General features: G+C 67.5%; 465 protein-coding genes, 8 tRNA genes and 4 pseudogenes (2 of these 477 running past the window's edge). 213 read left to right on the top strand and 264 right to left on the bottom strand.

Annotation, left to right across the window (positions count from 1 at the left end; all coding sequences use genetic code 11):
• The 6 genes from NI1_RS03610 to NI1_RS03585 form a co-directional block, all read right to left on the bottom strand.
• Nucleotides 1–131: the beginning of a DUF8175 domain-containg protein gene (locus tag NI1_RS03610; RefSeq protein ID WP_067813971.1), read on the bottom strand. 694 nt of this gene lie to the left of the window's left edge; 131 of the gene's 825 nt are visible here — the first part of the coding sequence; its start codon is at nt 129–131; its stop codon lies off the left edge, out of view.
• A 90-nt stretch (nt 132–221) separates the two neighbouring features.
• The gene (locus tag NI1_RS03605) at nt 222–476 is read right to left on the bottom strand and encodes a hypothetical protein (RefSeq protein WP_245663044.1); all 255 of its coding nucleotides are present in this window, start codon (nt 474–476) and stop codon (nt 222–224) included.
• 11 nt (nt 477–487) lie between these two features.
• Nucleotides 488–787: a hypothetical protein gene (locus NI1_RS03600; RefSeq protein ID WP_067813967.1), complete on the bottom strand. Its 300-nt coding sequence runs from the start codon at nt 785–787 to the stop codon at nt 488–490.
• Between the two features lie 148 nt (nt 788–935).
• Nucleotides 936–1,589 carry a hypothetical protein gene (locus tag NI1_RS03595; RefSeq protein ID WP_067813965.1) on the bottom strand — a complete coding sequence of 218 codons (654 nt, stop codon included), beginning with the start codon at nt 1,587–1,589 and terminating at the stop codon, nt 936–938.
• Nucleotides 1,586–2,461, bottom strand: coding sequence for a MinD/ParA family ATP-binding protein (locus NI1_RS03590; RefSeq protein ID WP_067813962.1), 876 nt, complete (start codon nt 2,459–2,461; stop codon nt 1,586–1,588). The genes NI1_RS03595 and NI1_RS03590 overlap by 4 nt, the downstream gene beginning before the upstream one ends.
• 17 nt (nt 2,462–2,478) lie before the next feature.
• Nucleotides 2,479–3,114: a hypothetical protein gene (locus NI1_RS03585; protein WP_169815532.1), complete on the bottom strand. Its 636-nt coding sequence runs from the start codon at nt 3,112–3,114 to the stop codon at nt 2,479–2,481.
• A 333-nt stretch (nt 3,115–3,447) separates the two neighbouring features.
• Between NI1_RS03585 and NI1_RS03580 the strand changes: the two genes are divergently transcribed.
• Nucleotides 3,448–4,209 carry a 3-hydroxyacyl-CoA dehydrogenase gene (locus NI1_RS03580; RefSeq protein ID WP_067813958.1) on the top strand — a complete coding sequence of 254 codons (762 nt, stop codon included), beginning with the start codon at nt 3,448–3,450 and terminating at the stop codon, nt 4,207–4,209.
• Nucleotides 4,210–4,313: 104 nt separating this feature from the next.
• On the opposite strand, the gene NI1_RS03575 is transcribed toward NI1_RS03580, so the two are convergent.
• Nucleotides 4,314–4,892, bottom strand: a complete 579-nt coding sequence (locus NI1_RS03575) for a TetR/AcrR family transcriptional regulator (protein WP_067813956.1) — start codon at nt 4,890–4,892, stop codon at nt 4,314–4,316.
• A gap of 116 nt (nt 4,893–5,008) precedes the next feature.
• Here NI1_RS03575 and NI1_RS03570 point away from each other — a divergent pair, with 116 nt between their 5' ends.
• Nucleotides 5,009–5,770, top strand: coding sequence for an alpha/beta fold hydrolase (locus tag NI1_RS03570; RefSeq protein WP_067813954.1), 762 nt, complete (start codon nt 5,009–5,011; stop codon nt 5,768–5,770).
• 158 nt (nt 5,771–5,928) lie between these two features.
• Nucleotides 5,929–6,561, top strand: a complete 633-nt coding sequence (locus NI1_RS03565; protein ID WP_174564446.1) for a VOC family protein — start codon at nt 5,929–5,931, stop codon at nt 6,559–6,561.
• Here NI1_RS03565 and NI1_RS03560 read toward each other — a convergent pair.
• Nucleotides 6,483–7,247 (bottom strand): MerR family transcriptional regulator, encoded by a 765-nt coding sequence (locus NI1_RS03560; protein WP_067813952.1) that lies wholly within the window; start codon nt 7,245–7,247, stop codon nt 6,483–6,485. The genes NI1_RS03565 and NI1_RS03560 overlap by 79 nt on opposite strands.
• Nucleotides 7,248–7,360: 113 nt before the next feature.
• On the opposite strand from NI1_RS03560, the gene NI1_RS03555 reads away from it, so the two are divergent.
• On the top strand, nt 7,361–8,578 hold the full coding sequence (locus NI1_RS03555; protein ID WP_067813950.1) for an erythromycin esterase family protein: 1,218 nt from the start codon (nt 7,361–7,363) through the stop codon (nt 8,576–8,578).
• Nucleotides 8,579–8,646: 68 nt separating this feature from the next.
• A complete protein-coding gene (locus NI1_RS03550) occupies nt 8,647–10,311 on the top strand; it encodes a bifunctional 3'-5' exonuclease/DNA polymerase (protein WP_067813948.1) in 1,665 nt (554 codons plus the stop codon).
• Nucleotides 10,312–10,385: 74 nt separating this feature from the next.
• On the opposite strand, the gene NI1_RS03545 is transcribed toward NI1_RS03550, so the two are convergent.
• A complete protein-coding gene (locus tag NI1_RS03545) occupies nt 10,386–10,967 on the bottom strand; it encodes a helix-turn-helix domain-containing protein (RefSeq protein WP_067813946.1) in 582 nt (193 codons plus the stop codon).
• A gap of 87 nt (nt 10,968–11,054) precedes the next feature.
• On the opposite strand from NI1_RS03545, the gene NI1_RS03540 reads away from it, so the two are divergent.
• The gene (locus NI1_RS03540; RefSeq protein WP_067813944.1) at nt 11,055–12,077 is read left to right on the top strand and encodes an alpha/beta fold hydrolase; all 1,023 of its coding nucleotides are present in this window, start codon (nt 11,055–11,057) and stop codon (nt 12,075–12,077) included.
• Between the two features lie 29 nt (nt 12,078–12,106).
• On the opposite strand, the gene NI1_RS03535 is transcribed toward NI1_RS03540, so the two are convergent.
• On the bottom strand, nt 12,107–12,316 hold the full coding sequence (locus NI1_RS03535) for a KOW domain-containing RNA-binding protein (RefSeq protein ID WP_067813941.1): 210 nt from the start codon (nt 12,314–12,316) through the stop codon (nt 12,107–12,109).
• A gap of 239 nt (nt 12,317–12,555) precedes the next feature.
• Between NI1_RS03535 and NI1_RS03530 the strand changes: the two genes are divergently transcribed.
• The 3 genes from NI1_RS03530 (at nt 12,556) to NI1_RS03520 (ending at nt 15,582) form a co-directional block, all read left to right on the top strand.
• Complete coding sequence (locus NI1_RS03530; protein ID WP_067813939.1) at nt 12,556–13,587, top strand: alpha/beta hydrolase; 1,032 nt, start codon at nt 12,556–12,558, stop codon at nt 13,585–13,587.
• Between the two features lie 59 nt (nt 13,588–13,646).
• Nucleotides 13,647–14,453 carry an SDR family oxidoreductase gene (locus NI1_RS03525; RefSeq protein WP_067813937.1) on the top strand — a complete coding sequence of 269 codons (807 nt, stop codon included), beginning with the start codon at nt 13,647–13,649 and terminating at the stop codon, nt 14,451–14,453.
• 334 nt (nt 14,454–14,787) lie between these two features.
• Complete coding sequence (locus tag NI1_RS03520; RefSeq protein ID WP_084522508.1) at nt 14,788–15,582, top strand: helix-turn-helix transcriptional regulator; 795 nt, start codon at nt 14,788–14,790, stop codon at nt 15,580–15,582.
• A 230-nt stretch (nt 15,583–15,812) separates the two neighbouring features.
• On the opposite strand, the gene NI1_RS39790 is transcribed toward NI1_RS03520, so the two are convergent.
• The 3 genes from NI1_RS39790 to NI1_RS03505 form a co-directional block, all read right to left on the bottom strand.
• A complete protein-coding gene (locus tag NI1_RS39790; protein ID WP_169815531.1) occupies nt 15,813–17,843 on the bottom strand; it encodes a helix-turn-helix transcriptional regulator in 2,031 nt (676 codons plus the stop codon).
• Between the two features lie 275 nt (nt 17,844–18,118).
• Complete coding sequence (locus NI1_RS03510) at nt 18,119–19,039, bottom strand: beta-ketoacyl-[acyl-carrier-protein] synthase family protein (protein WP_067813934.1); 921 nt, start codon at nt 19,037–19,039, stop codon at nt 18,119–18,121.
• Between the two features lie 4 nt (nt 19,040–19,043).
• Entirely contained in the window at nt 19,044–20,090 is a 1,047-nt protein-coding gene (locus NI1_RS03505; RefSeq protein WP_067813932.1) for a 3-oxoacyl-ACP synthase III family protein, read from the bottom strand.
• A gap of 507 nt (nt 20,091–20,597) precedes the next feature.
• Between NI1_RS03505 and NI1_RS03500 the strand changes: the two genes are divergently transcribed.
• The 4 genes from NI1_RS03500 (at nt 20,598) to NI1_RS03490 (ending at nt 24,457) form a co-directional block, all read left to right on the top strand.
• Nucleotides 20,598–22,265, top strand: coding sequence for a fatty acid CoA ligase family protein (locus NI1_RS03500; protein WP_084522507.1), 1,668 nt, complete (start codon nt 20,598–20,600; stop codon nt 22,263–22,265).
• Between the two features lie 9 nt (nt 22,266–22,274).
• On the top strand, nt 22,275–22,448 hold the full coding sequence (locus NI1_RS37735) for a hypothetical protein (protein ID WP_157534932.1): 174 nt from the start codon (nt 22,275–22,277) through the stop codon (nt 22,446–22,448).
• A complete protein-coding gene (locus tag NI1_RS03495; protein WP_084522506.1) occupies nt 22,445–23,479 on the top strand; it encodes an NAD-dependent epimerase/dehydratase family protein in 1,035 nt (344 codons plus the stop codon). Before NI1_RS37735 ends, NI1_RS03495 begins: the two co-directional genes overlap by 4 nt.
• A 147-nt stretch (nt 23,480–23,626) precedes the next feature.
• Nucleotides 23,627–24,457: an alpha/beta fold hydrolase gene (locus NI1_RS03490; RefSeq protein ID WP_067813930.1), complete on the top strand. Its 831-nt coding sequence runs from the start codon at nt 23,627–23,629 to the stop codon at nt 24,455–24,457.
• A gap of 72 nt (nt 24,458–24,529) precedes the next feature.
• Here NI1_RS03490 and ppnP read toward each other — a convergent pair whose 3' ends face one another.
• From ppnP to NI1_RS03475, 3 genes are all read right to left on the bottom strand, one after another.
• Nucleotides 24,530–24,841, bottom strand: coding sequence for a pyrimidine/purine nucleoside phosphorylase (ppnP, locus tag NI1_RS03485; protein ID WP_067813928.1), 312 nt, complete (start codon nt 24,839–24,841; stop codon nt 24,530–24,532).
• 177 nt (nt 24,842–25,018) lie between these two features.
• Entirely contained in the window at nt 25,019–25,429 is a 411-nt protein-coding gene (gene arr / locus NI1_RS03480) for an NAD(+)--rifampin ADP-ribosyltransferase (protein WP_084522679.1), read from the bottom strand.
• Nucleotides 25,430–25,448: 19 nt separating this feature from the next.
• Complete coding sequence (locus NI1_RS03475) at nt 25,449–26,444, bottom strand: helix-turn-helix transcriptional regulator (RefSeq protein ID WP_067813924.1); 996 nt, start codon at nt 26,442–26,444, stop codon at nt 25,449–25,451.
• Between the two features lie 61 nt (nt 26,445–26,505).
• On the opposite strand from NI1_RS03475, the gene NI1_RS03470 reads away from it, so the two are divergent.
• Both NI1_RS03470 and NI1_RS03465 read left to right on the top strand, forming a co-directional pair.
• Nucleotides 26,506–26,859 carry a YybH family protein gene (locus tag NI1_RS03470; protein ID WP_067813922.1) on the top strand — a complete coding sequence of 118 codons (354 nt, stop codon included), beginning with the start codon at nt 26,506–26,508 and terminating at the stop codon, nt 26,857–26,859.
• 67 nt (nt 26,860–26,926) lie between these two features.
• The gene (locus NI1_RS03465; RefSeq protein WP_067813920.1) at nt 26,927–27,367 is read left to right on the top strand and encodes a VOC family protein; all 441 of its coding nucleotides are present in this window, start codon (nt 26,927–26,929) and stop codon (nt 27,365–27,367) included.
• Here NI1_RS03465 and NI1_RS03460 read toward each other — a convergent pair whose 3' ends face one another.
• The 3 genes from NI1_RS03460 to NI1_RS03450 all read right to left on the bottom strand — a co-directional run bounded on the left by NI1_RS03460 (nt 27,368) and on the right by NI1_RS03450 (nt 29,106).
• Nucleotides 27,368–28,186 carry a class I SAM-dependent methyltransferase gene (locus tag NI1_RS03460; protein ID WP_067813918.1) on the bottom strand — a complete coding sequence of 273 codons (819 nt, stop codon included), beginning with the start codon at nt 28,184–28,186 and terminating at the stop codon, nt 27,368–27,370.
• Between the two features lie 99 nt (nt 28,187–28,285).
• Nucleotides 28,286–28,732, bottom strand: a complete 447-nt coding sequence (locus tag NI1_RS03455) for a nuclear transport factor 2 family protein (RefSeq protein WP_067813916.1) — start codon at nt 28,730–28,732, stop codon at nt 28,286–28,288.
• A 23-nt stretch (nt 28,733–28,755) separates the two neighbouring features.
• Nucleotides 28,756–29,106 (bottom strand): hypothetical protein, encoded by a 351-nt coding sequence (locus tag NI1_RS03450; protein ID WP_067813914.1) that lies wholly within the window; start codon nt 29,104–29,106, stop codon nt 28,756–28,758.
• Between the two features lie 192 nt (nt 29,107–29,298).
• Here NI1_RS03450 and NI1_RS03445 point away from each other — a divergent pair, with 192 nt between their 5' ends.
• Together NI1_RS03445 and NI1_RS03440 are read left to right on the top strand one after the other, a co-directional pair.
• The gene (locus NI1_RS03445) at nt 29,299–29,985 is read left to right on the top strand and encodes an alpha/beta fold hydrolase (protein ID WP_067813912.1); all 687 of its coding nucleotides are present in this window, start codon (nt 29,299–29,301) and stop codon (nt 29,983–29,985) included.
• A 376-nt stretch (nt 29,986–30,361) separates the two neighbouring features.
• Nucleotides 30,362–30,664: a putative quinol monooxygenase gene (locus NI1_RS03440; protein WP_067813910.1), complete on the top strand. Its 303-nt coding sequence runs from the start codon at nt 30,362–30,364 to the stop codon at nt 30,662–30,664.
• A gap of 26 nt (nt 30,665–30,690) precedes the next feature.
• Here the strand turns inward: NI1_RS03440 and NI1_RS03435 are convergent, their stop codons facing one another.
• The 5 genes from NI1_RS03435 to NI1_RS03410 all read right to left on the bottom strand — a co-directional run bounded on the left by NI1_RS03435 (nt 30,691) and on the right by NI1_RS03410 (nt 38,462).
• The gene (locus NI1_RS03435; RefSeq protein ID WP_067813908.1) at nt 30,691–31,041 is read right to left on the bottom strand and encodes a hypothetical protein; all 351 of its coding nucleotides are present in this window, start codon (nt 31,039–31,041) and stop codon (nt 30,691–30,693) included.
• A gap of 179 nt (nt 31,042–31,220) precedes the next feature.
• Nucleotides 31,221–31,934, bottom strand: coding sequence for a GntR family transcriptional regulator (locus tag NI1_RS03430; RefSeq protein WP_067813906.1), 714 nt, complete (start codon nt 31,932–31,934; stop codon nt 31,221–31,223).
• A 160-nt stretch (nt 31,935–32,094) separates the two neighbouring features.
• Nucleotides 32,095–34,464, bottom strand: coding sequence for a RelA/SpoT family protein (locus tag NI1_RS03425; RefSeq protein ID WP_067813904.1), 2,370 nt, complete (start codon nt 34,462–34,464; stop codon nt 32,095–32,097).
• Between the two features lie 265 nt (nt 34,465–34,729).
• Nucleotides 34,730–36,313: an ABC-F family ATP-binding cassette domain-containing protein gene (locus NI1_RS03415; protein ID WP_067813900.1), complete on the bottom strand. Its 1,584-nt coding sequence runs from the start codon at nt 36,311–36,313 to the stop codon at nt 34,730–34,732.
• 166 nt (nt 36,314–36,479) lie between these two features.
• Nucleotides 36,480–38,462, bottom strand: coding sequence for a peptidoglycan DD-metalloendopeptidase family protein (locus NI1_RS03410; protein WP_245663043.1), 1,983 nt, complete (start codon nt 38,460–38,462; stop codon nt 36,480–36,482).
• 46 nt (nt 38,463–38,508) lie between these two features.
• On the opposite strand from NI1_RS03410, the gene NI1_RS03405 reads away from it, so the two are divergent.
• Both NI1_RS03405 and NI1_RS03400 read left to right on the top strand, forming a co-directional pair.
• Entirely contained in the window at nt 38,509–38,871 is a 363-nt protein-coding gene (locus tag NI1_RS03405) for a hypothetical protein (RefSeq protein ID WP_218026669.1), read from the top strand.
• 95 nt (nt 38,872–38,966) lie between these two features.
• Nucleotides 38,967–39,254: a hypothetical protein gene (locus NI1_RS03400; protein WP_067813896.1), complete on the top strand. Its 288-nt coding sequence runs from the start codon at nt 38,967–38,969 to the stop codon at nt 39,252–39,254.
• Here NI1_RS03400 and NI1_RS03395 read toward each other — a convergent pair.
• From NI1_RS03395 to yajC, 7 genes are all read right to left on the bottom strand, one after another.
• Complete coding sequence (locus NI1_RS03395) at nt 39,251–40,429, bottom strand: PucR family transcriptional regulator (protein ID WP_157534931.1); 1,179 nt, start codon at nt 40,427–40,429, stop codon at nt 39,251–39,253. The genes NI1_RS03400 and NI1_RS03395 overlap by 4 nt on opposite strands.
• A 434-nt stretch (nt 40,430–40,863) precedes the next feature.
• Nucleotides 40,864–41,436, bottom strand: coding sequence for an adenine phosphoribosyltransferase (locus tag NI1_RS03390; RefSeq protein ID WP_067813892.1), 573 nt, complete (start codon nt 41,434–41,436; stop codon nt 40,864–40,866).
• 37 nt (nt 41,437–41,473) lie between these two features.
• A complete protein-coding gene (locus NI1_RS03385; protein ID WP_067813891.1) occupies nt 41,474–43,180 on the bottom strand; it encodes an ABC transporter substrate-binding protein in 1,707 nt (568 codons plus the stop codon).
• Nucleotides 43,174–43,575, bottom strand: a complete 402-nt coding sequence (locus NI1_RS03380) for a hypothetical protein (protein ID WP_157534930.1) — start codon at nt 43,573–43,575, stop codon at nt 43,174–43,176. Before NI1_RS03380 ends, NI1_RS03385 begins: the two co-directional genes overlap by 7 nt.
• Before the next feature lie 65 nt (nt 43,576–43,640).
• On the bottom strand, nt 43,641–44,843 hold the full coding sequence (gene secF, locus NI1_RS03375; protein ID WP_067815225.1) for a protein translocase subunit SecF: 1,203 nt from the start codon (nt 44,841–44,843) through the stop codon (nt 43,641–43,643).
• A gap of 5 nt (nt 44,844–44,848) precedes the next feature.
• Nucleotides 44,849–46,534: a protein translocase subunit SecD gene (gene secD, locus NI1_RS03370; RefSeq protein ID WP_067813887.1), complete on the bottom strand. Its 1,686-nt coding sequence runs from the start codon at nt 46,532–46,534 to the stop codon at nt 44,849–44,851.
• Nucleotides 46,535–46,630: 96 nt separating this feature from the next.
• Nucleotides 46,631–46,987, bottom strand: coding sequence for a preprotein translocase subunit YajC (gene yajC, locus NI1_RS03365; protein ID WP_067813885.1), 357 nt, complete (start codon nt 46,985–46,987; stop codon nt 46,631–46,633).
• A gap of 147 nt (nt 46,988–47,134) precedes the next feature.
• Between yajC and NI1_RS03360 the strand changes: the two genes are divergently transcribed.
• Nucleotides 47,135–48,049, top strand: coding sequence for a helix-turn-helix domain-containing protein (locus NI1_RS03360; protein WP_067813883.1), 915 nt, complete (start codon nt 47,135–47,137; stop codon nt 48,047–48,049).
• A 1-nt stretch (nt 48,050) separates the two neighbouring features.
• Nucleotides 48,051–48,581 (top strand): dihydrofolate reductase family protein, encoded by a 531-nt coding sequence (locus NI1_RS03355; RefSeq protein WP_067813881.1) that lies wholly within the window; start codon nt 48,051–48,053, stop codon nt 48,579–48,581.
• Nucleotides 48,582–48,636: 55 nt separating this feature from the next.
• On the opposite strand, the gene NI1_RS03350 is transcribed toward NI1_RS03355, so the two are convergent.
• The gene (locus NI1_RS03350; RefSeq protein ID WP_067813879.1) at nt 48,637–50,130 is read right to left on the bottom strand and encodes a flavin-containing monooxygenase; all 1,494 of its coding nucleotides are present in this window, start codon (nt 50,128–50,130) and stop codon (nt 48,637–48,639) included.
• 35 nt (nt 50,131–50,165) lie between these two features.
• Here NI1_RS03350 and NI1_RS03345 point away from each other — a divergent pair, with 35 nt between their 5' ends.
• Nucleotides 50,166–50,831, top strand: coding sequence for a TetR/AcrR family transcriptional regulator (locus NI1_RS03345; protein WP_067813877.1), 666 nt, complete (start codon nt 50,166–50,168; stop codon nt 50,829–50,831).
• 68 nt (nt 50,832–50,899) lie between these two features.
• Nucleotides 50,900–51,463, top strand: a complete 564-nt coding sequence (locus tag NI1_RS39785) for a DivIVA domain-containing protein (RefSeq protein WP_084522505.1) — start codon at nt 50,900–50,902, stop codon at nt 51,461–51,463.
• Here NI1_RS39785 and NI1_RS39780 read toward each other — a convergent pair.
• The 6 genes from NI1_RS39780 to NI1_RS03310 all read right to left on the bottom strand — a co-directional run bounded on the left by NI1_RS39780 (nt 51,460) and on the right by NI1_RS03310 (nt 57,531).
• Nucleotides 51,460–52,389 carry a MerR family transcriptional regulator gene (locus tag NI1_RS39780; RefSeq protein ID WP_067813873.1) on the bottom strand — a complete coding sequence of 310 codons (930 nt, stop codon included), beginning with the start codon at nt 52,387–52,389 and terminating at the stop codon, nt 51,460–51,462. The two genes, NI1_RS39785 and NI1_RS39780, sit on opposite strands and share 4 nt — an antisense overlap.
• A gap of 137 nt (nt 52,390–52,526) precedes the next feature.
• The gene (locus NI1_RS03330) at nt 52,527–53,660 is read right to left on the bottom strand and encodes an ABC transporter substrate-binding protein (RefSeq protein ID WP_157534929.1); all 1,134 of its coding nucleotides are present in this window, start codon (nt 53,658–53,660) and stop codon (nt 52,527–52,529) included.
• 44 nt (nt 53,661–53,704) lie between these two features.
• Nucleotides 53,705–54,619 (bottom strand): ABC transporter permease, encoded by a 915-nt coding sequence (locus tag NI1_RS03325; protein WP_218026668.1) that lies wholly within the window; start codon nt 54,617–54,619, stop codon nt 53,705–53,707.
• The gene (locus tag NI1_RS03320; protein WP_084522504.1) at nt 54,616–55,458 is read right to left on the bottom strand and encodes an ABC transporter ATP-binding protein; all 843 of its coding nucleotides are present in this window, start codon (nt 55,456–55,458) and stop codon (nt 54,616–54,618) included. Before NI1_RS03320 ends, NI1_RS03325 begins: the two co-directional genes overlap by 4 nt.
• A 70-nt stretch (nt 55,459–55,528) precedes the next feature.
• Nucleotides 55,529–56,728 carry an amidohydrolase gene (locus tag NI1_RS03315; protein WP_084522503.1) on the bottom strand — a complete coding sequence of 400 codons (1,200 nt, stop codon included), beginning with the start codon at nt 56,726–56,728 and terminating at the stop codon, nt 55,529–55,531.
• Nucleotides 56,729–56,787: 59 nt separating this feature from the next.
• On the bottom strand, nt 56,788–57,531 hold the full coding sequence (locus NI1_RS03310; RefSeq protein ID WP_067813869.1) for a sulfite exporter TauE/SafE family protein: 744 nt from the start codon (nt 57,529–57,531) through the stop codon (nt 56,788–56,790).
• A gap of 255 nt (nt 57,532–57,786) precedes the next feature.
• Between NI1_RS03310 and NI1_RS03305 the strand changes: the two genes are divergently transcribed.
• Both NI1_RS03305 and NI1_RS03300 read left to right on the top strand, forming a co-directional pair.
• Nucleotides 57,787–58,410 carry a GntR family transcriptional regulator gene (locus NI1_RS03305; protein WP_067813867.1) on the top strand — a complete coding sequence of 208 codons (624 nt, stop codon included), beginning with the start codon at nt 57,787–57,789 and terminating at the stop codon, nt 58,408–58,410.
• Nucleotides 58,411–58,492: 82 nt separating this feature from the next.
• Nucleotides 58,493–59,752 (top strand): amidohydrolase family protein, encoded by a 1,260-nt coding sequence (locus NI1_RS03300; protein ID WP_067815215.1) that lies wholly within the window; start codon nt 58,493–58,495, stop codon nt 59,750–59,752.
• An 88-nt stretch (nt 59,753–59,840) separates the two neighbouring features.
• On the opposite strand, the gene NI1_RS03295 is transcribed toward NI1_RS03300, so the two are convergent.
• The gene (locus NI1_RS03295; RefSeq protein WP_084522502.1) at nt 59,841–61,046 is read right to left on the bottom strand and encodes an amidase; all 1,206 of its coding nucleotides are present in this window, start codon (nt 61,044–61,046) and stop codon (nt 59,841–59,843) included.
• Nucleotides 61,043–62,188, bottom strand: a complete 1,146-nt coding sequence (locus NI1_RS03290; protein WP_245663042.1) for an acetamidase/formamidase family protein — start codon at nt 62,186–62,188, stop codon at nt 61,043–61,045. Before NI1_RS03290 ends, NI1_RS03295 begins: the two co-directional genes overlap by 4 nt.
• A 157-nt stretch (nt 62,189–62,345) precedes the next feature.
• Between NI1_RS03290 and NI1_RS03285 the strand changes: the two genes are divergently transcribed.
• The 6 genes from NI1_RS03285 (at nt 62,346) to NI1_RS03260 (ending at nt 68,044) form a co-directional block, all read left to right on the top strand.
• Nucleotides 62,346–63,044, top strand: coding sequence for a FadR/GntR family transcriptional regulator (locus NI1_RS03285; RefSeq protein WP_067813865.1), 699 nt, complete (start codon nt 62,346–62,348; stop codon nt 63,042–63,044).
• Nucleotides 63,045–63,096: 52 nt separating this feature from the next.
• The gene (locus NI1_RS03280) at nt 63,097–63,678 is read left to right on the top strand and encodes a TetR/AcrR family transcriptional regulator (protein ID WP_067813863.1); all 582 of its coding nucleotides are present in this window, start codon (nt 63,097–63,099) and stop codon (nt 63,676–63,678) included.
• 74 nt (nt 63,679–63,752) lie between these two features.
• The gene (locus tag NI1_RS03275) at nt 63,753–65,132 is read left to right on the top strand and encodes an MFS transporter (RefSeq protein WP_067813861.1); all 1,380 of its coding nucleotides are present in this window, start codon (nt 63,753–63,755) and stop codon (nt 65,130–65,132) included.
• 46 nt (nt 65,133–65,178) lie between these two features.
• Nucleotides 65,179–65,940 carry an SDR family NAD(P)-dependent oxidoreductase gene (locus NI1_RS03270; RefSeq protein ID WP_067813860.1) on the top strand — a complete coding sequence of 254 codons (762 nt, stop codon included), beginning with the start codon at nt 65,179–65,181 and terminating at the stop codon, nt 65,938–65,940.
• 155 nt (nt 65,941–66,095) lie between these two features.
• Nucleotides 66,096–67,394, top strand: coding sequence for a sensor histidine kinase (locus tag NI1_RS03265; RefSeq protein WP_067813858.1), 1,299 nt, complete (start codon nt 66,096–66,098; stop codon nt 67,392–67,394).
• Nucleotides 67,391–68,044 (top strand): response regulator, encoded by a 654-nt coding sequence (locus NI1_RS03260; RefSeq protein ID WP_084522500.1) that lies wholly within the window; start codon nt 67,391–67,393, stop codon nt 68,042–68,044. The genes NI1_RS03265 and NI1_RS03260 overlap by 4 nt, the downstream gene beginning before the upstream one ends.
• Nucleotides 68,045–68,071: 27 nt before the next feature.
• Here the strand turns inward: NI1_RS03260 and NI1_RS03255 are convergent, their stop codons facing one another.
• From NI1_RS03255 to NI1_RS03245, 3 genes are all read right to left on the bottom strand, one after another.
• Entirely contained in the window at nt 68,072–69,622 is a 1,551-nt protein-coding gene (locus NI1_RS03255) for an alpha/beta hydrolase (RefSeq protein WP_067813856.1), read from the bottom strand.
• A gap of 68 nt (nt 69,623–69,690) precedes the next feature.
• Nucleotides 69,691–70,110: a nitroreductase/quinone reductase family protein gene (locus tag NI1_RS03250; RefSeq protein WP_439957219.1), complete on the bottom strand. Its 420-nt coding sequence runs from the start codon at nt 70,108–70,110 to the stop codon at nt 69,691–69,693.
• The gene (locus NI1_RS03245) at nt 70,107–71,099 is read right to left on the bottom strand and encodes a GlxA family transcriptional regulator (protein ID WP_157534928.1); all 993 of its coding nucleotides are present in this window, start codon (nt 71,097–71,099) and stop codon (nt 70,107–70,109) included. The genes NI1_RS03250 and NI1_RS03245 overlap by 4 nt, the downstream gene beginning before the upstream one ends.
• Before the next feature lie 70 nt (nt 71,100–71,169).
• Here NI1_RS03245 and NI1_RS03240 point away from each other — a divergent pair, with 70 nt between their 5' ends.
• Nucleotides 71,170–72,135, top strand: coding sequence for an NADP-dependent oxidoreductase (locus tag NI1_RS03240; RefSeq protein WP_067815198.1), 966 nt, complete (start codon nt 71,170–71,172; stop codon nt 72,133–72,135).
• Nucleotides 72,136–72,192: 57 nt separating this feature from the next.
• Here NI1_RS03240 and NI1_RS03235 read toward each other — a convergent pair whose 3' ends face one another.
• From NI1_RS03235 to NI1_RS03215, 5 genes are all read right to left on the bottom strand, one after another.
• Nucleotides 72,193–72,543: a DUF732 domain-containing protein gene (locus NI1_RS03235; protein WP_067813854.1), complete on the bottom strand. Its 351-nt coding sequence runs from the start codon at nt 72,541–72,543 to the stop codon at nt 72,193–72,195.
• Between the two features lie 111 nt (nt 72,544–72,654).
• Nucleotides 72,655–73,749 (bottom strand): Holliday junction branch migration DNA helicase RuvB, encoded by a 1,095-nt coding sequence (ruvB, locus tag NI1_RS03230; RefSeq protein ID WP_067813853.1) that lies wholly within the window; start codon nt 73,747–73,749, stop codon nt 72,655–72,657.
• Nucleotides 73,750–73,755: 6 nt separating this feature from the next.
• Nucleotides 73,756–74,361 carry a Holliday junction branch migration protein RuvA gene (gene ruvA, locus NI1_RS03225; RefSeq protein WP_067813851.1) on the bottom strand — a complete coding sequence of 202 codons (606 nt, stop codon included), beginning with the start codon at nt 74,359–74,361 and terminating at the stop codon, nt 73,756–73,758.
• Complete coding sequence (ruvC, locus tag NI1_RS03220; protein ID WP_067813849.1) at nt 74,358–74,927, bottom strand: crossover junction endodeoxyribonuclease RuvC; 570 nt, start codon at nt 74,925–74,927, stop codon at nt 74,358–74,360. The genes ruvA and ruvC overlap by 4 nt, the downstream gene beginning before the upstream one ends.
• A 160-nt stretch (nt 74,928–75,087) precedes the next feature.
• A complete protein-coding gene (locus NI1_RS03215) occupies nt 75,088–75,603 on the bottom strand; it encodes an O-acetyl-ADP-ribose deacetylase (RefSeq protein ID WP_067815195.1) in 516 nt (171 codons plus the stop codon).
• A 161-nt stretch (nt 75,604–75,764) separates the two neighbouring features.
• On the opposite strand from NI1_RS03215, the gene NI1_RS03210 reads away from it, so the two are divergent.
• Entirely contained in the window at nt 75,765–76,250 is a 486-nt protein-coding gene (locus NI1_RS03210) for a DUF4383 domain-containing protein (RefSeq protein ID WP_067813847.1), read from the top strand.
• Nucleotides 76,251–76,333: 83 nt separating this feature from the next.
• On the opposite strand, the gene NI1_RS03205 is transcribed toward NI1_RS03210, so the two are convergent.
• Entirely contained in the window at nt 76,334–77,086 is a 753-nt protein-coding gene (locus NI1_RS03205) for a YebC/PmpR family DNA-binding transcriptional regulator (RefSeq protein ID WP_067813844.1), read from the bottom strand.
• Between the two features lie 114 nt (nt 77,087–77,200).
• Complete coding sequence (gene pdxT / locus NI1_RS03200; protein ID WP_067813842.1) at nt 77,201–77,824, bottom strand: pyridoxal 5'-phosphate synthase glutaminase subunit PdxT; 624 nt, start codon at nt 77,822–77,824, stop codon at nt 77,201–77,203.
• A gap of 208 nt (nt 77,825–78,032) precedes the next feature.
• Between pdxT and NI1_RS03195 the strand changes: the two genes are divergently transcribed.
• Nucleotides 78,033–79,724 carry an APC family permease gene (locus tag NI1_RS03195; protein WP_157534972.1) on the top strand — a complete coding sequence of 564 codons (1,692 nt, stop codon included), beginning with the start codon at nt 78,033–78,035 and terminating at the stop codon, nt 79,722–79,724.
• 1 nt (nt 79,725) lies between these two features.
• On the opposite strand, the gene NI1_RS03190 is transcribed toward NI1_RS03195, so the two are convergent.
• Complete coding sequence (locus tag NI1_RS03190; protein WP_067815189.1) at nt 79,726–80,574, bottom strand: acyl-CoA thioesterase; 849 nt, start codon at nt 80,572–80,574, stop codon at nt 79,726–79,728.
• Nucleotides 80,575–80,657: 83 nt separating this feature from the next.
• On the opposite strand from NI1_RS03190, the gene NI1_RS03185 reads away from it, so the two are divergent.
• The 4 genes from NI1_RS03185 to NI1_RS38415 all read left to right on the top strand — a co-directional run bounded on the left by NI1_RS03185 (nt 80,658) and on the right by NI1_RS38415 (nt 83,286).
• Entirely contained in the window at nt 80,658–81,281 is a 624-nt protein-coding gene (locus NI1_RS03185; protein ID WP_067813840.1) for a nucleoside/nucleotide kinase family protein, read from the top strand.
• A 113-nt stretch (nt 81,282–81,394) separates the two neighbouring features.
• Nucleotides 81,395–82,207 (top strand): hypothetical protein, encoded by an 813-nt coding sequence (locus NI1_RS03180; RefSeq protein ID WP_157534927.1) that lies wholly within the window; start codon nt 81,395–81,397, stop codon nt 82,205–82,207.
• 38 nt (nt 82,208–82,245) lie between these two features.
• Complete coding sequence (locus NI1_RS03175) at nt 82,246–83,064, top strand: methyltransferase domain-containing protein (RefSeq protein ID WP_067815186.1); 819 nt, start codon at nt 82,246–82,248, stop codon at nt 83,062–83,064.
• Between the two features lie 45 nt (nt 83,065–83,109).
• On the top strand, nt 83,110–83,286 hold the full coding sequence (locus NI1_RS38415) for a hypothetical protein (RefSeq protein WP_169815530.1): 177 nt from the start codon (nt 83,110–83,112) through the stop codon (nt 83,284–83,286).
• On the opposite strand, the gene NI1_RS36930 is transcribed toward NI1_RS38415, so the two are convergent.
• Complete coding sequence (locus NI1_RS36930) at nt 83,281–83,469, bottom strand: DUF397 domain-containing protein (protein WP_084522499.1); 189 nt, start codon at nt 83,467–83,469, stop codon at nt 83,281–83,283. The two genes, NI1_RS38415 and NI1_RS36930, sit on opposite strands and share 6 nt — an antisense overlap.
• 74 nt (nt 83,470–83,543) lie before the next feature.
• Here NI1_RS36930 and NI1_RS03170 point away from each other — a divergent pair, with 74 nt between their 5' ends.
• On the top strand, nt 83,544–83,852 hold the full coding sequence (locus tag NI1_RS03170) for a hypothetical protein (protein WP_067813836.1): 309 nt from the start codon (nt 83,544–83,546) through the stop codon (nt 83,850–83,852).
• 50 nt (nt 83,853–83,902) lie between these two features.
• The gene (locus tag NI1_RS39775) at nt 83,903–85,084 is read left to right on the top strand and encodes a TMEM143 family protein (protein ID WP_067813834.1); all 1,182 of its coding nucleotides are present in this window, start codon (nt 83,903–83,905) and stop codon (nt 85,082–85,084) included.
• A gap of 9 nt (nt 85,085–85,093) precedes the next feature.
• On the opposite strand, the gene NI1_RS03160 is transcribed toward NI1_RS39775, so the two are convergent.
• From NI1_RS03160 to NI1_RS03150, 3 genes are read right to left on the bottom strand one after another with little or no spacing between them, the layout of a single operon-like run.
• Nucleotides 85,094–86,242 carry an RNA polymerase sigma factor gene (locus NI1_RS03160; protein ID WP_067813832.1) on the bottom strand — a complete coding sequence of 383 codons (1,149 nt, stop codon included), beginning with the start codon at nt 86,240–86,242 and terminating at the stop codon, nt 85,094–85,096.
• Entirely contained in the window at nt 86,239–86,646 is a 408-nt protein-coding gene (locus NI1_RS03155) for a YciI family protein (RefSeq protein WP_067813830.1), read from the bottom strand. Before NI1_RS03155 ends, NI1_RS03160 begins: the two co-directional genes overlap by 4 nt.
• Nucleotides 86,647–86,690: 44 nt before the next feature.
• The gene (locus NI1_RS03150) at nt 86,691–87,224 is read right to left on the bottom strand and encodes a pyridoxamine 5'-phosphate oxidase family protein (RefSeq protein WP_245663041.1); all 534 of its coding nucleotides are present in this window, start codon (nt 87,222–87,224) and stop codon (nt 86,691–86,693) included.
• Between the two features lie 255 nt (nt 87,225–87,479).
• Between NI1_RS03150 and NI1_RS03145 the strand changes: the two genes are divergently transcribed.
• Nucleotides 87,480–88,217: a class I SAM-dependent methyltransferase gene (locus tag NI1_RS03145; protein WP_067813829.1), complete on the top strand. Its 738-nt coding sequence runs from the start codon at nt 87,480–87,482 to the stop codon at nt 88,215–88,217.
• Nucleotides 88,218–88,220: 3 nt separating this feature from the next.
• Here the strand turns inward: NI1_RS03145 and NI1_RS03140 are convergent, their stop codons facing one another.
• From NI1_RS03140 to NI1_RS03125, 4 genes are all read right to left on the bottom strand, one after another.
• Nucleotides 88,221–89,066, bottom strand: coding sequence for an MHYT domain-containing protein (locus NI1_RS03140; RefSeq protein ID WP_084522498.1), 846 nt, complete (start codon nt 89,064–89,066; stop codon nt 88,221–88,223).
• A gap of 317 nt (nt 89,067–89,383) precedes the next feature.
• Complete coding sequence (gene pdxS / locus NI1_RS03135) at nt 89,384–90,286, bottom strand: pyridoxal 5'-phosphate synthase lyase subunit PdxS (RefSeq protein ID WP_305781587.1); 903 nt, start codon at nt 90,284–90,286, stop codon at nt 89,384–89,386.
• 263 nt (nt 90,287–90,549) lie between these two features.
• On the bottom strand, nt 90,550–91,284 hold the full coding sequence (locus NI1_RS03130; protein WP_067813825.1) for a formyltransferase family protein: 735 nt from the start codon (nt 91,282–91,284) through the stop codon (nt 90,550–90,552).
• Nucleotides 91,281–94,454, bottom strand: coding sequence for a non-ribosomal peptide synthetase (locus NI1_RS03125; protein WP_157534926.1), 3,174 nt, complete (start codon nt 94,452–94,454; stop codon nt 91,281–91,283). The genes NI1_RS03130 and NI1_RS03125 overlap by 4 nt, the downstream gene beginning before the upstream one ends.
• A 256-nt stretch (nt 94,455–94,710) precedes the next feature.
• Here NI1_RS03125 and NI1_RS03120 point away from each other — a divergent pair, with 256 nt between their 5' ends.
• Both NI1_RS03120 and NI1_RS03115 read left to right on the top strand, forming a co-directional pair.
• The gene (locus tag NI1_RS03120) at nt 94,711–95,541 is read left to right on the top strand and encodes a 2OG-Fe(II) oxygenase (RefSeq protein ID WP_218026667.1); all 831 of its coding nucleotides are present in this window, start codon (nt 94,711–94,713) and stop codon (nt 95,539–95,541) included.
• Nucleotides 95,542–95,593: 52 nt separating this feature from the next.
• Nucleotides 95,594–96,868, top strand: coding sequence for a hypothetical protein (locus NI1_RS03115; protein ID WP_067813819.1), 1,275 nt, complete (start codon nt 95,594–95,596; stop codon nt 96,866–96,868).
• 3 nt (nt 96,869–96,871) lie between these two features.
• On the opposite strand, the gene NI1_RS03110 is transcribed toward NI1_RS03115, so the two are convergent.
• The 8 genes from NI1_RS03110 to NI1_RS03075 form a co-directional block, all read right to left on the bottom strand.
• Nucleotides 96,872–97,540, bottom strand: a complete 669-nt coding sequence (locus tag NI1_RS03110; RefSeq protein ID WP_067813817.1) for an EthD domain-containing protein — start codon at nt 97,538–97,540, stop codon at nt 96,872–96,874.
• A 279-nt stretch (nt 97,541–97,819) separates the two neighbouring features.
• On the bottom strand, nt 97,820–98,860 hold the full coding sequence (locus tag NI1_RS03105; protein WP_067815181.1) for an NUDIX hydrolase: 1,041 nt from the start codon (nt 98,858–98,860) through the stop codon (nt 97,820–97,822).
• 34 nt (nt 98,861–98,894) lie between these two features.
• The gene (locus NI1_RS03100) at nt 98,895–100,019 is read right to left on the bottom strand and encodes a glycosyltransferase family 4 protein (protein ID WP_067813815.1); all 1,125 of its coding nucleotides are present in this window, start codon (nt 100,017–100,019) and stop codon (nt 98,895–98,897) included.
• The gene (locus tag NI1_RS03095) at nt 100,016–100,996 is read right to left on the bottom strand and encodes a phosphatidylinositol mannoside acyltransferase (protein ID WP_084522670.1); all 981 of its coding nucleotides are present in this window, start codon (nt 100,994–100,996) and stop codon (nt 100,016–100,018) included. Before NI1_RS03095 ends, NI1_RS03100 begins: the two co-directional genes overlap by 4 nt.
• A gap of 20 nt (nt 100,997–101,016) precedes the next feature.
• Nucleotides 101,017–101,688, bottom strand: a complete 672-nt coding sequence (gene pgsA, locus NI1_RS03090) for a phosphatidylinositol phosphate synthase (protein WP_067813813.1) — start codon at nt 101,686–101,688, stop codon at nt 101,017–101,019.
• 1 nt (nt 101,689) lies between these two features.
• Complete coding sequence (locus NI1_RS03085) at nt 101,690–102,301, bottom strand: ATP adenylyltransferase (protein ID WP_067813811.1); 612 nt, start codon at nt 102,299–102,301, stop codon at nt 101,690–101,692.
• A 70-nt stretch (nt 102,302–102,371) separates the two neighbouring features.
• Nucleotides 102,372–104,429: a threonine--tRNA ligase gene (gene thrS, locus NI1_RS03080; protein ID WP_067813809.1), complete on the bottom strand. Its 2,058-nt coding sequence runs from the start codon at nt 104,427–104,429 to the stop codon at nt 102,372–102,374.
• A 123-nt stretch (nt 104,430–104,552) separates the two neighbouring features.
• Nucleotides 104,553–105,194: a (2Fe-2S)-binding protein gene (locus NI1_RS03075; protein WP_245663040.1), complete on the bottom strand. Its 642-nt coding sequence runs from the start codon at nt 105,192–105,194 to the stop codon at nt 104,553–104,555.
• A gap of 277 nt (nt 105,195–105,471) precedes the next feature.
• On the opposite strand from NI1_RS03075, the gene NI1_RS03070 reads away from it, so the two are divergent.
• Complete coding sequence (locus tag NI1_RS03070) at nt 105,472–105,942, top strand: hypothetical protein (protein WP_067813806.1); 471 nt, start codon at nt 105,472–105,474, stop codon at nt 105,940–105,942.
• 70 nt (nt 105,943–106,012) lie between these two features.
• On the opposite strand, the gene NI1_RS03065 is transcribed toward NI1_RS03070, so the two are convergent.
• A complete protein-coding gene (locus tag NI1_RS03065; protein WP_067815175.1) occupies nt 106,013–108,220 on the bottom strand; it encodes a SulP family inorganic anion transporter in 2,208 nt (735 codons plus the stop codon).
• Nucleotides 108,221–108,443: 223 nt separating this feature from the next.
• A complete protein-coding gene (locus NI1_RS03060) occupies nt 108,444–110,660 on the bottom strand; it encodes a SulP family inorganic anion transporter (protein ID WP_067813804.1) in 2,217 nt (738 codons plus the stop codon).
• 367 nt (nt 110,661–111,027) lie between these two features.
• Here NI1_RS03060 and NI1_RS03055 point away from each other — a divergent pair, with 367 nt between their 5' ends.
• Nucleotides 111,028–111,459, top strand: coding sequence for a hypothetical protein (locus NI1_RS03055; RefSeq protein ID WP_067813803.1), 432 nt, complete (start codon nt 111,028–111,030; stop codon nt 111,457–111,459).
• A 4-nt stretch (nt 111,460–111,463) separates the two neighbouring features.
• Here the strand turns inward: NI1_RS03055 and NI1_RS03050 are convergent, their stop codons facing one another.
• Both NI1_RS03050 and NI1_RS03045 read right to left on the bottom strand, forming a co-directional pair.
• Nucleotides 111,464–112,072, bottom strand: a complete 609-nt coding sequence (locus tag NI1_RS03050; protein WP_067813801.1) for a TenA family protein — start codon at nt 112,070–112,072, stop codon at nt 111,464–111,466.
• A 17-nt stretch (nt 112,073–112,089) separates the two neighbouring features.
• The gene (locus tag NI1_RS03045) at nt 112,090–112,848 is read right to left on the bottom strand and encodes a group II truncated hemoglobin (RefSeq protein WP_067813799.1); all 759 of its coding nucleotides are present in this window, start codon (nt 112,846–112,848) and stop codon (nt 112,090–112,092) included.
• 49 nt (nt 112,849–112,897) lie between these two features.
• Between NI1_RS03045 and NI1_RS03040 the strand changes: the two genes are divergently transcribed.
• The 3 genes from NI1_RS03040 to NI1_RS03030 are packed head-to-tail and all read left to right on the top strand — an operon-like array spanning nt 112,898 to nt 115,268.
• Complete coding sequence (locus NI1_RS03040) at nt 112,898–114,394, top strand: FAD-dependent oxidoreductase (protein ID WP_067813797.1); 1,497 nt, start codon at nt 112,898–112,900, stop codon at nt 114,392–114,394.
• A gap of 10 nt (nt 114,395–114,404) precedes the next feature.
• The gene (locus NI1_RS03035; protein WP_067813795.1) at nt 114,405–114,644 is read left to right on the top strand and encodes a BON domain-containing protein; all 240 of its coding nucleotides are present in this window, start codon (nt 114,405–114,407) and stop codon (nt 114,642–114,644) included.
• 48 nt (nt 114,645–114,692) lie between these two features.
• Nucleotides 114,693–115,268, top strand: coding sequence for a TetR/AcrR family transcriptional regulator (locus NI1_RS03030; RefSeq protein ID WP_084522494.1), 576 nt, complete (start codon nt 114,693–114,695; stop codon nt 115,266–115,268).
• A 16-nt stretch (nt 115,269–115,284) separates the two neighbouring features.
• Here the strand turns inward: NI1_RS03030 and NI1_RS03025 are convergent, their stop codons facing one another.
• Nucleotides 115,285–115,989 (bottom strand): GAF and ANTAR domain-containing protein, encoded by a 705-nt coding sequence (locus NI1_RS03025; RefSeq protein ID WP_067813791.1) that lies wholly within the window; start codon nt 115,987–115,989, stop codon nt 115,285–115,287.
• A gap of 245 nt (nt 115,990–116,234) precedes the next feature.
• Here NI1_RS03025 and NI1_RS03020 point away from each other — a divergent pair, with 245 nt between their 5' ends.
• Nucleotides 116,235–116,447 (top strand): DUF397 domain-containing protein, encoded by a 213-nt coding sequence (locus tag NI1_RS03020; RefSeq protein WP_067813790.1) that lies wholly within the window; start codon nt 116,235–116,237, stop codon nt 116,445–116,447.
• Between the two features lie 25 nt (nt 116,448–116,472).
• A complete protein-coding gene (locus NI1_RS03015; RefSeq protein ID WP_067813787.1) occupies nt 116,473–116,706 on the top strand; it encodes a hypothetical protein in 234 nt (77 codons plus the stop codon).
• Nucleotides 116,707–116,769: 63 nt separating this feature from the next.
• Here the strand turns inward: NI1_RS03015 and NI1_RS03010 are convergent, their stop codons facing one another.
• Both NI1_RS03010 and NI1_RS03005 read right to left on the bottom strand, forming a co-directional pair.
• Complete coding sequence (locus NI1_RS03010) at nt 116,770–117,642, bottom strand: alpha/beta fold hydrolase (protein ID WP_067813785.1); 873 nt, start codon at nt 117,640–117,642, stop codon at nt 116,770–116,772.
• 186 nt (nt 117,643–117,828) lie between these two features.
• Nucleotides 117,829–118,545 (bottom strand): annotated as a pseudogene (locus tag NI1_RS03005) (M23 family metallopeptidase); the annotation flags it as partial.
• A 319-nt stretch (nt 118,546–118,864) separates the two neighbouring features.
• Here NI1_RS03005 and NI1_RS03000 point away from each other — a divergent pair.
• From NI1_RS03000 to NI1_RS02980, 5 genes are all read left to right on the top strand, one after another.
• Nucleotides 118,865–120,229: a glutamine synthetase family protein gene (locus NI1_RS03000; RefSeq protein WP_067815171.1), complete on the top strand. Its 1,365-nt coding sequence runs from the start codon at nt 118,865–118,867 to the stop codon at nt 120,227–120,229.
• Between the two features lie 16 nt (nt 120,230–120,245).
• On the top strand, nt 120,246–120,953 hold the full coding sequence (locus NI1_RS02995) for a gamma-glutamyl-gamma-aminobutyrate hydrolase family protein (protein WP_218026695.1): 708 nt from the start codon (nt 120,246–120,248) through the stop codon (nt 120,951–120,953).
• Entirely contained in the window at nt 120,950–122,305 is a 1,356-nt protein-coding gene (locus tag NI1_RS02990; RefSeq protein ID WP_067813778.1) for an aldehyde dehydrogenase family protein, read from the top strand. The genes NI1_RS02995 and NI1_RS02990 overlap by 4 nt, the downstream gene beginning before the upstream one ends.
• Nucleotides 122,306–122,324: 19 nt before the next feature.
• Nucleotides 122,325–123,089, top strand: coding sequence for a 3-oxoacyl-ACP reductase (locus NI1_RS02985; RefSeq protein ID WP_067813777.1), 765 nt, complete (start codon nt 122,325–122,327; stop codon nt 123,087–123,089).
• 166 nt (nt 123,090–123,255) lie between these two features.
• Nucleotides 123,256–123,573, top strand: coding sequence for a DUF222 domain-containing protein (locus NI1_RS02980; RefSeq protein ID WP_245663039.1), 318 nt, complete (start codon nt 123,256–123,258; stop codon nt 123,571–123,573).
• 42 nt (nt 123,574–123,615) lie between these two features.
• Here the strand turns inward: NI1_RS02980 and NI1_RS02975 are convergent, their stop codons facing one another.
• Nucleotides 123,616–124,101 (bottom strand): hypothetical protein, encoded by a 486-nt coding sequence (locus NI1_RS02975; protein ID WP_157534924.1) that lies wholly within the window; start codon nt 124,099–124,101, stop codon nt 123,616–123,618.
• Nucleotides 124,102–124,304: 203 nt separating this feature from the next.
• Between NI1_RS02975 and NI1_RS02970 the strand changes: the two genes are divergently transcribed.
• A complete protein-coding gene (locus NI1_RS02970) occupies nt 124,305–124,535 on the top strand; it encodes a hypothetical protein (protein ID WP_067813771.1) in 231 nt (76 codons plus the stop codon).
• A gap of 55 nt (nt 124,536–124,590) precedes the next feature.
• Here NI1_RS02970 and pip read toward each other — a convergent pair whose 3' ends face one another.
• Together pip and NI1_RS02960 are read right to left on the bottom strand one after the other, a co-directional pair.
• Nucleotides 124,591–125,568, bottom strand: coding sequence for a prolyl aminopeptidase (gene pip / locus NI1_RS02965; RefSeq protein WP_439957218.1), 978 nt, complete (start codon nt 125,566–125,568; stop codon nt 124,591–124,593).
• The gene (locus tag NI1_RS02960; RefSeq protein ID WP_067813767.1) at nt 125,565–126,443 is read right to left on the bottom strand and encodes an alpha/beta fold hydrolase; all 879 of its coding nucleotides are present in this window, start codon (nt 126,441–126,443) and stop codon (nt 125,565–125,567) included. The genes pip and NI1_RS02960 overlap by 4 nt, the downstream gene beginning before the upstream one ends.
• An 81-nt stretch (nt 126,444–126,524) precedes the next feature.
• On the opposite strand from NI1_RS02960, the gene NI1_RS02955 reads away from it, so the two are divergent.
• From NI1_RS02955 to NI1_RS02945, 3 genes are all read left to right on the top strand, one after another.
• The gene (locus NI1_RS02955; RefSeq protein ID WP_067813765.1) at nt 126,525–127,151 is read left to right on the top strand and encodes a winged helix-turn-helix transcriptional regulator; all 627 of its coding nucleotides are present in this window, start codon (nt 126,525–126,527) and stop codon (nt 127,149–127,151) included.
• Between the two features lie 57 nt (nt 127,152–127,208).
• Nucleotides 127,209–128,096 carry an LLM class flavin-dependent oxidoreductase gene (locus NI1_RS02950; protein WP_245663038.1) on the top strand — a complete coding sequence of 296 codons (888 nt, stop codon included), beginning with the start codon at nt 127,209–127,211 and terminating at the stop codon, nt 128,094–128,096.
• Between the two features lie 61 nt (nt 128,097–128,157).
• Nucleotides 128,158–128,775: a maleylpyruvate isomerase family mycothiol-dependent enzyme gene (locus tag NI1_RS02945; protein WP_067813761.1), complete on the top strand. Its 618-nt coding sequence runs from the start codon at nt 128,158–128,160 to the stop codon at nt 128,773–128,775.
• Between the two features lie 3 nt (nt 128,776–128,778).
• Here NI1_RS02945 and NI1_RS39770 read toward each other — a convergent pair whose 3' ends face one another.
• Nucleotides 128,779–129,636 (bottom strand): Ig-like domain-containing protein, encoded by an 858-nt coding sequence (locus tag NI1_RS39770; RefSeq protein ID WP_084522493.1) that lies wholly within the window; start codon nt 129,634–129,636, stop codon nt 128,779–128,781.
• A 104-nt stretch (nt 129,637–129,740) separates the two neighbouring features.
• Complete coding sequence (locus NI1_RS02935) at nt 129,741–131,279, bottom strand: amino acid permease (protein WP_067813756.1); 1,539 nt, start codon at nt 131,277–131,279, stop codon at nt 129,741–129,743.
• A 181-nt stretch (nt 131,280–131,460) separates the two neighbouring features.
• Between NI1_RS02935 and NI1_RS02930 the strand changes: the two genes are divergently transcribed.
• The 5 genes from NI1_RS02930 to NI1_RS02910 are packed head-to-tail and all read left to right on the top strand — an operon-like array spanning nt 131,461 to nt 135,348.
• Nucleotides 131,461–132,870, top strand: coding sequence for a DUF8832 domain-containing protein (locus tag NI1_RS02930; protein WP_245663037.1), 1,410 nt, complete (start codon nt 131,461–131,463; stop codon nt 132,868–132,870).
• Nucleotides 132,867–133,268: a FixH family protein gene (locus NI1_RS02925; protein ID WP_067813754.1), complete on the top strand. Its 402-nt coding sequence runs from the start codon at nt 132,867–132,869 to the stop codon at nt 133,266–133,268. The genes NI1_RS02930 and NI1_RS02925 overlap by 4 nt, the downstream gene beginning before the upstream one ends.
• A 29-nt stretch (nt 133,269–133,297) precedes the next feature.
• Nucleotides 133,298–134,413, top strand: a complete 1,116-nt coding sequence (locus NI1_RS02920; RefSeq protein WP_067813752.1) for a hypothetical protein — start codon at nt 133,298–133,300, stop codon at nt 134,411–134,413.
• Nucleotides 134,410–134,952: a hypothetical protein gene (locus NI1_RS02915; protein ID WP_067813750.1), complete on the top strand. Its 543-nt coding sequence runs from the start codon at nt 134,410–134,412 to the stop codon at nt 134,950–134,952. The genes NI1_RS02920 and NI1_RS02915 overlap by 4 nt, the downstream gene beginning before the upstream one ends.
• 24 nt (nt 134,953–134,976) lie before the next feature.
• Complete coding sequence (locus NI1_RS02910; RefSeq protein ID WP_067813748.1) at nt 134,977–135,348, top strand: hypothetical protein; 372 nt, start codon at nt 134,977–134,979, stop codon at nt 135,346–135,348.
• Nucleotides 135,349–135,358: 10 nt separating this feature from the next.
• On the opposite strand, the gene NI1_RS02905 is transcribed toward NI1_RS02910, so the two are convergent.
• Together NI1_RS02905 and NI1_RS02900 are read right to left on the bottom strand one after the other, a co-directional pair.
• The gene (locus NI1_RS02905; RefSeq protein ID WP_157534923.1) at nt 135,359–135,817 is read right to left on the bottom strand and encodes a hypothetical protein; all 459 of its coding nucleotides are present in this window, start codon (nt 135,815–135,817) and stop codon (nt 135,359–135,361) included.
• Nucleotides 135,818–135,930: 113 nt separating this feature from the next.
• Nucleotides 135,931–136,458 carry an SRPBCC family protein gene (locus NI1_RS02900; RefSeq protein WP_245663036.1) on the bottom strand — a complete coding sequence of 176 codons (528 nt, stop codon included), beginning with the start codon at nt 136,456–136,458 and terminating at the stop codon, nt 135,931–135,933.
• Nucleotides 136,459–136,594: 136 nt separating this feature from the next.
• Between NI1_RS02900 and NI1_RS02895 the strand changes: the two genes are divergently transcribed.
• Nucleotides 136,595–137,044 (top strand): MarR family winged helix-turn-helix transcriptional regulator, encoded by a 450-nt coding sequence (locus NI1_RS02895; RefSeq protein ID WP_245663035.1) that lies wholly within the window; start codon nt 136,595–136,597, stop codon nt 137,042–137,044.
• A gap of 97 nt (nt 137,045–137,141) precedes the next feature.
• Complete coding sequence (locus NI1_RS02890) at nt 137,142–137,585, top strand: hypothetical protein (protein ID WP_067813743.1); 444 nt, start codon at nt 137,142–137,144, stop codon at nt 137,583–137,585.
• Between the two features lie 2 nt (nt 137,586–137,587).
• Here NI1_RS02890 and NI1_RS02885 read toward each other — a convergent pair whose 3' ends face one another.
• Nucleotides 137,588–138,340, bottom strand: coding sequence for an SDR family NAD(P)-dependent oxidoreductase (locus NI1_RS02885; RefSeq protein WP_067813741.1), 753 nt, complete (start codon nt 138,338–138,340; stop codon nt 137,588–137,590).
• 69 nt (nt 138,341–138,409) lie between these two features.
• Entirely contained in the window at nt 138,410–139,108 is a 699-nt protein-coding gene (locus tag NI1_RS02880) for an LmeA family phospholipid-binding protein (protein WP_067813739.1), read from the bottom strand.
• Nucleotides 139,109–139,228: 120 nt separating this feature from the next.
• On the opposite strand from NI1_RS02880, the gene NI1_RS02875 reads away from it, so the two are divergent.
• Nucleotides 139,229–140,653, top strand: coding sequence for an outer membrane protein assembly factor BamB family protein (locus tag NI1_RS02875; RefSeq protein ID WP_067813737.1), 1,425 nt, complete (start codon nt 139,229–139,231; stop codon nt 140,651–140,653).
• A 10-nt stretch (nt 140,654–140,663) separates the two neighbouring features.
• On the opposite strand, the gene NI1_RS02870 is transcribed toward NI1_RS02875, so the two are convergent.
• Nucleotides 140,664–141,755, bottom strand: a complete 1,092-nt coding sequence (locus NI1_RS02870; RefSeq protein ID WP_084522668.1) for an Lrp/AsnC family transcriptional regulator — start codon at nt 141,753–141,755, stop codon at nt 140,664–140,666.
• 55 nt (nt 141,756–141,810) lie between these two features.
• On the opposite strand from NI1_RS02870, the gene NI1_RS02865 reads away from it, so the two are divergent.
• The 3 genes from NI1_RS02865 (at nt 141,811) to NI1_RS02855 (ending at nt 145,592) form a co-directional block, all read left to right on the top strand.
• Complete coding sequence (locus tag NI1_RS02865; protein WP_084522492.1) at nt 141,811–143,070, top strand: MFS transporter; 1,260 nt, start codon at nt 141,811–141,813, stop codon at nt 143,068–143,070.
• Complete coding sequence (locus tag NI1_RS02860) at nt 143,067–144,296, top strand: amidohydrolase (RefSeq protein WP_067813733.1); 1,230 nt, start codon at nt 143,067–143,069, stop codon at nt 144,294–144,296. The genes NI1_RS02865 and NI1_RS02860 overlap by 4 nt, the downstream gene beginning before the upstream one ends.
• A gap of 129 nt (nt 144,297–144,425) precedes the next feature.
• The gene (locus NI1_RS02855) at nt 144,426–145,592 is read left to right on the top strand and encodes an endonuclease/exonuclease/phosphatase family protein (RefSeq protein WP_218026666.1); all 1,167 of its coding nucleotides are present in this window, start codon (nt 144,426–144,428) and stop codon (nt 145,590–145,592) included.
• Here NI1_RS02855 and NI1_RS02850 read toward each other — a convergent pair.
• Nucleotides 145,585–156,327 carry a non-ribosomal peptide synthetase gene (locus NI1_RS02850; RefSeq protein ID WP_067813732.1) on the bottom strand — a complete coding sequence of 3,581 codons (10,743 nt, stop codon included), beginning with the start codon at nt 156,325–156,327 and terminating at the stop codon, nt 145,585–145,587. The two genes, NI1_RS02855 and NI1_RS02850, sit on opposite strands and share 8 nt — an antisense overlap.
• Before the next feature lie 330 nt (nt 156,328–156,657).
• Between NI1_RS02850 and NI1_RS02845 the strand changes: the two genes are divergently transcribed.
• Complete coding sequence (locus NI1_RS02845; RefSeq protein ID WP_067813730.1) at nt 156,658–157,854, top strand: L,D-transpeptidase; 1,197 nt, start codon at nt 156,658–156,660, stop codon at nt 157,852–157,854.
• A 2-nt stretch (nt 157,855–157,856) separates the two neighbouring features.
• Nucleotides 157,857–160,187, top strand: coding sequence for a galactose oxidase-like domain-containing protein (locus NI1_RS02840; RefSeq protein ID WP_067813729.1), 2,331 nt, complete (start codon nt 157,857–157,859; stop codon nt 160,185–160,187).
• A gap of 48 nt (nt 160,188–160,235) precedes the next feature.
• Here the strand turns inward: NI1_RS02840 and NI1_RS02835 are convergent, their stop codons facing one another.
• Together NI1_RS02835 and NI1_RS02830 are read right to left on the bottom strand one after the other, a co-directional pair.
• Nucleotides 160,236–160,637 carry an SgcJ/EcaC family oxidoreductase gene (locus NI1_RS02835; RefSeq protein WP_067813727.1) on the bottom strand — a complete coding sequence of 134 codons (402 nt, stop codon included), beginning with the start codon at nt 160,635–160,637 and terminating at the stop codon, nt 160,236–160,238.
• A gap of 73 nt (nt 160,638–160,710) precedes the next feature.
• Entirely contained in the window at nt 160,711–161,640 is a 930-nt protein-coding gene (locus tag NI1_RS02830) for an NADP-dependent oxidoreductase (RefSeq protein ID WP_157534922.1), read from the bottom strand.
• Between the two features lie 170 nt (nt 161,641–161,810).
• Between NI1_RS02830 and NI1_RS37730 the strand changes: the two genes are divergently transcribed.
• Nucleotides 161,811–161,984, top strand: coding sequence for a hypothetical protein (locus tag NI1_RS37730; RefSeq protein WP_157534921.1), 174 nt, complete (start codon nt 161,811–161,813; stop codon nt 161,982–161,984).
• A gap of 207 nt (nt 161,985–162,191) precedes the next feature.
• Here the strand turns inward: NI1_RS37730 and NI1_RS02825 are convergent, their stop codons facing one another.
• The gene (locus tag NI1_RS02825) at nt 162,192–162,920 is read right to left on the bottom strand and encodes a class I SAM-dependent methyltransferase (protein WP_067813723.1); all 729 of its coding nucleotides are present in this window, start codon (nt 162,918–162,920) and stop codon (nt 162,192–162,194) included.
• A 505-nt stretch (nt 162,921–163,425) separates the two neighbouring features.
• On the opposite strand from NI1_RS02825, the gene NI1_RS02820 reads away from it, so the two are divergent.
• A complete protein-coding gene (locus NI1_RS02820) occupies nt 163,426–163,716 on the top strand; it encodes a hypothetical protein (protein ID WP_157534920.1) in 291 nt (96 codons plus the stop codon).
• 17 nt (nt 163,717–163,733) lie between these two features.
• On the opposite strand, the gene NI1_RS02815 is transcribed toward NI1_RS02820, so the two are convergent.
• From NI1_RS02815 to NI1_RS02790, 6 genes are all read right to left on the bottom strand, one after another.
• A complete protein-coding gene (locus NI1_RS02815; protein ID WP_067813720.1) occupies nt 163,734–164,348 on the bottom strand; it encodes an alpha/beta hydrolase family protein in 615 nt (204 codons plus the stop codon).
• 96 nt (nt 164,349–164,444) lie between these two features.
• Nucleotides 164,445–166,415: a heavy metal translocating P-type ATPase gene (locus NI1_RS02810; RefSeq protein WP_439957231.1), complete on the bottom strand. Its 1,971-nt coding sequence runs from the start codon at nt 166,413–166,415 to the stop codon at nt 164,445–164,447.
• A 169-nt stretch (nt 166,416–166,584) separates the two neighbouring features.
• Nucleotides 166,585–166,947 carry an ArsR/SmtB family transcription factor gene (locus NI1_RS02805; protein ID WP_067813718.1) on the bottom strand — a complete coding sequence of 121 codons (363 nt, stop codon included), beginning with the start codon at nt 166,945–166,947 and terminating at the stop codon, nt 166,585–166,587.
• 77 nt (nt 166,948–167,024) lie between these two features.
• Nucleotides 167,025–168,212 (bottom strand): chromate efflux transporter, encoded by a 1,188-nt coding sequence (gene chrA, locus NI1_RS02800; protein WP_067813717.1) that lies wholly within the window; start codon nt 168,210–168,212, stop codon nt 167,025–167,027.
• Between the two features lie 93 nt (nt 168,213–168,305).
• Complete coding sequence (locus NI1_RS02795) at nt 168,306–169,208, bottom strand: YihY/virulence factor BrkB family protein (RefSeq protein WP_245663034.1); 903 nt, start codon at nt 169,206–169,208, stop codon at nt 168,306–168,308.
• An 85-nt stretch (nt 169,209–169,293) separates the two neighbouring features.
• Nucleotides 169,294–170,133, bottom strand: a complete 840-nt coding sequence (locus NI1_RS02790; protein WP_067813714.1) for an SDR family oxidoreductase — start codon at nt 170,131–170,133, stop codon at nt 169,294–169,296.
• 146 nt (nt 170,134–170,279) lie between these two features.
• Here NI1_RS02790 and NI1_RS02785 point away from each other — a divergent pair, with 146 nt between their 5' ends.
• Both NI1_RS02785 and NI1_RS02780 read left to right on the top strand, forming a co-directional pair.
• On the top strand, nt 170,280–170,609 hold the full coding sequence (locus NI1_RS02785) for a plasmid stabilization protein (protein ID WP_067813712.1): 330 nt from the start codon (nt 170,280–170,282) through the stop codon (nt 170,607–170,609).
• A gap of 83 nt (nt 170,610–170,692) precedes the next feature.
• Nucleotides 170,693–171,583 carry a SigB/SigF/SigG family RNA polymerase sigma factor gene (locus NI1_RS02780; protein ID WP_067813710.1) on the top strand — a complete coding sequence of 297 codons (891 nt, stop codon included), beginning with the start codon at nt 170,693–170,695 and terminating at the stop codon, nt 171,581–171,583.
• Here NI1_RS02780 and NI1_RS02775 read toward each other — a convergent pair.
• Nucleotides 171,510–171,824: an STAS domain-containing protein gene (locus NI1_RS02775; protein ID WP_067813709.1), complete on the bottom strand. Its 315-nt coding sequence runs from the start codon at nt 171,822–171,824 to the stop codon at nt 171,510–171,512. The genes NI1_RS02780 and NI1_RS02775 overlap by 74 nt on opposite strands.
• 155 nt (nt 171,825–171,979) lie before the next feature.
• Nucleotides 171,980–172,324, bottom strand: a complete 345-nt coding sequence (locus NI1_RS02770; protein WP_067813707.1) for a MerR family transcriptional regulator — start codon at nt 172,322–172,324, stop codon at nt 171,980–171,982.
• A 115-nt stretch (nt 172,325–172,439) separates the two neighbouring features.
• On the opposite strand from NI1_RS02770, the gene NI1_RS02765 reads away from it, so the two are divergent.
• The gene (locus tag NI1_RS02765) at nt 172,440–173,057 is read left to right on the top strand and encodes a PAS and ANTAR domain-containing protein (RefSeq protein ID WP_084522488.1); all 618 of its coding nucleotides are present in this window, start codon (nt 172,440–172,442) and stop codon (nt 173,055–173,057) included.
• A 13-nt stretch (nt 173,058–173,070) separates the two neighbouring features.
• Here the strand turns inward: NI1_RS02765 and NI1_RS02760 are convergent, their stop codons facing one another.
• Nucleotides 173,071–173,688, bottom strand: a complete 618-nt coding sequence (locus NI1_RS02760) for a TetR family transcriptional regulator (protein ID WP_067813704.1) — start codon at nt 173,686–173,688, stop codon at nt 173,071–173,073.
• Nucleotides 173,689–173,785: 97 nt separating this feature from the next.
• Between NI1_RS02760 and NI1_RS02755 the strand changes: the two genes are divergently transcribed.
• Complete coding sequence (locus tag NI1_RS02755; protein ID WP_067813703.1) at nt 173,786–174,568, top strand: SDR family NAD(P)-dependent oxidoreductase; 783 nt, start codon at nt 173,786–173,788, stop codon at nt 174,566–174,568.
• 51 nt (nt 174,569–174,619) lie between these two features.
• On the opposite strand, the gene NI1_RS02750 is transcribed toward NI1_RS02755, so the two are convergent.
• The gene (locus NI1_RS02750) at nt 174,620–175,033 is read right to left on the bottom strand and encodes a helix-turn-helix domain-containing protein (protein WP_169815528.1); all 414 of its coding nucleotides are present in this window, start codon (nt 175,031–175,033) and stop codon (nt 174,620–174,622) included.
• 214 nt (nt 175,034–175,247) lie between these two features.
• On the opposite strand from NI1_RS02750, the gene NI1_RS02745 reads away from it, so the two are divergent.
• Complete coding sequence (locus tag NI1_RS02745; protein WP_067813699.1) at nt 175,248–175,631, top strand: Rv0313 family protein; 384 nt, start codon at nt 175,248–175,250, stop codon at nt 175,629–175,631.
• Nucleotide 175,632: 1 nt separating this feature from the next.
• On the opposite strand, the gene NI1_RS02740 is transcribed toward NI1_RS02745, so the two are convergent.
• The 3 genes from NI1_RS02740 to cax form a co-directional block, all read right to left on the bottom strand.
• Nucleotides 175,633–177,015: a DoxX family protein gene (locus NI1_RS02740; RefSeq protein ID WP_067813697.1), complete on the bottom strand. Its 1,383-nt coding sequence runs from the start codon at nt 177,013–177,015 to the stop codon at nt 175,633–175,635.
• Between the two features lie 113 nt (nt 177,016–177,128).
• Nucleotides 177,129–178,019, bottom strand: a complete 891-nt coding sequence (locus tag NI1_RS02735; RefSeq protein WP_067813695.1) for an alpha/beta fold hydrolase — start codon at nt 178,017–178,019, stop codon at nt 177,129–177,131.
• 107 nt (nt 178,020–178,126) lie between these two features.
• The gene (gene cax / locus NI1_RS02730) at nt 178,127–179,212 is read right to left on the bottom strand and encodes a calcium/proton exchanger (protein WP_067815157.1); all 1,086 of its coding nucleotides are present in this window, start codon (nt 179,210–179,212) and stop codon (nt 178,127–178,129) included.
• Nucleotides 179,213–179,357: 145 nt separating this feature from the next.
• Here cax and NI1_RS02725 point away from each other — a divergent pair, with 145 nt between their 5' ends.
• Complete coding sequence (locus NI1_RS02725; RefSeq protein ID WP_067813693.1) at nt 179,358–180,344, top strand: TIGR03557 family F420-dependent LLM class oxidoreductase; 987 nt, start codon at nt 179,358–179,360, stop codon at nt 180,342–180,344.
• Between the two features lie 107 nt (nt 180,345–180,451).
• Here the strand turns inward: NI1_RS02725 and NI1_RS02720 are convergent, their stop codons facing one another.
• Nucleotides 180,452–181,222, bottom strand: coding sequence for an MBL fold metallo-hydrolase (locus NI1_RS02720; protein WP_067815154.1), 771 nt, complete (start codon nt 181,220–181,222; stop codon nt 180,452–180,454).
• A 93-nt stretch (nt 181,223–181,315) separates the two neighbouring features.
• Between NI1_RS02720 and NI1_RS02715 the strand changes: the two genes are divergently transcribed.
• Nucleotides 181,316–182,239 (top strand): AraC family transcriptional regulator, encoded by a 924-nt coding sequence (locus NI1_RS02715; RefSeq protein WP_157534917.1) that lies wholly within the window; start codon nt 181,316–181,318, stop codon nt 182,237–182,239.
• 142 nt (nt 182,240–182,381) lie between these two features.
• A complete protein-coding gene (locus NI1_RS02710; protein ID WP_067815151.1) occupies nt 182,382–182,714 on the top strand; it encodes a hypothetical protein in 333 nt (110 codons plus the stop codon).
• Between the two features lie 40 nt (nt 182,715–182,754).
• Here the strand turns inward: NI1_RS02710 and NI1_RS02705 are convergent, their stop codons facing one another.
• Nucleotides 182,755–183,756: an NADP-dependent oxidoreductase gene (locus NI1_RS02705; protein ID WP_067813689.1), complete on the bottom strand. Its 1,002-nt coding sequence runs from the start codon at nt 183,754–183,756 to the stop codon at nt 182,755–182,757.
• A 121-nt stretch (nt 183,757–183,877) separates the two neighbouring features.
• Between NI1_RS02705 and NI1_RS02700 the strand changes: the two genes are divergently transcribed.
• The 5 genes from NI1_RS02700 to NI1_RS02680 all read left to right on the top strand — a co-directional run bounded on the left by NI1_RS02700 (nt 183,878) and on the right by NI1_RS02680 (nt 189,851).
• A complete protein-coding gene (locus tag NI1_RS02700) occupies nt 183,878–184,528 on the top strand; it encodes a TetR/AcrR family transcriptional regulator (RefSeq protein WP_067813687.1) in 651 nt (216 codons plus the stop codon).
• Nucleotides 184,529–185,017: 489 nt separating this feature from the next.
• The gene (locus NI1_RS02695) at nt 185,018–185,986 is read left to right on the top strand and encodes an enoyl-CoA hydratase/isomerase family protein (protein ID WP_067813686.1); all 969 of its coding nucleotides are present in this window, start codon (nt 185,018–185,020) and stop codon (nt 185,984–185,986) included.
• Nucleotides 185,987–185,993: 7 nt separating this feature from the next.
• Nucleotides 185,994–186,941 (top strand): alpha/beta hydrolase, encoded by a 948-nt coding sequence (locus tag NI1_RS02690; protein ID WP_067813684.1) that lies wholly within the window; start codon nt 185,994–185,996, stop codon nt 186,939–186,941.
• A gap of 12 nt (nt 186,942–186,953) precedes the next feature.
• Complete coding sequence (locus NI1_RS02685; RefSeq protein WP_067813682.1) at nt 186,954–188,486, top strand: class I adenylate-forming enzyme family protein; 1,533 nt, start codon at nt 186,954–186,956, stop codon at nt 188,484–188,486.
• 60 nt (nt 188,487–188,546) lie between these two features.
• Nucleotides 188,547–189,851 (top strand): NtaA/DmoA family FMN-dependent monooxygenase, encoded by a 1,305-nt coding sequence (locus tag NI1_RS02680; RefSeq protein WP_067813680.1) that lies wholly within the window; start codon nt 188,547–188,549, stop codon nt 189,849–189,851.
• 38 nt (nt 189,852–189,889) lie between these two features.
• Here NI1_RS02680 and NI1_RS39055 read toward each other — a convergent pair whose 3' ends face one another.
• The 6 genes from NI1_RS39055 to NI1_RS02655 form a co-directional block, all read right to left on the bottom strand.
• The gene (locus tag NI1_RS39055; RefSeq protein ID WP_245663033.1) at nt 189,890–190,348 is read right to left on the bottom strand and encodes an MFS transporter; all 459 of its coding nucleotides are present in this window, start codon (nt 190,346–190,348) and stop codon (nt 189,890–189,892) included.
• A 24-nt stretch (nt 190,349–190,372) separates the two neighbouring features.
• Nucleotides 190,373–191,122 (bottom strand): MFS transporter, encoded by a 750-nt coding sequence (locus NI1_RS39050; protein ID WP_245663032.1) that lies wholly within the window; start codon nt 191,120–191,122, stop codon nt 190,373–190,375.
• 26 nt (nt 191,123–191,148) lie between these two features.
• Nucleotides 191,149–191,934 (bottom strand): ABC transporter ATP-binding protein, encoded by a 786-nt coding sequence (locus tag NI1_RS02670; RefSeq protein WP_067813678.1) that lies wholly within the window; start codon nt 191,932–191,934, stop codon nt 191,149–191,151.
• Nucleotides 191,931–192,926 (bottom strand): FecCD family ABC transporter permease, encoded by a 996-nt coding sequence (locus NI1_RS02665; RefSeq protein WP_245663031.1) that lies wholly within the window; start codon nt 192,924–192,926, stop codon nt 191,931–191,933. The genes NI1_RS02670 and NI1_RS02665 overlap by 4 nt, the downstream gene beginning before the upstream one ends.
• 74 nt (nt 192,927–193,000) lie before the next feature.
• Entirely contained in the window at nt 193,001–194,008 is a 1,008-nt protein-coding gene (locus tag NI1_RS02660) for an ABC transporter substrate-binding protein (protein ID WP_245663030.1), read from the bottom strand.
• Nucleotides 194,009–194,161: 153 nt separating this feature from the next.
• A complete protein-coding gene (locus NI1_RS02655) occupies nt 194,162–194,572 on the bottom strand; it encodes a DUF3291 domain-containing protein (protein WP_157534916.1) in 411 nt (136 codons plus the stop codon).
• Between the two features lie 104 nt (nt 194,573–194,676).
• Between NI1_RS02655 and NI1_RS02650 the strand changes: the two genes are divergently transcribed.
• A complete protein-coding gene (locus tag NI1_RS02650; RefSeq protein ID WP_067813674.1) occupies nt 194,677–195,618 on the top strand; it encodes a LysR family transcriptional regulator in 942 nt (313 codons plus the stop codon).
• Between the two features lie 465 nt (nt 195,619–196,083).
• Here NI1_RS02650 and NI1_RS02645 read toward each other — a convergent pair.
• The 9 genes from NI1_RS02645 to NI1_RS02610 form a co-directional block, all read right to left on the bottom strand.
• Nucleotides 196,084–196,155, bottom strand: a tRNA-Val gene (locus NI1_RS02645).
• A gap of 82 nt (nt 196,156–196,237) precedes the next feature.
• Complete coding sequence (locus tag NI1_RS02640; RefSeq protein WP_067813672.1) at nt 196,238–197,014, bottom strand: ABC transporter permease; 777 nt, start codon at nt 197,012–197,014, stop codon at nt 196,238–196,240.
• Nucleotides 197,011–197,832 (bottom strand): ABC transporter permease, encoded by an 822-nt coding sequence (locus NI1_RS02635; protein ID WP_084522486.1) that lies wholly within the window; start codon nt 197,830–197,832, stop codon nt 197,011–197,013. The genes NI1_RS02640 and NI1_RS02635 overlap by 4 nt, the downstream gene beginning before the upstream one ends.
• On the bottom strand, nt 197,829–198,827 hold the full coding sequence (locus tag NI1_RS02630) for a daunorubicin/doxorubicin resistance ABC transporter ATP-binding protein DrrA (protein ID WP_067813670.1): 999 nt from the start codon (nt 198,825–198,827) through the stop codon (nt 197,829–197,831). The genes NI1_RS02635 and NI1_RS02630 overlap by 4 nt, the downstream gene beginning before the upstream one ends.
• The gene (locus NI1_RS02625) at nt 198,824–209,161 is read right to left on the bottom strand and encodes a non-ribosomal peptide synthetase (protein ID WP_067813668.1); all 10,338 of its coding nucleotides are present in this window, start codon (nt 209,159–209,161) and stop codon (nt 198,824–198,826) included. Before NI1_RS02625 ends, NI1_RS02630 begins: the two co-directional genes overlap by 4 nt.
• A 45-nt stretch (nt 209,162–209,206) precedes the next feature.
• Nucleotides 209,207–209,578, bottom strand: a complete 372-nt coding sequence (locus NI1_RS37725) for an AMP-binding protein (RefSeq protein WP_169815527.1) — start codon at nt 209,576–209,578, stop codon at nt 209,207–209,209.
• A 412-nt stretch (nt 209,579–209,990) separates the two neighbouring features.
• Complete coding sequence (locus tag NI1_RS02615; protein WP_067813665.1) at nt 209,991–210,176, bottom strand: hypothetical protein; 186 nt, start codon at nt 210,174–210,176, stop codon at nt 209,991–209,993.
• Between the two features lie 93 nt (nt 210,177–210,269).
• The gene (locus NI1_RS36925) at nt 210,270–210,467 is read right to left on the bottom strand and encodes a DUF397 domain-containing protein (protein WP_084522485.1); all 198 of its coding nucleotides are present in this window, start codon (nt 210,465–210,467) and stop codon (nt 210,270–210,272) included.
• The gene (locus NI1_RS02610) at nt 210,454–211,371 is read right to left on the bottom strand and encodes a helix-turn-helix domain-containing protein (RefSeq protein WP_067813663.1); all 918 of its coding nucleotides are present in this window, start codon (nt 211,369–211,371) and stop codon (nt 210,454–210,456) included. The genes NI1_RS36925 and NI1_RS02610 overlap by 14 nt, the downstream gene beginning before the upstream one ends.
• Before the next feature lie 183 nt (nt 211,372–211,554).
• Here NI1_RS02610 and NI1_RS02605 point away from each other — a divergent pair, with 183 nt between their 5' ends.
• Nucleotides 211,555–211,857, top strand: a complete 303-nt coding sequence (locus NI1_RS02605; RefSeq protein ID WP_067813661.1) for a hypothetical protein — start codon at nt 211,555–211,557, stop codon at nt 211,855–211,857.
• A 182-nt stretch (nt 211,858–212,039) separates the two neighbouring features.
• Here the strand turns inward: NI1_RS02605 and NI1_RS02600 are convergent, their stop codons facing one another.
• The 6 genes from NI1_RS02600 to NI1_RS02575 all read right to left on the bottom strand — a co-directional run bounded on the left by NI1_RS02600 (nt 212,040) and on the right by NI1_RS02575 (nt 218,336).
• Nucleotides 212,040–213,200 (bottom strand): acyl-CoA dehydrogenase family protein, encoded by a 1,161-nt coding sequence (locus NI1_RS02600; protein WP_067813659.1) that lies wholly within the window; start codon nt 213,198–213,200, stop codon nt 212,040–212,042.
• A gap of 18 nt (nt 213,201–213,218) precedes the next feature.
• The gene (locus NI1_RS02595) at nt 213,219–214,037 is read right to left on the bottom strand and encodes a CoA transferase (RefSeq protein ID WP_067813657.1); all 819 of its coding nucleotides are present in this window, start codon (nt 214,035–214,037) and stop codon (nt 213,219–213,221) included.
• Between the two features lie 103 nt (nt 214,038–214,140).
• The gene (locus NI1_RS02590; RefSeq protein WP_067813654.1) at nt 214,141–215,373 is read right to left on the bottom strand and encodes a vWA domain-containing protein; all 1,233 of its coding nucleotides are present in this window, start codon (nt 215,371–215,373) and stop codon (nt 214,141–214,143) included.
• The gene (locus NI1_RS02585; RefSeq protein ID WP_067813652.1) at nt 215,370–216,605 is read right to left on the bottom strand and encodes an AAA family ATPase; all 1,236 of its coding nucleotides are present in this window, start codon (nt 216,603–216,605) and stop codon (nt 215,370–215,372) included. Before NI1_RS02585 ends, NI1_RS02590 begins: the two co-directional genes overlap by 4 nt.
• 80 nt (nt 216,606–216,685) lie before the next feature.
• On the bottom strand, nt 216,686–218,014 hold the full coding sequence (locus NI1_RS02580) for a hypothetical protein (protein WP_067815139.1): 1,329 nt from the start codon (nt 218,012–218,014) through the stop codon (nt 216,686–216,688).
• Nucleotides 218,015–218,078: 64 nt separating this feature from the next.
• Nucleotides 218,079–218,336, bottom strand: coding sequence for a three-helix bundle dimerization domain-containing protein (locus tag NI1_RS02575; RefSeq protein ID WP_067813651.1), 258 nt, complete (start codon nt 218,334–218,336; stop codon nt 218,079–218,081).
• Nucleotides 218,337–218,747: 411 nt separating this feature from the next.
• Here NI1_RS02575 and NI1_RS02570 point away from each other — a divergent pair, with 411 nt between their 5' ends.
• On the top strand, nt 218,748–218,939 hold the full coding sequence (locus NI1_RS02570; RefSeq protein WP_157534914.1) for a hypothetical protein: 192 nt from the start codon (nt 218,748–218,750) through the stop codon (nt 218,937–218,939).
• Here NI1_RS02570 and NI1_RS02565 read toward each other — a convergent pair.
• Together NI1_RS02565 and NI1_RS02560 are read right to left on the bottom strand one after the other, a co-directional pair.
• Nucleotides 218,898–219,926 carry an AraC family transcriptional regulator ligand-binding domain-containing protein gene (locus NI1_RS02565; RefSeq protein WP_067813647.1) on the bottom strand — a complete coding sequence of 343 codons (1,029 nt, stop codon included), beginning with the start codon at nt 219,924–219,926 and terminating at the stop codon, nt 218,898–218,900. The genes NI1_RS02570 and NI1_RS02565 overlap by 42 nt on opposite strands.
• Before the next feature lie 132 nt (nt 219,927–220,058).
• Nucleotides 220,059–220,319: a metal-sensitive transcriptional regulator gene (locus NI1_RS02560; RefSeq protein WP_067813644.1), complete on the bottom strand. Its 261-nt coding sequence runs from the start codon at nt 220,317–220,319 to the stop codon at nt 220,059–220,061.
• Between the two features lie 150 nt (nt 220,320–220,469).
• Between NI1_RS02560 and NI1_RS02555 the strand changes: the two genes are divergently transcribed.
• Nucleotides 220,470–220,865, top strand: a complete 396-nt coding sequence (locus tag NI1_RS02555) for a carboxymuconolactone decarboxylase family protein (protein ID WP_067813642.1) — start codon at nt 220,470–220,472, stop codon at nt 220,863–220,865.
• A 19-nt stretch (nt 220,866–220,884) separates the two neighbouring features.
• A pseudogene (locus NI1_RS40285) lies at nt 220,885–220,947 on the top strand (DUF8730 family Cys-rich protein); the annotation flags it as partial.
• A 10-nt stretch (nt 220,948–220,957) separates the two neighbouring features.
• Here NI1_RS40285 and NI1_RS02550 read toward each other — a convergent pair.
• Nucleotides 220,958–222,430 (bottom strand): wax ester/triacylglycerol synthase domain-containing protein, encoded by a 1,473-nt coding sequence (locus tag NI1_RS02550; protein ID WP_067813641.1) that lies wholly within the window; start codon nt 222,428–222,430, stop codon nt 220,958–220,960.
• Between the two features lie 261 nt (nt 222,431–222,691).
• Between NI1_RS02550 and NI1_RS02545 the strand changes: the two genes are divergently transcribed.
• Nucleotides 222,692–223,015: a hypothetical protein gene (locus tag NI1_RS02545; protein WP_067813639.1), complete on the top strand. Its 324-nt coding sequence runs from the start codon at nt 222,692–222,694 to the stop codon at nt 223,013–223,015.
• 24 nt (nt 223,016–223,039) lie between these two features.
• Here the strand turns inward: NI1_RS02545 and NI1_RS02540 are convergent, their stop codons facing one another.
• The 3 genes from NI1_RS02540 to NI1_RS02530 form a co-directional block, all read right to left on the bottom strand.
• A complete protein-coding gene (locus NI1_RS02540; protein WP_067813637.1) occupies nt 223,040–223,339 on the bottom strand; it encodes a DUF1540 domain-containing protein in 300 nt (99 codons plus the stop codon).
• Nucleotides 223,340–223,475: 136 nt separating this feature from the next.
• Nucleotides 223,476–223,547, bottom strand: a tRNA-Val gene (locus tag NI1_RS02535).
• 152 nt (nt 223,548–223,699) lie between these two features.
• On the bottom strand, nt 223,700–224,335 hold the full coding sequence (locus tag NI1_RS02530) for a class I SAM-dependent methyltransferase (RefSeq protein ID WP_067813636.1): 636 nt from the start codon (nt 224,333–224,335) through the stop codon (nt 223,700–223,702).
• Between the two features lie 197 nt (nt 224,336–224,532).
• Between NI1_RS02530 and NI1_RS02525 the strand changes: the two genes are divergently transcribed.
• The 8 genes from NI1_RS02525 to NI1_RS40070 all read left to right on the top strand — a co-directional run bounded on the left by NI1_RS02525 (nt 224,533) and on the right by NI1_RS40070 (nt 228,336).
• A tRNA-Gly gene (locus tag NI1_RS02525) sits at nt 224,533–224,605 on the top strand.
• A gap of 22 nt (nt 224,606–224,627) precedes the next feature.
• Nucleotides 224,628–224,698, top strand: a tRNA-Cys gene (locus NI1_RS02520).
• 23 nt (nt 224,699–224,721) lie between these two features.
• Nucleotides 224,722–224,796 (top strand) — tRNA-Val (locus tag NI1_RS02515).
• 99 nt (nt 224,797–224,895) lie between these two features.
• On the top strand, nt 224,896–225,876 hold the full coding sequence (locus NI1_RS02510) for an adenylate/guanylate cyclase domain-containing protein (RefSeq protein WP_169815526.1): 981 nt from the start codon (nt 224,896–224,898) through the stop codon (nt 225,874–225,876).
• A gap of 35 nt (nt 225,877–225,911) precedes the next feature.
• Nucleotides 225,912–226,199, top strand: coding sequence for a hypothetical protein (locus NI1_RS02505; protein ID WP_067813634.1), 288 nt, complete (start codon nt 225,912–225,914; stop codon nt 226,197–226,199).
• A gap of 69 nt (nt 226,200–226,268) precedes the next feature.
• Nucleotides 226,269–226,874: a class I SAM-dependent DNA methyltransferase gene (locus NI1_RS02500; protein WP_218026665.1), complete on the top strand. Its 606-nt coding sequence runs from the start codon at nt 226,269–226,271 to the stop codon at nt 226,872–226,874.
• Nucleotides 226,875–226,884: 10 nt separating this feature from the next.
• Nucleotides 226,885–227,976, top strand: a complete 1,092-nt coding sequence (locus NI1_RS02495) for a hypothetical protein (RefSeq protein WP_067813630.1) — start codon at nt 226,885–226,887, stop codon at nt 227,974–227,976.
• Nucleotides 227,977–228,114: 138 nt separating this feature from the next.
• The gene (locus NI1_RS40070; protein ID WP_369690118.1) at nt 228,115–228,336 is read left to right on the top strand and encodes a DUF6374 family protein; all 222 of its coding nucleotides are present in this window, start codon (nt 228,115–228,117) and stop codon (nt 228,334–228,336) included.
• Nucleotides 228,337–228,425: 89 nt separating this feature from the next.
• Here NI1_RS40070 and NI1_RS02490 read toward each other — a convergent pair whose 3' ends face one another.
• The 3 genes from NI1_RS02490 to NI1_RS36920 form a co-directional block, all read right to left on the bottom strand.
• Complete coding sequence (locus tag NI1_RS02490) at nt 228,426–229,001, bottom strand: TerD family protein (protein ID WP_067813628.1); 576 nt, start codon at nt 228,999–229,001, stop codon at nt 228,426–228,428.
• A 142-nt stretch (nt 229,002–229,143) separates the two neighbouring features.
• Nucleotides 229,144–230,529 (bottom strand): TerD family protein, encoded by a 1,386-nt coding sequence (locus NI1_RS02485; RefSeq protein WP_067813626.1) that lies wholly within the window; start codon nt 230,527–230,529, stop codon nt 229,144–229,146.
• Nucleotides 230,530–230,826: 297 nt separating this feature from the next.
• Nucleotides 230,827–231,252, bottom strand: a complete 426-nt coding sequence (locus NI1_RS36920; RefSeq protein ID WP_084522482.1) for a glycosyltransferase — start codon at nt 231,250–231,252, stop codon at nt 230,827–230,829.
• Here NI1_RS36920 and NI1_RS02480 point away from each other — a divergent pair.
• The 5 genes and pseudogenes from NI1_RS02480 (at nt 231,226) to NI1_RS02465 (ending at nt 233,627) form a co-directional block, all read left to right on the top strand.
• Nucleotides 231,226–231,298: transfer RNA gene (locus NI1_RS02480), tRNA-Gly, on the top strand. The genes NI1_RS36920 and NI1_RS02480 overlap by 27 nt on opposite strands.
• 24 nt (nt 231,299–231,322) lie before the next feature.
• Nucleotides 231,323–231,397 (top strand) — tRNA-Val (locus NI1_RS02475).
• 334 nt (nt 231,398–231,731) lie between these two features.
• Nucleotides 231,732–232,103: pseudogene (locus NI1_RS40065) on the top strand (MspA family porin); the annotation flags it as partial.
• Nucleotides 232,051–233,073 (top strand): hypothetical protein, encoded by a 1,023-nt coding sequence (locus NI1_RS37720; protein WP_157534912.1) that lies wholly within the window; start codon nt 232,051–232,053, stop codon nt 233,071–233,073. The pseudogene NI1_RS40065 and the gene NI1_RS37720, both read left to right, overlap by 53 nt.
• Before the next feature lie 5 nt (nt 233,074–233,078).
• A complete protein-coding gene (locus NI1_RS02465) occupies nt 233,079–233,627 on the top strand; it encodes a DUF3558 domain-containing protein (protein WP_157534911.1) in 549 nt (182 codons plus the stop codon).
• A gap of 470 nt (nt 233,628–234,097) precedes the next feature.
• On the opposite strand, the gene NI1_RS02460 is transcribed toward NI1_RS02465, so the two are convergent.
• Complete coding sequence (locus NI1_RS02460; protein ID WP_067813619.1) at nt 234,098–234,484, bottom strand: cupredoxin domain-containing protein; 387 nt, start codon at nt 234,482–234,484, stop codon at nt 234,098–234,100.
• A gap of 434 nt (nt 234,485–234,918) precedes the next feature.
• Nucleotides 234,919–235,164, bottom strand: a complete 246-nt coding sequence (locus tag NI1_RS36910; RefSeq protein WP_157534910.1) for a hypothetical protein — start codon at nt 235,162–235,164, stop codon at nt 234,919–234,921.
• Here NI1_RS36910 and NI1_RS36905 point away from each other — a divergent pair.
• From NI1_RS36905 to mraY, 3 genes are all read left to right on the top strand, one after another.
• Nucleotides 235,154–235,420: a hypothetical protein gene (locus NI1_RS36905; RefSeq protein WP_084522479.1), complete on the top strand. Its 267-nt coding sequence runs from the start codon at nt 235,154–235,156 to the stop codon at nt 235,418–235,420. The two genes, NI1_RS36910 and NI1_RS36905, sit on opposite strands and share 11 nt — an antisense overlap.
• Nucleotides 235,421–235,545: 125 nt before the next feature.
• Nucleotides 235,546–236,034, top strand: coding sequence for a MarR family winged helix-turn-helix transcriptional regulator (locus NI1_RS02450; RefSeq protein ID WP_067813617.1), 489 nt, complete (start codon nt 235,546–235,548; stop codon nt 236,032–236,034).
• Between the two features lie 81 nt (nt 236,035–236,115).
• Nucleotides 236,116–237,195: a phospho-N-acetylmuramoyl-pentapeptide-transferase gene (mraY, locus tag NI1_RS02445; protein WP_067813615.1), complete on the top strand. Its 1,080-nt coding sequence runs from the start codon at nt 236,116–236,118 to the stop codon at nt 237,193–237,195.
• Between the two features lie 7 nt (nt 237,196–237,202).
• Here mraY and NI1_RS02440 read toward each other — a convergent pair whose 3' ends face one another.
• From NI1_RS02440 to NI1_RS02430, 3 genes are read right to left on the bottom strand one after another with little or no spacing between them, the layout of a single operon-like run.
• Nucleotides 237,203–237,628, bottom strand: coding sequence for an arsenate reductase ArsC (locus NI1_RS02440; RefSeq protein ID WP_067813613.1), 426 nt, complete (start codon nt 237,626–237,628; stop codon nt 237,203–237,205).
• Nucleotides 237,625–238,332 (bottom strand): aquaporin, encoded by a 708-nt coding sequence (locus NI1_RS02435; RefSeq protein ID WP_067813611.1) that lies wholly within the window; start codon nt 238,330–238,332, stop codon nt 237,625–237,627. The genes NI1_RS02440 and NI1_RS02435 overlap by 4 nt, the downstream gene beginning before the upstream one ends.
• On the bottom strand, nt 238,329–238,646 hold the full coding sequence (locus NI1_RS02430; protein WP_245663095.1) for an ArsR/SmtB family transcription factor: 318 nt from the start codon (nt 238,644–238,646) through the stop codon (nt 238,329–238,331). Before NI1_RS02430 ends, NI1_RS02435 begins: the two co-directional genes overlap by 4 nt.
• A gap of 172 nt (nt 238,647–238,818) precedes the next feature.
• On the opposite strand from NI1_RS02430, the gene arsM reads away from it, so the two are divergent.
• From arsM to NI1_RS02415, 3 genes are read left to right on the top strand one after another with little or no spacing between them, the layout of a single operon-like run.
• Nucleotides 238,819–239,640: an arsenite methyltransferase gene (gene arsM / locus NI1_RS02425; protein WP_067815130.1), complete on the top strand. Its 822-nt coding sequence runs from the start codon at nt 238,819–238,821 to the stop codon at nt 239,638–239,640.
• A 4-nt stretch (nt 239,641–239,644) separates the two neighbouring features.
• A complete protein-coding gene (locus NI1_RS02420) occupies nt 239,645–240,820 on the top strand; it encodes an MFS transporter (protein WP_084522477.1) in 1,176 nt (391 codons plus the stop codon).
• A 21-nt stretch (nt 240,821–240,841) separates the two neighbouring features.
• Complete coding sequence (locus tag NI1_RS02415; RefSeq protein ID WP_157534909.1) at nt 240,842–241,408, top strand: hypothetical protein; 567 nt, start codon at nt 240,842–240,844, stop codon at nt 241,406–241,408.
• A 195-nt stretch (nt 241,409–241,603) separates the two neighbouring features.
• Here NI1_RS02415 and NI1_RS02410 read toward each other — a convergent pair whose 3' ends face one another.
• Both NI1_RS02410 and NI1_RS02405 read right to left on the bottom strand, forming a co-directional pair.
• On the bottom strand, nt 241,604–241,996 hold the full coding sequence (locus NI1_RS02410) for a hypothetical protein (RefSeq protein ID WP_084522476.1): 393 nt from the start codon (nt 241,994–241,996) through the stop codon (nt 241,604–241,606).
• A 17-nt stretch (nt 241,997–242,013) separates the two neighbouring features.
• Nucleotides 242,014–242,235 (bottom strand): MarR family transcriptional regulator, encoded by a 222-nt coding sequence (locus NI1_RS02405; RefSeq protein WP_067813605.1) that lies wholly within the window; start codon nt 242,233–242,235, stop codon nt 242,014–242,016.
• A gap of 387 nt (nt 242,236–242,622) precedes the next feature.
• Here NI1_RS02405 and NI1_RS02400 point away from each other — a divergent pair, with 387 nt between their 5' ends.
• From NI1_RS02400 to NI1_RS02390, 3 genes are all read left to right on the top strand, one after another.
• Nucleotides 242,623–243,522 carry a helix-turn-helix domain-containing protein gene (locus tag NI1_RS02400; RefSeq protein WP_084522475.1) on the top strand — a complete coding sequence of 300 codons (900 nt, stop codon included), beginning with the start codon at nt 242,623–242,625 and terminating at the stop codon, nt 243,520–243,522.
• Nucleotides 243,519–243,707, top strand: coding sequence for a DUF397 domain-containing protein (locus tag NI1_RS02395; RefSeq protein WP_067813602.1), 189 nt, complete (start codon nt 243,519–243,521; stop codon nt 243,705–243,707). The genes NI1_RS02400 and NI1_RS02395 overlap by 4 nt, the downstream gene beginning before the upstream one ends.
• Before the next feature lie 75 nt (nt 243,708–243,782).
• Nucleotides 243,783–244,430 carry a hypothetical protein gene (locus NI1_RS02390; RefSeq protein WP_067813599.1) on the top strand — a complete coding sequence of 216 codons (648 nt, stop codon included), beginning with the start codon at nt 243,783–243,785 and terminating at the stop codon, nt 244,428–244,430.
• Here the strand turns inward: NI1_RS02390 and NI1_RS02385 are convergent, their stop codons facing one another.
• Complete coding sequence (locus tag NI1_RS02385) at nt 244,431–245,066, bottom strand: DUF8175 domain-containg protein (RefSeq protein ID WP_067813597.1); 636 nt, start codon at nt 245,064–245,066, stop codon at nt 244,431–244,433. It lies immediately after the preceding gene.
• A gap of 356 nt (nt 245,067–245,422) precedes the next feature.
• Here NI1_RS02385 and NI1_RS02380 point away from each other — a divergent pair, with 356 nt between their 5' ends.
• From NI1_RS02380 to NI1_RS02340, 9 genes are all read left to right on the top strand, one after another.
• A complete protein-coding gene (locus NI1_RS02380; protein ID WP_157534908.1) occupies nt 245,423–246,535 on the top strand; it encodes a hypothetical protein in 1,113 nt (370 codons plus the stop codon).
• Between the two features lie 22 nt (nt 246,536–246,557).
• On the top strand, nt 246,558–247,340 hold the full coding sequence (locus tag NI1_RS02375; RefSeq protein WP_157534907.1) for a DUF8176 domain-containing protein: 783 nt from the start codon (nt 246,558–246,560) through the stop codon (nt 247,338–247,340).
• 46 nt (nt 247,341–247,386) lie between these two features.
• Nucleotides 247,387–248,262, top strand: coding sequence for a MinD/ParA family ATP-binding protein (locus tag NI1_RS02370; protein ID WP_067813591.1), 876 nt, complete (start codon nt 247,387–247,389; stop codon nt 248,260–248,262).
• Between the two features lie 398 nt (nt 248,263–248,660).
• Nucleotides 248,661–249,245, top strand: coding sequence for a hypothetical protein (locus NI1_RS02365; protein ID WP_157534906.1), 585 nt, complete (start codon nt 248,661–248,663; stop codon nt 249,243–249,245).
• 18 nt (nt 249,246–249,263) lie between these two features.
• On the top strand, nt 249,264–250,958 hold the full coding sequence (locus tag NI1_RS02360) for a cutinase family protein (RefSeq protein ID WP_067813588.1): 1,695 nt from the start codon (nt 249,264–249,266) through the stop codon (nt 250,956–250,958).
• 58 nt (nt 250,959–251,016) lie between these two features.
• Nucleotides 251,017–251,817, top strand: coding sequence for a DUF8176 domain-containing protein (locus NI1_RS02355; protein WP_067813586.1), 801 nt, complete (start codon nt 251,017–251,019; stop codon nt 251,815–251,817).
• A gap of 124 nt (nt 251,818–251,941) precedes the next feature.
• Nucleotides 251,942–252,017 (top strand) — tRNA-Gly (locus NI1_RS02350).
• Between the two features lie 158 nt (nt 252,018–252,175).
• Entirely contained in the window at nt 252,176–252,493 is a 318-nt protein-coding gene (locus NI1_RS02345; RefSeq protein WP_067815121.1) for a hypothetical protein, read from the top strand.
• Nucleotides 252,494–252,614: 121 nt separating this feature from the next.
• On the top strand, nt 252,615–253,790 hold the full coding sequence (locus NI1_RS02340) for a hypothetical protein (RefSeq protein ID WP_067813584.1): 1,176 nt from the start codon (nt 252,615–252,617) through the stop codon (nt 253,788–253,790).
• Between the two features lie 127 nt (nt 253,791–253,917).
• On the opposite strand, the gene NI1_RS02335 is transcribed toward NI1_RS02340, so the two are convergent.
• A complete protein-coding gene (locus NI1_RS02335) occupies nt 253,918–255,708 on the bottom strand; it encodes an MAC/perforin domain-containing protein (protein WP_169815525.1) in 1,791 nt (596 codons plus the stop codon).
• Between the two features lie 179 nt (nt 255,709–255,887).
• Between NI1_RS02335 and NI1_RS02330 the strand changes: the two genes are divergently transcribed.
• Nucleotides 255,888–261,098 (top strand): cation-translocating P-type ATPase, encoded by a 5,211-nt coding sequence (locus tag NI1_RS02330; RefSeq protein WP_157534905.1) that lies wholly within the window; start codon nt 255,888–255,890, stop codon nt 261,096–261,098.
• Between the two features lie 53 nt (nt 261,099–261,151).
• Here the strand turns inward: NI1_RS02330 and NI1_RS02325 are convergent, their stop codons facing one another.
• From NI1_RS02325 to NI1_RS02315, 3 genes are all read right to left on the bottom strand, one after another.
• Entirely contained in the window at nt 261,152–261,724 is a 573-nt protein-coding gene (locus NI1_RS02325) for a hypothetical protein (RefSeq protein ID WP_157534904.1), read from the bottom strand.
• 143 nt (nt 261,725–261,867) lie between these two features.
• Nucleotides 261,868–262,824 (bottom strand): helix-turn-helix transcriptional regulator, encoded by a 957-nt coding sequence (locus tag NI1_RS02320; protein WP_084522473.1) that lies wholly within the window; start codon nt 262,822–262,824, stop codon nt 261,868–261,870.
• A gap of 323 nt (nt 262,825–263,147) precedes the next feature.
• Nucleotides 263,148–263,546 (bottom strand): PPOX class F420-dependent oxidoreductase, encoded by a 399-nt coding sequence (locus tag NI1_RS02315; RefSeq protein ID WP_067813574.1) that lies wholly within the window; start codon nt 263,544–263,546, stop codon nt 263,148–263,150.
• A gap of 232 nt (nt 263,547–263,778) precedes the next feature.
• On the opposite strand from NI1_RS02315, the gene NI1_RS02310 reads away from it, so the two are divergent.
• Nucleotides 263,779–264,978 carry an FAD-dependent monooxygenase gene (locus NI1_RS02310; RefSeq protein ID WP_067813572.1) on the top strand — a complete coding sequence of 400 codons (1,200 nt, stop codon included), beginning with the start codon at nt 263,779–263,781 and terminating at the stop codon, nt 264,976–264,978.
• A 61-nt stretch (nt 264,979–265,039) separates the two neighbouring features.
• Here the strand turns inward: NI1_RS02310 and NI1_RS02305 are convergent, their stop codons facing one another.
• Nucleotides 265,040–265,300 (bottom strand): hypothetical protein, encoded by a 261-nt coding sequence (locus tag NI1_RS02305; protein ID WP_067813570.1) that lies wholly within the window; start codon nt 265,298–265,300, stop codon nt 265,040–265,042.
• A 167-nt stretch (nt 265,301–265,467) separates the two neighbouring features.
• Here NI1_RS02305 and NI1_RS02300 point away from each other — a divergent pair, with 167 nt between their 5' ends.
• Complete coding sequence (locus tag NI1_RS02300) at nt 265,468–266,172, top strand: hypothetical protein (RefSeq protein WP_067813568.1); 705 nt, start codon at nt 265,468–265,470, stop codon at nt 266,170–266,172.
• A 1-nt stretch (nt 266,173) separates the two neighbouring features.
• Here NI1_RS02300 and NI1_RS38745 read toward each other — a convergent pair whose 3' ends face one another.
• Nucleotides 266,174–266,866 carry a DUF4190 domain-containing protein gene (locus tag NI1_RS38745; RefSeq protein ID WP_245663029.1) on the bottom strand — a complete coding sequence of 231 codons (693 nt, stop codon included), beginning with the start codon at nt 266,864–266,866 and terminating at the stop codon, nt 266,174–266,176.
• A 156-nt stretch (nt 266,867–267,022) separates the two neighbouring features.
• Nucleotides 267,023–267,409, bottom strand: a complete 387-nt coding sequence (locus NI1_RS02290; RefSeq protein ID WP_067813564.1) for a Rossmann-fold NAD(P)-binding domain-containing protein — start codon at nt 267,407–267,409, stop codon at nt 267,023–267,025.
• A gap of 188 nt (nt 267,410–267,597) precedes the next feature.
• Between NI1_RS02290 and NI1_RS02285 the strand changes: the two genes are divergently transcribed.
• From NI1_RS02285 to NI1_RS02275, 3 genes are all read left to right on the top strand, one after another.
• Nucleotides 267,598–268,194 (top strand): transglutaminase-like domain-containing protein, encoded by a 597-nt coding sequence (locus NI1_RS02285; RefSeq protein WP_067813562.1) that lies wholly within the window; start codon nt 267,598–267,600, stop codon nt 268,192–268,194.
• Between the two features lie 293 nt (nt 268,195–268,487).
• On the top strand, nt 268,488–269,486 hold the full coding sequence (locus NI1_RS02280; protein WP_157534903.1) for a WD40 repeat domain-containing protein: 999 nt from the start codon (nt 268,488–268,490) through the stop codon (nt 269,484–269,486).
• Between the two features lie 124 nt (nt 269,487–269,610).
• Nucleotides 269,611–270,405, top strand: coding sequence for a hypothetical protein (locus NI1_RS02275; protein WP_067813558.1), 795 nt, complete (start codon nt 269,611–269,613; stop codon nt 270,403–270,405).
• On the opposite strand, the gene NI1_RS02270 is transcribed toward NI1_RS02275, so the two are convergent.
• Nucleotides 270,368–271,420: a serine/threonine protein phosphatase gene (locus tag NI1_RS02270; RefSeq protein WP_067813556.1), complete on the bottom strand. Its 1,053-nt coding sequence runs from the start codon at nt 271,418–271,420 to the stop codon at nt 270,368–270,370. The two genes, NI1_RS02275 and NI1_RS02270, sit on opposite strands and share 38 nt — an antisense overlap.
• A 47-nt stretch (nt 271,421–271,467) precedes the next feature.
• On the opposite strand from NI1_RS02270, the gene NI1_RS02265 reads away from it, so the two are divergent.
• Entirely contained in the window at nt 271,468–272,004 is a 537-nt protein-coding gene (locus NI1_RS02265; RefSeq protein ID WP_067813554.1) for an N-acetyltransferase, read from the top strand.
• Nucleotides 272,005–272,430: 426 nt separating this feature from the next.
• Here the strand turns inward: NI1_RS02265 and NI1_RS02260 are convergent, their stop codons facing one another.
• The 3 genes from NI1_RS02260 to NI1_RS02250 form a co-directional block, all read right to left on the bottom strand.
• On the bottom strand, nt 272,431–273,021 hold the full coding sequence (locus NI1_RS02260; protein WP_067813552.1) for a DUF4291 domain-containing protein: 591 nt from the start codon (nt 273,019–273,021) through the stop codon (nt 272,431–272,433).
• 127 nt (nt 273,022–273,148) lie between these two features.
• Nucleotides 273,149–273,511 carry a hypothetical protein gene (locus NI1_RS02255; protein WP_067813550.1) on the bottom strand — a complete coding sequence of 121 codons (363 nt, stop codon included), beginning with the start codon at nt 273,509–273,511 and terminating at the stop codon, nt 273,149–273,151.
• Nucleotides 273,512–273,638: 127 nt separating this feature from the next.
• Nucleotides 273,639–274,091: a DUF6194 family protein gene (locus NI1_RS02250; RefSeq protein WP_067813548.1), complete on the bottom strand. Its 453-nt coding sequence runs from the start codon at nt 274,089–274,091 to the stop codon at nt 273,639–273,641.
• A 63-nt stretch (nt 274,092–274,154) separates the two neighbouring features.
• Here NI1_RS02250 and NI1_RS02245 point away from each other — a divergent pair, with 63 nt between their 5' ends.
• A complete protein-coding gene (locus NI1_RS02245) occupies nt 274,155–274,889 on the top strand; it encodes a MerR family transcriptional regulator (protein WP_067813546.1) in 735 nt (244 codons plus the stop codon).
• On the opposite strand, the gene NI1_RS02240 is transcribed toward NI1_RS02245, so the two are convergent.
• Complete coding sequence (locus tag NI1_RS02240; protein WP_245663028.1) at nt 274,861–275,811, bottom strand: hypothetical protein; 951 nt, start codon at nt 275,809–275,811, stop codon at nt 274,861–274,863. The two genes, NI1_RS02245 and NI1_RS02240, sit on opposite strands and share 29 nt — an antisense overlap.
• A 219-nt stretch (nt 275,812–276,030) precedes the next feature.
• On the opposite strand from NI1_RS02240, the gene NI1_RS02235 reads away from it, so the two are divergent.
• Together NI1_RS02235 and NI1_RS02230 are read left to right on the top strand one after the other, a co-directional pair.
• The gene (locus NI1_RS02235) at nt 276,031–277,242 is read left to right on the top strand and encodes an MFS transporter (protein ID WP_067815115.1); all 1,212 of its coding nucleotides are present in this window, start codon (nt 276,031–276,033) and stop codon (nt 277,240–277,242) included.
• Nucleotides 277,243–277,332: 90 nt separating this feature from the next.
• Nucleotides 277,333–277,872 (top strand): GNAT family N-acetyltransferase, encoded by a 540-nt coding sequence (locus tag NI1_RS02230; protein ID WP_067813544.1) that lies wholly within the window; start codon nt 277,333–277,335, stop codon nt 277,870–277,872.
• Here NI1_RS02230 and NI1_RS02225 read toward each other — a convergent pair.
• Nucleotides 277,853–279,571 carry a TlrC/CarA/OleB/SrmB family ABC-F type ribosomal protection protein gene (locus tag NI1_RS02225; protein ID WP_067813542.1) on the bottom strand — a complete coding sequence of 573 codons (1,719 nt, stop codon included), beginning with the start codon at nt 279,569–279,571 and terminating at the stop codon, nt 277,853–277,855. The two genes, NI1_RS02230 and NI1_RS02225, sit on opposite strands and share 20 nt — an antisense overlap.
• A gap of 320 nt (nt 279,572–279,891) precedes the next feature.
• Between NI1_RS02225 and NI1_RS02220 the strand changes: the two genes are divergently transcribed.
• Nucleotides 279,892–280,383, top strand: a complete 492-nt coding sequence (locus tag NI1_RS02220; RefSeq protein WP_067813540.1) for a GbsR/MarR family transcriptional regulator — start codon at nt 279,892–279,894, stop codon at nt 280,381–280,383.
• 4 nt (nt 280,384–280,387) lie between these two features.
• Here NI1_RS02220 and NI1_RS02215 read toward each other — a convergent pair whose 3' ends face one another.
• Together NI1_RS02215 and zapE are read right to left on the bottom strand one after the other, a co-directional pair.
• Nucleotides 280,388–281,194 (bottom strand): tyrosine-protein phosphatase, encoded by an 807-nt coding sequence (locus NI1_RS02215; protein WP_245663027.1) that lies wholly within the window; start codon nt 281,192–281,194, stop codon nt 280,388–280,390.
• A gap of 186 nt (nt 281,195–281,380) precedes the next feature.
• Entirely contained in the window at nt 281,381–282,409 is a 1,029-nt protein-coding gene (gene zapE / locus NI1_RS02210) for a cell division protein ZapE (protein ID WP_067813535.1), read from the bottom strand.
• A 35-nt stretch (nt 282,410–282,444) separates the two neighbouring features.
• On the opposite strand from zapE, the gene NI1_RS02205 reads away from it, so the two are divergent.
• The 4 genes from NI1_RS02205 to msrB all read left to right on the top strand — a co-directional run bounded on the left by NI1_RS02205 (nt 282,445) and on the right by msrB (nt 286,694).
• A complete protein-coding gene (locus NI1_RS02205) occupies nt 282,445–283,218 on the top strand; it encodes a pyrimidine reductase family protein (RefSeq protein WP_067813533.1) in 774 nt (257 codons plus the stop codon).
• Nucleotides 283,219–283,250: 32 nt separating this feature from the next.
• Entirely contained in the window at nt 283,251–284,816 is a 1,566-nt protein-coding gene (locus tag NI1_RS02200) for an alpha/beta hydrolase (protein ID WP_067813532.1), read from the top strand.
• A 114-nt stretch (nt 284,817–284,930) separates the two neighbouring features.
• Nucleotides 284,931–286,229: a glycosyltransferase family 87 protein gene (locus NI1_RS02195; RefSeq protein ID WP_067815112.1), complete on the top strand. Its 1,299-nt coding sequence runs from the start codon at nt 284,931–284,933 to the stop codon at nt 286,227–286,229.
• Nucleotides 286,230–286,256: 27 nt separating this feature from the next.
• Entirely contained in the window at nt 286,257–286,694 is a 438-nt protein-coding gene (msrB, locus tag NI1_RS02190) for a peptide-methionine (R)-S-oxide reductase MsrB (protein ID WP_067813530.1), read from the top strand.
• Between the two features lie 71 nt (nt 286,695–286,765).
• Here the strand turns inward: msrB and hemQ are convergent, their stop codons facing one another.
• From hemQ to NI1_RS02180, 3 genes are all read right to left on the bottom strand, one after another.
• A complete protein-coding gene (gene hemQ / locus NI1_RS02185; protein ID WP_067813527.1) occupies nt 286,766–287,461 on the bottom strand; it encodes a hydrogen peroxide-dependent heme synthase in 696 nt (231 codons plus the stop codon).
• Nucleotides 287,373–287,840 carry a hypothetical protein gene (locus NI1_RS37715; RefSeq protein WP_157534902.1) on the bottom strand — a complete coding sequence of 156 codons (468 nt, stop codon included), beginning with the start codon at nt 287,838–287,840 and terminating at the stop codon, nt 287,373–287,375. Before NI1_RS37715 ends, hemQ begins: the two co-directional genes overlap by 89 nt.
• A 110-nt stretch (nt 287,841–287,950) precedes the next feature.
• The gene (locus tag NI1_RS02180) at nt 287,951–288,604 is read right to left on the bottom strand and encodes a TetR/AcrR family transcriptional regulator C-terminal domain-containing protein (RefSeq protein WP_067813525.1); all 654 of its coding nucleotides are present in this window, start codon (nt 288,602–288,604) and stop codon (nt 287,951–287,953) included.
• A 107-nt stretch (nt 288,605–288,711) separates the two neighbouring features.
• Between NI1_RS02180 and NI1_RS02175 the strand changes: the two genes are divergently transcribed.
• Nucleotides 288,712–289,665, top strand: coding sequence for a serine/threonine dehydratase (locus NI1_RS02175; RefSeq protein ID WP_067813523.1), 954 nt, complete (start codon nt 288,712–288,714; stop codon nt 289,663–289,665).
• Nucleotides 289,666–289,733: 68 nt separating this feature from the next.
• On the opposite strand, the gene NI1_RS02170 is transcribed toward NI1_RS02175, so the two are convergent.
• Both NI1_RS02170 and hemE read right to left on the bottom strand, forming a co-directional pair.
• The gene (locus tag NI1_RS02170; protein ID WP_067813521.1) at nt 289,734–291,080 is read right to left on the bottom strand and encodes a protoporphyrinogen oxidase; all 1,347 of its coding nucleotides are present in this window, start codon (nt 291,078–291,080) and stop codon (nt 289,734–289,736) included.
• A gap of 254 nt (nt 291,081–291,334) precedes the next feature.
• Entirely contained in the window at nt 291,335–292,402 is a 1,068-nt protein-coding gene (gene hemE / locus NI1_RS02165) for a uroporphyrinogen decarboxylase (RefSeq protein ID WP_067813519.1), read from the bottom strand.
• A gap of 74 nt (nt 292,403–292,476) precedes the next feature.
• On the opposite strand from hemE, the gene NI1_RS02160 reads away from it, so the two are divergent.
• Nucleotides 292,477–293,106, top strand: a complete 630-nt coding sequence (locus tag NI1_RS02160; protein ID WP_084522471.1) for a DUF3000 domain-containing protein — start codon at nt 292,477–292,479, stop codon at nt 293,104–293,106.
• A gap of 352 nt (nt 293,107–293,458) precedes the next feature.
• Nucleotides 293,459–294,709 (top strand): ribonuclease D, encoded by a 1,251-nt coding sequence (locus tag NI1_RS02155; protein ID WP_067813514.1) that lies wholly within the window; start codon nt 293,459–293,461, stop codon nt 294,707–294,709.
• Between the two features lie 290 nt (nt 294,710–294,999).
• Here the strand turns inward: NI1_RS02155 and NI1_RS02150 are convergent, their stop codons facing one another.
• The gene (locus NI1_RS02150; protein WP_067813512.1) at nt 295,000–295,803 is read right to left on the bottom strand and encodes an enoyl-CoA hydratase; all 804 of its coding nucleotides are present in this window, start codon (nt 295,801–295,803) and stop codon (nt 295,000–295,002) included.
• Between the two features lie 226 nt (nt 295,804–296,029).
• Entirely contained in the window at nt 296,030–297,997 is a 1,968-nt protein-coding gene (gene dxs / locus NI1_RS02145; protein WP_084522470.1) for a 1-deoxy-D-xylulose-5-phosphate synthase, read from the bottom strand.
• Between the two features lie 149 nt (nt 297,998–298,146).
• On the opposite strand from dxs, the gene glsA reads away from it, so the two are divergent.
• On the top strand, nt 298,147–300,015 hold the full coding sequence (gene glsA, locus NI1_RS02140) for a glutaminase A (protein WP_245663026.1): 1,869 nt from the start codon (nt 298,147–298,149) through the stop codon (nt 300,013–300,015).
• Nucleotides 300,016–300,017: 2 nt separating this feature from the next.
• On the opposite strand, the gene NI1_RS02135 is transcribed toward glsA, so the two are convergent.
• Nucleotides 300,018–300,983: a serine hydrolase gene (locus tag NI1_RS02135; protein ID WP_084522469.1), complete on the bottom strand. Its 966-nt coding sequence runs from the start codon at nt 300,981–300,983 to the stop codon at nt 300,018–300,020.
• Nucleotides 300,984–301,171: 188 nt separating this feature from the next.
• Here NI1_RS02135 and NI1_RS02130 point away from each other — a divergent pair, with 188 nt between their 5' ends.
• On the top strand, nt 301,172–301,669 hold the full coding sequence (locus NI1_RS02130; RefSeq protein WP_067813508.1) for a DnaJ family domain-containing protein: 498 nt from the start codon (nt 301,172–301,174) through the stop codon (nt 301,667–301,669).
• Between the two features lie 114 nt (nt 301,670–301,783).
• Here the strand turns inward: NI1_RS02130 and NI1_RS02125 are convergent, their stop codons facing one another.
• Complete coding sequence (locus tag NI1_RS02125) at nt 301,784–302,305, bottom strand: P-loop NTPase family protein (protein WP_218026664.1); 522 nt, start codon at nt 302,303–302,305, stop codon at nt 301,784–301,786.
• Nucleotides 302,302–302,880, bottom strand: coding sequence for a TetR/AcrR family transcriptional regulator (locus NI1_RS02120; protein ID WP_084522468.1), 579 nt, complete (start codon nt 302,878–302,880; stop codon nt 302,302–302,304). The genes NI1_RS02125 and NI1_RS02120 overlap by 4 nt, the downstream gene beginning before the upstream one ends.
• An 85-nt stretch (nt 302,881–302,965) precedes the next feature.
• On the opposite strand from NI1_RS02120, the gene NI1_RS02115 reads away from it, so the two are divergent.
• Nucleotides 302,966–304,003 carry a beta-ketoacyl-ACP synthase III gene (locus NI1_RS02115; RefSeq protein ID WP_067813504.1) on the top strand — a complete coding sequence of 346 codons (1,038 nt, stop codon included), beginning with the start codon at nt 302,966–302,968 and terminating at the stop codon, nt 304,001–304,003.
• Here NI1_RS02115 and NI1_RS02110 read toward each other — a convergent pair whose 3' ends face one another.
• Complete coding sequence (locus tag NI1_RS02110; protein WP_067815100.1) at nt 304,004–305,215, bottom strand: pyridoxal phosphate-dependent aminotransferase; 1,212 nt, start codon at nt 305,213–305,215, stop codon at nt 304,004–304,006. It lies immediately after the preceding gene.
• Between the two features lie 92 nt (nt 305,216–305,307).
• On the opposite strand from NI1_RS02110, the gene NI1_RS02105 reads away from it, so the two are divergent.
• The 4 genes from NI1_RS02105 to NI1_RS02090 all read left to right on the top strand — a co-directional run bounded on the left by NI1_RS02105 (nt 305,308) and on the right by NI1_RS02090 (nt 308,631).
• Nucleotides 305,308–305,883, top strand: coding sequence for a winged helix-turn-helix transcriptional regulator (locus tag NI1_RS02105; protein WP_067813502.1), 576 nt, complete (start codon nt 305,308–305,310; stop codon nt 305,881–305,883).
• 67 nt (nt 305,884–305,950) lie between these two features.
• On the top strand, nt 305,951–306,775 hold the full coding sequence (locus tag NI1_RS02100) for a DUF6777 domain-containing protein (RefSeq protein WP_157534901.1): 825 nt from the start codon (nt 305,951–305,953) through the stop codon (nt 306,773–306,775).
• 191 nt (nt 306,776–306,966) lie between these two features.
• Nucleotides 306,967–307,755 (top strand): acyl-[acyl-carrier-protein] thioesterase, encoded by a 789-nt coding sequence (locus tag NI1_RS02095; RefSeq protein WP_067813499.1) that lies wholly within the window; start codon nt 306,967–306,969, stop codon nt 307,753–307,755.
• A 195-nt stretch (nt 307,756–307,950) separates the two neighbouring features.
• Nucleotides 307,951–308,631, top strand: coding sequence for an SIMPL domain-containing protein (locus tag NI1_RS02090; RefSeq protein WP_067813497.1), 681 nt, complete (start codon nt 307,951–307,953; stop codon nt 308,629–308,631).
• A 23-nt stretch (nt 308,632–308,654) separates the two neighbouring features.
• On the opposite strand, the gene NI1_RS02085 is transcribed toward NI1_RS02090, so the two are convergent.
• The 4 genes from NI1_RS02085 to NI1_RS02070 form a co-directional block, all read right to left on the bottom strand.
• Nucleotides 308,655–309,128, bottom strand: a complete 474-nt coding sequence (locus NI1_RS02085) for a hypothetical protein (RefSeq protein WP_067813495.1) — start codon at nt 309,126–309,128, stop codon at nt 308,655–308,657.
• A gap of 109 nt (nt 309,129–309,237) precedes the next feature.
• Nucleotides 309,238–310,062, bottom strand: a complete 825-nt coding sequence (locus tag NI1_RS02080) for an acyl-CoA thioesterase (RefSeq protein WP_067813493.1) — start codon at nt 310,060–310,062, stop codon at nt 309,238–309,240.
• Nucleotides 310,063–310,204: 142 nt separating this feature from the next.
• On the bottom strand, nt 310,205–311,617 hold the full coding sequence (locus NI1_RS02075; protein WP_218026663.1) for a class I SAM-dependent RNA methyltransferase: 1,413 nt from the start codon (nt 311,615–311,617) through the stop codon (nt 310,205–310,207).
• Entirely contained in the window at nt 311,614–313,602 is a 1,989-nt protein-coding gene (locus tag NI1_RS02070) for an APC family permease (RefSeq protein ID WP_067813491.1), read from the bottom strand. The genes NI1_RS02075 and NI1_RS02070 overlap by 4 nt, the downstream gene beginning before the upstream one ends.
• A 223-nt stretch (nt 313,603–313,825) precedes the next feature.
• On the opposite strand from NI1_RS02070, the gene NI1_RS02065 reads away from it, so the two are divergent.
• Nucleotides 313,826–314,491 (top strand): potassium channel family protein, encoded by a 666-nt coding sequence (locus tag NI1_RS02065; protein WP_067813489.1) that lies wholly within the window; start codon nt 313,826–313,828, stop codon nt 314,489–314,491.
• 2 nt (nt 314,492–314,493) lie between these two features.
• Nucleotides 314,494–315,183, top strand: a complete 690-nt coding sequence (locus tag NI1_RS02060) for a potassium channel family protein (protein ID WP_067813487.1) — start codon at nt 314,494–314,496, stop codon at nt 315,181–315,183.
• Between the two features lie 61 nt (nt 315,184–315,244).
• On the opposite strand, the gene NI1_RS02055 is transcribed toward NI1_RS02060, so the two are convergent.
• From NI1_RS02055 to NI1_RS02045, 3 genes are all read right to left on the bottom strand, one after another.
• A complete protein-coding gene (locus NI1_RS02055; RefSeq protein ID WP_084522655.1) occupies nt 315,245–315,886 on the bottom strand; it encodes a sigma-70 family RNA polymerase sigma factor in 642 nt (213 codons plus the stop codon).
• Nucleotides 315,887–316,107: 221 nt separating this feature from the next.
• Complete coding sequence (locus NI1_RS02050) at nt 316,108–316,788, bottom strand: DUF3159 domain-containing protein (RefSeq protein WP_067815091.1); 681 nt, start codon at nt 316,786–316,788, stop codon at nt 316,108–316,110.
• Between the two features lie 165 nt (nt 316,789–316,953).
• Nucleotides 316,954–317,349, bottom strand: coding sequence for an OB-fold nucleic acid binding domain-containing protein (locus tag NI1_RS02045; protein ID WP_067813485.1), 396 nt, complete (start codon nt 317,347–317,349; stop codon nt 316,954–316,956).
• 161 nt (nt 317,350–317,510) lie between these two features.
• On the opposite strand from NI1_RS02045, the gene NI1_RS02040 reads away from it, so the two are divergent.
• Nucleotides 317,511–318,236 carry an alpha/beta fold hydrolase gene (locus NI1_RS02040; protein ID WP_067813483.1) on the top strand — a complete coding sequence of 242 codons (726 nt, stop codon included), beginning with the start codon at nt 317,511–317,513 and terminating at the stop codon, nt 318,234–318,236.
• A gap of 272 nt (nt 318,237–318,508) precedes the next feature.
• Here the strand turns inward: NI1_RS02040 and NI1_RS02035 are convergent, their stop codons facing one another.
• Nucleotides 318,509–319,372, bottom strand: coding sequence for a DUF3710 domain-containing protein (locus NI1_RS02035; RefSeq protein ID WP_439957230.1), 864 nt, complete (start codon nt 319,370–319,372; stop codon nt 318,509–318,511).
• Nucleotides 319,373–319,377: 5 nt separating this feature from the next.
• The gene (dut, locus tag NI1_RS02030; protein ID WP_067813479.1) at nt 319,378–319,869 is read right to left on the bottom strand and encodes a dUTP diphosphatase; all 492 of its coding nucleotides are present in this window, start codon (nt 319,867–319,869) and stop codon (nt 319,378–319,380) included.
• 79 nt (nt 319,870–319,948) lie between these two features.
• Here dut and NI1_RS02025 point away from each other — a divergent pair, with 79 nt between their 5' ends.
• Complete coding sequence (locus NI1_RS02025; RefSeq protein ID WP_067813478.1) at nt 319,949–320,425, top strand: DUF3093 domain-containing protein; 477 nt, start codon at nt 319,949–319,951, stop codon at nt 320,423–320,425.
• 73 nt (nt 320,426–320,498) lie between these two features.
• Here the strand turns inward: NI1_RS02025 and NI1_RS02020 are convergent, their stop codons facing one another.
• On the bottom strand, nt 320,499–320,801 hold the full coding sequence (locus NI1_RS02020) for a DUF4193 domain-containing protein (protein WP_067813476.1): 303 nt from the start codon (nt 320,799–320,801) through the stop codon (nt 320,499–320,501).
• 488 nt (nt 320,802–321,289) lie between these two features.
• Here NI1_RS02020 and cei point away from each other — a divergent pair, with 488 nt between their 5' ends.
• Nucleotides 321,290–321,976: an envelope integrity protein Cei gene (gene cei, locus NI1_RS02015; RefSeq protein WP_067813474.1), complete on the top strand. Its 687-nt coding sequence runs from the start codon at nt 321,290–321,292 to the stop codon at nt 321,974–321,976.
• Nucleotides 321,977–322,053: 77 nt separating this feature from the next.
• On the opposite strand, the gene NI1_RS02010 is transcribed toward cei, so the two are convergent.
• A complete protein-coding gene (locus NI1_RS02010) occupies nt 322,054–322,965 on the bottom strand; it encodes an inositol monophosphatase family protein (RefSeq protein WP_281179478.1) in 912 nt (303 codons plus the stop codon).
• Between the two features lie 97 nt (nt 322,966–323,062).
• On the opposite strand from NI1_RS02010, the gene ppgK reads away from it, so the two are divergent.
• The 4 genes from ppgK to NI1_RS37710 all read left to right on the top strand — a co-directional run bounded on the left by ppgK (nt 323,063) and on the right by NI1_RS37710 (nt 327,517).
• Entirely contained in the window at nt 323,063–323,821 is a 759-nt protein-coding gene (gene ppgK, locus NI1_RS02005; protein WP_067813470.1) for a polyphosphate--glucose phosphotransferase, read from the top strand.
• A gap of 154 nt (nt 323,822–323,975) precedes the next feature.
• The gene (locus NI1_RS02000) at nt 323,976–325,397 is read left to right on the top strand and encodes an RNA polymerase sigma factor (protein WP_067813468.1); all 1,422 of its coding nucleotides are present in this window, start codon (nt 323,976–323,978) and stop codon (nt 325,395–325,397) included.
• A 91-nt stretch (nt 325,398–325,488) separates the two neighbouring features.
• Entirely contained in the window at nt 325,489–326,391 is a 903-nt protein-coding gene (locus NI1_RS01995; RefSeq protein WP_067813466.1) for a tyrosine-type recombinase/integrase, read from the top strand.
• A 136-nt stretch (nt 326,392–326,527) separates the two neighbouring features.
• Nucleotides 326,528–327,517, top strand: coding sequence for a HEPN domain-containing protein (locus tag NI1_RS37710; protein WP_157534900.1), 990 nt, complete (start codon nt 326,528–326,530; stop codon nt 327,515–327,517).
• Nucleotides 327,518–327,634: 117 nt separating this feature from the next.
• On the opposite strand, the gene NI1_RS40060 is transcribed toward NI1_RS37710, so the two are convergent.
• The 21 genes from NI1_RS40060 to NI1_RS37700 all read right to left on the bottom strand — a co-directional run bounded on the left by NI1_RS40060 (nt 327,635) and on the right by NI1_RS37700 (nt 339,606).
• A complete protein-coding gene (locus tag NI1_RS40060; protein WP_084522467.1) occupies nt 327,635–328,135 on the bottom strand; it encodes an HNH endonuclease in 501 nt (166 codons plus the stop codon).
• Entirely contained in the window at nt 328,136–328,885 is a 750-nt protein-coding gene (locus NI1_RS40055; RefSeq protein ID WP_169815524.1) for an HNH endonuclease, read from the bottom strand.
• Nucleotides 328,886–329,097: 212 nt separating this feature from the next.
• Entirely contained in the window at nt 329,098–329,727 is a 630-nt protein-coding gene (locus NI1_RS36885) for a hypothetical protein (RefSeq protein WP_084522465.1), read from the bottom strand.
• A 280-nt stretch (nt 329,728–330,007) separates the two neighbouring features.
• Entirely contained in the window at nt 330,008–330,142 is a 135-nt protein-coding gene (locus NI1_RS39765) for a hypothetical protein (protein WP_281179477.1), read from the bottom strand.
• Between the two features lie 864 nt (nt 330,143–331,006).
• Nucleotides 331,007–331,213: a hypothetical protein gene (locus tag NI1_RS01985; RefSeq protein ID WP_157534899.1), complete on the bottom strand. Its 207-nt coding sequence runs from the start codon at nt 331,211–331,213 to the stop codon at nt 331,007–331,009.
• A gap of 14 nt (nt 331,214–331,227) precedes the next feature.
• Complete coding sequence (locus tag NI1_RS37705; RefSeq protein ID WP_157534898.1) at nt 331,228–331,395, bottom strand: hypothetical protein; 168 nt, start codon at nt 331,393–331,395, stop codon at nt 331,228–331,230.
• A complete protein-coding gene (locus NI1_RS01980; RefSeq protein ID WP_067813459.1) occupies nt 331,392–331,706 on the bottom strand; it encodes a hypothetical protein in 315 nt (104 codons plus the stop codon). The genes NI1_RS37705 and NI1_RS01980 overlap by 4 nt, the downstream gene beginning before the upstream one ends.
• Nucleotides 331,703–331,906, bottom strand: coding sequence for a hypothetical protein (locus NI1_RS01975; protein WP_067813457.1), 204 nt, complete (start codon nt 331,904–331,906; stop codon nt 331,703–331,705). The genes NI1_RS01980 and NI1_RS01975 overlap by 4 nt, the downstream gene beginning before the upstream one ends.
• On the bottom strand, nt 331,906–332,115 hold the full coding sequence (locus tag NI1_RS01970) for a hypothetical protein (protein WP_157534897.1): 210 nt from the start codon (nt 332,113–332,115) through the stop codon (nt 331,906–331,908). The genes NI1_RS01975 and NI1_RS01970 overlap by 1 nt, the downstream gene beginning before the upstream one ends.
• Nucleotides 332,115–332,450, bottom strand: coding sequence for a hypothetical protein (locus NI1_RS01965; protein ID WP_067813453.1), 336 nt, complete (start codon nt 332,448–332,450; stop codon nt 332,115–332,117). The genes NI1_RS01970 and NI1_RS01965 overlap by 1 nt, the downstream gene beginning before the upstream one ends.
• Nucleotides 332,450–332,698, bottom strand: coding sequence for a hypothetical protein (locus tag NI1_RS01960; protein WP_157534896.1), 249 nt, complete (start codon nt 332,696–332,698; stop codon nt 332,450–332,452). The genes NI1_RS01965 and NI1_RS01960 overlap by 1 nt, the downstream gene beginning before the upstream one ends.
• The gene (locus NI1_RS01955; RefSeq protein WP_067813448.1) at nt 332,691–333,065 is read right to left on the bottom strand and encodes a hypothetical protein; all 375 of its coding nucleotides are present in this window, start codon (nt 333,063–333,065) and stop codon (nt 332,691–332,693) included. Before NI1_RS01955 ends, NI1_RS01960 begins: the two co-directional genes overlap by 8 nt.
• Nucleotides 333,065–333,379, bottom strand: a complete 315-nt coding sequence (locus NI1_RS01950) for a hypothetical protein (protein WP_067813446.1) — start codon at nt 333,377–333,379, stop codon at nt 333,065–333,067. The genes NI1_RS01955 and NI1_RS01950 overlap by 1 nt, the downstream gene beginning before the upstream one ends.
• A gap of 2 nt (nt 333,380–333,381) precedes the next feature.
• Complete coding sequence (gene ssb, locus NI1_RS01945; RefSeq protein WP_067813444.1) at nt 333,382–333,852, bottom strand: single-stranded DNA-binding protein; 471 nt, start codon at nt 333,850–333,852, stop codon at nt 333,382–333,384.
• 171 nt (nt 333,853–334,023) lie between these two features.
• On the bottom strand, nt 334,024–334,851 hold the full coding sequence (locus NI1_RS01940) for a hypothetical protein (RefSeq protein WP_067813442.1): 828 nt from the start codon (nt 334,849–334,851) through the stop codon (nt 334,024–334,026).
• Nucleotides 334,852–334,875: 24 nt separating this feature from the next.
• A complete protein-coding gene (locus tag NI1_RS01935) occupies nt 334,876–335,301 on the bottom strand; it encodes a hypothetical protein (protein ID WP_067813440.1) in 426 nt (141 codons plus the stop codon).
• A complete protein-coding gene (locus NI1_RS01930) occupies nt 335,298–336,224 on the bottom strand; it encodes a helix-turn-helix transcriptional regulator (RefSeq protein WP_067813438.1) in 927 nt (308 codons plus the stop codon). Before NI1_RS01930 ends, NI1_RS01935 begins: the two co-directional genes overlap by 4 nt.
• 166 nt (nt 336,225–336,390) lie before the next feature.
• On the bottom strand, nt 336,391–338,361 hold the full coding sequence (locus tag NI1_RS01925; RefSeq protein ID WP_157534895.1) for a hypothetical protein: 1,971 nt from the start codon (nt 338,359–338,361) through the stop codon (nt 336,391–336,393).
• A gap of 92 nt (nt 338,362–338,453) precedes the next feature.
• Entirely contained in the window at nt 338,454–339,209 is a 756-nt protein-coding gene (locus tag NI1_RS01920; protein WP_067813434.1) for a hypothetical protein, read from the bottom strand.
• A complete protein-coding gene (locus tag NI1_RS01915) occupies nt 339,206–339,442 on the bottom strand; it encodes a hypothetical protein (protein ID WP_067813432.1) in 237 nt (78 codons plus the stop codon). Before NI1_RS01915 ends, NI1_RS01920 begins: the two co-directional genes overlap by 4 nt.
• Entirely contained in the window at nt 339,439–339,606 is a 168-nt protein-coding gene (locus NI1_RS37700; protein WP_157534894.1) for a hypothetical protein, read from the bottom strand. The genes NI1_RS01915 and NI1_RS37700 overlap by 4 nt, the downstream gene beginning before the upstream one ends.
• Nucleotides 339,607–340,057: 451 nt before the next feature.
• Between NI1_RS37700 and NI1_RS01910 the strand changes: the two genes are divergently transcribed.
• Both NI1_RS01910 and NI1_RS01905 read left to right on the top strand, forming a co-directional pair.
• Nucleotides 340,058–340,816, top strand: a complete 759-nt coding sequence (locus tag NI1_RS01910; protein WP_067815088.1) for a MerR family transcriptional regulator — start codon at nt 340,058–340,060, stop codon at nt 340,814–340,816.
• A complete protein-coding gene (locus NI1_RS01905) occupies nt 340,813–341,283 on the top strand; it encodes an NUDIX hydrolase (RefSeq protein ID WP_067813430.1) in 471 nt (156 codons plus the stop codon). Before NI1_RS01910 ends, NI1_RS01905 begins: the two co-directional genes overlap by 4 nt.
• Here the strand turns inward: NI1_RS01905 and NI1_RS01900 are convergent.
• Nucleotides 341,274–341,822 (bottom strand): HD domain-containing protein, encoded by a 549-nt coding sequence (locus NI1_RS01900; RefSeq protein WP_245663024.1) that lies wholly within the window; start codon nt 341,820–341,822, stop codon nt 341,274–341,276. The two genes, NI1_RS01905 and NI1_RS01900, sit on opposite strands and share 10 nt — an antisense overlap.
• Before the next feature lie 246 nt (nt 341,823–342,068).
• Between NI1_RS01900 and NI1_RS36875 the strand changes: the two genes are divergently transcribed.
• The 3 genes from NI1_RS36875 to NI1_RS01890 all read left to right on the top strand — a co-directional run bounded on the left by NI1_RS36875 (nt 342,069) and on the right by NI1_RS01890 (nt 346,333).
• Complete coding sequence (locus NI1_RS36875; RefSeq protein WP_084522464.1) at nt 342,069–343,685, top strand: endonuclease NucS domain-containing protein; 1,617 nt, start codon at nt 342,069–342,071, stop codon at nt 343,683–343,685.
• Between the two features lie 682 nt (nt 343,686–344,367).
• Nucleotides 344,368–344,952, top strand: a complete 585-nt coding sequence (locus NI1_RS01895; RefSeq protein ID WP_067813429.1) for a hypothetical protein — start codon at nt 344,368–344,370, stop codon at nt 344,950–344,952.
• Between the two features lie 277 nt (nt 344,953–345,229).
• Entirely contained in the window at nt 345,230–346,333 is a 1,104-nt protein-coding gene (locus NI1_RS01890; RefSeq protein ID WP_245663023.1) for an MBL fold metallo-hydrolase, read from the top strand.
• An 18-nt stretch (nt 346,334–346,351) separates the two neighbouring features.
• On the opposite strand, the pseudogene NI1_RS36870 reads toward NI1_RS01890, so the two are convergent.
• The 5 genes and pseudogenes from NI1_RS36870 to NI1_RS01870 form a co-directional block, all read right to left on the bottom strand.
• Nucleotides 346,352–346,846: pseudogene (locus NI1_RS36870) on the bottom strand (cytochrome b); the annotation flags it as partial.
• Nucleotides 346,847–346,962: 116 nt separating this feature from the next.
• Nucleotides 346,963–347,955 carry a catalase family peroxidase gene (locus tag NI1_RS01885; RefSeq protein ID WP_245663022.1) on the bottom strand — a complete coding sequence of 331 codons (993 nt, stop codon included), beginning with the start codon at nt 347,953–347,955 and terminating at the stop codon, nt 346,963–346,965.
• A 216-nt stretch (nt 347,956–348,171) separates the two neighbouring features.
• The gene (locus NI1_RS01880; protein WP_067813423.1) at nt 348,172–348,780 is read right to left on the bottom strand and encodes a DUF4126 domain-containing protein; all 609 of its coding nucleotides are present in this window, start codon (nt 348,778–348,780) and stop codon (nt 348,172–348,174) included.
• A 63-nt stretch (nt 348,781–348,843) separates the two neighbouring features.
• Nucleotides 348,844–350,067: a metalloprotease gene (locus tag NI1_RS01875; RefSeq protein WP_157534893.1), complete on the bottom strand. Its 1,224-nt coding sequence runs from the start codon at nt 350,065–350,067 to the stop codon at nt 348,844–348,846.
• Between the two features lie 101 nt (nt 350,068–350,168).
• A complete protein-coding gene (locus NI1_RS01870; RefSeq protein ID WP_169815523.1) occupies nt 350,169–351,797 on the bottom strand; it encodes a serine/threonine-protein kinase in 1,629 nt (542 codons plus the stop codon).
• Nucleotides 351,798–352,237: 440 nt separating this feature from the next.
• On the opposite strand from NI1_RS01870, the gene NI1_RS01865 reads away from it, so the two are divergent.
• Together NI1_RS01865 and NI1_RS01860 are read left to right on the top strand one after the other, a co-directional pair.
• On the top strand, nt 352,238–353,236 hold the full coding sequence (locus tag NI1_RS01865; RefSeq protein WP_067813418.1) for an MHYT domain-containing protein: 999 nt from the start codon (nt 352,238–352,240) through the stop codon (nt 353,234–353,236).
• Nucleotides 353,237–353,309: 73 nt separating this feature from the next.
• Nucleotides 353,310–354,887: a Na+/H+ antiporter gene (locus tag NI1_RS01860; RefSeq protein WP_067813416.1), complete on the top strand. Its 1,578-nt coding sequence runs from the start codon at nt 353,310–353,312 to the stop codon at nt 354,885–354,887.
• Nucleotides 354,888–354,908: 21 nt separating this feature from the next.
• Here NI1_RS01860 and NI1_RS01855 read toward each other — a convergent pair whose 3' ends face one another.
• The 5 genes from NI1_RS01855 to eat all read right to left on the bottom strand — a co-directional run bounded on the left by NI1_RS01855 (nt 354,909) and on the right by eat (nt 360,363).
• Nucleotides 354,909–355,973, bottom strand: a complete 1,065-nt coding sequence (locus tag NI1_RS01855) for a YdcF family protein (RefSeq protein WP_084522463.1) — start codon at nt 355,971–355,973, stop codon at nt 354,909–354,911.
• A 430-nt stretch (nt 355,974–356,403) separates the two neighbouring features.
• A complete protein-coding gene (locus NI1_RS39045) occupies nt 356,404–357,381 on the bottom strand; it encodes an ethanolamine ammonia-lyase subunit EutC (RefSeq protein ID WP_245663021.1) in 978 nt (325 codons plus the stop codon).
• Nucleotides 357,378–357,545: a hypothetical protein gene (locus NI1_RS37695; RefSeq protein ID WP_157534892.1), complete on the bottom strand. Its 168-nt coding sequence runs from the start codon at nt 357,543–357,545 to the stop codon at nt 357,378–357,380. Before NI1_RS37695 ends, NI1_RS39045 begins: the two co-directional genes overlap by 4 nt.
• Entirely contained in the window at nt 357,542–358,951 is a 1,410-nt protein-coding gene (locus NI1_RS01840; RefSeq protein ID WP_067813414.1) for an ethanolamine ammonia-lyase subunit EutB, read from the bottom strand. Before NI1_RS01840 ends, NI1_RS37695 begins: the two co-directional genes overlap by 4 nt.
• Nucleotides 358,948–360,363 (bottom strand): ethanolamine permease, encoded by a 1,416-nt coding sequence (eat, locus tag NI1_RS01835; protein ID WP_067813411.1) that lies wholly within the window; start codon nt 360,361–360,363, stop codon nt 358,948–358,950. Before eat ends, NI1_RS01840 begins: the two co-directional genes overlap by 4 nt.
• Before the next feature lie 184 nt (nt 360,364–360,547).
• Here eat and NI1_RS01830 point away from each other — a divergent pair, with 184 nt between their 5' ends.
• A complete protein-coding gene (locus NI1_RS01830) occupies nt 360,548–361,363 on the top strand; it encodes a rhomboid-like protein (RefSeq protein ID WP_067813409.1) in 816 nt (271 codons plus the stop codon).
• Here NI1_RS01830 and NI1_RS01825 read toward each other — a convergent pair.
• The 4 genes from NI1_RS01825 to NI1_RS01810 all read right to left on the bottom strand — a co-directional run bounded on the left by NI1_RS01825 (nt 361,262) and on the right by NI1_RS01810 (nt 364,715).
• The gene (locus NI1_RS01825; protein WP_439957229.1) at nt 361,262–362,389 is read right to left on the bottom strand and encodes a cation:proton antiporter; all 1,128 of its coding nucleotides are present in this window, start codon (nt 362,387–362,389) and stop codon (nt 361,262–361,264) included. The genes NI1_RS01830 and NI1_RS01825 overlap by 102 nt on opposite strands.
• 62 nt (nt 362,390–362,451) lie before the next feature.
• A complete protein-coding gene (locus tag NI1_RS01820; RefSeq protein ID WP_067707403.1) occupies nt 362,452–362,934 on the bottom strand; it encodes a cation:proton antiporter regulatory subunit in 483 nt (160 codons plus the stop codon).
• 61 nt (nt 362,935–362,995) lie between these two features.
• Nucleotides 362,996–363,367 (bottom strand): DUF952 domain-containing protein, encoded by a 372-nt coding sequence (locus NI1_RS01815; RefSeq protein WP_067813404.1) that lies wholly within the window; start codon nt 363,365–363,367, stop codon nt 362,996–362,998.
• Between the two features lie 82 nt (nt 363,368–363,449).
• The gene (locus NI1_RS01810) at nt 363,450–364,715 is read right to left on the bottom strand and encodes an aldehyde dehydrogenase family protein (protein ID WP_067813402.1); all 1,266 of its coding nucleotides are present in this window, start codon (nt 364,713–364,715) and stop codon (nt 363,450–363,452) included.
• Between the two features lie 196 nt (nt 364,716–364,911).
• Between NI1_RS01810 and NI1_RS01805 the strand changes: the two genes are divergently transcribed.
• From NI1_RS01805 to NI1_RS01790, 4 genes are all read left to right on the top strand, one after another.
• The gene (locus NI1_RS01805) at nt 364,912–365,946 is read left to right on the top strand and encodes an AraC family transcriptional regulator (RefSeq protein WP_067813400.1); all 1,035 of its coding nucleotides are present in this window, start codon (nt 364,912–364,914) and stop codon (nt 365,944–365,946) included.
• Nucleotides 365,947–366,021: 75 nt separating this feature from the next.
• Nucleotides 366,022–367,830 carry an acyl-CoA dehydrogenase gene (locus NI1_RS01800; protein WP_067813398.1) on the top strand — a complete coding sequence of 603 codons (1,809 nt, stop codon included), beginning with the start codon at nt 366,022–366,024 and terminating at the stop codon, nt 367,828–367,830.
• Nucleotides 367,827–368,411: a GNAT family N-acetyltransferase gene (locus tag NI1_RS01795; RefSeq protein WP_084522461.1), complete on the top strand. Its 585-nt coding sequence runs from the start codon at nt 367,827–367,829 to the stop codon at nt 368,409–368,411. Before NI1_RS01800 ends, NI1_RS01795 begins: the two co-directional genes overlap by 4 nt.
• Nucleotides 368,412–368,441: 30 nt before the next feature.
• The gene (locus tag NI1_RS01790; protein ID WP_067813396.1) at nt 368,442–368,825 is read left to right on the top strand and encodes a VOC family protein; all 384 of its coding nucleotides are present in this window, start codon (nt 368,442–368,444) and stop codon (nt 368,823–368,825) included.
• Between the two features lie 19 nt (nt 368,826–368,844).
• On the opposite strand, the gene NI1_RS01785 is transcribed toward NI1_RS01790, so the two are convergent.
• On the bottom strand, nt 368,845–369,840 hold the full coding sequence (locus NI1_RS01785) for a hypothetical protein (protein ID WP_067813394.1): 996 nt from the start codon (nt 369,838–369,840) through the stop codon (nt 368,845–368,847).
• 145 nt (nt 369,841–369,985) lie between these two features.
• Nucleotides 369,986–370,183: a heavy-metal-associated domain-containing protein gene (locus NI1_RS01780; RefSeq protein ID WP_067813392.1), complete on the bottom strand. Its 198-nt coding sequence runs from the start codon at nt 370,181–370,183 to the stop codon at nt 369,986–369,988.
• Between the two features lie 470 nt (nt 370,184–370,653).
• Here NI1_RS01780 and NI1_RS39040 point away from each other — a divergent pair, with 470 nt between their 5' ends.
• From NI1_RS39040 to NI1_RS01765, 3 genes are all read left to right on the top strand, one after another.
• Nucleotides 370,654–370,848 (top strand): DUF7455 domain-containing protein, encoded by a 195-nt coding sequence (locus NI1_RS39040; RefSeq protein ID WP_033087939.1) that lies wholly within the window; start codon nt 370,654–370,656, stop codon nt 370,846–370,848.
• A 250-nt stretch (nt 370,849–371,098) separates the two neighbouring features.
• The gene (locus NI1_RS01770; RefSeq protein WP_067815076.1) at nt 371,099–372,832 is read left to right on the top strand and encodes a DEAD/DEAH box helicase; all 1,734 of its coding nucleotides are present in this window, start codon (nt 371,099–371,101) and stop codon (nt 372,830–372,832) included.
• A gap of 1 nt (nt 372,833) precedes the next feature.
• The gene (locus tag NI1_RS01765) at nt 372,834–373,388 is read left to right on the top strand and encodes an SWIM zinc finger family protein (protein WP_067813390.1); all 555 of its coding nucleotides are present in this window, start codon (nt 372,834–372,836) and stop codon (nt 373,386–373,388) included.
• 52 nt (nt 373,389–373,440) lie between these two features.
• Here NI1_RS01765 and NI1_RS01760 read toward each other — a convergent pair whose 3' ends face one another.
• Complete coding sequence (locus NI1_RS01760; RefSeq protein ID WP_084522460.1) at nt 373,441–374,007, bottom strand: class I SAM-dependent methyltransferase; 567 nt, start codon at nt 374,005–374,007, stop codon at nt 373,441–373,443.
• A 55-nt stretch (nt 374,008–374,062) separates the two neighbouring features.
• Here NI1_RS01760 and NI1_RS01755 point away from each other — a divergent pair, with 55 nt between their 5' ends.
• The 3 genes from NI1_RS01755 to NI1_RS01750 all read left to right on the top strand — a co-directional run bounded on the left by NI1_RS01755 (nt 374,063) and on the right by NI1_RS01750 (nt 375,486).
• The gene (locus NI1_RS01755) at nt 374,063–374,830 is read left to right on the top strand and encodes an AraC family transcriptional regulator (protein ID WP_245663020.1); all 768 of its coding nucleotides are present in this window, start codon (nt 374,063–374,065) and stop codon (nt 374,828–374,830) included.
• A complete protein-coding gene (locus NI1_RS40050) occupies nt 374,827–375,111 on the top strand; it encodes an excalibur calcium-binding domain-containing protein (protein ID WP_157534891.1) in 285 nt (94 codons plus the stop codon). The genes NI1_RS01755 and NI1_RS40050 overlap by 4 nt, the downstream gene beginning before the upstream one ends.
• Nucleotides 375,112–375,186: 75 nt before the next feature.
• Nucleotides 375,187–375,486 carry a DUF1905 domain-containing protein gene (locus NI1_RS01750; RefSeq protein ID WP_067813386.1) on the top strand — a complete coding sequence of 100 codons (300 nt, stop codon included), beginning with the start codon at nt 375,187–375,189 and terminating at the stop codon, nt 375,484–375,486.
• Nucleotides 375,487–375,505: 19 nt separating this feature from the next.
• On the opposite strand, the gene NI1_RS01745 is transcribed toward NI1_RS01750, so the two are convergent.
• Entirely contained in the window at nt 375,506–377,212 is a 1,707-nt protein-coding gene (locus NI1_RS01745) for a DEAD/DEAH box helicase (RefSeq protein ID WP_245663019.1), read from the bottom strand.
• A gap of 255 nt (nt 377,213–377,467) precedes the next feature.
• Here NI1_RS01745 and NI1_RS01740 point away from each other — a divergent pair, with 255 nt between their 5' ends.
• The 4 genes from NI1_RS01740 (at nt 377,468) to NI1_RS01725 (ending at nt 380,910) form a co-directional block, all read left to right on the top strand.
• On the top strand, nt 377,468–378,373 hold the full coding sequence (locus tag NI1_RS01740) for a YihY/virulence factor BrkB family protein (RefSeq protein WP_439957228.1): 906 nt from the start codon (nt 377,468–377,470) through the stop codon (nt 378,371–378,373).
• A gap of 25 nt (nt 378,374–378,398) precedes the next feature.
• Nucleotides 378,399–379,160: a helix-turn-helix domain-containing protein gene (locus NI1_RS01735; protein WP_067813382.1), complete on the top strand. Its 762-nt coding sequence runs from the start codon at nt 378,399–378,401 to the stop codon at nt 379,158–379,160.
• A 38-nt stretch (nt 379,161–379,198) separates the two neighbouring features.
• The gene (locus tag NI1_RS01730; RefSeq protein WP_067813380.1) at nt 379,199–379,954 is read left to right on the top strand and encodes a helix-turn-helix domain-containing protein; all 756 of its coding nucleotides are present in this window, start codon (nt 379,199–379,201) and stop codon (nt 379,952–379,954) included.
• 83 nt (nt 379,955–380,037) lie between these two features.
• Nucleotides 380,038–380,910 carry a patatin-like phospholipase family protein gene (locus NI1_RS01725; protein WP_439957214.1) on the top strand — a complete coding sequence of 291 codons (873 nt, stop codon included), beginning with the start codon at nt 380,038–380,040 and terminating at the stop codon, nt 380,908–380,910.
• Here the strand turns inward: NI1_RS01725 and NI1_RS01720 are convergent.
• From NI1_RS01720 to NI1_RS01710, 3 genes are all read right to left on the bottom strand, one after another.
• Nucleotides 380,907–382,328: a TerD family protein gene (locus tag NI1_RS01720; RefSeq protein WP_169815544.1), complete on the bottom strand. Its 1,422-nt coding sequence runs from the start codon at nt 382,326–382,328 to the stop codon at nt 380,907–380,909. The two genes, NI1_RS01725 and NI1_RS01720, sit on opposite strands and share 4 nt — an antisense overlap.
• A 90-nt stretch (nt 382,329–382,418) precedes the next feature.
• Nucleotides 382,419–383,033, bottom strand: coding sequence for a class F sortase (locus NI1_RS01715; RefSeq protein ID WP_157534890.1), 615 nt, complete (start codon nt 383,031–383,033; stop codon nt 382,419–382,421).
• A gap of 20 nt (nt 383,034–383,053) precedes the next feature.
• Complete coding sequence (locus tag NI1_RS01710) at nt 383,054–384,034, bottom strand: hypothetical protein (RefSeq protein WP_157534889.1); 981 nt, start codon at nt 384,032–384,034, stop codon at nt 383,054–383,056.
• Between the two features lie 353 nt (nt 384,035–384,387).
• On the opposite strand from NI1_RS01710, the gene NI1_RS01705 reads away from it, so the two are divergent.
• The gene (locus NI1_RS01705; RefSeq protein WP_067813376.1) at nt 384,388–385,224 is read left to right on the top strand and encodes a DUF1266 domain-containing protein; all 837 of its coding nucleotides are present in this window, start codon (nt 384,388–384,390) and stop codon (nt 385,222–385,224) included.
• A 6-nt stretch (nt 385,225–385,230) separates the two neighbouring features.
• Here NI1_RS01705 and NI1_RS01700 read toward each other — a convergent pair whose 3' ends face one another.
• The 6 genes from NI1_RS01700 to NI1_RS01675 form a co-directional block, all read right to left on the bottom strand.
• On the bottom strand, nt 385,231–386,118 hold the full coding sequence (locus tag NI1_RS01700; protein WP_067813374.1) for a hypothetical protein: 888 nt from the start codon (nt 386,116–386,118) through the stop codon (nt 385,231–385,233).
• A 45-nt stretch (nt 386,119–386,163) separates the two neighbouring features.
• The gene (locus NI1_RS01695) at nt 386,164–388,485 is read right to left on the bottom strand and encodes a molybdopterin guanine dinucleotide-containing S/N-oxide reductase (RefSeq protein WP_067815062.1); all 2,322 of its coding nucleotides are present in this window, start codon (nt 388,483–388,485) and stop codon (nt 386,164–386,166) included.
• A gap of 347 nt (nt 388,486–388,832) precedes the next feature.
• Nucleotides 388,833–389,036 (bottom strand): cold-shock protein, encoded by a 204-nt coding sequence (locus NI1_RS01690; RefSeq protein WP_067813372.1) that lies wholly within the window; start codon nt 389,034–389,036, stop codon nt 388,833–388,835.
• Nucleotides 389,037–389,135: 99 nt separating this feature from the next.
• The gene (locus NI1_RS01685) at nt 389,136–389,327 is read right to left on the bottom strand and encodes a hypothetical protein (protein WP_067813370.1); all 192 of its coding nucleotides are present in this window, start codon (nt 389,325–389,327) and stop codon (nt 389,136–389,138) included.
• A 172-nt stretch (nt 389,328–389,499) separates the two neighbouring features.
• Nucleotides 389,500–390,228, bottom strand: a complete 729-nt coding sequence (locus tag NI1_RS01680) for a S1 family peptidase (RefSeq protein WP_084522455.1) — start codon at nt 390,226–390,228, stop codon at nt 389,500–389,502.
• 193 nt (nt 390,229–390,421) lie between these two features.
• Nucleotides 390,422–391,666, bottom strand: coding sequence for a phthiocerol/phthiodiolone dimycocerosyl transferase family protein (locus NI1_RS01675; protein WP_157534888.1), 1,245 nt, complete (start codon nt 391,664–391,666; stop codon nt 390,422–390,424).
• A gap of 187 nt (nt 391,667–391,853) precedes the next feature.
• Here NI1_RS01675 and NI1_RS01670 point away from each other — a divergent pair, with 187 nt between their 5' ends.
• The gene (locus tag NI1_RS01670; protein WP_067813366.1) at nt 391,854–392,414 is read left to right on the top strand and encodes a type 1 glutamine amidotransferase domain-containing protein; all 561 of its coding nucleotides are present in this window, start codon (nt 391,854–391,856) and stop codon (nt 392,412–392,414) included.
• Nucleotides 392,415–392,417: 3 nt separating this feature from the next.
• Here NI1_RS01670 and NI1_RS01665 read toward each other — a convergent pair whose 3' ends face one another.
• Together NI1_RS01665 and NI1_RS01660 are read right to left on the bottom strand one after the other, a co-directional pair.
• Nucleotides 392,418–393,941: a catalase gene (locus NI1_RS01665; RefSeq protein ID WP_067813363.1), complete on the bottom strand. Its 1,524-nt coding sequence runs from the start codon at nt 393,939–393,941 to the stop codon at nt 392,418–392,420.
• Between the two features lie 15 nt (nt 393,942–393,956).
• Nucleotides 393,957–394,328 (bottom strand): hypothetical protein, encoded by a 372-nt coding sequence (locus tag NI1_RS01660; protein WP_245663018.1) that lies wholly within the window; start codon nt 394,326–394,328, stop codon nt 393,957–393,959.
• A 136-nt stretch (nt 394,329–394,464) separates the two neighbouring features.
• On the opposite strand from NI1_RS01660, the gene NI1_RS01655 reads away from it, so the two are divergent.
• Complete coding sequence (locus NI1_RS01655) at nt 394,465–395,946, top strand: SDR family oxidoreductase (RefSeq protein ID WP_067813359.1); 1,482 nt, start codon at nt 394,465–394,467, stop codon at nt 395,944–395,946.
• Here the strand turns inward: NI1_RS01655 and NI1_RS01650 are convergent.
• Nucleotides 395,894–398,254 (bottom strand): molybdopterin oxidoreductase family protein, encoded by a 2,361-nt coding sequence (locus tag NI1_RS01650; RefSeq protein ID WP_067813357.1) that lies wholly within the window; start codon nt 398,252–398,254, stop codon nt 395,894–395,896. The two genes, NI1_RS01655 and NI1_RS01650, sit on opposite strands and share 53 nt — an antisense overlap.
• Before the next feature lie 239 nt (nt 398,255–398,493).
• On the opposite strand from NI1_RS01650, the gene NI1_RS01645 reads away from it, so the two are divergent.
• The 4 genes from NI1_RS01645 to NI1_RS01630 are packed head-to-tail and all read left to right on the top strand — an operon-like array spanning nt 398,494 to nt 402,477.
• Nucleotides 398,494–399,570 carry a glycosyltransferase family protein gene (locus NI1_RS01645; RefSeq protein WP_169815521.1) on the top strand — a complete coding sequence of 359 codons (1,077 nt, stop codon included), beginning with the start codon at nt 398,494–398,496 and terminating at the stop codon, nt 399,568–399,570.
• Complete coding sequence (locus NI1_RS01640; protein ID WP_169815520.1) at nt 399,567–400,670, top strand: glycosyltransferase; 1,104 nt, start codon at nt 399,567–399,569, stop codon at nt 400,668–400,670. Before NI1_RS01645 ends, NI1_RS01640 begins: the two co-directional genes overlap by 4 nt.
• Complete coding sequence (locus tag NI1_RS01635) at nt 400,667–401,659, top strand: glycosyltransferase (protein ID WP_067813355.1); 993 nt, start codon at nt 400,667–400,669, stop codon at nt 401,657–401,659. Before NI1_RS01640 ends, NI1_RS01635 begins: the two co-directional genes overlap by 4 nt.
• Entirely contained in the window at nt 401,656–402,477 is an 822-nt protein-coding gene (locus NI1_RS01630; protein ID WP_067813353.1) for a glycosyltransferase family 2 protein, read from the top strand. Before NI1_RS01635 ends, NI1_RS01630 begins: the two co-directional genes overlap by 4 nt.
• 15 nt (nt 402,478–402,492) lie before the next feature.
• Here the strand turns inward: NI1_RS01630 and NI1_RS01625 are convergent, their stop codons facing one another.
• The 6 genes from NI1_RS01625 to NI1_RS01600 all read right to left on the bottom strand — a co-directional run bounded on the left by NI1_RS01625 (nt 402,493) and on the right by NI1_RS01600 (nt 405,903).
• Entirely contained in the window at nt 402,493–402,807 is a 315-nt protein-coding gene (locus tag NI1_RS01625; protein ID WP_245663017.1) for a hypothetical protein, read from the bottom strand.
• Nucleotides 402,808–402,844: 37 nt separating this feature from the next.
• Nucleotides 402,845–403,891: a YihY/virulence factor BrkB family protein gene (locus tag NI1_RS01620; protein WP_067813350.1), complete on the bottom strand. Its 1,047-nt coding sequence runs from the start codon at nt 403,889–403,891 to the stop codon at nt 402,845–402,847.
• Nucleotides 403,892–404,020: 129 nt separating this feature from the next.
• Nucleotides 404,021–404,833 carry a DUF72 domain-containing protein gene (locus NI1_RS01615; RefSeq protein WP_067813348.1) on the bottom strand — a complete coding sequence of 271 codons (813 nt, stop codon included), beginning with the start codon at nt 404,831–404,833 and terminating at the stop codon, nt 404,021–404,023.
• Between the two features lie 31 nt (nt 404,834–404,864).
• Nucleotides 404,865–405,125 (bottom strand): DUF4235 domain-containing protein, encoded by a 261-nt coding sequence (locus tag NI1_RS01610; protein WP_067813346.1) that lies wholly within the window; start codon nt 405,123–405,125, stop codon nt 404,865–404,867.
• Nucleotides 405,122–405,469: a DUF3618 domain-containing protein gene (locus NI1_RS01605; RefSeq protein WP_067813345.1), complete on the bottom strand. Its 348-nt coding sequence runs from the start codon at nt 405,467–405,469 to the stop codon at nt 405,122–405,124. The genes NI1_RS01610 and NI1_RS01605 overlap by 4 nt, the downstream gene beginning before the upstream one ends.
• Nucleotides 405,466–405,903 carry a phage holin family protein gene (locus NI1_RS01600; RefSeq protein WP_067813342.1) on the bottom strand — a complete coding sequence of 146 codons (438 nt, stop codon included), beginning with the start codon at nt 405,901–405,903 and terminating at the stop codon, nt 405,466–405,468. Before NI1_RS01600 ends, NI1_RS01605 begins: the two co-directional genes overlap by 4 nt.
• Before the next feature lie 200 nt (nt 405,904–406,103).
• Between NI1_RS01600 and NI1_RS01595 the strand changes: the two genes are divergently transcribed.
• On the top strand, nt 406,104–406,580 hold the full coding sequence (locus NI1_RS01595; RefSeq protein WP_067813340.1) for a hypothetical protein: 477 nt from the start codon (nt 406,104–406,106) through the stop codon (nt 406,578–406,580).
• Between the two features lie 27 nt (nt 406,581–406,607).
• Here the strand turns inward: NI1_RS01595 and NI1_RS01590 are convergent, their stop codons facing one another.
• From NI1_RS01590 to NI1_RS01580, 3 genes are all read right to left on the bottom strand, one after another.
• Nucleotides 406,608–407,003 carry a hypothetical protein gene (locus NI1_RS01590; RefSeq protein ID WP_174564444.1) on the bottom strand — a complete coding sequence of 132 codons (396 nt, stop codon included), beginning with the start codon at nt 407,001–407,003 and terminating at the stop codon, nt 406,608–406,610.
• 76 nt (nt 407,004–407,079) lie between these two features.
• Nucleotides 407,080–408,819: a glycosyl transferase gene (locus NI1_RS01585; RefSeq protein WP_157534887.1), complete on the bottom strand. Its 1,740-nt coding sequence runs from the start codon at nt 408,817–408,819 to the stop codon at nt 407,080–407,082.
• Between the two features lie 186 nt (nt 408,820–409,005).
• Nucleotides 409,006–410,157, bottom strand: a complete 1,152-nt coding sequence (locus NI1_RS01580) for a helix-turn-helix transcriptional regulator (RefSeq protein WP_067813334.1) — start codon at nt 410,155–410,157, stop codon at nt 409,006–409,008.
• A 108-nt stretch (nt 410,158–410,265) separates the two neighbouring features.
• On the opposite strand from NI1_RS01580, the gene NI1_RS01575 reads away from it, so the two are divergent.
• Nucleotides 410,266–410,736 (top strand): grhN, encoded by a 471-nt coding sequence (locus NI1_RS01575; RefSeq protein ID WP_245663016.1) that lies wholly within the window; start codon nt 410,266–410,268, stop codon nt 410,734–410,736.
• A gap of 232 nt (nt 410,737–410,968) precedes the next feature.
• Here the strand turns inward: NI1_RS01575 and NI1_RS01570 are convergent, their stop codons facing one another.
• Genes NI1_RS01570 through NI1_RS01560 form a run of 3 tightly spaced genes read right to left on the bottom strand, consistent with a single transcriptional unit; the run spans nt 410,969 to nt 413,295 of the window.
• A complete protein-coding gene (locus tag NI1_RS01570; RefSeq protein ID WP_067813332.1) occupies nt 410,969–412,138 on the bottom strand; it encodes a zinc-dependent alcohol dehydrogenase in 1,170 nt (389 codons plus the stop codon).
• A gap of 1 nt (nt 412,139) precedes the next feature.
• Entirely contained in the window at nt 412,140–412,673 is a 534-nt protein-coding gene (locus tag NI1_RS01565) for an SRPBCC family protein (RefSeq protein ID WP_067813330.1), read from the bottom strand.
• 34 nt (nt 412,674–412,707) lie between these two features.
• Entirely contained in the window at nt 412,708–413,295 is a 588-nt protein-coding gene (locus tag NI1_RS01560; protein WP_157534886.1) for a hypothetical protein, read from the bottom strand.
• Between the two features lie 204 nt (nt 413,296–413,499).
• Here NI1_RS01560 and NI1_RS01555 point away from each other — a divergent pair, with 204 nt between their 5' ends.
• The 3 genes from NI1_RS01555 (at nt 413,500) to NI1_RS01545 (ending at nt 415,954) form a co-directional block, all read left to right on the top strand.
• Nucleotides 413,500–413,946, top strand: a complete 447-nt coding sequence (locus tag NI1_RS01555; RefSeq protein ID WP_067813327.1) for an SRPBCC family protein — start codon at nt 413,500–413,502, stop codon at nt 413,944–413,946.
• A 93-nt stretch (nt 413,947–414,039) separates the two neighbouring features.
• Entirely contained in the window at nt 414,040–414,579 is a 540-nt protein-coding gene (locus tag NI1_RS01550) for a TerD family protein (protein WP_169815519.1), read from the top strand.
• Between the two features lie 292 nt (nt 414,580–414,871).
• Nucleotides 414,872–415,954, top strand: coding sequence for an NAD-dependent epimerase/dehydratase family protein (locus NI1_RS01545; RefSeq protein ID WP_067813323.1), 1,083 nt, complete (start codon nt 414,872–414,874; stop codon nt 415,952–415,954).
• On the opposite strand, the gene NI1_RS01540 is transcribed toward NI1_RS01545, so the two are convergent.
• The gene (locus NI1_RS01540; protein ID WP_067813321.1) at nt 415,951–416,403 is read right to left on the bottom strand and encodes a MarR family winged helix-turn-helix transcriptional regulator; all 453 of its coding nucleotides are present in this window, start codon (nt 416,401–416,403) and stop codon (nt 415,951–415,953) included. The genes NI1_RS01545 and NI1_RS01540 overlap by 4 nt on opposite strands.
• Nucleotides 416,404–416,466: 63 nt before the next feature.
• Here NI1_RS01540 and NI1_RS01535 point away from each other — a divergent pair, with 63 nt between their 5' ends.
• The 3 genes from NI1_RS01535 to fmdA all read left to right on the top strand — a co-directional run bounded on the left by NI1_RS01535 (nt 416,467) and on the right by fmdA (nt 419,211).
• Entirely contained in the window at nt 416,467–417,546 is a 1,080-nt protein-coding gene (locus NI1_RS01535) for a substrate-binding domain-containing protein (protein WP_067815053.1), read from the top strand.
• Nucleotides 417,547–417,660: 114 nt separating this feature from the next.
• Nucleotides 417,661–417,939 (top strand): FmdB family zinc ribbon protein, encoded by a 279-nt coding sequence (locus tag NI1_RS01530; RefSeq protein ID WP_067813319.1) that lies wholly within the window; start codon nt 417,661–417,663, stop codon nt 417,937–417,939.
• An 18-nt stretch (nt 417,940–417,957) separates the two neighbouring features.
• Nucleotides 417,958–419,211, top strand: coding sequence for a formamidase (gene fmdA / locus NI1_RS01525; RefSeq protein WP_067813317.1), 1,254 nt, complete (start codon nt 417,958–417,960; stop codon nt 419,209–419,211).
• Here fmdA and NI1_RS01520 read toward each other — a convergent pair.
• The 3 genes from NI1_RS01520 to NI1_RS01510 are packed head-to-tail and all read right to left on the bottom strand — an operon-like array spanning nt 419,201 to nt 421,046.
• Complete coding sequence (locus NI1_RS01520; RefSeq protein WP_067813315.1) at nt 419,201–420,055, bottom strand: NAD(P)H-binding protein; 855 nt, start codon at nt 420,053–420,055, stop codon at nt 419,201–419,203. The genes fmdA and NI1_RS01520 overlap by 11 nt on opposite strands.
• The gene (locus NI1_RS01515) at nt 420,052–420,465 is read right to left on the bottom strand and encodes a hypothetical protein (protein WP_067813313.1); all 414 of its coding nucleotides are present in this window, start codon (nt 420,463–420,465) and stop codon (nt 420,052–420,054) included. The genes NI1_RS01520 and NI1_RS01515 overlap by 4 nt, the downstream gene beginning before the upstream one ends.
• Before the next feature lie 56 nt (nt 420,466–420,521).
• The gene (locus tag NI1_RS01510) at nt 420,522–421,046 is read right to left on the bottom strand and encodes a MarR family winged helix-turn-helix transcriptional regulator (RefSeq protein WP_067813311.1); all 525 of its coding nucleotides are present in this window, start codon (nt 421,044–421,046) and stop codon (nt 420,522–420,524) included.
• Nucleotides 421,047–421,246: 200 nt separating this feature from the next.
• Here NI1_RS01510 and NI1_RS01505 point away from each other — a divergent pair, with 200 nt between their 5' ends.
• Genes NI1_RS01505 through NI1_RS01495 form a run of 3 tightly spaced genes read left to right on the top strand, consistent with a single transcriptional unit; the run spans nt 421,247 to nt 423,757 of the window.
• Entirely contained in the window at nt 421,247–421,528 is a 282-nt protein-coding gene (locus NI1_RS01505) for a polyprenyl synthetase (protein WP_067813309.1), read from the top strand.
• On the top strand, nt 421,521–422,555 hold the full coding sequence (locus tag NI1_RS01500) for a polyprenyl synthetase family protein (protein ID WP_067813307.1): 1,035 nt from the start codon (nt 421,521–421,523) through the stop codon (nt 422,553–422,555). The genes NI1_RS01505 and NI1_RS01500 overlap by 8 nt, the downstream gene beginning before the upstream one ends.
• Before the next feature lie 41 nt (nt 422,556–422,596).
• Nucleotides 422,597–423,757, top strand: coding sequence for an oxygenase MpaB family protein (locus tag NI1_RS01495; RefSeq protein ID WP_067813304.1), 1,161 nt, complete (start codon nt 422,597–422,599; stop codon nt 423,755–423,757).
• 15 nt (nt 423,758–423,772) lie between these two features.
• Here NI1_RS01495 and NI1_RS01490 read toward each other — a convergent pair whose 3' ends face one another.
• The 3 genes from NI1_RS01490 to NI1_RS01480 are packed head-to-tail and all read right to left on the bottom strand — an operon-like array spanning nt 423,773 to nt 425,194.
• The gene (locus tag NI1_RS01490; protein ID WP_067813302.1) at nt 423,773–424,390 is read right to left on the bottom strand and encodes an ABC-2 transporter permease; all 618 of its coding nucleotides are present in this window, start codon (nt 424,388–424,390) and stop codon (nt 423,773–423,775) included.
• A gap of 35 nt (nt 424,391–424,425) precedes the next feature.
• Nucleotides 424,426–424,749, bottom strand: a complete 324-nt coding sequence (locus NI1_RS01485) for an SHOCT domain-containing protein (RefSeq protein WP_067813300.1) — start codon at nt 424,747–424,749, stop codon at nt 424,426–424,428.
• A 16-nt stretch (nt 424,750–424,765) separates the two neighbouring features.
• Nucleotides 424,766–425,194: a DUF6325 family protein gene (locus tag NI1_RS01480; protein WP_067815050.1), complete on the bottom strand. Its 429-nt coding sequence runs from the start codon at nt 425,192–425,194 to the stop codon at nt 424,766–424,768.
• Between the two features lie 296 nt (nt 425,195–425,490).
• On the opposite strand from NI1_RS01480, the gene NI1_RS01470 reads away from it, so the two are divergent.
• Genes NI1_RS01470 through NI1_RS01460 form a run of 3 tightly spaced genes read left to right on the top strand, consistent with a single transcriptional unit; the run spans nt 425,491 to nt 428,564 of the window.
• Complete coding sequence (locus NI1_RS01470; protein ID WP_067813296.1) at nt 425,491–426,147, top strand: GAP family protein; 657 nt, start codon at nt 425,491–425,493, stop codon at nt 426,145–426,147.
• Between the two features lie 27 nt (nt 426,148–426,174).
• The gene (locus tag NI1_RS01465) at nt 426,175–427,878 is read left to right on the top strand and encodes a SulP family inorganic anion transporter (protein ID WP_067813295.1); all 1,704 of its coding nucleotides are present in this window, start codon (nt 426,175–426,177) and stop codon (nt 427,876–427,878) included.
• Between the two features lie 35 nt (nt 427,879–427,913).
• Nucleotides 427,914–428,564: a GAP family protein gene (locus tag NI1_RS01460; protein ID WP_067813293.1), complete on the top strand. Its 651-nt coding sequence runs from the start codon at nt 427,914–427,916 to the stop codon at nt 428,562–428,564.
• Between the two features lie 25 nt (nt 428,565–428,589).
• On the opposite strand, the gene NI1_RS01455 is transcribed toward NI1_RS01460, so the two are convergent.
• Nucleotides 428,590–430,485: an alkyl/aryl-sulfatase gene (locus tag NI1_RS01455; RefSeq protein WP_067813292.1), complete on the bottom strand. Its 1,896-nt coding sequence runs from the start codon at nt 430,483–430,485 to the stop codon at nt 428,590–428,592.
• Nucleotides 430,482–430,856 carry an SHOCT domain-containing protein gene (locus NI1_RS01450; RefSeq protein ID WP_067813290.1) on the bottom strand — a complete coding sequence of 125 codons (375 nt, stop codon included), beginning with the start codon at nt 430,854–430,856 and terminating at the stop codon, nt 430,482–430,484. Before NI1_RS01450 ends, NI1_RS01455 begins: the two co-directional genes overlap by 4 nt.
• Nucleotides 430,857–431,254: 398 nt before the next feature.
• Between NI1_RS01450 and NI1_RS01445 the strand changes: the two genes are divergently transcribed.
• From NI1_RS01445 to NI1_RS01425, 6 genes are all read left to right on the top strand, one after another.
• The gene (locus tag NI1_RS01445; RefSeq protein WP_369690117.1) at nt 431,255–433,885 is read left to right on the top strand and encodes a winged helix-turn-helix domain-containing protein; all 2,631 of its coding nucleotides are present in this window, start codon (nt 431,255–431,257) and stop codon (nt 433,883–433,885) included.
• Between the two features lie 62 nt (nt 433,886–433,947).
• A complete protein-coding gene (locus NI1_RS01440) occupies nt 433,948–434,154 on the top strand; it encodes a DUF8691 family protein (protein WP_067813285.1) in 207 nt (68 codons plus the stop codon).
• A gap of 7 nt (nt 434,155–434,161) precedes the next feature.
• On the top strand, nt 434,162–435,130 hold the full coding sequence (locus NI1_RS01435; protein ID WP_067813283.1) for a TIGR00341 family protein: 969 nt from the start codon (nt 434,162–434,164) through the stop codon (nt 435,128–435,130).
• Nucleotides 435,131–435,247: 117 nt separating this feature from the next.
• Nucleotides 435,248–436,264, top strand: coding sequence for an esterase/lipase family protein (locus NI1_RS01430; protein WP_067813279.1), 1,017 nt, complete (start codon nt 435,248–435,250; stop codon nt 436,262–436,264).
• Between the two features lie 286 nt (nt 436,265–436,550).
• Nucleotides 436,551–436,694, top strand: a complete 144-nt coding sequence (locus NI1_RS40045; protein WP_369690116.1) for a DUF5919 domain-containing protein — start codon at nt 436,551–436,553, stop codon at nt 436,692–436,694.
• Entirely contained in the window at nt 436,691–437,515 is an 825-nt protein-coding gene (locus NI1_RS01425) for an inositol monophosphatase family protein (protein WP_174564443.1), read from the top strand. Before NI1_RS40045 ends, NI1_RS01425 begins: the two co-directional genes overlap by 4 nt.
• Here the strand turns inward: NI1_RS01425 and NI1_RS01420 are convergent.
• Nucleotides 437,512–437,745, bottom strand: coding sequence for a DUF3039 domain-containing protein (locus tag NI1_RS01420; protein WP_067813275.1), 234 nt, complete (start codon nt 437,743–437,745; stop codon nt 437,512–437,514). The genes NI1_RS01425 and NI1_RS01420 overlap by 4 nt on opposite strands.
• Before the next feature lie 75 nt (nt 437,746–437,820).
• Between NI1_RS01420 and NI1_RS01415 the strand changes: the two genes are divergently transcribed.
• On the top strand, nt 437,821–438,258 hold the full coding sequence (locus tag NI1_RS01415) for a DUF3099 domain-containing protein (protein ID WP_084522453.1): 438 nt from the start codon (nt 437,821–437,823) through the stop codon (nt 438,256–438,258).
• Here the strand turns inward: NI1_RS01415 and NI1_RS01410 are convergent.
• Nucleotides 438,229–439,536 carry an MFS transporter gene (locus tag NI1_RS01410; protein ID WP_157534965.1) on the bottom strand — a complete coding sequence of 436 codons (1,308 nt, stop codon included), beginning with the start codon at nt 439,534–439,536 and terminating at the stop codon, nt 438,229–438,231. The genes NI1_RS01415 and NI1_RS01410 overlap by 30 nt on opposite strands.
• Nucleotides 439,537–439,737: 201 nt before the next feature.
• Here NI1_RS01410 and NI1_RS01405 point away from each other — a divergent pair, with 201 nt between their 5' ends.
• Both NI1_RS01405 and NI1_RS01400 read left to right on the top strand, forming a co-directional pair.
• On the top strand, nt 439,738–440,697 hold the full coding sequence (locus NI1_RS01405; protein WP_067815044.1) for a GlxA family transcriptional regulator: 960 nt from the start codon (nt 439,738–439,740) through the stop codon (nt 440,695–440,697).
• A gap of 36 nt (nt 440,698–440,733) precedes the next feature.
• Nucleotides 440,734–441,462, top strand: coding sequence for a VOC family protein (locus NI1_RS01400; RefSeq protein WP_067813273.1), 729 nt, complete (start codon nt 440,734–440,736; stop codon nt 441,460–441,462).
• A gap of 11 nt (nt 441,463–441,473) precedes the next feature.
• Here NI1_RS01400 and NI1_RS01395 read toward each other — a convergent pair whose 3' ends face one another.
• The 7 genes from NI1_RS01395 to NI1_RS01365 all read right to left on the bottom strand — a co-directional run bounded on the left by NI1_RS01395 (nt 441,474) and on the right by NI1_RS01365 (nt 446,147).
• Nucleotides 441,474–442,058, bottom strand: a complete 585-nt coding sequence (locus tag NI1_RS01395) for a F0F1 ATP synthase subunit B family protein (protein WP_067813271.1) — start codon at nt 442,056–442,058, stop codon at nt 441,474–441,476.
• Nucleotides 442,055–442,561 carry a F0F1 ATP synthase subunit B gene (locus NI1_RS01390; protein ID WP_067813270.1) on the bottom strand — a complete coding sequence of 169 codons (507 nt, stop codon included), beginning with the start codon at nt 442,559–442,561 and terminating at the stop codon, nt 442,055–442,057. Before NI1_RS01390 ends, NI1_RS01395 begins: the two co-directional genes overlap by 4 nt.
• 8 nt (nt 442,562–442,569) lie before the next feature.
• Nucleotides 442,570–442,821: a F0F1 ATP synthase subunit C gene (locus NI1_RS01385; RefSeq protein WP_067707019.1), complete on the bottom strand. Its 252-nt coding sequence runs from the start codon at nt 442,819–442,821 to the stop codon at nt 442,570–442,572.
• 44 nt (nt 442,822–442,865) lie between these two features.
• Nucleotides 442,866–443,657 carry a F0F1 ATP synthase subunit A gene (gene atpB, locus NI1_RS01380; RefSeq protein WP_084522451.1) on the bottom strand — a complete coding sequence of 264 codons (792 nt, stop codon included), beginning with the start codon at nt 443,655–443,657 and terminating at the stop codon, nt 442,866–442,868.
• Entirely contained in the window at nt 443,654–444,034 is a 381-nt protein-coding gene (locus NI1_RS01375) for an ATP synthase subunit I (RefSeq protein WP_084522450.1), read from the bottom strand. Before NI1_RS01375 ends, atpB begins: the two co-directional genes overlap by 4 nt.
• Before the next feature lie 164 nt (nt 444,035–444,198).
• Nucleotides 444,199–445,812: a monocarboxylic acid transporter gene (locus tag NI1_RS01370; RefSeq protein WP_067813267.1), complete on the bottom strand. Its 1,614-nt coding sequence runs from the start codon at nt 445,810–445,812 to the stop codon at nt 444,199–444,201.
• Complete coding sequence (locus tag NI1_RS01365; protein ID WP_067813266.1) at nt 445,809–446,147, bottom strand: DUF485 domain-containing protein; 339 nt, start codon at nt 446,145–446,147, stop codon at nt 445,809–445,811. Before NI1_RS01365 ends, NI1_RS01370 begins: the two co-directional genes overlap by 4 nt.
• A 212-nt stretch (nt 446,148–446,359) precedes the next feature.
• Here NI1_RS01365 and NI1_RS01360 point away from each other — a divergent pair, with 212 nt between their 5' ends.
• Entirely contained in the window at nt 446,360–447,895 is a 1,536-nt protein-coding gene (locus NI1_RS01360) for a DUF7782 domain-containing protein (RefSeq protein ID WP_067813264.1), read from the top strand.
• A gap of 427 nt (nt 447,896–448,322) precedes the next feature.
• Entirely contained in the window at nt 448,323–449,291 is a 969-nt protein-coding gene (locus NI1_RS01355) for a sigma-70 family RNA polymerase sigma factor (RefSeq protein WP_067813263.1), read from the top strand.
• Between the two features lie 203 nt (nt 449,292–449,494).
• Here NI1_RS01355 and NI1_RS01350 read toward each other — a convergent pair whose 3' ends face one another.
• Entirely contained in the window at nt 449,495–450,310 is an 816-nt protein-coding gene (locus NI1_RS01350) for a helix-turn-helix domain-containing protein (RefSeq protein ID WP_067813261.1), read from the bottom strand.
• A gap of 86 nt (nt 450,311–450,396) precedes the next feature.
• Between NI1_RS01350 and NI1_RS01345 the strand changes: the two genes are divergently transcribed.
• Nucleotides 450,397–451,266 (top strand): NAD(P)H-binding protein, encoded by an 870-nt coding sequence (locus tag NI1_RS01345; RefSeq protein ID WP_067813260.1) that lies wholly within the window; start codon nt 450,397–450,399, stop codon nt 451,264–451,266.
• A 4-nt stretch (nt 451,267–451,270) separates the two neighbouring features.
• On the opposite strand, the gene NI1_RS01340 is transcribed toward NI1_RS01345, so the two are convergent.
• From NI1_RS01340 to ppc, 3 genes are all read right to left on the bottom strand, one after another.
• On the bottom strand, nt 451,271–451,714 hold the full coding sequence (locus tag NI1_RS01340) for an SRPBCC family protein (RefSeq protein WP_067813258.1): 444 nt from the start codon (nt 451,712–451,714) through the stop codon (nt 451,271–451,273).
• The gene (locus NI1_RS01335) at nt 451,711–452,079 is read right to left on the bottom strand and encodes an ArsR/SmtB family transcription factor (RefSeq protein ID WP_067813257.1); all 369 of its coding nucleotides are present in this window, start codon (nt 452,077–452,079) and stop codon (nt 451,711–451,713) included. Before NI1_RS01335 ends, NI1_RS01340 begins: the two co-directional genes overlap by 4 nt.
• 108 nt (nt 452,080–452,187) lie before the next feature.
• Nucleotides 452,188–452,747, bottom strand: the 3' portion of a protein-coding gene (gene ppc / locus NI1_RS01330) for a phosphoenolpyruvate carboxylase (RefSeq protein WP_067813255.1). It continues 2,209 nt past the right edge of the window; only the last 560 of its 2,769 coding nucleotides appear in the window; its start codon lies beyond the right edge, outside the window; the stop codon is at nt 452,188–452,190.

Here is a 452,747-nt window from a genome sequence, read left to right as displayed (position 1 = left end):
ACCGCGGGTTTACTGTCGTCACGCCCGATGAACATCACGACACCCACGATGATGATGAGCACCACCACGGCCGCCGAGGCGATGACGCCGAACGAGACGCGGTCGCGCTCGGGCGACTCCTTCTCGCTCATCGTCCTGCCTCCAAGGGTGTTGTGTCAGTGGGAAATTCGGTTCGCATGTCGGAAAACAAGGCTTCCGGGGTCAAGGGCAGCGACCGCGCCTTACGTCGGCAGCAGGGCGAGTGCGATGCCGCTGGCCGACGACGCCATGATCGCGCCCAGCAGGCTCATCACCACCCCGTGCGTGGCGTCGTTCTCGGCCCATTCGGCATTGCGGAACGTGTACCACATCCGCCCTGCCGAAACGATCATCCAGGCCATGCAGAGCAGCAGTACGCACCACAGCAGCCAGTCGATCAACTGCATGATGGGCCGCAGCACGTCGGCCGGCATCTGCTTGTAGGCGAGTAGCACCACCGTGCCGGACATTAGGTGATCACGGCATTCATGATGGTTCCCGCACTGGTCGCCACGATTCCGCCGATCATGGCTCCGGCCACCATCTTCGGGGATTCCAAACCGCCTCCTGTCCACTTCTCCCACGCGAAGCGGCCGCCCGCGTAGGTGATGCCCAAGATGCCCGACAAAAGCACGAACCAGGTGAAGTAACGAACCAGCTTGAGTAGTTTTTCCGAAGCGGGTGGAGCTTCGGGGGTCGGATTGCCCACCCCCGCTTGCGCGAGGATGGTGCCGTACACATCGTGTGCGGCAGCGAGGAGCATGCTCATTGTCTGTCCTTCTCCAAAAGCGAACTGCTATTAACAAATTCGCCGGTCACCGGCCGACCGGCCCCGACAACTCCTAGAGATAAAGGTCCTTCCGGTCCCGGAACCCGGGAACATGTTCGCGCGCAAAGCATTCCAGTCCCGTACATGATCACTCCCGACGGCCCGGCTCGTCGAGCCCGGGCGCGTCGAGCGCATCCTGGACGGCGGCGACGATGCCCGCGCCCAGTTCGCGCATATCGGGGGTGACCTCGGCCAGCGCATCGGTTTTCCGCTTGCGCTGCTGCGGCACGGCGTCGCCGGGCGACCAGACGGGCAGCTGATCGGCCTCGACCAGCGTCCATTCCTCGTGCCACGGCACCTGCCACACCTGACCCGCCAATGACCCGACCACATCGCGATAACGGCGGATCTCGGCGGGCATCCGGCCCGGGCGCGCCGCGACCGTCACCAGGCCCAGCACCTCGCACGAACCCGCGAGGCCGGCGTGATGCTGGCGCAGCAGGTCGTGGGCGCGGGTCAATCCGGCGATGGTCTCGCGGGCGATCAGGACGACGAAGGGTGATTCGCGTTCGAAGACGCCGGGCCAGCGCCGGTAGGCGTCGGCGGCGGGGGCGAGCACGTGCGCGAGAGTCGTTGCGCCCGCGCCGCCGTGCACGCCGAGCAGCCACACCAGGGGTGCGCGGCCACCGCCGGGTACGGGCCGGTCCCAGATGGGTGCGCGGCGGGTTTCGGGCGGCGGCACGACTCCGGCCGCCATGGCGTGCTCGGACGATTTACGGCGTTCCTTCATGGCTGCGGTCATGATGCCACTCCAGCAAGCAGGCGGCGATACGCGCGGCGTGTCTCGGCGGCGAGGTTGCTGTGCCGCACCAGCTCTCCGCGCGCCAGGTGTGGGTCGTAGGGGATCTCGCGAATATCGGCCACCCAGCCGTCCAGATGCTCCCGCAAATGATCAGCGACCCGAGAATCATTGCCCGGCAACTGGTGTGAGACGACGATCGTGGTGTCGCCGACAATTCCGCCGCCCTGCCCCTCGCCCTGCCCGCCGAACTGATCGTCGAGCCACTCCAGGGTGACGCGCAGGCGGTTGGCGGCGTCGGCGCGGGCCGGAATCGACAGCACCAGAGCGATATCGGAGTCCTCGAGCAGCGGGCGCAGATGGCGGCTGGCGATCGGGTTGCCGCCGTCGTATACAGCCGTGTATCCGGATTCGTCGATGGCGCGCGCGACCGTGAGGTAGGTTGCGCGGCGACGCAGTGGCGCCGGATCGCGCCACAGCAGCCCGATTCCGGAGGTGGCCTGCGAGAGGCATTCCTTGAGCGGCGCGGGTTCGTCGTCACCGCGCCCGTAGAGCCACGATTGCAGGCTGATCGGGCTCAAATGCTCGTCAGCGCCGCGTAAAGCGAGGTCACTGCCCGCGAAAGTGCCGTCCACGGCTACCGTTTGGATACCGGCGGCGGCGATCTCGCCCGCCAGCCCGAGGGCGGTGGTGGTGGTACCGGCGCCGCCGCACCCACCCACCACCAAGATCGGCCGTTGCGCCGGCCCGGCATCCTCGGAGTCGCCGCGGCGTTTGCGCAGCCGCACCACCGGAGCCTTGGAACGCGCGGCGGGACTCGACGATTCACCCGCTTCGGGCACTTCGTCGAGCCAGCGGCTCCAGTCCTGATCCATCAGTCTCAGCTCTCCTCTTATCCGGCCGGTATGCGCGCGGCAGGAATATGGTCGCCGATCTTCATCGTGGCCGTCATTTCGTTGTACGCCGCTACGGCGCGGCTCGAGTCGAAACGCGCATCCCCCAAGGATGTGCCGAGGGATTGCGCGGCGCCACCGTGGGAATTGAGCACATATAGAGCAACTCCTCCGGCGACAGCTAGCAACAGCACAGCGAAGATCAGGAAGGCGAGCACGAGAAGTCGTTTGCCCCGGCCGGTTCCGGGCGGGGTGGCCGGATCGTCGTCGACGGCGTCGAGCAGCGCGGAGGCGCGATCGGACCCCGGTTCGGCGGATTCGCCGGTGTCGGTGGGGAATTCCACCACCGTGGCCCCGCGGTAGCGCACTCTCGGTGCGTACGAGTCGGTTTCACGGCCGGTCATCCAGTCCGACCAGGCGCCGCTGAAGTTGTTGCGGCGCAACAGCGAATCCGGCACCGGCGGGATGTCGAGCTCGGGTTCGTCGTCGTGGATGTAGTGCGGATAGCGGGCCGGACCGGTGTCGTCACCGAATTCGGTACCGCCGGAAGCGGTGTCGAGCGCCACGCGGGCGGCCTGCTCGCCCGCGGGCTCCAGGGCCGGATACCAGCGCGAGACTTTTTTGTACGACTTCAACATTCCTCCGGAACCCGTGTCCCCAGGCACATCGCGCTGCATGGTGCGGACCCTCTCGGCGGTCGTTTGTGTCGGACGGTCGTATCGTCTGCTGCTCGAGCCGGGATCCGCCGCCGCGTCGCCGGGTGCGCCGTGGACAGAACGGTCCCGACTGGAAATTCTCTCGCATAAGCAGGATTCCAACGACTCGACGCGCCGAAAGGCTCTCCTTGTTATCCGCGCGTGCGCGCGATAGCAGCCCGGTCACGGGCTTGTGCACGCCACGCCGGGGGGTGCCTTTTAGTCCGATCTGCGAAGAATCTACATTAACAAGACCAAGCATTTGGAGGTTTTGTGAAGACAGCAGACATCGTCGCGGTGGTAACCGGCGGCGCCTCGGGACTCGGCCTGGCCACGGTGCGCGAACTGCACTCGGCCGGCGCGAAGGTCGTCATCATCGACCTGCCCTCGTCCGACGGCAAGGCCATCGCCGAGGAACTCGGTGAGCGCGTGGTGTTCTCGCCCGGCGACGTGACCAGCGAAGCGGATGTCACCGCCGCGCTGGATGCCGCCCAGGCCCTGGGCACGCTGCGGATCGCGGTGAACTGCGCGGGCATCGGCAATGCGATCAAGACCGTCGGCAAGACCGGCGCGTTCCCGCTGGACTCGTTCACCAAGATCATCAACGTTAACTTGGTGGGCACGTTCAACGTGATCCGGCTGGCCGCCGAGCGCATCGCCGCGACCGAGGAGGCCGACGGCGAGCGCGGCGTCATCGTCAACACCGCCTCGGTGGCGGCGTTCGACGGCCAGATCGGCCAGGCCGCCTACTCCGCCTCCAAGGGCGGCATCGTGGGCCTGACCCTGCCGGTGGCACGTGACCTGGCATCGTTCAAGATTCGCGTCTGCACCATCGCGCCGGGCCTGTTCCACACCCCGCTGTTCGCGACCCTGCCCGACGAGGCCATCGCGGCGCTGGGCAAGCAGGTTCCGCACCCGGCCCGCCTCGGCGATCCGTCCGAGTACGGCGCGCTGGTTCGCCACATCGTGGAGAACCCGATGCTGAACGGTGAGACCATCCGGCTCGACGGCGCGATCCGTATGGCGCCGCGCTAGATTCGCGGTACGGGAGCGGCCGGAGATCTCGGATCTCCGGCCGCTCTTCGCATTCGGCTCGGCAGCGCGCCACAACCGGTCTGCGCCAACGGAATTCGGGCGCTTCAGTCCGGGGCAAACGGATCCTGCCCGGGCGGACGATTCAGGATGATGGCGGAGGCGCGGGCACGGACTTCCGCACGGGTCCGGCCCTGATGGCCCGCCGCGAGAAACTGATTGCCGATGGCCAGGCAGAAGGCGAGCAGGCTGCGGGCTTCGATCTCGTCGGGGTCGGTGCAGAAGGTGCCGATCATTTCGCGCAGCAACTCCATGCGCTGATCGTCCACCCGGCGCAGGCGCTCGGCGACGGCGGCGTCACGGCGCGCCCAATCCCGGATCGCCAAGTCGATGCCCAGCATGCGATCGCCCGACAAGGTCAGCCGTCCGGCCAATACGACTTTGACCTTCGGATCCGATTCCGTTGCGACACGGGCGAGTACGTCAGCGATGCTCTCCCGCTCCCAGGTCTCGAGCATCGCCTCGAGCAGGGCGTTGCGGTCGGCGAAATAGCCGTAGAACCCACCTTTGGTGACGCCGAGCGCCTTGGCCAATACCTCGACGCGCACGGCATCCACGCCACCCGCGGACAGGGTCTGCAACCCCTGTTCGATCCAGGTCTCGCGCGGAGTGCGAGCCACACCCATGCAGCGCTCCTCTCCTTGCCGCCATCCATACGGCAGCGTATATCAGCGCTCCCAGTGGCAAATGTCATCGCCGGCCGCCGTTCCCGGACCGGGTCCGGCGGCCGACACTGGAGCTCATGGACACTCTCGCGATATTCGAGCGCGGGCAGGGACCGGACGTGGTGCTGGTGCACGGCGGAGCCGGGCCGAAAACCACTTGGGCCGGAATGGATTCGCTCACCTTCCGGTGGAAACTGGTGCAGGTGTACCGGCGTGGCTTCGACCCGAGCCCACCGGCCGCGGACGGACGACAGGATTTCCTGGTCGATGCCGAGGATCTCGCCGCGATCTTCCGGGCCCGCCGCCCGCACGTGGTCGCCCACTCCTACGGCACGCTCGGCACGCTGCTGGCCGCCGGCCGAGCCCCGGAGACGGTGCGCTCACTGACGCTGATCGAACCGCCGCTGTATTACCTCGCCGCCGATGATCCGGCGGTGGCGCGCCTGAAATTCGTGGGCGACATGGTGCTCACCGAGGGCCTGGATTCCGATCCGGAAGCGCTGCGCGAGTTCCTCGTACTCTCCGGCGCCCCCGGGATCGGCGGCGGCGAGCTACCGGCGCAGGTGGCGTCCTCGGTGCGACGGGCGCTGGGTGGGCGCCTGCCCGGCGAAGCCCGGCCGGAGCTGGCCGCATTGCGTGCCGCGGCGGTGCCCGCGCTGGTCGCCTCCGGTGCGCATACTCCGGCCCTGGAATCCATCTGCGACGGGCTCGCCGCGGCACTCGGGGCGCAACGGGTCGTCGCGCCGGGCGCGGGCCATTTCGTCGCTGCGGCACCGGGTTTCACCGACCGGTTGGATCGATTTCTCACCGGCGCCGATGGTCGCACCGCTCCCCTCTGATCGCGCTTCGTCAACTGTCACTGCATCATTGGCCTGGGATAGCCGGCAATCAACGCCGGTATCCCGCGATCGCCTCCGGAATCCGGCGACGACGCGCGCGATTGATCGATCAGGAATCGAGAAGCGCTGGTAGGTGCCTGGAAATTAGCGTGGTTGGCATGGGAAACAACACCGACATTCGCACCGAGATCAACGTTCAGCTCGAGGTCGAGGACCCGGCCGCCGCGGCCGCGATCTACGACGCCGCCTTCGGGCTCGGCGACAAACTGAGCTTCCGTGCCGCGCAGGCCCCGGCCGCCGGATTCCGGGGATTCGTCCTCTCGCTGGTGGTCGCCCAGCCGGGCACCGTGGACAGCCTGATCGGCACCGCGCTCGAGGCCGGATTCACCACGCTCAAGCCCGCGAAGAAGAGCCTCTGGGGTTACAGCGGCGTCATCCAGGCTCCGGACGGCACGATCTGGAAGATCGCCACCTCCAAGAAGAAGGACACCGCACCGGTCAGCCGGGAGATCGACGAGTTCGTGCTGCTGCTCGGCGTCGACGATGTGAAGGCCACCAAGCGGTTCTATGTCGATCGCGGGCTCGAGGTCGCGAAGAGCTTCGGCAGCAAGTACGTCGAGTTCGCCACCCCCGGTTCGACGGTCAAGCTGGCGCTGTACGGGCGGCGCGCCGCGGCCAAGGATGCCGGGGTCGCACCCGAGGGCAGTGGTTCTCATCGCATCGTGATCGGCGGTGGCGCAGGGTCTTTCGTCGATCCCGACGGGTTCGTCTGGGAGGCCGCGGCGGAGTGATCGAGCCGGGCGAGGTAGGCGTCCAGCTGGGCCGCGCCGGCGAGCAGAGCGCGGCTGCGCGTGGTCAGGCGGGCTTGCCAGGCGGCGAGAAAAGCGCTCAAGGCGTCGGTTCCGCCCGCTTCGCGCAGCTGATCGAGGAATTGCGCGACGTGGGTCAGCGTGTAGCCGCCGCGCCGAAGCTGTTGTGCGATCTCGGCATCGCGCACACAGTCCGGGACGTACACCCGGTAGCCGGTGACACGGTCGCGTTCGGGATGCAGGATGCCCGCCGATTCCCAGGTGCGCAGCGTCGCCGGGTGCAGGCCCAGCCGGCGGGCGAGTTCGCCCACGGTCAGCGGCCGGCCGCGGATCGGTGTGGGGGCGGTGGTGGACAGGGCGCCGAGGGCGGCGGCGACCTCGGTGCGGGTATCGCGTTCGGCGAGCAGCTCCACGTGCGTGGAATCGACCAGCCGGTAAGCGAATTCGGTGTCGCCGCCATTGACCGCGCGCATGATGTCGACGGCGCGCTGATGTCCATGGCCGCCGCGCAGGGCCAGGAACGCGCGCAATGCCTGGGCGTGCAGGGGCGTGTAGCGGCGATAACCGGATGCGCTGCGCTCGGTCGGCGGCAGGACGCCCGCTTCGTCGTAATTGCGGATCGCCTGGGCGGACAATCCGTGTTCGCGAGCCAGGTCGACGGGTCGCAGGTTGCACCTCCGTTTGAGGGTTTCAAGTCCTGATCGCAGGTCGAATGCGTGGAAGTTTCACACGATTCTTCAACGATAGCCTCGAAGGTAGTTCCTGTGAGAAGGGGTTACCCATGCCTACGACAGCATCACTGCGTGAAATCGGCCGCGAAATCGGCGACTCGGCGAACCTGAGCCGGGTCCTCGACGAATTGCTCGCCACGCGCACCGAACCGCCCGCCCTGCTCGGACTCGGCGAGCCGACCCACGGAGTCGTGGCATTTCCATTGCTGCGCAACGAGATACTGGCGCTCCTGGTCGAGCGGGGATATCGGTCGATCATGCTGGAGTCCGATTTCTTCGCCGCGGCCGTCGTCGACGAGTACGTGAACGGGGGTCCGGGAGATCTCGAGCAGGTCCTGGAGGCCGGGTTCAGCCATCGGTTCGGGGCGGTGCCGGGCAATCGCGAACTCGTCGCATGGTTGCGGGCGCACAATGCCGGGCGCGAACCTTCGGAGCGGGTGCGCTTCTACGGTTTCGAAGCGCCGGTCGAGTACGCCGGTGCGCCGAGCCCGCGACGTGCGCTGTCGGCGGTCGTCGAGTTGTTGCCGGCGGCGTTGCGGCCCGGCTCGGTGCACGAGCTCGACGCGTTGCTCGGCGAGGAATCCGACTGGACGAACCCGGCGGCGATGTACGACGCGGCGGAATCCATCGGCGGCTCCGAACGCGCTCGCGCACTGCGCGTCATCGCCGATGACCTGGCCGGCCTGTTGCGGCGCGCCGCACCCGGGCTGTACGCGGCCGACCCGGCCGGATACGACCTCGCCGTGGCGCACGCCCGCACCGCGCAGGGCCTGTTGCGCTATCACGCGGCCATGGCCGAGCCGGGGCCCGACCGGATCGCGGTGCTGCTGAGCGTGCGCGCCGACATGATGGCCGAGAACATCCTGGCGATCCTCGACCGGGAGCGGCGGCGCGGACCGAGCCTGGCCTTCGCACACAATGTGCACCTGCTGCGCGGCAGCTCGAACATGCCCATCGGCACCGATGAGGTGAACTGGTGCGGCGCGGGCGCTCTCGTCGCCCACACGCTCGGGGAGCGCTACCTGTTCGTGGCCACCGACGCCAACCCCGGCAGCGCACCGGACACCCTCCCGGGCATGCTGGCGGCGGCGACCGAGCGGCGCGCGCTGTTCCGCACCTCGGATCTGCGTGCGGCGCTCCCCCGCTCGCTCGGTGCGAGCGAACCGATGCTGCAAGGCCACATCCCGCTCCAGCCCGCGGACCTGGCGGGCACCGACGCGGTCATCTTCGTCGCGGACACCGACGGCAAGCGGCATCAGTACTGGTAGCGGTCTCGCGACCGGACACGGCCGGGCACGTCGGCGAAGTTGTCCGTGCCCACTGCCAGACTCAGGGCATGAGATGGGCGGTGGCCGAAACGGAGGACGGGGGTGCTCGGCTGTGCCCGCTCGGCTCCGACGGCCGGCCGGCCGGGCCGGTGCTGCGTGAGCCCTCGCTCGCCGAGGCGGTGCGGTCGCGGCCGGAGGTGGAGCGCTGGGTGTGGCGGTCGACGGCGGAGATCTATCGTCGGCTGTTGTCGGCGGGTGTGCGGGTGGAGCGCTGCTATGACGTGGAGGCCGCCGAATCATTGCTGATCGGTCATGAAGAAGGGCAGTCGGGGCAGGCGCGTTCGCTCGCGGCCGCCTGGGCTCGGCTGCACCGTCTGCCGGTGCCGCCGGATGCTCCCCTGCGCGCGGCCGACACTCAGCCGTCGCTGTTCGAGTCGGGTCCGGTACCGCTGCCGCCCGGCACCGACGAATTCACCGCGCTGCTGGAGGTTTACGCGGGGCAGGTGGCTCGCACGGCCGAAACCGAATACCCGGACCGGATGCGTTTGCTGCTGGCCGCCGAATCCGCGGGCATGCTGGTGGCGGCCGAGATGCACCGGGCCGGGATTCCCTGGCGCGCGGATGTACACCGGGAACTGCTGGAAAGCATGCTGGGCGAACGCATTTCGGGTGATGCCGAGCCGCGGCGCATGGCGGAGCTGGCCGAGGAGGTGTCGCGGGCCTTCGGTCCGGGCGTGCGAGTGCGGCCCGATCTGCCGCAGGACATCATCAAGGCGTTCGCGCGCGCCGGGATCACCCTGTCCTCCACCCGGAAATGGGAGCTCCGGGAGATCGATCACCCCGCGATCGCGCCGCTGCTGGCCTACAAATCGCTGTACCGCCTCTACACCGCGCACGGCTGGTCCTGGCTCGAGCATTGGGTGCACGACGGCCGCTTCCGTCCCGAGTACCTGCCCGGCGGCACCGTCACCGGACGCTGGACCACCAATGGTGGTGGCGCCCTGCAAATTCCGAAGATCGTCCGCCGGGCCATCCGCGCGGATCCGGGCTGGCGGCTGGTGGTGGCCGACGCCGACCAGATGGAACCCCGGGTGCTGGCGGCCATCTCCCGCGATCCCGGGCTGATGGAGGTCGCGGGCCGTGGTGAGGACCTGTACGCCGACTTGGCCGCGCGCGCTTTCGGCGGCGACCGCGCCCGAGCCAAGATCGCCATGCTCGGGGCGATCTACGGCCAGACCTCCGGCGATGCCCTCACCCATATGGCCGAACTCCGCCGCCGCTACCCCGCCGCCGTCGCCTACGTCGATGATGCGGCCGCCGCGGGCGAGCAGGGCAGGCTCGTCCGAACCTGGTTCGGCCGCACCTGCACTCCGGCCGGAGCCGCCTTCGACCAGGTCGATCACGACGCGCCGCCGGCCTTCGGCAGCACGCCCCGGGCCCGCGCTCGCGGCCGCTTCACCCGCAATTTCGTGGTGCAGGGCAGCGCCGCCGACTGGACCTTGCTCGTGCTCGCGGGCCTCCGTCACGCGCTGGCCCAGGCCGGGCTGAAAGCCGAACTGGTCTTCTTCCAGCACGACGAAGTCATCGTCCACTGCCCGGCCGAGGAGGCGTCCGTCGTCGCCGCGGCGATCGCTACCGCCGCCGAGACCGCGGGCCGAATCGCCTTCGGCCCCACGCCCGTTCGCTTCCCCTTCACCACCGCGATCGTGGAGTGCTACGGGGACGCCAAGTAGCTGCTTCGAGCGGGGGCCACCCGATTGCGCAGCGGCCCGGATCGTCGGCGACCACTTCCCGCAGTCGAGGACGCTCACTGCGAAGCATCGGCGTGCACGTGGGATCGCAGGCCGTGCGGACCGAACAGGATGAGGAGTTCGACCGCGCCGCCGTCGGCGCTGCCCAGCCAATGTGATTGGGAGGTATCGAATTCGGCCGCCTCGCCGGCGGAAAGGATGAGATCGCGTTCGCCGAGCAGCAGTCGCAGGCGGCCGTTGAGGACGTACAGCCACTCGAACCCATCGTGGGTCTGCGGGGTCGGGGTGAGTGGTTCGGGGCGCGCGGGAATGATCATTTTGAAGGCGTGGACACCGCCCGGCCGCCGGGACAGCGGCAGGTAGATCATGCCGGCGCGATGGATCGGCTTCAGGTGGATGCGGGGGTCCCCGGTCCTGGGCGCGCCGACCAGATCGTCCAGGGGGACACCGTAGGTGCGGGCCAGCGGCAGCAGCAGTTCGAGGGTCGCGCGCCGCTGGCCACTCTCCAAGCGCGACAAGGTGCTCTCCGAGACACCGGTCGTCGCGGCCAGTTCGGCCAGGGTGATGCCGCGGTCGCGGCGCAGGGCACGCAGCCGGGGGCCCACCGCGCCGAGGACATCATCTGTTTCCGGGTCCATGTGCCCATCTTGCCGAAACCGCAAGATCGCGTGCCAGAAACCGGCCGGGTTGGTGAAGCTGAGGACCTACCGACGAAAGAGGTCCCGATGAGCGCCGACACCACCCGATCACCCGCGCACCGTCTGCTCCGGAGGGCGCGCGCGGCGGTGATCATCGCTTTCGCGCTGCTGCTCACCTCGGTCAGCGCGGCCTGCGACTCCGGCCCGGTCGTCGCGCCCTACGCCGCGATCACCCAGCAGGACCCCGCCTTCAGCAAGACCTTCCGGCACGAGTTCACCGAAGTCGGCGGCGTGCGCATGCATTACGTGACCGGTGGCAGCGGCACCCCGGTGGTGCTGATCCACGGCTGGCCGCAAACCTGGTACGGCTGGTGGCCGATCATGCCCGCGCTCGCCCCACACCACACCGTGTACGCCATCGACCTGCCCGGATTGGGTGACAGCACCGGCACCCCGACCGGCTATGACAAAGCCACCCTCGCCCGATACGTGCACTCCTTGATCGCCGACCGGCTCGGCATCCGCGATGCCGCCGTCATCGGCCACGATTTCGGCGCTGCCGTCGCATTCCAATACGCCGCCCAGTTCCCCGCCGACACCACCCGCCTCGGCTATCTGGACCTGCCGCTCCCCGGTCCCGCCATCGACGCGGCCACCTATCGAACCCTGAGCTGGCACATCGCCTTCCACACCCAACGCAAGATCCCGGAGGCAGTGGTCGGCGACGACGTCCGCGACTACCTGGCCATGTTCTACCCGCAGGTCGCTTTCGGCGGCACCGCATTCGGCGGCACCTCCACTCGTTCCCCCTTCACCGACGCCGAAATCGACGAATTCGCCCGCACCTACACCCGTCCAGCGGCGCTCTCCGGCGGGTTCGACCTCTACCGCGCCCTCGACCAGGACGTCCGCAATACCCTCATCGCCCCGTCCATCCAGCTCCCGGCGCTGCTCATGACCGCGCAGGGCCAACTGGACGCGATCCGGGCCACGGTCTCCCCACGTATCACCAATATCGTTCAGGCAGTGGATGTTCCGCACGCCGGACATTGGCTGGTCGAGGAGAACCCCCAGTTCGTCACCGACCAGTTGGAGCGCTTCCTCGGCTGACCCCGCACCCCCATGATCGCGGCGGCCGCCTAGAGCAGCTCGACCTCGTCGAATTCCACCGTCAGCCGGTGCCGGCGCTCCCGCAGCACCCCGCCCTCGCGGTGCGCGAGGCCCTCACCGAAGTCGATGCGCAGCTTGGCGTTCCGCGTATCGACCTCGAGTACGACACCGCAGATCCCACTGAACGGCCCCGCGGGGAAGTAGACGACATCGCCGGGCCCGAACTCGGTAGGTAGCACGTGGTCACAGTAGTGCAGGCCGGGCAGATCCAGGCCGCGAAACGCTGCGCGGTGCGGGGACGATAGCTTGTCGACGGGGATGACGAGCTCGGTGCCGGCGGGGGAATTTGACTCTGGGGCATGACAATCCGCGTCACAACGGTCAAGATGATCTTCGGTCTCGGCTGCGCGCCGGCATCGTCGTAGAGAAGCAGTAGCGGCTCGGCCTGGCCGGACGCGGACAGGAGCGCCCCGTGGCAATGTTGCCGCTGACCTCGGATTCCGGCAGTTGTGTGTTCGTGGAGGAGATCGGGCGGGCCCGGATCGGGACGCGGATCGCGCATCCGGTGCTGCGGAGCACCTTGCAGACTTTCCTGCGGGCGGGCGCCTGGGTCGCCGATCTGGGGGATGCGCCCGCACGCATGGTGTTCCAGGTGACCCGGCTGTCGGAGGCTCCGGCGCGGATCCTGGGCGCGCCCCGGGACCTGCTGCGACACGGGGTCTCCTTCGATGATTTCGAGGCCGAATGGCTTTGGACCGCACCGGTTTCCGATCCGCGGGTGCAGCGCGGGGCGGCGATGCTGTACTTCCACGGGGGTGCGTTCATCGCCGGTGGGCTCAACAGCTACCGGCGGCATACCGCGCGATTGGGCCGCGACAGCGAACTGCCGGTGTTGAGCGTGGATTATCGGCAGTTGCCCGATGCGCATCCGAACGAGAGCCTGGCCGACGCGCTCGCCGCGTACCGCCATCTGCTCGACGAAGGGTTCGCACCCGAGCAGTTGATCGTGGCCGGGGATTCGGCGGGCGGCGGGCTGGCCCTGCGGCTGGCGCTGACGCTGCGCGATCTCGGTCTGCCGCTGCCGGCCGGGCTTTCGGTCACCTCCCCCTGGGCGAACTTCGACTCCGCGGCCCGGGACGCGCACCCGAACTCGCGGTACGACGCGGTGCTGCCGGCGGCCGGACCGGAGATGGTGGTGCGGCGCGGGATCGCCGTGGACGGCGTCCTGGATCCGATGTGGTCGGTGGTCAATCACGACTTCACCGGGCTGCCGCCGATCCTGGTGCAGGTCGGATCGCGGGAAATGCTGCTGGCGGACGCGCTCGAGATCGCGCGCCGGTGCGAGGAGGCGCGGGTGCCGCTGCGTTTGCAGATCCGGCCCAGCGCACCGCACACCCTCATCCATCTCGGCGCGGACGTACTGGCGGACGGCCGCGACGCCGCCCGCGACGCGGCCGAATTCCATCGTGCGATGATCGAGGCGAATCGGGACGGCCGCAGCGTCGCCTGATCGGGGCGCGGGCTGGTCGCGCCCGCCGACCACGGCCCGCCACGCGCAGGGAGGCTCGAATGTCCATGACCGTCAACAGGTCTCACCCCGCGGTCTTCGTCACCGGGGCGGCGGCGGGCATCGGCCGCGCGATCGCGACCCGCTTCGCGGCGGCGGGCTGGACCGTCGGCCTCTACGACATCGACGCCGACGCCGCGGGGCGCACCGCGCGGGAGATCGAGGGCACCACGCTCACCGGCGCGCTCGATGTCACCGATCCGGCCGGCTGGGAGCGCGCGCTCACCGAATTCACCAGCGCCACCGGCCGTCTCGACCTGCTGGTCAACAATGCGGGCATCCTGTACTCGGGCTCGTTCGAGGACATCCCGCTGGAGCGACTGCACCGCCTGGTGGATGTGAACGTCAAAGGCGTCCTCAACGGCTGCCACGCCGCCCTCCCCCACCTGCGCGACACCCCGCGCAGCCAGGTGATCAACCTGGCCTCGGCGTCCGCCCTCTACGGTCAGCCCGGCTTGGCCGTCTACGGGGCGACCAAGGCCGCGGTCCGCTCCCTCACCGAAGCCCTGGATCTGGAGTGGCGGCACCACGGCATCCGGGTGCACGACCTGCTGCCGCTGTTCGTCGCCACCGGCATGATGACCGAGGTCGATCGCGGCGCGAAGTCCGCGGGCACCCTGGGCGTCCGCCTGACCGCCGACGACGTCGCGGAATCGGTATGGCGGACCGCCACCGGCCGCCGTCTGCTGCCCAGCCCGCACGTCCTGGTCGGTGCGCAGACCAAACTCCTGGCCGCCGCCACCCAACTCTCCCCCACCTGGCTCAATCGCCTGGTGGTCGGTTGGATCAGCAAGGCCGACTCGCTCTGACGGCACCCGCCGCCGAGCCGTATTCGACCGCGCCTCAGCTCTTTTCGCCGTGCCCATAGCGCATGTTTGCCCGGAAGTCACACACGACTCACCAGACGCAGACGATATATTGTTACCCGCGAGGCACATTCGTCTCATACAGCGGAAACGTGTTGGCCTATGACAGCATGTTTTCCGTACCAAGGTTTTCCAGTAGTTCGCTAAGCGCGTTTCGATCTTGTCTTTCGCCGGGGGAGACGGTATTGAAATAGGTCAAGAACTGAACTATCGGAAAGCGCGATCCCCGGCGGTTACTCGTCGCGTTCGTGGTACCTCGTTGGAGAAGGATGTTGGCGTGGGCCTGAATGGGGACTTCAATCGCGACTCCGGGCAGTTGCGTCCGCCGTCGTTCGGGAAGCTCCTGCGCCGGCTGCGTGAGGATCGGGGGGTTTCGCGGGAGCGGCTCGCCTTCAATGCCGGGGTCAGTGCGAGTTATGTGACGCATCTGGAGAAGGGCGATCGGGGGCATCCCACCCACGAGGTGGTGGATGCGCTGGTGCGCTATCTGGATCGGGTGGCCGCGCTGGCGCCGGTGGAGCGCCGGCACCTGTTCGATCTGGCGGGGCTGGCCAATCCCGAGGTGCCCTCGGTCGAGGAGCTGCAAGCCGGGCTCACCGAGGATATGCGCGATGCGCTGAACCTGCACGAACCGCACCTGGCCGCCTATCTAGACACCCGCTGGAATGTGCTGGCCTGCAACGAGAGTTACGCGCGGGCGTTCCCGGGACTGCGCGAGGACGTGAATATCCTGCGCTGGTTCCTGGCCGACGAACGCTCCCGGCGGGTGATGGTGGAGTGGGACGAGGAGCTACGCCTGACCGTGCAGTGGCTGCGCAGTCTCATCGCGACCGTCGGCGATACCGCCTGGTCCACCGATCTGCTCGCCGAACTCGGCCGGTACGAGCAGTTCCGCGAGTTGTGGGACGAGGGCGCGGTGGCCTACGGGCGGGAACGCTCGCTGATGCGATTGCGCGACCTCGATACCGGCGAGGTGCGGGAGGTGGCGGTGCAGTTGTTCCGGGGCAACTACGGCCCCTACCCGAATCAGGTGCAGATATTCCTGGGTTTGCCGACCGGCGGCGAGGGCTGATCGGGCGACCGGCGAAGCGATCCCCGAGCCAGTTCTCGAGCAGGGGTGCGGCGAGCAGCCCGAGGGTGATGTGGCCGCCGAGCAGGTCTCGGATATAGCGCACAGATGTACCGACCGTTCGGTATTTATCAATCAGCCGGTCCATCGACCTCCGCACGCGCCGGAATCACACCGATCGGTTCTGCGCCCATTATCCGACCCCTTTCGAACGTCGTGAGCTACGAGAGTTGTTATCCCACCGCGTTTCCGGCCGTGGCCGCCTGCTCCACCAGCGCGAAGCGGAGTTCGCCGCGGCGGGCGACCGACAGCTTGCGGTAGACCTTGGTGAGATGCTGTTCCACGGTGCTGGTGGTGATGTCGAGCGCGGCGGCGATCTCGCGATTGCGCTGGCCGAGCGCGGCGAGTTCGGCCACCCGGCGTTCGGCGGGGCTGAGCGCGTCCCGACCGCCGCCGGTGACGGGGATGGGCTGGGTAAGCGCGGGTTCGGGCAGGGCGCCGGCCAGGCGTTCGGTGGGTTCGGCGGCGCCGCAGGCCGCGGTGAGCCGGGATGCTTCGCGCAGCAGGGGGCGGGCGCGGTCGGCATCGCCCATCGCGCGGTAGGAGTTGCCCAGATCGACCAGGGCCGTGGCCAATTCGCGTTCGTCGGCCCCGGCGCGCGCGATGGCCACCGCCCGGCGCAGCAGTGGCACCCGCCGGTGTTCGTCGTTGGTGGCGGCCAGCAGGCGCAGCGAGGTCCCGCCGGTGCGGTGACCGTCCGCACCGCCGATCAGATCCAGGTGCATGGAGGCGAAAGCCTGTGCCTGCCAGTGCTGTCCGGCGGCGAGGCTGGCGGCGGCCATGTCATTGCGCCAGGGTGCGAGCCAGGCGAAGTCCAGCTGCCATTCCTGCATGAGATTGCCGCAGCGGCGGTAATGGCGTAGCGCCTCCTCCGGGCGGCCGGTGGCTAGGCAGTGATCGCCGTGCGCGCTGAGATAGGCCAGGGCGAAACGGGAATCGAACATGGCCCGCGGCACCGGGCGGCGCAGCTGGGCGGCGGCCTCGGCGTGCTTGCCGAGTGCGGTCAGCGCTCGCACCAGCACCGCGAGCGGCCGACCCACCCACACGCCCAGATGGTCGGCGGGCAGCAGGTTCAGCGCAAGGACGGCGTGTTCGGCCGCACCCGCGAGATTGCCCTTGCGCAACAGGGTTTCCGCCCGAGCGGCCGCGAAGATGGATTGCCAGGTGGGCGCGCCCCGGGCCGCCGACTCGGCCAGCAGCGATACGCACCAGGCGTCGGCGGTGTCGAGCCGATCGGTGTGGATGAGGCAGTCCACGGCCGCCACCAGCACCTCGACCGTATCGAGGGTGAGCCGATGCCCGGCCAGGATGCGCTGCGCGGCGGTGGGAAGTTCGGCGGGCGGATGCTGGGTCAGCAGCGCCGCCAGCAGCTTACCGGCCGGGCCGTGCGGGGTGTCCCGTTCCGCCGGATATCCGGGGCGGACCGGTCCCTCGAACAGGCGCTGATATCGCTGCATCTGCACCGGATGCGTGTAACGCAGCCAGGCGCAGAGGAATTCGAAGCGCGGCCCGCCGGGCAGCACCCCGTCCACGGCCCGGTCCAACCGGGTCAGTGCGTGATCGGCGTGCAGCGCGTACCCGTGCCACAGCATGTGCAGCACGGTGGCGGGCAGCTCCGGATGCGGCACCCGGCCGGTCCGCAGCGCGGCCTTCAACCGGCCGAAGTTACGGGTCCGGCTGGAGGGGTTGGTGCACCACTCGACCGATACCAGCCGCGCGGCGATGGCGGCCCGTTCCCGCGCTCGGCGACTGGCGCGATACGCCAGCTCCAAACACTGCCCGGCCCGGTCCAATTCGTACTCCCGCAGCGCTTCGTCTGCCGCCGCGACCAGCACCCTGGCCGCCCAGGTGCCGCGCACGTCCCCCGCCGCCACCAGATGCCGCGCCACGTAGACGGCCGGAAACCCGTTCTTGTACAGCAGTTCCGCGGTCCGCGCGTGCAGGTCGCGCAGCTCTTCGCCCGGTAGCTCGCCCAACAGCCGCTCGGCGTACTCCCGATGCGCCCACCGCTCCCCCTGCACGAGCCCGGCCGCCGCCAATTCCGCTACCACACCGCGGGTTTCGGCGATATCGCGATCGATCAGGTCCGCGGCCAGCCGTGCGGTGCCCACCCCGCCCAGCACCGCCAGCGCCCGCATGACAGTCAGTTCGGCGGGATCCGCGCCGGGTAGCGCCGCCCGTAGCCGCGCCTCCGTAGTGTCCACTCGTCGTGGTCCCGGGCGGATTCCGCCCACCGCCCGCTGTTCTCGGTCCATCGCGACCGACCGCCGCATCTCCAGTCCCTTCATCGATCGGATGCGCCCGACTGAAGGGATGGCACGGCGAGCTTCGGTGTGCTGGAGCGGCATCATTGCAGCGGTGGCCGCCTGGTGGCGACCGATATCAGCCGGGGCACGGCGTTTCCGGTACCCGCCGGCCGGCGCGCCCGGAGCCGTCGGCGGGATACCGATGAAACGAATTGCCAGACAGTATATTTCGTTCAGCCATCCGATGCGGGCCCAGTGGAGGCCAGCGCATGCGGCCGGTAGACCAGGCAGGCCGCCGAGCTGTCGTCCACACCCAGGAACACCACGGCGCGGGCCGCGTCGAGCAGGCCGCGCTGCGCCGCGGTCAGGTAGGCGTGCACGGGGGCGGCCGAATACGGGTCGCCCACGGCGGGATCGACCCCGGCCACCGCCGACGACGGCACACCCAATCGATAGGCCAGACGCTCGCGGAAGCCCGGAATCGGTGCGGGCGTGAGCAATACGGCCGCCCCGGTGGCGAAGTCGTTGAGCTCCAACCCCTCTCCGGCCAGCAGCTGCGTCACGGCCTCGGCGGCGGCTTCGAGCGGGTCGCCGCTGCCGGGGCCGATGGTCATGGCGGCCCGGCCGTTGGTGCCCGCGCCGACCAGATCCGCCCAGCCGGTGGGGGCGATCGCACCCGATTCCTGCGCGGTGTAGAGCCGGCCGAAGCCGCCCGCGTCACCGGAGAGGCGCAGTAGCAGGGCCGCACCGGTGGGGGTGTACGGGAAGCCCTCGACCTCACGCTCCAGCGACGGATGGGTGTCACCGGCGACCACCAGCGCGTACTCCAGATCGCCTGCGGCGATGAAGGTTTGCGCCGCCATCAGGCTGTGCACCACGCCGTTGCCGCCATTTAGCAGATCGAAGGAGAAAGCGGGGAGCCGGCCGGTCCGGTACTCCAGGCCGACCTCCAGGCGCTTCTGGATCAGCGCGGCCACGGCCGGTTCGGAGATATTGCTGTCCCGGAACACCCCGGCATTGATGATCAGGCCGATGTGATCGGGCGAGACCCCGGCCTGTTCCAGCGCCGCCCGGCCGGCGCGGGCGGCCAGTTCGAAGTAGCTGTTGCTGTCCACATCGGTGCAGACCGCCGCGGAAACGATGGTGGTGGTCATGGCTTCACGCCTCCAGTCGGCTGATGGTCGCGGCGAGCTGCCCGGACACCACGCCGGACGCTTCGGGAATCAGCAGCACCTTGGAGCCCTTCGGGATCCTCTGCTGCGCCAGATGCTCGTGCAGCACCAGGAAGTGCGAGGTGGAGGCGGTATTGCCGTACTCCTGGTACACGTTGAGCTGCTGCGGCATCGGGGTGTCGAAGTGCCGTTCGGTGAGCTGGCTGATGTAGTCGATGGCCGGCCCGCTGAACTGGTGATGCACCCAGTAGTCGTATTTCTCGCTCTCCCAGGTCCTTCCGGTCTCCGCGAGGTAATCCGCCATCCGGCTGATGCCCTGGAGATACCGGGATTCGCTGGCCAGCGCCCGGTTGTCGGTGTACATGGCGATGCCGGTGGTCTTCTCGCTCGGCATGCCGATGCAGTGCTCCGCGCCCGCGGCGGTGGTCATCAGCTCGATGTAGTGGATCTCGTCGTGATCGTCGCCCTTGTCGTCGACGATCACCGCCACCGCGGCGTCGCCCACGGTGAGCGCCGCGAACTGCGGATCGTAGGGCTGGCTGATCTCACGGGTCGCGGTCTCGGCGATGGGGGTGATCTGCTCGCCGCTGACCACCAGGCCGCGCCGCACCACCCCGGTCTTGATCATGCGATCGAGCAGCTTGACCCCGGTGATCATGCCCGCGCAGGCATTGGACAGATCGAAGTGCAGGGCATTGGTGGCGCCGATGGCATTGCGCAGCATGAGCGCGAAAGCCGGTGCGTAACAGAAGTGTTCGGCGTCGCGGAAGCGGGTGATGGAGACGCAGATGACGACGTCGAGGTCTGCGGCGGCGTAGCCGGAGTGGCTGAGGCAGTCGTCGATGGCCTGGCGGGCCAGTTCGAACGAGGACTCGTAGTTGTCCGGATCGGAATTGTAGACGCGCCGGTTCTTGATTCCGGTGATGCGCTCCAGATCCAGTGCCCTGGGCACGGACAGGCTGCTGATCACGTCTTCCGTGGAGCGGACGGTGCTGGGTGTGTACGCACCGATCGATTCGAAGCGAGTACGCATGGCCCCCTACTCTCTGGAAAGATTTTGAAGTTCGGTCGAATTCTGGTGCGGCGTGCGGCATTCGCTATTCGATGCCGGTGCCGTCGTTATCCAGTAGCCCCGATGCCGAATCGGACGGTATCAGTACCAATGGGTAACCGGACATCACAGTGGTCACACGAATCCCATTGGTAACAGGAGGATTTCGCGCTACGCCAACCTCGAGGACCTGGTAAAACGGGGTACGGGCGGGAATGTCCAGGGGTACTGACATAGGGGTCCGCTAGGGGCTGCGGCGAAACCGGTGTCGGTACCGTGATTCACACCAAACCCATTGCACGGCAAGGCGTTTTCGACAACGACCGGTGGCGGGTGCGCGACAGGTGCGGTAACCTCCCGGTACCGCTCATCGCATTCCTCGACATTTCCAGGGGGACGTGTGTCGCAATATGCATCCACTAATTCCGCACTCGCGATTACGAAAGTGGTTCGAATTCCCGTGCGCTCGAATTCCCTCGAGGTGATGTCGTGACCGTTACCGCAACCTATTGGCGTGCGCTGGATCGGTTCGCCGCCGTCGTCGCCGCACACCCCGAGCGGGCGGCGGTCATCCACGCCACCGGCCACGACGGCGCCGGACTGCCGACGTACAGCGAGATCGGCTATGCCGAGCTCGACGCCTGGTCCGACGCCATCGCCGAGAACTTCGCCGCCGCCGGGGTGACGCGGGGTATGCGGACCATCGTGCTGGTCAAACCCGGGCCCGAGCTGTACGCGGTGCTGTACGGGCTCTTCAAGATCGGGTCGGTGCCGGTGGTGATCGATCCGGGCATGGGGCTGTTCAAGATGCTGCGCTGCCTGCAAGCCGCCGATGCCGAAGCGTTCGTGGGGGTTTCGGAGGCGCAGGCGGTGCGGATCGTGTTCCGCTCCTACTTCCGCAAGGTGCGGGTGTCGGTGACCGTGGGCCGATGCTTCTGGCGCGGGCCGACCTTGGCGAGCTGGGGGCGCAAACCCACTGCGGCACTGCCGGTTCGGGAACCCGCGCCCGATGACGATCCGCTGCTCATCGCCTACACCACCGGCAGCACCGGACCGGCCAAGGCGGTGGTGCTCACCCACGGCAATCTGAGCGCCATGATCGAGCAGGTGGACGCGGCGCGCGAGCACGTGCCGCCGGGGACCTCGCTGATCACCGCGCCGGTCGCCGGAATCCTGGAGCTGCTACTCGGATCACGTTGCGTCATACCGCCTTTGATTCCGTCGAAGGTCGGCGCGACCGATCCGGCGCACGTGGTGGACGCGTGCCGGCGGTTCGGCGTCAAGACCATGTTCGCCTCCCCCGCCGTGCTGGTTCCGCTACTGAAGCAGCTCGAGGACACCGGGGCGGAGCTGCCGAGCCTGGAGAGCATCTACTCCGGCGGCGCGCCGGTACCGGACTGGTGCATCGCGGGGCTGCGCAGGGCGCTGCCGGCCGAGGCGAAGGTGTACAGCGGGTACGGGGCCACCGAGGCGCTGCCGATGGCGACCATCGAATCGCGGGAATTGCTGGGCGACTTGGTGGAGCAGGCGCATCGCGGCAAGGGGGTGTGCGTGGGGCGGCCGGCGCTGCACGTGCAGGCGCGGATCATCGCGATCACCGATGACGAGCTGCCGACCTGGGCGGCCGTGGCGGCGCGCGAAGCGCAGCTGGCGGTCTCGCGCGGGATCGGGGAGCTGGTGGTCGCGGGGCCGAACGTCAGCACCCGGTACTTCTGGCCGGAGGCGGCCAATGCGGCCGGGAAGATCATCGACGGGGATCGGGTGTGGCATCGCACCGGGGACCTGGCGTGGATCGACGAGGAAGGGCGAATCCGGTTCTGCGGGCGCAAGAGTCAGCGTTTGGAGACCGCGCGCGGGCCGATGTTCACCGTGCAGGTCGAGCAAGTGTTCAATACCGTTCCGGGCGTGGCGCGGACCGCGCTGGTCGGGGTCGGCGAGCGGGGCGCACAGCGGCCGGTGCTGTGCGTGGAGCTCGAAGCCGGGGCCGACGAGCAGGTGGTGACGGGGCAATTGTCCCGGCGGCGGGACGAATTCGAGGTGGCCGCGGCGGTCGGGGCATTCCTGTTCCATCCCGAGTTCCCGGTCGATATCCGCCACAACGCCAAGATCGGGCGCGAAAAGCTGGCGGTGTGGGCGGCCCGGCAGCTCGGCGACTAGGGAGGCGTCATGAAAGAGCCTGTTTCGCAGGCGGTTTCGGCGGTCGGCGGGTTGCTCGCGGGCTGCGGCCTGGTCGCGGTGGCGCAGATCGCGGTGACCATGGCCCTGGATGAAATCGCGAGCCGGTGGGCGGAGCTTCCCGCGGCCGATCGCGGATCGAAACGGTTGCGGGTGGTGTCGTGAAGGCATTGGTGACGGGGGCCTCCGGGTTCCTCGGTGGTGCGCTCACCCGGCGGCTGGTCCGCGACGGCGACTACCAGGTGGCGATTCTGGTGCGGCGCACCAGCAATCTGCGCGATCTCGCCGCGGTGCTGGACCGGGTCGAGGTGATCACCGGCGATCTGGCCGATACCGATTCGCTCGCCCGCGCGGTCGAGGGTGTGGACATCGTGTTCCACAGCGCGGCGCGGGTGGACGAGCGCGGGACCCGGGCACAGTTCTGGGCCGAGAACGTGGCGGCTACCGCGCGGCTGCTCGGTGCGGCCAAGGCGGGAGCGGCGCGGCGGTTCGTGTTCGTGTCCAGTCCGAGTGCGCTGATGGCGCGCGATGGCGGCGATCAGGTGAACATCGACGAGACCGTTCCGTATCCGCAGCAGTATTTGAATCACTATTGCGAGACGAAGGCGGCGGCGGAACGGCTGGTGCTCAAAGCCGATGACGGCGAGTTCACCACCTGTGCGCTGCGGCCGCGGGCCATCTGGGGTGCCGGGGATCGGTCCGGGCCGATCGTGCGGCTGCTCGACCGGGCCGCGGCGGGCACCCTGCCGGATCTGTCCTTCGGACGCGAGGTGTACGCCTCGCTGTGCCATGTGGACAATATCGTCGAAGCCTGCGTCAAGGCGGCAGTCGGCGAGAACGTGGGCGGCAAGGCGTATTTCATCGCCGATGCCGAACAGACGAACGTCTGGCGGTTCCTCACACAGATCGCCACCGAGCTGGGCTACCGGTCACCGGGCCGCAAGCTCGATCCGCGCCTGGTGAACTTCATCGTGGAAGTGATCGAAACACTTAGGCGCGCACCGTTTCTCGCCGAACACTGGACGCCGCCGCTGTCGCGCTACTCGGTTGCGGTGATGACGCGCACCGGCACCTACGACACCTCGGCGGCCACCCGAGACTTCGGATACCGACCGGTCGTAGATCGCGATTCGGGTATGGAAGCTCTCAAAACGTGGCTTCGACGCGGAGAGGAAAGTATCGAAACCACCCACTGACCAGGGCTCGGGCGCCCCGATCGAAACCTTGTGTTACACGCGGTACCAGCTAGCATGGTTGGATAGCCGCGCGAGAGGCATGTCGGTGCTGACGGCCCTCGTCGGAAGACGCTGTACAGCACCGCTACTCAACGAGGAGAGCGCCCGATGCCGGTATTCGATTACCACGGGGTGTCCGTCGCCTACGATCAGGCCGGATCGGGTGATCCCATCATCTTCCTGCACAATATCGGCGGCGACCGGCGCATCTGGGCCGGCCAGTTCGAAGCCTTGTCCGCCACGCACAGCGTCTACGCCATCGACCTCTTCGGCTACGGCGACTCCGACACTCCGGCCGCCGGTTACACGGTCGACAACTACATCGGCATGCTCGCGGAGTTCATCACTGCCCACAACCTGCGCAATGTCACCCTGGTAGGCAACTGCTTCGGCAGCGCCCTCTCCCTGCTCTACACCCGCGCCAACCCGGCCGCCGTCCGCGCCCTGGTCCTGTGCAGCCCCCTGACCTCCGCCACGTTGCGCCCCACCCAAACCGGTTGGACCGCCCGCACCTTCGCCCACCTCCAGATCGACTCCCTCGCCACCGCCATCCGCCTCCCCGCCCCCCTGGCCCGCCTGGTAGTCCGCGAACAACTCGGCCCCCGAGGCCGCCACATGACCCCCACCACCTTCGCCGCCCTCCGCACCCGCTGGTCCGAACCCCGCCGCCTCCTCCCCCCGGCCGCCATCGCCCGCGACCTCCCGAGCCTGGCAACCCTCGACTACTTCCACCCCTCCCCCAGCTTCCCGCCCATCACCACCATCTGGGGCGCGAAGAACCGCATCCTGTCCGCCAAGGCCGGCGCCCACCTCGACAAGGCCCTCCGCCCCACCTCGGCGATCGTCCTCCCCGACTGCGGCCACCTGGTAATGCTCGAAGCCCCCGAAACCGTCACCACCGCAATCCGTTCCGCCACCCGCACCGCCCTGGCCAGCTGAGCCGGCCCACCCCTACACAAAACGAAACGCCCGGGACCTCACGGAGACCCGGGCGTTCACAACCGATTCGACTCAGCCGAAGTGGCACACGTAATGCACCGGCTCCACGACCTCGATCTGGAAGCTGCTGTTCCCCGGCACCGAGAACGACTCCCCACCCTTATAGGTAACGGTCTCATCGGCCCCCGCCAAAGTCACCTTGCACTCCCCCTCCAGCAACTCCATGATCTCCGGCGCACCCGTATTGAACGTCAACGTAGCCGGGAGGATGACACCGACGGACTTACTCGTCCCATCCGCCAACTCGATATTGTGCGAAACGCACTTCCCATCGAAGTAGACATTGGCCTTCTTGGTGACGGTGACATTCTCGAACGTCGTCATGAACTCTCCTGGGGTAATGGGGACAGGCAAGCCTAACCGCCGACCGAGTCGCAGCCATCTACCAGGGGGTGAGTGCGTTCCGCCGCTCAGCCGCCCGTCAACGCCAAAGGCCACCGGACCGCCGTCAGACGGACTTCCGCCCGAAACGCTGAGACCTGCCTGGGAGGCGAAACCGGGTCAGTCGTTGATGGCTTCGACGCCCTGGCGGTCGAGTTCGGCCAGGTGGTTTCGCATGTGCTGCAAGGCTTCCGGGGAGTGGCCTGTCCAGTTCTGCACTTCGGCGCTTACGCGGAGGGGGTGGCGGGTGCGGTAGGACCTGGTGGGGTTGCCGGGGAAGCGTTTGTCGGTGAGGTTCGGGTCGTCTTCGAAAGGGCCGGTGGGTTCTACTTCGTAGATGCGTTCCTGGGCGTCGCCGGCTGCCAGTTCGGCGCCCCAGGTGGCGGCGTCCAGGGTGGCGGTGAAATAGACGAAGTTGGCTTTTCTGCCGGGGCCGTAGTTGGAGCTGTAGCCGGGGTCCAGTAGGTCGCCGGGGTTCAGGACTGCTTTCGTGCCGTGGAAGAAGGGGCCCTGGTCGTCGGGTTGGGTCATCGGTTCGTGCTGCATGCGTTCACCTTTCGGGGTCGGCTGTTTCCGGGCGATTGCGGTAGCGGGTGGTGATGGCGGCGGCGCGGTCGTGCAGGGCGGTGCGGAGCCATTGGGGGGCAAGGGCTTCCGCGTTCGTGGCGAGTTGCCAGAGGGCCCATTCGGCGTGGCGGGGGTCTTGGAAGGTTACTTCGAGACGGAGCCAGGTATCGGGGTCGGGAGTTTCGGAGAGGACGGTGAGGGCGGTGGCCAGCAGTTCTTCCCGGGCGGACGGTTTTATGCGGATCAGTGCGGTTACCTGGTCGCCGCTGGTGCGGAAACGGGTGCTGCGTTCCTGCCAGGCGCGGTCGAGGTCGACGCGGGCGGGGCGTTGGGCGGGTTCGGGGAGTTCCTCGGCGGCGAGGATGCGGGACAGGCGGTAGGTACGGTCCTCGCCGGATCTGGTGGCGAGCAGGTAACCCTGATTGCGGACGGTGACCAGGCCGATGGGATCGACGGTGCGCCAGTTGGGGTTCTGATCCATGGCGGCGTAGTGGATGCGGAGTTTGTGGCCGGCGAAGACGGCGCGGCGGACCTCGGCGACCACGGTGTCGGGCAGCTCCTCGGCGGTGGTCGAGCGGGCCAGGATGTCGGTTTCGGGGTCGATGAGCAGCCGTTCGGCGGCATCGGCGGCGGTGGCTCGATTTCTTTCCGGTAGGGCATCGACCACTTTGCGCATGCCGGAGGCGAGGGCCGAGCCGAGGCCGAAAGCCTGTGCGCCGCGGCGTGATCCGGCCACCAGCAGAGCGAGCGCCTCGTCGTGATTCAGTCCGGTGAGTTCGGTTTGGAAACCGGGGAGCAGGGCGAAACCGCCGAGCCGGCCGCGTTCGGCGTAGACCGGAACCCCGGCGGTGGACAACGCCTCGATATCGCGCAGCACGGTCCGGGTGGAGACCTCCAGCTCGCGAGCCAGCTCGGGCGCGGACATCCGCCCGTGCCGGCGCAGCAGCAACACCAGTGAGACCAATCGGTCGGCGCGCATGGAAAAACTCTAGCGGGAATACCTGACACAGGATGTCATGATTCGTTGGGAGGCTTGTGTCATGACAAATCGAAAAGTTGCCACCACCCCTGACGACCTGGCCGGATTCTTCATCGAGCGCGCGAACGCGGGTGACGTCGACGGGCTCGTCGCGTTGTACGAACCCACCGCGGTCCTGGAATTCCCGCCCGGCAACAAGGCGACGGGGCACGCGGAGATCCGCAAGGTGTACGAACAGTTCGTGGCGGCCGCACCGGTGCTCTCACCGGGCCGCCAGCATCCCTCGCTGGTGAGCGAGGACCTGGCGTTGACCGCGACCACGCTCACCACCGGCGAGGTGACCGTCGAGATCGCCCGCCGCCAGCCGGACGGCTCGTGGCTGTGGGCCGTGGACCAGCCGACACTGGTGCCCTAGCGGGTGCGGTGGTGGGCCCGGACCGGCCGGGCCCACCGCCGGCGGGCGTCACGAGAGAGACTGGGGCATGGCTATCAAGCGCATGGACAATGTCCTCATCGTGGTCGAGGACCTCGACACCGTGATCGAGTTCTTCGTCGAGCTGGGGATGACGCTCGAGAATCGGGGCCCGGTCGAGGGACGCTGGGTGGAGCGGATCATCGGCGTCGACGATGTGCGACAGGAGGTCGCGATGCTGCGCACCCCGGACGGGCACGGCGGGGTCGAGCTGGCGATGTTCCACACCCCGCGGCCGATCAGCCCCGAACCGAAGCACGCACCCGCGAACACCCTCGGCATCCGCCGGATCATGTTCGCGGTGGACGATATCGACGATGTGGTGGCCCGATTGCGTACGCGCGGCGCGGAACTGGTCGGCGAGATCGAGCAGTACGAGCAGATCTTCCGGCTCTGCTATGTGCGCGGGCCCGAGGGGATCATCGTCGGGCTGGCGGAGGAACTCGGCTAGCTAAGTGCCGTCACCTCGACGCGCCGTCATCTGCAACCACCGGGTCGGCGCGTCGAACTCGCCCGGCCCGTACTCGCGGCGCAATTCCGCGGTCGCGATGGCCGTCGCGGACCCGAGATCGAACGACGAATGCCGTTCGATCTCGCCCCGCATCGGCGTCCCCTGACACAGCGCCACCGCACCGACCTCGGCGGTCGTCCGGCTCGTCCCGTCGAGGTATGCGCCGCTGATCTCCTCGAACCCCGCCGCCGCGAGTTCCCCGCGAATCCGCTCGATATCGAAGTACCCGTGCGGGGTGCGGCTGAAGAATTCGAGCGGCTCGTCCGGTGCGGCCGCGCACAAAGCCCGGGCGATGACCAGCGCGACAGCATTGTTCTCGATCCGGTCCCACACATTGAACGCGAAGGTGCCGCCGGGTCGCAGCACCCGCAGGGCCTCCGCGTAGCCGCGCACCTTGTCGGACAGGAACATGGCCCCGAACTGACAGACCACCACGTCGAAGCTCCGGTCCGGGAACGGCAGTTCCTGAGCGTCCGCCACCTGCCAGCGCACCCGTTCGGACGCCAACCGCTCGGCCGCGGCCGCCACCATCGGTGCGTTCAAATCGGTCGCCACGATGTCGAACCGGCCCAGCCGATCGAGTTCCCTGGTCAATGCGCCGGTCCCGGCCGCGGTTTCGAGAATCTCGACCCCGCCCGTCGCCGCCACCGCCGCCGCGAGGGCCCGCGCCGGTTCCTCGAAAATCATCGGAACCAGCAACGTGTCATAGATCTCGGCGATAGAACCGGTGAACGACGCGTCCCCGCCGCCCGCGCTCACGAGCCCGACCCGCTGTGGCCACCCATAGCCCGATGCTACCGCCGAAAGCCCCGCGTCCGGAGCGAACCCGCAGGTTATCGACCTGCCGACACTGAACCGTCACTCCCCCGCGGAGGCACGCAGGTGACCACTCAGCTCACCTGTCAAACGGATCTGCACCTCACGCTCGGCGAACCGCCACTGCCCCTCGACCCGCTCGAACCGATCCCGGTAGCGTCCAGCCACCACCGCCTGCAACGGCAGGCCCGGAAGTGCCTGGAACACAGTGAAATACGACCGCGCGACGGCTGTCGCGTCTCCCGCATCGAATTCGATGGCGGTGTTGGTCGTGACATGGTGGGTGCGCGGCGTGCCGTCCTCGTAACGGATCACCATGCCGCGCAACATCTTCTCGATATCCGCGCTGCCGGTCACCGACGCACCACCGCCCTTGAACACCCCGCTCGCGAACAACGCGCCGACGCCGGCGAAATCACCGTCGTCGACGAGCTCCGCGTACTTCGCGATCAAATTCGATATGGCAGTGGTGTCGTCGGCTGCGCTCATGCGTTCCGACAGTAACGCTCGGATCAAGCCGCGGCGGCGGTTACCAGGGTGTGCAGGGCGGAGTCGGGGTCGGGGACGTCGATGACCAGGCGGGTCAAATCGGTGCCGGACAGGTCGATCTGGATGGCTTGGCCGTCGAAGCGGGTGTCCCAGAACTCTTTACGGCCCTTGCCGCGGAAGGTGCCGGCGGCGATGACGCCGGGCAGGAAGGCGCCGGGGGCGCGCAGCCACGGGGGGCGCAGGTCTACCGGGGCGAGAGCGACGCGGGTTACGCGGGACAGGTCGAAGGTTACGTGCTCGTGCAGGGACAGGACTCGGTGGATGCCTTCCACGTGCACCGTCACCGCGCCGTCGGTGACTTCCAGCTCAACCATTTCGCACCTCACGGTCTCGGGGATGTCGATATCCAGAGTGGCTGGAGAAACTTGCGGGAGGCTGAGGGTTTCCTTGCAGTTCTCTCAGGTTTGCGCGGAGAACTGTCGGTGCGGGCGGGCAGAATCGGGCGGAGCAGGGAGTTTCCGGGCGTGAAAGTGCTTGGCGAGCAATCGAATGAGAGGAGGCTCACCGTGGATGAGCAGCGGGAGAACGGCGGGGCGACCTTCGTGCTGATTCACGGGGGCGGAAGCAGTTCCTGGGATTGGCATCTGGTGGCGCCGGAGCTTCGAGCGCGCGGGCACGAGGTGGTGGAGGTGGATCTGCCCATCGAGGATCCGGCCACCGGGATCTCGGAGTACGCGGACGCGGTGATCAGCGAGGTCGGCGACCGATCCGGTGTCGTCGTGGTGGGGCATTCGTTCGGCGGCTTGGTCGCGCCGGTGGTCAGCGCGCGGATGGATACCGAACTGCTGGTGCTGCTGACCGCCATGATTCCGGTGCCGGGACAAGCCCCGGACGACTGGTGGGCGGCGAGCGGGCACCAGGTGCTCGGCATCCGGATCGATACCGAAGAGCAGGTGATCGACGCGTTCATGCACGACGTGCCCGCCGAACTGGCCGCCGAAGCGATGCAGCGCGGGCGCGAACAACACGAGCACGCCGGGGACTGCCCGATTCCCCTGGAGAGCTGGCCGCGGGTGCCGACCCGCTTCCTGCTCTGCCGCGACGACCGCTTCCTGCCCGCCGATTTCATGCGCCCGCTGGTGCGCGAACGGCTGGGCATCGACCCGGACGAGATCGACGGCGGCCATTGCGTAATGCTCAGCCGCCCGGTCGAACTGGCCGAACGCCTGCACCGGTACTGGGTCGAGCGCTGATACCCCGGGGAATGGACAACGGCCCGGAAGCGCAAGCCTCCGGGCCGTCTCGTACTCCGAGCGCCGTGCACGTATCCAACGGCCCGCCTGCATCATCGGGTGATGCGTGCTGTCACGACCGGAGTCTGCGGAGCCACGACGGGGGTGCATTTCCCCGAACGACGCAAACTGGTGGGCCGCTCCACAACGCTTGGAGCAAACCGGCATCGATCCACCCGAACTCGTGAATGTCTCCCGGTCACAACGAGTGTCGCCGCCCGGCGCCGGAAATGGGACCACCCCGCCCGCATGCGGCACAGCGGGTCAACGAGTTGGCACTGCATGTCCATATTCGGCCGGCGCGCGAATTCCGGGCTATCGACCTAGGCTGCTGCACGTGTCAACACCAGTACGACTGCTCATCATGATCACCACCCAGCCGGGCCGCGGCCAGGACCAAATCGACGCCTTCGCCCGCCTGGCGCCCATCGTCCGCGCGGAACCCGGCTGCCTGCAATACGACCTGCACCGTGTCACCGGCGACCCCGACCGTTTCGTCCTCATCGAACACTGGTCGTCCGAGTCCGCCCTCGCTGCCCACGACCTCACCCCGCACATGATCGAAGCCGACGCCGCGAGCCCCGCGTTCCGAGCCGGCCCGGCCCAGGTCATCGAACTCACCGCCGCACCCGTGGCCTGACCCACCCGGCGGAATTGCTCGCCGGGTCAATGAATTCCGCGGCCCAGCAGATTCGCGACGTGCAGCAGCCGCGCGGCGTGTGCGGGGATCTGGTTCGGGTCGTGGATCTTTGCGGCATGGTGGTAGGAGAGCAGTTCGGCGCCGACGACGCTCCATTCGGGTAATTGGGCGGTGAGATGGGCGTGGACGAGGGGCGGGGTCACCAGGGCTTTCGCCCAGACCGGGTCGGCGGCGGTGATCCGGAAGCGGGCGTCGAAATATTCGTTGCCGGTGGCGGTGGGCTTGTCACCGAAGAGGTTTCGGCCTAATTGGGAGAAGACGCCGCGGCGGTGGACGGCGACGGACGGGTATTGGCGGTCGAGGTGGACGACGGTCACGATGTAGCGAATAGTGCTGGTACTGGTGCTGTCACCGCTGGATGACGTCGACTCGTAGGAGTATTCGGCGACGGTGACCCAGTGGTCGCCGAGACGGCCGGTGCAGGTCGCGCCGAGGCCGCGGCGGTTGCGGCCGGGGAGGCTGCACCTTCTCGGCGCCTTAAGAAATTGTTGCGGGCCTACTCCTGTTCGACGTCCAATGTCATGGCGACGATGGCGCTGGTGACGCGCTCGAGCACCACGTCGAGGGATTCGCCGATGTGGCGGCGCAGCAGGTCGTAGGCGAGCGGGAGGTCCCCGGCCAGTACGGCTTCCAGGATCGCGAGGTGCTCGGCGATGGTGACCTCTACCCGGTTGTTGACCATGAAGTCGTACATGCGGACGTGACGGATGCGGGCGTTGACGGCGGTCAGGGCGCGGGTCAGCTCGGAATTGCCGGAGGCGTCGAGCAGGGCGACATGGAATTCCTCGTCCACCACCACGAAGCCGGGCTCTTTCGGCGGCGGGTCGGCGCGCAGGGCCAGCCATCGTTCCCGCTCCGCCGTCAGCGCCGAAAGATCGTGCACCACCGCGGGATTGTCGATGGCCCGCTGAATCCCGCTCAGTTCCAGGGTGATCCGCAGCTCGTAGAGGTTCCGGATGAGCGGGATGCTCGGCCGTACCGGACTGAATCCGTACTCCTCGCGGCGCAGCAGGCCGTCCACGCACAGCATGGCCAGGGCTTCCCGGACCGGGGTGCGCGAAATGCCGAAGCGCGCACAGATTTTCGGTTCGGTGAGGCGCTGACCGAACTTGATTTCCCCGTTCATCAGCTCGGCGCGCAGCGCGGTGTACACCCCGTCCCGCAGGCTGCCGCCCGCGCCGCCGGCTCGCGGAGCCAGTGTTGTCGACATGCGTGTATACGGTAGGAGCGGGCGGTTTCCGCGACGTCACCGAAGGTTAGCACCGGGTAAGAAACACCTCACGCCCGCGCGGTGGAATCGGTTGCGGCGCGAGCGCTTTCCGCCCGGGCCGCCGCCGAGTCCGATTCCGTCGTCTCCTGATCGGTTGCGGTCAGGCCGCCGAGGTCACCCGGTAGACGTCGTAGACGCCTTCCACATTGCGGACCACATTGAGCAGGTGACCCAGATGCTTGGGGTCGCCCATCTCGAAGGTGAACTTCGAAATCGCCACGCGGTCACCGGAAGTCATGACCGAGGCGGACAGGATGTTCACCTTCTCGTCCGCGAGCACCTTCGTCACATCCGACAGCAGGCGGGTGCGGTCGAGGGCCTCGATCTGGATGGCGACCAGGAAGACCGACGATGGCGACGGGGCCCATTTGACCTCGATGATGCGCTCCGGTTCGCTGCGCAGCGAATCGGCGTTGGTGCAGTCGGTGCGGTGCACGCTGACCGCGCCGCCGCGGGTGACGAAACCCATGATCTCGTCGCCGGGCACCGGGGTGCAGCATTTGGCCAGTTTCGCGACCGTGCCCGGCGCACCGGGGATTTCGACGCCCGCGTCCCCGGTGCCGCGCTGCCGGGAGGGAACCGTCGACGGCGTAGACCGTTCGGCCAGTTCGTTTTCCACGTCGCCGACGCCGCCGAGCTGGGCCATGAGCCGCTGCACCACATGGTGCGCCGAGACCTGGTTCTCGCCGACGGCCGCGTACAGCGCGGAGATATCGGTGTAGTGCAGTTCGTGCGCGAGGGCGCTCATGGCGTCCACGCTCATCAGGCGCTGCAACGGCAGCCCCGAACGGCGCACCTCCTTGGAGATGGCGTCCTTGCCCGCTTCCAGGGCCTCTTCGCGGCGTTCCTTGGCGAACCACTGCCGGATCTTGGCCTTGGCGCGCGGGGAGACCACGAAGTTGGACCAGTCCCGGGACGGTCCCGCGTTCTGCGCCTTGGAGGTGAAGATCTCGACGACTTCACCGTTCTCCAGCTGGCGTTCCAAAGCCACCAGACGCCCGTTGACGCGTGCGCCGATGCAGCGATGCCCGACCTCGGTGTGCACCGCGTACGCGAAATCGACCGGGGTCGACTTCTGCGGCAGCGTGATCACATCACCCTTGGGCGTGAACACGAAGATCTCCGGCGACTTCAGGTCGAAGCGCAGCGACTCCAGGAACTCGGCCGGGTCCGCGGCTTCGCGCTGCCAGTCGAGGAGCTGCCGCATCCACGCCATATCGTCGACTTCGGTGGAGTCCTGGGAGTGCTTGCCCTTGGTCTCCTTGTACCGCCAGTGCGCGGCGATACCGAATTCGGCGGTCCGGTGCATGTCCTGGGTGCGGATCTGCACTTCCAGGGGCTTGCCGTCGGGACCGACGACCGTGGTGTGCAGCGACTGGTAGACGCCGTACCGCGGCTGGGCGATGTAGTCCTTGAACCGCCCGGCCATCGGCTGCCACAGCGAGTGCACGACGCCGACCGCCGCGTAGCAGTCGCGCACCTCGTCGCAGAGGATGCGGATGCCGACCAGGTCGTGGATGTCGTCGAAGTCCTTACCCTTGACGATCATCTTCTGGTAGATCGACCAGTAATGCTTGGGCCGGCCTTCGACCACCGCGTTGATGCGGCTCGCGGCCAGGGTGTTGACGATCTCGGCCCGCACCTTGGCCAGGTAGGTGTCGCGCGAGGGCGCGCGGTCGGCGACCAGGCGCACGATCTCGTCGTACTTCTTGGGGTGCAGGATTGCGAAGGCGAGGTCCTCCAACTCCCACTTGACCGTCGCCATACCCAGGCGATGCGCCAGCGGGGCGATGACCTCGAGGGTTTCGCGCGCCTTCTTGGCCTGCTTCTCCGGCGGCAGGAAGCGCATGGTGCGCATATTGTGCAGCCGGTCGGCGACCTTGATCACCAGCACGCGCGGGTCCCGCGCCATGGCGATGATCATCTTGCGGATGGTCTCGGCTTCGGCCGCCGCACCCAGGTTGACCTTGTCCAGCTTGGTCACGCCATCGACGAGATGCGCGACCTCCGTACCGAATTCGTTGGTCAGTTCCTCGAGCGAGTACCCGGTGTCCTCGACGGTGTCGTGCAGCAGCGCCGCCACCAGAGTCGTGGTGTCCATACCGAGTTCGGCGAGAATGTTCGCCACGGCCAGCGGGTGCGTGATGTACGGGTCGCCGGACTTGCGGAACTGGTGCTGGTGCTTCTCGTCGGCGACGTCGAAAGCCCGTTGCAGCAGAGCGAGATTCGCTTTCGGGTACAGCTCGCGGTGCACGGTGGCGAGGGGCTCGAGCACCGGTTTGACGGCGGCGATGCCGCGCTGTCCGGTCATGCGGCGCGCCAGGCGGGCGCGCACGCGGCGCGAGGCGGAGGTGGGGACCGCGGCGGGGGCATTTCGATTGGCCCCGTTGGGCTGATTCTGGGCAGGTGGCGTCGAAGGCGTGTCGGACCCCGATTGCCCGGCGTTCGCCTTCTCCAAATTCTGTGTCATGCCACCACCTCTCCCGGCCTCGGTCGGAGATACCCTATCGGACCGTTCAACCACCCAGATCACCCACTTTAGTCCTGGAATCGGACAACTACCGTGACGGTGATCGTCGCCCGTCCGAACTGGTCCGGAGCGATGAACAATACCCGGTCCCGCGGCTTTTTCGAGGCCGCATCGATTCCGGATCGTGCCGTGGCGAGCGGGCGGGCGGTTTCGGGTCTGCGGATCGGTTTGCGGGGACCGCCCGGCAGCGGTCCCCGCAATCTCGTCATTCGCTCAGCCCGGCCGCCGTGAGCTCCAGGCGGCGGGTGACGCCGATCTCGTCCAGGAAGCGCGGATCGTGGCTGACCACGATCAACGCACCCTGGAACCCGGCCAGCGCCTCGGTGAGGTGGCGCAGGCTGGGCAGGTCGAGATTGTTGGTCGGCTCGTCGAGCAGCAGCAGTTTCGGCGCCGGTTCGGCCAGCAGCAGCATGGCCAGGGCGGCCCGCAACCGTTCCCCGCCCGAGAGCGCTCCGGCCGCCACATCCGCGTCGCTGCCCCGGAACAGGAACCGGGCCAGCTGGGCGCGGATCTGCTCCGGTGTGGCGTGCGGCGCGGTGGCCGCGACATTCTCGAATACCGTGCGGGATTCGTCGAAGATGTCCAGGCGCTGCGGCAGCATGCGCCAGGGCACCTTCGGCCCCTCGGCCCGAATCCGGTGCAGCAGTGTCGTTTTCCCGACCCCGTTGCGTCCGGTGAGCGCGATCCGTTCGGGCCCGCTGACCTTCAGCGACACCGTCGGACCGCAGGCCAGCCGCACCTCGTCCAGTTCGATCACGTCCTGGCCGGGATACAAACGGGTACCGGGCAATTCGACCCGGATCTCCCGATCGTCGCGCAACCGATCCTGCGCCTCGGTCAGGTGATCCTTGGCATCGTCGAGCTTGCCGATATGCGTATTGCGCAGCTTGCCGGCCGAGACCTGGGCTTCGCGTTTGCGATTGCCCATCACGATCTTGGGTTCGCGCTTCTGGTCCCACATCTTCTGCCCGTACCGCTGCCGCCGATCCAGTTTGATCCGCGTCTCGACCAGCTCCCGGGCCTGCTTGCGCACATCGCTGCGCGCATCGCGGATGGCGGCCCGCGCGCTCTCCTGCTCGGCTTCGACGATCCGCTGGTAATCGCTGAAATTGCCGCCGAACAACCGGATCTCGCCGCCGCGCAGCTCGGCGACGGTGCTCACCCGTTCCAGTAGTTCCCGGTCGTGGCTGACGGTCAGCACGGTGCCGGTGAACTGGCCGATCACCTCGTAGAGACGCTCGCGCGCCGGCTGATCGAGGTTGTTGGTGGGTTCGTCCAGCAGCAGCACATCGGGTTCGGCCAGCAGTTCGGCGACCAGGCCCAGCAGTACCGTCTCACCGCCGGAGAGGGTGTCCAGGCGGCGATCGAGTTGCCCCACATCGCTTGCGACATAGTGCAATCCGAGTCGGCCGAGCAGCGCCACCGCGTGCCCCTCGACATCCCAGCGGGTGCCGACGAGGTCGAAGTCGGCCTCGTCGCCGCTGCCGGATTCGATGCGATGCAGGGCTTTTCGCACGCCGTCGATCCCGAGCACCTCGTCCACCCGCTGTCCGGCGGCCAAACCGAGATCCTGGCGCAGATAGCCCAGTCGCCCGGTGACGCTCACCGAGCCGCGCAGCGGCCGCAATTCGCCGGTGACCAGCCGCAACAGCGTGGATTTGCCCGCGCCGTTGCTGCCGACCAGGCCGATGTGACCGGGTCCGAGCATGGCGTCGAGACCATCGAAGACAGGGGTGCCGTCGGCCCACGCGAAGGTGAGATCGGAAAGGGAAACAGCAGACATTGACATAAGTCCTCCTGAAGGTGAGCGGCAAGAATGCGGCGCGCGAATGCGGGCCACGGCTGCGACTACCTCAGAAGATCAACGTCAGGACTCCGATCGGACGGGAAAGGGAACGCTCCCAAGCTATCCACACCCAACGCGGGTGTGCAAGCGGATATTTCCGTGAGCCGGATCACCGGGACAGGCGGCGCGCCTTCATACCGTTCTGCAAGGGCGATTCCTTCACCTTGCCGCCGGGCTCGGCGTACAGCATGCGGCCGCTGCCCAGGTAGATGCCGACGGTCGCCGGGCCGCGCGCGCTGAAATCACCGAAGACCAGATCACCGGGCTGGGCCTTGAGCAGCGTCACCTCGATGCCCTGCTCCCACTGCTGCTCGGCGGTGGGCGGCAGGCTGATCTTGCCGCCGCTGCCCGCGAAGACCGCGGCGGCGGTCAGGCCGGGCTGATCGAAGCCGCCGTTGCTGGGGCCCGCGGTGCCGCCGCCGCCGAAAACGTATGCGGTCCCGACCCATTCGTGCCCGGCCTCGGCGATCTGCGGGCCCAGCGCGGCATTCGGATCGGCGGTGAAGCGGCCGGTACTGCCCATGCTGCGGAAGTTCGCCTCGGCCGCCATGATCTTGGCGACGTAGGGCCGGGTCTCGGTGTAGTGCGCCGAGTACTGGCTGGGCATGCCGCCCGAGGCCAGCACCGCGCCTTCACCCGCGTTGTAGGCGGCGATGGTGAGCTCGGTCAGATCGCCGGTGACCTTGCCCTGCTGCATCCAGCCCTGCACGGTCTGCGCGATCGCGCACATGTACCGCCCCTGGCCGATGATGGCGTCCCCGTCGTCCCACACGCTCGCATTGCCGTTGCCGTCGGCGTCGATGACATAGGGCTGCCCGTCGGGGGCCAGGGCCGCGGCGGTACCGGGCAGGAACTGCGCCAGGCCCTGCGCACCCGCCGCCGAGGTGAGCCCGCGCTGGAAACCGGATTCCGCCTGCCCCTGCGCGGCCAGCAGCGACGCGCTGATCTGCGGGCACAGCGATCCAGCGCGCCGATACCAGATCTCGAGTTCCGGCGGCACCTTGCCGGAGGCGAGATTGCCGCCCGCGGTGCCGAATCCGTTCTCACAGTTGGGGGTGGTGGCGGTGGGCAGGCTGGCGCCGGAGAGCCACGCCATCGGATCGACCTGATGGCCGCCGGTGAGCCGCCCGCCGGGCACCAGCTCGAAATGCAGGTGCGGGCCGGAGGATTCGCCGTTGGAGCCGACGTCGGCGATGTGCTGGCCCATGGTGACGATATCGCCGGTCTTGACGAACACGCCGTTGTCATACATGTGGCCGTACACCGTCGAATAGCGTTTGCCCGACTGATCCAGGGAGTCGATCACGACCCAGTCGCCGAACCCGGAGGCGGCGCCGGCGGCGACCACCAGACCGTCCGAGGCGGCGTAGATCGGGGTGCCGGCGGGGGCGGCCAGGTCCACACCGAGGTGGGTGCCACCGCGCGCGCCGAACACATCGGAGACGGTGAAAGTACCTGCGGCCAAAGGATATTGGCGGCGGCCCGCGCCGGTGAGCGAACCCGCCTCGTTCACCGTGCCGGGCATGGCGGCCAGTGACACGTCGACCTGCGGGGGCACCGAGGAGGTGGCGGTCGCGGCGGCCTTGATGGTGACCTGCACCCGGTCCAGATGATTGCGGGCCGCGTCGCCACGATCGGCGAGCGTCTTCCACTGCGCCCCGCCGGCCGCGCCGGGCGTCCAGCTGCGCTGCTTCCAGATCACGTAGTCCACGCGGAAGGCGGCGGCGTTCTCTTGCAGGAAGGCCACGATGGAATCGCCTTTGGCCGCATCGTCTCCCACGATGAACTCGACCGCGCGCCCCTCCCGATGATCCGGGTAGGTGTCGTCGGCGATGACCCCGCGCACGTCCATGCTCCCGAACCGCGCGACCACGCACCGCAGGGCGCGCAGCGCGCCGTCCTGCAACCCGTTCTCCGCGGCGAGTCCGGTGGCGGCGCAATTGGGTTCGGTGCGCGCGGTGGTGGCCGAGGCAACGGCCGGAGTGCCCGCCCCGCAGCTCGATTCGGTGGCGGGCAGGATGATCACCAGCAGCAGGGCGACCAGCGCCAGCGGGATGCCGAGGGCGGCCCCGATCAGGACCTTGGGCTTCACGCCCGGACGCTCACGGCCGCCGCGGTGATCACCGGGACATCATGCCATGTCCGACACCCACTTTCACGGACCGCGCGCGCCGTTTCAACCAGCGCACAACGGGCATCCCGAATATATGCCTTATCTCTATCGCACCCATGAGGGCACCGCGGCCCGCGTAGTCACGGCCGTGGGTGGCCTCTTCGCCCTGATCGAGGGCGTGTACATCCTGATGCTGGTGTTCGACGCCGACCAAACCAATCGGTTCTTCACCTTCATCAAGGGCCTGGCCGAACCGCTCGCGCTGTTCTTCCCCGGTCTGTTCCACACCGGCAACGGTGATCTGGACATCGTCATCAACTACGGTCTGGCAGCGGTTTTCTGGCTCGTCGTGACCGGCTTCATCGCACGGATCGTAGGCCGCTACTGACGTACTCGAACGCGCTGTGACCCGGGTTCATCACAGGTTCGGCGGCACGCCGCGGAGGCAGTTTCCCGGGGGCACCCATCGGGCACCTTTCGGGTATGCCTCCGCAAACCCGGAACGAGGCACACGCCGCGCGCATCATCGGCGCGGTCGGTGCAGTGTTCGCCCTGACCGAGGGCCTGTACATCGTGATGCTCGTGCTCGGCGTCGATCAGACCAATCGCGCTTTCACGTTCATCAAATCGTTCGCCGAGCCGCTGGCGGTGTTCTTCCCGAACATGTTTCACACCGGCAACGGCGATTTGGACATAGTCGTCAATTATGGTCTGGCCGCGATCTTCTGGTTACTGGTCACCGGATTCATCGCCCGCGTGGTGACCCGCTAGAGATCACCGCCCGACAGGTCCAGCGCGGTGAGCGCCGCGGCGAACAGAGGAGTGTGCTCGGAACGGCCCGGGTCGTAGCCGGTCAGCGTGGCGATGCGACCCAGCCGGTAATTCAGCGTATTGCGGTGCACCACCAGGGACTCCGCGGCCGCCACTCGATTGTGGTCGTGCGCCAGGTAGGCCCGCAGCGCGTCCATCAGATGCGGTTGCCCCGCCAGGGGTTCGAGCAGCGCCAGCAACCAGGCGCGCGCCGGGCCCGGGCGGGCGAACTGGTATTGCAGCGCCAGGTCCGCCATGCGGTAAACCCCGGTGGGGCGGTTCAGGCCGAGCGCCAGCCGGGCGATCTCCGCCGCCTCCTCGGCGCGCGCCGGAATCTCGGAAACGGTTGCCGCGGTGGCGCTTCCGGCCACCATCCGGAATCCCGCGGTGGCGGCGATGCGCGCCACCGCAGCATCGAGGCGGGCGACCGGTTCGCTATCCGGCAGCAGCACCCAGCCACCGGTGCGGTCCAGCACCGTCAGCGCCTGCGGTGACAGGACTTCGATCTCACCGTGAATGACCCGCAGCGCCGGACGCGCACCCTCGGGTGCGGTGCGCAGCGCCAGCACATGAAAACCGTGCAGGGCGATCCCGAATCGATCGGCGAGCAGTTCGGCGGGCTTGCCCTGCAACAAAGCCAGTGCCAGTGCACGTTTCACTTCCCGCTGTTCCCAGTGCAGGTCCTGGCGCTCACGCAGATACGAGGCCGCCACCCCCGGCACCACCGCACCCAGATACCCCAGTAGTTGCGGCACCGCGGCCAGTAATTCGTCCCGGTCGGCCTCCGTGCGGGCGGCCGCGACCAGGTAATTCCAAGCGGCCAGCGCGGCCCGGTGATACACCGCCAGCACGGTATCGAGCGAAACCCCTTCGCGCGCACGGCGGACCGCCACCTCGATCATGGCCTCCAGATCCTCCGGCCGCGGCTCCCGGCCCTCCGCCAGCAGCCGCAAGAACAACCGCAGATTGTCCTCCGCGCGCCGCACCACATCTTGTTCGACACCGCCGTACGGCAATTGCTGATACTCCGGGGCGACGCTGAGCACGGCCGCCACCATCTCGCGCGCCACCTCGTTCACGTGCGCACCGAGAAACTCGGCCAACGGTGAGGTCTGATCCCCTGCTGCGGTACTCACCCCACACATTGTGGCCGCGAACGAATCCGCCTGCACGACAGCCGTTCACCGCAGGACCGTACGGTCTCACCGAGGCCCGGGTTTGTCACCCGAACAAACAGCTTCGGCGGCGCGCCGGGCAACCCACCTCTTCCGAACCCCTTCCCCGTCATTCCGGCACGACCGACCCCGTCATTCCGGCACGACCGACCCCGTCATTCCGGCGTGCTTTTGGCCGGAATCCACACGGTTCGATGGGTCAACGCGCTGTGTGGATCCCGGCGGAGAGCATGCCGGGATGACGAAGGCTGAGGCAGGCCGGGACGACGGAAGCTGGAGGCCGGCCGGGATGACGGAGAAGCCATGGTGCCGGATGACGAAAAACGGTGGCGCCACGGCTTTCTGCCGCAGCACCACCGCTGGTTCAGATGCCGACCGGTCAGTCGGCGTGACCCTCAGAGCTTGACGACCGAAGTGAGCGGGTAGTCGCCCTGGCGGTCGCGGCCGCCGAGGAAGCCGAGTTCGAGCACGACGGCGGCCGCTACCACTTCCGCGCCCGCGGCCTTGAAGAGTTCGGCCGCGGCGGCGAGGGTACCGCCGGTGGCGAGGACGTCGTCCAGGAGCAGCACGCGGCGGCCCTTCAGGTCGATGCCGTCGGCGGGGATTTCGAGTGCGGCGGAACCGTATTCGAGGGTGTATTCGCGGGAGATCACCGGCGGGGGCAGCTTGCCGGCCTTGCGGACGGCGATGACGCCGGTGCCGAGGATGGCGGCCACGCCCGCGCCGAGCAGGAAGCCGCGCGCGTCCACGCCGGCCACCAGGTCGGCGTCGGGGGCGCAGGCCGCGAAGCAGTCCAGCACCGCGCGGAAGCCCTCGGCATCGGCGAAGACCGGGGTCAGGTCGGCGAAACGCACTCCCGGGGTCGGGAAGTCGTCGTGCCAGCGGGTCAGGCGTTCGACCGCCTCAGCGGCCCGCTGCGTCCGCTGCCCGGCGGTCTCGGCCGAGTCCACCAATTCGTGCTTGCTCATCTCCACCCACTCCTCGTCACCACGCCACCGCGGTCCTTTACCGCTCCAGTACCCAGCGATCCATATTCCAGCCCGCACCCGCCCGGGTGGGGCTGGTGACGCCGTTCTTCAAACCGTCACCGAACGCGATGGTGCGCGGTTCGGCGAACAGCGGGACGGACGGCATCTCGCTCCACAGCAGGTTCTCCTGCTCGGTCAGCAGATTCAGCGTCGTGCCCGAGTCCTGCTCGGCCGCAAGCTGATCAGCGATGGCATCGTAGCGGCCATTACCGAAGCGACCGAAATTCAGACCCTGCCCGGTGCGCAGTGCGGCGGTCGCCTCGTTACCGGTCAGCGAACCCGACGGACCCGGCATGGACGCGGTGGCGGCCAGCACGGCGTCCACTTTGCCCTCGGTGAGCTGCGACGCCGTGAAATCGGGCGCGCCCGCGTCGACCACGGTGATGCCGGCGGCCTTGCAGGATTCGGTGATCATCGCCACGGTCTGCGCCCGGCGTTCATCGGGCTGCACATAGCCGATGCGCACGGTCTGGCCCTTGAGCCCGGCGGACTGCGCGGCCTGGCTCGCCGCGCCCGCGTCGCCCTTGTAGCGGTCGGCGGCGCCGGTGGAGGCCGGGTAGTAGATCGAATCCTGCTGCTGGGTGCGCGAGTTCATCGGTCCCGAGCCGAGGCCGGACTTGACCGTGTAGCCGGGATGGCCGAGCTTGTCGAAGAGCGCCTGCCGCGGCACACACGAGGCGAAGGCACGGCGGGCCTCGACGGAACCGAAGACTCCGCCGGTGGCCAGCACCAGCTGTTCGGTGCCGCGCGCGGGCTGGTTCTCCTTGGAGAACCCGCCCAGACCGATATCGCCGAAGGATCCCGCGCCGATGTCGACCACGCCCACCGATTTGGATCCGATCTTGGATTTCAGGTCGAAGTTCTTGGGCCACACCACGATTCGCGGAGTCTTGGCGGCATTGCCCCACCAGCGCTCGTTCTTCACCAGCACCAGGCCGTCCTTGTCGGAGAACGACTCGATGCGATACGGACCCGAGGAGGGCAGCACCGTCAGATCCAGTTTGCCGGGGGTCAGCTTCCAGCCGTTGTTCCAGAACTCGGCGATCTTCTCCACCGTGGCCTGATCGCCGGATTGTAAGGGCGCCACCACATTCGGCACCTTCACCGCGGTCGCGATGACATGCGCGGGCATCAGTTCGGCGGCGGTGAACAGCGTCTTCCAATTGGTGTACTTGCGGCCCGGCCGGAACACCACGGTGGCGTCCTTTGAGCCGGGCTGGCAGTCCACCCGCTCGATATCGCTGTACCCGGAGGTGCCGGCGGCATCGAACATGGGCACCGGCCCACCCGGACCCGCCTTGGTGAAACGGCCGCTGCGCGCGGCCCAGGTCAGCACCATGTCGTCGCAGGCGGTGGGCGCGCCGTCGGAGTACACCCCGTCCGGGTTCATCCGGTACTGGATGGTCTGCGCCTCGCCCGGCACTTCCTTGGCGGTCCCGGTATCGGTGTCGGCGATCGGCTGACCATCGGGCCCGGTGTAGAAGAACCCGGTCAGCACCCGCGAGAATACCGCCGCCGCACCGCCGTTGGCGCCGAGCGTGCTGCCGCCGTTGTAGCTGGCGACCACCGCGTCCACGCCGTAGCCGATGGAGGGCACCTGGTTCTTGCCCGCGCACGAGGTCAGCGCCCCGGCCGCGAGCACACCGGCGAGCAGCGCGGTCACGCCGCGCCGCGCCGTCACCATCCCATCGCCCCGCGGCCCGCGGTCACCACACCGCCGCGCCGCAAGGTGAATCCGCCGTCCCAGGATCGTCGTCTGCCCGGCCGGGTGGCCGCTTCGCGGGTGCCGACCTCGCGGCCGGGACCGCGCCCGCCGCGCCCGTGCGCGGCTTCGGCCCGTGCCTCGGCGGTTTCCCGCAGTTCGGCGTCGTACTCGTCGATGACCGCGTCCATCCGGTCGATCATCGAATCGAGCCGCTCGCGCGCCGATTCGGTACGGCCGGCGGAATCCGCCTGTGGCGCGGTGGTTTCCGCGCCGGCGTCCCGTTCCGGCTCAGGGGTGGGCGGCTCGCCGCCGGTCCCGATCCGGCGATCCGCCGAATCGTCCGGTGCGGCAGTGTCTTCCGTTTCTAGGCGCACTTCGATGTCCCTGCTGTCCGGCGCATCCACTGTTCGGTTCATTGGCGAGCCCCCTGCTTACCTTTTCAGTGCCTTCTCTTGGTTCGTTTCCCGCTCGGCCGCGCGCCGGGGCGCGGAGCCTCACCGGTGCGTGCCCGTCCGGGCGCCGCGGCCGCCAGCTGACGTCCGGCCGCACCCGCGCGCTGGGCCGCCGCCGCACCGACGCGGGCATTACCGGCGTTGGCGCGCTTGGCCAGCACCTTGCGGGTGTGCGCGGCCACCGGTCCCCAGCGTTCCTTGATCGACACCAGCAGCGGCGTGGCGAAGAAGATCGAGGAGTAGGTGCCGACCAGCAGACCCACCAGCTGCACCAGCGCCAGGTCCTTGAGGGTGCCGACGCCCAGCATCCAGACCGCGATGACCAGCAGGCCGATCACCGGCAGCATGCCGATGAGCGAGGTGTTGATCGAGCGCATGAAGGTCTGGTTCAACGCCAGGTTGGCCTGCTCGGCGTAGGTGCGCCGGGTGACGTGCAGGATGCCGTGGGTGTTCTCCTCGACCTTGTCGAACACGATGACCGAGTCGTAGAGCGAGAAGCCCAGAATGGTCAGCATGCCGATCACGGTCGCGGGGGTGACCTCGAAGCCGACCAGCGAATACACGCCGGCGGTGACCGCGAGGTCGAAGCCGAGCGCCGCCAGCGCGGCCAGCGCCATATCGCGTTCGTAGCGAATGGTGATGTAGAGCGCGACCACGACCAGGAACGCCAGCAGCGCCCAGAGCGCCTTCTCGGTGATCTGGCTGCCCCAGGTCTCGCTCACATCGGAGAAGCTGATCGCCGCGGCGGACGGGTTGCCGTTCTTGTCCTTCGGGTGGAAGGCCTCGAACAGCGCCGACTGCAACTTGGCGACCTGCGCCTGGTCCAGGGCCTCGGAGCGGATCAGGATGGTCGAATTACCGCCCACGCCAACGGTTTGCACCGACACCGGGTCGACGCCCAGGGCCGAGTGGTAGACCTGCTCGGTCTTGGAGGTGCTGGCGCCCTCGGCGGGGAACTGGATCCGCGAGCCGCCCTCGAAGTCGATGCCGAAGGTGAACCCGCGCACGATCATGCTGACGATGGCGATCGCCACGATCACACCGGTGATGGCGTACCACCGCTTGCGGTTGCCGATCACGTCCAGCGCGCCGGTACCGGTGTAGAGCCGGTAGAAGAAGCTGTGCTTGGGCAGGTTCCGCTCGGCCTCGAGCGAAAGCTCCTGCGGCTCTTCGTCGATACGTTCGGTCATCTCGTTCACGCCTTCCCCGCCATGGCTCCGGCCGCGGCCTTGCGTTCGCGCGCCAGCTGCTGGATCGCGCCCAGGCCGTTGACGGACGGCTTCTGCCAGAAGTTCGTCCGCGAGGCCAGCAGCACCAGCGGATAGGTCACCAGGAACACCACCACCACGTCGAGAATGGTGGTCAAGCCGAGGGTGAAGGCGAAGCCCTTCACCTGGCCGACCGCCAGCGCGTACAGGATCGCGGCGGCGATGAAGCTGACCGCGTTACCCGACAGGATCGTCTTGCGCGCGCGAGTCCAGCCGCGCGGCACCGCGGATCGGAAGCTGCGGCCCTCGCGCATCTCGTCCTTGATGCGTTCGAAGAACACCACGAACGAGTCGGCGGTGGTACCGATACCGATGATCAGACCCGCGATACCGGCCAGGTCGAGGGTGAAGTTCACCCAGCGACCCAGCAGCACCATCAAGCCATATACCGCAATACCCGATGCGACCAGGGAGAAACCGGTGATCAGGCCCAGCATGCGGTAGTAGAGCAGGCAGTACAGCAGCACGATGACCAGTGCCACCGCACCCGCGATCAGGCCCGCCTTCAGCGAGGACAGGCCCAGGGTCGCCGAGACCGTCTCGGCTTCGGAGGTGGTGAACGACAGCGGCAGCGCGCCGTACTTCAGGGTGTTGGCCAGTTCGGTGGCCGAGCTCTTGTTGAACGAGCCGGAGATCTCGGTGCTGCCGCCGTACTGTCCGCCGGACTGCACCTGCGGGGCGCTGAAGACCTGCGAGTCGAGCACGAAGGCCAGCTGCTTCTGGAGGTATTCGGTGGTCAGCTTGCCCCAGGTGTCGGCGCCGCCGGATTTGAACGACACATTGACCACCCAGCGCGACCCCTTCTGGTCGAAGCTGGCCGAGGCGTCCTTGATCTCCTGGCCGTCGAGCCGGCTCTTGTCGAGCAGGTAGACGGTGGTGTGATCCTGCGAGCAGGTCACCAGCGGCAGGTTCGGGTCGTCGTTGCCCGCGAGCGGATCGACCTTGGCGCAGTCCATGGTGAGCATGGCGGTCTGCTGGATGGTCTGATCGCTGCTCTGCCGCAGCGCCTTCGCCGCGGCGATCTCCTTCTGCGCCTGCTGTTCCGGGGTGTCCGCGCTCGGGGTCGGCGACGGATTCTGCGCCGGGAACACGCGGTTCTGTGCGGCCGGGGCCTCACTGGTCGGCGCGGCGGGCGCGGTCGTGGTCGGCTCGGCACTGTCGGTCGGCACCGCCGGGGTCGTGGTCGGCGCGACGCCGCCCGGCTGCTGCGGCTGCTGCCCGCCCTGCTTCTGCGCCGGGATGGTCTGCAATACCGGGCGCACGAAGAGCTTGGCGGTGGTGGCCAGCGTGCGGGCCTGCCCGCCGTCGTCACCCGGCACGGTGATCACCAGATTGTCGCCGTCGATGGCGACCTCGGAGCCGGAGACACCGAGCCCGTTGACGCGCTGCTCGATGATGTCCTGGGCCTTGCGCAGGCTGTCCTGGCTGGGCTTGCCGCCGTCGGGCGTGCGCGGCGTCAGCGTGACGCGGGTGCCGCCCTGTAGGTCGATGCCGAGTTTCGGGGTCGCCGATCGATCGCCGGTGAAGAACACCAGCGCGTAGATCGCGGCCACCAGCACGGCGAATACACCGAGCAGGCGCAACGGGTGCGCCGATCCCTGGGAAGGTGGCACTGTTTCGTATCTCCTAGGCGGAATGTGGTTGCAGCGGGCACACACCAACGCGCCGCCGGTCACCGGATCGCGGTGGCCCGACGGCGCGGGAAGGTGTCAGTCCTTGGTGAGCTTCGGGGCGTCTTCGACGGTCTCGGTGACCGTGTCGGCCGGGGCCGCGTCGACGGCTTCGTCCGTCGCATCCTCGATCTCGGTGGTCTCGTCGTTGCGGATCTCGAGGATCGCGCGACGCTCCCAGGTGGTGACGACGTCTTCGGCGATCTCCAGATCGACGGTGGAGTCGTCCAGCTCGGTGATGGTGCCGAGCATGCCCGAAGTGGTGACGACCCGGTCGCCGACCTTCAGGTTGTCGCGCATCTCGGTCACCTTCGCCATCTCCCGCTTCTGTCGGCGAACGCCGAGGAACATCGGGATGAGCAGAGCAACCAGCAGCAGCGGCAGCAGAAGGTCCATCGTCGAAGTCAACCCCTAATCAGTGGTCGGTCAGGTCGTATCCCTGACAGTCTGCCAGCTGAAGCTGAGATCCGGCGCGTCGAGGTATGCAGAGCAAGTTCGGTCAAGCGTGGCGGCGTCCGCGCAGGCCAGAATTGTCCGGTGCGCATGGGACGAGATCGGCTCCGGGAGCTGCTGGACGCGGTACTGGCGGAGGACAATTCGACGCTCGGCGAAATGGCGTCCGACGCCTACGCCTCGCCCTTTCACTTCTCGCGGCAATTCAGCCGCGGGACCGGGGAATCACCGGTCGCGCTGAAACGGCGGGTGCTGCTGGAGCGGGCGGCGTGGGAATTGAGTCGCGGCGAGAGCGTCACCGAGGTGGCGTTCGCGGCGGGCTACGAGTCGGTCGAGGGGTTCAGCCGGGCCTATTCGCGGGCTTACGGGCATCCGCCCAGCAATACCGGCAGCGAACCGGCGTCGCGCTGGCTGGCGTCGGCCAATGGCATTCACTTTCATCCGCCGATGTCGCTGTGGGTGGAGAGCGCACCGAAAGGACGGGCGGAGATGGATCCGACGGCGGTCATGCTGCATCACGATCTCGCGGATGCGCGGGAGCTGCTGGAGCTGGCGGGCGAGCTGAGCCCGGAGGCGTATCGGCGGGTGCGCTCGCCGGGGACGGCGGTGCTGCCGTGGGACGGGGAGGACGGGTCGATCGCGAGTGTGCTGTCGAACCTGATCTGGGCCAAGGAGATCTGGCTGGCCGCGATCGACGGGACCGATACGCCCGAGCGCGGCGGGGACGAGGCGGGTGAGCTGGCGGCGCGGCTGGAAGTGCTGGCGCCGCGCTGGCTGGCGACCGTGCGCGAGATCGATCGGCGTGGCGGCTGGAACGACACGCTCATCGACGCGCTGTGCGAACCGCCGGAGAGTTTCGTGCTGGGCAGCGTGATCGCGCACGTGCTGACCTATGCGGCACATCGGCGGTTGCTGGCGCGGCAGTGGCTGAACAGTGAATTACCGGACAGGACAAAGGAACTCGGCCACGGCGATCCGATCGCCTGGCTACGGAAGAGAGGCTGAGATGACCCGCACCACCTATTACACCGCCAGCAGTCTGGACGGCTTCATCGCCGATGAGAAGCATTCCCTGGACTGGCTGCTCACCCGGGACGCGGACGGCGACGGGCCGATGGGATACAACCCGTTCATCGCCGGGATCGGGGCGATCGTGATGGGCTCCAACACCTATCAGTGGCTGCTGGACCACGATCCCGAGGCGTGGCCGTACGAGATGCCCGCCTGGGTGGTGACGCATCGGGAGTTCCCGGCGCGGCCGGGCAAGGATATCCGGTTCACCAGCACGCCCATTCCCGAACTGCACGCGGAAATGGCGGCCGCCGCCGGGGACAAGAACCTCTGGGTGGTCGGCGGTGGAGATCTCGCCGGGCAATTCGCCGATCACGGACTGCTCGACGAGATCATCATCTCCTATGCGCCCGTCACGCTGGGCGCGGGCGCACCGGTACTCCCCCGGCGGCTCGAGCTGAAACCGCTCGAGCTCGCCATGAACGGTGAATTGGCCTGTGCGCGTTACGCGGTCGCGCGCGCCTGACCTCTCGCGCATGATCCTGGGCCGGGCTTACCAGCCCGGCCCAGGATCTTGCTTTTCAGGCCGACTTGGCGCCGTACTCGTAATCGTCCAGCGGGAAGTTCGCGGCTTCCCGGTGGGCGTTGACGGTGCTGGTCGGCCGCAGCAGGGCTGCTTCACCGTGCTGGTTGAAGTAGTAGCTGCGGGCCGTCGAGCACTGGCCGCCGTAGAAGACGGACGAATCGAGCTTTCCGGTGACGCGGTCGAGGAATTCGGTATTGGCCTTTTCGCTGACCTCGAAAACCTTTTCACCGCGACGGAACATCTCGCCGAAGAGCCGGCCCATATGCTTCATCTGGGCTTCGATGGTGGTGAAGTAGGACAGGCCGCTGTAGGAGTACGGGCTGTTGAGGCACACGAAGTTCGGGAACTTCGGCACGGTGATGCCCTCGTATGCCTGGAAGCGGTTGTCGCGCCAGAACTTTCCGAGATTGCGCCCCTCACGGCCGATGATCTCGATGGCCGGGAAGTTCACATCCCACAGGTTGAAGCCAGTCGCCAGGATCAGCGTATCGATCTCGGTCTTGTGCCCGTCGGCGGTGACGATGCCGTCCGCCTCGATGTGATCGATGGAGTTGGTCTCCAAGCGCACATGCGGCTGGTTGAAAGTCTTGAAATAGGTATTGGAGAAGGTGGGCCGCTTGCACCCGAAGTCGTAGTCCGGGGTGAGCTGCTTGCGGGTTTCCTTGTCCTTCACTTGATTCCGCAGATGCGCCTTGGCGAGGATCGCGGCCGCCTTGTTGAGCGGCTTGGCCTGCTTGAAGTGCAGCACCCCGACCACCATCAGGGCCTCCAGCATGGCGGTGTTGGCCAGGCGAGCGGCCTTCTGCGTCACCGGAACTCGCTCGAAGAGCTTCTGCACCGACGGCGGGATGGGCGCGTCGACCTTGGGCACCACCCAGATCGGGGTGCGCTGGAAAACGGTGAGCGCCTGCGCCTGCTTGGCCACCTCGGGGATCAGCTGCACGGCGGTCGCGCCGGTGCCGATGATCGCCGCCTTGCGCCCGGTGAGATCGAAATCGTCCTCCCACGCGGTGGTGTGGATGATCTTGCCCGCGAAGGTGTCGATACCCGGGAACGGCGGGGTGTAGGGCTGGGACAGGAACCCGGTGGCCGCCATCAGGTAACGCGCCGTGAGGGATTCACCGCCCTCGATCGCCACCACCCACAGCTGCTGCTCCTCGTCCCAGCGCGCGCCGCCCACCGTGGTGTCGAAGCGCATGCGCCGGCGCAGGTCGTACTTGTCGGCCACGTGCTCGGCGTACTTCTTGAGCTCCGCGCCCGGCGCGAACAGGCGCGTCCAATGCGGGTTGGGCTCGAAAGAATAGGAATAGGTGACCGAGGCGATGTCCACGGCCAGGCCCGGGTAGTGGTTCACGTGCCAGGTGCCGCCGAGATCGTTCTCGCGCTCCAGGATCACGAAATTGCTCAGGCCGAGCCGATCCAGCTCGATGCCCGCTCCCATACCGCCGAAACCGGCCCCGACCACGATGGCGTCGAACTGAGGTGCCACGCCGAACCTCCTGCAAATGATTCATCTGTCACGGAATGACATCTCATTCCGTTTGTGAACACCGTATCATCGCACCTGTGACGAAGCCATCCTCGAGAATCGAACGCCGTAAGGCCGAGCTCCGCCAGGAGATCATCGATACCGCGTTCGCCTGTTTCGCCGAGAAGGGCTATCACGCCACCGGCATCGCCGATATCGCCGGTGAGCTGGGGATCGGGCACGGGACCTTCTATCGGTACTTCACCAACAAGCGCGACATCATCGACCATGTGATCGACGATCTGGCCGCACGGATCATCGAGGCGCTGGGGACCGAGAACGCGCCGGACGCGGCGGAGTCGTTGCAGGAGTACCGGGAGCAGCTGAACCGTATCGGCGATGCGCTCAACCGCATCTTCCTCGAGGACCGGCGGGTGGCGCAGCTGCTGTTCTTCCAGGCCACCGGTATCGACGCCGAGCTCACTGCGCGGTTGTACGGGCTGCTCGACACCGCGGACGCGCTCACCGCCGGATATCTCGAACACGGCGTCGAGCACGGATACCTGCGCGAGGATCTGGACGCCACCTACACCGCGAAGGCGGTGACCGGGATGCTGCTGGCCGCCATCTTGCATGGGTTGCGAGACCCCAGCCCCGAGGCGATCGCGGGGCTCACGCAGGCCATTCGCCGCCTGCTGATCGACGGTGTTCGCAAGGATTGATGCGAAACGGTCGTATCCGCAAGGGGCGGTAGCGATTCGGACATGCAGCCAGTGGCACACTGACCGGCGTGACCCCCGAAGACGTTCGCCGCAAGAGGTTCGGCACCGCGCCGATCGGGCGCCACTCCTATAACTCGGTGCAGGTCAACGCGTTCTGCGCGCGGATCGCCGACACCCTCACCGGCCGCGATCACCTCACCGCGGCCGAAATTCGCCTGGTCGAGTTCGATGCTCCCCCGCGCGGGCAGATGGGCTACGACAGCGAACAGGTGGATGACTTCCTCGATCAGGTCTGCGTGGATCTGGAGTTCCTGCGCGGCGGTCGTTCCCGCCTGCCGATCGGGCGCGAATCGGATCCGCTCACCCCGGACGATGTTCTGCGCCTCCAGTTCTCCGCGCCCCCGTTCGGGCTACGCGGCTATATCGCCGAAGAGGTGGGCGCTTTCCTGGTCCGCCTCGCGGCCACCCTCGCCCACCACGGCCCCAACGGCCTCACCGCCGCAGACGTCCGCGAGACCACCTTCCATCTGGCCGCCCCCGGCCTGCCCGCCTACCACCCCGACGAGGTCGACGCCTTCCTCGACCTCGTCGCCCGGCAGCTCGAGCATTCCCGGGACGGCCATTTCGCCTAACCGTGGCGCAGCGCGGCCGCGAACCAGCGGAACGCGGGCCCGAGCTCCGGCATGGGCGGCCAGCCGTTGATGGTGGCCACCAGTCGCCAATACCGTTCCACCCGTGGATCATCGGCGACCTCGAGCCGCTCCAGAATCCACGCTCGCAACCCGGCGTCATCGGCCCGGCCGAAGGTCTCGGCATACAGCGCGGTCAATTCGCCGACGATCGCCGCCGCCTGCGCCGAATCCGGCGCAACCCCTTCGGTCAGCGCCCGGCCGGTCGCGTCCCGCACCGCCTCGGTCAGCTCGTGATGCAACCCGGTGTCATCGCCGGCCGCCCGCTCCTTGGCCTGATACTCCGCCATCCGCCGTACCGCCGCCCGGAAGTCGCCGTCCCCCACCAACTCCGACAATTCCAGCCAGGCCTCCACCTGCTCCGGCGCGGGATCCTCCGGCAACTCCGGCATGGTGGACCGGATCAACTCCAGCACCGCCGGATTCCCCGCCACCCGCCCGAACGTGTCCTCCACGAAATCCACGATGAGCCGCTGCCGCTCCGCATCGCTCATCCGAACCAGCTTGTGCATGTAATCCATCTCCTCAGGGTCGGAACCCCGCCGCGCAACCGCCCGCAACACCGCCCGCCGCAGTCTCAGCACCCGAACCTGCACCTCCAGCGCATCGGCATGAGCGGCAGCGACCTCCCCCAAGGTCCGCTCCCGCCCCAAAACCTGACGCACCGTGGCCAGATCCACGTCCAATTCCCGCAACGTCCGCACCAGCTCGAGCCGAGCCAGCGCCTCCGTGTCGTAAAGCCGATACCCACCGGGGCTGTACGTGGTCGCCGGCACGATCCCCTTATCCGCATAGAACCGAATCGTCTTGACCGTCAACCCGGTCCGCTCGGCCAATGCCCCGATAGTGAAGAGCGCGTCGTCGTCCATACCCCTACCCTCATCCCTCCCCTTGGTGGAGACGCAAGCCCGTAACATCGAATGGCGCCGGATCCGTCCGTACCGGAATACCAGAATCCCGGTCTACCTGCTGATAGACCGGGATGCCGAGAGCTGCGGGCCGAGGGTCAGCCTTGGGGTCCGAGGCGCTTTGCGGGGTCGATGAATTCGTTGGTGATCAGGTCGGCGGCGGTGAGGCCGTCAGGCACCTGCTGACCCTTGGCGCGGAGGATGGGGGTGACGGCGGCGATCACGCGGTCCACGCGGGCGGGGTCGAAGTTGCCGAGGGTGGAGTCGGGGCCGTTGCCGATGATCTTTTCGGCCAGCTGGACTCGGACGGAGTCGGCGTTGCCGGCGGCGGTGATGGGCGGGCCGTCGGGGATGGTCTGGGAGATTTTGAGAAGGGCCTGGTTGGTGGGGTCGGGGTTGGTGGCGTAGTCGATTTCGGCTTGCTGGAGCAGGGGGACGAGTTTCTTCAGGCAGGGGGTGAGGGAGGGAAGGTCACCGGTGCGGACGGACCAGGCGTGCGGGTAGATCTCGTAGCCGGATTGGTGGACCAGCAGGTGGGCGGTGGGTTTCTGCCAGCCTTTGACGTCGTGTTCCCAGCGGTAGGGTTCGTTGGAGACGTAGCCCTGCTGCATGACGCGGCCGTGTTCGGCGACGAAGCGGGCGGGGGTGCCGTCGTAGGAGGCGTCGGCCTGGTCCTTCTTCACGTAGCCGTTGGCTACCAGATAGTCCATGTAGACCTTGCCCTCGGAGTAGAGGATCGGGGCCCCGCTGGCCGGGATGTCCTGCCAGGACTTGATATTCGGGTAGGTGGCCGGATCCCACATGACGATCTGGGGGTTGATGTCGAGGGAGGCGAAGACGCCGGTGAGCGGGAACTTCGCTTTGGCGCGTACCTGCTCGTCGGTGGGAACCATTCCCAGGGTGATGGAGGTGTCCTGATACATCTGGGCGGGGACAGGCTGACCACCGAGGAACGGACCGCCAAGGCGCACTTCGACATTCACGCCGGTGTCGCCGAGCGGGCCGGTGTAGGCGCCCTTCTTGACGTCCACGGTGCCGTTGGGGCCGACCAGCTGGTAGGCGGCGGCGCGCTCGGGGGTGGCGTACCAGTCGGTCTGGATGACGACGGTAGCGGGGCAGACGCCCGCGAGCGCGCCGTTTCCGGTCGGTGCGGGGGTGGTGGACCCACCACCGCAGGCGGTGAGCAGGGTGCTGCCGGCCAGGGCGACGGCGGCGAGGACGCGTTTCTTCACGGGCATTCCTAGTTTTCTTGCGAGGGGTGAAACCGGTGGTGCGGTCAGGCGCGTTTGCCGTGGGCGCGGTCGACGCGGGCGGCGAGGAAATCGAAGAGCCAGAACAGGATCAGGCCGACCAGCGAGGAGAGCAGCAGGGCGGTGAGCAGCTCCTCGGTGGCCAGGCGCTGGCGGTAGACGTCGATCATGCGGCCGATGCCGGGCTCGCCCTGACGGAAGAAGAAGTCGGCGACGATGGAGCCGATCACCGCCATCCCGCCGGAGATCTTGAACCCGGAGATCATGGCCGGCAGTGCCGCGGGGAGCTGGAGTTTCAGCAGCCGCTGCCACCGGTTCGCCTTGTGCAGCGTGAACAGGTCGTGCTCGGCGGGCTGCACCGATTTCAGGCCGAACAGGGTATTGGTGATGATCGGGAACAGCGACACCATGACGCAGACGATGACCCGGCTGCCGAATTCGTAGCCGAACCAGAAGCCGAAGAGCGGCACCACCGCCAGCACCGGGATGGTTTGCAGCACAACGGCATACGGGTAGAGCGAGTATTCGGCCCAGCGCGCCTGGCTCATGATCACCGCGAAGGCGACGCCCAGCGCCATGGCGATGGCCAGGCCGGTGAGCGCGATCTGCACGGTGGAGCCGAGCGCGGTCAGGATCTCGGCGCGGGTGGCGGCGTCGAGGAGGCCCTTGGACAGCACCGATTCCGGTGGGGGCAGCAGGAATCGCGATTCGGCGGGGATGACGACATGGCTGGCGACCGTCCAGGCGATCATGACGAACACGAAGACCGCGATGGGCGCGAACACCCGGACGGGGCTGATCGCGAAGGGCCAGTGCGGGATTCGCCGCGGCCGCCGGGGCGCTGCCGAGCCGCCGCCCGCCGCCGATGGGACCCTCTCAGCCCGAGCGGCTTCGGGGGTTCCCGTCCGATCCGATACCGCTGCCATGTCCACGGTGGTCATGCCGCCCGCCCTTCCGTCATCGGCATTCCTTGCTCGGCCGCGTGCAACGCCGCCGACACCCGCGCCGCGATCTCCCCGAACTCGGGCGTGTAGCGCAGCTCGGGCGTGCGCGGAAACTCCAGCGGCACCGCGATATCCGCCGCTACCCGCCCCGGCCGCCCGGTCAGCACCACCACCCGGGTGGACATGAACACCGCCTCGGCCACCGAATGGGTGACGAACACCCCGGTGAACCCGGACCGGTGATACAACCCGCCCACCTCTTCGTTCAACCGCTGCCGGGTGATCTCGTCGAGCGCCCCGAAGGGTTCGTCGAACAGGAACAGTTCGGGCGACCCGGTGAGGGCGCGGGCGATGGAGGCGCGCATCCGCATCCCGCCGGAAAGCTGTGCGGGCTTGTGGTTCTCGAATCCGGTCAAGCCCACCCGCGCCAGCGCCGCCTGGGCGTCCGCGCGCCGGGTGGCCTTGTCCACGCCCGCCAGTTCGGCGGGCAGCTCCACATTGCGGAGCACGCTGCGCCACGGCAGCAGCGTCGCCTCCTGGAAGACGTAGCCGATCTTGCCGGTGGCGGCCCGCACCGTGCCCGCGGTGGGTTCCTCGAAGCCGGCGGCCAGCCGCAGCAGCGTCGATTTACCGCAGCCGGAGGGCCCGACCAGGGAGACGAATTCCCCTGCGCCGATGGCGATATCGATGCTGTCGAGGGCGTGGGTGCCGTTCTCGAAGGTCAGCGACAGCTGCTGAAAGGCCAGGGCCGGACCGTCGTATACATTGCCGTCGGCGGCGTCCGTATCTTCGGTCCGGCCCTGGCCGGTGTGGCGGTCTGAAGCGGTGGTGCTCATACCTCACAGTTCTATCGGCGGATCGTTGCCGTTCGCGGTCCGCACGATTACACCCCTGTTTCGTATACGATCAAGCGGCAGTGAGGGATCCGTCGCGGGCCACGATCCGCCCGCGCTTCATCACCAGCGTGCGCACGGGCACCGAGACCACGGCCGCGGCGGGGGTTTCCGCGTGCACGGTGAACAGATCCGCCGCCGATCCCACACCGAGCCCGTACGCGTCGAGCCCGAGAACCTTTGCCCCGCCGTGGGTTCCGGCGGCGAGCGCGAGTTCGATCTCCGGGTCGGCGACCAGGCGGTCCCGGAAGGCGACGGTCATGACCCGGCGCAGCATGTCGCCGTCACCGTAGGGCGTCCACAGATCCCGGATGCCGTCATTGCCCAGCGCCAGCGTCGCCCCCGCCTCGTGCATGGTGCGCACGGGTACGACGGGGGCGCCGCCGACCGCGCAGGTGACCATCGAAACACCGGCCTCGGCAAGGTCTTCCGCGATCCGCCGCTGCTCGGTCTCGGCGAGCTCACCCATGGCGTAGGCGTGGCTGATGGTGACCCGGCCGGCCAGCCCGGTGGCCCGGGTGCGTTCGATGATCAGGTCGTATTGCCAGGCCCCGAGCGCACCGCGGTCGTGCAGGTGGATGTCGATACCCGCCCCGTACTTCTCGGCGAGACCGAAGAGCAGGTCCAGCTGGCCGGTCGGATCGTTGTCGTAGCCCGCCGGATCCAGGCCGCCGATCACCTCGACGCCGTCGGCGAGCGCGGCTTCCAGGAGTTTCCCGGTGCCCGGCCGGTTCATCAACCCGCCCTGCGGGAACGCGACCAATTGCACGTCCACGCGATCGCGATGCCGTTCGGCCGCGGCCCGCACCGCCGCCACGCCGCGCAGCCCCACCTCGGGATCGATATCGATATGACTGCGCACATGCGCGGTGCCACCGGCGACCATGGCCGCCAGCAGGTTCGACGCGTAGTCGGCGCTGGGCAGTCCGAGCTCGTCCCGCCGCCCTTCACCATTGGCGATCCGCCCCGCGAGGGTGCGCCCGCCGGTGTTCGGCACCCACGGTCCGCCGTACATGGTCTTGTCCAGGTGGCAGTGGGTGTCGACCAGGCCCGGAAGCACCAGCGCGCCACCCAGATCGATGGTTTCGGCAGCGGTGCCGGCGAGGTGCGGTCCGACCGCGGCGATCCGCCCGTCCCGGATCAGGATGTCGGCGGTCGTCACCGGCTGACCGGGTGTCCAGGGCCGGCCGCCACGCAACAGAAGATCGTTCACAAGTTTGCCTTTCGCGGAGAATCGGTGAATTCGTATGACCCGAGGGCATCCCGGGTGAGCTAGGTCAGCAACATGGCGGTACCGGCTCCGACGCCGAAGACGATCACCACCGCCCGGAACGCGCCGGGCCGCAGCCGATCCGACACTTTGGCCCCGGCGACCCCGCCGAGCAGGCAGGCGGGGGCGAGTACCAGCACGGCCGCCCACTGCACCGGCCCGAACAGTGCCACCGCGATCATGGCGGTCGTCGAAACCGTCAGGGTGAGCACGCTTTTCAACCCGTTGAGCAGGTTGACCGAGGCGTCCAGGCCGAGCGCCAGCGCGGTGAGCAGCACGATTCCCATGCCGCCGTTGAAGTACGCGCCGTACATCGCGCCCAGGAACACCCCGAGGAACAGCAGGGTCCGCGAATCGCCGCGGCGGGCGGCCAGCCGTTTCGACAGCACCGGTTGCGCGGCGAACAGGGCGGTCGCCGACAGGATGAGGTAGGGCACGAGCGCGGCGAACACCTCGGTCGGTGCGGCCAGCAGGGCGATGACGCCGCCGGCGGCCCCCGCCACCCCGGTGATCACCAGGCGCGGTACCAGCGCCCGATGTTCGTCGAGCCGTTTCCGCAGCGCCGCCGCGCCGCCGAGGTAGCCCGGCCAGACCGAGACCGAATTGGTGACCGTCGCGGTGACCGGCGGCAAACCGGCGGCCAGCAGTGCGGGAAACGAGAGCAGGCTGCCACCACCGGCGATGGCATTGCAGACGCCCGCCCCGAAACCGGCGACGAGCAAGAGCAGAAGATGCGCGGGATCCATGAAATCCTTCCGGACTGAATTGGGCGCATCGTATACAAACGGCCGCGACCGGGCGACCCGAACGCATTGCCGGTGGTCAGCCGGGCGCGCGACGGAGCACGCAGCCGCCCAACGACTTCCGGCCGGCACGGGTGTGATCGCGCGCACCCGCCGGTCGATTTGCGGTGGTAGCACCGGCGGCCCCACGATGGATCGTATGCAACCCCTCCCCGCTCCGATCCCGGCGAGACCGCGGTGAGCGGCACTATCCGGCGCATGACCCCGCAGCAGCTGTGCCGCGCCATTCGCGACGACATCATCCGGGGTGAGTTCACGCCGGGTCAGCGCCTGACCGAGGAGGCGCTGGCCGAGAGTTACGGCGTCTCCAGGGTTCCGGTGCGTGAGGCGCTGCGCACCCTGGAGGCAGAGGGTTTCGCCTCGTCACGCCCGTATGCCGGGGTGTTCGTGGCGGAGCTGACCGAGGACGAGGCGGCCGATCTGCTGGAGATCCGGGCCCGGCTGGAACCGTTGTGCGCCTCCCGCGCGGCCGTGCGCCGCACCCCCGAACAGCTGGGGCGGCTCAAGGAATTGACCGCGCTCGGCCAGGACGCGGTGCGCTCGGGGCGGCTCGACGAATTGACCCGGCTCAACAGCCGTTTCCACGAGGTACTGGCCGAAGCCTCGGGCAGTACCCTGCTCGCGCAGCTCATCACCCAGTTGAGCTGGAAGATCGCCTGGGTGTACGCGGTGGAGCTGCCGCGCCGGGCCGGTGACTCGTGGCACGAGCACGAGGAGATCTGCGCCGCATTGGAGGCCGGGGATCCGGATCGGGCGGCGGCGGTGGTCGCCGAGCACATCGCGCATGCCGCCTCCGCCTATCGCCGCCGGGACCGCTCGTAACATCGGCGCAGCAATTCCCTTGCCGCAGCGAAACACTCACGTCGTATACAAACGGTGTCGGTGAGTGTTGCGGGAGGCGGAGATGGTGGATCTGGTACTGCGGCGGGCGCGGATCGACGACGAGGCCGCGCCGGTGGATATCGCCGTGCGAGACGGGTCGATCGTCGCCGTCGCGCCCGCGCTGAACGTGACCGGGCTCGCGGAGATCGATTGCGCGGGCCGGGTGGTGATCCCCGGGTTGATCGAATCCCATGTGCACCTGGACAAGGCGCTCCTGGATGCCGAACGCCCCAACCGGGACGGGACGCTCGCCGGGGCGATTTCGGTCACCGCCGAGCTCAAGCGCGGATTCACGGTGGAGTCGATTCGCGACCGCGCCCGCCGGGTGCTGGATATGGCGATCGGCAACGGCACCACCGTGATTCGCGCCCACCCGGATGTGGATCCCATCGTGGGTCTGCGCGGTGTGGAGGCCCTGCTGGAATTGCGGGAGGAGTATCGCGGCCGGATCGATCTTCAGCTGGTCGCCTTTCCGCAGGAGGGGATCATCCAGGCCCCGGGAACCTGGGAGCTGTTGCGCGAGAGCTTGCTTCGCGGCGCGGATGTGCTGGGCGGCTGCTCCTACAATGAACGCGATGTCGCCGACTGCCGCCGCCATATCGACCTGGTCTTCGAGCTGGCCGCCGAATTCGATGTCCCCCTCGACATTCACGCCGATTTCGCCGACGATGCCACCGATCCACGCTTCGCCATGGCGGATTACATCGCCGAGGTCACCGAGCGCACCGGTCGGCAGGGCCGAGTCACCCTCGGCCACATGACATCCCTGGCCGGACGGGACCCGGCGGCGCGGGCGGCGACCCTGGCGCGCCTGGCGGCCGCCGGTATCGCCGTGGTGCCCTTGCCCGCCACCGATATGCATCTGGGCGGCCGCGCCGACACCGCCAATATCCGGCGCGGTATCGCCCCGGTGCGCGAGCTGTGGGCGGCGGGGATCACAACGGCCTTCTCCTCCAACAACATTCGCAACGCCTTCACCCCCTACGGCAATGCGGATCTGCTCGATATCGGCTTGTTCCTGGCCCAGACCTGCCATCTGTCGGGCGCGCAGGATCTGTCCCGGGTGCTGGCCATGGCCACCACCGAGGCCGCGCGCGTGGTCGGTATCGCCGACCACTACGGCATCCGTCCCGGCGCCCGCGCCGACCTGGTCGTGCTCTCCACCCATCGGGTCGCCGACGTGCTGCTGGATCGCCCCGATCGCTGCTATGTGGTGAAGTCGGGCCGCGTCGTCGCCCGCACGGTCCGCTCCCGCGAACTACTGCCAGCCGTACCCGCCTGACCCGACCAGCACCTCCACCGCCCCCGCCAGACCCGGCCAGCACCTCCGCCGCCCCGCGAGCCCCGGCGGGTCCCGCCGCTTCCGCCCGCTATAACCGGGCGGCCGGCTGAGTTCGGCGCGGTTGCGCCGGCGAGCCCCCGACGGCCGCCGCGATGCGCCGGGCAACCCGGATCAGCGCATGGTCCGCGCCGAAAGGCCCGACCACCGACAAGGCTATGGGTGCTTGGGCGGTGCGGGGTAATGGAACGCTCAGCGCGGGCAGCCCCGCGAGCGATGCCAGACAGGTCAGGGTGAGGGTGCGGGTACGACCCGCATCCAGATCCGCCACCGTGGCAATGCGCCGAGGTGGCGGGGTGGCCGTGGCGGGCAACAGCAGGACCCGGCCGGACAGGGCGGCCCGGAGGGAACTCGCGGCCTCGTCGATGATTGTTCGCGCGGCCGTCGCAGCACTCTCGGTGATGGTGGCGGCCACGCTGAAGCGTTGTGCCACTTCCGGTTCCAGCGCCCCCGGGTGCTCGGTGATCCATCGGCCGTGCCCGCGCCAGGCTTCGTGTGCCTGTACGGTCCGGAACGCGGCGAACCAGGCGGCCGGGTCGGTGTCCAGGTCCACGAGTTCCGCGTCCAGCGCCGCGCCCGCGCTCAGCACGGCGTCGGCGATCTCCGGATCGGCCAGCTCGCAGAGTCCCGGATCGATGACGAGTTCCAGCGAATCCGGTTCGCGCGGTTCCGCTTCGGGCATCAAGGCCGCGGCGACCGCTTCCAGGGTTTCCGAGTCCCGGGCCAGCCAGCCGACCGCGTCGAAGGAGGGCGCGAGCGGCAGCAACCCGCGCCGGTCGATCCGGCCGTGCGTGGTGCGGATACCCCACAGCCCCTGATACGCCGCCGGCACCCGGATGGAGCCGGCCGTATCGGTGCCCAGCCCGATGGTCGCCTCCGAACGCGCCACCGCGACGGCCGAACCGCTCGAGGATCCGCCCGGAATCCGGTCGGGCGCAGCGGGATTGACGGGCATCCCGTAGCGGCCGTTGCCCCCGGTGATGCTGTAGGCGAATTCGTCGGTCTGGGCGATCCCGGCGATATCGGCGCCCGCTGCCAGCAGCTCGGCGACCACCGGCGCGTGCCGGGTCTCCACCGCCTCCGGATAGTCACGCACCCCCGCGCCGATGGCGTACCCGGCCACCGCGTACAGGTCTTTGACGGCGACGCTCTGCCCGGACAGCGGCCCGGCCGCCGTGGCCGCCACCAGTGGCGTCCCGTACTCGCGCCACACCGTGCGATCGTCGCCCGGGTTCATTGCAGACGCTCCAGAATCCGCCGGGCCAGCGCGGTCTCGGCACGGTGCGCGAAGTCGGCGGCACGGATCTCCCCGTGCACGCCGCGCACCTGATCCACCGCCTGCGAGATATTGAAATCGCTTGCGGCACTGAGATACAGGTAGGCCTGACGCGGATCGGCGTCGAAGAGCGACACCACCAGCTCCACCGCGTTGCGCACGCACAGTTCGAGGGCCTTGTTCAGATCGGCGTCCAGGCCGGTGGGCAGCACGAACCCGTGCGCGGCGGCGAACGGCCCGACGCTGCGCCCGAGCCCCGCGGTCACCTCGGCGGCCGGAATCACATCGACGGTCAGCCGGGCCCGCAGCGGCGCTTCCAGTGCGGTCAGCGCGACCTCGCCATTGCCTTGCGCGAAGTGCGGGTCGCCGATGTAGAACAGCGCTTCCGGAACCTGTACGGGCAGAAACAGAGTCGCGCCGGGAGTCAATCGGCGGATATCGAGATTGCCGCCGTGCAGTCCCGGCGGCACCGACGACACCCGGGTATCGGTATCGGTCGCGACACCGGTGATGCCCAGGAACGGGGCCAGCGGAAAGGCGGCTCGAAGCGCCTTCCCGGCCTGAATCGGCATGGTGCCGAACCAATTCCCGTCGCGTTGCTCGACAGCGCAGAACTGGCCGTAATTGCCGTCGAATCCGAGCCGGTGCGCCAGCACGCCCCGCGCGTGCCGGGTGGAGACCACCCCGTACGGCGCGCGCATGACCAGATCGTCGATCCGGATGGCCAGCAGGTCCCCCGGGCGCGCTCCGGCCACCGCGATCGGCCCGGTCACGATGTGCGGTCCGGCCAGCGCATCGCGTTTCCGGGTGGCATTGATCTCGATGGCGTCGACCAGCACCTGGTCCGCCGCGACCCCGTGAGATCGGAAGTACGCCAGGGGATCCGAGCCCTGGTCTTCCAGCATCCCCTCGTGGCTGACGGTATCGACCACCACCTGCTGTCCCGGCGCGACCGTCGCGATCGGCACATCCCCGGTACACGGCAACCGCCCCCACAGCACCTTGCCGGGTTCGGCGGGCACGTACAGCGTCTCGCCGCCGATCCCCTCCCCCTGCTGCAAGACCGGAAACGCGGGGGCACTCCCCTGCACGATCGCCGTCACCACTGCACCTCTCCAACCCCGACCGATATTGGTCGGACCATCCGATCTGCCGACCATAAGCGGGGCGGGCCGGTGTGAGCGGCGACGGAAGCGGAAAGTAACGAACGCTTTACCGGCACGAAATAGCTTGCTCCGGAACCGATTTAGAGTGGGGCCGATGACCGCCTCGATTCCCCCGCTCCGCCGCCGCCCGCGTAGCGTCAGCGCGGAGGTGGCGGCCCACCTGGAGGGCCTCATCATCGCCGGTGAGCTGCGCGCCGGTGACCGGCTGCCGCCCGAACGCGAACTCGCCGCCTCGATGAACATCTCCCGTTCCTCGCTGCGGCAGGCCATGTTCGAGCTCGAGTCCAAGAAGCTCATCGAACGCCGGCAGGGCCGGGGCAGCACCGTCACCGAAATCCCGCCGGGCGCAGCCGAATTGGCGGACGGCCTGACCGTCTCCGATGCCGAACTGGGTTATGCCATCGAGTTGCGTGATCTGGTGGAGCCGCGCATCGCGCACTTGGCCGCGGCCCGTTCGGTGGAGTCGAATCTGCTGGCATTGGAAGCAGTCCTGGCGCACCCGGGCGCGCTGCGCTCCCCCGCCGAATCCCTGCGCCTGGATATCGAATTCCATACCCTGCTCGCGCACGCCGCCCAGAATCCACTGCTGGTCACGCTGTGCACCATGACCACCGAATGGACCCGCCACACCCGCACCCTCGCCCATCGCACCCGGTCGGGCCGGCTGGTGTCACTGCACGGCCATCGGCGCATCTACGAGGCGGTCGCACGGCATGACGGTCCGGCGGCGGGGGCGGCCATGGAACAGCATCTGCGAGAGGTGCGCACACACGGAACCCGCGCCGACGGATGAGCAGCTCCTCTTATTCTTGACCGATTGGTCTTGATTTGCGTAGGGTGCGGATATGGCGAGGACGAAGGAGTTCGATCCGGAAACGGTGTTGCAGCGAGCCCTGGAGCTGTTCTGGCAGCGCGGGTTCGAAGCGACGTCGATGGCGGATCTGGTCGAGCACCTGGGGATCGCCAAGGCGAGCATCTACGGGACGTTCGGGAACAAGCAGGAGCTGTACGCGAAGGCGTTGCGGCGATACCTGGAGATCACCGATCCGGCCATCGTGGGTGCGCTGTCACAGCCGGGGCCCGCGCTGCCGGCGGTGAAGTCGCTGATCGAACGGTATGTGAGCGAGGCCGTCGACGATGAGCGGCGACGCGGATGCATGGTGGTCAACAGTGCGGTCGAGCTCGCCGGGCAGGATCCGGATGTGGCGCGGCTGGTGGAATCCAGTTGGGCCCAGCTGGAAGCGGCGTTGACCTCCGCTCTGCTGCGCGCACGAGCCCAGGGGGAATTGGCGGCGGATTCGGATCCACGGGCGCTGGCCCGGTTCCTGCTGGTCTTCTTCCAAGGCGTGCGGGTGCTGGAGCGGGCGCCCGATGCCGGAGCGCGCTTGCGAGACGCGGCGCGGGTGGCGGTTTCGATACTCGGCTGAGCGCGAGCCACATTCGGCTCCGCGTCCTATTTCGCACTAATTCTAGACTGATTGTTCTTGAAAGCGGAGATGTCATGGGTGCGATCACAGCTCCACCGACACGCGAAACCGTCGGGTTCGCGGCGCTGGCGGCGGTGCAGGTGATGACGATCGCCGCGATCACGATGCTGACCGTCGCGCTGCCGGAATTGCAGCGGCAGTGGGGTTCGAGTTCGACCGTGCTGGTGGTGATTTCGACCGCGTACAGCGTGACCTTCGGGGCGCTACTGCTGGTGGCGGGACGGCTCGGCGACCGCATCGGACACCGGCGATTGCTGCTGATCGGGCTGCTGGTGTTCGCGGCCGCATCGGCCATGGCGGCCGCGGCGACCGGACCGGTCATGCTGGTGACCGCGCGCTTCACCCAAGGTGCGGGCGCGGCCTGCGCGGTTCCGGCGGCAATGGCATTGATACCGGCGGTTTTCGGCGATCCCGCGCGGCGCACCCGGGCCACCGCGATATGGGGCGTGCTCGCCGTGACCGGAGCGAGCGTGGGCACGGTCGCGTCCGGCTTCGTGATCGAATTGGTCTCCTGGCGCTGGCTTTTCGCGTTCATCGCACTGGCGGCGCTGCTATCCGTCGCAGTCATCGGGCGGCATGTCCCGTCCCACGCGGCCGCACCGGAAACAACGACGGCGCAGGCGGACGCGGCGCGACGGACGGGCGCGGCGCTTCGAGACGACCCGGCGGAAATGCCCAGGCTCGGAGCACTTGTCGGCCGGTTCGCACCGGTGCTGTGGGTAGCCGGGTTGATCTTGCTCATTGGTGGATTCGCTGCGGCATCCGTGCCGATCGCGGGGGTTGGAGCGGCGGCGCTGGTCGGGTTCGCGCTGACTCAGCGCGGGGCGGCGGCGCCACTGTGGCCGCGCTCGAGCACGGTTACGGCGGCCGGGTTGCTCGCGATCCTGCTCGCCGCCGGGGCCAATGCCGCGCTCTACTACGTATTGACCCTGCACCTGGCCGCGACCGGATCCGGGCCCGCGGCGATATCGTCGCTGTTTCTCGTTCCAGCCGGTGCCGTGTTGGCCGCCGGCCCATTGGCCGCGCGGGTACTGGCACGCCTGGCACCGCCATTCGCACTGAGCGCCGGGCTCCTCTCCGCCGCGATCGGATTGCTGATTCTCGCTGCGGCGGACGGGATTCCGGCCGGGAGGATTCCGGGATTGCTGATCTTCGCGATCGGCATCGGCGTGACGCTGTCGGCGGCGATGGTGATCGTCATGTCCGCCGCCGGAGACACCGATCGCGGGCTGCTGGGCGGTCTGGCCAATACGGCCATGGAGATTGGTCCACCGTCGGTCCTGGCACTGATCGCTCCTCTCGCCGAGGGATTCGGTTACCGCACCGGCATTCTCATCCTGGCCGCCGCACCCGCAACAGCCGCCGCGACCCTGTTCGCGATTCGCCGCCGTTGAGCGTCCACCAGCACTCCACAGATTCAGATCAGAAGGGAACCCAGACATGAGCGCGCGTTTCGACGGCAAGGTCGTCCTCATCACCGGCGGTGCGGGAGCCATCGCGGGCGCGACCGCACAGGCGTTCGCCGGCCAGGGCGCGACCGTCGTACTGGCGGGCCGCGATCCGCGGAAGCTCGCGGCAGCCGCCGCCGGATTGCCGACCGATGGCGGCAAAATCGATTGGGTCGCAGCGGATGTCACCGACAGCGCACAACTTTCGGCCGCGATCGCCGAAGTGGTCCGCCGCTACGGCGCCCTGCACATCGCCTTCAACAGCGCGGGCGTCTTCGGCAAGAACTCGCCCGCCGCCGACCTTGACGAAGACATCTGGCGCTCGGTCCTGGACACCAACCTGACCGGCATCTTCCTCGCCATGAAGCACGAGATCGCCCAGATGCGCACCCAAGGCGGCGGCATCATCGTGAACATGTCCTCCAATATCGGCGCGCACGGCCGCCGCGCCGGCCTCGCCGCCTACGCCGCCTCCAAGGCCGCCGTCAGCGTCCTCACCCGAACCGCGGCGCGCGACCACATCGGCGAGGGCATCCGAATCAACGCGATCAGCCCCGGCGCAAGCGACACCCCGATGTCCTACCGCCCCGGCGAATCCCGATCCGACCGCGACGCCCGCGTGCAGTCCGCCGTCCCCGCCGGCCGAGTCAGCACTCCCGCCGAGGTAGCCGCCACCGTATTGTGGCTGGCCTCCGACGAATCCAGCTTCGTGGTCGGCCACGACCTGGTAGTCGATGGCGGCGCCACCGCGTAAATCGAGAACAGATCGAGTGGCACACCAGCGCGGAGGAACCGGACAAATCCCCTCACTGATGTGCCACTCAACGGTTGAGCGGTATGTCGCTGGGTGGAGGGGTGGTCGTTCCGAGGGGAGAGGTCGCGGGGGTGGGGGCGATCTAGGGTGGGCGGGTGGCCGATGAGCGGGTGGTGGTCTGGTTGCGTGGGCGGACGGCGCTGGTGGATGGCGTCGCGGCGGGGATATTGCTGGTGGCGGGGGTACTGATCGGGGTGCTGGTGGACGCCGATCGCGCGTATTTCGTGTTCACGCTGGGGTTGCTTGCGCCGTTGGCCTTTCGGCGGCGGTGGCCGGAGATCGTGGCGGGTGCGGTGGCCGGGGTGGCGGTGGCGCAGTGGGTGATGGTGCGGGATACGACGGGGGCGCTCCCAGCTGATGTCGCGGTGCCGGTTGTCGTGTACACACTGGCCGAGCGGGGGGATCGCGTATGGAGCCGGATCGGGTTGGCGGCGGGACTGATCGGGGCCGGGCTCGGGGGATGGAGTTGGCCGCAGCTGCCCATGCCGGTGCTGGCGCATGTGATCGTGGGTGGGTTCCTGGCGGGGACGGTGCTGGCGGCGTGGCTGGGTGGGGCGTGGCAGCGGGCGCGGCGGGGTGAGCTGGTGGCGCTGGCCGAGCGAGCCGCATTGCTGGAGAGCACTCGTGAGCAGCGGACACGGCTGGCCGTGCTGTCGGAGCGCACCCGGATCGCGCGGGATATTCACGATATTCTCGCCCATTCGCTGGCGGTGATCGTCGCCCAAGCAGATGGCGGGCGGTATGCCGCCCCGAACGATCCGGAGCAGGCGGTCGCGGCCTTGCGGGCGATCGGCGATCAGGGACGACGGGCGCTCACCGAAACACGCAGGGCCATAGGCGTATTGCGGGAGGACGCCGGAACGGACCCGGATACAGCTGCGGGAATGGGGATTCCGGATATCGAGCGCCTGGTCGCCGATGTGCGCGCGGCAGGAGCAGCCGTGGAGTTGAACGTCGCGCTGCGGGCGGCATCGCTCGATCCGGGCGTGGGTCTGGTGGCTTACCGGATCGTTCAGGAAGGGCTGACCAATGCCGTCAAGCATGCGGGAACCGGTGTCCGGGTGGAGGTTTCGATTCGTCACGTGGCGGAGTGGTTGCATGTCGAAGTCCGTGACGACGGGCCGGCCGTCGACGCTCGGTTCGACGCTCGGCAAGGCGACAGCGCGGCGCGGCGCGGCGGATACGGGTTGATCGGTATGCGCGAGCGGGTCGAGGTTTACGGCGGTGAGCTCGCGCTACGTCGTCGCGCCGACCGTCCCGGCCATCTGCTGGCGGCCCGAATCCCGATGCGGCAGCACACCGGACGTTCGCCGGAGCTCGAATCACCCGGTCCCGACCGCAACGATCCTCGGCTGACCCCACCAATTCCGAACCGGAACAGGGGCGACCGGTGATCAGCGTCTTGCTCGTCGAGGATCAGGCGTTGGTGCGAGCGGGTTTCCGAATGGTGGTGGATTCCCAGCCCGACATGCGGGTGGTCGGTGAAGCGGGCGACGGCCCCACCGGAGTCGACGCGGCCGCGAACCTTGCTCCCGATGTGGTGGTGATGGACGTGCGCCTGCCGGGACTCGACGGGATCGAAGCCACCCGGCGCATACTCACCGCGCCCGACCCGCCCCGAGTACTGGTCCTCACCACCTATGACCTCGATGACTACGCATTGGCCGCGGTCCGCGCCGGTGCGAGCGGCTTCCTGCTCAAAGACGCACCGCCGGAACAGTTCCTGTCCGCGCTGCGCTCGGTGCACGCCGGTGACGCCGTCCTCGCCGCCTCGACGACCCGCCGCCTGCTCGGCCGCCTGGCCCCGCCGATCGACACGGCCGCGCAGCGCCTGGTGGCGACCCTCACCGAACGCGAAACATCGGTGCTGCGGGAGATGGCACGCGGACTGTCCAACGCCGAGGTAGCGCGGGCCCTGTCGATCGGCGAGGGCACCGTGAAAACCCATGTGCGCCATATCCTCACGAAGCTGGCCGTCCGCGATCGCGTCCAGGCTGTGATCCTCGCCCATGAGGCCGGACTCGTGCGGCCGGGCCCCGCGTGAACGCGACGAGGGTCCGGCCCACCGAGGCTAGTGCTCGCGCGCACAGGTCATATCGGTGCTGGGCAGCGCGCCCGTCAACAGATACCGCTCCACCGCACCGTCCACGCACCGTGACGATTCGTTCAGGTAGACGCCGTGCCGGAACGCACCCGCCACGGTGACCGAGCGGGCTCCGGTCAGCGCCTGCCGCAGCGCCCGCTGCCCGGTGAACGGCGCGACCGGATCGCCCGAGGCGCCGATGAGCAAGGCCGGGTGCGAGTTTCCGATTTCGGTGGCGGGCTCGGCCGGGCCGACCGGCCATACCGCGCACGGGGTGACGTGGCGTGCGAGGGGACCGAAGAACGGTTCGGCGTTCAGGTGGGTGCGCATATCGTCGAAGTATGCGTCGGGGGTGCGGGCCGGGCGATCGGCACATTGATTGGCAACCGTTGCGCTGAAACCGAATTCGGGTGCGACAGCGGTGTCGGCGTACAACGCCAGCTTGCCTGCCAGCACCGGCGACGGCTCGACCGCGAGACCCCGGGAGGCGTCGTACAACTCCCGCACCTGCTGGCCCATCGCGCTGTAGGACTCATCCGAATCATCGACGGTCAGTAGAAGACCGGGCACCAGATCGCCCGTGATCGTCACCTCGCCGAGGGTCACCGGGTGGGCGCTGATCGCCCGGTGCATGGCATCGACCGTCGCGAGTACCGCGTTTTCCGTACTGCCCAAACCGAATTCGTCATTCCGGTCCGCCGCCCAACGCACCCAGTCCGCCAGTGCCGCCGCATCCGCCGCGGCCGTGTCCCGGGTCAGGTCGGGGCCGGGCGCCCCGGGATCCAGGGCGCTGTCCAGGACCATCCGATCGACCCGGTCACCGAACATCTCCAGATAGACCGCACCCAGATAGGTTCCCCACGACCAGCCGAGATACGACATCGTCGATTCGCCGAGCAGCGTGCGCAAGAGATCCATATCCCGTGCGATGGTGCGGGTCGAGGCGTACGGCAGCGATTCCCGGTAGGGCGTGCACCGGCCGGCCAGCTCTCGTGCCGCCGACACGGTCCGCTCGAATCCTTCCCGCTCGGATGGCGCGGCCTGCGCGATTCCGAGGTAAGCACTTGTCGGCCAACCACATTCGAGCGGTGAGCTGCTGCCGAAGAATCGCGGATCCATCCCGACCAGGTCGAACCGCGCACCGAGCTCCGCCGCGGCCGGATGCCCGCCTTCGGGCCCATCGACCAGCATGTTCACCCCGTCCCGCGACGGCCCCGGCCCACCGGTCTGCACCACCAAGGTCCCCAGCCGATGCGCCGGATCCGTCGCCGCCCGCCGCGCGACCGCGATGGTGATGCTCGCGCCCGCCGGATCGGCATAGTTCAAGGGCGCCTGGAATTCTCCGCACCGCGCCCCGGCCGCGGCCAGCTTCGCACCGGCTTCGTCCTCCGCTCCGGTCCGGCAGTCGTGCCAGGCGATCACCTGTTCCCGGATCCTCCCGGGCAGCGCCTCCCCCGCTGCCGGATCACAGCCCGACAGCATCCCCGCAACCACGACTGCCGCAACCGCGGCGAACCCACCGGATCGAATTCGAATCATGCCCGGACGGTATTCACCGGCCCGGCCCCCGCGCGTCTACCCGGCGGCCGATTCCGAGCGAGCCCGGATCAGACCCGATGCAGAGCCAGCACCGGAATGGTCCGGATGCCCGCGGTCTTCTCCGCGTATTCGGCGAACCCCGGGTACCGCGTGGCCTGTTCGGTGTAGATGCGATCCCGATCCGCCCCGGTGACCTCGGTGACGGTCACCGGAAAGGTCTCGGTCCCGATCTCCGCCTCGGCCTGACCGGCCGCGATGAGGTTGTGGTACCAGTCCGGATGGGTGGGCGCCCCGGCCTTGGACGCGAAGATATAAACGGTGCCCGGATCGTTCTCGTCCTGCATGTACATCAGCGGGATGACCAGGTTCCGCCCGGTTTTGCGGCCGCGGTGATGGACCAGGATCATGGGCGCGCCTTCGAACGGCCCGCCGACTCGTCCCTCGTTGGCACGGAATTCCTCGATGATGCTCGTATTCCAGTCACTCATAGGGTTGATCTTTCCCGACGCCCGCCCGATTCCGTGGCAGGAACCGCTCGAAAAGCGCGGCGGTAGGCCAGGGGGCTGATGCCGATGGCCTCGTGCAGGTGCTGGCGCAGGGAGGCGCCGGTGGCGAAACCGACTTCGGTGGCGATGCGGTCGACGGGGAGTTCGGTGGATTCGAGGAGTTCGCGGGCGCGGGTGACGCGTTGCGCGATGAGCCAGCGGCCGGGGCTCATGCCGACCTCGTCGCGGAAGCGGCGGGCGAAGGTGCGGCCGCTCATGCGGGCGCGGGTGGCGAGGTCGGCCATGGTGAGGGGGTGGTGCAGGTGCTCCAGGGCCCACTGCCGGGCGTCGGCGGTGCCGGTGGAAGTCGTTGCGGGAACGGGTTGTTCGATGAACTGGGCTTGGCCGCCTTCGCGCCAGGGCGGGACGACGCAGCGGCGGGCGACCATATTGGCGATCTCGCTGCCGTGGTCGCGGCGGATCAGGTGCAGGCACAGGTCGACGCCGGCGGCGGCGCCCGCGGAGGTGAGCAGGTCGCCGTCGTCGACGTAGAGGACATCGGGGTCGAGGTGGATGCGGGGGAAGGTGCGGCGGAAGCGGTCGGAGAAGTTCCAGTGGGTGGTGGCGGGGCGCTCGTCGAGCAGGCCGGCGGCGGCGACCACGATGGCGCCGGTGCAGATGGAGACCAGGCGCGCGCCGGGTCGGATGCGGGCGAGGGCGGCCGAGATCTGTTGCGGGAGGCCGTGTTCGAGGATGGCGACGACGTCGCAGGGCGGGATGACCACGGTGTCCGCGGTCTCCAGCAGGCCGCTGTCGTGGGCGACGGCGATATCGAAGTCGGAGTTGCTACGGACCGGGCGGCCGTCGAGCGAGCAGGTGAGCACTTCGTAGCGGCCGTCCGCGGTGCCGAAGACCCGGTTGGGGATGCCGAGTTCGAAGGGGTACACGCCGTCCAGGGCCAGGACGACCACGCGGTGCGGGGCAGCGGGCATGGCAGGATTCTATCGAATAATGGCTATCTTGCCATTTTCCGGGGGCTCGGCGGGCGGCAAGCTCGGTGTCATGAGCAATGACCAGACGATCCCGGACACCATGCGCGCCATCAGCCAAGACGAACTCGGCGGCCCGGAGGTGCTGCACGAGATCAGCGTTCCGGTGCCCGCGCCGGGACCGAGCGAAGTGCTGGTGCGGGTGCGCGCCACCGCCCTCAACCCGACCGATTGGGGTCATCGTGCCCGCGCGGGACTGTTCCTGCCCCCGCCGCCGTTCGTACTCGGCTGGGATGTGTCCGGTGAGGTGGTCGCGACCGGTATCGGAGTCACCCTGTTCAAGCCGGGCGACGAGGTGTTCGGCATGCTGCCCTATCCGCACGGGCACGGTGCGGCGGCCGAGTTCGTCACCGGTCCGGCGCGTGCGTTCGCCCGGAAACCGGCCAACCTGAACCACATTCAGTCGGCCGCGATCCCGCTGGCGGCGCTGACGGCCTGGCAGGCGCTGGTCGATACCGCCGAACTGCGAGCGGGGCAACGGGTTCTGATTCATGCGGCCGCGGGCGGGGTCGGACATTTCGCGGTGCAGATCGCCAAGGCGCGCGGCGCGTACGTGATCGGCACTGCGAGCGCCGCCAATCACGAGGTGGTGCGCGAACTCGGCGCGGACGAGGTGATCGACTATCGCGCGGTCGATTTCGCGGAGATTGTCAGCGATATCGATGTGGTGATCGACCCCATCGACAGCGAACATGCCCTCCGTTCCGCCCGCACCCTGCGCCCCGGCGGCATCGTGGTCTCCCTGCGCGCCAATATGACGGCCGATCTGAAGGCCGAAGCCGAAAAGCTGGGCGTGCGTATCGAAATCATGCTGGTCGAGGCCGACCACACCGGCATGTCCGCGCTGGCCGCCATGGCCGCGGCGGGCACCCTGCGTCCGATCATCGCCGGCACTTTTCCCCTCGCCGATGCGGCCAAGGCGCACGCCCTCGGCCAAACCGCCCGCACCGTAGGCAAATTGGTGCTCACCGTGGACTAGGCGCCGATAAGACGAAGGGGCGGCGCTCGAAAGCGCCGCCCCTTCGCATGCCTGGAATCAGCGAGTCAGGTTCTCGTGGCTCGGGCAGTAGTTCATGATGGCCGCGCCCGCGTAGAAGCCGACATCCTCGAGGCTGAGGTACTCCTTCATCTCACCCTGGAAGCCACCGATCCAGCTGTTGAGCATGCTCCGGTTCGGCGAACCATCCAGCGACGTGCACAGATCGCGCGCGCCGTCACCGATGGCGCTGATCATGTCCGCGGAGTTGGGGAGCGCCGCCCAGCTGGTGTTCTTCTGCTGAAGCAGGCCGAAGAAGTCGGCGTCGGACAGGGATTGGGCCGAGGCCGACGGGGCGACGGCGACCAATGCGGCGGCCGCGATGGCGGCGGCTCCGAGAATCTTGCGCATATCTCATCTCTTCGAATCGGTGCGATCCCTCACCTCGGACCGCCGAGCCGAAGCGTACCGGATGGTTGCGACAGTTTTCGCTACCGAACAGCACGCTCCGCACGGACTCGATCAGAGCGAATCGAACAGTCCCGGATGGGATTCCCGCGCCCGCACCTCGATGGAGCCGAACACCAGATCCGGCGGCGGCACCAGCCCCAGATGCTCCCAGGCCGCCGCGGTGGCGACGCGCCCGCGCGGGGTGCGCGCGATCAAACCCGCACGCACCAGGAAGGGTTCGCAGACCTCCTCGACCGTCGCCGACTCCTCCCCCACCGCGACCGCGAGGGTGGAGACGCCGACCGGTCCGCCGTTGAAGCTGCGGATCAAGGCCGACAGCACCGCCCGGTCGAGCCGGTCCAGCCCGAGCGCGTCCACGTCGTACACCGCCAGCGCCGCATGCGCGATCGCCTTGGTGACCAGACCGTCGGCCTTCACCTCGGCGTAGTCGCGCACCCGGCGCAGCAAGCGGTTGGCGATACGCGGCGTGCCGCGCGAGCGACCGGCGATCTCGGTCGCGGCATCGGTATCGATGCGGACCCCGAGGATGCCGGCCGAGCGCAGCAGAATGCGTTGCAGCTCTTCGGGTTCGTAGAAATCCATATGCCCGGTGAAGCCGAACCGGTCGCGCAGCGGGCCGGTCAGCGCACCCGAACGGGTGGTCGCGCCCACCAGCGTGAAGGGGGCGATATCGAGTGGAATCGAGGTCGCGCCGGGACCTTTGCCGACCACCACGTCGACCCGGAAGTCCTCCATGGCGAGGTAGAGCATCTCCTCGGCGGGCCGGGCCATGCGGTGGATCTCGTCGATGAACAGCACATCGCCCTCGACCAGATTGCTCAGCATGGCGGCCAGATCACCGGCGCGCTCCAGCGCCGGACCGGAGGTCAGTCGCAGCGCGGTGCCCAGCTCCCCCGCGATGATCATCGCCATCGAGGTCTTGCCCAATCCCGGTGGCCCGGAGAGCAATACGTGATCCGGGGTGCCGCCGCGCTGCTTGGCCCCGCGCAGCACCAGGGCCAGCTGTTCGCGCACCCGTGGCTGCCCGATGAAGTCGTCCAGGGACTTGGGGCGCAGACTGGCCTCGATCTCCCCGTCGGACTGCTGATAGCTGGGGCTGACCGTGGATTCGTCGTAGGAGTCGTCGAATTCGGGTTCGTCGGTCATGATCGCCTATCGGTTCTTGCCCAGCAGTCCCAGTGCGGCGCGCAACGCCACCGAGGTGGTGGCGTCGGGTTCGTTGACCAGCACCACGTCCACGGCGGGTTCGGCCTGCCGCGCCGGGAAGCCGAGACCGATGAGGGCCTCCACCACCTGGTCGCGAATCGGGGTGACCATGGGCGCGGGACCCGATCCGGGCGGACCCGATTGCACCGGAACCAGATCCACCTTGTCCCGCAACTCCACCACCATGCGCTCGGCCCCGCGCTTGCCGACGCCCGGCACCCGGGTCAGCGCGGCCACATTGCCTTCGGCCAGGGCCTTGCGCAAAGCCTCCGGTTCGAGCACCGCGAGAATCGCCATGGACAGCTTCGGTCCCACCCCGGACACCGTCTGCAAGAGCACGAACAGCTCCCGCGCCTCGGTGTCGGAGAAGCCGAACAGCGTCATGGAGTCCTCGCGCACGATCATGGTCGTGTAGAGGCGGGCGTCCTCGCCGCGAGTCAGCGCGGCCAGGGTGGCGGGGGTGGCATTGAGCCGGTAGCCGACCCCGGCCGCCTCCAGCACCACATGGTCGAGCCCGATCTCGAGCACCTCGCCGCGTACCGACGCGATCACCGCGTTACCGCCTTCCGTTGCTGGGCAAGCCTCTCCTCGTACATGCGCCGCATCCGCTCCGCCTGGGCCTCCGCTTTGGCCATGCGTTCGAGCATGGGCGCGCGCCAACAATGGCAGATGGCCAGGGCGAGCGCGTCGGCGGCATCGGCGGGCTTGGGTGCGACGGCGAGTCCGAGGATACGGGTGACCATGGCGGTCACCTGTGCTTTGTCCGCCGAACCATTACCGGTGACGGCGGCTTTGACCTGACTGGGGGTGTGGAAATGGACCGGGATGCCGCGCCGCGCCGCCGCGAGCGCGATGACCCCGCCGGCCTGCGCGGTGGCCATGGCGGTGCGCACATTATGTTGCGAGAACACGCGTTCCACCGCCACCACTTCGGGTTTGTGGTTGTCCATCCACAATTCGGCCGCATCCGAGACCCCGAGAAGTCGTTGCGCGAGATCCATTTCCGGTGGCGTGCGCACCACATCGACCTGGATCATCTTGACGGTGCGGCCGTTGGTGCTCTCCACCATGGACAGCCCGCACCGGGTGAGTCCGGGGTCGACGCCCATCACCCGCACCGAAACCCCTCTCACCGAAGACGAACAACTGTTCGAGAGTCTAACGGACCGCGGCGGTGAATCAGGCCATCGACACGGCGAATGCCCGCAGCCTACGGGCTATCGCGTGATCAGTGGTGCCGATCGTCGTCGACCGCCGCGCGGGTGTAGTCGATGCGGATCACATATCCCCCAGCGCGCCACGAAAAGCCCGCTCCGCCTCGGCACCGAACAGGACGAATCGCACCTGGCGCACGGATGTCTCGGCGGCGCGCACGGTTTCGACGGCGATGCGCGCCCCATCGTCGATCGGCCAGCGGTAGATGCCGGTCGAAATGGCCGGGAACGCCACTGTCTCGGCACCCAATTCGGCTGCCACGCGCAGGGATTCGCGATAGCAGGAGGCCAGCAGCTCGGAGCGGTCCTCGGTCTCGGACCAGACCGGCCCGACGGTGTGGATCACCCAGCGCGCGGGCAGTCGCCCGGCGGTGGTCGCCACCGCCTTTCCGGTCGGCAACCCGCGACCGTAGTGCGAGGCACGCAGCGCCCGGCAGGCCGCCAGGATCTCCGGCCCGCCCTTGCGATGGATCGCCCCGTCCACGCCCCCGCCGCCGAGCAGTGACGAGTTCGCGGCGTTCACCACCGCGTCCACCTCCTGCTCGGTGATGTCCCCGCGTACCGCGATCAATTCGGTCATGCCCGGATTCTGCCACCGGGCCGGGTGGGCGCGTCCGCTGTTCCCGGCGGGCAGATCGGCGGCCCGGGGGTCGTTTCGTCCGGAATCCGGCGGGTAGGCGAACGGCATACCGAGGACCGGACGTCCGCGTACCGGCCCCGGCTCACGGAAAGGCGAAGGAAATGACTACTTTCGGTAGTACGAACACCGTGCGCTGGACTCCGGTGCAGCTGGCATCCCTGGTGGTGGGAGCGCTGTTCCTGATCGTGGGGATCGCGGGATTCATTCCCGGGATCACCACCAATTTCGATGATCTGACCTTTGCGGGGCACCACACCAGCACCGAATTGCTCGGGGTGTTCCAGGTTTCGGTGCTGCACAATATCGTGCACCTGATCTTCGGTGTGGCCGGTCTGGCGCTCGCCCGCACCGTGAACGGGGCGCGCGCGTTCCTGCTCGGGGCCGGTGTCATCTATTTGGTGCTGTGGCTGTACGGGCTGGTCATCGACAAGATGAGCGATGCCAATTTCGTGCCGCTCAATACCGCCGACGATTGGCTGCACTTCGTGCTCGGCGTGGCCATGGTGGCGCTGGGCCTGACCCTGCCGCGGCTGTCCGCGGGCGCCATGCAGCCGGGTCCGAGCCTGCACGGGCCGGGTACGCGCTGACCGGTAACCGAAATCGACCGGTACGCAATGAAATACGGCCGCTCCCGGTGAACGGGAGCGGCCGTCGTATGTTCGGCGGGAACTCAGGCGTCGAGTTCGGCCAGCACCTCGTCGGAGATATCGACATTGGTGTAGACGTTCTGCACGTCGTCGCTGTCCTCGAGGGCGTCGACCAGTTTGAACACCTTGCGCGCCGCCTCGGCGTCCACCGACACCGACATCGACGGCTGGAAGCCGGATTCGGCCGAGTCGTAGTCGATGCCCGCCGCCTGCAACGCGGTACGCACCGCGATCAGATCGCCCGGCTCGGAAATGACCTCGAACTGCTCGCCCAGATCGGTGACCTCTTCGGCGCCGGCGTCCAGCACCGCCATCAGCACGTCGTCCTCGGACAGGCCGTTCTTGTCCAGGGTCACGATGCCCTTGCGATGGAACAGGTACGACACCGAACCCGGATCGGCCATATTGCCGCCGTTACGAGTCATGGCCACCCGCACTTCACCGGCCGCGCGATTGCGGTTGTCGGTGAGGCATTCGATCAGCACGGCAACACCATTCGGGCCGTAACCCTCGTACATGATGGTCTGCCAGTCGGCGCCGCCCGCCTCTTCACCGCCGCCACGCTTGCGCGCGCGCTCGATATTGTCGTTGGGCACCGACGACTTCTTCGCCTTCTGAATGGCGTCGTAAAGGGTCGGGTTGCCGTCCGGGTCACTACCACCGGTGCGGGCCGCCACCTCGATGTTCTTGATCAACTTGGCGAAGAGCTTGCCGCGCTTCGCGTCGATCCCGGCCTTCTTGTGCTTGGTGGTGGCCCATTTGGAGTGGCCGCTCATTCCCTACTTCCTCGTTTCAGGGGGCTTGGGTACGTCTCAGGGCAAACTACCCGCCCGGGGACGGACAACTGCCCCAGTTTACTGCTGCCGTTTTTCACACTCTCGCACCGATCGTCACACTCCGATGCGGGGACGCACCACGGAGTCGACGAAGAGCTTGTGCACGCGCAGGTCGCCGGTCACCTCGGGATGGAAGGAGGTGGCGATGACATTGCCCTGCCGGACGGCGACGATACGACCGGCCGCCGGACCGGAGGGCACCCTTGCCAGCACCTCGACGCCGTCGCCCGCGCGCTCCACCCAGGGCGCGCGGATGAAGACCGCGCGCACCGGGCCGTCGTGCAGGCCCTCGAACTCCAGATCGGTTTCGAAGGAGTCGACCTGACGGCCGAAGGCGTTGCGCCGCACCGTCATATCGATGCCGTGCAGCGGCTTCATATCCGGGCGGGTATCGAGCACCTCCGAGGCCAGCAGGATCATGCCCGCGCAGGAGCCGTAGGCGGGCAGGCCGTCGCGCAGGCGCGCCTTCAGCGGTTCGAGGAGTTCGAACACGTCCAGCAGCTTGCTGATAGCGGTGGATTCGCCGCCGGGGATCACCAGACCATCGACGGCGGCCAGCTCGGATTCGCGCCGCACCGGCACCGGCTCGGCGCCGCATGCCGTCAGCGCGTGCACGTGCTCGCGCACGTCACCCTGCAATGCCAGTACCCCAATAGTCGGTTTCACGCCGTCGAGCATACGTTCGGCCGCCGGTGTGGCCCTGCTCACCCAGGCCGTAGCGGAAGCGTTAGGACGAGTGTCCACTTCGCGATTCCGGAGCACACTCTCGCCTGTGACTGATCTGCTTCCGCAAACCTCGCCCGGGTCGCGTGGTCGGGCCGACGCGTCGCCGCCGCGGCACGGGCTGACCGTTTCGACCGGTTTGGCCGGGCTTTCGCTCGATGCCATGGCATCGGTTTCCTATGGTCCCGAGGCCATCGTGCTGGTGCTGGCCGCGGCCGGGACGGCCGGGCTGGGGTTCACGCTGCCGGTGACGGCGGCCATCGTGGTGCTGCTGGCGGTGCTCATCGCCTCGTATCGGCAGGTGATCGCGGCGTTCCCGGACGGGGGCGGGGCGTACGCGGTGGCGAAGGAGCGGCTCGGGCATCGGACGAGTCTGGTTGCCGCGGCGTCGCTGATCGTGGATTACGTGCTCAATGTGGCGGTGTCGATCGCGGCGGGAGTGGCGGCGCTGACCTCCGCGTTCCCCGGGCTGCTGCCGTACACGGTGTGGATCTGCCTGGCGATTCTGGTGGGTGTCACCGCTTTGAACCTGTACGGGATTCGGGAGAGCGCGCGGGCGTTCATGGCGCCGACGGTGGTGTTCGTGCTCGGCATCTGCGCGGTGATCATCGGCGGGCTGCTGCGATCGGAACCAGCGAGCGTATCGACCGGGGCGGCGGTGGTGACCGATGCGCACACCATCGGAATTCTGTTGCTGCTCAAGGCTTTCTCGTCCGGGTGCGCGGCACTGACCGGGGTGGAGGCGATCGCGAACGCGGTACCGAGCTTCGCGCAGCCCAGGGTACGGCGGGCGCAGCGGGCGGAGGTGGCGCTGGGCGTGCTGCTGGGCGTCATGCTGCTCGGGCTGGCAACGCTGATCGAAAAGTTCGAGATCCATCCGATCGCGGGCACCACCGTGCTGTCGCAGCTCACCGAGGCGGCGCTGGGACACGGAATCGGTTACTACATCGTGCAATTCGCGACGGTGATTCTGCTCGCCTTGGCAGCCAACACTTCCTATGGCGGGCTGCCAACGCTGACCAAGATCCTGGCCGATGACAATTGCCTGCCGCACCGGTTCGCGGTCAGCTCGCCCCGGCAGGTGTACCGGTTCGGCGTGCTCGCCCTGGGCATTTCGGCGGCGGTGCTGTTGATCGCTTCCGAGGGCAATATGAACGCCCTGGTGCCGTTGTTCGCGATCGGTGTGTTCGTGGGCTTCACCATCGCCCAGGTCGGCATGGTCCGGCATTGGCCGGCGACGCGCCGGCCCGGTTGGCGATGGCGGTTGGCGCTCAACGGTTTCGGCGCGCTGCTCACCTTCGTGGCGGCCGTGGTCACCACCGCCATGAAGTTCACCGAGGGCGCGTGGCTGATCGTGCTGGTACTGCCGCTGCTGGTGGTGGGCATGGAGCGAATCCGCAAGACCTACAGCAGAATCGACGGCTGCCGGGGGGCGGGCTGCCTGCCCGCGTCACCGCGCGCTACCGAAACCGCCATCGTGGTGCCGGTGTCGGAGGTATCGGAGCTGAGCCGGGAAGCCTTGTCGGCGGCTATGTCCCTGGGCAGCGATGTGATCGCCGTACACGTCTGCCTGCCCGAGGAGAACATGCGCGTATTCACCAAGGAGTGGGAAGCCTGGCATCCCGGCGTGCGGCTGATCATGCTCGAGGACGGCGACGCCACCGTCGGCGGACCGGTCGCCCGCTATGTGCGCGACAACTTCCCGGGCCGCCGCAAGGTGGTGGTCGTCGCCGAAGTGGAGCCGCCCGCGGGCTGGAACCATGTGCTGCCCAGCCATCGCAGTGACGAGTTGGAGCGGGTGCTGCGCAAACTGCCCGACACGGTGGTCTGTCACCTGCGCGTGCAGACCGCCTGAACTACGCGGTGCCGGGCGGGAACGACTCGCCCGGATCACGCAGATTGCGAATCAGGCCCTCCTGCACGACAACCGCCACCAGTTCGCCCTGCTGATTCCAGATGCGCCCGGCGGTCAGCGCCCGGCCCAGCCCCGCCGAGGGCGACTGCTGGTCATAGAGCAGCCAGTCGTCGGCGCGGAACGGACGCAGGAACCACATGGCGTGATCGAGGGAGGCGTTCTGGGTCGGCTCGTCCGGGTGGATCACCTTCGAGGAACCCAGCAGCGTCATATCGCTCATGTAGGCGAGCGTGCACACATGGAACAGCGGATCGTTGGGCAGCTCGTGCCGGTATTTGAACCACACCTGCTGCTGCGCGGCCAGCCCGTCCCGCCGCCCGACCTGCTCCTGCGGGACGGTCCGGATATCCCAGTGCTCCCATTCCCGCATGGCCCACAGCCGTTCCGGGCTCATGCTGGTGCGGGCGTCCGGCAGTTCCTGCGGCGCGGGCACCACCGGCATCTCGTCCTGATGCTCGGGCCCCTCGTCCCCCACGTGGAACGAGGCCGACATGGTGAAGATGGCCTCTCCGTTCTGCACCCCGGTCACCCGCCGTGTGCAGAACGACCGCCCGTCCCGGATCCGGTCCACCAGGTAGACGGTGGGCTCCTTGGGGTTGCCGGGCCGCAGGAAGTACCCGTGCAGCGAATGCACCTGATACCGCGCATCCACCGTCCGCACCGCCGCCACCAGCGACTGCCCGGCCACCTGACCGCCGAAGGTCCGCGGCAGCTGCGTCTTGGTGGACGCGCCACGGAAGATGTCACGCTCGATGCGCTCTATCTCGAGGGCCTCTTCGATGGTCGCCATGCACATCCCTTCCCGGATTGTCTGGCTCAGGCTAACAACCCGCTGCGCTCCGGCACGCGAACGGTGCCGGGCAAGATGGTGCGGTGCCGGAGTTCATCGCCCTCACCCCGCAGGCGCTCGCCGATCGGATCGCGCGGCGGGCGTTCGTCGCGCCGGGGCCCCGCGTGGTGGCGGTGGACGGCGCGGATGCGGCCGAGCCGGTCGCGCTGGCGCGCATGATCGCCGAGCGCGGGGTGGAGTACGGCTGGACTGCGGGAGTGGTGGATCTGCACGACTTCGTGCGGCCGGCCTCGCTGCGGTACGAGTTCGGGCGCGATGACGAGATGTCCTATCGGAGTGCGTGGTTCGATTACGGGGCGGTGGATCGTGAAGTGGTGCGGGCGATCAGGGAGCGGGGGCGATGGCTGCCCGCGTTATGGGACGAGCGGGCGGACCGGTCGGCGCGGGCCAAGGTGCGGCAGATGCCCGCGCACACGGTGCTCTTCGTGGCCGGACCGATGCTGTCGGGGCGCGGGCTGAAGTTCGATCTCACTGTCGCGCTGCGCATGTCGGCGGCCGCGTTGCGCCGCAAGACGCCCGAGCAGGAGTGGTTCACGCTCGCCGCGCTGCGCGAGCACGAAGCCGGCGCTGCCGAAGAATCCGATTTCGTGGTCGCCTGGGACCATCCCGACCGGCCCGCACTCCGGGTCGAGCCGGGCGATCACTGACCTTTGATGCCAGGTCCGCGGGATTCGCGGGCCGCTGCGGGCGTACGGCGCACACTGAACGCGACGCCGTCGGCGCTGGAGCCGGGGGCGCGCCGTGAAGGACGGTGATTCGGGTGACCACAGCGGAAGACGCGCCGAAAATGGAAGAACCGGAAGGGGATCCGGGGCAGCCGGATACGACCGAGGACACGGTGGCGTTCGGCCAGCGCGAAGATGTGATCGCGCAGGCTCCGGGCTGGGAGAAGGCATTCATGGCGCGCCGGGCGGACGGGATCCGGCGGGCACAGCGAATATCGCTGGCGCTCAGCGCGACACCCGATGCCGAGCAGGCGCGGGCCAAGGAGAAACGCCTGGACGAGCTGCTGGGGTTGTTCGAAACCAAGTACCGCACCGACCGGGTCAAGCATGAGGATCCGGACGGCTACGCCACCTGGGCGTTGAAGACCACCTGGAAACGCGCCACCGACGGCGAGTCCTATTACGAGAACACCCCCCAGCCCAGCCGTCACCGCATCCTGTCCTGGCAGCTCCAAAAAGATGACGACGCAGAGGAACTCAAGCCCTCGGATGTGTATTTCCTCCAGTACTACCGGGGCGCCGGGACGCAGAACAACCCGTTGCCGCCGTTGGGCTGCCTGCGCCAGCAGCAGGCGTATTCCGAACTGACCCAGCCGATTTACGACTATCTGCGGCTCATCAACCCGGACCAGGACGGGAGCGTGCAGCCGCAGGACTATCTGGTCGGCAGCAATGCCTACTATGCGTTCCTGGGCTCCCCCAACGGCTCTCCGGTGGCGTACCTCGTCATCGACTGGGCACGGGAGCTGGGCATCACCTCGCTGCGCTCGATCCGCATCGACAACTCCCTGAACCTGTATTTCAACTTCCTCACCACCGGCACCGCCGCCACCGCGTGGGCGACCTGACCGCCACCACCGGGCCCGGCGCGAGTACAACGGAGGACATGACCGAGAACAGGCTGGGCCCCTCGTTCCACTCCGACCAGGTCGACGACGCCGGGCAGCGCGAACTGCTCGTCGGGATTCTCGATTCCCAGGCCGCGCTACCCGGCGTGCGGCGGCTCCGGCAATGGACTCTGGACGCGCTCGCCGTGCAGCCGGGCGACAGCGCGCTCGATATCGGTTCCGGCACCGGATCGGAGGTGCTCGCGCTGGCGCGGCTGACCGGACCGGACGGTGACGCGGTGGGCGTCGACCCGAATCCGGGAATGCTGACCGTGGCACGGGAACGCGCTGCGGCGGCCGGGATTACAGCGCGCTTCGTAGCGGGCAATGCCTATGCGCTGCCCTTCGACGACGCCAGTTTCGATGTGGTCCGGTGCGAGCGCGTCTACCAGCACCTCGACCATCCCGATCGGGCCAGCGCCGAAATCGCGCGCGTGCTGCGCCCGGGCGGGCGAGCCGTGGTCGTCGACAGCGATTGGTCCACCACGATCATTCACCCCGGCGACCCCGAAGTGGTGGCGGCCATGACCGCGACCTCCCTGAGCCGCGCCATCCACCCGCATTCGGGCCGCATGCTGCGCGGCTGGCTCACCGCCGCCGGTCTCGCCGTCGACCAGGTCGCCGCGGACGCGGTGGTATGGGAGCCCGAGGGCATCCGCGCCATGATGCCCATCGGAGCCGAGAAAGCGGTCGCCACGGGAGCGATCACCGAGGCGCAACGCGACCGGCTACTGGCCGATCTCGAAGCAGGCATGACCGCCGGCGACTACCACTTCTCGGTAACCATGTTCGCGGTCCTGGCCCGCAAACCGCAGTGACCCGCGCGGGTGGCGCACTCCCCCGATAGCGCGTATCCAGGGCTTATGGGCCGCCACCCGAAGCGCACGCCCTTCTACGGCGTACTGATGCTGCTCTTCGTCATGATCTCCGGACTCTGGGTCCGGGACCTGTCGGTGACGTGGTTGCGCATCGTGCTGTTCATCGCCCTCTTCGCCATCGCCCTGATCGGTTTCGTCATGACCTTCCGCGACTACTCATAGACTCGAAACGAAGGCATCCCACTCACCGGGTTGGAAGGTAAGCGCCGGCCCCGTCGGATTCTTCGAATCACGAACGCCCACCTCCCCTCCCCCGAGCCACGCGACCTCCACGCATGCGCCGCTGCTTTCGCTGTAGCTGCTCTTGAACCAACGTGTCGTTGAACAGTCCTCCGAACACGTGATACCAGCTGGTGGTCTTGGATCTGAAGCTTCAGTTTTGCGCGCGCTGTGCGGGGATCGGCTGGTGTGCTGGTTGCATGCCCACCGATAGCCGAGACGACATAGAGCTGCAAGTCATCCAGGATGTCATCGACATCGTCGAGAGCCGGTTGCGGGAACGCGAACAGCACGGCTGGCGACTGACCGTCCCGCGTTCGCGGGTCTACGCGACGGTGTTGCACGCGGTGATGCTGAGTGCGCGGGCCGCGTGCATCGTCCCGGCCACGCTGGATCGGGCCGATATTCTCGATGCCATCTTCGACGGGATCGAACCGGCGGATTCGGCTGCCGCGGAGCGGAATCCGGTGGACGACACCATTCGGCATCATGTGGTTCCGGTGAATTGACGCGCGCCGTACCCATTGCCGCGGAGGGGGTTTCATGATCGCATGTCCCGATGGCTGTCGAGCACTTCCTTCCGTTCCGCAAGAGCTCGGTGATCTCGTTGTGCGCCGGGGAGCTTCCGGCGGCGGAGCGGGCGGGGTTCGCCGCGTTCGCGGGGTTGCTGGGGGCGGTGGCGCACTACCGGTTTCATCGGCGGGGGGATGCGGTGCTGGACGCCTATCAGGTGGTCGATCCGGCGCAGGATGTGCGGTCGGTCGGGGTCGTGAGCGCCGGAGACAAGGCGGCGGCGCGGCGGGTGGTGGAGGACGAGTTGGTGGCGCTGGCGGAGGAGGCCGACTTCGTTCGGATCGACGCGGCGGAGATCGCGAGTGCTTTCGCCGAAGACGCGCTGGTGAAGGTGCGGCTGGAGGTCGAGGACGACGAGATCGACACGGTGATGTTCTTCCGGCGCGGGGTATCTCAGCGCAGTGAACAGGTGAAGTGGCTCTACGGTTTACGGCGGCGGAGCATCGAGTTCACCAGCTATTCCAAGGTGCTGGTGTATGTGGCGTTCAAGGACAGGGTGCTGTTGAAACTGTTCCAGAACGTACCGAAGAACGACCTCGAGATGCTGTACCCGAGTGTGCGAGTTCATATGCGGCCCATCGACAAGCTGCTCATCGGCGTACCCGCGGTCGTCTCGGGGATCATCGTCCTGGTCACCAAACTGGTTGGCTCCCTGGGTTTGTTGATCCTGCTGCTCGCCTTCTATCTCGGCCTGCGTGACGAGTCCGTCCGCCTCGATCAAGCCGCCCTGGTCACCCTCGGAGCGGGTATCGCCGCTTTCACCGGCTATCTGATCCGCCAGTTCTCCAAATTCAAGAACCGCAAGATCAAATTGTTGAAAACCCTGTCCGAGCATCTCTATTTCCGCAATCTCGACAACGGCCCCGGGGTGTTCCACCATCTGCTGGACGCCGCCGAGGAATCCGAATTCAAGGAAGCGCTGCTCGCCTATCACTTCCTGCGGACCACACCCCATCCACTGACCGCCGCTGACCTGGACGGGCTGATCGAATCCTGGTTCCGCCGGCACTGGAACACCACCTTCGACTTCGAGGTGCGCGCTGGGCTCCGCACGCTGACCGAACTGGGCCTGCTCACCGAGAACGCGGACGGCACCCTCGCCGCTCCCCCGATTGCCGAAGCTCGTCACCGCCTGGATCGATACTGGGACAACGCATTCCGGACTTGATCCGGTCAGTCATCGAGAACGCAAGAGCTGCCGCACCCGCGCCGCCTCACGGGTGAGGTGATCGCGCTCGGGAATGCTGGTGGCGGCGTGGGATGCCGCCGCGTAGAGGTCGGCGGCCTGTGCGAGATCACCGGCGCGTTCGAGCAGGTAGGCGTGCACAGCGGTGTAGCGCGGCAGATCCGGATCGACCTTGTTCAGCTCCGCCAGACCCGCTCGGGGTCCGTCGGCCTCGCCGATGGCGACCGCGCGGTTGAGTCGCACTATCTGACTGTCGGTGATCGCGAGTAGCTCGTCGTACCACTCCACGATCTGCACCCAGTCGGTTTCCGCCGCGTCGGGAGCATCGGCGTGCAGTGCGGCTATCGCGGCTTGGGCTTGATATTCGCCCAAGCGGTCGCGGGCCAGGGCCTTTTGCAGAATGGTCACCCCTTCGGCGATGAGCGCGGTGTCCCAACGGGATCGGTCCTGTGCGGCGAGGGGCACCAGGCGGCCGTCGGCGGTGAGGCGGGAAGCGCGGCGCGCGTGATGCAGCAGCATGAGGGCGAGCAGGCCGGCGGCTTCGGGATCGTCGGTGGCGGCGGCCAGCTGACGGGTCAGGCGGATCGCTTCGGCCGCCAGGTCGATGTCACCGCTGTAACCCTCGTTGAAGACGAGGTAGAGGACGCGCAGCACGGTCGCCGGATCGCCGGGCCGGTCGAGCGGCAGACCGGCGATCCGCCGCTTGGCCCGGCTGATGCGCTGCGCCATGGTGGATTCCGGGACGAGATAGGCGGCGGCGATCTGGCGGGTCGTCAGGCCGCCGACCGCCCGCAGAGTCAACGCGACCGCCGAACCGGGAGACAGGGACGGATGCGCGCACAGGAAGTAGAGCCAGAGCGAGTCGTCGGTGCCCGGCACCGGATCGGCCAGCGGTTCGGCCTCCACGGCGAGTTCCCTTCCGCGCCGCGAGGTTTCGGCTCGGGCGGCATCGAGGAACTTGTGCCAAGCGGCCGCCACCAGCCAGCCCTTGGGGTCGCGCGGCGGATCGTCCGGCCAGGTCTCCAAGGCGCGAATCAGCGCCTCCTGCACCGCATCCTCGGCCGACGCGAAGTCCGCTCCGCGCCGGACGAGAATCCCGATCACCGCGGGGACGAGTTCCCGCAGCAGCGACTCGTTCACTCGGTGACGGTGGGCATCGCGCTGAAGAACGGCCGGATTTCGAGCCATTCGTTGATCGGCTTGCCGCCCGCTCCCGGCGCGGCGGAGAGTTCGGCCGCCAATTCCAGTGCGCGCTCATAGGATTCGACGTCGATAACCGTCCACCCGGCGATCAGATCCTTCGTCTCCGCGAACGGCCCGTCGGTGACCGGCGGACGACCCTCCCCGTCCCCGCGCACGAAGGTGCCCTGCGGGGAGAGCGCCTGATGTTCGACGAACTCACCGGTGGCCTCGAGCCGCGTGGCGAAGTCCCGCATGTACTGGATATGAGCCGTGACCTCCTCCGGGGTCCACTGGTCCATCGGAATGAAGCCCTCGGGCAGCGGCGCACCGCGATAGTGCTTGAGCAGCAGATATTTAGCCATTGTCTTCTCCTCGGAGTGCTGGACCGGGTACGGCCGAATCGATCTCAGGCGTCCTGCCGTTCGGCCCGCTCCCGGACCAGTTCCTCCACCGCGGACGGCAGCGTGTTCTCGAAATCGATCAGCTTGGCCCAGGTCGGCGTGATGACGATCCGCACCATCCCGTCGTACAGCGAACGAACCTCGGCCTCCCATTCGACCCGCTGCTCGGCGCTCATCTCATAACTGCCGTTCATCTCGAGGTACTCCGCCGGAATCCCGTCGACCACATCCAGCTCGGCCCGCCCGCGAATGAGCAGGATCTTCGGCGGATGCACCTCGGTGTCGATGGTCAGCGCGACCATCGGATTCTCGCGCAACGCATGCAGCTTCGGAGCGTTCTTGGTGGTGCACAGCACGATCTCCGACCCGTTCCAGGTGAACGCGATCGGAATGCTGCGCGGCGTCCCGTCCTTGGCCACATACGCCAGCCGGGTCAGATCCCGGGCCAGCAGCTCCCGGCTGATCGGCCGCTCCAGAATCTCGTTGATCCGCGCCTGCTCCATGGTGATCGCTCCTTCATCGGTGTCGTCGAGCGCCATCTCCCGGTGCTCTCGACCCTAGGACGGAGCCGGCCGGACGTTCTCGACATCCTCCCGCGAGAATTCTCGAAAATCTTTCAGCAGCTCGAGTATCACCGCCAACCGGTGTTCGTCGGCGGAGGCACTCGTAGGCACGCCGGGGCGGGTCGCGCGGATTCTCGGGCGACACCCGGGCGGCGCGCCGGTGGCGCTGACACTCGTCGGTCCCCCGGCATACGCTGGAGCACAGGTGAATCCGGAGACGGGGGGCTCAGCATGGCCTTGGTTCGGGACGCCGCACGGAAGGGGTCCTACGGGATCGACGCGCCGCTGGTGGCGCTGACTTTCGCGGCCGTGTCGGCGACTTTTCTGGTCGCGGCCGGCATGGCGGCGACCGCGGGGTCGGCGACCGCCTGGGGGTTCCTGATTCCCGGTGTCGTTCTGGGCGCGCAGTGCGTCCTGTGCCTGTACGTCTCGCGGCGGGGCAAGTTCGCGGTCTGGCAGGAACTCCTGGACGAGCTGCGACTGCGCGGGGACGAACGGGCGGTCGATCTGGGGTGCGGGCGCGGGGCGGTGCTGATCGCCGTGGCGCGGCGCGTGCCGCAGGGGCGGGTGGACGGCGTCGATTTGTGGCGCTCGATCGACCAGTCCGGCAACGATATCGCCGCCACCACCCGCAATGCGGTGGTCGAAGGGGTGGCGGAGCGGGTCGAGCTGCATACCGCCGATATGACCCGACTACCGTTCAGCGACAATACTTTCGACCTGGTGGTGTCGAGCCTGGCCATTCACAATATTCCGACCGCGAAGAGACGTGCGGCGGCGGTCGCGGAGGCCGTGCGGGTGCTGCGGCCGGGCGGGCGGATCGTGATCGCCGACATCTTCAAGACCGGTGAATATCTTGTCACGCTGAAGGATTCCGGAGCTCGCGAGATCACCGCCCGCCCGCTGGGGTGGCGGATGTGGTGGGGCAGCCCGATCGTCGCCACCCGCGCCGTCACCGCCACCAAATAGCGTTCACCAGCGCCGGGGCCGGGCCTCGAAGGTCTCGGTGGGGAAATCGTCGGGCGGGATGCGCCGGTCGGCGCCGCCGCGGCTGGGCCAGAAGCGGCTCGCGTACTGGCCGCGAATGCGGCTCAGGTCGGGCTCCTCGACATCGGTGATGCCGACCTGGAAGAGCATGAGCATGGTGACCATGCTGACCGCGACGATGAGCGGGGTGAGCAGTTCGTTCGCCTGCGCGCCCGCCGGATTGTGCAGGTGGTCGGCGACATGTGCGCGCATGGCGAACATGCCCGTGTAGTGCATGCCGCAGACCGCGATTCCCATGATGAGCGCCGCCCCGATGGTGGAGAGAATGCCCTGCACGTGCAGTGCGAACCAGAGCGCCGCGGTCGCCGCCACCACCGCGATCACGATGGAGAGCAGCACCACCCAGGGGTCGTACCGCACGGACGCATCGGTTTTCATGGCGTACATGCCCGAGTAGTGCATGGCCCCGACCCCTAGACCGGTGATCGCCCCGCCGGTGATCAGCGCGAACGCCTCACCGTGCTGATGCACCACGATCGAGAGCCCCAGCCACACCACCCCCATGGCGATGATCGCGGACAGCACGGTGATGGGCACGTTGTACCGGATGGTGGCGTCGTGCACCGAAAACCCCAGCATCGCAATGAAATGCATGACCCAGATCCCGGTACCGCCGAGCGCGATGGCCCCGGTGGCGATCCATCCTCGATGCCCGTTCTGACTACGGGCGCGCACCATGCAGCGCAGGGCCAGCAACGACCCGGTGACGGACATGATGTAGGCCAGGCCCGGGGTTAACCACCCATAGGTGAACTGGTCAATTTCCAGCATGCGGACTCCTTGCCAGAACGCTTGTTTCGACTGTTCCCACCGGTGGTTGCGCCGAACATTAACGAGAAATCAGCAGGTAGTAAATTTGCCGCATTACATTCCGGGAAATGTTGCCGGGTTTGCTGGAGCGGATGCGCGCAGGTAGCCGGTGGTGCGGACACGCCGACTCGCCTTCCAGCATTCGTGTATTCCGCCCTTGACGGACAGGGCCGAAAGTCCCTGCCGCACACCGAAAATCGAGAGCCTGGCAAACGAAAACCGCCGGATGATCCTCGCGGGACCATCCGGCGGTTCGAATCAGGCTGTGGGCCCGGGGCTTACCAGCCGCGCTCGGCGAGGCGGTGCGGCTGCGGGATCTCGTCGACATTGATGCCGACCATGGCCTCGCCCAGGCCGCGCGACACCTTGGCCAGCACGTCCGGGTCGTCGTAGAAGGTGGTGGCCTTCACAATGGCGGCCGCACGCTGGGCCGGGTTGCCGGACTTGAAGATGCCCGAGCCGACGAACACGCCCTCGGCGCCGAGCTGCATCATCATGGCGGCGTCGGCCGGGGTGGCGATACCACCGGCGGTGAACAACACGACGGGCAGCTTGCCGGTCTCGGCGACCTCGCGCACCAGCTCGTACGGGGCCTGGAGTTCCTTGGCCGCCACGTACAGCTCGTCCTCGGGCAGCGAGGCCAGGCGGCGCAGCTCGTAGCGGATCTTGCGCATGTGGGTGGTGGCGTTGGAGACGTCGCCGGTGCCGGCCTCACCCTTGGAGCGGATCATGGCCGCGCCCTCGGTGATGCGGCGCAGCGCCTCGCCCAGGTTGGTGGCGCCACAGACGAAGGGAACGGTGAAGTTCCACTTGTCGATGTGGTTGGCGTAGTCGGCGGGGGTCAGCACCTCGGACTCGTCGATGTAGTCGACGCCGAGCGACTGGAGCACCTGGGCCTCCACGAAGTGGCCGATGCGGGCCTTCGCCATGACCGGAATGGAGACCGCCTCGATGATGCCGTCGATCATGTCCGGGTCGCTCATGCGGGAGACGCCGCCCTGAGCGCGGATATCGGCGGGGACGCGCTCCAGCGCCATGACGGCCACCGCGCCGGCGTCTTCCGCGATCTTCGCCTGCTCCGGCGTGACCACGTCCATGATCACACCGCCCTTGAGCATCTCGGCCATGCCGCGCTTCACGCGGGCGGTTCCGATCGAGGGGGTGGATTCGGGCGTAGTCACGGCAAACTCCTGTGTCATGTGGGCCAATCAGGTCGCTCGGAATCGAACACCCTGATTCTAGGCTGCCACTTCAGGCCACTTCATAGCCAGTTGGACACGACTGGACTGCCCGCCCCGGTGAGCATGACGGGCGTCACAGCTGGAGGGCTACCGCACCGCTACTACAGCGGTCCGATCACGAACACGGTTGCCCAGTATTCGGCGGCGGACGGACCCATCACGGGGAGCAGAAAATCGTAGAGCAGGTAGGACACGAGAACCTTTCATTCCACACGGTGCTCGCCGCCGGCAAGATCGGCGAACGCACCCGACCCTAGTTCAGAATCCCGGACCGCACCGGCCAGTTCCGGATAGACGGCCGCGAAGATGCCAAGGTCGGTGGCGCGACGGAACTCGGGATGGCCGGTAAGGGCAGGCAGTCGCATCAGTGCCGCGCGGCCGAAATAGCCTCCGCCGTCGGCGGATTGGGGCATCGGGGTAGCGTGACCGGCGGCGATGGCCGCGAGGTTGCGCTCGAACAGCAGGGTGCAGGCGCGCAGGCCCTTCAGCATGACGTCCTGGAAGCCGTCGGCCGGGGTGAGCGGGAATCGCTCGGTGTCGAGGATGCGGCCGGTGTCGATCCCGGCGTCGATTTCGTGCAGGGTCGCGCCATAGCCGTTATCGCCGTTGAGAATCGCGTAGACGATGGCGGCTTCGGGTAGTCCGCGATGGTAGGGCAGCAGGCCGTTGTGGATGTTGTAGATGCGGAAACCCTTGTTCAGCACGGGTTCTCGCGGAATGGCGCGGTTGTTGATCGAGAACACGATCCGGTCGGTCGACGCGCGCCCCAATCGATCCGCTTCGGCGTTCACGTCGGTCGCGGCCAGCAGGGGTGTCCGCCGCTGACCGGCCGAACCCTCCTGTCCGGCCGGGACCACCACCAGATCGACGGGATGGCCTGCGGCGGAGGCGAAATCGACCGCCCGCCAGAGCAGGGCACCGCTACCGATGAAGATCATCGAGCCGCACCCGCGAGCGCCACGGTCACGGCTTCGCACACCCGGTCGAGGGTCAGCCGCTGCAACAGGCCCTCCAGCTGAGCCACGAAACGCTGTTCCGCCTGCGCGCCGACGATCTCGCGCGAGACCTGCGCCAGCATCTCCATGGTGGCGAGCGAGTCGCCGCCGAGGGCGAAGAAGTCGGAGTCCGCCACCAGGTCCGCGGCATCGCAACGCAGCACCCGGGCCCAGATCTCGGCCACCCGATCCTTGACCTCGCCGCCGTGGCCGTCGTCGGCGATGCCGGGCCCGGCCGCCTCGGCTTCCGGCGTCCGGGCCGGGCCCGGATCGGTGAGCGCGAGACGGTCGATCTTCCCGTTGTCGGTCAGCGGCAGTTCGGTGCGCCGATGGAAGGCGGCGGGGATCATGTACACCGGCAGCGTGTCCGACAGGTAATCGCGCAGGGTGCGATCGTCGGGCTGTCCCTCGGGCGCGCCGGTCGCGGGCACCAGATAGGCGTCCAGCACGTAGTCGCCCTGATCCTCGCGGCGGCGACCCACTACCGCGGCAGCCGCGACCTGGGGATGTGCTTCCAGTACGCAGCGCACTTCGTCCGGTTCCACGCGGTTGCCGCGGATCTTCACCTGATGGTCGACACGGCCGACGAATTCCAGTGCGCCGCCGGGCAATCTGCGCACCAGATCGCCGGTGCGGTAGACCCGTTCGTCCTCGACCGTCACGAAACGTTCGGCGGTCAGCTCCGGCCGCTCCAGGTATCCGGCCGCGACTTGCGGTCCGCCCAAATACAATTCGCCGTTCTCACCGTCCGGTACGGGCCGCCTCGACTCGTCGAGCAGATGCACCGTGGTGCCGGGCGCGGGAAATCCGATCGGCGCCGAGGAGGCGCCGGCCGGTGTGCTCTCGGTGAGCACCTGCGAGACACAGACCATGGTCACCTCGGCGGGACCGTAACTGTTGAGCAGCTGCACCTGTGGACCGAAGTATTGGTGGACCCGGCGCGCCAGATCACGGCTCACCTGTTCGCCGCCGAGCGCGACGGCCCGCATACCGACCTGCGGAATCCCCTGCCGCACGATCACTTCCGCGAGACTCGGGGTCAGGAACACCGTATTCGCGCCGCGCTCGCCGAGCAGCTCCGCCAGCGAGAGGTGATTGATCTCGCCCGGCACCAGCACCACCGCGCCGCCCGCGATCATCGGGGTCACCATCGCCATGCACGCCAAATCCGCTGCGGGCGTGTGATAGTGCCCGTACCGCGTCGCCGGAGTGAGCTGATACCAGTCCACGGCCGCCCGCAGGAAGTGCATGACATTGTCGTGCGTGACCCGCACGCCCTTGGGCCGCCCGGTGGATCCGGAGGTGTAGATCACGTAGGCGATATCGTCGGCCGCGACCTCCGCATCGACGATCTCGCCCCGCTCGGGCAACTCCTCGAGCACCAGCGCCGGCACCGCATCCCCGACCAGCTCGGCGAACCGCCGTTCGACCAAGCGCAACCGGACCCCCGAATCACGCAGGATCTGCACGATCCGTTCACGCGGATGCTTCGGATCCAGCGGTAAGAACGCCGCTCCCGCCGCCAGAATGCCCCACTGCCCGCTCTGCCCCGCCAGCGTCCGGCCCGCGACGACGCCGACGATGTCGCCGCGGCGAACACCGTTGTCACGCAATGCCTTCGCGATCCCCGCCGCACGATCGACCAGCTGCTCGTAGGTCAGCGTCCCGTCCGGCCCGGTGATCGCCACCGCTTCCGGGCGCACCGCCGCCTGTTCCCGTAGCAGCTGCACGAGCGTCGCCGGATGCCGTTGCAGCAGACCGGATTCCGCGATCGCCGTCCCGACGGCGGAGCCCGCAGCGTTGCCCGGCTCCACGACCTCGGCTTCCGCGAGCTTCGACGCCGTGGTCGCACCGCTGACCGGTTTCGTTTCCGCGGTCCCGGCCGGATTCGACCGTGTCAGTTCGTCGCCGACTTCCTCCGCGTGCGTCGCGACGGTCTGATTCGGCGCGGCCAGTGCGTCCGCGATCGTGTCGAGCAATTGGCCGAGGCGTTCGGCGACACCGACACCGTTGCGGCAGGACACCGTGATCGCGGTGGCGTTCTCCGACTCGACGATCGCGAAACTGAGCGGTGCGATGGACAGATGCACCGGGATCGCGATTACCCGGGTGGGGGTGAAGCCGGGGGCGGTGAACTCCGCGAGTGCGACCTTGCCCGCTTGGGAGATGACGGCCGAGTACAGGTTTCGGCCGGTGCGCTTGCCGACGGATTCGATGAAGCGCAGCGCGGCCTTCTGGATCAGTGCGGGGCTCTTCGCCAGGGTGAGGTCGTTCAGCTGGTTGAGTTCGTCGCCGCGCATGAGCGCGGCGAGCAGGCGCGCGTTGATCTGCTCCCAGGTCTCGCCCGGTTCGACGTCGACGTGCAGCGGCAAGGTCAGGTTGGCGGTCGAGCGCACCGCGGGGTCGTGCCTGCGCAGGTCGACGGGGAACATCAGGCGGGTCGTCGATCGACTTGCCGCGGTGATGATTTCACCGATACGCGCGACCACGGCCGGCCGGGAGACCGGCACCGTGCGATGCCGCAGCAGCCAGGGACGGCCCGGCAACGGCGCACCACGCCCGGCCGGGGAGGAATAGTTCAACCGCATCGGTGTCGGTTTGCCCGGGATCCCCACGCGCAGACCGAATTCCAGCTCCGAGATCGGATCGGGCGCTCCCTCGGGTGCATCGCCGCGCAGGACGCGGAAGATGTCCGCCATCCACAGTTGCAGCCCTTTGGCGTCCATCGTGCCGTGGAAGGCGCGGAAGATCAGCGTGGGCGATGCCGAAGGCAGCAGCAGCACTTCGCAATTCAGCGCTTCCGACAGGTAGTCGGGGCGGGCGATCGGACCGTGCAGCACCGGGTCATCGCTCAGATTGTCGTAATCGAGCACGGCGTTCGGGAGCACCCGGACCTGCGGCGTCGCCGCCAGCGCCACCCAGTCCGCACCCGAACGCACCAGTCGCGCACCCGGATGCACCCGCGAGGCGACCTGTACCGCGTCCCGCAACCGCTGCGGATCGAGCGCACCCACCCCTTCGACGACCATCTGAATCAGAAAGTGCGGCTGTAGCTCCCGCGCAGCGAGATAAAGCCGTTCGGAGGGCGAAATTCGGCGGAATACGCTGCTCAACGGGATCGAACTCCTAGAGAGGGCACTCGCACCGAGAAGTCCGTTCAGAGGCCCCCAAGCTCGACCGGACTGGCAGCCAGTCTAGGGTCGATACCCCGCCCGCATCGGTGTGCGAAATCTCACTCACCGGTACCGTCGCTTGACTGGCGGCACGGCCGCTTCTCCGGTACCTCGTTCGCGGCCAACGCCTTCGACGCCCGGCCGCGCGCCCGATAACGGTCGCCTGCCGATCGCGGTCGCCCTAAGCTCTGCGGACGTGACTGTGGCATTGGATGATTCGTGGCGGGCTTGGCTACAGGAGAATATCGAGCGCGGCTGTACGCCCGAGACGATGGTCGCCGCCATGGTCGGGGACGGTTTCGAGCCGGAAGCCGCGGCCGCCGCGGTGCGGGCGATGCGCTCCGGCGAGCTGCCCGCGGGATCGTCGTACCGGTACGACGCGTGCCCCATCGCACCGGGCCGGGTCATCAAAGCCCATGACCGAGAGGTCTATTCGCTGCTACGGCTGGAGCGGCCACAACTGGTGCTGTTCGACAATGTGCTCTCCGAGGAGGAGTGCGACCAGGTGATCGCTCTCTCCGAAGGGAAGCTGCGACGCTCCACGGTCGTCGATCCGGAGACCGGGCAGTCGACGGTCGTGGCCCACCGCTCCAGCGCGAACACCTCGTTCCAGATCTCGGAGACGCCGCTGATCGATCGGCTGGACCGGCGCATTTCGGCGCTGATGAACTGGCCGCTGGAGAACGGCGAGGGATTACAGGTGCTGCGGTACGGCGTCGGTGACGAATTCCGTTCGCACTTCGACTATTTCCCGCCGGATCAGCCCGGTCACGCCACCCAGGTCGCGAACGGCGGACAGCGGGCCGCCACCCTCGTCGTCTACCTCAACGACGTGCCGGACGGCGGCGAGACCCTGTTCCCGGACGCTGGGGTCACCGTGGCCCCACGCCGGGGGCAGGCCGTCTACTTCCGGTATTTCAACGGGCTCGGCCAACTCGACCCCGCTACCAAACATGCCGGAGCGCCGGTCCTCGCGGGCGAGAAGTGGATCATGACCAAATGGATGCGGCGCTACCGCTTCTCGTGAGCCGCCGAAACTCGTTTGCGGCCGGCGGCGTCCTGGTTCAGGCTTTTCCACGATGACGAACGCACTCGATCAGGCCCGCACCCTGCTCACCGACGGCGATGTGCCGGGAGCGGTGCGCGCCCTGCGCCCCCTCGCCGAAACCACCCCGCTCACCGAACTCGCCGCCTTCACCGCGCAATTGGCCGCGGCCGTCGACTTCGACGATCTCGCCCAGGCCGCCTCCGCCGTCGCCGCCGATCCGTCGAATGCCGAGTCGCTCACCGTATTCGGCTACGAATGCATCGAACGCGGCATCTCCTTCCTGGCGGTGCCGGTGCTGCGGGAAGCCCTGCGCCGCGGGCCGGATTCGCACCTCGCGCTGACCGAGTTGACCACCGCGCTCGAGGACGAGCACCGCCACGCCGAAGCAGCCGCCACCCTGGCCGCGCACACGCCGATCCTGCGCCCGTGGCCGGAGCGCTACCTGCTCACCTACAACCTGCTGCTCTCGGGCCGGACCGCTGCCGCGCGAACCGAATTCGACGCCCTGCCCGATCCGGACGACGACCGCTGGCTGTATGCCCGCGACCGGGTCGGCCGCATGCTGGCCCGGGCCGACCGGGCGGCGCACGCTTCGGCGCTGGACCATCACGACCTGCGCGGCTGGCATTTCACTCTGACCGGCGGTTATCTGGCCACCTACTCCCCCTACGGTTTCGCCGCCGGAATGTCGGGCCGCTGGGCGTATCTGGGTGACAGCGTGCAGAACTGCCGCCGTGGACTCGACCGGCTCGCCCTCATCCTGGCCGCCGCCGGCCGCGCGCCCCGCTCGGTATCGCTGCTGCCCGGCCGGGCGGATCGAATCCTCGGGCTGGCGGCCGCGGACCTGCTCGGCCTGCCCGCGCGGGAGTACGAGCCCGGCAGCCCCGACACGGTCGTGATCGCGTACGACCTCAACGGCGTGGACGGCGAACTGCTGTCCACGTTGAAAGAGCGCGCCGACGGCCAGGTCCTGTACGAGCACGCGTCCTGCTGGACCGATCCCGCGCCGGTGAGCGCCGATGCCGTCGGCCTGCTGGTGCAGACCGTGGTCGAACCGTGGGGCGGCGGCTTCCGCATCGGCGACGACGGTCCCGAGGACCTGCCCGCCGACGCCCGGCCGGAGCACGACATCGCCGCCGACATCATCGCGGCCGATCCTGCTCCCGATCCCGGCGACGGCGAAACCCCCGACGACCCGGATACCGCCCTGAGCGCTTTCGTCACCGCCACCCGCGACACCTGGCTGACCGGCCCACGCACTCCCGAACGCTCCCCCGGCCCGGTCCGCAGCTCCCGATTCGGCTGAGCCTCAACTCAATCGGTACACGTACCGGCTGGTGGGGACGAGATCCAGGTTCAGGTGCGCCCCGAAACTGACCACGCTCTCCATCATCCGGGTGACGCGCCGCTGCAACTCCGCGTCGTCCCCGCCGCTGCCGTAGAAGGCGTGCGGACTGGTCATGGCCGCCATCGGAAACAGCTCCTCGACAAGCGCGTCCACCCGATTCCCGGGCGTGATCGCCTCGCGCACCGTGTTCTGCACGTATCCGAACGTGTCCTGCGTTTCGATGGCCACCGTGGTGTGCAGGTCGTGCCACCGATGCAGCCACTCCTCCCGCGTCAAATCCTCCGGAATCCGCAGCAACGCGAAGTTGGCGAGCGCGTCGGCCCGCACCCCGTCCTCCACCGGCGGCGGCACGATAGGCGTCCGCTCCTCCACGATCCACCCGTTCACCTCGGTCCCCACCGACGCCAGCACCGCGGTCACCGGTTCGTGCCCGCCCTCTGTCCGCACACTGACGATGGCCGCGATCGCCTCCGGGTAGGTGCTGTGCTTGACCGTCGCGTCGGCGACATCCTTGTCCCGCACATTGACCTGCAACTCGCTCGCCCCGGCGGCGGCCAGCCGATGCCGCAACTCGCCGTCGTGCAACCGCTCGTCCAGACCGTCACCCCACAGGGCGTACATCAGCTTCATACCCGAAATCCTTGCCACAGCTCACCGTTGATCACCTCACGGTAGCGCCGTGGTCCCGCCCGTCGCCGATTTCGCGAGGTTCATCCCACCCAGCGGACTGCCGCGTCAGGCGAGTTCTCGATACGGCGGGTAGCCGCCGCTCACGCACTCCACCATCGCGTCCCGTACCCGCTCCACGGCGGCCGTGTCGACGATGCCCACGCGCAATCGATCGGACCGGTGTTGACGGCGTCGCTCGACACGATGAGAACCCGCCGCCGCGTTTTCGCAGGTATCACCTCAGCGGATGGAGCGGACCTCGGGGTCGGTGCCGTTGTCGGCGGCGGCGATCGCCTCGGGGAGCAGGTGGTCCAGGTGGTACGGGTAGACCGTTTCACCGGAGTGGTCGAGGTGGGCGATGTCGGTGGGGGTGCACCATTTGTTGCCGTTGATGGAGCGGCGTTCGATGTAGTCGAGGTTGCCGGGTTCCGGGTCGAAGGTCTTGGTGCGCAGGGCGAAGAAGAGTTCTTCGGAGCGGATGAGTTCGCCGTTGAAGGGGAAGACCGCGACGCGACGCCAGAGGGGGCCGCGCAGCTGGGACGAGTCGGCGGTGAGGCCGGTCTCCTCCCAGAGTTCGCGAATCGCGGCCTCGCGCAGGGTTTCTCCGGGGTTGACGCCGCCGCCGATGGTGAACCAGAACGGGACGTCGGGGACCTTGGGGTCGCAGCCGCGCAGCAGCAGGACGCGATCCTGTTCATCGAGCAGGACGACGCGGGCGGAGGTGCGGACCGTATCCACCTCCAGACCCGTCGAGGCGGCGGGCGTCACGCGTTCGGCGATCTCGAAATAGGTCGGCATCGGGGCCGTACCGCCGAGGTGCAGGATGCGGACCAGGCGGCGGGTGCGCAGCGCGAGGGTGTCGCGGACGGCATCGTTGTGGAAGCGGCGGGCGATGAGCACGCGGGCTTCGGCGTCGGCCAGCTCGGCCACCAATTGCGGTGGGAGCAGGGCGATATCGACCGAGGACAGCGCCGCGGCGAGCTGGTTCTCGATGGTCTCGCGGTCGCGCCAGTTGGAGCGTTCGGCGCGATCGGCGAGCGCGGAGAGGCGGCGGGCATGCTCTACGAGCGCCGGGTCGTAGAGCCCGGACAGCGTGGTGGCGACCGAACGGGCCACCACCGCGCGGCGGGCCAGCGCGGCATCCAGCGCGTGCCGGGCCTGGTCGGTACGAACGTGCAAGCGGTCCAGGCGATTCGCCGTCGTGTACGCCCAGACGCCGATGGCGATGACGACGGCCGCGATGAGCGCGAGGACCAGAATCCCGGTCGCGGAGAAAGTGATCATTCGACGCTCCTATCGGCGGTGAGCATCGCGGTCACCCGGCGGTCCTGACTCGAACGTCGCCGACGGTGACCGTCTCGTAGACGCGCAGGATCTGCTCGGCCACGACCGGCCAATCGTATTCGCCGACAACCTGATTGGCGGTGCTGATGTACTCTTCCCGCTTGTCGTCGTCGGTGAGCATGGCGTCGATGGCGGTGGCGAGGCGAGCGGAATCGCCGACCGGGACCAGCATGCCGGCGGTGCCGTCGCGCAGCACCCGCCGGAAGGCGTCGAGATCGCTTGCCACCACGGCGGTTCCGGCGGCCATCGCCTCCACCAGCACGATGCCGAAGCTTTCACCACCGAGGTTGGGGGCGCAGTAGACATCGGCGCTGCGCATCGCGGACGCCTTCTCGGCATCGGTGACCTGGCCGAGGAATCGCAGGTGGGAAGCGTTCTCACCGGCTTCGCGGCGCAGCCGGTCCTCGTCACCGCGCCCGACGATGAGCACCTGGAGCCCGGGATGGCGGCGCACCAGTTCCGGCAGCGCGCCGAGCAGGATGTCCATGCCCTTGCGCGGTTCGTCGAAACGCCCCAGGAACAGCACGGTCTTTCCGGCACGCGGATATCCGTCCAGCAGCGGCGCGTGCGCGAAGGCGGGCACATCCACCCCGTTGGGGATCTCGACCGCGTCCCCGCCGAGCGCCTCCACCTGCCAGCGCCGCGCCAGCTCGCTCACCGCGATCCGCCCACTGATCTTCTCGTGGTACGGCCGCAGCACGCCCTGAAAAGTACTGAGCACCAACGATTTCGTGGTCGACGTATGGAAAGTCGCGACGATCGGCCCTTCGGCGATCTTCAACGCCAGCATGGACAGACTCGGCGCGTTCGGCTCGTGAATATGCAGCACATCGAAATCGTTGTCGGCGATCCACCGGCGAATACGCGTATACGCGGTGGGCCCGAACGACAATCGCGCCACCGACCCGTTGTAGGGAATCGCGACGGCTTTTCCGGCCGACACCACGAAATCCGGCAGCGGGGTGTCGTCGGCGGCGGGGGCGAGCACGCTCACCTTGTGCCCGCGTTCGATCAATACCTGCGCCAATTCCACGACATGCGACTGCACCCCGCCCGGAACGTCGAACGAATACGGGCAGACCATGCCGATTCTCATAGCGCGCCGTCTCCCGTATCCCCCTCGGATTCGGCGACCGCCGCCGTTTCCGAATACCCCAGTGTCTGCTGCGCCGCGGCGATGCGGTCCAGTCGCGCTTGCGACAAGTCACCTTCCCACAGCGGTTGCAGCATGTGCCAGTCGGCGGGATGGGCGGCGATATTGGCGGCGAAAACATCCGCCAGCGCCTGGGTAGCCGGCTGCACGCCCTGAGAAACGTCGATGGGCGCGAACACCTGCATGCCCCAGCCCTCGCCGCCGTCCTCGGTGAACCAGCAGTGCACGGGCAGCAGCACCGCCCCGGTCTGTATGGCCAGTTTGGCCGCGCCGGCGGGCAGCCAGGTGGTCTCACCGAAGAAGGTGACCGGTACGCCCTTGCCGGTGAGGTCGCGCTCGCCCATCAGGCAGACGACCTTGTTGTCGCGCAGCCGATCCGCCAGCTGCGGGAACGGCGGCTGTTCACCGCCGGTCAGCGGAAACACCTCGAACCCGAGGCTCTCCCGATACGCCATGAACCGCTCGAACAGCGCTTCGGGCCGCAAGCGTTCGGCCACCGTGGACAATCCGCCGTGGTTCTGCACCAGCCAGACCCCGGCCATATCCCAGTTCCCCGAATGCGGCAGCACCAGAATCACACCGCGTCCGGCAGCCAGTCCGGCTTCCAGATATTCGGTGCCCTCGACATGCAGCGTTTTGCCCAGCGCCACATGATCCATGGTCGGCAATCGGAACGCCTCACGCCAATACCGCGCGTAGGACCGCATGCTCGCCTTGATCAGCGCATCCGGCACCTGCTGCGGTGCGGTCCCGAGCACCCGGGCCAGATTGCGCCGCAATTGATTCGGCTCCCCCGACTGTGCAGCGCGATCGGCTTTCCGCGCCGCCGCATCGGCGCCGGCATCGAATGCCTTGCGCGCCAGCCCTTCCGGCAGTGCGCGGACAAGCGCCCACCCGGCCGCGTACGCCTTGTCGGTCATCGCGGACGTGAAATCGGTATTCACCGCTGCGGTTCCTCCGGAGCTTTCACCGCGGGCGCGAGCACATCGCGCGCACCCGGGGAATTACGCACCGCCAGCACCCGCTGGAAAACGGTGATGATGCTGAGCACGGCGAGCGCGTACATGGCCGCGTACACCGCGTAGGACAACCATTCGATGCCGTAGTACTGGCCGATGCCGGTGAATCCGGCCCCGACCAGCACGATGATCAAACGGTCCGGTCGTTCGATGAGCCCGCCGTCGGCCGAGAGCCCGCTGGCCTCGGCGCGCGCCTTGGCGTAGGAGATGACCTGCGAGGTCACCAGCACCACCAGCGTCGCGGCGAACAGTTCCTTGCTGTTCTGATGGTAGACAGCCCACCAGGCCAGTCCGGCGAAAATGGCCCCGTCGGCGACCCGGTCGCAGGTGGCGTCCAGCACCGCACCGTATTTCGTGCCGCCGCCGCGCGCCCGCGCCATCGCCCCGTCCAGCATGTCGAACATGACGAACAGCCAGATCACCATGGTTCCCCAGAACAAATGGTCCGAGGGGAACAGGGTCACCGCCGCGGCGATCGAGGCGGTGGTGCCGATGAGCGTCATCGCGTCCGGGGTCAAACCGGTGCTCACCAATGCTTTGCCCAGGGGCGCAGTCGCTTTGGCGAACGTTTCGCGACCGAAGAAGCTCAGCACGCTATTCGGATTCCTTCCATGCCTGCGCCAGTAGCGCCCGGGTCTCCCGGAGCAGCTGCGGCATCACCTTCACTCCGCCGATGACGGTAATGAAGTTCGCGTCTCCACTCCAGCGCGGCACGATGTGTTGATGCAGGTGATCGGCGAGTGAACCGCCGGCAACGCCGCCGAGATTCAATCCGACATTGAAGCCCTCGGGGCGCGAGACGCTTTTCATCACCCGGATGGCCTGCTGGGTGAAGGCCATCAGTTCGAGGCTCTCCTCGGGCGTGAGGTCCTCCAGATTGGCGACGCGGCGGTACGGGACCACCATCATGTGGCCGGGGTTGTACGGGTACAGGTTCAGCACCGCGTACACGAACTGCCCGCGCGCCAGCACCAGGCCGTCCTCGTCCGACATCAACGGGATGTCGGTGAAGGGATGCCCGGTCTTCTTGGGCGCGTCCGGATCCCGTTCCTCGACCGCGCCGGTGATGTAGGACATCCGGTACGGCGTCCACAGCCGTTGCAGGCGATCGGGTTCGCCCACACCGTTGTCCACGATCTGCTGTGCCGGAATCTCTTGCCCGGCAGCAGCTTCGGTGAGACCGCCGGACGCCGTACGTTCAGTCATGCTGTCACCTTTCGGCGTGATTGGGGGCCCTGCGTGGTTACGCGAGCTGCCGCCTCCGGGCCCTGACCACTCACGCCAACCCGTTCGTCTTCTCGAAGCGCTCCGCGGTGGGAGATGCGTTCTCGCGGCGCTTGATCCAATCGGTGATGATCGAAACCGCTTCCGCCACCGGCACACCGTTGACCTGGGTGCCGTCGCGGAACCGGAACGACACCGCGTTGTTCTCCACATCGCGCGCGCCGGCCAGCAGCATGAAGGGAATCTTCTGCGCGGTCTGGTTGAAGATCTTCTTCTGCATGCGGTCATCGCTGCGATCCACTTCGGCGCGAATGTCATTGTCGCGCAACTGCTCGATGACCGCATCGAGGTGCTCGGCGAAGGCTTCGGCGACCGGGATGCCGACCACCTGTACCGGCGAGAGCCAGGCCGGGAACGCGCCCGCGTAGTGCTCGGTGAGCACACCGAAGAAGCGCTCGATGGAGCCGAAGAGCGCACGGTGGATCATGACCGGGCGATGCTTGGCGCCGTCCGGGCCGGTGTACTCCAGTTCGAACCGCTCGGGCAGGTTGAAGTCCAGCTGGATGGTGGACATCTGCCAGGTGCGGCCGAGGGCGTCCTTGGCCTGCACGGAGATCTTCGGGCCGTAGAAGGCCGCGCCGCCCGGATCCGGCACCAGGTCCAGTCCGGAGTCGGTGGCCACCTGGCGCAGGGTTTCGGTGGCCTCTTCCCACAGCTCGTCCGAGCCCACGAACTTCTTCGGGTCCTTGGTGGAGAGCTCGAGGTAGAAGTCGTCGAGACCGTAGTCGCGCAGCAGCGACAGCACGAACTGGAGCGTGGTGGTCAGCTCCGCGTGCATCTGCTCCTTGGTGCAATAGATGTGCGCGTCGTCCTGGGTCATGCCGCGCACGCGGGTCAGGCCGTGGACGACGCCGGACTTCTCGTAGCGGTAGACCGAGCCGAATTCGAACATGCGCAGCGGCAGTTCCCGGTACGACCGGCCACGCGACCGGAAGATCAGGTTGTGCATCGGGCAGTTCATCGGCTTGACGTAGTAGTCCTGGCCGGGCTTGCGGACGGTGCCGTCCTCGTTGAGTTCGGCGTCCAGGTGCATCGCCGGGAACATGCCCTCGCGGTACCAGTCCAGGTGGCCGGAGACCTCGAAGAGGTGGCCCTTGGTGATGTGCGGGGTGTTCACGAACTCGTATCCGGCTGCGATGTGGCGGCGGCGGGAGTAGTCCTCGAGCTCCTTGCGGATGATGCCGCCCTTGGGGTGGAACACCGGCAGGCCCGAGCCCAGCTCGTCCGGGAAGGAGAACAGGTCGAGTTCGAGGCCGAGCTTGCGGTGGTCACGCTTCTCGGCTTCCTCGAGCAGCCGCAGGTATTCGTCCTGCGCCTCGGTGGATTCCCAGGCGGTGCCGTAGATGCGCTGCAAGTCCTCGCGGGACTGGTCGCCCCGCCAGTACGCGGCCGAGGAGCGGGTCAGCTTGAACGCCGGAATGTACTTGGTGGTCGGGCAGTGCGGCCCGCGGCACAGATCGGCCCAGATCTTCTCGCCGGTGCGCGGATCCAGGTTGTCGTAGATGGTCAGCTCTTTACCGCCGACCTCCATGACCTCAGGATCGTCGATGCCCGACTTGTCGGAGATGAGCTCGAGCTTGAAGGGCTCCTTCTCCAGTTCGATGCGGGCCTCGTCGATCTCGACCACCCGGCGCGAAAACCGCTGCGCGCCTTTGATGATCTTCTTCATCCGCGATTCGAGCTTGGTCAGATCCTCCGGGGTGAACGGCTTGTCCACCTGGAAGTCGTAGTAGAAGCCGTCCTTGATGTACGGGCCGATGCCGAGCTTGGCGTTCGGGAACTCCTGCTGCACGGCCTGCGCGAGGACGTGCGCGGCCGAATGCCGGATCACATTGCGGCCGTCCGGGGAATCGGCGGTGACGACCTGGACCTCGGTGTCGAACTCGGGCGCCCAGGACAGGTCGCGCAGATCGCCCGCGGCGTCCTTGACGACGATGACGGCGTTGGGCCCCTTGTTCGGCAGGTCCGCCTCGCGCACCGCAGTGCCCGCGGTAGTCCCAGCGGGCACCCTGATCAGGGGTACTGGGCTGTTCGCGGCTGTGGTGGTCACGGCTGGACACTCCTTGGCATCGTCATAGGCGGGCGACTTACCCGCCGGTTCTGGTTTGCGCGGCGGTATACCCCCGGCGCGACCATGCTATCGGGAGGGTCCTACGCTGCGCCCACGCGGGCGTCAGCCTCGCGCGGCGAGTTCGGCCAGCAACTCTTCGCGCTGCGCCGCAGGTCGTTTGGGGCAGCTGGTGCACATTTCGCAGCCGGGCACCTCGAAAACCAGGCAGCAGGAGATGCGGCGCACAAAAGTGCGCCCGCCGATATCACTGAACCGCGGGACCGGCAGCCGCCCCGAAACGTCCCTGGCCAGCTGTGCACCGGCCTCCTGGTCACCGGCGTCCAGGGCTCGGTTGCCGATGGCGTCGGCGACGATCGCCCACAGCGCGGCGACCCCGGCCCCGCACACCTGCGCCACCACCGGAATCACCCGCGACAGGGTGTGCCGCAGGGCGTGGCCGACCGATTCCACCGCCTGCGCGCCGTCGTCCACCGGCAGCACGCGTTCGATCCCGCCGTCCGGCCGCACCTCGCAGCTGATCCGCTCCAGCACCGGGTCCACCTCCGGCCGCACCCCCACCTGCGCCCCGACCACGGCATCCACCAGCGACGATGCCGCCATGCACCACCACAGCGTCCCCGACACCCGCGAATCCCCGGTCCCCCACGAAACACCCATGTCGGCGATGCGTTCGGTGAGCCATTGCGGATCGAGCAGCACGGTGCCCGGCACCACGCTCATCGAAACCGGGGACTGCGCAACCATTTCCATCCCACTCCGATCCAGCCGCCGACCACAGGGTTGTCCACTACCCACGATGTCACGATCCGCGCCGCCCGGCCGCTCCCCCGACCACCCCGCTCCGACTCCGGCGACTCGGACAGGCTAGTTCCCGCCCGCGACCCCGCCCCGCAGGCGCGCCCGCAACCCCGCCCGCCCCCCGGATTCGGGGCACCCGAAAGAGATGAAACTCTAGTGCTTCACACCCGCGTGACGATAGGGTTCGACAACCCCGGCATCGGGACCACGATGGGAGTCGAGAGTGCAGTCGCAAGCCAACCTGAACCGCCGAATCGCTTGGGGCGCAGGCATAATCGCAAGCCTCGCCGCCGTCGGCCTGACCGCACCCCCCGCCTCCGCCGACGTTCTCACCCTCGCGGTCTCCAAACAGAACGGCGAACCCCAGGTAGGCGGCACCTTCCAGGTGCTGTCCCAAACCGAAGGCACCGGCACCGGCCTCTCCACCGGCTCCAGCTTCCTCAAAGCACCCGTTGTCTTCACCGACAACGGCACCTGCATCGGCAAGGCCCGCCCGGCAATGATCAACAACGGTCTCGCCCACGTCGAATGGACCCCCACCACCGCGGGCCAGCACACCATCACCGCCACCCACGGCACCAGCTCCAAATCCATCACCGTCACCGTCGCCCCCGGCGCCACCACCCAACCCGCCGCAACATCCCCCGACTGCACCGTCTCCGGCTCGGCCTCAGCCGGCAGCACCGACTTCTGACCGGCCCTTCTCCCGGACATGCCGAATGCGCGAAGTCCGGGAGGGACTTCGCGCACTCGGCGGGGGTGGATCAGCGGAGAGCTGTGGCCAAGGCCGATAGGTCTACGTCGGCGATTTCCGATAGGCCGTCGGTGGTTACTTCCAGGACTCGGGCCGTGCCGATGTCGAAGAAGAGGCCGGTGACGGTGAGGCCGCGGTCGATCATGGCGCGGCGGACCACGGGGTGGGCGTGCAGGATTTCCAGTTGCATGGCCACGTTCACCATGGCGAGCTGTTCGGGGATTTGGAAGCCCTCGCGGGCGGCCGCGGAGGCGACAGGGTGTCCGGTGCGGAACGCGTCCAGGGACGAGCGGCCGTGTTTGAGCCAGTCGCCGAGGCCGGGGCCGCTGGGGGCTCCGGCCAGCAGCGCCTTCATGGCGCCGCAGGACGAATGTCCGCATACCACCACGTGATCCACGCCCAGTTCGTCGATGGCGAAGGAGATGGCGGCTTCGATGGAGCTGTCGCGGCCGTGTTCGGGGACCAGGTTGCCGACGTTGCGGACGGTGAACAGGTCACCGGGACCGGAGTTGGTGATGACGTTCGGGACGATGCGGGAGTCGGCGCAAGTGAGGAAGAGCGAGTGCGGGTTCTGGCCGTCGCGTAGCTCGTCCAGGTGCGGGCGCACCAGGTGTGCGTTGCGGCGGTGGAAGGCGGCGACGCCGGAGGTGACGGGGTTGTCGCCTTCGCGGAAGGGGCTCAGGACGTCGTCGAGCAGGCCGCGGGCGCGGCCGCGCACCGGCGGGCCGGTGACCGAATCGGCCATGGGGACGCTGCCGAGTTCGACGAATTCGACCGTGCCGCCGTTGCTCTCGTGCTGGCGCGCCCAATCGTGGATGGCCTCGTAGGCGGCGTGGTCGAGGAAGTCGACGCTCATCTCGACCAGCACCGTGGCGCCGGCGGGCACCTTGGCCAGTTCCTTGGAGAGTTTCGGCAGCGCCAGGAAGGTGCAGGTGCCGTCGACGCTCACCAGCCAGCGGTCGGTTCCGGTCACCGGAGCGGCCACGACGACCACGCGCACCACACGCCACAGCAGGATCGCGAAGGCCAGCAGCAGACCGGCCAGCACGCCTTCGAGGAGGTTCAGGAAAACCACGCCGAGCACGGTGACTACGTAGACGACCAGGTCGCCGGTGCGGTGCGCGAGCCGGATGTGCGCCAGCTTGACCAGCTGGATGCCGATCACGATGAGCAGACCGGCCAGTGCGGACTTGGGGATCTGCTGCACCAGCCCGGCGAGCGCGACCGAGAAGACCAGGACCCAGATGCCGTGCAGGAAGGCCGAGGCGCGACTGCGCGCTCCCGCTTGCACATTGGTGGCCGAGCGCACGATGACGCCGGTGACGGGCAGGCCGCCGAGCAGGCCGGAGGTCATATTGGCCGCGCCCTGGGCGACCAGTTCCTTGTCGAAGTTGGTGCGCGGGCCGGTGTGCATCTTGTCGACGGCGACCGCGGACAGCAGGCTCTCGACGCTGGCGATGAGCGCGATGGTCAGCACGGCCAGCGCGACCGCGCCCCAGTTTCCGCCGGGCAGCGACGGCAGGCCGATGGCGTCGAAGAGCGAGCCGCTCAACACGATTCGTTCCGGGTTGCCGGGCAGCACCAGCGACAGCAGCGTGGCGGTGACGATGGCGACCAGCGGCCCGGGCAGCACCCGCACCTTCCCGGGCACGTACTTCCAGCTCAGCATGATCACGATGACCACCAGGCCGATGAAGAAGTCGTCACCGTGCAGGCTGGTGAGCTCCCCCGGCAGCTGGATCAGGTTCTGCCACGCCGAGCTGTGCGACGCGCCGCCGAGCAGCACGTGCAGCTGTTGCAGTGCGATGGTGACGCCGATGCCGGCGAGCATGGCGTGCACCACGACCGGTGCGATGGCCAGGGCGGCGCGCGCGATCCGGCTCAGGCCGAACACGATTTGCAGCACGCCCGCGGCGACGGTGATGAAACAGGCTGTCTTCCAGCCGAATTGGTTGATGGTTTCGGCGACCACCACGGTCAGGCCGGCGGCGGGACCGCTGACCTGGAGCGGGGAGCCGCCGAGTAGTCCGACCACGACGCCGCCGACCACGGCGGCGATCAGCCCGGCCGCGATGGGGGCGCCGGAGGCGACCGCGATTCCGAGCGAGAGGGGCAGGGCGACCAGGAACACCACGATGGACGCGGGCAGGTCGTAGCGCAGGAGATTGGCGGACCAGCCGTTGGCTCTACCTGGCGGTGAATCGGTGTCGAGAGACATTTCGGCTCCTTGCTCCGGAGTTGGACGGCTCCGGAAGATGTCGAACATGTACTGCGGGCATCGAATTGGGATGTGGACGGCGCTGTCCACAGAACTCACCGGACGAGTGGAGCCAGGCTAAGAGTAAAGACTTAGCAAAGGCTGAGAAAAACCGTGCTTGAATGTTACGCCCCGGTGAAACCCTCGCCAAGCATGTTTCGCAAACCTATGGAAACGGCTCCCATCAGGCCGGAAGCGCCGCGGCGGGCTGCCGGAGATCATCGATTTCGGCGATTCCGTCGACAGTGACCTCCACCACTCGCGCGGTAGCGATGTCGAAGAACAGACCCGACAACACCACTCCGCGCTCGTCGACGCCGCGCCGCACCACCGGATGCGAATAGAGGGTCTCCAACTGCACCGCCACATTCACCATGCCCAGCTGATCGACCGGCCCGAACCCGGCCGCCGCCGCGGCGCGCCCCACCGGATGCCCGAGCCGGAAGCGCTCCAGACTGGGCCGCGCCAGCGCGAGCCAGTCGTCGAGCCCGGAGCCGGTGACCGCCTCACCGTGCAGGGCTTCCATTGCGCCGCAAGAGGAATGGCCACACACCACCACCGAGCGCACATCCAGCTTGTCCAAGGCGTAGATGAGCGCGGCCTCCATCGAGGAGTCCTGCCGGTCGGCGGGGATCAGATTGCCGACATTGCGCACGGTGAACAGATCGCCCGGCCCGGAATTGGTGATCACGTTCGGCACGATGCGGGAGTCGGCGCAGGTGACGAAGAGCGAATCCGGTTCCTGACCGTCGCGCAGCACGCCCAGATGCGGGCGCACGACGTGCGCGTGGCTGCGGTGATAGGCCGCGATGCCCGCGGTAATGGGATCGACGTGGGCGGCGGTGCGCCGCCACGGGCCGAGCACCTCGTTGAGCATGTGCCGGGAGTCTCCGCGCGCGGGCGGGGCGTCGCCGGTGCCGGCCATGCGCACGGTGCCCATCTCGACGAATTGCACAATGCCGCCGTCGAGCCGATGCTGGCGCACCCACTCCTCGATGGCATCGCAGGCGGCGTGGTCGAGGAAGTCCACCGTCATCTCGATGGTGACATCCGCGCCCGTGGGCACCTTGGCCAGTTCCGCCGAAAGACGCGGCAGCGCAAGAAAAGTGCAGGTGCCGTCGACGGTCACCCGCCACCGCCCACCCTCGATCGCCTCGGCGGTCACCGAGACCCGCACCACCCGCCACAGCAGCAGCGCGCCCGCGAGTGCGAGCCCGACCAGCATGCCCAGCAACAGATTCCAGAACACCACCACGGTGATGGTCGCGGCGTACACCACGAGATCGCCTGTCCGCTTGGCCAATCGGATGTGGGCGAGCTTGATCAGCTGAATGCCGACCACGATCAGCAGTCCGGCCAGCGCCGCCTTCGGGATCTGCCGCACCACCCCGACCAGCGCCACCGAGAACAGCAGGATCCACAACCCGTGCAGCATGGTCGAGGCTTTACCCCGCGCGCCCGCTTTGACATTGGTGATGCTGCGCACGATGACCGCCGCGATGGGCAGCCCGCCGATCATGCCGGAGACCATGTTGGCCGCGCCCTGCCCGATCAGTTCCCGGTCCAAATCCGTTCGGCGCGCGGAGTTCTGGCGCAGCCGGTCCACCGCGACGGCCGATAGTAGCGTCTCCACACTGGCGATGAGCGCGATGGTGACCGCCAGCAGCGCCACCGTCGCCCAGCCGCCGCCGGGCACCCGGGGCAGCCGCAGTTCCTCGAGCAGCGATCCGTTCAGGGTGATGTGCTCGACGCTGGTGGGCAGCACCAGTGCTAGCAGGGTGGCGGCCAGCACCGCCACCAGCGCGGCGGGCACCATGCGCACCGGCTCGGGCAGTCGCCGCCAGCCGACCAGGATCGCGATCACCAGCAGCCCGATGAACAGGTCGCCCGGGCGCACCGAGGCCAGTTGATGCGGCAGCCCGGTGATGCTGTCCCACGAGGAGCTCAGCGAGTTGCCGCCGAGCAGGACGTGCACCTGCTGCAAGGCGATCACCACGCCGATACCGGCCAGCATGGCGTGCACCACCACCGGAGCGATGGCCAAGGCCCCGCGGGCGATCCGGCTCAGCCCGAACACGATCTGGAGGCCGCCGGCCAGCACGGTGATGAAACAGGTGGCCGCCCAGCCGAATTGGTTGATGGATTCCGCGACGACCACGGTCAGGCTGGCGGTGGGCCCGCTGACCTGGAGTGTCGATCCGCCGAGCAGGCCGGCCACCACCCCGCCCACCACGGCGGCGATCAGGCCGGCGGCGACCGGGGCGCCCGCGGCCACCGCGATGCCGATCGACAAAGGTAAAGAAACGAGGAAGACCACGAGGGAAGCGGGCAGATCGTGGCGCACCAGAGCCGGGAGTCCGGGAAGCGACGTCCGTTGAGGCTGATCGGTGTCGGTGGACATATCTCTCCTTCGCCGGACGGCGTGCGCCCGGTTCATCGGTCAACATGTACTGGCATCGAGAGCGAGCGGCGGGCGAGGCTGTGAGAGCACGACGCTGTGGAGAACATCCGCGGTAGCGGACCGTCGACAATCGTAAAGACACTGCAAAGAATTTGGAAAGGGTTTTCGGAACAGTTGAGGCGAACCCTTATCGAACTGTGACCTACCCCACAGTAGTTTGGTCAACCGTCCGGCTGCCGCGCGCTCCTCGATACGCCGTCACCTCGGTAACGACCCGGCGTGTCGGCTCCCGGCCCGCGAGCCCGGTGCGGTTCAGTGATTCGGCGCGACCGAATCGACCATCTGCTCGGATCCGGGAGGGACGCACATGATTTCCGCACCAGCGCCGAAGACCGCCGCGCTCACCGCCTTCATCGTCGCCGCGGCCGCCGCCGTCACCGGCATGGCCCCGACCACCGCCCTCACCTGCGGCACCAGCCTCACCGATTTCGGCGGCGAGTTCACCATCCGCAGCGAGCCCGCCACTTCGCTCGTCTTCGACGGCGACGGCGGCCTCACCTACTCCAGTGCGAGCGAGGGCACCGGCACCGGCCCCTACGCCGTGGTCCCCTCCGGCGGCTTCCTGTCCGCGGTCACCATGACCGATCACGGCACCGAAGGCCCCCAACCCGAAAGCGCCACACAGGCTTTCAAGAGCACGACCTTCCATTGCGATGCCCCCAGTTCGGTGGTGAGCTCCTTCACGGCGCTGGACCGCAAGGGCCGCACCTTCGATTACGTGCGGGTCAGCCCGAAGTAGCGCGTCAGGCGGGGACGTCCCAGAAGGCCAGTTCGTGGCGCATGCCCTCGAGGAAGAAGTGTTGCGCGCGTGCGGGTTCCGCGCCGGACTCGTCGAGCATCTGCGCGCAGCGGCGGGTCAGGCCGGCGAAGCCGGGGTCGGCGTAGGTGTCGATCCAGCGGCGGTAGCGGGGGTCCGCCGGCGGTTTCCCGGCCAGCCGGATACCGAGCGTGGAGTACCCCCACATGCACGGGTACAGCGCCGCCAAACCATCCGGGTACGAGGCCGCGGCATCGAGTAGGAAGGCCGTATACGCCTGGCACGGTCGACCTTTCACCGCTCCTTCGAGATCGGCCCCGAATTCGGCGGCCAGCGAGCGGTGCAGGGACAGCTCGTCGTGGAAGGTCGCGTGCGCCAGATCGACCAGATCGCCGACGTGCGCGTCCGGTGCCTGCCAGGCCAGGCGCGAGAAGACGCGGACGTAATCGAGCAGGAACAGATAGTCCTGTTCCAGCCAGGACCGGAAAACCGGCTCCGGCAGCTCGCCCCCGGCGATACCCGCCACCGTCGGATGGGCGAGCTGCTGTTCGACCAGGGGCAGCCCCAGCTGCTCGAGATGCGCCGAAAGACTCATCCCCCGAGTCAATCAGGTCAGCCGCGGTAGGGCGGCGTCACGCCCCAGCCCCAGTGCGGGATCGGGGCGTCGTAGGCTGCCACGCCCGGCTGTGAGTTGATGACGGCCAGGCGGGTACCCCATTCGATGTAGGAGGCGAACGCGGCGCGGAATTCCGGGTCGTGCGGCAGGCCCACCTCGTCGGCGGCGTCCATCAGCAGATTGACCCAGCGGCGGCGCTGCGGTTCGGCGATGTGCTTGCCCAGGTGCGCCGAGACCATGTGCCGGTAGTCGCCGCGTTCGGTGCTGTAGGCCGCCGGGCCGCCCAGGACTTCACCCAGCCACAGCGCCACGAAATGCGGGTGATTCGGGTTCATGTGCGCGAACAGCGGTCCGATCAGGTCGTCGGCGTGCACCTTGCGGTAGAAGACGTCGGTCAGGCGGTCGAACGCCTCCGCGCCGCCGGCCCATTCGTAGAGGGTGGGAACCGAGCCGCCGGTGCCGTGTACCTGGGTGCGCTCGTAGTGCCGCATCTCCTCGATATTCGATACATACGGTTTCACCTCGGCGAAGAAGGGCGGGAAGTGCTCGCCTTCGCGGAAACCCTTCAGATGGTCCGCCGCGGAGGTCCAGGTGATGCGCAGGGTGTAGCACTCGGGTTCCTCGACCGAGCGGGCCAGGTCGTAGTCGACGCATTGGGGGGCCGCGGCGAGGTGCTGCGCCGCACGGGAATACGCCGTTTCGAAGTCGGCGGCCTGCTCGGCGGGGATTCGATAACGGAGGTATTCGATGATCATGAACCCAAGGTAGGCGTTTCGGACGCACCGTGATGGTTATGGCCTCGCTATGACGTCTCTGTGGTTGATCGATACCCCGACCCCGGCCCGGCTGCCCGTCACGCCGGGACTCCGATTCGACGTGATCGTGATCGGCGCGGGGCTGACCGGCCTGACGACCGCGCTGCTGCTGGCCCAGAACGGGGTCCGGACGGCAGTGGTCGAGGCCCGGCGCATCGGGGATGGCACGACGGGCGCGAGCACCGCGAAAGTCTCTCTGCTGCAAGGCATTCGAGCTCAGCAGATCCGGGAGCAGCACAGCAGCGAAGCGCTGCGGCAGTACGTGGACGCCAACGCCGCGGCCCAGCAGTGGCTGCTGACCTACTGCGAAGCCAACGACATTCCCTTCCAGGTGGCCGACGCGCTCACCTACGCGCAGGCCGAAAGCGAGGTGGCGACCGTACGCGCCGAACACGACGTATTGCGGGAGGTGGGGCTGCCGGTCGAGTATCTGGAGCGGATCGATACGCCGTTCCCGTCGTTCGGCGCGGTCCGCCTCCCCGGCCAGACCCAGCTCAATCCGATGGGTCTGCTGTCGATGCTGGCCGCCGATATCGAGGCCCGCGGCGTGCCCATCTACGAATCGAGCCGGGTGCTGGGCGTCGGTTTCGGCCGCGGCGGCGATCATGTGGTCGATACCGAGCACGGTCCGCTGCATGCCGAAACGGTCGTATTGGCCACCGGCACACCGATTCTGGATCGCGGCGGTTTCTTCGCCCGGCTGACCCCGCAGCGCTCGTACCTGACCGCGTTCCGCACCACCGAGACGCTCCCCGAGGGCATGTACATCAGCGCCGGGCAACCGACCCGTTCCCTGCGCCGGGTGCCCGACCCCGAGGGCGACATCCTGCTGGTCGGCGGCAACGGTCACGTGGTGGGCCGGGAAACCCATACCGAGGCATGCGTCGACGACCTCACCGAGTGGACGCAGCGCTGGTTCCCCGCCGTCGAACCGCTCACCACCTGGTCCGCCCAGGATTACAAGCCCACCGGCGAGCTGCCCTATGTCGGCCCGATCCTGCCCGGTGTGGGCGGCATCCTGGTCGCCACCGGCTACGCCAAGTGGGGCATGACCAACGCGATCGCCGCCGCTTTGGCCCTGACCGGGCGCCTCACCGGGAAGTCCCCCGAATGGTCGCCCGCCCTCGCCAGCTGGCGGCGCTCGGACCTGGCCTCGCTGCCGCACGCGCTCTCCACCAATGCGGCTGTGGCCCAGAGCCTTTCGACGGGCTGGCTGCGCCTGGCCCGCACCAGCACCGACGATGTCCCGCCGCCGGAGGGCTGCGGCCGGGTGGAACGGCATCTGCTGCGCCCCACCGCGACCTGCACCGTCGGCGGCGTCACCACCGAGGTGTCGGCCGTGTGCCCGCACCTCTACGGCATCGTGCGCTGGAACGCCGCCGAGAAGTCCTGGGACTGCCCGCTGCACGGCTCCCGCTTCGCCGCCGACGGCACCCTGCTCGAGGGTCCCGCCACCAAACCCCTCTCCCCCATCTCGCCGCGATGACGCCCCGATCATGAACAGCAGCTCCGCATTCCTGCTGGCCCGCCTGCGCCGGCTGCTCGCCGAGGACGAGCCCGCCGGGCCGCCCGAGATCGAAGTGTCGGTGCGCGGCCGGGTCGTCGTGCTCGCCGGTGAGGTGACCAGTCCCTGCCGCCGGGCCCGGATGGAGAACCTGGTGCGGGAGATGCTGCCGCGCATCGATATCCGCAACGAGATCCGGGTGCGGTCCCCGGAGCTGCCGTACCACCCCTGATCCTAGGAGTACTAGGTTTAACCTGGTAGCCGAAGGAAGGAGGTGGGCATGTCGCCCCGATTGGGTCTCACCACCGAGCGGGTGGTCAGCGCGGCGGCGGAACTCGCCGACGAGATCGGCTTCGACAAGCTCACCCTGTCGGCGCTCGCCCGCCGCTTCGGCGTGAAGGATCCGAGCCTGTACTCGCATGTGCGCAATCTGCACGATCTGCGCGTTCGGGTGGCATTGCTCGCGAGTGCGGAGCTCAACGACCGCATCGGCGCGGCCATCGCCGGGCGGTCGGGCAAGGACGCGCTGGTGGCGTTCGCCGGGGCCTACCGGTCCTACGTGCTCGAATTTCCGGAACGCTATGCGGCCACCCAGATTCGGATGGACCCCGCCGAGGTCGCCGGCGAGCCCGCGCTGCTGCGCAGTATCGAACTGACCTCGGCGATCCTGCGCGGTTACGACCTGGGTGAAACCGAGGGCTTGGACGCGGCCCGCTTGCTGCGCAGCACTTTTCACGGATTCGCCACCCTGGAGTCCGCCGGGGGCTTCGCGCACTCCCGGTCGCCCGAGGACACCTGGCCGCACCTCGTCGACGCCCTGCACCGGACCCTGTCGAACTGGCCCGGCTACTCGTAGCACCCGCGCGGTCGGGTCAAACCCGCAGTCCGGCATCGACGATGGCGCCGGCGACCGCGTGCAGGCGCGCCTGCTTCCGGCGGGCATAGCCGCGGATCAGGTCGAAGGCTTCGTCGGGGGTGATGCCGTGCTGGGTGGCGATCATGCCCTTGGCCTGCTCGAGAATCACGCGTGAGCGCAGGGCGAATTGCAATTGTTCGGTGACCTGCTGCTGCTGGCGCCATTTGTTCGCGTTCACGACATATCCGGTGGCGATATCGGAGAGCAATCGGGCGACCTCCACTTCGTCGGGCGCCCAGTACCGCGGGTGCAGATCGTAGAGATTGACCACGCCGATGTTGTTCTCCCCCAGCCGCATCGGAATTCCGGCGACCGCCATCACCCGATACTCGGCGGCAAGCACGCTGTAGCGCGGCCATTCTCGCGCCCGGCGCGCGAGATCGGCCACCAGGATCGGTTTTCCGGTCCGGTAGGCGTCCACGCACGGTCCCTGCTGGGCGTCCTCCTGGCAGCGTTCGATGGCGGCCGACCGCTCGTCCGGCGCGGTCACGAATCGCAGTCGCCCGTTCATCTCCAGGGACACCCCGACACCGGATACGCCCAGCACCGCCGTGATTCCGTCGACGAGTTCGTCCAGGGCCGTCGCGACGTCGTAGTCGACGGGCAGCAACCGCGCGAACCGGGCCAGCACCTTCAGCAGCGCTTCGCTGTCATAGGTCATGCCACACCTCCTCGCGGTGGAAGTCGATCTCCTTGCGGCGTACCCGCAATATGACGCGACACGCCGAGCCCTCGAATTCCGGTTAACTCGAAAACTTCCTGCCGTACCCGCGATTACGGCGCTATCATGAACCCCAGCCCGATCGAAAGCGCTGCTGAACAGCACCGTTCGGTCCGTGGCATTACCACCCGAGTCCCCGGTGGATCCGTTCACAACGAAATCACTGCGGAAGGGACATCTTTTCGATGCGTAAGAAAGATATCGCCGGGGTTCCCGCTTTCAAGGCCGAAGCCAGTGGGCCGCACGGCAATTGCATGGGTTTCGCCCCATTGCCGGACGGCACGATCGCGATATTCGATACCGATGCCGACGAGCACGCGCCGGTGTTGCGTTTTACCGTCGATGAATGGACGGCGTTCGTGGACGGCGCCCGCACCTGCCGGTTCATTCCGCTCTGACGGCCGGCCGAGACGGATGTCAGTCATGTCGAAACAGACAATTCGGCACAGCGCGCGGGGCGCCCGGCCGGACCGGCGACTCGATCACAGCGGCCATCGAATCGCATTGTCCGCCATCGAGGTGCGGTGGTCCGAGACCCAGGCCGCGTTCGTGGCCCGGACCGATGAGTATCCCGAGCTCACCCATGCCGACCCGTGGTCGTCGCTGAGCGCGATGGACGGGCTGGTCGAGCGGATTCAGCGAATGAACAGCGGGTAAGCGGTCCCGGCAGGCCACCACGCTCGTTCCCGAGTCGTGGTGGCCGCGCCGGGCCGTTCTCGTTCAGTGGGCGGCGCGGATCGATGCCAGGATGTCGGCGGGCCGATCGACGAACAGCAGATGCCCCGCGCCGGGCACGATGGTCGAGCGCGCGGCGGGCAACGCGGCGGCCAGCCGGTACGCGTCGGCGACCGGAACGTTGCCGTCCGCGTCACCGTGCCAGATGTGGACGGGCACAGTGATATCCGCGAGGTCGAACCCCCACGGCCGCGAGAACAACAGCAGCGTGTCCGCGGCCACCCCGCGGCTGCCGCTCGCGAACGCCGCGGTGAGATTGGCCTCGAGCTCGGCGGCCAATTCCGCGTCTTCGAGCCGCGCCCGGTCCACCGGCGACATCTGGGCGATCATCGCGGCGAGCCCACCCGGCTTCCGCACCAGCGTCTGCATCCGCGCCGCCACCGGCCGCGCCAGGATCGGAAACCGGTGCAGCAACCGCAAACCGATGCCCCGCTGCCGCGCACTCTCCGCACCCGCACCCGCACCGTGCTCGAACGGCGCCGGCGAACTGACCAGCACCGCGGCAGTCACCCGCTCGCCCAATCCATGCGCACATGCCAGCGCATACGGCCCTCCCCCGGAAACCCCCAGCACCGCAACCCGATCCAGCCCCAGCCGGTCGGCCACCGCCCCGACCGTCCCCGCCCAATCGCCCACCCGCCCCCGCGGCGAAAGCGGCGACGCCCCGATCCCCGGCCGGTCGACAGCGATGATCCGCATACCCGCCGCCTCCCCCGCCCGATCGAAAGCCGCTGCCTCCACATGCGATCCGGGCAACCCGTGACAGAACATCACCGGCTCACCCGACCGATCACCGTATTCGGCGAGGCCCAGGGTCCGGTCCGGCAAGGTGATCGTCGACACCGAGATCGAGGTCATGGCAGCAGGTTACGAGGCCACGGCCGCCCAGTCGCGATAGACACCGTAAGGCGGACAATTCGACATAAGCAAAGGCGGGCGTCCAGTACGGCACGCTGTGCGGGTGTTCGAATCGCTCGGTGACGATCGCCCGGAACGATCAGTGGTAGTGGCGAATTCCGAGACGAATCGCGACCGGTAGGACGATCAGTCGCGTTCGGGGCCCAGGGAGATGCCGCGGCTGGCCAGCCAGGGTAGGGGGTCGATCTTGTTGGTGCCGTTCAGCCAGACTTCGAAATGGCAGTGCGGGCCGGTGGAGAAGCCGCGGTTGCCGACGGTGGCGATCTGATCGCCGGCCAGCACGCGCTGGCCTACCGACACGGTCGCGGTGTCGACGTGGCCGTAGACGGTGATGGTGCCGTCGTCGTGTAGCAGCCGGACCCACATGCCGAATCCGGAGGCGGGGCCGGCGCTGATCACGCGGCCGTCCTCGACGGCGTAGATGGGGGTGCCGATCGGTGCGGCGACGTCGACGCCCAGATGCTCTACGCCCCAGCGGGCGCCGAAGCCGGAGGTGAACACGCCCTGGGCGAATTTCGTGAAGAGCGGACGCAAGCCCGCTTCGGCGCGGGCCTGGTCGTCGGCGGCGAAATGCTCGCCGTTGCGCAGGATGTCCTGGAACTGGGCGAGGTCGTCGGCCGGGTCCGCGTCGAGGATCTCCGGGAAGTGTGCGTCGGTGCCGGCCGCGTCCGATTGCGGCACTCCGGCAACCTGCTGTGCGGCGGTGTGGATTTCGGCGTCCGCGGTGTGCTCTTGCAGTCCGGCCTGGATTGCCGCGACCGCGGCGCCCGCGGCCACCGCTGCCATTACCGCGCGCCCGCGCAATCGGCTCAGCGCCGAAGGCCGGCGATGCGCGCCCCTGCGCCGCGAACCGGCGCGAACCCTGTGATCATCCCCCGCACCCGTGCGCTCTCCCCGGAAAGCATTGCCCTGCACCAGAACCGAACCCTTCTACGCCACACTCTCCGGCGAATGCCCCGTCGCACACACGCGGCGGCCCGCATCTCGCCCTCATCGGGTGCTGGACCCTACCACCCCAACCTGTGAGAACCGGGCCGCGTCGCGAGCGCTTTCCGGGGCCGCGCGACGGCGGGAAGACGCGCCGATGATCTCTTGTGGATTCGGACACATCGACGCCCCCGGTTCGCCTAGCGTGAGCGAGTCGACGTCGGAAGGGGTCTTGATGCGAGCCGGGATGCTGAGCGTTGCCGATCTGGTGCAGCGGGTCGAGGCGGGGATGCTGGACACGGTGCTGGTCGCCATGACCGACATGCAGGGCAGATTGCAGGGGAAGCGTTGTTCGGCACGGTTTTTCGTGGAAGAGGTGCTGAACCACGCGACCGAGGCGTGTGATTACCTGCTGGCGGTCGATGTGGAGATGGCCACCGTCGACGGCTACGCGATGTCGTCGTGGGACACCGGGTACGGGGATTTCGTGCTGCGGCCGGATGTGAGCACGCTGCGGCTGGTGCCCTGGTGGCCGGGGACCGCCATGGTGTTGTGCGATGTGGAGCAGGTGGGGTCCGGCGGCAAGCCGGTGGTGGCCTCGCCGCGGCAGGTGCTGCGGGCACAGCTGGATCGGCTGGCCGAGCACGGCCTGTACGCGTATGTGGGGACCGAGCTCGAATTCCTGGTGTTCGACGACAGTTACGAGGCCGCGTTCCGGGACGGGTATCGGGATCTGAAGCCAGCCAATCAGTACAACGTCGATTATTCGATGCTGGGGACGGCGCGGATCGAGCCATTGCTGCGTCGGATCCGCAATGAGATGGCCGGGGCCGGGATGTATGTGGAATCGGCAAAAGGGGAATGCAATCCGGGGCAGCACGAGATCGCGTTCCGATATGACGAAGCGCTGGTCACCTGCGACAACCACAGCATTTACAAAACCGGGGCCAAGGAGATCGCGGCACAGGAAGGCCGCAGCATCACGTTCATGGCGAAATACAATGAGCGTGAGGGCAATTCGTGCCATATCCATATGAGCCTCCGGAACGAGCAGGGCGAGCCGGTATTCGCCGGAGACGAAAAGGACGGCGGCTCGCCGCTGTTCCGGCACTTCCTCGCCGGCCAGCTGGACTGCCTGCGCGAGTTCACCTACCTGCTTGCCCCGAACATCAACTCCTACAAACGATTCCAGGCGGGCAGTTTCGCCCCCACCGCCGTCGCCTGGGGCCAGGACAATCGGACCTGCGCGCTGCGCGTGGTCGGGCACGGACCGGCCTTGCGAATGGAGAACCGGGTTCCGGGCGGGGATGTGAATCCGTATCTGGCGGTGGCGGCGACCATCGCCGCCGGATTGCACGGCATCGAGCAGCAACTGCCGCTGGAACCGGAATTCCACGGCAATGCGTATCGCTCGCAACGCCCGCGCGTGCCGCGTACGCTGCGGGAAGCCGCGCAATTGTTCGGCGACAGCAAGGTCGCGCACAAGGCGTTCGGCGAGGAAGCGGTGCGGCATTACCGGAATGCGGCGCAGGTGGAATTGGATGCCTTCGACGCCGCCGTGACCGACTGGGAGCGGGTGCGTGGGTTCGAACGACTCTGAGGTGACGCGGCGGCCGGTGATCGGGCTGCCGACATACTCCGAACGCACGAAGTTCGGGCATTGGGAGGTGGATGCGGCGGTGCTCGCGCGCACCTACGTGGATATGGTCGAGCGGGCGGGCGGAATCCCGGTGCTGCTGCCGCCCACCGGGATCGCGCGGGCGGAGCTGGTGGAGCGGCTGGACGGGCTGGTGCTGACCGGCGGGGCGGATCTGGAGCCGTCCCGGTACGGGGCCGAGCCGCATCCGGCGACCAAGGGCACCCGCCCGGATCGCGACGAGTTCGAGTTCTCGCTGTTCGAACTGGCCCGCAAGGCCGGAATGCCGGTGCTGGCGGTCTGCCGGGGACTGCAATTGGTGAATGTCGCGCTGGGCGGCACACTGCTGCAACATCTTCCGGAGGTGCTGGGCCACACCGGGCACGGCCGTGCACCGGGCGTTTTCGGCGTCACGACGGTGCGGACCGTGGCGGGCAGCCGGGTGGCGGCCATCGCCGGGCCCGAGCTGGACGCCCACTGCCACCATCATCAGGCGATCGGCGAGCTCGCGGCCGAACTCGTCGCCTCCGCGCACGCCCCCGACGGCACCGTCGAAGCGGCGGAGACCCGCGACGGCCCGTTCCTGGTCGGGGTGCAGTGGCATCCGGAGGAGAACACGACCGACCACCGGCTGATGCTGGCCCTGGTGGAGCAGGCGAAAAGCTATGGAGAGGAGCGGAATCGGTGACCCAGGTGTTCAATCCGGCGACCGAGGAGCTGGTGGCGACCATCGAATCGGCCGATGCGGCCGCGACGGATGCCGCCATCGAGCGGGCGCAGCGGGCGCTGCCGGCGTGGAAGGCGATCGCACCGGGCGATCGGGCGCGATTACTGCGGCGGTTCGCCGAGGCCGTGGATGCCGACCTGGAGCGGCTCGCGGAGCTCGAGGTGCGCAATGCCGGGCACACCATCGGCAATGCGCGGTGGGAGGCGGGCAATGTGCGCGATGTGCTGCACTACAGCGCCGGACTGCCGGAACGCTTGCTGGGCAATCAGATTCCGGTCGCCGGGGGTGTGGACATCACCTTCTGCGAACCCTTGGGCGTGGTCGGCATCATCGTGCCGTGGAATTTCCCGATGCCGATCGCGGCCTGGGGTTTCGGGCCCGCGCTGGCGGCCGGGAACACGGTGGTGCTCAAACCGGCCGAGCTGACGCCGTTGACGGCCATCCGGCTGGGTGAGCTGGCGCTCGAAGCGGGCCTGCCCGAGAACGTCTTTCAGGTGATTCCGGGGCGCGGTTCCGTGGTCGGCGCCCGCTTCGTCACCCATCCCGCCGTGCGCAAGGTGGTCTTCACCGGCTCTACCGAGGTCGGTAAGCAGATCATGGCCGGCTGCGCCGAACAGGTGAAGCGGGTCACCCTCGAATTGGGCGGCAAGAGCGCCAATATCGTCTTCGCCGACGCCGATATCGAGAAGGCCGCCGCCACCGCCCCGTACGGCGTCTTCGACAATGCCGGGCAAGATTGCTGCGCCCGCTCACGAATCCTGGTGCAGCGCAGCATCTTCGACCGATTCCTGGAACTGCTCGAACCGGCCGTTCAGGGCGTCAAGGTCGGCGACCCCGCCGACGAATCCACCGAGATGGGACCGCTCATCTCGGCCGCGCACCGCGAACGCGTCGCCTCGTTCCTGGAGCCCTCGACCAAGGTCGCCTTCACCGGCACCCGCCCCGAAGGCCCTGGATTCTGGTTCCCGCCAACGGTTGTACTGCCCGCCGGTGCCGCCGACCGCGTCCTGACCGAGGAGGTCTTCGGCCCCGTGGTCGCCGTCCTCCCCTTCGACGACGAAGCCGATGCCCTGCGCATCGCCAACGACTCCGAATACGGCCTGTCCGGCTCCATCTGGACCTCCGATGTCGGCCGCGCTCTGCGTGTGGCCCGCGGCGTCGAAGCCGGGAACCTGTCGGTGAATTCGCACTCCTCCGTGCGCTATTGGACCCCCTTCGGCGGCTACAAACAGTCCGGCCTGGGCCGCGAACTGGGCCCGGACGCCGCCCGCGCCTTCACCGAAACCAAGAACGTCTTCATCGCCACCGACTAACCATCCAGAAGGAGATACGTTGCAGCGCTTAGAGAATCGTGTCGCGGTCATCACCGGCGGCGGCAGTGGCATCGGCCTGGCCACCGCCCGTCGATTCGCGGCCGAAGGCGCGAAAGTCGTTGTCGCCGACATCGACGCCACCACCGGCGAAGCCGCCGCGGCCGAAGTCGACGGCCTCTACGTCAAGGTCGACGTCACCGACGAAACCCAAGTCCAGGCGATGTTCCAAACCGCCGTCGACACCTACGGCGGCCTCGACATCGCCTTCAACAACGCGGGCATCTCACCCCCCGACGACGATTCGATCCTCACCACCGGCCTCGAAGCCTGGAAGCGCGTACAGGAGGTCAACCTCACCTCGGTCTACCTGTGCAGCAAATACGCCATCGAGCACATGCTCGTCCGCGGCAAAGGCTCCATCATCAACACCGCCTCCTTCGTAGCCGTCATGGGCGCCGCCACCTCCCAAATCTCCTACACCGCCTCCAAAGGCGGCGTCCTGTCCATGAGCCGAGAACTCGGAGTCCAGTTCGCCCGCCAGCACATCCGCGTAAACGCCCTCTGCCCCGGCCCGGTAAACACCCCCCTCCTCCAAGAACTCTTCGCCAAAGACCCCGAACGAGCCGCCCGCCGCCTCGTCCACATCCCCACCGGCCGCTTCGCCGAACCCGAAGAAATAGCCGCCGCCGTAGCCTTCCTCGCCAGCGACGACGCCTCCTTCATAACCGCCTCCCAATTCCTGGTAGACGGCGGCATCTCCGGCGCCTACGTAACCCCCCTCTAACCCCCACCCGCCGCCGGTCGCCTCGGCCACCGGCGGCGTCACACCTCCCCATTACCCCGAGCCCTCCGCCGGGCTCCGACCGGGTCGCTCGGGCGCGCGACTCACGGTGACGCACGGGATATCGAATTCTCGAACATATGTTCTATCGTGCGGTATGGTGGCTCGCGTGAACATACATTCGACTGCGTTGGCACCGGATGCTCCCGCGCGAGGATGGCCGGAACTGGCCGACGTCGATTTGCTGCGCACTCTCGTCGAAACCGAACGCCGCCGTCGGCGACTGGACGCCGCCATGCGTGCAGCCGTCGCCGAGGCCGAGCGCCGTGGGCTTGCCACCGACACCGGGTACCGCGACACCGTCGAACTATTGACCGACCTGCTACGGATCAGTGCGCAGGAGGCGCGTCGGCGGATCGAATACGCTGCGCCGCAGGTGCGTTCGCGTTCCCGGAAGGTGTGGCGGGTGCTGGCTGCGGCAAGCTGAAGTCGAGGGCGGCCGCCGGCTCAGCAGGGCCGGGGTCGCGATTCACAGCTCGGACCACGGGACTCCCGCCCACGGGGCGGTGTGGCCGGCTACCAGCTGAAGGTGGAAGTCGGGGCCATCGTGCGTCCGCTCCTCCTCGGGGTCGGTGAGTTGGCTGATGGTGCAGAGGTATTCGCCGTTCGGCACTTCGATGCCGGAGCCGTAGGTCTCTTTGTCGTCGCCCACGGCCGAGTCCTCGTACTGCGCGGCCATGGTGACGGTCTCCAGGTTGACGACGACCAGCTCGCCGCCCGTCACCGTGATGGGCCCGGTAACCTGCCGGAAGATCGGAAGCCCGGCATCCACCGGTGCATCGGAAACCTCTATCTCCCATTGCTCTTCGCCGCCGGTACCCCACACCAGCACCGTCCCGCGACCCATCTCGGATTCGAACCGCTCCATCAGCAGCTCCAGGGTCCAGTCCTCCCCCACGAACGACCGGTACGCGTGCGGATCGACCAACCCGAGAAACCCACCGTCATCGGTCATCTCTTCGATCCGATACCGGAACCGAGCCATCTGAAAAGTCCTCTCACGATCGATTTCCCGCACCCTACAACGCCGGAATGCCTGATCGGACGTCCATATTGGTTACTGCGGTTTTCGCGCCGCCAACGGCGCGTTGGTTAATCTCCCGCAATCGGGGAAGTCCTGCCGATGCCACATCACTGCGATTCGAAGGAGGACATCTCATGCGATTCGCCAAGACGGGTGCCGCCGCCGCGATCCTGGCGGCCGTGCTGACGGCCGGCGCCGGCGTCACCCACGCCGGCCAGACCATCACCCTGACCGCCGATTTGATGGGTTGTGCGGCCCGGGCCAACCTCGATGTTTCCGGCTTGGCCGCCGTAGAACCCGGCAGTTCGGTTCAAGTATCCGACGCGATGGCGGCCGAACTGCGCCAGAGCGGCTGCATGCCGTGATCTTTGCCGGCTAGCGGGTGCGCGCGGTCGTCACCGACCGCGCGCACCCAGCCGTTCAGTCGGCGAAGCGCGCCACGGCGTCGAAGATGCTCTGCACCATGGCCGGGCTGCCGGTGTGGCCCGAGTCCTCGATGATCCGCAATTGCGCATCGGGCCAGACCCGCGCGAGTTCCCAGGCCGTGCGCAAAGGCGCGGACAGGTCGAGACGACCATGGATCAGAACACCGGGAATCCCGGCGAGCCGATGCGCGTCCCGCAACAGCCGATCTTCCTCGATCCACACCGCATTCGCGAAGTAGTGGGTACAGATCCGGACGAACGCCATCCGCGCCGCATCCACCTTCGCACTGTATTGCCCTGGCGCACCCGATGTTTCGTGCGCGATCACCGCATCCTCCCAAGCACACCACTCCCCCGCGGCCCGCTCGCGCACCTCGGCATCGGGATGCTCCATCAACTGCCGATAGCCTTCGACCAGGTTCTCGTCCCGGTACTCGGCGGGCGCTCCATCCCGGAAGCGCTCCCATTCGATCGGCAGCAGCAACCGCAGTCCGCGATAAAGCCAGTCGATCTCACTCGGCCGCGACATGAATACCCCCACCAGCACGATCCCGATGACCCGATCCGGATGCCGCTGCGCGTAGGCGAGGATCAGCGTGCAACCCCATGACCCGCCGTAGAGCACCCACCGCTCGATACCGAGGCGCTCGCGCAGCAGCTCCATATCGGCCAGCAAATGTTCAGTGGTGTTGTGCGCCATATCCACACCCGGATCGGAGGCGTGCGGCACGCTCTCCCCACACCCGCGCTGATCGAACAACACGATCCGGAACACCTTGGGGTCGAACGTCTTACGAGCCTTACGCGGCCCACCGCCACCGGGACCGCCGTGTACCACCAGCACAGCCCGCCCCTGCGGATTCCCACTGGTCTCCCAATAGATCCGATTGCCGTCACCGACGTCGAGCAGGCCCGACGCATAAGGATCGCTCTCGGGAAACGGTTGCCGCCCAGCGGAATCCGGCACGCTCACGCCATCCAGTCACGGATCGCGGCAACGAACTCCTCCGGCGCATCGGACTCGACGTAAGTACCGGCGCCCTCGACGATCACCGTCTTATGGTCGGGGAAGGTCGCTTCCAGGCGCTCGCGTTCCTGGGGCCGGAAGGCGATGTCGGCGTCACCCCACACGATCAGGGTCGGCAGGTGCGCCAGGTCGGCCAGGCCGGACTCGACCGTGGCGAAGAACTCCCGGCTGGCAAGAACCCGGGTGGGGAGCACCGCGGAAGCCTGGCGCCGCGCCGGGGTATCCAATGCCCGGCGGTAATGGTTCATCTCTGCCGTGGTCGGCTTCCGCCTGCGATGCCCGGTGGGGATGAACCCGTTCACGAGGAGGTTGAACTGCCGAACCAGCAAGCGGCTCAACGGGTTACCGATGAGGTGCGAGAACGCCTCGAAGTGCAGCACCCCGTTGACCGGCCAGGCCCAGGTGTTCGCGAGCACCAGCCGGTCGAAGACGCCGGGCCGTCGTTGCGCGGTGGCCAAGCCGATCAGCGCGCCCCAGTCCTGCCCCACCAGGGTCACCTGTTCGAGGCCGAGCGCATCGACGAAGCCGGTGACCACCTCCGCGTGCTGCTCCGGCAGGTAGCGGTAGCCGGGTTTCGGCTCCGACAGCCCGAAGCCCGGGTAATCCATTGCGATGCAACGGAAGTCGCCGCGCAGCGCGCTGATCACCTCTCGCCACAGAAACGACCAGGTCGGATTGCCGTGTAGGAAAAGCAGTGTCGGTCCGGACCCTTCGTCGACGTAATGCACGCTGTGCCCGTCGATTTCGATGAAGCGGCTCCGGAACGGGAACAGGTCGTCGTCGACCCAGGCGGGCCGCACACGCTCGGTGATCTCGGCCATGTCGGCCCTCTCTTCGGCTCGGGTCCTGCGATATACTTGAGTCTTTCACGCACACTTGAGAACATCAAGCAAAAGGACGAAATGCGTAGCTACGGCCAGTACTGCGGGCTCGCCCGGTCGCTCGAGGTGGTCGGCGACCGGTGGAACCTGCTCATCGTCCGCCAGCTGCTCATGGCCCCCGCCCGCTACCGGGACCTGATCGACGGCCTGCCCGGCATCGCGACCAACCTGCTCGCCGACCGGTTGCGCGACCTCGAGTCGGCGGGCGTGCTGGAGCGGCGGCTGACGGGTGCGGGCAGCGTGGTCGAGTACGCCCTCACCCCCTGGGGCGCCGAACTACGCGAGCCGATCGAGGGCTTGATCCGCTGGTCCACCCCCTTGATGGTGCGCGGCCCCGAGGGTGATGCTTTCCGTCCCGAGTGGCTCGCCCTGGCCGTCCCCGCACTCCTCGACGCCCGCGTCGATGTCCGGCCTTCGACGGCAATCGGTCTCGATATCGGTGGCTCACCCCTGCAACTGCGCGCCACGCCCACCGGTTTCGAAGTCACCGCCCAGGACGGCCGCGAACTGGCCGCCACGGTCCGCGCCGAACCCGCCTGCATTTTGGGCCTAGCCGCCGGCGCCCTCCCCCTGGGCGACGCCCGCGCCCTGGGACTGATCGAGATCGAGGGCGACGAATCCGTCGTCCGCACCGTGTTCGCTGCCTGAGCACCTGACCGCCGTCCGAATTCCGAAGGCGCGCTGATGCGCTGGCATGATCGCGGTGTGAACCTACGATTCGGTATTCAGTTGGCGCCGACGGCGAACGAGCTGCCGCGGCTGCGGGCGATGGCCAAGGTGGCGGATCGCGAAGGCTTGGATCTGCTCGGTATTCAGGACCATCCGTATGCGGGCGGGCTGGCCGATACGTTCGCGGTGATCGCCACCGTGCTGGCGGAAACCGAACGGCTGCGGGTGTTTCCGGATGTGGCGAGCCTGCCGTTGCGCGGGCCCGCGATGCTGGGGAAGCAGGCCGCGACGCTGGATCTGCTCAGCGGCGGGCGGTTCGAGCTGGCGTTGGGGGCGGGGGCGTTCTGGCCCGCGATCGGTGCGATGGGCGGGCCGACGCGATCGAATCCCGAAGCGCTGCAAGCACTCGAGGAAGCCACCGCGATCATTCGCGCCATGTGGCTGCCGGGGACCAAGGCGAAAGTCGCGGGCGAGCTGTACAAGGTGCACGGTGTGCAGTCCGGTCCCGCGCCGGCGCATCCGGTCGGGATCTGGTTCGGCAGTGTCGGCCCCAAGGCCAACGCGCTGACCGGGCGCATCGCCGACGGCTGGGCAGCGCCCATTCCGCACTACCTGCCGTACGAGAAATGGCAAGCGACACAGGAGATCATCTCCGCCTCCGCCATCGATGCGGGACGTAAACCCTCCGATATCACCCGCATGGCGCAACTCGTCGGCACGATCACCGAGACTCCGGGATCGGTCACGCTGCGCGGCGAGGAACCGATCCGCACCGACGCCGCCGGCTGGGCGCGCATCCTGGCCGATCTCGCCACGGAGACCAGGTTCGACACCTTCGTGTACTGGCCGGAATCCGAGGATGAAACCCAGCTGCGGCGCTGGATAGGCGAGGTCGTCCCGGCCACCCGAGCCCTGTGCTCCTGACCCGGCGATGAGTTTCCGCGTCCGGCTCCGTCGAAGTCTGTAGCCGAACAAGGGAGCAGATGTGGCCGACGCAGTCTGGACGCTGGTGCATGCCGAACGCGCCGCCCTGATCGAGGACCTCGCCGGTCTCGAAGACGCGCAATGGCATCGACCGTCGTTGTGTGACGGGTGGACGGTGCACGATGTGGCCGCCCACCTGGTCGCCGTCGCACACACCACGCGTCTCGGCTTCGTGGCCGGACTGATCAGGGCGGGTTTCGACTTCGACGGACAGAACGAGCGCACCATGCAGCGATGGCGTGGCGACACCCCCGCGGAAACACTGCGACGGCTGCGGCAGGCGGGCCCGCGGAGATCGACCCCGCCCGCGCCGCTGGACAGTCGCCTCGTCGAGGAGATCGTCCACGGCGAAGACATCCGCCGCCCAGCCGGATTGACCCGCAACTACCCCGAAGAAGCCGTCATCCGGGCACTGCGCCTGCAAACCCGCACCTCGGGCGCGTTCGGCGGAGCGAAGGAGCTGATGTCCCGAATCCAGCTCACCGCAACGGATCTCGATCTGACGCTCGGAGACGGCCCGGAGGCGCGCGGGACCGCGCTCTCCCTGTTACTGGCCGTCTCCGGTCGAAGCGTCGCGCTCGACGAACTCGAAGGACCGGGAGTCGCCGCCCTTACCTGACGATCAGGATCCGAAGGACCCGGTGCTCGTCCCACCGCCGGGATTGGTCGGCTGCTCGGCCACCGTCACCACCTTCGTGGTGGACGACCCGGCCACCCCGCTGCGCCCCGAGAACACCGCGCCGATGGTGTACGAGCCCGCCGCCCCCGGCGTCCACACGAACGTCGCCTTACCGTTCGCATTGACCGGAATATCACCGAGCACATTGTCGCCGGCCTTGAACTGAACGGTGCCGCCCGCAGCCGCCGGCGACACGGTCGCCTCCAAGGTGACCGCCTTATTCACCTGCGCCCCACTCACATCGGTGAGCACGGTGGTGGAAACGGCATCACTCGACACCGTGATATTCGGCCCCTTGCCCTGGTAAGTGCCGTCACCGAGCGATCCGCCGTAATGCATGGAAGTAGGCAGCGGAGTATCCCGAGCGCAGTTGACCCCCACCTTGTACTGCACCTCGAACGTCTGCGACTTCGGCTGAATATTCGGATACACCGGGTACTTGGTGATCCCGAACTCGGCCCGCACCCAATCCGAAGACGAGGTATCGAGCTGAACCTGATCCCCACCCATCTTCCCCGACCCCGCAACCGGCGTCAGGCAAGCAGGATGCAAATCCTTCACCGAGTAGATGTACTCCACCGGAATCCCGGTCCGCTCGAACATCGTGGTAACGGTAATAGTGTCCCCCACAACAGGATTCACATTCGACACCGTCCGAGTGAACTTACTATTCCCATCGGTCCACGTGATCGACCCCGGCGCAGCCGAAGCCACCCCGGGCATCGCCGCCACCGCGAACCCCGCCGCCACCGCGAACGCGGCCACCGCCCCAGCCGACCGCTGCATTCTGCTATCCACCATCGTCGTCTCCACCTACCCCAGGCACCCCTCGACATCGTCATCGAGGCGCTGATGCACCCGAGTTGGCGCGATTAGATCACGGCCGGACCACCTGCGTATCAGATTCAGAAATGATCATGTGTCAGATCTGGAACGTTGCGTTTGGGGCCGGTGAACCAGTGGCGGGCGGAGGCGAACCACCAGATGGCTATTGCGCCTACTACTGCTATCAGGGTCAGGGGGGCGTAATTTACTGCGTTCCAGGTGAAGTCGGGGTTCCAGGGGTAGCCGTGGTCGTCCAGGGGGAGGATGAAGAGGAGGGAGATCAGGGCTGTCCAGATGAGGGCGATTATGCCTATGGGGCGGTACCAGGGGCCCAGTTGCCAGGGGCCGGTGCGGAATCGGGTGCCGTGGAGTTGGCGGAGCAGGATGGGGATGGCGTAGGCGATGTAGAGGCCGATGGTGGCTACCGAGGTGGCGGCGGCGTAGGCGGTGGGGGCGTTGGCGGCGGGGACCAGCATGGAGGGGATGAGGAGGATGAAGGCGAATACCGAGATGAAGAGGACGGCGTTTACCGGGACTTTGCGGGGGGAGAGTTTCGACCAGAGGGCGGAGCCGGGGACCGCGCCGTCGCGGCTGAAGGCGAAAAGCATTCGGGAGGCGGAGGTGACCGAGGCGTAGCCGCAGAACAATTGGGCTATCGCGGCGATGATGAGCAGGAGGCCGGACCAGAAGGAATTCAGGGAATTCTCGAGGATGTAGATGACGGGGTAGCCGCTGTTCTTGGCGGGGTCCAGGGCGTCGTCGAGGTTCGGGATGGCGAAGGTTACCGCCATGATGAGCAGGTAGCCCGCGACGGCCGACACGATGATGGTGTTGATGATGCCTTTGGCAGCCATGCGGGAGGCGTCGTGCGTCTCCTCCGACATGTGCGCGGAGGCGTCGTATCCGGTGAAGGTGTACTGGGCGTGCAAAAGGCCGAGCAGGAAGCTGAATGCCACGCCGCCGAATCCGACGGCGCTGTTGTCTACCGTTTCGGTGAAGACGAAGCCGACGCTTTGATGGTGTTCCGCACCGATTCCCAGCACCAGGACGAAGATCGCCACACCGCCCACGTGCCACCAGGCGGAAATATTGTTGATGACGGCCGACAGGTGCGGGCCCACGGCGTTCAGTACCGCGTGCAGCACCAGAATCGCCGCGAACACCAAAAAGATTGCGGTGCGATCGGTTCCGATATCGATGCCGATCACATTCAGCACCACGGTGGTGAAAATCGCCGCACCGTAATCGATGGCCGCCGTCACCGCGATCTGCCCGATCAGGTTGAACCATCCGGTGAACCAGCCCCAGATCGGCCCGCCCAATTCCGAAGCCCACCAATACAATCCACCGGACGTGGGATAGGCCGAGGCCAATTCCGCCATCGCCAATCCCACGAACAACACCATCACCGACACCAGCGGCCACCCCCACGCCATGGTGATCGGCCCGCCATTGGCCAAACCGATGCCGTAACTCGCGAGCCCGCCGGTCAGGATGGACACGATGGTGAAACTGATGGCGAAGTTGGAGAATCCCGACCACGAACGGGCCAGTTCCTGTTTGTAACCCAGTTCGGCGAGACGCTGTTCGTCGGCGGATAGATGCTGGTTCTCGGTCATTCGAACTCCCGCGTGAAAACGCCGCCCTCACACGGCGTTTGCCAGGAGATCAGTGTGAAGTAATCCCGAGCCAACCGCAGGGCAATGTGGAAATCGGCGCACCCTACCCTGAGGTGGCGGCGCGTCGGCATCACTCTCCGGAGGGATTCCCGCGCCCGGGTCTTTCGGTAGGTTCGATACGGTGCAGCCCCCGTCGACCCCGCGCCTACGCGCCTGCCTACTGCTGGGCGTGCTCGCCGCACTGCTGAGCCTGATGACCGCACCCGCGGCACACGCGGACGGGGCGGTGAGCGGCGGTGATGTGTCGGTGGCGCAGTCGCTGGGCGATCGGGAGCTGACGGTCATCGTGCGGCGCGCCGAGCCCGGCCCGCTGCGGGTGGAGGTGGTCACGCACACCGGAACCGCGGCGGGGACGCTGACGCTCGGCACGGTGCCGTCCGACCGGGGTGGTGAATCGTCCTCGGCCACGGTGGAACTCGGTGATCGGCCGGGGCCTCATCCCGCCACGCTGAAGGTCGATCACGCCGGTCCATGGGAGTTGACCGTCTCCGATGGGGAGCGCACCGCCAGGATTCCGTTCCTGGTGGCGGCGCGGGTCGTAACCCCGTGGGAGCGCGCCGCTTACGGCGGCTTCTTCACGGCGGGAGTGCTGCTGCTGATCGCGATCGGGACGGCGCTGGTCGCCCGGCGCGGGTGGGTGGCGTTGCTGCCCGCGGGTGCGTTGATCGCGGCGCTGACGGTCGGCGTCACCGGTGCGTTGCTGTCCGCGAGCGCGCCTGCGCCCCGGCCGGCGGGCAGTCTGCTGGATCCGACCTCGGGCAATATCGACAACCCTTATCCGGAGCGGGACTTGCCATTGACCACGAATTACTCACGGCCGCCGGTGAATATGACCGTACGGTCGACTCCCGCGACGAGCGAGGTCGCCCTGTCACTCACCGATTCGGCCACCGGCCGTCCGGTGGACGATCTGCTGGTGACCGATGACGCTTTCCTGCACCTGATGGTGGTCGGGCCGGCCGGGAAGTTCTGGCATCGGCATCCCGTCCGGATCGCGCCCGGGGAGTTCCGGGTGAACCTCGCCGGGACGGAATCCGGTGAATACGCGGTCGCCGCCGAGATCGCGCGCCGCGGCGGCGGTGTGCAGTTGCTGCGATCCACCCTGCGGCTCGGCGAATCCGCGTCCAGCGCAAGCAATCCCGGCGCTGCTGCGGCCGAATTCACCACCACCGACCCGATCGCGGGTGAACCCACCACGCTCACCGCGAAGTTCGGCGGGTCCGCCGACCTGCAACCGTGGCTGGGCATGCTCGGCCATCTGATCGCCGTCGGTCCGCTACCGGAGAACACCTCCACCGGCACGGCCGCCGCCACCGCCCCGATCTGGGCGCACGCGCACGCCATGGTCCCGCTGCCACCCAATGGCGCACAACCGGCGGACGAGACGGTCGCGGCCTACGGCCCGAATGTCGCCTTCACCTTCACTTTTCCCCGACCCGGCCGCTATCTGGTCTGGGTGCAGGCCGAACGCGGCTACACCGTGATGACCGTCCCCGCCACGATCGACGTCCGAGCGGAGGCGATTCGATGACCGCCCGCCGCGCACTACTCGCAGCCGCCGTCCTCGTAGTGGCGGCACTGGCGGCCTGGTGGCTGTGGCCCAGCGGGGCCGGGAATCCGGAGTCGCGTATGGCCGCCGGTCCCTACAGCGTCCAGCTCTCCGTCACCGCTCCCCGCACCGGCGACAATCCGGTCGATCTCGAAATCACCACTCCCCAAGGCGATTCCGCGTCCCCCGACAAAGTCTCCCTGGCTCCGTCCATGCCACAGATGGGCCATGCCCTGCCCCTGAGCACCGCCACCACCGTCACGCCCGGCCACTACCGCGCCACCGTGAACCTGCCCATGCCCGGTCAATGGGAGATCACCGTCCAGGTATCGGGCCCGCAGGGCTCGGGCACCGCCACCTTCTCCGTGCAAGCCAACTGAATCGAAGGAAAGAGGATCAGGAGCAACTCATGGACCTCACCGCCAATACGCACACCGCCGCCGCATCCACACCGATCACCGTGCGGCCCTGGCTGCCCGCGTCGATCCTGTTCGCCGCCAGCATGACCTTCGCGGTCGGCTCCACCTGGGATATCCAGTGGCACGGTGACGTCGGGCCCGACACCTTCTTCACCCTGCCGCACCTGTTCATCTACGCGAGCGCGGCCATCGCCGGATTCACCGGTCTCGCGGTCATTCTCGCCACCACGGCGGCGGGGCGCGCGGGCCGCCGCGTGGACGGCGAACTCGGCGGGCCGGGTATCGGGGTGTTCGGCCGCACGTTCACCGCCCCGCTCGGATATATGGTCGCCGCGCTCGGCGCGGCCTCGTTCCTGCTGTACGGGCTGTGGGATCTGTGGTGGCACAGCCTGTACGGCTTCGACGCCGTGATCGACTCCCCGCCCCATATCGGGCTCTTCCTGTCCAGCACGGTGATCTCCGTCGGCACCGTGATCGTGTTCGCGGCGGCGCGCAGTCAGCTCTGGGGGCGGGTCGGCGCGCTGTTCGCGCTCGCCCACCTGCTGACTTCCAGCACCGTCACCGCACTGGCCGTGCAGCGGCTCAGCGCCGGCTCGGTTCGCTGGACCGTCGCGGTGACCGCGTTCATGGCGGTGCTGCTGCTGCTCGCCGGTGCCGCCTTCCGGCGTGGCGGCGCGACCCTCACCGCAGTTTTCGCCTCCGCGATCCAAGGCGTCTTCTGGTGGTTCGCGCCGTGGGCCGCGCACGCCTACGCCGACGCGGTGGGATTGCCGCTGCGCGAGCACATTCGCCATATCCCCGCTACGCCCGCGCTCATCCCGTTCTGCCTCGTGCTGGTGGGCTTGGTCATCGATGTGCTGATGCGCCGCGCCGCGCCCGCCGCCCGCCTGCTGCCCGCCGTCGCGGGCGCTGTCGGCGGCGCGATCATCGCGGGCCTGTCCCCCGTGCAGACCGTCGTCATCTACAACGCGCACTACCCGCAGGCGACGATCATCATCGCCACCACCGTCGCCGGAGCCGTACTCGGCGCGCTCGGCGGTTTCCTCGGCTGGCGTTTCGGCGCCATGCTCCGTCTGACCGCTCCGACCGCGGAGGCCCACGCATGATCCGCCGCCTGTTCCCCAGCGCCGCTGTCCTTCTCGCCTTCGTCTACCTGCTGGCGGGGACCACCGGTACGGCCTCGGCCTATCAACCGGTCGATATCGTTCACACCGAGCAGGTCCAGGCGGGCCCCTACCACCTGACCGTCGGCTTCAGCGAATGGCCTTTGCGCGCAATGCAATCCCTGGATTTCACCTTCGTCCCGGAGGGCGGCATCGCCGATAAGTCCGGCACCCTCACCCAGGTCCGGCCCGACGGCAAGATCCGCCGCTCCGAACCCCTCTCCCGCCACCCCCGCAAACGCGAGGACTGGGGCCTGGACGTCCGCTCCCTCGACCAGCAGGGCGACTGGACCTTGCGCTTCGCCATCGACGGTCCGCAGGGCCACGGCGAAGGCGAACTACGCTCGCTCCCCGTCCTCGAACAGCCCGGTCCCCCACTGGGAATCAGCTGGGCGATCAGCAGCCTGCCGCTGCTGGCCCTGCTGACCTTCCTCACCTACGCCTGGCGGCGCACCGAAAAGCAGGTCGCCGCCGCCCGATGAACCGGCTCATGGAACCCTGACCCCATGGACAGCCCCCTGATCGTGGTGGACGCCGCCAATGTCGTCGGCTCCAAACCCAACGGCTGGTGGCGCGACCGCCCGGGCGCGGCCCGCCGCCTGCTTCAAGACCTCACCACCCTCCCCGACGCGTCCCGGATCGTGGTCGTTCTCGAAGGCGCCGCAAATTCCGCCGCCGCCGAATCCGATTTCCCGCCTTTGCGATTGGTGAAAGCCGAAGCCTCCGGCGACGACGCCATAGTCGAGGTGGTAGCCGCCGCGACCGGCCCCGTCACCGTGGTGACCGCCGACCGCGGCCTGCGCACCAGGGTCGAAGCCCTCGGAGCCACCACGGCCGGGCCCCGCTGGCTCTGGGATGCACTCGACCAGCGGGGGTAGCGAAGTACGCCTACGAACTCACCACGCACGCGCTGCCGAGGTTGATGCCGGTGCCGACCTGCACGACCGCCCACTGCGAGCCGTTGTAGGTCCAGGCTTGGATGTAATGGGTGCCGGTCGAGGTCGGCGTCCAGCTGGAGGTGCCCGTGCCGCCGGAGCCGAGGGAGAACTGCTGGGTGCCGAAGGTCGCTGTGGCGCTGTCGTAGAGCCACACGTACTCGTTCGGGCTGCCGTTGACGGTGACGGTGTAGGAGCAGTTCGTCCCGTAGTTGCCGCCGCCGAGATTGATACTGCTGCCGGAGGATACGGCCACGCTGCTGACGTAGGCGGAGGCGTCGGGGGCGGTCCAGAGCAGGCCCGCGGCGGCCGCGCAGAGGGTGGCGGTGAGGGCCGTCTTCCGATTACGGATCAGGTTGATCATGTCGATCATCTCCCCAGAGAGCGAATGGATGCTGCCTGTATCAGGCACGGCGCATACATTTCAGTGTCGGCGTTCAGGGGAGACGACACGCGGATATCGGACCACCCGCCGCGCAAACTGTTGCGCGCCAAGGGATTACATGATCAGGAGCTATTCTCCGGCTATGCCCGCCGACGGACCGTGCGCTCCAGGATCCCGAGCGTGGCCTTGAGCGCCGACGCGGGAACGATCGGGAAAGTCAGCCGCTGCTTCCAGGTTTCGTCGATCTCGGACCAGTCGTAGTACGAGGTGACCAGCGTGCCGTCCGCCACCGTTTCCAGCCGATAACCGTAGATGTGGCGCACATGCGGGCGCAGCCGCCCCTCCACGGTCCAGGCGATCTCCGCGTCGGGCACGAATCGAGTGATCACCACCTCGACCTGATACTTCCCGAGGTCGAAGTCCCCCAGCGCCTCTCGATCCATATGCACCCGGAATCGATCCCCGACCCCCGTCACCGGCTTCCCCTCGGCGTCCATCAGCATCCCCGAAGCATCGATATCCACATGTCCCTGCGGATCGCTCAACACCGCGAAAATCGCCTCGGCCGGCGCCGGAATCAACCGAGACACCTCGACCCGCTCGGCGCCGCCCGAAGCGGCCGAGGACGCCGTGTCCGGCTGGGCGGTGAGGGGATTCTCGGCATTCATCAATTCTTGCCTTTCGAAGTGCGGCGGTCTCGAAATCGACAATAGGCCATGCGATCTCGCCGTGGGCCGGTCACGGCGGCCGGACGGCCGGTCGCCTGGGTGATCTCGCGCGATGCCGGTGCTGGAAAATGGGTGGGTGAGCAACGCTGAGGATCGTCCCGCACCGCCGCCGGTGAGCGCTTCCGTTCTCGTGCTGACGCTGGCGCATCGGGTGGAGGCCGAACTCGGCGCGGCATTGGCGGAGGTGGATCTCACGATCGCGCGGCTGGCTCTGCTGGGGCATATCGCGAGCGTGCCGGGGATTTCGTTCAGCGAATTGGCGCGGATGGGCGGGATCAGCGTGCAGAGCGTGCATACGGGAGTCAAGGCGATGCTGGCGGAGGGGCTGGTCCGGGATCGGACGGCGCGGGCCGGGTCGGCTTCGAACATCGCGTTGACGGCCAAGGGCGCGCGGGTGTTGCGGGCCGCCGAGGCGGTGGTCGCGCAGGTCGATGAGCGGTTGTTCGGGGCGGGAGCGGACGCCGTGCAGCGGCAGGTGGGGGCCGCCGTGGTGGACGCGTTCACCACGGCCCGAAACCAGGAGTGAGGCACCGGTTTTCGAGGTGAGGTGAGCTTTCCCACAACCTTCAACCAAACTGAAGCTTAAGGCTATGCTTCAGTCTGACTGAAGGTGGAGGGAAGCAATGCAGAGTGCGCTGCTGTCGATACATGTGCTGGCCGCGATCGTCTTCGTGGGCGGGTCCGCGGTCGCCGCGAGCTTGTTCCCGCGATACGCGCCGCTGGCGGCGGGCACGGAACCCACACCGGAGCGAAATATCGCGGTGGCGAAGGCCTTTCACCGGATCACCGGCGGCTACGCACTGCCGGCGCTGATCGTGCCCGTGGTGGGCATCGTGCTGGCGGCGGTGCAGGGCCGGATGGGCGAAATCTGGATCACCGTCGCGATGGCGCTCACCTTCATCGCGGGCGGGCTGCTGGCCGCCTTCATCCATCCGATCCAGCGGCAAGCCTTGGAGCAGCCGGATGAAGGCCCGCGATTGCGCCAACTATCGATGCTGGCAGGCATTTACAACCTGCTGTGGGCAGCGGTGGTGGTGCTCATGATCGTGCGCCCGGGCGCGCACTGAGCTCAGAGCGCCATCTTGCCGTTGTCGACGGTGTAGACGGCCCCGTGCACGGCCGAGGCCTCCTCGGAGCACAGGAACGCGATGACGTTCGCGACCTGAGCCGGATCCATCAACCCGCGCGCGGTGGCGGTCTTCATGATCAGCGTGTAGTCCGGATCCTCGGGGAAGGTGAAGTTCTCCAGCAGCGGCGTGGTCATACCGCCCGGGCAGACCGCGTTGACACGAATACCGCGCCCGTCGAATTCGAGCGCCATCGCCCGGGTCAGCCCGATGAGACCGTGCTTGGCCGCGCAATATCCGGCCGAATACGCCTGCCCTTCGAGCCCCGCGATCGACGCCACATTGACGATGCACCCGCCCGACTCCAGCAGATGCGGCAGCGCCGCCCGGGACAGGAAGAACGGCGCGCTCAAATTCACCGCCAGATCCCGCTGCCACTCCTCGTCGCTGACCTGCGCGGTATGCCGCATCGTATGCGCGCCCGCCGCATTGACCAGGATGTCGACCCCGCCGAACCGCTCCACGCACGCCCGAACCACCTCGGCACCCGCGCCCGGATCAGCGAGATCAGCTGCGATCCAAGCGGTTTCGGGCCCGTCCAGAGCCGCCCCGAGCCGCTCCTCGTCCCGCCCCACCCCGAATACCCGCGCCCCGCCCGCGCTCAGCGACCGCGCCACCGCCTGCCCCAGCCCGGAGGACGCCCCGGTCACCACGGCCACCCGGCCCTCGAATCGCCCGGCCCCATCGCCAGCCATACCTGCTCCATTCCTCACCGGACGACCGCGAAACCGCCACCCGTTCAAACGGTTCCAACATAGCCCCGGTCAGGGCAGGTCGGAGAAGCGCACGTCCTGCGCCACCGCCGTCACCCGCAGCCCGTCCGCCTCCGGTTCGATCGCCGTCAATCGCGCACCCAGCGGCAGCTTCTGCAACGGCACGGTGAAGGTGAGCGATTGCCGCAGCCACGCCAGGGAGATCGTCGGGCCGCCCATCGCCGACTGCACCGAGACCGGCACCACCTCGATGCCGTCGGCGGTCGGGTTCACCGTCACCACCACCGTCGCGGGCACCGGCACCGGAATGCCCTCCACTTCGAACGTGCCGGCCACCCGCACCCCGTCGGGGCTGTGGGAGATCGACTCCACTCCCGAAGGCGCGTAACCCTTCACGGTGTCGTAGGGCACGAGCGCGGTCGCGGTCGCCGTGCTCGCCTCCAGATTCGAGGTCCGGCTCGCGAGCAGGTCGCCCAACGGCGCGGAGACCCCCGTCAGCGTGACGTCGAGGTCGCGCACGGAGATCCCCTGGTCGCTCCATTCCCCGGCCCGGATCTCCACATCGTCGTACCGTCCGCGCACGGCCTGCGTCAGAAACGGAATCCCGCCGATCGTCACGCTCGGCCGCTGGGCCAGGTGGTACTCGGTGGCGATCTTGCTCGCGATCTCGTCCTGCGCCATCGCGACCCCGACCCGGTCACCCACGACCAGCCCGATTGCCACCACCAGCAGTATCAGAAACCCGCGCATGCGCTCACCTGTTCGGCCATCCCCCCATCATGCCTGCCGCCCGCCACCCGGCTGATACCTTGCGTATTCGCCTGTTTCGGCCGGCGGCTGCATCCGCCCGGGCGCGAAGGAGACTGCGGGATGGGAACGACCGTGCAGCGGTTCGCTTTTCGCAACAGGCCCCGAATCTGGCTGACGATCCTGGTGGTGGCAGTGCTCGCGGGCGTCGCCGTGATCGTGTGGGTGAACCGATCACCGCAGGCCCGGCGGCCGGAAGCGACCTCGGTCGGCGGCAAGTTCCGGGTCTCGGAGCGCCTCGACTCGACCCCCGCGCCGGCGTGGACATTGCGCGCCGCCGACCTGTCCGGCGAACCGGGCGCGGTATTGCTGGCAGCGCCGCAGAACCTGGACAGCTACTTCGGCTACGGCGCGCCGATGGATGCCGGAACGACCATCGTCGCCGCGACCGCGGTGCCCGGCCCGCCGATCTCCGACCAGAGCACCGGCCGCACGGTGGGACCGGCGCGGCTGCACGGCATCGACCCGAATACCGGAAAGCTGCGGTGGAGCACCGACGTCGGCGAACTCCACGGCTGCCGCGAAACCGTATTCGACGGACAACTGGCCTGCTACGGCGCGCACCGGGTGTTGATCGTCGATGCCGCGAACGGCGCGATACTCGGCGACCATCCGGCCGATTTCGAGGTGATGGATGTGGCGGTGCGCGACGGCGTCGTCACGGTGACCGGCCGGACCGCGGACTGGATGACCGCCGTCGTAACCCGGGGCACCGCCACCGATATCGCCGCGTCGTGGCGGCGCACCTATCCGACCCCGAATCCCGGCGTCCCCGTCCTTCCCCGTATCGACAGTTCCGCACACGACTACTTCCGTGTGGGTCGCGACAACAATGTCGGCGTCTACGATCTGCGCACCGGTGACCTGCTGTTCACCGCCCCCGTCGGCTACCTCTTCGACGGCGGCATCATCGCCACCCAGGTGGTCGCGGGCAGCGGCAGCGCGGGCAAGGTCACGCTGTTGGACCGCACCGGGCACACCATCACCGAAGTCGCCAATCCCGGTTACCTGGTCGACTGGTATCCGAGCGCGACCGCCGCGCCGCTGCCGATCCTCACCGGCGAGAGCGCCTACGACCGCACCACCGGCCGGCTGCTGTGGACCAACCCCCTGATCGGCATGAACGACACCGCCGGACGCACCATCGCGATCCGGGGCATCGTGAACGACAGCGTGATCGTCCGCTCGCTCGACGCCGCGACGCTGACCGGCATCGATCTCACCGATGGACACCAACTCTGGCAGCAGCCGATGCCTTTCGAGCACGCGTCCCGCTACTCCCACATCGACGGCGTGACCGATGGCGTCCACCTCATCCTCACCGACGGCACCACCGTGCAGGCGGTCGACGCCGCCGACGGCTCGACCGCCTGGTCGATGCTGCTGCCGCCCAGTGGCGACCCGAGGCTCGCCACGACGGTGCGAGCCATGGGCGGCCGCATGCTCACGGTCACCGCCACCGAATTCACCGGATACGCTGCGGCATAAGCGAAATGGCTCAGGCCGGCGCGGGCCGGAACCCGCCGCCGGCGGTCCACAGGCCGAACGGAATATGGGTGACGGCCAGCCCGTGCGGATCCAGCAGCCTGCCCATGCGTTTCAGGGTGCGCACGGTGAGCTGGCGCTCGTTGATGCGGAGCTGCGGAAACGCTTGATGCAGACGGGTTTCGACGCGGATGCTGTCGGTCGGGGTGCGCAGCCAGGCGATCAGCAGCAGATTCGATTCGTCGTCGGCGGTGCTCACGCAGAGCCGCAGCTCGGGCCAGGTGGACAGGGTCGAGGCGAGGGATTCGAAATCGCGGGCGGCGAGAGTGGCCCGATAGGTCATGATGACCGGCCACCCGGCATGGCGTTCCGCGAAATCGCACCGGAACAGCAGGCGGTGCGAGCGCGTCATTTCGGTGATGCGGCGGCGCACGGTCGATTCGGTCAGGCCGGTGTCGCGGGCCAGGTCGATACTGCTGCGGCGCGCGTCCCGCCCCAGCGCGAGCAGCAGATCCAGATCACCCGGGCGGGGACGCGCCGGCGCGGGTGGCCGGCGGTCCGACGCGTCGGTGAGCAGGGTGCGCTGCACCGGATCGAGCGCCTGCGGCCGCCAGTGGCTGCCCTCCAGATAGGTATGCAGACCGACCGCGGGCCGCACCTCGATGATGCCGGGGAGCGCGGCCAGCTGACCGGTGACGAAAGCGTCCAGGGCGGTGGGTGTTTCGAGCGCGACGGTCAGTTGCAGCGCGTAATGCCCGGTGATGCGTTCGACGCTGACCACCCAGGGCCAGGCGCAGAGCTGCTCGGAGATCTCCGCGATGGCATCGGTACGGCACCGCAGCCGGATGTAGGCGACGGTGGCGAATTCCGGGGCATAGGCGGTGAGCCAGGCCAGTCCGCTGTCGGTGAGCCGCCGCCACCGGCGGGCCGCGGTGGTGGCGTCCATGCCGAGCGATGCGCCGATGCGCCCCCAGGGTGCGCGCGGGTTGATCTGGAGGGCATTGACCAGGTCCAGATCCCGCTCACCGAAGACCGGATTGGCGGATCTCGGCACATCTTCCGACTCAGTGCCGATATCCGGCGATTCGGCCGTCTTATTCGCCATGCCAGCCATTGTGGCATCAGTTACATGTCCCGCCCGCGAAAGGGTTCGCCAGCCGATGCCGCGCACCACCCGAATCACCGTCATGCTGCTGTTCGCGGCATGGGTGGTCGACTACATCGACCGCATCGTCATCAATTTCGCCCTGCCGTCCATCGGCGACGATCTCGGCCTCGACCACACCCAGCAGGGCATGCTGGTCTCGGTCTTCTTCCTGGCCTACGCGTTCATGCAGGTCCCGGGCGGACTGCTCGCCGACCGGTACGGCGCGCTGACCGTGGGCGGCGTCGGCCTGCTGGCCTGGTCGGTCTTCACCGGATTGACCGCGCTGGCTTGGTCTTTCAGCGTGCTGCTGGCCATGCGCTTCCTGTTCGGCCTGGTGCAGGGCGTGTTCCCGGCGGCCGCGCTCAAGGCCCTGGCCGAGCGCAGCCTGCCGGAGCAGCGCACCACCGCGACCGGCTGGGTGAACTCCTCGAATGCGGTCGGCATCCTGTTCGCGTCGTTGATCGCCGGCGTGCTGTTGCCGACCGCCGGATGGCGCGTCATGTTCGCCGTCATCTCGGTCCTGGGTGTCGCGGTGGTGCTGGCGTGGCGGCGCTGGATGCCGGAGCCGTTGTCCCAGCAGGAGATCAAGGCCCCGCTGCTGGATCCCGCCGCCCGCCGCGCGGTGCTGCGCTCGCCCGCGCTGCTGGGCTTCGCCGTCATGTTCTTCGGTTACGACGTGCTGGTGTGGGGCGTGACCGCGTGGTCGCCCACCTATCTGCACGAGACGCGCGGCATCGAGATGAGCGTGATCGCGCTGGCCTCGCTGCCCTCGACCGCCGCCGGCGCGGTCGGCGTGGTGCTGGGTGCGCGCCTGTCCGATCGCCTCGGCGGCCAGGCCCGCCTGATCGTGGTCCCCGCCATGATCGCGGTCGCCGCAATGCTTTTCGCGCTACCCCGGGTGGAGTCGTTCCCGCTGTTCATCGCCCTGGCTTCGGTGATGGGCCTGGTGGCGTCGCTCTGCTACATGCCCGCGTTCGCGGTGCCGCTGCGCGCGCTGCCCAGCGGTTTCCTGGGCGTGGCCGCCGGCGTGATCATCTTCGGCGGTCAGCTCGCCGGTGTGATCAGCCCCCTGGTCTTCGGCGTGGTGACCGATCACGTCTCCTACACAACGGCTTTCGAGGTGATGGCCGTCGGTCCGCTGCTGGCGATCGTGGCCGCGCTGCTGGTGCCGCAGTCCGCCGAAGCGTTCCGCGCCGCCGTCGAGGCACGAAATCCCTTGCCGGTCACCACTACTCCCCCGTCCCCCACCATCGAAAAGGAGATCTCGTCATGAACCAGCCGAACCCGGAGCACACGCACTGGCAGCAGGTGTACCGCCAACTGCACGCCCATCCCGAGCTGTCCGGCCAGGAGCACGCCACCGCGCGGCTGGTCGCGGACGAACTCCGCGCCATGCCGGGCTGGGAGGTCACCCCGGGCGTCGGCGGCACCGGCGTGGTGGGTGTACTGCACGGCGGTCCGGGACCGGTGGTGTGGCTGCGTGCCGATATGGACGCGCTCCCGGTGCAGGAGCAGACCGATCTCGACTACGCCTCCCGCAATCCGGGCGTCATGCACGCCTGCGGCCACGATGTGCACGTCACCGCCCTGCTGGCCGCCTGCGCCGAACTGGCCGCCGGTCCCGCTCTGCCCGGCACCGTGGTGGCGATCTTCCAGCCCGCCGAGGAGACCGGCGCGGGCGCCCAGGGCATGCTGAACGATGGTCTGCTCGACCGCTTCCCGGCCCCGCGCATCGTGCTCGGCCAGCACGTCGGACCGATGCCCGCCGGTCTGGCGGTCACCCGCGGCGGTGTCCTGATGGCCGCCTCCGATTCGATCCGCGTGCTGCTCACCGGTTCCGGTGGTCACGGCTCCATGCCGCACGCCGCGGTGAACCCGCTCGTCATGGCAGCCTCGCTGGTGCTGCGCCTGCAAGCCCTGGCGGCCCAGCAGTCTTCGCTGCCCAATTCCCCGATCCTCACCCCGGGTGCACTGCATGTGGGCACCCGCCCGAACATCATCGCCGAATCGGCCGAACTGCTGCTGACCCTGCGCACCTTCTCCCCCACCACCCGCCGGCGCATGCTCGATGCCATCGAACGCGTCACCGCCGCCGAGGCCGAGGCCGCCGGTGCGCCGCAGCCCGCGAAAGTCGAGTTCTACGACGCTTTCCCGGTCACCGTGAACACCCCCGAGGACACCGATCGCCTGATCGCGACCCTCACCGCCGGCGGCGTACCGACCCTGCCGTTGACCAATCCGCTCACCGGCAGCGAGGATTTCGGCCTGTTCGGCACCGCGGCCGGCTGCCCGTCGGTGTTCTGGCATATCGGCGGCGTCGACCCGGCTCGCTTCACCGAAGCCGACCAGCAGCTCATGCTCACCGAGCACACCCTGCCGGAACGCTTCCCCGCCAATCACTCCCCGCGCTTCGCCCCCGACCCCGAGCACACCCTGCCGCCCGCCATTCGCGCGATGGTGACCGCGGCCCGCTCCGAACTCGTGGCGGGCGCGGCGTGAGTTCACGCTGACCCGCGTGCCACCGGCCGCGTTTTCGAGTAGCCCGCTACTCGCTCGGCACCCGCGTGGCGGTGTCAGACTGGGTGTCGAGCGATCATGCTCGAGCCCTGCGACCGGTGGAGCGCTGCCATGGCTACCGACCGAATTCGAATCGCCTCCTTCAATGTGGAGAACCTCTTCTCCCGGGCGCGGGTGCTGGGCGCGCCGCCCGGGGTCGCGGATCCGGTGCTGGACGCCTACACCAGGGTCAATGAACTGTTCGAGCACGAAACCTATTCGGCGGCCGACAAGGACGAGATCCTGCGCCTGCTGAAAGTATTGAAACTGCTGCTCGACGACGGCGATGTGGAGCGCCCGGACACCTTCGCGGTGCTGCGCCGGATCCGCGGGCAGCTGCTGAAACGCCCCCGGGACGGCGGCGCGGACGACATCTTCGTGGTGGCCGACGGCCGCCAGGACTGGGTGGGCTGGGTCGAGCTGATCAAGGACCGCACCGATTCGACCGCCATGGCTAATACCGCGCGGGTCTTCACCGAGATCGGCGCGGACATCGTGGGCGTGGTGGAGGCCGAGGACCGGAATACGCTGCAACGGTTCGGGTTCACCCTGATCCGCGATGACAACGGCGACCCCCGGTATCCGCACGTCATGCTGATCGACGGCAATGACAAGCGCGGCATCGACGTCGGTATCGTCTGCACCGACCGGTATCCGTTGCAGGACATTCGCTCCCATGTGGACGACGGGCCGATCGAGGATCGCGTCTTCAGCCGCGACTGCCCCGAATATCGTTTCCGGTTCCCGGCCGACAGTGGGCTGGCGGGTGAGTCGTTCGTGATTCTGGTGAACCATCTCAAGAGCAAGTTCGGCGGCCACCAGTCCGCCAGCGACCAGCGCCGCAAGCAGCAGGCCGAGCAGGTGGCGAAGATCTATCACCGGCTGCGGGACGAGGGCGTCGAGCACGTGGTGGTGCTGGGCGATTTCAACGACACCCCCGACAGTGACCCGTTGCAGCCGCTGCTGGCCGCCACCGACCTCACCGATATCAGTGCGGTCCACGGCTTCGACGACGGCGGACGGCCCGGCACCCTGGGCAATGGCACCGCCCACCAGAAGATCGACTACATCCTGTTGTCGCCCAGCCTGTTCGCGCGGGCCCGTGGCGGGGGCATCTTCCGCAAGGGTGTCTGGGGCGGCGTGCACGGCACCCTGTTCCCGCACTTCGACACCATCGAGGGACCGCAGCAGGCCGCCTCGGACCATGCCGCGGTCTTCGCCGACCTCGATATCAGCTGACGGCGGCGAGGATCTCCTCGAACCGGTTCCGCATCCTGGTGACGGTCTCGGCATCGAGGACATCGGTGGCGTACTCCAGCTGGCCGTAGAGCGATCGGGTGCGGCCGGCGTCATCGGGGACCTCGAACAGGATCAGCGAGAGGTCGAAATCGGCCGGGGCGGTGACGGGTAGCGGATCCCACTGCGCGGGCAGGCCGGAGCGGTCCAGGTCGGCGGTGGGGATGTTCTGGAAAGCCAGCCGGATACGCAGGCGCCGGCGGATATCCGGGTGATCGGTGAGGAATTCGAAGGGGATGTCCTGATTGTCGAGGGCGGACAGGGTGATTCGGCGAACTCGGCCCAGCAGCTCGGGGAAAGCCGGGTCGCCGGTGAGGTCGGTGCGCAGAACCAGGAAGTTGGTGAAGCGCCCGATGGCCGATTCCATGCCCGGCTCGGTGCGGCCCGCGGTGGGCGCGCAGATGGCGAGATCGTTTCCCAGCCCGAATTCGCTGAGCGTCAATGCGAATGCGGTGTGGACGAGCATGTAGACGCTGGCGTCGTGTGCGGCGGCGGTGGCTTCCAAGCTGCGATAGCGGGGTTCGCCGAGCCCGAGGTGGATCCGGCCCGCCGTCGGGTGCGGCGCGGAATCCGGGCGGTGCAGGAGGGCCGGGGCTTCGGGAAGGTTTTCGAGCTGCGCTGTCCAGTAGGCGAATTGGCGATCGATCGGCGGGGTGTGACCGAGGCCGTCGACCAGCCGCTGCTGCCAGGTGGCGTGCGCGGAGTACTGGATGGGGATCGGCTGCCACTCCGGCGCGGTGCCCGAAGCGCGGGCCGGCAGGGCGGTGGCGAGGTCCTGGATCAGCGGTGCGGCCGACCAGCCGTCGGCGGCCATGTGATGCAGCATGATCAGCAGGTGGGCGCTGTCGGCGTCGATCGGGTACAGCCGGACGCGCAGCGGAACCTCGGTCCGCACATCGAAGGGCCGGTTCGCGCAGGCGATGACGGCCGCCTGCGTGTCTCCGGTCCGCACGACTTCGTAATCGATTGTCCCGCTGGGCAATACGACCTGCCGACCGGGGAAGACAGTGCGCAGGATTTCGTGGCGGCCCGCTAGATCGGTGACGGCCTGCCGGACGTTCTCCGGGTGTATCGGGCCGGACACTCGCAGCGAGAAGACGTATACGCGGCCGGGACCGGTGGCCTGGCGCTCGGATGCGTTGAGCTCCAGCAGTCTTCGCTGCGGATACGACAGCGGAACGGTGTCGGCGAGGCGGGTCGCGGCACGGGTGGGCAGCTCGGCTCGGCGCGCCGGCAGTGCGGCGAGGGCGGCGACGGTGCGGGCCTCGAACACCTCCTGCACGGTGACTTCCTCGCCCAGCACTTCACGAATCCGGGACCGCAGGCGTACCGCGCCCAGGGAATCGCCGCCCATGCCGAAGAAGTCGTCGTCCGCGCCGATCGCCGGCAGGGCGAGCACCTCCGCGAAGACGGCGGCGAAGGCGATCTCGCGGTCGGTGCGCGGTGCACGGCCGGTGGATCGCGCCGTGAAGTCCGGGGCCGGAAGCGCTTGGATGTCGAGCTTGCCGTTGACGGTGAGCGGCCAGCTGTCGACCGGCGTGATCGCGGCCGGAATCATGTGCTGCGGCAGCCGCAGCGCGAGCCCTTCGTACAGGTCTCCGGTTTCACCCGTGGCTCGAATGTAGGCGAGCAGACGATCCTGACGCACGATCACCCTGGCTTCGGCGACGCCTGTCGCCTCGGCCAGCACCGCTTCGATCTCACCCAATTCGATTCGGAATCCCCGCAATTGGACCTGATGGTCGGCGCGCCCCATGTATTCGAGCTCGCCTCGCCGGTTGCGGCCGAGGTCACCCGACCGGTACATGCGCGATCCGGGCGGGCCGTACGGGTTGGCCACGAACCGCGTCGCGGTCAGTCCGGGCCGGCCCCGGTAGCCGCGCGCCAGCTGCGCTCCGGCCACCTGGATCTCTCCGGTCACGTTCGCCGGGACCGGCTGAAGCCGGTTGTCCAGCAGGAGAACTCCGACACCGGGCAATCCGTGCCCGATCACGCTCGCGGGCGAATCCGCGCCGTCGATCGGCTGCACCGTCACGTGCACGGTGGTCTCGGTGATGCCGTACATATTGATCAGCCGCGGCCTGCCGGGCGGGTACCGGCGGAACCAGTCGGCGAGTTGCCGGGCATGCAGGGCTTCCCCGCCGAAGATCACATACCGCAGTCCCAGCTCACCCGCTCCGGCGTCACGGTCGGCCGCATCGAGCTGATGGAACGCCGACGGGGTCTGGCTCAGCACGGTGACGTGTTCGCGGATCAGCAAGTCGCGGAAGCGATCCGGGGACCGCGAGGTCATCTGGTCGACGATCACCGCCGAGCCGCCGGTGGCGAGTGCGCCCCACAGCTCCCAGACCGCGAAATCGAAGGCGAAGGAGTGGAATACGGTCCACACGTCGGCGGGGCCGAGCTCGAACAACGGCACCGTGTTCGCCAGCAGCTGCACCACATTGCGGTGGCTGACCTCGACGCCCTTGGGCAGGCCCGTGGAGCCCGAGGTGTAGATGACGTAGGCCGGATCGTCCGGCAGCGGCTTTCGAGCCGTGAATTCCACCGCGCTGTCCGCGGATTCGACGACCACGACCGGGATATCCCCGATCGGCAGGGCGGTGCGGAGCCGGTCCGTCGTCAGCACGCAACCCGGGGCGGCGTCGGTGAGCACGAATTCGATGCGGCCCGCCGGGTACGCCGGGTCGATCGGGAGATAGGCCGCCCCGGCACGCAATACCGCCAGCAGCGCCACCGGCATCTCCACCGTGCGTTCGAGTGCGACCGCGACCAGCGAGCCCGGTCCGATGCCCTGCTCGACCAGGCGGCGCGCGGTGCGATCGGCCCGCCGCGACAGCTGCCCGTAGGTGAGGGCGGTATTCCCGGCGCGGATGGCGATCGCGTCCGGATACGCTCGGCATCGCGCATCGACGAGATCGGTGAGCGTGCTGCCCGTTGGTTCGATACCGGGGCGCTGCGCCGCCGCGAGCAGGGTTTCCCGTTCGCCGTCCAGCAAGGTGTCGATATCGCCGACCATCACCTCCGGGTCGGCGGCGACACCGGCCAGCACCCGGAGCAGGCGGTCACCGATCCGGCGCGCGGTGTCCTCGTCGAACAGGTCGGTGGCATAGGAGATTTCACCGGCCATCGCATCGCCGGTACCGGTGATGGTGACGGTCATATCGAACTTCTCCGAGGTCCGGGGCAGCTCCACGACGTCGGCTCGCAGTCCGGGCAGTTCGAAACCGGTCTCGGGCAGGTTCTGGAAAGCCAAGGCCACCTGGAACAGCGGGGTGCGGGCGGTCGAACGCTCGGGCGCTACGCCGTCCACCACATCGTCGAACGGGAGATCGGCGTGCGCGAAGGCCGCCAGGTCCGTATCGCGTTGCCGGGACAGCAGCGCGGCGAAGGACTCCGCCGGGTCGATGCGGGAGCGCAGCACCACGGTATTGACGAACATGCCGATCAGATCGTCGAGTTCGGCCTCACCGCGCCCCGCGACGGGTGTGCCGATGGCGATGTCCGCAGCTCCCGAGAGCCGGGCGAGCAGCACCGCCAGGGCGGCGTGTACGACCATGAACACGGTGACGCCGTGCGCCGCGGCGACCGCGTCCAATCCCCGTGCGATCTCGGTGTCGATCTTGAAGCGAATGCTGCCACCGGCGGTCGAGAGCACGCGCGGCCGGTCGCGATCACCGGGGAAGGTGGATTCCACCGGCAGCTCCGCCAGCGCCGCGCGCCAGTAGCCGAGCTGGACGGCGGCTTGCGAACCGGGATCGTCTGCGCTGCCCAGTGTTTCGTGATGCCAGCGCGTGTAGTCGGCGTACTGCACCGCCAGCGGCTCCCATTCGGGTGCGCGACCGGCGGCCCGGGCGGCGTAGGCGCGCATGACATCCCGGGTGAGCGGCCCCATGGACCAGCCGTCGGCGCTGATGTGGTGCGCCACGAACATCAGGATGTACTCGCTGGCGGCATGCCCGGCCGAGCTGATCTCCAGAAGCGCCGCACGCAAAGGTATTTCGCAGGTGACATCGAAGCCGCGCACCGCGAGCTCGGTGAGGCGGGCGGGCAGCTCCTCGGCCGCGATGATCTCGGGTGTCAGCGCGACGGCCGCCTGCTCGATCGGCAGGATCTCCTGACGGGCGAGACCGGCGGGGTCGGGCGGATAGCTGGTGCGCAGCACCTCGTGCCGGGTCATCACATCGACGACCGCCGATCGCAAGGCGGCGGTGTCGAGTTCGCCGGTGAGCCGCACGGCTACGGGAATGTTGTACAGCCCGCCCGCCGGATCGACCTGGCCCAGCAGCCACATCCGCTGCTGGGCCGCCGAGAGCGGAAGCGGGTCGGGGCGTGGACCGGCGACCAAGGCGACGCGGTCGCCCCGGTGCTGCCGGGCCACTCGTTCGGCGAGCAACGCCACCGTCGATGCCTCGAACAGCAGCCGTATCGGCAGCCGGGTTCCGGTGGCCGCGCCGATGCGCGCCAGCAACCGGGCCGCCAGCACGGAATTGCCGCCGAGCGCGAAGAAGTCGTCATCCGCGCCGATGGGCTCGGTGGCGAGAACCTCGGCGAACGCCTGCGCGACCGTCCACTCCAATGGTGTCGACGGCGCACGGAACGCCGCCGTGGTGAACGCGGGTTCCGGCAGGGCGGCGCGATCCAGTTTGCCGACCGGCGTCAGCGGGATCTCATCGAGCACGACCACCGCCGCGGGCACCATATGCGCGGGTAGCGTGCGGGCCGCGTGTGTGATCAACGCGGCGGGCGCCGGCGCGCGACCCGCTGCCGGGAGCACGTACGACACCAATCGTGCCGCCTCCGAACCGGTTTCGCGGCCGATAGTGACCGCGAAGTCCACCTCCGGGTGCGCGCCCAAGACGGCGTCGATCTCGCCGAGTTCGATGCGGAATCCACGGATCTTCACCTGGAAGTCGGTGCGGCCCACGAACTCGAGCGCCAGGTCCGGTGTTCCGGTGCCGCCGTCCCGGCGCTCACCCGCCGCGACCCAGCGCGCCAAGTCGCCGGTGCGGTACATGCGCGACCCGGGCTCGCCCCACGGACCGGCGACGAAACGCTGCGCGGTCAGGCCGGCACGGTCCTGGTACCCGCGCGCCAGGCCCGCGCCCGCGAGGTACAGCTCCCCCACCACGCCCGGCGGTACCGGCCGCAACCGTGCGTCGAGCACGTACATCGCGATGCCCGGCATCGGTGTGCCGATCGTAATCCGCCGTCCCGCCGTCAATTCCGCCATCGACACGAACACGGTCGCCTCGGTGGGGCCGTAGGCATTGAAGTACCGGCGGCCCGGCTGCCATTTCGCGAGCATCTCGGGGGTCGTGACATCGCCGCCCACCTGGACCACCGCCAGCCGGTCGAGACCCGCCGGATCCATCGTGCTCAATACGGCGGTCGGGACGATGGCGTTGGTGACCGCCTCGGCGCGCAGCAACTCGGTCAATTCGGTGCCGCCGATGATCTCCGGCGGCACGATCACCAGGGTCGCGCCGACGGTGAACGCGCACAACCACTCCAGCACCGACGGATCGAAGCTCGGGCTGCAAACGTGCAGGAATCGATCGCCGGCAGCGAGGCGGTGCAGTCCGGCCGTGTACTCCACCACCCCGCGCAGACCGGCGTGCGTCACACACACGCCTTTCGGTTTACCGGTGGATCCCGATGTGTAGATCACATATGCCGCGTGTGAATCATGGAGCGGGGCAAGCCGATCAGCGTCGGTGATCGGCTCGGGTGAGCGGTCTGCGATGCGGTCGGCGGTGGCCGCGTCATCCAGCACCAGCCACTCGACGGTGGCGGGCAGGCCGTCGACGTACGCGGCGGTGGCAACACCGACGACGGCACCGGAATCGGACATCATGTGCCGCACCCGATCGGCGGGATAGCCGGGGTCGACCGGCACCGGCGCGCCACCGGCCTTGGCGACGGCGAAGGCGGCGGTCACCATCTCACGCGACCGGGGTAGCGCGACGGCGACGACACGCTCCGGTCCCACACCGTGGTCGATCAGTTCCCGTGCCAGCCGCGACGAATAGTCGTCCAGCTCACCGTAGGTCGTCGAGTGTCCCCGGTAGCGGATCGCGATGCGCTCACGACCGAGCGCGACGCCCCGGGTCAGCAAGACCGGCAGCAGTCCGGCGTCGGGCTGCGACGCTTCCGGCGGGCTGCTGTTCGCAACCGGCGCCGCCGTCAAGCGGTCGTATTCGGCTCGGGTCAGCAACTCGAGGTCGCCCACCGGCCGATCCGGGTGCGCGGCGATCGCGGCGAGCAGGCACGTGAACCTCTGGGCGAAGCCCCGCACGGTGTCGTCGTCGAACAGGTCGCGGGCGAATACGAAGGCGCCGTCCAAGCCGGCCGGTTCCCCATCCGGCGCCGTTCGTTCCCGAATGCTCAGCGCCAGATCGAATTTCGCCGGTTGATCCTCCGGTTCCAGGACGGTGATCGTCAGCTCGGGCAGTTCGACGGTGGTGCCGCTGAAGCTGTCCAGGGTCAGCATGACCTGGAACAGCGGGTGCAGGGCGGCCGAACGCGGCGGGTCCAGATCCTCGACCAGCCATTCGAAGGGGAGGTCCGAATGGGCGAACGCTTGTAGATCGGTTTCGCGGGCGGTGGAGAGCAGTTGGGTGAAGGCGGTTTCGGGGCGCACGCGGGTGCGCAGGACGAGGGTGTTGACGAACATGCCGATGAGGTCGTCGAGTTCGGGTCGGCCCCGGCCCGCTACCGGGGTGCCGATCACGATGTCGCCGGTACCGGCCAGGCGGGCCAGCAGGGCGGCGAAGGCGGCGTGCAGGACCATGAACAGGGTGGCGTCAGCGGTGCGGGCCAGGCGGGCGAGTGCCGTGTGGACAGCCGCGGGCACGGTGAAGTCGATGCGTCCGCCCGCGAAGGTTTGCGCCGGCGGACGGGGCCGGTCGACGGGCAGGTCGAGCTGGTCGGGTAGCCCGGACAAAACCGCGCGCCAGTACGACAGTTGTTGCCCGGCAAGTGAGTTCGGATCCTTGCCGGATCCGAGCAGGTCCCGTTGCCAGAGCGCGAAATCGGGGTATTGCAGGGGCAGCGGAATCCATTGCGGTGATTGCCCGCCGCTGTGCGCGGTGTAGGCGAGGACCAGATCGCGGCTGAGCGGGCCCAGCGACCAGCCGTCCATGGCGATGTGATGGACTACCAGAGCGAGCACGAACTCGGCATCGCCGACCTGGAAGAGCTTGGTGCGCAGGGGCACTCCGCCGGTGACATCGAAACCGGAGGCGGCGAAACGACGCACTTCGTCCGCGACGCGCTCGGCCGGAATGGGCACCGGCGACAGATCCCATGTCACCTCTCCCGCGTCGAGGACGACTTGCACCGGTCCCGTCGCGTCCGGCTCGGGTAGCGGGTACATGGTGCGCAGAACCTCGTGCCGTGCAACGAGTTCGGCGGCGGCCCGGCGCAGCGCGACGATATCCAGCGCACCGGACAGCCGCAGCACGATCGGGATGTTGTAGGCCGCCGAGCCGGGATCGAACCGGTCGATCAGCCACATCCGCTGCTGCGCGTACGACAGCGGCAGCCGGTCGGGCCGGGGACCGGCGGTGAGGGCCGGTCGCACGGAATCCTGTGGGCCGGTGACCGCCAGCGCCGTCGCGAGGCCGGCCACCGTGTGCGCGTCGAACAGCAGGCGCGCGGGCACCGGAACACCCAGTGCCGCTTCCGCTCTGGCCGCCACCCGGGTCGCCGCCAGGGAATCGCCGCCGAGGTCGAAGAAGTCGTCGTCCGCGCCGACGCGTTCCACTCCGAGTACCGCACCGAAGATCTCGGCAATGCTGCGCTCGGCCGCTGACGACGGGGCACGGAATGCCGGTCGGTCGAACACCGGTGTCGGCAACGCGCCCCGGTTCAGCTTGCCGCTCGCGGTCAACGGCAGTGCGTCCAGCCGCATGACGGAGGACGGAACCATGTAGGCGGGCAGGGTTTTCGCCAACCCCTCACGCAGGTCGTCATCGACCTGCTGCCCGGTTTCGGGCACCACGTAGGCGACCAGCCGGTCACCGATCGCCGAGGACACCACCGCCGCGGCCGCCTGCCGCACACCGGGCGTGTCCAGCAGTGCGGATTCGATCTCGCCCAGCTCGATGCGCAGGCCGTGCAGCTTGACCTGGAAATCGGTGCGGCCCAGATATTCGAGCACGCCGCCGCCGTCGATCTCCCGCCACCGCACCAGATCCCCGGTGCGGTACATGCGTTCACCGGTACCGAACGGGCCGGCGACGAATCGGTCCGCGGTGAGGTCGGCCCGGCCCAGATATCCGCGCGCCAATTGCGCACCGGCCAGATACAACTCACCCGCGACCCCGACGGGCACCGGCCGCAATCGTGAATCCAGCACGTAGACACGGTTGTTCCAGTGCGGCACCCCGATCGGTACGGTCGCGGTGTCCGCCGCGGCGATCGGCCAGTGGGTGCAGGTGACCGTCGCCTCGGTCGGCCCGTACAGGTTGTGCAGCCGGGCCGAACTCAGCGCCCGGAAGGCCGCGACCGTATGGCCCGGCAGCGCTTCACCGGCTATGAACACCTGTCGCAGCGTCCGGCACTGTCCGGCCTGGGCCACCGTGCAGAACACATCCAGCACCGACGGCACGAAATCGGTGATGGTGACCTCGTGCCGTGATACGAGAGCCGCCACCCGCGCCGGGTCCTGATATTCGGTGTCGGTGGCCAGAATCTGCTCGGCCCCCACCAGCAATGGCAGGAACCCCGCCCAGAACGACACGTCGAAGGTCATGGGCGTCTTGTGCAGGATGACATCGCTCGCGTCGATGGCGAACGCGTTCACCATCCAGCGCAGTTGATTTGCCAGCCCCGCGTGCGTGACCGCGACGCCCTTGGGGGTGCCGGTCGAACCCGAGGTGAACAGCACATAGGCGATATTGCTGCCACGCAATGGCGTAAGCCGCTCGGCATCGGAAAGTGTTGCGCCGGAGTACCCATCCAGGGTGAGCGTGTCGATGTCGACTCGGCTCACGGTATCCGGAAGCTCCAGTCGATCTGCCGAAGAAGCCAGTGCAAGTGCAGGTTTCGCGCTGCGCACCACGTACGCGATGCGTTCGGCCGGATGGTCCGGATCGATCGGCACCCACGCCCCACCGGCCCGTATGACGGCGTGCATGGCGATCACCGCGTCGAGCGTGCGCCGCATCCCCAGCGCGACAGGCGATTCCGGTCCGACCCCGGCCGCGATCAGATACCGCGCCAGCCGATTCGCCCGCTGCGCCAGCTCGCCATAGGTCAGCGCCGACTCACCGGCCCGCACCGCGATCGCATCCGGGGTTCGCCCGGCCTGCTCGTCCAGCAATGCGGGCAGCAGCACCTCGGGCAGCACGAAATCGGTTGCGTTCCAGTCGATGAGCATGCGCTCACGTTCCCGCGCATCCGTCAGCGGCACCTCCCACACCGGCTCGTCACCGGCCGCCGCCAGCATGCGCCCGAAGAACTCCAGGAACCGCCCGTGCTGCCGCCGCGCCGCGCTCTCGGTGTAGACCTCCGGATTGGTTTCGAACACGATCCGATACCGCTCCCCCGCCACCCGGTAGAAGCTCGCCACCAGATCGTCCACCGGACCCGTGGACAGCACCTGCACCTGCCCGGTCGCCTCGCCCAGCCGAATCTCCCCGTCCAGCGGCGACACATTGATCAGTGGCCCGAAATTGCCGGGCCCGGTGGTATCGCGCCGAATGTCCTCGGACCGGTACCGCTGATGCCGCAGCGCCCCGCTCACCGCCACCCGCACCTCACGCAGCACCTCCGCGACGGTCGCGTCATACCCGATGCGCAGCCGCAACGGCACCACATTCGACACCATGCCCGCCGATCGGCGCAGCACCGCCGTCGTCCGCGCCGCCACCGGCAGGCTCAGGGTGACCTCGGTGGTCCCGGTCAACTGCGCCAGATACACCGCGAACGCCGCGATGCACAGCACCGAGTCCGATGTCGCCAGCCGTTCGGCCGCCGCCGCCAATCCCGAATCCCGCGCCGATAATTCGACACCGATCACCGTGCTCACCGCGGCCGGAGGCGCACTCCGCCGGCCCAGGCTCACCGGTTCGCCGTACCCGTCGAGCTGCGCCAGCCAGTACGCACGATCGGTGCGGAACCGGCTGCTGCCCGGATAGGCCAGGTCGTACTCCACCAATCCGCGCAGGTCCGCGGCGGATTCGGGCACCGGCCGCCCGGCCGTCGACGCCGAGTAATGCGCGGCGGCCCGCGTCAGCAGGTTCATCGCCGCGTATCCATCCATCACGATGTGATGCGCGCGCAGGAACCAGAACCACCGCCGCTCCCCGATCCGCAGCACCGCCATGCTCACCAGCCGGTCGGTGAAAATATCCAGCCGGCGCGCGGTTTCGTCCCGCATCCATGCGCGCGCCGCCTGCTCCGGATCTGCTTCCGCCCGCAGATCGAGGTATTCGAGCGCTTCCCGGCTCGGCTCCACCACCTGCCACAGCCGGTCGGCGTCTTGCTCCAACCGCACGAATCCGGAACTGAGCTCACGCCCGGTGTCCAGGCTGGCCTGGCGCAATACCGCGAGGTCGAGATCGCCTTCGAGGTCCACGTACGACGTAATGTTCATCGGCACAGCGGGATTGAGCTGGCAGTACTGCCAGATCGCGATCTGGGCCGCGGTCAGCGGAATTCTCTCCGGCATGGTCGATGAAAGCCTTTCCTGCGCAGCACAAAACGAACCCCCGCGGCCGAATCTCCCCTCCGGCGGCAATATCCGAGCTGCCCTCACCGTACCGACGGATACCCCGCGTGACCTGCCCCAGAATGTTGGGGTGCGCAGCGCGGCAACCGCGGTGACACCCTCGGCAAGCACCGCTCCGGGCCGGGATGCGATCCGGGGTGCGCCGGGAAACGAATCTATCCGGTGTCGGTTACGCGACGGATCGGTGGAGATGTGGCTCGTCGGCGTGTCGGATGCACGGTGTGAACGCATGCTGACCGTGGCCGTCGGCCGGGCGAAAGGAGAGATGCGGTGGCTTTGCGACGTCGAGAGCTGCTGTTCGGCTTGGCGGGCGCGGGTGGGCTCACCCTCGCGGGCTGTGCGCGGCACGAGGAATCGGCGCCGCCGCCACCCGGACCGGCCGCACTCCGTTTCGATCCCGGGCTCGACGCGCGCGAGGTGAGTGCCCGGCAGCCGGGCCGGGTCACGGTCACCGACGGGACGCTGCGCAGTGTGGAGTGGATCGACGAGACCGGCCGCCCGCTGCCGGGGACGCTGACACCCGATCAGCGCGGCTGGACCAGCAGCGAACCGCTCGGCTACGGCCACACCTACACCGCCAAGGCGGTGGCGCACGGTGCGACCGGGGACATCACGGCGACCACGAACTGTACGACGGTGACGCCCGACCGGCTCGTCGACGTCTCGCTGCGCTCGGCCACCATGGTCGAACTCACCGAAAACGATACGTACGGTGTGGGTTTCGTACTCGTGGCGCACTTCGACGAACCCGTCGACCGGGCCGCCGCGCAACAGCATCTAAAGGTCAGCACCGAACCCGCGGTGCCCGGCGCCTGGTTCTGGCTCGACGACAAGAACGCGCACTGGCGGCCGGAACGGTATTACGCCCCGGGCACCCGCATCACGGTGGCGGCCGAATTGTTCGGCGCCGCACTGGGTGACGGCGCGTACGGGCTGCGGGATCAGCGGGTCTCGGTGGTGATCGGTCCCGCGCACGTGGCGATCGCCGACGACAACACCAAGATGATCGAGGTCTTCGAGAACGGGAACCTGGTGCGCACCATGCCGACCTCGATGGGCATGGGCGGTTCGGCGGTGGTGGGCGGGCGGCTGCTGTCGTTCTGGACGCGGCCGGGCACCTACACGGTGCTGGACCGGCAGAATCCGGTGATCATGGACTCCTCCAGCTATGGGCTGCCGGTGAATTCGCGGCTCGGCTACAAAACCAGCATCGCGCACGCGGTGCGGATCAGCCATGACGGGATCTTCGTGCACGCACTGGCGGAAAGCGTTTGGGCGCAAGGTAATACGAACGTCTCGCACGGCTGCCTGAACCTGTCGCCCGCCGACGCCGCCTGGTTCTTCGACTTCGTGATCCCCGGCGATGTCATCGAGGTCCGCAATACCGGCGGCGAACCCCTCGACATCTGGCAGAACGGGGATTGGAGCATTCCGTGGCCGGATTGGCTGCGAGGGACGACGATCTAGATGTGGCTGGTGAATTCGTAGCGGTACCGGACTGGTTCGCGTGGGAGAACCAGGATTGCGGGCTGGCGATCGGGGATATCGACGGTGACGGGGCGCCGGAAGTGGTGGTGCTCATGGTCGATGACCCGGAGGGACAGAACGCCGGGTGGTATCGGATGGGCTCGGGGTTCGCGACCGATGGGTCGGTCCGCGATTGGGGGCCGTGGCAGGCCGTGCCGGACTGGTTCGGGTGGGAGAACCAAGGAGCCGGGCTCGCGCTCGCGGACCTGAACGGGAACGGGCAACTCGATCTGGTGATGTTCGTGGTGGACAATCCGCCGGGCCAGAACCAGGGCTACTACCGGGTCGGGCGAGATCTCGCCGCGGACGGGACGGTGACCGGTGGCTGGACGCCGTGGCTGGCTGTGCCCGACTGGTTCGGGTGGGAGAATCAAGGCGCGGATATCTGCCTGACTCGCATCGACGGACAGCACGCGCTGGTGGTGCTGACGGTCGACAATCCACCCGGGCCGAACTCCGGACAATTCCGGCTCGCAAAGGGATTCGGCGCGGACGGCACCGTCGCCGAGTGGACGGAGTGGGTGGCCGTGCCCGACTGGTACGGGTGGGAGAACCAAGGCGCGGGCATCACCGCCGCCGACCTGGACGGCGACGGGCGGCCCGAACTGCTGGTGTGCGCGATCGACAATCCCGGCGGCGCCAACTCCGGGGTCTACACCATCGGCTGGGGCCTGGACGGCTCCGGGCATGCGCTCGACGGGTGGAGCGGGTGGACGGCAACGCCCTGGGATTTCGTCGAAAACCAAGGCGCGGCAGTCGCTTTCCTCGAAGAGCCGGGCAGGGAACCGGAGTTGGTGGTGTGCGCCGTCGACGCTCCGCCGGGTCGCAATGCCGGCTATCTGAAGGTCCTGGAACTCGAGACCGATCTCATGCACGCGGCGCACCTGGGGCTGTGGCGGATCCTGGATTTCGGCACCGAGATCAACCCGGTGCACGCCGCGCTGCTGCACACCGGTGACGTGCTGTTCTTCGCCGGGTCCGGCAACGACCCCGACCGGCATGACGCACACGAATTCCGCACGCGCGTATGGCATTACCCGAACCCGGGACTGGCCGCGCCGGACACTCCGATCGACCTGTTCTGCGTCGGTCAAGCCTTCCTGCCCGATGGCCGATTGCTCGCCGCGGGCGGCACCGAACGCTACGACCCGTTCTACGGGCTGCGTGACGCATTGATCTTCGATCCGGCCGATCTGACCTGGAATCGGGTGCCGGACATGGAATTCGGGCGCTGGTATCCCTCCCTGGCCACCCTGCCCAGCGGCAAGGTGGTGGCCGTGTCCGGGCTGGGCGCCGACAATTTCCTCTCCGTCGTTCCGGAGCTGTTCGACCCCGAGACCGAAACCTGGTCCGCGCTACCGGTTCCCGGTCCGATTCCCATGTACGGCCATCTGCTGTTGCTCGCCGACGGCCGCCTGTTCTACACCGGCGGCCAGTACGGCGGCAACAACGGTATGCGCCCATCGATCTGGGATCCGCTCACCGGCGCCACCACCGAGGTCACCGGCCTCACCGATCCGGGTTCGCGCAATCAATCCGCCAGCGTCCTGCTTCCGCCCGCCCAGCACCAGCGCGTGCTATTGCTCGGCGGCGGGGGCTTCGACATGCACAGTCCCGCACCGGCTCTCGCCGACGCCAGGATCGTCGACACCACCGCCGCGCAACCGGCGTACCAGGGCGTGCAACCGATGGATCACGCTCGCATGCACCTGAGCGCCGTGCTGCTCCCCGACCGCACCGTGCTGGCCACCGGCGGCTCCGGCATGGAGGAGATGGCGCACGCCGCACCCGCGCACGCCGAGATCTTCGACCCGGTCACCGAATCCTGGATGCACACCGCCCCGTGCCGAGTCCCCCGCCTCTACCATTCGATCGCGCTGCTCACTCCCGACGGCAAGGTGATCACCGCGGGCTCCAATCCGGCACGCAAGACCGAAGAGCTGCGCATCGAAATCTATTGGCCCCCTTACCTCTTCCAAGGCTCCCGGCCCGCCCTCACGCTGAGTTCAGCGGCCGCGGATTATGGCGGTGTCCTCACCGCGGTCACCGACGGGCCGATCCGCGAAGCCTCCCTGTTCCACCCCGGCGCGTGCACCCACTCCTGCGACAACGAACAACGCCTCATCGACCTCGAATACACCAGTGGCACACCGGATTCGCTGACTCTTACCATGCCCGACAATCCGGCGCTCGCCCCGCCCGGCTGGTATCTGGTGTTCGTGGTCGGCAACGACGGTGTGCCCTCGATCGGGCAGTGGCTGCACCTGCACTGACCACCCGCCTTCCGGGCGGACACACCGCCCGGAAGGTCGAAGTCCACCCTATTGGGCCGGGCAGTTGTGGTAAGCGGTGATGAGCCAGCGGCCTTCCCGGCGGACCAACGTCCAGGTCGCCAGCACCCAGCGGTCGGCGGGCGGTTCGGTCTCCCCCGCCATCACCACGGCGCTGCGGCTGACCACGACGGCGGTGCCGGGGGCCGGGAATCGCACCGACTGCGGTTCGTCGATAGTCGTCGAGCCCCGTAGCGGGCCCGCGAAACCGGCGGCCATATGGGCCCGGGTGGCATCGGCACCGTTATTGACCACCCCGCGCAGGATAGAGGTCGCTTCCGGGTCGTAATCGGCGACGAACGCGTCGGCATCATTGGCGGTCCACGCGCGGTAGAGGTCGCTCAACACGGTGAGCACGGCTTCCCGGTCGGTGCGTACGGCGGTATCGGACATGATTTCTCCTCTGATCGCGGCCGCCCAACGCGGCTCACGAGTACCTACCGCCGCACCGCACCCGATTCATCGGTCACCCGATCCGCACCACGATCTTGCCGCGCGTATGGCCGTCCGCGACCCGCGCGAGCGCATCGCGGGCCCCATCCAGCGGGAAGACTTCCTCGATGGTCGGGCGCAGCTTGCCCGCCTCGACCAGCTGGGTGAGCGCGTCGAGCCGCTGCCGGTCGACATGTGCGGCGAACGTCTGCCCGCTGATCCCGCGCTCCAACTCGCCGAGCGGCTCCTGGGCGATGATCGAAACAGCCCGGCCGCCGTCTCGGACCGCGGTGAGCGCCCGGTCGCGGGTTTGCCCACCGGCCCCGTCGAACAGCGTGTCCACCCCACCCGGCACCGCGGCAAGCACCTGCCCGGCCCACTCGGGATCGTGATAGTCGAACACGTTCGCCGCACCCAGGTTTCGCAAATAATCGTGGTTGGCAGGGCTGGCCACCCCCAACACCCGAGCGCCCACCGCGGCCGCGATCTGCACCGCGCAACTCCCGACCCCACCCGAAGCCGCGGTGATCAGAACGGTGTCACCGGCCTCCAGCTTGCCTCGATCGATAAGCCCCTCATACGCGGTCCCCGCCCCGATCACCAACGCCGCCGCTGCGGCGAAATCCATCTCGGCAGGCATCGCGGCCACCCGATCGGAATCCACGAGCGCGAACTCGGCGAACCCACCCCCACCTGGGAACGTGGTCGCGTAAACCCGTTGCCCCGGTTGCACATCGGCGTCCAGCCCAACCGCCTCGACCACACCCGCCAGCTCTTGCCCAGGAACGAACGGCGCCGTCAGCCCGGGAAAACCGCCACCCACCATCCCCACATCCCACGGACCGACGCCCGCACACTGAACCCGCACCAGCACCTGTCCGGCCGACGGCTCAGGCGGACCCGGCCAATCGGTGACAGCGACACCATCGATACCCGTCAACTCCTGCGTCATGGCAACACGCACGGTGACCTCTTCCCTGATCGCCGGACAGTCCGCCCCCCAGCATGCGCGATGACCCGACCCCCACCCCGCAGCCGCACCACCGCTGGTGTGTCGCCATCCCTCCCACCGCCCCCCGAACAGCTCCGCCCTGCTCCTGCAAGCTCGCCGAGTCCGGACGTAAAGTGAGGCCCGTGGAGCCGAACATCAAGCTCGAGGACCTACGGTCAACCCTCTCATGCGTTTTCGAGAAGCTAGGCGCCGAGAGCCTGACCGAGCCCGACCGCGTCGAACTGGAAGAACGCGCCGAAGTAGTTCAGACCCAGATCGACGAGATCCAAGACGCCGACTGGCACGAACACCAGTGACCGACACCGAGCCTGCCCAGAGCGCTTGCCCCTGGAGCGGAAGGTCCTCCCGACAATCGTCGGCTACGAGTCGGTGCAGGTCATGAATCTCCAAGCTTGGTAGACCACAGTTTTCCCTCCCGACGTATGCCGGTCAGCACCGCACACCGCACCGACTGATCGCCCTGTCGACCACCCCGTGAGAAGCCGTCCGTCGTGCGACGCCGGTCAGTCCGCGTGCAGGACGAAGAACAGGAAGCAGAGGAATCTGTTGTCGGGGCTCTCGCCGAGCACCTCGGGGATCAGTTCGCGGGCTGCGGGTAGCGCAGGCGGTTCGCTGATGACGCTGATTCGGAAGCCTGCCGCGGTGAAGGCGTCGGTCATGGCGTGCAAGGGCCGGTCCCAGAAGCTCATCTTGGCGGTCTGGCCGGACATGGTCCATTCGTCGGTTCGGTTTCGGATCTGGAAATAGTTGACTGGGTCTCCGGACAAGTGCCGGCCGAGGAAATTCGCGAAGGGGTGTTCGACCGAAACGACGAGCCGTCCTCCGGTGACCAGCAGGCGCCGCAACTCGGCTAACGCGGGGCCCCAGTCTTGTAGGTAGTGCAGCACCAGGGAGGCGACGATGTCATCGAATGCGGCGTCCGGAAAGTCGAGGGGGTCGGCCAGGTCGGCGAGGCGCAGGTCCGCGTCGTCGCCGAGGCGTCGGCGGGCCTGCTCCAGCATCCCCGCGCTCGAGTCGATTCCGGTCATCACGGCGCCGGCATCACGCAGGGCGGCGAACAGTGCGCCGGGGCCGCAGCCGACGTCGAGGATCCGCCGCCCGGTCACATCCCCGGCGAGTTCCAGGATCGCGGGCCGGTTGTAGTACGCGTGCAGCAGACCGGACTCGTTCTCGGCCGCATAGCCCTCGGCGATGCTGTCATAGGCGCTCACCCGAGCCGGATCGAAAGCCATGGATTTTCCCCTCCGCCGGTCATCGAACTCTCGCGGTCAGCTTAATGCGTTGACGCGCAACGGGTTCGGGGATCCTCGGTGTGCGACGTTCGGGGGTGGCGTGTTCGATGGCGCGCTGATCAACCGTTGCTTGGCATAAAGGGGGTTTCCGAGGGGTCTGAAATAGCCCTAGGACCAGGCGGTTTGTTGCGTAAGGGGGGTGTACAGAATTCTTGCCTTTGCGCCGTAAAGTGATAGTTTTTCTCTATGACCGATTCGGTCTGACAGTCATTGGCGCATCGAGGGAGATGCCGTGTTCAGGGTTGCGAGAGTTACTGCGGCGGGGGTTTGCGGGACGGTATTCGGGATGGTTGCGTGTCTGTTCGGGGCGGCGGGGGGCGCGCAGGCGGATGTGGGGGGTGGGGCGGTTGTCGTGGACGGGACTGCTTATTTCGCTATGGGTGGGTGGAACTGTTCTATCGGGGCGGACGGGGCGGTCGGGTGCGATCTCGCGGTGCCGGCTTCGGTGATGCAGGTGCTGTATGTGGGAATGCAGGTGCCGGTGCCGAATGTGCCTGCGATAGTTATCGATTCGACGGCGCTGCCGGCGCATCCGCAGTGGAACTCGAATGGGAGTCATACGCTGCCGGGTGGGAACCCGGCGCTGGAGCGGATTTCGGGCGTGAATTATTACGATCCGCAGTATTTCGTGACACACGCCGGGGCCACTTGCCAAATCACCTTCAAGGGTGCGGCCGTGTGTAGTTCGATGGGGCATGGATTCGGTCAATGGGGACCGGAGCCGTACGGCTACTGATCCCCATGACACGTTTACTACCGGTACCAGACGCCGGAATCCCAATCGCCGTAATCCCAGACGTTGAAATCGTAGCGGCTGTGCGCACCGCCGAAGAGGTAACCCCACCAGCCAGCGGAGGTATCGCACACCTGGTCGTCACTGTTGCAGACGGTCAGGGTGGGGAAACCGCCGAACCAATCGTCAACTCCGGCAAGCGGATAGCCGATCAGGCCATTACCGGGAGTCGAGGACAAACCCGCCCAGCCGGGTCCCGCGGCACGCTTGGGATCCGCCAGCAGAATGGCATTGGCATCGCCGACATCCTGATGATTGGTCACCCAGGCGTGCAGCAGCCCCGCACCCTCACTGTGGCCGATCAGCTTGATGTGGTCACCCGGGCACTGCCCGCGATGCTGCCAGAACAGCCGGTCGATTTCGTTCAACCCCGACATCGGGTCGGCGGAGTTGTATCCGACGGGCTGATTGACGAACGGGGTGAACACCGACGAGGTGTTGTCCCCGAAACCGCCGATTCCGATGGCCCACACACCCGTACAGTCATCGGCGTGCGCCTGCGAACCGGTTGCGGAAGTGATGGAGAGGAGGAGGGCCAACAATAATGCGGCGAAGAGCGCCGTTGCTCTACGCATGGTCGTAACTTTCTATATAACTTGCCTCCGGGTCCGGCCCGGCTTGCGCACTATGTACCCAGCGATAGCTGGTGTTCTTGACTTCTGTCGAAACAGTTACATATGGCTCGGATCCGTTTGCCGTAACGCAATGTCGGAGGGCATCATCCGGGGCGCGGCGAGTGCTTGCGGGAGGTTGGCAGGAGAACGGGCCGCGCGAATCGCATTGACTATCACCAGAATCTCGGCGAACTCGTGCAGAAAGACCACCGGGGCAAGGCCGAGCACACCTGCCGCGGCGAGCGGGATGAGCCCGGCGATGATCGCCAGCGACAGCGCGATGTTCTGCACCATGATGCGGCGGGTCCGCCGCGATCGCTCCAGCAGTTGCGGCAGCTGCCGCAGATCCTCACCCATCAGCGCGACATCGGCGGTCTCGATGGCGACGTCGGTTCCCATGGCGCCCATGGCGATTCCGATATCTGCGGTGGCCAGAGCGGGCGCATCGTTCACACCGTCACCGACCATGGCGATGCGGTGGCCGCCCCCGAGTTCGGTGACGAGACGGGCCTTGTCCGCGGGCAGCAGATCGGCATACACGGCCGAGATACCGGCCGCCGCACCCAAAGCCACTGCGGTGCGGCGATTGTCGCCGGTGAGCATGGCGACCTCGATACCCAGCGCACGCAGCAGCCGCACGGATTCGGCTGCCTCCGGCCGCAATTCGTCCCGCACGGCGATAGCGGCGGTGACCGCGCCGTCGCACTCCAGCAGCACGACGGTCGCCCCCTCCCCCTGCCAGTGCTCGACGTCGGCGGCGAAGCGACCGGGTTCGATCCAGCCCGGCTTACCCAACCGCAACCACCGACCCTCCAGGGTCCCCGTCAAACCGTTCCCGGCGACGGCGGTGACATTCTGCGCGGCAGCCACTTCCGGCCCCGCAGCGGCGAGCACAGCCCGCGCCAGCGGGTGTTCGCTGCGCGCCTCCAAAGCGGCGGCGACCGCCAGCGCGGACCGCTCGTCGTCGGCGACGACCGCGATCACCTCGGGCGCGTTCCGCGTGAGAGTCCCGGTCTTGTCCAGCGCGACCACCCGGATCCGCCCCAGCTCCTCCACCGCCGCACCGCCTTTGACGAGCGCTCCTTGCCGACTGGCCGCCCCCACGGCCGCGACCACGGTCAGCGGGATCGAAATGGCCAGTGCGCACGGCGAAGCGGCGACCAGCACCACCAGCGCCCGCTCCAGCCACAGCAGCGGATCCCCCAGCAGCGCACCGATTCCCGCGACGGCTGCCGCGAGCACCAGAATGGCCGGCACCAGCGGCCGCGCGACCCGATCGGCCATCCGCTGCCCGGATCCCTTGCGCTCCTGCGCCTCCTCCACCAGATGCACGATCCGCGCCAGCGAACTGTCGGAGGCCGCGGCGGTCACCCGCACCTCGATCGCGCCGCCGCCGTTGATGACTCCCGCGCTGACGACCTCCCCCACGCCGGCTTCCACCGGCATCGACTCCCCCGTGATGGCCGACAGATCCAAGCTGGTACGCCCCGCCGTGATGACGCCGTCGGTGGCCGCACGTTCCCCCGGACGCAGCACGATCACGTCATCGATCACCAATTCACTCGGCGCGACCTTTGTTTCGCGCCCGTTCCGAAGAACAGTGACGACCGGGGGCACCAGCGAGAGCAGCGCCCGCAGCCCACGCCGCGTACGCACAATGGCGTAATGCTCGAGCCCCTCGGCGACCGAGAACAGCACCCCGAGCATCGCCGCCTCGGTGAACTGCCCGAGCGCGACCGCGCCGACGGCCGCGATCGTCATCAGCGTGCCGACCCCGATCCGCCGATGCCGCAGACCCCGGATCGCTCCGGGCGCGAACGACATTGCCCCGACCGCCGCCGCGCCGAGTGCGAACAGGTCAGCACCGCGCGCGAACCCGAAACACCCCACCGGCCAACCACCGCAAAGCAATACAGCAGCGACGACCGCATAACGCAGCTGCCGCACCTGCCATACCCGCAGCGGCGCTGCCTCCGATTCGCCGGTCGCCGGGCTTGTTTCGAACGAACAGCAGCTATCGACAGGTATAGCCGGCAGTGACCTTTGCTCCGCGTGCGGGGCCGCTCCCGAACAGCAGGCATCACCGATGGTCGGCAGCGCCACGGCAGGCTTCTCCGTCCCACAGCAGTTCTCTGACTCGATCTGATTTGCGGCCGAACGCTTTTCGCTGCCACAGCAGGCGTCGGACATGGTCTGCCTAGGCGGTTGCGGACAGTGCGGTGACAGCCTCGACGAGGGCGTGGCCGCGCGGGGTCAGGCGGTACATGACCAGGCGGCCCTGGCGGCGGGCCGCGACCAGCCCGGCGATCTTGAGTTGCCGTAGATGATGTGAGACCAGGTTCTGGGCTTGCCCGACCACCCACGCCAGATCGCAAACACAGAGCGCGTCACCGGAGTTCAGGGCCGTCGCGATGGTCAGCCGGGTGGGATCGCCGAGTGCCCGCGCGGCCTGGGCGGCCGGTTCCACCTGCGCGGCGGCGGGCAGGCTCGCGCGGATGCGTTCGGCGTGCGGGAGATCCAGGCAGAGCAGGTCGCACGAGTCGACGGCGTCCGAGGTCATATCAACATCCTTACGATCGTTGATATGAAGCTACCGGGCAAGGATGCCCGGAATCAACAGTGATTGATATGAGCTGGTCAGCCGATGGGAAGCCCGGCCAGCGCAGCCGCCACACCGAGCGCGCCCGCCCCGAGCAGAGCGCTGACCACCCCGCGGCGCGCGATCAGCAACCACACTGCGGCGGCGGCCAGGATCGCGTACTGCCAGCCGTGTCGCAACGCCATCGCGAGCGGAAACGCGGAACCGATGATCGCCCCGATCACCGCGGGCCCGGCACCGGATAGGAACGCCTGGATGGTGCGGTCGGCCCGCAGCCGATCGAAATGCCGTCCCCCGAAGATGATGAACAGGAACGAAGGCGTGAAAGCGACCACGGCGGCCAGCAATCCGCCGAACACCCCGGCCGCCGCATAGCCGACCACCGCCACAGTCTGCACCACCGGCCCCGGCGTGATCTGCCCCAGCGCAACAGCATTGAGGAATTGCCCCGGGCTCATCCAGTGATACCGGTCCACCGCATCGGATTGCATGAGCGGGATGATCACGAACCCGCCGCCGTAGGACAGCGCACCCACCTTCAACGCCACCCAGGCGACCGCCGCGAGCCCACCCAGCGCGGGCACACCGACCGCCAGCGGCAGTGGCCCCACCGCCGCTCCGGAGCGGCGCGGCACCGCCCCGCGCACCACGATCTCCACCAATCCCGCTGCGACGAGCACCAATACCAGCCACGGGCCGATCAACGCGGCGGCGAGCGCCCCCACGATCAGATACCCGATCCAGCGCGCCCGCGCCGACCGCTGCGCCCCCGCCCGCTGCCAACTGGCGGGCAACAGGCCCGTCCCCGCCTGCACCGCGACCGCCGCCACCGCCGCACCCGCCCCGGCCGCCGCGCCCGCCGCCCACGACGGCAGATCACCGGAGAGGAAGAACGCCGCCAGCCCCAGAATCAGCACCAGCCCCGGCACGATGAAACACACCCCGCCCACGAGCGCCCCGGGGGTCCCCCGTAACCGCCACGCGCAGTAGATGGCCAACTGCGTGGACGCCGGCCCCGGCAGCAGATTCGTCGTCGCGATCGCGTCCTCGAACTCGGTAGCCTCGATCCACCCTCGCCGCTCCACGCACAACCGCCGCAGCAGCGCGATATGGGTTGGCGGTCCGCCGAATCCGATACACCCGATCCGCCCCCACTCGCGCGCGATCGTCCCCAGGCTCACCGGCGCGGCATCACCGCCCGCCGGCTTGCCGCCATCGGCACTCACACTCGCACTCCCTCACTCCGCACCCGGCATCCGACTCCGATCAGCGCAGACGCTAACAGCCGCCGCCCGGCATCGCCCGGCGGCGGCATCGGCCTAGTCCGTGTCCTCGGGCTCGTCCCGGGGCGGCAGAATCGGCTTCTGCTCGGCGGGCCGCCCCTGCTCGATCCCCCGCCCGCGCGCCAGTTCGGCATCGAACGCCGCGCCCAGCAGCACGGCCAGATTGGTCAGCCACAACCAGATCAGGAACACCACCGCACCGCCCAGCGACCCGTACACCTGATTGAAGGAACCGAAATGCGTGACATAGACGGTGAATCCGGCCGAAGCCGCGATCCAGACCACTACGGCGAGCGCGCTTCCCGGTGTGAGCCAACGAAATCCGGGCTGCTGAACATTCGGAGCCGCCCAATACAGCAGCGCGCAAACCAAACTCACCAGCAGCGCCAGCACCGGCCATTTGAGCACGCCCCACAACCCCACCGCGGAATCGCCCACCCCGAGCCACTCCCCCGCCCGCTGCGCGAGCCGCCCGGTGAACAACACCCCCACCGCCGACACCGCCACGATCGACACGGTGGCGAAGGTCAGCCCGATCCGCAGCGGCAGCGTCTTCCAGATCGAGCGTCCCTCATCCACCTCGTACAGCGAGTTCGCGGCCCGGATGAACGCGCCGATATATCCCGAAGAGGTCCAGACCGCCGTGCCCAGACCCACGAATGCCAAAGGCCCGGAATAGGATCGGGCGTCCTGCAATCGTTGGATGCCGTCGACGATGAGCGCGGTCCCGTTGCCGGGCCCGATCTCCCGGACCGTCGAGATCAACGAACCGGTCGCGTCGGGCCCCAGCAAACCGAGTACGGCGATCAGAACCAGAATCGCCGGAAACAATGACAGCATGCTGTAGTAGGTCAGTGCCGCGGCCCAATCGGTGAGCCGATCGGTCCACACTCCCCACAGCACGCGCTTCGCCGCCTCGCCCCAACGCCGCCCGGGCATATCTGTCGGACCTGATATCCGTCGTGCCATGGGCCCACCTCCGCGCTGCCCATGACATACCCGGCGTTGACCGGCGGAAACCGGCTCAGAGAATAGGCCGCCCGCCGGTAACCGCCACCCGCGCGCCGGACATGTAACTGCCTTCGTCACTTGCCAAAAGCACATACGCGGGCGCGAGTTCGGCCGGCTGCCCGGCCCGCCCCAGCGGGGTGTCGTCACCGAAGGATTCGACCTTCTTCTCCGGCATGGTCGATGGGATCAGCGGCGTCCAGATCGGCCCCGGCGCAACACTGTTCACGCGAATGCCCCGCGGCCCCAGCAACTGCGCCAAACTGGCCGAGAGATTCGCGATGGCGGCCTTGGTGGCGGCATAGGGCGCCAGCGTCGGCGAGGGCATATCCGAATTGACCGACGAACTGGCGATGATCGACCCGCCCGCCCCCATATGCGGCAGCGCCGCCTTCACCAGCGTGAAGTACGCCGACACATTGACTTTGAAGGTGTAGTCGAATTCCTCGTCGGAGATCTCGTCGAGGTCCTCGTGGGTCATCTGATAGGCCGCATTGCTGACCAGGATGTCGACCCGCCCGAATTCCCGTACCGCCGTATCGATCAGCGCCCTGCACACCGCGGCATCGGACAGGTCCCCCGGCGCCAGCACGATGCGCCGCCCCGCGTCCTCCACCAGCTTGCGAACGGCCTCGGCGTCGGCGTGCTCGTTCAGATACGACAGCACGATATCGGCGCCCTCGCGGGCATAGGCGATCGCGACGGCCCGGCCGATCCCGCTGTCGCCGCCGGTGATCACCGCGATCTTGCCGGTCAATTTCCCCGAACCGCGATAGCTGTCCTCACCGCAGTCGGGGACCTGGCGCATCTGCTCCTGCACTCCGGGCGGTTCCTGTTTGCGTTCGTCGAACCCCATGACTGTGCTCCTTTCCGATGCCTGCGGTGAACACTCCGGCACATAGCCGAAAACGGCCTGGTTAATCCCGGCCCACGCTGCGAGTTTGCCGACCGCACGGCCGGGTACCGCCGCGATAACGCCGTACAACCATCAGGAGGCACGTCATGCCGAAGGAATGGACAGCCAAACAGGAACGGCAGTACAAGCACATCAAGGATTCGGCCGAGGAGCGCGGGGAGAACACCGACCGGGCCGAGGAGATCGCCGCTCGCACCGTCAACAAGAACCGCGCCCAGCAGGGCCAGACCAAGACCGCCAGCCGCAGCTCCATCAAGGACAAGTCGCCGCAACAGCGCGGCGGGCAGCGCTCCGGGAAAAGCGGTCCCAAGGGCCTGACCCGCGATCAGCTCTACAACGAGGCCCGGCAACGCAATATCGAAGGCCGGTCGAAGATGAACAAAGCCCAGCTCGCGCGAGCGCTGGGCCGCTCCTGACCGGCCGCCACGGGTTTCCTTCCGGGCGGCCTGGGTATTGGCCGAGGTACGCCAATTTCATTGTCCCGGTTGAGGAAAACGATATGTCGCATGAGAACGCAGCAGTGTCCGGCAGCACCGAACGTCGAAGAGGCGGCGATTCGTACGACAATATCGAGCCCTGGCTGGACAAACTCGCCGCCCTGGAGGCGGGCAGCGCCGAGCACACGCGGCTGCGGGCGGAGGTCATCGGCAAGTGCATGCCGCTGGGCGCGCACATCGCGCGCCGCTATGCCGGGCGCGGCGTCGAATTCGAGGATCTGAATCAGATCGCGGCGGTCGGGGTGGTGCTGGCGGTCGACCGGTTCGATCCGGGCAACGGCGCGACCTTCCTGGCGTATGCCATTCCCACCATCATGGGCGAGGTCAAACGCTATTTCCGCGACAGCACCTGGGCGGTGCGGGTACCGCGGCGGCTCAAGGAGCTCCAGCAGCGGCTGACCACGGTGATCCCCGATATGTCGCAGCAACTGGGCCGGCAGCCGACCGCCCGGGAGCTGTCGGAGGCGACCGGCGCCGAGCTGACCGAGATCACCCAGGCGCTGATCGCCGCCAACAGCTACACCACCGAATCCCTGGACACCCGGGCCGCCTTCGATGACGAGGCCGACAAGCCGCTGGCGCCGGTGGACGGCCTCGCCGTCGAGGATCCCGGCTACGACCTGATGGAGGAGTCGATCATCGCGGGGCCGTTGCTCGCGGACCTGCCGCCACGCGATCGCGCCATCCTGGTGATGCGCTACGGCCAGGACAAGACGCAGACCGAAATCGCCGCGGTACTGGGAATTTCACAGATGCAGATCTCGCGGATCCTCGCCCGCATCCTGCGCGATCTGCGGGAGCGGGCGGGATCCGCGCCGATTACCGCCGGATGCCGAAATCGTCGCCCAAGCCCGCGACCACGAGCAGCCGCTCGACGCAGTGCGATCCGATGATCCACATCGAAATCTGCTGCGCGGCAGCGTAATCGCGCGCCTCGACCAGGGCCCGCAGACCCGCGACGCCGAAGAAGGTGACCCGGGTCAGGTCGACGATGGCGGGCTCGCCGGAGCGTAGCGCGCCCAGGAGCGTGCTCCGGAACCCTTCGACGGTCCGGATATCGATTTCACCGGCGATCACGCAGGTCGGGGTGGCGCCGGTGGCGGACACTCGACTGGTACTTCGGAAATCGGTCATGATCAGGACCTCAGCCCATGTGTGGCGCCCGGCACGCGGCCGTACGCCGACGAAACGCCTCCACGGTGCATCCGCGAGACTGGGCAGACTGCTCGACCCTGTCGGAAGAGTGCCCGTTTCCGGCCCGGTTCACACCTCCGGCGTGCCGGTGCTATTCAATTTTCTCGCCGTAAGCGCTGGTTGTCGGCTTCCAGTCGCCGATTGTCCGCGTGCAGCTCGGAATTGGCGTCTTCGAGCTCGAGAATGCGGCCGATCGCGGCCAGATTGACCCCTTGCTCGACCAATCGGCCGATGCGCCGCACCCGGGCCAGGTCGTCACCGCTGTAGCGGCGGGTGCCGCCGGCGCTGCGGGCGGGGGCGAGCAGGCCGTGTTGTTCGTACAGCCGCAGGGTCTGAGCGCCGATGCCGGTCAGTTCGGCCACCACCGAAATGCTGTAGACCCCGCGCGTCGCGTCGGGTGGTGACCCCTTCTCATGTGAACGTTGCTGCGATCCCGACACCACCGATCCTTCCTCGATCCGAACAGACTCCACTCACAGTCTTGCACCCATCTTTCGGTGGTGCTATAAGAAATCTGTTCTTTTGGGCATAGATATCCTAACCGAGGGGCAGGCGATGACCCGCACGCAGACCGGAAGCTTCCGTTTCTGGTTCGAGTCCCGGCGCTGGGAGTGGTCGCCGGAGCTGTACCGGATGCACGGGTATCTGCCCGACGAGATCGAGCCGACCACCGAACTGCTGCTGGCACACAAACATCCGGACGACCGCGAGCACGTCGCGGCGGCCATCGCCCGTTCGATCGATCATGGCGAACCGTTCTCCAGCCGGCACCGCTTCCTCGACGCGGTCGGTACCGAGCACACCGTCATGGTGGTCGCCGACCGCATTCTGGACGAGGTCGGAAACCCCGTCGGCACCACCGGTTTCTATATCGACCTGTCGGGCACCATCGCCGACGCCGAACGCGATGTGCTCGATCAACGCCTGCCGGATCTGATCGCGGCGCGCGCGGTCATCGAACAGGCCAAGGGCGTGCTGATGCGCATGTACGGCATCAATGCCAATCAGGCGTTCAAGATCCTGACCTGGCGCTCGCAGGAGACCAACGTCAAATTGCGCACGCTCGCCGAACAATTGATCCGCGAACTGCCGACCGTGCCCGCCGCCGCCCCGGAGATCGTGTCGTTCTTCGACCACCTGCTGCTCACTATCCACGAGCGCGTCGAGCAGTAGCCGGCGGACGAGGTCACCAGGTCGAGGTGATCCGGGCGAGGCAGGTATCGACGACGTCCGCGGCGGAGCCGGCTCGATCGCCCGCCGCCCAGAGCTCGGTGGCCAGGCGGACGGCCGTATTGGCCATGGCGGCGGCGAGCGCGACATCGAGATCGTCGGCGGGGCGGCCGGTGCGGGCGGCGATGATGGGGATCAGCTGGGTTTCGCAATCGTGTTGCACGCGTAGCCAAGTCGCGCGCAGCGCGGGAAGCTGGGTGGCGGCCCGGACCAGCGGGCGCAATCGGTTCTCCGCGATACCCTCCGCGGCCAGCGCGCCCGCGGTGGCGGTGCGATAGGACCGGCCCAGCGCCTCGCGCAGTGGAAGTTCGGGCGGGCACGCGGCCAGTTCGTCCGCCCACGCCTGGGTGCCGATGGCCAGCAGCGGCGCGACCACATCCTCCTTGCCGGCGAAGTAGCGGTAGAAGGTGCGCAGCCCCATCCCCGCGGCCGCCGCGATCTCCTCGACAGTCGTTGCGGTGTAGCCGTTTTCGATGAACAGGTGCGCCGCGACCATCGCCACCTGCCGGCGGGTGGCGGCGCGGCGGGTCTCGCTCAGCGCCGGACGCCCGGCGCGATTTCGCTCGCTGCTCATCCGGGCACTGTACCGAGGGCGAAAACATTTGATGGCGCGGAGTGCCATTTTTGGCATAGTGTGACAGAAACTAGCTCCACCGATCAGGAAGTGATCCATGAACCGTCTCGAACAGCGCCGCATTCTGGTAACCGGCGCCGGATCCGGCATCGGCCAGGCCACCGTTCTCCGACTGCTGTCCGAAGGCGCGATCGTCGCCGGCGCCGACGTCAATACCGAGGGCCTCGAGTTGACCCGCAAGCAGGCGGCCGAGGCGGGCACCGACGGGCGGCTGACCACCCTGGAAATGAATATCGGCGCCGAGGCCGAGGTGGTCGCGGGCGTGGCGAGCGCCATCGAATCGCTCGGCGGGCTGGACGCATTGGTGAACGCGGCGGGCATCCTGCGGGCCGCGCACACTCACGAAACGTCCCTGGAACTGTGGAACCAGATCATCAACGTCAACCTCACCGGTACCTTCCTGGTGATCCGCGAGGCGCTGCCGGCGCTGCTGGCCAACCCGCGCAGCACCGTCGTCAACTTCAGCTCCACCTCCGCCAATTTCGCGCACCCGTACATGGCGGCGTACTCGGCGAGCAAGGGCGGCATTCAGACGCTGACCCATGTGCTGGCCTTGGAGTACGGCAAGCAGGGGCTGCGCGCGGTGAGCGTCGCGCCGGGCGGCATCAAGTCCGGCATCACCGATGCGACCCCCGGCTACCTCCCCCAGGATTCCGACTGGTCGTTGTTCGGTCGCCTGATCGCGGTACTGCCGCAGGACAATCCGGAGGAATTGGCCGGACCCGAGAACGTGGCGGGCGTCATCGCCATGCTGGTCTCCGACGACGGCCGCTTCATCAGCGGCACCGAGATCCGCATCGACGGCGCGGCACACACGTAGCAATTCACAAGGCCCCGAACGGGATTCCGGCCGGGGCCTTGTTCCACACCGTCAGCCCGCGGCGCCGACCAGTGTGGCCGCCGTACCCTTCAGGATGCTGTCGGCGGTACCGGCCGGCCATTCCAGCGCCGTATCCAGCTTCTCCAGCACATCCGCGGCCGGGGACTCCATCAGGCAGCGTTCGATCTGGCTGATCGCGCCGGCGGCCGGACCGCCCTTGCGCGCCACATCCGCCTGCGTCCAGCCGTTTTCCTTACGGCGCGCCTTCACCCGCTCCGCCAGCGCCTTGATATCCGGCTCGCCCGCAGCCGCCGGAGCGACCGCTGCGGCCACCGGCTTCGGCGCCTCCGCCGGCTTCGCGGCCACCGGTTCCGGCTGCTTCTTACCCTCGGGACGCGTCTTACCGGAAGTCAGCAGACCCTGAGTGATGAGCCTGGACCGCTTCCGCCTACCCATTTTCGCCATACACCGCTCCTCGATCCACAAATCCAGCCTTCGCTGAAGCACCGGATAGGTTGCCACATGTTCGCGAGAATCCCGGATCTTGCCCGAGTGTCGGCGCGCCACCGCGATTCGACGCCGCATTCGTCCCATCCGGCGCGACGCGAACGTGGCGCGGGGCCGACCGCGCGAGGACACTGGGGGCGAACGCTGGATTCGGCCGCGGGAAGAAGATGCGATGGCAACCAATGGACCTTTCGGAATCGACCCGGAGGATTTCGAACGCGCACTGCGCGAGGCCGGAATCGAGATGCGGGACCTGCTCGGCAAAGCCGCCGAATACGTCGACCGCACCAGCCTGAACACCCTCGCCGGGCTGCTGGGGCAGTTCGTGCAGCCGGAACGGCCGCGCACGGCCAAGCCCGAGGGTGACACCGCCGGCGAGACCGGCAGCGGGGTATGGGCGATCTACACCCTCGACGAGGACGGCGGGGCCAGGGTGGATCAGGTCTTCCCGAGCGAACTCGAGGCCCTGCGCGCGCACCGCGACAATACGGACGCGACCCGGCGGGTGCGGTTCCTGCCCTACGGGGTCGCCGTAAGCGTGCTCGACGCAACCTAGTTCAGCGATTGTAGGGCTGCTCCTGCACCCAGCTGAACCCGCGCTCCAACAGCGGGAACGACTCGGTATCGAGCTCGGTGAAGGAGGCGTGGATGCGATGCCCGTCGTAGTCGTCGGCATCGATGATGATGCGGCCGGGACCGGGCCACCAATAGGTGAGCCGCACATGCACCGGCGTCTCCTCGTAGGTGCCCAGGGCGATCCGGTGATGCAGGTCGATGAAGTGCCGCTTCGGATCGATGGTGCCGCCGTACATCTCGAACGAATCATCCATGTGCTGAATGGTGAGCACCACCGGATCGGAGACATGGAAGGGCCGATCGACAACGACTCGCCGCCAACGCAATTCATCGGTCAGCAGCGGATCGCGGGCATAACCCTCCGAAGAGAAGCCATCCACCTGATAGATCCCGTACAGCTCGGGCACCGGGTTACGCCACTGCCGCCAGTTCTGCGCACCGATCAAACCGAACAGCGTCACCCCCACCACCAGTTGAGCGATCAGCGCGATCCGGTCAGCCCGCGCGGAATCGAACAGCGGATACGACCGGATCGCGGGCGCGGCGCGGTCGGAGAACAACACCACGGACAACCGTCTGGCATGCGGCGCCAGCAGAAACAGGCTCAACAGCAGAAACTGCGCCGACACCGTCTTCAACCGAATGTCGTAGGTCATGTTGAGCAGGAACACCTGCGTCATATCCACCGCACAGAGCAGCGCTCCCGCCGTAGCCGCCCGCGGCACCACCAACAGCACCCCCGCCAGCAATTCCGCCACCCCGAGTGAGATCTGATACGGCGTGGACACACTCACCTGCGACCACAGCACCCCCTCCGGACTGAAATTCCCGAACGGCTCCACCAGCCTGTTCAACACGAACGGCATCTGCGTCGGAATCGCCTTGGCCATCCCGAAATAGAACATCGCGATCGCCAGCACGAACCGGAACCCCACCCGCGACCACCCGTACAGCCGCGTATACCGCAGCCGCCGCCGATCCAGCACCGACCACACCCCCGTGGCCGCCACCGCGATCACCACAATCAGAAACAGCGCCGTCCACTGATACGCGCTGTCGCTCCCCACCTGCGTACTCGTCACCCGCAACCCCAGCACATGAGTGGCCGCCCACTCGATCGGCGTCCGCGCCGAGGTCAGCACATCCAGCACCGACGCCCACCCCGCGTCGATCCCCATCCCCGCCAACAGAATCGGCACCATCCCCAGCACCCCGGCCACTCCGAAGAGCCCGAAATAGCAGACTCCGAAACGAAATCCGATACGAGTCGCCGGCCGCCACCCTTCGGCACCCTCCTGCCCGCCGGGTTGCGGTGTCGTGTCGTCCGACGACTCGGCCACCTCGGCCACACCCGTCTCCGCCATCGGATCCTCCCCACCTCGCGCACGCCGTGCGCCGACCGTAGGTGCGGGACCTTAAGAACGACCGTGTAGTTCGCTTATCGCAGCGCGACATGCGGAGTCGGCCAGGTTTCGGGTCAGTCGCCCGCCGCGCCGCTCGCCGCGAAATGCTCGATCAGCAGGGCGGCGACCGGCGCGGGCGCTTCGTCCGGCAGCCAGTGCGAGACACCCGGAACCACCTCGAAGCGGAACGGGCCGTCGACATAACGGCCCGTGAGCCGCGGACCGTGTTCGAGCACCGCGGTATCGCCGTCGCTCCAGAGCTGTAGTACCGGTACCGCGACCCGGGCGCGCAGCATCCGAGGTGAGGAGATCGGCATGCCTCGATACCAATTGAGGCCGCCGCGCGCGATCACCCTGTCGCGCAAGCGATCCGAGTCACGCAGCGCCACTGCCGGGGATTGCCCGGTCTGCTTCAGCATCCGGCGGAACAGCCCGGTGCGCACCATCAGTTCGGGCAGTACGGGCAGCTGGAAGACGTACATGTACCAGGACGCCATCGACTGCCGAGTGGTGACCATGGCCCGCGCGAACGCGCCCGGATGCGGTACCGAAAGCGCTGCGAGCGAAAGCATTCCGGAGTGTCCGGCCGTCGCGGCCGCCCAGCCCGCGGCCGCGCCCCAATCGTGGCCGACCACGTGCACCGGCCGGCCGATCTGCTCGACCATCGCCAGCACGTCACCGGCGAGTTCCTCGAGCCGGTACGCCCAGCGTGAGCGCGGGGACGCCGTGGCGCTCGCTCCGCGCAGATCGGGCGCGAAGGTCCGGTACCCGGCTTCGTTCAGCAGCTCCGCGACCTCCGCCCAGCTGCGCGAATCCTGCGGCCACCCGTGCAACAGCAAGACCGGCGTGCCATCGAGCGGCCCGGTGTCGAGCACCGGAAAAACCAGGTCACCGCGCCGGAACGCGGTGATCCGGCCCGGATCGCTCGACACCCCATCCGGCTCGCGAACGGATACATCGGTCATCGTCGACACCCGCACCTTCAGTGGTCGCTGCAATACCGGTTCAGCGTGTCACACCACCGCTGTTTCTGCTACCCACCGTCACAGCAATTCTTCGGCTGCATCGCCGGTCAGCCCCACCAGAATGCCGTCGCCGTGATCGCGTACAAGGTGACCAGGGCCGCGCCTTCGAGCCAGTTGGAGTCGCCGTCGAGGACCACCACCACGGTCACTACCACCGCCAGCAGCAGGGACACCAGGAGCAACGGCGGTAGAACGAGGGTGAAGGAGGCGCCGACGAGTGGAGACAGCAGGACCAAGGCGGGGGCGACCATCATGGCGATCTGGATCGGGCTCTGGAGGATGACCGACAGGGCGTGGTCGGGCTGGTTGCGGTAGGCGAGCTGGATGCCGACCACGTTCTCCACCGCGTTGCCGGCGATGGCGACGATCACCAGACCGGCGAAGGCTTGGGAGATGTGCAAGGAATCCATGGCCGGGGTGAGGGCGGCGACGAACCAATCCGATACGAAGGCGGCCGCGACTCCGGTGACGGCGAGCATGGTGCCCGCCAGCCACAGCGGCCAGCGCGGCTCCGAATGTTGCGGGGGCGCAGGCTTTTCGGACTCGGCGGCGTCGGGCGCGGGTTGTTCCTGGCGTTTCATCGCGGCGGGCAACGACAGGCCGAACAGGAGCAGCAGCAGCACCGAGACCGCGATCGACAGGGTGCGCTCATGGCCGGCGGCGGGCGTGTGCAGTAAGGCGGTGAGCGCCGGAATCACCAGGGCCGCAACGGAAAGCGTCAACATCAGGGAAAGCCGGCGGGCCGCGGCGCTGTCGAAACGCTGAACCCCGTTCTTCACGCCACCCGCGATGAACGCCAGCCCCAGCACCAGCAGCACGTTGGCGAGGATCGAACCGACGATCGTCGCCGTCGCCACCTCGTACAGCCCGCTCTTCAACGCGAACAGCACCACGAACAGCTCCGGCAGATTCCCCAGCGCGCTCTGCACCACCCCCGTGGCTCCGGCCCCCAGCCGCTCCCCCACCTGCTCGACACTGCGCCCCACCAACGCGGCCAGCAGCGCCAGCGCGACCCCGGAGGCGGCGAACGGCACGACCGTTCCCCCGACCTCCGCATAGTTGGTGACCGCGGCTCCCGCCACCACCACCCCGGCCAAACCGATGAGCCGCACGTCCGATCGTGAAAAGACCATGCGCACGATCATCCCTCCGTAAGGCCCGCCCCGCGCCGCAACACGATCGGAAGCCGCCGCCGACACGCTTCGCGCTCACCCCGATAACTCGGCCGAAGACGGGTAGCCGAGAAGTATCTGCCCGACCGACCGGAAGGACGCCCCAGTGACCCGATTCGGATACACCCTGATGACCGAGCAGAGCGGCCCCCGAGAACTCGTCTCCTACGCGGTCGCCGCCGAAGCCGCCGGCTTCGATTTCCTGGTCAGCAGCGACCACTACTCGCCCTGGCTCGAGGAACAAGGCCACGCCCCGCACGCCTGGACCACTCTCGGCGCCGTCGCCCACGCGACCAGCCACATCCCGATGATGACCTACGTGACCTGCCCGACCATGCGATACCACCCCGCCGTGGTGGCCCAGCAGGCCGCGACCCTCCAGATCCTGTCCGAAGGCCGTTTCACCCTGGGCCTGGGCAGCGGCGAAAGCCTGAACGAGCACGTCATCGGCGCCGGCTGGCCCGGACTCGACGAACGCCAGGACCGCCTCGCCGAAGCGATCGAGATCATCCGCGACCTGCTGTCCGGCGGCACGGTGAGCCGCCACGGCCACTGGTACCGCGTCGACGCCGCCAAGATCTGGGACCTGCCCGACCACCCGGTGCCCATCGCCGTAGCCGTATCCGGCCCGCGCTCGATAACCCGATTCGCCCCGCTGGCGGACCAAATGATCGCCACCGACCCCGAACCGGATCTCGTCCGATCCTGGCACCAGGCCCGCCCCGATCAACCGGCGTCGTCTCGCGTGACCGGCCAGCTCCCGATCAGCTGGGACACCGACCGCGACAAGGCAATCCAGCGCGCCCACGAACAATTCCGCTGGTCCTCCGGCGGCTGGGATGTCAACTCGAACCTCCCCACCCCCGCCGCGTTCGCCGCCGCCACCCAGTTCGTCCGCCCCCAGGACGTCGCCGAATCGATCCCCTGCGGCCCGGACCTGGACGCCATCGTGTCCGCCGTCCGCCCCTACCAGGAAGCAGGCTTCACCGACATCGCCCTCGTCCAGGTCGGCGACGAACTCCAAGAGCAGTTCCTGTCCGAAACCGCCGCACCCCTGCTGGCGAAACTCCGTGCCTCCGACAGCAATTCGTAACCTGGTGAGCGGGCCCGCGAGCCGAGCATGCTGTTCAGGCGAAGGTAAGGCGCTTCAGGCGGGCGAAGCGGTCGCGAGTGTAGTCATGTAACTCCTTGCCGGGAATTTTATGATCGAGAACGCGGCTCGGTCGCGTCAGCCCGTCGGACCTCCGGGCGGTCACGGGCCGGGAGCCTGTCGAGGCGGCGTTGCTCGCGGCGCGCCCATCGGCGGACTCGAGCTGCGGGCAGCGGTGCACCGTGGCCGACGTATACCGTGGTCGGGCCGAGGTCGAGCATGGCGTTGAGGCTTGCCAGGTTGCGGCCGCGGTCGTCGTGGAAGGGTGGGTTGGCCGGTGCGCTGAGCAGGCCGAGGAAACGGCCCGCGATCAGGTCGGCGGCGATCAGGTCGCCGTCGTCGGTGAGCACCGAGATCGAGCCCGGGGTGTGCCCGGGCGTGGGCAGGATCCGTGCGGCGACTCCGTACTCTCGGAGTGTCGTGGGGCCGTCGAGGATCACGTGGGGGACGAAGGGCTCGGTGTGGGCGTGCGGCACAGGGGTTTTCCCGAACAGCCAGCCGAAGGGGCCGGTCGGCACCAACGGTTTGGCGATGCGGCCCTGCTGGTAGGCGCCGAGATCGCCGGAATGGGCGATGATCGGCGCATTGGTCGTTCGGTGCAGGAACGCCGCCGAACCGAAGTGGTCGATGTGGCCGTGGGTGACGACGATCGCGGCGATGTCGGAGGGGCGGATGCCGAGCGCTGCGGCCCGCTCCAGGATCTTGGGGCCGGTGCCGGGCACACCGGTGTCGATCAGGACTGGGCGTTCTCCTTGCAGGAGAAAGGAATTGACGGTCCGCTTGCCGACGGCCGGCAGCGAAAACACGGTGGTTGAACGCATGTCCACACGCTATTCCGGCCCAAGGTGAGACGAACATACCTGTGTGTTCTACTTTCATGCTCGTTCGTCTCACCGCGGGGGTAAGGTGCCGCTGTGGATGTCCTTGCCGACGTGCTTGCCGCAACGAAGATGGGCGGCACGGTTGCCGCGGTGGTCCGCGCAGGTCGCGCCTGGGGCATCCGTTTTCCCGAATTGCCCATCGCCGCTTTCCATTACGTCGTCGAGGGCGAATGCTGGTTGCGGCGGGAGGGCCGGCCGCCACTACTGCTCAGCGCGGGTGATCTCGTGCTGCTCCCCCAGGGCGCGGGCCATGTCATGGCGAGTCATCCGAGTGGGCCGACCACCGAGTTCGATGTGCTCGCGGAAGAATTCGGCTCCGGCCCGGCCGTTGTCATGGATCTGCCCGGTCCGGGACCGACAGTGCGGATCGTCTGCGGCGGATATCGCTTCGATGCGCATTCGTCCCACCCCATGGTGCGGCTGCCGCCCGTGCTCTGGCTTGAAGACCTCGCCACCCAACGACGCGACGTCGCCGAGGTGCTGCGCATGCTCACCACCGAACTCAGCGACCCGCACCCGGGCGCACTGACCATCGCCGATCGCCTCGTCGACATACTCTTCGTTCATATCCTTCGGCATTGGGCAGCCGGTGACGGCGTCACGCTCGGCGGACCCGCGTGGCTGCACGCCTTGGCTGACGAACCCGTCGCGGCCGCGGTCAGCCTGATGCACCGATCGCCCGAACGAGCATGGACCGTGGCTCTCCTCGCGAAGGAGTGCGGCCTCTCGCGGGCAACCCTGTACCGGCGTTTCACCCTCCTGGTCGGCGAACCGCCGCTGACCTACCTCACTCGCTGGCGCATGGAGATCACCGCCCGCAAGCTTCGAGATTCCGGCGACTCCCTCTCCGCGATCGCCGAAACCGTCGGCTATACCTCGGAATTCGCCCTGTCCAAAGCCTTCAGCCGCTATCACGGCATGGCACCCAGCCGCTACCGGGCCGCACATCGCCGATAGCCGGCCTGTAACGCGAAACCATCGGATTGTGACTTACATCACGTAAGGGTGGTGCGTGGCGGCGCGCCGCGTCCTGCCGAATTTCGAATTGTGCGTGGGCCTGTCAGGGTCGGGGGCTTCGAGCCCCACGCTGGAGGTCGTGATGGGTTCGTTCAAGAAAATGCTGGTGAGCCTGTCGGCAGCTACGCTGCTCGGCTCCGGAATCGTGATGGGCGCCGCGCCCGCGCAAGCGCAGCCGTGGCAGCCGGAATGCGCCGCGTATCCGGTCAACAACACTTCGGCTTACTCGGCGTGCTACTGGTTCGGGTGGCACCACGTGAAGATCGAGTGCCGGTATTGGTGGGGATGGTTCGGCAGCAGCTGGGCCACCTACGAACGCCGCGGTCCGGAGGCGTGGGGCGCTCAGCAGTCCTGGGCGCACTGCGATACCCCGGGCACACTGCTGCGATGGGAGGTCGTGACCTATGGGTGGTAGGTCATAACCGGCGATTCGGCAGCAAGCTACCGCATTCACCTCAGTCGAGCGTGACTACGACCTTGCCGGCCTTGACTTTTCCGCTCTCGACATGAGCCATCGCGTCGAGGGTTCGATCGAACGGGAAGGTCGAGTCGAGGACCGGACGGAGATGGCCCGCGTCGTAGAGGGCGCCCAGCTCGCGCAGCTGAGCGCCACTGGCCCGCATGAAGAAGAACGAGTAGCGCACACCGAGTTTCTTCGCAGCCCCGCGTACCTTTCGGCTCAGGAACGACATCACGAGCTTGAAGGGCGCGGGGGCGCCGAGCTGCTCGGCGAATCGGGAATCGGGCGGGCCCGTGACGCCGATCGCCAGGCCGCCGGGCTTCAGCACGGTGAGCGATTTCAACAGGTTCTCGCCGCCGAGCGAATCCAGCACGAGATCGTAGCCGGAGAGGATTTGTGAGAAGTCCTGCTTGGTGTAGTCGATGACGATGTCGGCACCGAGATCGCTGACGAGTTCCGCGCGGGCGCCGCTCGCGGTGGTCGCCACCTGCGCCCCAAGGTATTTGGCGAGCTGGATCACGGTCGATCCGAGGCCGCCGGCGCCCGCGTGCACGAGAACCTTCTGTCCGGGCTGGAGCTGAGCCTGCTCGACCAGGATCTGCCAGGCGGCGAGCGCGACCAAGGGGACGGCGGCGGCTTCGTGCGCGGTGAGCGACGCCGGTTTCGGCGCGACGTCGCTCTCGTCGATGGCGATGTACTCGGCAAAAGTGCCGATGCGCAGATCGCGCGGGCGGGCGTACACCTCGTCGCCGACCTCGAAGTCTCGGACGCCCGCACCGACCTCGGTCACCACACCGGCGACATCGTGGCCGAGCACGAAGGGGGTCTTGTACTTCAGCAGCTGTTTGAACTCACCGTCGCGGACCATTTTGTCCAGCGGGTTGATACTCGCGGCCCGCACCCGGACCAGGACGTCGTTCGCGCCGACCTGCGGCTCGGCGATCTCGGCCGCGCGGAGGCCGTCTTTGCCGTACTTCGCGACGACGAATGCCTTCATGTCCGTCCCTTCCTCGGAGTGCCGACCAGCATTACTATAACTTCGTTATCTCGCGGCGCGCAAGGCGGCCTATAACCTCGTTTCAGATATCTGATCGTTCGAAGACGGAGGTGCCCGTTCCATGCCGAAGCCCAGCAAGGAACCGTCAGCCCGATTGACTCCGGAGCAGATCGTCGAACGGCTGGTCGCGGCGGCCACGAAGATGCTCGCGGAGCAAGGGCCGACGCAGATCAAGGCACGAGCCGTCGCCGAGGCCGCCGGGATGTCGACCATGGCGGTCTACTACCACCTCGGCGGATTGCCGGAGCTGTTCCAAGCCGTGGTCGATCAAGGGTTCCGAGACCTCGGCCGAGCCCTGGTCGCGACGCCCCCGAGCGAGGATCCGGTCGCCGACCTCTTCGCCATGGCGCTGACCTATCGCCGCTTCGCACAAGACAATCCGCACTTGTACGACCTGATGTTCGGACTCTCGACGCGCGGCAGCTATCGCCCGCTGCAAACCTCACATGCGGGGGCGAGCGGACGGTCCCCCGACTTTCAAGCGGCCTATACGCATTTGGTCGACGCCTGCGCTCGACTCGTCGACAGCGGCCGCGTCCGCCGCGAACAGGATCCGGAGTCCATCGCCACCCAGCTCTGGAGCTGCGTGCACGGTTTCATCATGCTGGAAGCGGGCGATCATTTCGCCCAGATTCCCAATCCCGTAACCCAGATCTTGCAGCCCATGACGGTGAATCTGCTTGTCGGCCTGGGCGGCAACGTCACGGCATAGCACGCCGGCACTCGATCGGAAGGGTGCTCGCGAGACACTCTTGCCAGCACGCGACGCCCCACCTCGATCACACCCGCGGGCACGTCCCGGTGGTCCCATCGGCCCTGTCGTTCCTGCCGTTGCCCGGCATGTCCCCCTACGGCGCGAGCAAGCACTCGCACGCCGCCGCAGCCGCGTGTACGTACCGCGAGCCGCGGCCGCCACCAACTTCGCGAAAGAAATCCTGAATTCACCGATGGCGTGGCCTTGGACGAAACGCTTTGCGGCCAAGTCGGTTCCGACTTTGGAACGAGAGATCGACGCACTGGGTCGACAGGAGCAACTCCTGCCGGGAGCAGCACCTCGGGATTGACGGCCGCGGTATCACCCCGGCTATTGCCATACTTCCTGTAACTTCGTTATGCTTGTTCTGTAACTTCGTTATTATCAGCACGGCCGGCCCTCGCTCGGCCCGCCGATTCCAAGAATGCTCACCCCGGAGGCAGAGCGATGAGACAACACACCAAAGGGCATCTCGATATCGAGGACCGCGGCTCCGTTCTGATCGCACGCGTCGACGGCGGTCCGCACAGCCTGTTCGGGCTCGAGATCTCCAACCAGCTGGAGGCACTGGTCGATCGCGCGGACCGCGACCCGAACGTGCACGCCGTCGTCTTCACCGGCGCGCGTCCGGGGCGGTTCGTGAGTCACGCCGATGTGCGCTGGCTCCAGGAGGGCGGCGCGGCGGTGCCACCGGTCAACCGGTTCGGCGCCGCCGTCGTCGCCCGGACGGCCAAGAACGTGGACCGGGCCCGGGTCCTCGAGCCACTGGTGAACCGCACCCCGCTCGGGCCCGCGGTCGAGCTCGAGCGGTTGCACTCCACCTTCGTGCGGATGAACCGCAGCGGCGTCGTCTTCGTCGCCGCCCTCAACGGTTCGGCCCTCGGCCTCGGCGCGGAGTTCGCCTGGGCCAACGATATTCGGGTGATGGCCGATGGCGACTACTTCATCGGCCAACCGGAAGTACTCCTGGGCATCATGCCGGGCGGCGGCGGCACCCAGCGCCTGACGCGACTGATCGGAACACACCGGTCCCTGGTCGCGATCCTCGAAGGTAAGCCGTTCACGCCGGCGCAGGCTTTGGCCAACGGAGCCGTCGACGACGTCGTCCCCCAGGACCAGGTCATCGAGCGGGCGGTCGAACTCGCAGCGCATTTCGGCTCCCGGACGAAGAGATCGGTCGAAGCCATCAAGCGCGCGGTGTATTTCGGCGGGTCGATGTCGCTGACCGAGGGCCTGCACGTCGAGCGCACCGAGTTTCTCGGCACCGCGCTGTCGCGGGAAGGCCAGCAGCTGATGCTCGACTACCTGGCGAGCACCGAGGCCGACGGTGAACTCCCCCTCTACAACCCCGATATCTACAAGCAAGCGCTCGAAGACGGCATCGTTCCCGGGCGTCGCTCGACAAGCGGTAGGTGAAACAGCTATGACTGGTGCGAAGTCCTTCTCCCGTCAGGACGTCTTCTTCACTTCCGGCGATACCCATTGCGCCGCATGGCTTTACCTTCCCACCGGCGTCGTCGCCCCACCGGTCGTGGTGCTCGGACATGGTCTCGGCGCGACCCGCGAGATGCGCCTGGATGCCTTCGCCGAGCGTTTCGCTCAGGCCGGCATCGCCTGTCTGGCCTTCACCTACCGGCACTTCGGTGACAGCGGCGGCGAACCACGCCAGCTGCTGTCGATCAAGCGGCAGCTGGCCGACTGGGATGCCGCGATCGACTATGTGCGGGCCCGTCGTGACGTCGACGGCACCCGGATCGCGGTGTGGGGCAGTTCATTCGGTGGTGGCCATGCCATCACGGTCGCGTCGCGCCATCCGGAACTGCGGGCGGCCGTCGCTCAGTGCCCGTTCACCGACGGCCTGGCCTCCGCGGTCGCGCTCGGCCCGGTCGCCACGCTCAAACTGGCTCCGGTACTCGCACGCGACCTGACGGCGATGCTGCTGGGCCGTGCCCCGGTGACGATTCCGCTGGCCGGCTCCCCTGGTTCGCTGGCCTTGATGCACGCACCCGACGCGCTGCCCGGCTATCAGGCGTTGATTCCCGCCGGGATGACGTTCGTGAACGAGGCCGCGGCGCGGGTCATTCCGACCATCGCCGCATATCGGCCGGGGCGGTCGGCGAAGAAGGTCACCATCCCGATCCTCTTCTGCGTCAGCAACACCGATAGCGTCACACCACCCGCGCAGACGCTCCGATACGCGAAACCCGCACCACGGGGCGAGATCAAAACCTACGACGCCGGTCATTTCGATTTCTACCTCGGCGATGCCTTCGAGGCTTTGGTCACCGATCAGATCGAGTTCCTGACCCGTCACCTCACCAGGCCACTCACACCGGTCGGCTCATCGTCGAATCGGGTCGAATCGAAGTAGGTAGATCCCGCGATGAAATTTGCCTCGCTCCCCGACCACCGCGCGGACCTGGACCCGCACGGTCCCGCGGTCGCCGACCGTTCGCAGTCGCTCACCAATATCCAACTGCTGGAGCGTGTTCGGGCCGCCGCTCATCATCTGGTGCAGTTCGCAATCGGCCCCGGTGACGTCGTGGCGCTCCGGTTGCAGAATCGCGTCGAGTTCGTGGTTCTGCTGTTCGCGGCTTGGCGGCTCGGCGCCGCCGTCACACCGGTGAACCCGAGCCTGACCGACACCGAGGTGCTGCGCCAGCTCGACGATTCCGGCGCCCGCTTGATCGTCGTCGAGGATGACGTCCTCTCGGTGGGTGGTGTGCCCGCTCTGGCGGCGCACGACCTCTCGACTGTTGTACCCAGGGAAGACTATGAGCCGCAATCGGATTCGTCCGCGCTGGCCCTGCTCATCTACACCAGCGGCACGACCGGCGTACCGAAGGGCGTGATGCTCGACCACGCCAATCTCGACGCGATGACGGCCATGGGGATCGCGGCCCTGGATATGAAACAGCACGATCGTGGCCTGCTGATCCTGCCGCTGTTCCACGTCAACGGCATCGTAGTCAGCATCCTCACGCCACTGCTGGCCGGAGCCAGCGTCGTAATTGCCGGCCGGTTCGATCCGCACACCTTCTTCGACCTCGTCGAGCGAGAGCGCCCCACCTTCTTCAGCGGCGTACCGACGATCTACCGCATGCTCGCCGCGCTCCCGCCCGAAATCCGGCCCGACACCACATCATTGCGATTCGCGATCTGCGGCGCGGCACCGGCCTCGGCCGAATTGCTGAACCGCTTCGAAGCCCGGTTCGGGTTCCCGCTCGTCGAAGGTTACGGACTCTCCGAGGGCACCTGCGGCTCAACCCTCAACCCGCTCGACGGACCTCGGCGCGCCGGGACGGTGGGAATCGCCTTCCCCGGCCAGGAGATTCGTATCGTCGACGAGTCCGGAGCCGAAATGGCGACCGGAGCCGACGGGGAGGTCGTGGTGCGCGGCCCCAACGTCATGCGCGGCTATCTCGGCCGCCCCGAGGACACCGCCCGCGTCATCGTCGACGGCTGGCTGCACACCGGCGATATCGGCCACCTCGACGCGGACGGCTACCTGACCATCGTCGGACGTTCGAAAGACATGATCATCCGTGGCGGAGAGAACATCTACCCCAAGGAAATCGAGGATGTCCTGGCCGGCGATCCGTCGGTCCTGGAGGCCGCGGTGATCGGCGTCCCCGACGAAAAGTGGGGCGAGATCGTCGTCGCATACCTGCAACCGAAGCCGGGCACGACCATCGATCCGGCGGCGCTGAAGGACGCGTGCGGCCGGCACCTCACCCCCTACAAACGCCCGACTTCGTTCATCGTCGTCGACGCCATCCCCAAGAACGCGGTCGGCAAAATCGACAAGGTCGCGCTCCGCGCAGCCCACCGGAGCGACTTCCCCGTCCTGACAGCCGGTTCGGATCGCCAACCATCGCGCAGAACAGCCGCGAGCGGAGCGGTCGATGCGTGCTGACTCAGCTCTCGCTGATTACAACCGGTGATCAGCGGCGGCGGGCCGGTTAGCGTCGGCGGAATGGCCGACATCTCCGGAAACCGCCGCAAGCTGAAAATCGTTACGGGAGTGAGTGGATCGCCGGGCGTGTATGCCGCGGCGCTCGACCCGTCGCGGTCCACTCTCGCCGATGCGGTCGCCATCGCCGAGGTCGCGGAGGCCAACGGGTTCGATGCGCTGTTCGCCGCCGACCTGCTGAGCTTCGGGGCGCAGGGGGCGATCGGCGCGCAGGAGCCGTTGATATATCTGTCGGCGCTGAGCGCGGTCACCGAACGCCTGGGCCTGATCGCGACGGTCACGACCACCTTTCATCACCCGTACAACCTGGCGCGCTTGTTCGGCACGCTCGACCACGTCAGCAACGGTCGCGCGGCGTGGAATGCGGTGACCTCGTCGGTGGGCGAGGAGAACTACGGCGATCAGGACCTGCCCAGTCCCGAGGAACGCTACGCGCGCGCCGCCGAATCGATCGAGGTGGTCAACGCGCTGTTCGACAGCTGGCGACCGGGCGCGCTGACCACCGGCGCACACGGTGAGGTCGTCCTCGACGCGGACTCGGTGCGGCCCATCGAGCACGCGGGGCGGTTCTTCACCGTGCGCGGTCCGCTGAACATTCCGCCGCTGCCGCAGCGGCGACCGGTGCAGTTCCAGGCCGGGCAGTCCGAGGGCGGGCTCGAACTCGGCGCGCGGCACGCCGAAGTCGTCTTCACCTCACTCGCGACGCTCGAGGACGCGGTCACCTACACCAAGCGAATTCGGGCCCGCGCCGCCGAACTGGGACGCCCCGACGGGCTCCCGCTGATATTCAGCTCACTGCACGCCACCTATGGCGCGTCGGAGTGCGAGGTGCGGCGACTGGTGCGCGAGCGCGCGGAGGCCACCGACTTCGAAACCGGGCGGCGGCTACTCGAAGACATGCTCGGCGGCGAGGTGGACCTGTCGGATCTCCCCCTGGACAAGCCGATTCCCGACCATCGACTGCCCGAACCGGCTTCGGTCAACCGCCGCCGCGGCCGGGTCCAGATCTTCGCCGACCTTGCCCGATCCGGAAAAACGCTGCGCGAGTTGATCATCGCGGCCAAGGACACCGGCCACTGGGCCGCCGCGGGCACCCCCGAACAGCTCGCCGACGCGATCGAAGAACGCTACACCGCAGGCGTTCTCGACCTCATCGGCCTCGGCGGCCTGGACGACCCCCGCACCCGCGACTTCCTCCTCAACGGCCTGCTCCCGGAGCTCCGCCGCCGCGGCATCGCCGGTAACGGCCCGCACACCACCACCTTCCGGGAAAACCTGGAGCTCCCACCCCTGCCACGGCCGAACTGAACCCACGCGGCCGACGACCTCCGCGCACCACAGGTTCGTTACTCATCGAGTTCCTTTTCTAGAGGGAAGCCTCGGATTGCAAGGCGGAGTCCGATCGCTCCGGCGAACGGCAGGGCGGCGGCCACGATCCACGGGAGGACGGCGTGGGTGGATGCGGGCGGGGCGAAGTCGATAATCCGGCCGAGGACGATGGTGCCCACCAGCACTCCGACGCCGCCTACGGAGGCGAAGAATCCGAAGTAGGCGCCCGGCCGGCGGCCGTGCGACATTCTCGAGATCTGGTCTCGGACCGCGGGCATCGCGATCATCTGGCCGGTGGTGAGGGCGATGACGAACAGAGTGACCGGGAGCAGACCGAGGACTCCGGTGAGGGCGAAGGGCTGGGCCGCCGCTACCAGGACGAAGCCGGATCCGATCAGGGCGTAGCCCAGCGGGATAACGCGATGCGCGGCGACCGCTCGTAGACGCTCGGTGATCGGCAATTGAACGGTGACCACGAGAATCGCTGACAGCGCGAAAAGCTAGGCGACCGGTGATTGGGACCGCCATACGCGCTCGACTTCCAGCGGCAGCAGCAGGTAGAGCTGGTTGTAGGCGATCAGCTGGGTGCCGGCGAGACAGGCGAAGGCAAGAAAGCGCCTGTCTGCCAGCACATCTCGGATGCCTGCCGTCAAAGGTTCGGGCGCGGCCGTTGCCGATGGCAGCCAACGGTAGTGGGCGGCCAGGATGAAGCCGAACACCGCGGCAGCGGTGAGGCAGGCCGCGCGGAAGTCGACGAGCAGCAGCGCCGAGCCGAGCAGGGGGCCGGTGAAACTGCCGATCTGTCCGCACACGTTGAAGAGCGCGAACGCGGCAATTCTGGTCTGCCCACCGGCCCGTTCGCTTTCGCCGGCCTCGACCGCGACGGCGGATTCCACCGCGGGCGAGAACAGGGCCGCCGCGAATCCGGTGAAAGCTGCTGCCACGAGGACCATTTCGAGCGATTCGGCACCGGCTAGGCCGACGAATCCACCGATGCGCAGGGCGCAGCCCGCCAGCACGGTGGGACGGACGCCCCAGCGGTCGGCGAGCAGACCGCCGATGAAGAACATGCCTTGCTGGGCGAAGGTCCGCAAGCCCAGTACCGCGCCCACAACCGCTGCCGATAAGCCCAAGTCCTGGCTCAGGTGCACCGCGAGGTACGGGACGACCATGAAGAAGCCGATATTGAACGCGAGTTGGGTCAGCGCCAGCAACCGGACCACCGGCGTCGCTTCGGTCAGTGCGGACACGAGCGAGGCCGTATCGGACTGTCGCACTACAACTCCGGAACGGAGACCGCATCGGGTTCGAAGCGAACCGAGAGCCGGCGCTGCGGTCCCTCGATACTGACGTGCGCCCGGACACCGTAGACCTCGGCGATCAGCGATTCGGTGAGAACTTCTTCCGGAGTGCCGGCCGCGACCACTCGCCCGGCCTTCAGCACGAGCAGTCGATCGCAGAACAGCGCGGCCAGGTTGAGGTCGTGCAGCGCGACGATGCTGGTGATCGGCAGTCTCGCCACCAGTCCGAGGATTTCGAGCTGGTGCCGGATGTCGAGATGGTTCGTCGGCTCGTCCAGCAGCAATTCGCGGGGTTCCTGGGCGAGCGCCCGGGCGATCTGCGCGCGCTGGCGTTCGCCGCCGGACAGGGTGTGCCACAGGCTGTCGGCCTTGGCGGTGAGTCCGGTGTGGCGCAGCGCCGCCTCGACGGCCGCCGCATCGGCGCGCGCGTCTCCCCCGAAGGCTCCGCGGTGCGGAATCCGGCCGAGGCGAACGACATCGCGGATGGTGATGTCGATATCGGTGTCGGCGTGCTGGCCGACGACCGCCACCGCGCGCGCTATGTCTTTGCGCCTGAGCGTGGACAGCTCGGCGCCGTCGAGGGTCACGATGCCGGCGGTGGGGCGCGCGATGCCGTTCATCACGTGCAGCAGTGAGGATTTCCCGGAACCGTTCGGTCCGAGCAACCCCACCATCTCCCCCGGCTTCGGCTCCAGGGATACCCCGTCGACGACCAGCGCCCCACCGCGTTGCCAGCGAATATCACGGGCTTGCAATGTCATTGGATCTTCCTTCGCCGCGCCAGGATGAGAATGAACGCCGGGACGCCGACGAGCGCGGTGCCCACCCCTACCGGAAGCGGGGTGGGTGCGAACGCCACCCGCGATATCGCGTCCACCCACACCATGAAGATCGCGCCGATCAACGCGGTCACCGGGATGAGCCGGCCGTGGCGCGTTCCCACCAGGAAGCGCGCGGCGTGCGGCAGCACCAGGCCCACGAAACCGATCGCGCCCGCCACGCTGACCAGCGTCGCGGCGATCAATGCCGTGACGACCAGCAGCACGATCCGGGCATTCCGAACATTGATGCCGAGTGAGGCCGCGACCTCGTCGCCGAAGGCGAAAGCATCCAGGACATGGGCGTAGTGGAAGCAGATCACCGTCCCCACCGCGACCACGCTCGCGCACAGGGCGACGTCGTTCCAGCGCACGCCTTCCAGCGATCCGAGCAGCCAGAACATCACGCCGCGCGTTTCGTCGGAATCGGCGAAAGCGAAGATCACGAACGAGGTGAGCGCTGAAAAGAGCTGCGTCGCGGCCACTCCCGCCAGCAGGACCCGTTCGTTGCTGCCGCCGGTCAGCTGCGCCAGCAGCAGTACCAGACCGAATGCGAGCAACGCACCGACGAACGCGCCACCGGCCAATCCGAATGCGGCGCTGCCGATTCCAAGTACACCGACGACGACGGCGCCGGTGGACGCGCCGGAGGAGATGCCGAGCACGAAGGGATCGGCCAGGGGGTTGCGCAGCAGCGATTGCATGATGACACCGCAGATCCCGAGCCCGACACCACAGGCCGCGGCGACGAGCGTACGCGGGAGTCGTTCCTGCCACACGATCGCTTCCTTGGACGCCCGCACCGGAACATCGGCCAGGCCCAGGTGATTCAGGACCACGTCGCGAACATTCACCAGCGACACATCCGCGGGACCGAGCGTGATCGCGACCAGCACCGACACCACCAGCAGCCCGATGCCGACCGCGAGCAGCACGGTGAGACGAATCCGCTTCCCTCCGTTGGGATCCCGCTGTTTCGGCGCTTCCCGGACGTCGGCGGCCGACGCGGTCAGGAGCTCAGTCCCAGCTCGCGAAGACCCGCCGCCAGCTTCTCGACACCGTCGACGGCGCGGATGGACGGGTTCAACTCCGCCCCGCGCAATGCGATGTAGCGCTTGTTCCGGACCGCCTGCATGGTCTTGGTCAGCGGATCGGATTCCAGGAAGGCCATCTTGTCCGCGAGCCGGTCCCCAGGAAATCGATCGCGGGCCAGATCGCCCAGTACGAGCACCGTCGGGTCATGATCGACCAGCGTCTCCCAGCCCACCGCGGGCCAGTCGTCGACGGCCGCCGAGTAGACGTTGGCCACGCCGACGGTCGTGGCCAGCAGATTGGCCGACCCCAATCCGCCTGCCATATAGGGGCTCTTGGTGTCGGCGAACCAGAACGCCATCGACACACCGGATTTCCCGAGCTTCTCGGTGGCCGCGGTCATGCGCACGCGGAGCTCGGCGACGTACTGCGCACCCCGCTCACTCACATCGAAAATGGTCGCGAGCTCGGTGATCTCCCGGTACAGCGCATCCATGGTCAAAGCGGTCGTGCGCTTGTTGCCACCGTTCACGCTGCGGCCGTTGTCGCAGTCGGTCGGCGAAAGATAGGACGCCGCACCGGTTTCCAGGAATCGCGCCCGCTCGGCGACGCCGCCCTGCTTGAAGTGCCGGCCGAACGACGCGGTGACGAAATCCGGATCGGCGCCCAGCACCACCTCGTAGCTGGGCGCGTTGTCCGCGAGCCGGGTCACCGACGCATTGGCCGCGGCGAGGTTGTCGCGAATCGGATCCGTCCAGGACGCGGTGCCGACGATCCGATCGGCCAGGCCCAGGGACAGCAGGATCTCGGTCGAGTTCTGATCCAGGGAAACCACTCGCTGCGGCGGCGCGGCGACGGTGATCGTCTGCCCACAGTTCTCGAGAGTCAGCGGGTACGCCGTGCGACCTTCACCCGCGCCGGCCGCGCTCGCCGTGACCTGCTCGGAAGCACCGCAAGCCGCCAGCGAAGCCGCCACCACGATCACGGCAGCAACGATGCCCGCTCTTCGAACTGTTTTTCGCACGTGTATTCGCCCTTCTGCCTGGATTCTCGAGGTGTACCGAAGGCGAACCGTTATCCCTGCCTCGTGAGCCGGTGCGCGAACGCCGCGCAAATAGTAGCTTAGGCTTGCCTTATATCAGCTGGCGGGCCTGGTCCGATCGGTCGCATCGGTCGTGGAGCCGCGCTGCTCGGCAAGCCGGCCGCTGATCTCGTCCCAGGACAGGCGCAGCTCGTCCGCCGGTGCGGTGAAGAACACGAATGTCGCGTCCCGCATGACCTTTCGCTTGCGCACCACCGTCGACCGGTGCGGTTCGGAGCGCGCGTAGGCATAGATCGCTGCCTTGTCGTCCCACGCCGAGTAGGTCCAGAAGACACCTTTCAGCATCTCCGCCTTCAGCGTCAGCCCGAGCACTCCCGCCGAGCGGCGGGCCTGCCACCACAATGTCAGCGATGCGAGCAGAAACCCGGGCGCGTGGCGCCACGAGTTCACCTCGAGGCGGGAGGCCATGCATTGCACCTCGGGGGTGGTGGGAGCGCTGACTGTCATCCACGGAATCGTTGGCATGCGCTCAGCCTCGGTTCGCGGTGCGAATTGATCAACGAGGAACTGCGTATGATGCGTTAAGCCACCGTGATTGATAGGAAGACCGCATGGACCTGCGCGATCTGGATTTGCGCGACATCGAGATCTTCCTGATGTTGTCCACGGAGCTGCATTTCGGCCGGACCGCCGAACGATTGCACCTCTCCCCGGCGCGAGTCAGCCAGGTGATCGGAAAACTGGAACGCCGCATCGGCAGCAAACTCTTCGAACGAACCAGTCGCACAGTGACTTCGACCCCGATCGGGTTACGGCTGCGGGACGACCTACAGGCCAACTATCGCGACCTGACGGCCAGCCTCGGCCGCGCGGCCCGCGCCGCCCGCTACGGCGAGGCCGGCATCCTGCGCCTGGGAATCACCAGCAGCAGCCTCGACGACATCCGCCCCCTGTTGAACACCTTCCAATCCCGCCATCCCGACTGCACCGTGCACGTCGAACACGTCCATTTCGGCAACCCCTTCGGCGCGTTGCGCGGCGACGACATCGACGCGCTGGTGAGCTGGCTGCCGATCGAAGAACCCGACCTGGTGGTGGGCCCGACCCTGCACGAGGAACCGTTCATGCTCCTCGTCGGCGCGGATCATCCACTGGCACAACGAGAATCGGCCTCCTACGAGGACCTGGCCGACCACGGTGTCTTCGGAGTACCCTCGACCGACCCGGTGAACTCACCCCCCGACTACTGGACCGCCGCCGTCGTCCCGTTCTTCACCCCCAGCGGCCGCCGCATCCCCCGCGTCGCTCAAGCCGCCAACTTCCAAGACCTCATCCTGCTCGTGGCCGCAGGCAAGGCCATCACCCCGGTGCACGCCCACGCCGCCCGCTACTACTCCAGACCCGATGTCACCTACATCCCCATGCCCGAAGTCCCACCCGCCCGCTGGGCCCTGATCTGGCGCCGCTCCGCCGAAACCGCCCTCATCAAAGACCTCGCCGCCTCCGCACCCGCCACGACGAATCACTGCCCGACACCGCTGGTCAGTCCTTGATCCCCAACCCAGCGGCGCCGTCCGCTACTCAGTGAACACTTCATCGTCCGTTCCGGCGGTGAGCACCCGCGCTCCCCACACCCGCAACCACGCGCAATCGGCCCCTCGCACCATTCCGACAATCTGCTCTGGTACCGCCCCGAACGTGACCACCAATTGGTCGAGCAACGCCTCCGCCCGCCCTTCGGTACGTCCCAAGCCACTGCGACTGCCGCGGGACACGTCACGGCTGAAAGCTACCCCGGGTTGTCAGGAGAAATTGATGTACACGATTTTCGCGGAGTCGGGATGCTGGACTCTAGGCCCACAGCCGGGTGGGCCGTTGCATCATCTTGATCGCGTTGGCCAGCTCGATCCTGGTCTTCCAGCGCTGCCGGTTCAGCAGCGCATAGCCGAACACGGTTCGGATTGATACTCGAATGCAGCGACGCCGCAGGCCATCTGACCTGCGGCGTCGACATGTTGTGGTTCTAGCTGGGATCGAACCAGCGACCCCTCGCGTGTGAAGCGAGTGCTCTCCCGCTGAGCTATAGAACCGGGTCCGCTTGGAGCGGCTGGGAGAACTTTAGCCTGTTCCCCTGCTGTCACACCAAATCGACTGCGCTACCAGCGGTTTATGTCAGGTTGGGGCTGGGTGGGAGCGGCTGGCGCGGCGGTAGCCGAGGGCCGCGGGGATCGCGAAGAGGAACAGGGTGGTCAGGGACCAGGTGAGGGTTAGGAGGAGGGGGCGGGTCAGGGGGCCGCCTTCGGAGAGGGCTCGCATGGCGTCGATGGTTACCGAGATGGGTTGGTGGGCTACGAGGGGGCGGATCCAGGTGGGGTAGGCGGTGGTGGGGACGAAGCCGGTGCTGAAGAACATCAGGAGGGAGGTGAGGATGGTGATGCTTTCCACCAGTGTGGCTTTGGGGGCGACGGATGCGATGGCGGTGATCGCGGTGGCGAAGGCCAGGCCGAACAGGACCGGGATGAGGGTGAAGGTGGTGGCGGCCAGGACGCCTTGGTGGAAGCGGAAGCCGAGGAGGTGGGCGAAGGCGATGATCATGAGGGTGCCGAGGAGGATTCGGGTGCCTTCGGCGAGGATTCGGGAGAGGGGGCCGGAGGCGCGGTGGACGGGCAGGATCCAGAATCTGGCCAGCAGGCCGGATTCTCGTTCGCGCCAGAGCATTGCGCCGCTGGCGACCGCGCCGGAGAGGGCGCCGATGACGGCGACCATGGGGACCGAGCCGTAGAGGGCGCTGTGGCCGGAGAAGCGGGTTACCTGGTTGCCGATGACGGTGTTGAGGACGAACAGCAGCAGGCAGGGGATGAGGAGGGTTTCGAGGAGGGTGACGGGGTGGCGGGTCCAGCGCAGTAGGAGGCGCTGGGTTTGGATTGTGGTGTCGCGGAGCAGGGTCATGCGGGCCGCCGGGTGTTCAGGCGCCAGGCCAATGGGATGCAGAGGGCGATCAGGCCGGTTATCCAGCACAGGGAGGGGCCGATCAGCGCGAGGGTGACGGCGGGGGTTCGGCCGCCGAGGTCGCCGGCGAATGACCTTAGTACGGCGGCGAATTGGGAGACGGGTTGGTTGCGGACGAAGGGCTGTATCCATTCCGGGAATTGAGCCGCCGGGGCCAGGCCGGTGGAGAGCAGGCCGAGGATCAATGGTGGCAGCCCGAGGATTTGGGTGATCGATTCGGGGCTTCGCGAGGCGGTGCCGACCACATCGGCGCCGAGGGTGAACACCATCCCGATACACAGGGCGAAGATCAGGAAGCCGAGCGTGTGCATCGCGTCCAGCCGGAAGCGGAAGCCGATGAGATGCCCGCACGCCAGCGCCGCCGTCAGCGCGATACACAGGCGCAGCAGCGATCCCGACATGCGCGCGGCCACCGGGACCAGTGGGCGCACCGGCATGGCGTGGAAGCGGCGATCCAATCCGGAGACCGCGTCGGTGGCCGCGCGCATGGCCGCCGAGATGGCGGTGAAGGCGCTCGCTTGAAGGATCACCAGCGGCATCATGTACTGGGCGTAACTGCTGAAACCGGTTCCGGCGAAGGACATCACGATCTTCAGCGGGATGTAGAAGCCGGCGGTGAACACGGCGGGGGCGAGCACGGAGGTCAGCACTTCGCCGGAGCGCACGGCGGGCACGACCAGTCGGCCGCTCAGCGCCCACCATTGCCGTACGGCGGTGGGTGTGGGCCGCACCGGGTCGAAGCGCACCGCGGCGGTCACGGGTGCACCTTCTTGCGCGGTGCGTCCGGTTCGGGCGCGGCATGGCGTCCGGGGCGTGCGGTGAGCGAGAGGAACACATCGTCCAGCGATGGGCGGCGCAAAGCGATATCGGCCAGTTCGATTCCGGCGCTGTCGAGCAGTCGCAGCACCTCGGCGACGGTTTTCGCGCCGTCGGGTGCGGGGACGCTGAGCCGGTCGATGACCGCGGACGGTGACGAATGCCGTTGTGAGGCAAACGGTTCGAGCACCGCCTCCATGATCGAAAGCTCCTCGGCGTGCAGGGGAACGATCTCGCAGTAGCTGGCGCCGGTGCGCGCCTTGAGCTCGTCGGCGGTGCCCTCGGCCACTACCGCGCCGTGGTCGATCACCACGATGCGATCGCACAGCGCATCCGCCTCTTCCAGATACTGCGTGGTGAGCAGGGTGGTGATCCCGTCTTCCCGGAAGGTCCGCACCAGATCCCAAACCCCTTGCCGGCTGCGCGGATCCAGCCCCGTGGTCGGTTCGTCCAGGAACACCACTTCCGGCCGCACCACCAGCCCGCAGGCGATATCGATCCGGCGCCGCATGCCCCCGGAGTAGGTGCCGACCCGCCGCGACCCGACGTCGGTGAGTTCGACGACGTCGAGCAGTTCGTCGGCGCGAGCCTTGGCCGCCCGCTTGCTCAAACCTTGTAGACGTCCGAACAGCACCAGGTTCTCGTAGCCGGAGAGCAATCCGTCGAGCGCGGCGAATTGTCCGGTCAGCATGATGGACCGGCGCACCGCCGCCGCAGCGTGAACGACATCGTGACCGGCGACCGACGCGCGCCCGCTGTCGGGTGCGAGCAAGGTGGAGAGGATATCGACGGTGGTGGTCTTGCCCGCCCCGTTGGGTCCGAGCAGCCCGAGGATCTCCCCGGGTTCGGCCACGAAATCGATTCCGCGCAGGGCGGATACCCCGCCGAACGACTTCTCGATGCCCTCGACGATCACCCCACCGGAACCCGTGCTCATGCGGCAGCCGTATCGTCGGACCCGGCGGTATCCGGCCGCCCGGTCAGGTGGCGGTCGAGCAATGATGCGATGCGCGCCAACGCTTCCGGCGCGCTCATCCGGCTGTGCTCGGCATCGATGTCGTACACGGTGATCTCGCCGCCGACGTGGGGCTGCCATGCTTCCGGCTCGGCGATCTGCGAAATGCCTTGGGTAGCACGGAAAAACAGAACATCGCCGTCGATGAAAGGTCTTCGATACCCGGACATGAGGCGAATGGCCGCGTTGTAGGACCCGGTGAGCCGTTCCAGGAGTTCCGCCGTCACCATCGACCCAGCACCGAGCCGTTCGCGGATCAGCTCGGCGGCCGCCTCCGCATCGATGTCCGCGGGAATGTCCGTCAGCCCGAACAGTTCGCCGAATTCGTTGAGCAGCGCCCCGACCGCCAGTTCGTCGGACGCGCCGGCATCGGCGAACTCACCGTTGGAGGCGTCCGCGTCCATCAGCGCCACCACCCCGACCTCGGCTCCCTCGTCCCGCAGCCGCGCCGCCACCGCATGCGCGATGATCCCGCCGAACGACCAGCCCAGCAGGTGATACGGCCCTTCCGGCTGCACCGCCCGCAGCTCGCGCGCATACCGTTCAGCGAACCCGGCAATGGATCCGATCGTCTCCTCCCCCGACAGCTCGGGTGCTTGCAGCCCATAGATCGGCCGCCCCGGTTGTAGCGTCTCGGCGAAGCCCATGAAGGGCCAGGCGATTCCGGAGGCCGGGTGAATGCAGAACAACGCTGGTTCATCCCCGCCGCGCCGGATCGGCAACAGCACCTCCAGGCCCAGTGCCGCACTGTCGCCGATGCCGGTCCCGTTCTCCACGAGCGCGGCCAATGCGGCGACGGTGCGATGCTGGAACACCAGCGCCGGCGTCAGCGCGATCCCGCGAGCACGTGCGCGCGACACGAGCTGGAGTGCGACGATACTGTCCCCGCCGAGCGCGAAGAACGAGTCGTCGATACCGATCCGGTCGCGCCCCAGCAGTTCGGCGAACAAGTCAGCCAGCTCCTTCTCCGCCGGGCTGCTCGGTGCCCGGTATTCGACCGTATCGTCACTGAATACGGGTTCGGGCAACGCTTTTCGGTCCAGCTTCCCCACCGGCGTCAAGGGAATGGCATCGACGACGACCAGCGCCGCGGGCACCATGTACGCGGGCAGCCGTTCGGCGAGATAGCCGCGCAGCTCCCCGGCCGAGGGGGCCGCGCCGGTGCCGTCCGGCACCACATAGGCGGCGAGCGCCGGCTTCCCGGCGGGAGTCCGCACACCGAGGGTGACCGCGAACTCCACCCCGGGCGCGCCCGCGAGCACCGCGTCGATCTCCCCCAATTCGATGCGCTGCCCCCGGATCTTGACCTGGAAGTCGGTCCGCCCCAGGTACTCCAGCTCCGGATCGTCGGCGGCGGTCCAGCGCACGAGGTCACCGGTCCGGTACATGCGTTCACCCGGCCCGCCGTACGGATTGGCGACGAACCGACCGGCCGTCAGCCCGAACCGGTTGAAGTATCCACGCGCCAGCGCCGACCCGGTCACATACAGCTCACCGACCACGCCCGCCGGGACGGGCCGCAACCACGAATCCAAGACGAGCAGCTCACTCCCCTGCACCGGACCGCCCAGCGTGACCGGCAGCTCCGCTCGCAGCCCCACGGATCTGGTTGCCACGATGGTGGTTTCGGTGGGCCCGTACAGATTCACCAGGTGCTGCCCCGGTGCCCACTGCGCCACCAGCTCCGCCCCGACCGGCTCTCCGCCGACGGCCAGATGCCGCACCGCGGGCAGCTCCCCGGGATGCATGGTCGCCAGCACCGACGGCGTGACGAACGCGTGCGTCACCTCTTGATCGCGCAGCACGGCAGCCAGTTCCGAACCGCTGTAGGCATCCGGTGGTGCTACCGCGAGGGTGGCTCCGGAACCGAAGGCGTACAGCATTTCCAGGATCGACGCGTCGAATCCGGGCGAGGCCACGTGCAGCACCCGCGCATCCCGGTCGAGCCGCATGATCTCGATCTGCTCGGCAACGAAATTCGCCAGCCCGTGATGCTCGAGCAGCACGGCCTTGGGTTTGCCGGTGGATCCGGAGGTGTAGATCAGGTACGCGATCTGATCGAGCGTGATCGGCCCGCCCCGTTCGAGGTCGGTCACCGGTCCTTCGGGCACGGTCATGGCGTGCCGGAGGGTGAGCAGATCGTCGAGCACCAGCCAGTCGACGGTGTCCGGCAGCTGATCGCCGATCTCGCGCACCGTGATCCCGATCGGGGCCCGGGAGTCGGCCAGCACATGCTCGATCCGATCGAGGGGATGGTTCGGGTCCACCGGCAGGAACGCCGCGCCGGTCTTGGCGACCGCCCACAACGCGACCAGCGATTCCAGCGACCGGGTCAATGCCAGCACCACGAATACTTCCCGGCCGACCCCGTGCCGCAGCAGAATGCGAGCGAAACGGTTCGACCAGGCATCGAGTTCCGCATAGGTCATGGACTGCGCTCCGGCCACGATCGCGGTCGCTTCCGGTTCCAAACCTGCTCCCGCACCGAGTATTTCGTGCAGCGTCCGGGCTCCGGTGGAGCCCGCGCCTCGTACCGGCGCGAGGTCGGTCAGTTCCTGCTCGGTGGCGGCGGGGAGTTGCGCGACGGTCCGCTCGGGATGGGCGGTGATTTCGGTGAGCAGCCGCACGAACCGGTCGAGCAGCGCCCGCGCTCCCCCGGCATCGAGATACTCGCTCCAATAGTTGACGGTGACCCGCAGACTGCCGCCGTCGGATTGCGGAGTGACCTTGAGTATCAACGGATACGGCGCTGATTCGGTGTCCGCGATGTCGAGCAGCCCCATGCCCGCGTGCGTGAGCGCCGCGTCGAGCCCCGCACGGTCGACGGGGACCGATTCGTAGACCGTGATGGTGTCGAACAGCGCCGGCAGATCCACGGCCCGGTGAATATCGGCCAGCCCGATGTGCTGGTGATCCAGCAGCCGCGCCTGCTCGGACACCATGCGCGCCAGCACATCTCCGATGCGTTCGCCCGGATCGAGGCTGACGCGCACCGGCAGGGTATTGATGAACAAGCCGATCATGTCCTCGACGCCGGGCAGTTGCGGCGGCCGCCCCGAAACCGTCGCGCCGAACACCACATCGGTGCGCCCGGTGAGCGTGGACAGCAGCAGTGACCAGGCCAGTTGCAGCGCGGTATTGACGGTCGAGCCGGCAGTCCCGACGACCTCGTTCAGCTCGGCGGTGAAGTCGGCGGACAGTTTCCTCGATACCGTGCGCGGCGTGGCGGTTGCGGCATCGGCCGCCGCCGGGAGCGCCAGGGTCGGCGCGTCGATGCCGTGCAGCGCCTCGGTCCAGGCTTCGATGGCGGTGTCGGCCCCGCCGGTGAGCCATGACAGGAACTCCGCGTAGGAGTGCGGCGCGCTCGCATCGAGATCCGCTGTGCCGGTGAGGTATCCGGTGAGCAGTTCGCGGATGAGCAATGGCATGGACCAGCCGTCGAGCACCAGGTGGTGACTGGTGATGACCACGGTCCAGGTGTCCGCCGTGGTGCGGATGAGGGTCAAGCGCAGCAGTGGTGCGCGGGTGAGGTCGAAGCGGGTGCGCGCGTCCTGCGCGAGCAGGCGCTCCAGCTCACTGTCTCGATCCTGCCCGGTCAGCTGAGTGAGATCGATTTCCCGCCAGCAGATTTCGGCCGAGGCGAGCACGAGCTGCCGCGGTCCGCCTTCGCTCTCGGCGAATACCGCGCGCAGAATATCGTGCCGATCCACCAAACGCTGTGCGGCGGAGCGCAACCGGGCCGAATCGATGAAGCCCCGCAACTCGGCTTTGGTTTGCAGCAGGTAATGGTCCATCGCGCCCGGGTCGAACTGAGTGTGGAAGTACATGCCCTGCTGGAGCGGCGACAACGGCCACACATCGATCAAACGCGGGTAGTCCGCCCGCCAGCGTTCCAGCTCGGCATCCGTCAGGGGAACCAAGCTGAACGGTTCGATCGGCGCACTCGGCTGCTCGGCCGCGACGATGAGGGTGACGGCGGCGAGCCCGGCCACGGTCTTGTGGTCGAATACATCGCGGGCGGAGAACCCCAAACCGGCGGTGCGCGCACGGGATACGAGCTGAAGGGCGATGATGCTGTCACCGCCGAGCGCGAAGAACGAGTCGTCGATTCCGACGCGTTCCCGCCCCAGCACTTCGGCGAACAGCGCGGCGAGTTTCCGCTCCACGAGAGTGCCGGGTGCCCGGTATTCGGCTGCGCTGTCGGTGAATACAGGTTCGGGCAGCGCCTTGCGGTCGAGCTTTCCCACCGGTGTCAGGGGGATGGCATCGACGATGACGAAGGCGGCGGGCACCATGACGGCGGGCAGCCGCGCGCTCAGGTATGCGCGCAACTCGCTGTCCACGGGCACCGGACCGGACGCGGCGGGCACCACATAGGCGGCCAGCGCGGGCGCTCCGGCGGGACCGCGCACCCCGAGGGTGACGGCGAATTCCACGCCGGGCGCGTCGATGAGGGCGGCGTCGATCTCCCCGAGTTCGATGCGCTGCCCGCGTATCTTGACCTGGAAGTCGGTGCGCCCCTGGTATTCGATCCGGGGCGCGGATTCCTCGGTCCAGCGCACGAGATCGCCGGTGCGATACATCCGTTCACCGGGCGCACCGAACGGGTCGGCCACGAATTGCGTCGCGGTGCGGCCTGATCGGCCGAAGTAACCGCGCGCCAGGGCCGGACCGGCGAGGTACAGCTCACCGGTGACGCCGGGCGGTACCGGTCGCATCCAGGAATCCAGTACCAGGGCGGCCATGCCGCGAATCGGCTGCCCGAGCGTGACCGGTTGTCCCGCAACCAGTTCGGCGGGCCCGGTGGCCCAGATGGTCGTTTCGGTGGGTCCGTAGAGATTGACCATGCGCCGGCCCGGCGACCATTGCGCCACCAGGTCCGCGCTGACGGCCTCACCCGCGACCGCGAGGAAACGCAACTCGGGCAGATCCTGGGGTTTCATGGTCGCGACCACGGACGGCGTGATGATGGCGTGCGTGACCCGCTGTTCCCGCAGTAGCCCGGCCAGCTGGTCACCGCTGTAGACCTCCGGTGGCGCGACCACGGCGGTGCCGCCGCCCGCGAACGCCAGGGTCTGTTCGGAGACGAAGGAGTCGAAGCTGGGCGAGGCGACCTGCAATACCCGCGAGTCCCGGTCCACACCGAACGAACCCTGTTGCGAGGCAACCAGATCGGCGATTCCTCGATGGGAGATGAGCACGCCCTTGGGCAGCCCGGTCGACCCGGAGGTGTAGATCATCCACGCGGCATGCTCGAGCCGCGGCGGGCGGAGCTCGACCGGGCCGGGCGCATTCAGCGTGCGATCGTCGATCGCGAACCATTCGACGCCGCCCGGCCGCGCATCCCGGCTGTTCTCGGTGAGCCCGAGCGTCGCGCCGGAATCCGCCAGTATCAACTCGATGCGCTCGGCGGGCTGCCCCGGATCGATGGGCAGGAACGCGGCACCCGACGCGGCGACCGCCCACACCCCGATGATCAGCTCCGCCGAACGCGGCAGCAACAGTGCCACCAGCGTTTCCGGCCCCGCGCCGGCCGCCGCCAGGAGCCGGGCGACCCGCTCGGATTCCGCCAGCAGATCCCGGTAGGTCATGGTCCGCGCACCGCTGACGATCGCGGTCGCGTCCGGGTTCGAAGCCGCTCCCGCCGTGAAGATTTCGTGCAGGGTGCGAGGCATCGCGGATTCGGACCCACGCAGCGGCGCGAGCGCGAGCTCTTCCCGCTCGGTGACGGCCGTCAGATGCGAGACACTCCGCCCGGGTTCGGTGGCGAGGCCGGTCAGCAGCCGCACGAAACGCTCCAGCAGCGCCCCCGCGCGCCCGTCGTCCAGGCGGGAAGTCCAATAGTTGATGGCGATCTGAAGCCTGTTGTGCCCATCCGGCCCGGGTCCGGGAACGACTTTGAGGCTCAACGGATATGGCGCTGTCTCGATATCGGAGACGTCCAGCACCCGCATCCCCGCCCGCGCGAGGGCGGTGTTCAACCGTTCGCGGTCGATCGGCACCGATTCGTACACCGTGATGGTGTCGAACAGTTCCGGCATCCCCACCGCACGATGGATCTCGGCGAGCCCGATGTGCTGGCAATCGAGCAGCCGGACCTGTTCGGACTGCATCCGGGCCAGCGCCTCGGTGACGCGTTCGGCCGGATCCAGACAGACTCGCACCGGCAGCGTGTTGATGAACAAGCCGATCATCTCCTCGACCCCGGGCAATTGCGGAGGCCGCCCGGAGACCGTCGCGCCGAATACCACATCGGTCCGCCCGGTTTGCGTCGAAAGCAGCAGTGACCAGGCCAATTGCAGTGCGGTATTGACGGTCGCACCGGCCTCCCGCACCACCGATTCCAATCGCGCGGTGGTGTCGGCGGGCAACTCGACCGATACGGTGCCCGAGCCGATCGGCCCCGGTTCGGCGGGCGCGGGCAGGACCAGGGTGGCGGCGTCGAGATCGCGCAGAACCTCCGTCCAGGTGTCGATTCCGGCACTGTCGTCGGCCGTGAGCCAGGACAGGAATTCGGCGTACGAGTGTGCGGGGCGCTGGGCTTCGGCGAGTTCCGTTGTCCCGGTGAAGTATCCGGTGAGCAGTTCGCGGATCAGCAACGGCATCGACCAGCCGTCGAGAATGAGATGGTGGCTGGTGATGAGCAGGGTCCAGGTGTCGGAGCCGCGCCGGATCAGGGTCAAGCGCATCAGCGGCGGCCGGGTCAGGTCGAAGCGGGTGCGAGCGTCCTCGTCGGCCACCCGGCGTAGCTCGTCCGCGCGGGCGTGATCGCCGGGGATCCGGGTGAGATCCACTTCATGCCAAGCGACTTCGGCATGGCCCAGCACAATCTGCCGCGGTCCGTCCGGGGAATCGACGAAGGCCACCCGCAGGCTGTCATGCCGATCGATCACCGCCTGTGCGGCGGCTCGCAAACGTGCGGCATCGATCGACCCCGCCAGTGCGGCACGGGTTTGAATCAGATAGCGGTCGATGACGACCGGATCGAACTGGGTGTGGAAGTACATGCCCTGTTGAAGCGGCGACAGCGGCCACACATCGACCAGGCTCGGGTACGCCTGCCGCCAGCGCTCCACATCGGAGACCGGTACCAGCGAGAACGGTTCGACCGGCGCGGTCTCGGCTTCCGGCGCCACGCTGGTCGCGACGGCCGCCAACCCCGCCACGGTCTTGTGGTCGAAGACGTCGCGGGCGGTGAAGGCATGTCCGGCCGCGCGGGCCCGCGATACCAGCTGGAGGGCGATGATGCTGTCGCCGCCGATCGCGAAGAAGGAGTCGTCGACGCCGATCCGCTCGCGACCGAGCAATTCCGCGAACAGTTCCGCGAGCTCCTGCTCCACCGGATTGCCCGGTGCCCGGTATGCGGTTGTCTCGTCGGCGAATACCGGTTCGGGCAGCGCCTTGCGGTCGAGCTTGCCGACCGGCGTCAATGGGATGGCATCGACCAGGACGATGGCCGCGGGCACCATGTACGCGGGCAGCTGCTGCGCCAGATAGGCACGCAGATAACCGATTTCGGGGGCCGCGGAGCCGGGAACCACGTAGGAGGCCAGCGCGGGCTTGCCGGCGGGGGTCTGCACGCCGAGGGTGACGGCGTACTCCACGCCGGGCGCACCGGCGAGCACCGCGTCGATCTCCCCCAATTCGATGCGCTGCCCACGGATCTTGATCTGGAAGTCGGACCGGCCCTGATACTCCAGCAGCGGCTCGCCGCCGGTGCTCCACCGCACCAGGTCGCCGGTGCGATACATGCGTTCACCCTGTGCCCCATAGGGATTCGCGACGAACCGTCCGGAGGTCAGGCCGAATTGCCGCAGGTAGCCGCGAGCCAATGCGGGACCGGAAAGATAGAGCTCACCGGTCACTCCCGGCGGCACCGGCTGCAACCAGCTGTCGAGCACCAGCACCGAGAACCCGCGCACCGGTCCACCGAGAGCGATCGGCCGATCCGCGCCCAACCCCGTGAATCCGGTTGCCACGATCGTGGTTTCGTTCGGCCCGTACAGATTGACCAAATGCCGCCCCGGCGACCATTGCGCCACCAGATCCGCGCTCACCGCCTCACCACCCACCGCGAGACTCCGCAGCTCCGGCAGATCGTGCGGATGCATGGTGGCCAGCACCGACGGGGTGATCAGCGCATGGGTCACCCGCTGCTCGCGGATCACGCCTTCCAGCGCCGACCCGCTGTAGGCATCCGACGCCGCGATGACCAGCGTGGCCCCGGCCCCGAAAGCGAACAGCGCCTCCAATATCGACGCGTCGAAGCCGGGCGAGGCCACATGCAGCATCCGGGCGTGCTCGTCCAGCCGCATGGTTTCCCGGTGCTCGGCGATGAAGTTCGCCAGCCCGTGGTGGTTGACCTGCACGGCCTTCGGTTTCCCCGTGGAACCGGAGGTGTAGATCAGGTAGGCGATCTGCTCCAGCTCGATGGGTCCCCCGCGCTCGCGGTCGGTCACCGGCGTCTCGGGCAGCTCCGAACTCTCCCGCACGGTGGCGGGGTCATCGAGCAGCAGCCAGTCGACCAGGCCGGGCAACCGTTCACCGATGGCGCGCACCGTGATTCCGAGCGCCGCTCGCGAATCCGACAGCACGTGCTCGATCCGATCGATCGGATGATCCGGGTCCACCGGCAGGAACGCCGCACCCGTCTTGGCGACCGCCCATAACGCCACCTGCGCTTCGATGGACCGGGTCAGCGCCAGCACCACGAACCGCTCACGCCCGATCCCCCGCCGCAACAACACCCGCGCCAGCCGGTTCGACCGCGCATCCAGCTCCGCATAGGTCAGCGTCTCGTCCCCGAAGACCAGCGCGGTCGCGGACGGATCCGAAGCGGCTCCCGTGGCCAGGATTTCGGGCAGCGTGCACGGCGCGGCCGATGCCCGCCCCCGTGCCGGCACCAGCGCCCGGCGTTCGTCCGCCGAGATCACCGGTATTCGCGACACCACCCCCGCCGCGCCCGCATCCAGGAATCGCCCCAGGAACGCCAGGAACCGCCGATGATGCGCACCCAGTTCGGCTTCGCTGTACAGGTTCGGATTGGCCTGCAAATCCAGGTGTGTGCTCTGCCCGCCGATGCCCGGATACACGTTGACGAACATGTCGTCGATCAGCCCCGAAATGAGCACGTGCAGCCGCCCGACCACCGGGCCGAGGTGAATCCGGTTGTCGAACATCATCAAATTCACGGTCGGCCCGAACGAGGTGGCGATATCCATGGTGTGGCCGAGGTCGCGGAAGATGTCCTCCTGCCGGTACCGCTGCCGCCGCAACGCTCCGGTCAGCTCGCGCTGGGTGGCGGCGATCAGCTGGCCGACCGTCATCCGCGGATCGCGGGCCAGCCGCAGCGGAACCACATTGGCGACCATGCCGCCGGATCGGCGCAGGGCGGCGGTGGTGCGGCCCGATACCGGCAGGCCGAGGGTCTGCTCCGGCGCGTCGCTCATCGCGCCCAGGTAGGCGGCGAAGGCGGCGACCACGATCGGCGCGATACTCGTCGATTCGGCCGCTGCCAGCCGCTCCAGCGATTCGGCTGTGGCGGCCGGTATTTCGCCGGAGACCAGATTGGGTTGCGCGGCCACCCCGCCGGTCCTGCCCGCCAGGGTCACCGGTTCGGCAAGCCCGGCGAGGTGGTCGTGCCAGTACTCCCGGTCCGAGCGCATGCGGGCGGAATCGCGGTAGGCGAGGTCGTCGTCCACGATGTCCCGCAGTGCGGCGGCCCGGGCGGCCGGGATCGGCGTCCCGGAGCTGATGGCGTCGTAGATTTCGCTGGTGCGCTGCATCATGGTCATCGCGCCCGCGCCGTCGATGACGATGTGGTGCATGCGGGAGTACAGGAACCAGGATTCGGCGTCCAAGCGCAGCAGGACGACCCGGATCAGCCGATCGGTGTACAGGTCCAATGGCTGCGCGTATTCGGCGCGCATCCAGGCGCGGGCGGCGGCCTTCGCGTCGCGTCTGCCGCACAGGTCGATCACCTCGACGTCGGTGTCGCGCCCCGGATCGACCACCTGCATCGGCACGCCGCCGGTGTCGATCAATCGCAGCCCGCCGGTACCGAATTCACTTCCCGCTTGCCGGACCGCCCGCGCCAGCACCGCGATATCGACATCACCGGAGAATTCGACATATTGCGCAATGGAAATCGGGGTGGCGCCGGCGACCTGCTGAGCGAACCAGATTCCCCGTTGCGCGGCGGATAGTTCGAATGCTTCGGCGGTTGATACGTTCTCACCCACGGCGGATCGGAGCATGGTTTTCCTGTCTGCGAAATGGGATTTCGATTCCTGCTCCGGGGATCAGCCGGCGTGGCGGTGCATACCCGATTCGGCCGCGGTCAACGGGGCGCCGGAGGTACTCAGATATTCGCGCAGCGCGGCCCGGTCATCGAGTACCAGCCAGCGCACCGAATCGCTCGATCCGGGATGCCGGTCCCGCACGGTCACGCCCGCGGTGGCTGCCGGAGTGAACATCCCATCGCGCACCCGCCACGCCGTCGCACCCAGTTTGACCAGTGCGTATCGCACCGCGACCGCCTCGAATCCGGGCACCGCGGCGATCGCGACGAGACAGCCCGGCCCGACTCCGCGCCGCAACAGCATGCGGGCCAGCCGATTAGACCAGACGTCGAGATCCGAATAGGTCAATCGAAACCCGCCATCGGATGCCACAACGTTATCCGGAACCACCGGAACAACACTCACGCCACCGTCGAAAGTCCTCGTACGCATCGGAATCGATCCTCCTGCTCCGTAGAACGCATTTCTCCCCGTGAGGCAGTGGTTACCGCCGGACGACGCGGCACAAGGCGGGCTGGAAATCACATCCGCGAAATTCATTGCCGCAGAATTCGAATCGAACTACGCAATCACTACATCGGGATTGCCTCCGATTCGCCTAACCACCGTAAACACAACGCAACACGCCCGTAAACCTGCCCGCTTCGCCCGGATGCGGGCTAACACTGGCCAGTGCCTGCCCTGAAGAAGGGCAGCCCCTTTCCGGTGCGGGCCCCAGTCGGCTCGCGGCATGAAAACGGCCCCCACCATCGACATCCGATGGTGAGGGCCGTGGTCGCCCGAACTACGGCAGCAACTGCCAGACGAGATTGCCTGCGCCGCGACCGTTCACGGTCGGATTGCAGTAAAGCGTGCGGCCATCAGCCCCTTTGGTCACGGCGTCGGCATTACCGCACGGCTGACCGGGCTTGACCCCGCCGGGATCGGCGGAAGCGACCACCGAACCGGTGAGCACCGCGGCGACCGCCACCGCGCAAACGATCACTGAATTCCGAACTGAACGCATCTGTCTCCCCCTGGATCTGTTGGCAGCCGCCACATTAGCGCGTCCGCCGATCAACCGTCACCCGCATTTCCGGACCCCGTCGATGAAAGCGTCCCATTCGCCTGGAGAGAGGACCAGGGCCGGGCCGGTCGGGTTCTTCGAATCACGAACGCCGACATGGCCTTCCGGCAGCCAAGCGATCTCGACGCAGTCGCCCTGGCTACCGCTGTAGCTGCTCTTGAACCAAGCGGGTCCGGATAGGTCACTGTTTGTCATGTTCGAACTCCTTCGTCACCCGGCGAATCAGCTCCCGGGACGGATCATCTTCCAGCGCAGCACTTTCGATCGCCGAGGCGAGCTCACTGTAGAGCCGGACCTCGTCGGGCTTCTCCAGATACACATCCTGCGTCGGACCACCCTCGATGTACACGATCGGCGGTTCTGCGACTTCGTCGGCGGCGGCCTGCCCGAACTCCAGGATGGTGAAGGATCCGCGTGGCATCCCCCACGTAAGCCCGGCCGAGAACGGGTGAATGCGCACCGAGACGTTCGGCAGTTTCGAGATCTCGGCGAGGTGGCGCAGTTGCGCGGCCATGACGCGCGGACCGCCGATCACCCGATGCAGCGCCGATTCGTGCAGCAGCACCGTCAGCACGACCGGTCTGGTCTTGCGAGTGACGATGGCCTGCCGCTTCATTCGGTGTTCCACGCGACGATCGATGTCGACGCCGTCGGTGAATCCGGGGTAGGCACCGATGACCGCGCGGGCATAATCAGCGGTTTGCAGCAGACCGGGGACATGCTCGTGGTAGGTGATCAACCGCTGCGCGGCGGCTTCGAGCCCGGTGTACATATTGAACGCTTCGGAATACAGACCACCGTAGGCGTGATACCAGCTTTGCGTCCTCGCGACCTCGGCCAGCTCGATAGCCGCGCGCGTCTCAGCCGTTGCGACGCCGAAGACTTCGCACAGTGCGCGCACATCCTGCTTGCGCACCTTCTGAGTCTGCCCCGCCTCGATCCGCTGCAAGGCCGACGCGGACAGATCCGCCAGCTTCGCGGCGGCGGCAATTGTAAAGCCGTTCGCTTCCCGCCACTCCCGCAGGAACCGGCCGAGTTGCCGTCGCGGCAGGGTCGAACTCAGCGGGACCTCAGCGACGTCTTCGTGCGTGCTGGTCATGTCGTGTTCCCATCAAAATCGAAATCGGGTCGAGCCGGTCACGAAATCGGGTGCAGTTCACGAGGTTTTCGGATTGCTTCATGGCTATTCGGACGAATCTGAATCGGGTAACCGATTCTACTGCAACCGAACACATTTCGGTGCTGTCCTGATATCCATGGCAACGACAGGGAGGTACCGGTGATGAGCGGCGATGACGACAAGATCGAATTCCAGGTCCTCGTAGACGTTCTCGACGCCGTCGAAGCCCGCCTACGCGATCATGAACGCTACGGCTGGCGACTGACCGTGCCCCGCACGCAAATTTATGCCACGGTCCTGCACGCGGTAATCCTCAGCGCCCGCGCCACCCGCATCTTCCCCACCACGCTGGATCGCGCCGAGATCCTCGACGCGATCTTCGACGGCATCGACGCCCCCGAATCCTGCACGGGCCGCCGGCCGATAGACGACGCCATCAGCGGTCACATCATGAACGCGAATTGACTTCCGCCACTCCATGACTCGCCGCGAGATCACCGTCCGCTCGGCAACAATCAGAGGTCAGGCGACGGCGGCGAGGCGGCGCGAATGGGCGAGCAGCGCGAGGGCTCGGCGGTACCCGGTCCAAGGTGGACCGGGCACCAGCTCAGCACCCGCGCCCATCAATCGAATTTCGCTGCACCCCTTCAGAGGGAGCGGGAGATGATCTCCTTCATGATCTCACTGGTGCCGCCGTAGATGCGGTTCACGCGCGAACCGGTGTACATGTTCGCGATCGGGTACTCCATCATGTATCCGTAGCCGCCGAACAGCTGCAAGCACTTGTCGATGACCTTGTCGGAGGTCTCGGCGGCGAACAGTTTGGCCATGGAGGCCGTCGACGGGTCGTTCTTGCCGTCGATGTACTGCTGAATCGCGTAGTCGACAAGGGTTTTGATGGCGAGCGCCTCGGTCTTGCACTCGGCCAGGGTGAAGGCGTTGTGCTGGAATTTGCCGATGGGACGGCCGAAGGCCTCGCGTTCCTTCGAATACCGCAGCGCCTCCAGCACGGCGGCTTCGGCCAGGGCCGAGCACAGGCTGGCGATGATCAACCGCTCGCGGGCCAGCTGCTCCATCAGCTGATAGAAGCCCAGACCCTCCTGCTCGCCGAGCAGGTTCGCGACCGGTACCCGCATATCGGAGAAGAACAGTTCGCGGGTGTCCTGCGCGTGCTGGCCCATCTTCTCCAGCACCCGGCCGCGTTCGAAGCCCGGCAGATCCTCGGTTTCGGCGACAATGAGCGAGACACCGGCCGCGCCCTGGGACGGGTCGGTCTTGGCGACGATCACCAGCAGATCGCAGTGGGTTCCATTGGAGATGAACGTCTTCGAGCCGTTGATGACGTAATGGTCGCCCTCGCGCACGGCGGTGGTGCGCACCGATTGCAGGTCCGATCCGGTGCCGGGTTCGGTCATGGCGATGGCCAGCACCAGCTCACCGCTGATAATGCCCGGCAGCCATTTGGCACGCTGCTCGGCATTGCCGTAACGGTGGACGTAGTGCGACACGATCGGCGAATGCACCGAGAAGCCGAAACCGTTGTCGTGCGCGTAGACCAGTTCCTCCTGCACGACGGCCTGGAGGCCGAAATCGCCGCCCGCGCCACCGAATTCCTCGGGCAGATCCAGGCCGAGCAGCCCCGCGTCACCGGCCTTGTTCCAGAATTCCCGGTCGACCGCGTGCTGTTTGGTCCAGCGTTCGCGATTGGGCGTGATCTCCTTGCGGAAGAATTCGGCGGCGTGCTTGCGCAGCTCGCGATGCTGATCGGTTTCCCAAGTGGGCCGGTAATCAGGGAAAAGTTCGGACATCGTTGTTCTACTTTCCGTTCAGGAGCGAATTCCGTTGAGGGGCAGGTCTTTATCCGCCGCGATCGCCTCGAGTTCGGCAATGGTCCTGCCGGCGAAGGCTGCGCGCAGGCTCTCGTGGCTGCCGTCCGCGCCGAAGACTTCCAGGGTGCGCATGAAGAAGTGCGGTTCGACCGCGCCCAGCGCGACGTGACCGTCCGCGCATTCGTAGATGCCGTAGCCGGGGAACGCGCCGCCGAGGATCGCGTCCTTGCCCATCAGCCGGTAACGGACGGCATCCCCGGCGCGCGCGGCCGCGTCTTCCAGCGCGACCCGATAGGGCTCTCCCCCACCGGTTTCCGCCCGTCGCACCAGCGCGGCCAGCGCCGTGGAGACGGTCCGCTCCGCACCCAGCATGTCGGCGATCGGCACCGTCGGCATCTGCGGCGGGGTCAGCGTGCCGTGTACGGCCTGATAGTTCAGATCATGACCGGGCACCTCGGGATCCGCCGCGTGCCCGACGATTTCGATCAGCGACAGCTTCGGGAACCGGTCCTGCGGTCGCGCGAGCCCGAGCCGGGCGAGCGCGGTCGGGCGCATGGAGGTGATGAGCAGATCGGCATCGGCGAGCAGCTCGTCGAGCTTGCCCCGATCGGCATCCTGCTTCACATCGAGCGTGACGACTTCCTGATGCTCGATCAGCATCCGATACCAGTCCGGTGCCGCGGCCGCGAGCGGATCCCCGGCCGGCGGCTCCACCTTCACCACGCTCGCACCCAGTTCGGCCAGCCGCGCCGCGGCCAGCGGACCGGGCAGATTCACCGCCAGCGAGACGACCCGGACTCCAGTGAGGGGTAGCAACGTCGCGACCTCCGATCAACAGACAATACGTGCGTATCGTACACGTGTCGCGAACAACGCAAAGTGGCCGAAAGAACTGCATGTAGGACCGCTCGCACAGCCCTCATCCGATGTCGACGACGCGGGCCCAGACGGGCGGGGCATCGGGGACGTAGTCGGGGTTGTGTTCGCTGTAGGAGTTGCCACGCCGGAACAGGCCCACCACCGTCCGGCACGATGGTTTGGCGGCCGGCCAGGGGGTTTGGCCGTCGGTCAGCACGACGACGGCGTCCGGGCGAGGCTGGGCGCGCAGGGCCTTGGCGAAGCCCGCGCGCAGATCGGTGCCGCCGCCACCCATCAGCGGTATGCCTTCGGCCTCGCACAGCGGGTGCGCGATGCGGGCGGCGGCATCGCAGGACAGCACCGTGACCAGGTCGCGGCGGCCGCCGATCGCACGGGAGATGGCGGTGACTTCCAGTAGGGCGCTGCCCAATTCGGTATCGCTGACCGAGCCGGAGGTATCGATGATGACGGTGACCCGGGGCGGGGTGCGGCGCAGGCTCGGCAGCACTACGCCGGGCAGGCTGACCGAGCGGCGGGCCGGGCGGCCGTAGGTGTAGTCCTCGCCCGCGCCGGGGGCCGAGACGGCGGCGCGCAGTGCCGCGCCGAGCAGGTCGCGCCAGGGCTGCGTGGGGTGGAAGACCTCCTCGGCCCAGCGCCGCCAGGCTTCGGGAGTGTTGCCGGGGCGGCCGATGATGCCCTGCGCCACCCGGAATCGGACCGCGTCGCGTTGCTGTTCGCTGAGACCGTCCGCGCCGTCGGGGCCGAGCTCCCAGTCGCGTTCGCGGCCGTCCGCACCGCTGCCGCAGTCGAGCCAGGCCATCGCGGGGGTGTATGCGCTGGACTGGAATTCGCGCAGGTACTCCTCCATGAGCAGGCCCTCGGGCAGGTCGATGTCGGTGGGCATGATCGCGCCTTCGGGGCGGACCAGGCCATCGCCGTAGATGTCGTCGTTGATCTCGAAGTCGGCGGCGATATTGCGGCGCAGGGCCTCCGCCGGGCCGGTCAGTTCGTGCTCACGGGCGAAACGTTCACCGCGGCTGTGATGGTCACGCAGCAGGTGAGAGACCTCGTGCACGAGCACGCCCGCCAATTCCTCGACGGGCATGCGATCCACGAAGGCCGGTGAGACGTAGCAGCGCCAATGCTTGTCCACGCTCATGGTCGGGACGCGCCGGGATTCGACGATGTTCAGCGCGAACAGCGCGGTCGCCAGATACGGGCGGACCCGGACCGCATACAGGCGGGCGGCGAAGAGTTTGCCGAGATCCAGTGCGGCGGGGGCGTTCACGCTCATCGGGCCGCCTGTACGAGGTCGGCGGCGCGATCGGCGCGCTGGGATACCGACACCACCCCGGCCAGCCGGTCGATCGCGGCCGGAACGGACCAATTGCCCTGGCGCAGGGTGGCGAGCGTGGTCGCGGGGACCACGACCAGGTCCGGGGCGCCGGTTTCGGCCGCGCGCACCAGCAGCGTCCAGGCCGCATCCCAGCGCGCCTGGTCCGGGCGCTTGCGGACCGCCGCCACCACCCCGTCGAGGACGGCTTGCCGCAGATCGCCGCGCTCGGGCAGGACGGCGGAATCCGGGTCCGCCAGCAGCACTTCGGGATCCGGCAGGTCCATCCGGTCCAGGCTGGTCAGCAGTTCGAAACCCGGGCCGTCGCCCACCGTGCCGCGGATCAGCAGCGACAGCACGTCCCGCGAAGAGCCGGCCGCGGTGGCGAAGGCGATCAGCCGCAACGCCATATCCCAGCTGCGCGGTGAGGCCCAGGCCCCGCCGCGCCGGGTTTCGGTGGAGGGCAGCTGGTGTACCAGCTTGGGGCGGGCCGCGAGCAGCACACATACGGCGCGGCGGGCGAAAGCCACTGCCTCCGTGAGCTTTTCCGGATCCAACCGCGGCAGGGTGGCGCGCGGCCACACTCCGCCCAGGCCGCGCACGACCACGTCGTGATCGTGGGTCCAGTACAGGTGCACGAATCGGTTGGCCAGCGGCGGGCTCAGTTCCCAGCCGTCCGCGGCCGAGGAGCGCGGGTTGGCGGCGGCCACGATGCGCACGCCGGGTGGGAGTTTCAGCGCGCCGATCCGGCGTTCCAGCACCAGGCGCAGCAGTGCGGCCTGCACGGCGGGCGGGGCGGTGGAGAGCTCGTCGAGGAACAGCAGGCCCCGGCCGGCGCGGACCAGCCGGACCGCCCAATCCGGCGGGGCCATCGGGACGCCCTGTTCGGCGGGATCGTCGCCGATGATGGGCAGGCCCGAAAAGTCGGACGGCTCATGGACGCTCGCGATCACCGTGGTCAACGGCAGGTCCAAGGTCTCGGCCAGCTGGGTCAGCGCGGCGGTCTTGCCGATACCCGGTTCACCCCACAGCAGCACCGGCAGGTCGGCGGCCACGGCCAGGGTGAGCGCCTCGAGTTGATTGTCCGCGCGGGGCTCGGTGGTCGTCTCGCCCAGCAGCGCCAGCAGATCACCGGCGATGTCGAGCTGGGTGGTATCGGGGGCGTGGATGTGGGCATTGGTGTCGATAGACATGTGTGAATCACCTTGTGGGTCAGTAGAAGTGACGAAGTACGCGAATGGCGTTGCAGGTGTGACAGCGGGCGACCGCGAGGTCAGACAGTCGCGTTGCGCGGGTGGCCGCGGCGACTGCGCGGACGCGGACGGCTGGGACCGCCGTGCAAGGGACGAGCCAATACGGCTCGATACAGCCCGTAGATGATTCGCTGGTGCGCGCAGGCGTCCAGTTCATCCCGCAGCGCGCCGTCCCGCAGGTGCGCCCCGGGTCCGAGGAGACCTTCGATGATGGCGAGCGCGCCCGCCGTATCACCGTGGTGCAGGCGTTCCCGAACACCGTTGAGACACTCGGGGTTCCGGTGCGCCTGGTCGATGACCCGCAAGCAGGGCAGCATCGGGGTGCGGGTCAGCGCGACCAGCAGTTCCTCGCGCCGTATCTCGTCCGGGTCGTGGTCCAGCGCGGTCAGCACACCGTCGACCAGCCCGATGCGGTGCTGTTCTCCGCGACAGGCTACGAGGGGTCGCCGCGCCGAATCGACTCGCGCCCGGGCTGTTTCATCCGGTGTGTAGTCCGGCGCCAGCGCCGAGGCGACCAGCGGATGCAGCCGGTCGGCCGAGATCATGCCGCTCCGAAGCAGTTTCGAATCGGGCGGCTCCCAGATCGCGGCATCGGGCAGGACCGGCAGGGCGGAGATGCCGCCCGCCGGGTGATCTCCTACCAGCCGCACCGTGGGCGGGCCGTCGTCCTCGACCAGTTCGAGCACGGTCCGTTGCCGGGCACCCGTCCGCAAAAGGAAGGTATTCGCCTGCCGCCCTTCGGCATCGAGCAGAATGCGCGCTTCGGCCGCCCAGCGCGCGGCGGGTTCCCGGGCACCGCCGCGCCCGCGAAGCTCACCGGCCCGGCGCGCATCCCACAGGTGTCGATGCAGATCCAGCCGGAACCGCCGATCGGGCCGGGGATGCGGATGCAGGCTGTTCGCGGGACCGGATCCGTCCCATAGCGCGAGTTCGATCCGCTGGCCCGCGTCCGCCCAGACGGGAGCGGTGCGAGCCACCAGATGGACGGAACCGGCTCTGCCGCAGTCGTTTCCGATCTTTTCGGCGGCGTATCGAGCCAGCGCGATGGTCAATCCGGGCCGCAACAGCCCGTCCGGAGCGATCCGCGGCAGATGCCACCGCAACAGATCCGGAGCCAAATGCCGGAGATCGCCCCGCACCCGATTTCCGAGCTCGCGCCCGTAAACCCGTGCCAGCCAACGTAAGTCGATATCGACATCGAACCCCGCGGCGGCGCAGGCCCCCGCCCAATCCCCGGCCTGACGCCGGGCGGTCGCGATCTCGATCATGGATGGCGGCACCGCGAATTCACGCACGCGCGGCCAGAAGGAATGGCGGGAAGTGTCCTCGTTCGTGATCTCGGTGAGCATCAGCACTCACCTGAGTTGAACGGGACCCCCAATCTGCGATCAGAAGAAGTCGTCATCGCGTAGATCATATAGTCCCGCGCCGCTCCCGGCCACCCGGGGCCCGGGAACCGGCTGCCGCCCAGTCGGTCCGCGCTCTCCGCAGCTGCCGTTCGGCGATGCGCTCTACCAGCAAGGGAATGAATTCCCGCACCCGGTGGGTGTCGAACTCGCGATGAATTCCGCGCACTTCCTCGCCGACCACGCGCGGGGCGAGGTGAGGGAATTTATCGGTCAACCGGGCCACGAGCTCGCTGATCTGCCGCTCCTCTTCGGGCGCCGTCATGCTCTGGTCTCGCCTCCATGTGCATACCGTCGAAGCCGGCCCCGTTCCTTCGACGGGTGCACGGCGGAATGGACAACGGCCCGTTGATATTTCAACTTCGGACCGTGTTCAAAGTGTCATATCGACAAACGAACTTTACCCGTCCGAATCCGTTTCTGGCACAACAAGTCCGAACGAAGGCACAGCAAGTCCTCGACACTGCGAATGCAAACAACAGATGAAACCCCAACTGCAAACACATTCGGTGGCGACCCGACGCGCCACGCCGGGCCGGCCTTCGGTGAACTTGGCGTGTTTGCCAGGTGTTGACGCCTTCCGCCCTGTCCGAAAACAGACCGTTCGCACGAGACTGGGTCTCAGCCCGTGCCGCGCACGATGGCCGTACCGTCCCGACGTCTGATTGGAGATGCTGTGCAGAACTCCCGCGAAGCCGCTATCGCGTACGTGATCTCGGCATTGGAGTCCAAGGGCACAGCGACCCGCGACGACTTCGACGTACCGAGCATCGTCGCCACGGCCCGAGCGATCGGCGGCAGCTGGGACCTGGCCGGTATGCGCCGGTCACTGTTCTGGAATATCGCCGCCAGCAACCTGAAGGTCTAGCGCCGAACTCCGATGCACCTGCGCGGCAACAGCCCAGCGCAACGACGCCCGCCGCACCGAGGTGGCATCGGCATACCCGAGCAGATGAGCCTGCCGGTTGCGCCCCAACGGCCCCGCGGCCGCCGCCGTCGCCAGCCGGGCATGCCGCGCCCGATCCAGCTCCTGCCGCCACGTGGTCCCCGCCTCCGCCAGCCGGCGCTGCAAGGTCCGAGGACTGGTGGCCAGCCGCCGCGCCACCGAATCCAGTGACGCCTCACCATGTTCCAGCAGTTCGGCAATGGTCACCGCCACCCGCTCCGGCCACGCGGTCGGCAACGGCGGAGGCGGCGGCAGCGCCTCGGCCAGCGGCCGCAACACCGCCGCCAGCACCGGATCAGCGGTGGTGAGCGGCAAATCCATATCCCCGGCCGGAAAAGTCATCGCGTCCAGCTCGGCCCCGAATTCGATAGTGGCGTCACCGAACACGTCACGGAACGCGTCGAGCCGCCTCGGCGCGCGTTGCCGCAACGACACCACCGTCGGATTCAACGGCGCGTCCACCACCCGCCGCGCCCTGGTCAGCACCGCGGTCAACCCCCATAGCTGAGTGAGGTCCCGCGCCGCCCCCTCCCCATCGATCATGTCCAGCCGCAGCGTCGTCCCATCGACCAGATCGAACCGATGATTGGTGGTGACCACCGACACGTAAGGCCCACAGGTCGCCAGCCCCGCCCCCACTGTCGGCGCACTCGTGAACAAATAGTCATACAGCCGAGTCGCTTTCAACTCGTACCGGCTCGCCACCCGCAACGCCACGTCCGGATCATCCAGCCACCGCGCCCCCAACTCCCACAACCGCCCGAAGCTCTCGCTCGGCACATGAACCCCATCGCCGCTCAGCGCCCACTCCGGCACCCCGCACTCGCGAATCAGTCGCTTCCGGTCCAGCCCCGCCTTTTCCAATTGGCGCAGCACGAAGCGGTGCAACATCGTCTGATCGGTCCCCATCGCACCTCCACACCTAGTGCCGCACCCGATGGTGCGAAATGCTATATCGCATATCCCGATCCGGACTCCGCAATTCGAGAGTAGCGGGTACCCGCGCGTACACCGGAACGGCGAAACCGTCGTGCGAGCCGCTCAGGCCAGCGCGAGGAACAACTTTTCCAGCTTCTTGGTGTCGACGCTGTCGGGTCCGCCGGTAGCGAGGCATTGCTGGAGTCCGGTGGTAACCAACGCGAAACCGCTGCGGCTCAAGGCTTTGTTGACCGCGGCCAGCTGGGTGAGCACGTCCTCGCATTCCGCGCCCTCCTCCATCATGCGAATCACACCGGCCAGGTGGCCGTGCGCGCGCTTCATCCGGGTGATCACGAGCTTCATCTCATCGGATTCCAGTCGCATCGGCGTCCTCCTGTTCACGGCGGCCGGATGCGGCCGCTCACACTCGATCATATCCCCCCGGGGGGATGCTAACCTCGGTGGTACATCCCCCCGGGGGGATGCGAACGGCGGACCGGAGCCCTCCTCCGGGGAACAGACGGAAGGAAACCGATGACATCGACCACCGAGCAGGTGCACACTTCCCGGCACGGCACCGAAGTGCTCCGTGAACTCGCACCGCAGCACCGCGAACTGCGCCGCGCCATCCCCGAGGTCTACAAGGGCTTCGGCGAACTGAGCAAGGCCGCCTTCGCCCCTGGCGCGCTCGATCGCAAGACCAAGGAACTCATCGCCTTCGCCATCGGCGTGGTCGAGGGCTGCGACGGCTGCATCGCCTCACACGGCCAAGCCGCCGCCCGCGCCGGAGCCACCCTCGCGGAAGCGGCCGAGGCCATCGGCGTCACCTTCCTCATGCACGGTGGCCCCGCCACCATCCACGGCGCTCGCGCCTACGAAGCGTTCTGCGAATTCGCCGACGCCGTCGACAACGGCCAAGACCCGGCCTGATCCGGAAAGGAATCCCACCATGTGCAATCCCGTGCGCTGCAAGACCTGCGGAAAAACCACCTGGTCCGGATGTGGTCAGCACATCGACCAGGTCAAAGCCGCGACCCCGGCCGGGCAATGGTGCCCGGGACATCAGGACCGCGGCGAGAACGGTTGGCTGCGACGCGTTCTGGGTCGGTAGCGTCCTCCGGTCCATCGACCGCGTCGAGATCGGTCACCGCGCGCATGCCCTGGGCGATGCAGTCGGTCAGTTGCGCCGGATCGGGGATCGCGCCGGTATCGGAATTGATTCCGATGCAACAGGTGTCGACATGTGAGATCAGGGTGATGTTGAAGGCGGTGCCGGTGGTGGGGCCGAAGGGGTAGATGCGCTCGACCTTCGCACCCGCGAAGTACAGGTGCACCGGGGAACCCGGAACGTCCGAGGCGACGAAGTCGACGTGTTTGAACATGTCGGTGAGCAGACCCGCGGGCAACCGGTTGAAGGTCGCCGCGACGGCATGCGAGTACGGGAGCGCCGGTTCCCGTTTCCAGCCTTCGATGGTGTGGTCGAGTGCGCGCATGAGGTCCAACGCGCCCGTTGTGTCGGCCGGAACCGCGAAGCGCGCCAGCGTGATCCGGTTGCCGCCGATGGGATCGGTAGCCCTGCGCAGGCTGATCGGCATTGCCACACGCAGCTGATCGACCTTCGCCCCGTGCCGATCGTGATAGGCGCGCAGTCCGATCAGTGTCGCGGCCAGGAAAGCGTCGTTGACCGTGCAGCCCACGCGATGCGCGCTGCGCCGCAGGTCCGCCAACGGCACCTCGAGCAAGGTCAGCTCCCGGCCCAAGCTGCGCCGGGTCATCAGCGGAGACAGGGTGGTGGTGACGGGGTGGGCGAGGCGGAACAGGGAACCCGCTAGCGCCACACCCTCTTTGACCAATCCGATCGGATCGGTTACCGTCCGCCGGGCCAACGGCAGCGCGGTGGCCATGCCGCCACGCACCAAATCCGTTCCGGCACTCCAGTTCCAGGCCAGAATATCGCCGACCATCCCCCGCTCGCCGCCGTCGGCCCCCTGCGGGACCTGCGCGCGTTCGGTTCCGGCGCGGTCGAAATCGAGTATCTCCCCGGCGATCTGGATACCGCCTATGCCGTCGGTGAGACTGTGATGAACCTTCAGGACGAGCGCGCTCTTGCCACCCTCGAGACCGCTCAGCACGGTGAACCGCCACAGCGGCCGGGCCGGGTCGAAGGCGGCCATCGCCTCGGTGCGCGCGAACTCCAGCACCGACTCCAGCCGCGCAGGCGCCGCGGGTTCGAAATGCCTTACATGCCAAGCCAAGTCGAAATCCGGGTCCCGGATCCAGCGCGGCGGCGCCAGCCCCAGCGGCACCGGCGCCAGCCGATGCCGGAAGCGCGGCACGGCGAGCGTCCCGCGATCGATCATGCGCAGCAGGCGATCCCAGTCCGGTTCGGTGTCCAGCAGCAGCACCGAAACGATCGTGGACCGCAGGTTCGGATCCTGCTCCATGCTCCAGGTGAAAAGGTCCGACTGTGTCATATGGGAGTCGAGTGATGCCATTGCCCGTACCGTCCGTCGTCGCCGCCCGCACCAGGCCGCACCTCACTGTGACCCCATCGACCCCTTGATCGGCAGGGCAGAAGGTCACCGGCCGGATGCCGACCTCACCCGAGTTCCCTTCGGCCCCAAACGAACCGAGACCATCGCGGCGTCCGGAGTGACCATCGGCCCTACGAACCGACCGCTTCGCCGGGCGATGCTGTTGCACGTTGCCGATCCGATCGGCAGCCGTTCGAGTACATCGATTCCAGGAGCCAGATCATGACATCGACCACCCAGCAGCCGGCCGCGGACACCCAGGCCCCCGAGCGGCTCTCCGACGAGGTCCTGGTCTCGGCCAAGGCGGGGCAGCACGCCGCCGGCGCGGCCGTGCACAAGTTCATCGATACCGTCGACGCGGCGATCCGGGAGCGCCGGGAAGCGATCCGCGAGGACTCGGCGCTGCACGAGCTGCGCAGAACCATCGTGGAGGCCGGATTGGAATTGTCCGACAAGCTCATTACCGCGCAGTTCGAGTTCCTGCGCAGCGTCGTCCAGGGCGCGACCGAGGCCCTGGACAAGGCCGACGCCCAGAAGCAGAAGTGAACCGCCCCGCCTGAGCGAAGCGGATCAGCGCGAACTGTAGGTGAGACAGCGGGCCGCGTGCTCCCCCGTACCCGGGCCGACGCGAATACCACCGGCCGCGCACTCGAGCCCCTGGTTGTGCGCGCAATCGACGCGCTGACAAGCGCCGACCATGCTGGTGACGGTATCCAGGCCACCCTTCGTCGACAACGCGATGAAGGTTCCGCAGTCGGCCCCGCCGTCATGGTCGGCGACATTGATCGCGTAGGCGTGGCAACCATCGTGGTTATAGGAGCAATTGCTGACCGTGCACTCGCTGACGTGCGGCATTTCCATCGTGGTCATGTATGCCTCCGAACGTCTCGGTAGTCATTTGCATGCACACCCAGGGTAGACCGATAGAAACGGGCCGGTCGGTATATGGCCCTGTTCGGCCGAATGCGAAACGGCCGGTCCATCACTGATGGACCGGCCGTTCGAGTGGTTCTAGCTGGGTTCGAACCAGCGACCCCTCGCGTGTGAGGCGAGTGCTCTCCCGCTGAGCTATAGAACCATAGCTCGCCACCTGAGTGGCTGTTCGGGGCGGTTTTTGTGCCGCTCGAACGAGAAAGAACATTACACATAGCGGGGACCGCACGCCAAATCGCGTGGACACGGGGATGAAAGGCGGGTGTGAGCGGGGTGAAGGGCGGGGGTGGCGGCGTGTCAGGAATCGGTGCGGCGGACGCGGGCCAGCCAGGCCGATTCGTCGGTGGGCGTGCCTTCGGGGCGGCCCATAGGATCGGTGAAATCGGCGGGGATGCGGGCGCGGCAGCGGGTGGGGCGCAGGTCCTCGAGCAGCCAGCCGGTACCGAAAGCGTCTTCGATGGCGGCGCGCGGGATGCGCGGGCCGAAGCCCGGTTCGGCATCGGAGAAAGCCAGGATGTAGATGCGCCCACCGAGGGCACAGGCGGTGCGCAAGTTGCGGACGTAGCCGGCGACATCACCGTGGGTGGAGGCGAAGACGTGGAAGAGGCCGACATCGATGATGGTGTCGAAGCTCAGGCCGGGATCCAGGTTCAGGGCGTCGGCGACCTCGAAGCGGGCGGTGACGCCATGCCGTTCGGCGTTCTCGCGAGCCTGGCGGATCGCGCTGGGCGAGACATCCAGCCCGCACACCTCGTAACCGCGTTCGGCCAGAAAGATGGCGTGTTCGCCGGTGCCGCAACCGATATCGAGCACGGTGCCGCGAACCCAGCCCGCCGCCTCGAGCTCGACGACGGCCGGTTGCGGTTCGCCGATCACCCACGGCGCGGTGCCGTCGTCATAGGCGCTGTCCCAGAATTCCGTGGGTCGGGTCATCCCTCCAGTGTCCGGCTTCGCGCCCGGTTCGGGGCGTTCTCGCGGCATCTCGCCACCCGTTCATCGCCCCGTCACGGAATCACACCCCTGTAGTTCACATTTACCCCCATTAACCAGGCGATTTGTTGTCTGCGCAGATAGTCGGCTAATGTTCTCTCTCGTCAGCCGGACAGCCGCCAAGGCGCCGGGGACGAAATGCGGATGTAGCGCAGCTGGTAGCGCATCACCTTGCCAAGGTGAGGGTCGCGGGTTCGAATCCCGTCATCCGCTCGAAGGCCAACCGGCCTTGGTTGGCGGTGTGGCCGAGTGGTGAGGCAACGGCCTGCAAAGCCGTGCACACGGGTTCGATTCCCGTCGCCGCCTCTTGCTTGCAAGAGGAAAGACTCGCGCGATTAGCTCAGCGGGAGAGCGCTTCCCTGACACGGAAGAGGTCACTGGTTCAATCCCAGTATCGCGCACCAGTCAGTGAAAAGGCCCGGCGAAAGCCGGGCCTTTTCGCGTTGGTACAGCCGGATATTCGCGGTGTCACCGGTCCGGGCTCGATGTGTTGTACTGGCGGAGTGATCGAATCCGGCAGGCCGCCCGGCGTTGTGGACGCGGTGGTCGAACAGTCGTTGCTCGGCGGTCCGCGGCGGTACACGCGGGCACAGGTGGCCGAGCTTTCCGGGGTGCCGGTCGATCGGGCGCGGAAGCTGTGGGTGGCGTTGGGGTTCCCGGCCACGGCCAGCGATGACGAACCGGCGTTCACCGATGCCGATGTCGAGGCGGTGCGCGCGTTCACCACGATGGATTCGGTGGCGGGCGCCAGCGAGCAGAGCCAGATCGCGGCCGCTCGCACGCTCGGGCAGGCGATGGCGCGCTTGGCCGAATGGCAGGCGGATCTGATCGGCCGGGAGATCGGCGAGCGGGCGGGCGGGCAGGCGGCGGAGGTCACCACCCGGACCATCGAGGTGCTCACCGAATTGCAGGAGTACGCCTGGCGACGGCATTTGGCGGCCGCGCTCAGCCGTTCGATCGAATCCGACGGCACCACAAGGCAATTGCTGGTCGGGTTCGCGGATATGGTGGGCTACACCCGGCTTTCACGCCATCTCGACCTGGGCGAGCTGACCGATCTGCTCGACAGCTTCGAAGACGCCACCACCGAGGCGATAACCGCCAACGGCGGCTGGGTGATCAAGAATGTCGGTGACGAAGTGATGTTCGCCGCCGAGACCGCCGCGGACGGCGCCCGCATCGCGCTGGCCCTGCACACCGCGATCGAGCGTGCGGCGCAAGCCATTCCGGATATGCCGCAGCTGCGGATCGGCCTGGCATACGGTCCGGTGCTGACCCGATTCGGCGACCTGTTCGGCACCGTGGTCAATGTCGCCGCCCGCCTGACCGGTGTGGCGCGGCCGGGCACGGTACTGCTGGACGACGGCGCGGCCGCGGCCCTGGGTGACGACCACGATTTCTCCATTCGCCATCTGCGCAGTGTGCGAGTCAAAGGCATCTCGCGATTGCGGTCCCACGTGCTGCGCGAACCGAAACGCAAGTAACGCCCGCCGGGACCGCCGGATGCGACACTGTGGGCATGACGGGTCAGGTTCGCGGGAACATCCCCAACGGTCGATACGCCGCGCCGCAGCCACCGAAGCGGCGCGGCATCATGCGCTTCGGACTCTGGCCGCTGATCCTGGCGGCGGTCGTGATCACGGTGCTGCCGCTGCTCGTGCTCGCATTGCTCATGTTCGTACGCCCCTCCGGCTCCCCCGCGCCCGCCGCACCGCCGGCCCGAGTCGTCGGTCCCACCGCCGAACCGGTCCAGACCACCCCCGTCAAACCGTGCTATCCGTTCCAAACCGACTGCGTACCGGGCTGATCCGGCGATTGCCGTCGCGACGATGACGGTCGTGGATTAGCTTGGGGCATGGGGCTTTCCGCTGCTGAAGTGTTCGACGCATTAGGTAGGGACTACGAGAAGGCGTTCGCCGGGCTGAGCGCACAGCGCGAGGAGATCGACTGGCTGCTCACCCGATTGCCCGGCGGGGCGCGGGTACTGGATGTCGGGTGCGGGACGGGACGGCCGGTGGCCGAGCTGCTCGCGACGGCCGGGCATCAGGTCACCGGATGCGATGTGTCGGCGCGCATGCTCGACATCGCCCGCGAGCAGGTGCCGTCCGCCCGGTTCGAGTCGGCGGATCTGCGGACGCTGAACTATCCGCCGGGCAGCTGGGACGCGGTGGTGGCGTTCTTCCCGCTGTTACAGATGAGCCGCGCCGAAATCGCCTCCGCCCTGGTTAAATTCGCGGATTGGCTGGCCCCGGGCGGGTACCTGCTGCTGGCGACCGTGCCCGCCGATATCGAGGGTATGGACATCATCTTCATGGGGCAGCCGGTCACGGTCAGCAGCTATCCGCGGGAGGAGTTCCAGCGGCGGCTCACCGAAGCCGGTCTGGAAATCGTGCGCGACCGCATAGTCGAGTTCCTGCCCGACTACCCGGACGCGATTCCGGAACGGGATCTGTTCATCGCCGCCCGCAAGCCGCGACGCTGAAAGTCACGCCATGCGAGTGCGGTTGATATTGGTGGCGATACTGGCCGCACTCACCGCATGCAGTGGGAGTCCGAGCGAGGACCCCGATCCCGGCTGGGTTGCTCTGCCCGCTCCGGCCACAGGCGCACGGGTTCTCTCGATCACGCCGACCGCGGACGGGTTACTGCTGCTCGGATCGGTTCCGAGTCCCGACGGCCGCTCCCCCGCCGCCTGGACCACCACCGACGGTCAGCACTGGAACACCCTGACAATGACCCCGCACAGCGGCTACGCCTTTGTCGCAGAATTGATTTCCGGCGCAATCGGTGACCGGGTGATCGCCTTGGGCCAGGCGTTCGGCGGCTCGCACTTCAATCCCCGCATGACGATATGGTCGGGCACCACCTCAGGTCTCGAGGAGTTCCCGCAAAGCTTCGAACAGTTCGGCGGCCCACACGCAATCGGAGTCAGCGGAGCGGCATCGTCAGCCGGAACAGACCTACTGGTCGGCGCCTGGGATGCCACCAGCGGCCGCTACGGGGCGACGATCTGGCTCTCCACCGACGGAGCGAACTGGACTCGGCAAGCGGATGATCCAGCTCTGTCGGCCGGCGCCGGCGAGGTGACAGGGGCCTCCGGAGTAACAGCCGGCCCGAACGGCTTCGTGATCGCAGGCAACTCCATCCAAGGCGTGGACTACCACCCACTTCAATGGACCTCCCCCGACGGCCACACCTGGCAACGAATCCCCCTGTCCGGTACCGGCGTTGCCAGCCGGGTGGCCTGCGACCGGACCGCGTGCGTGACGGTAGGGCGCACGGTCGGCACCCGCCCCCAACTGCGCTGCTGGCCCACACCATCGACATCCCACTCCGGCCCGGACGGCGCCGCCCTCGACATCGACCAAGCCCTCCTCCGCCCCACCGAACTCCTCATCAGCACCCGCATCGACAACACATCCCACCTACTCACCGCCAACCGCGACTGCACCCACATCCGCAACGTCCCACTCCCCACCACAGCCCCGAAGGCATTCCTCGGCTCCCTCCCCGACCGCCTCCTGCTAGCCACCACCGACCCCGACGGCGACAGCCGAATCTGGTTGCGCACCGACGACAACTGATGTGCCCAAACCGCAAAAGCTCATGCCGGGCCTTCGAAATCCAGTGCCGGAGCTCGGCCCGGTTCGTCGTCCGCACAGTTTGTCGGACCCCCCGCCTAGACTCGAAAGTTTGTTCGACTCGAGGTATCGTTCCGGGCCATGCCGGAGTTGTCTCGCCTCGAATGGGCTCGTATGAATCTCGATCAGGTGCGCAGGCAGCTGCTTGATGCAGCGGCTTGGGGGAAGTACATCACTCCGGAGCAGTTGGAGCATGCGGCCGGGAAGATCGCGGAGGGGATGCGGATCTATGCGGAGGAGACTTCGGGCGGCGGGCCGGATCCGGGTGGGCGATGCGGGCGGCCAACGCTACGACGGCCATAGCCTGAATTGTGGTGCTGGGGACCGGGATCCGTACCGCCGATACGACGAAGGCCCGGTCTGGGACCGGGCCTTCGACAGGTGCGACGAGGTCAGATGTTGACGCCGTAGTCGCGGGCGATGCCGGCCAGGCCGGAGGCATAGCCCTGGCCGATGGCGCGGAACTTCCACTCGGCGCCGTTGCGGTACAGCTCGCCGAAGACCATGGCGGTCTCGGTGGAGGCATCCTCGGTGAGGTCGTAGCGGGCCAGTTCGGCGCCCGTGTTGCGGTCGACGACGCGGATGTAGGCGTTGCGGACCTGGCCGAAGGACTGCTGGCGGGCCTGCGCGTCGTGGATGGAGACCGGGAAGAAGATGTTGGTGATGGTGGCGGGGGTGCCCGCGAGGTCGACGTTGATGGTCTCGTCGTCGCCTTCACCTTCACCGGTCAGGTTGTCGCCGGTGTGCTCGATGGAGCCTTCGGGCGAACGCAGGTTGTTGTAGAAGACGAAGTGCTGGTCGGACAGCACGCGCTGGTCGGCGCCGGTGGCCAGCGCGCTGGCATCGAGGTCGAAGTCGGCGCCGGTGGTGGAGCGCACATCCCAGCCCAAACCGACGCTGACGGCGGTCAGATTCGGGGCTTGCTTCGACAGTGAGACATTCCCGCCCTTGGCCAGACTGACGCTCATCGAGTTTCCTTTCGTACCTGTGGTTCGCGGATCTCAGGTTCCGGGCCGCCGGGGTTCCGGCGACCGGTGCCGTTCTCGACCATAGTCGTTTCGGGCGTGGCGGTTCGGGTGCCGAGGAATCGGATTCGAAGGTTCGGCACGATCAGCCGTTGGTCACGAACCGGCCCAGTTGGGGGCGCGCTTCACCCGGATGTTTGGCTTGGAAGCCCTCCCCGATCGCCTGTAGCTTCCAATCTCCGCCCGCGCGAAAGACTTTCGCCATCGCGAGTGCGGTGAACGGCATGCCGCCGGTGAGGGCGTACCTGGCCAGTTCCGCACCGGTGGTGTCGTCGACCAGGCGGCAGTAGGCGTTGCTGACGCGTTCGAAAGTCTGGCCCTGATACGAGGTGACGATGAACAGCAGCGTGGTGACGTGCGCGGGGATACGGGTGAGGTCGACCAGGATGACCTCGTCGTCGCCCTCGCCCGCGCCGGTGAGGTTGTCGCCCTGATGACGGATCGAGCCGTCTTTGGAGGTGAGCTGGCCGTAGTACGCGACATCGGTGAGCTGGGGGCCGGCGAACATGGCCACCCAGGCGTCGAGGTCGATGTCGATGGCGCGGCTGCCGAACAGACCGGATTTCTTCACCGGATCCCAGCCCAGGCCCATGCGGATGTAGGTGAGGGCGACGCCGCCTTCCTTGCGGAGGGTGACGCGCTGGCCTTTGGACAGGTTGACCGGGCGGCCTTTGGCCAGACCGACTTCCTGGGTCGGCTGCGGATTCGGCGGCGGGGGTGGGGAATACGACGGCGGCAGCGGGGCTGTCGGCGGCGAGAACGACGGGGTGGTCGGCGGGTATGACTGGGTCGGCGGCGGATAGGGCGGGGACGCGGGCGGCGGCGAGTACGCCGGAGTCGCGGGCGGCTGCGGCGAGTACGCCGGGCTCATCGGCGGCGGCATCGCGGGCGCGGGCGGCGGATAGTTCGAGGGCGCTTGATAAGTGGGAGCGGGAGAAGGCGCGGGTTGCGGTGCCGAGCGCGGCGATTCCTCGACGCTGACGCCGTGATCGGTGACCAGCGCGGCGAATCCGCCCGCGTACCCCTGCCCGACGGCGCGCACCTTCCACGCACCGCCGCGCCGGTACAGCTCCAGTGCGATGACAATGGATTCGGTCTGCAATCCATCGATCCGGTACTCGTACAACCGGTTTCCGGACCCGTCGGACACGGTCGCGACCGGCGCGGGTATCCGTCCGAAGTTGGCACGCGGGTCGTCGAGGGTGATGACCGCGCGAATCTGGTCGATATCCGCGGGCACCTGCGCCAGCGAGACCGCCAGCGCCGCAGGCTGCCCCGCCCCGGACGGCTGCAACCGCACGCCCGGCCCGGACGGCTGGTTGAAGAACACGAAGTCGGCGTCGGAGCGCACCTTCCCGCGCTCGGTGACCAGCAAGGCCGATAGATCAGCGGGCGCGCCGACCTGTACGGCGATCACCACGTCGCCGACCGTGACCGGCCCGTTCTGCCCCTTGACGAGAGTCGATGACAAAGGACGCTCCTCCCCACACCGCTGCTGCTGCCTGCCACTTTACGAGAGCCCTACGACATTCGGCAGCGGAAGCCCGATCACCTCGAAATTTAGCGATGCTCAACGTTTGCCCTCAAAGGCCCTCCGCCGCAATCGAGATCGAATCGCGATGCGCCAATTGCAGCCCGAGCGGTCTATTCCCTTCTAAAATCAGCATTTCGCACCATCGGAGAAGAGGCACTTCGCATGAACTTCCAGAAGAGTCGCGAACACCGCGAGTTTGCTGCAATCTCGCGGACGCCAGCGATCGGCACCGGCTCAGACTCTTTCCGCTCCAAGCACCCGACGGGCCGCGCGAGCAGCCCCATCGGTATCGATCTGCGGGCCGATGGTGCGGGCGGTGAACCAGACCCGCGGGGATAGGACTCGCGCCACTGCGGCGGTCAGTGATTCGACGGTTGGCTGCCGGGAGGCATGGGCCACACCGATACCCAAGCGCTCGACCTGAGCAGCCCGGCAGTACTGATCGAACATCTGCGGAACCACCACTCGCGGTGTACCACTCGCGGCAACCGCCGCGGTGGTGCCCGCGCCGCCATGGTGGACGACCGCGGCCGCGCTTGGAAACCCATCGCATAGTGCAGGTTTGCGTATTTTGCCCACCCATCCGCTAATGTTCTCTTCCGCAAGCCGAAGCGAAAGCCCAAGCGAGCAAATGCGGATGTAGCGCAGCTGGTAGCGCATCACCTTGCCAAGGTGAGGGTCGCGAGTTCGAATCTCGTCATCCGCTCTGAGGGGGATTTACATAAAGCCCGCGCGATTAGCTCAGCGGGAGAGCGCTTCCCTGACACGGAAGAGGTCACTGGTTCAATCCCAGTATCGCGCACCACGAAAGATCAGCTCAGGCCCGGTTTCGACCGGGCCTTTCTGCCGTTCTGACCCACCCATGACCCGACCGCGTGCGTGACCTCCAACACAATGTTTGCCAGAAGATTGCCAACGTTCTGGTGGTTCCGATTGGGTCAAGCTGTCAAAAGCTCTGCACGCGAAAATATCTCGGGGTGGGCTTGCTATGAAGACGAGGGTTTCCGTAGTTCCAATTAGTTTGCTAGCTATTGGCTTCGCGGGTTCGGGACCGGCTGCGGCGGAGCTGGTCCGCAGTCCTGATCACGTGATCACCAAAACGACCGTGAACGGCTGGACCGCCACGGCCTGTCGGTGGTAGCGCGACGGTTTCTCCTTCGCTACAGACCACGATCAAACCCGGTGCGGTCACCACGATCCCGCTATCGGAGCGTGTGCTCGAGGGCGCGGTCGGCGCGTCGGATCTGACCGGCATCCAGGTGCATGTGGACAACTGTCTCGGCCGGTCAGCGTGCGCGTCTACACCCAGTTCTCGATGTCCACCCACGTCGCCGACACCACGGTCACGGTCTACTCCGACCCGACCACCATCTGACCCTGGAGGACGTCATGGGGCATGCCATGGAGCAGAACCGGCCTCGACGGCGAGGGAGATCAGTCGCCGCCATCGTGTCACTGGTGACGGTGGCGGCGACGGTACTGGTTGGCAGCGCCGGCACCGCCACCGGTGAGACGCCGGCCGAACGCTGCGCTCGCGAGACTTCCGCCTACAACGCGACATGGGAATCTACTTGGCGCGCAAGCAATCCCGGAAACACCGGACCGCCGCCACCACCACCGGTACCGTATGTCTGCCACGATCCGGGCGAGCCGACCACCACGACCTCGACACCACCGCCGACTGCACCTGGACTCCAGCCCACACAAGCTCCGGGAGCCGGTGTGCAGGGACAGGCGGGCAACGCACCGGGCAGCCTGCCGCAAGGCGATGGCACCGACATCGTTCCCGGACCCACATCCCCGTCCCTGACGCAGCCCGCAACGCGCCCCTCGCCGCCGGTGACCACTCGACCCGTGCGCAAACCGGCTGACGATGTGTCGGACGAAGGGAGTTGCGGCAACGGCTGGAATGGGCCACCGTGCGCCAACATTCAAGAATGCCCGCCCGGATACAGCATTCAGGGAAACCTCTGCTTCGGGGTCCTGAGCATCACACCCGGCGTGGTACCCGAAGGCTCACAGCCCAAGACGCGGCAGAAGAACTGCACATCGAGCCCGGCGAAGTGGACCAAGAACGAAACATGGACGAGTTCATCGACTATCACCAACACCAACAGCAAGATGGAATCCACCCAGAACACCGTCGGCGGTAGTGTCAAAGTCGAAGGCGAGGGCGGCGTGCCGCTCATCGGCAGTATCAAGGCAACGGTCGAAGGCAATTACCAAAACCAGCAGAAGACCGATACCACCTGGATCGACACGAACACCCAGCAGCAGACCCTGACCGATTCGAGCTCGAAGGAGTTCACCGTCGCGCCGGGCAAAGAACTGACCGTGTATACCCAGTACACCGATGTTTCGTGGGAGATCGTCCAGAAGTATTCCCACGAGAAGGTGACGGACGGGCACACCTATATAGCCGAACCCGACAGCTACGGCGCGTTCGAAAGTCCCGCTAACTGCACTCCTCCAGGTAGGTGATCGGAATGCTGATGATCGGTCCACGGAATCGTTTGTGCGCGAATGTTTTCAGAGTGAGAGCGCCGCGGATGGTTGCGGGCCTCGCCGGCGCGGCGACTGTTCTGCTTCTTGCAGCGTGCAGCTCGACAGACCCGGCGACGCCAGTCAGTGCAGCGCCGACGACGCCGGCAGTGCAGACCACGGTTGCCTGGTCACCGCCCGTCTACCGCCCCATATCGTCGAGCCCGGGAGATATCGTCGTCACCCGCGACCAGCTCATCGGAAACACCGTTGCCGCCGCACGCGAATTGCTGTCGTCAGGGTCGTGGATGCCGGAGATCCTGGAAGGGACATACGTCAGTACCAGCCCCGGCCAACCTACTCCTGACACTGCCGACACCGAGAGCTGGCGGATCGTCGGAGCCTGTATCACCCCGGACTACAAGGTGCGGATTACAGCCAAGGCGCCAGAGCAGTTCCACGACAGCGAGTTGCCCCGCATGCGCGACGGGAGATACGACAGCAGCGAGTGCCAGAACGGTTGGAATGGCATCAACTTGTCGAAGAAGCCATAACCAGACCCCGCCGGCTCCTGCTCAGCCACAATGACTCCAGGCCGTTGCCATTGCCACGACCACGTATGTAGGCCGCCGACGACAACTCGCGCTGGAGGTTGGAATGAGCTTTCGACTACGTGCACACGGTTTTTCCGGGCTGCTCCTGACGACTGCGGCGCTGTTGGCCGTAACTGCGCCTGCGGCATCGGCCGCCGGACCCTCCTCGGTCGCCGCCGACCTTCAGGCCGTTCAAGAGCCGGGTGCCTTCTGGAGTGGATGCCAACCCATTTACTGGCCGGATAGGGGGTGCGCGGTTTTCGACATGGTCGAACTCGATAGGCGGACGTGCACGCTCAATGGGGATCTGGGCGAGGAGTTCTACTGCGCGCCGCAGTGGTGAGGACGACCCACTGAGCTGAGACAGGTTCGCGGGCGAAGGGTGAATCCGACTCGGCCTACACCTCGACGACTGCGGCTTCAGTATCGGCCTACCAGACGTGGATGGTTCCCCAGCACCCCTTGCCGGCGCTGCCGGACACCGTGGGGGTCATGAGTTCGAAGGGGATGGATCCTGTTGGCTGGGCGGGGACTTCGACTCGGGCGTGGGGGTTGAAGTAGGCGCTGGGGAGGATGGTGCGGATGCCGAGGGATGGGATGCGGAACTCGGACTGGTCGGTGAATTGGTTGGTGGTGTCGAGGTCGATGAAGAAGGGGGTGCCGGCGGGGACCGACAGCTCGGTTGTGGAGCAGTAGCCGTTGTGGAAGCCGAGTTGGAGGACGGGTGGGGCGTCGGCCGCGGCCGGGGACGAGGCCAGTGCGAGCGCGGTGGCCGCGGCCGCTGGTATGGCCCAAGCAGTACGGTTAATGCCCCACATGGTCTATCCCTTCCGTTCCCGACGTCATGACCTGTGGCTCATGATACCGCCGGGGGTATCGGGCAATGGATTTGGAATCGCGTGGGTTATGGATATCGCTCATACGGATGAGTCTTGGTGTAATTAACTTTCCAGGGTGAATATTTAATTCGAGTTAAGTACATACCGAACCGCCTGCTCAGCGGGCTGTCGATGCGGAAACGTTATTTCCGATTTCGCCCACACTCCAGATGTGAACAGGTTACATTTTAGACCCCTTACGGTGACGACTTGCATTCCGGGTCGTGCCGATGCTTCACGTTTTTGGAGATAGTTATGAGACCGATCGCTTCCGCGCTGCTTCGTGCCGGTGTTGTTACTCCGGTCGCGCTTGCCACGGTGTTCGCTTTGGCGGCGCCCGCGAATGCCGCTGCCGTCAGCTTGAACTGGAGTTGTCAGGGCACGATCTTCGGGATTGGGCAGACCTCGAGTATGTCCACGTCGGTGACAGGGGCCGCGCCGGCTTCGGCGGCTGCCGGCTCGGCGGTTGCCATCACGCTGACGCCCGGGGCTTCGTCGGTGCCGAGTTCGGCGTCCGGGTTCAGCGTGACGAACATCAGCAATTTGAAGATGACCTGGCCTACGCCGGCGAATTCGACGCTGGTTTCGGCGAGCGTTTCCGGCGGGACCGTGGCGGGCACCGTCAGCACCTCGGGCGGGAATATCGTGCTGACGGTTCCGGGTCCGATCGCGGGCGGCACCAGCTTCACGCCGCCCGCGGTGACCATCAATGTCACGGCGGGTAGTCCCGGCACACCGATCACCAGCCAATACGCGGGCACCAGTTACGCCAACCCGGGCATGACCATGACGACCAAGGTCGCGTTCGTCGGCAATGTGGCGACCGCGTGCTATCCGAATCCGTCGCCGACCCTCACCAGCACCACCGTCAGCTGAGCCGGTGAGCCTGGACTGGGCTGTCAGCACCAGCCCAGTTCAGGTTCCACCCCGGACTCGGGGGATGCAGACTATCGTATCGCCCGCGCGCGATCGTGAATTGTGTTGAGAGGCATGGGCGTCCGATGTCAACCGAACCCGATCGGATCACGGTCGAGCTCAGAAAGGCGCTGGAGTTCTATCACGGCACCCTCGAGGATGTCTCCCGCGAATTGATCCGATTGCTCGGCGTGAACGAAACAGACCGGCGCGCTTTGGAAATCGTCCTGCTCGGGGACGACAAATCCACGACTCCCGGCATGCTGGCCGAACGCCTCGGGCTCACCGCGGCGGGGGCCACCGTCATGCTCAATCGCCTGGAGAAGCAGGGCTATATCACGCGCTCCCTGCACCCCGGCGATCGCCGCCGCGTGATCGTCGTGGCCACCGATCTCGCGGCTCGCCGTGTGCACGAACTCATTTCGTCCCTGCTCGACGAGGGCGCCAAAATGATGCTCACCTGGTACGACCCCGCCGAACTCGAATTGATCGCGGGCTTCCTCAACCGCGCGGGCGAACTGCAACGCATCCACCGCGAGCGGCTGCGCGACATCGACCCGTATCCGCGCCCCTGAGCGGTATCGTGCGCCTCGCTGAAATTCCGGCAGGATGGGTAGCGTCGGGCGGACTGCCGGAGGCAATTCCAGGGGGAGCGGATGAGGCAGATTCTTTTCGCGGCGCTGGTCGCGGTGGCGGTGTCCATCACGTTGACGCCGACGCTGATTCGGGTGTTCACGCGGGCCCAGCTCGGGCAGGAGATTCGCGAGGACGGGCCGCGGAGTCATCAGGTGAAGCGGGGGACGCCCACCATGGGCGGGATCGCGATCCTGGCGGGGATGTGGGCCGGGTATCTCGGGGCGCACCTGGGTGGGTTGTGGTTCGGCGGGCCGGGGATGTCCGCGTCCGGCCTGCTGGTGCTCGGGCTGGCCACCGCGATGGGGGTGGTCGGGTTTCTCGACGACTTCATCAAGCTGTACAAGCGGCGGAATCTCGGGCTGACGGCGACCGGGAAATACGTCGGGCAGGTCGGGGCGGCAATCGTTTTCGGGGTGCTGGTGTTGCGGTTCCCGAACAGCGTGGGGCTGACTCCGGGTAGCCGGCACGTGTCCGTTCTTCGTGACCTCGGCTGGTTTTCGCTGCTGCCGGTCGTCTTTCTGCTCGCGGTCTGCTTCCTGGTGGTCGCGTGGTCGAACGCCGTCAACATCACCGACGGGCTGGATGGCCTGGCCGCCGGTTCGATGGGTTTGACGTTGGGCGCATACGTGCTGATCACGTGCTGGCAGTACACGCACGCCTGCGCTACCCGACCGGACCCCGGTTGCTACGCGGTGCGCGATCCATTGGATCTGGCGGTCGTCTGCGCCGCGGCCGGGGCGGCATGCATCGGATTCCTGTGGTGGAACGCGGCTCCGGCCCGAATCTTCATGGGCGACACCGGTTCACTCGCGCTGGGCGGGCTGCTGGCGGGCCTGTCGATCACCACCCGCACCGAGCTGCTGATGGTGGTTGTCGGCGCGCTGTTCTGCGCCGAGATCCTGTCGGTGTTGTTGCAGATCATCGTGTTTCGCAGTACCGGACGCCGACTGTTCCGGCTCGCGCCGTTCCATCACCATTTCGAGCTCAGCAGTTGGCCCGAAACGACTGTGACCATTCGTTTCTGGCTACTCGCCGGGATCGCGGCGGCCACCGGTTTGATGCTTTTCTTCGGTGAGCACGCCGCGACCGGTCCGGCGTAGAGCACGTCTACGCGCGGTCTGCGCCGATCGGGACGCCGAGGGTGGCGAGCAGGTCGCGGACATGGCGTTCGATGCGGTCCCGGATGGGCCGCACGGACTCCACGTCGCGGCCTGCCGGGTCGTCCAGGACCCAGTCGAGGTAGGTGACGCCCGGGAAGTAGGGGCAGGTGTCGCCGCAGCCCATGGTGACCACGACGGTGGAGGATTCGACGGTTTCGGGGGTGAGGATCTTCGGGGATTGGCCGGTGATATCGATGCCGAGTTCGGCCATCGCCTCGATGGCGGCCGGGTTGATCGCATCGGCGGGAGCTGTTCCGGCGGAACGGACTTCGACGGCATCGCCCGCTAGCTGAGCGAGGAAGCCCTGGGCCATTTGCGAGCGGCCGGCATTGTGCACGCAGACGAACAGGACGCTGGGCTTGGTGGAGGTCATTGCGGCAGGCGGTCTTTCACTCGAGTGGGGTAGAGGACGCCGATCAGGGCGAGACCCGCCAGGGCTCCGGCGAATTGGGCCGCGATGTAGGCGGGGGCGGAGGACGGGGCGATGCCCGCGAAGGTGTCGGTGAAGACCCGGCCGACGGTGACGGCGGGGTTGGCGAAAGAGGTGGAGCTGGTGAACCAGTAGGCCGCGCCGATCCACGCGGCGACCGCGAGCGGGGCGAAGGCGGCTCGGCCGGTGCGCACCAGGGCGAAGATGACGGCGAGAAGTCCCGCGGTGGCGATGAATTCGCCGATCAGGTGGCCGCTGGTAATGCGGTGATGTGTCGAAACCTGGAGTGCGGCCTGGTCGAACATGGCGTTGGCGAGTACCGCGCCGACGATCGCGCCGCCGGTTTGCGCGAGGGTGTACGCGAGCACGCCGGAGCCGGTCAGGCCCACTCCTTCCTGACGCCCGGCCAGCCAATCAGCCAGGGAGACAGCGGGATTGAAGTGGGCTCCGGAGACCGGTCCGAGTACGAGAATCAGCACCGCCAGGCCGAATACGGTGGCGGTGGAGTTCTCCAGCAGCTGGAGTCCGACATTGTCCGGGGACAGCTGCTGGGCGGCGATACCGGATCCGACGACGATGGCGACCAGCGCGGCCGTGCCGAGGAATTCGGCGGCCAGCCGGCGCGGCAGCGGTATCTCGGCGCTCACCGGGGCACAGCCGGGGACAGCGACGACGGGCGCAGCACGTCCGAGAGTCGTTGCAGGGCTTCGGGAATGACCCGGTAGTACACCCAGGTCCCCCGGCGCTCGGAGGTGAGCAGGCCCGCTTCCCGCAGCACCTTGAGATGGTGGGAGATGGTGGGCTGCGACAGGTCGAAGGCCGGGGTCAGTTCGCAGACGCAGACCTCCGCGCCGCCCGCCGCGGCGATGAGCGAGAGCAGCCGCAGCCGGACCGGGTCGGCGAGGGCTTTGAAACCCGCCGCGAGACCGCCGGCGGCTTCGGCGCTCAGCGGGGCGGACAGCGTGGTGTTGCAGCAGTCCGCCGAGGCGATGAGCGGGAGATCCTGTTTCGACACCTCTCTATATTGACAGATGTCGAATCAATGCGCCAAGCTTGTATAGATAGATTTCGATACAGCCAGCTCAAGCGAGTGGTTCGTGGGGGTCTGGCATTTCAGGAAGGTCGTGAGTTCCATGCAGAAGGACGAGCTGAGAGAGACCGTGCGGGCGCGATACGCGGCAGCCGCCACCGCCGTCGCCGGCGGTGCGGTCGCCACGGATTGCTGCGGGGCCGAATGCTGCACGACCGAAGCGGTCGACGAGACAGCCGCCGAGTGCTGTGGGACCGAATGCTGCGCGAGCGGCGCGGTCGACATCGACACCGACTTCGGGGCCGGCCTCTACGGGGCCGAGGACCGGGACCAGTTGCCGGTGCAGGCCGTCGCGGCATCACTGGGCTGCGGGAATCCGACCGCGGTGGCCGAGTTGCGGGCAGGCGAACGGGTTTTGGATCTGGGGTCCGGGGGCGGCATCGACGTGCTGCTGTCGGCGCGACGCGTCGGCCCGGCCGGGCGGGCGTTCGGGGTCGATATGACCGACGAGATGCTGGCGTTGGCGCGTGCGAACGCGAGCAAGGCCGGGGTCGGCAATGTGGAATTCCTGAAGGGCACCATCGAGTCGATTCCCTTGCCCGCCAACTCGATCGACGTGATCATCTCGAATTGCGTGATCAATCTTTCGACCGATAAACCGGCCGTGTTCGCTGAAATGGCACGAGTTCTGGTTCCGGGCGGGCGAATCGGAATCGCCGATGTCGTTGCCGATGACGCACTTACACCCGCACAGCGCGGTGAACGCGGCGACTACGTCGGGTGCATCGCGGGCGCGTTGTCGTTCGACGAGTATCGAAATCACTTGGCGGCAGCCGGGTTCGACGATATCGAGATCACCGCGACGCATGCGGTCGCCGACGGCATGCATTCGGCGATCATCAAGGCGGTGCACCGGCAACAATAGGCCGATGCAACTGGTGTTGGGCAATCGGCCGTTCCGGCTGTTGTGGACGGCACGCACGGTGTCGTTCCTCGGGGATTCGCTGAGCCTGGTCGCGCTGATGCTCTATGTAGCGGGCGAGACCGGGCAGGCGTTGGCGGTTGCCGCGCTTTTGCTGGTGGGTGACTTCACCCCCGCGCTGCTCGGACCGTTGACCGGCGCGCTGGCCGATCGGTTCGAGCGGCGGCGGGTGATGGTGAGTTGCGAACTGGCGCAGGCGGTCGTGATGGTGGTCGTCGCGCTCTGGCTGCCGTCGCTGGGCCCGCTGCTGGTGCTGGTGGGTGTGCGGGCCATCGCCGGGCAGATCTTCCAGCCCGCATCCCGCGCGGTGGTGCCGGGGCTGGTGCGGGACGAGGATCTCGAAAGCGCCAATGCCGCAGTGGGATTCGGCACCAATGGCGGTGAAGCGCTGGGCCCGTTGGTGGCGGCGGCTCTGCTGCCGTTCATCGGCGTGCGAGGCGTATTCCTGCTGGACGCCGCCAGCTTCCTGCTCTCGGCCGCACTGTTGATCTTCCTGCCCGCAACCCCCAAGGAAGACAACGAATCTCGCGGTTCACTGCTGACCGAAACCAAGGCGGGCCTGCGCTATATCGCGACCACTCCCCTACTCCGCGCCCTCGGCCTCGGCTTCTTCGCGGTCGTCGCCTGCAACGGCATCGACGATGTGGCGCTGGTCTTCCTCGCGAAAGACACTCTGCACGGCGGCGATTCAGCGGTAGCGATCCTGCTCGCGGCGGTAGGCATCGGCCTGCTGGCCGGGTACGCCCTACTCGCTCGGCCCTACCCGCGCCTGTCCATACCCGTACTGCTCATCGCGGGCTTCGCCGTCAGCAGCGCCGGCAACCTGCTCACCGGCCTGGTCGGAGCCGTCGCCGCCGCCTTCGCCGTCCAAGCCGTGCGCGGACTCGGCATCGCCGGCATGGATGTCGCCACCAACACCCTCGTCCAGCGCACCGTCCCCGCCGATCTGCTCGGCCGCGTCTTCGGCACCCTCTACGGCGCGATCGGCATCGCCGCCGCCCTCTCCTACCTCGGCGGCGGCATCCTGCTCGACCTCACCGGCCCCCGTACCGCGTTCCTCGTCGCCGGCATCGGCGGCCTCGCCGCCACCCTCGGCACCGCCCTCGCCATCCGCAGACGATGAACCGGCGAGTGGCACACCACCGTGGATTTCGTCCGGATTTCCCGCACTGGTGTGCCGCTCGACGATGGGCTCGGCGGGGGTGGCGGCGAGTTCGGTGCGGAGGGCGGCCACTTCGGCGATGAGCTCGTCACGCAGGAGTTCGCGCTCGCGGAGGCTGTCGCGCAGCGAGGCGATGGTGTCCTCGAGCGACGCCAGCTTCTGGTCGGCCCCTTTCATCCGCCAGGCGATGACGGCGTGGCGATCCACATCCGTGCTGGCGGAGTGCACCCAGGTGAGGACGTGGTCGAGAAAGTCCGGCGGCTTGGGAGTGTCGGCATGCGATTCCCAGCCGCGCCGGTCCGCGGGTTTGGTGGAAAGCACCTGGTCGCCGTCGCGCGGCGAGACCATATGAGCGCGGGTGAGTTTGCCCGCGCTCGTGACGGTGACCGTGAGTCGGTAGATCCCCGCGAGATGCATACGGAGTTCAGCGGTACCGCGGCCGTCAGCGTCGATAACGCCCAGCCACGGCCCCTCAGCTGTGACGATGATCGAATCGAGAACCTCGAGCTGGCCGACGCCCCGGCGCAGCCGGGTGACGCTGGTACGTAGGTCCTCGGGTGTGGCGGTCATCTGGTCCCAGTGCATCCGACCTCTATTTCTGCTCCGACCGGCTCCGGCAATACTCATCGAACATATAGGGCACCGGTTCGCAACCCGCGCCCGGCGTGTCCGGGCGCGTCGCGGTCGAAAATGTGCGGCGGCAGCACAAGGCTTTCACTTCGGGGACCGCGGCCAGTCGATGCGCTAACCGGCCTCGCGGTCGGCGGCGGCTATCTGGTCATGGAATCTTTTGTGGACCCAGTGGCGCTCGCCGAGCAGGGTTACCTGGGTCCAGCGGCCGGATGGCGGGCCGAGGCGGGTGGTGCGGGGCATGGTGCCGAGGAGGTGGCGGGGGCGGCTGCCACCGGAGAGTTTGGTGCTTTCCAGGATGTGGATGGCGGTTGGAGTTATTGCTACGCAACGGTATTTGTTGAGAAAGAGGGTTAGGCCGGTTAGGTAGGTGATGAGGAAGTAGGTGAAGTTCGGGGCGGATTGGGCGATGAACGCCTGGCGGATTTCGGCGGCCTCGGGGAGGAAAGGGGCCGCGCGCTGAACCAGATCGGGTCGGGGCTGCACCGGTGGGTGCGTGCTGTCCACGGTGTACAGGGTACCGGTCAGGCGAAGCGGGCGGCTTTGGTGGCGAGGGCGGCGCGGCCGCGCGGGGTGATGCGGTGGCGGTTCCCGGGGGCGGGGGTGATGAGGCCGCGAGAAGTCAGGTGGGAGATGGCGTTTCGGGTTCGCCAGGGGGTGAGGGTGGAGGCTTGCTGGATTTCCCGGAGGGTGCGGGCGGCGCCGGGGCGGAGGACGCGGAGGACTGCTATTTCGGCGGGAGTCATTGGAGGGGTTGGGCTTTCGTTCGGAGGGGGCGGTGGCGGCCGGGTGAGCGGTTGTTGGTGCGGGGGACTTCGAGGTGTCCGCCGGTGAGCAGGGGTAGGTGGACTACGGAGGGTGTGGTGGAGTGCGCTTCGCGGTGGAAATCCCACCATGAGCGGGCGATTACCGTTACGCAGAGGGCGGTTATGGACAGCAGTGCGCAGATTTCCCAGGACATTTCGATGCCTTCCGACGAAACATGCTTGCGCTGAATACTTTCCGGGGCAAATACTTGGTGATACCACTTTGACGATTGCGGGGCAGGAGGGGAAGGCGTTTTCCGAAAGCTGTTGGCGTTCCACCATTGGCCGGTCCGTGGTGGGGTATCCCCAGATAGAGAGGCTAACGAAATGGTCGGGTCCACGGTGCCCAGTAGGGCATTCGGTCGGTTTCTCAATGGGCTTCGCGAGCAGTCCGGAACGTCGCTATTGGCAGCCGGATTGGCCATAGACACTTCCAAGCAAACAATCCTCCGGTTGGAGGGCGGTCAGCCGACGAAAATCTCTACGCCGCAATTGAAGTCGTTGCTCGACCTGTATCGGGTAGGTCCGGCGGTGTACGCGCAGGCACTCGAGCTGTGGCATCAGGTGCGGCAGCAGGCCAAGACCGCGAAGCTCGACGGCAGTTACAAAGGGTGGTGGCAGGCGTATTCGGATCAATACGCGCCGCATTTCGACCACTACCTGCGGCTCGAAGCCGGAGCGAACAAGATGGTTTCGCATCAGCTCGTACTCGTACCCGGCCTGCTGCAAACGCCCGCCTACCGCCGGGCGCTCGTCGGGGTGCAGGAGCCGGACCTGCCCGCCGCCGACATCGAGCGCCGCCTCGAACTGACAGCCAGGCGACGAGAACGCTTGGCCGAGCCTGGTTTCCACGTAGCGGCTCTGCTGTCGGAGGCGGTTTTGATGCACCAGCCGGGTGATCCGGCTGTGATGGTCGATCAGCTGCGGTACCTGATGGACGTCGGCACCAGCGACAATGTGTCCATCCGCGTGGTGCCCTTCACCGCGAGTGCGCACCGCGGCCTGGGGGTGCAGTCGTTCACATTGCTCGGATTTCCGCACCTGACAATCAATTTGGTCGACCCGCCGATCGTGTACATCGACGGCGCAGAGGGTGCTCTCTATCTGGAGCGCACCGATGTGATCGCCCGATTCCGGCAGGCGATTACGAACATGCAGCGAGTAGCATTGAGCGAGAACGACACCAGAGATCTGATGTCGTCCCGTGCGAAGGAGTTTCTGTCGTGAGTGCAGATCTATCCGGTGCCCAGTGGTTCAAGTCTTCCCGCTCCGCCAACGCCAACGAATGCGTCGAAGTCGCCTTCCTCGGCGCGGAGGCCGCGCACGTCGGGGTGCGGGATTCGAAGGACCCCGGAGGTCCTGCGCTCGTGTTCTCCGGCGCGGAGTGGGATCGGTTCCTCGGCATCGTCTGACCCGATCGGGTTCAGTGGGCTTGCGGCGCAAGGTTTTCGGCGTTTCGCGGGAGTGATGCGCGGAGAATAGCGCAGATGTATGACTACTCTTTCGACTGGCAGTTCACCATCGCGCCCGATCAGCACCGGACGCCGCGGGCGTGCGGGTATCTGCTCGGGCTGACGCTGGGCTCCTCGGCCAAGCTCGGGGCGGACCTGCATACGCCGGCGGTGTACACCGATCCGCACGGGAGCTATCCGGGGCTGGCGGGCGCTTATGAAGCGGCCGGTAAGACGGTGAGTTCTTGCGGGGTGCTGGAGAGCTTGCAGTGGAGTGGGGCCGCGGCGGATCCGATCCACCTGTCGTTCTTCGTGGGTGAGAAGAATCGGGCGGTATTGCACGAGTTCCAGGGGGCGATCACGAGCGAGGTGCGCGAGTTGCGGTTCTGGGTGGTCGGTTACGAGTCGGCGGCCGGGGCGGGCAGCTGGTTCGAGGGCGCGTATCCGATCGGGAGCTGGCCGTCGGGGCAGGAGGGACTGGTGCGGGGGCGGCTGGTGAGGAACGCGGACTCGCTGGCGTTCCAGCTGAGTGAGACTGCCGTCGAGATCAGGGATGCGCGCACCAAGATGTACGAGTGCCGGCTGAGCCTGGTTCCGCCGACCGATGGCACCTACACGCTGTTCAGTGCGGAGTCCAAGACCGCCAAGGTGGTTCAGCCCTGGGGGTTGAAGATCGCCAAGTAGCTATTTGGCCGCGGCCAGTGCGACCGCGTCGGCGGGGACGCTTTTGACCGAGTGCACCGTCACCGTCTTGGCGGCCGGGTCGGGGAGCAGCAGCCGCCAGTCCTCGGCGGACCATGTCACCGTGGTGTCGGTGGCGGTGATGCTGGCGTCGGAGTAGGTGGCGTACACGGTCAGGGTGGTGCGGGCCGGATCGTAGGTGGTGATCTTGTAGGCCGTGAAGTGCGGAGCCACGGCCGGATCGGTCGCGGCCGTGATGGACAGCTGCACACGCGCCAGCACCCAGGCGTCCTTGCCCGGACCGGGCTGAAGGACGTTGGCGGCCAGCGCGGGCCAGACCGAATCGGGGGCCAGCGACAGCCGGGCGCTGTGATTGATGGCGGCCAGCGCCGCGCCCTGCGGGGTATGGGTGTAGCCGATGGGGACGCTGGCCAGTTTGGTCGGGCCGTCCTTGCCGCCGATGGGTAACTGGACGCCCTGGTAGTTCTCCCAGCGCAGCTCGGCCGGCGCGCGCGACGGATCCGGCGGCTGGGTGGTCACCGCGATCTCGGCGGGCTCTGCACTGCCACAAGCGGTCAGGACGAAAGCGGCGAACAGGACCAGGGCTAGTTGCTCTGAATGTGCTGTGCGAGCGCGCATCGGATTTCCCCCTCGAAGAATGCGGGCGGGCGAGAGATATTGGGGCGCAGGATGGTTCCCCGGGGTGCGGCCGATCCTACGAGCACTTAAGTGCCGTTCTTAAGAATTCGTGCCGACTGGCTCGTATCCGGTTGTCCGAAGACGGGTTACGAGTAAGATCTGGACCGCAAGATGATCATCGCACGGTGGTGGGGATTCATCATGGGACATTTCGAGGATATTCGGGTGAACCACACGCGATGCGGGCCGGTGGTGTGGAATGCCATGGTGTCCAGGGGGATTCGGGCGACGCGGCCCGCCGCTGTCCATTCGGGGAACGGGAATGGGAAATGACCAAGAGATTAACTTCCATCGCATTGTCGATGCTGCCGGTCGCGCTGGTGATGAGCCAGGGCGTCAGCGCCGCCGCGCCCGGGCAGCCCGGGCTGGCGGTGCCGGGTGAAGGGCAGCCGGGGCTCACCACACCCAACCAGCCCGCGGTGAATACGCCGAGCCCGGCGGATTACATTCCGGACCCGCCGGTGGCGGCGCCGTCGCGGCCACGGCCGAGCCAGCAGACGAATCCGCAGATGGATACGTATGTGCAGCCGAAGGTGCAGCAGGAGCAGTCGGGCGGCGGGGAAGCCGAAGCGACTCAGCCGGAAACGCCTGCACCTGCGGTGTTGTCAACCGATCCGCACAAGCTGCGGGTGGGGACGAGTTCGGTTGAGTTGCCGGACTTCGTCGATGAGAAGTCGCGTAACAAGGCCCAGGCGTACCTGGACATGACGGAGTGGCAGATCGCCGCCTTCTACGACAGCATGGGCTTCTCGCGCACCGACTCCGACCGCATGGCCGCCACCAGCTCGATGGGCGCGCTCTTGGGGGCAGGCACCGTAGGTGTCGCAGCACCAGCGGCTTTGGTGCCGATCGGGTGTGGTGTCGGCGCCGTTGTGGGCGCTGTCGCGGGTGGCTTGATCGGCGGCATTCCGACTGCTGGAGTTGGGGCACCCGCTGGTGCAATCGTCGGCGGCATTGCCGGATGTGTTGGCGGCGGCTCGCTCGGCGGCATGGCCGCTGTCCCGCTGGTAGTGGCCGGCGGCGCACTCGCCGCTCTGGCGGGCGGTGCCCTCAGCGGCGGCAACGCCAGCCAACCAGCACCCGCAGACCCTGCCACGGTCAACGCCGCCGCGACGATCAACCCTGCCCCAGCACAGGTTTCGGCCCCCATCGTCGAAGCAGTCGCGCAGATCGCCCCCGCTCCCGTCGCCCAAGCCATCGAACCCGTCGCCGAGCAGGTCTACACCGCGGTCGACAATGCCGTCACCCAGGTCAATCAAGTGGTCGAGCAGCAGGTCGTCCCCGTGGTGCAGCAGGTGGTGGAAGACGCCACGCACCAGGTCGATTCGTTCCGCAGCGCGGTGGAGAACATGCCCGCGCTGACCCCCGAAGCCTTCCTGGCCGCGATCGCACCCGCGCCGGGTGCGTGACCGGAACGGCACGGGAGACGCCGTGATCGAACAGGACGATGCCCTATCGGCGCGCCCGCCGCTGCCCGCGCTCGACCCGGTAGCGAGCGAATCGGAGACCGCCGCGGCGGCTCCGGGCTGGGCGCAATGGCTGGACGAGAGTGCCGCCCCGGCCGAACCGGTCGGCGACCGGGAATCCCGGCTCAGCGCAACCGAACTGCTCGCCGAGGATCCGATGGCCCCGCTGGTCCTCGAAGCCCGGCGGCGCGCGGCCCAGACCCAGCGGCGGCGGCTGCTGCGCGATCGGTTCCTGATCGCCGGCGTGGCGCTGCTGGTGCTGGTCGTGGCCGGGGCCGGCATCTGGCTGACCTTCACGCCGGAAGCGGACGAGCCGCTCGCCACTCCCCCATCGACTTCCGAGACCGCGCCCGCGAACGCCCAACCCGGACTGAACGTCTGGTGCCCGGTGGTCAACACCCCGGATCGGGTGATCGGTTCCGGCGCGGGTGATCCCGGCTCCGGTCCCGGCGCCATCATGCAGCTCGAGTACGCCTGGTATGTGCTGCGCGATCCGGTGGCGGTGCGCGCGCTGCTCACCCCGGACGCGCAGGCCGCCAGCGAACAGGCCACGCGCACCGCCATTTCCGGGACGCCGGCCGGGACGCAGCATTGCGTGACCATCACGCCGCTGGGCTCGGATCGCTGGAATGTGAACGTGGACGAGCTGCGGCCCGACGGTTCCCGGCCGTCCTGGCAGCAGATCATGATCACCACCGTGTCGGGTGGGCAGGCGCGGATCAGCGCCATTCTGGCGGGAGGCAATTGATGAGCGCCCGCCGCCGCAGCACACCGCCCGGAGCGGGAGGTGACTGATGACGCAGATCGACGACTTCCTGCGCGGCCTGGAGGATCGCGTCCGGCAGGAGACCGAACCGCCGGTACTGTCGCAGCCCGCGGCCGCCGGATCACCCACGGACCCGGTGCCTTTGCGTGGCGGGCAGGGGCGGCTGCTGCGCGCGGCGGTGCCGTCGATGCTGGTGCTGGGCGGTTCCGGGTCGTCGGGGGCCTCGACGACGGCGCTCGGGCTGGCGGCCGCGGCGGCGGTCGACAGCGAAGGTGAGGTGTGGCCGGTAGCGGTGGATGCCACGCTCGGCGGGGGCGATCTCGCGCTGCGCGGCTGTGATCTGTCGAAACCGGCGGGCACGCTCCAGAAATGGCTGGACGCACCGCATCCCGAGCTGGCCTCGATGGTCGGCGCGTACGCGGGCCAGACCAGCACGGGGGTGCGGGTGCTCAGCCGCAGCCCGGATGCCCTGCCGCGGCGGGAATCCCTGGTCTCGGTGGCCCGGCATCTCGAAACCGCCGGGCTGCTGGCGGTTTTCGATGCGGGCGCGCCGGTGACCAGCCGGCTGGCCGCGCCGCTGCTGGCCGATCCGCGCGTCGGGCTGGTGCTGACGGTGGCGGCGCGGGCGGATGCCATCAACCGGCTGCAACCGGCGCTGCAATGGCTGGACGAGAACTACAGCGAGTTCGTGGTCGGCGACGCGGTGATCGTGCTGACCGAACAGGTGCCCGGATCCGCGGCGGCGGTCGTCGATCATGTGCGCACCCATCTCGGGTCCTGGGTGCGTGAAGTAGTGAAGGTGCCCTTCGACATTCACCTCGCCGGGGGCGGGGTCATTTCCTGGCATCGCCTCACCGCCGAGACCCGCGACGCGTACCTCTCCCTGCTGGGGGCGCTGCGATGACCACCTTCCGCGAGCGCCCCGCCTCCCCCTGGGCCGACGAGCACGATCTTCCGCACCGGGCAACGCGCTCGACGCCGCGCCTCGGCGCTCGGGTCTCCGGCCCCGCACTGTCATCGGCAGGGGAACGCACGGCCGGCGAACGCTTGGATGCTGTGCGGCCCTGGCATTTATCGCGTGGCGGTGCGGACGACACTACGACCGCCGGGCTCGACGAATCGGCCGCGGGGTTCCATACGGGTTCGGCGGACGAGGCCGGGTTATCCGACGATGCGGGCGACGCTCGGAAATCGGGGCTCGGTGCGGTGGCCGGTCGACGCGCATCCGGCGGCACGGAGTCACCCGATCCGGCTGGGCCGCCTGCGCTTTCGACGCCGCCGGTCCCGATGTGGCATCGGGCGGTGCCCAATCCCACTGGGCCGCCGCCACTGTTGTGGCTGGTCGGGGTGCACGGCGGGGCCGGGGTGAGCAGTCTCGCGGCGAGCATGAGCTGGGCCGGGGACGCGGGGCAACGCTGGCCGGCGCGCATCGGGCTGGGCGCGGATATGGATTCGCCGCTGGTGGTGCTGGTGGCGCGATCGCATATGCGGGGCATCAACACGTTGCAGCGCGCGCTGCTGGCGCATCAGCGGCAGGCCACCCCGGCCGGGAGTCAGGTCGTGGGGATCCTCACCGTCGCCGATTCCGCACGCCCGCTGCCCGCTCCGGTCGCCACCCGGCGCGAACAGGCCGAGGCGCTGGCCCACGAACTCGGCGCGCGCACCTGGCGGCTCGGCTGGCTGGAGCCCTGGCGCGCCCTGGAACCACACGAACTGGCGGCGTGGACGCCCGCACAAGGCATTTCGCCGCTCGACGACGGGGATCCCACCCGCACACCACCGCAACCGGTTCGGCTTCTCGCCGAGCAGATCCTCATCGCCGCCCGGCAGGCCGGCGCGAGGATCACCGCACGCGTGTCCCCGGACGCGCCCTCCGCGAGCCCATGAACTAAAACGAGGTGCGATGTGCATCGGAAACTGTTGTCCACGGGAGCGATCCGGAACTCGGCGCTGATCACGGCGGCCGTATGCGCCGTCGCGGCGGTGGCCGTGGGCGGGGCGCGCGGGGATACGCCCAGTACGCAGATATCGCTCGACAAATGCCCGGCGTTGTTCGCGTTCGGGGTTCAAGGGACCGGGGAGTCGTCGCCGGACGCGGCCATCACCACCGACACCGGGATGCTGTCCACGGTCTTCCGGCCCATGATGGCCGATGCCACCGAACTGGTGTCGCGGGCGTACGTGCCCTACGACGCCTCGTTCGGCGGGGCGGTGGCCACCGGGACCACGCCGTATCTGCAATCGGTGACCAAGGGCGTGGACACCCTGAAGTCGATGGTCAAGCAGGTGAGCGAGCGGTGCCCGAGCACGCGGATCGCCATCACCGGGTATTCGCAAGGCGCGCATGTGGCTTCGCTGTTCGCGCAGGAGGTCGGGGCGGGCAAGGGGGTGGTGCCGGCCGACAAGGTGGTGGCGGTGGCGCTCTTCGGCGACCCCACCCGCAATGCGGGGGCGGGGCTGTTCCCCAGCTCGCCCGGCAAGTCCAAACCCGATGCCGCGCCCGGGACCAGCGGGACCGCCGTTGCCGCGCTGGAGGATCCGCCGCAGTATTCGATGGGCGCCACCGGATCCGGGATGGGCAACGACAAGAACGCGGCGGTCAGTTTCGGCAGTCTCGCCGGGCGGGTCGCCAGCTTCTGCTCCAGCGGGGACCTGGCCTGTGACGCGCCCAGTGGGTCGCCGATCGTGCGGGCGGTCGCCAATATCGCCTCGCAGGTGGAGATTTCGGGCGGGGATCCGATCGCCTCGCTGAAATCGGTGGCGGAGGCGCTGGCCTACACCTCGATCAAGACCTTCACCTCGGTGGTGAACAACGACGTCAAGGGCGAGTCGATCGCGAACCTGTCCTACGAGCCGAAGAAGTCGATCTCCGAGCGGATCGCCGAGGCGTCGAATCCGCAGACCACAGTGGATGTGGGGTCGGCGTTCCAGGCGCTCATCAAGATCGGGACGCTGGCGCTCAATTCCGTGGTGTCGGTGGTGAAGTCGGTGCTCACGGCCACCAATATCGCCGAGATCGCGACGGCCGGGCTGGCGAATCCGATCGCGGGGCTGGCGGTGCTGGGGACCAAACTGGTCAGTGCGGTCACGAATTTGGTGCCGCCGACGACGGTCAGCAATCTGGTGACGCAGGCGTTCACGGCGGTGTCGACCAATATCACCGACAACAAGGATCTGCTCGACGTGACCACCTGGTCGCGGTACTGGAACATGGCGCAGAAGCATGATTACACCGTCGCGCCGGGGGCCGACTTCGGGGAGAGCGCGACGCAGTACGCCGGGCGATGGTTCGCGGCCATCGCGCAGGATCTGTCGGGGGTCGCGGGCAGCGGGACGATGCCGAGCGGGGGTAGCGACAAGCCGACCGGCGGGTTCGATTTCCAGGGGAGCACGACGGTGACCACCAGTGCGATGCCCGGGTTCCCGCTCGGGGGCGGGGCGACGACGACGGGTAGTGCGCCCAGCACGCCGGGGTTGTTCGGGACCACGAGTCCGTCGTCCAGCGGGGTGCCGTTGTTCGAGAGTTCCGGTGCACCGAGTAGCGGACCGACCGGTGGGAATCCGATCGTTCCCGGGACCCAGCCGCAGGTCTCGAAATGAGGACAGGGGGCGTGATGAGCAGGCATTACGGCGTCCGGCGCGAATTACGGGCAGTGCTATGAACACTCGCGAATCCGAGCCGCCGGACCCCGAGCCGGCGGGCGACGGGGCGTACAGCGGGAGCTGGGCCGATTGGATCGAACCCGCGCCGGAACCCGTTCGGGCGCGAGGGGTTTACCGGGATTACGACAGCCGGTATCCGGAGGACGACTACGACGACTACGACGATGACTACGACGAGCCCGCACCGGCGCGGCGGGTCGGGGTGCATCGGCGCAGTGAACCCGGGCGGGCGTGGATGGTGCCGGTGCTGGGGATACTCGGCGTGCTCGCGGTGGTGGCGGCCATCGCGGTGCAGGTGTCGAAAATCACGGGGTCGCAAGAGCATCCGACAGCGGTGGCTACGGTTCCGGCGGTGGTCTCGGCGACCACGACCACGACCTCGGCCGAACCGGCAGCGGCGGCAGCGGGGAGCTGTGCGAGCGAGGTCAGCGGGGGGCATGTGCGCGGGAACGGGCCGGGCAGTACGCGATCCGGGCCGGAGGTCATCCTCGCGCTTCAGAACCGGTACTACGTGGATCGATCCGGGGCCAAGGTGCGGGAGATGTACGCGCCGGACGCGGCCGCGCCGAGCGTGGCGCAGATCCAGGCGGGGATCGACTCGATACCGGCCGGGACCACCTACTGCGTGCAGATCGTGCCGGGGCCGTTCGACGGGCAGCACGTCATGGTGGTGAACGAGACGCATCCCGATTCGACCAAGAAGACCTGGCCGCCGCAGCTGGTGCTGACCGTGACGTCCGGGGATCGCACCTTGATCAGTGCCATCGTGCCGCTCGAGGACAACACGCCGCGGTAGTACGGGCGGCACGCCGGATTCCGGGCAAATACCGGCATTACGCAGGCGTTTTGGAACTTCCGCATGTCGTGGGCTAATGTTCTCTCTCGCAAGCCACGGACGGAAACGCCCAGGTGAGCGGTTTGCGGATGTAGCGCAGCTGGTAGCGCATCACCTTGCCAAGGTGAGGGTCGCGAGTTCGAATCTCGTCATCCGCTCCAACGAAACCCCGGAACGGCCATTCGGCTGGACCGGGGTTTCGTCGTTTCGGGACACGATCTCGCCACCCGCCGCGACACGCTGTGAAACCAGCAGGGGCACAGGACATCTCACACAGGTTCCGATGCCGGTATGGCCGAAATGGCGGTACCTTCGTGTGGTGACGATCATGCTCAGCGCTCTCCAAGACACTGTGCTCCTCCACAGCTCCGGGCTCGGTGACACCCTGGCCCAGTTGGGCAACCCCACGCCCGAAACCCCGCCGGTGGCGGACAAGCTGCTGAAGCTGGTCCGCTACTTCACCTGGTTCATCCTGCTGTCGGGGGTCCTGGCGATCACCTACGCCGGCGGCCGGTTCGCCTGGGAGAAGTGGTCCGGCAGTGGACTCGCCTCGCCGAAGATGGTGGCGGGGGCGATGATCGGCGGGATCATCGCGACCAGCGCGGGAACCATCATGAACGCGGCGATCGGGTCCTGATCGCCCGCGGGACACACCGCGACGCCACCGGCATGACCGAGGGTGCGTCGCGGTTGCGCCGTGCTGTCGGTACCCGGCGCTAGGCTCGTCGAACAGACTGGCGAACGAAGTAGGGGCCGCCTTGACGAGCAGTGAGACACGCGCCGACCTTTACGGCGACCTGGGTGACGGCGTGACCTTCGGGTTCGAGGACGTCAACCAGGTGGTGGCCGAACTGGTGGCCGAACAGGCCGTGGAACGCCCACGCGACGGCGAGCTCATCACCTGCCGGCTGGGTCTGGACGGCGAGCCCCCCGAAACGCTGACCGTCCTCGGTTCCCGCTTCGGCGTCTCCCGGGACCGAGCCCGCCAGCTCTACACCCGCTCGGTCGGCAACCTGGTCCGCCAAACCCAGCTGACCGGCCACCCCGATCTGGATGTCTTCGCACAGCGCTACCCCGTAGGCCGCGGAGACGAGTGGCTGGTTCGCACGCTGCTGGCCGAAACCTATGCCACCGACACCGATATCGCCGCCCAGGACTGGGCCTATCTGAAACTGCGCCTGGCGGGCCACGACCTCCAAGAGTGCAAACGCATCGCCGGCTTCGTCTTCCAGCGTATCGCCGGCTGGCAGCAGAAGGGCCGCTGGCACCTCCTGCCACCCCTGCAACCCGAGGAAGTCCCTGCGGGCGTATGGAATCCGTGGCTGCACCGAGTCGAATGGGGAGCGGGAACACCTGCTGCCCTCCCCGCCGAACCCGCCCGCACCGCCGACCTGACGGACGACGGCCGCGGCCGCATGTACTCCGAAAAACTAGGCCGCGAACTGACTTTCGACACCGGCCTGCAAGCCCGCCTCCTGCGTCTCCTCGACGGTAGCGAACGGGTCGAGACCTTCCAGGAGTTCCCCGCCGCCGTCACCTACGACATCGACGGCAGCGAACGCCTCCACCACCCCACCGTCGCCGCCCGCTTCACCGACGACCGCACCGTCCTGATCGACGTAATCCCCCTCGCCCACACCGCATTCCACGCAAACCGTACGAAAGCCACCGCGGGCCGCGCCTACGCCCACCGTCAGGGTTGGGGCTGGCTGGTCTGGACCGGCAGCCGCCACGGCGTCACCGACCTCGCCCAGCGCCAGGTCGACCCCCGCACCGAGAACATCCTCCGCAACCGCCTGACCTCCGGTCCCCTCGACTGGCCCGAACTCCGCACCCTGCGCACCGAAACCGGCCTCGAACCCTTGGATCTGGCCGCCCTGACCCTGCGCCACCAATGGCGCTGGGACCGCGGGCCGTTCCGCCTCTCCCGCTGATCGCGCCACGGGGTGTGCCGACTGCGACTGCCGGGCGGCCTTTTGCTCCACTTTCGAGGTCCCCCGGTCGGAAAAAGGCCGAAAGTGGAGCAAAAAGCCAACAGTGCTTCGGTAGGGCTAGTGCCCGCTAGTGGTGGTGCGAGTTCTTTTTGGGCGGTTGGACTTTCGGGGGCTTCGGCTGCTCAGGCTGCCCCAGCGCGGCGAGGGAGCCGTGGATGTGCTGGCCGGCGGTGATGACGGCGGTGCGGCCGTAGGTGAGGCCGAGGGCGGAGGGATTCATGTTGAAGAGGGAGGGTTCCTGCAACCAGTCGCTGGGGGAATAGACGGCTTGCAGGACTTCCAGGGCTTTGCCGGGGGCGGCGCCTTGGCGGCCCAGGACGATGTAGCAGGCCGAGCCGCCCTTGTCGGGGTAGCCGATGAATTTCTTCCAGGCCGCCATGGTGGCGCCGATGCTCATCAACCAGTGCGAGAAATCTTGGGAGGGATAGTTCAGTAGGTCGATGGCGAAACCGCTGACGGCCGCTATATATCCGCGACTGCTGACCGCATCGAGATCGTTCATCATGGCGGTGTAGATCGAGGGGTCGGGGACCAGTGAATGTGGTTCGTAGGTTTGGTAATACAGGTGCGACATGACGGGTTCGAAACTGACCGGATCGTATAGTGCGAGCTGGTAGCCACCGACGGGGGCCGCTTGTCCGGGGGCGATGACGGTGGGCTGGGGAGGGGTCACCGGCGGATTCGGCATCGCCACATTGCCATTGGTGATGATGCCCCACGAAGTGCTGACATTGCCGCCACCGGGAGCGCCGTTCGGGGTGTAATCGGTGCCGGCGTAGCAGAGGATCGCGCCATTGGTGTATGCCTCCAGCGCCTGCGCCACCGCGACCGCTTGATTGCCGTGGAACAGGTTGTTCAGCGGGCTCAGCGAGAACTCCACCACCGACGGGTTCTTCATCACCTGGGAGGACCATTGATCGAATATTCCGGCGTGGTTGTCGCCGTAGGCGGGATTGAGCGAGTTCAGCAGGCCGTTGTCGCCGCCGGTGGCGTCCACGGTCACGATGCGGCTGTCGGACCAGGTGCGGCCCAGTTCGTCCCATTGCGTCTTGGATTCGGCCTTGGCGGAGGTGAACACCGCCTTGTACTCGAGCTGAATATTGGCGCTGACCTGCTGTTGGTTCATCGAGTACGAGGTCTGCACGGCCTCGTAGTAGTCGAGACTGCCGCCGACCACGACCTGGCCCACGTAATGCGTTCCCCACTTGCGGAATACGGCGAAGAACTGTTCTTGATTCTGCGGAGTGAAGGAGGTCGGCAGGTCTCGGATGTCGGGATCCTCGCGGAAGTCCTTGCTCACCCATTCATCCGACGAGTGGTGCAGATTCAGTTGCCACGCCGTGAAATCCGACTCGTAAATGCCGTAATAGTATGACTGGTCGGTATTTACGGTGCGGCTGTACGCGACATTGAACTGGCCGCTGAACGCCCCGTACGAAGCCGAAGCACTGGCCTTCGTGGCGAAATGCGACTGAAACTGTTCGACGGTGCTGTATACGAAAGAGGAACCGGTGGTGTTGGTGTACTCGATCGGCTGGACATTCGTGGGCACCGAGTAGGTGATGCCCGTCGGCGGATACGACCAGTCCTTACCATCCGGACCTAGATCGATGATTTGCTGCGTGAGTGATCGAATACTGTAATCGCCCAGGATATTGAATCCGGATCCGATCGCGCCAGCACCGGGAATCTGTTGCATCGTAATTGTCCTTCCGGTTGCCGTCCCCGCGCCAATCGTACGAGCAGACTCCCGGCATACATCCGAAGATTCGGTACCATAAGCGAATTCGAAGGTTTCGCCACATTCGCCCCACCGAACATTCACATATCGATTCACGGCCGTCGACGCGGAATCCACTGCCGGCGAACCCATCCCGCATCGCCGAATCCGGGAGTTTGCGATGCGCTCCGCTGGGCAAGGCCATCACGTCTACCAACATCCAACATCCGGAGAACGATCATGTGTATTGCATCCGGCACGGCGAACACAGTGGGCGATACGGCAGCGGCGGCGGGCACCCTCAGCGGGGCGGGCGAATGAGGCCCGCGCTGCGCGGACTCGTGACCGCGCCGGTGCGGCTTCCGCTGCTCGCCGCCGCGGCGGTGGCAGCGCGCGGCACGGCAGTGGTGCGGGCCGCCGCGCCCGACGCGGTCGGTGAGTTGATCGACGGCTTCGCGCGGGAGGCGACGGCGCTGTTCGATCCGCGCGCGCAGCGGCGGCAACGGCGGATCGCGGTGCGGGGGGATCGGATTCACGCCGAGGTGAAAGGGTTGCGGGGCGAACGGGCGCCGGAGGTCGGCGCGCTGGTGCGCGATCGGCTCGGGCAGCTCGACGGGGTGCGGTGGCATCGGGTCAACGCGGTCAGCGGGCGGGTCACGGTGCAGTTCGAACCGGAACGGTTCGGGGCGGACGAATTGGATGCGGAGCTCGCCGAACTCGAGCGCAAGGCCGGCACCGAAGACATTCCGTGGAGCCGGCAGCTGGCCGATCCGTCGGATCAGGAACCGGTGTTCACCAGTGCGGCGCAGCTGGCCGGGGATGTGGTCGGCATCGGACTCGCATTGGCGGGCAAAGTGATACCGGCCTCGGGCGCTACCGACCTGATGCGCGCGACCGTATCGCTCATCGACGGGCAGCCGCAGTTGCGGGTGCTGCTGGAGCGGCAGTTGGGGGTGCACCGGGCCGATACGGTGCTCGCGCTCGGCAATGCGTTCGGGCAGGCGCTCGACTCGCAGCTGAGCGCACTGCTCGGCGACACCTTGCAGCGCGCGGTTCGATTGGTGGAAGCGGGCGCGCGCTACGGGCAATGGCGGCGCTGGGACGATCTGCTCGGCTCCCCGCACCAGCCGGGCGTCGCCGAATACCGCTCCCCCGCACCACGGCCCGTCGTCCTGCCCGCCGGGCCGATCGAACGGTGTGCGGCGCAGGTCGGGACCGGTGCGGCAGCGGCCTCGCTGGCCACGCTCACCGGGCGCCGCGGTTCCTCCGATGCCGCCGGCGCGCTCGCCGCGGGGGTGCCGCGCGCCGCTCGCGCCGGGCGTGAAACGTTCGCGGGCATCCTCTCCACGCTCATGGCGCGGCGCGGGGTCCTGACCATCGATCCCCGATTGTGGCGGCGGCTCGACCGGGCTTCGGCGCTGGTGGTGGATCGGCACGCGCTGCGCGGCGACCGGGCCGTGGTGCTCGCGGCCGAAGCACAGAATTCCGGGTGGAGCGTCGAGCAGGTGTGGAGCGCGGCACAGCGCCTGCTGTGGCGCAACGGGTCCGAATTGCCGATACCCCCGCCGCGTGGCCGCCATCGCGCAACCCTGCGGCTGGAAAACGAGAGTTCCCGCGGGGCGGGTAGCGGAGATCCGTTGTGGCATCGGCTGTATGACGGGGAGGACGTCGTCGGACGGGCATTGATCGGGCGGGAAGCGCATCCCGAGGCGGTCGGGTTGCTGGCGGCGGCGCGGCGAGCCGGGTTGCGGGTGGTGTTGATCGGGGACGAGTCGATGGGGGAATTGCGGCGCAGCGCTGACGAATTCGTGGCCGCGGGCGGGTCGGAGACCGCTCTGGTGCGCAGGCTGCAAGAGCAGGGTTACGTGGTGGCCGTGCTGAGTGGCCGGGCGCATCAGGCTTTGGGGGCTGCGGATCTGGGGATCGGGCTCGTCGAGCGGGAAGGCGAGCAGGTTCATGTGCCGTGGCAGGCGGATGTGGTGTGCCCGGATTTGGAGTGTGCGCGAAGGATTATCGCGGCGGTCGGGCCGGCCCGCGCCGTGAGCGAGCGGGGGCGGGTGCTGACCCTGTCGGCGGCCACGCTGACCGGGTTACTGCTGGCATCCGGGCCCACCGGGGCTCGGCCGGTAGCCGCCACCGCACCGCTGTCCAGCGCCACGCTGCTCAGCTTCGCGAGCGGACTTATGGCGGGGCGCAGCGCCGGACGCGGGACGGAGGCCACGCCGGTGCCGCTGGTGCCGTGGCATGCGCTCGAACCCGACGAAGTACTGGCCCGCCTGCCCGCTCCCCCACAGGCTCCCGCGCCGCACGGCGCCGTCGCTACCGGCGCGATCCGCACCGCCCGCTGGTTCGCCACTCCCGCAACGACTTTGACCGATCTAGCCGCTCAAGTGCGCCGCGAGCTGGCCGATCCGCTGACCCCGCTGCTCGCCGTGGGCGCGGTGGCATCGGCGCTGTTGGGCTCCCCCACCGACGCCGTGCTGGTGGGTTCGGTGCTCGGCCTCAATGCGGTGGTGTCCGCGCTCCAGCGCCGCCGCGCGGGCCAGTCGCTGCATCGCCTGCTGGTCGGTGAGCGGCTCATCGCGCGCCGCATCGAAAATCCTCACGAGCGCCACAGCACGAATTCCCAGCTCCGCGACAGCACACGCGAAAGAGCGAACTCCTGGCTGGGCGACGTCGCGAGCGGTATGGCGGACCGTGGACCCCACAGCGACGCCAGTACAACGACAGACCGCGGACTCGGCGACGACGCGAGCAGCACAGCGGACCAAGGACCCCACAGCGACACCAGCCCAACGACGGACCGCGGACTCGACGACGACGCAAGCGGCACAGCGGACCAAGGACCCCACAGCGACACCAGCCGAACGACGGGCCGTGGACTCGGCGATGCGAGCGGCACGGCGGGCCGTGGACCCCACGGCGACACCAGCCCAACGACGGACCGCGGACTCGGCGAGGGTGCGAGTGAAAAGGGGCACGAGGAGCGCGAAGTCGGGGCGGATGTCTTGCGGGTGGGGGATGTCATCGGGTTGCGGGCCGGGGATGTGGTGCCGGCGGATGCGCGGTTGCTGATGGTGGAGGGGCTCGAAGTGGACGAGTCGGGGTTGACCGGGGAATCGGTGACGGTGGAGAAGGAGGTCGGTGCGACTCCCGGTGCGGCGCTGGGTGATCGGAGTTGCATGGTGTTCGAGGGCGGTGTCGTGGTCAATGGGCAGGCGCGCGCCGTGGTGGTGGCGACCGGGGCCGCGACCGAAGCGGGCCGGGCGTTGGCGGCGGCCGGGGCGCCGCGTGGTGGTGGCGTGCAGGAGCAGTTGAAATCGCTTTCGGCGCAGGTTCTTCCGCTCACGCTGGGCGGCGGGAGTGTGGTGACGGCGGCCAGCTTCCTGCGCGGGCTGCCATTGCGCCCCGCCTTGGCCGATGGGCTGGCGGTCGCGGTGGCGGCCGTACCGGAGGGACTACCGCTGGTCGCCACGGTGGCGCAGCTGGCGGCGACCCGGCGGCTCTCGCGGCACGGTGTGCTGGTGCGCTCGAGCCGCACCATCGAAGCGCTGGGGCGGTTGGATACCGTGTGCTTCGACAAGACGGGCACCCTCACCGCCGGTCGACTGCATCTCGACGCGCTGGCCGACGCGGACGACACCTGGGATACCGAAAACGCCGCGGACTCACCGCAATCGCGGCGACTGCTGCGCGCTGCCGCCCGAGCCTGCCCACACGGCGACGACGCGCCGGTGCACGCCACCGACCGGGCCGTGGTGGAGGCCGCGGACCGGCATCTCGGGGCCAGGGCGGTGCACATCTGGGATCCCATCGAAGAGGTGCCGTTCGAGAGCAACCGGGGATATGCGGCAGCCGTGGGGCACACCGCTCATCACATCCGGCTGGCGGTGAAGGGGGCACCGGAAGTGGTGCTGCCGCGTTGCACACAAGTGTTGCGCGCCAATGGAAACGGTGATCGGTCCGTCACCGCGTTCGATGCCGGGCAGCGCGCCGACGCCGAAGCAGCGGTGCAACGCCTCGCCGAGCGCGGGCTGCGGGTACTGGTGGTGGCGCGCCGCGACTTCCCGCGCGAGCCCGCGGATGTCGCCGACGAGATCGAGCAGTTGACGCTGCTCGGCTTCATCGGCCTCGCCGATACCCCGCGCCCGCAAACCCCGGATCTGGTGCGGCAGTTGGCGCGTAACGACATCAGCGTGCGCATGATCACCGGCGATCATCCGGTCACCGCGCGCGCCGTCGCCCGGCAACTCGGGATCCCCGCCGACCAGGTGGCCACCGGCGCGGACATCGACGGGCTGGACGAAGACGAACAGGCCGAATTGATCGACCGGGCAACCGTTTTCGCCCGGGTGACGCCCGAACACAAGGTCCGCATCGTCACCTCGCTCCAACGCCGCGGCCACGTGGTCGCCATGACCGGCGACGGCAGCAACGACGCCGCCGCCATCCGCAGCGCCGACATCGGCATCGGCCTGGCGGCCCGCGGATCGGTGGCCGCTCGTGAAGCCGCCGACCTCATCATCACCGGTTCCGCCGAATCCGCCGATCCCGCAGGCGATCTCGATCTGACCGTGCTGCTCGACGCGCTCGTCGAAGGCCGCGGCATGTGGCAGCGCGTGCGCGACGCGATCGGCGTCCTGGTCGGTGGTAACGCGGGCGAAGTGACCTTCACCGTGCTCGGCACCTTGCTGGCGGGGCGCGCCCCGATCGGCACCCGCCAATTCCTGCTGGTGAACCTGCTGACCGATCTCGGCCCCGCCATGGCGGTAGCCCTGTCCGGTTCGCGCACCGGCGAACACCACACCGAACCCGCCGACACCGGAACCGAATTGGGTGAACTCCCCCGGCCCGAACTCGGCGGCGACTTCCTGCGCACCGTCGCCGTGCGCGGCGCTTGCACCACGGCGGGCGCCGGGGCGGCCTGGTTGCTGGGCCGGGCCACCGGAACCCAGCGCCGCGCCGCCACCATGGCGCTGGCGGCCCTGGTCTCCACCCAACTCGGTCAAACCCTGGTGATCGGCCGGCACAGCCCCCTGGTCTGGGTCACCGCGGCCGGCAGCGCCGCCCTGCTGGCCGGCATCATCATGACGCCCGGCGTGAACCGCTTCTTCGGCTGCGTGGCGCTGGACCGGTCGCCTGGTCGATCGTCACCAGCTGCGCGCTCGGCGGGACGGTGGGCGCCGTCTACGCGGGCCGCGCGCTCGCCGCCTGAGCCATCGACCTCAATTCTCCCGGCGTCGATGGGCTCGGTGGGAGAGCCGTTCGGAGAAGGTTTCGGTCCACGCGGCCGACTCCGACTCCTCGGCGACCCCGTATTCGGTTCCCGTGTCCTCGGGGCTGCTCCCCGCCCGCCCACCCTGCTTCGCCCCGCCCGGACGGGCCTGCATCGCCAGAATCCGCACTCCCCACGAGACGTAAGCCTCCACGCTCATCCCCGCACACTCGGCCGCATCACTCAAGAGGAGCCAGTCGTCCTCACCCACCGTCACCACCACATCCCTACTTGCCATGCCGGACAACGTTAGTCCCGCCACGCCTCCGCCGCGCGAAACCGACCTCAGCTAGGCGATTCCGGTCATTACGGATGCGAGAGCGCGGAGCAGGAGCCGAGCCACCACCATCCGCCCCCCAATTCCACTGTCGGGCAGATCGATTCACCGAAGCCGTCGTACGGACCCGGCTCCGGTGTGCCCACGAAATGCGCATAGCCCTCGGCATCATCGGGGATCCCGAGGAAGTCGGGTACGAACCGCACCGGCTCTCCACCACTGGTGCCGATCACCGCCACCTTGCAATTGGCCGAAACGAAGCACAGGTACGCGGGCAGGTCGACACCGTAGTACCCGATGCGGTCACGCTCCGGCAGCTCCATCGCGGCGATCGCGGTGAACGCCGGACGTTCGAGCCAAAACTTGGTCCACACAAAAGCTTTCAAATCGAAGAACAGGAAAACCGAACCCCCGACCCCGACCACCGCCAGCAGCACCGTAGCCACCAGCGACCACCATCGCCCGTCGCGACCGGCCAGCCAAACCATCACCATGAGCAAAGCCGATACCACCACGAACACCCCCAGCAGCAACGGCAGCGCCAGAATCCAGAACTGCGTGACGATCCAACCGCGATGCAGCGTCACAAGGAGCAAGATCACGGCCAACACCAAGGCGGACGCGGGCACAACATACGACCGCAGCTCTTTCGCGAACACCCCAGCAACCTAGCGCGGCGAAGTGCGCGAAATGCGCTGGAATTGTGGCGATTACGTGAGGGAGGTGGCGCCGTCTCCTCTTTTCTTCAGCCCGCGACGAGCCCGTCGCGAACGGCCAAGGGGGGCACACCGTGCCAGCGCCGGATTGCGCGGCGCAGGGCCCGTTCGTCGCTGTAGCCGACACGGCGGGCGATGGAGCGCATCGGTAGTTCGGGGTCGCGTAGCAGGGCGAGGGCGCGGGCCTGGCGGGCTTGCTCGACCTCGGTGCGCCAGCTGGTGTCGTGTTCGGCGAGGCGGCGTTGCAGGGTGCGCGGGCTCATCGCCAAGCGCTCGGCCACCGCTTCCAGCGAGACGATGTTCGCCTCGAAGACGATGTCGAGTGCGACTCGGAAGGCGTCGTACCAGCGCAGGACCGGTTTGGCGGCGGCCAGGGTCAGCTCGGCGTGGTGTTGCAGGATTTTGCCCAGGCCGGGCTGGGATTGCGGGAGCGGGGCGTGGGCGTCCTCCTCGAGCAGGGTGATCGAATTGACCGGCGCTTCATAGTCGATGCGAGTGGTGCCGAAGAATTCGACCAGCCGGCGATGTTCGCGAGGCGCGCGATGAGACAGGCTGACCCGCAGCGGGACGATCGGGCGGCCGGTGGCTTCGCGGGAACGCTTCAGAAACAGTGCCAGTACGAAGATCTCGATCGCCTCGACCACATCTGGCACCGCGGGACCGGTCGCGTGCCCGACCACGAACTGACTGCCGCTCTGCAACACTCGCGTCCGATCGGCACCCGGATCGCCGATCACATCCAGATAGTTCAGTGCCTGCGGTGTCGTCTCGATCAAGCTCGCACCGGTCGTGTACAGGTAATCCCACAACCCGAGCGTGCCCACCGGCGCCTGTTCCGCGACATGCACACCGATCGCGGTACCCGCATCGCTGAGCGTGAGCTGCTCCCACAACGCGATCATCGTCGGCGTCGACACCCGCGCCAGATCATCGGCCAGCACCTCCGGCCGCAGATCCGGCAAATGCGCGAACTGACCGCGATTCATACCCAAGTCCTGCACAACGCCCGAAACCAGGCGGGCCAAGCTGGAAGCGACAGTGCCATCGTTCGCGGCACGAGATCTGCCCGCAGTCACCACAATCCTCGATCGATCAACTCTTCGAATCCCCCCGGAACCTGGGAAAATTCGAGAACTCGGCGGCCCGTTGAGTTCCGGGTCGACTGTAGCGCCAAGTTCGCTGAGCGTGGAGCCAGCAAATTCCGGGTCGATGATGGATGCCGCCCGGCCCGAACGGGATGGGCGGGGCCGTTCCGACCCGGGGCGACTTGCGGAAGGCCCAGCCGGATCGGACCTGCCGCCACGGTCCGCTATTCCGCTGCGCGGCTGGTGAATTCGAAGGAGCCGCTGTCGATGCCCCAGGAGATGACCCGGTCGGGGCGGATTCGGATGATGGCGCGTTCCTGGGGCGGGAACGGCGGCTCCTGGTCCTCGAGGGCTTCGGCTTTGCCGCGCACCTCGATGCCGCGAATCACGTAGGGGTCCAGGGAGACCTGCTGGTCGATGACGAAGGACACTCGGCTGCCCGCTTCGACGTTGCGGTATTTGCGGCTGGCTCGCATGCGCATGCCGCCGATATCGATGGTGCCGTCGGGGTTCACGCGGTAGTTGGTGGGGTTGTTCTGGACGACACCGTCGGGCGAGACGGTGGCCAGGCGGCCGATGCCGGCCTCGGCGAGGAACTGCTGTTCGTTGCTGGTGAAGGTCATCTCGGTTACTCCTGATCTAGCAGCGTTAGGAACTGGAGCAACGGTAACATCGAGTCGCTACGTTGTCTAGCGTTGCTATATTCGGTGGCGCGCAGGAGCATTGAGATGATCTCGGCCGCGTCGATGAATTTCGGGTGGGTGCCTCGTCCAAACGTCTGGATACACCGGCAGTGGTGGGTCAGAGCGGAAACAATCGGTCCGGACAGGATCCGGCGGGTGAGCGGAGGGCGCGATGAGCGGTATCAGAGTGTTGGTGGCGGGGGCGAGCATCGCGGGGCCCGCGCTGGCGCACTGGCTGCGCCGGCGGGGGGCCGAGGTGACCGTGGTGGAGCGGGCGCCCGAGCTGCGGCCCGGTGGGCAGGCGGTGGATGCGCGCGGGGTGACCAAGGAGGTCATCCGGCGGATGGGGTTAGATGCGGAGGTGCGGGCGGCCTGCACCCAGACCATCGGCGCACGCACGGTGGACTCGGATGGCAACGTGCTCAACGCTTTCCACGTGGAGGACGACGGCGGTGACGGGTTCATCGCGGAGATCGAGATTCTGCGCGGGGATCTGTCGCAGGTGCTCTACGACGACACTCGCGACGGGGTCGAATACATTTTCGGCGATCGGATCGCCGAGCTCAGCCAGGACGCCGACGGGGTCGACGTGGTGTTCGCGAGCGGCGGCAAGCGGCGGTTCGAGCTGGTGATCGGAGCCGACGGGCTCCATTCCGCGCTGCGCGCAATGGTTTTCGGGCCGCACGAACAGTTCGTCCGCCACCTCGGACATGCGCTGGCCTTCTACAGCGTGCCCAACGAGTTCGGGCTCGACAAGTGGTTGATCGAATATCAGGAAGGCGGGCGTTCGGCCGGCTTGCGGCCGATCCAGGACGCCACCCGCGCGATGGCCATGTTCTCTTTCCCCGCAACCGATCTCGATGTCGACTACCGCGATATCGACGCCCAGAAACGCCTGCTGCGAGAGCGGATGGCCGGGTTCGGCTGGTTGACCGAGGGCATCCTCGCGCACCTGGACGACACCCCCGACTTCTATCTCGATCAGGTCGCCCAGGTGATGATGGAGCGCTGGTCCAACGGACGGGTGGCATTGCTCGGGGACGCGGCGTTCAGTTCGTCCCCGATGTCCGGGCAGGGCACCGGACTGGCCCTGGTCGGCGCGTATCTGCTGGCCGGAGAGCTGGCCGCCGCCGGATGGGATCCGGCGGCCGGGTTCGCCGCCTACGAACGCCGGATGCGCCCGTTCGTCGAAGCCAACCAGGAGATCGCCCAACTGAACGCCCGCAGCCGCGACATCCCCGGCCCAGATGCCGAACCCGCCCCCGATTTCAGCGGCGAATGGTTCGGCGAACTGATCGAGCGCGCGATCAACGGCGTCGAACTCCCCGACTACGCGGGCGTGCCGGACACCCGGGCTCATCAAGGATCGTGACAGAGGGCGTCGACACTCTCGCTTCGCTGCGGCCGGAAAAGGTTCGGCCGCGGGCCGGCCACTACACGCACAAGGCGGATTGAGCGCTGCCGGGGACGACGGCGCAGTACACCGCTGCGAGGGCCTTGGTGAGCGGTCCGAAGATGTACTGCCCGCTGCCGGTCGCCAGGTCCGAGGAGCCGGTGCCGCCGGCAATGGATGACGCGAGCGTGGTTTCGGCGGGCAGTGCCTCGACATCGGCTGTCGCCGTGCCGATTCCGGCGCTGATCGCGCCCGCGAGAGCCAGGGAGACGACGGTCAGGCGGAGAGAGCTGTGAATCATGGCGGGAGCATAGTTGAAATGGATTCGCTTCAAATCGTCTCGGCGCCCCCCGGAAATATGGGCATCGACGTGATGTCAGTAACGAACTGGCTAATCTCGGTGTCGTGCGGGTATCGAAGGAGGGGTCCGCACCTAGGGTCGGACGGGTCCGAGGGAAGGGGCTGGTGATGTTCGAGAAGGCTTTGCAGAAATCCGTCGAGCTCGTGTTGCGCGGCGGCACGACCGTGCAGGTGCCGCTCGCGGCCAAATATGTGGGGCGGCTGCGGCGACGGCATCCGGATCGCACCCCGGCCGATATCGCGGGCGGGCTCGAGACTCGATACCTGACCGTGGTGACCATCAGCGGCGCGCTCGCCGGGTTGAGTGCCGCGGTGCCCGGGATCGGGACGCTGATCGGGCTCGCGGTCAGTGGCGTCGAATCGGTGTTCTTCCTCGAAGCTTCGGCGATGTACGCGGTGTCGGCGGGCACGGTGCACGGCATCGAGAACCTCTCCCCCAAGCAGCGGCGCGCCCTCGTGGTGGGGGTGGTGCTGGGCGAGAGCGGGGCGGAGATGCTGGGCAAGAACGCCAGTCAATCCGCGCGTGATTGGGCCGGGGTGGTTGCCGACCGGCTGCCGGTCATCCGCAATATCGATAATGCGATGGCGCGCAAGTTCATCGTGTCCTTCCTGGCCAAACGCGTGGTGCTGCTGTTCGGCAAGACCCTGCCGGCCGGCATCGGCGCGGTCATCGGCGGGGTCGGTAACCGGGCGATGGCCAAGAGCGTTGTCACCAACGCGCGCAACACCTTCGGGCCCGCACCCGCCCATTGGACGGGTACCGACGAGCCGGGCACGCTGCTCATCTCCGGAGCGTCCAGCGGCACTCGGTAATTCAATCGGCTACCAGGCACAGGACGACCGTTCCGGCGCTGCCGGTGGTCCGGACCCAGGTTTTGGTGGAGCAGTTACTGGTGTCGGTGGTGCGCTGCACGACGCGGTGGGTGGAATAGCTGGTCCCACAGGTGGCGGCGGAGACGGTGACGTCGCTGACGCCGTTGCCTTGACTGGCGCCTTCGACGCGGTGCAGGCAGCTGCCGACCGTGGCGTTGCGGATCACCTCGGCGGTGGAATCCTCACCCGCGGTCGGCGATACCGTTGTCACCTTGGTGCGCGGCGCGGTGCTGGTCAGCCTGGTCGTCGTATAGGACTGGGTGGTGATGTACGGGGTGTAGGTGGAGTAGCGGTCGGCGTTCATATCGTCGGTGATCGCCGCGATCCACAGGGCGAGCGTGGACCAAGCCACGATGGCGATCGCGGTGAATGAATAGCCGATGGCCAAGCCCGCGATCGCCAGGCCCCGCCCGTCCTCCCTCGTGCGGTTGATCTGCACCAAGGCGATGTGGCCGAACAGGATTCCCAGCGGCGCGAAGATCAGCGACGCGACCAATGCCGCGATCGCCATGCCGTTCGTGCCCGGGCGGACCGGCGCCGGATATCCACCCGGCCATTGCGGCGGACCATACGGTACGGGCTGCTGGCCCGACACCGGCTGGGATGGCGGCTGCTGCGGATCGTCCTGATACATGCCGGCCTCGTGCGGGGTGTTTCATGACCCCGGCTGTCCCGCGAGTCGTCCGATCAGTATGTGCACTTGTCAGGGGTGCGCGACATCATCTGTTCGACCGACAGCCGGGCACGAGGCCGGCCCCCAATGCCGTTGGAGCAGTCGTTATCACGAGGATCAGGAGAAGTCTGCGACACGGTCGCCGACCCACTGGGCGTAGCTGCGCGGGGCGTGGCCGGTCAGGTCCTCGACCACGGTGTTGACCGGCGCCGGCTTGCCGACCGAGGCCGCCATCAGGTCGAACAGCGCATTGATGAATTCCGGATCCATGAACTGCGCCATCTGTTCCCGCACCGGGGCATCGTCGAGCTCCTCGAAAGTGAGCGACCGGCCGAGCACCCGCCCCAGGATTTCGACCTGCTCGACCTGAGTCAACGATTCCAACCCCGTGAGCTGGTAGACGCGACCGGCATGCGCGCCGGGCAGCACCGCCGCCGCCACGGCCGCCACATCGCTCTCGTGAATCTGGGTGGCGGCGGCCTGCGCATACGCCGCCCGGACCACCCGGTAGTCCGGGATGCTGAAACCCGTTCACGGAGAGATGGTCTCGACCGCTGACTACGAACGTAGAACTCGGCGGGACTCGGACAGGAGGACAGAAGCTGCCGCGCTGCGGACAGGTGATGCCAGCGCAACCAGATGGAAGGTTTGCCGCACCGGCCATGTCAGCGGGCCGGCTCTACAGTTTGCCTATGTCGTTTTCACCAGTGTCAGCGTTGGCTCCGGCCACCTATCTGACAGGCGATCCGATCATCGAGGTCGACCACCCGGCCGTCCGAGCCCTCGGCGAAGAGCTGCGCTCCCGCTCCGACAGTGAGATCGATTGTGCACGAATGTCATTCGAATGGGTGCGGGACAATGTCGCACACTCCTACGACGCACACGATCGGCGCGTGACGCTGCGAGCATCGGAGGTGCTCGAACACCGAGTCGGCCTCTGCTACGCGAAATCCCATCTGCTCGCGGCGCTGCTCCGCGGAAACGGGATCCCAACGGCGCTGTGTTACCAGCGCCTGGTGCACGGAGACGGACATACCCTCCACGGCCTGGTCGCGGTACACGTCGACGGGGCCTGGCATCGACAAGACCCGCCCGGTAACCGTGCGGACATATCGGCTGAGTTCTCAGTCGACGAGGAACGACTGGCATTCCCGATCGACCCCCGGCTCGGTGAGATCGACTATCCCGAACTTCACCGCGCCCCAGCCCGAATCGTCGTCGACACCCTGCTGGAGACCACCGACATCCTCACCGTCTACGACCGGGGGCTGCCATCGGAACTCAGTTGAGGGAAATGGTGAAACTGTTGTTCGAGGCCGATGCGACCCCATCGGCTGCGGAACTGGGACGGTTACTGCATCGCGCGGTCGGCAGCAGGGCCGATGAGGAGTGGGTGTCCATCGCCGAAATGCTGCTCGATCGGGGGGCCGATCCCGGCGTCCGAGACAATTTCGGTGCGCTGCCTTCGGATGTCCTTCGCCAGCGCGGGGACATGCACATACCTGGCGTTCGGGAACTGCACTCTCGCATGATTTCGATGCTCCGGGCGAGCGGACGGGCGACCGGACTTGGGCCGGCGGAAGTGGTTCTGCTGCCACATCATTCGGTCGCGGCGCATCCCGAGCGGCCCGAGGCGTTGAGCATCATGTTCTCCGGCACCGTGCTGGTGCGATGGCGACTGGGGCCGATCCTCTACCCGTTGGAGGTCATTCGGATCAGTCGAAGCGACGAACGGTGGGGGTCGCCCGGCAGCACCGCGGCCGCGGTGCTGGCGCTCAGCGGAGATCGAGAGATCCAATTGCACAACTGGTCGGCGCCTCGTCGGTACCGGGAGGTCGATCCGGAACTGCTGCCCGAGGACATGTACCGCAGTGCGGTGCTCTCACCCGACGGGCGATTTCTCGTGGCCACCTCGTGCGAGCGACTGCACCTGATCGATCTCGAACGCAACGTTGTGGTCTGCGAGCCATGGGGATTCGGTGATTGGAGCGTCGAACCGCGATTCTCGCCCGACGGAAAGATCTTGGCCGTCGGCAATTCGATGCAGGGCAGTTGGTGGCTCGAAGTTCTCGACGTGGCCGACAACGGGATGCTGTGCCGGCGTTATGCCCGGGAAGATTACGACCTGCCCGGGCGGCGGTGCGCGGAGATCATCTCCGATCTGGTGTTCTCCCCCGGCGGCGACACATTCGCGACCTGGGTCCGGCCCGACTTCGGACGGGGCCTGCCCAACGGTTACCGGGGACTTGTGGTCGTGACCTTGACCCGCACCGGAGACCGGGTCTGGCAGCTACTCGTCGACAACGACATCGCCGGTGCGCCTGGGCAAGCCGAATCGGCGACCCTCGCATACACACCCGACGGGACGCTACTCGCGATCGGACTCGGCACCGGGGTGCTGTGGGTGGATGCCGCGACGGGGGCCGTCGTGGGCCGGGACCACTCGGTTGGCGCAGTGAATGCCCTGACCATGCACCACGTGTACGGCATCCTCGCCGCCACGAACCGCGGACTGGGGCGACTCGAGGCATCGGCGAGCGACCCTGAGGGCCACGGGTTTTCGGGCTGCGCGGGTGAGTGATCGGCGCGAATCGTGCTGCCGGGCACGGCGTTCGGAGTAAGATCAGGGCGCAGCGTGGCCATCGCAGGTTCGGGTCCGCTCCCGAGAGGCTCGACGGTGGTTCGCCGGATCGAGGGATGGGTTCATGGCCGTTCTGCGCACTTGTGCGGCGTTGACCGCGGTGCCTGCGCTGGTGGTGTTGGGGACCGGGAACGCTGCTGCCGAGGCGGCCGGATCGCCGGTTGCCGCAGGGGATTCCAACTCGTTGCGGGTCGGTTCCGAGACGGTGCAGTTGCCCGGGGGGATCGATCCTGGGCTGAGGGAACAGGCGCAAGCCTATTTGGATGGGGTGCAGGGGCGGATCGCCACCACCTTCGACAATATGGGGTTCTCTCGCAACGAATCCGATCGGCGTAATGCCGCTACGGTGGCCGGCGGAATCATCGGGGCCGCGGTCGGGAAGGTCGTGGTGTTCCCGCTGGAGATCGTGGGGTGCGGGGTCGGGGCGGTGGCGGGGGCGATCGCGGGCGGGGTCATCGGCGCGCTGCCCACCGTCGGAGCGGGGGCTCCGGTCGGTGCGGCGGTGGGCGGAGTGGCGGGCTGCCTGCTCGGTGGGCTGGCGGTCGCCATCCCGGTGGATGTGGCGGGGCTGGTCGGCGGGGCGGTCATCGGCGGGGCCGCCGGCGGGGCGCTGGGGGCGGGCGGAGGTCCGGTCGATGCGGCGTTACCCATCGTGAACACCCTTGCTGGTCAATCCGATTCGACGACACCCGAGCCGGTTGCCGCTGATGCCATCGCCGCGGTCAGCACCGAAGCCGACGCGGCGGTCACCTCGCTGCGCACCGCGATCGACGCGATGCCGCCCCTCACCCCCAATGCGCTCGGGCCGCTCACTCAGCCCGTCAATGATCTCCTCGGGGCCGTGCAGGCGGCCTTATGAGCGCTCCGGCAGGGTTATCCGGGTACTCCGCGTGGATATCGCCGCCGAACATCTTCCAGTAGAAGGCGTTCATCTTCGCGGCAGCAGGCGCATGCCGAGTCAGGATGGCGGCCACCTCCGGCGGCACGTCTGCCGGGATATGACCAGCGGCACAATGGTTTACGTACTCGTTGCGGGCAACGTAACTGGCCATGTCCGGGGTCGGCACTCCGCAGACATCGGTCACCAGCCAGTTGACCAGACGCATCGCGGCATAGTCGGCGTCATGCATGGCGTGCCGCTCGACGAAATCCCGTTCGGCAGTCGACAGTTCGAAGCGCGTCGAAGTCGCAAGCCCGAAGTCGCACAGATACATCCGCCGACCATCACTGCGCAGATTGCCGAAATGGCCATCCATATGCAGCAGCACACCGTCCCCGAGAAACGTCACAATTTCCGAAAACTGTTGCGCAACTATGTCAGCCTTGCCGATCGGATCCACACCCAACCATTCCGACATCGAAAGCGGAACGTACTCGCAGAACAGCACAAGACTCGACGATGCGGCAGCCAACGCATCGAGCCGAGCCCGCACAGCCGGACTCCCACCCAGAGCAGCCACCACCGCATCGATATCAGCGTGTTCATCCGCGACCGGCGAACGGCCAGGCAGCACCCGCCAGTGATAAAGCAAAGGAAACGCCTGCACCCGCCCCGCCAAAACTCCTTCGGTAACAACAACATTCGCGGCCAGCTCCCGCCACGCATTGAAACTCGGCCCGCCGACCCCGTACTGACAGAACAGCGGCAGGTCATACAGGTTCGCGGTAGACCCCGGGTGAGCCAGCTCGAGATCGGTCAACGGAATGCGCTTGACGAACACCGGCACCCCACCCACCCCGAGAACCGCCGATCCCCCACCCACGCCCACATTCTCGCGCTGCCCCGCACCCACCAGCCGAGCAAGCTCAATCTCGCTGCGGGAAGCCAGAAGAGCCGACAGTCTCCGGTAGCGGTCGCGCCGGGCACCTGTCATCGCACGAGTCTGCCATCACCCGCGACGGACCACCTACGCTCGACTCCATGACACCGGAAGCGCGAGTTCTCGCCGAGGCGTTCATCGACGACCCCTTGATGGCGTACTTCTGGCCGGAGCCGAAGCGCCGCCAACGAGCGCTGCCGTTGTTCTGGCATTCTCGCGTCGAAGCCAGGCGACGCGCCGGGATCGTCGACACCGCATCAGACGGTGAAGGCGTGACGACCGTCCTGTTGTGGGAACGGCCAGGATGTTCCGTTCCAATGGCCGAGCCGGTCAGCTTGATCCGAGCGCTGGGGGCGGCCGCTCCACGTGCGCTCGCGGCCTCCCGCCGGATCGAGAGTTTGCGGCCCGCGACGCCACACCTGTACCTGGCGGTCGGGGCCGCTTTGCCGCGCGCACGCGGCAAAGGCGTGACCTCCCGGCTGGTCAGGGCCCGAATCGACGCTGCTGATATCGATGTCTTCGTGGTGGCGACGAACCCGGTCAGCGCCGCCATGGCCGAACATGCTGGATTCCATACGACGCAGGAACTGGTCCTCGAGAACGGAGCTACACTCCGGGGAATGTTGCGGCCCGCCTGAATTCGACGACGGCGCTCGATGGGCAGCGGCACTGTCCAACGAACGTCGACGACGGTGCCGGCCACTCGAAGCGAATTAAATGGGTGGCGGGCGGTGGCGGGTCTCGTTAGAGTGGGCGCCGCGACGCGGGGAAGTTCCTGGATCTATAGCTGGGGGCGGAGTTGAGTTCCCCGGCGTCGTCCAAAATCTTTCAGTGGGGGCGTCGAGGCGCTCGGGATTGCGTCCAGTTCGGCCTCCAGTTCGTCGAGGCGCAGATGAGTGTGCGGGCGGTGGCGGGGCACATGTCGGCGTGCACTGCCGGTTCGGGATCGGGCGGGCGGCGTTGTCGGCGGCTGCGTTGCTTGTCATTAATGGCATCGAATTCGGCGTGGAGTGGGGTCGAGCTACTGCTCCAGGGCCGGTGGATTGACTGCCCTGGAATGGGTTTCATGCCGCGCCTATCCGTTTTGCCAATGGTTCGGGGAGTGGGTACTGCTTTTCCGGGGGAAGAAGGTTCTTCGCGCGGTCGATCCGGCCCTCGCGCAGGTGGCGGGAGATGGTGTGGGTCAGTGGGGTGAGGTCGCGGATTTCCACGGTCCAGTCGTCGACGTAGCGTTCGATGATGTTGCGGGACAGGCCGATTTGGATGCTGCGGTGGTCTAGCTTCGCGCCGCGGATCGAGTACTCCGGATCCCATTGCACGTGGACGGGGGTGATGGCGAACTGCTTCTTCCATTGCGCGGCATCGGAATAGACGCGGCGTTCGGGGCTGGTGAGGACCGCATGGGAGAGCGCTTCCTCCCATCCGGTGCGGGTGATGCGGACGGCGAGAATGCGCTCCTGGCCGGGTTTTCGGGCCCAGTTGCTGCGATGCATCAGCCATCGGTAGGAAGGCTTGATCCAGGTCATGCGGTTGAGGGAGAAGGGGTCCACGAAACGCTGGGCGGTGACCGCGGCGGTGGCGATGGCCGCGTTGAAGGCTTGGTAGACGACGATGGTTTCGCGGTCGAAATCGGCGCGGATCTCGTACTGATTCATAACGCGGGCAACGGTAGTGGCGCGGCGGCATCGCCATCAACGCGTTTTCCGGCGGTGTAGCACCGGATGACGGAGGGGCCGGTGGGGTGATCGACCCCACCGGCCCCTCCCGAAAACGTATGGGGCGCTACGGGTTGTAGATCTCCACATAGGCGTTGGTGGCTACTGCGAAGACGCCGGGGCCCATGCCGGTGCAGGCCGCTGTGATGTTCTGGCCCGAGGGGGTGAAGGGGTAGCTGAGGACCTTGTAGGGGCCGATGGCGTACATGGGGAAGGGGCCGCTGGCGTAGAGGCCGACGCAGTCGAGGTGGAGGACGTAGTTGGAGCCGCCGTCGGGGGCGCAGGTGGCGGTGGCGTCGAAGACGCCCCGGGAGACGGTGCAGTCTTGCGGGGCGGCTTGGGCGGTGCCCGGAGCGGCGACGGCCGCGAAACCCAATCCCGAGATGCTCATGGCTGCGACGCTTGCGGCGATACCCAGTGACTTGCTCATGAAGCTCCTTCGGTTCGAAATGCGTGCCGGGTCGGCCGGCCTGATGGCTGGATGACCTGAACTTAGGAATCGAAACGTTCGGAGGGGTATCGGACGGCGGACCTATCTTGCTACAAACCGACGGGGATCAAGCGCGGTTGTAGCGGCTGCGGGCCTGGTCGTGGGCGGTGCGGAGGAGGTCGCGGAGAAGGGCGTCGGTGCGCGGGCCGGGGTTTACGACGGCCAGCCAGCCTGCGGCGGCATAGGTCGGGTGGGGGTGGAGGGCGTCGGGTTCGCTCGGGTCGCCGGGGGTGGATTCGCGGGGTGAGTGGCCCATCGCGGTGGTGAAAGCGGACTTTCCGGCGTGGATGTTCAGGCGGAAGGCGCCGGGGCGGTTCAGGCCGGAGGCGGTGTCGCCGGGGTAGTCCTTGGTGATGATGGTGGCGAAGGGCTGGGTTCGGGCGGGGACCTGGCCGTCGGGGGCGTAGTAGAAGAAGACGTCGCCCCAGGCGATTTCGGGGGAACCGTCCCCGGGGGCCGGGCGGAGCGTGTGGACGCCGCCGAGGGCTTCGAGGTAGCCGATGATCTCTTCGATGCTCATGAGTTCAAGAGTTACATTGAAGTGCTTGTGGAGACTTCCGGACCGATAAGGCCAGGTGAGTGTGTGGGAAGTCGCAACTGTGCGGAGCTGCGGACGGCCGATGTCGCTCGGCTGTCGGGATACTCGGTGCAGCAGATCCGCAATCTCGAGCGGGACGGCGTATTGCCGCCGGCGCAGCGCACCGGCTCCGGGTACCGGACCTATGGGGACGCGCACGTGCGGGCGGCTCGGGCTTATCGGGACCTGGCGGCGGGGGCCGGGCCGGTGGATGCGAAGCGGATCATGCGGGCGGCGCATGTAAAGCCGGTATCGGGATTGCTCGCGCTGATCGATGCCGCGCATGCCCGGCTCGACGACGAACGGCGGGACGTCGGGATCGCCGTGGCGGCGGTGCGGGCGATCTCGGCGGAGACCATCGGCGAGGTGCGGCCGCAGGATTCGATGAGCATCACCGAATTGGCGGATGCGCTGGGGGTGCGCACTTCGACCCTGCGGCATTGGGACGCAATGGAACTCGTGACACCCGACCGTGCCGCCGCCCGCTCGGCGCGCAGCTATACGCCCGCTCGGGTGCGGGAGGCGCGCATCGTGCATCAGCTCCGGCGCGCCGGATACGGGATCACCGCCCTGCGGATTCTCATGCCGGAACTGCGCGCAGCGCGTGACAAGGACAGCGCGCTGGCCGCCCTCGGCACCCGTGCGGCCGGCATCGAGACACGCTCGCTCGCGTTGCTCTCCGCCGGCGGTGAATTGGCCGGGCTGCTCAGGCTCAGCGCAGCAGCAACCCCGCGGCAATGAAGGTGACGATCACCAGCAGCGCGAACCAGGAGATCAACTGCCAGTGCATGATCGCGGCCTGCTGACCGCGCACGGTCAGGCGCAGGGTGGCGTCCACGCGGTCGTGATCGGCCAGCCGGCGGCGCATCTGGGCGATATCGTCCGCCTGATCCTCGGCCGACTGCTCGGCGCGTTCCAGCCGGTGTGTCATGCGCAGCAATTGCTTGGACTTGTCGCGGGTGGTCTTGCGGGCCAGCGCGAGAGCGGTGCGCTGGTTCATGAGCTCCTGGCGCTGCCGTGCGATGACGGCCGCCTGGGTGCGGGTGTGACGTTCCCAATCGGTCACCGTCGCCCAACCTCCCGTGTGTTCGTCGCGGAAACCGTACGCCAGCTCCTCCGCGGCCCAGCCGATAATGAATTCGCGCAGTTCCAGGCTGCCTTCCCGGGCGGTCACGACACCGCCGGGACCGGCCGTCAGCAGGCCGCCCACCACACGGTATTCGCACGCCTCCGGCGCGAAATCCACCACGGCCAGCGCGGGCAGCTGCGAGGTCCAGAACCCGGGCGGGCAGATCCAAAGTACTTCGGTACAACCGTTGTTACGCAATTGCGCGGTGAGGTCGCGGGCGCGCGCCAATTCCGGTGCGGCACTGGTCACTTGGATGGCGCAGACGCGATCACCCTTGCGCCACAACAGATCCGAAGTGTACGGTCCGACGTCGATATCGACCTGGGCGTCCACCACGCCGGCCGCCAGCAGCCGGCCGCGCAGCCAGTATTTGAAGGCCAGCACATCCCAGCGGCAATCCGGGCAGCCCGGCTCGCGACAGCAGTCACCGGGCGCGTGGCCGCGCGAATCCGCCACCACCGCCGCTCGATTCGGACTCGGATCGGCGAGAGCCACCGACTGCCCGCGCGGAACTTCCACTCGCCTCGTGCTCACACGATCACCGCCCCAGCCACTTCACCATGGGCCGCCTCCGATGACTCCGGAAACCACCACGCCCACGCATTACTTCCAGAGTGCCGCAGCACCCAGGGAACTATGCATGAAAGCAGCAAGATTCGTTACCCGATCGCGAGCGGTACGTAATCAAGGCCGGGGCGGTTTGTAATGGTGGCCCGAGATGCCGGGCCGCATTGGCGCGGCTACCCTTTCGGGATGCTCGACGCGCAAGCCCCGAACCCGCAGCTCCGCGCGGCGCGCGCCGCCAACTCGGTGGCGTTCGCCCTGCAAGGCTTCTTCCTGGCCGTGGTCCTCACCGAACTGCCGCAGCAGAAGGACGAATTCGGGCTCACCGACACGCTGATCGTGGTAGCGGTGGCGGTGATCTCGCTGCTGGCGGGCGCGGGCAGCCTCACCGCGGAGCGGATCGCTTTGCGCTGGTCGAGCCGGACCGCGCTGCGGATCGGACTGGGATTGATCGCGGCGGCGGGCGTGGGAATCGCGTTCGCGCCCAACCAAGCCGCGCTGTACGCGGGACTCGCGGTGTACGGCGTGGCGGTCGGTATCGTCGACGCGGGGACGAACATGCAGGCCGTATTCATTCAACACGGCTATGGCAGGTTCGTGCTGTCGTCGTTCTACGCGGCGTGGAGTGCCGGGTCGATTGCCGGGGCGCTGTTCGTGTCCGCGCTCGAAGCCGTGGATGCGGCGCTGTGGGCGTCGATTCTGGCTGCGGCGGCCGTGGTCGCGATCGGGGCTTTCGCGGCCGGACCGCGACTGCTGGGCTCGGATGAGGCGGAAGCTTCACCCGCGGAAGCGGAACCGGCCGGGGCGGTGCCAACCAAGATCTTCCTGGTATTCGGTGTGGTGATCGCGCTGGCGTTCGCCATCGACCTCGCGGTGGGGAACTGGTCGGCGCTGTATCTCAAGGACGAACTGCTCTCCTCTTCTTGGATGGCGGCCCTCGCGCTCGCCGCATATCAAGGCGCATCGCTGATCGGGCGGCTCAGTGGCGACCTGTGGGTGCGGCGGTTCGGGCCGCGCCTGGTGGTGCGCGTGGCCGCCGTGGTCGGATCGCTCGGCATCGCCCTGGTGGTGGGCGCGCCCGGTCCGGTGGCGGCCATCATCGGGTTCGGTATCGCCGGTATCGGGCTGCCGATCATCGCACCGCTGTGCTTCAGCGAGGCCGGGCAATTGACCAGCGGGCGTGGGCTGGATGCGCTCATCGCGCGGCTCAACCTGTTCAATTACGCGGGCACCCTGGTCGGTGGCGCGGTGGTGGGGGCGGTCGCCGATGCGGCGAATATGCGTGCGGGGTTTGCCATTCCCCTCGCCTTCGCGGTGATCCTGATCGGGTTCGCGCGGATCTTCCACAACCGGGCCGGGGCGGCGGAGATCGCACCACGATCCAGCGCCGAACTCGCCTGAGGCCGCCAGGCCTCCCCCGTTGTTCCGGCGAGCGGTGGCGTCGGCGGGATGACGGGCGGGCGCGGCGGAGGATCTGCTTGACTGGGTCGAGTGAGCCAACTTCCCGTCACCGTCGAACGGGCCGAGCCGCATGACGCGGCGGCCCTGAGCGAAGTCGCCGCCGCTACGTTTCCGCTGGCCTGCCCGTCGTGGATGCCGCCCGAGGACAGTGCGGCGTTCATCGCGAAGACGCTGTCCAAGGAGCGGTTCGAGGAGTATCTCGCCGATCCGGGGCGGACGGTGCTGAAGGCCGTCGCGGACGGGGAGATCGTCGGGTACGCGCTGCTGGTCGCCGGGGAACCAGCTGATCCCGCTGTCGCGGCGGTGATCACACCGCGTCCGGTGACCGAGCTCAGCAAGATGTACGTGCTGCCCGGACACCACGGGAACGGGGTGTCCGGGTCGCTCATGCGGGCCGCCCTGGAGCAGGCGCGGCAGGCCGGGAGTGCCGGAGTGTGGCTGGGCGTGAATCAGGAGAACGCTCGCGCCCAGCGGTACTACGGCAAACACGGTTTCGATGTGGTCGGCACCAAGACCTTCCTGGTCGGTTCCCGGCTCTGCGAGGACTACGTCATGCAGCGGGAGTTCTGAGCGCTCCGGTGGATTCGATTCGGCCGTCCCGCAATTCGAGGTGGCGGCCCTGGAAACGCGCCCGCATGCGGCGGTCGTGGGTGACCAGGATCACCGCGCCCGGATAGTTTTCCAGAGCCTGCTCGAGGTCCTCCACCAAGGCCGGAGACAGGTGGTTGGTGGGTTCGTCGAGCAGCAGCAGGTCGGCGGGATCGGTTACCAGCCTTGCCAATTCGATGCGGCGGCGTTGCCCGTAGGAGAGTTCACCGATTCGGAGCGACAGCTCCGCCGGGCGGAACAGCCCCAGGGCGAGCAGCGCCTCGGCGTGCTCATCCGGATAGCCGACCTTGCCGGAGGCGAAGGCTTCCAGCACGGTAAGCGTTGCCGGCCAAGGTGATTCCTCCTGACGTAGATGACCGACCCGGCCGCGTACCGTGACCGTGCCCGCATGCGGGCCGAGTTCGCCGGACAGCAATTTGAGCAAGGTCGTCTTGCCCGCACCGTTCGGCCCTGTCACCAGCAGCCGGTCGGATGTGCCCACCCGCAGCGCGTCGAGCCGCAGGCGGGAATCGACGGTGACGGCGGACAGCTCCGCGATCGGCTCCGCTTCAGCGGCGAACCCCGTGACCATTGCCGCATCCGAGTCCGCATCGGATGTTGCGGCGGGTCTGGTCACCGGAATCGAAACCCCGAAGCGCAGCGGATCCGCCGGTGGCGCAACGGGTTCGGCGGTCAAACGCGCCACCCGCTCCTTGGCATTGCGGATCCGGCCCATCGCCCCGTGGTCGCGGCCGCGCGCCCGGAACGGCCCGGCCGCGAACACCGCCAGGGGCAGCTTGCGCGGAATCGCGTCCAGCCGGGCCACATTCGACTCGGCGAGACGCTTGCTACGGGCCAGTTCGGCCCGCCAGCGCTCGAATTCCATTTGCTGCCTGCGGCGTTCGGCGGCCTTGGCGGTCAGGTAGCCCGCGTAGCCGTTGCCGTGCCGGGAGACCCGGCCGTCCGCCACTTCCAGCACGATCGAGGTGATCCGGTCCAGGAACACCCGATCGTGAGTGACCGCGACGACGGTGCCGCGATGCGAACGCAGTTGGCGTTCCAGCCATTCGACCGCGGTGTCGTCGAGGTCGTTGGTGGGCTCGTCGAGCAGTAGCAGTTCGGGGGCGGAGGCCAGCACGCCCGCGAGGGCCAGGCGGCGGCGTTCACCACCGGAGAGCGTGGCAAGAGTGCGGGTGCGGTCCAGTCCCGGCAGGCCCAGGCCGTGCAGCGCGGCCTCCACCCGCGCCTCGGCCTGATATCCGCCCCGGGCCTCGAAGCGTTCGAGCAGGCGGTCGTAGACGGCGAGCCGGGAAGCCAGCGGACCGGGTGCGACCAGTGCCTGTTCGGCTTCGCGCAACTGGAGCTCCAGCTCGCGAATGTCCTTCAGCGCCAAGTCGATCGCATCCGCGACGGTGGCGGCCGGTGGCAATTCCAAGGTTTGGGCCAGGTAGCCGATACCGTCCGGGAACCGCACGATCAACTCGCCGTTGTCGGGCCGGTCCTGCCCCGCGATCAGGCGGAGCAGGGTGGATTTGCCGGAGCCGTTGTCGCCGACGACGCCGACCTTCTCCCCCGGCCGGATGGACAGCGAGACCGCATCGAGCACGATGCGCTCGTCGAAACGCCGGGTGACCTCGGCGAGGGTGAGCTGGGAGACGGTGGTGGGCGGGAGGGTAAGCAAGGGAGCCTCCTGTTCTCGGCATGCCGGAACGCAAGGATTCGCGGCCGCTGCCGGATGGATGGGGAGTCCACGCGAAAGACACACGCCGACAGGCGGTTTGCGTGGGATGACGGATCGACGCGGAGCAAAGCTCAACGCGGCGACCGGATTACATCAACAAAGTTCCCATGAGGTTTACGAAGTTATCCCGCGTGCGAGGGGGCGTCAACCGCAATTCACGTCACAATCGGCGATTGACATGTTCTGCATATTCAGTTCATGCTGAACAGATCGCACCTACGTTCGCGCTCGCCGATGGGCGAGGAAGGAATACTTCAGCCATGACCGGCGCAATCCCCGAGCAGCCCGCGCCCACCGACGCCCAACTGGCTTTCGTGGAGGATTTCGCGCTCGTCCTGGAACGAATGGGCCTGGTGCGCATGGTCGGTCGCGCGGTGGGGTGGCTGCTGGTCTGCGATCCGCCGCAGCAGACGTTCAATCAGATCGCCGCAGCCTTGCAGGCATCCAAAGGATCCATCTCCAGCGCATTGAAGACGCTCACCACCATGCACTGGGTGGACAAGACCACCCGGCCCGGCGATCGGCGCGACTACTACTCGGTGCGGGCCGGCATCCTGCCCGAGCTCACCAAGCGGCAGAGCGGCATGTACGACAGCCTCACCGAGATGACCTCGCGCGGGCTGGCACTGTTCGACGATCCGAACGGCGAGGACGCCGCCCGGGTGCGCGATATGCACGAATTCTTCGTGTGGATGGGCAAGGAACTGCCCGCGCTGCTCGACCGTTGGGAGGCCGAGCAGCGCGCGAAATAGGCGCTCAGGAAAGCAGTTTCGCCCGCAACGCAGTGATGTCCGCGTCGGTCAGCTTCAGGCCCTCGCGGACATAGCTGTCGAAGCTGCCGTAGCTCTTGGTGGCCTGATCGAAGGCGGCGTCCAGGGCCGAGGAGACCACGCCGTTCATGGCGTCGCCGTCCTTGGCGTCACGGTAGTAGTTGGAGAGCATGAAGTCGTAGTAGACGGTGTCCTTATCGACTCCGAGAATGCTCAGCAATACCGCCGAGGTCCAGCCGGTGCGGTCCTTGCCCGCGGTGCAGTGGAACAGCACCGCGCCGTCGTTGTGGGCGATATCGCGCAGCACCGATGCGAACGCCTCGTTCGCGCCGGGAGCGGTGATGAAGGCGCGGTAGAGGTCGCTGCCCGCGGACAGGGTCGATGCCATGACCTGCGGCGGGGCCTGGCCGATCACGTCATCGTGGAAGGCGGTGGCGCCGGCCGGGATCTTGTCCTGGCCCATCAGCTGCTGCTCGTAGGAGGTGCGCAGATCGTGCACCGAGCGGATGTGCTTGGCGGTCAGCGCGGCCAGATCGGATTCGGTGGCCTTGCTCAATTCGCCGGTGCGGTAGACCGATCCGGTGCGGACGGTGTGACCGTCGACGGTGCGGTAACCACCGGCGTCGCGGGCGTTCACCACGCCCTGCAAGGCCAGCGCGCGACCGTCGGTGTTCACCAGCACGCCGCTGGTGGCGGCGGGCGGCTCGGCGGCGAAAACCAGCGCGGGGGACGCACCGAAGGACAGGGCGGCGGCCATGACCACCGAGGCCCCGAGCATGCGGGGTCGAATCACGCGAACTCCCTTCAACAAATGCCCGGCGGGGTGCGCCGGGCAGACGCCCCGCGACGATCACGGAACGCGAAACTCGGTTCCCCCCTTACGTCATTCCGGCGTGCTTGTGGCCGGAATCCACACGGTGCGGTGTGGATCCCGGCTGAGAGCCTGCCGGGATGACGAGTGCAGTTATGACGGTCGTGCTCAGGAAGCGGTGGCCGCCGGGACCTCGAAGCGGGACAGGGCCAGCAGGCGGGAGATGGCGCGCAGGTACTTCTTCTTGTAGCCGCCGTCCAGCATTTCCTGGGTGAAGATCTGATCCAGCTTCGCGCCCGAGACGGTGACCGGGGTGCCGGCGTCGTAGAGGCGGTCGGCCAGCACCACCACGCGCAGGGCCGCGACCTGATCGGGGACGGTGTGCAGGCCCGAGATGTAGACCGCGGAGACGCCGTTGATGAGCGCGCCGTAGCGGGACGGATGCAGGGTGCCCAGATGCTTCAGCAGCTCGTCGAAATCGTCGAGCGTGGAATCCGGTGTGGCGGCGGCCTTCTCGACCAGCAGCTCGGGCGCGGTCGGCTCCGGGGCGGGCGGCAGGTCACGGTGGCGGTAGTCGGGGCCGTCGACGCGGATGGTCTCGAACAGCGAACCCAGCTTCTTGATCTCGCGCAGGAAGTCCTGCGCGGCGAAGCGGCCCTCGCCCAGCTGACCGGGCAGGGTGTTGGAGGTGGCCACGATGGAGACGCCGCGCGCGGTCAGTTCGGTGAGCAGCCGCGAGACCAGCATGGTGTCGCCCGGATCGTCGAGCTCGAATTCGTCGATGCACAGCACACTGTTGGACGAGAGCCGCTCGACGGCATTGTTGAAGCCCAGCGCGCCCACCAGATTGGTGACCTCGCCGAAGGTGCCGAAGGTCTTGGGACCGGGCACGGCGTGGAAGATCGAGGCCAGCAGGTGGGTCTTGCCCACACCGAAGCCACCGTCCAGATACAGGCCGATACCCGAAACCGGCTTCTTCTTACCGAAGAGGCCCTTCTTGTCCGCGGCCTTGCGCAGCTTGGCGACCTGGTGCGCGAACTCCTCGGCCTTCTTCACCGCGGCAGCCTGGGTGGGCTCCTTGGGATCCGGGATGTACGAAGCGAAGCTCACCTCGTCGAAGGTGGGCGGGGGAACCATCTGGGCCACCAGCTGGTCAGCCGGAACCTCCGGGTGGCGATCGACGAGGCGTTGTTGCACCCGAACAGCCTAGAGACGTGGTGTAGTGGCTTCTCATGCAGCGTATGCCAATTGCGACCCAGCTCACAGATCTCGGCCACGACGATCTGGTGCGGCTGTACGCCTACCCCACCACGCTGTCCGCGCCCTGGATCCGGATCAACTTCGTGACCAGCATCGACGGGGCCGTCAGCATCGACGGGCGGTCGGGCGGATTGGGGACTCCCGCGGACAAGACGGTGTTCCGATTACTGCGCGATCTGGCCGATGTGGTGCTGGTCGGAGCCGGAACCGCGCGCGCGGAGAACTACGGGGCGGCGCACACCGATCAGCACTTGCGAACCCGGCTGTACCACCACGGTTTCGGCGGTGACCCCGACGGCGCGCCCCCGCGCATCGCGGTGGTGACGGCCAGCGGGGCGCTCGATCCCGAAAGCCGGTTGTTCACCGATACCGGAGCCCGGCCGATCATCATCACCACCGCCGCCGCGCCCGCCGAACGCAAACGGATACTGACCGACGCCGGGGCCGAAGTGGTCGAAGCGGGCGAGACCTCCTGCACCGTCACCGCCATCCGCGACGCCCTCGCCGCACGCGGTCTGCGCCGGGTGCTGTGCGAAGGCGGGCCCGCGCTCTTCGGCGAACTGCTCACCGCGCACGCCGTCGACGAACTCTGCCTCACCACCTCCCCGCTGCTGGTCGGCGGCACCGAACGGCGAATCGCGGTGTCCCCCAACGCCGCGCCCACCCCCATGAACTGCCGCCATCTGCTCGTCGACGCCGACGGCACCGTGCTCACCCGATGGGAACGCGCCCACACCCAGAGCTGAAACCGCTTGCCGGACCTGGCAGGCTGTAGCGCATGCGCTGGACTCGGGCCGCTCTGCTGGCGTCGACACTTTCGATCCTGGTGACCACCGGCTGTGGTGCCGGACCCTCGGACCGTCCCGCCGTCGCGGTGGAACGCCCGCATCAGGCCGGGGCCGTCGAGACCCCCGGCACGCCGCCGAAACCGGAGCAGCCCGCGCCCGAAGTGCCCAAGACCGAACTGAACTGGCACGACTGCACCACGCCGACATTCAACCTGCTGTCGCTGGGCACGCCGCCCGCCGGAGTGGCGCTGGAGTGCGCGGAGTACTCGACCCAGGTCGATATCGCCGGCACCGTCGCGGGCAATTTCCGCACCGCGGCCATGCGAGCCCGGAACGACAAGACACCCAAGGACGCCGCGCCGCTGGTGCTCACCTCCGGCAATGATCGCGCGTCCACGGCCACCCTGGCCGGGCTGGCGGCCGGCCCGGCGTCCGCGCTGCTGACCTCGCGGCCCGTGGTGGCGGTGGATCGGCGCGGCATCGGCAGTTCGCAGGCGGTCAACTGCATGACCAGCGAGATTCGCAAGGTCATCAACGAACAGGGTCAATTCACGCGCGGCGCAACCGATCCCGTGGACGCGGTGGCCGAGGCCAGCCAGGACGCCACCATCGCCTGCCTGGACTTCCTCTCCCCCGCCCAGCAGACCTTCGACGCCGCGCACGCCGCCGACGATATCGAGCAGCTGCGCAAGCAATGGCAGGTCGAGCACATCGCGCTGCTGGGCACCGGCAGCGGCGGCAACGTGGCGCTCAGTTACGCGCGCAAATACGGCGACCACGTGGCGCGGCTGATGCTGGATTCGCCGCAGGCCGTCGGGCTGGACGCGGTCGGGCGCGCCGAGCTGAAGGTCAAGGGGGCCGAAGCGGCGCTCGCCGCGTACGCGCAGCGTTGCACGGCCCTGAAATGCGCGCTGGGCGGCGATCCGCGGGCCGCCGTCACCGAACTGGTGAAGCGGGCCGGGAACGGCGAATTCGGCGATCTGTCGGCGGCGGCGCTGGTGACCACCCTGAACGGCTACCTCGGCAATCCGGTGGCCGCGCAGAACAACACCATCACCGAATTCGCCGATGTGCTGGCCGCTTTGGGGCGCGGGGATCGGGGGCCCATCACGCCGTATGTGCTGCGGGCCAATTCGGCGATCGCGAGCGACGGCGAGTACGTGAACCGGTGCAGCGACAACTCCCAGCCCGCCTCCTCGGCGCGCGCCAAGGAACTCGAAGGCGCCTGGGGCAACCAGTACCCGGCGTTCGGCAAGGTCGCGGCCATCGACCTGATGGCCTGCTCGGCCTGGCCCGCCGCCGCGGTCATGCCACTGCCGGAGAAGTTCGAGAAGACGGTCCTGGTGCTGGGCGGCAATGCCGACCCGGTCACCGGACAGGACGGCCGGCCCTCGGTCAGCGGCGCGCTCGGCACCGCCGGCGCTCGCACCTCCACCGTCGTCTGGCAGGGCTGGGGGCACCCGAGTTTCTCGCGCTCGAGCTGCGTGCAGCAGGCCATGGTCGAATACCTGAAGGACGCCAAGCTGCCCGCCGACGGAACCGCCTGCCCGGCCTGAGTTATCCGGTCACCCCGGGAACCTGACGCGACCGGGGCGCGCGGGTGTGCGCCACGGCACGTTTTCGGCGGGTCCGCGCAACCTCGGGCGCGGTTTCCGGTGTACCGTGCCCGAGTGTTCCTTCGCCAGCTCGAGCCCCGCACCGCTCGCACCACCGCCGAGGTCCTGAACTTCGCCCTGTGGCCGTTCGCGATCCTGACCGTGATCAACCGGGTGTTCATCAAGGCTGTCAACGGGTACATCACCAATGACTTCCGCCCCGTCTACGACGCGTCGTTGAATTTCCTCAACCATCGCGCGGTGTACGGGGCGAACTTCAACTCCACCGACCCGCACTACCTGTATCCGCCCAGTGGGACGCTGTTGATCGCGCCGCTGGCCATCGTGGATCCGGAGAAGTCGCGGTGGCTGTTCATCCTGGTGAACGCGGCGGCCATCATCCTGGCCGGGTATTTGCTGTTGCGGCTGTTCAACTTCACGCTGAATTCGGTGGCCGCGCCCGCCCTGCTGCTGGCCATGTTCATGTCCGAGACCGTGACGAACACGCTGGTCTTCACCAATATCAACGGGTGCCTGCTGCTGGCGATGGTCGGGTATTTCCATCTGCTGCTCAAGCGCAAAGACCTATGGGCCGGTGCGGCTTTGGGGTTGACCATCGCGGTCAAGGGGCCATTGCTCGCGCCACTGCTGTTCATTCCGCTGGTGCGCGGGCAGTGGAAGGTGTTCATCACCGCCCTCGGCATTCCGGTGCTGCTGAATCTGGCGGCGTGGCCGTTGATCGTGGATTACAAGCAGTTCTGGTCGCACACCTGGCCGTACATCATGGAGTCGCGGGACTACTTCAACAGCGCCATCGTCGGCAATGCCGGGTACTACGGCGTCGCGGATTGGCTGACCTGGACCATCCGGATCGTCATGGGTGTGATGGTGCTGGCCATTCTGTGGATGCTGTACCGGTACTACCTCGATGACGAAGTGTTCTTCATCTGCACCACCTCCGGCGTGCTGATCGCGGGTGTGCTGCTGGTGGGTTCGCTGGGGCAGATGTACTACTCGATGTTCCTGTTCCCGCTGTTGATGACCGTGGTGCTGAAGAATTCGACGCTGCGGAACTGGCCGGCGTGGGTGGCGGTCTTCGGGTTCATGTCCTACGACAAGTGGCTCTCGGATCGCTGGCAGTCGACCGGACGGACCCTGGAGTACCTGCGCGTCACCTTCGGGTGGGGGCTGCTGCTCATCGTCATCTTCTGTGTCCTCGGCGAGCGGTACCTGACCGCGAAGCGCGAAGGCCGGTTGCAGGCGGGCAAATCCCTGGATCCGGCGTGGATGCACCCGGACCCGGTGGAGGCACCGGTCGCGCGCAATGGCCGTGCGCCCCATGCCGAACCGGTCGTGCAGGGCACCGGACACTGATCGCGGCGAAGTACTAGCGTGGGGAACATGAGTTCCGATGCCGATACTTCGCAACCGCGAATACAGCTGACACCGCAGGAATGGCGGGCCAAGCTGAGTCCCGAGGAGTACGCGGTGCTGCGGGAAGCGGGCACCGAGCGGGCTTTCACGGGTGAATACACCGATACCGAGACCGAGGGCGTCTATGCCTGCCGCGCCTGTGGGGCCGAATTGTTCCGCAGCACAGAGAAATTCCATTCGCACTGCGGCTGGCCGTCGTTCTTCGATCCGTCGAACTCCGACGCGGTGATCCTGAAGACCGACGATTCGCTCGGCATGCGACGCGTGGAAGTGCTGTGCCCCAACTGTCACAGTCACCTGGGGCACGTGTTCGAGGGCGAGGGTTACCCCACGCCCACGGACAAGCGCTACTGCATCAACTCCATTTCGCTGCGCCTGCACCCCTCGGACGAGGCAACGAAGTAGGTCGCAGGAAGCCTACGGAGCGAGCCGGATTCCCCGCATGCCCCGAATTGTCTGGGCAGGCGGGGAGTTTCCTACGGCAACGCCGCGATCAGCTGCTCGATCTCGACACGCGGGCCGGTGAAGAACGGGATCTCCTCGCGCACATGCAACCTCGCCTCGGTGGCGCGCAGATCACGCATCAGGTCCACGATGCGATGCAGTTCGGGGGCCTCGAAGGCGAGCAGCCACTCGTAATCGCCGAGCGCGAAGGACGAGACCGTATTGGCGCGCACATCGGGGTAGCCGCGCGCGGCCTTGCCGTGATCGGCGAGCATCTTGCGACGCTCCTCGTCGGGCAGCAGGTACCACTCGTAGGAGCGCACGAACGGGTACACGCAGATGTAGTTGCCCGGCTCCTCGCCCGCCAGGAACGCGGGGATGTGGGACTTGTTGAACTCGGCCGGGCGATGCAGGGCGGCATTGGACCACACCGGGTTCGAGGCCTGGCCCAGCTCGGTGGTGCGGCGGAAATCGGCGTAGGCGGCCTGGATCTCCTCGATCTTCTCGGCGTGCCACCAGATCATGAAATCGGCGTCGGCGCGCATGCCGGCGACATCGTAGATACCGCGCACGACCACGCCGCGCTCTTCCAGACCGTCGAAGAACTCCCGGGCCTCCTTGATGGCGGCCGCGCGGTCGTCACCGAGCACGCCGGGCTCCACCTGGAACACCGAGAACATGAGGTAGCGGATGGTGTCGTTGAGGGCCTTGTAGTCGAGTCGCGCCATGGGCCCATCGTGCCACTTTGGGTGAGCGGGCCCGGCGGCGCACCCCGGCCACCCCGCGCCGGTCCCCGCGCGGGCGTCGATACAGCAGGGCCGCAACGGCGTTCAGCACCGGCAGCAGCACCATCAGGAGCAACAGGCGGGAGCCGCCGGCCAGGATGCCGAGGCGTTCGAGCAGGAGCAGACCGTAGAGCAGCACCGTCCATTCGATGACATAGAGCAGCGGGAAGACCGATGCCGCCACCGCCCACAGCTTCACGGCCCACAGGCACGCGGGACGCAGCGCGGCGAGGCGCGTCGCTTCCGATGCGCAGAAACGGTTCGGTTCCCACCCGGTCGCGCCCCGGGACTCCGGTACGGCATCGGCCGGCCGCAGGCTCATCGCTCTCCTCCCCCGGCGCCGGTTCGGCGCCCAGCAGTCGTTTAGAGCGATATCGCGCAGGGGCGCAGGGGCGTTCACAGTGCCGGGTTACGGACCGGCATCGCGGAGGTTCAGGATTTCGGCGCGGCAGCCCAGGAGGTGATCAGACGGCGCAGGCCATCGCAGAAGATGTCGTCGCTGACGGTCAGCTGCGCCACCGTCTCCAGATGGGTGCCCAGCACCGGGAACTCCTCCGGATCCAGCGCCGCGAGGGCCGAACGGGTGCGCAGCCGAACCGTTTTGCGGTCGCGGTGCTCGATCAGCGCCGCGCAGCCCAGGGTGTAGAGGTACATCTCGCGATATGCCAGCAGGGCGTCGTCGACGGTGAGGCCGAGCGCGAGATTGTCGGCCAGTTGCGGTTCGGTCAGCCGGGACAGGATGCGCGGGCCGAACCACGAACGCGACCCTCTGAGCAGCACCAATCCCGGTCTGGTGCCGAGCAGTTCGTAGAGTGCGGTGAAACGGCGTTCGGTCAGCTCGGCCCATTCGCCGGAGCCCGCGGGGATCACCGGGAGGCTGTCGGCGAGGTGGTCGGCGAGCAGATCGAGCAGGCCGGCGAAGTCTCCGCCACCCCGGCGCACCACCGTGGTGTGCGACACCTCGAGATAGTTCGCGATGGCGCGGAAACTCAGCTCGGATCCGCCCTTTTCGCTGATGATCGCCAGTCCGGCGCGCGCGATCGCCTCCGGCGTGGCTTCGTCGAGCGATTTCGACTTCCTGGGCATTCGTCCAGCGTAAGTTACAGTGTAATTATCCGGCGAATCGAACCTGGGCGTGTTGCTGGGTGTGTCTGTATCGTCCGAAATCCGGCATCGAAGGCGAAGGAAGTGCAGTGCAACCGACTTACGCAGACGTGACAGCGGCCGCCGACCGAATCGCGGGGTACACCCGCCCGGTGGTGCTCGCGCCTGCCGACCCGGGAACCGTGCCCGCACCCGGCGGCGGACAGGTGTGGTTCGCGTTGGAGCATCTGCAATACAGCGGGAGCTTCAAGGCGCGCGGGGCCGCGAATTTCATCCTCGCGCATCAGGAAAGCGGTGAGCTGCCGAAGGTCGGGGTGACCATCGCCTCCGGTGGGAACGCGGGCGTGGCCTGCGCCTGGGCGGCGGGACTGGCCGATGCCGCCGCCACCGTCTTCCTGCCCGCCTCCGCGCCCGCGGTGAAGGTCGAGCGGCTGAAATCCCTCGGCGCGCAAGTCATGTCGGGCGGCAGCAGCTACGCCGAGGCCGCCGCCGACTGCGAGCGGTACGCCGCCGCCACCGGGGCGCTGCGCTCGCACGCCTACGACGATCCCTACATCGCAGCGGGCGCGGGCACGCTGCTCGACGAAATCGTCGCTCAGTTACCGACTTTGGACACCGTGGTCGTGTCGGTCGGCGGCGGCGGGCTCTTCACCGGGATGGCCGTCGCCGCCGCGCACCACGGCGTGCGAGTGGTCGCCGTCGAACCCGAAAACTGCCGGGCCTTCAATGCCGGACTCGCCGAAGGCAAACCGGTCGATGTGCCGGTGGACTCCATCGCCGCCGATTCCCTCGGGGCGAGCCGCACCTCCGAAATGGCGCTGGCCGCAGCAGCTCTCGCCGATACGCGCTCGGTACTCGTGACCGACGAACAGATCAGCGCCGCTCGCCGGCTCTTGTGGACCAACCGCCGGCTGCCGGTGGAACACGCCGCCGCAACGGCATTGGCCGCGCTGCGCTTCGGCGCCTACGTCCCGCGTCCCGGCGAACGCGTCGCGATCGTGCTCTGCGGCGGAAACACCGACCCCAGCGACCTCACCGCCTAGCCGTTTCATGATCAACGTGCGCCGTGTGCCGTCGATCATGGCGGGGCCGGCGCTGTGGTCTTCGTGGGCTAGGTGAGGTGGTTGAGGATTCGGGTGGCGGCGGCGGTGCCGGAGGCGGCGCAGGCAGGGACGCCTACGCCGTCGAGGTAGGAGCCGGCCAGGGCCAGGGCGGGGAGATCGGCTGTGGCGGTGCGGAGGTCGGCGATTCGGGTGGTGTGGCCGGGGGCGTATTGCGGGAGGCCGCGGGGCCAACGTTGGACGATCGCTTGGCGCGGGTGGATGGTTGCGCCGGTGACGGTGGCCAGGTCGGCTCTGGCGGCAGTGATCAGCTCTTCGTCGGACCAGGTTAGGGGGGCGGCGGCGCCGTAGCGGCCGAAGGAGGCTCGGACGACGGCCACTTCGCGGGCGGCCAGGTGCGGCCATTTGCGGCTGGAGAGGGTGAATGCCTTGGCGCGCAGGGGTTCTCCGGTGGCTACCAGGATGCCGGAGTTGTCGGGGAGAGCGGCGTCGGCGGGGAGGGCCATGGCCACCACCGCGGAGGAGGCCAGTTCGATTCCGGCGGCGAGTTCGGCTGCGGCGGGGGCGATCTCGGTGAGGAGTTCGGCTGCCTCGTCGGCCGGAACGGCCAGGATCACGGCGTCCACCGCGCCGATCGGGTCCAGGTCCCAGCCGGTGGCAGTGCGCAGCAGTTTGGTTGCGGGGGTACCGGTTTCGATCTTCACTGCGGCGGCGGCGCGGAGGGCGTCGAGGAGGACGCCGTAACCGTCACGGATGCCGCCGAAGACCGGGGCGGCGGAGGGGGCAGGCAGGGCGGCGGCGACGGCCGCCGTCAGGCTGGGCGCGCCGTTGTCGAGGGCGGCGGCGAGGGTCGGCAGGGCCGCGCGGACCCCGATCGTATTCGCAAGTCCCGCATACACTCCGCCGAGCAGCGGGTCGACGCTGCGATGAACCACCTGATCGCCGAAGCGATCTCCGACCAGCGCCGCTACGGACATATCGTCGCCGGGCGACCAATGCAGGGGGTGTTGAGGTTCCGTCGCTATGCGAGTCAGGGTTTCGGCATCGACCAGTCCGGTCACCGCTTCCGGTCCGGCCGGGATACCCATGAGCGTGCCCGCCGGCAGCGGATGGGTGCCGCCGTTCGACCAGATCAGAGGACGCCGCCCGGCGGGGTACACCAGCTGATCCTCGATCCCCAATTCGCGCATGAGCGAAGGGATTTCAGGACGGCGCCCGACGAACGCCTCCGCACCCAGATCCACCGGATCACCGGCCAGTTCACCGGTCCGCAAAATGCCGCCGACGCGTCCCCGCCGCTCGACCAGCACCAGGTCCGCCGCCGGCCCCAACGCCTGTCGCAATCGATACGCGGCAACCAGCCCACTGATCCCGCCACCGACCACCGCGATCCGCATCGACCACTCCCGTCACTCAGCGACCACCACAACCCGCCGACTTCCAGCACCGCCAGGCCACAGCGCCACAGCCCGCACCTCACGTCGAGCCGCTATACCGGCCAACCTACTCCCGCCCGAGATGTGAGCTGCGTCCGCGTCACACGCCCGCGTCGGCGCGAGTTGGTCTGCGCCCGCGTTGGAGACAAGCGATCTGGTGAGTGCGGGCGGGCGGTTTGTGGAGAGGGATTAGGGGTGGTTTGCGGCGGGGGTGGTTAGAGGGGGGCGGGGAGGCTGTGGATGAGGGCGACGGTGTCGGTGATGACGGTGGGGTCGGTGGCGGGCAGGACGCCGTGGCCGAGGTTGAAGATGTGGCCGGTGGCGCCGAGGGTGATGGCTTCGTCGGCTTCGTGGGCGATACGACGGACTTCGGCCTCGATGGCGGCGGGGCCGGCGAAGAGGACGGCCGGATCGAGGTTGCCCTGCAAGGCTTTTCCGGGGCCGACGCGTCGGATGGCGTCGGTGAGGGGAATACGCCAGTCGACGCCTACGACGTCCGCGCCGGCTTCGCCCATGGCGCCCAGCAGTTCTCCGGTGCCGACGCCGAAGTGGATGCGCGGGATGCCGGCGTCGGCCAGTTCGGTGAAGATGCGTTCGGAGTGCGGGAGCACGTATTCGCGGTACTGGGCCAGGGAGAGGGCGCCGGCCCAGGAATCGAAGAGCTGCATGGCGTCTACGCCGGCGTCGATCTGGGCGCGCAGGAATTCGATGGTGATGTCGGTGAGGACGCCGAGCAGTTGATGCCAGGTGTCGGGGTCGGCGAGCATCATCGCCTTGGTGCGTTCGTGATTCTTCGACGGGCCGCCCTCGACCAGATAGGAGGCGAGGGTGAAAGGCGCTCCGGCGAAACCGATCAGCGGAACCTGATCCAGGGCGTCCAGCAGGAGTTTGATGCCGGCGGTGACGGCGCCCACCTCTTCGGCGCGCAGGCGCGGCAGGGCGCGTACGTCGGCGACCGTGCGCACCGGATTGGCCACCACCGGGCCGACGCCGGGGACGATATCGAGGTCGATGCCCGCCGCCTTGAGCGGAACCACGATGTCGGAGAACAGGATTGCCGCGTCCATATCGTGGCGGCGGATCGGCTGCATGGTGATCTCGCAGACCAGCTCCGGATCGAAGCAGGATTGCAGCATGCCGATTCCGGCGCGCAGTTCCCGGTACTCCGGAAGGGACCGACCGGCCTGTCTCATGAACCACACCGGACGCCGATGCGGAACGCCACCCTTCGCGGCGACGAGGAAGGGTGCATCGGTCAACTGGCGGCGGCTGTGAGTGCTCATCGAGAGCCATCGTAAAGGGGTGTGACGGCGCGCCTCGCACGACTCCGGCCCCCGGCGGTCTACCGTTGCCTCCCGTGACACCGCTCGACTTCCGCGACGGCGCCGCACCGACCCCGGAACCCGAAGAACCCCCAAGGTTTCGCGCCGCGGTCGATGCGATGGGAACCGCAACCGTGCATCCTCGGATCGAGCTCGCTCCGATCCGCCCGCCCCAGCGCCTGGCTCCCTACTCCTACGCGTTAGGTGCGGAAGTCACGCGACCCGACACCAACGTGGTGCCCGTCGACTCCGACGGGGACGCGTTCGGCCGGCTCATCCTGCTGCACGACCCGAACGGGCAAGAAGCCTGGCACGGGGTGTTCCGGCTGGTGGCCTACATCCAGGCCGATATCGACTCCGCGCTCGCCGCCGACCCGCTGCTACCCGAGGTAGCGTGGAGCTGGCTGGTCGACGCGCTCGAATCGCGCACCGGGTTCACCGCGCTCGGCGGGACGGTGACCTCCACCAGTTCGGTCCGGTACGGCGATATCGCGGGACCGCCGCGGGCGCATCAACTCGAACTCCGCGCGTCCTGGACGGTCGGCGACTCCGAGATGCGGCCGCATGTGGAAGCCTTCGGTGAGGTGCTCGCCTACGCGGCGGGACTGCCGCCCGCGGGCGTGACGCGACTGGATATCCGGCGCGGCGACGCGGACGACGAGTAGATCGGTACGCCTGGACGCTCCCCCGCCGTCCTCGGCCGGCATGTCGGCATCCGCGAACCAGGTAGGCCGCAACCCGAATCCCGCTGCCCGTGAGCTCCCCGCCGAATGCGTGCCGGGATGGCGCGAACAGAGTCCGTAGGGGGCGGGTTTGCCGCCGCACCCGGGCATCTGCGGTGGTCAGTGTGATATTGCCCTCTGTGCCAGGGCGGCAATCACCCGATCAGAACTTCTGTACCGCAACGAAATCAGCGGGGGCGACGTACGATTCCGAGCAGCGCACAGCCGCGTACCGGTCGGCGGAATCACGACGGGACGCGGGTCCATCCCCGTCCTACCCGTAAAGTTCAAGACCATGTCCGTACCAGAAGAACCCGAAACCACTGCCGCGGTCCCCTTGCTCGCGCCAGTGGACGGTGTGCCGCCGGTATTGGACACCCCTGCCGAAATCGCCGAGGCCGCGCGCCGGTTGGCCGGCGGGACGGGTCCGCTGGCGGTCGATGCCGAGCGCGCCTCCGGATTCCGGTACTCCAATCGCGCGTATCTGATTCAGTTGCGGCGTGCGGGTGCGGGCAGTTTCCTCATCGATCCGGTGCCGGTGGACGAGGCGCTCACGCCGCTCGCGGACGCCATCAACGGGCTGGAATGGGTGCTGCACTCCGCCGATCAGGATCTGCCGGGCCTGGCGGAACTCGGGCTGTATCCGGCGCGACTGTTCGACACCGAACTGGGCGGGCGGCTCGCCGGGTACGAGCGTGTCGGGCTCGCCGCCATGGTGGAACGACTGCTCGGGCGCGAACTCCGCAAGGGGCACGGGGCCGCGGACTGGTCCACCCGGCCGCTGCCCGATGAATGGCTCAACTACGCGGCGCTCGATGTGGAGCTGCTGCTCGAACTGCGGGACGCGGTCGCGGTCGAGCTCGAGCATCAGGGCAAAACCGATTGGGCGGCCCAGGAATTCGAGCATGTGCGCCGCGCCGAACCCTCCGCACCCAAGGCCGAACGCTGGCGTCGCACCTCCGGCATCCATACGCTGCGGCGCACCCGCCAGCTCGCCATCGTCCGCGAACTGTGGACCACCCGCGACCGCCTGGCCCGCCTGCGCGATGTCGCGCCCGCCCGCATCCTGCCCGACTCCGCGATCGTGTCGGCCGCGACCGGCGAACCCAAAACCATCGCCCAGCTGCGTGCCCTGCCGATCTTCGGCGGTCCGCGCCAGCGCCGCTACTCCCGCGAATGGCTCGGCGCGGTCGAACGCGCCAGAGCCCTGCCGGACAGCGAACTGCCCCCGCTGACCCAGCCCTTCGACGGCCCGCCCCCGGTCAACCGCTGGGAACGCCGCGACCCGGCGGCCGCCGCCCGGCTGGCCAGCGCTCGCGCCGCCATGACCGAGCTGTCCAACGAGGTCTCGATCCCGGTCGAGAACCTGCTCACCCCGGACCTGCTCCGCCGCATGTGCTGGGACGGTCTGCCCCTGACCGTCACCAACGGCGACGGCCCCGCGCTCATCGACGCCTTCCTCACCGCGGGCGGCGCGCGCCCCTGGCAGCGCGAGCTCGCGGTCCCGCGGCTCGCCGCCGCTCTCTATCCCGCCCCCAAAGCCTGATCGCCGCGAGCGACGCGCCCTCCCCCGGCATTCCGGCGTGCTGTCGGCCGCAATCTCACTTCGATCGGTGAGATCCCGGCCGGTGAACACGCCGGGATGACGAAAGCGGCGACGCACCCCCGCTGTCGTGCGGGAACCGACGCACCCCGCTGCCGCGCAGGACTCGGCACACCTCGCTGCCGCGCAGGAACCGACACACCCCGTTGCCTTGCAGGAACCGACACACCTCGCTGCCGCGCAGGAACCGACGCACTTCGCTATTGGGCGGAAACCGTTGTGCGCGTGGATAGCTAGTGCTCGAAGTGGGGTGGGCGGCGGTCCTTGCGGGCGCGGATGGCCTCGTCGAAATTGTCGGTGGTGAGGCGGACGTAGAGCTGGGCGGTGCCTTCGTGCTGCATGTGGGATTCGAAGCTGCCCGCCTCCAGGCCGCTCCAGAGCATGCGCTTCGTCAGCTCCGCGCCGACGCGGCTCCAGCGCAGGATCTGGTCGGCGGTGTCGTAGGCGGATTCGAGGAGTTTGTCGCCGGGAACGACCTTGGACACGATGCCGATGCGCTCGGCTTCGGTGGAGTCGACGTCGCGGCCGGTGAGCATGATCTCGTAGGCCCGGGTGATGCCGATGGCGCGCGGCAGCAGATAACTGATGCCCAGTTCGGCCGAGGTGAGGCCGTTGTTGATGCCGGCCGCCCGGAAGTAGGCGTCCTCGGCGGCGATCCGGATATCGGTGCCCATGGCCAGGCAGAAGCCGCCGCCGATGGCCGCGCCGTTGATGGCCGAGATGACCGGCTGGTGCATGCGGCGGATGGTCAGCATGACGTTGTTGAGCAGTTCCATCGAGCGGCGGGCGACGGTGGTCTTGGTCAACCCCTCCACCCCGGGGACCTTGCCCGCGTGCGTGAGGTCCGCGCCGGAGCAGAAGCCGTGGCCCGCGCCGGTCAGCACCACCGCGCGCACCTCGTTGTCCGCCGCGACCGCTTCGAGGGTTTCGCGCAGCGGCACCATCACATCGAATGCCATGGCGTTCATCCGCTCGGGGCGGTTGAGGGTGACCAGGGCGATGCCCGGGCGCGGCTTGTCTACGAGGACGAATGTCATGCGGACTCCTGACCGGAAAACTGTAACCGGTTACAGAATCTACGCGAGAACGGCTGCGGCGTATACGAAAACGGGCAGCACCCCGAGGGTGCCGCCCGTTGCGGGTCGAGGCCGAGTTGCTGCGCGACCCGGACGGCCGACGTGACCGGGCCGAGCCGAGGAACCCCGCCGCTCCTGCGAGGCGCGGCGACCGCAGCCGGCTACTACGCGAGCGTGGCTCGCGAACTTACTCCGCCAGCGCGCGTTCGGCAGGGTCGGCGACGGAGCCGATTTCCGCTTCCGCCATCGCCTTGTCCGCTTCGGCGCTGTCGCCGAGCCAGCCGTGCACGCGGCGGGCGATATCGCCGGGGGTGAGGCCGAGTTCCTGACGGACCTGCGGGATCGACGCGTGATCCAGGAAGCGCTGCGGGACACCGATATCGCGGGTCGGCACATCCACGCCGGATTCGCGCATGCGCGCCGAGACCGTGCTGCCGATACCGCCGTGCAGGCCGCTGTCCTCCAGAGTGACGACCAGGCGGTAGTTCTCGGCCAGCTTCACCACGGTGTCGGAGACCGGCAGCACCCAGCGCGGGTCGATGACGGTGACCGAAACGCCTTCGGCCGACAGCAGATCCGCGACCCGCAAGGCCAGGTCCGCGAACGCGCCGACCGCGACGAGCAGCACATCGCCGCGCACCGATTGCGCGGAAGCACCGGCCGCTTCGGGCAGCCGCAGCACGTCCACGCCTTCGACGCGCTCGACGGCCGAGATCTCCTCGGCGACAGTGCCCTTCGGGAAGCGGATCGCGGTGGGGCCGTCGCTGATGTGCAGCGCTTCGCCGAGTTCGTCACGCAGCGTGGCGGCATCGCGCGGGGCGGCCACCCGGATGCCCGGAATGATGCCCAGCACCGACAGATCCCACATGCCGTTGTGCGAAGCGCCGTCGTCACCGGTGATGCCCGCGCGGTCCAGGACCAGCGTCACGGGCAGCTTCAGCAGTGCCACATCCATGAGCAGCTGGTCGAAGGCGCGGTTCAGGAAGGTGGAGTAGATGGCGACCACCGGATGCAGCCCGCCCAGCGCCATCCCGGCCGCGGAGGTGATGGCGTGCTGTTCGGCGATGCCCACGTCGAACATGCGCTCGGGGAAACGATCACCGAACGCCGACAGACCGGTCGGTCCTGGCATGGCGGCGGTAATCGCCACGATGTCGTCCCGCTGCTCGGCCTGCGCGATCAATTCCTTGGAGAACACCGAAGTCCAGCTGGCCCCGGACGAACTGCCCACCGGCTCACCGGTTTCCGGATCGATCCGGCCCACGGCATGCATCTGATCGGCTTCGTGATCCTCGGCGGGCTTGTAGCCGCGGCCCTTCTGAGTCACGACATGCACCACCACCGGACCGCCGAAGTCCTTGGCGCGCCGCAGCGCACCCTCGAGGGCGACCGTGTCGTGACCGTCCACCGGGCCCACGTACTTCAGCCCGATATCGCCGAACAGCTCCTGCGGCGCGACGGCATCCTTGATGCCGGTCTTGATGGCGTGCAGCATCGAATACGCCGAATCCCCCACGCGCGGAATGCTCTGCACGATCCGTTTGGTGGCATCGAGGGCATGCTCGTAGGCGGGCTGCATGCGCAGACCGGCGAGCCGATCGGCCAGACCGCCGATGGTCGGGGCATAGGACCGGCCGTTGTCGTTGACCACGATCACCACCGAGCGATCCTGCCCGGCGGCGATATTGTTCAACGCCTCCCAGCACATGCCGCCGGTGAGCGCGCCGTCACCGACGACCGCCACCACCGACCGCTTCTGCCGGGTCAGATCGAACGCCTTGGCCAGACCGTCGGCGTAGGACAGCGAGGCCGACGCGTGCGAGGACTCCACCCAGTCGTGCGCGCTCTCGGCGCGGCACGGATATCCGGACAGACCGCCCTGCTTGCGCAGCGTGTCGAAGCCGTCCTTGCGACCGGTCAGGATCTTGTGGACATAGGACTGGTGCCCGGTGTCGAAGATGATCGGGTCGGCGGGCGAGTCGAATACGCGGTGCAGCGCGATGGTGAGCTCGACGACGCCGAGGTTCGGCCCCAGATGCCCGCCCGTCGCCGCGACTTTGCGCACCAGGAACTCGCGGATCTCCTCCGCCAGCTCACGCAGCTCCGGTACCGACAGCCGGCGCAAGTCCTCGGGCGTGTCGACCCGGGAAAGCACTCCCACGGCTATTGCTCCCTCCGGATGTCTCCTGTGTTTGCAACAGTCTACGGAGCCCCGCCCGACCTCAGACGCCAGGAACGAAACCCACCTGCGACATCCGTAAGGAATGTGAGGCTCCACACACACTACCCGGATACAGTGGCGCGGTGGCCCCTTCCGCATCGATCAGCGCCGGCTCCGGGCTCGCTACCAGCGGTGTTGTCGCCCGCTTGATCGACGAAGTGTACGAATTGTGCCGTTCGGATACCTCCGGAACGCTGGCCGACTACATCCCGGAACTGGCGGCGGTGCAACCGGATTCGTTCGGCATCTGCCTGGCGACGGCGGACGGGCGGGTGTACGGCAGCGGAGATCTGGACACCTGCTTCACGATTCAGTCGATCTCGAAACCGTTCACCTACGCGCTGGCGCTGGCGGATCGGGGACTGGACGCGGTCGGCGAACGCATCGATGTGGAGCCGTCCGGGGAACCGTTCAACGAGATCAGCCTCGACCCGAAGACGCAGCGGCCACGCAATCCGATGATCAATGCCGGGGCGATCACCGCTGCTTCGCTGATCACCGGGCGTGATGCCGCGGATCGGTTCACGCGAATCCGGCGCAGTTACAGCCGATTCGCGGGGCGGGAGCTGCGGTTGAACGAGGAGGTGTACGCCTCCGAGGCGCGGACCGGGTATCGCAATCGGGCCATCGGGTATCTGCTGCGCGGGGCCGGGATCATCGATATCGATCCGGACGAAGCGGTCGACCGGTATTTCCGGCAGTGCTCCATCGACGTCACCTGTCGCGATCTGGCCGTGATGGCGGCGACGCTGGCCAACAGCGGGGTGAATCCGCTCACCCGCGAACGCGCGCTGTCGGGGCCGCTGGTCGAGCAGGTGCTGTCGGTGATGACCACCTGCGGTATGTACGACGCGGCCGGCGACTGGGTGACCACCGTCGGGCTGCCCGCGAAAAGCGGTGTGGGCGGCGGGATTCTGGCGGTGCTGCCGGGGCAGATCGGGATCGCGGTGTACTCGCCGCGCCTGGACCAGCACGGCAGCAGCGTGCGCGGGGTGAAAGCGTGCCGGGAACTCTCGACGCGGCTGGGACTGCACTTCCTGCATGTGACGCGGGCCGCGCGCACCGCGATCCGGACCGCGTATTCGGTGGCCGAAGCGCCGTCACGGCTGCGCCGGGAGCCCGAAGAGCTGGCGGTACTGCGCGAATTCGGGGATCGGGCACAGATTTTCGAATTGCACGGCGACCTGTTCTTCGCGGGCGCCGAATCCACGGTGCGCGCGGTCGAGCAGACGCCGGGCGAATTGGCGGCGCTGGTACTGGATCTGCGGGAGGTCGGCGAGGTGAGCGCGATCGCCATCCGGATGCTCGACGATCTGCAATCGGAGCTGGCGGGCGCGGGGACGCGGGTGGCGCTGGTCGATCCGGACGCCAAGCTCGGGCGGATGGTCTCCAGCCTGGATCCGGCCGATCCGCACGGGCGGGTGTTCATCGACCGCGATGCGGCGACGGAGTGGTGTGAGCAGCTCATTCTGGATCGGCACACGCCGCCCGAGCAGCGGACGCCGGCCGCGTACAGCGTGGACGAGCATCCGGCGCTGGCGGCCATGCCCGAGGACGAACGGCGGGTGCTGGCCAAGGAATTCGAGACCCGGACGGTGGCGCGCGGGGAGTTGATCGTGGCGCACGACAGTCCGCGCTGCGGGTTGTTCCTGATCCTGTCGGGGCGGGTGCGGTTCACCTTCGACGATCGCGAGCATCGACGGCATCGCCTGGTCACGCTGACCTCGGGCATGTCGTTCGGGGAGATGTCGATGCTGGCCGGGGTGCGGTTCGCCAATGACGTGTACGCGGAATCGACGGTGCGGCTGGCCGTGCTGCCGCCCGGGAAGTTCGATCTGCTCGCCAGTCAGGCGCCCGAAGTGAAACTGGCACTGCTGGAACGCCTGGCGGCCGCGGCCTACGCGCAAGCCGATGCCGCCGTCCGCGCGCTGGCGGCGCACGGCGGTATCTGAGGTCAGTGGCCCCGGGCGATCACCTTCGGATTCACGTAACTGCGCAATGGTGACAGCCCCTTGTAGGTGTCGATCATGAAGCGTCCCAGGGCCGCATGCGCCGCGACGATCGGGTTGGTGCCGCCGTAATTGCCGGAGTCGGGCGCTTGATCGGCGAAGAACGAGAACACCACCAGCGGTGCGCCGTTCTCGTCGAGCATCACACCGGTCTCGTGCCGGCGATCCTCGGCCGCACCGAATTTGGTGGCGAAGCGGGAGCGTTCTTCCGAGGACATGTAGCGCCGGACGCCATCGGTGTAACCGACCCCGGACCAGGTCATGACGCGCATGATCGCCTGCGTCGACGACTTGGACAGCAGCGTCCCCGATGCCAGCCGATACAACAGCTCGTTGTTCTCCCGGGGCGTAGTCACCCCGAGATAGAACCGGTCCTCCCCCGGAATCGGCTCCACCCGAGTCTTTTCGAACCCGAGCTTGTCCAGATTCGTATTGATCGTCTCCCCCGAAACGAACCGCGACAACAACCGCACCGCCGTGTTATCCGACACCTGCAACATGGAGGTGAGCAGACTGGCGACCGTCAACTGATCCCCGAACGCCGCCTGATTCAAATAGATCCCACTCCCCTCCATAACGCTCGCCTCATCCAGAGTCGTTGTGTCCGTGAGCCGCACCCGCCCCGCATCCACCTCGGCCAGCACCCCCGCCATGACGGCCAGCTTCTGCACACTCGCCCCCTCGATCAGAAAATCCGCATCCTGATCGACAACAGCGGTCCGCTCCCCCGACCCCAGCTCGGTCACATACGCATGCCACCGTCCACCCGCCGCCTTGGCCACCGTCCGGAACTCCGCATCGAACGCCCCGCCCGCCGCCGAAGGTTCCGCCCCCGCGGCCCCCGCCCCCAACAACCCGCCCGCCGCGATCGTGCTCGCCGCCAACAGAGTTCGCCTGGTGATCTTTTCCACCCGCCGAAAGCTAGCCGTGCCGAACAGGTTTCAGCAAGCGAGCGAGCAACTTCACGCGAATCGATCGGCGCGCTCCTTCGCCATGGCGCGAGCGATGACCTCGTCGCCCCCACGACGTCGAAATCGGACAGGACACTACCGGAGTCGACCCCGCCACACCGACCTGTGGTTTCGGTAGCCTCGGTGGTGTGACCGAGCGCAAACCGCCCGATCTCACCTTCGAGTCATGGATCGACAAGCAGATCCGGGAATCGACCGAGCGGGGCGAATTCGAGAATCTGCCCGGGGCCGGGCAACCCATACCGCCGGGGGCGGCGGATGAGGACTGGTGGCTGCGGTCCGCGTTGAAACGCGAAGGGCTCAGTGCCGACGCGCTGCTTCCGGAGTCGATCGTGCTGCGGCGGGATCGGGAGCGGTTACTCGACACCGTGCGGGGGATGCGGTCCGAACGGGAAGTGCGCGAAGCCGTTTCCGAACTCAACGATCGGATTGTGCGATGGCTGCGGATGCCGAGCGGGCCGCCGGTGCCGATCGCGCCGGTGAAACTGGAGGAGGTTGTCGCGCAGTGGACGGCGGAACGTGGGGCCGCACGGGTCGAGGCCACGAAGCCGCGTACGGTTCGGGACACAACTGACGAGCAGCGCGGATCCCACTGGTGGCGAAGAATCTTCAGCCGCACCCGCTGACAAGTTTCAACTCGTCCGCATCGTCGTCCCGGCGTGCTCTCAACCGGGATCCACCTGGGGCGGGCATCCCGGATTCCGGCTGAGAGCATGCCGGAATCGCGGAAAGGGCGCGGATCACGGGAGTTGGCGTAACCAGGCGTCGGCTTCGGCGGCGGTGCGCAGGCGGATCACGGTCAGGTGGGGGAAGTCGGGGATGCGGGCTTCGGTGTGGGCGCGGCGGGTCGCGTGCTGGGACCAGGCCCAGCGCATCGGGTGGTCGGGTTGGAGCCAGTTGCGGGCGGATTCGCGGTTGCCGTTCCAGAGTTCACGGCGGGTCAGGGTGCGGAGCGCGGAGCGGCGGATGACGCGGGGCATGACGGTGGAGCGCGGGAGGTCGAGCCAGATCAGGGTGTCGGCGCGGGACCAGAGGAGACCGCCGAGGGTGCGGTAGTACTGGTCTTCGGTCACCCAGCTGTCGGTGCGAGCGAACCGCTCGACTTCGGCTTCGAATTCGGGGCGTTTGATCCAGCCGGGGCCGTGATGGAGGGCGTCCAGCTCGTAGCGCGGAAGGTGCAGGCGCTCAGCTAGTTTCGTGGCCAGGGTGGTTTTTCCGGCGCCGGAGATGCCGGAGACCAGGATGCGGCGCATGGGGGTCATCGGGCGGGTAGGTGATGGGTGAGCAGGATGCCTAGTTGGGTGCGGGCGTCTTCGAAGGGGCGGGAGGATTTGAGGGCGCGGCTCTGCACGATCGCGCCTTCGATGACCGAGACCAGCAGGCCGGCCAGGGCGCGGGCGGTGGCGCGGTCGAGGCCGGCGGCGGCCAGGCCTTCGGCGAGGCGGTCGGTCCATTCGGCGAACGCCTGGGCCGCGGCGGATTGCACGGGCGGGTCGACGTCGAGGGCGGCGGCCATCATGAAGGAGCCGGCGCGGTAGTCGGTGGTCTCGAGCTGGGTGCGCCAGAAGGCGAACAGGTCCTCGAGCCAGCCGTCGATGGAGGGGGCGGCGGCGAGGGCGTCGGCCATGCGGCTCAGATGGTTGTAGACCAGCCGGGAGACGATTTTCGCGGCGGTCTCGATCAGCTCGCCCTTGCCCGCCGGGAAGTGCTGATACAGCGAATTGCGCGAGGCATTGCTGCGTTTGAGCAGCTCACTCAGGCCGGCAGCGTGCACGCCGTGCTCTTGCACCGCCGCGATGGTGCTCGAGATCAGGCGCGCCCGGGGTCCCGCTGTCAAAAATCCTCCAGCCCTTGTGTGAACCGATCGGTCCATGTTAGACGTTATCCCTGTGAACCGATCGGTTCACACACGAGAGGAAGCCATGCCCGCGACCATCGCCACCGCAGCCCCGGTCACGCACGCCGCCATCCTCGGCCTGGGCGCATACCGCCCGCGCCGGGTGGTGCCCAATGCCGAGATCATCGATCGCATCGACTCCTCCGACGAGTGGATCAAGACCCGCTCGGGCATCGCCGCCCGCCGCTGGGCCGACGCCGACGAAACCATCGTCTCCATGAGCACCGCCGCCGCCCGGGACGCGCTCACCGCGGCCGGCATCACCGCCGAACAGATCGACACCGTGGTCCTGGCCACCTCCTCGCAGATGGTGCTGGGACCCTCCGCCGGAGCCGTCGTCGCCACCGAGCTCGGCATGCACGACACCGCCGCTTTCGATGTCTCGGCGGGCTGCGCGGGCTTCTGCTACGCGCTCGGCGATGCCGCCGCCCTGGTGCGCTCGGGGCAGTCGCGCTACGTGCTGGTGATCGGCGTGGAGCGGCTCTCGGACCTGCTCGACACCTCCGACCGCACCTGCGCGTTCATCTTCGCCGACGGCGCGGGCGCGGTCGTGGTGGGCCCGTCCGAGGAGGAGGGCATCGGCCCGGTGGCCTGGGGCTCGGATGGCAGCCAGACCGCGGCCATCAAGCAGGACAAGGACTTTCAGCAGTACTTCGCCGAGGTCGCCGAGGCCGAGCGCACCGGCGGGACCACGGTGCGGCCCTACATCCGGATGAACGGCACCGCCGTATTCCGCTGGGCCGTCACGTTTTTGGAGAAGGCGTGCCGGGACGCGCTGGACAAGGCGGGCGTGAGCGTCGCCGACCTGGACGCGTTCGTGCCGCATCAGGCCAATATCCGGATCACCGAGGCACTGGTGCGGGCGCTGCACATCCCCGAGAACGTCGCTGTCGCAAAGGATATCGTCGAGACCGGTAATACCAGCGCCGCCTCCATCCCGATGGCGATGGAGGAGCTGATCCGCTCGGGCGGGGCAAAGAAGGGCGACACCGCGCTGCTGCTCGGCTTCGGCGCGGGCCTGGCCTATGCCGGACAGGTCGTGCGCCTGCCCGGCATCGCGTAACTACTGGCGGTAGGTCGCCAGGAACCTGCCGATGCGCTCGATGATCGCCTCCAGATCATCGGCGTGCGGCAGGGTGACGATGCGGAAGTGGTCCGGGCGCGGCCAATTGAACCCCGTGCCCTGGACGATGTGGATCTTCTCCTGCAACAGCAGATCCAGCACGAACTTCTCGTCGCTGTGGATCGGGTAGACGTTCAGGTCGATGCGCGGGAAAGCGTAGAGCGCGCCTTCGGGTTTCACGCAGGAGATGCCGGGGATGGCATTGAGCGCCTCCCAGGTGCGGTCGCGCTGATCCAGCAGCCGGCCGCCCGGACCGGTGAGATCGTAGATGCTCTGGTGACCGCCTAGCGCGGCCTGAATCGCCTGCTGCGCGGGCACATTCGCGCACAGGCGCAGGCCCGCGAGCATGGTGAGGCCCTCGAGGTAGTTCTCGGCGTGCTCGGTCGGGCCGGAGACGACCAGCCAGCCGCCGCGGAATCCGGCCGCGCGGTAGGACTTCGAGAGACCGGAGAAGGTCAGGCAGAGCAGGTCCGGGGCGAGGGAGGCGGTCGCGGTGTGGGTGAGGCCGTCGTAGAGGATCTTGTCGTAGATCTCGTCGGAGAAGACGACCAGGTTGTGGCGGCGGGCGACCTCGAGGATGGCGCGCAGCACCTCGGGTGAATAGACCGCTCCGGTGGGATTGTTCGGGTTGATGATGACGATGGCCCGGGTCCGGTCACTGATCTTGGATTCGATATCGGCGATGTCCGGAGCCCAATCCGCGCCCTCGTCGCAGAGGTAATGCACCGGCCGCCCGCCGTTCAACGCGGTCGCGGCGGTCCACAGCGGGAAGTCCGGCGCGGGGATGAGCACCTCGTCCCCGTTCTCCAGCAGCGCCGTCATGGCCATCATGATCAGCTCGGAGACGCCGTTGCCGAGGAACACCTCCTCCACGTCCACCTCGTTCACGCCCAGCGTCTCGTAGTACTGCACCACCGCGCGCCGCGCCGACAGCAATCCCTTCGACGACGAATATCCGCTCGAGGCAGGCAGATTCCGGACCATGTCCTGCAAGATCGCCGCCGGCGCTTCGAATCCGAACGGCAGCGGATTGCCGGTGTTCAGCTTCACCACGTGATGCCCCTCGGCCTCCAGCCGCGCCGCATGCTCGGCGACCGGGCCGCGAATCTCGTACGACACTCCCGCGAGCTTGCTCGACTGCTTGACCTGCATGGACATCCCCTTCCGGATACGTTGCCGCACACTCTACTTGGAATTCCCAAGAATGCACTTGGATTTTCCAAGTCGAAAGCTACAGTAGTGACATGCCGCGCCGCACCTACGACCACTACTGCGCCGTCAGCCGAGCCCTGGACGTCATCGGCGACCGCTGGAGCCTGCTGGTGGTCCGCGAATTGAGTTCCGGCCCACGCCGCTACAGCGACCTGTTCGCCGACCTCCCCGGCATCAGCACCGACATGCTCGCCACCCGCCTCAAGGAACTCGAACGCGACGGCATCCTCACCCGCCGCAAAGCCGGCCCCCGCGCCACCACCGCCGTCTATCAACTCACCGACACCGGAGCAGCCCTGCGCCCCGTCCTCGACACCCTCTCCACCTGGGGCACTCCCCTACTCGGCGAACGCCGCACCACCGACGCCGTCCGCGCCCACTGGTTCGCCCTCCCCCTCGGCCGCGCCCTCACCGACAAATACGGCCCCGGCACCATCACCACCCACATCGGCGACACCGCCCTCCACTACGTCATCACCGACAAGGGCATCACCCACCACGACGGCCCGGCCCCCGCCCCCGACCGCGAACTACGCCTCACCCTCTCCGAGGCCATCGAGATCGCCACCGGCGCAACCCCCCTCACCGACCCGGAGCCCGCCGACTGACTTCTTCCGATGCGGGCCCGTGGATTTCGCGGCATGCGTGTGGCCGGGGCGGGCGACAGGATGAGTTATGGGTAAGCACATACGGTGGCTCGGCGCGGTTGTGATCGGCCTCGGATTGGTGATGCTGGGGGTCATCGGCGTTTACCGGATGATCAGCACGGACGAAACGCTGGCTGGGGTCCTTTACCAGGCAGCGGATTTCGATGGCATTCATCCGTTCCTGGCGGTTGCGCCCGCTGCGGCCGTCGGCCGACCGGTTGCGGGGGCACCGGTGACTCCGGTTCGATCCGGGGGGAAAACCGCAGGGGGGATTCAGGTCTCGGGCGGTGAGCCGGGGGTGTACGGCGGGCTGCGGGATCAGCCGACCGGGGGTGTGGATGCTCTGGTCGCCTTCTTCGCTGATCATGTGGATGAACGCCGGGCCGTGGTCCGCACTCTCACCGGCGATCCGGGGGTCGAACGGGGTGGGGGCTCGGGGCTCTCGGACGCAGATCTGGGTGGTTATCTGCGCGGCTTGACGCCGGTGGTGCTGCGCCTGGATATCCGGGTCACCGATCATGAATATCGGGAGGGGAAGGTCACTCCGTTCGAAACCGTGTTGCAGCGGGGCACTTCGGTGCTCGTGGACGCGCACGGGGTGCCACGGATGCGCGATCGGAGCGGCTCACCGCTGACGATATCGACTTCGGTCGGGTACAAGGCCGTGTATTCGGGGCGTTTCTGGGCCGGTTTCGATGCGGCGGCGGTGCTGGTCGTGACGGGCACGCCCGATGCGCTGACCGACTTCACCCTGTTCGACATCGCCAGCGGTGCGGCATTCGATCGGCCGGCGGGGACGAACGGCACCGACGACCGGCCGCCGGCGACCACCGTCCGGGCGGGCGGACGATGATCGGCCCGATTGGCGGGCACAGGAAGAGCGGCTCAATGCCTTCCATTTGCAGAGCTTTTTCGGCGGGCTCCGCTAGCGACCCGCCCCGCGGCCGAACCCGGAACCGGTCGCCAGCCGTACTACTCTCGGGGGCGATAGCGTCGCCAGCTCAGCGCAACCCCGCTCCCGTACGGATTTCCGGAGGTCTGCCGATGAACCAGCTAGTCGCTCCACCGCTGCTCAGCGCCGGACTCGAACCGGCCCGGCAGCCGCTCGCGCCGGTCCCGTCCACCGGGCATATCTTCGACGTCACCCGCCGGCTCGGGACCGTCGACATGGACGAGAATCAAGGACTGCGGATCGACGGCATCGCCCGGCACATCCAGGACGCGGGCGTCGACCACCTGGTGCACTGCGATGCGCTGGAATCGCATCCGCATTGGATCGTGCGGCGCACCGTCATCGACGTGATCCGCCCGATCACCTGGCCCGCCCAATTGCGTTTGCGCCGTTGGTGTTCGGGGATCTCACCACGCTGGTGCACCATGCGGGTGCGCATCGACGCCGACAACGGCGGACTGGTCGAGACCGAGGGCTTCTGGATTCACATGAACAAGGAGACGATGAGCCCGTCACGGGTGGCGGACGAGTTCTTCGACCTCATGTGCACCACCACCGATGAGCAGCGGTTGCGCTGGAAGCAGTGGCTGACCGAGCCGCTGCCCGCCGGACACGGCATCGGATTCCCGTTGCGCCGCACCGATATCGACCACTTCGGGCATGTCACCAACACCGCCTACTGGCATGCCGTGCACGAATTCACCGCCGACGCAACGCAGTTCACCGATGGTCCGCACCGCTTCGTGCTCGAATACAACAAGCCCATCCGCTACGGCCAGCAACTCGACATCCACACTCGCCGCACCCCCGACGCGCTCACCCTCTGGTTCTCCGTCGAAGGCGACGTCCGCGCCGTGGCGCAATTGCGGGCCGCCGGCTGAGCCCGTAGCGGGTAAGACCACTGCCGCACGCGGCCGGAGCGCTGCCCGCGCCGCAGGGCGCGTCCGCCGGTCGCCATCCGATCCGCGTGGCCGGACGCGTATCCCGGACCGGCCGTCCAGGCGCGGCGGACCTGGGCATTCGCCGGGCGTCGGTAGCATCGGCCCGGACGCGCCGGGATCGATCGAGGAGGACTTGTGAGCAGCACTGACACCACCGGGACCATTACGATGTCCGGTTCCGGCAGCGCCACCGCCACACCGGACCTGATGCGAGTGACGGTGTCGGTCGAGAGCCGCGCCGAAACCGTGTCCGCCGCCTACGCGCGCGCCGGCGAACGCACCGAGGCCATCACCGCGGCCCTGCGCGCCGACGCCGTCCAGAGCCGGGACATCGCCACCAGCGGGCTGTCCGTACGCACCGAAACGGTGTGGACGGACGGTAACCGCGAGCGGGTGATCGGCTATCTGGCCAGTACCTCGCTCACCGTCACCCTGCGCGATATCGGCACCGCCGCAGCCAAATCCGATCAGGGCCCGGCCGCCATCATCGCCCATGCCGTGGATGCCGGCGGCGACGATGTGCGCCTCGGCGGCTTGACCCTCGCGGTCGCCGACGAAGCCGCACTGATCGCCACCGCCCGCGATGCCGCCTGGGACGATGCTCTCGCCAAAGCCGAGCGCTACGCCGCGCGCGCGGGCCGCTCCCTCGGCGCGGTCCTCGACATCACCGAAAACGCCGCCGCCACACCGGTTCCGGTGGTCCGCAGTATCGCCTTCGCCGCCAAATCCGGTCCGGCGGGCGCCTCCCCGGTGCCGGTCGAGCTCGGGGAAAGCGAACTGTCGGCCACCATTCAGGTCACCTGGCAATTGAACTGATCCGGCGCGGGTCGCCTCCCGCGCTACGCGTCCGACGTCGTGAAATCGTCCGGATGCGCCAGCGCGTAGCCGACCACGAACAGCACCAGCTGAATCCGGACGAACCACAATCCGGCATGTGCCGCCGCGAGCCGCCAAGGCATGCCGTCCAGCATCACCAGCACCGCCAGCACGATCAGCACGCCCAGCGACAGCTCCGCCGCGAACAGCGCCGTGCCGCCGATATCGGTCGCCGGGCTGAGCACGGCGGCGAGCACCATGCCCGACACCGCGATGACATGCCAGATGAACCAGACGAACAGGTTCGGATCCCCCTCGCCGTCATAGTTCAGCAGCGGAGCCCAGCCGCACTCCCAGCCGCCTTGCAGCCGATCCTTCCAGTCCTTGTTCCAGGCGACCGAATAGAACAGCACGCTGATCATGAACAGCACGGGCACGACGCCCGCCAGAAACCAAGCCGTCCCATACGTGATGGGCTTCGCCGCAAGAACTTCCATCGCCCGCTCCCTCCCGAATCCCCTGATTCTGGGCTCGGCGCGACGGGCCGCCAAGACACCGAATCTCGGGGATCGGCGAGGTGGCCGATCGACGGGCTGAAATCAGCTGTCAGGCTTTGAAATACACCATCTGATGGGTGGTCGCGAGCAGTTCGCCGCCAGCGGCCCACAATTCACCCGACTGGTCGAAGTAGCCGCCGCCGAAGCGGGCCGCGCGGGCCGAAGCGAGCAGGGGCCGGTCCGCCTGTGCCGCAAGCAGTTCGGCGTCGGCGTGGAAGTAGACGGTCAAGGAGACGGTGCTCGCGGGCACCATTCGGCCCAGTCGCACGAAGACGCGGGGGAAGAAAGCGTCGGACATGGCGGTGAGCGCCCCGAAATCCAAAGCCCGGGCAGGAGTATCGCGGATCCAGAGCGTGGTCTGCGAACCGGCCGGCTCCCCGGCGGCGATCGCGTCCATACCACCCTCCACGAACCGCATCTCGTAGTTGCGCAACCACGCGATGAACCCTTCCGGCACCACCTGCACCGGCAGCGATTCGGCGGCGGCGACCACCGGCATCTCGCGTTCGGTAGCCGCCCAGCTGTCGCGGCGCGTACCGGTCACGACGGTGGCGGTCGCGTTCGTCTCCGCACCCTGCCGCAGCGACAGCACCCAGTGCTGGGTGCTGCGGTTGGTCCGCACCGGTTCGGCGAGAATCTCGAATTCCCCCTCGGCGATGGGGCCCGCGAAGTTCACCGTCAACGAGATCGGATCACCCAAGCGCTCGGGATGATCGAGCACCGCCTGCAACAACGTAGCCGCCGTGATCCCGCCGAACGGCCCGACCATATTGCCGTAATCCGGCGTGGTCCGCCCCGCAAAGACACCGGGCGTCCCGGACTTGAGCGCGACGGCGGTATCGAAGGGATGCGTCGGAGCAGCGTCGGTCGACATGCTTCACAAACTAGACAGTGTTCAGAAGCGCCCGGCGTCCACCCCCGAAATCCCCCGCCGCGACCTGCCGGCCCGGCCCCTCGGCACGGTACGCCCATTCCGGTGGCGCCGGCAGGCCAGCCGGTACGGCGTCCGCGCCGGCTCAGCGTTCCAACAGTGCGACGCACTCCACGTGGTGGGTGGAGGGGAAGGCGTCGAAGACGCGCAGGGCGGCCGGGGCGTAACCGGCGGCCTGGTAGAGGCCGAGGTCGCGGGCGAAAGAGGCCGGGTCGCAGCCGATGTGGATGATTCGGCGCGGGCCGCGTTCGGTCAGCGCGTTGACGACGTCCTTGCCCGCGCCGGCGCGCGGGGGGTCGAGGACTACGACATCCGGTGCGACGGCGGGCTGTTCGGTGATCCAGCGTTCGACGCGCTCGGCTCGCAACTCGACCTGCCGGAGGTCGCGTAGCGATGCCTTGCCGTCGGCTACGGCGGAGCGGGCGAACTCGACGCCATGCACCTCGCCACCCGCGCCGACCTGCTCGCCCAGACGTGCGGCGAAAACGCCGACGCCGCAGTAGAGATCCCAGGTAAGAGCACCGGGAGCGGCGTCGGACCAGTCGGCCACCACATCGGAATAGCGCTGTGCCGCACCGTAATGCGGCTGCCAGAATCCCGTGACGGACAGCTCCCAGCGTCTGCCGCCGACGTACTGGACGGCGCGGCCGTCACCTTCGACGATGCGTTCCGCCCGTTCGCTGTGGGCGGCGGCGCGGCGGGCGGCTGTGCTGCGCCGGTCCCCGCCACGCCGGTCATCGCCGCGACGGCCACCGGCGCGGCCCGCGCCACCGGCGCGGCCGGAAGCGGTGCGGATGGAACCACCGGCGCGCCCCGAATCTCCGTGCCGTCCGGAGTTTGCGTGCCGATCGCCACCACGCCCACGGCCGCCGGAATCGGGTTCGGCGGGCGCTAGTTCGATCAAATGCCGGGTGCCGTCACCGTCGACGGCGATCACCAGTTCCGCGCCCGGCGTCCAGGTCCGTTCGGCGATGCCCGCCATCGCACCGGGCATGGGCTGCGGGCAGCGCAGGTCCGCGATCACGTCCGTGCTGCGGAAGGCGTGCACGCCGGCGCGGCCCTGGGCATCGACAGCCAGGCGAACCCGTGAGCGCCAGCCGCCGAATTCGGCTGCCGGGCCGATCGATTCGACGGTGATCTCGGGTTCCCAGCCGGCCAGCCGCCGGAGCTGCTCGGAGACAACGGATGCTTTCAGCGCCCGCTGCGCCACCGGGGTCGCGAAGGCGAAATCGCAGCAGCCCGCGCCGCCGGGACCGGAGACCGGGCAGGTGGCGGGAATGCGGTCGGGCGAGGCTTCCAGGATCTCGATCGCCTCGGCGCGGCAGAAGGAGCCGCCGCGATCCTCGGTCACCTGGGCGCGGACGAGTTCGCCGGGCAGGCCGTGGCGGACGAACAGCACGCGGCCTTCATGCCGGGCCACGCAGAACCCACCGTGCCCGGGCGGCCCGAGGCGAACCTCGAAAATCTCCCCGTACCAGTCGCTTCCGGACCGGCTCACCCTTCGTCTCCGAAACCACGCCGCACCGACCCGGGCGCGATCACCGAACGCGGTTTGGCGGCCCGCACCGACGAGCTCAGCTGCCACGGCACGCTGGTCACCATTACACCGGGCTCGAACAGCAATCGCCCCTTCAACCGCAGCGCACTCTGGTTGTGCAGCAGCTGCTCCCACCAGTGCCCGACCACGTATTCGGGGATGAACACGGTGACGATGTCGCGCGGCGCGTCCTTGCGCAGCCGCTTCACGTAATCCACCACCGGCTTGGTGATCTCACGGTAGGGCGATTCGATCACCTTGAGCGGCACCGCGATATCGCTGCGCTCCCATTCCCGCACCAGCGACCGGGTATCGGGCTCGTCCACGTTCACCGTGATGGCCTCGAGCGTGTCCGGCCGCGTCGCACGCGCGTACGCCAGCGCCCGCTTGGTCGGCAGATGCAGCTTCGACACCAGCACGATGGAGTGCGTGCGGCTGGGCAGCACACCGTCCCAATCGGTTTCGTCGAGCTCGCGCGCCACCGTGTCGTAATGCCGGTGAATCAACTTCATGATCGCGAAGATGGCCAGCATGGTCACGATGGCGATCCACGCGCCCGCCAGGAACTTGGTCACCAGCACGATCACCAGCACGGTCGCCGTCATGGTCAACCCGATGGCGTTGATCACCCGCGACCGCTTCATCCGCGAGCGCTGCGCCGGATCGGTCTCGGTGCGCAGCAGTCGCGTCCAATGCCGCAGCATGCCGGTCTGGCTCAGCACGAACGACACGAACACGCCGACGATGTAGAGCTGGATGAGCTTGGTCACCTCGGCCCCGAACAGCACCACGAACGCGATCGCCGCACCCGCCAGGAAGATGATGCCGTTGGAGAACGCCAGCCGGTCACCGCGAGTGTGCAGCTGGCGCGGCAGGAACCGGTCCTGCGCCAGGATCGAGCCGAGCACCGGGAAGCCGTTGAAGGCGGTATTGGCGGCCAGCACCAGGATCAGCGCGGTGACGATCGTGATGAAGTAGAACCCGGCCGGGAACCCGTCGAACACCGCGCCCGCGAGCTGCGCGACCAGCGTCTTCTGCTCGTATCCGGCCGGCGCGCCGATCAGGTCGTCGGTGTTGTGGGCGTACACGATGCCCACCTTCTGGGTGAGCACGATCATGCCCATGAAAAGCGTGACGGCAATTGTGCCGAGCAGCAACAGAGTCGTTGCGGCATTGCGCGACTTGGGTTTCCGGAATGCGGGTACGCCATTGCTGATGGCTTCCACACCCGTCAGCGCGGCACATCCGGAGGAGAACGCGCGGGCGATCAGGAATACGAAGGCGATACCGGCCAGATGCTCTTCCTCGGCCTTCAACCCGAATCCGTAGGACTCGGCGTGCACCTGCTCGCCGAGAATCCCGATCCGGGTGAATCCCCACAGCAGCATGACGAACATGCCGACCATGAAGGCGTAGGTGGGAATCGCGAACGCGGTACCCGATTCCCGCACACCCCGCAGATTGATTGCGGTGAGGATCACGATCGCGGCGACCGCGAACAACACCTTGTGCGTGGAGACGAACGGCACCGCCGAACCGATATTCGAGGCCGCCGAGGAAATCGACACCGCCACGGTGAGTACGTAATCCACCAGCAGCGCACTGCCCACCGTCAGGCCCGCGGTGGGCCCGAGGTTCTTGGTCGCCACCTCGTAGTCACCGCCGCCGGAGGGGTAGGCGTGCACGTTCTGCCGGTAGCTGGCAACCACCACCGCCATGACCAGCGCCACCGCCACACCCACCCAGGGCGCGTAGGCGTAAGCGGACAGCCCCGAGACCGAGAGCACGAGGAAGATCTCCTCGGGCGCGTACGCCACCGACGACAGCGCGTCGGACGCGAAGACCGGGAGCGCGATTCGCTTCGGCAACAGGGTATGGCCGAGCGAATCGCTACGGAATGGGCGGCCAACCAGCATGCGTTTGGCGGCCGTCGTCAACTTCGACACTCCTGCGAGCATAAGGCAGTCGATGTCATGTCGCGTCCACGGCGCGGCGCGTTCGGTTTCCGGGTCGTAAGGTGGCCCGTGCGCGATGTGAGCTTTTTCCGATTGCGTTTGAAGCAAGACCGGAGGGGGAAAGTGCCTCGGGAAAAACTCGAGCGGTACGGTTGCCACCCGGACAAGAGCAACCAGACCGCACACCACGGTTTTCGGGAATGGGGTTCGCACGGTGTACGTAGTGATCATGGGGTGTGGACGAGTGGGATCCTCACTCGCGCGCGCCCTGGTCCGGATCGGCCACGAGGTCGCGGTGATCGATCAGAATTCGAGCGCCTTCCTGCGGCTGGGGCGGGATTTCCCGGGCCTGTGCATCACCGGTGTCGGATTCGACCGGGATGTGCTGACTCGTGCGGGAATCGAGAAGGCAGGGGCCTTCGCGGCGGTCTCCTCCGGCGACAACTCCAACATCATCTCCGCGCGGGTGGCGCGCGAAACCTTCGGCGTGGAGCGTGTGGTGGCACGCATCTACGACGCCAAGCGGGCCGCCGTGTACGAGCGGCTGGGCATCCCGACCATCGCGACAGTCCCCTGGACCACCGACCGGTTCCTGCGCACGCTGGTGGCCGATCAGAGCACCACCACCTGGCGCGACCCCACCGGCACCGTCGCGGTCACCGAACTGGTCCTGCACGAGGATTGGTACGGCCGCACCGTGAACTCGCTCGAGAGCGCCATCGGCGCGCGGGTGGCGTTCCTGATCCGCTTCGGCCAGGGCATGCTGCCCGGCGGCAAGACCATGCTGCAAGCCGACGACACCGTCTACATCGCAGCCACCTCCGGCACCGTGGGCGAGGCCGTCGCCCTGGCCGGTAATCCGCCCGCGAGCGAGGACTGATCATGAAGGTAGCCATTGCGGGAGCCGGCGCGGTCGGCCGATCCATCGCCCAGGAGCTATTGCGCGGCGGCCATCAGGTGATGCTGCTCGAACGCCGCCTCGACCACATCGACCCCACCATCGCCCCCACCGCGGTGTGGACCCACGCCGACGCCTGCGAGCTGGCGACCCTCGAAGAAGCCGGACTGGAAACCTACGACGTGGTCATCGCCGCCACCGGTGACGACAAGGTCAACCTGGTCTTCAGCCTGCTCGCCAAGACCGAATTCGGCGTCCAGCGCGTCGTGGCCCGCGTCAACGACCCCCGCAACGAATGGCTCTTCGACTCCTCCTGGGGCGTGGACGTAGCGGTCTCCACCCCCCGCCTGCTCGCCTCCCTCGTCGAGGAAGCCGTCTCGGTAGGCGACCTGGTCCGCCTGATGACCCTCCGCCAAGGCCAAGCCAACCTCGTCGAGATCACCCTCCCCGGCGATACCCCCTTGGCAGGCAGGGCAGTTCGCACCCTGATGCTCCCCCGCGACGCCGCCCTGGTAGCCATCCTCCGCGGCGGCCGCGTAATCGTCCCCCAGGGCGACGACCCCCTCGAAGGCGCCGACGAACTCCTCTTCGTAGCCTCCGTCGAATCCGAGGACGACCTCCGAAAAGCCCTCGGCGTGAACGGCTTCGGCAGCGCCGTCCCCACCCCCGCCTGAGTCCGGACGAGGAGGGGCCGAGCGCACACCCCCGCACTCGGCCCCTCGTTGAGCTGAAACGTTATGACGCGGCTCGCAATTCGGCGCGGAGCCGGTTGAGGGCGCGGTGCTGCATGACGCGGACCACGCCGGGGCTGGTGCCGATGGCTTCGGCGGTTTGGGCGGCGGTCCAGCCGAGCACGATGCGCATCACCAGTACCTCGCGATGGGTGGGGGCGAGCACCTTCATGAGTTCGCGGGTGGCTTCACGGGTTTCGGTCGCCAGGGCGCGTTCTTCCGGGCCCGCCTCGACGCCGGGCGCGTCGGGGAATTCCGCCACCGGGTAGGCCGGGTGCGTCTGGGCGCGGCGGAAAGCGTCGGCGACCTTGTTGGCCGAGATGCCGTAGACGAAGGCCAGGAACGACTTGCCCTGGTCACGGTAGCGCGGGATAGCCTGGACGGTGGCCAGGCAGATCTCCTGGGCCACGTCGTCGGCGGTCACGTGCAGGTGCCCGGCGCCGCTCATCCGGGCCGCGCAGTAGCGCCGCACCAGCGGGTAGACGATGCGGAGGATCTCCGAGACAGCGTCGCGGTCACCTCCGGCCGCCGGACCGATCAACTTCTCCAATTCCGCGGCCGCGCGCCGGGATTCCGACGTCGCCGCGGTCGTGCCTTTGGTTCCCCGCCCCGCCTGGTGTTGCCGGCGCGAGGCATTCGGTGCCACCGCCGCGCCGCGCCCCTCGCCACGGTCCTGCGACGTTGCCACTGCCTTGCCGTCGGTATCCACTCCGGATCCTTTCGCCGTTATCCGATGAAAAGATCGTCCGACGAACGGGACCGGCGAAATAGATACCCCAGGGGTGGGGTGAGGCCCCCCTTTACCCCTACGTGATCCCCGAAGGTGTTGCGCGAGGCGCGATTACCGCGATAAGGCCCTGGTCGCGCCTACTGTGCGGCGGATTCCTCGGACTTGACCGAAGACTTGGGCAGATGACCGGCTTTGCGCACGGCCCAGATCGTGATCAGCAGCGCCACCCCGGTCAGCGGCCAGCCCATGGCGATGCGCGCCACCGCCAGCAGGCCGGTGCTGTCGGCCGCGTAGAGATGGTTCTGCACCAGATAGCGGGCGCCGAACACCACCGCCCACACCACGGTCGCCAGATCGTAGAGACGCATGGCGCGGCGATCCGAACGCCATTCGGTGCCATGGCCGTTCAGCACACCCCAGATCACGCCCGCCAGCGGCCAGCGCACCACCAGGGAGAGCACGAAAGCGCCCGCGTAAACGAGGCTGGCGTAGATGCCGAAGAGGAAGAACCCCTTCGCCTCACCCATGCGGTAGGCGATGAGCGCGCACACGCCGACCCCGAGGAAACCGGAGATGGCCGGTTGCACCGGGCCTTTGCGCAGCAGCCGCCAGATCAGGATGGCGGTCGCGACGCCCAGCGCCGCCCAGACCGCCGCGGTGAGCCCGCGCAGCGTGTTCACCGGCACGAACACCAGCACCGGCAGCGAGGAGTAGATCAGGCCGCTGAATCCGCCCATCTGCTCGAGCAGGGTCTGCTCGATCTCCTCTTCGCGCTCCTCGTCGGCGGCCTCCTGCGCCGCCGCGGGATCGACCGCCATCCGCTGCCATTCGCCGAGTTCCTCGTCGAAGACCAGAACGGTCTCCTCGACGGAGACCTCCTCGGCCCACGCCGTATCACTCGCCAGCTCGCCGGGGGCGCTCAGCTGATCCTGGTCAGCGGGCCAGCGGCCCTCGTCGTTGCTGCTGGTGGGAATCGGCATGCCTCAGGAATTCTCACGAAGTTCGTAGTAGGGGTTGTAGATGACCTTGCCGCCCTCGCGCTGTCCGACGCGGCCGCGCACCAGGATACGACGCCCGGGCTCGATACCCGGGATGCGACGCCGCCCGATCCAGACCAGCGCCACGCTGTCGGTCCCGTCGAAGAATTCCGCTTCGACCTCGGCGCCCCCGGTCTTCGGGCACGCCTCCACGCTGCGCAATCTCCCCAGCATGGTGACTTCCTCACCGCGCCGGCACTCCGAGGCCCGGCACGCGCCCGACGCTTCGGCGCTCTCGGCGAGCTCCTCGGCATCCAGGCTGTCCAGGTCCGCGGTGAGCCGGCGACTCAGTCGCCGGAAGTAACCTGAGGGGGTTGTGTCCTTCCCACCCTGGGATGGCATTTCGCACGCTCTCCTGTAGAGCAGACGGCGTGGGTCTCACGTCGTTGGTCTTCCCACACGCCTGATGGGTGTTCCCACGCGACCGGCTGTGGCCGTACATCGCCACTGTAGATGGGACGGGCAGCCCTCGCCACGCGCGCCCACCCCAGTACGCTCGGCGGGTGCCAGATCTTCCCCGTCCGGCGGTCGCCGTCGCCCTGCCCGGAACCGGTTCCGATGCTCATTTCGCCGGTAGAGCCTTCGGATCCGCTTGTGCCGCACTGGATCTCCCGTTCCACGCGGTGGACCCCGATCCCCGGCGCGTCATCGACAGCTATCGCACGGCACTCGATGCCGCCGCCCGCTCCGGACCGGTCCTGGTGGCGGGAATCTCACTCGGCGCGGCCGTCGCGATCGAATGGGCGGCCCGGAACCCGGAATCCGTTGCGGGAGTAGTAGCGGCCCTGCCCGCCTGGACCGGCGCCGACACCACCGGCTGTCCCGCCGCCCTGAGCGCCGCCGCCACCGCCTCGGCCCTGCGCGCCGACGGCCTCGAGACCGTGATCGAGGTAATGCGCGCCTCCAGTCCCGCCTGGCTGGCCGAGGCATTGACCCGGTCCTGGCGCTCCCAATGGCCGGACCTGCCCGCCGCACTGGACGAAGCCGCCTCCTACGCCTGGCCCGAACCCGACCTGCTCGCCCAGGTCACCACCCCGGTCGCGATCGTCGGCGCGACCGACGATCCCGTGCACCCGATCGCCGTGGCCGAAGAGTGGACCGCGCTCATCCCCCACGCCGAACTCCACCGCATCACCCTCGACGAACTCGGCGCGGACCCCGCCGTCCTCGGCGAACGCGGCATCACCCCGCTACTGCGAACCCCCATGAGCCGCAACACCGTCTCCTGAGTATGCGACGCCGGCCCGCAGTGACACCGCCTCCCGCTGTGGGCCCGTGGGCGACCCGCCACCCGCTTTGCGCAACGCCGCCGCACTCGTGGCAGCCCTTCCTGAGCGAGCGACACCGGCGTCTGCGGACAACACCACTCTTGTGCGTGATATCGAGCCGCCACGAAGTGCGCGACACGGGGCAGTGTGCAGCAGTCGCATCCGGCTGCACCGCCCAGATACGTGAAAGGGGTGCATCGCGGTCATCGCGATGGACCCCTTGCGCGTGGTGACTAGTTCTGGCCCAGCTGCTGCATGGCCGAACCCTCGGCGCCGCGGCGCGGCTGGTTGTCCTCCGCGGTGGGGAGGCCCTGGAAGGGCTGTCCACCTTGCATGGCGGCGAGCTGTTGCGCCATCGCCTGCTGCTGCGCGGCCAGCTGCTGCTGGTGTGCGGCGGCGAGTTGATCGGCCAGCTCCTGGGGTAGGACCACCGGGAGGGGTTCCCGCACGGGTAGTGGCTCGTCGCCACGCCGCACCACGGTCTCGCCCATGATGGCGCGAGCGGCCGCGACCAGCGGGCTGTTCTCATCGGCCGCGCCCGAGGGCCCGGCCGCGACCAGGCGCACCATCCAGCGGTGGCCGTCGACGCCGATGAAGCGCAGATCCGCGCCCTCGGTGACGGCGTGCAGTTCGCGTCCCCACGGACCGTTCTGCACCGATACCTGGGCGCCGTCCTTGCGCAGCGTCTCGGCGAGATCGGCTGCCACCGCACGCCATTGGCCCGGCGATTTGGGAGCGGCGTAGGCGGCCACGGTGATTCGGCCGTGCTGGGTGGCCAGATGCACCGCCTGCGGCGCGCCCTCGGGGGTCATCTCGACCTGGAGCTGCCCGCCCGGCGGCACCGGCACGATCACCGAGCCGAGATCCAGCCGCTGATCCGCGACGGTCTCGAGCCGGTCGGCGACGTCCTCGTAGTCGTAGGGCCCGGTGCGGTCACCGGACGCGGCGGCCTGGACGGCGTAAGCGTCGGTGTCGTACTCGGATTCGGCGACCTCGTCGAAGTCGTCGTACTCCTCGTACTCGTCGTATTCGACGTACTCCTCGTCGTGCTGCGGCGCGTCTCCGCCGCCACCCTTGTTCTTCTTGCGTCCGAACACCATCGTCATGCCTCCTTGCCGGTCACCTGACCCACCGACGACCCCAGGCTGGCGTGTCCGCCGCTGGAGCCGTAACCGCCCGCGCCCCGGGCGGTTTCGTCGAGCGAGTCGACCTCTGTGAAATCGACCAGTTCCACCTTCTGCACCACCAGCTGCGCGATGCGATCGCCGCGACGCAGTTCGACGGGTGTGCGGAGATCATGATTGATCAGGCACACCTTGATCTCACCGCGGTACCCGGCATCGATCGTGCCCGGGGTATTTACCACGGAAAGACCGTGCTTGGCGGCGAGTCCCGATCTCGGATGGATCAATCCGACGGTGCCGAGCGGCAGCGCCACGGCGATGCCGGTGCCGACGAGCTTCCGCTCCCCGGGTTCGATGATGACGTCCTCGGTGGTGCACAGGTCCACGCCCGCGTCGCCCTCGTGAGCACGCGCGGGTACGGGGATGCCGGGATCGAGCCGCAGCAGGGGAATAGGTGGAATACCGGTCACGTACGCCGAGCCTACGCGTTCGACCCCGTACTCATTGACCTAGTCTGATGTCGTGTCCGACCAGCCCCCACAGGTAGCCATGGAACCTGATCAGCAGCCCGCCGCACCCCTCTACACCGAGCGCCTCTGGGTGCCGCTGTGGTGGTGGCCGGTAGCGCTCGTGGTGACGGGTCTGCTGGCGGCCGAAATCCATATGGGCGCACCGGGAATCCGGGCGTGGCTGCCGTACGTGCTGTTGATCCCGATCCCGGTCTGGGTGCTGCTGTGGTTCTCGCGGCATCGGGTGGAGGTGGTGGCGGACGCATCCGGCACCCCGGAATTGAAGGTGGATCGCGCGCATCTGCCGGCGACGTTCGTGTCGCGGGGCGCGGGGGTTCCGGCCAGTGCGAAGAGTGCGGCGCTGGGCCGTCAGCTCGATCCGGCCGCGTATGTCCAGCATCGGGCCTGGGTGGGCCCGATGGTGCTGCTCGTGCTCGATGATCCGGATGATCCGACGCCGTACTGGCTGGTCAGTACGCGCCATCCGGAGAAGATTCTGTCCGCGCTCGGCAAATAGCCGAACAAGGTCTTGGCCGCGCTCGGCGAACCGAGCGCGGACTGACCGTCATCCCCGTTCAGGACCGTGCAGCCTAGGCCGCGCAGTCCATGCAGATGAGCTGCCCGCCGGACTCGTCAGCGAGCCGGCTTCGGTGGTGCACCAGGAAACAGCTCGAGCAGGTGAACTCGTCGGCCTGCTTCGGGATGACCCGAACCGAGAGCACCTCCTCGGAAAGGTCCGCGCCGGGAAGCTCGAACGACTCCGCGGTATCGGATTCGTCGATATCCACGACGGCGGACGCGGCCTCGTTGCGACGAGCCTTCAGCTCCTCGAGCGAGTCCTCCGACGGTTCGTCGGTTTCACTGCGCCGCGGTGCGTCATAGTCGGTTGCCATGTCGTCTTCCCCTCGTCCTTACTCCGTATATCCCGGACCGGCGCTCCCGACCCGATTCCCGGGGGAATCGGTCGGGGGGACGCCGTCCCGCCCGTGGTGTACGTCACGCGTACACCGTTCACCGATCGGGCGGATTTTCCTGATCCGCACCGGATCGCGCTCGGTCAACGCAGGACATGCCCTTGTTGTTCCCGAAATCGAACCCCCGATTCACCTGGGCTGTACGATCTGGGCCGCCAGACAATAGCGGACCCCAGCGCAAAAGTCGCAATCAAAACACAGGCGATTCGAAACTGAGGGGCAATCGTCACACGTGAACGGGGCCATAGCGGTGGGGTTGTCCATACCGAGATCTGAGACGCCGCTCACTCACGATCCGGCACGCCGCGGGCGCCGACCTGTATCGATCTTGTCCGACGCACCGGCGCGGCCCGGACTCACCGGTGGCTTGCGCGCAGTGCCGCACCGGCTTTCGTAGAGTGTGAGCCGTGGTTTCACTGATCACCCAAGGCAACTCGTCCGATCCGGCAGGCCGGCCGTTCCTTCGTCGTCGCTGGGAACCCTGGGCGGCGATGGTCGGCGTGGTCGCGCTGATCGGCGTTCTGGTGTGGTGGAAGGCGCTCACCACGACCGAGGGCGATCACGCTGCGATGGCGTGCAATTCGCCGAGCCCCGCCTCGAGCACCAGCACCTCCGCCGCCGCGCCCGCGACCCTCGGGTCCAGGTTCTCCCCCTCGCGATTGCGGGATGTGGATCCGGCGGCGCTGTCGCAGTCGCATGTGCGGGTGTTCAATGCCAACGGCCAGCGCGGTCAGGCCGCGCACGTGGCTTCGGAGCTGAGCGATCTCGGCTTCGCCAGCGCGCCCGATGTGCAGATCGGCAACGACCCGGTCTACGTCAACGGCGATCTGGAGTGCACGGGTCAGATCCGGTTCGGCGTGAACGGTCGCCCGGCGGCGGCAGCGGTGCAGTTGGTGGCGCCGTGCGCGGAGCTCATCGAGGACAAGCGCGAGGACAACACGGTGGATTTCGTGCTGGGGTCGCTGTTCCGCGATATCCGGCCCAGCACCGACGCCGAGGAGGTGCTGAAGGCGTTGAAGAATCCGGCGCCGGGCACCACGTCGGCGGCCATCGATCCGAAGTTGCTGGAGGCGGCGCGGCACGCCAAGTGCTGAGGCCCTGAAAACCGTTCGGGCCCATACCGTTACGACGATCGCCGCGCCTTTCCGGGCGCGGCGATCTGTCTATCCGGCTATCCGGAAATCGGGATAGGGGTGGTGACGCCCAGCCGGTCGAGCAGACTGCCCAGTTCCGCCGCGATGCCCGGGGCGGCGGCGACCACCAGCTCGCCGTCCTGGCCCGGGCTGGTCGGAGCCGGGAGGATCAGCCGCGCGCCCGCCTCCGCGGCGATGAGCGCCCCCGCCGCCCAATCCCACAGGTTCAGGCCGTGCTCGTAATGCGCGTCCACCCGCCCCTCGGCGACCATGCACAGATCCAATGCCGCGGAACCGACCCGGCGGATATCGCGAATGTGCGGCAACAATTCGGCGACCAGTTGCCCCTGCCGGGCGCGGCGCGGGGTGGCGTAGGCGAATCCGGTGGCGACCAGCGCCATGCTCACCGACTCGACGGCGTTGCAGCGCAAGGCGATCGGCTCCCGGCCCGCTTCGCTGCGATGCGCGCCCAGCCCGAGCCCGGCACTGTAGGTGACCCCGTGCGCGACATCGGCGACCGCGCCCGCCACCGAGCGCCCGCCGCGGACCGCGGCCACCGACACCGAGTAGGCGGGGATGCCATAGACGAAATTGACCGTGCCGTCGATGGGATCGACCACCCACTGCACGGCGTCGGGATCATCGAGCAGGGTGCCGCCGTTCTCCTCCCCCAGCACCTGCTCGCCGGGGCGCGATTCGGCGACCAGCTTGCGGACCAGCTGCTCGGTCTCGGTGTCGACGACGGTCACCGGATCGGTCGGGGTGCTCTTGGACTGCACGGCGTCGAGTTCGGTGGCCTCCGCGCCGAACACCTCCGGCCGGCGGGCGCGCACATGAGCGGCGGCGGTTTCCGCGAGATGCACCGCTACGCGCCGTAGTTCGGCGATATCGGTCTTCTCGGCGCTCGGTGTGGTGTTCGATGCGGTGAAAGTGAAATCGGATTCCGGCACGACAACCATCGCAGCACAGATCCGGCGTAGCGCGCATTAGGCTTGTCGTGCACAACACAGGAGCACCACCGGCAATACGGGAGAACGAGGAGTCGTCATGTCCGCTCGAGGGCACGCGTTCGGTATCGATATCGGTGGTAGTGGCGTCAAGGGCGCCGCTGTCGATCTGGCTACCGGCGAGTTGGTCCAAGAGCGCATCAAGGTGCCGACGCCGCAGCCGTCCACGCCGCACGCGGTGGCGGAAGCGGTCGCGAAGGTGGTGGCGCAAGCCGGATGGGACGGGCCGGTCGGCATCACCATGCCGAGCGTCGTCATCGGCGGATTGATCCGCACCGCTGCCAATATCGACAAGGCGTGGATCGGCACCGACGCGCGCGCACTGTTCTCCACCGCGCTCGGCGGCCGCGAGGTGACCGTCCTCAACGACGCCGACGCGGCGGGACTCGCCGAGGACCGCTACGGCGCGGCAAAGGATCTCAGTGGTTTGGTAATGCTGCTCACCTTCGGTACCGGTATCGGATCGGCGGTGATGTACCACGGTGTGCTGATGCCCAACAGCGAACTGGGGCACATCGAGGTGGACGGTCGCGAGGCCGAGCACCGGGCCGCCGCATCGATCAAGGACAAGCTCGGCCTGAGCTATCCGGAGTGGGCCGCCGAGGTCTCCAAAGTGCTGGTCACCTTGGAAAACCTGTTCTGGCCGAATGTGTTCGTGGCCGGTGGCGGAATCAGTCGCGACTACCAGGAATGGATTCCGTTGCTCACCAACAGAACCCCCGTGGTGGCCGCCGATCTGAAGAACACCGCGGGCATCGTCGGAGCGGCCATGGCCGTGTCTGCCGGTATCGCGCCGTAGGCAGCTCGGTTCGATCGTTACAATGGAACAAGCCCGGCGGTAAGCCGGAAAAACGACACCGGCACGAGAGCCGGTTTGCCCCCCGACAAAACCCGCTCCGCCGGATGATCACTTCTGGCGTGACGCCGCACGAGACCGTCACGAAAGGGCGTACGTGGTAGCCACGAATACCCAGGAGACCGCCGAATCGGCCGACGCCGCCGACTCAGCAGACACCACTGAAGCACGGCCGGTCAAGAAGGCTGCCGCCAAGAAGGCCCCGGCCAAGAAGGCCGCGGCGAAGAAGGTCGCGGCCAAGAAGGCCCCGGCCAAGAAGGCCGCGAAGGCCACCGCCAAGAAGACGGCGGCCAAGAAGGCTTCCCCGAAGAAGGCCGGCGAGCCCGGCGCCGAGGGCGAAGTCGACGAAGTCGTCGACGACGAGTCGTTGGAACTCGACGACCTGGGCGACCTCGAGGTCGACGAGGAAGAACTCGCCGACGACGAAGAGATCGTCGACGAGGAAGACGCCGAGGAAGAGGCGGTCGCCGCACCGGAAGGCGAGGAGGCCGAAGAGGCCGAGGAGCCCACCGAGAAGGACAAGGCCTCCGGCGACTTCGTCTGGGACGAAGAGGAATCCGAGGCTCTGCGCCAGGCCCGCAAGGACGCCGAGCTCACCGCTTCGGCCGACTCGGTCCGCGCCTACCTCAAGCAGATCGGCAAGGTCGCGCTGCTCAACGCCGAGGAGGAGGTCGAGCTCGCCAAGCGCATCGAGGCCGGTCTCTACGCCACGGAGAAGCTGCGCGAGTTCGCCGACAAGGGTGAGAAGCTGCCCGTCCAGGGCCGCCGCGACCTGCAATGGATCATGCGCGACGGCAATCGCGCCAAGAACCACCTGCTGGAAGCCAACCTCCGCCTGGTGGTTTCGCTCGCCAAGCGCTACACCGGCCGCGGCATGGCGTTCCTGGACCTCATCCAGGAAGGCAACCTCGGTCTGATCCGTGCCGTCGAGAAGTTCGACTACACCAAGGGCTACAAGTTCTCGACCTACGCGACCTGGTGGATCCGTCAGGCCATCACCCGCGCCATGGCCGACCAGGCCCGCACCATCCGCATCCCGGTGCACATGGTCGAAGTCATCAACAAGCTCGGCCGCATCCAGCGCGAACTCCTCCAGGACCTGGGCCGCGAGCCCACCCCCGAAGAGCTCGCCAAGGAAATGGACATCACGCCCGAAAAGGTGCTGGAAATCCAGCAGTACGCGCGCGAACCCATCTCCCTGGACCAGACCATCGGCGACGAAGGCGACTCCCAACTCGGCGACTTCATCGAAGACTCCGAAGCGGTAGTAGCCGTAGACGCAGTCTCCTTCACCCTCTTGCAGGACCAACTCCAGTCCGTACTGGAAACCCTGTCCGAGCGTGAAGCCGGCGTCGTCCGCCTGCGCTTCGGCCTCACCGACGGCCAGCCCCGCACCCTGGACGAAATCGGCCAGGTCTACGGAGTAACCCGCGAACGCATCCGCCAGATCGAATCCAAGACCATGAGCAAGCTGCGCCACCCCAGCCGCTCGCAGGTCTTGCGCGACTACCTGGACTAAGCGTCAACCGAGATTGGGCCCCTGAGCAGCAGCTTCGGGGCCCAATCTCTGTTTTCTGGACGTGCACAACGCTCTCAGTCAAGATAGTGGAATGGCGATCGAACATACGATCGATCTCGCCATGCTGTTGCCCTCCTGGGAGCTAGCACTGCGAGCCGAACGCAAATCCGACCACACGGTGAACTCCTACCTGTACGGCGTCCGCCTCTACCTCGACTGGTGCGCAGCGAACGGCCACCCACCCGAGCTCGACAGAAACCAGGTCAACGCCTTCGTAGCAGGACTCCTCACATCCGGCCTCGAACCGACGACCGCCCGAGCGAGACAGCTTGCGCTCCGGCGCTTTTCGGTATGGCTAGTCGAAGAAGACGAGCTGGATTCCAACCCCCTCCTCGGCCTGAAGCCGCCCAAACTCGATGAGAAGGTCGTCCCCTCCCTCACCGACGAGCAGATCCAGGGATTGATCAAAGCCTGCCAGGGCAAGGACTTCCGCGATCGCCGAGACGACGCCATCATCCGCCTGATGCTCGAAACCGCCATGCGCGCCGGCGAATGCGCCGACATCGACCTAGCAGACCTGGATATCCGCCGCGGCCTAGTCACGGTCCGCCGCGGCAAAGGCGGCAAAGGCCGCATCGTCCCCTTCGGCCTCCAAACCAGCCGATCCCTCGACCGCTACCTCCGCGCCCGCCGCACCCACCGCCTGGCTGACTCTCCCAAACTCTGGCTCGGCGAACGCAGCAAGGGCTTCACCTACTGGGCCCTCTACGACACCCTCACGTACCGAGCTGAGCTAGCAGGCATCGAAGGCTTCCATCCCCACATCCTCAGACATACCGGCGCATCCCGCTGGCTTGACGCAGGCGGAACCGAAGGCGGCCTCATGGCCGTCGCCGGATGGAGCACACGAGACATGATCGACCGCTACACCAAATCCACCGCCGCTGCCCGTGCAGCTGAAGAGGCCCGCGGCCTTAACCTCGGTGACCTGTAGTTGGGCACAACAGCACACAACGGAACTCGGTCGGTCGAACACTCGAACGTGCCCAGACATTTTTCACAGGTACATCTGCCGTTGGTCCGGGACACCTACCACCATGAGGCTAATCGGCCCACTACACTCGACCAGCGTGACCTCACCAAGCGAGTTGGCTTCGGCCGGTGGACAGTACGGCGTTGTATTGAACGATATCGCCAATGAAGCAGACTTTCCGTTTGAGTTGGGTGCAGGTTGGACAATAGATCGAGCATCGTTATCCGAGGTGGAGGTCTTTCGTCCACAACTCGAAGAACTTCGCAAACTAGGAGCACCCTTCCGGAGTGGATTGCCCTATGAGGCAAGTATTGATGCCGATCAGCATCAAGCCGTTGGCTTCAGTTGGGACCTTACACCCCATCAGTGGCGCTATACGGTTGTGCGGTCAAGAGATGAATCTCCTACTGAGCGTCACAAGCTCGATCAAGCCCTCCGGATAGCGCCCTGCGACATTCGAATCGCCGGATGGGTGGAATGGACATCGAGTTCTAGCAAAAAGACCGTTGCACTGAATGTACCGGAATGCGTTCACTACATGCGTCGAATACTCACCAATCATGTTCCATCCGTCCCTGATTTCCGTCGCACGAAGGAAATATTTGAGTTACGAAGCGCACTAGATGAAAGCAAGTATCCACGAATTGCGCGCGCACTCACACTATTTGCACAATATGATGAACTTCGGGATCTCTCCGATACAAAGTTTCTCGCCCATTTTTCAGTCCTCGAAAGCCTCCTGAGTCACAATCCCGCCTTGAACGACTCTCTCGACTCCATTACACGCCAGCTTAGGCGCAACCTCAAACTATTGGACCACAGGATGCCGCCCGAGGAGAATCTCGGATTTGATAAATTCACCAGAAACGCTACAGCTGATCAAATAATAGGCAAGCTCTACTCAATACGCAGCGCAGCAGCCCATGGAGGCAACACCGATGAGCCGCTCAAGTGGCTGAATGATCGAAGGCCCACTGGATGGACTTTTTGGGATCATGAGTACAGCTACCTGCGATCGATTGTCCAGAGAATCCTGGTCGCCGCCCTTCGGGAGCCTCAGCTTATTACAGATCTACAAGGTGAATAATGCGAACGAACATGGTCGCACCATAGTCGGATCACACCCGATGACTAGTTCGTTTGACAATGCCCGACCATAGAGGGATTGAAATATCGAGCACTGATTGACAGGCTTGGATCTAGATCATGCCATCATATTCTGAATGTATTCACAAATAAGGCAGCGATCCTGTTCGACAACACCCAAGAATTCGCCTTCAAATTTGTGGCCGAACTTTTTCACATGCTCTTGACGTTCTCGCAGGATACGACATATAAGACATCTCCGACGTGTCGAGCTTGGATTCATCGGATCGTTAACGAACGAGTGACCAAAGCTTGGAATATGGGTTCCATCGTTGAAACATTGACGACAGCGCCTGTGCCCCTCTGGACTCACCAAGGTGTTCTCCTCGGTATATGGATGACCTAACGGACATTCCTGGATTCGCAACGCCGCTCTCTTTAGATTTTCCGCGATCGACACCGCTTCTAAATGATTAACATTGCAGCACAGTGGCACACCGCACAGATGGTCAATTGTTAAGTTGCTAGCGGAACCCACGCCATGAACTAGTTCGTAGGCAAATCTGTGCGGTTGCACGGAGATTCCCTTCCGCTTTACACCGGAAATCTTGATATACATTTATCCATACCCGTGTGGCCTAACAGAACCAGTCCAAATAAGACAGTCATCGGTGAATCCATGTGTTGTCACCCCATACTCCGAAACCGCTTGAGGCTGAAGCCTAGACCACAGACTTTCTTCGCCAGTAATTGCATTCGATTGCACACCATGTCCGTCGATGTACTTTATTCCCCGGGAGTTTGCGTCAACCTCGACAAGTTGCCGACAGCCACAGCCACAAACCTGCTTCAAAGGGTCACCGAAGTGTCGATCACGGTACCGGTGAGATCGGCACATGCCAGCAATTTGAGAAGGATCGCCGCAGCCCACAACCTTACACAAACCGATATTCACAACCCTTGGTCGGCCCAATTTTTTTCCATCCACTACCCGCTCTGCAGGTTCAGTCTCGAGTTGACCATCAACAGCCACATCAGAGCTACTCGAAGTAGCTACTACACTTCCTGCCACGATATTGGGCACATAGTCTTCGTTATTGTATTTCTTTGCATTACATGTTGAATGCGCCGCACGGCAATTTTCGTATATATGCGGGCCGCCCTTCGAAAAGGGAATGACATGATCAAGTACAGGTGACAGTGGGTCAATTGAACCACCCAAAGTGCGAGTAACCCTCAGATGTTCGGGGATCAAATCACCGCAAATATGACACACCCAACGATCTCTCTCAAATACTTTTCGAACAAGAACAAGTTCCGCAAAAACACCCCACTGTGCAGCACGACGTTGCAGATCGCGTGCTCGCATGAGCTCCTTCTTACGAAGATCGCGACAAGCCTCGCATCGAAGCCGGGAGGGTCCGTGACCCGTTGGTCGAGAGTCAAACCGCTTGGAGCAATCTTCACATCGGGCAAGCACCGAATCCTCCTGGTGGACAGTGACGATGACAATGCCATACACCACCGACAAAATTGGCCGCGCTCTCGAAATGAGAAGATCGCCGGATTCGACAGTCCTGTCTAGCATCCGATGAAGGGCCTTCCACAGACCTCGCACAAGATGAGACCAGCCTCGTAGGCACTGCGCGAGACCCGGATCCTGCGACCGCATTTGCACGCTGCGCTTAGCCCGTTATTGCTAGACTTGCGTCCGCTGCGCCGGTTTGGCTCGCGCCGGCGGTAGGCAACCAGAGCGAAGGCCAACTCCTCCAGTTCTTCTCGATAGAGCTGACGGGTGCCATCCGGAACAGTGCTGATTGACCATCCGATTTTGTCGTTATGTTCCAAGGTGAGACCGAGTTCCGTTCCGAGTGAGCGAAATCGCTCGTTGTGCCAGCGGCCTTGACGGCTAGTGTCCTTGATCCCACGCGTCACCGCGACGCCATGGGCAGCTTCGTGTAGCAGAGTGCCGAACACATCGACCGCGCCGCACAGTAACCCCTCCCCTCCCACGAACAGCTCGTGGAGTTCGTATTCGCCGCGCACCCACCGGTTCGGCGCGAAGTGCCCGAGAGTGAGGTCGTTGCCCATCGATCCGGAGCCAACGGTCAGCACCACATCGGGAACATCCGGGTGATGGGATCGGATTGCGGCCCAGGTGGTTTCCAGAGCGGAGACGAGTAGTCCGGTAATGGTGTCGGAGTCGGTCATGATCTCCGGTCCCTCTCGAGATCTCTTGACACGTACGTATCAACCGGCGGCCCAGCGGTTTTGACACGTACGTGTCAACGGAATGGAATCCGGCAGCTCGGGGAGGGTCGGGGCGCGCGCCGCGCTGCCAGGGGCAGGCCGCCCGTGGCCTGCCCGCATCACCTGCCCGCCGCGCCGTAGAGGCTCCCGGACAAGGACGAATTTCCGCTCACCCCACCGCAGCCGTCAGACCGGTCCGCCGCAAGGAAATTCGTCCTTGTCTCGCGGAGGGGCGGCGCGGCTATCCTGCGGCGCGCGTCCCGACCATCACGGCCATTTCCGCACTGTCGGGGCACACCACCCACGGCGGCACGACCGCCAGGCAATGCACATGCTCGGCCCAGGGCACCCGCCAATTCGCACCAGACGTCACCACCCGCCTGACCGGACCACTCGCCCCGCCGTCACATTCGCGCCTTCGTTACCCAGGCAACCCAGCACACAACCGCAACGCTTATCTCCCAACGCAACCCACTCCTCCAACCACCCACCCAAATCTCATTTCCTACTTCCTGTCTCCCGCCTGCCCGCCCACTTCTCTTCATTGCTTCTTGCTCAGAGGACACCAAATACACACTGATGGGTGTATTTGGTGTCCTCTGAGCAAGAAGCGCCTTTACGCAGGTCACGGGGCGGGCAGGCGGGAGACACGCCTGCCCGACACCGACCTCCAGGGTCACCGCTGCTACTCGCGCTTTACGTTCAGGGTCGCCGAATAACAGGCGTTCGACCAGTGAGGGTCAGCGTTCGTACTCGTTCGTTACTGGGTTCATGCGCCAACGGCTCTGGCGTCGCGATCGGCGTGTCGCACAGTCCGGCGACGCGGCAGACTCCGGTGCGAACAGGCCGTTCGAGCGCCCGTAACGACCGGTAGCGGGGCGGGGCGCTCGGGATGATGCGGGGCCGCCCCTCCAACGATTCAAGGGGACACGCAGCGACCGAATTTCGTTGCCGTCACGCAATCATGGTGCGGTCGGGTGCAGAAATTCGGTCGGCGCGGCCCCTTGAATCTGGAGCCTCTGCGGCCCCTTGGCGGGCAGGTACCGGGCAGGCGCAGGGCCTGCCCGCTGTAACCGCGCGCCCCACCCCGCACCTTCGGATGCCGCTGACACTCCTGTGCGGGTGGTGTCCCCGGTGCCGGCGAACCTGATAGAAAAAGGGGCGGAGCCCGTGCCTGGTTGTGACAGGCACGGACTCCGCTTTCTCGGTATTCAGTTGATGTTCAGTTGTGCCCGGCAGCTCAGCGGAACAGGGTCAGCTGATGCTGGTGGGCTTTCCGGTCACAGTCGACCTGGTAGATCTTGGCCAGTCGTTTCACCTTCGCCTGCGACATGTCGTAGTCGACGGCGATCACGGACCAGTTGTCTCCGCGGTCGTACCGTTCCTGGAACTCCTTTCCCAACCGCAATTCGGTGCGGCGGCTCATTGGCTTCTTCGCTTTCGCCATGATCAACACCCACTTCAACAACAGTCGTTGTCGTAGGCGTCGAGGCGTTGGCACTCACCGTCCCCGATCTCGCAGCCTGCCTCTTCGCAGTCGCTACACAGGGTCAGTGCCCGCACGGTTCCGACGACGATGTCGAAACAGTCCTGGCAGCCGCAGAACCGGTAGGTCGAATCGCGGGTCATGACGCACGCTCCGGCGGTTGGTTACCGTCGTCGCGGCGCAGTCCGGCGATGCCCCACGTCTCGTAGTTGCCGCACCCCGGGCAGTGAGCGATCTTGAACCGTGTGCGGTCCCATTGTGCCGGTGGAAGATCGACCATCCCGGTGCCGCACAGGCAGCTCGGCGCGGTCGACTCCGGCGATACCGGTTCGGGATCGTAGGGTTCGAAGTGCCCACATTGGTAGCAGTGCATGAGCTGGGTGATCGGCCAGTCCTTGGACGGAGCCGGCACCAGACTCATGCGCTCGTCGCAGCATTCGAGATCGGCCTTCATGCCAGCACCAGCACCACTCGGTCCCCGAGCCATTCCAGGGGAAAGACTCCACCGTCGGTCAGCCAGCGGTCCAGTCCCTCAACGACTTCGGTGAGGGCATACAGGACCCGAGCGGCTTCATTGCCGTCGAGATGCGGGCGGCGCCGATCAGCGTCGTAGACGAGATCGCGGATGCGTTCCAGGGCCTTGTCCGGGTCCATTACCGCCTCCTTGCCGCGGCCTGTGGCGGGCACAGGTCGTGCTGCTGCTGGAGTGCGCCCAGGTCCCATTGCAGGCACTGCACCTGATCGAGCAGTTCCCTGTTCTGGTCCTGGAGTTCGTCACGCTCGCGGATCAGCTCGCTGATCTCGATCGCGACGGCCTTGTCCCGCTGGGTATTCCGGCGGCCGGTGTTGGGGTTCGTGCTCATCACCAGCACTCCTTCGGCTCGGAGCCCGGGCCGTCGTCGTTGACGGGTTCGGGGGCCGCGACGTCGTTGTCGTTGCCGAATACGTGGGTGGTAATCGCCGAGCACAGCAGACCCGCAAGCGAATCCGCCTCGTCAACGCGCATGCATACCCGTACGCCCTTGGAGAGGCCGATCAGCCATTGGATTTCGATGTCGCCCCGGCAGTCGTCCGCGGGCAGGTTCGTGACCTTGGCCAGCGGCATGTTGTGCCAGTACAACACCGAGGATCCGTAGCCGCCTTTGAGGAAGTCGCCTTCCCCGTTGGGGATGTGGGCTTCGCTACTGATGAACGCCATTACTGGACCGTCCCGTCATTGGAGGTGACGGCGTCCTGGACTGCGGCGCCGATCATGTCTTGCAGGTTGACCGCGTCCCACAATGGCAACGCGACTTCAGGACCTCCCGCCGAGCCCAGCGCGCGGACACCGACCACGATCATGTCGAGGTTCGGGTCGTAGTACGCCGAGAACAGCAGGTGCTTGGCCACGAACGGCGTCACCTCGCCATCGAAGTGAACATGGCTGCGTCGGAATGGATTACGCATCGGCCGCATCCTTCGAGCTGGGGCCGTTGAACGTTCCGACGTGCCCGAGGAGCGGTGCCACCTTCGGCGTCACCACTTCGTTGAGCAACGCCAGACCCGGATCGATGCGCACCGGTTCCGGCTGTACGGGAACAGCTTTCGCCGCCACCGCGTCCGTGATCCCGGCATCGACCAGGTCCCGCAACAGCTGGGCCTGTTCCAGGGTGAGCTGCATGCTCATCCTGGCCCATCCCTGCTTGCCGCGAACCTCGACGCACACCCGATCGATGTGCCCGAAGTAGCGGACCTCGAAGGATCCGAACACCCGGATGTTGGTGCACACGTCGTCGTCCTGGCCGCTGACGTGGTCGCCGTATTCGTTGCGCATCAGAACTCACCTGCCTGCGGCCACTGGGTCTGGCCGAAGTCCGGCGGCAGCCAGTCCGGTATCGAACCAATGCCGTTGGTGAATTCCGCGAGTCGCTCCAGCGCCGTGATCAGCGCTTCGGCCAAAGCGGCGGCCTCCTCGACACTGAGGTGGGTCTGCACCCCGGTGTCCGAGTCGGGCTGCCACATGATGGCGATGGACGGCTCACCCTTGCCGATTTCCAGCATCATTTGGGTAAGCAGTTCATGCCAATGGACGGTGATCTTTTCGCTGCCGCCGTTGGGGTTCTCGGCCCGGCTGATGACACATGCCATGATCAGGCCACCTCCTCCGGCTCGGGCGTGAAGCCTGCGTACGGGTCGTCGCCGACTCCGCCCGCGGCCCGGCCGGTGTTTCCGCTCTGCCCGCCGTTCTTGCGGGTGGACTGGCGGACCGGTTTGGCGACAGCGTATTTCAGCGAAACCCCCACTTCGTCGGCAACGATTTCCATGACGGTGCGCTTGTTGCCTTCCCGGTCGTCGTAGGTGCGCTGCTGCAACTTGCCGACCACCACCACGCGCGCGCCCTTGGTGAGGGAGTTGGCGAGGTGTTCGGCGGCTTCGCGCCACTGGGTGCAGCGCATGAACAACGCCGGACCGTCTTTCCACTGCTTCGTCTTGGCGTCGAATACCCGCGGTGTCGAAGCGACGGTGAAATTGACCACCGCGTCCCCCGTGTCGCCGAAGTAGCGGATCTTGGGGTCGTCGGTGAGGTTGCCGATAATGGTGAGAGTTGTCTCTCCGGACATGTCAGTTACTCCTGAACTTCGTTGAAATAGAATGGGTTTCCCGAAAATCGAGTTCTCGGTGAGGTTGTCCAAGCCTCGTAAGGCGTGATCCGGATGGATCACTGACTGTCAGCTGTCGTAGCGGTTACCTCCATTTCTGTGTTGTTGTTAAAACCCTTGGGATGCAGCCGATTAGGCTTCGGCTTCCATCTGCGCGGCGGATCCTGGATCGGGCGGCTCGGCTTGCAGGTCGGCCTCGGCCGCCGCGTCCTGCTCGGCCTGCTGGTCGGCATGAACGGCGTGCCCGTTGGTCGATGCGTGCGCTGTCGCCGAGAGTTGGGCTTGGAGCTTGTTGACCTGATCGGTGAGGGTGGCGTTGTCGGTGGTCAGGGTCTGGACTTGCTGTTGCAGAACGGCATTGGCGCGTTCCAGCTGGATCACCGTGCGCAGGCCGCCAGTGGGGACCGGCTGTTCGGTCGCGGCCTGGCGGGCGATGCGCTGCTCGTCGTGGGCGATGGCTTCGGCTTCCGATTCCGCTGCCCGCCCACGGGCCACCGCCTTTTCGCGGTGGGTCATCGGCCCGAACACACCGTGCGGCATCCGCATCCGCGGATCAGCCTCGACCGCGTCCAGCGCTTGGACTACTTGCCCGCGCTGTTCGGGGGTCAGATTGACCGTGTGGACGGTGTTCTCGATGCCCGCCCGCATCCCGTCCAAGTAGGCGGTGGCCTTCATTCGCTCTTCGTCGGTGAGCGTGCCTGCCTCGTGCCGGGCGGCGAGATCAGCGCGCTCACGCCGGTAGTCGGCGACCCGGGCCTCGTACCAGGCCACGGTGGCGGCTTGCTGGTGTTCTTCGAGGCGAATGCGTTCTTCCAGTTGCCGCTGAAACTCCTTGTACTCCGTGCGTGAGAGCTTCAGGCTGCGCGGGAACTTCTGTTGGTACTCGTGTGACAGGCGCAGGATCAGTTGGAGCAGCTGGTAGAAGCTGCGGTTGGTTTCGTCAACGGTGTTGTCGGACATGGGGTTCGGGTTCCTTCCGAAGATTCAGACAGTGACGGTTACTGGGCGACGGGCCAGACGGTGTGCCCGCCAGCGCGCCCGCAGTGGTCGGGTCCGGGCGAAGACGAATCGGGACACGGTTTGTGCAGTACCGATGCCGAATTCGCGGGTGGTGTGCCATGTTGTGGTCCAGTCCGGGCGGCCCAAGCTGATCCAGATCGCGTAGCCGATCCAACCCGTCAGCCATATCCGCAGCGGCGTCGTGGCCGCGGCCGGTGCCCCCGACGACGCGGTCAGCCAAAGTGCCGGCACTATGACCGCGATCGCGATTCCGGCGGCGCGGGCGCGGGCGAGTTTGTGACGTGCGCGAGTTTTCCAGGGTGGGCGCTGGGCGGTGGTCGGGTCGATGCCGGAGGACTCCATGAGCGCTTGCAGCTCACCGTCCCAATCGATCCCGTGATTGCCGGTCATGCGTGTACTCCGTTCGTGCTGGGGTGGGTCGTGCCGAGAGTCGAGAGCCAGTCCGTGACCGGCTCCTTGGAGGTGATGGCGGCGGGATCGGTGTCCACGGTCATGTCGCCGGTGACGCCGCCGTCCGGTTCGGTGTCCGCGCCGGTGGACAGGTAGCGCTGGACGGTGCGCTTGCTGACACCGAGCTCGGTCGCGATCTGTCGATGTGTCCACCCCTGGGCATGCAATTCCTGTGCCCGCTCGCGGCGCATGTCCGCCCCGGTGTCCGCCTCTTCAACGGTGCTGTCCTTCGGCACGTTGGCCGTGTCCACCTGGACGACATCCGCATCGGAGTCGTGTCCGGACGCGGTGTCCACGGTGTTCGCGTGCGGAAGGGTGACCGGTGCTAGATGTTCGACCTGGGTCGCCAGTGACACTTCGTGCGCCAAGCGGTGATTCGGTGACGGGCGGCGTTCCTCGGCCCGCTCCGGCAGTTGCCGAACTCGACCCGCAGCCGCCTGCTCACCATGCGGGGTCATCGACAGCAACGCGAACCCGCACACCACCATGAGCCCGTCCAAGGTGAGCGGCCCGAATTCGGCGGCAGGATGCCCATATCCCCAGGCCAACAGGACTTCCCGGACGTGGCCGTAGGAGATGATCGCCGACCCCACTGCGACCGCGCCGGCACCGCCGAAGCGCGCAATCCGCCACGCGGGCCCGCGCCGCCAGGACACCCGGGCCAGGACTTCGATGCTCAGCAGCAACCCGATCGGCCAGATCGCGGCCCCGAGTCGCGCCGCCAGTCCGAGCAGCAGTCCTTCGGGCATGTGGACAGTGGGTAGATAGGTGTGCAGGACGTTGGCCGCGATCGAGGTCAGTGACCCGAATACGAAACCTGCCTGCGCGACTGCGCGCCCGCGGATCTGCTCGGTGGCGGTCATCGTGTCCACCCCCTGTCCGCTCCGCTGACTACGTCCTGGTGGGTCGTGTCCGGCTTGATGTCCGGGGTGGACACCCGAACGGGCGCAGGGTGTCCGGGGTGGTCATTACGCTGGTGGTGTTCGCTCTGACTGGCGACGTAGGCCGCCATCGGGCGCAGATAGTCGGTCATGCGACCCCACCGCTTTCCCCGTCGAAACCGAGATCAGCACGCCGCGCCCGCCCGGAATCCAGGTCCCGTATCCGCCGCAGCGGAACGCGGGGCACGGTGTTGGTCACCCACTGTTCCGGGTGCGGGTCTACCGGTAGCGACGCGATCTCGTCCAGCTCGACCGGAACCACATGACCCCATTGGGCTTTCAATGCATGGACCCACACCACGTCCCCGATTCCGAACTCCGCCAAACGGTTCGGATCGATGAAGAACGTTTCCCGGTTGCCCAGGGTGCCTTCGTCGCCGACCTTGCCCTTGGTGGCGCGGCGGGTGTTCTCGGTGACCGGGCGCGACCCGAACACTTCCGAGACCTTGCCTCCGCCTTCCTGCTTCATCAGCAGCGCACCGGACGGGCAGGCTTCCAAAAGACGGCGTCGTTCGTCGGGGGTTTGACCTAGTCCGTACTGGTTCTGGGCGGCGAAGATCGCGATCACGCCCATGCCCAAAAGCCGTTCGGCGATGTTGATTTGGGAGATGCCGCCGGTCTTGTCCGCGACCGCCGAGACCTCGTCCTCGATCAGGATGATCTGCCGGTTGTGATCGCCTGCGGCGAACTGCTCCACCAGGGTGTTCAAGGCCGCGACTTGGGCGCGGGCGTATTCCCCGGGGACGGTGCCGGGCACAGTCGCACAAATGACGTCGAAGGAATCGAGGGGTCGGCCGCCGTCGAATCCCTCACCGATCGCGGCGAAGATGTTGCGGAATTTGCCCGAGACGTCGCCGATGGCGGGCGGCTTGTTCTTCTCCAGCGCATCGATCTCGTTCTCGATCGCCTCGTGGCCTGCCCACAACTTTTGAAGAGCGTTGGGGGTGAGCCGGTCCAGAAACTCCTGCTTCGACCGCGGCGGCCCGCACGGGGCATCCACCGCGAGCTTGGTTACCCGGATGCGGTTCTGCTTGAAATGCTCCGATCCCGACTCCGCAGCCTGGACCGGGTTGATCATGGTCTCCAACGTGGCGCACATGTCCTCGGCATCCATCGACCACAGATCGAGTCGATTGGTGATGGGCCACAACGCGATCCGGCTCGGATGCACCCCGAGACGGGCGGCGATCTTCACCACCTGGCGGCCGGTTTGTAAGCCCTGCTTACCGCCCTTGCAGTCCACGAAGATCAACAGCGGACGCTTCTCCCCCGTGCGCACATACCGGTGCCAGAACGCCGTATAGAGGGCGGTGGCGAACCGCACGAGCAGGGTCGTCTTTCCCGCCTTCTGCGACATGCCCAGCACCACCATGTGTCCCAGGCCCTCGATCGGGATCTCGAATTTTGACCCGGACCCGTTAATCAGCTGGGTGATCGTGGTCGGCTGAGTGGCGTCGGTGCGCTCGGACAGAGTGCCCAACACCGCAATCGACTTCCACCAGCCAGTCACCAACGGCGCGCCATAGCGGGCGGCACGACGGGCGGCAGCGGCTTTGCCGTGCTGCTGACGGCGCTGCAACCGGCGCGTCTTCCAGGGCGACTCCAACCCTTCGGTACCCAACCGGGCAAGGAATCGCGCCCGATACAGTGCAGCCGCGCCCCAGGCGAAAGGCAGGCATCCTGCGGTCATCGCGACCAAGGCTCCCGAACCCGGACCGGATCGAATCAGTACGGCACTGCCCTGCCACCACAACACCAGCGGCGCGAGCCAGGAATCCGCGGTCCACATTGCCCCCAGTGGCAACACCAGCGTCCCGAGTGCGAAGTTGCGGACCTGCCGGGCATCCCAACGCCGGTGCACAGCAAGCAGATTCATGCCCACGATCAGCAACAGCACGAACACGATGCCGGCCACCGCAGTACCCGTCGCCGAGAAAGCGCTGGCAACGCTGATCTCGGGCAGATGCCAGTTCGGGGCGTGCCAGCCGTTCGGGAGGGTTTGGTTGTCGAACAGCTCCGACGTCGGCGTCGGCGCAGTGGTGGGTTCGATCGTGGTCACCGGAGGCATCGGGGTCACCGGTATCGAGGTGGCGGGCATGGTGGCGATCACAGGGCCGCAGTCAGCGGGAGTGATCAACGGGACACAGTCGCTCATGGCCGGTTCACCTCCTTGCGCGCCAAAGTCGCGTCCAAGTCATGGATTTCGAGGTTCGGCAGTGACTCGACGCCGCGCTTGTGCGCCAGCCGCTGTGCCGTGGCTTCGACCGCGCGCCGCAGTGCTTCGCCGCGCACGAAATACAGAACCCCTGCCAAGCCCTCCCGCTCGGCCACCTCGACCGCGCCGCTCATGGCTGCGAGTAGGCGGCCCGCGCCGCGTTTGCGGGAGAGTTCAACCTCGATCGCCCAAACCTGATCCGGATCGGCGAAATCCCGGAACCAGGCGTCATGCACGTGGCCGCCGCCCGCGCCGCCGTTCTTGAGCTGGTGGTAGAGCAGGCGCTCGCTGGTCCACGCCTCCGGATCGGTATCCATGCCCGTCAACGCCAACCGCAACCGGGTGACTGCGGTCATGTGCGCGGCCGTCGATGACCGCGGCTGCCACGGACCAGGGTCGAAATCGATATAGCTCCAGACGATTTCCCGGAGCACGTAGATCCAGAGCGGACCACTGGTGTCGGACTCCGGGCTATCGAAACGCGACCGACGCCATGGTCCCGGCGACCCGTAGTCCAACCGGGTCACCTCGATCTGCCCCGCCTGCTTCAAGCGCCACGCCGTCTCCCGCGCTCCCCGCAGGCTCCGCCCCAACGCCTCGGCCATCACCGACAACGCCATGCCACGTTCCTGCGCCGCGAACTCCAGAAACCGGGTCTCGTGCGGCTGAAGTCGAATCTCCTTCGCGCTCACGGGGTCACCGCCTCACGCGGGCATTCCTTCGGCCACGCCGCCACCTGGGCAGTCCCGGGCGCGGGGCACACCACCACAGTCGAAGGCAGCTTCGCGCGGGTACCGAACAGCAGTACGCCCAGATACATTCCCGCTGCGAACACGAACGCGGCGAGTACCAGCGCCCCGATGGCAGGGGCAGACATCGGCACGGCTACGTGGTCATTGCGGCCGGTGAGCAAGTACTCGTTCATCGCCGACCACCCCACCACCGACGGATGTAGGACGACTTCAAGTGCCAGAGCACAACCCACGCAATCCCGATCAACAGCACGATCGGGAAGGTGATGGCAGCCAAGCCCGGGATGGATGCACCGACAACGAGAAGCCCGAAGCCGATCAGCAGTGCGCGCATCATGCCGCATCACCGCCGTTGTGCTTGCGACGGCAGTTGCGCCGCCGACGCACCTGCGCGGACTTCCGGCTGAGCCCCAGGTAGAACGCTTTGCGCGCATGACCTGCGCGAAACGCCCTTTCTGCGGGGGTGAGCAGACCATCCGGGTCCACAGCGCGTTCGAATTTATCTAGCAAGGCACGACGCGCTTTCGCCGTCCTGGCGGAGCGATCCTCCGTCCTTGCCCACGATGCGTGCGCCGCAATCCTGGCTTGCAGCACACGATCACCTCTGTTCTGCACCACTTCGAATGCCTCCGATCAGTTCCTTGAGCGACTTTTCAGCGAGCGCTGTACTCGCCTGTGTCACAAGGGAACTCGATCCGGCATGGACGGCATCAGACCTGAACGGGACTTGTTCGGACGTCTCCAGGGCCATAAACTCGTCCCAGGAAGTCCTCATGGAGGTAAGGGCAGTGTCGAATGACCGCCTTCAAGATGCCTTGCTGCGCAGCGGTTTTGATCCAAGTAGCGCAGCCGATTCCCTAGGCGTCGATGCGAAAACTGTTGAGCGATGGATCAATACCGGCCGGATTCCATACCCGAAGCACCGTCGCGCACTCGCGGCGCTAGTTCATGAGTCCGAGACGTACCTCTGGCCGGACGCGATTGCACCGGAGCGGCGAACCGAAGTCGCTCAGGCGGAAGTCGTCAAGGTCTATCCGCACCGGAGTTTGATTCCCGCAGACCTGTGGACTCGTCTCCTACAGGAGTGCTCCGAGCGGATGGACGTCTTGGTTCTGGCTGGCCTTTTCCTGGCCGAAGAACCGGCGTTCACGAAAACAGTCAAGGTCAAGACTCAGCAGGGACTCTCCGCCAGGATGCTGTTCGGAGATCCGTTGGCCGACGAGGCGGCGAAGCGCAGCGGAGAGGAACGGCTCGCCACTGGCACCGTGCCAGCGCGGATCAGGAACGCGCTGGCATTGGTCGAAACGCTCAGCGACATCGACGGAGTCGACATCCGATTCCACGGCACGACCCTCTACAACTCGATCTTCAGATTCGATGATGAAATGATCGTGAACATGCACGTCTTCGGTCAGCCGGGGGCATACGCACCAGCGATGCATCTACGCAGACTGCCCGCGGGCGACTTGTTCGAGACGTACATGACCAGCTTGGAACATGTTTGGTCAATTTCCGAAGCCGCCGACTTCTCCAGGATCAGGGTATGACGCGCACCGACCACTACCAGGACCCGAACGCGCCGAAGGCGAACAGCCTCAAGGTGGCGGTCAGCGCGGTGGTCCGGAACGAGCACGGGCAGATTCTCATGATCCATCGTACTGACAACGACATGTACTCGATCCCTGGCGGCGGCATGGAGTTCGGCGAGACGCCGGCACAGGCGGTCATCCGGGAGGTGAAGGAAGAGACCGGCATCGACGTCACAGTCACGCACCTGGTTGGGATCTTCTCGAACCCCGATCACGTGATCGCCTACGACGATGGCGAAGTCCGTCAGGAGTTCTCGATCTGCTTCACGGCAGATCCGGTCGGCGGAGACTTGCAGACCAGTTCTGAATCCAAAGCGGTCGAATGGACGGATCCCGAAGAACTCGTGAACCTCCGAATCCATCCATCGATTTGGCTCCGTATCGAGCGCAGTCTCGAAGAACAGTCCGAGCCGTACTACACCTGAGCCTGATCGAAGATCATTTGCTCGGTCCGCTCGGCCGCAGCAAGGAGCTCACTCCTCGACTCCAAGACCGACCGCGCGACCACATGATCGGGCCCATACCGCTGGAGCACCTCCTCGATCCGGCTGGACACGTCCGTGATCCCTCCGGTCGGAGTGGTCGTCATGTCCGCCCACCACAGTGCGTCCCGCAACGCGGTTCGCTCGTCAGCCCAATCGATCATCAGATTTCGGTTCCGTGCCTCGACGCACGCGCACGAATGGTGAGCAACCAACCCGCATATCCGCTCGTAGGCTCCGATCGCGGCGAGGAAGCGCGCACCGTCGAGCGGATGGAATCCAGTATGTGCCAGATGCTCCGCGTAGCCCACATCATGAAGCCATGCCGAAGCTACGAGCAGATCTGGATCATCGACTAACGCGCTCACCCGCTCGGCCTGCCGGGCGACACCCTGTGTGTGCTTCCAACGGCGCGGGAGACCTACAAGCTGCACCCGCGCGATGTCGGCGGCCCAGATACGTAAGTCGGCAGTCACGCTCACACCCCACACAGTAGGCCAGCTGCCACCTGCTCCACCGTTGCAACGAACTTGTGAAGACGTGAACCTCAGACCACATAACGACAACGTGCCTCAACAGCTTGCACTCAGACACACACGCGCACAACCTTTCCGGGCGGAAAATCGCCCCCACGGACTCGGCCACCTGCTGGGAACCATCGGACGCCACACGGGTGCCGTGGCGAATCGCCGTGCGAATCTGTCAGTGCCACAATATATTTTGACGATATGCAGCCGCCTTCAGAGCATCAGCTTCGTCGCCACCTCGTCCAGAACCTCCACTTGATCGAGCCCGGCCTACGCCCGGCGCAGCTGGAAGAGTTCCGGCTCTCAAACGCCAACGGGACGCGCGGCAGCATTGACATACTTGCTCGCGATCGACACAACATGTGGGTTGTGATCGAGTTGAAACGGTCCAAGACAACATCCCGCCAAGCACTTCATGAGGTCACTAAATATACAGAACTCCTGTGCAGGGAGAACCATCTAGCACCTGACCGGATTAGGACGATTATCGTTTCTACTGATTGGTCTGAACTACTGGTCCCCGTAAGCAATATGGCCCGGGATTGGAATCACGATCTACGGGGCTATCAACTTGTCGTCGACCAAACTGGTACGCCGATATCCGCAAACCGCGTGAGGTTACTGGCCGAGGCTTTTGAATCCAGGATCACTCCAATTCATATCATGTACTTCTTCAAGTCCGAAAATGACCGAGCAGATGCTTGGTCCAGGCTCGCAAAAGAGGCCAGGAATATCGGCGCCGAAGATTTACTTGGTGTTGAATTCGATCGCATCGCAGCCCCCGATAACATACCCAACCATTTTGGACTATATCTTGCCATCGGCCGAATCAACACGAGCATTGCATCCCCGATAATCTTGCGCGGATACGACGGACCTGAACCCTTCGCAGCAGAATATCCAGTCGAATATCTAACATTGTGCCATCTATGCAATTATATTGCAGATTTGTATCACAGATACAACAACATAACCGAAAGTGCTTACCCTGGACTATTGGGAAACATTTCTTCCGACAAGAACTGGAAACTTCAGCGATACCTTGGGTCTGGAGCCTTCAGCAATACAGACGCCTACGAAGAAGACGACCTATACCAATTCCTAACCGGCGAGGACCGAGGCGATAATCAAGTCCAGTTCCGAGGAGCAGCTAGCCCTGCACTAAAGACAAGATGGAAGAGCTTCCTTGCAGAGGTAGAGGGCAGCCTCGTTGGCAATACAGATTGGACTCTCCTTGTCAACGAGTGGCTCAAGGAAGCAGAGATAGATACGGATGAAGGTACAGTTGCAATCCAGGTATATAACCCATGCGACCTGCTCGGCGGACTGGTCTACGGCTGGCCAAACAAAATGGACAACTTCCTACCGAGCATCATTGGCTTCGCCGAGATAGGTTCGGACAAGGTGCGATACATAAGAGGCACACTGATCTGGAACGGCTGGGGACGAGACATCCTCGATGCATTTCAACTCACATATCGCGACACAATCGAGTGGCATATTCACAATATCTCCGGAGTGGGATGGGTCAAGGATGAGATCCTACTTCGCCATCTCGGGCTCAAATATGTCCTACTTGAGACGATCGGACAGAATCCATTCGAATTCTCACCCGCCAACGAACAACGTATCTGGCTGATCGAGGACGGTGTCCCACAAAGCTATTCCTCGTCTAGGGAACCAACGGCGTACCGCCAAATCATGGAGTACATAACCCCTCGTGGGAAATTGTTTACAGCTAACATGTTTCTCAATCGGTACTCAACATCCGTCGACTTAGTAGCCTCACAGTATCGGTACCCAATTAGCGGGATGTGACGCAAGTCCCATACCTGGTTGAGAGATCGAACAGTCGAAGAATTCTCTCCACAGCACAGCATTGGGTAACTTCCAAGCGGGACGATAATGGCCGGTCGCCTTTACTCTGACCTGCCAACCGTTCGGACATAACCCATCTGGGTCGCCGTGTCCGACAACCCGCGCCAACTCACCCTCCACGCACAACACCGCTCTGCCCAGGAACGTGATCACCACCCCGAGATGAGGTACCTCCCGTTTCGCCGCCTCCCGAGAACGGGGGCGGCGCGCCGGTGTCGGCCAAGCTCTCGACGACCTGCTCCCGTCTCTGCGCGCGGGGCGTTGCGGACAGCTCAGTCAAATATATCGGAGGGTGTCACGCTCATCAGCTACCTCGGTGACCACGTACCCGCACAGCGCACAGCCATTCCTAGTGCGCGACTATCTGGACTAGTTCGACCTGATGATCGGCCCCGGAGCTACGGCTCCGGGGCCGATTCTCGTTTGACGACCAATCCCGGTACGGCGCAACAGTTTTGGAATGCGGATCATTCGGACACGCTTCCCGTACAGGTTTTATGTAGGAAAGGCCCGTTGTTTCGGGTATCGGTAACGTCTTGCGAGGGCTTACGACTCTTCTGGTGTCGGCTGTTCGAAGGTCGAATGGATCTTGTAGCAGCGTCGCACCGAGGGGGAAGAGCTCATGCAATTCTTGGCCACCATGATCGTGTTTGTTTGGATCGGCATGGTTATTGTCGGTGCGATCGGGCTGGTTCGCGGGCGGGTGCGCTGGGCGCGGATCGGTAGCAGGAAGGCCGCGGGGTGGGTGTTGGGCGCATCTATGCTGGTTTTCATTCTGATCGGAGTGGTTGCGCCGAAACAGGATTCGGCGCCTGCCGCGCAAGGTCAGGGTGCTGGGCTCGGTACTGCCGCTGCCACATCGGCACCGGCGTTCACGACGACGGTCATGACGACGACAGTGGCCGCTCCGGTTCCCCTCGTTTCCGTGCCGGCAGCCGTCATGTCGACGACCGATGCGCCCGCGCCTCCTCCCCCGGCGGCCGCGCCGGTCCAGCCGCCGATATCCACCAGCGTGGCGGTGGCGGCACCGCTTCCTGTCGAGGTTCCGGCAGTCGCGCCCGCTCCGTCGGAATCGGCGCCGCGGACGGGAGTGACTCCCGGCGCGTTCTGTAGTTCGGCCGGTGCGACCGGTTACACCAAGACGGGCAAGCTCATGGTGTGTGAGACCAGCGCGACCGATTCGCGGCTGCGGTGGCGGCAAGCATGACCGCACTTGCCGGAGCATGCGGATCGGTCATTCCGGCCGAAGCGGGGAGTCGGCGGCGGTAATCTGATCATGAAATATTCCTGGGATGCGGTCAGCCCGCAGTATTCGTGCATATCGTGGGGCCGCCGCTGGTGCGGGTGTTGTTCGCCGCCCCCGGGGATGGGTCGAAGTCTTTCGTCGAGATTCTCCGTTCGTGATGTGGATGGCCCGTGCCTGAGGAGTCATCGGCATGTGTATTTCGGGTGGGAGCCAGCACGGCTCGAACGGAAATCAGGGAGTGAATCGGCGGTCGTTGTTGGCCGGGATCGGTGGGGTGGCCGCGGTGCTGGGGGTGGCTGCCTGTGGTTCGTCGAGTACGGAGTCGCGCACCACATCCGGTAGTTCGACGGGGGCGGCGTTGCCGGGGTCGACGAAGTTGGGGCTCGTGCTGCTGGGGACGCGGGCGGGGCCCTATGTGCAGGGTGATCGGACCGGGATCTCGAGTGCGCTGGTGGTCGACGGGCGGGTGTATCTGGTGGATTGCGGCCAGTCTTCGGTGTGGCAGTACCACCGGGCGGGGTTGAAGTTCGCTGTTTTGAAGAACATCTTCGTCACGCACCTGCACTCCGATCATGTCGCGGATTACAACAACTTCTTCATGCTGGGCGGCTCCACCGATACCAGCACCACCGACGGTGTGTCGCCGCCGATCCAGGTGTACGGGCCGGGCTCGGCGGGCGGGCTGCCGGTGGCGTTCGGCACTGCGAATCCGGCTGTGGCCCAACCCGATAACCCGGCGCCGGGGCTGGCCGAGCTCACGCGGCGGTGCAACGAGGCGTTCGCGTACAGCGACAATGTGCTGATGCGCGACACCGGATTACAGGACACCGGTGCTATCGCGGAGGTTCATGAGATCGCGCTGCCGGCGATCGGGGCGAGCTACACCAACACCGCTCCGGCGACCGCCCCGTTTCCGGTGATGAGCGACGACCGGGTGCGGGTGACCGCCACCCTGGTGCCGCACGGTCCGGTGTTCCCGTCCTTCGCGTTCCGGTTCGAGACCGAATACGGCGCCGTCACCTTCTCCGGTGACACCACGAACTCCGACAATCTCGTCGAACTCGCCCGCGGTTCACAGATTCTCGTGCACGAGGCGATCAATACCGAGGGCGGCAATCTGTCGGCGGCGGCGCAGTCGCATATGACGGAATCACATACGGCGGTGCAGCAGGTTGGCACCATCGCGGAGCGAGCCGACGTCGCTACCCTCGTGCTGTCCCATATCGCCGACTTCGGCCCCACCGCGACCGTCGACGCGGACCGGTGGACGCAGTGGGCCCAGCAGGGTTACGGGGGCCGGGTGATCGTCGGCAGCGATCTCCAGACGATCAGTATCCGGTAGGAGTGCGGGCTCACGGGGCGGGAGCATGCGGCGTAGCAGCCCGTCGTGCAGGGCGAGAGTGTGCCAGAGCACCGCGCACATGTGGGCGGTGAACAGTGCGAGCAGGAGGTATGCCAGCCAGGTATGGGTGAGATGTAGTGCGGCGTAGAGCCGTGCGCTCTCGGGCGCCAGCGCGGGCAGTCGCAGGCCGCCCGCGAGCCGGACCGGCATGCCTGACGCCGACACCAATGCCCACCCGATAAGTGGCTGGATGAGGAACAGTAGGTACAGCGTCAGTTCCGAGGCGGCCGCGGCCAGGCGTTCCGCACGCGGGAGGGCTGCGGCCGGGGCGGGAGCATGTCGCAGCAGCCGATTGGCCACGCGTATTACGGCTAGAGCCAGGATCGCCAGGCCAACGGTGCGGTGGATACTCAGCAGCACACCGTAATTGCCGATTGTGCCGATCATGGCGGCACCCAGGAACAGCATGGCGACGATCAGCACGGCCATCAGCCAGTGCAGGAACTGGGCCAGAAGGTCGTAGGTGGGTTGGCCGTTCGGCTCGGGTGAAGCTTCCTGGGGTTCAGGGTGATCCGTGTGGTCGGGTTCGGTGTGTGGGGCGGTGACAGTGGATTGTTCGAGCGGATCGGTCATGCCAAGTCCTCCGCTCGCAATGGCTGGCGGGGGGCTGTTTCACCGGCGCGGCGACGGAATGATTCGGCGTAGGCGGCTGAACGGGCTTGCAGGAGTGGGTCATCGGAGACGGCCAGGCCGTTCGGGAGGACCAGGGGGTCGAAGTTCACATCTCGAACATTGGCGGCGGTTTCGGTGGAGACAGCGGTTATCACAATGGTGCCCAGTTCGATGCGGCGGCGGTCCGCAGGCCAGGCTACGGTCGGGTCATCGGTGGGGTCCGTGCCTCGGATACCCACCACGGCAACGAGTTTCCAGCGCACCGGTGCGCGGCGGATGTCGCGGACCAGGCTCGTGAAGAGTTGATCGTCTCCGGATGCGGTGGTGGCGTCGGCGATTTCGGGGTCCAGTTGCCACCGCACCGGTGTCTTGCGTCCATGCGCGTCGACGCATTCGAACGCGTTGAGGCTGTGGAAGGTCGAGGTGGCGAAGCTCGCGGTGGGCGGATGCTGTTCGATAATCGCCAGGGCCGCAGCGGTTTTCGGGTGCGTCGCCACGTACTCCCGCACCCGCGCTGGATCCGGCTTTCCGGTCGACGGGTCCGGAGCGTACGCGGCAGTGCGATCGTGGAAATCCTGGGCCGAGGCATCGGTGAAGACGGGGATATCGAGCAGCGCCAACCGCCACTCCTCCTGCGCCGGCAAAGCGATACGCAGGCCGAGTCCACGGCGCGCGGCGGCGGTGTCGGGCGCGAAGGGCTTGCCTCCGGCGAGCGAGAATCGGCCGGTGAGCGGATAGGTTCCCGGCCGGAACACCGAGGCGGCCGACAGTTCGACGCCGCCACCGGTGCTGTCGAATCGTCCAGCCACCGCGATGCCCTTGGCATGGTTGCGGCGATAGCCTGGCACGAACCCGTTAGCCTCCTGCAAGCCGTCGACAATGCGCCGGGCAGTCAACCGGACCGGGCCGATCTCGTTCGCGGCGAACAGGAATCCCCCGATGCTGACCACTCCCGCACCTCCGACCAGAGCCGCGCTCAGCAGTGTGCGCCGGTTCGGTCTTAGCGGGACGTTCTCCCCACCCATTCATGTCTCCTCGTGTCGATTTCGAAACGAGGTCCACGATTGCGCGCGGCGGCGGTGCAGGACGAACCGACACGGCGGGCGAGGCGATCAGTTCACAGTTCGGTAAGAAGTCGCCCGCGCAGTTCAGCAAGCCGTATCGACCTATTGTTCCAGGCTGCGGTCGGGTTCGTTTTTCGCGCGCTTCGAGCGGAGGCGGCGGGTGGCGCGGAATGCCACCCAGCCCAGGGCTGCCAGCACGATCAGGATTGCTATGAAGGCGAGGACCGGTACCGCTAGGGCGAGGATGGTGAGGGCTAGCGAGGTTCCGTCTTCGGCGGTGGAGACGACCGGGTTGCCTATGCCCGCGGTGGTGCCGGTGACGAAGGGGCGGGCTACGGTGCGGCCGGCGTGGATGCTGCCCGCGGTTATGGCGCCGAGGATGGCGGCTACCGCGGGTGGAAGGTGGGAGGAGATGCTGGTTTCGGCGGTGAAGAGGATGGCGCCGGAGGCGGGGGCGATGAGGGTGCCGATGCCGTGCAGGACGGAGTCCAGGGCGGGGATCTTGTCGCCGATCAGGTCGAGGATGAAGACGATGCCGATGGCGATCAGGGCGGGGGTGGAGGAGAGCCAGTGGTAGGAGTCGCCGAGGTCGATCCAGCCGAATCGGTCGGCGATGCCTACCGCGAGCAGGGGAAGCCAGGCGTTGAGGCCCGCGGCGCCGGATAGGCCGAAGGCGCCGAGGATGGCGCCTACTGCGGATGTGATCTCCATGGGTCCAGTGTGAGGGCAGGACTCGGTGTGGTGGCGGTGCGCGGGCGGGTTTCGGCACGGATGTCACGTCGATGGGCGGGGGTGGGGCGGACGGCTGACCCAGTGCGGATGCCGGTCTCTCCACTCGGGTTTGGGTTCGTGCTTCACTCCGCCGTCGGAGCCGGGTGGGCCGAGGGGGGTGTTGTGGGGTTGATCGATGTTGCGGGGGTCGGCGCTCGGGCTGGGGCGGTCGACGGTGTGGGTGTGCACGATGGCCGCCGCCTGGCCGGTGATCGGCAGGCCGACCGTGGGGCGCTGGTTGTAGAAGTAGTCGTGGAAGTCGGCGGGGATGGTGTGCGTGAGGATGTCGAGCGTTTTGTCCCAGCCGCCGTCGGGGCCGTCCCACAGGTCGAGCAGGGCGGCGCTGACACGGCCTTCGACCGAATCGCCGGTGTCCCAGTTGGGGGTGGCGGGATCGGTTGGGAGGCTTTCGGATTGGCCGTTGGCCCAGACGAAGCGATGGTCGCCGAGGGCGTGATCGGCTACCGCGGTGGCGAAGCCTTCGGTGAAGGCGCAGGACGGGGACGAGGCGAGGTTGACGTAGTGCGGACTGCAATGGGTGGCATGGGCCCACCGCTCGCCCTGCCACAGCCATTGATAGTTGTGCCCGGCCTCGTGCAGTGTGATGTGGCGGGTGTCGGCGTCGGCGTCGGTGAGGTAGACGAGTCCGGCGGTGGAGAAGTAGGAGACGCCGGATCGGTCGCCGGTCAAGGGCCAGACGAACGAGATCGGGGTGCACGCATCGCGAGGGGGCCGGGAGGTCCAGCAGGACCCGGCGCCGGCCGGGCGTTTCCACCACAGCAGGTTCATGGTGTCGAGGATCTTCCACGCGCCGGCCATGGATTCCGGGACCGCGACCGCGCCCAGGTCGTGCGTGCCCGCCGCCACCGGGATGGTGAAGGTGTAGGGCTGTTCGACGCCCTGATCGCTGGTGAGCACCTGCCACAGTGTCGAACTCTCGGCCTCGAAGACCAGGTACAGGGTCCGCCCGGAGTCACCGTCGGCGCACGCGTCGAACGTGCCGTCGTTATCGGTGAGTCCGGCCGAGAGCGGCCGGTCCCCGAATCCGGGGTGATCGTGATCGAACAACGCCCAGTTCGCGTTTCGCGCGGGCGAGGTCACCATCGGTAGGCTCGGGCCGGCTTCGGCATCGGGCCGGGTGTAGGTCAATGACCCGGTCAGGCAGGTGGATGCGTCCTGCGCGCGGGCAGTTCCGTCCCAGCCCGGCAGCGCGGTCACCGCGATCACGAGGAGAGCTCCCCATCCCGCCGTGCCGAGTCGAGTCATAGCGATATGGAATCGGATATTTCAGACACCGCTCCGGAGCGACACATCACGAATCGGACCGGTTATCCCGGCCACTGGTGAACACGGGTCTGCGGAACCACCGCGGGCACCTCGGGTGCGGGGTTCGCCTGCTGCTGGACGGTGATCCGAGGCTGCGCCTGCTCGACCGGCGGCGCGGCGGTGATCGCGGTTTCGGTCTCCGGGGACGGCGGTATTTCGATCGGTGGTGGCGCCGTGGTCACTTCGGAGGTCCGGCTCACGGTGCTAGGCGTAAGTTGTTGCGACACAACCACGGACGAGGACGTGGGCGGCGTCGTCGGCACGGGCGATCCCGAGTTGTCACGCACCGCGAACGCCGCGACCACGGCCACACTCACACCCGCGAGCAGCAGCGCCGACACCGTCACCATCCGTCGCCGGCTCCTCGGCCCACCGGCGACACGCCCCGGCTCGATGATGCCGCCCGCCGGCAACCGCCGGACCTGCCCAGGCACGTCGTCCGGCTTCGCCGGCCGAACCTCCTCCAGCGCACCATTCGGTTCCGCCCGCACGATGCCCGCCGGCGCACTACTCGGTTCCGCCCGCACGACGCCCGCCGGCGCACCACCCGGCTGAACCTGCCCGGCGCTCGCTGCCGTGGCGGGCGGCACCTGCTCGGCAGGCTCGAGCGCCTCATCCGGATTCGGTAGCTCACCCCGCCCGGCCTCCACGCTTCGCTCGACAGCTTCCGGTAGCCGTACCGGAGGGTGAATATCGGTCGGGCGCTCCGACTCCGGGATTGTGCCTCCCGAAACTGTCACCGGCCGTGGGCGTTCCGCGGCCGACGGCATGGACTCCGTATCCTCCGGATCGACCTCACGAGGCAATGCCGCGGCCGCCGCTTCCGCCAGGGCGGCGCAGCTGGGGTACCGGTCCTGCGGCGACTTGGCCAGGGCGGTCGCGATCACGGCATCCAGCGCGATGGGCAGATCCGGCCGCACCGCACTCGGAAGGGGTGGCGGCGCGGTCAGATGTGCGCCGATGACGGCTGCTTGGTCTTTGCGCGGGAAGGGCGGCCGACCGGTCAGCATTTGGTAGAGAGTGCAGCCCAGGGAGTAGATGTCGGCGCGATGGTCGGCGGGGTCGTCGCTGAAGCGTTCGGGCGCCGCGTAGGCGAAGGTGGCGGCGATGCCGGAGAGGGTGACGGTGTCGTCGAGGGTGCGGGCGATGCCGAAGTCGGTGAGGACCGCGCGTTCGCCGGCGCGGCCGGCGGTGTCGATGAGCAGGTTCGCGGGTTTGACGTCGCGGTGCAGGACGCCGCGGGCGTGCGCGTAGTCGAGGGCGTGGGCGGCGTCGGCGACCAGGCGGATGGCGCGGGCGGGGTCCAGGCCGGCGGGTTGCTCGGTCAGCAGGGCCGCCGCGTCACCGCCGTCGATGTAGCGCATGGCCAGCCACAGGGCGTCGTCGTCGGCGCTGCTGCGGTCGTAGACGGGAACGATATTGGGGTGGTCGAGGCCGGCGGCGAGCGTGGCTTCGCGTTCGAAGGCGGTGCGGGTCTTGAGGTCCGCGCCGAAGTTGCCGGTGAGCACCTTCAGCGCGACCTGCCGGGGCAGGCGGGGATGCGCGGCCAGGTAGACGGCGCCCATCCCGCCCACACCGAGTAGTCGCTCGATGGCGAATCCGGCGAACACCGTCCCCGGCTGCAAACTCACGATCATCCTCCCCGGCACGCAGCCGGCCGCACCCGGAATCGCGCGGCGGCCCCGGAAAATGTAGCGCAGACCGCCTTCTCGAAAGACCTTCCGGCGAAGAAGGTTACGGGCAGCACGCGAGCAAACATCCCACGAACCTCCGCGGTCGGCGGCGGACCCCGGCCCCGCTGATTACAAACCGTTCTGTTCGAACGATGCCGTACCGAGCGCCCGCCGATATTCCGCCTCCGCATGGCGTGAAAACCCTTCGCGGACTTGATGACCGGGGCATACTCGACTAGTTGGACATCCTATTAACCCAGCCGGAAGTATTTTGCCGGAAAGATCCCCTTTCAATTTCCCATCCGGTCAACCGCCCGGTAGTGTGCGCTCGTCGCTTCCGCGTATTGCGTATCGCGGCATGCGATTTGCGAAACCCCTGTTCTGGCAATGGAGTTCGAGTGCTGGAAATTCACCACTTCAGCTATGGATGGGTCACCCCCATCGTGGCCTACATCATGTCGGTGACCGGATCCCTGCTCGGTCTGCGTTGCACCGCTCGCGCCCGCTCGGGTGACGGCCGCAAGGGCTGGCTCATCGCGGCTGCCGTCGCGATCGGCGGCACCGGCATCTGGGTCATGCACTTCATCGCCATGCTGGGCTTCTCGATCCACGGCGCGTCGATCCGCTACAACGTGCCGATCACCCTGCTCAGCGCCGCCATCTCGATGGTGGTGGTGTGGCTGGGCCTGTCCATCGTGGCGCGCGGGCACTGGGGCGGCTGGTCGCTGCCGGTGGGCGGCGCGGTCACCGGACTCGGCGTGGGCGCCATGCACTACTCGGGCATGTACGCCATGAAATCCGACGCGGTCATCAATTACGACCCCTGGCTGGTGACCCTGTCGATGGTCATCGCGGTGGTGGCCTCGACGGTGGCGCTGTGGTTCACCCTGCACATCAACGGGATCCTCGCCACCATCGGCGCGGCGCTGATCATGGGCGTGGCGGTATGCGGCATGCATTACACCGGTATGGCCTCGATGAGCGCCCACCACTCCAGCCACAGCGGCGTCGTCCCCGCCGGCGCGGGCGCGATGGAACTGCTGGCGCCCCTGATGATCTCGGTCAGCATGGTGACCATGGTGCTGCTCATCCACGTCGGCCTGACCGAGGTGGACGAGGCCAGCATGGTCGTCGAATCGACCCGCCCCGAGCCCGCGCAGCGCGAAGCCTGGGCCTTCGCCCCGGATCAGGCTGCGCCGCAGCCGAATCGGAGCGCACCCGGCGTGGTGGTCCCCGGCGGCTACGGCGGTCCGGCCCAGCGCAATCTGGGCGCGGCTGAGAACCTGCCCGGTTACGGCCACCCGCAGTACGGCCCGGCGGCCGCCGAGCGAGGTCCGCTCCCGCGCAGGTCGCCCGGTGATTTCGAGCAGCGCCGCGGCAACCGTTCGGCATCCTGAGAGAAGACTCGGATCCCTGAGAAGCCGGGCTCGGTGTTCGACATTCCGGCATATCGGCAGTTAACTGGCTGGCGTGCACCACCAGCTGGAGCTGATCTTCCTGGTCCTGTTCGCGACCATCCTGGCTCAGCCGCTCGGTAAGCGGCTGGGCCAGGCGCCTGCCGTGCTCATGACGGCATTCGGTGTGGTCCTGGCGTTGATCCCCTCGGTCCCCGAGATCCGCATCGATCCCGAGCTGATCCTGCCGCTGGTGCTGCCGCCGCTGTTGTACGCGGCCGCCCGCCGCACCTCGTGGCGGCAGTTCGCGGAGAACTGGGGCGCGATCAGCATGCGCGCGGTGGTGCTGGTGGTGGTGACCGCGGCGGCGGTGGCCGTGGTCTTCCACGCCTGGTATCCCGCGATCCCGCTGGCCGCGGCCGTCGCCCTGGGCGCGGTGGTGGCGCCGCCGGATCCGGTCGCGGTCTCGGCGCTGGCGGGCAAGCTCGGGCTGCCGCGCCGCCTGGTCGCGGTGCTCGAGGGCGAGGGCCTGTTCAACGATGTGACCGCGATCGTCGTCTATTCGGCGGCGGTGCAGGCGGTGGTCACCGGCTCCTTCTCCACCTGGCGCGCGATCGGCGATTTCGCCGTCTCCGCCGTGGTCGGCGTCGGTGTCGGACTGGTATTGGGCTGGGCCGGAAGCAAACTCATGCAGCGGCTGAGCGAAGCGCCCTGGCAGGTCGCGCTGGGCCTGCTGCTGCCCTTCGCCGCCTACGGGGTGTCGGAGGCGCGCGGCGGGTCGGCGGTGCTGTCGGTGCTGGTCTGCTCGCTCTATCTCACCGATGCCGCAACCGATTTCAGCGACAGCGACTATCGGCTGGTCGGTGATTCCTTCTGGGAGATCACCGAGATGCTGGTCACCGGTTTCGCATTCGGGCTGATCGGGCTGGAGCTCAGCACCGTGCTGCGCGAGGCGGGCCCCGATTGGCCGAGATTCCTGGGCGGGGCGGGTGCGGTGATCGGCGTGGTGGTGGGGTTGCGGCTGATCTGGCTGCTGTTCACCACGGCCCTGTTCCAAGGCTGGTGGCGGCATCGCGACGTCGATGAGCCCTACACCTGGCGGGAGACCCTGGTCACCTGGTGGGCGGGGATGCGCGGGGTGGCGAGCGTCGCGCTGGCACTGGCCATTCCGTTCACCACCGACACCGGCGCGCCGTTCCCCGGCCGCAACGAGATCCTCTTCACCGCCTTCGCGGTGGTGCTGTTCACGCTGCTGCTGCAAGGTCCCACGCTGCCGCTGGTGGTGCGCGCCACCGGCGTGCACGCCGACACCGGTCTCGAACGCGATATGGAACGCGCCCTGTGGAAGCGGGTGCTGGAGGCCGAACTGGCGCGGCTGAAGGAGATCTCGACCACCGAGCAGCTGCCCGAGGAGGTTTACGAACGCATGCGCGACGGCTTCGAACGCCGTCTCGCCCAAGCCGATCCGGAGGCGGCGGAGAAGAACGCCCGCCTCAACACCGATCGCACGCTCGCGCTCACCAAGCATATGCGCGCCATCACCAACGAGGTCCTGGATGCGGGCCGCACCGAAGCCCTGGCCGCCCGCCGCGAGCCCGGCATCCCACCCGATGTGGTGGATCGCGTCATGCGCCGCCTCGATCTGCGCCGGTGAACCGCTGCGGCGCAGACGAATTCACTGCCCCGGGTCGCCGATCGGCAGATACGCGATGATCAGCAGCGCCGCCACGGCGGCCGTCCACAATCCGCCGATGATCAGATTCACGCTGCGATGGGTGACCAGCACCGCCACGAACTCGCGCAGGAACGCGGCGGGCACGAAGTAGCGGGCGGTCCGCGCCCCGGTGACCTGGGCGCGCAGGCCGTGGCGGCGGGTCAGGCCGGCGGTGCGCAGGACGTGGAAGTCACTGGTCACCACCGTCATTCGCGCTTCGGCCGGGTCGAGACCGTGCGCGGTCAGTTCCCGGCCGGTGAAGCGCAGGTTCTCGTCGGTATTGCGGGACCGGTTCTCGCGCACGATACGGTCGGCCGGAATCCCCTTCGCCGCCAGGTAATCCGCCATGGCGTCGGCCTCGGCGACGGATTCACCCGGCCCCTTGCCGCCGGAAACGACCAGCAGCGGCGAACCGCCCTGAGCGCACTCCTCGTGATAGACGTCGATGGCGCGATCCAATCGCGAAGCCAGCAACGGGGTCACGGCAGCGCCGCGCAACCCGCACCCGAGCACCACGACGGCATCCGCTCCCGGCTGCTGCGGCAATCGCGCGTACAGCACCGCATACCCGGTGAACGCCACCAACTGCACCAGCACCAGCACGCTCAGCACGGTGAGCCAGAGCAGCAACGCCGATTGCCACAGCCGGGTGTCGGTGTCCGGGTCGAACCACAGAAACACCAACAGCGGCAAGGCGATCAGCCCGATCCCCGCAATGGGCGCGACCGCCGTGGCGACCCGCAGGCCCTCCTTACGGGTCAGCACCACCCCATTGGCCAGCAACCCGATCCCCGCCGCCAGCAGCGACACCGGCGGCAGCAACAGGAACAACACCACCCCGACCAGGGTGGCCACCCCCGGATCCACCGCATGCAGCGCGATCACCGCCCACAGCGTCAACAGCGCCGTGGCGGCCACCAGGATCAGCCCGGTCGAGATCATCCGGCGCGGTTCGCGAACCACCCGCACCGCACCCCAGAGCGCCAGCGCCGCACCGACGATGAGCAGCAGATGCACGGCGCTCACCGTAGCCGCCCGCCCGCCACCCGACCCGGCCCATCGCCGGCCCGCCGGTTCATGATCGAGCCCGATTCACCCGCCGCAGCGCATTTCAAGCAACGCACACCCCGACCCTAGCCACCGCCCGTCCCGAATCCGGTACCCACACCGAATGCCGCCACCGCTCCGTCCCGTGCTGCCCGCTTCGGGTCCGGCCCTGATCATCGGGTCCGGAAGGTCGCCTCGCCGCCACCACTCCGTGCCGTGGCAGTCCCCTTCGGGACCGGCCCTGATCATCGGGTCCGGAAGGTCGCCCCGCCGCCACCGCTCCGTGCCATGGCAGTCCGCTTCGAGTCCGGCCCTGATCATCGGGTTCGGGAGATCGACCCGCCGCGAATCGGCATGGCCGGCGGTCGGCGCTGTGGGCCGACCGCCGGCGGCCCGGGCGAAACTACCCTCAGGCAGGTTCTGCCAACTCCATCATGTCGGCGGCGACCAGCGCGGATTCGCCCGACGTGTCTTTGAGATCCACCCCGGATCGTCCGAGCCGCCGCGCCCCGGCGACCAGCCCGGCGACCACCTGCGCGGCCCGCCGGTATCCGAGCCCCTCCGGCGGGTGAATATTCGATACGCAATTCCTTTCGGAGTCGGCGCGCCCAGGTCGCGGCAGATGCGTGAGATAGATCCCCAGACTGTCGGCCACCGACAACCCCGGACGCTCGCCGATCAGCACCAGCACGGTCCGCACACCGAGCGCCGCGCCGATATGGTCGCCGAGCGCGACCCGCGCTTGCGTAGCGATCACCGGCGGCGCGAAAGTGTAACGCTCACCGAGCATTTCGACGAGAGCGGCGAGCATGGGCACGCCGTGTTCGGTCAGCGCCCGGGGCGAGAGCCCATCCGCCAGCACCACACCGATATCGGCGTGCGTCGCAGGTATCGCCGAGAGTGCTCCCGCGGACGCACCTTCCATCTCCTCCGCCACACCGTCGGCGCCGTTGGACGCGCCGACCGCCGGATGCGGCGCACCGGTCCGCGCGACGTCACCGGCATGGGGTGGAATCCGGGGCACGCCAAAGGGTTCCGCGTTGCTTGCGGATCCGACCGGCCTCGAGTCGGCAGGTAGTCGCCCGAGATCGGGCCGCCGCAGGTACTCCGACCGATCCGCTGCCCGGCTGCGCACATGGACCGGGTTACCCAGCCCGAGCGCCGCGATTTCGGCGGCGAAGGATCCCACGTCCAACGGGTTGTGGACCGCGTCCCGGGCCGCCGCGTGCGCCGCGCGCAGTTCCAGGACCTCGCGGGTGGGCAGCGCGTCCCCGGTCCGGCCCAAACCGATCCGCGCCTGGGTGGTATGACGCAGACCGGCCCAGAAGTCCTGGACGGCAAGGGATTCAGCGGCGTCGGTCGCCGGAGCGGCGGAACGAGGGTTCATTCGAGGGGTCCTTCCTCGGCGGGCGTCGCGTGCATCGCGCAGCCGCTGTCCAGCAGATGGGCGGCGCGCAGGTAGCGGCGGGCCGCGACGCGGTCGGCGCGGCGGCCGGCGGTCTTGGAAGCGGGCGCGAGAACCGCAGGGCAGGGCGGGGATGCGCGGTTCACCGGGTGCTCGTCAAGGCGCGCAGGGGTGAGGTGAGGGGTTCGACGGGCAGGATGCGGCCGTCGGGGGCGAGCATGCCGAGCTGCTCCAGCCAGGCGGCGAATTCGGGGGCGGGGCGCAGGCCGAGGACTTGGCGGGCGTAGAGGGCGTCGTGGTAGGCGAGGCTCTGGTAGCCGAGCATGATGTCGTCGGCGCCGGGGACGGCGATGACGAAGGCGCAGCCGGCCGCACCCAGCAGGGTGAGCAGGGTGTCCATATCGTCCTGGTCGGCTTCGGCGTGGTTGGTGTAGCAGACGTCGACGCCCATGGGGAGCCCGAGGAGCTTGCCGCAGAAGTGGTCTTCGAGGCCGGCTCGGATGATTTGCTTTCCGTCGTAGAGGTATTCGGGGCCGATGAAGCCGACGACCGTGTTGACCAGCAGCGGTTCGAGGTCGCGGGCCACTGCGTAGGCACGGGTTTCCAGGGTTTGCTGATCTACCGGTATGCCGCCGGTGCCCAGGTGCGCGCCGGCCGAGAGGGCCGAGCCCTGGCCGGTTTCCAGGTACATGACATTGTCGCCGACGGTGCCGCGACGCAGCGAGCGCCCGGCTTCGTTGGCTTCCCGCAGCAGTGAGATGTTCACGCCGAAGCCGGAATTCGCGCCTTCGGTGCCCGCGATGGATTGGAAGACCAGATCCACCGGGGCGCCGGCCTCGATCAATCCCATGGTGGTGGTGACGTGCGAGAGCACACACGATTGGGTGGGGATGTCGAAACGCTGCCGTACCTCGTCGAGCAGATGCAGCAGATCCGCTGTGGCGGAGGGGGAATCGGTGGCCGGGTTGATGCCGATCACCGCGTCCCCGCAGCCGAGCAGCAGTCCGTCCAGCACCGCCGCGGCGATACCGCGCGGATCATCGGTGGGATGGTTGGGTTGCAGCCGCGTGGCCAGGGTGCCGGGCAGGCCGACGGTGGTGCGGAACGCGGCCTGGACCCGGATGGCCTTGGCGACCGCGATCAGGTCCTGGTTGCGCATGAGTTTGCTTACGGCGGCGACCATTTCGGGCGTGAGCCCGGGCGATACCGCAGCCAGCGACCGCGCGTCACCCGCGGCGGCCGCCGCGAGCAGCCAGTCCCGCAAGCCACCCACGGTGAGATGCGAAACCGCCTGGAACGCAAGCCGATCGTGGGTATCGATGATCAACCGCGTGACCTCGTCGGTCTCGTACGGCACCACCGGATCCTCGAGGAAGGTGCTCAACGGCACCTCCGCGAGCGCCCACTGCGCCGCGGCCCGTTCGGCATCGGAATGCGCTGCGCACCCGGCCAATTCGTCGCCGCTGCGCAGCGGGGTGGCCTTGGCCAGCAGGTCGACCAACCCGTCGAAGGTGTAGTTGGTGCCGCCGATGCGCTGGTGGTACATCGTCATTCGAGTTCCTCCTCGGCTCGGGCCAGCACGGCGAACTCCTCGTCGGGCGAGTTGGCGACCAGCCGGTGCCGGCTGTACAGGCCGAAATAGAGCATGAACGCGCAGAACGCGGCGAGCGTCCAAGCGGCGGCGACCGGATCGACCAGGAAGGTGGCGACCACCGCGACGCACGCGACGACCAGGGCGAATCCGGTGGTCGCAATGCCGCCGGGGGTGCGGTACGGCCGCTTCATGCCCGGTTCCCGGACCCGCAGCACGATGTGGCTGACCATTATCAGCACGTAGCTGACGGCCGCGCCGAACACGGCCATGTTCAACAGCATCGCGCCTTCACCGGTGAGCGAGAGCCCGAATCCGATGACGCCCGGCACGATCAGCGCGAGCACGGGAGCCTTGCGCGCATTGGTCACCGACAGGCTGGTCGGCAGATATCCCGCGCGCGACAGCGCGAAGGTCTGCCGCGAGTAGGCGTACACGATCGAGAAGAAGCTCGCTACCAGCCCCGCCAGCCCGATGTAGTTCACGACCGTGGCCGCGCCGGAACTGCCCAGCGCCTCCACCAGCGGGTTCCCCGACCGCGAAAGCTGGTCCGCGCCGAGCGCTCCGGTGGAGAGCACCAGCACCGTGCCCGATGTCACCAGCAGCACCAGCATGGCCGCGATGATCCCCTTGGGCACGTTCTTCTCCGGTTCCCGCGCCTCCTCCGCGGCCAGCGGCACGCCTTCGACGGCGAGGAAGAACCAGATGGCGAACGGCACCGCCGCCCAGATCCCGAACGCGCCGGACGGCAGGAACGACGAGCTGCCAACGGCATTCGGGTCGGCGGGGATATCGGTGAGGTTGGCGAGATCGAACTCGCCCCACGCCGCGACCGCGAACACTCCGAGCCCGAGCAGGGCGACCACGGTGATGGCGCACATCACCTTCAACGCCTCCCCCGCCCCGGTCAGATGGATCGCGATGAACACCGCGTACACCGCCAGGTACACCCACCAGCCGTCGGTGATCCCGAACAGGTGCAGCGACTCCACATAGCCGCCGATGAAGGTGGCGATGGCCGCCGGCGCGATCGCGTATTCGATGAGAACGGCCGCGCCCGTGGCGAATCCGCCCCACGGTCCGAGCGCCCGCCGCGCGAAGGTGTAACCGCCGCCGGCCGCGGGCAGCGCCGCCGACAGCTCGGCCATCCCGAGCACCATGGCCAGGTACATGCCCGCGATGAGCACGGTGGCGATGAGCATCCCGCCGAATCCGCCTTGGGCGAGACCGAAATTCCATCCCGAGTAATCCCCGGAGATCACATAGCTGACGCCGAGCCCGGCGAGCAGTAACCACCCGGCCGATCCGGTCCGCAGCGTGCGCTTGGCGAGATAGTCGTCGGGGGCCGGGGCCGTTCGGGTCGCGGTCGTCATGAGGTGGGTGGCACTCCTCGCACTCGACCTGAGCAAGCGCCCAGGAAAGGGTTACCTCCCCGATCCTCCGCACTCATGTTGCTCGGAGGTAACCGAGGTTTTCCCCGGGGATTAACGCGCGTTACGTCTGACGAGCCGATCGCGCTTGCACAGCACGCTTTTGACCTCGCGATACGATCGACCGATGGCATTGGCCGGCTATCAGCCACCCTGGCTGCGCACCGTCGATCCGCGCACCGAATTCCATGCGCTGCGCGCTTGGTGGGGACGTCCGCGGCGACTGCGCCGGGCCGTCGCCGAGTATCGCGATGTGCTGGCCGTGGCGCCCGCCAGCATCGCCTACGCCTTCACCCTCTTCGTCACCTGGTGGACGCTGCGGGGCGCGAGCGACATGGTCGGGCGGCGGCTGATCCTGTCGGCCTCCACGAATCTGCGCAATATGCAGCGGGATCCGATCCAGGTGCTGGTCGCCTCCGCCTTCTGGACCGATGGCGGCTTCCCGTGGGGCGACATTCTCATCCTGCTCACGCTGCTGGCGCTGGCCGAACGCTGGCTGGGTTCGCTGCGCTGGATGCTGGTGGTGGCGATCGGGCATATCGGCGCGACCGTGCTGACCGTGGTGGGTATCTCACGGCGCATCGACCGGGATCTGATTCCGGTGCGGGTGGCCTTCGCCTCGGATGTGGGTCCCAGCTACGGCATTTCGGCGATGCTGGCCGTGCTGGCGTTCCGGTTGCGCGGCCCGGCCCGCTGGATCTGGGCGGGCGGGCTGGTCTGCTACTACGCCTACGCGCTGTGGCACGGGCGCACCTTCACCGATTACGGCCATTTCTTCGCGCTCGTCATCGGTTTCGTGACGGGCGCGATCGCGGTGAAGGTGTCGCGGCGGCTGGCGAGCTCAGCGCCCGACCGGGTCCGGGCTGGGCGGGGTGCGCTGGACGAACCGGACAGCCGGCTCGACCAGCCGGGCGGCGATCGGGCCGATAATGGCCATCAATAGCACGTAGGCCGAGGCCAGCGCGGCCAGCTCCTCGTCCACGCCCTTCGAAACCGCCAGCGCGGCAATGACGATGGAGAACTCGCCGCGCGCCACCAGGGCGGCTCCGGCTCGCGCGCGGCCCATGCGGCGGATGCCCTGGCGCTGCGCCGCCCACCAGCCCGTGCCGATCTTGGTGAGCGCGGTGATCAGCGCCAGGGCCACCGCCCAGGCGAGCACGGGCGGAATCGCCTTCGGATCGGTATTGAGCCCGAAGGCCACGAAGAAGATGGCGGCGAACAGATCTCGCAGCGGTTCCAGTAGTTTCGCGGCCTCGTGCGCGGTCGATCCCGAGATGGCGATGCCGAGCAGGAAGGCGCCCACGCCCGCCGACACGTTCAGCGCCGACGCCACGCCCGAGACCAGCAGCGCCGCGCCGAGCAGCTTGAGCAGGAACACTTCCGGATCGTTGCTGTCCACCAGCGCGGAAACGTAGCGGCCGTAGCGCAAGGCGACCACGAGCACGACGGTGATGGCGAGCAGGGCGATGCCGAGCGATTTCATCCCGGCCAGGAAGCCGACGCCCGCCAGCACCATGGTGAGGATCGGCAGATAGAGGGCCATGGCCAGATCCTCGAAGACCAGGATCGACAGGATGACCGGAGTTTCGCGGTTACCCAGGCGGCCGAGGTCGTTGAGGACCTTGGCGACGATGCCCGAGGAGGAGATGTAGGTGACGCCCGCCATGGTGACCGCACCGACCGGGCCCCAGCCCAGCAGCAGCGCCACCAGTGCGCCCGGCGTGGCATTGGCGACGATATCCAGCAGGCCCGCCAGCCACGAACGCCGCAGCCCGGTCACCAATTCGGCTGCGGTGTACTCCAATCCGAGCAGCAGGAGCAGCAGCACCACGCCGATCTCACCGGCCAGATGGCCGAAGTCGGCGGCGGCGCGCATCTCGACCACGCCGCCGGTGCCGAAGAACAATCCGCCCAGCAGATAGAGCGGGATCGGGGACATGCCGAAGCGTCCCGCGACCCGCCCCATCATGCCGAGCACGAACAAGATCGCGCCGAGTTCGATCAGGGCTAGGCCGGCTGAATCCACCGCGCTCAGCCGTCGGCCAGGAGCCGCGCGGCCGCGTCCAGGCCGTGCGGGGTACCGACAACGACCAGCAGATCCCCGGAGTCGAGCACGAAGTCCGGTCCCGGCGAAGGATGTAACTGCCCGGCCCGCATGACCGCGACGATCGACGCCTTGGTGCGGGTACGCATCCCGGTCTCGCCGAGCATGCGCCCGCGATAGGGGGAATCACCACCGATGGGCAGCTGCCGGGTGGTGATCCCGGGTAGGTCGGAGTGTTCGTCCTTGAGCCGCTCCACCAATTGCGGAGCGCCCAGTAGATTGGCCAACACCGCGGCCTCGTCGGTGGTCAGCGGCACCTGCGCCAGGCAAGCGTCCGGATCGTCCCGCTGCGAGATGATCAGATCGATCGCCCCGTCCCGGTGCGCCACCACACCGATCCGGCGACCGGACCGCACCTCGAAGTCCTTCCGCACACCGATCCCGGGCAGCGCTGTCACATCGACGTTCACTCGTCCAGCCTAAGACACCGCGCTCACATGCCGGTGGAACACGGGGGGCGCACCGGACAATTCAGGCGGTCGGCAGCGGGGCGAAAGTGCCGTCCGGACCGGGCCGGAACTCGGTCACCTCGATGACGGCGGCCACCGGCAACGGCCCGTACAGGTGCGGGAAGAGCATCGACTGCGGATCGGTCGGCACCCCCGGCTCCCACTTCACCGGCGATTCGAGCCGAGTCGGATCCAGGTGCAGCAGCACCAGATCCTGCCGCCCCGCGAAGATCCGGTTCGCCGGGAAATGGGCTTGATACGGCGCGGACAGGTGAATGAACCCGACCTCCGCCAGCGAGGGCGCGCGGTACTCCCCCGTCGGCCGCGCCGCCTCCCACTCCGCACGAGTGCAGATGTGTACCAGCGCATTCGGCGTCTGTGCTGAGGTCTCCATTCGATCCAAACTAGAGCAGCCCGCGTGGCGGCGTGTCGTTACCGCCCGGCCTACCGCTCGAATCTTTGTCCGGCACAGCTTTTCAGTGCAGGCTGGGCCGCGCCACGTGCACCGACACGTCGTTGATGCCGACACGGGCGGGGGCGAAGCGGGAGACGGCTCCGGCGCCGGCGGTGACGTCGGTGGTCCAGATGCTCACCGAGGGACCGGTGGGTGTGCGGAGCGCGAGGTCGAATGCCTCGCGCGCGTCGGCGACGCGAACCACGGGCAGCACGGGGCCGAGGGTCTGATGGGTCAGCACCGTCATGGTGGCGTCGGCGTCGCCGAGCACGGTGGGTTCGAAGTAGTTACCGCCTCCGGTGCCGCCGCAGTGCAGCGTCGCACCCTTGAGCAAGGCGTCGCGGACTTGATCGCGGATGAGGGCGACCTGGGCGGCGGAGGTCATCACCCCGGTTCCGGCCTCGTCGTCGGCGATCGGCCCGAAGGCGGCGGCCTCGGCTGCCAGTTTGCCGAGGAACCTGTCGTAGACGTCGGTCTCGACATACACCCGTTCGATGCAATTGCAGCTTTGCCCGTTGTTCGCCAGCCCACCCAGAGCGATACAGGCCGCCGCCTGATCGAGGTCGGCGTCGGCGAGCACGATGGCGGTCGATTTTCCGCCCAGGTCCAGGCAGCAGGGGATGAGCCGGGCGGCCGCGCGCAGCGCCACCACCTTGCCGGTCTCCATGCTCCCGGTGAAGCGCACGTAGTCCACGCTGTCCAGCACCGCGGGCCCGGCGTCGTGCCCGGCCACGGTCTCGAAAACCGCTGGGGCGCCGAGCCTCGCCCAGCCGGCGGTGACCGCGCGCAGGGTGAGCGGGGTCGCCGAGGAGGGTTTCACCACCACCGCCGCACCGGCCATGAGCGCGGGCATGGCATCGAACATGGCGAGCGCGAGCGGGTAGGTCCACGGGCCGATCACCCCCACCACCTCGCACGAGTGATTGGCGATGGCCAGTTGCATACTCGCGCCCGGCCGCGGTGATTCCGGGATCTGCCGCCCGCCCAGGAATTCGGCTGCGTGCGTGCGGAAGTGGTCGACGGCTTCGAGGGCGAGCAGGAACTCCGCCTCGGTCTCCGATTCCGCCTTACCGGTTTCCCGCCCGAGCAGCGCGATGATCTCATCCCGATTGTCCAGCAACCAGTTTCGGAAGGCCCCGATCCAGTGCACCCGCCCGACCACGCCCAGCGACCGCCATAGCGCCGCATTGTCCCGCAGCCGTTCCACCGTACGGTGTACCTGGGCAGGCGAATCCGTGGCAATGGTGTCGAGCACCCGGCCGTCGGCGGGTGCGATCACGGTGAGCATCGCTGGATGGACCTTTCCGGAAACCGAGTCCCGGGTCTGTGTTGGTTGCGCGCTGCGCATGAATCACACCGTATGGCTGAGGGTTTCGAGCGAACAGTCCGCAATAGGCCATCAATCACCGAATATGGGCCGCCGCCAGGCAACCTACCCGCCGGTAACGGCCATGCGAACGCCGAAAGTTTGCGAGACTGCCTGAGTGACGGAAGAGTTGGCGCAACTGCGTTCCATCACCAGCACGGCTCTCCTCGCCGATTTCGCCCTCGGCCGCGGGCTGGAGATGCGAAGCGTCCTGCGGGACAGCGGGATCCGGGAGCTGGACCTGCGCGACCCGTCCTGTGAGATCACCTGGATCCAGGAATGCCTGGTCATGCGCAATGTGGTGGAGGGCATCAAGGACGAACCGGGCCTCGGCCTGCTGGCCGGACTGCTCTGCCATCCGCCGTCGCTGGGCGTGCTCGGCTTCGCGTTGATGAGCAGCGCGAACCTGCGGCACGCCATGGATATCGCACTGCGCTACGCCGATCTGTCGTTCAGCACCGCGCACCACTACCTCGAGGACAAGGGCGAGGTGGTGTGGGTGGTGCGCGACGACACCGCGCTGCCCGCCGATATCCGCCGCTTCGCCCTGGAACGCGATCTGGCCGCCATCGCCACCATCCAGCAGGACCTCATCCCCATCCGGCTGCCGGCCGTGCGCGTGGAGCTGTACGTGGAGGCCCATCCCATCTACGAGATGTTCGGCGCGGTCTTCGGCGTCGAGGAGGTCGTCTTCTCGCAGCCGGTGTCGCGGATCGGTTTCCAGGCCGTCACCCTGGAAACCCCGCTCCCGCAATCGAATATGTCGACCGCCCGGTTCTACGAACAGCAATGCAACGACCTGATGGAATCCCGCCGCAGCCGCAGCGGTCTCAGCGGCCGGGTGCGCCAGCTACTCATCCGCCACGGCGGCTCCGCCGACCAGGCCCGCATCGCCGCCGACCTGGATGTCAGCGTGCGCACCCTGCGCCGCCGGCTCTCCGAGGAGGGCACCACCTTCCGCGAGCTCAGCACCGAGACGGTCGGCATGCTGGCCGAGGAGCTGCTCATCGCCGGGCTCACCGTGGAGCAGGCCGCCGAACGCCTCGGCTACGCCAGCACCTCCGCCTTCGCCTCGGCCTTCCGCACCTGGAAGGGCCAGTCACCCGGACATTTCGGACGTCTGCACCGGGGTCGCGCGACCGTGCGTTCCTGACCTCCGCTCCCCTCGGCGTGGCGGGATCTGGTAGACCGGCTGGTACCCCAGCCGCACCCGACCGTTCGAGGAACCATGAACCCGTCCGTGATCATGTCCGCCCGCGATATCGAGTTCCTGCTCTACGACTGGCTCGACGTGCCCGCGCTGACCACCCGGGAACGGTTCGCCGATCATTCGCGGGAGACCTTCGACCAGGTGCTGCGACTGTGCCAGGACCTGGCCACCACCTACTTCGCGCCGCACAATCGCGAGAACGACCTGCACGAACCCACCTTCGACGGCGAGAACGTGCACATCATCCCCGCGGTCGGCAAGGCGCTGCGGGCCTTCGGGGACGCCGGAATGATCGGCGCGGCCATGGATTACGAGATCGGCGGCCAGCAGCTGCCGCACGCGGTCTACACCGCCTGCATGTCCTGGTTCCACGCCGCCAATGTGGCCACCGCCTCCTACCCGCTGCTCACCACCGGCAATGCCAATCTGCTTGCCGCGCACGGCAGTCCCGAGCAGATCGACGCCTACGTCAAGCCGATGCTGGAGGGCCGGTACTTCGGGACCATGGCGCTCTCCGAGCCGCAGGCCGGCTCCAGCCTGGCCGACATCACCACCCGCGCGGTCCCGCAGGACGACGGCAGCTATCGCGTATTCGGCCACAAGATGTGGATTTCGGGTGCGGATCACGATCTTTCGGAGAACATCGTGCACCTGGTGCTGGCCCGGATTCCGGGCGCGCCGGAGGGGACGCGGGGCATCTCGCTGTTCATCGTGCCGAAATTCCTGCCCGACGAGCAGGGCGCGGCGACCGTCCGCAACGACGTGGTGCTGGCCGGAATCAATCACAAGATGGGCTGGCGCGGAACGGTCAATACCGCACCGGTTTTCGGCGACGGGCGCTACACCCCGGGCGGGCAGGCGGGTGCGGTCGGCTATCTGGTGGGCGAGCCGAATCACGGTCTGGCACAGATGTTCACCATGATGAACGAGGCCCGCATCGGCGTCGGGCTGGCGGCCACCGCGCTCGGTTACACCGGATACCTCAAGGCCCTCGACTACGCGCGCAATCGTCCGCAGGGGCGGCCGATCGGGGCGCGCGGCGGGGTGCAGGTACCCCTGGTGGAGCATCCCGATGTGCGGCGGATGTTGCTGGCGCAGAAGGCGTACGCCGAAGGCGCGCTGGCGCTCCAGTTGTACTGCGGCAAGCTGGTCGACGAACACCGCACCGCGCCGGAGGAATCCGACCGGGAGCGCGCCGCCACCCTGCTGCGGGTGCTCACGCCCATCGCCAAATCCTGGCCCAGCCAGTGGTGCCTGGCCGCCAACGATCTCGCCATTCAGGTGCACGGCGGGGCGGGGTACACGCGGGATTACGACGTCGAACAGCACTATCGCGACAATCGGCTCAACCCCATTCACGAAGGGACGCACGGGATTCAGAGCCTGGATCTGCTGGGCCGGCAGGTCGTGCTCGACCACGGTGCGGCGCTGGCGTTGCTGGTGGAGACCATCGCGGCCACCATCGCCGAAGCCCGTGCGGCCGATGATCAGGAACTCGCATCCTTCGCCGCGGCTCTCGAAGCCGCCGTGAACCGGCTGGTCGCCACCACCGCCGGTCTCTGGAGCCAGGGCGATCCGCAGGCCGCCCTGGCCAATTCCGCCGCCTACCTCGAAGCCTTCGGTCACGTCGTGCTCGCCTGGATCTGGCTGGCGCAGGCCGTCACCGCCGACGCCCTGCCCGCGGACCGCGATCCCGCTTTCCGCCAGGGCAAGCGCGCGGCCGCCCGCTACTTCTTCGCCTGGGAACTGCCCAAGACCGGCCCCCAATTCGATCTGCTGAACTCCGGCGACCGCACCACCCTCGACCTGGACCCGGCCTGGCTGTGAGCGCCGAACCGAACGACGCGCCGCCCCCGGCGCTCGCGGCGGGGGTGTGCCCGCCGCAGCGAATCGAGTTGGGCGACCTGCTGATCCGGCGCTGGCAGCCGCAGGATCTGATGGCGCGGTTCGAGGCCGTCACGGCCTCCTTCGAACACCTGCATGCATGGATGGAGTGGCTCCCCGAGCCGATGACACTGGAACGGCAGCGGGAGGTCGGTGAACGGACCCTGGCGGGCTGGCCGACCGCGGACGGGGGATTCCTCTACGGCATCTTCGATACCGGCGGGGCGCTGCTGGGCGCGATCGGGCTGCACGACCGGGTCGGACCCGCGACCTTGGAAATCGGGTACTGGTGTCATGTCGCGCATACCGGGCGCGGCGTGGTGACCCGCAGCGCGGCGGCCTTGACCCGGATCGCCTTGGAGCTGCCCGGTATCGAACAGGTCGAGATCCGCTGCGATGCGGCCAACGAACGCAGTGCCGCCGTCGCCCGCCGGCTCGGCTATCAGCTCGAACGCATCGAACCGCGCGAGCTCCGCGCACCCCGGGAATCCGGTCGCGGCATGCTCTGGGTCAAACGCCGATGAGTCCTGTGCATTGAAATCGTCTCCAATGTCATGACCAAAACAATTCTCACCGGCGTGCTCACCGTCGCCGTACCCGTGACCGACCAGGACCGCACCAAAGCGCTGCTCGAACAGCTCGGGCTGGAGACCCGGCTCGACACCGAACTACAGCCGGGCTTCCGCTGGCTGGAGCTGGCGCTGCCGGGCGGCGGCGCGACGCTGTCGCTGGTGCGCACCGGGCCGCAACTGCCGACCGGCATCGACACCGGGATCCGGTTGGAGACGCCCGACGCGCGCGCCGCGCACGCCATCATCGCCGATCTCGGCTGTACCGTCGGCGAGCTGCTGGACTGGGAGAACGTGCCGTTGATGTTCTCATTCCGGGATCCGGACGGCAACCGGTTCTACGTCACCGAGACCGGCGACGCCGCGTAGCCGAAGAAGGTGGCCGGAATCAGCTGGAGGACAGCTGATTCCGGAAGGTCTCCGCACGGCGTTCCAGCGCCGCCACCTGCTGACGGGCGCGCCGGGCGGTTTCCCGGGTGCCGCGTTCGGTGGCCGAAGTGAACCGGCGGCGATCCTCGGTATGGGCCAGCTCGGTGCGCAGCGAGGCAAGGCGCGAATCCAGTTCGGACAGTTCCGCCGCCGCGCGGTCGTGCTCGGCTTCCACCGAAGTCAGTTCGGCACGAGCGGATTCGAGCTCGGCGAGCGTCGCCTCGAGGTCGCGCCGCGTCTCCGCGTGCGGATCGACGACAGGCTGCGATGCGGCCGCCCCCTGTTTCCCCGAAGATGCTTTCTTCCCGCGGGCCGCGCCCTTCCCGGCAGGTGCGTCCTTCACGGCTGCGGCATCCCGCTCGGCATTCGTGTCCTTACCGCCGTCTTCATCCCTCCGGGAGGCGGATCCCGTCCGCGAGGTCGTGGGACCTCCGGCTTCGATTGCGCCGGAGTCGGATTCGTCGGGGACGGCGACCAGGATGGGCGGGCCGAAACCTTCATAGCTGGCCGCGACGGTGACGGTCCCGGTGCGGACCTGCTCGGCGACGGACGGATCAGCCAGGGCCGCTTGCAAAGTGGAGCCGACGTCCCGCAGGGTGGATTCGTTGAGCTGCTGTCCGTGACTCGCGGCGGCGGTGGCGGCCTGCCGGGTCAGCGCGTTGATCACCTGCTGCCGCTGCGTGGTGAGGGCGCGCAGCTGCTCCCCCGACAGGCGCTGCTGGGCCGCGCGCAGCGCGTCGCCGAGATCCAGCAGCCCGCGGACCGCGTCGGGGGCGGTGCGGGCGAGCAGGTTCACCGCCCACGCCGCCACGGTCGGCCGCCGCAGCTTGCCGATGGCCGCGGCCAGGGCCTTGTCCCCGGCGTCACGGGCCTGTTTTGCCCGCTCGGTGCGCACCGCCACGAACTCGGCGGGGGGTATCCCGTACAGCTCGTTCGCGATCTCGTCGACCGTCATACCGCCCAAGCCTACGAGCGCACCGGCCGGATTCAGACCAGGCGGTACCCATTTCGTCGAGCGAAGTTCACAAACAACCGAAACGGCCCGGGAGCCAGTGACTCTCGGGCCGTTCGGTGTTCGCGCTGCGCGAAATCAGACTCGCTCAGGCGGTGACTTCATAGCCCGCCGCTATCACCGCGCCGGTCACCGCGGCCCGATTCTCGACCCCGCGCGCGGTCACCACACCGCTCGGCACATCGATTTCGATCTCGGTCACGCCGGCCACCCTGCCGACCTCCGCGCGCACCTTGTCGGCGCAACAACCGCAGGTCATGCCGGTGACAGTGACGGTGGTACTCATCGCGAACCCCTTTCCGCGGCGCCCCTCGGCCCGCGCCTCAAACCCTACCCCCCTACCGTATTTAGCCGGGCCACGTAACGCAAGCGGGAAGATCGGCGAACCAGGTACATGGGTCCAGCGCCCTTGATTACGGTTTGCTGGCGCCAAGGTCACACTGTCGAATCGGAGTGTGAGTGTCGGGGGTCACGGGTAGTCTCCCGATAGACAACTCGATCAGCGTGCCGGTGCGGGAGCCAAGCGAGGCTCCACGGGGTAATTGCCCGGGCCTGTTCGCTTTCAGCGAAATCCCAGGTCGTGTTACAGAAAACACACGGGAAACTCCACGGGAACAAAGACCGCGCGCCGAACGTCTGACAGGGTAGTCATCAACCACTGCTGGGAAGTAGCGGTAGCGAGGTTCGCGAAGTGGATCGCGAACCCCCACACCAGGCGAATGGTGTGCGAGCACCAGGAGCCAGGACGGAGGAGTCATGCCAGGAACCCTGACAAGCACCCCACTGACCGCGGTCGATCGTTGCGACCGCTGCGGTGCGGCTGCACGCGTGCGTGCAACCCTTCCCGCGGGTGGCGAGTTGCTCTTCTGCCAGCATCACGCCAATGAGCACATGGATCGACTCCGTGAGCTCGAGGCCGTGATCGACACGGAGTCGGCACCGGCGCTTTAACAGCTCCTCCAAGCTCGAGGAGACCGTTCATCGGTAGTCAGGACCTCGAGTGCCCGCCCGACAATTGAATCTTCCCAACAGAAAACCCGGCAGCGGGCGACCAATAGGTCGCCCGCTGTTGCGTTTCCGGCAGCCGCCGAGCCACGCCGGTGTGACACGGCCCACAGGCTATGTGCGCGAGGCGCTTCCATTTGGATACAAAGGGTGCGTGCCCACCACCCTGAACGCCACCTACCTGCCCGATCGTCATATGTTCGCGCTGTGGAGCTGGACCGGGCACGAGCCGGGGAAGGCGCCGGAGGGTCTCGGTGAGCGGGATTCCATCGCCTTGGCGGTCCCGGCATCGGACGGGATTTCGGTGCGCGAGGTCGAATGCGCACTCGTGGAAGCGGATCGGTTCCCGGCGCTGACGCTGCCCGATGCCGGGGAGTCGGTTCGCCTGTGGCGAAACGCCTTCGACGGGGAGATCGACGCGGACGACCTGCCGGCCGCGGCGCACGCGGTGCCGAATGCCGCCGGGACCGCCATCGTGTCCGCGGCGCGGGCGGTGCGGACGCTGCGCGACACCCTCGCGCTCGGCGCGGAGCTGCGGTCGGGATTGAAGGCCGAGCTGCGGCCTTACCAAGCGCGCGGCATCACCTGGTTGCGCGAGACCGTGGACGCGCACGGCGGGGCGGTGCTCGCCGATGAGATGGGCCTCGGCAAGACCGTGCAGGCGATCGGATATCTACTCGGGCGCGCGGCGGACGGCGCGCAAATCGTGGTGTGCCCGACCTCGCTGGTCGGCAACTGGGTGCACGAGATCGGGCGCTTCGCACCGGGACTGCGGGCCGTGGCCTGGCGGGGCGGAGAGCTACCGCGGGCCGAGGCGGGGACCGTGGTGGTGACCGGGTACCCGACCTTGCGCGGGCACGGGCAGCTGCTGGCGGGCAAGCGCTGGACGAGTGCGGTGTTCGACGAGGCACAGGTATTGAAGAACCCGCGCACCCAGGTGTCGAAGGCGGCGCGGGCCATTGCCGCCGACGCGCGGGTCGCGTTGACGGGTACGCCGGTGGAGAACCATCTCGACGAATTGTGGGCGCTGCTGAATCTCGTGGTGCCGCAGGCGTTCACGCACAAGGCGCAATTCCGGCGGCGGTTCGTGCGACCCATTCACGAGGGGTCGGCCGCGGCGGTGGTCCGGCTGCGGGACGCGCTGGAGCCGATCCTGCTGGCCCGGCGCAAAGCCCAGGTCGCGGCCGCGCTGCCGCCCAAGATCCACGCCGATCTGGTCTGCGACCTCACCGCCGAGCAGGAGCGGCTCTACGACCGGCTGCTCGAGCGCGCGGAGGCCGAGGGCTTCGGCAGTGGCGCGCAACGGCATACCCGGGTGCTGGCGGTGCTCACCGAGCTCAAGCAGGTGTGCAATCACCCCGGATTGATCACCGGTGAGCTGGACGAATTGCTGGGGCGTTCGGGCAAATTCGATGTGTGTGCCGATATCCTCGCCAACAATCTGGAGGCGGACGCGCCCACGCTGGTGTTCACGCAGTACCGGCGCACCGGTGAACTGCTGGTACGGCTGTGCGCGCAGGAGTTCGGGGTGCAGGCGCCGTTCTTCCACGGCGGGCTGAACCAGGCCCAGCGCACCGAGATCGTCACCGCCTTCCAATCCCCCGGCGGCCCACCGGTTCTGGTGCTCAGCCTGCGCGCGGCGGGCACCGGGCTCACGCTCACCCGCGCGGCCGACGTCATCCACTTCGATCGCTGGTGGAATCCGGCCGTGGAGGCGCAGGCCTCGGATCGCGCGCACCGGATCGGGCAGACCCGCACCGTCACCGTCACCACGCTGACCTCGGGCACCACCATCGAGGAGCACATCGCGGGCATGCACGACCGCAAGTCGGCGCTCACCGACCTGTCCGATACCGCCGGGGTGGCCGAACTCGCGCACCTCGACGACGAACGCCTGATGGAACTCCTGCGCCGGAAGCGAGGCAACTGATATGCCCGACAGCGACTTCGGTTACACCCGCTGGGGCAAGGACTGGGTGCGGCTGGCCGAGCCGCTGAAACAGAGCAAGCCCGAACCGCTGCTCCCGCGCGCCCGCAGCATCGCCCGCAACGGCGCGGTGCAGCTGGTGATCGACGGGAACACGGTGCGCGCCAACCTGCATCGCGGCTCGGAAGCCTCGGTCACCCACCTGGAATTCGCGCCGTTCGGCCACGCCACCGTCGAAGCGCTGCACGCGGTGATCCCGGCCGGCGCGCTCACCCTGGGCGACGAACTGCGCGAGGCCGTGAGCGCCGCCGGGATCAAGGTCACGCCCGAGCTGGTCGCATCGGATTGCTCCTGCCGCGCCCGCAATGCCCGCTGCCTGCACCTGTACGCCGCGCTCTACGCCATCGTGCTGCGGGTGGACGAAAACCCGTGGCTGGCATTGGATCTCCAGGGCTATCGCAGCGGCGGCGTGGCCGAGGCCGACGGCGAGGAAGCGATAGCCGCGCCGCGCTGGACGCCGATCGACACCCTGGATCCGGTGGCGTACTTCGGCGATTGAGCCGATCCCCTCCCCCGTCATTCCGGCGCGAGCGGGTATCGCTCGCGCATGATCATGGTCGGCGGGCCCGGAAGCGGAACATGGTAGCGGCGGTGTCGACTTCGATATCGGTGAAGCCGATGCGGGTGAGACGCTCGGTGAGGGTGGCGGGCGGCACCGGGACGCAGGTGTCACCCAAATGCATGAGGCGGAAGGCCAGGCTGTCCAGTCCGTCGCTGCCCGCGAAGACGCCGTCCGGGCGCAGCACCCGGAAGGCTTCGGCGAAGAGTTCGTCCTGCTGGGGCGGCGAGGGCACATGGTGCAGCATGGTGAAGCACACGACCGCGCTGAATTCCTTGTCCGGCAGGGGCATTGCGGTGCCGTCGCCGTCGACGACACGCATCTGGCCGTTGCGGCGCTCGCGCAGCCGGGCCGCCAGGGCGGGGTCGATCTCGAGGCCGGAGAGCACCGGGACCCGTTCGCGCAGGGTGGCGACATTCGCGCCGTAACCCGGACCGACCTCGAGGGCGTTGTCGCCGAGTTCCAAATCCTTCAACGCCCACGGCACGATACGGGTGGCGCTTGCCTTCTCCCACACGCTGGAGCGACAGAGCAACTGGTGAAAGTAGTTCATCCCCATGCCCTCAACGCTAGGCAGCTCGTCCGGTGACCGCGAGAGACTACACTGACAAATCATGTCGCCGAACGGTCAAGCCATGGTGCTCTCCGCACCCGCCGGCCCCACCGCCATGGTCTTCGGCGCGGGCACCCTGCCCGCCGGCCACTGGTTCGACGCCCACCAGCACCCACAGCATCAAATCGCCTGGGCCGCACGGGGAGTGATTCTGGTCGAAGCGGCCGGTGGACAGTGGGTGCTACCGCCCACCCGGGCGCTGTGGATCCCCGGCGGCACCCGGCACCGCACCGGCACCACCGGCGGCGCGACCATGCGCGGCATCTACCTCGATCCGGCCCGCACGCCCCTGTCCTTCCCCGCACCGACCATGCTGCGGGTCAGCGCCCTGCTGCACGAACTCTTCGACCACCTCACCGCCGACACCACCACCCCAGCGCAGCGCACCCGCGCCGAAGCGGTCGTCTTCGATCTGCTCGACCCGGTCGACGTGATCCCCATCGGCGCACCCATGCCCACCGATCCGCGCGCCCGACACGTCGCCGAGGCCCTGCTCGCCGACCCGGCCGACCCCCGCACCCTCGACGATTTCGCCCGAACCGCCACCGCCGGCCCGCGCACCCTGGCCCGCGCATTCGTCACCGACACCGGAATCACCTTCGGCCACTGGCGAACCCAGATCCGCCTGGCGGCCTCCCTGCCGCTGCTGGCCGAGGGCCGACCCATCGCCCGGATCGCCGAGCGGGTCGGCTACGCCACCCCCAGCGCGTACGTGGCCGCCTTCCGCCGCGATGTCGGCACCACTCCGGGCCGTTATTTCGCACGGTGAGATTCACCCGCCGCACCGGAGCTGGACTGCCGATCCGTCGCAATTGCCGGTGTTGCGACCGACATTCCGTGCCAACCTCGGGTTGCCGCCGGGACTCGGTGCGCCGCAGGGGTTACCGTTCCGGCCGCCGCGCCCGCGCCGCAGACGACCGCGCGCCAGGGCTCGGTGAGCTACAAGTCGTGTGCCGATGCCGTAGCCGGCGCGCCCCGTTGCACCGCGGCGACCCCGGCTACAGCTCGAATCTCGACCGCGCCGGCGACGGGATCGCCTGCCAGAAGTGAAAGCGGCTGCGCGACAGCACCGTGGCCGATCGGCGGCGATCATGCCTGTCGGACCCTCGGGCTAACGTCGCTGTCATGGCGACTGCGCGATACTCCTTCTCCGCTGAGGTCTGGGAGCACGACGGGCCGGCGTCCTGGCATTTCCTGAGCTTGCCGGAGGCGATCGCCGATGAGATCGAGGAGTTGTACGGCAAGCAGGCCGGTGGGTTCGGGTCGGTCCGGGTGCGGGTGGTCATCGGTGCGAGCCGGTGGGCCACTTCGCTGTTCCCGGATCGCAAACGGGCGACCTATGTGCTGCCGGTGAAGAAGCCGGTGCGGGTTGCCGAGGGGATCGCCGCGGGCGACCGGGTGGCGGTCGAGCTGTCGATCGTCTGACGGCGATTCCCTCGGGGGGTCAGAGTCGGCGCAGGGCCGCTATGCGTTCGGTGAGCTGGTCCGCGGTGGCGAGAGCTGTTGGGGGGCCGCCGCATTCGCGGCGTAGGTCGCCGTGGATGACGCCGTGCGGTTTGCCGGTGCGGTGGTGGTGCATGGCGACCAGGGAGTTGAGTTCGCGGCGGAGTTCGCCGAGGCGGTCGGAGGTGGCGGCGCGTTCGGCGGCGGCCGCTACCTGGGGGCCCGCCTCGACGGGGCGGGCGCTGCGGTCCTGAATCTGGCGGGCCTGGCGTTCGTTGAGCAGGGCGCGCATCTGGCCGGCGTCGAGCAGGCCGGGGATGCCGAGATAGTCGGCCTCCTCGTCGCTGCCGGCAAAGGTGGCGGTACCGAAGGAGTCGCCGTCGTAGATGACCTGGTCGAGTTCGGCGTCGGCGGCGAGGGCTACGAACTTCTTCTCTTCTTCGCCGGGTTCGTCCTTCTGCTTGTTGGCGTCGTTGAGGAGTTCGTCGTCCAGGTCGCTCTTCTCGCGATGCGGCTTGCCGATCACGTGGTCGCGCTGGACCTCGAGCTGGGCGGCCAGATCGAGCAGCACCGGGACCGACGGCAGGAAGACGCTGGCGGTCTCACCCGATTTGCGGGCACGCACGAACCGGCCGATGGCCTGTGCGAAGTAGAGGGGGGTGGAGGCGCTGGTGGCGTAGACGCCGACGGCCAGGCGCGGCACATCGACGCCTTCGGAGACCATGCGCACGGCGACCATCCACGGGTCGGTGCTCCTGCTGAACTCCTCGATGCGATCGGAGGAGCCCGGATCATCGGAGAGCACGACGGTCGGTTTGCTGCCCGAAATGTGTTCCAGCAGTTCGGCGTAGTCGCGCGCCTTCTCCTGATCGGTGGCGATGACCAGGCCGCCCGCATCGGGCATACCGGTGGCGCGCAGCTGACGCAGGCGAGTATCGGCGGCGGTCAGCACCTTCGACATCCAGTCACCGGCCGGATCCAGCGCGGTGCGCCAGGCGCGGGCGGTCTGCGCGGCGTCCAGCGGCTCGCCGAGGCGCGCGGAGTACTCCTCCCCCGCGCTGTCGCGCCAATGCGCCTCACCGGAGTAGGCGAGGAAGACCACCGGACGGACCACGCCGTCCGCGAGGGCCTCGGAGTAGCCGTAGGTGTGGTCGGCGCGCGACTTCTCGAAACCCGACTCGTCGGGTTCGTAGATGATGAACGGGATCTTGGAATCGTCGGACCGGAACGGCGTACCGGTCAGCGACAGCCGCCGGGTGGCATCCCCGAAGGCTTCCTCGACCGCCTCACCCCAGCTCTTGGCGTCACCGGCGTGATGGACCTCGTCCATGATCACCAGCGTGCGCCGGTTCTCGGTGCGCACCCGGTGCTTGAACGGATGCGAGGCGACCTGCGCGTAGGTGACGACCACACCGTGATAGTCCGAGGAGGTCGAGCCGGTCGAATTGGAGAAGTTCGAATCCAGCTGAATCCCGTTGCGCGCCGCCGACGCCGCCCACTGATGCTTGAGATGCTCGGTCGGGGCCACCACCGTGATCTGGTCCACGGTGCGGTCCGCCAACAACTCTGCCGCCACTCGCAGCGCGAAGGTCGTCTTACCGGCACCTGGCGTAGCGACGGCGAGGAAATCGCGAGGCTTGGTCGTCAGATACTTGGTAAGTGCCCTGCGCTGCCATGCACGTAACGAACCGCCACCACCCGAAGTCACTCGGTAGAGATTAGCCACCGGGACCGACTGCTTTCCAATCCGACACAGCCTGTTGTAGTGCGCCACGACACATACGGCACAAGTGCGCCACAACACAGCGCGGGTCCACGCCCATTCGAAACCCTGGTACGCGATGCTGTAGCCACCATGAACGAGCACGACCACCCGCCCCGACTTCCCGACGCACCGGCGCCGGACGCGCCCAGCGTGCGCATAGTCACACGTTTGCGCCATGCCGGGCAGCGCGGCTGGGAGCTGATCGCGCACGTCGCGGTGAAGGCTTGGGACGATTCGATATTCGCGAAGTCGGCCGCCGCGGCCTTCTGGCAGACGCTGTCGCTGGCTCCGTTGTTGCTCGGGCTGCTCGGCAGTCTCGGCTATGTCGGGCACTGGTTCGGGCCGAACACGGTGAACATCGTGGAAACCAAGATCATCGCCTTCGCCCGGAAGCTGTTCAGTCCCAGCGTGGTCGACGACCTGGTCGGGCCGACCGTCGTGGATGTGCTGCAACGCGGGCACGGCGGCGTGGTGTCGGTGGGTTTCGTGCTCTCGCTGTGGGCCGGATCCTCGGCGATGGCCACCTTCGTCGATGCCATCACCGCCGCGCACGGGCAGGCGACCGCGCGGCATCCGGTCTGGCAGCGGATCTTCGCACTGCTGCTCTACGTCGGATTCCTGGTCGCGGCGGTACTCATCCTGCCGCTGGTGGCTCTGGGCCCTAGCCTGTTCGGGCGCGTATTGCCTTCGGGCTGGCGCGAACCCGGGCTGCGGCTGATCGACGCGTTCTACTATCCGGGCACCGGATTCCTGCTGATCATCGGGCTGACCACGCTGTACAAGCTGGCGCTGCACCGGACGCTGCCCTGGCATCGGCTGTTCGGCGGGGCCTTGGTGGCGGGTGTGTTCTTCATGGCGGCCAGCGAGGGGCTGCGGCGGTATCTGACCTGGGTCACCCGGACCGGCATCAGCTACGGGGCGCTCGCCACGCCCATCGCGTTCCTGCTGTTCACGTTCTTCCTCGGGTTCGCGGTGATCCTCGGGGCGGAATTCAATGCCAGCGTGCAAGAATTCTGGCCCGCGCGCGCCACCCGGCTCTCCCAGATCCGGCTCTGGCTGGCTCGTCGCAGACAGTCACAGGTCTCGACTAGTTTCATCGCGTAACCGGGAGCGATCGGAGGTAGCGAGGGTGGACGAGGCACATCTGGCCATAGCGCGTTTCCTGCGGGAACGCCGGATGGCGGCCCGCCTCACCCGGGCCGAACTCGCCCGCAAGGCAGGCGTTTCCGAGGCGCTGATCCAGAAGCTCGAACAGGGCACCCGGCCGCCGACCCCGACCGCATTGCACGCGCTCTTCCAGGCCCTGGACGTGCCGCCGGTGTATCGCGAATACGCCGCGCTGGTGTTGCAGCCGGAGCTGACCGCGGTCGCCAACGGCATCGAACCGACCGCGTCGGAACTGGATCTGCTGGCTTCGCTGCCCCATCCGGCCTGTTATCAGCACGCGCCCGCGATGGATCTGATCGCCGCCAATGCCGCCTATGCCCGCGCGTTCCCGGGACTCGAGCCGGGCCGCAACATCATCGAATGGTTCCTGAAGGATCCGCGTTCGCGCCTGGTGGTGGAGAACTGGCAGCGCGAGGTGCACGTGCTGGTGCAGGCGTTCCGGCATATGGCTCCCGGTATCGTCGCGCCGGATCGGATCGAGGAGATCATCCGGTTGTGCGAGCCGTCCCCGGAGTGGCAGCGGCTGTGGTCGACCGATCTGCCGACCGAGCTGATGGAGTTCCGGCCGGTTCGTATCCGTCCACTGGCAGGCGGCGAGTGGACGGCCATGAACGTCCACATCCTGCGCTGTGAGGTTCCGCGCCGGGAATGGTGCCTCTACACCATGATCCCGGTGCGACCCGAAACCGTTCCACATACCGAGCGGTCGCTGATCATCGACTAGCTTTCTCCCAGTCGGATCGGGAGTGCTGGAGGTCGCAGGTGGACGAGTCGTATTTGGCGATCGCGGGCTACCTGCGGGAACGCCGCAACTCGATGCGCCTGACCCGCGCCGAACTCGCCCGCAAGGCCGGCGTCTCGGAGGGGCTGATCCAGAAACTCGAACAGGGCACCCGGCCGCCCACCCCCACCGCGCTCGCCGCGCTCTTCCAGGCCCTGGAAGTCCCGCTGATGTACCGCGAATACGCCGCCACCGTGCTGCAACCCCAGCTCACCACCATCACCACCGCCATCCCGGAACCGACCCGGGCGGAACTGAACTTCCTGGAGAGCTTCCCGCATCCGGCCTGCTTCCAGACCGCGCCGGCCATGGATCTGGTCGCCACCAACGCCGCCTACCGGCGCGCGTTTCCCGGGCTGGTGCGCGGGGCCAACATCATCGAATGGTTCCTGCGGGATCCGCGCGCGCCCTTGGCATTCGAGAGCTGGGAGCGGGAAGCGCACCGGATGATCCAGGCGTTCCGGCACATGGGCCCCGGACTGATCGCACCGGAACGCATCGAGGAGATCATCGCCAAATGCGCGGGCTCCCCGCACTGGGAGCGCCTCTGGTCCACCGATATCGACCCCGCCGAAATGGATTGGCGCCCACTGCGCATCCGGGCGGCCGACGGCGGCGGCGAATGGCAGAACATGCACGTCCACCTGCTGCGCTGCGAACTCCCGCGCCGCGACTGGTACATGTACTCGATGGTGCCGTACAGCGATTCCGAGCCCGGACTGTTCGAAGCGCGATAGCGGCGGCAGGGCACGCAAAGAATCAGCAACTGTGCTGCCGGCCTTGAAAACCCTTCGTAGGTCGTCACGCTGGAGTGCCCCGGGTGACAGCTAGGGTGGGCAGCATGGCTACCGGCAAACGGGTGAAACTTGCGCTCGGCAGCGGCGGTGCGCGCGGTTACGCGCATATCGGGGTGATCGCCGAACTTCAGGAGCGCGGTTACGAGATCGTCGGGGTGGCGGGATCGTCGATGGGTGCGCTCGTGGGTGGGTTGTTCGCGGCCGGGCGGTTGGACGAATTCACCGCCTGGGCAACCACGCTCGGGCAGTTCGAGGTGGTGCGGCTGCTCGATCCGTCGCTCACCGAGCCCGGGGTGATCCGGGCCGCCAAGATCCTCGACCGGATTCGCGTCATGCTCGGCGATCTGCGCATCGAGGAGTTGCCGATCCCGTATCTGGCGGTGGCCACGGATCTGTCCGTCGGCCGGAGCGTCTGGTTCCGCAGCGGAGACCTGGACAGCGCCATCCGGGCGTCCATCTCGATTCCGGGGTTCATCACCCCGGTGCTGGTCGACGGTCATGTGCTGGTCGACGGCGGGGTGCTCGATCCGCTGCCGGTGGTGGCCACGCTGGCGCTGGGGCCGGCGGATCTGACCATCGGGGTGGATCTGTCGGGGGCTCCGGATCCGGTCTACGACCGTGAGCAGCCGCGCACGAACTGGTTCCGGCAATGGTGGCGGTCCAGCGCGCAGCCGCAGGCGCTCACCAGCATTCGCGCGACCGATGTGGCGCAGCGCTCCATCGATCTGATGCTGGCCGCGCTCACCCGCCAGCATGTGGCCGCGCACCCGCCGGACCTGGTGGTGGAGATCCCGCAGAACGTGTGCGGCACCATGGATTTCCATCGCGCCGGACCGATCATCGCCCAGGGCCGGGCGCTGGCGGCCGCGGCCCTGGACCGGCTGGCCGCGGATTAGTCCTTGCCGCGACCGGCCCGGATCTCGAAGCCCCAGTTGTATCGGCGGGAGATCTCGGCGACGCCCGCACCGGGCTGACCGGCGGGCGGGCGGATGAAGGTGCACTCGCGGCGCACCACCATCTCGCCGTTGACGTTCTCGATCATCGCCAGCACCGCGTCGCGCGAATCGTCCACGCAGCCATCGAGTGTCATCTCGATGGGCAGGCTGTTGATCGGGAACAGGGTGGCGGTGGCCTGGACGCCGCGGAAATCCCGGGCGCCCTCGTAGATCGAGGTGAAGATCAGGATGCGCTTGAAGAACTTGGTGAAATCCAGGTTGATGTCCAGGTTTTCGCCGTTCGCGCTGGCGCCGGTGCGGTCGTCGTGATCGAGCTGGATGAACGGCGGATTGTGCAGGTCGCCGAAGCGGCGGTCCAGGGCGCGCACGGAACCGATTGCGCCGTTGGCCAATTCGTAGAAGCAGCACAGGTCCAGGTCGATGCCGCCGTTACCGGCCCTGCGGCCGCCGAACAGGCCGCGCTTGTTGGTGGTCCAGTTCAGGTTGAACCGCATGGTGCCGCCGGTCGCGCCCGACTTGGTCAGCGAGACGGTGGGGGCTTCCTTGGTCAGGGAGATCTTGGACAGGTTGACCGGAGCGGTCGGGGGCGGCGCGACCGGCGGCGTGTAGGGCTGCTGCGGCGTGGGTGGCGGCGGCGTGAATTGCTGCTGCTGAGGCGCGAATTGCGGCGGAGGCGGCGGGTACTGCGGTTGCGAAGGCGATGTGTACGGCTGCTGCGGCGGCGTGAATTGCTGTGCGGGAGGCGGCATCTGCTGCTGCGGCGGCTGGGGCGCGAACTGCTGCGGCGGGGGCGGGGGCGGCGTGTGCTGCTGCGGCGGCGTGTGCTGCGGGGCAGGCGCCGGCGCATCATCCACGGAAATGCCGAAATCGGTAGCCAGCCCGGCCAATCCGCTGCTGTAGCCCTGCCCGACCGCCCGGAACTTCCACGCCCCCTGCCGCCGATACAATTCACCCAGCACGAACGCGGTCTCCACACTGGCTCCGGTCGGCTCGAACCGCGCCACCTCCGCGCCGCTCACCGCATCCAGCACCCGCACATACAAACCCCGGAACTGCCCGAAGTTCCCGCCGTCCGCGGAGGCCGCGATCACGATGGTCTCGATCTGCGGTTCCACCCGCGCCAAATCCACCGCGAGCCCGTCGAGCACCCAGGGTCCGCGCTGTTTCCCCTCGTACCGGACCGCTCCGGAGGGATGCACGGGCTGGTTGTAGAACACGAAGTCGTTGTCGGACCGGACCTTCCCCCCGACGAGCAACAACGCGGACCCATCCGCATCCGGAACCCCCGGCCCCGACTGCCACCCCAGTTCGACGCGAACAGAATTCGTCGGCACCGGAACATTGGCGCCCTTCATCATCGACACCCTTGCAACCTATACGAATCGGCCGCCGCCACCGCGACGACCGATCGAATCATCCGTCCACCACGGGGATGGATGCGGCGCTACTCAGCTCACCGAGTCGAGGGACGAGAAGACGACCACATTGGATTGGTAGCTCTTGGCGGCCTGGTCGAAATCGCCGCCGCAGGTGACCACCTGGAGGGTGGCGCCGCCGCGGGAGCCGTAGACGAGCTGGCCGGGGAATTGGGATTTCTGGTACATGCGGACGTCGGTGACCTTGAAGTGCGCGGTCTTGCCGTCCGCGCGGGCCACATCGATCATGTCGTTCGGCTTGACCTTCTTGAGCGCGAAGAACACGCCCTCGCCCTGGTAGGAGTCGACATGGCCGAGGATGACGGCCGAGCCCTGCTCACCCGGGGCCGGGCCCTGCTGATACCAGGCGGCCTGCTTGTAGTCGGCGGGTACCTGGACCGTGCCATCGGCATTGAGGCCCACCGCGATCAGCGATCCGGAGGTCTGGATCGAGGAGATGGTGAACGACACCGGCGTGGACCGGCCGATCGCGGCGGCGGTTTTCACACCGGAGCTGGGGACCGCCGCGGAGGTGCCGGCGGCCGAATCGCCGCCGGAGGAGCCGCACCCGGCGACGAGCGACAGCGCGATCGCGACCGCGGCGGTGAGGACACCCAGCCGCGGCCGGCGAATTCGCCTGGCGCTCATGGGGTTTCCGTGCGTGATGCTCACTTCGCGCGCACCACGCAGGCCATCCCGCCCGCGCCGGTTTCGGGCGCGCCCTTGGGAATCACGTAGCCGCCCGCGGGAACCCGGTCGGTGACCGTCGGACCACCCGCGATGCCGATGCTCGCGCCGACCGGAATGGTCATGCCGTGCACCACATCCGCGCCGGCCGCACCGGCTCCGGCGGTCACCAGGTTGACGCCGCCCAGCACATCGATGCCGCCGCTGCCGCCGGTCTGGACTCCACCACCGACGGTGCCACCGACACCCACGTTCCCACCGGTCTGCGCGCCACCACCCACAGTCCCGCCGACACCCACATTGCCGCCGGTCTGCGCTCCACCGCCGACGGTGCCGCCGACGCCGACATTGCCGCCGGTCTGCGCCCCGCCGCCCACGGTGCCACCGACGCCGACATTCCCACCGGTCTGCGCATCGCCACCGACCGTGCCACCGACGCCGACATTTCCGCCGGTCTGCGCATCGCCACCGACGGTCCCGCCGACCCCGACATTCCCACCGGTCTGCGCGCCACCGCCCGCGGTGCCGCCGACACCCACGTTGCCGCCGGTCTGCGCATCACCGCCGACGGTGCCGCCGACACCCACATTTCCGCCGGTCTGCGCCCCGCCGCCCACGGTCCCGCCGACCCCGACGTTCCCACCGGTCTGCGCATCGCCACCCACGGTGCCGCCGCCCCCGGCGTTTCCGCCGACTTGGGCTCCGCCGCCGACGGTGCCGCCCGCACCCACGCTCGGCTGTGCCGAGGCACCGCCGTTCACACCGGCCTGCACATCGACGCCGACCCCGAGCCCGCCGCCGCCGGTATTACCCCCGACCGTCGCGCCCCCACCGACATCGACCCCGAGTCCGACGCCGGGCGCCGGTGTCGTCGTCGTGGCGGGGTCCGCGGCCGCCGACGGCGCACAGAGAGCAAATGCGGCCGCGACGACCACCGCAGCCGGGAATGTCCTTGCCGACATCATGATTTCGCTTCCAGGAGATGTAGTTCGATGCTTTGCCGTCGGTCCCGGACCGCCTCGCGTTACCGACAAGTCACCCCGCATCGCGAAAACCCTGGCAACGTCAGCGCGTTCCAAACTGGACGTTCGCATAACCCCCTAATCCTGCACCTCGAAATCCCCTAACCCGAGATCGCATTCGGAAGCCCTCGAATCATCTGCCACCGATCCGAGCCCTCCCGAACTCCAGCGGGCGCCCGCTCTACGCGGCGATGGCACATACAAGGCCGGTCGGTACGATTTGTTGCGGGGGATCCATCCCCGTACAGCACCAGGGGGCATCGAGAGTGGGCGAAGGTACACCGGGAAGTCTGTTGCGAGTCACCGGATTTCCGACGACGAAGGCAATCGCCAGTCCCGATCTGTGGTCCGGGGCAGGGATTTCCGACGATCAGATCCGGGCGCTGGCCGTCGGCGCGTACTACGGCCGCAGTTGGGGCGCCTACTGCGATACCGTCGCCTTCGAACCGCCGATCCCCGATCGTTCGGGCACGACTCGCGAAGCGACGATCGACGCGCTGCACTCGGCGTGGGGCGTCGACAATGCCGACGATGCCCGCGACACCATCCGGAGGCTGCTCGCGGGCATGCACGCACCGCTGTTCACCTTGATTCATCCACTCGCGTCGGCGGCCGCCGGAGAGTCCTTCCGCCCCGACCGCACCAGCATCGCCTCGGAGCACCGCGATTTCTTACACACCTTGTCGAAGTTCCGCGGCTATGACGGCACGGCCGGACTCGACCGCGACTACGACGCCTGGCTGCAAGCCATCAAACTGGGTATCACCGCCGGCCTGCCGCAACCGTTGAATACCGATGCCACGGCATGGGATCTGGCCCGCGTGGTCTTCATCTCCCGCTGCGCGCACAGCGCCGGATACCTCGACGAGGACGAGGCCTGGGAGCACATGCTGGCGGGCCTGGCCCTCGCGCAGGAGCACTACCCCAACTGGCGGCAGTTCGGATCGGGCTTTCTCACCGGCGCGATCTACTGGGCCGCGACCCGGGACCTCGCGGCCGCGAAGGAACAGATCGACCAGCGCCGGCACAAGCTGCACGGCTTGCACACCCGCCCGTCGAGCCCGTGGCGACGGGTCGCTCTGCACCCCGGTACACCGGTGCTCCGGGCGGCGGAATCGGGCGGGACGTAGCCGAGATCAGCCCGGCAGCGCCACCAGGATCCCGAGGGCCTGCCGTTGGAACGGCTCCTCCTCGACCATGCCGAGTCGCCGCCGCTCCACCAGCAATTGCCACTCGGCGAACAGATCCAGCGAGGACGGCCGCGCCGGCGCGATGCCGCCGTCGACATGCTGGATCTCCTGGGCGAGGCGTAGGGCCGCGGCGAGCCGCTCGAAATCCACCGGCGCCCAATCGATGAACTCGAGTTCGGTGGGACCGGCATGAATCCTCAAGGTCGCCACCGCACCCTGCGCAGGCGGATTCACCACCTCGACCCCATCGACGGCCGCGACGGGCAGCTCGTACACGACGGCGGCCCCGACGAACAGCAACCGTAAAGTCGTCATGGCGATCAAACCCGGCGTTCCGCAATGACCGGCCTGAGCCAGCTCCATTACGTACTCATCGCTGCGGGCCAGCGTCTGCAATGCCGTGATCTCTCGAATCGAGTTGCCCGCGAACCGCATTCGCTGCGCCGCCCAGGTGACATCGCTGCGCATCGGACCGTGCGCCGAGGGCACCAGCGGCGGCGGCGTGAAGTCCGGGCGCGGCGGGAGCACGCGGCGGGCGGCCAGCAACTCCCGTTTCACGTCGCGGACCAGTTCGAGGGCACGATCTTTCTGCTCTGCCTCCAGGAAGATCGGGACCGGATGATGTTCGGTGGCAACCCCGTTCACCACGAACCCCGGCGACCGGAAGTACAGCAGCACCGCGATCCGGTCGTCGTCGGTGGCGGCGACCCGGATCCGGCTCAGCTCGGCGACGGGTATATCGAGGGCGATATCGTCGTCGGCTTGCAGCGGCTGGGTGACCAGCCGCCCGCCCCCGTATCGGATGACGGTCCGCCGCCCCCATACCTCGAGCATGGCTGTCCTCCCCTTACCAGCGAAATCAAGATCACCTGAATCATTTCACAGCCGATCCGGTGGGATTCGGCTCGCCTTCGCCCGCGTGATGGGCGGCGGCCCGGTGACGGTCAGGTCCGGGATCGGGCCGGTGTGGCGTTCGATCTCGACCAGGGACAGCTGGCCGGTGCAGCCCTGGGTGAGGCGGGAGGCGCCGCGGTCGGCGGTGACGGCATTGGGGTTGCCGTGGCGGCAGTGGGTCGGATCGGCGGGGTCGGGGTCGTACCATGCGCCCGTGGACAATTGGGCTACGCCGGGGCGGACGGCTTCGTCGATGACGAGGCCGGCCAGGCAGCTGCCGCGGTCGTTGTAGATGCGGACGATGTCGCCGGCGGCGAGGTTGCGGGTGGCGGCGTCGGCGGGGTGCAGACGGACCGGTTCGCGGTCGCTGATTTTGGTGGATCGGCTGTGGGCCCCGACGTCGAGTTGGCTGTGGAGTTTGGCGCGAGGCTGGTTGGCTACCAATTGGATCGGGAAGCGGGCCGCTTCGGGGCTGCCCAGCCATTCCTCGGGTTCCCGCCAGACCGGGTGGCCGGGGCAGTCGTCGTAGCCGAAGCCCGCGATGGTCTCGGAGTAGATCTCGATGCGGCCGCTCGGGGTGACCAGGGGGTGTGCGGACGGGTCGGCGCGGAAGTCGGCGAAGGCGATGTGTTCCTCGGCCTCGAGCGGTAGTTCGATCGCCTCGCCCGCCCAGAAGGTGTCGAAATCGGGGAGTTCGTGGCCGTTGCCGGCGAGCAGGCGCACACGCCATTCCTCGTAGAGGTAGCTCAGCCATTCCCGGACGGTGCGGCCGCCGGTGAATTCCTTTCCGACGCCGAGCCTTTCGGCCAGTTCACCGAAGATCCAGTAGTCGTCGCGGGCCTGGCCGTGCGGGGTGGTGAGGGCGGGCATCGGGAAGAAGAAGCGGTCGCCTTCGCCGGCGCCGTAGTCGTCGCGCTCGATGGTCATGGTGGCGGGCAGCACGATATCCGCGTGGCGGGCGGTGGCCGACCAGAACGGGTCGTGCACCACCACGGTGTCGGGGCGGGCGAAGGCGCTGCGCAGCCGGGCCAGATTCTGATGGTGATGGAAGGGGTTGCCGCCCGCCCAGTAGACGAGCTTGATATCCGGATAGCTGCGCTGTTCGCCGTTGTACTCGTAGGCCGCACCGGGATTCAGCAGCATATCGGCGATGCGCGCGACCGGGATGTAGTCGTCCACGGCATTGGCGCCCTGCGGCAGCCGCGGCGGCGAGGTCAGCCGGACGGCCTGACCCACGTTCGCGGCCGAACCGTAGCCGTGGCCGAATCCGCCACCGGGCAGGCCGATCTGGCCGAGCATGGCGGCCAGCACCACCCCGAGCCAGAGCGGCTGTTCACCGTAGCGCGCCCGCTGTAGCGACCAGCTCACCGCGATGAACGTGCGGCTGCTCGCCATCTCACGCGCGAGCAGCCGAATTCGTTGCGCGGGAATGCCGGTGATGGGTTCGGCCCACTCCGGATCCTTCACCCGGCCGTCCGCGCCGCCGCGCAGGTACTCGGCGAAACGCGGGTAGCCGACCGTGTGGGTGTCGAGAAACTCGTTGTCCGCCAGCCCTTCCGCGTCCAGCACCTGGGCCAGCGCCAGCATGAGCGCGGCGTCGCTGCCGGGGCGCGGGGCGATCCATTCGGCCCGCGCCTCCTGCGGAATGTCATCGCGCAGTGGGCTGATGGAGATGAACCGGCAGCCGTTGGCCCGCGCGGTCTCGATCCAGCCGCGCGCATTGTGCCGCGATACCCCGCCGGGCGAGACCGCGGAGTTCTTGGGCGACAAGCCGCCGAAGGCGACGATCAGTTCCGAATGCGCGGCCAGCACCGACTTGGTGGTCGCCCGCGCCATGATCGTTCCCATATCGGCGAGGATGTGCGGTAACAGCACCGTCGAAGCGCCGAGGCTGTAGCTGTTCCGGTGCGACACATAGCCACCCAGGCAGTTCAGGAACCGATGCACCTGACTCTGCGCGTGATGGAACCGTCCCGCGCTGGCCCATCCGTAGGAGCCGCCGTAGACCGCCGGCGCGCCGTACTCGCGGTAGACCCGCGCCAATTCCCCGCTCAGCAGGTCCAGCGCCGTCTCCCACGACACCGGCACGAACTCGTCGGACCCGCGCGGCGCGGCCCCGGGCCCGTCCGCCAGCCAGCCCTTGCGGACATGGGGCTGATCGATCCGGGTCGGATGATGCTGTGCCGAAGCGACATTCGAAATGAGCGGCGTCGGTTCCGGATCGCCCCGCCAAGGCCGCACCTCGGTCAGCCGGGTGCCGTCACTGCTCGCCTCGAACGCCCCCCAATGGGTGAGATGCGTAGCCATGATCTCGAACATACGCTCGCCCAACGACACTCCGATGGCGTCGTCGTTCCCGCCGAGCGCCGGCCGCGGACGCTGGGCGTCAGCGCCGGCCGAGGTCGCTACGCGTCCGGGCTCGAGGCCGGGTGCGAGCCGTTGCCGGCCGAATTGTCCGGCACCGCAAGGAATGTCGGCCGCTGTACGGCGCGGGACGGAGCGGGCGGGGCGTTGTCGTGAATCTGGTCCTCGTGGCTGAAGAGCTGGGACCGGAGGGGTTGTTCGTCACTCACGATTGGTTCTCTCGCTTTGTTGTAGGGGACTCGAGAACCATGAAACCCGCGCCGTCGGCGCGGGTTTCATGCTGCCGGCTGTTAGATCGCGCGGACGCTCTGAGCCTGCGGACCCTTCTGGCCCTGACCGATCTCGAACTCGACACGCTGTCCCTCATCGAGAGACTTGAAGCCGGAGCCGGAAATCTCGGAGTAATGGACGAAAAGATCAGGCCCGCCACCGTCTTGCGCGATGAACCCGAAGCCCTTTTCGCCGTTGAACCACTTCACACTGCCTTGCGACATATTTTGTCTTGTTACTTCCTGTTGTGGGCCGGGCGATCACGTCAACAACCCGTACCCACCCCCCAGCATGTCACATGCGCGCAAGCGTGCGGCGGCGACTCACTTCAATTCGGACAAATCCAGGCCGAGCATGGCCAGCAGGTTCACGCAGTCCGCGGCGTCCTGAGCGTGGTCGGCGACCGTTTTCGCGGCCAGCGCGTTGCGCTCGAGGTCCGCTACCTTCTCGGCGGCGCGGGCATCCGCGAACGCGCTGACCGGATAGGCGGAACGGTCGCTGTGAGCTGTGGTCATGAAGGCTCCTTGCCGGTAGCCCCGACCGAATACCGAATGCCTGCGATCGAGGGCCGATGCCCGACCCCGGCCCGCCGCAGGTGGCGGCCGATAATCGACTTCGGCTACCGGTGACGTTACCCGCTCGACCCCCGCTGTAGTCGATAACCCCCCGTGATCTGCTCCGGTGTCGTCAGATCGGCCGGAAGCCCGCACCGATCCCGTTGTGCGCGTTGATGTCATCCAGGACGGCGGTGATATCGGTGGCCAGGTCCGGTTCGTGGACCGGATCGGCGGGGTTGGCGCAGGACGGCATCCAAGCGGTGAGGCTGCCCAGGATGTAGGGGTCACCCGAGACGATCATGCCCACCAATCGGTCCCCGGCCAGCACCGGCGAGCCGGAGTCGCCGTAGTCGGCGCAGACGTGGCTGGAGAAGCCGCCGCTCAGGTTCTCCCAGACCGGGCCGCAGGTGAACCCGGTGGTGCGGCCGTTCTTGCAGACCATCTGAAGCGGCCCCGGCGGCGCCCCGATCCCCGCGACGACCGCCGGTCCGACGGCCCGCACCAACTCCACCTTCGCCGCATCGAATTCGATGACCGCCCAATCCCAGTAGTGGTCGCTGTCGACGATGCGACCCACCTCCCCCGCGCCCAGTGCGGTCTCGGCACGCACCTGATCCCCCGGATCGCCGCAGTGACCGGCCGTGATACCCACCGCACGACCGTCGCGATCATGCCCGACCGCGGTCAGCGTGCACAGCCACAACCCGCCCGGAACGTCATCGCCGATCGCGATTCCCGAACCGCCGCCGAGCACGACCCCGCCGCCCCGAGCCCCGACCTGGCCGGTTCCGGCAATCACCAGCATCGCGCCCACCGCACCGATCACACCGGTGGCACCCATGAGACGACCGAGCATCATGCACCTCCGCGTACCTAGTCCGGAACGCCGGGCAACTGCTCCGCTCAGTCAAACACCTTCGCCCCCGCTCCATTTTCGAAACGGAGAAAACCGGCTGCTGACGGTTAGCTGACGGTCAGGGGTGCAGCCGTACCGATCATCGCCAGACCTCCTCACGCACCCCCCATGAGCGAAACGATCTCGATCGTACGACTCAGAGCAATTCGAGCAGGGCCAATTCGAGCGCGGCCATGCGTTTGTGGTTTTCCTCCGGCACTCGGGCCGCGCGTAGTTCGAGGGCCAGCCGGTTCTGGAAGGTGGAGAGGATATAGGTGGCGGGGGGACCGAACTTGGCCTCGGGATCGACCGCCGCTTCGAACATCAGGGTGCGGAAGTCTTCGAATTCGAGTCTCTCGGGGGCCCGGAGTTCGGGCAGCACGCCCCAATTGGTGGAGATGACCCCGAGGGGCCGCTCCGCCTCCGGCATCCGGAGGAACTCGTCGATCCGGGAGGTCATGTTGTCATAGAATTTCAGGCCCGCCTGGTGTACCGCCTTGGTGTCCAAGTCTTTTCGCAAGTTGCCGGTGATGTCGCGGGCGACCGCGGCGGTGTCGTCGAGGTCGCCGGTGGGGATGTAGCGGGCGAATCCCAGGGGGTCGGTGGCCGCGGTGTTCGCCACCGGCGGCGAGATCCGGGTGCGTAGGTTCACCGGATAGCTGTAGTCGATTCGCTGCGGCCGTACACCGGCGAATTCGGCCTCCACGCGCAGTACCAATGCCGAGATCAGGCCGTTGAGTGTGGTCTCGTTCCGGCGCGCGAAATCCAGCAGGCCGCGGGTCGTCTCCGGGCTGAGCCGGCAGCGGGTCGCCGCGACGTGGAACTCGCGATGCCCTTCGCGCTGTCTGGGCCGGTCCGTACCACCCCACGGGGGCGCTGCCGCGGGAGTGTCGTTGCCTTCCTTGACGATTCCCCGATCGGCGAGCACCTGCTCGAGGGATTGCGGGTACCCGTGCACCGTGTCGTCCACCGGCTGTCCCGCCACCATGTCGGTGTACATCGACCACAGCTCGGCCAGCAGGGTCAGTGAGTGATACCCGTCGGCCACGCTGTGATGGGTGAAGAGCGTGACCGCCGCGCGGTCACCGTCCCGGATCACCTGCAACCCGGACAGCACCCGTTCCTGATCCGCGCAGATATCGGGGACCGGCGTGTCGAGCTCCCCCACGCTGACGAGGACGCCCGGCAACGCACCGGACCGCTCGACGATCGCGAACCCGTCCTCGTCCACGGCCAAGGCCGCCGCCAGCACCGGATACCGCCGCCGCAGCGCCGCGAAGGCCCCGGAGAGCGCGACCACATCCAGTTCGCCGCGCACCACCACCGAATAGCCGATATACGCCCCCGCCACGGCGAAGAACCGTTCACTCGGGTCGAGCAATCGAACACGACCAGCAGACACAGATGCTCCTCATCGCCGAAATCCCTTGCGCGGTACCGTCCGAACCCCCGCGCGGACCAGGATATAGACGCCGGGCGAGCCGGCCCGTCGGGCGAGGTCAGGCGGGATTCGACCGCCGCCGGCGGTTTCGGCGATCGATCATCGGGCATCCGCACAGGACAGTGCAGCGCGAGCGACAGGAGGAGCTATGCCCGGACAACTGGCCGGAAAGAAAGTGGTGATCGCCACCTCGAACAGCGGCGTGGAGCGCGATGAACTGATCGTGCCCCGGGACCGGCTGCGCGAACGCGGCGCCGAGGTGCGGCATGTGGCCGTGAAGGCCGAACCGGTGCACACCTATCGGCACGACCTGGAACCCGCCGACGTCGTCGACCCCGACGCCGCACTCGCCGATATCGACCCGGGCGACATCGACCTGCTCGTCATACCGGGCGGCACGGTCAACGCGGACAAGCTGCGCATGGACCCCTACGCGCGCGCCCTGGTGCACGCGGTTTCCAGCGCGGGGAAACCCATCGCCGCCATCTGCCACGGGCCGTGGCTGCTGGTCGAGACGGCGGTGGTCGCGGGCAAAACCCTGACCTCGTACCCGTCGCTGCGTACCGACATCAGCAATGCCGGTGGGGTGTGGGCCGATGAATCGGTGGTGCGCGACGACGAAAACGGGTGGTCGCTGATCACCTCACGCAATCCCGGCGACCTACCCGATTTCGTCGACGCCATCACCGAGGCGCTGACCGCGGGCTGATGCTCATGCCTTGCGCTGCGCCGACGAGCGCGCCGGATTCGATTGCGCCGCCGCCTTCGGATCCAGCTCGCCCTGTTTGGCCCGCACGCCCGCCTCGACCCGGTCGCCGAGTTCCTTGTCGACATTGCGCCAGTATTCGAAGGCGCGGGTTAGCACCGGCGGGCTGACACCGTTGAGCAGATGCCCGACGATATTGTCCACGAGCCGCGCGCGGGCGGCATCGTCGAGGACGTCGCGGACCATGGTGCGCGCCTGACCCCAGTCGTCGTCATCGGGGCGCGAAGTGTATGCGGTGCGCACCATTTCGCCGTCGGTGTGCCAGCCGATCACCGGCCCGGAGACCTCCGGATCGGCGTGCGGTCCGCCCTTGGAGTTGGGCACGTACACCGGATCGGAGATATTGGTGTAGCGCATCTGCCCGTCCTTGGAGTACGAGTGCACGGGCGCGGCGTGCGGCGAATTCACCGGCAGCAGTTTGTAATTCGCCCCGATCCGATGCCGGTGCGCGTCCGGGTAGGAGAACCAGCGGCCCAGCAGCATCTTGTCGGGGCTGGGCCCGGTGCCCGGCACCGCGTTGCTGGGTTCGAACGCCGCCTGCTCGATCTCGGTGTGATAGTCCGAGGGGTTCCGGTTCAACGTCAGCCGCCCCACCTCGATGAGCGGATAGTCCCCGTGCGGCCACACCTTGGTCAGGTCGAACGGGTTGAACCGGTAGGTCTTGGCCTCCTCGAACGGCATGATCTGCATATGCAGTGTCCAGCTGGGGAATTCGCCGCCGGCGATATGCTCGAACAGGTCCCGGGTGTGATAGTCGGTATCCATGGCGGCCATCTGGTCGCCTTCGTCCTGGGTGAAGAACTCGACGCCCTGATCGGTTTTGAAATGGTATTTCACCCAGAACCGTTCTCCGGCAGCGTTATACCAGAGATAGGTGTGGCTGGAGTACCCGTTCATATGCCGCCAGGTCCGCGGAATACCGCGGTCCCCCATCAGCCAGGTCACCTGATGCGCTGATTCCGGAGACAGCGTCCAGAAGTCCCACTGCATATCGTGATCGCGTAAGTTGTTGTCGGCGCGCCGTTTCTGCGATCGGATGAAGTCCTGGAACTTCATCGGGTCACGGACGAAGAACACCGGGGTGTTGTTGCCGACCATGTCGAAATTGCCCTGCTCGGTGTAGAACTTGAGCGCGAATCCGCGCGGGTCCCGCCAGGTGTCCGGGCTGCCTCGCTCGCCCGCCACGGTGGAGAACCGGGCCAGCACCTCGGTCTTCTTCCCGGGCTGGAAGACATCGGCGCGGGTGTAGGCGCTCACGTCGCGCGTCACCTCGAAGACGCCGAACGCCCCGCCGCCCTTGGCATGCGGCTGCCGTTCGGGCACCCGCTCACGGTTGAATTGCGCCATCTTCTCGATGAGATAGGCATCGTGCAACAGAATGGGCCCGTCGGGCCCGACGGTCAGCGAATGCTCGTCGCTGGGTACCGGAATCCCGGCATCATCGGTCGTATAGTCGCTTCGATCGGACATGCTCCTCCTCCGCACCTACTTCTTGGGGATCAGAATTCCGGTCAGATCGGCATTGCGAATGGGCGTCTCCGCATTGGATTGCGCCCGGCACATCAAATCGATCGCGGTGATGGCCCCGTCGACGGTTTCCGGGGCCGGCGTCTCGGCCTGCGTATCGTTCTCCAGATACTTACGCACGGTGACCTGCTGCTTGTCGTGATCCTGTGCGATGAATTCATTGCAGGGCGTGTCGCCGCCCTTGTTGACGACTTCCTCGGCCTTGTCACAGGCGCCGAGCGCCAGCGTCGCCGCGATCAGCATCGCAGCCGCCGATATCGTCCCGCGGGAACACAGATGGCCAGCCATACTCGATCCTTTCACCGTGGGGTGAGCGGTCTTTTCGATCATTGCTGAAAGTTTGCTCTCGCGCCACGTCAGCCGTTGTCCGAAATCTGTACGGTTGGAGCGGTACCCCGGAATCGCCGGTCGAACCCGCGCCGCCGGCGCGGCGCCCGGCCACGTCCCTGCGAGCAGGAGGCTGCGTATGCGGTGTGTGGTGCTCGGTGCGACCGGATATATCGGCGGCCGGCTGGTCCCCGAACTGCTGGACGCGGGCCATACGGTGCGGATACTGGCCCGCAATCCCGGCAAACTCACCGAGGCGCCCTGGCGCGAGCGGGTCGAGATCGTCGCCGGGGACGTCACCGATCCCGAAGCGGTCGCGGCCGCACTCGCCGATACCGACGTTCTCTACTACCTGGTGCATTCACTGGCCCGGCACGACTTCGTCGATATCGACAGGCAGGCCGCGAGCACGGTCGCGGCGGCCGCGCGGGCGGCGGGCCTGTCCCGAATCGTGTACCTGGGCGGCATCAAACCCGAGGGCGAACGGCTCTCGCCGCATCTGTCCTCGCGCACCGAGGTGGGTGAGATCCTGCTCGCCTCGGGCGTGCCGACCGTCGAGTTCCGGGCGGCGGTGATCATCGGATCCGGTTCCGCCAGTTTCGAAATGCTGCGCTACCTCTCCGAACGACTGCCCGCCATGATCACGCCGCGCTGGGTGCGCAACCGCATCCAGCCGATCGCCATCCGCGATGTGCTGCACTACCTCACCCACGCCACCGCCCTGCCCGCCACCGTGAACCGGCCCTTCGATATCGGCGGCCCCGATGTGCTGACCTACCTCGACATGCTGCGCCGCTACGCCACGATCGCCGGATTGCCGCGGCGAGCCGTCGTCCCGGTGCCGATCCTGACCCCGTGGCTGTCGGCGCAGTGGGTCAACCTGGTGACCCCGGTGCCGCGCGCCATCGCGGTGCCCTTGGTGGAGTCGCTGATTCACGAGGTGGTCTGTCACGAGCACGACATCGCCGACTACATTCCCGATCCCGCGGGCGGGCTGACCGGCTTCGAACCCGCCGTGCGCCTGGCGCTGTCCCGAATCCGCAGCGCCGACGTCTCCACCCGCTGGTCCGATGCCGGCACCCCGGGCGCGCCGTCGGATCCGCTGCCGAGCGACCCGGAGTGGTCCGGCGGCTCGCTGTATCAGGATTTCCGCGAGCGCCATACCGACGCCGACCCCGAAACCGTCTGGCGGGTCATCGAATCCATCGGCGGCGAGCACGGCTGGTACTCGTTCCCGCTGGCCTGGTCGATCCGCGGCTGGATCGACAAGATCGCCGGCGGCGCCGGACTGCGCCGCGGCCGCCGCGACCCGCATCGGCTCCACACCGGCGAGGCGCTGGACTGGTGGCGGGTGGAGCACCTGGAACGGCCACGACTGCTGCGACTGCGGGCCGAGATGCGCGTGCCCGGCAACGCCTGGCTGGAGCTGTCTGCCACACCCGAACCGGGCGGCGGCACGCTCTACCGGCAGCGCGCGATCTTCGAACCGCACGGCCTGTCGGGCCATGCCTACTGGAAGGCGATCGCGCCGTTCCACAACGTCATCTTCGGCGGCATGCTGCGCAACATCACCGGCGCGGCGGAGGCGAATGCTTCGTCAGCCGAGCCGCACCGGATTTGAACAGTGGCTGTTTGGAGACGGGATCCCAGTCGGTGCGGGTGAGTTCGTTGGCCGCTCGGGTATGGGGGCGGCCGGGCGCATCCCAGTAGCCGTAATGGAACGGGACGAAGACGACGCCGGGGCGGATGCCCGAGAGTCGTGCCCGCGCCACCACGCTGCCGCGCCGGGTCGTGAGCCGCACGTGATCTCCCTGGGCGATCCCATGGGCGCGGGCGTCGGCCTCGGAGATCTCGACCCACACCTCCGGCGCCGCGGCCTGCAACTGCGGGGTGCGGCCGGTCTTGGTGCGGGTGTGGAAGTGATAGATGGTGCGGCCGGTGATCAAAGCCAGCGGATAATCCGGCGACGGCGATTCGGCCGGTTCCAGGTAGGGGGCCGCCTTCAGCATCGCGCGGCCGTCCGGATTCCGGGCGCGGTATTCGTCCGCACCGATCGGCTCGCCGGTGCACAGATCCTTGCCGAAGCTTTCGCAGGTATCGGGGTCCGCGAAGAATTCACCGTCCCGATACAGGCGCTCGGTCCCGATGGAATCCGCTGTGTCACAGGGCCATTGGATGCCCTGTTCGCGCAATGCGGCATAGCTCAGGCCGGTGTAGTCGCAGGGACGCCCGGCGCTGCATCGCTGCCAGGCCGCGAACGCGCCCGCCGCGTCGGTCCACGACGGCAGTGGGTCGCCGGAGCGATCACGCAGGTCCAGCCGGCGCGCGAAGTCCAGGAAGATCTCCAGATCCGGGCGGGCCGACCCCGGTGGGGAGACCGCGCGCTCGGACAGGTGCACGGTGCGATCGGCGTTGGTGAAGGTGCCCGTCTTCTCGCCCCACGCCGCGGCCGGCAGTACGACGTCGGCGAGTTCGGTTGTCTCGGTGGGGAAGATGTCCTGGACGACCAGAAACAGGTTGTCGCTAGCGAGGATTCGGCGGATGCGCGCCAGCTCCGGCAGCGACACCGCGGGATTGGTGGCCGAGACCCACAACATGCGCAGCTGCCCGGTCTCGGCCAGGCTGATCATCTTCATCGCGTCGGTGGGTGGAGCGTCATGGCCGAGGGTGTCCGGTTCGATGTTCCACAACCGGGCGAGTTCCTCGACGTGCGCACGATTGGCCCAGTTGCGGAATCCGGGCAGGTCCCCGTTCGCGCCGCATTCGCGGGTGTTCTGGGCGGTCGGCTGGCCGTTCATCTGCAACACGCCGCGGCCGGGCGCGCCGAGCATGCCGCGCAGCAGATGAATGTTGTTGACCTGTACCGCGGCGGCGGTCGCTTGATGGGCTTGATAGAACCCTTGCAGCACGGTCGAGACCAGATTTTCGGCGGTACCGAGCATCCGGGCGGCCCGGCGCAGCAGGGCGGCGTCGATACCGCAGACGGCCGCGGCCGACTCCGGGGTCCAATCCGCCACCGTCGCGGCGAGGTCCGCGAATCCGATCGTGTGGGCGTCGATATACCGGTGGTCGATCCAGTCGTGCTCGATCAACTCGTGCAGCAGCGCGTTCATCACGGCCATATTGGTGCCCGGCAGCGGCGCGAGATGAATGGTCGCGCGCTGGGCGACAGGGGTCGGGCGAGGATCCACGCACAGCAACTCGGGCGGCTGCGGGCCGTCGAGCCGGTCCAATATGCGTGACCACAGCACACTCTGGTTCTCGGCGGCATTGTGCCCGTACAACGCGATGACGTCGGCGTGATCGATATCGGTGTAGGTGCCGGGCTGGCCGTCGCAGCCGAAGGATTCCTTGAGGCTCTCGCCGGCCGTGGCGGTGCACAGCCTGGTGTTGCCGTCCAGATGATTGGTGCCGATGCCGCCGCGCGCGATGACGGCGAGCGTGTAGTACTCCTCCAGGAACAGCTGCCCGCTGGTGTAGAAGCCGATCGCGTCCGGCCCGGGTCCGTGCAGCAATTCCCTTGTGCGAGCGACGATTCGATTCATGGCGGTGTCCCAGTCCACCGGCGTCAACCGGCCGTCCACCCGCATCTGGGGTGTGTGCAACCGGTCGGGTGAGGCGGTGGCCTGCCATCCGAACAGGTCCTTGGGGTCGAGCCGGCCCCGGTTGACGCGGTCCCGGCCGCGCCCGCGCACGCCGACGATCCGGCCCGCGCGCACCGCGATATCGAACGCGTCGCCGTTGGAGTGCAGGACCGACGCGGACGGCACCCAGCGCTCCACCTCCTCGACCGCGATACCGTCCGCCAGTTGCAGGTCGACCCGGGCGGGCCATTGCGCACCGCGCGCGTACGGCGTTCGATCGCCCCACGGTTGCCGGAGGCGCCCCTCGGCGTCCGCTTCACCGCGCTCTGCCTTGCGCTGCCGCATTTCTCCTCCGTCCAGTGATCCACCGGCTCGGGAACGACCACCGCGGATCGCCCGCGGCGACGCGCAAACCCGCACCTCACCGCGGAGCTACCCCGGGCGCCGCACTTCAACCGGCAATCGGCGAGAAGCTCGCGCGGCACGGCGTTCTCGTTCCGGCTCCGTTTGCTCCCCGGCTGCACGGGTAGCTCGCATGCACAAGATCGGGATCGGACCGGACAATTCACAACGAAAGGGGCGACATGTCGGTGCTCGAATCGACCACCGTGATCCGTGTGGCATCGGTACCGGCGTCGCACGTGTACGTGCGGCATCTCGCGCCGGTGGACGGAACGGACGCGGTGCTGCGCCTGGACGATCCGGTGCCCGCGGACGGCCGCAAGGTGCCGGGCGGCTGGTGGCCGCCGGTCATGCTCGACCCCGCCTGGATTCGCGCGCATCACCACGAATTCGACCTGTTCCATATCCATTTCGGGTTCGACGCGGTGCCGCCGCACACCTTGCGCGAGATCGTGGAGCTGTTGCGCGAACACGGCAAACCCCTCGTCTACACCGTGCACGATCTGCGCAACCCGCACCAGCCGGATCCGGCCACCCACAATCGCCTGCTCGATACCCTGGTGCCGGCCGCCGACGCGTTGATCACCCTCACGCCCGGCGCTGCCCGGGCCATCGCCGAGCGGTGGGACCGCACGGCCCATGTCCTGGCCCACCCGCACGTGGTCGAACCCGATTTGATGCGGGCGCCCCGGCCTCGCGAGCAACGGTTCGTGGTGGGCGTGCACGTGAAAAGCCTGCGCGCGAACATGGATCCGCTGCCGGTGCTGGAGACGCTGTGCGAGGTGGTGCCCGCGCTGCCCGATGCCGAATTGCGCATCGACCTGCACGACGAACTGTTCGAACCCGGCAACCACTGGTACGACCCGCACACCGGTGACACGCTGACCGCGCTGGGCGACCGGCCCGGGGTCCGGGTTCGCGTGCACCCGTACTTCACCGATGACGAACTGTGGCAATACCTTTCGTCGCTGACCGTCTCGGTGCTGCCCTATCGCTTCGGCACCCACTCCGGCTGGCTGGAGGCCTGTCACGATCTGGGCACCGCCGTGGTCGCGCCCGACTGCGGCTTCTATCACCAGCAACGGCGTTGCGCCGTCTACCGATTCGACGAGCGGCGCTTCGACCCCGGTTCGCTGCGGCGGGCGATCCTCGACACCTACCGTTCGCGGGCACCGCGCGCGAAGTGGCCGGACCGCCGGGCCGAACGCGAGTCCATCGCGCTCGCGCACCGGCGCCTCTACGAGAGCCTGCTGCGGTGACCGGGCGGTCGCGCCGCGGGCTGCGCATCGCGGTGGTGGCCTCGAACCGGCATCCGATCGTGCAGCCGTTCGCGGGCGGGCTGGAGTCCCACGTCTGGCATCTGACACGGGCCCTGCATCGCGACGGGCACCGGGTCACCCTGTTCGCGGGCGCGGGCAGCGACCCGCAGCTGGGCACGGAATCGCCACCGGTGCAGACCATCCGGGTCAGCGAGGCCGCCGCCGGTGACGTCTCGATGCCCCCGCGGGCGTTCCTGGCCGACCATCACGCCTATCTCGAGCTGATGATGGAACTCGTCGCCGACGACGGCCGCCGCTTCGACGTGATCCACAATCACAGCCTGCACTATCTGCCGGTCGCGATGGCCCCGTCGCTGACCGTGCCGATGCTGACCACGCTGCACACGCCGCCGACGCCGTGGCTGGAATCGGCGGTCACCGTAACCGGCGGCGCCGGTTCACAATTCGTCGCGGTCAGCCGGCATACCGCCGATTCCTGGCGTCATCTGCTGCCGGCCGTGGACATCATCAGCAACGGCATCGACCTCACCGCGTGGCCGCTGGGTTCCGGTGGCGGCGACCTGATCTGGTTCGGGCGGATCGTGCCGGAGAAGGGCACGCATCTGGCGATCGAGGCCGCGCGACTGGCCGGGCGCCGCCTGCACCTGGCCGGACCGGTCGGTGACGCCCGCTATTTCCGGGACGCGGTCGCGCCGCGGTTGAGTTCGCAGGTGCGATACCACGGGCATCTGCGGTCCGGACCGCTTGCGGCACTGCTGGGTTCGTGCGCGGCGGCATTGGTGACGCCGGTGTGGGACGAACCGTACGGCTTGGTGGTGGCCGAGGCGCTGGCGTGCGGAACTCCGGTACTGGCGTTCGCACGCGGCGGCATCCCCGAGATCGTCGACGACAGCTGCGGGCGGCTGGTGGAGCCCGGCGACACCGCGGCGATGGCGAACGCGGTCGGCGCGGCGGCCCGCCTGCCGCGACAGCAGGTGCGCCGGCGCGCGGTCGAGGTCTGCGGGCACCGGCGCGCGACCGACGCCTACATTCGCCGCTATCTGGAGCTGGCGGATGCGGCGCGGGCGGCGCTCGCATGATCGGCTATTACATCCACCATCAGGGCCGCGGGCATCTGATGCGGGCCCGCGCGGTCTGCGCCCACCTCGACGTACCGGTCACCGCGCTGACCTCCCTACCCGATGCGACCGGACCGTTCCGGCGCGTGCTGCGGCTCCCGGCCGATGACGCGGCGGCGGACCCGCAGGACGCGACGGCCTCGGGCACGCTGCACTGGGTGCCGCGGCAGGATCCCGGTCTGCGCGCGCGAATGGCCGCCATCGCGGCGTGGATCGCCGCCGAGGAACCCGAGGCGGTGGTGGCCGACGTCTCCGTCGAAGTCGCCCTGCTGGCGCGCTTGCACGGCATCCCGGTGATCACCATGGTGCTGCCCGGCACCCGCACCGACCATCCCCACCGCATGCTGCACGAGCTGGCGGACGCGCTGATCGCGGCCTGGCCCCGCCAGCACTACCGACCGGAATGGCTACGGCGATACGAGCACAAAACACACTATGTCGGAGGAATCACCCGCTTCACCGGGCCGGGGATCCCGCGCCGCGCAGCGGACCGTAAGACGATCACGATCTTGTCGGGTGCGGGCGGCGATGCCTTCACCGATGCCGCGGTCCGGGACTGCGCGCACCGCTACCCCGACTATCGCTGGCACACAGCGGGTTCGGCGAACTGGATCGACGATCTGTGGCCGCGACTGTGCACGTCCCATCTCGTCGTCAGCCATGCGGGGCAGGGAGCCATCGCCGATATCGCCGCCGCGGCGCGGCCCGCGCTGGTGATCCCCGCGGCGCGCCCGTTCGGGGAACAGCAGGCGACCGCGCACACCCTCGAAACCGCCGGCCTGGCAACGGTTTCCAGGAGCTGGCCGGCGCTCGCCGAATGGCCCGAACTGTTCGAGCGGGCCGCGAATTTCGACGACCGACGGTGGCGGGAGTGGGAAACCGATGGCGCGGCCGAGCGGGCCGCCGCGGTCATCGACGGTGTCCGCCGCACCGCGCGGGCGGCGCGATGAAGACAGCGCTCATCACCATCGCCGCCCGGCGAATCCCCCACCTCCGCAAGCAGATAGAGGCAGTGACGCTGGGCACCCGCATGCCCGACGACTACATCGTGGTGGCGATGAACGACCCCGACGTCCTCGACGCGGTCCGCGACGGCCCCGCCCGCGGCGTACCGATGTCCGCCCCTGCCCCACTGCCGCTGGCCGCCGCCCGCAATCTCGGTGCGCGACAGGCGCTTCGGCGCGACGCCGAGCTATTGATCTTCCTGGACGTGGACTGTATGCCCGACCCGGGGGCCATCGAGCGCTACCACGAGGTGAGCGCCGGCGACCGGGAGACCGCCGCCCTGCTGTGCGGGCCCGTCACCTATCTGCCGCCGCCCCCGCCCACCGGATACGACGTCCGCGCCCTGCCCCACCACCGCAATCCGCACCCCGGCCGCCCCGCGCCCGCCGACGATCGGGTGCTCACCGGCGCCGATCACAACCTCTTCTGGTCGCTGTCGTTCGCCGTCGATTCCGGAACCTGGCGCAGGACGGGCGGATTCGACACCGGATATCGCGGCTACGGTGCCGAGGACACCGATTTCGCCTACCGCGCCGCGGCAGCCGGTGTCGGCATGCATTGGGTCGGCGGGGCGCATGCCTACCATCAGCACCACCCCGTCTCGGACCCGCCTGTCGAACACCTGCCCGACATCCTGGCCAACGCCCGGATCTTCTACCGCCGCTGGGGCGTCTGGCCGATGCGCGGCTGGCTGGACGAGTTCACCCGTCTCGGGCTGCTCGAATACGTCGGCGGCGCGAGCGGATGGACGCCGGTGCGGTGATGGCGGGCGCTCCGGTCAATGTCCCTGCCGCTCTTCGGTCTCGGGACCCTCCTGCGCCCGGCGGCGACGCCATTCGAGATAGATCACCGTCACGCCGGCCAGGAACAACACCACGCAGGCGATACCGGCGACCGTGGCCCATCCGGCGAAACCGTACCCGGCCGCGACCAAGGCCAGCGCCAGCGCGACGATGCCCAGACCGGCCAGCACCGCGCCCACCACATTGATGCCGTCCTCGATGCCTTCACCGGCATGGCGGCGCGGCCTGCGCCAGCGCCGCGGCTGCGGCTCACCCGGGAACCGGTTCATGGTTTCTCGACCAGTCATCATGCGAAATCTCCCTTCACGAGGACGCGCGAACTCGTCGTTACTCCTGCGTACCCGGGTTGGAGCGCCCCAACCGCGCCGCCTCGATCGCGTTCCGGTCCTGCGGATCGAGCTTGCGGGTATCGCGGGGCTCGGCGAAGGGGGTCACGTCCTCGGGCAGCCCTTCCGCGATGGCCTTGCCGTGGTCGAGTTCGGCATTGATCTCCGCGCCCAGCAGCAGCGCGATATTGCTCAGCCACAGCCACACCAGGAAGATGACCACGCCCGCGAGCGATCCGTAGGTCTTGTCGTAGGAGGAGAAGTTGGCGACGTAGAGCGCGAACCCGCCGGAGATGATCAGCCAGATGAGGACGGCCACGACTCCGCCGGGGCTGACCCATTTCACCCCGCCCTGTTTGGCGTTCGGGCTGGCCCAGAACAGGATCGCCAGCAGCACCGTCACCAGCACGAAAAGCACCGGCCACTTGGCGATGCTCCACACCAGCACCGCGGTATCGCCCAGGTTCAGGAAGTCGCCGAGCTGCCGGGCGACCGGCCCGCTCACCACCACGATGATGGCGCTGAGCACCAGCAGGATCACCGCGACGATGGTGACTCCGAGCCGGATCGGCGCGGTCTTCCAGATCGGCCGGCCCTCACCGATCCCGTAGACCACATTGGAGGCGCGCATGAAGGCCGCCACGTATCCGGACGCCGACCACAGTGCGATCGCCAGGCCCAGAATCGCCCCGAGGCCCGCCCCGCTCCGGCTGGACTGGGCCTGGGTGATGAGGTTGTGCACGAACTCGGCGCTGGAGCCGGGCGCGATCTGCTGCACCTGGTTCATCACTTCGCCGGTGGCGTCGGGTCCGAGCAGGCCCAGCAGCGAGACCATCACGATCAGGCCGGGCACGATCGACAGCACCCCGTAGTAGGTGAGGGCCGCGGCCAGGTCGGTCAGGTTGTCGCGCTTGAATTCCCGGGCCGCGCGCCGGACCACCGCGATCAGCGAGGGTTTCGACAATTCGGCGGGGCTGTCGGGATTGTCCGGATCCAGGTCGGGTCGGGCTCCGGTCGCGGTCGGGCTCGGGTGGTCTGTGGCCTTCACGGTTTACCTCACTCGGATACTCGTTCATTCGTGCGCACAACGGGATTCACGCTCGGTCCCGTGGTGCCCCGGCCCGCTACGGGTAAACCGCCGACCGGACCGGGTGGGAGCGGCCCGCGACCGTGCCGGTCACCAGGGCGCCCATTTCCCCAGCGGCCCAGCCGGATTCAGGTCCGGCACCTCCGCGAGGCGGGGAATGCGAGCGACCGGGTGACCGGCGGCACGGGCGAACTCGGCGAAGCGGATCGCGTCCAGCACGGCCGCGCCGCCCGGGTCGTTGTTGAAGTACACGAAGACATCTCGGTCGTGGCCCCACGCTGCGCCGATCCGCGTCACCCACTCCGCCAGCACCTCGTCGCGATAGCTCGGCGACGGCTCGCCGGTGCCCTCGTGGAATCGCAGGTAACCCCAGTCCGCGGTGCGCCACAGCGGCGCGACGGGCTGATCCAGCCGGTCGGCCCAGCACAGCGCCGCATTGTGCGCCGCGAGCACCTCGCGAACCTGCGGGCTCCACCAGGATTCGTGTCGCGGCTCGACCACCACGCGAATATCCGCCGGCACCAGCCGCAGTACCGCGCGCAGGCGGTCGGGCTCGGCGGGCAGGTTGGGCGGCAACTGGAGTAGCAGTGGGCCCAGCTTGCCGCCGAGCCCGCGCGCGGCCTCGAGCGAGCGTTCCAGCGGGATCTCCGGATCCGACAGCCGCCGATAGTGCGTGAGCACGCGGCTGCCCTTCACCGCCATCACGAAATCGTCCGGCGTGCGCTCCCGCCAGCCCTCGAAAGTGCTGCGCAGCACCGGGCGGTAGAACGCGGCATTCAACTCCACCGTCGAGAAGGACCGGGCGTAATGCTCCAGCCATCGCCGCTGGGCGACGCCCTTCGGGTAGAAGACCCCACGCCAATCGGCGTACTGCCATCCGGAGGTGCCGATCAGCAGCGTCATCGCCCGATGCTTCCAGCCGGCCCGCGACCGTTCATTTGCCGGGCCAGGTCCCGGTCAGCCGCTGATATCCCGACGCACCCGCGCGGTCGATGGAGGCTTTCACCAGACCGAAGATCGCGCCTTGCAGGGCCGCCGCCACCAGCACCTCACGCCAGCTGTAGTCGCGCGCCGTCGCGCTCGGCGCTTCGTCCTCGCCGCTCACGCGCCGCCACACCTGGGTGAATACGATATTGGCCGCGACGCCGCCCAGGACGCCGACGAGCATGCCGACAGGTTTGTAGAGCGCGTTCATGCCTTCCTCCGTCGCAGTGCCCACCAGGTCAGACCGATCGCGGAAACGGTTGCGACCGTGACGGTTACGCGATGCCGGCGCGCCGCGTCGACGGCCTGCCCGCCTCGATCGCGCACCGGCGCGGGAGTCTTGGCGGCGACCTGATCGGCGAGATGCGCGGCCCGCGCGCGCACTTGGCTCGTCATCTCGCGTGCGGTGTCCGCGGTTTCGTGCACCTTGTCCTCGGCACGGGCGCGGACATCGAATTTGTCGGCCAGTTCCGTGACCGTCCGGCCCAGCTCCTGCCTGGCCTGATCGCGGTCGTGCCGGACGTTTTCGGCGTCGCCGGATGCGGTGTCGTTCATCGCCGGACCCCCGCCTCGACCGTTTCGATGTCCTGGCGGACACCCTGGATCGCCTCGTTCGGCACCGGCGGCGCCGCCGAGCCCATGGTCTTCTTGCCGATCAATGCCGAGACCGCGCCGAGCACGAGTAGCACCGCCGCCACGATCAGCGCCGCCGCCCAGCCGGGCACCACCAGGTCCAGGGCCAGGATCGCCGAGATCATCAGTGCGACACCGCCGTAGAGGGTCAGTACGCCGCCCGCGCCCGCGATGCCCGCGCCTTTGGCGATGCCCTTGCTCTTGTCCTGCATCTCGAATTTGGCCAGCCGTATTTCATCGCGAACCAGGCGGGACACCTGGGCGGTGGCGTCGTCGATCAGTTCGGCCACGGAGCGCTTGTCCGGCCGCACGGGTACCGCAGTGGCCTCCGTGGAATTTTCTGCTGTGTGGATCATTGCCTCTCACCTCATGTTCGATGGCGGATACCCTGCTGCGCTCTCCATCGCATACCCCGGTCATCGGCCACGAATCGTCGCAAATGGTCCGGCGGCGGTTGCTGCACCGGCGACCCGGGCGCGGGATGTGCCGTGTAGCCGGCTGAACCCCGGGTACACGGCGCACACACGGACAGAACGATCACATCGGAGGTTTTGCCATGACAGGGCTCACTCGTTTCAGCGCATGTGTAGCAATCGCGGGAGCGGCGGCGATCGCCGGCGCGGGACAGGCCACGGCGGCGCCGGCCGCGGTGACGATCAACGGCAGCATGCAGGTGATGGGCATGAATATCCTGCATGTCGATGCGCGAGGGTCCGGTGACGGGCCGGCCACCGGAACCTATACCGCGACCGGGCAACTCGGGGGCATGAACCTGCCGGTGCAGGTCACCGGTCCGGTCACCTGTCTGCGGGTGCAGGGCGACACGGTGTCGCTGGTGTATCCGATCACGACGGCCAAACCGGTGATGATCTTCGCTCCGGACGCGATGGCCATCCAGATCACCGTCACCAAGGGCCGGGACGGCGCACCGAACATGATCGGCTACGGCATTCCGATGCCGACGAGTTCGTTCACCGACTGCATGCCGGGCGCCACCCCGATGGTGTTCGACGGAACCATCGATATCAGCTGATAGCCGATCGCGGAGCGCGACGCCGCTTCAGCGCGCCTTACGGACCAGCGGCACTCGCAGGCGGCGGCGGGTGCCGCGCGGCGGTTGCGGAGCGCGGCGCGGGCGGCCGTAGCGCAGCACCTCCATCAACCGATCCTCGGCGGCGCGATACTGCCGCAGGTCGACCCGCAGCCGCCAGACGACCTCGGGATCACCGGCTTCGAGGACGGTCGCGCGCACCGGCAGCACATACCCCGCGATGCGCGCGTCGGAGAGCGCGAAAAGCACGCGGTAGACCTGAGATTCGTCCAGGTCCGCCAGCACCGCCCAGGCGCGGGCGTCCAGCCCGTTGCTCAAGCCGCGCGCCGGAATCCAATGCGGCGCGACGCGGTGGCTCGACCACGGATCGGGAATCTCCTGTGTCACTTCGAACTGGTGTTTCACAGCCCAATACATCCCATCCGGTGCGACTGAAACGCTCGAATTCCCACTATATGTCGCCGCCCGCGGGTCCATCCGCTCAAACCAGGGCGCGCACGTCCCACACCCACACACCGTCCACCGGCTGCCCGGGCACGCCCAGCAGGTCGTCCACGGTGCGGCGCAGCAGCTCACTGTTGACCGTGGGCGGCAGCACCAGCACATCGGCCCGCCAGTAACGCAGGTCGGCGCGGGCCTGATCGCGACGCGTCCCGTCGATCTCCGGGGCCGTGCCGAAGGTCCGGACCAGGGCGAGCAGGTTTCCGGTGGGCCGGTCGACGGGACCGTAGCGGGCCGTCTTGTCGGTGCCGGTGGGCCCGACGAAGTAGCCGCCCACCAGCGGGAAGCCGAAGTCGGCGTCGAGCTGCCACCGCAGCGCGTCCGCCTCCACCGCGGTGGACGGCGGCACGATCACCACGGAGCCTTCCGAAACGTACTGCCGCACAGTGCCGTCGGCGAAGAAGGCGGGCGTCGGGGTGCGCTCCACCACCGGCAGCCCGGTCGGTGCGATGGGCAGCAGCGCGCAGGCCAGGGCCGCGAACCAGGCGACCGGCTGCCACTTGGCGGTGGAGCCGCGCCAATGGTCGATCGCCCGCTGGGCGCCCAGGGTCAGGACGATCGCGATGGCCGGGATCGCCACCATGCTGAACCGCGTTTCGATGATGCCGTTCAGGGGATGAATCCAGGCGAATGCCAGCCACGGCATCGGCACCATGGTGATATTGCCGCCGGCGGAGAGCACGATGCCCAGCGACAGCGCCGCGAACGCCATCCCCGTGATCAGGGCGGCCCGCACGATGCGCTCGCGCCACAGCAGGAACACCGTCGCGGCGATGAGCAGCAGCAGCGGCCAGCCGAAGTAGGAGTTGTTCTCGGTCGGATTGATGCTCACGTCCGGGCCGAACGACAGCCCGCTGCCGGCCGATTGCGGCGCGAACTGGAACGGCGCCAGCAGGTCGTTGCCCACCCGGCCGATACCGCCGAATTCATACGACTGCGGGCCGAGGAACTGGTACCACAGCGGAATCGCGGTGAGCGCCAGCGTGATCACCGCCGCGAGCAGCACCGGCCGCGCGACGGCGCGCACGGTGCGCCGGATAGCGTCCCGGGAGCGCAGGTAGGCCAGGGCGAAGACCGCGAACGCCAGGGCGAAGATCAGCAGCGGCTCCTCGCCCAGCATGAGCTGCATGGCGACCAGCAGGCCCAGCACGATGGCATCGCGCCGCTGCGCCGCCGGGTCCGGCTGCGCGTCGCCCTCCGCCCGCCGTGCGATCTTGATGACCCGCATGGCGATGAACGGAAGCAGCCCCAGCACAATGAAATTCGGGTGGCCGTTGGCATGGGAGATCATGGCCGGTGCGAAACCGCAGAACAAACCACCGAGCGCCGCAGCGATTCTGGACTCCACCAGCTCGCGCGAGAACACCAGGTACCAGGCGAACGCGGTCCCGGACAAGCCCAGGGTCAGCGCGATGAGAAAGGTGACGCTCGGCCCGAACAGCAGGGTGACGGGCGTAAGCGGTACGCCGACACCGTACATCAGGGTATTGGCGATCAGGTTCACCCCGTCGGGATAGTTCTGCAACGACGTGCTGAACAGACTCTCCAAGTGGGTGACCTTGTGCGCCGTGATCGCGAAGTACCACTCGTACAACGTCTGATCCTGATCGCTGTCGATCAGATAACCGCTCCGCGGATGACGCCACAGCCCCGCGAGTACGAACACCGCGAGCGACAGATAGCCACCGGCAACGATGAGATCGGCACGCGCCGAACGCATTCGCCCCGCCGGCCGCCCCCGAATACGCCCGGCCCGCACCGTTTCCGGCGCGACTCCCGCTTCGACTCCTGTCGCCGATCGGTCCGCTTCGGTCCGATCGGCCGCCCACCCCAGTGCCACGCGAAAATCCCTCTACCCTTCACAACCACGATCAGCCGCTCACGATACCCGGGCGCGAGACCGCGATCACAGCTGAGGCGCCGCCGCTCCCAGCCAGGGTTCGCCGCGCAACGGCCGGTCGTCCAGGGCGCGGCGCTCGTTGTCCCGCACCCGCGGCTCGTAGTGGGCGAAGAAGACCTTGCCGACGAGATCGCGGCGGCTGCGGACGCCGGTCTTGTCGAAGATGCTCTTCAGGTGTTGCTGCACGGTGTGCGCGGAAAGCACCAGCTCCGTGGCGATTTGGGAGGTCGAGGCGCCCTGGAGGACGAGCCGGGTGAGGTCCTTCTCGCGTTCGGTCAAGCCGTAGGCGGACATCAGCAGCGGGTAGAGGCGGCCGGGGTGGGCGGGCTCGATGATGACCGCGACGCGCCGGGCGCCGGTCGAGTTCAGGCACGCGCCGTGCAGCACGATCCAAGTGCCGGTGCGTGACAGCACCCGCACCACGCTGACCTCCCCGCGATCCGGATGGTCGGCCGCGCGCAAGGTACGTCCGGCCAGGGCGAGCACCGCGGACGGCAGCCGCCCCGAATCCTGGTCGCCGTCAGGCAGTTCCGCGAGCCGGCGCTCGACGCCGGGCGTAGCCGATTCCACCCTGCCGTCGCCGTCGAGGATGAGCAGACCGGGCGAATCGGCGAAGTCGGGCTGCCGCGCCTGGCCCAGCAGCAGCGCGGCGCGGGCCCCCTCGGCGAGCGTGGGCGCCACCGATCGCACGAAGCTCTGCTCGGCCGTGCTGAACAGGGGGCGGTCGGGTTCACGGTAGAGCGCGAGCGCACCCCACACCTCGCCGGAGCGGGTGCGCAGGCGGGTGACGAGTTCCTGGTCGCCGCCCATCGTCATATTGCGATGCCAGCGCGGGCTGCTGGACGGATTACCGTGGGTCGCCTCGTGCAGGGTGGAGATCCCCGATGCCGAACGGGCCACGTCCGCAAGCTGATTGACGTCCTCGTCGTAGTACTCGCTGACCAGCCAATCGCCCGGGAACTCGTCCAGCCCGCGATGGAAATGACTGGTCATCAGCAGCGAGGCCGGGTCCAGGGTGTAGAAGCACGGCGTCCAGTAGTGCGGGACGACCTCCGCGAGCACCTCGGCCGACGCCTCCCACAGCGCCACCAGATCATGCGGCTCGGCGCACAACCGAGTGATCTTGTCCGCGGCGCGCTGCCAGGTATCCGCGCTCATGACCCCACCGTACGACCCGTGCCGCCCCGCGGAAATGCCACTTTTCTGGTATTACGCGCAGGTCCACGGATTCCTAGCGTGATCGATATCAGAACCTAGGAGTCCGCGATGACGACAACGACCACCAGGGTCCGGCTGGCCCCGCCTCCCCCGGCCCTCATGCGCATGATCAACCCGCTGGTTCGCCGGATCCTCACCGATCCGCGCCTCGGCCGGCGCATCCACCTGCAAGCGCTGCTGGAATTCACCGGCAGGCGCAGCGGGAGACCCCTGCGAATACCGATCTGCCTGCACACGATCGACGGCGTGCCGACGGTATTCACCGAGCGTCCCTGGCGACTCAACTTCACCGACCCGATACCGGTCACCGTCACCCAGCAGGGCCGGATCCGGCACGGCCGGGCCGTGCTGGTGCACGCCGCCCCGGACCAGCTGGGCGCGGCGCTGCGGCAAGCCTTCGACCACGGCGCGACACCTTTCGAGCTGGGGTTGAAGGTCGCTCGCGGCTACGACCCGACCGCGGCGGACCTGTCCGCCATCGCACGCGACATGATCCGCATCGACTTCGACGAACGGTAGCTTCCCGCGCACGATTTGCCCCGTTCGGGCCAAACGGCCCGGAGAACGGCCCTTCGGCCCTGTCCGGCACCCGGCCACCAGGAGTTTGCTGAGCGAATACACCCGCACGAACGAAAGTCCCCGCCATGGCGATACTGCTGACGATCCTGACCATCTGGATGGTGTGTTCGGTGCCGATCGCCCTATTACTGGCTCGGATGTTCCGCACCTCGCGGCGCGCGGGGATCGGCGCTCAGGGGCGGAAAACGGCTCGGACGCAGCCTTCTTCCTTGTTCTTGAAGACGTCGTAACCGTGCACCGCGTCCTCGAGCGGCAGGTCGTGGGTGATCAGGTACGACGGGTCGAGGTCGCCCTGCTGGATGTAGTCGAACATCCGTGACATGTGCCGCTGGCCCTGCTGCTGGGAGGTGCGGATGGTGAGGCTCTTGTTGGTGACCAGGCCCATCGGGAATTTGTCGGTCAGGCCGTAGATGCCGAGGACCGAGACGACGCCGCCCTTCCGGCAGGCGTGAATCGCCTGGCGTAGCGAGGTCGCGCGGTCGGTCTCGAGGCGCAGCAGTTGCTTGACGCGGTCGTAGATCTGCTGGACGCCGGTGCCGTGCCCCTCCATGCCGACGGCGTCGATGCAGGCGTCGGGGCCGCGGCCGCCGGTGGTCTCACGCAGCACTTCCTCGACGCTGTCGACGGCGCTGTAGTCGATGGTCTCCGCGCCGAAGTGCTTGCGCGCCAGCTCGAGTCGTTCCGGAATGCGGTCGATGACGATGGTGCGTCCGGCGCCGAGCAGGTGGGCGCTCTGCGCGGCCATCAGGCCGACGCCGCCGCTGCCCCACACCGCGACCGTGTCGCCGGGGGAGATATCGCAGAACTCCGCGCCCATCAGGCCGGTCGGGACCGCGTCGGAAAGGAACACCGCTTGCGTATCGGTCACGCCGTCGGGAACGGGGAAACAGTTGACGTCGCCGAACGGCACCCGGATGTACTGCGCGTGCGAGCCCGCATAGCCGCCGAAGGGGTGCGTATATCCGTAGATGCCTCCCGTGGGTTCCCCCAGCATCGGTTGCTGCGCGGCGGCATTCGGGTTGGTCGTATCGCAGAGCGACCACATGTCGTGCGCGCAGTACCAGCAGGACGCGCAGCCGATGAACGACGGCACCACCACCCGCTCGCCCACCCGTCGGGCGGTGACCTCGGAGCCGGTCTCCACGATCTCACCCATGAATTCGTGGCCGATCACATCGCCCGCGCGCATGCCCGGCAGGTAGCCGTCGATGAAGTGCAGATCCGAACCGCAGGTGGTGCTCAGGCCGACGGCCACGATCACATCGTGCGGGTTGATCAGCGCGGGATCGTCGACGGTCTCCACCGCGAGGTCGTTGACACCGTTCCAGCAGAGCGCGCGCATCTTATTCTCCTTTGCCGTGTGCGCCGGTCCGCGCACTCGCGAGGGGTTCGAGCGTGGGCAGCTCACCGGTTTGCAGCAGGGCGCGCGCCCGGTAGAGCGCCGCGTAAGCGGCTGCGCCGGTGAGGAATTCGGGCAGGGCGGTGCTCGCCCGCAAGGTCACCTCGGTGCCGAGGTCGGCCGGGGCGTCGCGGAACACCAGCTCGATTCGCGGCGCGTCGGAGTCGCCGGCGTAGCGCAGCCCGTCCTCGGTTTCGGTGAGGGTGGTCTGCCAGGTGACCGGTTCGCTCTCCGCTGGGCGCACCGTCCACTCGTACCGGCCGGGTGCGCTCATCCGAACGACGCCCAGCCCGTCGAGTACCGCCGACAGTCGCTCGGGATCCCGCCAGAACCGCTCGACCTCGGCGCGCGGTGCGCCGATGGTCAGCGTGCGCGCGGCCGCCGCGCCGGAGCCGGACCCGGCCACCTTCGCCACCAGGCCGCCCACCTGCCCTTTGGCCTTGTCCGCATACCGCGCGAGCACATTCGATCCGGTCATCGGTCCACCCTTCGATTCGGAGTCTGTTCCTCGACTACCCGGTCGGCCGGCTCAGAAGCAGACCCGAGTCCCAGGCGCGTTCGATCGCCTCCGCCACATCGATATGCCGCAGGCCCAGCACCTCCGGCCCCTCCAGCACCGTGTTGACGTAGCGCGCGACATGCGACTCGATGAGCGCTTCGACAGGCACCGCGTATCGGATGACCTTCGCCAGCGCGTCGCGCGCGTACAGCCGGGTCGTGATCTGCTCGCCCCGTACGGGTGCGATCTCCACCGAGAGCGCGCACGGCAGCCGGGGAATCAACCGGATCTCGGTCGATACGCTGACGATCGCCGAGTATCGGGCGACCATCCCCAGCAGCTGCACCCGCAGCCCCAGCAGAATGGGCGCCCGCACCGCCATCACCCGGTAGTCGTCGGCGGCCGGAATCACCCGGACCTCCCGCGCCCGCCCGACCGCGGCCGCCGAAACCAGCCCGCCGGGAGCCAGCGGCAGCGGACCGACCTCGATGGTGTCCCCGATGACCGCCGCGATCAGCGTCGCGATCCGTCCCGGGTCCGCGGCGGCCCGTAAAAGTCTGTCCGCGAATTCGATTCCCGACAGATCGAGCGAATCCTCCATGAACGCCTCCATTTTGGTCCCGCATACCCCGGTCCGCCGGCATTATCCGCACCCCCGAAACCGAGATCGACCACCACGCATCCCGCACCGGTCACACCAGCTGCCGATCGTTTGCCGACCAGGTTTAGCCCCCTGATCCGCGGGTAGCTCGCCTAGACCACGCTGGCATCCCCCGCACAGCGGCCCGACCGCGATCGGAACCCGATGACCGAAGTCAGAGCAGAGATCCCCCGATCTCCGGAAGAGGTCTTCGCCGTCCTGGCCGACGGCTGGTCCTACGCCCACTGGGTAGTAGGCGCCAGCCACATGCGCGCCGTGGACGCCGACTGGCCCCGAGTCGGATCCAAAATCCACCACAGCGTCGGCCTCTGGCCATTGACCGTCGAAGACTCCACCGTCGTCCTAGCCTGCGACCCCCCGCACAAACTCGAACTACACGCCCGCCTCTGGCCGTTCGGTCAAGCCTGGATCGGCCTGGAACTCACCCCCACCACCGCGCACACCACCGAAGTCCGCATGGTCGAAACCGTCGACCAAGGCCCGGCCCGCCTACTCCCCGGCCTCCTCGAAACCGCAATGCTGAAGCCCCGCAACAAGGAATCCCTCTCCCGCCTCTCCGACCTCGTCACCGCCGGCTACCAGCAGCGGTGACCCGGCGAGATCGAGGCTGCTCCACGCGTTTTCCGGCGACCGCCTTCGCGCGCTGTGTTGCGGACTCGTGTTCCATGCGGCATCTTGCGGTTCGTGACTATTCCGCTGCACGACGCGCAGGGTGCCGAGATCGTTTATCTCCGAGTGGGTTTGGGCTGGGATCCGGCGCGCCGCCGGCGCTGGGGCAGACAATCGGAGATCGATCTGAATGTCGCGGCGATGATCTACACCGCCGCCGGTCTCACCGATGTCGTCTATCACGAGCAGATGCTCGCGGCGGACCGATCGGTTCAGCTGCACGGTGACAATCTCACCGGCGAAGGGCCCGGCGACGACGAGATCATCACCGTCGACCTTTCCCGCGTCGATTCCGCGGTCACGGCAATGCTTTTCATCGTCACCTGCTACACCGGACAGGATTTGTCCGTAGTGGAGAACGCCTTCTGCCGGATCGTGGACACCGCGTCCACCACCGAACTGGCGCGCTACGACATCTCTTCCGTCGCGGGCACCGGCTTCATCATGGGTGGACTGTTCCGCGCCACGGGAACCTGGGAGTTCCGTGGGATCAACGAGGGCATCTCGGCCCGGCACCCGGTAGAAGCCGCAACCCAGCTGGGTCGTTTCCTCTGACCCTGCGGCCTGCGAAATCGATACCGTAACGCCAAGATCCGGTGGCCGACTACCCGCACCTGTCCTCGCCGTTGAGGTCCTCCGTCGCCGTTGACGGTGTACGTGGCGTCGCGCCGGTTCTCGGTATTCTCCAAGCCCGAACAAGCCGTACGGTCGAACATTCCTCGGATACCCGGCAAACGGGACTTCAAGCGCCGCGCCGGTCAGCAGCCTGCTCACGGCGTGCCGAGTTTGCGGTGTGATCGCCCGGCGCGGGGGTATAGCGCCGGAAAGATCTCACGGAGGAGTGCTCATGCGAGTCGTCGTGGTCGGCGCCACCGGCAATATCGGAACCGCGGTGGTGCGGGCGCTCGCCGCGGACCCGGCGGTCACATCCATACTGGGCCTCGCGCGCCGGCCGCCCGCGCTCCGCGTCGACAAGGTCGACTGGGCGGCGGCCGACATCCGGTCCGACGAGCTGGAACTGCCGTTCCGCGGGGCGGACGCCGTCGTCGATCTGGCCTGGTCGATCCAGCCGATGCGCCGGCCCCTGGAAACGTGGCGGACGAATATCACCGGAACCAAGCGCCTCTTGAAAGCCGTTGCCACAGCGCAGATTCCGGCCTTGATCTACGCATCGTCAGCCGGAGCCTATTCGCCGCGCCGCGATACGCGACCGGTGCCGGAGACCTGGCCCACCGACGGCTGGCCCGAAGCCGGGTACACCCGCGAGAAGGCGTACATCGAGCGCGTATTGGACCAATTCGCGCCCGCCAACCCGCAGTGCCGGGTGGTGCGCCTCCGTCCGCCGTTCGTCTTCCAGCGCGGCGCCGCCACCGAACAACGACGCATGTTCGCCGGCCCGCTGCTGCCGAACCGGCTGGTGCGCCCCCGCCTGATCCCGTTCGTTCCGGCCACCCCGAAACTCCGGCTGCAAGCGGTCCACGCCGACGACGTGGCCGAGGCGTGCCGGCTCGCCATCCTGCGCGATGTCTCGGGCCCGTTCAATATCGCGGCCGACCCGGTCCTCGACGCCCACCTGCTGGCGGAACTCTTCGACGCCCGCCCCCTGCGCGTCCCACCCCGGCTGCTGCGGTCGGCCGCCGCGGTGGCCTGGCATCTGCATCTGACCCCCGTCCCACCCCAACTGCTCGACGCCTTCCTGCGGCTACCGGTGATGGATACCACCCGCGCCCGCGACGAGCTGGGCTGGAATCCGCGTTTCAGCTCACTGGACGCCGTACGCGAGGTGATCGACGGCGTCCGCACGGCCGCCGATATCGACACCCCCGCACTGGCGCGCAGCGCGAGCGGCCACCTGCGAATCCGCGAATTCGCCTCCGGCATAGGCGGCTTCGACCCCGCGGATCACGAAACCGCCCCGCGAGCCGACTAGTCGGCCGCGGATTCGGCTGGAATTCCGGCGTCCTGGATACGCTCGATGAACCGCGTCAGCGTCTTGGCCAGGCGGGGGTTGCCGGTGGCGAGCAGGTCCAGGCCGCTTTCTTCGATGGCGGCGCTCATCACCTGATGGCTCAGCCGGCCGCGGCGGGTGGGAAAGACCAGTACCCGGCGGCGATCGGCCTCGTCGACCCGGCGATGAACCAGGTTGTCGGAGATCATCGCATCGACCAGACGGGTCAGGTTGGCCCCGGTGAGCAGGGTGGCCTCGGCGAGTTCGGACATGGAGCGGCCTTCGCTGGAGACGACGGCGGTCAGCACGTGCCAGCGGCCGACCGAATTCTCCCCGATACAGCCCGCGATGGCGCGATCCAATTCCTGCGAGGTCCGGCGTATCAGTCGCGCCAGCTCCGCCAGCGCGGCGGCAGCGGTGCTATCGTCCACGTCAGCACTATATACAAGGCCGGATGGTAAAGATTCAAATGGAAATACGTGGTGGAGATTTCCATGCGCCCCTTGAATTCTCGTGACGGCCGGGCGACGGTCGATATCGCTCTGGTCATTCCGCTGAGCGGTTCCGCGGGCATGTTCGGGCCGTCCTCCGAGGCGTGCGCCACCCTGGCCGCCGAGGAGATCAATGCCATGGGCGGCATCCTGGATCGCCCGGTGCGCCTGCATCCCGTCGATTCCGGTGCGCCGCTGCCGCGTTTGGCCGCGCAGATCGGGCGGATGGTGGATCGCGGCGAGATCGACGGCGTGGTGGGCTGGCATCTGTCGAACGCGCGCAAGGTCATCACGCCGCAGACCGCGGGCCGGGTGCCGTACGTGTACACCACTTTCTACGAGGGCGGCGAGAACGCCGACGGCGTCTACATGGTCGGCGAGACGCCCGATCAGCAATTGTTCCCGGCGCTGCGCTGGCTGCGCGCGGAGTCCGGGCTGCGGCGCTGGTGCGTGGTCGGCAACGATTATGTCTGGCCGCGCGAGACAGCGCGTGCGACAAGGGAATTCACCGCCGGTACCGATATCTCCATCGTCGGGGAGACCTATGTGCCGCTGGGCGGCCGCGATTTCCGCCGGGCGCTCGACCTCATCCGCGACTCCCCCGCGCAGGGCGTGCTGCTGTTCATGGTCGGCGCGGATTGCGCGGCATTCAATCGCACCTTCGCCCGTGCCGGGCTGGACGAGAGCCGGCTGAGGCTGTCGATGATGATCGGTGAGGACGTGCTGTACGCGGGCGGCGCGGGCAGCACCCGCGGGTTGTACACCGCCTCGGGCTATTTCGAGAGCGTGATCAGCCCGGAGGGCATGGACTTCGGCAGCCGCTACACCCGCCGTTTCGGCACCTTCGCACCGGCGCTGAACAATATCGGCGAATCCTGCTACGAGGGCATGCTGCTGTTCGCCGCCCTCGCCGAGACCGCCCGCAGCCTGGATCCGCAGCTGATCGAAAGGCATGCGGCACAGGTCGGTTACGCCGGGCCGCGCGGTGAGGTGCGGGTGCGCGGCGCGCACACCACCCAGCCGGTCTTCCTCGCCGACGCCGATGCCCTGCGGTTCAGCGTGCTCGCCGAACTGCACGGCTGACCCGGCAACTCGCGTAATACGAATTTCATCAGGAGGTTTCGCCGCGGAGACACCCGTGCCTTTGTATCGTCTCCATACGGAATATATCCGTATGAAAATAAATGAGGTGAGAGCGTGCCCCTCTACGAGTTCCGCTGCCGCGACTGCGGCAGCTTCGATCGCAGCTTCAGCATGGCCGCGGTGCCGGACCTGACGGAGTGCCCCGGCTGCGCGGCCGCGAGCCGCCGGCAGGTGGGCGGCGGCGCGTTCGTACGGCCGGGCTCGGCCGCCGCACGGCTCATCGAGGCCACCCGCCGGACCGCGAGCGAACCCGCCGTGGTGGGTGCGCCGAAGGGCCGCGTGAGCGCCCCGGTCACCCGGAATCCGTTGCACCGCAAGCTTCCCCGCCCCTGATATCGAAGGAGGGCACTCATGCCCGAGTTGTTGTTCCCGCTCGATTCCCGCAAGAAGTTCACCGAGCAGCAGTTCGTCGGACACAATCGCTGGCATCCGGATATCCCGGCACCGGTGACGGTCAAGCCCGGCGACGAGTTCCGGGTGCACGTGCGCGAATGGTTCGACGGCGCCATCCACAACGACGACTCCGCCGAGGATGTGCTCAACGCGCCGCTGAGCACGGTGCACTGCCTCTCCGGCCCGTTCGCGGTGGAGGGCGCGCGCCCCGGCGATCTGCTGATCGTCGACATCCTGGACATCGGCCCCATCCCGCAGGAGGATTCGGGTCCGCTCGCCGGTCAGGGCTGGGGGTACACCGGCATCTTCCCGACCGACAACGGCGGCGGCTTCCTCACCGAGCACTTCCCCGACGCCTACAAGGCCATCTGGGATTTCAGCGGCCACACCGCCACTTCCAGGCATGTGCCCCGGGTGAAGTTCACCGGCATCATGCATCCGGGGCTGATGGGCACCGCGCCGTCGGCGACCCTGCTGTCGAAATGGAATGCTCGCGAGGGCGCGCTCATCGCCACCGATCCGCTGCGGGTGCCGCCGCTGGCACTGCCGCCGGAGCCGCGGGACGCCATTCTCGGCGCGCTCACCGGCAGCGAGTTCGACCGTGCCGCAGCCGAAGCCGCACGTACCGCGCCCCCACGCGAGAACGGCGGCAATCAGGACATCAAGAACCTGACCCGCGGCAGCCGCGTCTTCTACCCGGTCTTCGTGGACGGGGCCAAACTCTCCGTCGGCGACCTGCACTTCTCCCAGGGCGACGGTGAGATCACCTTCTGCGGCGCGATCGAGATGGGCGGTTTCATCGACCTGCGCGTGGATCTGATCAAGAACGGCATGGAGTTGTACGGCGTGAGCGAGAACGCCATCTTCATGCCCGGCAACGAGGGCCCCAATTACACCGAGTACCTGGCCTTCTCGGGCACCTCGGTCACCCTCTCCGGCGAGCAGCGCTACCTGGACTCCCAGCTCTCCTTCGAACGCGCCTGCCTGCACGCCATCGACTACCTCACCAAGTTCGGGTACACCCCCGAACAGGCGTATCTGCTGCTGGGCGCCGCTCCGATCGAAGGCCGCTTCTCCGGGGTCGTCGATATCCCCAATTCCTGTGCCACCGTGTACATTCCGACCGCGATTTTCGATTTCCCGATCACGCCGTCCGCATCCGGTCCGTACCGGATCGATCCGGGGCCGGGCGCACCCCGCGCTACCCGCTGAAGCTGCCGAGGTTCTCGGCCAGGAAGGACTCGAGGGTGCGTGGCGGTCTGCCGAGAACGCGTGCCACGGTGCCGGTCGGGTGCTCCGGTCGCGCGATGGTCAGTTGCTGGATTTCCACGATGTGATCGGCCAGCCAGGCCGGTAGGCCGGGGCGTTCGGTCAGATGCCGGCGGAAGTCGGCGGGCGACAGGTCGAGGTAGCGGATCGGGGTGCCGAGCAACGAGCTCAGCAGCGCGGCCAATCGTGGGTAGCTGTAGGTCTGCGATCCCGTGAGAATGTATGCGCCACCAGCAATCTCGGCGCGGGTGAGGGCCGCTGCGGCGACGTCGGCGATGTCCCGGCAGTCGATGTAGTTGCAGGGCGCCGCACCCATAGCGCCGACGATGGTGTGCTGCGCCGCCACTTCGGGGCCGAGCAGCAGCAGTTTCTGCATGAAGGCGTAGGGACGCAGGATGGTGTGCGCCAGGCAGGAGGCGCGCAGCACCTCTTCGATCGCGTGATGCCAGCGGGCGACGGCCACCGGCGAGTCCGCGGCGACCGCCGGCGCCGAGAGCTTGACCACGTGTTCGATACCGCTCACCGCGGCGATTTCGATTGCGCGCGTTTCGAGTTCGATCTGCGCAGGACTGTTGCTCATGGTGAGGAACAGTTGGGTCGCGCCGTCGAACGCCGCGCGGAGTGCGGCGGGATCCGCCGCATCGGCATAGCGAATGTCAGCTCGGTGCGCGAGGTGACGCAGGCGATCCGGCTCGCGGCTCAGCGCCCGGCAGGGCAGCCCGAGCTCGAGCAGGCGGGTCAGCAGTGCGTTGCCCACCGCGCCGGTGGCCCCCATAACCGCGATCATGCGTGTGCCTTTCGTTGAACGGCGCACCAGCGCCACGTGATGATGACAGCGGCCAGGGCCGCGGCGATCGGGAAGTCGTAGCGGATGCGATCGGGGAACGACATGGTGGCGGCCAGCATTCGAGCCACTCCCGCCGCGCCCGCCGCCGCGCCGAGCCCGAAGCCCGGCACGAGGATGTATGGCGATACCCCGCTCAACCGGCTGTTTCGAATTCCGCTGTATTGCAAAGCGATTCCGAGCAGTAGTGCGATGAGCGCGGAAGTGCCGGCGATCGAGGTGACCGCGGCGCGCACCAGGTTCGCCTGTCCGGTGATCAATCCGCCCGTGCCGGCGCAGATCGCCGGTGCCAGATAGGCGAACAGCACCTCTTGCCACAGTACGAACCGGGCGGGTGCGGTAGTCGCATTCATGTGATTAGGTCCCTAACTATATGGCCATGCCGAAGCCCTGACGAGCATGCCGGTGATCAGTCCGCCGTGAGCGCGCCCATACCGTCGCCGATGCGCGCGAGCAGGTCCAGGAAGACCGCACGCTCCCTGTGCGTCAATCCGCCGACCATCGCCTGCAAGCGCCCGAAGTGGTCGGCCGCCATATCGCGCAGCTGCTGTGCGCCGCGCGCGGTGAGCACCACCACCACGGCGCGGCCGTCCTCGGCCGAAGCGCGGCGGCACACCAGCCCCTGCTGCTCCAAGCCGTCGATCAACCCGGTAACCGTTGCGCGCGTGACCCCGAGGCTCGCCGCCAATTGCGATGGCGACTTCTCACCGTCCGCGTCCTCGAGGTCCGCCAGCAGCCGATACCGTCCGGTGGAGAGCCCGAACCGCGCGAAGTGCGTCTCGCTCGCCTGCCCGAGGCGCGCCCCCACGGCCAGCAGCCGCACCGCGACGAGCACCGCCTGCGGATCGATCTCCGATTCCAGCCCGTAGCGCCGCAACTGCGACCGCGCCTGCCCCAAAGTGGGCGCGTCGAGGGCTTTCGGATCGATGGTCACAAATCTAATATGGCACCTAATTACCTTTACGTCAAAGGCCGGGCCCGGCGTGACCGATTTGCACTGTATGACCGAGACATCCACCGGATCGGCGATCTTCGGCGTGTCCGCCGAGCAGCGATGCCACACTTGTCGCCGGGTTGGTTCAGCGTATTTCCGACCGCTCCGCGATCGCGGACGAGTGGACAGGAGCTGCTCGTATGTCACAGGGATCGAATCATTCGGGGTCCAGGGGCGAGGATGCGGTCCTGCTGGCCGCGGGGCTGGCGGATCTTGCCTTCAGCCGACTGGTTCCCGTGGTGGACAAGGCTTTCGGACTTTTGCGGCGCTCCGATCTGCTCGGGATGGCAGCGGACGCCGAGCGGGATTTGAAGGCGCGCGGGCGATTGGCGCTGGGACGCAACGCGCCCGTACCTCCGGCGCATCTGGAGTTGCTCGCCAAGCAGGTCTTGGCGCGGCGCGCCGGAACCGACGATGCCTGAGCGACACGACACCGACGTCTTCAAGGCCCGCGTCGATGCGGTGCTCGAGCAATTCGTCGGGAGCGAACGCGAGCGGCTGCTCGACATCGACCCGCGGCTGCGCCCGGTGGCCGATCAGCTGGTCGTGGCCACGGCGCGGGGAAAACGGTTGCGAGCGGCGTTCTGCTATTGGGGCTGGCGGGCGGCCGGGCAGCCCGACAGCGCTGAACTCGTCCGGGCCGCAACGGCTTTGGAACTGGTGCACGCGGCCGCGAGCGTCCACGACGACATCATCGACGACAGTCCCCTGCGGCACGGCGTGCCGACCGTGCATATCGCGCTGGGGCGCCCGCCGGAATCCGGGCAGGCCGGGCGCGCGCTCGCCATGCTGGTCGGTGATCTGCTGATGGCGTTGGCCGGTCAGCTGTTCATCGAGAGCGGGCTGCCCGCGGCCTACCTGTCGCGGGCGCGGTCGCTGTGGGCCGATCTGGCGCGCGAACTGATCGCCGGTGAATGCCTGGAGATCCTGAGCACCGGCGCCGAACCCGATATCGCCGAGTCGCTGAAGGTGATTCGCTACAAGACCGCCAAGTACACCGTCGAACAGCCACTGCTCATCGGCGGCGCGCTCGGCGGCGCACCCGAACGACTACAGCGCCGGTTCTCCGCGTACGGTCTGCCGCTGGGCGAGGCGTTCCAACTCCGCGACGATCTGCTGGGCCTGTTCGGCGATCCCGCGCGCACCGGCAAGGCGAGCCTCGACGATCTGCGCGGCCGCCGCCCCACGGCGCTGCTCGCCGACACCTGGCGAGCCGCCGACTGGTCGCAACGGCAACGCTTGAAACAGTTGCTCGCCAAGGATGATGCCGACGATGCCGACCTCGGCGAAGTACGCGCCCTGATGACCAGCCTCGGCACCCCGGCACGAATCGAGCGCATGATCGACGACCGCGTCGCAGCCGCGACCCACGCCCTCACGGGTATGCCCGCCCCGGCGGCGCGCGCCCTGACCGAACTCGCCCGGTGCTCGACCGCGCGCCGACACTGATGCGCACGGAGCCGAATCCGCCACCGACACAAGGAGTCCCGATGACCTACACCCCAGCATCGATGGACGCGCTGCGCCGGTACGGCGACGAACTCGCCGACGCGACCGTGGCCACCCTGTTCGAACGGGGCGAGGTGGGCAAGTTCAACACCCTGATGCGCTACGTCGCCACCGCGGGCGCGCCGCTCCCCGACGGACTGCCCGACGTCGCCCGCGAATACCTGCACGTCACCGCCGCCCCACCGGACTGGGTGGATTGGGACGAGATGGAGAAGGCCCGCCTGTTCTTCATCGACAACGACGTGCACATCTCCACCGCCCTCTCCTTCGCCGCCATGCCCGCCTGCTACGTGGTCCCGCACATCGCGAAGCTGTTGTCCGCCACCCATTCCCTGGAGTACCCCTCCCGGCGCATGGCCGAGACCGGCCAATTCACCGTCTACCTGATGCGCCCCGACGCCTTCGAATCCGGCAGCCGGTTCATCCCCGCCGTCCAGAAGGTGCGCCTGCTGCACGCCTCCATCAGACACCACCTCGCCCGCGAGAACCGCTGGGATACCGAGAAATTGGGCACCCCGATCTGCCAGGAAGACATGATCGGCGGCCAGCTGCTGTTCTCCCTGCTGGTCCTGGACAGCCTGCACCGCTTGAACATTCACATGAGCGTGGACGGCGCGGAATCCTACTTCTACGCCTGGCGCGTAGTCGGCGCCATGCTCGGCGTGGATCAACAGCACGCACCCCGCGATGTCGAATCGGCCCGCCGATTCCTCGACCTCTACCTGACCCGCCACATGGGCCCCAGCCCCGAAGGCGTCCACCTCACCCGCCAGCTCATCGACCTCTACGAAGACGTAGTTCCCGGCACCCTGCTCGACCCCCTGGTCTCCGCCCTCATCCGCTACCTCGTCGGCGACACCTGCGCCGACTGGCTCCAAGTCCCCCGCACCGCCTGGGACACCGCCGTCAAAACCGTCCCCGCCGTACTCGGCATCCTCGAAACCATCGAGGACAGTTCACCATTGGGCGAATGGGCCCTGGACCGCCTCGGCAACCTCACCAGCCGCTTCGAACTCAGCTCCCTCACCCGCGGCCGCATCATGCACTACGCCATCCCCGAAGACCTCAAACCCGACTTCGGAATCGCCAACGACCGCACCCGCCGCTGGACCCCGCCGGAGGTCAGCAAGGCCACCGGCTAGCCCGGCGCCGTATCGCTAGCCCGCCGGCCAGCCGCCGTTGTAACGGCTCTTGTCGGCGCGGTCCGTGGCCAGGCGCTCGATACCCAGTTTCTCGGCGAACAGGTGGCGCTGGGTGATCCAGCCCAGCACCGAGAGGGCGATCCAGGCGAGGGTGGCGGTGGCCTGCTCCCAGCCCGGGTCGGGATTGCGCAGGAAGGCCAGCGAATCGGACATCCGGCCGAGGCCGCTGAGCACCATGCTCGCGCCGCCGATCGAGGTCAGCCACAGCAGGGCGCGGGCCCGGAATCTGTTCGCCAGGAACGCACCCGATACGCACATCGCGAGCGCCACGATCATGCTCAGGGCCCAGTTCTTGTCACCGGGTTGCAGCACCGTGGCCAGCTTGGTGCCGATCATCGCGCCGGTGAGACCGCCGATGAAATAGGCCGCAAACCGGAACACCAGCGAGGTCACCACCCACGCCGACACCGCGCCGATCAGCGCGATCAGCAACAACCAGGTGAAGGAGGCGTCGAACAGATCGGCGATCAGCCAGCCGAGGCCGAAACCGATCGCGAGGATTCCCAGGTGGACGGAGCGAATTCCGTAGAAGCACAACAGCACTCCGACCAGAGCGACCACGATCCCGTGCACTGCGGACTCCTCTCGATAGCGCGAGGCGGGCTGGATCAGCCGAGCAACTGCGCCTTGGCCGCGGCGAATTCCGCATCCGACAAGGCGCCGGAGGCGTGCAGGCGACCGAGCTTCTCGAGCCGGGAAACCAGATCATCGCCGGCAGCGGCCGCCGGGACCTGCGGCGGCGGAGGCGGCGGGGCCTGCTGCGGCGGAGGCGGGGCCTGCTGCACGGCGTAGGCCTGCTGTTCCGCGGCGCGTTGCCGGGAATGCCGGTTGACCGCATTGGCGGTGGCGCTGGCCGTGCCCGTGACAACGGCGGTACGGGCAATGGTGCCGAGCAGTCCCGGGCGGCCGATTCTTCCTCTGCGAATTACCATGCGCTGCAACCTTTCGCTACGTGGCGGCCAGAACGGCTTCGACATTGTCGCGGGGCACCTGGACGTGCAGAGCGACCTCGCCGCCCGCGCTGCCCACGGTGTCGGCGAGCCGGCGCGCCCAGGTCTGCTCGTAGACCACGACCAGTGCCGAGGTCCCCGGACGCATCGCCTCGCGAGCCAGCTCCAGATCCTCGTCGTTGAGCAGTTCGCGGGCGTCGACGGCCAATCCGGCCAGGCCGATGTCCTCGAGCGGCTCGTCGATCATCTCCACTTCGGTCAGATAGCCGTTGGCGTCCTTGGACAGATAGATCAGATCGAGCACGGTGACGTAGCCGCGGTCGACGACTTCGCTCAGCGCCGCCCGGACTTTCGCGTCCACCCGGATCCCGGGAAAGGTGAGAACGACCAGTTCCACCGGTCCCAGCTTCGATGATGTTTCGGCCATGCGCCCCATGGTGCGGTGGCGAGGATGGATCCAACTCACCCGAATCGGATGAAGTGCGCCGCCGCGATGACGCCGACGATCCGGACGCAACAAGCGCCGCGATTCGTGGAAGGAGCGCCGCACGGCGATACCGTCGGGCGATCAGGCGGATTCGATTCCGGTGCCCCGTTCCGCGCGCCGGCTCGGCGCTCATACCGCGCGACCGAATGACCGAACGCGATGTGCTGGCTGCGCGCGGTCGAATTCACCCGGATCAGGTGAACAGCAGGCCCGCTCCCCCGCCATATCGTGCCCTGATGGGCAGTGTTCTGGGAGATCTCCTTCCGCTGGCGGTGGGTGTGGCGCTCTCGCCCGTCCCGATCGTCGCCGCCATTCTGATGATCCTGTCGCGCAACGCATCCGGGTCCGGCACGGGGTTCGCCGTCGGCTGGGTGGCCGGCATCGCGGTCGCGACCACGGTGATCGTGCTGCTGTCCGGGGCGCTGGACGCGGGCGAGCGCGAGACCACGGTTGCCGGCTCCTGGATCAAGATCGCACTGGGGGCGGCGCTGCTGGTGCTGGCCGGGGCCCAATGGCGGCGGCGAGCCGATGCGGAACCGCCGGGCTGGATGCGAGCCATCGACGACTTCACCACGATGAAGGCTCTCGGTCTGGGCGCTGCGCTGTCGGCGGTGAATCCCAAGAACCTGCTGTTGTGCGCCTCGGCGGGCGTGACGATCGGCGCCGGCGACCTGAGCCCCGGCGGAAAGGCGCTCGCCGTGGCCGTTTTCACCGTGCTCGCCGCGGGGAGCGTGCTCGCGGTGGCGCTCGGCTACGCGGTGGCCGCCGACCGGTTGCGCGGCACACTCGACACGACGCGGCAATGGCTGCAAGCCAATAACCATGCCGTGATGGCGATCGTGCTGCTGGTGATGGGCGCGGCCGTGATCGGCAAAGGCATCGGCGGACTGTAACGCGGTTCGACGCTCGCACGGGAACGGATGGCAGCCATGGCCTGGCCGGTGTTTCAATCCTTGCAGGGGTACCGATCGCAGTGGTTGCGCGCCGATGTGGTTGCGGGACTGACCGTTTGGGCGGTGATGGTGCCCGAGGCGCTGGCCTACGCGTCGATCGCGGGCGTACCACCGGTGGTGGGACTCTACGCGGCGCTCCCGGCGCTCGTGCTGTACGCGCTGGCGGGTAGTTCCCGCCACCTGGTGGTCGGGCCGATGTCGGCGACGGCGGCGCTGTCGGCGGCGATCGTCACGCCCCTGGCCGGAGCCGACGGCGGGCGCTACGTGGCGCTGACCACCGCACTGGCGATCGCGACCGGACTGGCGGGCTTGCTCGCCGGGCTGATTCGCCTGGGGTTCATCGCCGCCTTCATCTCCGAACCCGTGCTGAAGGGGTTCATCGTCGGGTTGGCGCTGACGATCGTCATCGGCCAGGTGCCCAAGCTGCTGGGCATCGACAAACACCCCGGCAACTTCTTCGAACAAGCCTGGGGCGTCCTGACGCACCTGGGCGAAACGAATTGGCGCACAGCGCTGGTCGGCGCGGTCGCGCTCGCGATAGTGCTCGGATCGCGGCGCTGGCTGCCGCTGGTGCCCGGATCGCTGCTGGCGGTGCTGCTCGGCATCCTCGCGGTCGCCGCACTACATCTGGACGAGCACGGCGTCGAGATCGTCGGGCACATCGACGCGGGCCTGCCCACCGGGGGACTGCCCGCGGGCCTGGGGTTCCACGACTACCTCGACCTGCTCGGCCCCGCGGTCGGAGTGCTGCTGATCGGCTTCGCCGAAGGGCTGGGCGCGGCGAAAACCTATGCCGCCGAAGCGGGTTACACCGTCGACGCCAATCGGGAGCTGTTCGGGCTGGGCGCGGCCAACCTGGGTTCGGGCCTCGCCTCGGGCATGGTCGTCAACGGCAGCCTGTCCAAAACCGCGGTCAACGGCTCGGCGGGCGCGCGAACTCAGCTGAGCGGGTTGATCGTCGCCGCGCTGACCGCGGTGACCCTGCTGTTCCTGACGGGCCTGTTCGAGAAACTGCCCGAGGCCACCCTGGCCGGGGTGGTCATCGCCGCGGTGATCGAACTGGTCGATATCGCGGCGCTGCGCCGGCTCTATCACGTCTGGACCGAACGCCTCGGCAAAATCTACGGCCGGGCGGCGCGCGCCGATTTCACCGCCGCGCTGGCGGCCATGGCGGGCGTCCTGCTCTTCGACACCCTGCCCGGCTTGCTGATCGGGATCGGGATCTCCATGGTGCTGCTGGTCTACCGGGCCTCTCAACCGCATGTCGCGGCACTGGCCCACCAAGGGACGCTGTGGCTGGACGCCGACCGCCACCCCGACTTGCCGCGGCGACCGGAGCTGCTGGTCGTGCGCGTGGAATCCGGGCTGTTCTTCGCCAACGCCGACTACGTGCGCGAGCGCATCGAGCAACTGTGCACCGACCGCACCCGCCTGGTAGTGCTCGACGCCGAAACCTCACCGACCATCGATGTCAGCGCCGCGGCCATGCTCACCGAACTGCGGGCCGGACTCGCGCGGCGCCGCATCGACTTCCGCGTCGCCAGGTCGATCGGCCAGTTCGGCGACGAATTGGGTTCGGCAACCGGAAACCAGGCGATCCCGGTGTACCCGACCATCAGCGCCGCCATCGCCGACCTGCCCGCGAACACTGGAACCGAAAGCGACGCCTGAGGTTTCGACGCCGATTGCGACCCGAGGAGCCGAGCATGGGTGAGCTGCTGATGCAACTACTGCCCGAACTGGCGGGGCTGCTGATCACGCCCGGCGCGGTGATCGGCTGCGTGCTGCTGCTGCAATCACAGCGCCCGCTGCCCAACGCCGCGTCGTTCGGCGGCGGATTCGTGGTCGTGTATTCGATGATCGCGATATCGGCGCTGCTGGGCGGCGCGTCCGAACCCGGTTCCACCTCCCCCGACGTCTCGCACGGCGCCGGGCTCGTGGTCGGACTGTTGTTCCTGGCGCTCGGCTGCTGGATGGCGCTGCGCCGGCCACGACCGGTCACCCAACGGCCGCGCCTGCTGAGCGAACTCGAAACCGCCGGTCCCCGAAAAGCATTCGTCATCGGCATCGCGCTGGGCGTGATCAACCCGAATCTGTTCATCATGATGGCCGGGATGAGCGCGATCTCGAGCTCCGACACCGGCGTCGCCGCCGCACTCCTGACCACCCTGTTGCTACTGCTCGCCGCCTCGCTGGACTTCCTCATCCCGATGGGCATCTACGCCGCGCTCGGGGAACGCGCCCGCACCGGCCTCGACACCGTGCAGGCGTGGATGCTGCGCCACAGCCGCATGCTGTCGCTGGGCGTGCTGTTCGGCTTCGGCGCATTATTCACCCTGCGCGGCCTGGCCACATGACTGCGTCGGTGCTCCTGAGCCACACCTAGTCGGGGGTGACGATGGCGAAGTTCTTGTCGCCGGGGTCCAGTACCGCGACAAGTCGCTGGAGGGCCGAGCCGTCGCCGGCGAGGTCGCTGCCCGACTTCGCGATCCCCTCGGCGGTCAATCCGCCGAGTACCAGTGCCGGCAGACCGCGGCTCGTGGTGGTCAGGGTCGCGTCGGCCGAATCTCGTTGCGGGTGACCGCTGTAGGTGAGGACGCCGTTGGCCAGCCGCAGCCGGTAACGCTGATCGGTATCGGTGAGCACCACGTCGATCGACAGGTTCTCATCCCACGCCTTCGGCCCGTTCACCTGAATGGCGATGGCGTCGAACAGCATGGTCGGCGAGAGCTGGTTGACGACATCGGGTGCGGTGGTCTCGGTCGGGGTGCCGAATTGGCCCTCTCGCAGCTCGGTCGCGCCCGAGAGATAGAAGCTGCGCCAGGTCCCGTTCTCGGAGCCGTAGCCGAGCTGTTCGTAGGTGTCCGCGAGCAGTTCGCGGGCCTGGACGTGATCCGGTTGCGCGAAGACGACATGATTGACAACCTGTGCGACCCAACGGAAATCGCCGGCCTCGAACGATTCGCGCGCCTTGTCGACCACCGCGTCTGCCCCGCCCATGAATTCCACATACCGTTTGGACTGCTCCACCGGAGTGTGTTCCCACAGGCTCGCCGGGTTGCCGTCGAACCAGCCCAGATAGCGTTGATAGACCGCTTTGACGTTGTGACTGACCGAGCCGTAATAGCCGCGCGCGCTCCACGCGTTCTCCAGCGCCGGCGGCAGTTCGATCTCCTCCGCGATCTCCGGACCGGTGAGCCCCTTGTTCAGCAATCGCAGGGTCTGGTCGTGCACGTAGGCGTACAGATCACGCTGGGTGGACAGGAACGCCCGCACCCGTTCGTTCTCCCAGACCGGCCAGTGGTGGGAGGCGAAGACGACCTCGACGTCAGCACCGAACAGGTCGATGGTCTCGGTGATGTAGTTGGCCCAGCCGTGCGGGTCGCGCACCACCGCGCCACGCAGGGTCAGCAGATTGTGGAAGGTGTGGGTGGCGTCCTCGGCAGCGCACAAAGCCTTGAAATCCGGTAGGTAGATCAGCATTTCCGAGGGCGCCTCGGTGTCGGGCGCCATCTGGAACACCAGGCGCACACCGTCGACGGTCTCCTCGTGGCCGGTGGTGGTGATGAAGTCGGTCGGTGCGATGAGCGAGACGGTGCCGATCGACACCGTCTGCCCCAGCCCGGCGCCGACGTGACCGCGCGGGCCGCGGGCGAGCGCGGCGCCGTACATGTACGCCGCCCGCCGGTTCATCGCGGTTCCGGCATAGACGTTCTCCGAGACCGAATGCTCGACGAAACCTTCCGGCGCGAAGATCCGCACCCGCCCGTCGTCGACCTCCTGCTGGGAGACGAAACCCTTCACGCCGCCGAAATGGTCGGCATGCGAATGGGTGTAGACGATGGCCTTGATCGGGCGATCGCCGCGGTGCTGCCGATACAGTTCCAGTGCGGCACGGCCGGTTTCGGCCGAGAGCAGGGTGTCGATCACGATGACCCCCTCGTCGCCTTCGATGAAGGACGTGTTCGACAGATCCAGGCCGCGTACCTGATAGATGCCCGGGACGACCTCGAACAAGCCGTCGATCGCCGCGAGCCTGGACTGCCGCCACAGGCTCGGGTTGACCGTATCCGGTGCGTCACCGTCGAGGAAGGAGTAGGTGTCGTTGTCCCACAACACCTTTCCGTCCGCGGCGGTGACCGCGTTCGGCGTCCGCCGGGCGATCAGGCCCCGGGTGGCGTCGGTGAAATCCTGGGTGTCGGAGAAGGGCAGCCGCTCGAGCAACGCCCGATGCTGCCGGGCAACGGAGGCGGAGGCCGGTTTCGGTGTCGTGGTCATGCCAGAGCCTTCGCTTTCAATTGATCGAATTCCTGCTGGGTGATGGTGCCTTCGGCGAGCAGCAGTTTGGCGTCGGCGATCTGGGCGGCCGGATTGGTGCCGGCGGTGTCGCGGATGTAGTCGGCCTGGGCTGCCCGCAGTTGCTTCGCTTCGCTCGCGGAGCGTTGCTGCATCCCGGTGCCGCGCACGATCAAGTACACCAGCGAGGTGATCAGCGGCAAGAAGATGAGGAAGACGATCCAGACCGCCTTCACCCAGCCGGAGGTTTCCCGATCGCGGAACAGATCGCCGATGATGTAGAAAAGCAACAGCAGATAGGCGACGAAGGCGAAGCTCACCAGGATGAGCCAGAGCACTTCCCAGAACGACATGGTGCACCTCGATTGCTCGGACGGACTGTCGCCCCGGAAGCGTGACGACTGCCGTGACCGTATTTCGGTGCGCGATGTCGCGGGATCACCCGATCCGGGTGAAGGAGAGCACGAGCCGAGACGCAGGACCGCTAGCGATAGCGCAGTGTTTGCGACATGCCCACCGGATCGACCTGACGCGGTCACCCATGCGGTTGGGTGAACTCTTCGGTATCGAATCACCGGAAAATCGGACGCGCCGATGCCAACGCCCTAGGCTCAGGGTTCTCGAGATCGTTCACCCGTTTCGGGCGATGTCTGCAAAAGGGTCGCTCTCATTGCACAAAACGAGCAGTTCGCTCCGGTAAAGTCCGCCTTCAGAGCAGGTAGCCCGCTTTCGGATCGCCGCAGGAGCCACGATGACCGTTTCGCCGCCGCTGAATCCGTCAGGGCGCCATGGCGAATCATCGACAATCCGCGACGGAATTCCACGATTGGCATTCACCCCACTGCCACGCACTCATCTCGTCGCCGCATTGGACGAATCGGCAACCAATGCACACGGCGGTGTGCTGCTGATTTGCTCTCCCGTAGGAACGGGAAAAACGGTGCTGTTGACCGAATGGGCCGCCCGGCACGATGCCCGCACCTTCCCCGGTGGACTGGCGTGGCTGACCATGACGGACGACCCGCGGACCGCGAACCCCTGGCAGCGACTGCGGACCTCGCTGGAGCTACCGCCCGCTCCTCGCGGCCCGCTCGCCTCGCCACAGACCGAAGCCGCCGACCTCGCGGAAGCCCTGGCCGAGCGCGCGCAGCGGACCCTGCTCATCATCGACGACGCGCACCTGGCCACCGACCCGGCGATACTGACCGCACTGGAACACTTCCTGCTGCACGCGCCCGCCTGCGTGACCACCGTCGTCGCCGCACGATTCGAACCTCCGCTGCGCTGGCATCTGCTCGAGCTGAGCTCGCAACTGCGGCGGTGGGACGCCGAGGAATTGGCGTTCTCCCCCACCGAGATCGGACAGGTCTGCCGCGAACAAGGTTGTGCCCTCGAGGAATCCGAGATCACCCTGCTGATGAACCTGACGCGGGGCTGGCCCGCGCTGGTCCGCATCGCGGCCATCTACCTGTCGGGCCGGCCCGAGGAGCCGGCCGCGGCGCTCACCGCCCTGGCCCGGCTGCCGAGTTCGGTCTCGGACCTGTTCGCCGGGGAGCTCATCGACACCCTGCCGCCCGGGCTCCGGCTGTTCCTGACCTACACCAGCGTGCCCGCCGAGTTCACCGAACAACTCGCCGACGATCTGATCGGCGGCGGGGCCGGGCACTGGATGCACGAGCTCACGCGCGCGAGCTATCCACTCACCAGCATCGTGCGCGACGGGGAGATCTGGTTCACCTATCACCCGATGCTGCGCGCGTATTTCCTCGCCGAACTCAACCGCCTCGGTTCCGAGATCACCGCGGAACTACACCTGCGCACCTCGCTCTACCTGCGCTCGATCGGACGACCGGCCACGGCGCTCCCGCACGTCCTGAACGTGCGAAACCGGCAGGCGCTGGCGGACTTCCTCGCCGAACATGCCCTGAGCATGACGCTGGACGGCCAGGGCGCGGTGCTGTTCGACGGCCTGGCCGCACTGGACGACACGCCGGCGACCGACCCGTTCCTGCGCCTGCTACACGTGGTGGACGCGCTCAGCCGCATCGATCTCGCCGCGGCCACGGCCTGCTACGGCACCATCGACATGGGAGCCGAGCCGGCCAGCGCGCTGGTCTCCGGCGAAGTCCTCACCGCCCTCGCCATCGCCGTGGACAGCGAAATGGCCGCTGCCACCGGGATTTCCACCGATACCGACCCCGCCGAGCTGCCGCCGGCGACCGGGCACTCCGACCTGGACTGCTATGTCGCCGTCGAATCCGCCACCGCGCTGCTCGCGCGGGGTGAGCTGACCGAGGGCGAGCAGCGCCTGCGGGCGGGTCTGGCCGTGGCGGGCATGCACGCCCACCCCCGGCTGCGCCTGCGGGCGCTGACCCGGCTCGCGATGGCGGCCGGGGTCATCGGAACGCTCACCACCATGCGCCAACGTGCCCACGCCGCAATGGAATTCGCCGGCGCTCACGAGCTGGGCGAGACGGCCGAAGCCGTGCACGCGGCCGCGGTGTCCGCGCTGGGCGCCTACCTCCAGGGCGATCCATACGAAATCGATTCGAGCGCAATGCTTCTCGGTGAGCATCGGTTACTCGACGGATCGCTCGCACCGACCGGCGGCTGGCCGACCCACATGATCGGGATCCTGTCCGCGTTCGACGCCACCGCGGACAAGAACACGGCCGCCGAGCACCTGCGGCACGGATTCTCCCGGCTGCTCGACACCCATCCGGCGGCACTCAACGGCGGACTGCTGCCGCTGGTGGTGTGGGATCTGCTGTGGGTGCGGGAAACCTACGAGGCGCAATTGCTCGTCGAGCAGGCCCGCGCCGTTCTGGGCGAGCCCCCGGAGATCGTCATCGCGCAGGCCGCGCTCGCGGCGGACGCGGGCAAATCGCGGACCGTCCTGGACCTCGTCGACCCGCTGCTCACCGCCACTCCCCCGCCGCACCCCACCCACCTGGTCACCGGGTGGCTGCTGCACGCGTGCGCCCATCACGAACTGGGCAGCACCGTCAAGGCCAGGCAGGGGATCGAGAACGGTTTGCGGGAGGCCGCCGCCGAACGGATCGTCCGCCCGTTCCTGGACGTGCCCGGGGCGCTGGCGCTGCTGGATCAGTTCACCGGCAGCTTCGGCCGCCACGACGCGTTCGCCGCGACCCTGCGCCGACATCCGCTGGTGCGCAGGCGTTCTCGCCATCCCACCCTGACCAGGACCGAGCTCAAAGTACTGCGGAACCTGCCGTCCGGACACACCGCCCAGCAGATCGCCGACAATCTGGGCGTCTCGGTCAACACCGTGAAAACCCATCTCCGGGGAATCTATTCGAAACTCGGGACGCGCTCGCGCACCGACGTACTGGCCGAGGCCCGCCGCAGCGGCCTGCTCTGATCCCACGCTTTTCACCCGCACCGGATGAAGTCGGCGCCGGCGCTCCGGCACAGACTCTGACGATGTCGACGAGATACCAATTCGTGGTCGACGGGGAACTGTCGGAGCGAGCGCTGGCCGCGTTTCCCGAACTCTCCACGGCACCCGCACGCCAGGGCATGACGGTGCTGTTCGGTGCGGTCGCCGGTCCCACCGCCATGCGCGGCATCCTCGCCCGCATCGACAATCTCGGGCTCACGCTCGTGGAAATGCGTCAACTACCGAACTGAGGTGAGGATGATGCACCTGCTGGCGCCCGCCGGCCAACGGCGAACCCTGGACGAACTGGTCGACCGGCTCGATTTCCGGGCCGGCGACACCGGTGCGAAACGGTCGGCATTCTGGATCATGCTGACACTGTCCGGCGTGATAGCGATCTCCGGAATCATCGGCGACTCCACCGCCACGGTGATCGGAGCGATGATCGTGGCGCCGCTGTCGGTGCCGATCCTCGGAATCGCCCTCGGCATCGCCACCGGCCGGGCCGCCCTCATCGGGCGCAGCCTGCTGCTGGTGGCGGCGGGGGTGGTCCTGGTCATCACCATCGGCTATCTGTTCGCGCAATTCCTGCCCAACCCGGCCAATGTGCTGTCCAATTCCCAAGTGCTGGGCCGGACTTCACCCAAGCTCATGGATCTCACCGCCGCGCTGGCCACCGGGCTGGTCGGTGTCGTAGCGATGATCCGCCGCGATGTCGGCGATGTGCTGCCCGGTGTCGCCATCGCCATCTCGCTGGTTCCGCCGCTGGCCGTGGTCGGCGTCTGCCTCGGTTCGAACGCGCCCGAACTGGCGCTGGGCGCGTTCGTGCTGTTCGCCTCGAATGTGGTCGCCATGGTCATCACCGCCACCGTCGTTCTGGTATCGACCGGCTACGCCCGCGACGCGGGCGCGGCGCCCCGGCGTGTGCGCGCCTACGCCGTCCTCGCGACCGCGCTGATCCTGGTCGCGGTCCCGATGGTGGTGAACTCGCTGTCGTCACTGTGGGCCGACCGCATCGCGAACGCGACCCGCGCCTGGTTGACCGGCATCCCCGGCGCCCAGGTGGACGAGGTGACCTTGCACAGCGATACCGCCACGGTGCGCGTGCTCGCCCCCGACGAGCTGCCCGCGCTCGCCGATCTGCAACGGAAGGTCGACGCGGTGGTGCCGTGGCATCCGCGCGTCATCGTCGTGCACACCGTCGGCGGCCGGATAGAGCAGCGATGACCGTCCACCACGGGTAGTGGCCGCGAAAACAGAGTGCTGTACGGTTTTGGGGCTGGGTGCACCAGAGATAGCCGGTGATGAGCTCGGGGGCTCGGAAGTGAAAGGAATTTCTCTCTTTTGTCTGCTGATCATGCGCGCCGTCGCGCTCGGACGGTCGCGAACACAACGCTGCTCACCCTGACGCTCAGCGCCTCGCCCCTGTGCGGCACCGCGCTGGCGGACCCGCCGGCCATCGAGCCCCCGAGCGCGAACACGATCGCCGACAACGGATCTCGCTCCGGGTCGGCCTCGGGCAGCACCGCCGACGGCCCCGACGGCAGCACCGCCCCACCCGGCGCCAACGACTTCGGCTGCCGACCGAGCGCGGCCCACCCACGGCCCGTCGTCCTGGTCCACGGCACCTGGGGCAATCAGAACGCCTGGGACGTACTCGCACCGCAGCTGAAAACCGAAGGCTACTGCGTGTTTTCGCTCAACTACGGCAAAGACGTCACCAGCGTCATGGGCGCCAAGCCTGGCTCCTACGGCAACGGTGACATCCGCGAATCCGCCGAGGAACTCTCCGACTTCGTCGACCGCGTGCTCGCCTCGACCGGCGCCACCAAGGTCGACCTGGTGGGACATTCACAGGGCGGCACCATGTCCCGCCAATACCTCCGCTTCGACGGCGGCGCGGCGAAGGTAAGCAAAATGATCACCATCGCAGCCACCAACCACGGCACCACCATGAACGGCCTCATCACCCAGGCCACCGGCAGCGCATCCGGCAGCGCCGCGGGCTCCAGCAGCGGCAGTTCCGGCCTGGCCGGCGGCCCGATCGGCGCGGTCTTCGGCCTGGCCTCCACCCAGCAGCTGGTGGGCAGCGAATTCATCACTGCCCTCAATGCCGGAGGCGACACTCTCCCCGGCATCGACTACACCGTCATCGCCACCCACGTCGACAAGACCTCCACCCCACCCGAAGCAACCTTCCTCACCGCGGTCCCCGGCGCCACCGTCGACAACCTCTGGGTCCAAGACATCTGCTCGAACGACACCACCCCCCACGGCGATCTCCCGAAATCCCCGACAGTGGCCTACATCGTCGAGAAAGCACTGGACCCGAGCAGCCCCGCGACTCTCCCCTGCGGCTGATCCCAGCTCTCCGTCGAGTACGACGAAGTGACACCCTCCGTTGCCGCCAGGGCATCGGCGGTCATCGCATGAGTTCGACATAGCCTGTCGACCAGCGGGCGTAGGTACATTCCGGACGGACGGTGATCACGTCCATAAGTCGCACGAGGTCGACAGGCACTATCGAGCCTTCGAAGCATTTGGTTCCGAACGAAAGACACCCGAGGACTTCCAGACACCGCCCTGCTCCGCGACGGGCTCACGCATCAGTTTCAACATCACGATCATCGACAAGCAGACCTGCATCGTGCAGCCCTATCTCCCCAGGGCTCGGGGCGTGGACTCGCCGACCCTCGTGGCACGCCGCAGCGATCACGCGGGACTGTTCGATACCTTCAATCAAGTGTTCGAAACCGACTGGGCGACCGGGAAAGAGGTTGGCGCGCAATGACAGTCGATTCCGCTGCGATGCTTGCGATCGCCCGCCAGGCGGCTGCCATCGGAGCCGGCCTGATGACCACCGGAGAACGGGGTGCGGTACAGCGGAAAAGCGATCGCGACTTCGTTACCGATCTGGACCTTCGCATCGAAGGCGCGGTTCGCAGCCACCTCGAGAAAGAGACGCCCGATATCGGATTTCTCGGCGAGGAGGAGCACGGCACCCACCCGGCGCTCGATTCGGGCGAGGCGATCTGGGTGCTCGATCCCATCGACGGCACCTCGAATTTCATTCACGGGCTGCCACTTTCGGCGATATCGCTCGCCCTGGTCGAGAAACGCAGCCCGACCGTCGGTGTGATAATCGCCCCGTTCCTGGGACTCGACTATCACGCGACAACCGGGCTCGGAGCCTTCGCCAACGGCCGCCCGATGACGTGTGCGAGACCGAGCTCACTGAGCGAATCGATCGTCGCTTTCGGGGACTACGCCGTCGGGACCGACGCGGATAGAAAGAACCGGCGCCGCGTCGCGCTCACAGCCGCCCTGGCGGCCTCGACCGAACGGGTTCGAATGTTCGGATCGGCCGCTCTGGACCTCGCATGGGTGGCGGAAGGCAGGATCGACGCCTGCGTCATCCTGTCCAACAAGCCATGGGATACCTCGGCGGGCGTCCTCATAGCGCGCGAGAGCGGCGCGCTGGTGACCGACTCCCGAGGGTTGGACCACACCCTGGAATCGGTCGACACCATCGCTGCGGCACCAACCGTTCAGACAGAGTTACTCGCCCTGATCAGAGGCTCCGATAGACGTGTGATCAGCGGCGAGGACTAGTCCTTCTTCATCATCTCGTAGATGCGCTTGCACTCCTGGCAGACCGGGGAGCCGGGCTTGGGGGACTTCGTCACGGGGAAGACCTCACCGCAGAGGGCGACGACATGGGTGCCCATGACGGCCGATTCGGCGATTTTGTTCTTCTTGACGTAGTGGAAGACCTTGGGGGTGTCGTTGTCGGTCGACTCGTCGGTGGTCGTGTCCGGGCGTACGAGGGTGTCTGTGCTCACCAGTACATGATGCCAAATGGGGATCGGTCGGCGGCGGGATGTGCGTCCTACGTGTTGTAGTGGAAGACTCGGGGTATGCAAGGTGACGGCGAATCCCAGGCCGAGGTACCAGGCGGCGGAGATCGCCCGCAGTTCGAGTTCCGGCCGGCTGGTTCGGTTCCTAAGCCTGAGCGGCCCGCTCAGGGGTATTTTCCGGGTGAGAAAGATCATCCGGCGCTGATCACCGAGGCGCAGACGTCGCTGGAGCAGCAGCATCGCAATCGGGTGAAGCGGTACACGATCATTATGGCGTTCCGGATTCCCTGCCTGGTGTTGTCGGCGGTGGCCTACAGCGTGTGGGGTAACTGGGTGATCTCGCTGCTGATCATCGGGGTGTCGATTCCGCTGCCTTGGATCGCGGTGCTGATCGCGAACGATCGGCCGCCGCGGACCAAGGACGAGCCCAGCCGGTGGGATGGGCGGCGGAATCAGAAGGAATTGGAGTCACGCCCGCATCGGGCTATCGACGGGTGAGGCCGGTTCGGCGGGCTTGCGGCGGATGCTCGCGGACATGAGGGCGGCCAGGGCGCAGAGTGCGCCGGCGATGTACCAGGCCAGGGTGTAGCTGCCGTTCAGGTCGCGGATGACGCCCGCGCCGAAGGCCGCGATGGCCGCGCCCACCTGGTGGGAGGCGAAGACCCAGCCGAAGGCGACCGGGCCGTCGTCGCCGAAGTGCTCGCGGCACAGGGCGACGGTGGGCGGGACGGTGGCGATCCAGTCCAGGCCGTAGAAGATGATGAACGCCCACATGCTCGGTTGCACATCCGGGGCGAAGAGGGCGGGCAGGACCAGCAGGGACAGGCCGCGCAGGGTGTAATAGCCGACCAGCAGGTAGCGGGAATCGACGCGGTCGGTGAGCCAGCCCGAGGCGATGGTGCCGGCCACATCGAAAATGCCGACCAGGGCGAGCAATCCGGCGGCGGTGGTGGCGGGCATGCCGTGATCGTGGGCGGCACTGACGAAATGGGTGCCGATCAGGCCGTTGGTGGTCATGCCGCAGATGGCGAAACCGCCTGCCAGGAACCAGAACACGGGCTTGCGGGCGACCGTGAACAGGACGGTCAGGGCACGGGCGGCGCCGCCCTTGGCGGGCGTGCGCACCCCCACTTGGCTGCCGGGTTCGGCACCGTAGGCCGTGACACCGACATCGCTCGGGAAATCGCGAATGAACAAGAGCACCAGCGGGACCACCGCCAGCGCCAGGCCCGCCACCACGAGAGCCGGTGTGCGCCAGCCGTGCTCATCGGCCAGCCGTGCCACCAACGGCAGAAAGACCAGCTGTCCGGTCGCGCCCGCCGCGGTGAGCACACCGGTGACCAGGCCGCGTTGCTTCACGAACCAGCGGCCGGTGATGGTCGCCACGAACGGCATCGACATGGAACCGACGCCGAGACCGACCAGCAGGCCCCAGGTGGCCATCAGTTGCCAGGGCTGGGTCATGAAGACGGTGAGCCCGCTACCCGCCGCGATGAGCAGCAGCGCGCACGCCACCACCCGGCGAATGCCGAAGCGGTCCATGAGCGCCGCCGCGAAGGGCGAGATCAGGCCGTAGAGCAGCACATTCACCGATACCGCCGCGCCGATCGTGCCGTGCGACCAGCCGAATTCGCGGTGCAGCGGATCCATCAGCACGCTGGGCACGGAACGGAACCCGGCCGCGCCGATCAACGCGACGAAGCCGACGGCGGCGACGATCCATGCCGGATGCACTCGGCGGCTCGGCAACACGGACCCCTCCGGTCGACCGTCCACGCCGGGCGGGTGCGATGTGGTCCCGGCCGGTGGCGTTGCGGCGCTGTCGGTCGATGACGCTGTGCGGGCCGGTGATTCGGGGGTGGGATCGGTCCGTAGTTCGCTCACCGCTAGAGCGTGACGGATCAGCGGCTGGCGATCGAGTGGCCTGAATGCCACAATGCGTCAATATCTGGCCAATTGCGAGGAGGAGTCGTGGTGATGCCGCATCTGGTGGCCGTGCTGGCGCTGGAACCCATCGTCGGCTTCGATATGGCGATCCCGCCCACCGTGCTCGGCTCGGCCAAGGACGCCGACGGGAATCCGCTTTACAGCGTGCACATCTGCGGGGTGAGCCAGGATCTGGTCCGCTCCACCACCGGATACGGGGTGATGCCGGAGTTCGGGCCGGAACTGCTGGCCCGGGCGGACACGGTGATCATTCCCGGCACCCAGATCCCGGGCCCGCGCACCCAGGGCGTGCTGCCGCCGGAGTTGGGCGCGGCGCTGGCCACCATCCGCCCCGATGCGCGGGTGGTCTCCATTTGCACGGGTGCGTTCGTGCTGGGCGCGGCCGGATTGCTCGACGATCGCAGCGCCACCACGCACTGGAAGTTCGCCGACATGTTCCGCTCGCTGTATCCGCGGGTGCGACTGGACGAGAACCAGTTGTTCGTGCAGGACGGAAATGTCTGGACCGCAGCGGGTTTGGCGGCTGGCATCGACCTGTGCATGCACCTGATCCGCTCCGATCACGGCAGCGCGGTGGCCAATCGCGTGGCCCGCTACTGCGTGGTGCCGCCGTGGCGGGAGGGCGGGCAGTCGCAGTTCATCGAACGGCATCTGCCCGAACCGGGAGCCGACGGCACCGCACCCACCCGTATGTGGGCGCTGCGTCACCTCGATCACGAACTGGACTTGAACTCGCTGGCCGGGCACGCGTGTATGAGCGTGCGCACCTTCACGCGCCGGTTCAAGGCCGAAACGGGTATGGCCCCGGGCGCGTGGGTATTGCAACAGCGACTGCGGCACGCGCGGCACCTGCTGGAATCCACCGATCTGGCGGTCGATGCGGTGGCGCGGTCGGCGGGTATGGGCACCGCCGCCTCGCTGCGTCACCACATGCGCGCCGAGGTCGGGGTCTCACCGCAGGTCTACCGCAAGACCTTCCGTGACCGTTAGCGTCGATATCGCAGTTCGCGAATGATGGGAGACAGCATGACGATTCGATGGATCTGGGCGTTTCTCGACCGTCCCGCAACGCAGTTCGACGAATGCGCGGAGTTCTGGTCGGCGGTGACCGGCACCACGCTCTCGGCCAAGCGCGGCGAGAACTCCGAATTCGTCACGCTGCTACCGGATTCCGGTGCGCCGACGCTGAAAATGCAGGCGGTGCCCGATCACGCGCGGGTGCACCTCGATCTGGATGTCGACGATGTCGCGGCCGAGACCGAGCGAGCGACGAGGCTGGGCGCGACGCTGGTGCTCGAACATCCCGACTACATGGTCCTGAAATCGCCGCACGGCATGACGTTCTGCCTTACCCCGGCGAGCCCGAGCACGGGCGAACTCGCGCCGACCGTGACCGGGCCGGACGGTGATCGCAGCCGGCTGGATCAGGTGTGCGTGGATATCGGCGCGTCGGACCACGAGGACGAGGTGCGGTTCTGGACCGAACTCACCGGCTGGCACTGGAGACAGGGCAGTCTGCCCGAATACTCCCGGCTCACCGCCGATCCGGCACTGCCCATCGGCCTACTGCTGCAACGCCTCGAGGAAGACCGGCCGACCTCGGCGCATCTGGATCTGGCCTGCACCGATTTCGAGGCCACCGCCGCCTGGCACGAAAAGCTGGGCGCGCGCCGCGTGGAGCGCGGGCAGGGGTGGCTGGTCATGACCGACCCGGCCGGTCAGCCGTACTGCCTGACCGGCCGGGAACCGGCCTGACGCTCGATGATTCAGTTGCGCTTCGGCTGTGGCTGACGCGGCACGGCCGGGGCGGGAGCGGAGTTGGCGAGGGCTTCGAGATCTTCGAGGAACTTCTCGATGCTCTCCGAGCGCGCCTGCGGGGTGCTGATGTGCTCGCGCACCTTCTCCTCGGTGAGCGCCAGCATGGCGGCCGAGAGATCGACCTCCAGGTCCCGGATCAGCTGCCTGCGGAATTGCAGGATCTGATCGCGGCCCTGGCGGCGCACCCGTTCGACCTCCGCGGCGGCGGCCTCGCGCATCTGAGCGATGATGCGGTCGGCGTCGACGCGGGCTTCCTCGCGCATGCGCTCGAGTTCGCTCTGGGCTTCGGACATGGCGCTGTCGTACGCCGCTTTGGCGTTCTCCAGCCGGGTCGCCGCCTGTTCGCTCTCCTCGAGCTGTTTGCGGACGGTGTCCTGAGCCTTGGTCATGATCGTCTTCACGTATGGCGCAATGTATTTCACGATGAACCAGACGATCACTACGAACCCGAATAGCTGACTCAGGAAGACGGGCCAATCGAAGGTGATGTCGTACAGTCCTTCGGCGGCGAGTATGCCGTCGGTGAGGATCACGATGACCCCCGTCCTCTCTGGTGGCCGGCACTGGTCCGGGCACGGTCGTTCACGCCGAGCATCCGATCGGCCAAATTCTGGGCGAGCGGTTCGACTGATTCGCGTAGTTCGGCGGCGACCTGGTCGGCCTCGGCACGTAGGTGTGCCGTGGACTCGGCCACGATGCTGTCCGCTTCCTGCTGCGCTTCGGCGCGCAATTCCTCGAGGATGGCCCGGCCTTCGGCACGCGCTTGATTGCGTATCTCGGCGGCCTCGGATCGGGCCTTCTCCATGGCGGTCTGATAGCGCTCTTGCGCGTCGCCGAATATCTCGTTGGCTTCCTTGGCGGTCGCCGTCGTGCGTTCGACCCGTGCCTCCCGTTCCGCCAATACCTTCCGGATCGGCGGGACGACGAAGAACCAGATGACTCCGAGCACGATCAGGAAGATCGCCAGCTCGGCGAAGAAGGTGCCGTTGGGGATCAGGAAGTTCCCCGAGGCTTCGACATCTGTTCTTGGAGACATGATTTCGCCTATGCGCCGGGAGTGGCGAATACGAACAATGCCATGAACGCCAGGTTGATGAAGTACGCGGCTTCCACCAGACCGACGGTCAGGAAGAAGTTGCCGCGCAGCTTGCCTTCGGCTTCGGGTTGCCGGGTGACGCCGTTGATCAACGCGGCGCCGGCCAGGCCGTCACCGATTCCCGCGCCGATGGCACCGCCCGCCAGGATGATGCCGCCGCCGATGAGAGCGCCCTGGACGATTGCCGGATCTGCTGCCATTTTTCACTTCCTTATCGGAATTATTGCCCGAACGACAGTGTCGTTCAGTGTTTCTCATGCTCCAGCGACATCGACTGGCTGAAGTACAGGACGGTCAGCAGGGAGAAGATGAATGCCTGAATGGCTCCGACGAAGAGGTCGAAGAGTTTCCAGACGGCATTCGGACCCCAGCTGATCCAGAACGGGAACAAGGTGATGACGGCGACCATCACACCGCCGGCGAACATATTGCCGAAGAGTCGCAGGGACAGCGACAGCGGTTTGGCGATCTCCTCGATCACATTGATGAAAATCATGGGGCCCCAACCGGTGTGGCCCTTGAGCAATTGTTTGGCGTGATTGCCCGCGCCGCGCCGCCAGATGCCCGCGCCTTGGTAGAACAGGAACACGAACAGCGCCAGCGCGTAGACGAAATTGACGTCCGAGGCGGGCGGTGCGATGAGTTCGCCGTCGCCGTACTGCACCGGCAGGATGGAGAGCCAGTTGGACAGCAGGATGAAGGTGAACAGGGTGACCGCCAGGGGCAGCGCGAACGGCGCGACCTTCATGCCGATGGCGCCCTCGACCTGGTTTCGCATAGCGACCGTGACCGATTCGAAGAACAGCTGGACACCGTTGGGCACGCCCGAGGTCAGCTTGATCCGCAGGTAGAAGGCCAGGGCCAGCACGATGAGCGCGGCCACCGAGGTCGAGACGATGGTGTCGATATTGAACTCGAGACCCCACAGCTCGGCGACGGCGTGTTCGCCCACATGGATCTTCGGCTCCGAGTCCCCTTCGGCGGCCAGAGTCGTGGAAAAAGTCGTCTGAGCTAACGAAGCAATGGGAAGCGTCATGAGGATTGCCGAAGCCCTTTCACCTCGGGCACCACGGTGTGGAGTACCAGGATGATCTGAAATAGCGCTAAGCCGAAGAAGATTCCGATGCCGTAGGGCCGCGTGAACATGGCGACCACGATGGCCAGGCCGGTCAGCAGCAGCAAACGGGAGGCAGACGACAGCGCCATCTTCTGCTTGCTGGGTGTTTCCGAATCGGTGATGCGCACAATGGACATCCAGGTTATCTGGGCATTCAGCCAGCCGAGTCCTAAACCGGCGCTTATGAAAACACCCAGCAACAATCGATCGAACACTCCAGCAGCCATCAACGCCAGTACGCCTACCGCGAGTGCAATTGCAGTCGCGCGGCGCATTCGGAGCCTGTTGACGTCCACTTACGACACCGCCTCGCCCTCATCCCACCTCGTAGTGGGGCCGTGCATGATCAATAGCATACACAGCCCAACCACGTTGCGCGGCAATAATTCTGATCTTCAAATCTTTGATCTTGATATTTATCAAGATCATTCAGTTAATTTTCCGCGACAATTTTCCGATATCAGTGCTGGACAGCCTTTTCCGCGCCCGCGCCGGTCAGCGATCGCACCTGCATCTCTTCGTACTTGGCGTCGTTTCGCTCCCTGGACAACAGGGTGCCCAGCCACCCCAGCGCGAACGAGGCGGGGATGGAGACCAGCCCCGGGTTGGACAGCGGGAACCAATGGAAGTCAACGGTTTTGAGCATGGAGGTGGGTGCGCCCGAGACCGCCGGCGAGAACACGATCAGTACGATGGTGATGGCCAGCCCGCCGTAGATACTCCACAGCGCTCCGGCGGTATTGAAGCGCCGCCAGAACAATGAATACAGAATGGTCGGTAGGTTTGCCGACGCCGCCACCGCAAAGGCAAGGGCCACCAGGAAAGCCACGTTCTGGTTCTTGGCCAGGATCCCGCCCACGATGGCCAGCGCGCCGATCACCACCGCGGTGATACGCGCGACCCGCACCTCGCTGTCCTTACCCTCACCACTGCCCTTCTTGATCACATTGGCGTACACGTCGTGCGCGAACGACGCCGAAGCCGTGATGGTCAGCCCCGCCACCACCGCCAGAATCGTCGCGAAGGCAACGGCCGCAACGAATCCCAGCAGCACCGGCCCGCCCAGCTCGAGCGCGAGCAACGGTGCGGCAGCGTTCTCCTTCCCCGGCGCTTTGGCGATCTTCTCCGGTCCGACCAGCGCCCCCGCGCCGTACCCGAGCACCAGCGTGAACAGATAGAACACTCCGATCAGCCCGATCGCCCACACCACCGAGCGCCGCGCGTCCTTGGCCGTCGGCACGGTATAGAACCGCATCAGCACATGCGGCAGCCCCGCCGTGCCCAGCACCAGAGCCAATGCGAGAGAAAGGAAGTCGAGCTTGGTGGTCTCGTTCTTGCCGTAGCGCACGCCGGGTTCGAGCAACCGCTCCCCCACCTTGCCGCCGTGATCGACCGCGGCCTGCAACAGACTGGACAAATTGAACCCGTACCGCGCGAGCACCCACAAGGTCATCGCCCCGGCCGCGCCGATGAGCAGCACCGCCTTGACGATCTGCACCCAGGTGGTGCCCTTCATCCCGCCCACGAGCACGTAGACGATCATGATCGCGCCGACCACCGCGATCACCAGATTCTGTCCGGCAGTACCGGATACGCCCAGCAGCAGCGAGACCAGCACCCCCGCACCGGCCATCTGCGCCAGCAGGTAGAAGAGGCTGACCGCCAGCGTGGAAGTGGCCGCGGCCGCCCGTACCGGGCGCTGCTTCATCCGGAAGGCCAGCACATCCCCGAGCGTGAATTTGCCGGTGTTCCTGAGCAATTCGGCCACCAGCAGCAGCGCCACCAGCCACGCCACCAGGAAGCCGATCGAGTAGAGGAAGCCGTCGTACCCGTACAACGCGATGGCTCCCGCGATGCCCAGGAAGCTGGCCGCCGACAGGTAGTCGCCGGAGATGGCGATCCCGTTCTGCGGTCCGGAGAAGGCCCGGCCGGCGGCGTAATAGTCTGCGGCCGTGCGGGTATCGCGGCTGGCCCGGAACACGATCACCAGCGTGACCACCACGAAGGCCGCGAAGATGGAGATATTGAGCAGCGGGCGGCTGCCTTCGACGGCGGCGGCGAGCGGTGCGTTCATCGGACCGGTCCTTCCAGATCGGTACGCAACTCGTCCGCGATCGGGTCCAGCCGCCGATCCGCGTAGCGCACGTACAGGCCGGTGATGACGAAGGTCGAGACGAACTGGAGCAGGCCGAGCACCAGCCCGACCGTGATATTGCCGAAGAGCTTTTCGGACATGAACTCGTGCGCGTAGTCGGCGAGCAGTACATACAGGGCGTACCAGGCCAGGAAGAACGCGGTCATCGGAAAGACGAAGACGCGGAATCGGCGGCGGAGTCGCTGGAATTCGGGGCTGTCGTAGGTGGGTGACCAGTCGGGAGCCGGCCCGCCGGTTTCGGTTTCGGTAGTCAACTGCGATACCTCCTCGTGAGCCAGGTCACAGTAGCAACGATCACGCTTCCGAACGGGCGAAATAACCGCAGGTGGGGCCGCGATTCAGCGGCGAAGTGAGGCTCGGTTCACAGGGCGCACGCCCAGCAACCGATCGGTTTCCCGCCACCGCGGGCCGCCGAAACCGCCCCGCCGCCGAATGCCGGAAGGTTGCTTTGGCAGAGTTCGCTCTCATGCCGACGAATCGCTCCCTGGATCTGCGCTCGCCGACCACCGCCTCCCCGCTCGCCGAGCTGGCCCCGGACCTACGCGCCGCGCTGATCCGGGTCGGCTACAACGCCGACACGCTCCTGGCAGCGCTCGGCGACGACGCGCACGCCGCCCTCGGCCGCGGCGAACCGGTGCCGGTGCGCCGCGCCGCCGCCGGGCTCGGCGAGCTCGGCACCCTGGTGCGCCTGCTGCTGCTCGGCGATCCCATGCCGGAAGACGCAGTGGCGGCCGCGCTTTCGCCGGTCGATATCGGCCGCGCCGTCACCGCCGGACTGCTCGAGCGTGACGGTGACGCGATCCGCGCCGCCCTGGACCTGCGCCCGCTCGACCTCGGCCAGGGCACCCGCTGGGTGTTCTCGGACCTCGACGACTCCATGCGCCGCCGCGCCCTCGATACCGATCACGTCCTCGGTGTCGGCCAGGCGTCGCTGTCGCTGCTGCGCGCCACCCCCACCCGCGCCACCGGCACCGTGCTCGATCTCGGCACCGGCTGCGGGGTGCAGGCGGTGCACGCCATGTCTTACGGGCGGGTCGTCACCGGCACCGACGTGAACGAGCGCGCCCTGTGGCTGGCGCGGGCGTCCGCCGCGCTGAACGAGATGGATATCGAATTCCTCGAGGGTTCCTGGTTCGAACCCGTCGCCGGCCGCGTGTTCGATCAGATCGTCGCCAATCCCCCGTTCGTGGTCGGCCCCGCCCGCGTCGAGCACACCTACCGGGACTCCGGCCTGCACCTCGACGGCGCCAGTGAATTGGTCATCTCCGGGATTCCGGAGCTCCTCGCCCCGGGCGGCACCGCGGCACTGCTCGCGTCCTGGGTACATATCGAAGGCGAGGACTGGCGCAGCCGCGTCGCGAGCTGGCTGCCCGATCACGGCATCGATGCCTGGATCGTGCAGCGCGATGTCGCCGATCCCGCCCTGTACGTCGGAACCTGGCTGCGCGACGCCGGATTGGATCCGCGCGAGGAGGCCGCCCAGGCCCGCGCCGCGGCCTGGCTCGATGCCTTCGCCGCCGACAAGGTGGCGGGCGTCGGCTTCGGCTTCGTCTATCTGCGCGCCATCGACGGCCCGACCGAATTGCTGGCAGAGGACCTCACCCACGGTTTCGACGATCCGCTCGGCGATGAGGCGATTCGATACTTCGAGCGCTCGGCGTGGCTGCGCGCCGTGGCGACCGATCCGGAGCTCATCCTCGCGAGCCGCTTCGAGGTCGATCCGGCGACCGCGCTCGAGCGCGTGTACCTGCCCGGCGCGGCAGGCTGGGAGCAGCGCGTGGCCCGGTTGCATCGCGGCGACGGCCCGCGCTGGCAGCACGAGGTCGACGACACCACCGCCGCGCTGCTCGCCGGAATGCGCCCGGACGGCCTGCCGCTGCGAGAGCTGGTGGAGCTGCTCGCCTTCGGTGAGACCGGCGATGCCGCCACCCCGGAATTCGAGGCCGCGGTGCTGGGCGTGGTGGTCGGCTTGGTGCGGCACGGGCTGATTCACCCCCGCTGACCGACTCACCGGATCGCCGCGGAACACCTCTCCGAATCGACCGAACCGCCGGACATCTCCAGTGTCCGGCGGTTCTTTGAATGTGATACCGGTCACTCTGGACCGGTGGCCGTGTTTGTACCCGGAATCCCACGGGGCATTCCCTCGTTACACCAGCACTCGAACGGATATACGGCAGGGCAGAGACCCGATAAGACGTAATCGATTGCCGTGAACCGAAGTTCGACGCCGGCGGTGGCAACCACCCGGACACCGAGGCCCGCTCGCCGGCTGCGCGTGATCCGCAGGATACGCGCTTCTCAGGAACTTCTCAGCCGTGCGCCGTAAAAACCGCAGCTCAGAAGCGGTTTATGAAAGCTCAGGCGGGGAACTTTCCTGATGTCGGGTCCGTTGAACGGAGCGAGACACCACCGACAGGAGGCAAGTCATGACAAGCCCCGCCACCACTGACGTGCGCATCAGCGAACAGGACCTCGACGCCCAGAGCCCCGCCGCCGACCTGGTACGCGTGTACCTGAATGGGATCGGCAAGACGGCGCTGCTCACGGCTGCCGACGAGGTCGAGCTGGCCAAGCGCATCGAGGCGGGCCTCTACGCGCAGCATGTGCTGGAGACGAACAAGCGCATCGCCGCGGCCAAGAAGAAAGACCTCGCGATCATCGTGCGTGAGGGTCAGGCCGCGCGTCAGCATCTGCTCGAAGCGAACCTCCGCCTCGTGGTCTCCCTGGCCAAGCGGTACACCGGCCGCGGCATGCCGCTGCTGGACCTGATCCAGGAAGGCAATCTGGGTCTGATTCGCGCCATGGAGAAGTTCGACTACACCAAGGGTTTCAAGTTCTCGACGTACGCCACCTGGTGGATTCGTCAGGCGATCACCCGCGGCATGGCCGACCAATCGCGCACCATTCGCCTCCCCGTGCACCTCGTCGAACAGGTCAACAAGCTGGCCCGCATCAAGCGCGAACTGCATCAGCAGCTCGGGCGTGAGGCCACCGACGCGGAACTGGCCCGCGAGTCCGGCATCCCGGTCGAGAAGATCGCCGACCTGCTGGACCACAGCCGCGACCCGGTAAGCCTGGACATGCCGGTCGGCAATGACGAAGAGGCCCCGCTCGGCGACTTCATCGAGGATTCGGAGGCCACCTCCGCCGAATCCGCCGTGATCGCCGGACTTCTGCACCGCGACGTCCGCACCGTCCTGGCCACCCTGGACGAGCGCGAACAGCAGGTCATCCGCCTGCGCTACGGCCTCGACGACGGCCAGCCGCGCACCCTCGACCAGATCGGCAAGCTCTTCGGGCTCTCCCGCGAGCGCGTCCGCCAGATCGAACGCGAAGTCATGTCCAAGCTCCGCAAGGGCGAGCGCGCCGACCGCCTGCGCGCCTACGCCAGCTGACCGGTCTCGGACCGTCCCGGAACATCGGGCCGTCTCGAGGCGCCGGCCCGATCACAGACGCCGGTTGGTTCTCGCATTCCATGTCCCCCTGCGGAATGCACGAACCAACCGGCGTCTTGCTGTGTGTGCGTAGCTCATCGGGGCGGGCTCGGCATCGGCCGGACGGATCCGCACGCGGTCGAGGCCCTCGACACTCCGGTCTCTCAGCCGATCGAGGCGAGGGCCTGGCAAGGCGTGGGAGTAGGGAGAGCGCCCTTGGCGAACCGGGCGGGCGTGGTGCCCATCAGGGCCCGGAAATCGGCGGCGAGATGCGACTGGTCGTAATAGCCCGCGGCGGTGGCCCGGTCCGCCCAGGGGGTGTTGGCGGCGGCGGTGAGGATCTGGCGGACCCGGGTGATGCGCGCGAAGTGCTTGGGCGAGACGCCGATTCCGGTGGTGAACAGATTGCGGAGCTGACGTTCACTGACGGCGAGCGTGGCGGCCAAGGACTGGATGGAGGCGGGCTTGGTGGTGAGCGTCGTGACGGCGGCATCGAGCAGGCGACGGTGCTCACGACGGGTGGGATCGTCCGAGAGCTGCTGTGGGAGTACGGCTTCCAGGAACGGGAGCACGTCCTCCGGGGCGAGTTCGGTGAGGTGATCCGCCAGCGCCGCGGCCGGGCCCGGCAGATCAGCCAGGCGCAGGATGCGATCGGTGAGCTCGGCGGCGGGGACGCCCAGCAGCGCGGGGGCCGCGCCGGGAGCCAGCCGCAACCGCAGGCACCCCGCGGGTTCGGTCGGCGCGGCGTAATTGGCCTGGGTATACGGACCGAGCACCAGCGCGTCCCGGCGGCCGGAGAGTTCGGTGCGCAGCACGACGGTGGTGACCGCACGCGGCAGATGAGTGAACGAGGGTGGCAGTTCACGCAGGGTGGAGATGTGACCGATGTCGGTGATCCACGGCCGCAGCGACTCCGGCGGCGCGAGCGGGCGCTCGAAATGGTCGGCGGTGTCGGGGGCCTGATCGAGCGCGGGGGTCACCGGTTCACTGTAGGCAGCCCGGACGGCCGGTGTCTGTGCCGGTTTTTCCTATATCGCGACGGGGTGGCGGCGGCAGGGTTGTCGGCATGATCGTGATTACGGGTGCCACGGGCACCATCGGCAGCGAAGTGGTTCGAATCCTGGCCGCGCGGGGTGTGGCGGTGCGAGCGGTTACGCGGAATCCCGAGGCGGCCGTGTTCCCGGAGAACGTGGAGGTGGTGCGTGGCGACTACACCGACACCGCTTCCCTGACAGCGGCTTTCGCGGGCGCCGAGGCCGCCTTCCTGGTGGGGCTGCTCGGGCCGGAGTTCATCGAGACCGAGCAGGCGCTGATCGAGTCCGCGCGGGCGGCGGGTGTGCGGCGGCTGGTGAAGCTGTCGGCCATCGGGACCGGCGATCCGGAATTGGGGCGGGTGGGGACCTGGCATGTGCCCGGCGAACAGGCGGTGCGGGACAGCGGCGTGGAGTGGACGATCCTGCGGCCGAGCAGTTTCGCGTCGAACACATTGAGCTGGGCCGCGATGATCCTGGCCGGGCAAGCGGTGCCGAATATGACCGGCACCGGTACCCAGGGCGTGATCGATCCGCGCGACGTGTCCGCCGTGGCGGCCGAGGCGCTGCTGTCGGACGCGCACGCCGGACGCGTCTACACCCTCACCGGACCGGAGTTGCTCGGCACCGCGGATCAGGTCGCGGCGCTGGCCGACGCCACCGGCCGCACCATCGACGTTTTCGATATCGCAGAGCGGCAGGCTCGCGAATTCATGCTCGGCGCAGGCATGTCCGAGGAGTACACCGACGGCTCGCTCGCCGGGCAGGCCTTCGTGCGGGCGGGTGGCAATGCCATCGTGACCGGTGATGTCGAGGAGGTGCTGGGCCGCGCGCCGCGCACCTACGCCGAGTGGGTGCGCGATCACGCGGCCGCGTTCACCGGTGTGACGGTGAACGCGGGCTGACCGGTCAGGCCGCTTCGGCGATCACGGCTAGGCGGTCGAGCATGGCTGCCCAGCCGCTGCCCATAATGCTGCGCGAGCGCTGCATGACCGCATTGTCGGGGTCGAATCCGGTGTGGCTGAACAGCATTCGGGTGCCGCGCCCCTCCGGGCGCAGGGTCCAGGTGACCACCCAGCCGGTCGGGGCGGCGGCCTGGGCATCGTCCCAGCTGACGCTGAGCCGTTCGGGCGCAACGGCTTCCAGGACGGTGCCGCGGATCTGGCCGGAGAACTGCTGGCCGGGCATTGGCTGGGTCTTCATCTCGAAGACGTTGCCCGCCACGGGTTCGAAGCCGATGGGCTCCATCATCCACCGGCCCATGAGTTCGGGAGTGGTGATCGCCCGCCACACCTTCTCGGGCGGGTGCGGGTAGTAGTGGTCGAGTTCGATGGCGGTCAGGTCGTCGGTCATCGGGGATCCTTGTCGTCGGGTTCGCGGGTTTCGTCGGGCATGGCGTCGAGCACCTCGCCCAGGGCGCGCAGCCGTTTCCGCCAGTAGCGCTCGAACGGATCGAGCCAGGACTGCAATTCGTGCAGCGGTTCGGGTTCGACCCGGTAGAAGCGCTGTCTGCCGCGCTTCTCCTCGGCGACCAGGCCGGCGTCCCGCAGCACTTTGAGGTGCTCGGAGACGCTCGGCCTGGCCATATCGAAACGTTCGGCGATGACCTGCACCGATTGCTCGTCCTCGAGCAGCAGTTCGAGGATGTCGCGCCGGGTGGGATTGGACAGCGCCCCGAACACCTTGTCGGCGGTGCCGGATTTCAAGCGGTACGGCATGCGTTCGAGAATAGGTAGGAATTGCCCTACCTGTCAACCGTAGGCATTTTCCTACCTTTCTATGAGAAGGGAGCCGCGCGGCGATATGCCGCGCGGCCCGCAGCGGGGCTAGCCGGAGTTGCGCAGAGCGGTGGCCAGGCCGTTCATGGTGAGCAGAATGCCGCGCTCCACCAATTCGGAGTCGTCCCCGGCGCGCCGGCGGCGCAGTAGTTCGACCTGGAGCTGGTTGATGGGTTCGAGGTAGGGGAAGCGGTTGTGAATGGACTCGGCCAGCGCCGGGTTGTCGGCGAGCAGCTCGTCCGCGCCGGTGATCGCCGCGTACATGCGGGCGGTCCGGGTGAACTCCGCGCAGATCATGCCGAATACCTTGGCGCGCAAGGCTTCATCGGGCACCAGTTCGGCATAGTAGGAGGCGATATCCATATCCGCCTTGGCCATGACCTGCGCCAGGTTGGACATGACGGTCCGGAAGAACGGCCAGCGCCGGTAGAGGTCGGCGAGGGTGGCCAGCCGGTCCGGATCGTCGCCGATCCATTCCTCGAACGCGGAACCGGTGCCGTACCAGCCGGGCAGCATGACCCGGGACTGGCTCCAGGCCATCACCCAGGGGATGGCGCGCAGGTCGTAGACGGAATTGGTGGGCTTACGCGAGGCGGGGCGGCTGCCCA

Source organism: Nocardia inohanensis NBRC 100128, assembly GCF_001612945.1.
Classification (GTDB): Bacteria; Actinomycetota; Actinomycetes; order Mycobacteriales; family Mycobacteriaceae; genus Nocardia; species Nocardia inohanensis.
This window is presented reverse-complemented; position numbering and strand designations above follow the sequence as displayed.

Coding starts and splice junctions, on each gene's coding strand:
- NI1_RS02400 (WP_084522475.1), top strand. CDS start 242,623: ATGGTCGGGTCCACGGTGCCCAGTAGGGCATTCGGTCGGTTTCTCAAT.
- NI1_RS03590 (WP_067813962.1), bottom strand. CDS start 2,461: ATGGATCAGGACTGGAGCCGCTGGCTCGACGAAGTGCCCGAAGCGGGT.
- NI1_RS03455 (WP_067813916.1), bottom strand. CDS start 28,732: ATGAGCGCAGCCGACGACACCACTGCCATATCGAATTTGATCGCGAAG.
- ssb (WP_067813444.1), bottom strand. CDS start 333,852: ATGTCCGGAGAGACAACTCTCACCATTATCGGCAACCTCACCGACGAC.
- NI1_RS02265 (WP_067813554.1), top strand. CDS start 271,468: ATGACACCGGAAGCGCGAGTTCTCGCCGAGGCGTTCATCGACGACCCC.
- NI1_RS02825 (WP_067813723.1), bottom strand. CDS start 162,920: ATGGCTTTCGATCCGGCTCGGGTGAGCGCCTATGACAGCATCGCCGAG.
- NI1_RS03270 (WP_067813860.1), top strand. CDS start 65,179: ATGAGCGCGCGTTTCGACGGCAAGGTCGTCCTCATCACCGGCGGTGCG.
- NI1_RS01800 (WP_067813398.1), top strand. CDS start 366,022: ATGAACCCGTCCGTGATCATGTCCGCCCGCGATATCGAGTTCCTGCTC.
- NI1_RS02560 (WP_067813644.1), bottom strand. CDS start 220,319: ATGCGACTGGAATCCGATGAGATGAAGCTCGTGATCACCCGGATGAAG.
- NI1_RS36925 (WP_084522485.1), bottom strand. CDS start 210,467: ATGACAAACAGTGACCTATCCGGACCCGCTTGGTTCAAGAGCAGCTAC.
- NI1_RS01565 (WP_067813330.1), bottom strand. CDS start 412,673: ATGACCGGATCGAATGTGCTCGCGCGGTATGCGGACAAGGCCAAAGGG.
- NI1_RS02310 (WP_067813572.1), top strand. CDS start 263,779: ATGAGCGGTATCAGAGTGTTGGTGGCGGGGGCGAGCATCGCGGGGCCC.
- NI1_RS02125 (WP_218026664.1), bottom strand. CDS start 302,305: ATGACCCCCATGCGCCGCATCCTGGTCTCCGGCATCTCCGGCGCCGGA.
- NI1_RS02490 (WP_067813628.1), bottom strand. CDS start 229,001: ATGAGCGTCAGTCTGGCCAAGGGCGGGAATGTCTCACTGTCGAAGCAA.
- NI1_RS01450 (WP_067813290.1), bottom strand. CDS start 430,856: ATGTCGTTCTGGGAAGTGCTCTGGCTCATCCTGGTGAGCTTCGCCTTC.
- NI1_RS02405 (WP_067813605.1), bottom strand. CDS start 242,235: ATGACTCCCGCCGAAATAGCAGTCCTCCGCGTCCTCCGCCCCGGCGCC.
- NI1_RS01905 (WP_067813430.1), top strand. CDS start 340,813: ATGACGCGCACCGACCACTACCAGGACCCGAACGCGCCGAAGGCGAAC.
- NI1_RS03170 (WP_067813836.1), top strand. CDS start 83,544: ATGCCCACCGATAGCCGAGACGACATAGAGCTGCAAGTCATCCAGGAT.
- NI1_RS02385 (WP_067813597.1), bottom strand. CDS start 245,066: ATGCGCGCTCGCACAGCACATTCAGAGCAACTAGCCCTGGTCCTGTTC.
- NI1_RS01515 (WP_067813313.1), bottom strand. CDS start 420,465: ATGAATGCGACTACCGCACCCGCCCGGTTCGTACTGTGGCAAGAGGTG.
- NI1_RS03385 (WP_067813891.1), bottom strand. CDS start 43,180: ATGGTGACGGCGCGGCGCGGCGTGACCGCGCTGCTCGCCGGTGTGCTC.
- NI1_RS02170 (WP_067813521.1), bottom strand. CDS start 291,080: ATGCGGATCGCGGTGGTCGGTGGCGGGATCAGTGGGCTGGTTGCCGCG.
- NI1_RS01715 (WP_157534890.1), bottom strand. CDS start 383,033: ATGAGCGCCAGGCGAATTCGCCGGCCGCGGCTGGGTGTCCTCACCGCC.
- NI1_RS03295 (WP_084522502.1), bottom strand. CDS start 61,046: ATGAACCCGGGCGACGATCGCACGGTGTGGCGCGAGTACGGGACGCCA.
- NI1_RS02355 (WP_067813586.1), top strand. CDS start 251,017: ATGAACACTCGCGAATCCGAGCCGCCGGACCCCGAGCCGGCGGGCGAC.
- NI1_RS03025 (WP_067813791.1), bottom strand. CDS start 115,989: ATGACCTATGACAGCGAAGCGCTGCTGAAGGTGCTGGCCCGGTTCGCG.
- NI1_RS02095 (WP_067813499.1), top strand. CDS start 306,967: ATGAACCAGCTAGTCGCTCCACCGCTGCTCAGCGCCGGACTCGAACCG.
- NI1_RS02505 (WP_067813634.1), top strand. CDS start 225,912: ATGACGGGTCAGGTTCGCGGGAACATCCCCAACGGTCGATACGCCGCG.
- NI1_RS02805 (WP_067813718.1), bottom strand. CDS start 166,947: ATGACCTCGGACGCCGTCGACTCGTGCGACCTGCTCTGCCTGGATCTC.
- NI1_RS03570 (WP_067813954.1), top strand. CDS start 5,009: ATGGACACTCTCGCGATATTCGAGCGCGGGCAGGGACCGGACGTGGTG.
- NI1_RS03600 (WP_067813967.1), bottom strand. CDS start 787: ATGAGCATGCTCCTCGCTGCCGCACACGATGTGTACGGCACCATCCTC.
- NI1_RS02025 (WP_067813478.1), top strand. CDS start 319,949: ATGGAACCTGATCAGCAGCCCGCCGCACCCCTCTACACCGAGCGCCTC.
- NI1_RS02625 (WP_067813668.1), bottom strand. CDS start 209,161: ATGCTCCGATCCGCCGTGGGTGAGAACGTATCAACCGCCGAAGCATTC.
- NI1_RS01825 (WP_439957229.1), bottom strand. CDS start 362,389: ATGATGGGGCGGGTCGCGGGACGCTTCGGCATGTCCCCGATCCCGCTC.
- NI1_RS03015 (WP_067813787.1), top strand. CDS start 116,473: ATGTCGAAACAGACAATTCGGCACAGCGCGCGGGGCGCCCGGCCGGAC.
- NI1_RS01610 (WP_067813346.1), bottom strand. CDS start 405,125: ATGAACGCGCTCTACAAACCTGTCGGCATGCTCGTCGGCGTCCTGGGC.
- NI1_RS02960 (WP_067813767.1), bottom strand. CDS start 126,443: ATGGCCGAGATCACCGAGCGTGTGCGGCCCGCCTGGGTCGACGACGAC.
- NI1_RS02540 (WP_067813637.1), bottom strand. CDS start 223,339: ATGACCACGATGGAAATGCCGCACGTCAGCGAGTGCACGGTCAGCAAT.
- NI1_RS01755 (WP_245663020.1), top strand. CDS start 374,063: ATGTCGCCGAACGGTCAAGCCATGGTGCTCTCCGCACCCGCCGGCCCC.
- NI1_RS03150 (WP_245663041.1), bottom strand. CDS start 87,224: ATGGCGCTCGACGACACCGATGAAGGAGCGATCACCATGGAGCAGGCG.
- NI1_RS03555 (WP_067813950.1), top strand. CDS start 7,361: ATGCCTACGACAGCATCACTGCGTGAAATCGGCCGCGAAATCGGCGAC.
- NI1_RS02720 (WP_067815154.1), bottom strand. CDS start 181,222: ATGCGTTCAACCACCGTGTTTTCGCTGCCGGCCGTCGGCAAGCGGACC.
- NI1_RS02050 (WP_067815091.1), bottom strand. CDS start 316,788: ATGGCGGTCGATCCCGCGGCGGCGCAGGAGGCCGCCGACGAGGAGCGC.
- NI1_RS02705 (WP_067813689.1), bottom strand. CDS start 183,756: ATGAAGGCATTCGTCGTCGCGAAGTACGGCAAAGACGGCCTCCGCGCG.
- NI1_RS01765 (WP_067813390.1), top strand. CDS start 372,834: ATGCCCGACAGCGACTTCGGTTACACCCGCTGGGGCAAGGACTGGGTG.
- NI1_RS03325 (WP_218026668.1), bottom strand. CDS start 54,619: ATGACCACCGTGGACATGGCAGCGGTATCGGATCGGACGGGAACCCCC.
- NI1_RS02740 (WP_067813697.1), bottom strand. CDS start 177,015: ATGGCGGAGACGGGTGTGGCCGAGGTGGCCGAGTCGTCGGACGACACG.
- NI1_RS02640 (WP_067813672.1), bottom strand. CDS start 197,014: ATGACCCTGCTCCGCGACACCACAATCCAAACCCAGCGCCTCCTACTG.
- NI1_RS01685 (WP_067813370.1), bottom strand. CDS start 389,327: ATGACCACAGCTCACAGCGACCGTTCCGCCTATCCGGTCAGCGCGTTC.
- arr (WP_084522679.1), bottom strand. CDS start 25,429: ATGACCCAACCCGACGACCAGGGCCCCTTCTTCCACGGCACGAAAGCA.
- NI1_RS01815 (WP_067813404.1), bottom strand. CDS start 363,367: ATGGAGACCTCAGCACAGACGCCGAATGCGCTGGTACACATCTGCACT.
- NI1_RS03530 (WP_067813939.1), top strand. CDS start 12,556: ATGTTGCCGCTGACCTCGGATTCCGGCAGTTGTGTGTTCGTGGAGGAG.
- NI1_RS01555 (WP_067813327.1), top strand. CDS start 413,500: ATGACCGAAGTCAGAGCAGAGATCCCCCGATCTCCGGAAGAGGTCTTC.
- NI1_RS02270 (WP_067813556.1), bottom strand. CDS start 271,420: ATGACAGGTGCCCGGCGCGACCGCTACCGGAGACTGTCGGCTCTTCTG.
- NI1_RS03010 (WP_067813785.1), bottom strand. CDS start 117,642: ATGACCTCGATCTCGGTGTCGACGATCACCTTGCCGGACCGGACCCTG.
- NI1_RS01950 (WP_067813446.1), bottom strand. CDS start 333,379: ATGGCATGTGTCATCAGCCGGGCCGAGAACCCCAACGGCGGCAGCGAA.
- NI1_RS01455 (WP_067813292.1), bottom strand. CDS start 430,485: ATGACCACGACACCGAAACCGGCCTCCGCCTCCGTTGCCCGGCAGCAT.
- NI1_RS02790 (WP_067813714.1), bottom strand. CDS start 170,133: ATGGGGTTCGACGAACGCAAACAGGAACCGCCCGGAGTGCAGGAGCAG.
- NI1_RS01970 (WP_157534897.1), bottom strand. CDS start 332,115: ATGAGCACGAACCCCAACACCGGCCGCCGGAATACCCAGCGGGACAAG.
- NI1_RS02695 (WP_067813686.1), top strand. CDS start 185,018: ATGAGACAACACACCAAAGGGCATCTCGATATCGAGGACCGCGGCTCC.
- NI1_RS02900 (WP_245663036.1), bottom strand. CDS start 136,458: ATGAATGCCGAGAATCCCCTCACCGCCCAGCCGGACACGGCGTCCTCG.
- hemE (WP_067813519.1), bottom strand. CDS start 292,402: ATGAGCACTCACAGCCGCCGCCAGTTGACCGATGCACCCTTCCTCGTC.
- NI1_RS01485 (WP_067813300.1), bottom strand. CDS start 424,749: ATGGTAATTCGCAGAGGAAGAATCGGCCGCCCGGGACTGCTCGGCACC.
- NI1_RS01955 (WP_067813448.1), bottom strand. CDS start 333,065: ATGCGCAACGAATACGGCGACCACGTCAGCGGCCAGGACGACGACGTG.
- NI1_RS03020 (WP_067813790.1), top strand. CDS start 116,235: ATGCGTAAGAAAGATATCGCCGGGGTTCCCGCTTTCAAGGCCGAAGCC.
- NI1_RS01385 (WP_067707019.1), bottom strand. CDS start 442,821: ATGGCAGCAGATCCGGCAATCGTCCAGGGCGCTCTCATCGGCGGCGGC.
- NI1_RS02975 (WP_157534924.1), bottom strand. CDS start 124,101: ATGACCGATGACGGTGGGTTTCTCGGGTTGGTCGATCCGCACGCGTAC.
- NI1_RS03055 (WP_067813803.1), top strand. CDS start 111,028: ATGATTTCCGCACCAGCGCCGAAGACCGCCGCGCTCACCGCCTTCATC.
- NI1_RS02255 (WP_067813550.1), bottom strand. CDS start 273,511: ATGAGCAAGTCACTGGGTATCGCCGCAAGCGTCGCAGCCATGAGCATC.
- NI1_RS02850 (WP_067813732.1), bottom strand. CDS start 156,327: ATGCCGGAGAGAATTCCGCTGACCGCGGCCCAGATCGCGATCTGGCAG.
- NI1_RS02925 (WP_067813754.1), top strand. CDS start 132,867: ATGACCGCCCGCCGCGCACTACTCGCAGCCGCCGTCCTCGTAGTGGCG.
- NI1_RS03310 (WP_067813869.1), bottom strand. CDS start 57,531: ATGGATCCCGCGCATCTTCTGCTCTTGCTCGTCGCCGGTTTCGGGGCG.
- NI1_RS03175 (WP_067815186.1), top strand. CDS start 82,246: ATGACCGAGAACAGGCTGGGCCCCTCGTTCCACTCCGACCAGGTCGAC.
- NI1_RS02235 (WP_067815115.1), top strand. CDS start 276,031: ATGCTCGACGCGCAAGCCCCGAACCCGCAGCTCCGCGCGGCGCGCGCC.
- NI1_RS01415 (WP_084522453.1), top strand. CDS start 437,821: ATGCAAGGTGACGGCGAATCCCAGGCCGAGGTACCAGGCGGCGGAGAT.
- NI1_RS03095 (WP_084522670.1), bottom strand. CDS start 100,996: ATGACCGACAAGGCGTACGCGGCCGGGTGGGCGCTTGTCCGCGCACTG.
- NI1_RS02910 (WP_067813748.1), top strand. CDS start 134,977: ATGGACAGCCCCCTGATCGTGGTGGACGCCGCCAATGTCGTCGGCTCC.
- NI1_RS40055 (WP_169815524.1), bottom strand. CDS start 328,885: ATGCGAGCACGCGATCTGCAACGTCGTGCTGCACAGTGGGGTGTTTTT.
- NI1_RS01370 (WP_067813267.1), bottom strand. CDS start 445,812: ATGAACGCACCGCTCGCCGCCGCCGTCGAAGGCAGCCGCCCGCTGCTC.
- NI1_RS03545 (WP_067813946.1), bottom strand. CDS start 10,967: ATGGACCCGGAAACAGATGATGTCCTCGGCGCGGTGGGCCCCCGGCTG.
- NI1_RS03100 (WP_067813815.1), bottom strand. CDS start 100,019: ATGAGAATCGGCATGGTCTGCCCGTATTCGTTCGACGTTCCGGGCGGG.
- NI1_RS01545 (WP_067813323.1), top strand. CDS start 414,872: ATGCGAGTCGTCGTGGTCGGCGCCACCGGCAATATCGGAACCGCGGTG.
- NI1_RS40060 (WP_084522467.1), bottom strand. CDS start 328,135: ATGTATATCAAGATTTCCGGTGTAAAGCGGAAGGGAATCTCCGTGCAA.
- NI1_RS01650 (WP_067813357.1), bottom strand. CDS start 398,254: ATGCGGCAGCGCAAGGCAGAGCGCGGTGAAGCGGACGCCGAGGGGCGC.
- NI1_RS02575 (WP_067813651.1), bottom strand. CDS start 218,336: ATGACGGCGCCCGAAGAGGAGCGGCAGATCAGCGAGCTCGTGGCCCGG.
- NI1_RS02630 (WP_067813670.1), bottom strand. CDS start 198,827: ATGAGCACGGGTTCCGGTGGGGTGATCGTCGAGGGCATCGAGAAGTCG.
- NI1_RS02300 (WP_067813568.1), top strand. CDS start 265,468: ATGTTCGAGAAGGCTTTGCAGAAATCCGTCGAGCTCGTGTTGCGCGGC.
- NI1_RS01390 (WP_067813270.1), bottom strand. CDS start 442,561: ATGTCTCCAAGAACAGATGTCGAAGCCTCGGGGAACTTCCTGATCCCC.
- NI1_RS02495 (WP_067813630.1), top strand. CDS start 226,885: ATGCGAGTGCGGTTGATATTGGTGGCGATACTGGCCGCACTCACCGCA.
- NI1_RS03345 (WP_067813877.1), top strand. CDS start 50,166: ATGACATCTCATTCCGTTTGTGAACACCGTATCATCGCACCTGTGACG.
- NI1_RS02815 (WP_067813720.1), bottom strand. CDS start 164,348: ATGCGTAGAGCAACGGCGCTCTTCGCCGCATTATTGTTGGCCCTCCTC.
- NI1_RS02180 (WP_067813525.1), bottom strand. CDS start 288,604: ATGCCCAGGAAGTCGAAATCGCTCGACGAAGCCACGCCGGAGGCGATC.
- NI1_RS02565 (WP_067813647.1), bottom strand. CDS start 219,926: ATGGGGACCGATCAGACGATGTTGCACCGCTTCGTGCTGCGCCAATTG.
- NI1_RS02530 (WP_067813636.1), bottom strand. CDS start 224,335: ATGACCCGACCCACGGAATTCTGGGACAGCGCCTATGACGACGGCACC.
- NI1_RS02970 (WP_067813771.1), top strand. CDS start 124,305: ATGCGATTCGCCAAGACGGGTGCCGCCGCCGCGATCCTGGCGGCCGTG.
- NI1_RS03205 (WP_067813844.1), bottom strand. CDS start 77,086: ATGAGCGGCCACTCCAAATGGGCCACCACCAAGCACAAGAAGGCCGGG.
- NI1_RS03030 (WP_084522494.1), top strand. CDS start 114,693: ATGTCGCCCCGATTGGGTCTCACCACCGAGCGGGTGGTCAGCGCGGCG.
- mraY (WP_067813615.1), top strand. CDS start 236,116: ATGAGGCAGATTCTTTTCGCGGCGCTGGTCGCGGTGGCGGTGTCCATC.
- NI1_RS01340 (WP_067813258.1), bottom strand. CDS start 451,714: ATGACCGACGACCTGACCGCCATCGAACTCGACCACTACTACCCGCAC.
- NI1_RS02610 (WP_067813663.1), bottom strand. CDS start 211,371: ATGACCAGCACGCACGAAGACGTCGCTGAGGTCCCGCTGAGTTCGACC.
- NI1_RS02465 (WP_157534911.1), top strand. CDS start 233,079: ATGCTGATGATCGGTCCACGGAATCGTTTGTGCGCGAATGTTTTCAGA.
- NI1_RS02690 (WP_067813684.1), top strand. CDS start 185,994: ATGACTGGTGCGAAGTCCTTCTCCCGTCAGGACGTCTTCTTCACTTCC.
- NI1_RS01980 (WP_067813459.1), bottom strand. CDS start 331,706: ATGAAGGCCGATCTCGAATGCTGCGACGAGCGCATGAGTCTGGTGCCG.
- NI1_RS02275 (WP_067813558.1), top strand. CDS start 269,611: ATGGCCGTTCTGCGCACTTGTGCGGCGTTGACCGCGGTGCCTGCGCTG.
- NI1_RS36885 (WP_084522465.1), bottom strand. CDS start 329,727: ATGACCGACTCCGACACCATTACCGGACTACTCGTCTCCGCTCTGGAA.
- NI1_RS02450 (WP_067813617.1), top strand. CDS start 235,546: ATGTCAACCGAACCCGATCGGATCACGGTCGAGCTCAGAAAGGCGCTG.
- NI1_RS03045 (WP_067813799.1), bottom strand. CDS start 112,848: ATGATCATCGAATACCTCCGTTATCGAATCCCCGCCGAGCAGGCCGCC.
- NI1_RS03595 (WP_067813965.1), bottom strand. CDS start 1,589: ATGACCGCAGCCATGAAGGAACGCCGTAAATCGTCCGAGCACGCCATG.
- NI1_RS01465 (WP_067813295.1), top strand. CDS start 426,175: ATGGCAGCCATGGCCTGGCCGGTGTTTCAATCCTTGCAGGGGTACCGA.
- NI1_RS01445 (WP_369690117.1), top strand. CDS start 431,255: ATGACCGTTTCGCCGCCGCTGAATCCGTCAGGGCGCCATGGCGAATCA.
- NI1_RS02710 (WP_067815151.1), top strand. CDS start 182,382: ATGGGTTCGTTCAAGAAAATGCTGGTGAGCCTGTCGGCAGCTACGCTG.
- NI1_RS03210 (WP_067813847.1), top strand. CDS start 75,765: ATGACTACTTTCGGTAGTACGAACACCGTGCGCTGGACTCCGGTGCAG.
- NI1_RS03145 (WP_067813829.1), top strand. CDS start 87,480: ATGGCCTTGGTTCGGGACGCCGCACGGAAGGGGTCCTACGGGATCGAC.
- fmdA (WP_067813317.1), top strand. CDS start 417,958: ATGCCCGAGTTGTTGTTCCCGCTCGATTCCCGCAAGAAGTTCACCGAG.
- NI1_RS02060 (WP_067813487.1), top strand. CDS start 314,494: ATGAAGGTAGCCATTGCGGGAGCCGGCGCGGTCGGCCGATCCATCGCC.
- NI1_RS01580 (WP_067813334.1), bottom strand. CDS start 410,157: ATGAGCGCGGATACCTGGCAGCGCGCCGCGGACAAGATCACTCGGTTG.
- NI1_RS03305 (WP_067813867.1), top strand. CDS start 57,787: ATGACCCCGCAGCAGCTGTGCCGCGCCATTCGCGACGACATCATCCGG.
- NI1_RS03470 (WP_067813922.1), top strand. CDS start 26,506: ATGACAAATCGAAAAGTTGCCACCACCCCTGACGACCTGGCCGGATTC.
- NI1_RS01935 (WP_067813440.1), bottom strand. CDS start 335,301: ATGACCGGCAATCACGGGATCGATTGGGACGGTGAGCTGCAAGCGCTC.
- NI1_RS02115 (WP_067813504.1), top strand. CDS start 302,966: ATGCCCGCGACCATCGCCACCGCAGCCCCGGTCACGCACGCCGCCATC.
- NI1_RS01880 (WP_067813423.1), bottom strand. CDS start 348,780: ATGGAGATCACATCCGCAGTAGGCGCCATCCTCGGCGCCTTCGGCCTA.
- NI1_RS02545 (WP_067813639.1), top strand. CDS start 222,692: ATGACATCGACCACCCAGCAGCCGGCCGCGGACACCCAGGCCCCCGAG.
- NI1_RS03490 (WP_067813930.1), top strand. CDS start 23,627: ATGCCGGTATTCGATTACCACGGGGTGTCCGTCGCCTACGATCAGGCC.
- NI1_RS03390 (WP_067813892.1), bottom strand. CDS start 41,436: ATGAGCAAGCACGAATTGGTGGACTCGGCCGAGACCGCCGGGCAGCGG.
- NI1_RS03255 (WP_067813856.1), bottom strand. CDS start 69,622: ATGATTCGAATTCGATCCGGTGGGTTCGCCGCGGTTGCGGCAGTCGTG.
- ppnP (WP_067813928.1), bottom strand. CDS start 24,841: ATGACGACGTTCGAGAATGTCACCGTCACCAAGAAGGCCAATGTCTAC.
- NI1_RS03360 (WP_067813883.1), top strand. CDS start 47,135: ATGGGACGAGATCGGCTCCGGGAGCTGCTGGACGCGGTACTGGCGGAG.
- NI1_RS01655 (WP_067813359.1), top strand. CDS start 394,465: ATGCGGTGTGTGGTGCTCGGTGCGACCGGATATATCGGCGGCCGGCTG.
- NI1_RS03085 (WP_067813811.1), bottom strand. CDS start 102,301: ATGACTGAACGTACGGCGTCCGGCGGTCTCACCGAAGCTGCTGCCGGG.
- NI1_RS02320 (WP_084522473.1), bottom strand. CDS start 262,824: ATGAATCGCGGTCAGTTCGCGCATTTGCCGGATCTGCGGCCGGAGGTG.
- NI1_RS37735 (WP_157534932.1), top strand. CDS start 22,275: ATGAAAGAGCCTGTTTCGCAGGCGGTTTCGGCGGTCGGCGGGTTGCTC.
- NI1_RS01505 (WP_067813309.1), top strand. CDS start 421,247: ATGTCACAGGGATCGAATCATTCGGGGTCCAGGGGCGAGGATGCGGTC.
- NI1_RS01560 (WP_157534886.1), bottom strand. CDS start 413,295: ATGGAGGATTCGCTCGATCTGTCGGGAATCGAATTCGCGGACAGACTT.
- NI1_RS02760 (WP_067813704.1), bottom strand. CDS start 173,688: ATGAGCAGCGAGCGAAATCGCGCCGGGCGTCCGGCGCTGAGCGAGACC.
- NI1_RS03060 (WP_067813804.1), bottom strand. CDS start 110,660: ATGTCCACCGACACCGATCAGCCTCAACGGACGTCGCTTCCCGGACTC.
- NI1_RS01930 (WP_067813438.1), bottom strand. CDS start 336,224: ATGACCGCCACCGAGCAGATCCGCGGGCGCGCAGTCGCGCAGGCAGGT.
- NI1_RS01400 (WP_067813273.1), top strand. CDS start 440,734: ATGACGATTCGATGGATCTGGGCGTTTCTCGACCGTCCCGCAACGCAG.
- NI1_RS02920 (WP_067813752.1), top strand. CDS start 133,298: ATGGACCTCACCGCCAATACGCACACCGCCGCCGCATCCACACCGATC.
- NI1_RS03115 (WP_067813819.1), top strand. CDS start 95,594: ATGACGAACGCACTCGATCAGGCCCGCACCCTGCTCACCGACGGCGAT.
- NI1_RS39770 (WP_084522493.1), bottom strand. CDS start 129,636: ATGGTGGATAGCAGAATGCAGCGGTCGGCTGGGGCGGTGGCCGCGTTC.
- NI1_RS02860 (WP_067813733.1), top strand. CDS start 143,067: ATGAACCAGCCGAACCCGGAGCACACGCACTGGCAGCAGGTGTACCGC.
- NI1_RS01840 (WP_067813414.1), bottom strand. CDS start 358,951: ATGACGATGTACCACCAGCGCATCGGCGGCACCAACTACACCTTCGAC.
- NI1_RS02080 (WP_067813493.1), bottom strand. CDS start 310,062: ATGTCGACCGACGCTGCTCCGACGCATCCCTTCGATACCGCCGTCGCG.
- NI1_RS01355 (WP_067813263.1), top strand. CDS start 448,323: ATGACAAGCCCCGCCACCACTGACGTGCGCATCAGCGAACAGGACCTC.
- NI1_RS03355 (WP_067813881.1), top strand. CDS start 48,051: ATGACCCGCACCACCTATTACACCGCCAGCAGTCTGGACGGCTTCATC.
- NI1_RS02305 (WP_067813570.1), bottom strand. CDS start 265,300: ATGATTCACAGCTCTCTCCGCCTGACCGTCGTCTCCCTGGCTCTCGCG.
- NI1_RS03550 (WP_067813948.1), top strand. CDS start 8,647: ATGAGATGGGCGGTGGCCGAAACGGAGGACGGGGGTGCTCGGCTGTGC.
- NI1_RS03475 (WP_067813924.1), bottom strand. CDS start 26,444: ATGCGCGCCGACCGATTGGTCTCACTGGTGTTGCTGCTGCGCCGGCAC.
- NI1_RS02250 (WP_067813548.1), bottom strand. CDS start 274,091: ATGAGCATCGAAGAGATCATCGGCTACCTCGAAGCCCTCGGCGGCGTC.
- NI1_RS02880 (WP_067813739.1), bottom strand. CDS start 139,108: ATGCGCGGGTTTCTGATACTGCTGGTGGTGGCAATCGGGCTGGTCGTG.
- ppgK (WP_067813470.1), top strand. CDS start 323,063: ATGTCCGCTCGAGGGCACGCGTTCGGTATCGATATCGGTGGTAGTGGC.
- NI1_RS01520 (WP_067813315.1), bottom strand. CDS start 420,055: ATGATCGCGGTTATGGGGGCCACCGGCGCGGTGGGCAACGCACTGCTG.
- NI1_RS03235 (WP_067813854.1), bottom strand. CDS start 72,543: ATGCGCAAGATTCTCGGAGCCGCCGCCATCGCGGCCGCCGCATTGGTC.
- NI1_RS01345 (WP_067813260.1), top strand. CDS start 450,397: ATGATCGTGATTACGGGTGCCACGGGCACCATCGGCAGCGAAGTGGTT.
- NI1_RS01600 (WP_067813342.1), bottom strand. CDS start 405,903: ATGATCCACACAGCAGAAAATTCCACGGAGGCCACTGCGGTACCCGTG.
- NI1_RS02875 (WP_067813737.1), top strand. CDS start 139,229: ATGGGAACGACCGTGCAGCGGTTCGCTTTTCGCAACAGGCCCCGAATC.
- NI1_RS03050 (WP_067813801.1), bottom strand. CDS start 112,072: ATGAGTCTTTCGGCGCATCTCGAGCAGCTGGGGCTGCCCCTGGTCGAA.
- pdxT (WP_067813842.1), bottom strand. CDS start 77,824: ATGCTCGACGGCGTGAAACCGACTATTGGGGTACTGGCATTGCAGGGT.
- NI1_RS03320 (WP_084522504.1), bottom strand. CDS start 55,458: ATGAGCACCACCGCTTCAGACCGCCACACCGGCCAGGGCCGGACCGAA.
- NI1_RS03405 (WP_218026669.1), top strand. CDS start 38,509: ATGTCCGACACCCACTTTCACGGACCGCGCGCGCCGTTTCAACCAGCG.
- NI1_RS03415 (WP_067813900.1), bottom strand. CDS start 36,313: ATGTCAATGTCTGCTGTTTCCCTTTCCGATCTCACCTTCGCGTGGGCC.
- NI1_RS01790 (WP_067813396.1), top strand. CDS start 368,442: ATGACCAAAACAATTCTCACCGGCGTGCTCACCGTCGCCGTACCCGTG.
- NI1_RS02315 (WP_067813574.1), bottom strand. CDS start 263,546: ATGACCTTCACCAGCAACGAACAGCAGTTCCTCGCCGAGGCCGGCATC.
- NI1_RS02885 (WP_067813741.1), bottom strand. CDS start 138,340: ATGGCTGGCGATGGGGCCGGGCGATTCGAGGGCCGGGTGGCCGTGGTG.
- NI1_RS03155 (WP_067813830.1), bottom strand. CDS start 86,646: ATGGCTAAATATCTGCTGCTCAAGCACTATCGCGGTGCGCCGCTGCCC.
- NI1_RS02700 (WP_067813687.1), top strand. CDS start 183,878: ATGCCGAAGCCCAGCAAGGAACCGTCAGCCCGATTGACTCCGGAGCAG.
- NI1_RS01915 (WP_067813432.1), bottom strand. CDS start 339,442: ATGAACGAGTACTTGCTCACCGGCCGCAATGACCACGTAGCCGTGCCG.
- NI1_RS02955 (WP_067813765.1), top strand. CDS start 126,525: ATGCGTAGCTACGGCCAGTACTGCGGGCTCGCCCGGTCGCTCGAGGTG.
- NI1_RS01575 (WP_245663016.1), top strand. CDS start 410,266: ATGACGACAACGACCACCAGGGTCCGGCTGGCCCCGCCTCCCCCGGCC.
- NI1_RS02460 (WP_067813619.1), bottom strand. CDS start 234,484: ATGTGGGGCATTAACCGTACTGCTTGGGCCATACCAGCGGCCGCGGCC.
- NI1_RS37715 (WP_157534902.1), bottom strand. CDS start 287,840: ATGAGCCTGCGGCCGGCCGATGCCGTACCGGAGTCCCGGGGCGCGACC.
- NI1_RS02605 (WP_067813661.1), top strand. CDS start 211,555: ATGAGCGGCGATGACGACAAGATCGAATTCCAGGTCCTCGTAGACGTT.
- NI1_RS03575 (WP_067813956.1), bottom strand. CDS start 4,892: ATGGGTGTGGCTCGCACTCCGCGCGAGACCTGGATCGAACAGGGGTTG.
- NI1_RS01785 (WP_067813394.1), bottom strand. CDS start 369,840: ATGACGGTCGACGAGATCGCGAACGAGCTGTACGGGATACCCCCCGCC.
- NI1_RS02795 (WP_245663034.1), bottom strand. CDS start 169,208: ATGCCCGGGCGGCGTTGGGGCGAGGCGGCGAAGCGCGTGCTGTGGGGA.
- NI1_RS01440 (WP_067813285.1), top strand. CDS start 433,948: ATGTCGACGAGATACCAATTCGTGGTCGACGGGGAACTGTCGGAGCGA.
- NI1_RS02150 (WP_067813512.1), bottom strand. CDS start 295,803: ATGACATTCGTCCTCGTAGACAAGCCGCGCCCGGGCATCGCCCTGGTC.
- yajC (WP_067813885.1), bottom strand. CDS start 46,987: ATGGACCTTCTGCTGCCGCTGCTGCTGGTTGCTCTGCTCATCCCGATG.
- NI1_RS01895 (WP_067813429.1), top strand. CDS start 344,368: ATGCAATTCTTGGCCACCATGATCGTGTTTGTTTGGATCGGCATGGTT.
- NI1_RS02370 (WP_067813591.1), top strand. CDS start 247,387: ATGACGCAGATCGACGACTTCCTGCGCGGCCTGGAGGATCGCGTCCGG.
- NI1_RS03110 (WP_067813817.1), bottom strand. CDS start 97,540: ATGAAGCTGATGTACGCCCTGTGGGGTGACGGTCTGGACGAGCGGTTG.
- NI1_RS01570 (WP_067813332.1), bottom strand. CDS start 412,138: ATGCGCGCGCTCTGCTGGAACGGTGTCAACGACCTCGCGGTGGAGACC.
- NI1_RS36875 (WP_084522464.1), top strand. CDS start 342,069: ATGCAGCCGCCTTCAGAGCATCAGCTTCGTCGCCACCTCGTCCAGAAC.
- NI1_RS02020 (WP_067813476.1), bottom strand. CDS start 320,801: ATGGCAACCGACTATGACGCACCGCGGCGCAGTGAAACCGACGAACCG.
- secF (WP_067815225.1), bottom strand. CDS start 44,843: ATGACCGAACGTATCGACGAAGAGCCGCAGGAGCTTTCGCTCGAGGCC.
- NI1_RS03400 (WP_067813896.1), top strand. CDS start 38,967: ATGCCTCCGCAAACCCGGAACGAGGCACACGCCGCGCGCATCATCGGC.
- atpB (WP_084522451.1), bottom strand. CDS start 443,657: ATGACGCTTCCCATTGCTTCGTTAGCTCAGACGACTTTTTCCACGACT.
- NI1_RS02155 (WP_067813514.1), top strand. CDS start 293,459: ATGTCCGTACCAGAAGAACCCGAAACCACTGCCGCGGTCCCCTTGCTC.
- NI1_RS02685 (WP_067813682.1), top strand. CDS start 186,954: ATGAAATTTGCCTCGCTCCCCGACCACCGCGCGGACCTGGACCCGCAC.
- NI1_RS02765 (WP_084522488.1), top strand. CDS start 172,440: ATGACCCGCACGCAGACCGGAAGCTTCCGTTTCTGGTTCGAGTCCCGG.
- NI1_RS01480 (WP_067815050.1), bottom strand. CDS start 425,194: ATGGCCGAAACATCATCGAAGCTGGGACCGGTGGAACTGGTCGTTCTC.
- NI1_RS01595 (WP_067813340.1), top strand. CDS start 406,104: ATGACAGGGCTCACTCGTTTCAGCGCATGTGTAGCAATCGCGGGAGCG.
- NI1_RS02260 (WP_067813552.1), bottom strand. CDS start 273,021: ATGAATCAGTACGAGATCCGCGCCGATTTCGACCGCGAAACCATCGTC.
- NI1_RS01635 (WP_067813355.1), top strand. CDS start 400,667: ATGATCGGCTATTACATCCACCATCAGGGCCGCGGGCATCTGATGCGG.
- NI1_RS01435 (WP_067813283.1), top strand. CDS start 434,162: ATGATGCACCTGCTGGCGCCCGCCGGCCAACGGCGAACCCTGGACGAA.
- NI1_RS02105 (WP_067813502.1), top strand. CDS start 305,308: ATGCCGCGCCGCACCTACGACCACTACTGCGCCGTCAGCCGAGCCCTG.
- NI1_RS40070 (WP_369690118.1), top strand. CDS start 228,115: ATGCCGGAGTTGTCTCGCCTCGAATGGGCTCGTATGAATCTCGATCAG.
- NI1_RS03245 (WP_157534928.1), bottom strand. CDS start 71,099: ATGCCCGCTGCCCCGCACCGCGTGGTCGTCCTGGCCCTGGACGGCGTG.
- NI1_RS36920 (WP_084522482.1), bottom strand. CDS start 231,252: ATGCGCTACCAGCTGCGCTACATCCGCATTTGCTCGCTTGGGCTTTCG.
- NI1_RS02935 (WP_067813756.1), bottom strand. CDS start 131,279: ATGACCGAGAACCAGCATCTATCCGCCGACGAACAGCGTCTCGCCGAA.
- NI1_RS03190 (WP_067815189.1), bottom strand. CDS start 80,574: ATGGCGACCATCGAAGAGGCCCTCGAGATAGAGCGCATCGAGCGTGAC.
- NI1_RS39780 (WP_067813873.1), bottom strand. CDS start 52,389: ATGGACGACGACGCGCTCTTCACTATCGGGGCATTGGCCGAGCGGACC.
- NI1_RS03250 (WP_439957219.1), bottom strand. CDS start 70,110: ATGAGTGACTGGAATACGAGCATCATCGAGGAATTCCGTGCCAACGAG.
- NI1_RS03465 (WP_067813920.1), top strand. CDS start 26,927: ATGGCTATCAAGCGCATGGACAATGTCCTCATCGTGGTCGAGGACCTC.
- NI1_RS03505 (WP_067813932.1), bottom strand. CDS start 20,090: ATGCGTACTCGCTTCGAATCGATCGGTGCGTACACACCCAGCACCGTC.
- NI1_RS38745 (WP_245663029.1), bottom strand. CDS start 266,866: ATGTATCAGGACGATCCGCAGCAGCCGCCATCCCAGCCGGTGTCGGGC.
- hemQ (WP_067813527.1), bottom strand. CDS start 287,461: ATGGCGCGACTCGACTACAAGGCCCTCAACGACACCATCCGCTACCTC.
- NI1_RS01500 (WP_067813307.1), top strand. CDS start 421,521: ATGCCTGAGCGACACGACACCGACGTCTTCAAGGCCCGCGTCGATGCG.
- cax (WP_067815157.1), bottom strand. CDS start 179,212: ATGGTCTTTTCACGATCGGACGTGCGGCTCATCGGTTTGGCCGGGGTG.
- NI1_RS01985 (WP_157534899.1), bottom strand. CDS start 331,213: ATGGCGAAAGCGAAGAAGCCAATGAGCCGCCGCACCGAATTGCGGTTG.
- NI1_RS02110 (WP_067815100.1), bottom strand. CDS start 305,215: ATGCAGGTCAAGCAGTCGAGCAAGCTCGCGGGAGTGTCGTACGAGATT.
- NI1_RS01760 (WP_084522460.1), bottom strand. CDS start 374,007: ATGGGGATGAACTACTTTCACCAGTTGCTCTGTCGCTCCAGCGTGTGG.
- NI1_RS03195 (WP_157534972.1), top strand. CDS start 78,033: ATGGCATCGGTTTCCTATGGTCCCGAGGCCATCGTGCTGGTGCTGGCC.
- NI1_RS02745 (WP_067813699.1), top strand. CDS start 175,248: ATGGCAACCAATGGACCTTTCGGAATCGACCCGGAGGATTTCGAACGC.
- NI1_RS02580 (WP_067815139.1), bottom strand. CDS start 218,014: ATGCTCACCGAGATCACGAACGAGGACACTTCCCGCCATTCCTTCTGG.
- NI1_RS03215 (WP_067815195.1), bottom strand. CDS start 75,603: ATGACCGAATTGATCGCGGTACGCGGGGACATCACCGAGCAGGAGGTG.
- NI1_RS01770 (WP_067815076.1), top strand. CDS start 371,099: ATGTTCGCGCTGTGGAGCTGGACCGGGCACGAGCCGGGGAAGGCGCCG.
- NI1_RS03130 (WP_067813825.1), bottom strand. CDS start 91,284: ATGATCTTCATCGGTAGCGGTGCCCTGCTCTGGCGGGCGGTCGATTTC.
- NI1_RS02855 (WP_218026666.1), top strand. CDS start 144,426: ATGGCTACCGACCGAATTCGAATCGCCTCCTTCAATGTGGAGAACCTC.
- NI1_RS02655 (WP_157534916.1), bottom strand. CDS start 194,572: ATGACAGTCAGCGCTCCCACCACCCCCGAGGTGCAATGCATGGCCTCC.
- NI1_RS02085 (WP_067813495.1), bottom strand. CDS start 309,128: ATGGAAGTTCTTGCGGCGAAGCCCATCACGTATGGGACGGCTTGGTTT.
- NI1_RS01695 (WP_067815062.1), bottom strand. CDS start 388,485: ATGGCTACGCATCTCACCCATTGGGGGGCGTTCGAGGCGAGCAGTGAC.
- NI1_RS03300 (WP_067815215.1), top strand. CDS start 58,493: ATGGTGGATCTGGTACTGCGGCGGGCGCGGATCGACGACGAGGCCGCG.
- NI1_RS01965 (WP_067813453.1), bottom strand. CDS start 332,450: ATGGCGTTCATCAGTAGCGAAGCCCACATCCCCAACGGGGAAGGCGAC.
- NI1_RS02220 (WP_067813540.1), top strand. CDS start 279,892: ATGACCGGCGCAATCCCCGAGCAGCCCGCGCCCACCGACGCCCAACTG.
- NI1_RS03275 (WP_067813861.1), top strand. CDS start 63,753: ATGGGTGCGATCACAGCTCCACCGACACGCGAAACCGTCGGGTTCGCG.
- NI1_RS01470 (WP_067813296.1), top strand. CDS start 425,491: ATGGGCAGTGTTCTGGGAGATCTCCTTCCGCTGGCGGTGGGTGTGGCG.
- NI1_RS02650 (WP_067813674.1), top strand. CDS start 194,677: ATGGACCTGCGCGATCTGGATTTGCGCGACATCGAGATCTTCCTGATG.
- NI1_RS01700 (WP_067813374.1), bottom strand. CDS start 386,118: ATGCTCGAGGTATGGGGGCGGCGGACCGTCATCCGATACGGGGGCGGG.
- NI1_RS02285 (WP_067813562.1), top strand. CDS start 267,598: ATGTCGTTTTCACCAGTGTCAGCGTTGGCTCCGGCCACCTATCTGACA.
- NI1_RS02865 (WP_084522492.1), top strand. CDS start 141,811: ATGCCGCGCACCACCCGAATCACCGTCATGCTGCTGTTCGCGGCATGG.
- NI1_RS02590 (WP_067813654.1), bottom strand. CDS start 215,373: ATGAGCGTGAACGCCCCCGCCGCACTGGATCTCGGCAAACTCTTCGCC.
- NI1_RS39775 (WP_067813834.1), top strand. CDS start 83,903: ATGGCTGTCGAGCACTTCCTTCCGTTCCGCAAGAGCTCGGTGATCTCG.
- NI1_RS02100 (WP_157534901.1), top strand. CDS start 305,951: ATGGGTAAGCACATACGGTGGCTCGGCGCGGTTGTGATCGGCCTCGGA.
- NI1_RS03540 (WP_067813944.1), top strand. CDS start 11,055: ATGAGCGCCGACACCACCCGATCACCCGCGCACCGTCTGCTCCGGAGG.
- NI1_RS01605 (WP_067813345.1), bottom strand. CDS start 405,469: ATGAACGACACCGCATCCGGCGACGCCGAAAACGTCCGGCACGACCGC.
- NI1_RS02390 (WP_067813599.1), top strand. CDS start 243,783: ATGTATGACTACTCTTTCGACTGGCAGTTCACCATCGCGCCCGATCAG.
- NI1_RS03035 (WP_067813795.1), top strand. CDS start 114,405: ATGAACAGCAGCTCCGCATTCCTGCTGGCCCGCCTGCGCCGGCTGCTC.
- NI1_RS02555 (WP_067813642.1), top strand. CDS start 220,470: ATGACATCGACCACCGAGCAGGTGCACACTTCCCGGCACGGCACCGAA.
- NI1_RS01690 (WP_067813372.1), bottom strand. CDS start 389,036: ATGTCGCAAGGCAGTGTGAAGTGGTTCAACGGCGAAAAGGGCTTCGGG.
- NI1_RS01940 (WP_067813442.1), bottom strand. CDS start 334,851: ATGTCCGACAACACCGTTGACGAAACCAACCGCAGCTTCTACCAGCTG.
- NI1_RS01750 (WP_067813386.1), top strand. CDS start 375,187: ATGGCGACTGCGCGATACTCCTTCTCCGCTGAGGTCTGGGAGCACGAC.
- NI1_RS02550 (WP_067813641.1), bottom strand. CDS start 222,430: ATGGCATCACTCGACTCCCATATGACACAGTCGGACCTTTTCACCTGG.
- NI1_RS01425 (WP_174564443.1), top strand. CDS start 436,691: ATGACAGTCGATTCCGCTGCGATGCTTGCGATCGCCCGCCAGGCGGCT.
- msrB (WP_067813530.1), top strand. CDS start 286,257: ATGAGTTCCGATGCCGATACTTCGCAACCGCGAATACAGCTGACACCG.
- NI1_RS01720 (WP_169815544.1), bottom strand. CDS start 382,328: ATGATGAAGGGCGCCAATGTTCCGGTGCCGACGAATTCTGTTCGCGTC.
- NI1_RS01460 (WP_067813293.1), top strand. CDS start 427,914: ATGGGTGAGCTGCTGATGCAACTACTGCCCGAACTGGCGGGGCTGCTG.
- NI1_RS37705 (WP_157534898.1), bottom strand. CDS start 331,395: ATGACCCGCGATTCGACCTACCGGTTCTGCGGCTGCCAGGACTGTTTC.
- NI1_RS03450 (WP_067813914.1), bottom strand. CDS start 29,106: ATGGTTGAGCTGGAAGTCACCGACGGCGCGGTGACGGTGCACGTGGAA.
- NI1_RS03510 (WP_067813934.1), bottom strand. CDS start 19,039: ATGACCACCACCATCGTTTCCGCGGCGGTCTGCACCGATGTGGACAGC.
- NI1_RS02750 (WP_169815528.1), bottom strand. CDS start 175,033: ATGGCGAAAATGGGTAGGCGGAAGCGGTCCAGGCTCATCACTCAGGGT.
- NI1_RS01670 (WP_067813366.1), top strand. CDS start 391,854: ATGCCCGGACAACTGGCCGGAAAGAAAGTGGTGATCGCCACCTCGAAC.
- NI1_RS03040 (WP_067813797.1), top strand. CDS start 112,898: ATGACGTCTCTGTGGTTGATCGATACCCCGACCCCGGCCCGGCTGCCC.
- NI1_RS02835 (WP_067813727.1), bottom strand. CDS start 160,637: ATGTCCGATACCGCCGTACGCACCGACCGGGAAGCCGTGCTCACCGTG.
- NI1_RS02755 (WP_067813703.1), top strand. CDS start 173,786: ATGAACCGTCTCGAACAGCGCCGCATTCTGGTAACCGGCGCCGGATCC.
- NI1_RS01810 (WP_067813402.1), bottom strand. CDS start 364,715: ATGCTCACCGTGATCGCACCCGCCGACGGCCGGGTGCTCGACACCATT.
- NI1_RS03285 (WP_067813865.1), top strand. CDS start 62,346: ATGACCGCCTCGATTCCCCCGCTCCGCCGCCGCCCGCGTAGCGTCAGC.
- NI1_RS02785 (WP_067813712.1), top strand. CDS start 170,280: ATGCCGAAGGAATGGACAGCCAAACAGGAACGGCAGTACAAGCACATC.
- NI1_RS02680 (WP_067813680.1), top strand. CDS start 188,547: ATGGCCGACATCTCCGGAAACCGCCGCAAGCTGAAAATCGTTACGGGA.
- NI1_RS37700 (WP_157534894.1), bottom strand. CDS start 339,606: ATGATGCGCGCACTGCTGATCGGCTTCGGGCTTCTCGTTGTCGGTGCA.
- eat (WP_067813411.1), bottom strand. CDS start 360,363: ATGACGACCGCGACCCGAACGGCCCCGGCCCCCGACGACTATCTCGCC.
- NI1_RS03425 (WP_067813904.1), bottom strand. CDS start 34,464: ATGACACAGAATTTGGAGAAGGCGAACGCCGGGCAATCGGGGTCCGAC.
- NI1_RS01660 (WP_245663018.1), bottom strand. CDS start 394,328: ATGATCGAAAAGACCGCTCACCCCACGGTGAAAGGATCGAGTATGGCT.
- NI1_RS02735 (WP_067813695.1), bottom strand. CDS start 178,019: ATGACCGATGTATCCGTTCGCGAGCCGGATGGGGTGTCGAGCGATCCG.
- NI1_RS02440 (WP_067813613.1), bottom strand. CDS start 237,628: ATGACCTCCACCAAGCCCAGCGTCCTGTTCGTCTGCGTGCACAATGCC.
- NI1_RS39040 (WP_033087939.1), top strand. CDS start 370,654: ATGCCAGGAACCCTGACAAGCACCCCACTGACCGCGGTCGATCGTTGC.
- NI1_RS38415 (WP_169815530.1), top strand. CDS start 83,110: ATGGGCCGCCACCCGAAGCGCACGCCCTTCTACGGCGTACTGATGCTG.
- NI1_RS03240 (WP_067815198.1), top strand. CDS start 71,170: ATGAGCAATGACCAGACGATCCCGGACACCATGCGCGCCATCAGCCAA.
- ruvB (WP_067813853.1), bottom strand. CDS start 73,749: ATGACCGACGAACCCGAATTCGACGACTCCTACGACGAATCCACGGTC.
- NI1_RS02585 (WP_067813652.1), bottom strand. CDS start 216,605: ATGTCTATCGACACCAATGCCCACATCCACGCCCCCGATACCACCCAG.
- NI1_RS01645 (WP_169815521.1), top strand. CDS start 398,494: ATGTCGGTGCTCGAATCGACCACCGTGATCCGTGTGGCATCGGTACCG.
- NI1_RS03000 (WP_067815171.1), top strand. CDS start 118,865: ATGCGAGCCGGGATGCTGAGCGTTGCCGATCTGGTGCAGCGGGTCGAG.
- NI1_RS03075 (WP_245663040.1), bottom strand. CDS start 105,194: ATGGTTGCGCAGTCCCCGGTTTCGATGAGCGTGGTGCCGGGCACCGTG.
- NI1_RS03430 (WP_067813906.1), bottom strand. CDS start 31,934: ATGTCGACAACACTGGCTCCGCGAGCCGGCGGCGCGGGCGGCAGCCTG.
- NI1_RS01535 (WP_067815053.1), top strand. CDS start 416,467: ATGCGCCCCTTGAATTCTCGTGACGGCCGGGCGACGGTCGATATCGCT.
- NI1_RS01780 (WP_067813392.1), bottom strand. CDS start 370,183: ATGAGTACCACCGTCACTGTCACCGGCATGACCTGCGGTTGTTGCGCC.
- NI1_RS01665 (WP_067813363.1), bottom strand. CDS start 393,941: ATGTCCGATCGAAGCGACTATACGACCGATGATGCCGGGATTCCGGTA.
- NI1_RS01975 (WP_067813457.1), bottom strand. CDS start 331,906: ATGGACCCGGACAAGGCCCTGGAACGCATCCGCGATCTCGTCTACGAC.
- NI1_RS02200 (WP_067813532.1), top strand. CDS start 283,251: ATGCGCTGGACTCGGGCCGCTCTGCTGGCGTCGACACTTTCGATCCTG.
- NI1_RS01630 (WP_067813353.1), top strand. CDS start 401,656: ATGAAGACAGCGCTCATCACCATCGCCGCCCGGCGAATCCCCCACCTC.
- NI1_RS02915 (WP_067813750.1), top strand. CDS start 134,410: ATGATCCGCCGCCTGTTCCCCAGCGCCGCTGTCCTTCTCGCCTTCGTC.
- NI1_RS01335 (WP_067813257.1), bottom strand. CDS start 452,079: ATGCCGTACCGCTTGAAATCCGGCACCGCCGACAAGGTGTTCGGGGCG.
- NI1_RS02600 (WP_067813659.1), bottom strand. CDS start 213,200: ATGTCCGAACTTTTCCCTGATTACCGGCCCACTTGGGAAACCGATCAG.
- arsM (WP_067815130.1), top strand. CDS start 238,819: ATGCAGAAGGACGAGCTGAGAGAGACCGTGCGGGCGCGATACGCGGCA.
- NI1_RS01585 (WP_157534887.1), bottom strand. CDS start 408,819: ATGCGTTCGGCGCGTGCCGATCTCATCGTTGCCGGTGGCTATCTGTCG.
- NI1_RS01830 (WP_067813409.1), top strand. CDS start 360,548: ATGGCATTGGCCGGCTATCAGCCACCCTGGCTGCGCACCGTCGATCCG.
- NI1_RS02045 (WP_067813485.1), bottom strand. CDS start 317,349: ATGCCATCCCAGGGTGGGAAGGACACAACCCCCTCAGGTTACTTCCGG.
- NI1_RS02205 (WP_067813533.1), top strand. CDS start 282,445: ATGCAGCGTATGCCAATTGCGACCCAGCTCACAGATCTCGGCCACGAC.
- NI1_RS02670 (WP_067813678.1), bottom strand. CDS start 191,934: ATGACATTGCAAGCCCGTGATATTCGCTGGCAACGCGGTGGGGCGCTG.
- NI1_RS02890 (WP_067813743.1), top strand. CDS start 137,142: ATGCAGAGTGCGCTGCTGTCGATACATGTGCTGGCCGCGATCGTCTTC.
- NI1_RS01995 (WP_067813466.1), top strand. CDS start 325,489: ATGGCGATCGAACATACGATCGATCTCGCCATGCTGTTGCCCTCCTGG.
- NI1_RS01405 (WP_067815044.1), top strand. CDS start 439,738: ATGCCGCATCTGGTGGCCGTGCTGGCGCTGGAACCCATCGTCGGCTTC.
- NI1_RS02780 (WP_067813710.1), top strand. CDS start 170,693: ATGTCGCATGAGAACGCAGCAGTGTCCGGCAGCACCGAACGTCGAAGA.
- NI1_RS03140 (WP_084522498.1), bottom strand. CDS start 89,066: ATGCTGGAAATTGACCAGTTCACCTATGGGTGGTTAACCCCGGGCCTG.
- NI1_RS01960 (WP_157534896.1), bottom strand. CDS start 332,698: ATGCGTAATCCATTCCGACGCAGCCATGTTCACTTCGATGGCGAGGTG.
- NI1_RS01360 (WP_067813264.1), top strand. CDS start 446,360: ATGCCGACGAATCGCTCCCTGGATCTGCGCTCGCCGACCACCGCCTCC.
- NI1_RS01495 (WP_067813304.1), top strand. CDS start 422,597: ATGACCTACACCCCAGCATCGATGGACGCGCTGCGCCGGTACGGCGAC.
- NI1_RS01710 (WP_157534889.1), bottom strand. CDS start 384,034: ATGTCGGCAAGGACATTCCCGGCTGCGGTGGTCGTCGCGGCCGCATTT.
- NI1_RS03280 (WP_067813863.1), top strand. CDS start 63,097: ATGGCGAGGACGAAGGAGTTCGATCCGGAAACGGTGTTGCAGCGAGCC.
- NI1_RS01625 (WP_245663017.1), bottom strand. CDS start 402,807: ATGATGACTGGTCGAGAAACCATGAACCGGTTCCCGGGTGAGCCGCAG.
- NI1_RS03065 (WP_067815175.1), bottom strand. CDS start 108,220: ATGTCTCTCGACACCGATTCACCGCCAGGTAGAGCCAACGGCTGGTCC.
- NI1_RS39045 (WP_245663021.1), bottom strand. CDS start 357,381: ATGAACCCTCGTTCCGCCGCTCCGGCGACCGACGCCGCTGAATCCCTT.
- NI1_RS03525 (WP_067813937.1), top strand. CDS start 13,647: ATGTCCATGACCGTCAACAGGTCTCACCCCGCGGTCTTCGTCACCGGG.
- NI1_RS02330 (WP_157534905.1), top strand. CDS start 255,888: ATGAGGCCCGCGCTGCGCGGACTCGTGACCGCGCCGGTGCGGCTTCCG.
- NI1_RS03565 (WP_174564446.1), top strand. CDS start 5,929: ATGGGAAACAACACCGACATTCGCACCGAGATCAACGTTCAGCTCGAG.
- NI1_RS01615 (WP_067813348.1), bottom strand. CDS start 404,833: ATGACGCTGCTGATCGGCACCTCCGGATGGCAGTACGCCGATTGGCGT.
- NI1_RS02775 (WP_067813709.1), bottom strand. CDS start 171,824: ATGACCGATTTCCGAAGTACCAGTCGAGTGTCCGCCACCGGCGCCACC.
- NI1_RS02420 (WP_084522477.1), top strand. CDS start 239,645: ATGCAACTGGTGTTGGGCAATCGGCCGTTCCGGCTGTTGTGGACGGCA.
- NI1_RS02870 (WP_084522668.1), bottom strand. CDS start 141,755: ATGGCGAATAAGACGGCCGAATCGCCGGATATCGGCACTGAGTCGGAA.
- NI1_RS01680 (WP_084522455.1), bottom strand. CDS start 390,228: ATGATGCTCGGTCGTCTCATGGGTGCCACCGGTGTGATCGGTGCGGTG.